The following is a 445,106-nucleotide window of genomic DNA, read 5'->3' on the forward strand; positions in this document are numbered from 1 at the left end:
CGGTTACGTCCTCATGTCCGAAAAGACCGCGGCAGATGCACGGGCGGCCGAGATGGAACGCCAGCGCAACGCCGCGTCGCTCGCCAGCGAAGAGCACCGCAAGCGCCTTATGGCCGCGGAGGCCGCCGAGCAGGCCGCCCGTGACACACTCGAAACCGAGATCCAATCCTATGAACGTCAGCTTTCGCAAAAGAACCGTTCTTGCGCTGTCACTGCTGCTGATCGTGACTGGCTGCTCCGCCACTGAGCGCCTGAACAAGGCGGCGGTCGCGAGCGGGCAGGCCGCGGCCGGCATCGTGCTGCCGCCGCTGCCCGACGATCTCAGAAAGCAGGAAGCGCATGCGCCCGTGCGTGAAGGCGAGCCGCTGATTGCGATCCTCGCCCGCGAGCGCCAGGCGCTCGACCGCGCGAACGCCCGCCAGGAGCGCAGCGTCAAATTCTATGATGACCTCACCAGCCGATACGGAACACGCCGATGATGAATGCCATTTCGCTCGCCCTTGCCAATCCGATGCTGAACGGCGCGGGCGGGAGCGCCGGAGACCCCGACCGCTACATGTTCTTCGCCACCCGCAACCGCATGCCGTCGGGCGCGATCGTCACCGCCGCGTCCGGCACGAACTATGTCTGCACCAAGATCGTCGTCAACACGCCGCAATATAAGACGCGGACCTTCCGCTTTCATCTCTCCGGCTTCGCCTCGACGGAAGGCGGAAATTCGCCGCAGGAAACCGTCGTCACCGGCACGATCGGCACGCCGGGCAATTCCGTGGTCGCCGACGCCATGTTCGTCCGCGTCGCCGGCGTCTTCTACCCGTGCACCTTTGCCGGGGCGAACACGGTGACCGTTGCCGACCAGACGAACGGCGCCTGGACGGACGAGCTCACCATTCCCGACGTCGCGCCGGAAAGCGAAATCGAAATCTGGCTGTTTTATCACACCGCCGTCGGCGAGAAGATCTGGCCGGTCTATCGCATCCAGAAGCATCGCGGCGAACGCGTCTGGGGCGCCGGCGATCTCGCCACCCTTCTTGCCTTCAAGGACAGCCCGCTCGCCGACAGCACCGCCGCGCTCGATACCGGCTACGGCACCCAAGCGCAGCCGCAATATTGGGGAGCCGATTTCATGGTCGCCAAGGGCGATTGGGATGGTAGGCCCGTCGCGCTGGCTTTCGTCGACAGCATCGGCGAGGCGCGCCAGGAATATTCGTCCGCAGCCGATGCGCGCGGCAATCTCGGCTGGTTGCGCCGGTGGCTCGACAGGGACGGCGGCCCGGGCCGCATTCCCCATTGCCTGATCGGCATGCCGGGCGCCGGCTCCGTCCGCGAATATACCGGCAGCGGCTCCTCGATCGCCACCAGGCGCCGAGACATCATTCGCGAAATCATCGCCTTCAACGGCAATAAATGGCCGTTCACGGTCATAGCAAACCAGATGGGGCAGAACGACACGGCCTCGACCTATACGCAGTTCTTCACGACCAACTACCGCTCGCTGGTCACCCGCCTGCGCGGCGAATATGCCGGCGTCAGAATCGTCGCCTTCCCGCCGCTCGGGCGGACGACGATCACACGCACCGTCACGCTGACCTCGGTCGGCACGGTTGCCACGGCGACCATCGCAAGCGGCCTCAACGGACTTGCGACAGGCCAGACCGTCAGTATTTCGGGCGCCGCGCCCACGGCCTATAACGGCAGCTATGTGATATCGGTCCTCGACGCCAACACCTTCACCTACAATTTCGCCGGCGGCACCTCGCCGGCGACCGGGACCATCACCTGCAACGATCTCGGTCTCAGGGCCGAGTATCAGGTCTATGGAACCAACAACAGCTGGCCGTCGGACGGAACGGACGCTTCGGGCAAATGGCGGCTTCGCGATGATATCCTTGCGCAGACATCGGCTTGCTGCGACGCGGCAATCGATACCTACGCAGCCTGGGTCTCCCCCTCCAGAGGCGGTGTCTGGCCCGGCATGCTCGAGCTTGCGAGCACGACATTGACCACCCAGGCCGGAACTGACGGCGTTACCACCTATAACCAGATCGTCGTCGCGGATGCGAGCATCTTCAGGCCCGAGCAGACGATGCACATCTATTCCGGTCCGGACGGCCTGGCTCGCCTGAGCACGCAGGTCGTCGCCAGCATCGCCGGCAACGTCATCACCTATCAAGGCGTGAGCGCAGTGGTCATGCCTGTAGGGTCGGTGGTGCGTCCGGCGCCGTCTGTCGGGGAGCTTTCGCCGATATCCTTCATCCACCCGCAGCCGATCATGATCGACCGGATTTCGAGCGGCATTGCACAGTCCGAAAAGCTGAAATTCAATTTCTGAGGTGGCCTCGCCATGACATCCAATGACGATATCCTGCGCGCTCTGGGGCGCGTCGAGGGCAGGCTGACCGGCATCGAGGAAAACGTCGCGCTGCTCCGCCAGGAGATGAGCGACGAAAAGGCCAATGCCCATGAGGGCCGCGCCGTGATCCACAAGCGGCTCGACGAACAGGCAAGGCAGATCGCCCATCTCGATACCAGGGTGGCGATGACAGGCGGAGCCAACGCGCAGATCCGCGCCGAGATCAGGGCGCTCAAGGAAACCGTCGAGAAGAACCAGGAGATGGTCGGCCCGGCGCTCGACGAGTGGAAACGGATGAAATCGATCGGCTATGGCATCTCAGGGCTGATCGCCTTCGCCGGGCTGACGACGGGCGGGGTCATCGCCTATGCCAGCGATGGCGCGGTGGCGGCACTCAGGCATTGGCTGAAGATCAGTTGAGCGGGCGCCAACTTTGCGCTGTTGGCGCCTGGCGACTGACGGCGAATGCCGGCAAGTCAAACGCAGCAAAACGGCGTCAGCTCGGCTGATATAGTGCCGTATTTCTCCCCTTGCTAAAATTAGACTTTGCTAACGAACCAAAATGCCTTTTGTTTGTTATCCTCTTCAAGGAGGAAACGGACATGAAGAGCATGAGCAACCGCCAAGTTCGCGTTCCCGGGCCCCGGGAGCATGACGTTGCCGAGCATTGCCGCAAGTTTGGGATTGGCCCGGCGGAGGAGAAGAAGCTGAAAAAGCTGCTCGGGTCTCACGCGCCGCTGCATGAGATCCGGGCCAATGCGCCGCCGCCCCAGCCGAAATGGCGATAGCGCCGGAGCCGGAACTTCCGGCAACTATCCGGCGTTTGGATCGCCGGGCCGCGCGGCTGGTCTCGTCTCCTGTACCCCTGCTACCCCGGCAGGCGCTGCGCGGTCCACTGATTCCCTTGTTTCCGGCGTGTCGGCGTGCGGATCTGCCCGCGCACGCCGAGCCGTCAATGCCGCAGCTCGCGCGATAGCATCAGGATATAGTCGTCGGCGATATCGGCGACCACCATGGCTGCTTCGGCCGGCCGATAGCCCCTGCCGACAGCCTCGGCGACAATCTTCATCACCTGCGGTTCAAGCGCCTCCCGACAGTCGGCCAGGCTTTTGTCGTCCGGGCATTTGGCACGAAATTCCAAGATGTTATTCATGGCATACCCCTCCGTTTGATGTTGCGCGCTGCCTGATGCATGAAGCCGGTCCCTCTCGGGAAAAGCGGGTCACCATTCCGGTGCGCCGTGCCGGAACAAATTAGCGATTGAAAATACGATGTCACAGGGCGGGATGTATTCAAGTCGATGCTGATATTAAGGTAAGCCAGTAGGGTTAATTGGTAAAGCGGCAGTTGACTGGCCGTCGGCGGACCTGTCAGGTAATGGCGCAACACCTTGGTTCCGTGTCGCTTTTCGGAACGAAAAACCGGCGGTCTGTTGCTTTTTCGAGGGGAAATGCCGCCATTTACCATATGCTGCGAGGGCCGGCGGCCGCAGCTCTGTGCCGCAGCCGGCAGCCGCAAATCGCGACGTCATTGCAGGCCTTGTGCCACGGCTGTCCTCAGGCGGCAAGTGGCACAGCAATGAAGGTCTTACTGCCGTCGCGTTCGACGAGCAGCAGCACGGATTTGCGGCCGGCCTTGCCGGCTTCGGCGATAGCGGCCTTGACGTCGCGGGCATTGTGCACCGGCCGGTCGTTGACCGCGACGATGACATCGCCCGACTGAATGCCGGCGGCAGCGGCCGATTTGTCCGGATTGACGCTGGCGACCAGCGCGCCGCTGACCGAGCGCGGCAGGTTGAGCTGCTGGCGCACATCGGGCGTCAGCTCGGCAAGGCCGATGCCGAGGCTCGGCTGGCCGGAGGCCTGGCCCTGCGCTTCCGGGCTTGCCGCCGAGGCCTGCTTCTGGCCGTCGGCATTGGCGCCGACGGTGACGTTGAGATCGATGGCCTTGCCGTCGCGCCAGACGCCGAGCGATTTCCGCGTGCCCGGCGAAAGATCGGCGACGAGGCGCGACAGGTCCTTCGGCGTCTTGACGGTCTCGCCGCCGACCGAGGTGACGATGTCGCCGGGCTTCAGGCCGGCATGGGCGGCCGGCGTATCGGCGGAGACGGCGGCCACCAGCGCGCCGCCGGTCTTGTCGAGGCCGACGGCATCGGCAACGTCTTTCGTCACCGGCTGGATCTGCACGCCGAGATAGCCGTGATTGATCGAACCGTCCTTCTCGAGCTTGGCGACGATCTCCTTGGCCTCGTCGGAGGGAATGGCGAAGCCGACGCCGACGCTGCCGCCGTTCGGCGAATAGATGGCGGTGTTGATGCCGACGACCTTGCCCTCACGATCGACGAGCGGACCGCCCGAATTGCCGTGGTTGATCGGCGCATCGATCTGGATGAAATCGTCATAGGGCCCGCTATGCAGGTCGCGGCCGCGGGCCGAGACGATGCCCGCCGTCACCGTGGTGCCGATGCCGAAGGGGTTGCCGATCGCCAGGATCTGGTCGCCGAGATTCAGCCTGTCGGAATCACCCCAGGCGACGGTCTGCAGCGGCTTGCCCGCCTCGACCTTCAACACGGCCACATCGGATTTCGGATCGGTGCCGATCAGCTTGGCCGGAAGTTCCGTGCCGTCGTCGAGCGTCACCTTGATGTCGAGCGCATTGTCGATGACATGGTTGTTGGTGACGATCACGCCGTCGGCGCTGATGATGAAGCCGGAGCCGAGCGCCATCGCATGTTCCGAACCTCGATGCTGCGGCGCCGGGCGAGGCAGCGGAATGCCCTGATCCTCGAAGAACTGGCGGAACTGCTCGTCCATCGGCGATTGCTGATCGGCGCTGACATCCGTCGTCTTCATCGTCGTGGTGATGGTGACGACGGCAGGCTTGTCGGCGTCGACGACGGAGGCGAAGGAGCCGCTCGCGGCGAGAACGCCGCCGGTATCGGAAGGCGCGGCAAAGGCGTTGGACGAATTGACGGTGAAGGGGAGGCTGGCGGCGCCGGCGATGACGGCGGCCCCGACAAGCGCTGCGGCGTAATGTTTGCGGTGGATGCGTGACATGGGGAGGGTCCCTTGCGAGAGCGTTGGATTGCGATGGCGTCGTGGTTCCGTGTCTTGGACCTGGCGTCGGGTGAGGTCGCGCCAATTCCTCCGTTCGCCGGCGCAGATCGCCGGGGAGGCGACGATCGGGGAGGGGAAGAAGAATTCGCGCTCGGTATAAATATGAGCGCGGCAGATGGCTTTACAAATTAAATATTGATCATGTTTATGTTGCCGATTTGTAAGAAATTACATGCGTTTAATCTTCGCTGCCAAGGCTTGGCGTCAATCGCTGCTCCCGCCCGGATCACAAGGGTTTCTGACCTGCATCGCCTGGGCATTTGGCCAGGCAAAGGCCGCCTCCGCCGCAAGGATTAATGAGCTATTTCAGGGCGGTGCAGTGATCCGAGCGTCGCTTCAACGCCCATCGCAAAGCAAGCCATCTCGCGCTTTCCATCGAAATCGTATCTCAGGAACCGGCTGTAAACATAAAAGTTAGTAGACTCTAAATTATTTCTTGGTCAGGAAGTAATGACCAGGGAATCGGCCGCAGGCGAGTCTCGTCGGCGGCATCTGAGGGGCGATGAAGAATTCGGTTGAGCGGAGACGGAAAGCCGAGCGCGGGATGCAGGTGAAGCTGAGCGATGTGGCGAAGAAGGTGGGCGTCAGCCCGATCACCATTTCGCGCGCCTTGCGCAATCCGGAAATCGTCTCGGAGGATCTGCGCGAGGAGATTCTGCGCACGGTCGAGGAGATGGGCTATATTCCCAATCTTGCCGCCCGGGCGCTGGCCGGCCGCCACAACGGCACCATCGGCGTCATCACGCCCGCCCTGCATCAGTACGGTTTCGCCGGCCTGATGATCGGTATCGAGGATCGCTTCCGCGGCACGGAGTTCACCGTGCAATATTCCAGCACGCTGCACCATGGCGAGGGCGAAGCCGGGCTGCTGAAATCCATTCTGACGCAGAAGCCGGCCGGCGTCATCATCGCCGGCGCCGAATCCTATCGCGATCTTCTGCCGCTGATGGCGAGCGCCGCCTGTCCCATCGCCCATATCACCGATCTCAGCCAGGAGCCGCAAAGGCTGGTCGTCGGCCTTGATCACCATGCGGCCGGCGCCGAGCCCACCCGCTTTCTGCTGTCGAGGGGCTATAGTCGGATCGCCTTCATCGGCCGCGGCGCCGATGTCCGCTCGCGCCGGCGCATCGAGGGTTATGAGGCGGTGATGCGGGAAGCCGGCCGGTTCGACGACGATCTCATCATCGGCGGGGATGCGCCGAGCCGCATCGGCCTTGGCAGAGAGCTGTTTTCCCGCCTGCTCGAGCGCGTGCCCGATGTCGATGCCGCCTTTGCCCAGAGCGACGAACTGGCCTTCGGCGTGCTGATCGAATGCAAGGCGCGCGGCATCCGCGTGCCGGAGGATGTCGGCATCTGCGGCTTCAACGATCTGGAATTTTCGCCCTTCATCGAGCCGTCGCTGACGACGGTGCATATCCCGCGCTACGACATCGGCAACCGCGTCGCCGACATGCTGCTGCGCGTCATCCACGACGAGCCGCCCGACGAAGACAGGGTCAATTGCGGCTTTTCGATCGTGCCGCGCGGTTCGACGCGATAATCTGGCACGTGCCGCCATAATGGAAGTGGAGTTGGACTTGATGCCTGGGCACAGCAAGGATTATTCCGTATATGGAGCGGATGGCGATCACTGTGCTGAAAAATGGATAAGACGGAATTGTCCTTCGACAGGATGCGCACCTTTGTTCGGGTCGCCGAGCGCGGCAACCTGTCAATGGTCGCAAGGGAGCTCGGCGTCGGCCAATCCACCGTGACGCGGCACCTCAATGAACTCGAGGAGGCTGTCGGCGTGCCGCTTCTCAGCCGCACCACCCGTCGCGTCACCCTGACGGAGGAGGGCAGTCGCTATTATACCAACTGCCTGCAGATCTTGCGCCTGGTCGAACAGGCTGCCGAGGAAGCCAGAGATGCCCGTCAGGCTCCGGCGGGCGCTGTTCGGCTTTCCTGTACGGCAGCGCTCGGTGTGATGCATGTCACGCGAATGATCTTCGATTTCCAGGACAGGCATCCGGACATCCGCATCGACCTCAACTTGACGGACGAGCGCATCGACCTCGTTCGTGAAGGCGTTGACGTGGCGCTTCGCCTTGGACCTCTCGCCGACAGCTCAATGAAACTCCATGCGGTCGGGGAGAGCCAGCGGCTGCTGGTCGGCGCTCCGGCCTATTTGTCCGCCCGGGGACGGCCGGAGCGCCCGGCCGATCTGTCACGCTACGAAACCATCGTGATGTCGAACGTGGCAGGCAGCAATCAACTCCTTCTTTCCTCTCCCGATGGCGCCAGCCTGATCATCCCGGTCGGCGGTCGGTTGCGTGTCGATCATGGGCTTGCGGCGCGCGAGGCTCTTGCTGCCGGACGCGGCATCGGTCCGACACATCTCTGGCTGATTCAAGATCTTCTGGACGACGGCCGGCTCGAGGTGGTGCTTGGAGACTACAGGCCTTTGCCGGTTCCGGTGAGCTTGCTGATTGTTCCGGAGCGTGCAGCCATTGCCCGCGTTCGGCTCCTCGTCGACTTTCTTGCCGCGGAGATTGCCAAGCTGCCGGGAATCCGGCCGTCGTAAGTCTTTGCTTCAAACATGCCGTTGCCACGGAACCGCCGCCCCGCTTTTGCGAAACAGGCTTCAACCTCCGAAAGACCGCTTGTCGCCGCGCCATCCCGTCTTGCGCAGAAACTGCTCCCAGTTGAGCGTCTCGGGATTGAGCCGGCGGCTCCATTCGAGATCGTGTTCCTTGCCGAAATAGCCATATTCGACCGCATATTCGACCATCCCGAGAATCTCTCGAACGAGAAATTCGTTGGCGGCGAGTTCCGGAAAATAGCGGAGCAGGCCATCCCTGGTGAAAGCATCTCGATACTCGGCCTTGAGGCCGGTGACGCGCTGGAAGGTTTCGACCATCTCCCGCGGGGAGATGACATCGCCGACGATCGGCAGCGTTTTGCCGTTGTAGCGCTCGGGGTGCGAGAAGATCTCGAGGACAACGGGCCCGGTCGCCGTCAGCGGATCGACGAAGGGCGCGCTGAAATCTTCCGGAAGATAAATCGGCAAGAGCAGGGTGTCGCCTTCCATGCGCGGCGCATAATACTCGATGAGGTTTGTGTAGAAGAATGCCAGCATGACGAAGGAATGAGAGATCGGCAGGCCGCGTATGTAATCTGCAACGCGCGCCTTGTCGGTAAAATGCGGCGCATATTTCGTTCCACCGGTGATCTTGTCGACATTCTCCAGCGTGCTGAAAACAATGTGCCCGACGCCGGCCTCCACGGCCGCATCCGCCAGTTGCCGGCCGAGGGGAGCTTCGGTCGTCTCCGGCGGGGCGATCGGCGGCGTCATCAGAAACGCCCCATCCGCGCCCCTGAATGCCGCGACGAACTCCTTCTGAAGACCGAGTTCGAGGGGCACGGCGGCGATTTCAGCGCCGAGTTTCTCAAGACGCAAGGCTTCGGGCGAATCCTTTCTTCGGGTGAGAGCACGGACACGGAAACGTCGGCTTTCAAGAAGCGTGGCAACGACGCTGCGTCCCTGTTTGCTCGTTGCACCCGTGACTGCGATCAGTGGCTTGTTGTCTGTAGACATGTCTTCATCCTTTCCCGTCACTCGACGCGGCCGGACAGGCCGGCGTCTTTGCGAGGCAGGGGGGCGCGTGCCCCGTTGCCGATTGCCCACCTCGATGGCGGCACTCTACCGAAGCACGTTTTGTCGCTGTAGACGGGCGGAATGAATAAGATAATGCCATTTTTCGGATAGATCGCGGGCGCATGCCGGCGTTCTTTCCCGAATGAATCAAGGGATCAGCAGGATACTGCCCGCCGCGCGCCCGGATTCCATCTCTTCGTGCGCCGTCGCAACGTCGGCCAAACGGTATTCGGCACCGATCTGCGAAACGATGCCTGTTTCCATCGCCCCGATGGCAGCCAGAGCAGCCTCGCGATACTGTCCGACGTCAGCGCACCAGGCCATGATGCTCGGATGGCAGAGGGCCTTGCCCGGGCGAAGTTCCTCGACAGGCACCGGTGGAATGGCGCCGGCGGCCTGACCGATGGTGACAGCCATGCCGAATGGGCGGACGGAACGTATGCTCTTGAGAAGCGTCTCGCCGCCGATCCCGTCATAGGCGACGTCGACGCCGAGCCCGTTCGTCAGCCGCTTCACTTCAGCGACGATATCGGCGCCGCGTCCGACGATCAGATGATCGGCTCCACAGGATACGGCGAGGGCTGCTTTTTCGGAGGAGCCGACCGTGCCGATCACGGTGGCTTCGAGCGATTTGGCCCAGCGAACGAGGATGCTGCCGAGCCCGCCCGCGGCCGCATGGATCAGAACGTGGTTTCCGGCACGCACATTATAGATCTTCTGCAACAACATGTAGGCGGTCATGCCTTTGAGGAGCGAACTCGCCGCCGTTTTTGTCGAAACGGTATTCGGCAGCTTGATCGCCCTTTCAGCGGCAATGTTGCGCGCGGAACGATAGGCGCCGACCGGAGGCCCGGCATAGGCGACGCGATCACCTCTCTCGAACATTGAGACGCCCGGACCGACGGTCTCGACGATTCCAGCCGCTTCGGCGCCGATCACCGCGGGGTAGGACGGCAGCTGATAGATGCCTTTCCGGTGATAAATGTCGAGAAAGTTTGTTCCGATCGCCTCATGACGGATTCTGATCTCGCCATCGCCGGGACCGTCACACTGGTGCTGCTCGACATGGAACTGGGTGATCTCACCGGGGGTGTTCAGCCAAATGATCTGGTCAGTCATCGCTCGTGCTCTCCTTGTTTCGGACAAATTAAGCGATGGCGAAATGGGTGAAAATTCCCTATTGCTGCACAATGATTGGGAGAGATTTCACAAAACTCGATTGGGATGACCTTCGGCATTTCCTGGCGCTCGCGCAGTCGGGGACCTTGCTTGGCGCCGCAAGACAACTCGGCGTCGAACATGCCACTATCAGTCGGCGCGTTTCGTCGCTTGAAGCCGGTCTCGGACGTAAACTCGTGGACCGCCGCGGACGCCGCATCATCCTGACTTCGGACGGAGAGCAGGTCGCCAGGCACGCGGCTCTCGTCGCCGTCCAGACAGCGGCCATCGAGCAGCTTGGTCGCAGCAGCGCCACGGAATTGCGCGGCCATGTCAGGATCAGCGCACCTCCAGCGCTCTCAAGCATGCGGCTTGCAAAACCGATCGCAGCCGTCAGGCGAGACCATCCCGGCGTTGAGATCACGCTCGTCGGAGAAAAGCGGCTCGCCTCGCTCAACCGGCGGGAGGCGGATGTCGCCGTGCGAATGTCCCGTCCGGAGGAGGGAGATTACGCGATCGCCAAGCTCGGCGAGACGAGCTTCCATCTCTACGCATCGAAGGCCTATCTCGAAACGGTTCCACCGTCGGACTGGACCTTCATCGGTTACGACGAAACCATGAATGCCTCACCGCAGCAGTTGCGGCTGCTCGAACTGGCCGCCGGCCGGCCGATCGCTGTGAGGTCGTCCGTTCTGGAGTTTCAGGCCGCAGCTGCAAGCCTTGGTGCAGGTGTCGTCATGCTCCCCGATTTCGCCGTCGCGGAGTCGAGCGGTCTTCAGCGCATCGTGACCGAACGGCCGTTGACGAGAGAGGTCTGGCTGGTGGTCCATGCTGATATCAAGGACGTTCCCTCCGTCCGCGTCGTCGTCGATGCGCTGAAAAACGCTCTGGGCAGGTAGTCCCCGCGGTTGAATCTCTGCCGAAACACATCACTTTTCGCAGAGCCGTCGGCCGCCGGAATAGGGCTGATAGGTACAATCGGACGGGCGAAAGGAGCGGTAGCTGCGCGAGCAGGCCGTGATGTTACAAGACTGCGGTGCGCCCTGACCATCGACGACTGCTTCGGTCGATCGCACGCCGTTCAGGCTCGGTTCGGTCGTCGCCTCGCGGATGAAGTCCCGCCAGATATGGGCCGGCAGGGCGCCGCCCGTCACCCCCTTCATCGGCGCATCATCATCATTGCCAACCCAGACGCCGACGACGAGGGCGTCCGTGAAGCCGATGAACCAGGCATCACGATTGTTCTGGCTGGTGCCGGTCTTGCCGGCCGCAAACGTGCCGGGGTCTGCTCCACGTCCGGTGCCGCGCTCGACCACCAACTGCAGCAGTCCGAGGAGATCGGACTGGTAAGGCGAAAGATCGACGCCCGGCTTGGATTGTGCGCCAACGCGAAAGGCCTTGGGCTGCCCTGCGGCTTGGAAGTCGATGATACCCCAGGGCTTGACGGGGGCCTTGCCGAGTTGGACGGACGCATAGGCGCTGGTGAGATTGAGCAGATTGACTTCGGAGGTACCGAGCGCCAAGGACGGCGTGTCGGCCAGTGGCGCATCAATGCCGAGTTCGCGCGCCGCGGCAATCACATTGTCCAGACCGACTTCTTGGGCAAGCGCCACCGACGCGGCATTGAGCGATCGCGCGAACGCCTCGGCGAGCGTCACCCACCCACTATAATTGCCGCCGGAATTTTCCGGCGACCAGCCGTCGATTTCGATTGGCGCGTCCAGAATCTGGTCAGACAAGGTGAGCCCAGCCTTCAATGCTGCGTAGTAGACGAATAGCTTGAAGGTGGAGCCCGGCTGGCGCATCGCAGTGACGGCGCGATTGAACTGGCTTGCCTTGTAGTCACGCCCGCCGACCATGGCGACGACCGCGCCGTCCGGCGTCATCGCAACCAACGCGGCCTGCGATGCTCCCACGGTTTTTCCTTCACCGTCCAAGGACCTCTTCACGATCCTTTCGGCGATCTGTTGCAACTGCGGCACCAGCGTGGTGCGCACTGTCGTCGACCCTGGCGAGGAGCCGGCGATTTCGCTCGCCTGCGGCGAAATCCAGTCGGCAAACCAGCTTCCCGAGCGCGGCGTCGGCGTCGTTGGGTGCAGCCTGGCAAAGCTCCCCTTGGCCTCCGCCGCCTCCTGCGCTGTGATCTTGCCATTGGCCGTCATCGCGTCGAGAACGACCATGGTGCGCTGCCGGGCGCCTTCGAAATTGTCGATTGGGTTCCATTGGCTGGGCGCCCGCAGCAACCCCGCCAGCATCGCCGACTCCGGCAGGTCAAGGTCGCCGATATCCTTGTTGAAATAGATCCGCGCGGCGGCTGGCATGCCGGTGGCGCCGGCGCCAAGATAGACGCTGTTGAGATAGCGCGTCAGGATTTCCCGCTTGCCGAGCTTCCACTCCAGCCAGAATGCGATGACGACTTCCTGTATCTTTCGTTTTATCGTTCGATCGCTGTCGAGATATTGCAGCTTGATGAGTTGCTGGGTGATCGTGCTGCCACCCTCCACCACCGAGCCAGCCTCCAGGTTGCGCAGAAACGCCCTGCCGATGCCCCTGGGATCGACGCCGAAATGGTCCATGAACCGGCGGTCCTCGATCGACAGGACGGCATCGATCAGACGGGGTGGAAACTGGTCGTATCGGGCATATGGTCCTTGATAAGGCCCCTGTCTCACCAATGGCGCGCCGTCGGCGGTTTCCAGCACCACGACCGGCTTCAAGGTTCCATCCCGGATTTCGCTCCAGGGCACGTCTTTCAGTGCCCACACCAGCACACTGGTTACGAGGAGGCAGACAAGCAACGCCGACCCCATAGCGAATTTCCACCAGCCCGCCAGAAGCGGCCGGCGATGGCTGTTTTCAACCGGATCGGCACGTCGATTGCGAATTCGGCGCCGGGCTTTGGCTAGAGCAGCGGTCATCCACATGATTGGCGCTGATGCGGCTACCAGGCCCATCGACCTCCTCAGCTTCCGCCTCAAAACCGAAGCGGCCGTCCTGCTCTTCGCCAACGCAGAACTTGCCTGCAAATCGTGACGCAGCGCACGGAATAGATTGCTCGCGGCCTGTCTGGTTTGGCCGAAGGATCCACGGGGCGGTTGCTGAGCGTCGACTTCAGTGCTTACCGGTGAATCCGAGGCAGCCGCTTGCGCCGCCGGATCTGCTGTCTGATTGCGACCCGAGCTCGTGCTGCTAACGCTTTCACCTGAGGAATCGGGAGAATTGGGCATCGGTTACCGCTAGAAGGCTAATGCAGCATGTTCTTTATAGCGGGGTGATGGTGCGTGTTCCACCGCAAAAGGGCCAACACTTCCGGACCCCACTGAGCGCCACCCGGGCGGTGGGCGTCGATCCCGTGGAGCAGGTGCTTCTCTGGAGCCGTTCAGCTTTTCACGGAAGCGCAGAACCGCTCTAACCTTTTGGATTCACACAATTTCCGGAAAAAGCGCTTCTCGCTTTGCCTGGAATTGTTCTGGCCGCGTCAGCCCGACGCAGTCTTGTGCCTGGCCGACAATGGAAGGCCGCTTCCAGCGAAGACGAACGGAGCGGTGGTCCTTACTTTACCGTGATGGCGATACCGCTGAGATCGGCGTTGACTTGCAGGCCTACCTGCTTGCCCGAGAGTTCGAGTTGGGCGCCCTTGTCATTGGTCATGACGATCACCTGGGCCCCTTTGCCGACCGCGCCGCCGCCACCCGCCGCACCGTAGACCCCCGTCACATCTTGAGCGCGGCGGATATGGCGAACCGTACCATGAAAATTGGTCTTAGAAGCCCCGAAGGCGAGGCCGCCCGAGATGCCGCCGACAGAGATGGGATAGCGGCGACCATGGAAGGTCAGTGTGCCTTCGCCTCCGGAACCACCCACAAAGAAGGCAGCCTTGTAGACTGAGAAACTGATCGTACCGCTGTCGGCATGCGCGGAGCCGGCAAAGATGATTCCTGCTGCAGCGATAACCGCAACCGCGACTGAACGAATTCTGGATGAAAACTTCATGATGCAAGTCTCCTCAAAATCGAGGCTTACCCAGCCAGGAGGGCGTGTCAGCGTCATGCCAAAGTCACAGCTGAAACAGTCTCGCCTGTCATTGGTTCCCAAGCACGCGGCCAGAATCCGACTGGGAGAAAGCTGCCATAAAACGAAGCCGATGGCAAACCTGGTCTCGGTGGGAGTGGGAGCGGACCGTCATGCACAATGAGGGCGCAGGACAGTCGCTGCGCCTTCAAAATCGATCTACCGAACGGACTGAGCCCAATCGCAATTCGCGCTGAGTAACCGTTTGCCTCCTCAGCGGGGCTTCACGTTGGCGTGCTCGTTGGCGGCCTCCGTGTCAGTGGCCGGCGTCTGGGTGTCGTGTCCGGTGAACGGACTTCCCTGGCCGGGCGCCAATGTACCGCTGTGACCGGCACTGTTGGTCGTAAAGGCGTGCGTCGTGGAGGCTGCCGTGCTGCCGGACTTCAATCCATGCTGTTCCGCCTGGAAAAGGTGGTCGTCCGCCTGGGCAACGCCGCAGGTGGAAATCAGCAAGGACGCCGCGGTAATCAAGGGATGGATATTCATCGCAAGAACTCCTTCGTTTTCTGCCCTGGACGACAACACCCTGGCCATTGCCGATATTCGCGGATTTTTCATCACATCCTCGTGAGCCACCCGCCTGAAGAGCAATCACATCGCTTCCAAGGGCACCCGTCACCATGCCGCCGGCGACCGTGTTTTCTGCTCATACGGATCGAAGATCGCCGCTTCGCAGCAAGGCGCACCTTGCCGATCGCATCATGCGGAGCCGCCGGGCGGGGTTCCGGGTGCCGGTCTTCGGTTCGAACTGGCTCAACGGATGCAGCTGAACGCGCGGTGCGAACCGCTCTTCAGCCGTCGATCGAGACGATCATGTCGCCGCGCGCCCATGTCGACCTGGCTGTCGAGCACCAGTGTGATCGCGTCGCTGGCAACCGCGGCGTTGCGCACCAGATCGAAGGTGACGATCTTGGAGACGTTGGCGACCATGCCCGACCGCCGGATCATGACGCTGTCGCCGGGCTTGACCGAGCCGCCGCCTGTCGGACATTGCCAGCCATGCAGAAAAGATTACTTTAGATGCAGGGGCTTTGCCTGTTGACCGGAAGATCCCGGCTGTGGGGCTTCCATAGTGTCGAGTCGTTAGCGTGCTGCAAGGAGGGGCCGGCACCTATGTTGCTGGAAGATTTGTATCGCCTGATGAAGACCGGGCATGTTCAGGCCCAGGGCATTGTCGACACGATGACCCAACCCGTTGTCGTGCTGGATCAGAATTTCTGTGTGACGACCGCAAACAATGCGTTCATCAAGGCTTTCGAAGTCGCGCGGGACGACATCCTCTCCCAGAACTTCTTCGGGCTTGGCAACGGGCAGTGGGATATTCCGGAACTTCGGCGGCTCATATCCTCGGTCATCCCACGGGCGGCCGCCGTCATCGGCTATGAAGTGAAGCATGATTTCCCGACAATCGGCCAACGTACCTTTCTTGTCGACGCCCGTCGCCTCGTTCACCCCGATGATAACAGTCCCAACATTCTGGTGATCTTCGATGACGTGACGGAGCGCCAGCGCCACGATGCCGAGATGGACTTTATCGTCGCCGAGATGCGGCACCGGCTGAAGAACCTCTCGGCCATCGTTCAGTCGATCGTGAACAACACCAGGACCGAAGATCCGGCTGTGGCAAGCTTCAAAGAAGCGCTGCTTGGGAGGCTGAATACCACCTTTCGAGCTCAGGAAGTTGCTGCCATTGGCGGGCTGACTGAGTTCGAAGCATTGCTGCGAGGCGCGGTCGGTGCGACGGTTTGGGAACGGCTCGAATGCTCTGGACCGTCCGTAGAATTTGGAAGTTCAAAGGTTCTCCCGGTCAGCATGATCCTGCACGAGCTCGGCACGAACGCGTTGAAGCATGGTGCTGCCTCGGTGCCCGGCGGAAAGATACGGGTGACGTGGGAAATGGAAGCCGGGCCGCGGGACCGGACGTGGCTCGTATGTCAGTGGCGCGAGGAAGCAGGGCCGCCTATTCATGAGTCTGTACGCCAGGGCTACGGGACCGAACTGATCGAAGGCCTCGCCGCCCATATGGGTGGAAGCGTGGAACTTAACTATCCTCCCAGTGGTTTTACTGCGACGATCAAATTTCCGATGTGAGGTCATGTGAGCGATATTGTCGACACGAGGGCAGGCGCGACCAAGGTCCTCGTCGTCGAGGAAGAGTTCTTCATCGCCGATGAACTCCGACGCAAACTGACCGCTGCCGGGCTGCGGGTGCTTGGCCCGGTATCATCGAACGAGCACGCTCTCGATCTTTTGGAGCAGGAGCGACCGGACGTCGCCGTGCTTGACGTTCATCTCGGCGGGGCAAGAGCGACCCCGGTAGCCGCGAAGCTACGGCAGTTGAATATTCCGTTCGTTCTGGCGACAGCAAGTCCTGCCCATGAACTTGCATCTGACCCAGTCCTCGCGGGCGCGGTCATCCTGGAAAAGCCCACTGATTTCGGTCTTCTCATCGAAACCGTTCGCAGGGCGGTCAAGTGACTGTTCTCAGGGCTGCAACCTCTCGGCGGAGGTCTGCTTGGGGAAATCCGCCAGTCCGCAGTGTTGGAAAAGAGGCCAGTCTGGCTGGCCCCTTGATCCATGATCAAATATCGCTTGCGGCGCTCGACCACAACTCGGCCGCCTCGGCTGCCGTCATCCGTCGGACCTCGGCCTCATGGCTGCGGCTGGCGAAGAGTTCGCTGGCCATAATCTGCTCGGCCAAGTCGGCCGGCAGCGAGAGGATGACGCGGGCTTCGCCATTGTGCAGGCCGCCGAGTTCGGTGCGTTTGCCGGTCACCATGCCGCCGGCGACCGTGTTGTTGGTCTCCGGATCGATCAGGATGAAGGAGCCGGACTGGCGGTTCTGCTCGTAAGGATCGAAGATCGCCGCCTCGTCAAAGGCAAGCCGGACCTTGCCGATGGCGTTCATGTAGAGCCGCTGGGCGGGGTTCCAGGTGCCGGTCTTCAATTCGAGCTGGCTCAAGGGCTGCACCTGGACGCGCTGGCGGCGCGAACCGCTCTTCAGCCAGTAGCGCTTGCCGGGCTCGATGCCCTCGGGCTGCAGGGCGACGATCTGCGCATCGAAGGCAAGGCCGACCTGCGGCTGGGCGTCGATCGAGACGATCATGTCGCCGCGCGCGACGTCGACCTGGCGGTCAAGCACCAGCGTGATCGCGTCGCCGGCGACGGCGGCATTGCGCACGAGATCGAAGGTGACGATCTTGGAGACGTTGGCGACCATGCCGGACGGCAGGATCATGACGCTGTCGCCCGGCTTGACGGAGCCGCCGGCAACCGTGCCCTGATAGCCGCGGAAGCTTTCGCCCGGGCGCGAGACGCGCTGCACCGACAGGCGGAAGCCGACCGTCTGCGACGAGCGCACGGTGGCAAGTTCCAGCGTCTCCACCAGCGTCGGGCCGCTGTACCAGGGCATGGCGGCCTGGCCGGAATAGACGACGTTCTCGCCCTTCAGCGCCGACATCGGTATCGCGGTGATCTGCTTGACGCCGAGCGACAGGGCGAATTCCCGGAATTCGTGGCTGATCTTCTCGAAGCCGGCGCGGTCATAGCCCGTCAGGTCGATCTTGTTGACGGCGAGCACGAACTGCCTGATGCCGAGCAGCGAGGCGATCGTCGCATGGCGGCGCGTCTGTTCGAGAATGCCGAGACGCGCATCGACGAGCAGGATGGCGAGGTCGGCGGTCGAGGCGCCGGTCGCCATATTGCGGGTATATTGCTCGTGGCCGGGCGTGTCGGCGACGATGAAGGAGCGCTTGTCGGTCGAGAAGTAGCGATAGGCGACATCGATGGTGATGCCCTGTTCGCGTTCGGCCTGCAGGCCGTCGAGCAGCAGCGCGAAGTCGGGCAGGCCGAGGTCGTTCTGCTTGCCGGTGGAATCGCGCTGCAGCGTGGCGGCCTGGTCTTCCTTGACGGCCTTGGTGTCCCAGAGCAGGCGGCCGATCAGCGTCGACTTGCCGTCATCGACGCTGCCGCAGGTGATCAAGCGCAGCGGGCGCGAGTCGCGCTGGGCCTTCTGCGGCTCGGCGGCGGGCAGGCTGGCGACGGTTGCGGCCGAGACGGCGGTTTGGACTGCGGTCATCTCAGAAATATCCTTCACGCTTCTTCTTTTCCATGGAGCCGGACTGGTCGCGGTCGATGGCGCGGCCCTGGCGTTCGGACACCGTTGCGATTTCGAGTTCGGCAATCACCTCTTCCAGCGTGGTCGCCTCAGAGCGGATGGCGCCGGTCAGCGGGAAGTCGCCGAGCGTGCGGAAACGGATCATGCCTTCCTGGCGCACTTCGCCGGGCAAAAGTTCGAGCCGCGGATCCTCGGCCAGGATCATCATGCCGTCACGCTCGACGAACTTGCGCTTCTTGGCGTAGTAGAGCGGAACGAGCGGAATATCCTCTGCCTGGATGTAGCGCCAGATATCCACCTCGGTCCAGTTCGACAACGGGAAGGCGCGCACGCTTTCGCCCTTGCGGATCATGCCGTTATAGATGTTCCAGAGCTCCGGCCGCTGGTTGCGCGGATCCCAGCGATGGTCGGGCGTGCGGAAGGAATAGATGCGCTCCTTGGCGCGGCTGGCTTCCTCGTCGCGGCGCGCGCCGCCGAAAGCGGCGTCGAACTGGCCGGCATCGAGCGCCTGGCGCAGGCTCTCGGTCTTCATGATGTCGGTGAAGGCGGCCGAACCATGGGTGAAGGGCGTGATGTTTTCGGCCGCACCGCGCGGATTGATGTGCTCGATCAGATCGAGATCGTACTTCTTCGCGGTCTCGTCGCGGAAGGCGATCATCTCCCGGAATTTCCAGCCGGTGTTGACGTGCAGGAGCGGGAAGGGCACGCGGCCGGGATAGAAGGCCTTGCGCGCCAGGTGCAGCAGCACCGAGGAATCCTTGCCGATCGAATAGAGCATGACGGGGCGCTCGAATTCGGCCGCAACCTCGCGGAAGATATGGATGGATTCGTTTTCCAGCGCCTTCAGATGCGGGTCGAGCGGCGCCTTGGCGCTCTGCGGATTGCTGAGTTCCGTATCCGGACGGCTATCGGGCATGTCTTACTCCAGACTGTCGGTCCTTGCGGCTGCCCGCAAGCTTTTGTCGATTGTGGCTCTCCCCGGGGAAGCTCGCTTCCCCCAAGGCTGCGGCGACCGCCGCGCCCTGATCCGGTAAGCCGGGAAGGTGATTATTGTGCGACGATCGCTGAGGCCTCTTCGGCGACATGCAGGCCGCATTCGCGTGTCTCGTCCTGCTCCCACCACCAGCGGCCGGCGCGTTCCGGCTCGCCGGGCTTGATCGCCCTTGTGCAGGGCTCGCAGCCGATCGAGGGGTAGCCGCGGGCATGCAGCGGATTGACCGGCACGCCGTTTTCGGAAACGAAGGCCTTGATCGCCTCGATGTCCCAGTCGGCGAGCGGATTGACCTTCAGCAGGTGCCGTTCGGCGTCATATTCGGCAAAGGGCGTTTCGGCGCGGTTGACCGACTGGCCGCGCCGCAGGCCGGTGATCCAGATCGTCGCCCCTTCGAGCGCACGCGCAAGCGGCTTCAGCTTGCGCACGCCGCAACAGGCATGCCTGGCTTCGACGCTCTCGTAGAAACCATTGAGGCCGTATTGCGCGGCATAGGCGTCGATATCGGCCTTCTCGGGCGAAAAGCGCTGGATATGGATGTCGTACTGGGCTTCCGTTTCGTCGATCAGCGCCAGCGTCTCGGCAAACAGGCGGCCGGTTTCCAGCGTCGCGATGTCGATCGGCAGGCGGTGCGTGCCGATTTCGGCGGTGATCACCTGGTCTTCGATGCCGAGCGAGGTGGTGAACACCACGCGGCCGCCAAGGCCTGCCACCAGCGACAGACGTCCGGCGAGGTCGAGGCCTGCCAGCTTGTCGTTCAGCGCCTCGGCTTCTGCATTCGGATTGATAACAGTCATGAGAACCCTGTCCTTAGTTGACCGGAGTATCGCAGTTCAAGCCTGGATCGGACAGAAAAAGGGATTTCGAAAGCTGCGGCCACAGGAGCAAATATCTCTCCGAAGCTGCCGCAATGCAGAAAAGCAGCCGCCCGCGGGGAAAAACCCGCGCCGACAGCCTCAATGTCTATAAAATTAGTAGGCTTACACGCAGCCTGTCAACCGGAAATCTGAAGTGATGCTGAAAATGGTGCGGAAGGCGCTGATTTGGCGTAGTTTGCAAGGGCTTGGCCAGCGTGAAGAGCAAGGCCAAAAATACTTGTCCCTCAAGGCTTTCAGCCGGCGCGTTCAAATTCCGTTCATGCTGGTTGTGCCATAGAGGCGAATGTACTCGTGAAGCGGCGCGGCAATTCGCGCCGCCTGTGTGTGTGTCGACGGTCTGAGATGATTACGCAAAAGGCGAAATATGCGCTGCGGGCGCTGACGGTTCTGGCGGATGCCCATGCCGACGAACCGGTGATGATTTCCGATATCGCCGCCCAGCAGAAGATCCCGAAAAAGTTCCTCGAACAGATCCTGCTCGACCTGAAACATCACGGCATCGTCGTCAGCCGCCGCGGCAAGCAGGGCGGTTATCTCCTGCTGAAGCCCGCCCACACGATCACCTTCGGCGAAATCCTGCGCATCATCGACGGACCGATCGCGCCGCTGCCGTGCCTGTCGATCACCGCCTACCGCAAATGCGACGATTGCGACGGCGAACAGACGTGCGAAATCCGCCACGTGTTCGCCAAGGTCGCCGACGCCACCCGCAAGGTGCTGTTCTCGACGACCATCGCCGATGCCGTCGGCCCGGGGCATGGCGCCGAAGTCACCCGCCTGCTTGCCTGACCTGCTATCCGCCGGCTTTCCCCGGTGCTGCCGCGCGTCTGTTGCGCGCAAGCGAGGCAGGTATCTCCACCTATGGGCGGAGACCTCCAATCGTATAGCCGCCATCGACGGTGATTTCTTGCCCAGTGACGAAGTCGGAATCATGGGAAAGCAACCAAGCGACGGTACCTGCGATATCCTCTGACGTTCCATTTCGCCGAAGCGGTGTGTGGGCGGCTAGCCTTGCGGCAAACGCCGGATCGATAACATCATCCGCCATCGGTGTGAGAATAATCCCGGGATTGATGGCATTGATCCGGATGTTGCGAGCGCCTTGCTCCACTGCCAGGGTTCGCATCATCGCGAGCAACGCCCCCTTTGTGCTGGCATAGGCCCCCGCGCCCGGCATTACCCCGGCAGCTGTCCACGAAGCGTTGATGAGAATGCTGCCGCCTTGCAGGACGGGCAGGCAGTGTTTGATCGTGAAGAAGGTGCCCTTGAGATTGGTGTCGATCAGCGCGTCGAGATCGTCTGCATCAGTCACCGCCAATGGTTTGAATTCGCCGAGAACTCCGGCATTGGCGAAGACCGCATCCAGCCGTCCGAAGCGTGCGATCGTCTTATCGACAATCGCCGCGACTGCTTCATTGTCGGCGATATCCCCGGCAGTTGCGATGGCCGCACCGCCCGATGCCTCGATCTCCGACAGCAGTCGATCGATCGGCTCGGGGCGGCGTCCGACGAGGACGAGTTGGGCTCCTTCCGCTGCCAGGCGAAGGGCGGCAGCCCGCCCCATCCCCGTTCCAGCACCTGTAATGAGAACCGTTTTGCCGATGAACCGGGTTTGCATCATGTCTTGCTCCTTGGATGATTGCATCGAGGCGGTTGTAATTCGAGCATTGCCTCATGATAATTGGAGAAAATACGCAATCATTTAAAAGCAGGACTATCGAATGGGTCTCTTTCGCTCGATGCAGGTGTTTGTAACAACGGTGCAGGAAGGCTCGATGAGCGCAGCATCGGGCAAGCTCGGCATATCGCCGGCAATGGTCGGGCAACACGTGGCCGCATTGGAGGAACGGCTCGGTACCCGCCTCCTCAACAGAACCACGCGCCGGCAGAGCCTGACAGATTTCGGCAAGAGCTACCTCGAGCAGTGCCGGGACATTCTGGAGCGCGTGGCCATTGCGGATCAGGACGCCGAGGCATCACAGACGAAGCCGCGTGGTCTCTTGAAGGTCACGGCGCCGACGACTTTCGGGGCGGAGGTGTTGATGCCGGCTTTACCGCGCTATCGAAAGATCGCCCCTGAAGTGATGCTGGATATCACCTTGACCGACCGCAACGTCGATATCGTCGACGAAGGTTTTGACATCGCGATCCGCATCGGAGACCTGCCCGACAGCCGCCTCATCGCGCGTCGGCTGGCTCCCTATCGAATGATGATTTGCGCGTCACCGGATTACCTCGCTCGACATGGAAATCCTGCCCATCCAAGCGCGCTTTCCGGCCACGAGACCATCGGCTTTACCCCGGCAGTACGCTCGCCGTGGAGGCTTTCGAAAGGCAAGGAGGAGGTCGAGGTCGTGCCCAGACTGCCGATCAGCGTCAACAGCGGCCAAGCCGTGCGCATGGCCGCTCGTGCCGGTTTGGGTATCGTCATGCAGCCAGCCATCCTGCTGGCTTCGGATATCCGGGCCGGCCTTCTTGTCCAGCTCTTCCCCGATTGGCATCTGCGTGAGCGGCCTATGTCGCTCGTCTATCACCGGGATCGGCGCATGACTCCACGCGTGCGAAGCATCATCTCCTTCGTCATTTCGGAGTTCGCAGCAGAGCCGGAGAGCCCGACAAACCGTCCTGCCGAGTGACCGCAATCGATGCAGTCACGCCTCTGGTGGCACGATCAGCTTTCCTGCAGTTCGCTGGCGCACTTGGCTCTGATCGAGGCGGCGATGAAGATGCGCGAGAGACCGTGATAGAGCGGCTCGCGCCACACGAGCCGCGAGGTGATGTAGCCGATCATCGAACCGCCATGCGTGAAACAGTTTTATAGCAACTTGCTATAGTAGTGCGATTGCGCTACATTTGACATAGCAAAATGAGATGGACGCTATTTCGGTCTATGCACGTCATCACACAGAAAAAGATCTGGGAGGCGAAAGACCGATGGCCTCAAGCGGCCAATGCTCTGGATACTTGGTATCGACTGATGAAATCGGCGGAGCCGACAGACTTCGCCGACATGAAATCATTGTTTCCGGCAACAGATAAAGTCGGACAGCATCACGTATTCGACATTGGTGGCAATAAGATCCGCCTGATCGCGTTGGTGCATTACAAATTCAAGAAAGTCTATATTCAGCGGATTATGGATCACGCGGAATATGACAACGGAGTATGGAAGGGTTAGGCCGATGAGCGCACTTGTAAAACTCGTAAGCGAGCACTGGACACATGTGGCTCCTCTTCTTGCTATGCCGGCCAATGAGGCCGAGTATGATCGTCTGGTGGGGCAGCTTGATGAGATTCTCGCCGAAGTGGGTGACGATGACGATCATCCGTTGGCCTTGCTTGCGTCTCGCATGGCGGACCTTGTTGAGGCCTATGACGAGCAGAACCGGCCGATGCCCCCCGTGACCGGAGCCGATGCCCTTCGTTATATAATGGAGGAGCGGGGTCTCAGCCAGTCCGAGGTGCCGGAAGTCGGCGCTCAGTCTGTTGTCTCCGAGATTCTCAGCGGGAAACGGCAAATCAATCTTAGGCAGGCGCGCGCGCTGAGCGAGCGATTTCTTCTGCCTGCATCAGTATTTCTCTCGCTCTGACAGGCCCTGATGCGCTCAGCCGAGTTCCTGGGCAAGTCCGATGAGCAGCCCTTCAGGACCACGGATGTAGCAGAGCCGATAGGCATCCTTATACCGCACGACGTCGCCGACGAGTTCTGCGCCGCGGCTGCGGAGCCTTTCGAGCGTCTCGTCGATGTCGTCGACGGTGAACATGGCGCGGAGATAGCCGAGGGCATTGACCGGGGCGTTGCGGTGATCTGCGACGACATCCGGCTTGATAAAGCGGGAGAGCTCGAGCCGGCTGTGTCCATCCGGCGTGCGCAGCATGGCGATCTCGACATGCTGATCGCCCAGCCCTGTGACACGTCCGGCCCATTCGCCTTCGATCGTCGCCTGCCCTTCGAGTTCGAGGCCGAGTTCGCGAAAGAAATCAATCGCCGCTGCGAGGTCTTCGACGACGATCCCGACATTGTCCATCCGCTTGAGCGCCATGGTGCCAATCTCCAAGCTGTCGCCCGAGCCTACAAGGTGCCGCCTGATCTGACAACGGAGGCTTGATCAGGTTCCGCCATCACCGATCGCTGACCGCCGCCCTCGGATTGACCCAGGGCTCCTGGTTCGAGCGCGCCAGCGGCTGCTTGCCGAGGATGTGGTCGGCGGCCTTCTCGCCGGTCATGATCGAGGGGCCGTTCAGGTTGCCGTAGGTGACGTGCGGGAAGATCGAGCTGTCGGCGACGCGCAGTCCATCGACGCCGATCACCCGCGTCTGCGGATCGACCACCGCCATCGGATCGTCCTTGGCGCCCATCTTGCAGGTCCCGCAGGGGTGATAGGCGCTTTCCAGATGTTCGCGCAGGAAGGCGTCGATCTCTTCGTCGCTTTGTACGCCTTCACCCGGCTGGATCTCCGGGCCGCGATAGGCGTCGAAGGCCGCCTGCCCGAAGATCTCGCGGGTCAGTCGCACGCAGTGGCGGAATTTCTCCCAATCCTCGGGATGGCTCATATAGTTGAAGCGCAGCACCGGCTCGGCCTTGGGGTCGGGCGAGCGCAGCGTCACGTTGCCGCGCGATTTCGACAGGTTGTAGCCGACATGCACCTGGAAACCGTGGCTTTTCGCCGCCGCCTTGCCGTCATAGCTGATCGCCACCGGCAGGAAATGATATTGAATGTCCGGCTGCTTCAGCCCGGGTGCCGAGCGCAGGAAGGCGCAGGCTTCGAACTGGTTGGAAGCGCCGAGCCCGCCCTTCGACAAGAGCCATTGCGCGCCCGCCACCCCCTGCCAGAACCAGGGCAGCCAGGAATAGAGCGACACCGGCTTGGTGCTGACCTGCTGGAAATAGAATTCCATATGGTCCTGCAGGTTGGCGCCGACACCAGGGCGGTCGGCCTTCACCTCGATGCCCATTTCCTTCAGATGCTCGCCCGGGCCGATGCCGGACAGCATCAGGAGCTTCGGCGAATTGAAAGAGGAGGCCGAGACGATCACCTCGCGGTTCGCCTTCACCACCTCTGTCCTGCCGCCGCGTTCGATTTCGACGCCGGTCGCGCGCCCGTTCTCGATGACGATCCGGCGCGCCATACCGTAGACGATCCCGACATTGTCGCGCTTCAGCGCCGGTTTCAGATAGGCATTGGCGGCAGACCAGCGGCGCCCGGCAAAGATGGTCTGCTCCATCAGTCCGAAGCCTTCCTGCTTGCTGCCGTTGTAATCCTCGGTCGTCTCGAAGCCCGCCTGCTTGCCGGCCTCGACGAAGGCCCGGAACAGCGGATTGGTGAAGCCGCCGCGCTGCACATGCAGCGGCCCGTTGGTGCCGCGCCAGCCCTCTTCGCCGCCATGCGAATGTTCCATCCGCTTGAAATAGGGGAGAACGTCGGCATAGGCCCAGCCGCTAGCACCGAGCTCTTCCCAGCGGTTGAAGTCCTCGGCATGGCCGCGCACATAGACCATGCCGTTGATCGATGACGAGCCGCCGATCACCTTGCCGCGCGGCGCGGTGATGCGGCGGTTGTTGAGGTTCGGCTCCGGCTCGGAGAGATAGCCCCAATTATAGCGCTTCATGCTCATCGGCCAGGCAAGCGCTGCCGGCATCTGAATGAACGGCCCGAAATCGCTGCCGCCCGCCTCGATGACGAGGACGCTGTTCTTGCCGTCTTCGGAGAGGCGATAGGCCAGCGCCGAGCCGGCCGAGCCGGAGCCGATGATGACGAAATCTGCTTGTTGCATCTTCTTGTTTTCCTTGAGCTGCCGTGATCTGGCTGCTTCTTGTTTTCTCAGAGCCGGCCCCTCATCCGCCTGCCGGCACCTTCTCCCCGTAAACGGGGCGAAGGGGATATGCCGCACTGGCTTCCCCTATCTTCGACGTTGCTTTGGGCACGTCGCCTCTCCCCGCGTGCGGGGAGAGGGTTAGGTGAGGGGCAAGGGCAAGGGCGTGGACAGATGTCTTCAATAAGGCGCCGCCACCGGCCCCATGCCGACGTAAACCGTCTTCAGCTCGGAATAATGCTCCAGCGCCGCCAGCGAATTCTCGCGGCCGAAGCCCGATTGTTTCGAGCCGCCGAAGGGGATCTCGACCGGGCAGAGATTATAGGTGTTGATCCACAGCGTGCCGGCCTCCAGCCGGTCGACGACGCGGTGGGCGCGGGTGAGGTCGGCGGTGAAGACGCCGCCGGAGAGGCCGAATTCGCTGGCATTGGCGCGGCCGATCACCTCGTCCTCATCGTCGAAATCGAGCACCGACATGACAGGCCCGAAGATCTCCTCGCGGGCGATCGTCATGTCGTCGGTGACATCGGCAAAGACCGTCGGCTGCACGTAATAACCTTCGCCCGAGACATTGTTCGGAATGCCGCCGCCGGCAATCAGGCTTGCGCCTTCGGCCTTGCCCTTTTCGATATAGGCGATCACTTTCTCGCGCTGCGCCCAGGAAACCATCGGGCCGATCTGCGTCGCCTCATCCATCGGGTCGCCGATCATCATCGCCTCGGTGCGCGCCTTCAGCCGCTTCAGGAACTCCGTCTTGATCCCCTTCTGCACGAAGACGCGGGTGCCGTTCGAGCAGACCTGGCCGGTCGAATAGAAATTGCCGAGCATGGCGCCGCCGACCGCCGAGTCGAGATCGGCGTCGTCGAAAACGATGAGCGGCGACTTGCCGCCGAGTTCCATGGTCACATGCTTGAGGCTGCCGGCCGCAGCCGCTGCCACCCGGCGCCCTGTTGGCACCGATCCGGTCAGCGACACCTTGGCGACGTCGGTATGGTTGACGAGCAGCGGCCCGGTCTCGCGGTCGCCCTGGATGACGTTGAAGAGCCCCTTCGGCAGCCCCGCCTCGTGCAGGATCTCGGCGATCTTCAGGGCGCCGAGCGGCGTGTTTTCCGACGGCTTGAATACCATGGCATTGCCTGAGATCAGCGCCGGGGCCGCTTTCCAGCAGGCGATCTGCTGCGGATAGTTCCAGGCGCCGATGCCGACGCAGACGCCGAGGGGGACACGCTTGGTATAGGCAAAATCCTGGCCGAGCGGGATATGAGAGCCGTTGAGCCCGGCCGGCGCGACGCCGCCGAAGAATTCGAAGGCGTCTGCGCCCGACGTCGGGTCGGCGACGATCGTCTCCTGGATCGGCTTGCCGGTATCGAGCGTTTCCAGTTCGGAAAGCTCGCGGTTGCGCTCGCGCATGATCTCGGCGGCGCGCTTCAAGATGCGGCCACGCGCCATCGGGCTCATTGCCGCCCATTCCGGCTGGGCGCGTTTGGCCGCCGCGATAGCCTGTTCGACGATCGCAGGCGTTGCCGCATGCAGCCGCGCGATCACCTCGCCGGTGGCAGGATAAAGGCTCTCGATGACAGTGCCATCGCTATCCTCGACATATTCGCCATCGATGAAGTGCGAGGCTTTTGGCTGGGCTTTCATGTCACTTGTCCTTGGGGCGTTCGATGTGGTCGTTTCTTTTCCCCTGGGCAGAAGGGGAGGTGGCGGCGAGCAGCGCGTTCAGATAGTCTTCCGTCAGCGCGATCGAGGCTTCGATTCCGATCGGCGCCGATTTCAGACTTTGCCTGATATAAAGCCCGTCGATCATCGCCGCAGCGCCCTCGGCGATGCGTTCTGCGGCGTCGGCTGGCAGCAGCGCCTTGAGATCGGCGAGCAGGTTGGAGCGCAGCCTGCGGGCATAGATCACCAGGAAGCGGCGCGTCTCCTCCGAACGCTGCGCTTCGGCGTAAAAGGCAAGCCAGGCGGCAATTGTATCGGGCGCGAACTGGTCGGCATGGAAGCTGACGCGGATGACGGCCGAAAGCCGCTCACGCGGCGTGCGCGCCTCCTTCAGCGCCGCCACCGTATCGCGGCGCAGCTGCCGGAGCAGCGAGCGGATCGTCTCGATCAGCAATTGCTCCTTGCTGCCGAAATAATGATGGGCAAGCGCCGGCGAGACGCCGGCCTGGCGGGCGATATCGGACATGGTCACGGCGAGCGAGCCGTGATCGCCGATCACCCGCAGCGCCGCATCGACAAGCGCCTTGCGGCGCACCGGCTCCATCCCGACCTTGGGCACGCCCGCTACCTCCTGAAAACGAGGCCCATCTTATTTTTGATTGACTGATCAATCAACAAAAATCTTAAGCGAATTGATTTGGCTCACATCTTTTCCGGAAGAACTGGGGCAACATATTCAAATGATCAGGAGGTGTGCTATGACCAGCGTCTTCAATGATATGCCCGAATCCTCGCTGCGATCGAAATGGGCATGGTTCCTCGGCCTCGGGGTCCTGCTTCTTATCTGCGGCCTCATCGCTCTCAGCAATCTGTTGATGGCGACCGTTGCTTCGGTCTTTTACGTCGGCATGCTCATGCTGGCCGGCGGCGTCATCTATCTCGTCCACGCTTTTCAGCTGCGCCGCTGGGATCAGGTGCTCTTCTGGGCTTTGAGCGGCGTGCTTTACGTGCTTGCCGGCATCTGCGCCTTCGTCAATCCCATTTTCACCTCGGCGGCCTTGACCCTGTTTCTTTCCATTGCGCTGCTCGTGGCCGGCCTATTCCGTCTCTGGGTCGGGATGCGCATGCGACCGCTCAAGGGTTGGCGCTGGATCGCTATCAGCGGTGTCATAACGGCGCTTGCCGGGTTTGTCATCGCGCTGGGCTGGCCGGTGAACAGCCTCTGGGTCCTTGGCCTCTTCCTGGCCGTCGACCTGATCGTCCAGGGATGGACGATGATCGCCTTCGGCCTTGGCCTGCGCAGTTGAACGGCGATGGGCCTTTTCTTTTTTGACAAGGGAATGGCGGGGGATTAGACTTTAGGGATTAGAGCCGTCCGGCATCTCCGGATGCTTCCGGTGCGAATGCACCAATGGCACCGGCGCAAGCGCCTGGAATGCCGAAAATGGTCATGCGTCCCCCAAAGGCAGGGTACTGCCTGAAGAAAAAAGGGAGGAAGTCCATGCCGATGGTCACCGTTTCCATCTCTCCGCAACAGGCAGCGGGCATCCGTGCCGCCGTCGACACGGGTGGTTACGCCTCGAGCAGTGAGGTCGTCCGCGAGGCGCTGCGCCTCTGGGATACCGCCCGCAAGCTCGGCGAAATCAAGGCAGATCTCCTCGACGACGAGAGCGTCGCCTCCGGCGGCAGATGCGTCGCCGACATGTTTGCCGATCATGAGGCGCAGCGCAGTCGCTCCGCCTGAATAAGCCAATGCTTGTAATGGGGAATTCGAATTCACGCGCAACGCGTGCCGGCGAGCCGCGTCTTTCACAAAACTTTCATATTGGCGAAAGGGTTCGTTGATCCTTCTGCGGCAGGTTCCTGACCAAGAAGAACAAGTCGCAGTGGAGATCGGCCCACAATGAACACTGCAATATCTTTGGCTGGCGCCGTCGAGCCTGGCGTGCTGCGTCGTTATGCGAGCGATCAGATTGTAACCCTTGCCAAGCTCGTGGTCGAAAACGCCTTCCAGCCGATCGTCGAAGCCGGCACCGGTACGGTGTTCGGTTACGAGTCCCTCATGCGCGGCCAGGAACGCATCGGCTACGACAAGCCGGCCGATATTCTCGACGAGGCGCATCGGACCTGTCAGCTGCTGCAGCTCGAACAGATGGTTGCCAGCCGCGCGCTCGCCAAGTTCGCGACGCTGTCGAATTTCTCCACCTCGACGCTGTTCCTCAATCTTGACGTCCGGCTGATCCCCGATGGCGAGCGCCTGGTGGAGAGCCTGCTGCAACATTTGCGAACGGCGAATATTCCGCCGTCCTCCATCTGTTTCGAATTCTCCGAGCGCTTCGACAATACCAGCGTGCCGGAATTCGCCGCCCTGGTTTCAAAGTTGCGGCGGGCCGGCTTCAAGCTGGCGATCGACGATTTCGGCGTCGGTCACGGCGAGATGAAACTGCTTTGCGATTATGCCGTCGACTATCTGAAGATCGACCGCCATTTCGTCGCCGAGATCGACCGCAGCGCCCGCAAGCGTCATCTGCTGAAGAGCATCGTCAACATCGCCCATGTGCTTGGCACGCGCGTCGTGGCCGAAGGCATCGAGACCGAGGCCGAATTCATCGCCTGCCGCGAATATGGCGTCGATCTCGTCCAAGGATGGTTCATTTCCCGGCCGACCACGCACATGTCGGAGCTGGCGCCGTCCTTCCCGCATCTGCAGGAACTCGGTAAGAGCAAGCGGGCGAGCCAGTCGCTCGACGAAATCCTCATCCGCAAGCAGATCGAGCTCTTGCCGACGGTCTACGAAAACGACAGCATCGACAGCGTCTTCGAGCTCTTCCGCCGCAATCCGCGCCAGGCCTTTTTTCCCGTCCTCAACGCCAATAGCGAACCGCGCGGCATCATCCACGAGCAGCACCTCAAAGAGTATATTTATCAGCCCTTTGGCCGTGACCTCCTGAAGAACAAGATGTATGAGCGCAGCATCTCGCATTTCGTCGAGATGGCGCCGATCGTTGGCCTCGACAGCGATGCCGAGCAGCTGATGGCGATCTTCGCCAATATGGAGGGCAGCAACTGCCTGATCCTGACCGACAATATGCGTTATGCCGGCGTTGTTTCCGCCGCTTCACTGATCAAGGTCATCAACGAGAAACAGCTGAAGACCGCCCAGGACCAGAACCCTCTGACCGGCCTCCCGGGCAATCGCGCCATCCGCGACTTCATGCGCCAGTCCGGCCGCGACGGCGATGAGGTCCGCCATTTCTGCTATTGCGACTTCGACAACTTCAAGCCGTTCAACGATGCCTACGGCTTCCATCTCGGCGATCATGCGATCTCGCTCTTTGCCGCGCTGATGCGCCGCTATTTCTTCGCCGAGCGCCATTTCCTCGGCCATGTCGGCGGCGATGATTTTTTCATCGGCGTCGTCGGCTGGACGAAGGAGGAGCTGACCGAGATCCTCGACCGGCTGATCAGCGATTTCCACGACGACGTGCTCGATCTTTATTCCGACGAGCACCGCGCCGCCGGCCGCATCCTCGGCCACGACCGCACCGGCACCGAGGCCCTGTTCCCGCTGATGCGCTGCTCGATCGGCGTTCTCGAACTGCCGGAAGGCCTCGTCATCGACGATATCAACCGCGTCAGCGCCGAGATCGCCGTCATCAAGTCGGCCGCCAAGGAGAGCGATGAGGGCCTTGCCTTCCATTTCCTGGGCGAGGCGAATTGACGCCCTTGCCGCTTGCAGCCTTCCCAAGCCGGCCGGGCTGATCTATTCCGAACCTTCGGGATCAGGAGGGTAGCGCCATGTCATTGCCTCAGGAAATGCGTTTCGTTGATCTCAAGTCCTTCGGCGGACCGGATGTGATGGTGATCGGCAAGCGTCCGCTGCCGGTCGCCGGTGAAGGCGAGGTCCTCGTGCGCGCAGAGGCGATCGGCGTCAACCGTCCCGACATTGCCCAGCGTCAGGGCAGCTATCCCCCGCCCCAGGATGCGAGCCCGATTCTCGGGCTGGAACTCTCCGGTGAAATCGTCGAGGTCGGGCCTGGCGTCAGCGGCTATGCCGTCGGCGACAAGGTCTGCGGCCTCGCCAATGGCGGCGCCTATGCCGAATATTGCCTCCTGCCATCAGGCCAGATCCTGCCTTTTCCCAAGGGATACGATGCTGTAAGAGCCGCGGCGCTTCCCGAAACCTTCTTCACCGTCTGGGCCAATCTCTTCCAGATGGCCGGACTGACGGAAGGCGAGAGCGTGCTGATCCATGGCGGCACGAGCGGTATCGGCACAACTGCGATCCAGCTCGCCCGCGCCTTCGGCGCCGAGGTCTATGCCACGGCCGGCTCGATGGAAAAATGCGAGGCCTGCGAAAAGCTCGGCGCCAAACGAGGGATCAATTATAGGAGCGAGGATTTCGCCGCGGTGATCAAGGCCGAAACCGGCGAGGGCGTCGATATCATCCTCGATATGATCGGTGCCGCCTATTTCGATCGCAACATCGCCTCGCTTGCTAAGGACGGCTGCCTGTCGATCATCGCCTTCCTCGGCGGGGCCGTCGCCGAAAAGGTCAATCTCTCTCCGATCATGGTCAAGCGCCTGACGGTCACCGGCTCCACCATGCGCCCGCGCACGGCCGAGGAGAAACGTGCCATCCGCGATGATCTACTCTCCGAGGTCTGGCCGCTGCTTGAGGCCGGCACGGTCGCCCCGGTCATCCACAAGGTCTTCGCCTTTGAGGACGTCGTCGAGGCGCACCGGCTGCTGGAGGGCGGCAGCCATGTCGGCAAGGTCATGCTCACCGTTTGAGGTCAGCTTCGGACCAGCATTCGTGCGCAAGGTGAAGTTGATCCTGGCTGTCTGTGAGTCTCCGGGGTCGTTGAACAGTCGTCTGATCGAAACTTGGCCCCGAAACTGCGCATCCCGATGTGGCGTTGCTTGCGCGTTGTAAGGTCCCTACGAGGAATACAATGGCTCTATTCCACGCCTGCCCCATCTGCCGCAGCAGAATTCCGCTTTTCGTACCGCTTCCGCGCTACTACATCGACAAGGCGGTCGAACATGGCTTTCCCTATCGCATCGATGAATTCGAGACGATCAACCATCAGGCCTATAGCTGCCCCAATTGTCATTCGACCGATCGCGACAGGCTTTACGCGCTGTTCCTGACGCCGGTGTTCCAGCGGCTCGACCAGGCAAAGGCCGTGCGCTTCCTGGATATTGCGCCGGGCCGGGCCTTGAGCTTCTGGCTCAAAAGCCACCCGCACGTCTTCTACCGCAGCTGCGACATGCATATGCCGGAGGCAGACGACAAGGCTGATATCCATAACCTGCCCTATGCCGATGAGAGCTTCGACTTCGTGCTTTGCTCTCATGTGCTCGAACATGTCGACGATCCGGTGCGTGCCACCGCAGAAATCCGGCGTGTTCTCAAGCAGGACAGCGTCGCCATCCTGATGGCGCCCATCTGCCTGTCGATCGAAGACACCTATGAAAATCCCGAGGTGACGACGCCGGAAGGCCGCTGGGCGCATTTCGGCCAGGATGACCATGTGCGCATCTTCTCGAGGTCCGGCTTCATCGACGTGATCCGGCGCGCCGGTTTGGCGGTCCAGCAGATTCCGGTCACCGATTTCCTGACGCCCGACGTTTGCGATACCTATGGCATCGGCCGCGGCTCCGTCCTCTATCTCGGCGTGAAGCAGGAGGTTGTCCAGCAGGAGCCGGAACCGGAGCGCAACGTCGCCTGAGAGCACGGAAATCATTCAGTCGTGAAAAGGCGCCCCGAAACCGAGGCGCCTTTTCAATTCACCTGTCTCTCAGGGTTATCGCCGTCGCAATCGCGATGATGCCCGGCAGCGCCATCAGCAGATAAAGCCAATGCGCCGCCAACAGTGCTCCTGGCACACCGCCCGGTTCGACGAGGCCGGCGCCATTGGCGATGAGCCCGGCAAAGGCGGCACCGAATGCCCCGCCGAGCGAGCTCATCGTCGGGATTGCCGCCGAGGCCTTGTCCTGTTCGTTGCTGGCGACGAGCTTCAGCACCACGGCGACGAGATGCGCCCAGCCGAGACCGAGGCCGAAGCCCATCATGAACATGGCGGCCGCCGCCGGCATGATGAGCGGCAAATCCCCCTGCGGATTGTCCTTGGCGAGAAACAGGGCCAGCGAACCGGTCGCCGCCGTCTCGATCAGCGCGCCGGCGACGATCGCCAGATAGGCTTGTCGGCCGCTGAACGAGCTGCCGAGGGCCGTTCTCCTCGGCACCCTCGTCGACCAGCTTGGGGCGGGAGCGCTCGACGCCGTCATCTCCGCCCGCGAAACCGAGACGCTGCAGCGCTATCGCCACGAGCTCGAAAACGCCGGCGAGCTTGCCGCTCGTGCCGAGGGCCTGGCTGCGATCCGCACCCGTGAGGGTTACATGGCCGACAGTTGGCGGGAGGCGGACGGCTCCTTCATGCTGGTTGAAAATCACTGTCCGATCTGCGCGGCGGTCACCGCCTGCGCGGCTTCTGCCGCTCCGAACTCGAAACCCTCCGCGCCGCCCTCGGCACCGACGTCGAGCGCGGCGAAGATAACCTTGCCGGCGCCCGCCGCTGCGCCCACCGCATCATGGCGCGTTAGATTGAGGCGCGGCGATTGAACCGGTCGTGTGCCCTGCGCCGCCTGCAATCAGGCCGGCTGCCGCGCCTGCCGCCTGCTGCTTTCCAGATGGAGCAACGCCCCAATCGCCGCCAGACCCGCGCCGGCACCGACGAAGGCGGTGCCGGAATAATCGGTGAGCGATGTTCCGAAGGCGAAGAGCCCGGCGGCGATGCCGGTGCCGATGAAGGTGTTGAGCGAGAGCAGCGAGGTTCCGAGCCCCGGCCGGTCGGCGATCAGGTCCTGCAGATAGGTGATCGGCACGCTGAGGATTGCCGCCGCGCCGCAGGCGTTGACGAGCAGCAGCGCATAGATGTGCCAGGGCGCGGACGCAAATCCGAGCAGCAGCAGATAGGCGCAGTAGATCAGCGCGCCGAGGGCGAGCACATGCGCGGTGCGGAAGCGCCGCTGCGCCACGCCCCACATCATCATGAACGGCATTTCGAGAAGCGCCGTCAGCCCGGCGATGAAACCGACGTCGGCGACGTTTCCGCCCGCCGCACGGGTGATGATCAGCGGCAGAAGCATGCCGTTCAGCCGCTGCAGCGCGAACAGCAGCGCCATGATGAAGACGCGGATCAGCACGTTGGGCATGAAGATTCGCTTCAGCGAAGCGAGGAAACCGACCGGATCCGGGGGAGGGCCGGCGCTGCCGTTGCCGGGGGCGAAGAAGAAATACAGGCAGAAGCAGGTGCAGCTGGCGACCGCCGCGATGCCATAGGCAGGCGTCATCGATGGCGAGTTGACGAGATAAAGGCCGATCAGCCCCGGCGCCAGCGCCCAGGAGCCGGAAAACAGCGCCCGCACCGTTGCCGTCACCGCAGCGCCCTCGCCACGCTCCATCTGGTTGGTCCTGGCGCGCAGGCTGGCGAAGAGCAGCGAATAGGTGGAGCCGCTCATCGGCACCAGCAGCAGCGTCGAAAAGATGAAGATTGCCGGGCTGTGGATGATCGCGATCGATCCGAAGCCGAGCATGCCGGCCACCGAAAGCGAGAGCACCAGCGGCCGGCGCTCCTTCAGCCTGTCCGACCAGATGCCGAGCGTCAGACTCGTCGCCACGTTGACGATCGCCGAAAAGAACACCAGCGCCGAATAGGCGCCGTTGCTCAAGCCGAGTTCGTTGATCCCGATGATCGACTGGTAAGGCACGGTCGAAGCATAGGTAAAGGCAAGCGCGACGAGCGTCACGGCGGGAATGCGGATCCTGTTGTCGCGCAGGATGAGGGAAAAGCTGGATGACATGGGGGCGGTTCCTGACGCACCACTCTTAGCTGCATCCCACACATCAGGAAAACGATAGTTTTCGATCGCATGCGTCAGTTTCTGTGATGAGTATTGCGATGAGGCGATCGCCGTCCGACGGAGTTGCTTGGTCGAGCCCCGGGGGTGGATTCCAGGCTCAAGGCCTGGAATGACGGAGGGTAGGGGCTCGACCGGCAGAAGGCGCGACTGTCCGGACGGAGAATTGGCGCAGCCACTTGCTACTCCGCCGTACGTCACGTACTTGCCGCGCGAAACAGGCCGCCCCAACCCCGTTGGCTTTCGCGCCCTGACGCGTTATGCCTGCCCATCCCGCCAGCATCCGGATGAGAGCCCATGACCAATCCTGTAACCATTGAAGTCACCCGTGGCCTGCTCGTGGAAAGTCGTCATCGCGGCGCGGTGGCGGTCGTCGATGGCGACGGCAGGCTTGTCTTTTCGCTGGGCGACATCGACGCCGCGGTTTTCCCGCGCTCGGCCTGCAAGGCGATGCAGGCGCTGCCGCTGGTGGAGAGCGGTGCGGCCGATGCCTATGGCTTCGGCGACAAGGAGCTGGCGCTCGCCTGCGCCTCCCATAATGGCGAGGACGAACATGTGGCGCTTGCCGCCTCGATGCTGTCGCGTGCCGGCCGGAATGTCGAAGCGCTGGAATGCGGCGCCCACTGGTCGATGAACCAGAAAGTCCTGATCCATCAGGCCCGCACGCTCGACGCACCGACGGCGCTGCACAACAATTGTTCCGGAAAACATGCCGGCTTCATCTGCGCCTGCTGTCACCGGGATATCGACCCGAAGGGTTATGTCGGCTACGAGCACCCGCTGCAGGTCGAGATCCGGGCCGCGATGGCAAGCCTGACCGGCGCCGTGCTCGGCGCCGAGAGCTGCGGCACCGACGGCTGCTCCATTCCGACCTATGCCGTGCCTTTGCGCAGCCTGGCGCAAGGCTTTGCCAGGATGGCGACCGGCACCGGGCTGGAGCCGGTGCGCGCCAAAGCATCCCGCCGCCTGATCGAGGCTTGCATGGCCGAGCCCTTCTATGTCGCCGGCTCCGGCCGCGCCTGCACGAAACTGATGCAGATCGCCCCCGGACGCATCTTCGTCAAGACAGGCGCCGAGGGTGTCTTCTGCGCTGCGATCCCGGAAAAGGGCATCGCCATGGCGCTGAAATGTGAGGATGGCGCCACCCGCGCCGCCGAAGCCATGGTGGCGGCCGCGCTCGCCCGCTTCTTCGAGACGGAAGAGACGGTGCATGCCGCTCTGATGGCCTTTGCCGCAGCCGCGATGCGCAACTGGAACGGCATCCATGTCGGCGATATCAGAGCGACCTCCGTCTTCTCGGCATGATGCCGAAATCGGTTCGCGGTTTTCGCACGACATCCTGCCCTGACTTTTTAGCGAATGATTAGGCTGCAGTGATTGTACCGTTGAGATCGCGATAAGGCTTCAGCCGCTCGGCCGTCATCTCCGTCGGTACGATCAGTCCTGCCACCTCGGCAATGCCGAGCACTGGGCAGGGCGAGACGAGGTCGAACTTCTCCTCCGTCAGCAGCACATGCGTTTCGGCCGAGCAGCGAGCGATGTGCCGCTTGATCGCCGCTTCCTCGAAATCGCCGGTGGAAAGCCCGTGCACGGGGTGGGCGGCGGTGACGCCGAGGAAGAACAGATCGGGGCGAAGCTGCGAAATCGCCGCCATCGCCGCAGCGCCCGTTGCCACCATCGAATGTTTGTAGAGCCGCCCGCCGGCCAGGATCACCTCCGCCGTCGGATGGTGCTCCAGCTCGGCGGCGATCGTCGGACTGTGAGTGGCAACTGTCAGCGCCATATCGCGCGGCAAATGCCGGGCAATCTCGGCGGTCGTCGTGCCGCCGTCGAGGAAGACCATCTGCCCCGGCTTGACCATCGCAGCCGCCTTAGCCCCGAGCCGCGCCTTGTTCTCGGACGAGACGCTGGCCCGCGCGGTAAAATCGGGCAGATCGGGCGCAAGCGGCATCGCGCCGCCATGCACGCGTTTCAAGAGCCCCTCCGCCGCCATTTCCCGCAGGTCACGCCGGATCGTGTCTTCTGAAAGCGAAAAATCCTCGGCGACACGCTTGGCGATCACCTGGCCGTCGCGGCGCAAGATGTCGAGGATCAGGGTCTTGCGCTGCGTCGTCAGCATTGTCTCTCCGCACGAAAATTCACGAGATGGCATGATATTGCATGAAATGACTCGACATTCAAGAAATATCGTGCATTTTCAGGAAATCCCGTGCATGAGGCCGGGAGTGCTCGCGCAGAAGCGGAGCGATGGAGTTGATCATGTTGATTTTGATTGCGGGGCCTTATCGGTCCGGAACGGGCGACGACCCGGAGAAGATGGCCGCCAACCTCAAGCGGCTTGAGGAACCATCTTATGCCTTGTTCAAGGCCGGCCATGTGCCGATGATCGGCGAATGGGTGGCGCTGCCGATCTGGCACGCCGCCGGCGGCAGATCGGTCGGCGACGCCCTCTACGAGGAAATCTTCCATCCGGTCGCCGGCCGGTTGCTGCAGCTCTGCGAGGGCGTGCTGCGCCTGCCGGGCGATTCCAAAGGCGCCGACAACGACGTGCGCATCGCCAGGGAACGCGGCATCCCGGTCTGGCACCGGCTGGAGGATGTACCGGGCTGCGGGTGAGAGCGGGGGTGTTGCCTCTCACCCTGACCTTCTCCCCGTTTTGACGGGGAGAAGGGACGTGCCAAACGCAACCTCGAGATAGAGGAAGCGGGTGCCCCACACCCCTTCTCCCCGTCAGAACGGGGAGAAGGGGTGGCGGCAGCCGGATGAGGGGCGGCAGCAAGGCACGCCGGCAATCGCCCGCAAACCATCGATCTCCCCGGTTCCGGCGCACCAATCCCCGCGCTATAAGACGTGCCGAAAGGGAGTGGACAACCATGCTGACATTATATTACGCGTCCGGAACCTGCGCGCTCGCAAGCCTTATTGCCCTGGAAGAATCCGACCTTGCCTTCGAGACTAAGAAGCTCAGTTTCCGCGATGGCGAGCAGCGTTCGCCGGACTATCTGAAGATCAATCCGAAGGGACGGGTGCCGGCGCTCGTCACCGATCGCGGCGTGCTGACGGAAACGCCGGCGATCCTCGGCTTCATCGCGGAAAGCGCCCCGGCCGCCAAACTCGCGCCGCTCGGCGATGTCTTCGAAATGGCGCGGCTGCAATCCTTCAACAACTATCTCTGCTCGACCGTGCATGTGAACCACGCCCATCGCCCGCGCGGCTCGCGCTGGGCCGACGATCCGGCGGCACTCGAGGCGATGAAGGCCAAGGTGCCGCAGAATATGGCCGATTGTTTCGGGCTGATCGAAGAGACGATGTTCAAAGGCCCGTGGGTGATGGGCGAGACCTATTCGCTGGCCGATCCCTACCTCTTCGTCATGACCGATTGGCTGCCGGCCGACGGCGTCGATCCCGCCCGCTTTGCAAAGGCAAGCGACCATCACGCTCGCATGCTGCAGCGCCCCGCCGTCCAGCGGGCGCTAGCCTTCGACCGGGGCTGAGGGGCCGGCATATAGAGCTCGTCCAGTTGCGCAGGTTCGGTCCTTGCCGTCCCGGTCGGCCAAAGACATCAGGAGATCGGCGTCGGCTTGGATTCTTGGCCCTCGCTTCGGCCGCATCGGTAAGGTTGTTGTCCCAGACGGGGCCGCCGAGCAGATCGTCGATGAGTGTCGGGTGAGCCGGCGCGCAGGGTGTCGTAATCGTGGGCCGACAGCACGACGGCCACGCGTTCGCCGCCCAGTGTGACGAATTGCGGCCCGTCGTCGCGCCTTGCGCACCACTTCCGATAGTCGGTTTCTCGCGTCCGGCAATCGCCATTCCATCATCCGCCCCCCAGTTGTGCGAGTATTCATGCTACGCCGGTCGGGGCGCCATCTCCAGCCCGATTACCCGCCAGCCCCTTGGTATCTGCGGGTGGCGTAGCGCCAGTGGGCGATGGCGAGCAGCACCCAGATGGGGCCGGCGGCGAGCGCCACCGGCCCGGCCCAGTCGCCGAGGATCGGGATTGGTTTGCCGAGCAGGGCGCCGACGGGAACCGAGCTGGTCAGCGCCAGCGGAACGGCGGTGATGAGGATGATCTGGATGCTGCCGGGGAAGATGTTGAGCGGGTAGCGCGTCAGCTCCCAGAAACCGAAGAAGATCGAGAACAGGTGGTTCGACCGCACCCACATCAGCGCCGTCGCGCCGATCATGGTGATCATCGCAGCGGTGAGCAGTGTCGCGCTGACGATCGCGACCAGCAGGAACGCCACGGACGGGGCCGTCCAGATGAAGTCGACCGACAGGACGGCCCAGCAGAGCAGCGGCACCGCCAGGATGATGTGGCCGGCATAGCCGACATTGAGGCCGGAGAAGACGAGATAGGCCCAAGGGCTGAACGGCTTGACCAGGAGTGTGTCGTAGGTGCCGAGCCGCACCAGCTCCTCGAGGTCGCGCAATTGCACGAAGCTCATTGCCGCACCGAGAGAGTAGGCGAGCAGCTGGAAGCTGAAGAGCAGCGCCAGCTCCGGCCAGGTCCAGCCGCCGAGCGTCTGGAAGCGGGCCAGCAGGATGCCGATGGTGGCGAAGACGCTGCCATAGGAGAGGATCTGCGCAAGCCGGTCGAGCCAGAAGGCGCCGCGATATTCCATTTGTGAGCGCACATGCATGCGCACCAGCAGCGGAATGACGCGCAGGTGATGGATGAGCACGATCAGCCTCCCTGCACGGTGATGCGGCGCGAGGCCAGGCGCCACAGCCAGAGCACGCCCAAAAGGAACAGACCGGCCCAGCCGAGGCCGAGGCCGAGATGCAGCAAGGTGTCGGCCACTGAGAGCCTGCCGAGATAGACGGCATTGGGATAATAGACGACCCAGGCGAAGGGCAAGTGGCGGGCGATCGTCGCCAAGGGCTCGGGGAAGAACCAGAAGGGCACCAGCAGGCCGGAGAAGAGATGCAGCAAGGCGCCGAGGATCCAGTCCAGCGAGAAGCTCGTCATTAGCCAGAAGGCGATCAGGCCGAAAAGCGCCGACATCAGGAAGATCAGCGCGAAGGACAGCGCCCAGAAGGCGATAAACATCAGGCCGTGAAACAGGCTTGCCGGCGCCAGCATGCCGTAGAATAGGGCCGTGAAGGTGATGGTCGGGATTACCTGCGTCGCCAGTCGGTAGAAAAAGCTGCCGCATTCATTGGCGAAGAGATAGAGCGGATAGGAGAGCGGCTTCAGCAGCCAGACGGCGATATCGCCTGTTTTGAGCGAGCGGCCGATCTCGCCGATGACCCTTTCCGGGCGGGTGGCGCCCATGACAGCGCCGCCGAGCAGGGCGTAGGTCACCATCTGCTGCAGCGAAACGCCGTCGACGACGGTCGCGCCGACGCCGGCATAGACGGCGAGCCAGATGGCGACGCGAGCGACGACCTGTACAAGCTTGCCGAAGATGTTGGCCCAGACCTCGTTGCGGTAGGCGAGCTGCGCGTGAAAGGAGCTGCGGGTGAAGGCGAGATAGGCGCTCATGAGGCCCTGGCCCTGGCGTTGCGACCCTGGTAGAAGGTGCGGATGACTTCTTCGATGTCAGGCTCGTGCAGCGCCACATCCTTGAGATCGCGGTCGCTGCCGACCTCCGAAAGAATTTTGACCAGCGACACGTCTTCGCGCTCGATCAGATATTCCTTACGCAGGCCCTCGTCGTTGACGAGCGACGCCGTGCTGAGCCGCAAGGGGCCGGGGTCGCTGGCAAATTCCAGCGTCAGCCGCCGGGCCGAGCCGAGGGCGGCGCGCAGGCTGCGCAATTCGCCATCGAAGATCAGCCTGGAGTGATCGACCATGATCAGCCGCGGGCAGATCGTCTCGATGTCCTGCAGGTCATGGGTGGTGAGAATGATGGTGACGCCGCGTTCGCGGTTGATCTCGGCGAGGAACCGACGCACGGCATCCTTGGCGACCACGTCGAGCCCGATCGTCGGTTCGTCGAGGAAGAGGATCTTCGGATCGTGCAGCAGCGACATGACGATCTCGGCGCGCATGCGCTGGCCGAGGCTGAGCTGGCGCACCGCCCGGTCGAGGAAGGGCGAGAGATCGAGCAGCTCGCTGAAGTGACGCAGATTGTCCGCATAGCGGGAAGCCCGGATATCATAGATGCGCTGGTGCAGGGTAAAACTGTCGATCAGCGGCAGGTCCCACCACAGCTGGCTGCGCTGTCCGAAGACGACGCCGATCTCGCGCGCATTGTCCATGCGGGAGAGATGCGGCGTGCGGCTGAGCACCGAAAGCGTGCCCTCGCTCGGCACCAGAATGCCGGTCATCATCTTGATCATCGTCGATTTGCCGGCGCCGTTCGGGCCGAGATAGCCGACGGCCTCGCCGGCCGTAATATCGAAGCCGATATCGGAAACGGCCTGAACCTCGGTATATTCGCTCGTCACCAGCGTCTTGAAGGCGCCGAGCAGGCCCGGAAATCTCTTGTGCTGCCGGAAGCGCTTGCTGACGCCCCGTGCTTCGATCAAAGCCGGCATGTCTATTCCCTCGGATGTGATGCGAGCCGACTCGGGCGGCGATGGGGCTTGCGACACAGGCTAGCGCGAAGTGAGATTCGTGCAAAGACAAGTTGAGTTTCGACCGATCGCTTCGGCCTTGTGTCGCCACCACCTTTGACCGATCCCCGCCTGCGCTACATTGAAGGCATGGAAATAATCTGCGCCTTGCTCATCGTCGCTGCAGCCATCGCGATCATCGTCCTTGCCGGCCGATGGAACGCCTCGGATGCCGATCACTATATGGGCTTCGGCAATCTTCGTTCGCGCCGCAGGCGGCAGCCCGGCGACGATGATACGAAAGAGGAATGAGGCGCCGTTTCGAAGGCCGTCTTCGGTCGGGCGCCTCCGCAACGGCGGTCAGTGTGCCTGGCGCTGCGAACACTGACGCAGGATCGTCGCCGCATTGTTCGGCATCGGCCGTTCGACGCGCCGGTAGACGCTGCCGTCGCGCGTCCGGCGCATCAGGCCGAGGTCACAAAGTTCCCGACGCAGCAAAGCGTGATCTCCAAACAGGTGCCTGTCGCGAAGAAGAGCATTGACTTCTTTTTCGGACATATCCCTCGCTGAGGGAATATACGACCAGAGAATCCAAAGCGCCGTGATCTGATCCATGCGCCGCGAGGGCCAGCGTATCAGGCGAAGCTCTTGGTCGAACCTGCGTTGAACACGGTCGATATGCTTTCGGTCGACCGCGGGGTCGGCGACAGGCGCCGCTGTCGGGGGGAGGGCCTCGCTGTCAACGAGATCAGTTTGCGCCCGCAGGCTCTGGAAATTGCCGTAACCGGCAGCCCGTGCCAGCATGTTCAAGAACTGGAGGTGAGAGGGAAGCCCCTCATGGGCGGAGAGCTGCAGGCGAAGCGACTTGGCAAATGCGGAGGCATCGCTCACCTGGAGCGGGATGAGTTTTCTGGACATGACCTATCCTTTGGTCGTGCCGTTCCGGATGGATTATCGGTGATCGCCCTTCCGACATGGCACGGGATCGGTGTCCATATCTCAGTCATTGTCAGGTTTAGCGTGTTCCGGAGAACGGCGATGCCTGGGTGAACTGCAGACCCGATGCAGGAATTATCACCGCGCCCTCGATATTTCAACGGTCTTCACGCTCCGTGGCTCCGGCCGGGCGATAGCCTTTTGCGGGGCGGGGTCCATTCGCACGGGCCAAGCACGCAGGTCTCTTCTCCACAGCTACGGGTTTCAGCTTGTCGGCCATGACCGGAACAAAGCAGGCGGTCTGGATGTTTGACGCATGCTCTGCGGCATCTGACGAGTTGTGCGACATGGCCAAATTTGCTCGGGGAGATCACGTCACCTGGAATTCGGAGGCCGGGCAGGTCTCCGGCCACATCATTGCGATCCGCACCCGAGATTTTGACTACAAAGGTCATCGCCGCCGCGCCACCGAGGCCTCACCCCAATAAGAGATCAAGAGCGACCATATCGCTGCCCATAGGGAAGATGCATTGCGGAAGGTCAAAGGAGGATAGGATGAACCCGAAAAGCACGTTGAGCATTGCCGGTCATCCGATCCACCCGATGTTGATCCCGTTCCCCGTCGCCGCCTTCGTCGGCACGCTTGTTGTCGACATCGTCTACGCCAGATCGGGCGATCCGGCCTGGGCAGTTGCGACCAACTGGATGCTCGGCGCCGGCCTTGTCATGGCGGCGTTGGCGGCAGTTGCCGGCTTGATCGACTCTTTCGGCGACAGCCGCATTCGCGACCTGCGCGACGCCTGGTTTCACATGATCGGAAACGTCATTCTCGTCCTGATCGAGGCCTTCAACCTCGGGCGGCGGCTGGCCGAAGGCGGGGACTTCATCGTCCCGACCGGATTGGTGCTGTCTTTGATCGCTACCGCCCTTCTTCTGTTCAACGGCTGGAAAGGCTGGGAAATGGTCTATCGCCACCGCGTCGGCGTCAGCGAGGATCCGGCCAATCCGACGAGATAATGAACGGCATCCCATCCAACGCCAGCATGTCCGCCCCATCCTTCGAGGCCCCCGCAGGGGCACCTCAGAGACTCTCTTGACTACCGGCGCTTGCTGCTCTGAAAATCATCATTGCGGCCGAGGCGAACGGCGAGACACCGCTCGAATTGATCGAGGGCTGGTCTCGCTCCATCGCTCGGCTTGACGCGTCAAAACCGGCGCATGCGCAATGTCGAGAAGAATATGATCATCGAATTGACGGCCCATGATTTCAACGCATTGCTGAAAGGTTTCGCGCCTGTAAATACCAGCCTGGTTTCCGATAGCGCCATCGCGCCTCCTGAGGTCCTGGAGATGCTGGCCAGGATTGCAGCAGAGATCGCCGCCCAATTCATCCCGTCGGCCTGGATGATTGTGGAGGCGACCGAAATCGTCGGGCTGTGCTCCATCATTCGCGCACCTCAGAACGGCGAAATCCACATCGGCTATGGGATCGCGCCCAGCCGCCAAGGACGTGGATCCGTCACGCGCGCCATAGGAGAATTGCTGGAATGGGCGCGGCAGGATCCGCGCGTAACCCTCGTTTCGGCCGATACGGCCATGGAAAACATCGCTTCGCAGCGTGTCCTCGAACGAAATGGCTTTATCCGCACCGGCGAGCGCATCGATCCTGAGGACGGTCCGGTGATTTGCTGGCAGGCATCTGCCGTTTAACGGACGCCGGCATAAGGCAAATTAGCAAATGCGCGGGAGCGGTGCTCACGCGCATTTTGCCAGCGGCGACCTGCCCTCGGCATGCAAACCGCTCTCCGCTCCCAGCGGCAGATCGGCGATTTCGCGCAGCGACATGCGTTGGACCTCGGGATGCCGAAGCGGGTCGTTCTTCCAGGTCGGGTCGATTTGCGCGCCCGCCGCAACGGCGGGCTTCAAGAAAAACTTCAGCCACGACATGGCAAGCCTCGCATTCTCCAGCGACGCGGAAAGGTGACCACCCGGCCGCTGGTGCCAAATAACCCTCTCCCCCTCACCGCGTCGTCGCCGGTCGAGTGGGATCCCTCTATGCTTATAATGTCTGCCTGCACCGGTGCTTTTTCAATTGAGATTACCGCGGCGGCGTTATAGGAAAACTATATGAAGAACCTGAATAGCGTCCATCTCAACGGCCTCAGGGCACTGGAGGCCGTCGGTCGTCTTGGCTCGCTGCAGGCGGCCGCCGACGAGCTCGGCGTTTCGGTCGGCGCGGTCAGCCAGCAGGTGATCAAGGCCGAGGCGCAATTGGGGCAAGTGATCTTCGAGCGCACCGCCCGGGGCATGATCGCCACCGAAGCCGCCCGTCCGGTGCTCACAGCGCTCGACGAGGGCTTTGCCCGCCTTTCGGCGGCAGTCTCGATCGCAAGCCGCAAGGACGATACGATCCTGACCATCTCGGTGGCGCCGGTTTTCGCCGCCCGCTGGCTCGTCCATCGGCTTCATCGCTTCGCCAAACGTTACCCCGACATCAAGCTGCGGCTGGATGCGACGACCAATCTCGTCAATCCCGCGATCTCAGACGTCGACATCGGCATCCGCGTCGGCGCCGGCAAATGGCCCGATGTGAAGGCCGAGTTGCTGCTGGAGCAGGAGGTCTTTCCTGTTTGTTCGCCCGAGATGGCGGCCAACCTGAAACAGCCTGCCGACATCCTCGCTTTGCCTGCCATTATCGATGGCCCGGCCATGTTCAGCTGGGAAGTCTGGATGAGCGAGGCCGGACTGTCGGGCGCGACGCTTGCGACGCGCCACGTCTTCAACGACGCCTCGCTCTGCCTCGACGCGGCGATCGCTGGCCAGGGCGTCATGCTCGCCTGGCAGACGCTTGCCGCCTTTGCGCTGGCCGAAGGCCGGCTGGCAGCGCCGTTCGGCATTCGCGCGAAAACCGGCTTCGGCCATTATTTCGTGACGGCCGAAGGCACACGCGAGCCGAAGAAGGTCAAGGATTTCAAGGCCTGGATCCGCGAGGAAATGGCCGGCACGCTGGCGCTTTTTCGGTAGCGTTAAACCTCGATCGGCTCCTTGCTGCGGGCCGCCTGCATCGCCTTGTAGGCCGGGCGGGACTGGCAGCGTTCGATCCAGGCCTTGATGTTCGGATGCGCGTCGAAAAGATCCGCCTCGCTCTGGGCATAACGCAACACCTCGGCGATGTTGAGATCGGCGACGGTGAAGCGATCGCCGACGATCCACTGCCCGCCAGCGAGGTGACCTTCGAGCGCCGCAAGCGGCCGGCGCAGCCCGTAGCAGGCGGCGGCGATCGTCTGCTTGCCGTCGTCGCTGTTCTCAAGCCCGTTATCATAGGTCAGGACGATCCGCACCGAATGCGGCTCGACCTGCGAGGCCGCCCAGATCGTCCACATCGTCAGCAATCCGTCCTCCTCGACGGTTTGGCCGGAAAGCTGCCCGCCATGCTTGCGCGCGAGGTAGAGATTGATCGCCAGCGACTCGTGCATGATGAGGTCGCCGTCGCGAATGCTGGGGATCTGCGCCATCGGGTTGAGGGCGGTGAACTCGGGCGAATGCGTGTTGAGCGGCGCCTCTTCGGCGAGCGGGTCGGCAAGCCGCCTGGCCTGCAGCACGGGCACGGAGCGGAATTCGAGCCCGAGCTCCTCCGCAATCCAGTAGACGCGCGAAGCGCGCGATCGATAGACCCCATAGATTGTCAGCATGACGATATTCCCTCGCTGTGTCGCAGGAACCGTAGACGCCGGATCACCCTCGGAAAAGTCCTCGCCGCTGATGGGACGATGAAAGCTTTTGATGCGGCCGGGACCTTCCCGACCGGATCGAGCACAATTGGGAACAATGAGAGAGCCGGCGGGTTGGACCCTGAGATTGGCGCCCTCGCGGCGCCGAAAAGCGATGAGCCGCGTGCGCAGCGCGGGCCAGGCAAAGGAGGAACTCATGACGGGCAAGAAGACGCATGAACAACAGCTTCGTGTCATCGAGAAACGCGAGAAGACCGCAAATGCCGGCGAGGATTTCGACGCCGGGGCGGATCTGCAACGCAATGAGCAGGCGAAGGAAGCCTATCGCAAAGGCAATGATCTGAAGGCCGATCCGGACCTCCGCAACGACGACCGGGCCATGACGCGCGGCCGCAATCAGGAGAGCGAGCATAAAAAGGGAAGCGGTCGTCCCTGACGATGACGGAGCCCCGAACATCAAGGAGCCCCTTAGAAAGGAGAATGTCATGACTTTGACATTGATCAGCAAGGCTTTTGCCCAGGATCAGCCGATCCCGAAGAAATATGCGCGCGCCGGCGAGAACCTCTTTCCGCCCCTTACCTGGAGCGGCGCCCCCGAGGAGACCAGGAGCTTTGCTCTGGTGGTTGAGGATCCGGATGCTCCGCATGGCACGTTCCGCCATTGCGGCATTGCCAATATTCCCGCTGAGTGGAGAGCCCTGGCCGAAAGCGTCGATACGGCGCCGGAGCAGGCGCCGCGCTTCTACAAGAACGATTTTGGCAATGCCCGTTACGATGGCCCGCAGCCGCCGGCAGGCGATCGCCCGCATCACTACATCTTCCGCCTCGCGGCCCTCGACGTGCCGAAGCTTTCTACGCCGGATGCCGCCGGTATCAGCGCGATGTGGGCGGAGGCAAGGAAACACGCATTGGCGGAAGCGACCGTCACCGGCACCTATCAGACGCACTGAGCAAAGGCGGAGCCGCGTGTCAGGACACGCGGTTTCGCTCAACGGTCAACTGCGCATAGGGTGCGCCGCCGCCCGCCATTTCAGCGGAGACTTGTCTGTCCCACTCAAAACCGAGGACCGCCCCTTCGCCAACCTCCTGGAAGATGTTGTCGGTGATGACGGCCGTGCCTGCCCCCTCGGCGACCGAGACGGCGCATCCCACAGGCGCCTTGCGCACCACATTGCCGCTGACGACGACATTTCTGAGATAAGGCCCCCATCCGATCTGCAGGCCCCAGCGTGGCGCGCCCTCGATCACATTGCCGGACACCAGCGTATCGGCTTCCGCCGCAATGCCGATGCCGAAGCCGACCTCGTGCTTGTAGGGGCCTTTCAGCGTCAGGTTGCGCACGACATTGCCGGTGACGCTCGCGAGCCGTCCGCCCTCGTCGAAATTGGCGATCGAGATGCCGTTTGCCGCGCCGTCAACCATATTGGCGGAGACGACGGCGCCTTCGAAGGCGAATTCGACATAGATTGCCGTCTCGCCGGAGCGCCGGCACTGGTTGCTGCTGATCTGGATATTCGAGGCCGAATTGGCGCGGATGGCGGTAAAGGCGCAGTCGGAAATCTGGTTGTTCACCACCATCACCCCGTCGGCGCGAAAGACATTGATGCCGTTGCCGTTCTGGCCGGTGCCGCCGTCGTTGGCGCGGATGTTGAAAATCCGGTTGCCGGAAACGACCGTGCCGTCCTCCGCCTTCTTCCAGCGATGCACGAGGATGCCGCCATTGCCGCAATTCGAGACCGTATTGCCCGTGATCGACAGATTGGCGGAATCGACGGCGTAGAGCCCTGATTGGGCGGCGCCCGAAATGCGGCTGCGTTCGATCCGACCGCCGCAGCGCTCCAGTTGCAGGCCGTGTTTGCGGCTGCCGCCGATCTCGCAATTGTCGATCAGCACCTCGTCGACGCCGGTAAATTGCAGGAGCCCGCCGGCGTAATCGCCGAGCCAGCGGTTGCCGCCGTCGATGACGAGATTGGAAAGCTCGATGCGCCTGATGTTCTCGGCCGCAAACAGATGGCCGTCGCCGGTATAGACGATCCGCGAGGCGCCGGGCACGCCTGATATGCGCGTATTGTCGGGCAGGGTGAGGTTGGAGATCTTATAGGTGCCGGGCGGCAGGAAGACCGGCACGTTCTCGGCCGCCGCCTGCCTGATCATCTGCTCCAGGTTGCGGGTCTTGCGGTCGCCGCTTTCGGGAGCGGCGCGATATTCCACTGCGTCGATCGCGCCGCGCAGATCGGGCTGGCTGGCAGCTGTCAGCGGTGAGGCAAGCGCGCGCGATGTCCCTCCCGCAAATGCGGAGGCGGCGAGAAAGAGAAGCATGTCGCGGCGAAAGGGCATTCCGGGCTCTCCTGTCATGACGCGCCCGTAGCAGAAAACGTGCCAACCCGCCTGTCTTCTTTTGGCACAGGCCCTTCACAGCCGTTCAAAATTCTTGTTGCGGCGGAGGCCGATTGCAGGATCTCGCCGCTTATATTGGGGTGTTGTTCACCCTTTCATTTAAGCAACCCGAAGGGAATGCGGACTACTTTGAAGGGAAAATAAATGGATGTTGCGGGATAGGCCTTCAGCCACTGGGGAGAATGGCGTCATGCACGAACCGAGTGCCAGGCGACGGGAATCCGTCGATGCCCTGACGGCCGAAACACGGCGTTTCGTTGCCGCGAGCGAGGCGATGATGGCATCGACCGCCCATCACCTCGCGGAAGGCGTTGAGAACCTGCGCCTGAAGGCGATTATCCACGAGCTTCCGGACTTCCTCTACGTCAAGGACCGTGACAGCCGCTTTGTCTTCGCCAACGCTGTCACGGCGGCCAGCCTCGGCCTCAGCGCCGAAGAGATTGCCGGCAAGCGTGATTTCGACCTGTTCGATTTCGAGGCGGCGCGCCGCCATTTCGATATCGAGCAGCAGATCATGGCGACCGGCGAAGCCCGCATCGACATGGAGGAAACGGTCGTCCTTCCCGGCGCCGTCAAGCCGATATGCCGGCTGACCTCGAAGATACCGCTGCGCAACGATCGCGGCGAGGTCGTCGGCCTGATCGGCGTTTCCCGCGATATCACCGAACGCAAGCTGCAGGAGGAGCTCCATCGCGGCCAGGCGAAACTGCTCGAGATGATCGCCCGCAATGAACCGCTGCCGATGATCCTCGAGGCGCTGGTGCTGATGATCGAAGCCCAGCTGACGGGGATCGACGGCTCGGTTCTCCTGCTCGATGGCGAGGGCACCAGGCTCTATCACGGTGCGGCTCCCAATCTTCCCGGAGGCTACAGCCGGCTCATCGACGGTGTCACGATCGGCCCCAAGGTCGGCTCCTGCGGCACCGCCGCCTGGCGTGGCCAGCCCGTTATCGTCGAGGACGTCCTGAGCGATCCGCTGTGGGAGGATTTCCGCGCGCTGGTTGCCCCTTTCGGCTTTCGCTCCTGCTGGTCGACGCCGATCGCTACCTCTGAGAATAACGTGCTCGGCACCTTCGCGCTCTATTCCATGGAGGTACGCCGTCCGACGGAGCATGAAACGAGGCTGGTGGCGCTCGCCACCCATATCGCCGGCATCGCCATCGAACGCAAGCGCGTCGACGACCGCATCCATTTCATGGCGCATCATGATGATCTCACCGGCCTGCCGAACCGCGCCTTCCTGAAGGAAAGGCTGGCCGGCATCCTCGACCAGGCACGGCGCAACAATCGCAAGGTCACTGTCGCCTATATCGATCTCGATAATTTCAAGGACGTCAACGACGGCCGCGGCCATGCCGCCGGCGACGAGGTGTTGAAGGAGATCGCCACCCGCATGGCCAACAGCATCCGCGCCTCGGATATGGTGGTGCGGCTCGGCGGCGACGAATTCCTCGTGGTGCTCGTCCACCAGTCGAGTCATGATGCCGGAATCACCCGCCGCCTTCGCGACCTGCAGAAGGCGATCACTCGCCCGATGCCCGGCGAGAGCGGTGACATCGCCATCACTTCGAGCATCGGCGTCGCCGCCTTTCCCGTCGACGGCGTCACCTCGGAAGAGCTTCTTGCCAATGCCGACCGCGCCATGTACCGCGCCAAGCAGTTCGGCCGCAACACGCTGCAGCACCATGATGGCGACAGCAGCGGGGTCGGCATGCCGCGCGGCGAGCAGGACGAGCTTCACCAGGCGATCACCGGCGATCAGCTGTTCCTGGAATATCAGCCGCAGGTGGATGTCGCCAGCGGCCGTATCACCGGCATTGAGGCGCTGGTCCGCTGGAACCATCCGGCAAAGGGTAGGGTGCCGCCCTTCAATTTCATTCCGCTCGCCGAAGAGACCGGCCTCATCGTTCCACTCGGCCTCTGGGTGCTGAACGAGGCGTGCCGCCAGGCGCGCAGCTGGCAGGATATGGGCCTGACGCCGCTGACGATCGCCGTCAATGTATCGGCCAAGCAGTTCGCCGATCCGGATTTTGCAAGCCATGTCGCCGAGGCGCTGGAGCGCAACCACCTGCAATCCCGCTGGCTGGAGCTCGAGGTCACCGAAAGCGTGGTGATGCAGGATGCCGAGCGGGCGCTCGCCATGATGGAGCAGCTGAGGGCGCTCGGCGTACGCCTGTCGATCGACGATTTCGGTTCCGGCTATTCCAGCCTTGCGGCACTGAAGACCTTCCCCTTCGACCGGCTGAAGATGGACCGTTCGCTGGTCGAGGCCCTGCCGGGCGACAAAACAGCCGTCGCCATCGCCTCGGCCGTCATTTCGCTGGCGCAGACGCTGAAGCTGTCGGTTCTCGCAGAAGGCGTCGAGACCGATGCCCAGATGGCCTTCCTGCGCCAGGCGCATTGCGAGGAGGCGCAGGGCTACCGCTTCTCGAAGCCCGTCTCGCCGGAGGAGATTCCGGCATTGCTGCAGGCGCAGCTTCTCTGAACTTTTCCTCAGCTTGCTCGTCGCGAACGGATCGCTCGCTTAGACCCGAATGATGTTGAGACGCAGAGCGCTGACCACTGCCTGCGTTCTCGTCGTGCATCCCAGCTTCCTGATCACGCTGCCGATCTGATTGTTGACCGCGTTTTCCGAGAGATCGAGAAGCTTCGCGATCTCGCTGCTCTTCCTGCCTCCGGCCGTTAGCCTCAGGCAGTCCAGCTCGCTCCGCGTAAAGGCAACCGGCTTGTGTTTCTCGTTCAGTGTCAGCTGTGACAGCCGATCATAAATCAACGTGGCGATAAACAGGATCTTGGCCATTTCCACCATGCTGAAATTCCGGGGTCCCGAAATCGAAAGGGCGCCGCGTCCAGCCGCGGCATCATGGACGGGAAAATAGGCGCCCTTTTCCATGCCGTAGCGCCTGAACAACTCGATGACGGTGGACTTCTTGGCTGCTCCGCGATCGGTATTGATCGCCTCGACATCATAGTTGAAGGGGCTGGTCGACCTCAGCATCCGCCGGATGACCGGACTGTCGACCAACAGGTTATGGGCGTCGTAATAGTCGACCATCTCCGCCGGCCAGTTGGTGATGATCTTTGTCGCGCCTATTTCGACGACGTCGACCGTAGGGAGCGTCATGATCAGGAAAGCCGTCATGCCCAGGTCCTGGGTAAGACGCTTCATATATTTGAAGACTTCGTAATGCGTGTTGAAGCCTGCAGCGACTTCTTCAATTCGGTTGAACTCGCCCTCGAGCGGCATGTCTTTCTCCGATCGCTTTCGCGGCGCCTGGCGGCTGAGGTGTCCACTTATCCGCTCGTACCGGAAGTTGATTCCGCATGCTCCAAGCACGGTGGAATATGCATCTGCCGAGAAAAAACGGAAAGGCCCTTAGCTGCCGGCAACAGACGGACGGCCGTTGCTTAACAAAGAGTTTACGGATCTTCGAACTATTCGAAGCGGCCGAGGCGAAAAAATCAGTGGCTTCGCGTTCGCCAACTTCCCAGAAAATCAGCTTCCGACGCGGAAATCGTGTTTCAAGCCAATGATTCTGTTTTCTTATTTGTCCGTACGGCTCGACCATTGGCCATCCGGTTTCGCAACGTCTCGGTTAAAGGAAGCTTAAAGAATATATCGGATTTTATTTCAGGGGTGCCCGTCCAGCGCAAATCCGTGATGGGTGGCGGCAGTCATTCGCTCGATGTGAGCAAGGGGGAAGAGCATGAAGACAATAGGATTCGGCTTCGGTTCGGATGCCAAGGCCGTACTGGCGGCGATGAGCAGGTCGCAGGCCATCATCGAATTCGACCTTACCGGCAAGATTCTCACGGCCAATGCCAATTTCTGTGCTGCCCTCGGTTATCAACTGTCTGAGATTGTTGGCCAGCATCACCGGATGTTCGTCGAACCCGCGGAAGCCTCGTCGGCCGACTATCGCGAATTCTGGGCGAAGCTCGGCAGAGGCGAGTTCGACCAGCGCCAATACAAGCGGATCGGCAAGGGCGGCAAGGAAATCTGGATCGAAGCCTCCTATAATCCGGTCTTCAGTGGCGGCAAGCCCTACAAAGTGGTGAAATTCGCGACCGATATCACCAGGCAGAAGCTGCAAAGCGCCGAGGATGCCGGCAAGATAAGCGCGCTGTCGCGCGCCCAGGCGGTGATCGAATTCACGCCGAAGGGCGAGATCTTGACGGCCAACGAGAATTTCCTGTCGGCGCTCGGTTATCAGCTTGCCGAGATCCAGGGGCGCCATCATTCGATGTTTTGCGACAGCGCTTACGTCAACAGTGACGATTACCGGCGGTTCTGGGCGCGCCTGTCAGGTGGCGAATTCGTGGCGGATGAGTTTCTGCGCATCGGCAAGGGCGGCAGAAAGGTCTATATCCAGGCCTCCTACAACCCGATCTTCGACATGAACGGTAAGGTGTTCAAGGTCGTCAAGTTCGCGACCGACGTCACTGCCCGCGTCAATAATGTCGATCAGTTGGCGGCATCCTTGATGGCGCTCTCCGGCGGCGATTTAACCCAGGAAGTCGCAACCCCGTTCATTCCGACCCTGGAAAAACTCCGAACCGACTTCAATGCCGCTGTCGGCAAGCTGCGCGCAGCGATGCAGGCCGTGGCCGAAAACGCAACCGGCATCGCCGCCGGAGCTCAGCAAGTTCGCTCCGCCTCGGACGATTTGTCGAAGCGCACGGAACAGCAGGCGGCCTCCGTCGAGGAAACCGCCGCCGCCCTGGAAGAGATCACCACAACGGTCTCCGATTCCAGCAACCGCGCTCAGGAGGCCGGCCAACTGGTGAGAAGGACGCGCGAGAATGCCGAGCGTTCCGGCGCGGTGGTCCGCAGCGCCGTCGATGCGATGGGCAAGATCGAGACATCATCGGCGGAGATCGGCAATATCATCGGCGTAATCGACGAAATCGCCTTCCAGACCAACCTGTTGGCGCTGAACGCGGGCGTCGAGGCGGCGCGCGCGGGCGATGCCGGCAAGGGTTTTGCGGTGGTCGCGCAGGAAGTTCGCGAGCTTGCTCAGAGATCGGCCAAAGCGGCGAAAGAGATCAAGGAGCTCATCAGCGCCTCCAACGAGCATGTGAAGAGCGGGGTGACCCTGGTCGGCGAAACCGGCAGGGCGCTCGAAGAGATCGTCGCACAGGTTCAGCAGGTCAACGGCAATGTTCTCGCGATCGTCGAAAGTTCCAAGGAGCAGGCGACGGGACTGAAGGAAATCAACACCGCGGTTAACACCATGGACCAAGGCACGCAGCAGAATGCGGCCATGGTCGAGGAATCGACGGCTGCCGCCCACAGCCTCGCCAAGGAGGCGGACGCACTATTTCAACTGCTGGCACAGTTCAACATCGGCGGTCCCGCCGCACGCCAGCACCGCCCCGCCGTGGCGACCGCCGCTTCCAGACCGGTCACATCGGCGCCGCGGGCAATGGCCGCGAAGGTGAGCGCGGCCTTCCGTGGCAATGCCGCCGTCGCCGGCGGCGATTGGGAGGAGTTCTGAGGCGCAGGGCGGCTCCGCCTCATTCCATCAGCTTGCCGATTGCCTCGATCTCATTCGTCCATAGGCCTGCCGCATAGTTATGCGGCAGCCGCGCCAGTTGCGCGGCATCGTCGATGCCGGTGGAAAAATCGCCGCCGCGATAGGGCCCGAGCACGAAAACCTCAGTGCCGGCATCGTCCATCCGGTTGAGAAAGCGGTCCGGCCAGCCCCAGAGCCAGGGCGCGATGTTGATCGGCACCAGCATCATCCGATGTTTGCAGGCATCAGGCAGGAGGCCGGTCCAGCCATAGCCGATATAGCCGAAAAGGCAGCCTTTCAGGCTCTTGCGCGATGCAGTTCTGATATCTGGCGCGAGCCGGCCGAGCACGTCGATCGGCTCATCGCCGCCATAGACGATGATGCCGGCCCGCCGAGCGGCCGTTAGTCCGTTCAGCACGGCTGCGAGCTTTTCCGCCTCGGACGGATCGCGGCTTTTGATGTTGATGAGGAAGCGCCGATCCGGAAAGGTCGAAAGCACTTGCGCCAGCGTCGGCATCATGCCGATACCCCGGCCGCGAAAAGGAAAGCTCCTGCCGCCATCGGCCGTATAGCCGTAGCCGATGTCGAGCCTCCTCATCTCCGCCATCGAATGCTCGCGCGTCACGCCGTGCCCATCGGTGCGGCAGTCGAGCGTCCAGTCGTGAAAGACGGCGAATTCGCCGTCCGTCGTCGGATGCACGTCGATCTCGACGATATCGGCCCCGGCTGCGAAGCCCGCCTGAATCGAGGGGATGGTGTTTTCCAGATAGTCGTGTTTCGGCGGCAGCATGCGGCTTGCCGTGCAGGTGTCGTTCTTCAGATCGGTCTCGTCGAACCGCTGGGCGATGCCGCGATGGGCGAGCAGCACCGGCTTTCCCGGCCGATGCTCGGCAATGAGGCTGGTATTGTTGAGATAGATGCCGGCGGCTGCGAGCGCGATAGCCGCCGCGCAATGGAAAAGCTTCCTGCCCATCTTTCCGCTCCTCCTGATTGCATCGATAGAGGAAGCAGCTAGAAAGCGATTCTGGTTGTTCTTGGGCTGTTTTCCGGCTTTTCTATGCGCGGGGTTATTCGCCGGAAAGGATTGGCATCGCGATGGAACGACAGGACGACGAACTCATCCATTTCGAAGCGCAGGGGGCCGCGCCGTTGCCGCCGGCTTCTGTCGAAGGCCATGTCGGGCGCGCCGGCGCCCGCATCTGGTATGCGAGCTACGGCACAGGCCCTGCCGTCATTCTGCTGCATGGCGGCCTCGGCCATAGCGGCAACTGGGGCTACCAGGTCCCGGCGCTGCTCGCCAGCGGCCGCCGCGTCGTGCTGATCGACAGCCGCGGCCATGGTCGAAGCACTCGCGATACCCGCCCCTACAGCTATGAGCTGATGGCCGCTGACGTGCTTGCGGTGATGGACGAACTGCGGCTGGAGACGGCGGCATTCGTCGGCTGGAGCGACGGCGCCTGCGTCGCGCTGATCCTCGCCATGACGGCGCCGTCGCGTGTCGAGGGCGTCTTTTTCTTCGCCTGCAACATGGATCCGAGCGGCACGCTGGAATTCGTTCCGACTCCGGTCATCGACCGATGCTTCAGCCGCCACGCCAAGGACTATGCGGCATTGTCCGCCACGCCGGACGATTTCAATTCCTTCGTCGAGGCGGTCAGCCTGATGATGCGCACCGAGCCGAATTATGGGGCGGAGGACCTCGGCCGCATCGGCGTTCCGGTCGCGATCGTGCTCGGTCAAAATGACGAATTCATAAAAGCCGAGCATGCCGAATATCTTGCCGCAAGCATCCCGGACGCTCAGATGATCTACCTGCCCGGCGTCAGCCATTTCGCGCCGCTGCAGCGGCCGGCGGAGTTCAACGCCGCGATTTTATCCTTTCTCGACGGGATCAGGTGATGACGATCGCCTCCTCTGGCCCCGCGCCCATTTCCCGCTATCTTTTGGTCCATGAGAGCTGATGCGCTGCTTTATCCCGCCCCGGAAGGGCTCTATTGCCCGGAAGGCGGATTCTATGTCGATCCGGTGCGGCCGGTCGAGCGGGCGCTCGTCACCCACGGCCATTCCGATCACGCCCGGCCCGGCCATGTGAACGTGCTTGCCACCCGTCAGACGCTCGACATCATGCGCCTGCGTTATGGCGAGGGCTTCTGTGCCAGTGAGCAGGCAGTCGGTTTTAACGAGGAACTGCTGGTCAACGGCGTCAAGGTGAGCTTTCATCCCGCCGGCCATGTGCTTGGCTCCGCGCAGATCGCTATCGAGAAGGACGGCACGCGCATCGTCGTCTCCGGCGATTACAAGCGCCGCCCCGATCCGACCTGCGCCCCTTATGTGCCGGTCGCCTGCGATGTCTTCATCACCGAGGCGACCTTCGGCCTGCCGGTCTTCCATCATCCCGATCCGATGGATGAGACCGGCAAGCTGCTGGCTTCGCTCCGCCAATTTCCCGAGCGTACCCATCTGGTCGGTGCCTATGCGCTCGGCAAGGCCCAGCGCGTCATCCGGCTGCTGCGCGACGCCGGTTATGCCGAGCCGATCTATATCCACGGCGCCATGGAAAAGCTCTGCGACTATTACGTTGGCCAAGGCGTCGATCTCGGCGAGCTGCAACCCGCCACGATCGAGAGCCGAGACAAGTCCGCCTTCAAGGGCGCCGTCGTCATCGGCCCGTCATCGGCCTTTGCCGACCGCTGGGCGCGCCGCTTTAACGAGCCGCTGCCGGCCTTCGCCTCCGGTTGGATGATGGTGCGTCAGCGCGCCAAACAGCTCGGCGTCGAACTGCCGCTCGTCATCTCCGACCATTGCGACTGGCCGGAACTGACCGAAACCATCCGGGAGCTGCACCCGGCCGAGGTCTGGGTGACGCATGGCCGCGAGGAGGCCCTGGTGCGCTGGTGCCAGTTGCAGGGCATCAAGGCGAAGCCGCTGCATCTGGTGGGCTATGAGGATGAGGCGGATTGAGATGAGCTGCGTATTGGCCCTAAACCTGTCTACAGCCGACCCTGTTGCCTCTACCGCCACTCTGGATGTGGCGGCGACGTCTGCCTCACACTCCCTCATTCGCGTGCTCGTCACAGGAATCCAGCCACCGCGCGTCGGCGCGGGGAGTAACTCTTGCGACCCTGAAGAGTCTCCCGCGCCCAAGGACTTTGGCGCGCTGGATTCCTGTGACGAGCACGGGAATGAGGGAGTTCCTGTGGAGCTTCGTCATGCCAGAAGGAGGGCCTCATGAAAGCCTTCGCCGACCTCCTCGATCGCCTGGTTCTGACCCCCAGCCGTAACGGCAAACTGAAGCTGCTGACCGATTATTTCCGCGACACCCCCGATCCGGACCGCGGCTACGGCCTTGCGGCGATCGCCGGCACGCTGGAGGTGCGCAACGTCAAGCCGGCGATGCTGCGCGACCTGGTGCTGGAGCGCATCGACGAGGTGCTGTTCCATTATTCCTATGATTATGTCGGCGATCTCGCCGAGACCATCTCGCTCGTCTGGGACAATGAGCGGGATATCGACCGCTCGGCCCTGGCTCAGCCGCGCCTGGGTGAGGTCGTCACCCGCATGAACGGCCTCGGCCGCACCGAAGTGCGCGGCTATGTCCGAGATCTGCTTGACCGGCTGGATTCGTCAGGCCGGTTCGCCTTCATCAAGCTTGCGACCGGCGCGCTGCGCATCGGCGTTTCCGCCCGTCTTGCCAAGCAGGCGTTGGCCGATCTCGGCGGCAAGGACGTCACCGAGATCGAGACCCTCTGGCACGGCCTGCAGCCGCCTTACGAGACGCTGTTTCAGTGGTTGGCGGGCGGCGGCGAGAAACCGGCGCTGGCGACACCGGCGATCTTCCATTCCGTCATGCTCGCCAATGCGGTCGAGGAGGGGGACTTGGCGAGTCTCGAGCCGGCCGATTATGCCGCCGAGTGGAAATGGGACGGCATCCGCGTCCAGCTGTCGCGCTCCGGCGACAGGCGCAAGATCTATTCGCGCTCGGGCGACGACATATCGGGCGCCTTTCCGGATGTTCTCGACGCGATCAATTTTTCCGGCGTTGTCGACGGCGAGCTGCTGGTCGGCGGCACTGCCCGCTCCAACAGTCCGACGCGCACCTTCTCCGACCTGCAGCAGCGCCTGAACCGCAAGACGGTGACGGCGAAGATGCTCGACGACTACCCCGCCTTTATCCGTGCCTACGACCTGCTCTTTGCCGGCGACGAGGATATTCGCGGCCGCGCCTATGTCGACCGCCGCGCGCATCTGGCCGAGATTATCGAGCGCGCCCCCCATGACCGGTTCGACCTCTCGCCACTCGTGCCTTTCTCCTCATGGGAGGAGCTCGACGCTCTGCGTGCCGCGCCGCCCGATCCGGTGATCGAGGGCGTGATGATCAAGCGGCGCGACAGCATCTACCAGGCGGGCCGCATGAAGGGCCCCTGGTTCAAGTGGAAGCGCAATCCTTATAATGTCGATGCGGTGCTGATGTATGCGCAGCGCGGCCACGGCAAGCGCTCCAGCTACTATTCCGATTTCACCTTCGGCGTCTGGGCCGATGACGAGGACGGCGAACAGCTTGTGCCCGTGGGAAAGGCCTATTTCGGTTTCACCGATGCCGAGCTCGAGCTGCTCGACAAGTTCGTGCGCAACAACACCACCGAACGTTTCGGCCCGGTACGGGCCGTGCGGGCCGACAGGGATTTCGGCTTCGTCGTCGAGGTGGCCTTCGAAGGCATCAACCGCTCGACGCGGCACAAATCGGGGGTCGCCATGCGCTTCCCCCGCATCGCCCGCCTTCGCCCCGACAAACCCTCCTACGAGGCCGACCGGCTGCGCACGCTGATCGCGATGATCGACGCAAAGCCTGGCTGAGCTTTGCGCTCCTGCGCAACAATGACGCAGGACAATATTTTCAACATCATGTGTATTGGCGGCACCGGTTTTCCGATGCAAATCTCGCGTGCCGGGGGAAATGATTTGGGTGCTGCGCCATGAGCTCGTATGAACAAAATTCCTTTTTCCGCCAACGCCGCGCCGTGCTGGCGGGGCTTGCCGGCGCGCTCATCCTGCCGCGCATGGCGGCCGCTTTCGATGTGCCGGACGAGCCGCGCCTTGCCAAGTACGACTATGCCACGGTCCGCCGGCGGTTCCGCACGAAGCTCCTGCAGAAGGGGCCGGCGCCGGACAAATACGAACCGCTGACCGCGCCTGCCGACGCCGAGAAGATATTCTATCGTTCCGGCTATGGCGGCGAACTGGAACTGGCGGCCTGGGTCTCCAGATACAAGCGCGAGCGCAAGCCCATGCCGGCCGTGCTGTTCCTGCATGGCGGTAACGCCATGGGGGCCGGCCACTGGCAGCTGATGAAGCCTTATGTCGACGCCGGCTATGTCGTGATGATGCCGTCGCTGCGCGGCGAAAACGGCCAGAGGGGCAATTTCTCCGGCTTCTACGATGAGGTCGACGACGTGCTTGCCGCCGCCGAGCGCCTGGCGCATCTGCCGGGTGTCGATCCCGGCCGCCTGTTCATCGCCGGCCATAGCATCGGCGGCACGCTCACCATGCTGACGGCGATGAGCACCCAAAAATTCCGCGCCGCCGCGCCGATATCCGGCAATCCCAACGCCTTCCGTTTCTTCAGCCGCTATCCCCAGGACATCCGCTTCGACGACAGCAATGCGCATGAATTCGAGGTACGCTCGGCGCTCTGTTACGCCCACAGCTTCAAATGCCCGGTCCGGGTGGTCCACGGCACGGAAGAGGCTCATTTCAACGACCGCGCCGATCTGCTCGCCCGCCGCGCCCGCGCCGCCGGCGTCCATATCGAAACCGACACCGTGGCCGGCAACCACACCTCGGCGCTGCCAGCCGAGATCGAACAGAGCATCCGCTTCTTCCATGGGGTGGCGGCGTAAGCTCTGCCGTCGGCGAAACAGCATTGTCCTGTATCGCGACGAACGCCAGCCTCGCACCAGCCGCGAATGCCATCGTCGCGCCAGATATCGCCGTCTCGCCGATCGTTGATTAGGGTGGTCCCATGAATTTTCTGCGCCGGGTTTTCCCGATTGCCGGGCTTATGATTGCTGTCGCGCCGCTCGGCGGCTGCAACATTCTGATCCCCGATGTCGCTGCCGATTCGCCGGCCCGCTTCGTTCAGGAAACCTCGCCGGTCTTCTACCAGCCGCCGGGCGTCGATCCGCGCCGGGTGCGGCCGATCCCCGATCAGCCGGTGCCCCAGACGCGCGAACTCTACAAGACCCAGTTCCACCAGACTTACGGCCTGCCGCTCACCAATCCCGTGCATATGGCAATGTATGGCGAGCAGCGCGCCGAGGATTTCACCCTGCCGGCGATCCCGATCAGCCGTGTGCAGCCGCAGTTCCTGCGCCAGGAGGTCGACTACCAGACGACCGAGCGCCCCGGCACTGTCCTCGTCGATACCAAGGCGCGTTTCCTCTATTTGATCGAGGCTAACGGCAAGGCGATGCGCTACGGTGTCGGCCTCGGTCGCGATGGCTACGCCTGGACGGGCCGCGGCGTCATCCAGTGGAAGCAGAAATGGCCGCGCTGGACGCCGCCGGTCGAAATGGTCTCGCGCCAGCCGGAAGTTCGCGCCTTCTCCGCGGAAAATGGCGGCATGAATCCCGGGCTTCAGAACCCGCTCGGCGCGCGCGCCATGTATATTTTCAAGGACGGGCAGGACACCCTTTACCGCATCCATGGCACGCCGGACTGGCAGTCGATCGGCAAGGCAACGTCGTCGGGCTGCGTGCGCATGCTGAACCAGGATGTCGTCGATCTCTACGACCGGCTTCCCGCCAAGGCCGAGATCGTTGTGATGTAGCGCTGCAACAGCGCTCTTCATATCGTCGGCTCCGGCTGGAACACGTCTGCGTGAAGCTATGGTTTATTTGGCGCAAGCCGATAGATTTCTTGATGTCGTTATTCCAGCATTCCCGCATCAAAAGGAAATCAGTCCCGCGTCATGAGTTCCGATAGACATCTTTCCCGCCGCAGCTTTCTTTCCCTTTCGGCTCTGACGGCAGCTTCCGCGCTCGCCGGCTGCGCCTCCTCCGCCAACACCGTGACATCCGGCGACACGTCGATCATCTACCGCTCGCCGATGCGCCTGTTCCAGTCACCGGGAGCGTCGAGCGTGCCGAGCGGTCCGGAGCTTGCCGTCATGTACGGACCCGTCGAGGACGGCGGCTTCCTCATTCCCGCCGTTCCCTATGAAGAAATCGATCCGCGCTACTATCGCCAGCGTGTCCTCGACCCCACCGGCCAGCCGCCAGGCACGATCGTGGTCGATACGCCGTCGCGCTTCCTCTATCTCGTCCAGGCCGACGGCATGGCGATGCGCTACGGCGTCGGCATCGGCCGCGAGGGCTTCGCCTGGCAGGGATCGGGCGTCATCCAGTGGCGTCAGAGATGGCCGCGTTGGAAGCCGCCGAACGAGATGGTTGCCCGGCAGCCGGAACTGGTCAAATATTCTATCGAGAACGGCGGCATGGAGCCGGGTCTGAAGAACCCGCTCGGCGCACGCGCCCTCTATATCTTCTCGAACGGCGAGGACACGCTCTACCGCCTGCACGGCAATCCCGACTGGCGCTCGATCGGCAAGGCCGTCTCCTCGGGCTGCGTCAGGCTGTTGAACCAGGATATCATCGATCTCTACGACCGCGTTCCGACAAAGGCGCCGATCGTCGTGTGGCAGTGATACCGCCGGGGCGGTCGCCAGCCGGCCGCCCAAGGCAATCTTTTCGGCAAACGCTTTCTCATTCGCTGCCTGTAGAGGAATTTATTTTCGAAAATCCATTGCTTAATTCGACAAACCCCCTACATGTGGCGTATCGAATATTGCTTGTGACCCTTTGTCCATGCGCTGAAAGCGCTTCGTCAGATCTCGTCTCAACATCGATATTGCCCGCGGAATCGTTCCCGGGCGCACTCAAACGGTTGAAAAGGAGATCGTTATGAATTCAGGCGTCGTCAAGTGGTTCAATGGCACCAAGGGTTTTGGCTTCATCCAGCCCGATGATGGTTCCACGGACGTTTTTGTCCATATTTCGGCAGTCGAACGCGCTGGCATGCGCGAACTCACCGAAGGTCAGAAGGTCCGCTACGACCTGGTCCGCGACAAGCGGTCCGGCAAAAATTCGGCCGATAACCTTCAGGCCGCATGATTGTCGTTCGCCTTGGCTGACCACAGATTGCGGCGCGCTGACCACGGATGTACTGGCAGCGCGCTGACCATCAAAGGCAGCTTGGTGGCTGAATGACTTGAAGAGGTCGGGTTCAAGCCCGGCCTTTTTGTTTTGAAATTGAGCAGCCGAAGAGTTGAGGGACGCAGAATGAGCAGACCGAGCTACAAGGTCGGCGACATGATCGTGCTGAAGTCCGGCCTGACCCGCACGGCAAAGGCAGACAAGCGGTGCCGGATCGCGAGCATCCTGCCCAACGATCACGGGCACGTGCAATATCGCGTCCAGTTCACCGGCGAGAATTTTGAGCGCCGCATCACCGATGACGACATCGACATCGGGGAATCGCCACGGGCGCCGTCACTTGAGGCGGCTGCCAAAGCCGATGACGCCGAGCCGTGGCTGAAATTTTCCGGAATTCGCATGGGCAAGTAGCCCGCCATTATTATCATATGACAGCGGCCTCGCCGCCGACAGGAAGGATACTCGTTTGCAGGTACTCGTTAGGGATAACAATGTCGATCAGGCGTTGCGCGTGCTTAAGAAAAAGATGCAGCGTGAAGGGCTTTTTCGGGAAATGAAAGCGCGCAGCGCTTATGAGAAGCCGTCGGAGAAGCGTGCCCGCGAAAAGGGGGAGGCCGTTCGCCGCCAGCGCAAGCTTGCCCGCAAGAAGCTGCAGCGCGAGGGCCTGCTGCCGGCGCCGAAGAAGGCTGTCCGCGCTCGCTGATCCGGCCGTGGCATGCCGGCCCTAGCGTCACGGGCCGGTCGCCACATCTCGGCTTTGTGGAATCACGTCCCGGCCGTAAAATGATGTTGGCATCCGAAATGCTAGGATCAAACGCGCCATCACCTGAGAAAGGGGGCACATGACCGCCACCAAGGGAGAATTCTTCAACCCCGCCAAGCTTTCGTCTCGCGACAAGGCCGAAGCGACCGATCACACGGCGCGCGCCATCATTGCAGCCGAGGCATCGGCCCGTGACAAGAAGACGGAGAAGCTGAGGGCGCTTCGTCTGCAGCAGGCCGCCGAAGACGCGGATGCCGCACCTGCGCCTGCAAAAAAGCGCCGCTCGACGGCGAAGACCGCCACCCGGCGGTCCTGATCCCGCCGCAGACGTCACACCGGCGCGGGGCAGGGGCTTTCAGCCGTCGCCGGCCCGGCCGAGATTGGCCCGCAGCCGATGCAGCATGTCGCGCATCTCGGCCATTTCCCCGATCGTGCAGCCGGCGGCTTTCCCGATCGCCGTCATGATCGTATCGACCTCTCCCTTCATCGCTTCGCCCTTCAGCGTCAGCGACACGATCACCTGCCGCTCGTCGCGCAGATCGCGGATGCGCTTGATCAGCCCGCTCTGTTCCAGCCGTTTCAACAGTGGCGACAGCGTGCCGGAATCGAGGTCCAACTGCTCGCCGATCGTCTTCACCGGTAGGGCGCTGCGTTCCCACAGCACCAGCATCACCAGATATTGCGGATAGGTGAGGCCGACCCTGTCCAGGATCGGTTTATAGGCGCGGGTAAAAGCATGCGCCGTCGCGTAAACCGCAAAGCACAGCTGCTTTTCCAGCCGCTTCTCCTCCTCAGGTATCTCCATGGTCTTTGCCTTTTGCGCTTTCATATCCGTCATCCCCGAGGCTGCGATTGTCCTCTTTCCACTCGCGAAAAGCAATTTGCAAAATTCACTTGCGTGCAATTTAATTGTGCGATAGTAAAACTCCAACCCGATCGAAGGGCCAACCAAAGGAGATCGTCATGCCTATTCTCTATACGACCAAAGCCTCTGCCACCGGCGGCCGCGCCGGCCGCGCCGTATCCGAAAACGGCGTTCTGGACGTGACGCTGACCGTTCCCAAGGAACTCGGCGGCGACGGCGCGACCGGCACCAATCCCGAACAGCTCTTTGCTGCCGGCTATTCCGCCTGCTTCCTCGGTGCCTTGAAATTTGTTGCAGGCCAGCAGAAGGTCAAGATTCCCGAGGACACGACCGTCTCCGCCAAGGTCGGCATCGGCCCGCGCGAAGACGGCACCGGCTTCGGCATCGAAGTGGCCCTGACGGTCGATATCCCCGGCCTCGACCGCGAGACCGCCGAAAAGCTCGCCGCCGCAGCCCATATCGTCTGCCCCTACAGCCACGCCATGCGCACCTCGACCGAAGTTCCGGTCACCGTCGCCTGATCGCAGCGACCTGCGATTTGCCCATCACCCTAACCCTCTCCCCGTTCTGACGGGGAGAGGGGACGTGCCCTGCGAAGGCTTGGCGTGAGACGTTGCGGCATATCCCTTCTCCCCGGCAGAACGGCGAGAAGGTGCCGGCAGGCGGATCAGGGGCAGGTCGCCCTATGCGCCCGTCGCCCGTCCAATTTGACGCGGCCGGCGCGACCCCTCAGCCGGTTTCGGCGCTTCCACCCCCGACAGCGCCTGCAGATCATGCCGCAGCCGCGTAACGGCGCCGCCCGCCAATCCGTCGTCGAGGGCCGCATGCGTGCTTTCCCAGATCGGCAGTGCTGTTATCAGCACCGCCTTGCCTTCTGCGGTAAGACTGAGCAGACGGCCGCGCCTGTCCTTCGGATTTTCCATCACCGTCACCCAGCCCTTGCGCTGTAAGGGCTTCAGCGCTGCCGTCAGCGTCGTCTGATCCATGGCCAGCAGGGCGGCGACCGGCCCCATCGGCGGCGGTTCCGGCCGGTTCAGCGACATCATCAGCGAAAACTGCCCGTTGGTGAGACCGGCCGGCCGCAGCGCATCGTCGAACAGCCGGGCAAGCGCGCGTGCCGCCCGCTGCACATGCAGGCAGAGGCAGGTATCGCGCACCAGCAGCGTCGTCGAAAACGGAATCTCGATCGAATTTGACATGCTCAATTTCTATTGATATCAATGTAATTAGTCAAGGAGAAGGAGATGAGCCGGCTTCACCGGTGGGCGCCGGAGGAGGGCGCAGTTCATGCAGAACGAAGTAGTTTCCCGCGAGGAATGGCTGGAGGCCCGCCGCGCCCTGCTGCTGAAGGAGAAGGAGGCGACGAAGCTGCGCGACAGCATCAACGCCGCCCGCATGGCACTTCCCTGGGTGAAGGTTGACAAGGATTACGTCTTCGAAACACCCGAGGGAAAGAAGTCGCTCGCCGATCTCTTCGATGGCCGCAGCCAGCTTTTGATCTATCATTTCATGCTCGGTCCCGGCTGGCAGGCCGGCTGCCCCGGCTGCTCCTTCCTGTCGGATCACGTCGATGGCGCTCTGCCGCATCTCAACCATCACGACGTCACCTGGGTCGCTGTTTCCCGTGCCCCGCTCGAGAAGATCGCCGCCTATAAAAAGCGCATGGGCTGGAAATTCCCCTGGGTCTCATCCTTCGGCAGCGATTTCAATTTCGATTATCACGTCTCTTTCAGTCCGGAGGACCTTGCCAAAGACAAAGTCTTCTACAATTTCACTGCTATCGAGCCGGCTGAGGCTCATGACGAGCTGCCCGGCCTCAGCGCCTTCTACCGCAACGACAAGGGCGAGGTCTTTCATACCTATTCGAGCTATGCCCGCGGGCCGGAAGAACTGATCGGCACCCTGATGATCCTCGACCGCGCGCCGAAGGGCCGCAACGAGGAAAGCACGATGAATTTCGTGCGCCGCCACGACGAATATGAGGATGCTCCGAAGACCTCGTCCTGCTGTCACTGAGCCATCAAACATCTGGAATATCGTCACCCGAAGGGAGAAGCGATGATGAAAACGGCCGAAGTGCTGAAGGAGCATTCTTTTTTGGAAAGACTGGTCGGCGACTGGAGCGTCACCGCACCCGAGATGTCCGACGGCAACGACTGGACGGAGACCGTGCGTTCGCTGCACGGCATCTGGTTCGTCGCCGAAGGAACCGGCCTCATGCCGAATGGCAAGCGGGCCACCACGATCCTGACGCTCGGCTACAACGCCGAGAAGGGCAGATATGTCGGCAGCTGGATCGGCAGCATGATGGACTATATGTGGGTCTATGAGGGCGAGGTCGACGCCTCCGGCAATGTTCTCGACCTCTATACGACAGGACCAGACTTCAGCGGCGATGGCCTTGCCGATTACCGCGAGCGGATCACCTTCATCGACGACAATCACCGCACTTTCACCTCCAGCGCCAAGCAGGAGGACGGTTCGTGGAAGCAGTTCATGGAAGCACATTACATCCGCAGAATCTGACAATCACGGCGCCCCCAGCGAAAGGGTGGCGTCACAAGAGGGAGAACGTGATGTCCAAGACGCATGGAAAGTTCATCTGGTGTGAGCTGATGACATCAGACACCGCAGCCGCCGCGAAATTCTACAGTTCCGTCGTCGGCTGGACCACCTCGGACATGCAGGTGGAGGGCATGCCGACCTATACGATCTTCGAGGCGAACGGCATCGGCGTCGCCGGCCTGATGGAGTTTCCGGCCGAGCTTGAAGGTCAGGGCATCCCGCCGAACTGGACGGGTTATGTCGGCGTCGACGATGTCGACCAGACGGCAAGGGATTTCGCCGCCAATGGCGGGGCGGTGCGCCGGCCGCCCCAGGACATCCCGAGCGTAGGCCGTTTCGCCGTCGTCGCCGACCCGCATGGCGCCGTCATTTGCATCATGACGCCGGCGCCGATGGAACAGGAGTGGCCGGAACTCGCCCCCGACGCACCCGGCAACATCGGCTGGCACGAGCTCTACGCCGGCAACGGCAAAGACGCGCTGGCCTTCTATTCCAATCTGTTCGGCTGGACGAAGGACAGCGAGATGGATATGGGGCCAATGGGCGTCTACTACCTCTTCTCGCATGATGGCAGGCAGATCGGCGGGATGATGACCAAGCCAGACAGCGTGCCCATGCCCTGCTGGAGCTACTATTTCGTCGTTCCCGCCATCGACGCGGCGATCGAACGCGTCACATCGGGCGGCGGCAAGGTCGTCAACGGCCCGATGGAAGTCCCCGGCGGCAGCTGGATCATCCAGGCCACCGATCCCCAAGGCGCCTTCTTCTGCCTGGTGGCGCCGAAGCGGTAGCTGCTGTGCCGCACGGCGTGCCCCTCATCCGGCTGCCGCCACCTTCTCCCCGTTCTGACGGGGAGAAGGGACATGCCGCAAGCTCTCCGTTTCACGCGACCTCTCTTATGGCACGTCCCCTCTCCCCGTCAGAACGGAGAGAGGCTAGGCTGAGGGGCTTGCGTCTGAAACACTTTGGGCTACGGACGCCAGACCTCAAAAGCTTGTCACACTGCCACAGAAGCAAAAAAACCCCTCCGGGCTCTCCTCCTCCACCAGCCGCTTCTTCTCGATCAACCAGAAGCGGTTTCCAACCGCCCGCACGAAGCTGCGGTCGTGCGAGACCAGCAGACAACTCGCTTCATGCGCCATCAGCTCGTTTTCCAGCGCTTCCTGTCCCTCGATATCGAGATGGTTGGTGGGCTCGTCGAGCAGATAGAAATTCGGCTCCGTCAGCCTGAGCACCAGCATGCCGAGCCGCGCCTTCTGGCCGCCGGAAAGCTGGCCGATCGGCTTTGACTGCATGTCGATCGTCATGCCGGCTCCGGCGAGCAGTGCCCGCGCCCGCTGGTCGCCGACATCGAAGCGGCGGATGATCGTGCCGATCGGCGTATCCTTGTCGGCAAGATCGGCCAGCGCCTGATCGCCATAGCCGAGAACCAGCGACGGCGTCGCCCTGATTCCATTCTGCCCGGCCTCGGGTCTGTCGATCGCTTGTTTCAGCATCGACACCAGCCGTGATTTGCCGGCGCCGTTGAGGCCGAGGAGCACGATGCGGTCTCCCTGGCAGATGAATTGGCGGCCGGTCTTGAACAGCAGCGTCCCGTCCGGCGTCGTCACCGCCGCGTCGTCCAACGTCATCAGCACCTTGGCATGCGTGCCGCGGTTGGAAAGCCGGATGGCGCCGGCCGAGCGCTCGAGATGGGCCGGTTTTGCCGCGTCCTCCAGCTTCCCCGCCCGCTGCTTCAACTGCTTCGTCTTGACGACCAGCAGGTCGCTGCCGGAATTGATGCCAATATTGTTGAGCTTGGCCGCCTGCTTGCGTAATTGCTCGGCCGCCTTCATGTCGCGCTCGTAACGCCGCGCCTCGGAAGCGTCGATCTTGTCGAGGGCGGCGCGTGCTCTGCTATAGGGGAGCGCGAAGACCGGCGATTGCTCCGGCCGCAGGAACAGCGTCCTGTTCGTCGTCGCATCGAGGAAGGCGCGGTCGTGGCTGGAGAGGATGACCGGCACCTCGCGCGGCAGCGCATTCAGCCAGCTTTCCAGCTGCGCGATCTTTTCGAGGTCGAGATGGTTCGTCGGTTCGTCGAGCAGCAGCACGTCGGGCTCGCTGACCCAGCTGCGCGCAAGCATCGCCAGCCGCTGCCAGCCGCCGCTCAATTGCTTCAGCGGCCGGCTGCGCATGACTTCCGGCACCTCCAGCGATTCCAGCACGACATCGACGCGCCAGCTCTCGCTTTCGGCCTGATCGGCCGGCAGCGCCTGCAGCACCGCATCATGGAACGGCGTGTCGAAAAGGGCGGTCGGCACATTCTGCGCGACATGGCCGATCGTCAGCCCGCGCGCCTTGGTGATCTCGCCCGCGCTCGGCTCCAACGCGCCGTTGATGCAGGCAAGCAGGGTGGATTTCCCGCGGCCGTTGGCGGCGACGAGACCGATGCGGTCGCCTGCATTGACGACGAGATTGAGGTTGGAAAATAGCCGATTGGCGAGCGTCACGCCGAGATTGCGGATATTGATGAGGGTCATGTTCGTTCTCTGGTCCTGACCGGGGGCAGGCGCAATCGGTGGCGTCAGGCCATCACGGATTGCGTCTTGCGGGCCCGGGAATGAGAGGAATGCGCGCAGTCATCCGACGGCGGCGCATCGGCCACGAAGGGCAGACCAGGAAGAGAGTGAAAGCGTCTCTGGTCAGCCCTGCAAACGCATTTGCAGGGCGTTGACTGGACCACGCTGGCGATGATGCCGGAAATAATACTGCATAGCGTGATCCTCCTTTCTCGAAAGGGTTGCAGGATGGAAATACCATTGCCGACAAAAGGAGGCAAGGGAGGTTGGAGGAGGCTGCGCTCTCAATAAGCGGGGGTAGGGAATGGAAGGTGCCGCTGGCGGAGAGCACTGCTGCCCGCTTAAATCACCTACCCGCATCGCGGGCCCGGCAACTCCAGCCGCCGCGTTATGCCGATGGTTTCGAGAAACGTCTCGTCGTGGCTGACGACGATCAGCGCCCCGTCATAGGCGCTGAGCCCCGCCTCGACGGCAGATATCGAGTCGATATCGAGATGGTTGGTCGGCTCGTCCAGGATCAGCAGCGGCGGCGGTGCGGCGCCGAGCGTGCAGGCAAGACCGGCCCGCAGCAATTGGCCGCCGCTGAGGGTCGAAACCGTCTGCATTGCCGCATCGGCTCTGAACATGAAGCGGGCGAGCGCGGCCCGGCAGGTGTTTTCATCGGCTTGCGGATTGATCCGGCGAAAATTGTCGCGGATCGAGGCCGATGGATCGAGAAGGCCGATCTTCTGGTCGAGCATCGCGAAACCGGTCATCACCGCAACCGTGCCGGCCCAGGCATTCAGCTCGCCGGTGATGAGCGCGAGCAGCGTCGTCTTGCCCGAGCCGTTCGGCCCGGTGACGGCGATACGTTCCGGTCCGGTCACGTCGAAGGAGAGATCGTCGATGATGGGTTGATCAGGCCGGTAACCTGCCGTCACGCCGTCGATCTTCAGCACGATCTTGCTGGCCGGCAGCCCCGTCGGCGGCAAGCTAACCTGCAGCGGCTGGAGGATCTCGATCTTCTCGCGCGCCGCCTTGGCCTCTTCAAGGGCCTGGGCGCGCCGTCGTTCGGCAAGACGGGCATTGTCGCCGCCGGTGGTTTCGCTCCGCTCCTTCATGCCGCCGAGCATGATGCGCGGGATGCCGCCCTTGGCGGCCATCTTCCGCCCGGCGCTGTCTCTCTGTGCCTGACGCTCGACGTTCGCCTGTGCCTTCCTGGCCACCTCCGTCATGCGTCTTTCGGCATCGGCAAGATCATGCCGGGCGGCGGCCAGCTCAAGCGCCTTGCGCTCGCGATAATGGCTCCAGTTGCCGCCGTAGCGTGTCGCGCCGAGCGAGGTCAGCTCGACAATCTGATCGACGCTATCGAGCAATTCCCGATCATGGCTGACGATGACCGCGCCGGCCCGCCAGCCTGAAATCAGCGTGATCACCGCGTTGCGGCCTTCGCGGTCGAGATTGTTTGTCGGTTCGTCGAGCAGCAGGAAGTCCGGCTCGCTGAAGATAAGCGCGGCAAGAGCGGCGCGTGTGCGCTGCCCGCCAGAGAGTACGGCAAGCGGCGTCTGCGGCTCCGCGTCGAGCCCCGTCCGGTTGAGCGCGGCGGCGATCCGCGCCTCCAGCGTCCAGTCCGCCGAAGCAAGCTCGTCGGCCGTTGCCGCGCCGGCTTCGGCACGCCGAAGAAGCGGGAGCGCCCCGGCCGCGCCGAAGAGATCGGCAATGGTTTCGCTAGGCGTGACCTGGACGCTCTGGCGCAGCACGCCGAGACTGCCACTGACTGAAACCGTCCCCGACTGAGGTTGGATCTGACCGGAGACGAGCTTCAGCAGCGTCGTTTTGCCGACGCCGTTGCGTCCGACGAGACCGCTGCGGTCCCTGCCGAAACTGAGGTCGAGATCGGAAAAAAGCGGCCGCCCGTCAGGCGTGGCCCAGGAGATTTGCGAGAGAGTGATGGAGGCAGGCATGGATATGGATTTCCCCGTTGGCAAGGCGAACTGGCATTGCGATCGGGTTGAGATCCATTGCGGCACACATCCTGTTGAAATGGTCGATGCCGGGCAATTTAGGAAAGAAAGGCCGAAGGTTCAAGGTAAAGCGGCGATTCTGCATTCTTTCCGGCAAACCGTGCCGATGCCCCTCACCCTCTCCCGTTTCTGACGGGGAGAGGGGACGTGCCCTGCGAGAGACTGGTGGGGAATGGATAGGTCGCGGTATGGTCCCTTCGCCCCGTTTGCGGCTTCCGAAGGACGGGTCGAGACCAGTGGCTCGACCCAGTCGGTGTCGGCAGGCGGATGAGGGGCTCAAGCGCGCCGCCGCGCAAAACGCCTACCGCTTCAAGCTCCCTAGGATCCCCCGCACCAATGCCCGGCCGACCTGGGTGGCGACCGTGCGGGCGACGCTCTTCATTGCCGCTTCCACCACCGTTTCGCGCTGGTAGCCGGAAGACCTGCCGCGCGATTGGCCGCGGCCCTGGCGGTTGTCGTCATCGCCGAAGCCCGGCAGGCTCCAGCCGGAAGTCGTGCCCGGCTGCTCTGCCGCTTCTTCCTGCGCTCGCTTGGCGGCCTCGGCTTCCGCCGCCTTTTTGGCGCGCGCCGTCAGCATTTCGAAGGCGGATTCCCGGTCCACGTCCTCGTCATAGACGCCGAGAACCGGGCTCTTGTCCATGACCTGCTGGCGTTCGCCATCGCTCAGTGGGCCGACGCGGCCCGACGGGGGGCGGATCAGCGTCCGCTCGACGATGGACGGCGCGCCTTTGGCCTCCAGTGTCGAGACCAGCGCCTCGCCGGTGCCGAGAGTGGTGATGACGGTGGCGCAATCGAAGGCCGGGTTCGGGCGGAAGGTGTCGGCGGCCGTCTTCACCGCCTTCTGCTCACGCGGCGAATAGGCGCGCAGCGCATGCTGGACGCGGTTGCCGAGCTGGGCAAGCACTGTTTCCGGCACGTCGAGCGGGTTCTGCGTCACGAAATAGACGCCGACGCCTTTGGAGCGGATCAGCCGCACCACCTGCTCGACGCGTTCGACGAGAACCTTCGGCGCGTCGTTGAAGAGCAGATGCGCTTCGTCGAAGAAGAAGACGAGCCTCGGCTTTTCCGGATCGCCGACCTCCGGCAGTTCCTCGAAGAGCTCCGACAGCAGCCAGAGCAGGAAGGTGGCGTAGAGCCGCGGATTCATCATCAGTCTGTCGGCGGCAAGCACCGAGATCTGGCCGTAGCCATTGTTGCTGGTGCGCATGATGTCGGAAATCTTCAGTGCCGGCTCGCCGAAGAAGTGCTCCGCGCCCTGCTGTTCGAGCACCAGCAGCGCCCGCTGGATCGAGCCGACCGAGGCTTTGGAGATTAGGCCGTACTGGCTGGAAAGCTCGCTGGCGTTCTCGCCCATATAGTTGAGCAGTGAGGTGAAATCCTTGAGATCGAGCAGCGGCAGCCCGGCCTGGTCGGCGATCTTGAAGGCGATGTTGATGACGCCTTCCTGCGGCTCGCTGGCATCCATCAGCCGGGCGAGCAGCAGCGGGCCCATCTCGGCGACGGTGGTGCGCACCCGGTGGCCCTTCAGCCCGAACAGATCCCAGAAAATCACCGGAAACTGGTCGAATTCATAATCGGCAAAACCGATCTGTTCGGCACGCTTGGTGAGGAAATCCTTCGGCTCTCCCCTGGCGCCGATGCCGGAAAGATCGCCCTTGATATCGGCCGCAAAGACCGGCACGCCGGCCCGGGAGAAGCCTTCCGCCAGCACCTGCAGCGTCACCGTCTTGCCGGTGCCGGTGGCGCCGGTGACGAGGCCGTGGCGGTTGCCGAATTTCAGGTCAAGATATTCCGGCTTGTTGATGCTGTCGTCGGGATTGCGGCTTGCGCCGATGAAAATCTTGCCGTCCTCGATCATCCCCAAATGCTCCCTTCGGCGCTGCCGCCATTTGTCGAGAAGGTCCGGCGTCCGCGGCCTTCATCGAACCATCGTTTCCCTGTTATAAGCAGGCAGGCAGGTGCGGACAACTGTTTGCATGGGAAGCGAAACCGCTGGCTTGAGTTGCAGTCGATTCTCGAATAACGTTGACGTTAACGTCAAAAAATAACAGGAGGCTGACGATGAACGAAATTGTGACTGATATCGCCGATCGCGTGGGTATTTCCCCCGAACAGGCGGAGAAGGCGCTCGGCATGATGCTCGGCTTCCTGCAGCGCGAGGCCGCCGACGGTCCGGTGGCGCGGATGATCGAGGCGATTCCTGGCGGGGCCGATCTCGTCGCCCAGTTCAATGGCGCAGGCGCCGGCGGCGGCGGCCTGCTTGGAGGGTTGATGAGCTCGCTCGGCGGCGGCGGCATCATGGGTCTCGGTCAGCAGCTGATGGGCGAGGGCCTCGGCATGGGCGAGATCACCTCGCTCGCCAAGGAAACCATCGCGATTGCCAAGCAATATGCCGGCGAAGAGGTCGTCGACGAAGTCGTCGCTTCCGTTCCGGGGCTCAGCCAGTTCGTCTGAGCGATGGCCGAACATAGGAGCCTCGCCGTATTCGCTGCGAGGCTTTTCTATTCGTCCGCGCCCGAAGGAGAGCCGCATGACCGTCTGGCGCCCGCCGCAGCAGATCAGGGTGAAAGTGATCGGCCTTGCCTGGCGAGAGAACCGGTTGCTCGCTGCAGAAGTGGAAGATGACAGCGGCCGCATCAAGGGCGTTCGCCCGCTCGGCGGCTCGATCGAATTCGGCGAGACACGCGAACAAGCCCTGCACCGCGAAATCCGGGAGGAGCTCGAGACGGATATCCGCATCGTCGGCCCCTGGCATCTTCTCGAAAACATCTTCGAACACCATGGCGCAATCGGCCACGAATTCATCTTCGCCGCCGATATCGAGTTGGCCGACAATGCCCTCTACGATCGTGACGAAATCCGCTATTCCGAGCTGGACGAGACGGCGGCGACGGCACGCTGGTTCGGCCGCGACATGCTGCGTGATGCCGGCCTCGATCTCTATCCGACAGGCCTCGAGAGGGTGCTGTCGCCCTGGCGTGATTGAGGCTTGGGGAGGTTTTTAATCTGCTCGCCAAACTTTGATCGCCCGGGCCTGCCCGATAGGGAACAAGGGGCGTAGAATGGCTGTTTCTGCCGCATTGCCGACATCAGAAGGAACAGCATCATGCGCAGGTTCATTGCAGCAACGTCGATCGCTCTCCTCAGCCTCTCCGGCCCGGTTCTTGCCCAATCGAACATGGGCATGGATGCCAGCGGCCGCTTTGACGGCACGCCGCCGCTCGGCACCGCGCCGGGCGCCGAGCCGCAGACCGGGCTGGTCATCCCGCTCGACTCGATCCAAACCGGCAGTGTCGATAACGGCGCTCCGAGCGGTCGCGTCGACTGGGCGCGCTGTCCGCCCCGCAAGGCCCGCGGAGCGCTTGCCACGCAAGGTGGCAATAGCGGCGCCTCCGTCAGCCCCGCCTGCAGCCAAGGTCAATGATCCAGGCAGGCTCTATTTGCTGTTCTTGCCGTCGCGGTGCAGGATGACGCCGAGTTCATGCCATTTGCGTCCGTCGCGCTCGATGAGCGCGTCGGCGCAGGCCGGTCCCATGCTACCCGGCGCGTAAGCTTCGGGCGTGCTCGGGTCCTTGCTCCAGACGTCGAGGAAAGGCTGCACCGCCGCCCAGCCGGCCTCAATGCCGTCGGCGCGCTGGAATAGCGTCTGGTCGCCGATGAAGAGATCGTAGAGCAGGGATTCATAACCGGTGGTCTTGCCGATATCGAACTTGTCGGCATAGCGGAAGTCGAGCGACACTGGCGTCGTATCGACGGAAAGCCCCGGCGATTTGATCGAGATTTCCATGCTCATGCCCTCGTCCGGCTGCACCTGGATCACCAGCCGGTTGGGCGGCAGGCGGCGATCGACCTCGGTCTCGCGAAACTGCGCGAAGGGCACCGGCTGGAAGGTGATGACGATCTCGGTGTCGCGCGCCGTCATTGCCTTGCCGGTTCTGAGGTAGAAGGGCACACCCGCCCACCGCCAGGTATCGGCATAGAGCTTCAGTGCCACGAAAGTCTCGGTCCGGCTGTCGGGTGAGACGTCCTTGCTGTCGCGATAGGCCGGAAGCTCGACGCCGTTGAGCGGGCCAGCCGCATAGGCGCCGCGCACGCCATGCGTCTTTGCCTCCTCGGGCGTATAGATGCGCAGCGCCTTCAGCACCTTGCTCTTCTCGTTGCGGATCGCCTCGGCATCGAAGCTGTTCGGCGGCTCCATGGCGATCATCGCCAAGAGCTGGAACAGATGGTTCGGCACCATGTCGCGCAGCGCCCCCGTGGCATCGTAGAATTTGCCGCGGCTGCCGACATCGACGATCTCGGCGGCGGTGATCTGCACATGGTCGATATAGCGACTGTTCCATAGGGACTCGATGATCATGTTGGCGAAACGCGCCGTCATCAGGTTCTGCACCGTCTCCTTGCCGAGGAAATGATCGAGCCGGTAAACTTGGCTTTCGTCGATCTGCGCGAGGATCTGCGCATTGAGCGCCCGGGCAGAGGCGAGATCGGTCCCGAACGGCTTCTCGATGGCCACGCGGCGGAAGACGCCCTCGCTTTCATCGGTCAGCCCATGAGCGGCAAGCTTCTCGATGATCGTGCCGAAGAAGGATGGCGGCACCGCCTGATAGAAGGCGGCATTGGCGTTCGGCCCCAGCCGCTTGCCGATCTCGAGGAAAACATCCTCCTTGGTGAAATCGCCCGACATATAGGAAATCCGCCGGCGCAGGCTCTCCCAGGCCTCGTCCTTAACCGTCTGCTCCTCGCCGTTCAGATGCTCGAGGAAGGCATCGAGCCGGCCGCGCAGGAATTCGTCGTCACCCGTTTCGATGCCGATGCCGAGGATATTGAGATCCTCGCCGACGAGGCGCTGACGCGTCAGGTTGATGATCGCCGGCACCAGGAGCCGGCGCGTCAGATCGCCGGTGGCGCCGAAGATGACGAGGGTGACCGGCGGGGTAGGGGCAGCGTGCATGTCTCACCTCCGAGATTTTGCGGCCGACTATAATGCCTGCCGGTTTCGCCGCAACCTGGGCGGCGAGGGGTAACAGGCATTTGACAATATTTGGAGCGGGCAGGTGCTGTGGCCCGGTCGTATGCAAAAGGTGTGGCGATGTTACAGTTGGCGCTCAGCCCCAAGGCATGCTCAGTTGCGGGCGAGCGAAGCGTAGAACCAGTCGATGAAGACGCGGACGATTGGCGTTGCGTGAGCTTCGGTTCGGCAGGCCACATAGACCGCGTCGTTGGCCGGAACCGTAAGGTCGAACGGCGCGATCAGCTCGCCACGCGCGATCATGTGCGCGGTGGTGATGTTATCGCCGAGCGCAATGCCATGACCGTGTATGGCAGCCTCGATCGACAGGCGCGCGTCGCTCATCATGTGTTGGCGTGCCGGCATCGCAACCCCGGCCGCGGTGAGCCAGGTGTTCCACTCATTGCCGCGATCAGCGTGCAGGAGCATATGGTCACGCAAATCGCGCAGGGAGCGTAGCGGGCGCCGGTTCATGAGGGCTGGGCTGACGACAGGGAAGAGCTCCATCCGGCTCCAGAGGCGCGACCAATAATTGGGCCAGTTGCCGCCGCCGTAAAGAATGCACAGGTCGACATTCGGGGAGCTCAGATTGTTCGGATCGTTCGAGGCGCGCAAGTCAAGCAGGATGTCGGGGTACTGATCGGTGAACTCCTGTAGCCGCGGAATCAGCCAGAGTGACAGCACTGCCGCAACACAAGTCACTCGCAGCGTGCCGCCGGTCGCGGGCCGGGTCATCGCCGCCTTCGCTGCAGCGATATCCGAAAATGCATTGGAGACGACCGGCATCAACAACGCGCCCTGACTTGTCAGCTTCAGCCATTTGCCGCCGCGCTCGAACAGGCGCACGCCAAGCGACTCCTCCAATGTGCGTATCTGATGGCTGATCGCACCGTGCGTGACATTCAATTCGCGGCCCGCGGCGGAAACCGATCCATGGCGGGCAGTGGCCTCGAAGGCGCGTAGCGGGTTGAGGGGCGGAAGACGGCTGGTCATGGCGACAACCTGTGAGAAAAATTCGCATGAAACCGTATATTAATATCAATTGATTTTCCAGTGAGCTTGCCGTTCAATCAGTGGAAGAAGCCATCGGCCCCTGCCGCAGAGCTGCAGCCGAGGACCGACCTGCTACCCTGATCGCAGCATCGTAACCGTTAGGATGGCCGTCATGTCCTGGAATGAAACCAAGCTTTCCGAACTCCGAACCAGGTATGGCGACAGCCACGGCGGTGAGTTGCACGATCCTGAGTTCCGCAGGGTGGCCGAGAAGATCTTCAACAAGAGCGGCACCCGCCTTGCGCCCTATTCGGGCATTCCGACATTCCTCTCCGCCCCGCTCATGCAGATCGACAACGACAACCCGGATTTCGGGGACTTGCAGGTGGCGCTCCTCGGCGTGCCGATGGATCTGGGGGTAACGAACCGCCCGGGCTCGCGCTTCGGGCCGCGGGCGCTGCGCGCCATAGAGCGGATCGGGCCCTACAATCATGTGCTGGGCTGCGCGCCGGTTCAGGAACTGCGCGTGGCAGACATTGGCGACGTGGCGTTTCAGAGCCGGTACAGGTTGGAATTGTCGCACGAGGATATCGAAAAACGCGTGGCGCAGATCGTGGCGGCAGGCGTGCTGCCACTCTCGGTAGGCGGCGACCACTCGATCACCCATCCGATTCTGCGGGCCGTCGGCAAGGAGCGGCCAGTCGGCATGATTCATATTGACGCCCACTGCGACACCGGCGGTGCTTACGATCTGACCAAATTTCACCATGGCGGCCCATTCCGCAACGCGGTGCTGGACGGTGTGCTCGATCCGACGCGCGTGATTCAGATCGGCATTCGTGGCTCGGCCGAATATCTCTGGGAGTTTTCTTATGCCTCGGGCATGACGGTGATCCATGCCGAGGAGATCTCGGCGATGGGCATCCCTGCGATCATCGAAAAGGCCAAGGCCATCATCGGCGACGGGCCGACCTATCTTTCCTTCGACATCGACAGCCTCGATCCGTCTTTCGCGCCGGGCACGGGCACGCCGGAGATTGGCGGCTTCACCACCCGCGAGGCGCTGGAGCTTGTCCGCGGCTTCAAGGGCGTGAACCTGGTCGGCGGCGATGTCGTCGAGGTCGCGCCGCAGTATGACGCCACCACCAACACGGCCCATGCCGGCGCGCAGATGCTGTTCGAGATATTGAGCCTGATGGCGTTCAGCCCGGCAATCCGCCGCGCCGCCTGATGGCCTTGGCCGCAGCTCAAGGCGGCCCGGAATGACAAGAAGGCTGCAAAGGCCTCGAATAAACTGAAAGAGGGTAGCGGCGGTGCCGCATCGTTGAGGAGAAAGATCATGACGAAGTTGACAATGAACCGCCGCACCGTGCTCGGTGTCGGCATAGGTGCTGGTGTAGCCATGTTGGCGATGCCCAATGTGCTGCGCGCTCAAGCCAAGTCGCTGAAGGTCGGTGTTTATGGCGGCTACTTCAAGAACTCGTTCGACAAGAACATCTTTCCGGAGTTCACCAAGGCGACCGGCATCGCGGTCGAATCCGTCGCAGAGCCGACCGGCGAGGCCTGGCTGGTGCAGATGCAGCAGGCAGCCCAAGCAGGTCAGGCGCCGGCTGACGTTTCGATGATGTCGCAGGTGGCGATGCGCAAGGGTCAGGCCATAGAGCTCTGGGCTCCGCTCGACCTCGCCAAGATCAAGAATTCCAGCAACCTGCTCGAGCGCTTCATCAACAAATACCCGGATGGCCGCGTCGCCGGCATCGGCGCGGTCTCATGGTTCATCACCCTGGTCACCAACACCGATGTTTACAAGGAAGCGCCGGCCAGCTGGACAGCGCTTTGGGACCCGGCCAATGCCGACAAGCTCGGCCTGCTGGCGCTCGTCTCCAACTCCTTCCTGCTCGACGTGACGGCAAAGACCTATTTCGGCGGCGCCCAGGCGCTCGACACTGAGGAGAACATCCTCAAGGTGTTCGCCAAGCTGGCCGAGCTGAAGCCGAATGTCCGCCTGTGGTATCGCGACGAAGCGCAGTTCGAGCAGGCGCTGAAGTCGGGTGAGATCCCGATGGGACAATATTACCACGACGTGACCGGCCTCGCCGCCGCGGACGGCCAGCCCGTTCGCTCGACCTTCCCGAAAGAGGGCGGCATTCAGGACGCAGGCTCGTGGGCGCTGTCGAAGGCGTCGCAAAAGACGGAAGAGGCCCATATCTTCATCGACTATATGTGCCAGCCGTCCATCCAAGCCGTGCTGTCACGCAAGGTTGGCACGTCGCCAACGGTCAAGCGCGAAACGACCGACCTGAACGAGAAGGAATTTGCGGCGGTTTCCTCCGACATCGAACCGATCATCCCGCACTACGACATGTACACCTCCAAGGCCGACTGGCTGAATGAGAAGTGGACGGAAATGATCGCCAGCTGAGACTAATCGTGCTTTCGCAGGCCTCGTTCGCAGGCCTGCCTTTCAGTTGGGAAGAGGCATATGTCGGGACTCACGCTTCAGAATATCGTCAAGGACTTCAGCGTCATTCGCGCCGTCGACAATGTCGACCTGACGGTGCCGCACGGGGCATTCGTCTGTCTGCTCGGCCCCTCCGGCTGCGGCAAGACGACCTTGCTGCGCATGATAGCAGGTCTCGATCTGCCGACCTCGGGCCGCATCACGCTCAACGGGAAAGACATCACCAGGACGCCGACGCACCAGCGCGAGCTTGGCATGGTGTTCCAGTCGCTGGCGCTGTTCCCGCACCTGACGGTTGGCGAGAATATCGCCTATCCACTGCGCATTCGCGGCCGTCCGAAAGACGAACAGGCGAAGCGCGTCGAAGAGCTGTTGGCGATGATCTATTTGCCGGGCTACGCTGATCGCGCCGTGTCGAAACTTTCCGGTGGCCAGCGGCAGCGCGTCGCAATCGCAAGGGCACTGGCGATTTCTCCGAAACTCTTTCTGCTCGACGAGCCGCTGTCGGCGCTTGATGCGAAGCTGCGCGAAGCCATGCAGGTGGAGCTTCGCCAGCTTCATCAGAGGCTCGGCATCACCACGATCGCCGTCACGCATGACCAGCGCGAGGCGATGACCATGGCCGATACGGTTGTGGTCATGAACGGCGGTCAGATCCGCCAGGCAGCGTCGCCGACCGAGATTTATCGTAGACCGGCAGACAGCTTCGTCGCGGATTTCATTGGCCAGACAAACCTGGTCGAGGCCAGGCGGGAGGGCGGCGCGGTCAGCATATTGGGGCAGCCGGTCGCGGCCCTGTCGCTGTCGGCAGGGATCGAGCGCGCCACACTCTCGATCCGGCCGGAAGACGTGCGCCTGGGCCCGCCCGAGGCCGGCGCACTGACGGGCGAGGTCACCTTTGTGCGCGATCTCGGCGGCGTCGTCGAAACCTTTGTCAATGTCGGCGGTCAGCAGTTCATTGCGGTCTCGACGCCGCGCGAGCGCCCTGACGTGGCGGTGGGCCAGACGGTGGGCATTGCGCTCACCGACAGGGACTGTGTGGTGCTCGAGCAATGAGACGCGAAGCCCCGCAGACGCTTGGCGATTATGCCCCGCTAGCCTTCCCGGCGATCATGCTGATCGTCTTCTTCGTCGTGCCTTTCGGCACGATGATTTCCGTCAGCTTCTTCAAACGCCAGCAGGGCGGCTTCTACACGCCGGATTTCGTCTTCGACAATTATGTCCGCTTCCTCTCAGCCTTCTTCGGCGGAGTGCTCAGCTTTTCCCTGCTCCTCGCGGTCGCGGTGGCCGCGACCTGTGTCGTTCTGGCCCTGCCTTTCACATATCTGCTGATCCGCATGAAGCGGAGCACCCAGGTGGCCTGGTTGGTCGCACTTCTTTCGATCCTGTCCCTGTCTGAGGTCATCATCGGTTTCGCCTGGTCGACGCTGTTTTCGCGCACGGCCGGCATCACCAACCTGTTTGTATGGCTCGGCCTCATGCAGCAGGCCGTCGCCCTGACGCCGAGCATCGGGGCCGTTGTCACAGGCATGGTCTATCAGGCCTTCCCCTACACGGTTCTGGTCCTCTACCCCGCGCTGGTGCGGCTTGATCCGACGCTTTCGGAGGCCGCGCGCACGCTCGGCGCTTCGCCGGTCAAGGCCTTCTTCACGGTTGTCGTGCCAGCGCTGCGCGATACGATCGTCGCCACGCTGATCATGGTCTTCATTTTCGCGCTCGGATCCTATCTGTTGCCGCAACTGCTCGGCCGCCCGCAGCACTGGACGCTTTCCGTGCACATTACCGACCAGGCGATCTATCAATCGAATATGCCTTTCGCGGCTGCCATGGCGGTTTTCCTGGTGTTGGTCACACTGGCCCTTGTAGCGCTCACCTTGCTCGTTGGCCGCCACGGAGGGGCGAGCAAATGACCATTCTCCGCAACGTTCTTTTCGTGATTGTCGGACTGTTTCTCGCTTTGCCGCTGATCGTCGTCGCCGGCGTCTCGGTCAACGCAAGGCAGAGCCTCACCTTCCCGCCGCAAGGTTTCTCGCTCGGCTGGTACGGTCAGATATTTCTCGACATGGAATGGCGCAATGCGCTGATCGCGTCGCTTCTGCTGGCGCTCTCGTCGGCGGCGCTGGCAGTGCTGATCGCCCTGCCGCTCGCCTGGTTCCTCTGGCGCCGCTACGCGCCCTGGGCCAATATCTTCCAGTTGCTCGGCGTGGCGCCCTTTACCTTGCCACCGGTCATCACAGCGCTCGGCCTGCTGACTTTCTGGGCCACGACCGGATTCTACGGGCAACCCTGGACGGCGATGATCGGCCACGCCATCTTCTTCGTCACGCTGCCGCTGGTGACCATTTCGCTCGGCTTTTCGGCGATCGACCGCTCGCTGGTAGAGGCCGCCTCGACCCTGGGAGGCGACGACCGCACGGTGTTCCGAACCGTCGTTCTGCCACTGATCTCGCCGTACATCGTATCGGGCTACGCGTTTGCCTTTGTTCTGTCGCTTAACGAATACATCGTTGCCTACATGACGGTCGGCTTCACGCTGGAAACGCTGCCGATCAAGATCTTCAATTCGCTGCGTTACGGCTACACGCCGACCATGGCGGCGGTGACGATCCTGTTCGTGGCGACGGCAGCGATTGTCTTCAGCCTCGTCGCGCGCTTCGGCGACCTGCCGAAACTGCTTGGCGCCATGACCTCCAACGAACCCTGATCGAAGCAACCAGTCCCGCCAGGGAACGCCAGGACGATCAGCCGTCCCTTCCTCCTGAACATCGAAGCACCCGAGATGGACCTAGCGCTAGAACGACGTTTTCCCTGCGTCGCCGACATGAAAAAGGCCGCGCAAAGACGCATGCCGCGTTTCGCCTGGGACTACCTCGTCGGCGGACTCGGGCGCGAAGCTTCCGTGCGGCGCAATCTGGCGGCCCTGGAAGAGGTGGTGCTTATGCCGAGCTACCTCGCCGACGCCGACGAGCCCGATACTGGCGCAAGCCTGTTCGGCCATCGTTTCGACGCGCCATTTGCCGTCGCGCCGCTTGGGCTGGCCGGCCTCCTGTGGCCCGGGTCCGAGCTGCCGCTCGCACAGGCTGCCAGGCAGCATAACCTTCCCTATATCCTGAGCACTTTCGCCAACACCTCGCTTGAGACGATCCGTCCTGCAGGCGGTCATCACACTTGGTTCCAGTTCTATCCACCGAACGATCCCGCCATGGAAGACGACGTGGTGGATCGGGCGCGCAGAGCGGGCTACGACGTTCTTGTCGTGACTGTCGACATTCCAGCGTCCGCCCGGCGCGAGCGCGACATCCGCAATGGTTTGACCATTCCGCCGGACTTTGACTTATCAACGATCACGCAGGTGGCGATGCGGCCGTCATGGGCAATGGGCATTCTGCAAAACGGGGTTCCCGACTTCGCCAATCTCTCGCCTTACTACCCGAAGGGCTCGAGCCTTGCCGCAGCGGCCCAATTTGTCGGCAGGGTGATGACGGGTCACGTCACCCGCGAGCGCTTCAAGAAAATCCGAGACGCGTGGCAGGCAAGATCCTGGTCAAGGGTGTGCTTCACCCCGAAGAAGCGGAGGAATATATGTCCTTGGGCGGCGATGGTCTGATCCTCTCAAATCATGGGGGACGGCAGCTCGACGCCGCGCCGTCTGCGGCGGAGGTCATCGGTGAAATCCGCGCACGACTTGGCCCCAAGACCCTGCTGCTCGCAGACGGCGGCGTGCGCTCCGGCCCCGATATCGCCCGGATGCTGGCGCTCGCCGCCGATTTTGTCCTGATCGGCCGCCCATTCCTGTTTGCTTCCGCCGCCATCGGGCGTCGCGGCGGCGATCATTTGATGAACGTCCTGAAAGCCGAACTGACGGCAACGATGGCGCAACTGGGCTGCAGGACGGTCGAAGACTTGCCATCGAGCCGGTGGCGGCCGAAAGGCAGGGCGGCGAAAGAACTTGATCTCGGATGGAGAATTGCGTGACTGAAGCCGTTACGATGAGCATCGAAGCCCTGCAAAATCGAATCGTTGCGATCTTCGAGCGCGCAGGATTGAACAAGGTGCAGGCGGCGGCTTTGGGCCATGTCATCGTGGCCGGCGAGCGCGATGCCTGCAAATCGCACGGAATTTACCGCATCGAGGGGGCGTTGCGCACGGTGAAGGCGGGCAAGGTGAAGCCCGATGCCGCTCCTGTCCTTGCGCGGGATGACGGCAGCGCGATCGTCAGGGTCGACGCGCAGGGCGGTTTCGCCAGTGCGGCGTTTGAACTTGGCGTACCCGTACTCGCGGAACGCGCCAGGCGGCTTGGTATCGCCGCCATGGTCATCAACGATTGCTCGCACTTCTCGGCCCTGTGGCCCGAGGTCGAGGCACTGACCGCGCACGGCCTTGCAGCATTGGTGATGTGCCCGAGCTATGCGACGGTTGCCCCATCCGGAGGCAGCAAGCCTCTGCTCGGCACCAATCCATTCGCCTTCGGCTGGCCTCGCAAAGACCAACCGCCCTACGTGTTCGATTTTGCCACGTCGGTGGCGGCGCGCGGTGAGATTGAACTGCACCGCCGCGCTGGCAAGCAACTGCCGGAAGGTTGGGCGATCGACGCTGCCGGCAATCCCACCACTGACCCGGTTGCCGCGCTCGAAGGCGCAATGATGCCTTTTGGCGGCCACAAGGGGTCCGCCATCGCCACCATGATAGAGCTGCTCGCCGGCATCATGATCGGCGATCTTACCAGCCCCGAGGTTCTAGACTATCTCGGAACGACGACCTTGGCGCCGTTCCATGGCGAACTGATCATTGCAATGTCACCCGAAACCTTCGCCAGGGGCCGCCCCGGCGATCCGTTCGCGCGCGCCGAAATCCTCTTCGAAACGATCGTCGGACAAGGCGCTCGGCTGCCATCGCAGCGCCGCTTCGCCGCGCGCATGAAATCGGAAGCTGAAGGGATCAGCCTGACTGCAGCCGAACTCGCCCAACTGGACGCGCTGCTGGCTGGCGGACTGGCCGCCGTTAAATAAAGCACGTCGTTCGGAAATGTGCAGCGGTTTCGGGGCAACAACAGATCCACCGACGTCGGAACCTCATGTGCAATCCCTGCGGACTGTGAGCGCAAGAGTGCGAAGAGCATGCCGGGCGCAGCCGGTCATTTCTTCACCGCCACAATGAAAAGCCGCGGAAATCTGAGCAGCACCCGCCCGTCCGCCAGCTTAGGATGGGTCTGTTCGACCCGCGCGAGGTAATCGGCGAGGAATGCCTCGCGATGCTCTGCGCCGGCACGGGCGAGATAGGGCATCAACCCGGTTCCCTTGACCCATTCGACGATCGCTGCCGCATCGGCCATCGGGTGATTGTAGATGGTGTGCCAGATATCGACGCGCGAGGCCTTGGCGATCAGCCTGTTGTAATAGGCCGACGGCGCGGGCAGGGGCCTGCGGCGCACGCTCTTTGCCTCGAATGCAACTTTCCAGGGGCCGCCATGGGCAGTTTCTTCCATCGCCAGATGTGAGGGTTCACCGAGATTGTCGGGCATCTGCACGGCAAGAACGCCGCCTTCGGCAAGCCCGTCCATCAGCCGCTCGAAAATGTCGAGGTGATCGGGCAGCCACTGGAAGACGGCATTGGCAAAGAGCAGGTCGGCGGGCTCCGTCGGCTGCCAGCTGCCAAGATCCGCCTCGACGAAGGCGGTGCCGGGAAGCCGCTTGCGGGCCGTCTCCAGCATGTTGATGTCGCTGTCGAGGCCGGAGACGCCGGCAGCCCCATAACGCTTGATGATGAGTTCGGTCGAATTGCCCGGCCCGCAGCCGAGGTCGACGGCGCGGCGAAGGTTCTGCAGCGGCACCTGCGCCAGAAGATCGCGCGCCGGCCGCGTGCGCTCGTCCTCGAACTTCACATACTGGCTGGCGGACCATGCCATGGCGATACCTCCTGATGTCGGGCCACGTCTTCCTGTGGCGGATGCGAATCGTGTCGTTGTTGCGCCCGTCGAACTCAGTCGCGAACTTCAGACACAAGGATCTTGTCCACGCGCCTGCCGTCGAGATCGACGACCTCGAAGCGCCACCCATCCCTTGTGAAGCTCTCCCCCAATTCCGGCAGATGTTTCAGCTCCTCCAACACCAGGCCGGCCACGGTCTGATATTCGAGATCGTCGTCGAGCTTGAGGTTCAGGAACTCGGCGAATTCATCGATCGGCGCCCAGCCGGAGACGAGATAGGAACCATCGTCTCGGCGAGCGATCGCCTGCTCCTCGACCGGCCCCTCCTGGAGCGCGCCCATGATCGCTTCCAGAATGTCGCCGGACGAGACAATCCCTTCGAAATGGCCGTATTCGTCAAACACCAGCACCATGTGAACAGGCGATTTCCTGATCGCCTCAATCACGCTGGTCGCGGTTGCAAGGTCTGAAACGACCGGGACGTCCTGCGTCAGAGCCTTGATATCGGCGCTGCCGTGTTCGGACATCGAATCGTAGAAGTCCTTCACCGGAAGGATGCCGATCACCTCGTCCGAACTGCCTTTGCGAACCGGCAATCGAGACCGCTTCGTCCGGTGCAGCTGCGCCCGGATTTCATCGAGGCTGTCGTCGATATCGATAATTTCGACGTCCCGTCGCGGCGTCATCAGCGCCCGGGCGGTGCGGTCCGCCAGCCGCATGACGCCCGAGATCATCGCGGACTCCTCGCTTTCGATGACGCCCGCCGATTGCGCCTCGGCCAGAACCGTCTTGATCTCTTCGTCAGAGACGTTGTCGCCCACTTTTCCTGTCTGGCCCAGCAGCTTGAGCACAAGATTTCCCGAGGCGTTCAGAAGCCAGACGAGAGGCAGCGCAATCTTTGAAAGCAGCGCCATGGCGGGTGCGACCCTCGCCGCAACCGCTTCGGGTTCCCGCAATGCGATCTGCTTTGGAACAAGTTCGCCGACGATCAGGGAAAGATAGGTGATCGCCACGACGACAAAACCGACGCCGATGGCGTCGGCAGCCGTCGATGACATCCCCTGCGCCTCCAGCCATGTCGTCAGGCGACCGCCGAGTGTTGCGCCTGAGAAAGCGCCGGAGAGAACACCGACAAGCGTGATGCCGATCTGAACCGTGGAGAGAAAGCGACCGGGGTTTTCGGCAAGTTTGATGGCTTGAGCTGCACCTTTGCTCCCATTTTCGGAGAGAACCTTCAGGCGGGCCGTTCGAGAAGACACGACGGCGAGCTCAGACATGGCGAGCACACCATTCAAGATGGTGAGAAACGCCACAATTCCAATTTCCAGAAACACAGGGACCCTATTCGTTGAGGTTTTGATGCCGCATAAGGCGAGGCGGCGGAAGCTTCGCAGAGACGCTATATATGCGCATCACCCATCGGCAAAGCTTTCTGTGAGCTCGGCTGGATGCAAGGCCAGGCAGACTTCGTCACACTCTCTACGACAGGCGCCAGCATCTTCTGCGGCGGCTTTCCGGTTTGAGCGGGCGGAGCGTGTACTGGATGGGTCGCTATCAGGCATGGCGCAATTTTGGCGGTGAAACAGGCCCGGCGCAAGAGGCGCTGGGCGAATTCCTTATAGCGCCTTGATGTGACAGTTTCGAAAAACGGCGACAAGGATGCCTTCTTGCTGGGAGTTTCAGGGAAATTCGCATTCATGCGTGATGCCGAGCCGAACGCTCCGGCATCACGCGCGCGAATGTCACGCCGCCAGAATGGTGATCCCATAAGCATTGGCAGTGGCCGTCATCCGGGCGATGGTCTCAGGCGAGGGGGCCTTCAGCGGCTCGCTCGTGCCTTCCGCTTCGATGAACTCAGCCATCTCCCGATCGACGATGGCCGAAAAGACTGCGGGGACGGTCCCGCGGTTGGCATAGCCGTGCACCACGAAAGGCGGAATCGTGACGATGTCGCCAGCACCTGCTTCGATCTCTTCAGGGCCGCTGTCGGTCAGCCGCCAGATCGTCAAACGGCCCTCGAGAATGCGGAAGACTTCCGGGCTTGCATGCGCATGTCTAGGCGTCCGGCTGCCTGATGGCACGGTGACGTCGAAAATGTTGAACCAGGTTCCGCGGAGCCGAAGCCGCCGCTCGATCCGGTCGCCGAGCACGAAATATCGCTTCGTGTTTTCGGCAGGTAATTTCACAAACGAGTTGGACATCATGTCTCTTTCTTCTTCTTGACGAGGCTTTTCTTGCAGGCGCCTTCTTGCCGGCGCAGCCGTTAGACCTTTGCGCCGCCTTTGACAACCGCTTCTGTTGCAGGGGGCAAGATCGCTGGATGGCTTCGGCACGGGATGGACCTGATGAAGCGTCGCGGCCGATATCGGTGCGGCGAGCCCTTTCCGCAAGGTCCCCGATCCAGGGCGGCCTGCGTGAAAATGACACGGGCTCGGCCGGCTCGTCGAGCACGTGCAAGGGCTCATCATGTAATTGGGCCAATCCAGCAATGTCATTGCTTCTAAGGCAGCGCCCTCGATGGTGAGGCCAGCCGGAATATCGTTTGGCGTGAAGTTTCGACAAAACCCACCGTGAGTAAGCCCGCTGCCTTCATGATGAAAAGCACCTTCACAAAGTCCTGCCGGTCGGCCGGCGCCTTCCCTCAAGATCGTATCACTCATCAAGCCACGCCCGCACACCGTCTTGTCGCCCGCTCGGATCAAGCTCCTGACCCAGCGTGTCGATTTCGGCCGATCCTGTTCGATTAAGACGGAGCGCCGTGAGCCAGTCAAAGGAGAGACAAGTATGGCTGCCACTACGTATTCCGAGCAAGTCGAACTACAGTCGCCGCGCTTCAGTGCGGTGGGCACTTTGCAAGCCGTTTGGATGCTGCTGGAACATCAGCGAAGGTACCGTCGGAGCTTGAGCGAACTCTCGCGGTTTGACTCTCGGCTGCTCCGTGACATCGGATTGGCGCCCCCAGAGTCTCCACTGGAAAGATCGGAGAATGACCTCTCCACCCAGACGATCAGAGTGCTGGAACCAGAATCCGTCCACGATGTCTGACGCCGTCGCCCCTCTTCCGGTAGTCGGCGCGTGAAAGTGCCGGCGAGACGGCATGCGGCCGTTCTCATGTATCCTCTTCTTCGGCACTGTGAGGCACCGGTCACGCAGAGCAGCAAGCCGCTCTCACCGGAAAGCGCAACTGGCAGCATTTTTTTGCTCTTTGTCGATTCGCGGTATCCAAATGCGACCAGATCGGCAGCACCATGGAGGAACCGATGCGCTACCTTTGTCTCTTCTACATCGATCAAACACTTGCTGATGCCGCCAGCAAGGAGGAATGGGCCGAGATCGACCGGGAGTCCTTGGCTTCCAATGAAGAACTCCGACGATCAGGCCACTATATCGCCTCCAATGCTCTTGCCGACCCAAAGACCGCAAAGACATTGCGGGTTCGGGCCGGCAAGGCAAGTTGGACCGACGGGCCCTTCGCAGAGACCAAGGAGCATCTGGGTGGCTTCCTGCTCATCGAAGCGAAGAACATTGCGGAGGTAATGGAGATCGCGGTGCGGGACCCGCTAGCTCGGATGGGGGCGATCGAGGTGCGCGAGACCGCCGGCTTTTAGATTTGAGGTGTCCCGGCTAATGCCGTCGGCCATGCGCTCGACGTTCTGATTAGGGTCACAAGAATCCTTTTCGCCGGATTGTTCACGCTATTGACGAGACACGCCCTGAAGAGCCGGGTGGAGATCACTCAGGTAATCGAGAGCAACATGACGTCAGCGGAGGAAAACACTGCAGCTATACCTACACGTCGAAATTTGTCGGCAAGACAATCATGTCCCGGATCGTGACGTTTCGCGGGCGGGTCAGCATGAAGATGATGGCATCGGAGACCTCTGAGGGCTCGATAAGACTCCCACTGGCTTTTGCCTTCTCGAGGTTTTCCGCGGGCCAATCGGCCAGCAGAGCGGAAACGACCGGGCCGGGCGAGACCTGGCTGACCCTGATGCCGTGGTTCTTCAACTGCCGGCGCATGATCTGGACGAAACTGGTAATCGCCCATTTGGAGCTGGAATAAACCGGCTCCCACTGGATCGGCGCATGGCCGGCTACGGAGCAAGTCACCAAAATGTCCCCGGTCCCGCGCTCGATCATATGCGGAGCGATGTCGCGGACGTTCTTCATGACGGCGTTCACGTTGAGATTCAGCATCCGATCAATTGTCGCGGTATCGGTATCGATAAGATCCCCGCCAATGTAGGACCCTGCATTGCAGTGCAGGATGTCGAGATGATCGACCTTTGCCAGGATTTCCGGCACCATGGCCGCGCAACTTGCGGCGTCCAGAAGATCGGTGACCTGCATGACTACGGCGTCGCCGAACTCGGCAGCGTATGTTTCCAGCGCCTGTCTGTTGTAGTCCACCATCACGACCTTGGCGCCGGCGTCGACCAGGGCACGGGTCGTCGCCAGCCCGATACCGGAAGCTGCGCCGGTTACCGCAGCGATCTTTCCTTCGAGTGATTTAGTCATCGTCTTGTCTCGCTCTTGGTTTTCAGACAGCAAGGAAGCCGCCATCGACTGGCAGGACTGCGCCACTGATCATGACTGCGTCCTCTGAAATAAGCAGGGCGATCGAGCGTGCGACATCGTCGACCTTCGCAAAGCGCCCCATCGGGTGGCGAACAATCATCGGGTTACGTTTGGAAGGCTCGGACCACGCCTTCGCCGCAAGCTCCGTCATGGTAACCGTAGGCGCCACTGCATTGACCCGGATTCCATAGGCGCCGAGTTCCTTGGCCATGACACGTGTCGCGCCTTCCAGTCCCGCCTTTGAAGCGGCGTAAGCCACGTGATCCACGAAACCACGATGTCCGGCGATCGAGGTCACATTCACGATCGTACCGCCGCCGCCGTTCGAAATGCGAGCCCGCGCGAACTCCTGCGCACAAATCAGCGCGGCCCGCAGGTTGATGCCGAGGACCTGCTCATAGCCCTCCTCCGTCATATCGATGACGCTTTCAAGCACGTTGGTTCCCGCGCAATTGATCAGCGCGTCTGCCAGTCCCGCCTTCTTCATGGCGGCGCGCGCTGCTGCATTGTCGGCGAGATTGACCGATATTACCGTCGCGCCGAACTTTGCCGCAAGATCATCCAGATCGGCCTGCGTACGCGACAAGGCGACGATTCGGGCGCCGCGGTGGGTGAGCAGTTCAACGCAGGCGCGACCGATACCCTTGCCGGCACCGGTGATGATGACCGTTTTTCCTGTAAAGTCCGACATGGTTGATCCTTCCGATGCCTGTTGCTCAGAACGGGAGTCTTTGCTCGGTTTGCTTGTCGAACACATGAGCCGCGGCAGGATCGACGTCGAGCCGTATCCTGTCGCCCGGCTTCAGCGCGTGGCGCTCGCGAAAGGCGCACAAGACCCGCTTGCCCGCCAACTGGGCTGCCAGCAGAATTTCGGCCCCCGTCGGTTCGATCAACTCGACAGTTGCCGGTACGCCCGCATCGCCGTTCGACAGCATCCACTGGTCAGGACGTACCCCGTATATCACCTCCTGGCCGTGACTCGCCCGCGTGCCTTGTGGAAGGGGAAGGGCCGACCCTTCAGCCAGCCGCGCTGAGTTCGAAGAGAGATCGATTGTGGCCGGTAGCATGTTCATCGCCGGGGATCCGATGAAGCCGGCGACAAAGGTATTTGCCGGCCTGTCGTAAAGCTCCAGTGGCGCACCGATCTGCTCCACCTTGCCGTCGCGAAGCACTACAATGCGGTCCGCCATTGTCATGGCTTCAATCTGGTCATGCGTGACATACACGGAAGTCGCGCCGAGGCGCTGGTGAAGAGTTTTGATCTCCGAACGCATATCTACGCGCAACGCGGCGTCCAGGTTTGACAGCGGCTCGTCAAAGAAGAACGCCTTTGGGCGGCGAACCATCGCGCGCCCCATGGCAACACGCTGCCGCTGGCCTCCGGAGAGCGCCTTCGGATATCGGTCGAGATAGGGCGTAAGCCGCAACATCTCGGCAGCCTTGTCGACCTTGACGTTGCGATCCGCAAGGTTCTCGCCGCGCAATTTCAGTGCGAAGGCCATGTTCTCCCGAACGGTCATGTGCGGATAGAGCGCGTAGTTCTGGAAAACCATCGCCACGTCACGGTCCTTGGCGGCGATGTTGTCGACGCGATGTCCGCCAAGCTTGATCGTGCCGCCGGTGATCTCCTCAAGGCCGGCAAGCGACCGCAACAGCGTGGATTTGCCGCAACCGGAGGGACCGACCAGCACGACGAACTCACCGTCGGCTATGTCGAACGAGATGTTGCGCAGCGCGTGATAGGAGCCGTAATGCTTGTCGACCTGGTCGAGCTCGATCGTCGCCATGTGTCAATCCTCAGTCAGTTGTGGCGGCATGGCCGCCGATCAATCGGGACGGGTCCACGGGCAGTTTCACCATGAGGTGTATCCTGCATCCGCAACGACGATGCTGCCGGTCATCAGGCTGGCGGCATCGCACGACATGCGCGCCCGCTTCCGATAAGGCATCAGCGCAGGCATAGCCGATGTTGGGCCCCGCGCCGGTGACGACCGCCACTCTTCCACTGAGATCCAGCTTCCGCAGGTACATGCTACTTCCCAAGCTCGATCTGGATCTTGACGGAGGACGGCTTCGGTCGCACGGCGTAATCGAACGCTTCGACAGAATCCTCGAAAGCGTAGGTATCGGTGATCAGCGCATCGACATTGATCTGGTTCGATCCCAATAGCGCGACGATGCGCGGGTAGACATGGGCGTAGCGGAACACGTGTTCGATGCGCAGTTCCTTGGTCTGGGCGATGACGACATCGAGCGGGACCGGCTTCAGGGGCATGCCGACGAGGACGATGGCGCCGCCGGGGCAAGCATGGTGCGCCGTGTCTGCGATCACTTCGGCCGCGCCGGAACATTCGAAGACGACATCGACGCCCCAGCCGTCGGTTTCGCGGGCTATGACACTCTTCAGGTCCTGCGAGCGTACGTTGACGGTCATGATGGCAGGGCCGAGCTTGCGCGCCACGGCAAGCTTTTCGTCGACAACGTCGGTAACGATAACTCTGGCGCAGCCAGCCGACAGCGCCGCGATCGCTGTCACCATGCCGATCGGCCCGGCACCCGTGACCAGCGCGATCGCACCGGGCGTCAGCCTCGCCTTGGAGACTGCTTGAAAGCCTACAGCCAACGGCTCGACCATAGCGCCAGCGGCGTAGGAGACGTTGTTCGGAAGCTTAAAGGTGAAGGCCGCCGGGTGGACCACGCTCGGTCTCAGTACGCCATGCACCGGCGGCGTCGCCCAGAAGCGCACCGCGGGATCGAGATTGTAGAGACCCAGTCGCGACGCGCGACTTTGAGGATCGGGAATGCCGGGCTCCATGCAAACGCGGTCGCCGACTTTCAAGTTCTGCACCGTGCTGCCGACCTCTTCGATGATGCCGGCGGCTTCGTGGCCGAGGATCATCGGCTCGCGCACAACGAAAGGGCCGATCGCGCCGTGAGTGTAATAGTGAACGTCGGATCCGCAGACGCCAACGGTTTTGATGGCGATGCGCACGTCGGTGGGACCGAGCGCCTCCTTCGGGTCCAGGTCGCGAATGCGCAGTTCGTCTTTGCGTTCGAGGACGAGTGATCTCATGTCTTCAGCCCTTTCGGATAATGAACACGGCCAGCGCCAGGCAGAGCACCGTCGCCACCCATAGGGGCAACACGCCCTCAAGGAAGCGCATCCATAGAAGATGCACCAGGATCAGGATCACGACGGAGATGAAGCCCCTGTCGAAGCCGTTGGTTCGGATAGGCAGGAACCCGTCGCGTTGGGTTTTCTGGGGTTGAACGCCAGCCATCTTCTTACCCTTTCAACGCGCCGAACGTGAGGCCGGTCACGATGTGTTTCTGGACGAAGCCGAGCACGATTAGGGCCGGAAGCGTGGTCAGGAACGCCATCGCTGCCATCTCGCCCCAGTTCGTTCCGGTGACCGAGACATATTCAGCGAGCGCTGTCGTCACGGTCCTGGCGTTAGCCGAGGACGTTAGGGTCGCTGCGAACAGGTACTCGTTCCAGGCGAAAATCCAGGTCAGGATGAAGGTGACGGCCAACCCCGGCCGCGCCAGCGGCAGGATGACGTTGGACAGCACCTGGCCGGTTGTCGCACCATCGACCCGCGCCGCTTCGTCAAGCTCCAGCGGAATCCCGTCGAGCATGCCCTTCAAGAGCCAGACGGCGAAGGGCAGGTTGAAGACGCAATAAAGCAGGATCAGGCCAGTCTTCGTATCGAACAGCATGAAATCGCCGAACACGAACCACTTGGTGAAGAGCAGGAAGAGCGGCAGCAGAAACACGGCTGGCGGCGCCATGCGGTTGGTGATCAGCCAGAAAAACACATTGTCACCGCCGCCGATTTTGTAACGCGACAGCCCGAACGCCGCGAGCAGGCCGAGCGCGCACACCAGCGCTGCGTTCGATGTCGCCACGATCAGCGAATTCCAGAGATACTGCAGGAATGTCGAGCTGTTCAGCACCGCCAGAAAATTGTTCCAGTAAAGATCGTCGATGAGGAACGACTTCGAATAGAGCTTCACGCGGGGGCGCATCGAAACGACCAGCATCCACCAGACCGGAAGCAGCGTCAGAATGGTCAGGCATATCCAAAGGACGAACGAGGCTATACCGGAGCGTTTCATTGTGCGCCTCCCTTGCGGCCGGTCATGGCGACGAACAGCAGCCAGCTCAGAACGATCGTGACGTAAAGCGTCAGTAGCGACATGGCCGCACCGTAGCCGTAATCGGTCTTCGGAAAGACGTTGATCCAGATATGAAGGCCGATGAACCGGGTGGCCTCAGCCGGACCACCCTTTGTCAGCATCCAGATTTCGTCGACCGAGCGCAGCGCGTCCATCAGCCGGATGAAGACGGTTGTCAGCAGCACCGGCTTCAACATCGGAACGATCACGTACCAGAAAATCTGCAGCTTGTTGCCGCCGTCGATCTGCGCCTGTTCGAGCGGTTCTTTCGGCAAGGCGGTCAGTCCCGCCATGAGCGACAGCGTGACGAACGGCGTCCAGTGCCACAGGTCCATGATGATCGCCGTGGCGAAGGCGTGATAGGCATTGGTCGAGATGTTGTAGTCGATGCCGAACCACAGTTTCAGGTAATAGGGCACGATGCCGAAGCCGGGAACGCAAAGCAGCCGCCAGGTAGCGCCGACTGCAATGGGCGCGACCACGATCGGCAGTGTGTGGATCGTGCGAAAGAACTGCCGGCCCCACAGCCGGTCTGCCATCAGCGCGCGGGCCAGGACATAGCCTAACAACAGCTCGCTCACAACGACGACGAATGCGAAGACCAGCGTGCGCGCAAGCGAGTTCAGGAATGTCGTGTCAAAAACGAGGCTGCGATAATTCTGCAGGCCTGCCCAGCGCAGGGTGGGGTCGACTGCGTTGGTGTTCCAGTCGAAGAAGCCGACATAGAGAATGTAGATGAAGGGAACAAACCCGACAACGAACAGAATTAGCGTGGCTGGTGCTAGAAACAGCCATCCGATGTTGGATTGTCTCATCCTGCGCTCCGTCAGATCGTCCTTGACACTCATTCGCCTGACTTCGAGCGTCGCGGGCAGGCCCCGCAAACCGCAGTCAGGAAAGGGGCGGCCACCTTGCTGAAGGCGACCGCCAACCGCTTGGGAGGTGCGGTCTTTTACTTGCGATAGCCGAGCTTCACGAGTTCGGCTTCGGCTGCGGTGGCGGCCTGGTCCAGCGCATCGTCCGGCTTGATCTCACCGACGATCGCTTTGTAGATGAAGGGCGCGACTACCTGCAGAACTTGCGCGTGGAACGGGAACGGCGGAGCTCCGGCGAACAGCTTTCCGTCCTCACGCATCAGCGTGTAGTAGCCGTTCATCTTCTTGTCCTGATCGACGATCTTGGGATCGTCGTAGGTCGAGTTCATGACGATGCGGGAGCCGGCCAGCGCCCAGTCGGTCTGCACTGAGGCCTGACCGATATACTGCAGGAATAGCAGCGCCGCGTCCTTGTTCTTGGACGAATGCGGGATGCCGAATGCACCACCATCGTAATAGCCGATATATCCCTTGCCGGATTCGGCTGCTTCCATGACACCCGCCTCGACCGGAGGCAATGACACTCCCACCTTGCCGACGACCGTCGATTTGCTTTCGTCGGTAGCGATCCAGGCAGCGTTTTCACCGTAGACGAGGCCTTGGGCTGCGCGGCCGGCGGCAAATGTCCCGGCAACCTCGTCCCAGGTGGACGACGTCGATTCCGGCGGCGCGTATTTCAGCAGGCCGATCCAGTAGTTGAGCGCCTTCTTCGCGGCGGCGGAGTTCATCTGGCCGCCGTTGGCTTCGGTGGCCGCGAAGGTCGTGCCATCGATGCCCCAGTTATACACGCCAAAGGTCGGCGCGACCGACTCGAAGAATTCGTAGAAGGCGGCGGGATGGCTCGACGAGGCCTGTACGGTGGTTCCCCAGAGCTCCTTGTCTGCGCCGTATTCGGTGAAGAACTTGGCGATCTGGGTATACTCGTCATGCGTCGTCGCGGGCTTCAGATCCGCACCGGTGGAATCCTTGTAGGCTTTCTGGATCGCCGGATCATCGAAAAGATCCTTGCGGTAGAGGTAAGGCTTGATGAAGGCTTCCATGGGGACGCCCATGACATCGCCCGACTTCGGATCCTTGAAATAGTTCAAGAAAGTAGTGAAATTCTCCGGCTTGAAGTCCGGCGAAGCGATCTTCGCATTATCGGTAAGCGACTTGGTGATGTCGACCAGGAAATTGCGAGCCAGATACGTATATACGATGTCCTGCTCGATATAGACGAAGTCATAGATGCCGGTATTGGCCTCCATGTCCTTGATCGCCTTGTCGTACATCTGGTCCCAGGATGTCGCTTCGAATTCGACCTTGATGCCGGTCTCTTCGGTGAACTTGGGACCGAGCACCTGCTCGACATATTTCGACGCTGGGGTCGATTCCGAGATGCCCCGGATGGTCGCGCCCTGGTAGGGTTGGGCGGCAGTTTTCCACCAGGAATCCTGAGCAAGAGCGGTCGAACTCCAAAGGCCAAGCGAAATGAAGCCGACGCCCACGGCTTTGACGAAACTGTTCATTGTTCTCCTCCATTTGGATCGCAAAATCGGTCCGGTTGTGCGTGCTAAACTCTCCTCCGACACGCTCAACGGACCACAATAGTTGTAGAAAGAACGGGTGGACACAAGCGCGGCCGTTGCGCGATACTGATACTCTCATGCGCGAAATGCCGAAAATATCCATGAAATCTTGTGTGCGTTGCACAATCCAATATTGATTGTCAGCGCAACGAGCATCGCGGGAAGCACTGGAGGATGTCCGCAATGTCAGTTGTTTCGCCAACGGTCGCGAGATTTGAATATGTCTTGACCGGCGCGGACGAGTCGTTCCTCTGGCGCCGCGACGACTATCCGTGGGAACGCAACGTCTGGAATTTCCACCCGGAGGTGGAGATCCACTACATTCCCAACGCCAGCGGCGTCCTGCTTGCAGGCGATCATGTCGGCGCGTTCACGCCGGGCCATATCTCCGTCATCGGCAGCAACCTGCCGCACGACTGGGTGACGCCGCTCGGACCGGGTGAGCGCATTCCAGGACGTGACATCGTCATCCAGTTTCTGCCGGCCAAGCTGGAGCAGGCTTCGGCCTTCCTGCCGGAACTGGCGGGGCTGCGTGACTTTCTCGCCCGCGCACAGCGGGGGCTCTCCTTCAAGGGCCGGGCGCGGGAGCAGGCGGAGGCGCTGATACTCGACATGGAGTTCCAGACCGGCTCGCTGCGGCTTTCGACCTTCCTGTCATTGCTCTCGCTGCTGCGGGACACCGACGAGTTCGATATGCTGTCTTCAGAGGCTTATGTGCCGGACCTGAGCTATGGCTCGCTCGAAGCCCTGCAACAGGTCTTCGCGTATGTCTTTGCCAATCTGTCGGAGGATATCCGGTTGCCTGATATGGCTCGCATGGTCGGCATGAGCGACAGCGCTTTCTCGCGATTCTTCAAGAAAAACAGCGGCCACACCTTCACCGACCACGTCAACAAGCTTCGTATCTGGAAAGCGGGTCAGCTATTGACCGATACCTCTATGCCGATAACGGACATCTGCTTCGAGGTGGGCTATCGCAATCTGTCAAATTTCAACCGGGTGTTTCTCCGCCACCATAACCTAACACCGACGAAATACCGGAAACTGTCCACCAACCGCAGAACCGTTCCGTTACCTCAGACAGCGACAGATCATATGCCTGTGCAGTCAGCCTGGCGATCAGTCGATGATACCTAAAGAGGAGGGAAGATGTATTCTCTCCTTGCGACTTCATTATGCCCTGGCTCAGACCTACTCCTTTCGGGCGAGACGGAGGAAGTTATCGCTGCCTCTCGCGTCCGTCCCAGCAGGGAGGGTAAAAAGCTCCCTCACGAAAACCGCGTGATGACGCTGATCCCCGTCGCCTCCGGAAGCCGCCACCGCAGCGTGCCGGCTGCACGGGCCATCGAAAACAAACGTTGCCGATATCGCTCGGCTGCTGCGGAAGTCGCCGGCAAGCGCGGACAAAGTCTCCCCTCCAAGTCGACCATTTGGAATGCCATTGCCGGGAATATTTTCGAAACCGATCTCCACTTTACCCCATCCAACGATGGTGAGCTCACCAGCGCGGCGAGCGCCCTGGAAGAAACCGCGCTCGGACAACACCGCCCGATGCTGCAGGCACGTGACGGCGACAGCCAGGATTATCGCCTGCCCGGCTCGCGTCTTCCGCTTCCCAGGCAAATGCCCGGGAACTTCGCCGAGAAGATCGGTGGCGGCAGCGGATCACGACCAAGCGCAAGTAAAGAACAGCCTCCGATTTGCAAGCTCTCGGACAGCGTTGTCAGCACTCGGCCTGTTCCACTTGATTTAGCTCAATGCTCGATGCCCGGTATGGCGCAAGGTCAGGGTCCGACTGTGAACCAGTATGAAGCTTGAGCTCTGCAACTACATTGAACCAGGCGAGGTGGCGATCGGCGCCGAGGATGACGCCACCGTGCTCTGATCTCGAGTGAACTGGTGCTTTTTAATGGCCGCCGAACGGGCGTCAGATGCCGATTCACGCCGGAGCTGCAATGCCCTGAGCTGCCAAAGGAATGATGACATGGATCGGCAACAAATTCCACTTAAGGTAACCGCAGCTCGCTTTGCCGGAACGGTCGGAGATTTCGTGAGCTCCGATGTCGGGGGGAAGGCCAAACTGATGTTTGCCGGGCTCATCGCGCTCTTGTGCGGGATTAGCGGACTGAATGTTGTCAACAGCTACGTCGGACGAAACTTCATCACCGCGATCGCCGACCGCCAGACCCCGGAGTTCATCCGGCAATCAATCTTTTACGTAAGTGTGTTCGCCGCCCTGACTGTTGTTTCGGTAATTGCTCGATTTGTCGAGGAACGGCTGGCACTGCTTTGGCGTCAATTCATAACCCGTCGCGCGGTCGCACTTTATCTGGCCAATGGTACCTATTACCGGCTGGGCGTCTCCGGGCAACTTGCCAACCCGGACCAGCGGATCGCCGATGACGTACGCGCGTTCACCGTCACGACGCTCTCCTTCGTCGTGATGGTTTTTAACGGCACTCTCACGATAGTAGCCTTCTCTGGCCTGCTGTGGTCCATCAGCCCTTTGCTGTTTGTCGTTGCCGTTCTCTATGCGGCTTGCGGCTCTTGCCTGACGTTTCTCATGGGGCGGCCGCTGATCAATCTGAACTACGATCAACTCGATAAGGAGGCCGATTTCCGCTCCAGCCTCATTCATCTACGGGAGAACGCCGAGTCAATCTTCTTGGCACGCGCCGAGGAGCGGCAGAACATCCTCTTGTCGCATCGACTTGAGGCTTTGGCCGCCAATTTTCGCCGGATTACCGCAGTGAATCGCAATGTCGGATTTTTCACCACCGGCTACAATTGGCTGATCCAGATCATTCCGGCCCTGATCATTGCTCCCGCCTTCATAAGTGGGGAAATCGAGTTTGGTGTGATCACCCAGTCCGGCGCTGCCTTTGCGATGCTCGTTGGCGCGTTTTCATTGATCGTCACCCAGTATCAATCGATCTCGACATTCGCCGCAGTGGTCGCCCGGCTCAACTCCTTACCGGAGGCAATTGAAAGATCGCAAACAATCGCGGAGCCAGCCATCGAGTTTGTCGAACGAGAAGGGGCTTTGGCCTATGAGCGTTTAACCTTGCTGTCATCGAACGGCGCGCTCCTATTGAAGGAGCTGTCGGTAACGATCCCGGTCGGGACCCTCGTCTTGCTAACCGGACCTGGTCACGCTGCGGGGACGGCTTTGTTCCGAGCGACAGCGGGCATTCCGACGCCAGGCACAGGGCGAATAATTCGCCCTGCTTCCGACGACATCCTGTTTCTTCAGCAGCGACCTTACCTGCCACCGGGCACGTTACGACAGATACTCGAGCGTTCGGAGAACCCGGGTGAAAATTCTGATCAGAGAATTTTCCACGTCCTGCGCGAGCTCGATCTCGACCGGCTCGTGAGCCTCGCGGGCGGGCTGGATAGTGAGCGAGGCTGGGAAATGGAGCTCTCGCTGACCGAGCAGCAGCTTCTGATGGTTGCAAACATCCTGCTCGCAGCGCCGCGGTTCGTCTTCCTGGATCGAGTGGATACGACCTTGGGTTTTGAACAACTCCGCAAAATACTGCGCCTGCTATCCGAGCGTTCGATCACCTGCATCAACAACGGCGGAGCCGATGACTCGCGTGATCTTTATGACGCGGTCCTCGAATACGGTGAGGACGGTGGGTGGAAGTGGACATCGAACCGACCCTGATTCTGACCAACCCTCAAAGCCGAGGGAAGGCGCTATCGGTTGTGGAAGCCCTTTTGCGTTGCAAGGGTTCATCCAGCGGACCCACCCCGGGAGGGCTAATGATAAGGCGTGTGATCGAGAGTTCAAATGCGGAACGCCTTGGAAGGGCACGGTGCTCGATCAGATCGCAGCGAGCCACCCGCCCGCAAAACCCGCCTTTTTCAGGCCGGCCAAAATCGGCGGACAGCGGCGCATGATGTTCCACAGCAGGCCCGTCCGGTAGTTCTCGATCGCTAGCACGACCGGTCCCTGGTCTATACCGAAATGATACGGAGATACCCACCATCCGGTGGGACTGTCCTTCACTGCAAATGACTGATTGAATGACGGGTTGAATCCGTAAAGGCGGGTCATTCCAAGGTTCATTCGTGCAAAGTTGCGGATCGTTGGGACGACTATTTCTGGTGCGAACGGCAGCGAGGCAACGACAACCCACGGTGCGATCGTCCCGTCGTCAGGGCCAAAGGGAGCACCGCGGGCTACGTAGTCGAAGAACTGCCGCTCGATTCCATTGACCTCCCGCGTGATGCAGCCGGGGCCATCGCACGCCGTGAAGCCCCAGCAATATTGCCCGTAGCCGACGAAGTTCATCGGATTACGGATGGCGTACTCCTGCTGAACGAAAGTCGCACGCCGGCTGTTCTCGAAATAGTCGCTGTCACGTCGGCGCATGAAATCGTCGCGGATTGTCCGAAAGTCCACCCACAGATGCGACAGCTGATGGGTGAAAAGCGGGCCTGAATAGAGTAACTCGCGGCCGTAGATGTTTTTCCATTCGTAAGTCGCCGTGTATGCCGCGTAACTCTCGGGCTCCAGCGGGTGGGTCGGCGAACCGAGGCCAAGGAAGTAGAGCAGCAAGCCCTCGTCGTAGCCGCGCCAGCGGTGAGGGATGAAGCCGGTCTCGGGCTTCCAACCATGCGTCAGTGTGGGCTCGCCGTTGCAGGCCCAGTTCCAGTCCGCGCGCTCGTAGAGTTCATTGGCAAGCTGGCGGACTTGCGCTTCCTCGGTCGTATCGCGATCGAAATAGGTGGAAACTGTCAGAGCGCCTGCGAATAGGAATGCCGAATCTATGGTCGACAATTCGCATTGCCAGGCGCGGCGGCCGGTTTCGATGTCCAGAAAATGATAAAAGAAGCCCTTGTAGCCAGACGCGCCTGGCTCCGGTCCCTGCGGCAACTCCATCAGATATCTCAATTGCCTGCGAGCGACCTTCGCGGCGAATTCGCGGGTGACGACGCCGCGTTCCACGCCTATTGGACTTGCCGCCAAGCCCATCCCGATCGCCGCGATGCTTGCCGGGGCAGTCGGCTCGGTCTTGTCGCGGATCAGGCCGTTATCCGGGTTCGTGACCTGCAGGTAGTACAGCAACGTGGTGAATTGCAGCAGCAGACTCCAGTCCGTCGGCAATTCGGCGAAGTCTGCAATCGAGAACGTGTCGGGCGTTGCCCTTGGCTCAGTATCGCGCATAGTCGAAACCTTGTGACGATCGGCCTGCTCCACCGGAGCCAGGTGAGCATCCGTCCGCTGCGGGCTGGTCTAGCGTGAAGTTTCCCTAACACGGCGGCCGGGTTCTCGAATTGATATGAATCAAGACACCGGGACCAGCCGTGGAGTCCCTCTGCCCACTGCGTAAGGTGAGACGAAGTCGAGGGCGGATACCATATGCAAGCCCCTCAAGTGGAGTGCGGCGCGACGATCTTCGCCGGTGGCTCATGAGCCAAATATTGATCCAAATCAATGCGAATGGTCGCTTGGCGCCTATGTTGGCACCACACTGACCGCAAGGTGTTCAATCTCACTTGAAGGAGAGTCGAATGGCTTTTCGGCCGTTGATCGTCGGCGTGATGAGCGCTGTTGTCGTGTGCGTCTCTGTGTCATTGGTCGCGTCTGCGCTCGGCCTCTCTCAGGGAGGGCCTCCATCTCTAATCGTCAAGGCGCAGGCGCAATCGGACCAACAGAACCCTCTCGAACGAGCCCAATCGGCGGTGGAGAGCCTGATCGCGCGGCTGCGTGGGAACGAGATGCCCGACGGCATCGTCAAGTCGAACGGTCGAATCGAAGCAACGCAAGTCGATGTCGCTGCGAAATATCCCGGCCGGCTGGCTACCTTGACCGTGGACGAGGGAGACGAAGTCACGGCTGGACAGGTCGTCGCCACCATCTCGTCGCCGGAAACCGAGGCACAGTTGCGCGGCGCGCAAGCGCAAGTCCTGAAATCCAAACAGGCATTGGCTGAAGCGAACGCGCTCATCGCTCAACGCAAAAGCGATCTGGATTTCGCCCGAGCCGACTATGAGCGCGGAAAGAAGCAAATTGCGGACCGGAATCTGTCGGCACAGGTGTTTGATCAGCGTCGCAACAGGTTCGAAGCAGCTGAGGCTGCCTACGTTGCGGCAAATGCCCAGCGGGATCAGGCCAGTTTCGCAATTGACGTAGCTGAATCTGACGTCGAACGTTACCAGTCAATACTGGTTGATCTCGTGCTCGTCTCACCCAGAAGTGGGCGGGTACAGTACCGGCTCGCGCGCGCCGGCGAGGTCGTCGCTGCAGGACAACGCGTTCTGACTATTCTTGATCTGAACGATGTTTACCTCACGATCTATTTGCCGGCGGACGACGCCGGCAAGCTCACGCTAGGCGACGAGGCGCGCATAGTCCTCGATCCCGTTCCGCAATACGTGTTCCCTTCGGTGATCAGCTTCGTGGCGACCGAGGCCCAGTTCACGCCGAAGAGCGTCGAGACGTCCGAGGAGCGGGAGAAGCTGATGTTCAGGGTCAAGCTCCAAGGCGATCCGCGGGTGCTTGATAAGTATCATCGTCAGGTCAAGACCGGGGTGCGCGGGCTTGGGTTTGTCCGCACCGATCCCAAGGTGCCTTGGCCTCCGGTATTGAGCGTGAGGCTGCCGGAATGAGCACGGCCATCGTCGCAAGCGTCCAGCATGTCACTCACCGCTATGGAAAGACATTCGCGCTTAACGACCTGACGCTTGATATTCCCGCCAACTGCATGGTGGGGATGATCGGCCCAGACGGCGTCGGCAAGTCTACCTTGCTCGCCCTCATCTCAGGGGTGCGCAAGATTCAAACCGGCCAGGTCACGGTGCTCGACGGAAACATGGGGGATCAGAGCCATCGCCGGGCGAGCTACGGCCGCATTGCCTACATGCCGCAGGGGCTTGGTCGCAATCTGTATCCGACGCTCAGCGTTTTCGACAACATTGATTTTTTCGGGCGGTTGTTCGGCCAGGGATTGACCGAGCGACGCGCGCGCATCGACGAGCTTCTGATAGCCACCGGGCTTGACCCGTTCGCAGATCGACCCTGTGGCAAGCTCTCCGGCGGCATGAAGCAGAAAGCCAGCCTCTGCTGCGCTCTGATGCACGATCCCGATGTGCTCGTACTGGACGAACCTACCACAGGCGTTGATCCGCTGTCGCGGCGGCAATTCTGGGAGCTCATTGATTCAATCCGCGCGCGTCGGCCGCAGATGAGCGTAATCGTCGCAACCGCTTACATGGACGAGGCGAGCCGGTTCGATTGGCTTGCCGCCATGGACGAGGGGAAGGTCATTGCGCGTGGCGCTCCGAAGGAGATCCTCGCCAAAGCGCAAAAGACCAATCTCGACGACGCCTTCATAGCACTCCTTCCGCCCGAAAAGCGCGGTCTGCACGAGGAGGTGGTCGTGCGGCCGCGCGTCGAATCGGAGGATAAGACGCCGGCAATCGAAGCCGAAGGGCTTACGCGCCGGTTCGGCGATTTCGTTGCCGTCGACCATGTGAGCTTTCGCATCGCACGCGGCGAGATTTTCGGGTTTCTCGGCTCGAATGGCTGCGGCAAGACCACCACCATGAAAATGATGACCGGGCTGCTGCCGGTCACCGAAGGCTCGGCCAAGCTATTTGGCAAACCGATGGGCGCCAGCGACATGGAGGCGCGGCAAAACGTCGGCTACATGTCGCAGGCGTTTTCGCTCTACGGCGAGCTGACCGTTTGGCAAAACCTCGATCTGCACGCACGGCTCTACCGTTTGCCGCCGAACGAGATCGACACACGGATCAACGAACTGCTCGAGCGGTACGATCTGAAGAACGTCGCCAATGAGAAGCCGGAAGGCTTACCCCTCGGCGTCAAGCAGCGGCTGCAGCTTGCGGTGGCCGTGCTCCACCGGCCGCCGATCCTCATTCTTGACGAGCCTACGTCGGGTGTCGATCCGGTTGCGCGCGACGCCTTCTGGCGCACGCTGATCGATCTTTCCCGCAACGATGGCGTCACCATCTTTCTCTCGACCCATTTCATGAACGAGGCCGAGCGTTGCGACCGCATTTCGCTGATGCATCGCGGACGCGTGCTCGCCGTCGGCACACCGAAGCAGCTGGTGAAGGAGCGCAGCAGCGATTCTCTCGAGGACGCCTTCATCTCCTACCTGGAGGAAGCCGGCGAAAGCGCAGACAAGAAGAAGCCGGAACCAGCGGCGCAACCCTCGGCGGTTGCGGGCATCACGGCAACCGAGCCTGTCCAATCGCGTTCCTCCAGGCGATTTGACCTCGGGCGGCTGTGGGCCTATGCCCGGCGCGAAACAATGGAGCTTTTGCGCGATCCCATCAGAATGGCGTTCGCCTTCATCGGTCCCGTCATTCTGATGATCGCCTTCGGTTATGGCATCACATTCGACGTCGAGAACCTGAGATTTGCGGCCTTCGACCAGGACCGGACGCCCGAAAGCCGCAGGCTGCTGGAAAATTTCTCGGGTTCTCATTATTTCAGTGAGCGGCCTGCGATCAGCTCTACCGCGGAACTCGAGCAGCGCATGCGAAGCGGAGATCTTGCTGTCGCCATTGAAATTCCCGCGGGCTTCGGCCGTGATGTTGAAAACCTGCGTCCGCCCGAGGTCGCATTCTGGATCGACGGAGCTATGCCATTCCGGGGTGAGACAACGAGAGGGTACGTAGCCGGCCTGGAGCAGCGGTACGTGCGGGATCTCATTGTTGAGCGCTTCGGCCCCAATGCACCATCAAACGTCTATTTCGGCGGCGTCAATATCGAAAACCGCTTCCGCTACAATCAGGCATTCAAGAGCATTTTTGCGATGGTTCCGATAACCATCGTGATGGTGCTGGTTCTGATCCCGGCGGTCATGGCGACCATTGCTGTCGTGCGCGAGAAAGAAACGGGCTCGATCGCCAATTTTCGCTCCACTCCCATCAGCAAATTCGAATTTTTGTTGGGCAAGCTGATCCCCTATGTCGTCATCGCGATGGTGGCATTCACTATCATGCTGCTGATGGCGATCTTCCTCTTCAACGTACCAGTCAAGGGGTCTTTCGCAGCCCTGGCTCTCGGGACACTGCTTTATGTTTGTGCAACCTGCGGTTTTGGACAGCTCATCTCGACCTTCACCCGGACCCAGGTAGCGGCGGTCTTTGCCACCACGGTTCTCGCCATCATACCCACGGTGAATTTTTCGGGTCTCCTCACACCTGTGTCGTCGCTTACGGGCGCGGGAAGGGTCATTGGCCTCATGTTCCCAGCGGCTTGGTATCAGCCGATCAGCGTCGGCACCTTCACCAAGGGACTCGGCTATTCTGATCTCTGGTTCAATGCACTCATGCTCGCGGTCTTTGGGGTCAGCTACCTCGGTGCCGCTCATGTATTGCTGCGCAAGCAGGAGAGCTGAGATGTCGCAATCGGACCAGAGGATAGATTCACGACGACAGGCAACACCGCCCGCGATACCAGAGGCGACGCGGCTGAAGAGCCTGCGGTTGTCGAAGCTATGGGTACACCTCGCCAACATCTACCGGCTGACGATCAAGGAAATGCGCAGCATACGCGCTGACGCGGTTGTCCTGGCGCTTGTCGCCTTTTCCTTCACCGTTGCGGTCGACGCTGCCACCGGCGCCTCGACCGAGGCGACCAACCTTTCGGTCGGCATCGTCGACGAGGATCGTTCCGACCTCTCGCGGCGTATTGCGGACGGCCTCACGCCTCCCACCTTCCAACCCGCCGTGGAGATCCAATCGACGGAAATCGACGCAGCGATGAATGCGCAACGCTTCCTTTTCGTTGTCGAAATTCCTCCGAACTTTCAGGCGGACATTTTGGTCGGGCGGCAGCCTTCGGTTCAGCTCAATATAGATGCCACCGCCATTGCCCAGGCGTTTAATGGCATGACGTACATCCAAAACGTCATCCTAAACTATGTGACACAATTCGTAACGAACCGCGAAGGATTGAGCGGTGAACCGGTCAAAATGGTGACGCGCGTGAAGTTCAACCAAAACCTGAAGTCCGCCTGGTTCACCTCGGTGATGCAGATCATTAACAACATCACCATGCTGGCTATTATCCTGACCGGCGCGGCGTTGATCCGCGAGCGCGAACAGGGGACAGTCGAGCATCTCCTTGTGATGCCGGTGGTTCCCCCCGAGATCATGCTTGCAAAGATCCTGGCCAATGGCATTGTCATCGTGATCGCCACCGGCCTATCGCTGGTGCTTGTGGTGCAATGGTGGCTGCAGGTCCCAATTGCCGGATCGATCCTGCTGTTTCTGGGCGGGACGTGCTTTTATGTGTTCACGGTCGCAGCGCTAGGCATTCTTCTCGGTACCATTGCAGCCACGATGGGCCAGTTCGGTCTGCTGGCGGTTCCGGTGATACTGGTGCTGATGCTGCTTTCCGGGGCAATGACGCCGATGGAAAGCATGCCGGAGTTTTTGCAGTATCTCATGAACATTATTAGCCCGACGCCGCATTTCGTGGTTTTCGCCCAGGGGGTGCTTTATCGCGGCGCCGATTTTTCAATTGTCTGGCCGGAGATTCTAGCGATGACAGTCATCGGCAGTCTCTACTTCGGCTTTGCCTTGTACCGCTTCCGCCGCGCAATTTTTGAGAGCTGAATCCTGGCGGCCGGTGTTTGGCCCGCTCTACTTTCATCTTTTCACATGTCGCAGTTGGAAACAGAATGCACAGTTAGCGATCGCCCGATCAACGTCGCCCGCACGACGATCTCGTTCTCCCGCAGCGAGCTTCCCAGCTCGCCACGGGATGGCGCCCCGAGATGCCGCCGTCGAGGTCAGGCCGCGAGGATGGTGATCCCGTAAGCATTGGCCACGGCCGTCATGCGGGCGATGGTTTCCTCAGAAGGGCTGGCCTTCGGTGGCTCTGTCGTGCCTTCCGCCTCGATGAACTCGGCCATCTCGCGATCGACGACGGCCGAAAAGACGGCGGGGACGGTACCGCGGTTGGCGTAGCCGTGCACCACAAACGGCGCGATCGTGACGATGTCGCCCGCGCCGGCCTCGATCTCTTCGGGACCGTTGTCCGTCAGCCGCCAGATTGTCAGGCATCCCTCAAGGATGCGGAATACCTCAGGGCTCGCATGCGCATGTTTCGGCGTCCGGCTGCCGGGCGGCACGGTGACGTCGAAGATGTTGAGCCAGGTTCCGCGGAGGCGAAGCCGCCGCTCGATCCGGTCACCGAGGACGAAAAAGCGTCTTGCCTCTTTGCCGGCAGGTATTGTCACAAATGAGTTGGACATCATGTCTCTTTCTTCCTCTTACCCGCTTTTCATGCCCGCCTGAGGCCGATATCGCGTTGCGGCTCGGTCATCCCGGCCACAGCGAGCTCTCCGGCCGGCGCGTCGCCACAATCCGCTACGGCTTTTCCGGCTCGAAGGAGACGCGGAACGCCTTTGAGATGGGCGATCTTCCGCCGCTGATCATGTATGACGGCGAGAGCCAGGGCGTCGCCGAAGCGCGCTGGCTCGACCACAAATTTCCCGACCACCCCGTCAGCCTGCGCTCCGGCAGCAATGCTGTGCAGGCGCTGGCCGCCGCGTCCGGTCTCGGCGTTGCCATGCTGCCGCTCTATCTTGCCGCAACCGTCTCCGGCCTCGAGCCCGTCGCCTTCGCCGCGCCCATGCCCCAACGGGAGCTCTGGATGTTGACGCCGGCCGAACTCGCTCAAGTCCCGCGCGTGCGCGTCGTGCTCGATCGCCTCTCGCGGCTTTTTGCGCGCCACAGGCACCTGTTCTGAATGTCCCATAGCCCGAGACGGCGCCGCCGTCGCTGTCCGTCAGACCACAGCATCCTTCGGTCGGCGTGAGAAGATGACCGGCAGGCCGGCACGTAAAGGGTCGCGCCCGGCACCCAGAGAGTGCGGCTATGCAGCCTTGGCCGGCTGCGCCGACTCATCCGGTGCTAGAATTGCGTGATGACGCTGATACCGGTTCCTTCAGCTTTTTCCATTGCCATCAGCGCCGGCACGGCGTCCTCCAGGCTGATGCGCCGTCCGATCAGCTTCTGCGGGGCGATCTTGCCGGCGGCGAGCATGGACAGCATGGCGTCGTAGCGCCAGGCCTGCATGCCGTGGCTGCCGTAGATCTCCAGTTCGTGGCCGATCACCTGGCCCATCGGAATCTGCGGTGTCGCGTATTCGCCGAGCATCAGCCCCACCTGCACATGCCGGCCGCGCCGGCGCAGATTCTTGATCGAGTTGAAGCAGGTGGCGGGGTGGCCGAGCGCGTCGATCGAGACATGCGCGCCGCCTTTGGTGATATCGCGCACCGCCTCGGCCACGTCGGCAACGCTTGAGGCATTGACCGTCGCCACCGCGCCGCACTCTCTGGCGAAGGCGAGTTTCTCCTCCGATATGTCGATGCCGATCGCATTGGCGCCCAGCGCGGTGGCGATCATGATCGCCGACAGGCCGACGCCGCCGCAACCATGCACGGCGATCCATTCGCCGGGTCCGGTGCGCGCCTGGTCGGCGACGGCGCGGAACGAGGTGGCGAAGCGGCAGCCGAGGCTTGCCGCTGTCGCGTCCTCGATCGTATCGGGCAGATGCACCAGATTGGTGTCGGCATAATCGATCGCCACATATTCGGCGAAGGAGCCCCAATGGGTGAAACCCGGTTGGAACTGGTTCGGGCAGATCTGCTGGTTGCCGGAATGGCATTCGCTGCAATGGCCGCAGCCGGACACGAAGGGCACGGTCACCCGGTCGCCCGCCTTGAAGCGCATGACGCCGCGGCCGGTGGCGACGACGCGTCCGGCAAGCTCGTGCCCCGGCACATGCGGCAGGCGGATATCGGGATCGTGGCCCATCCAGCCGTGCCAGTCGCTGCGGCAGAGCCCGCTTGCGCCGACTGCGATGACGACTCCGTCCTCGGAAGGTGTCGGATCGGGCAGCGTGCGGATTTCCGGCGCCTGCTCGAAGGCTTCGTAGAACATGGCTTTCATCGGCGTCTTCCCTTGCTGCTGTCCGGCGATTTCTCCTCATGATCGCATGCGCCAGCCCGCCATTCCAACAGAGATTCCATCATTTTTGCTGATGCACCCATCGCCAACGCCGCAGGTGTCGCGCACGAATATTGCGGCCGGACGCTGTGCTCCGGCATTTTCTTGCTTCCGTATTTCCGGCCGGGATTTGTCCTTGACCCGGCGTGCCGCCGGGGTTTTTGCTTTCCCGGATTCGCAAGGGAGAGCAGCAATGGCCGTCGATACATCACCGCGTTCCACCACCTGGACTCATGTCGACGGCGAATGGCTTCCCGGCAATCCGCCGCTGATCGGGCCGACCTCGCATGCCATGTGGCTCGGCTCCACGGTGTTCGACGGTGCCCGCTGGTTCGACGGCATCGCCCCGGATCTTGATCTTCACTGCCAGCGCGTGAACCGCTCCGCACTCGCCATGGGCCTGAAGCCGGTGAAATCGGCCGAGGAGATTGCCGCGCTCGCCTGGGAAGGCGTTGGCAAATTCGACGGCGCGACGGCGATCTACATCAAGCCGATGTATTGGGGCGAACATGGTTCGCCCGGCAGCATTGTCTCCGTCGATGCCGAATCGACCCGCTTCGCGCTCTGCCTGTTCGAGGCGCCGATGGGCGGCCATGGCGGCACCAGCCTCACCGTTTCGCCCTATCGCCGTCCCTCGCCCGAAACGGCCATGACGGAGGCGAAGACCGGCTCCCTTTACCCGAACAGCGGCCGCATGATCACCGAGGCGCGCAGCCGCGGCTTCGACAATGCGCTGGTGCGCGATCTGAACGGCAATGTCGTCGAAACAGCCTCCTCCAACGTCTTTCTGGTGCGCGACGGCGTGGTGATGACGCCCGCCGCCAACCGCACCTTCCTCGCCGGCATCACCCGCGCCCGCGTCATCGGCCTCTTGCGCAAGGCCGGCTTCGACGTCGTGGAAGCCACGCTCTCGGTCGAAGATTTCCTTGCAGCCGACGAGATCTTCACGACAGGCAATTATTCCAAAGTCGTCGGCGTCACCCGCCTCGACGATCGCAATTTCCAGGAAGGCCCGGTCACCCGCAAGGCGCTGGAACTCTACATGGACTGGGCCCACGGGAGAAGTGAGAGCGAGGAGTGAGCAGTGGTTCGGCGTAGCCGAGGTAATCGATTCAGCGAATCGATTGCAACGGCGGACGTAGGTTTCAGTTCGTCAGGAACAGGGTCGTCACGCGACGATTTCAGCTTCGCAGATCGATCCCAAACCTTAACGCTCACTTGACGATGCAGAGCGGGCCTGCCCGAAACCGCTTCGCTTCCCCACACCTTTCCGCCATAGTGCGCCGAAATTTTCATACACAGAGGAACCACCCATGACCGTGCTCTCCGACGAACAAGGTGAGATCATCCGCGAGCTGGGCCTTGCCGCCGAGATCGATCCGGAGCACGAGATCGAGCGGCGGACCGCCTTCCTCAAGGATTATCTCGTGGCGTCGGGCATGCGCGGCTACGTCCTCGGCATTAGCGGCGGCGTCGATTCGCTGACGGCGGCGCTGATTGCTCAGAAGGCGGTGCGCGAGTTGCGTGAAGGTGGCCATGCGGCGGAATTCATTGCCGTGCGACTTCCCTACGGTGTTCAGGCCGACGAGGCCGATGCGAACCGGGCGCTGGAAATGATCGGCGCTGATCGTTCGATGGTGGTCAACATCAAGGAAGCGGCGGATGCGATGCTGGCCGCCGCGCAGAACGGCGGCCTTGCCTTTGCCGATGCCGGCCGGCAGGATTTCATCCTCGGCAACATCAAGGCCCGCCAGCGGATGATCGCCCAGTTCGCCTTGGCCGGCGCGCTCGGCGCCCTGGTGATCGGCACCGACCACGCCGCCGAGGCGGTCATGGGCTTCTTCACCAAGTTCGGCGACGGCGCCGCCGATATCCTGCCGCTCGCCGGCCTCAACAAGCGCCGCGTCCGCCTGCTGGCAAAGCGGCTCGGCGCTCCGGATGAGCTGGTCTTCAAGGTGCCCACGGCCGATCTCGAGGACCAGCGGCCGCTGCGTCCCGACGAGGAGGCCTATGGCGTCACCTATGACGAGATCGACGATTTTCTTGAAGGCAAGCCGGTCGGCGAGATTGCCCGCCGCCGGATCCTTTCCGCCTATCGGGCGACTGCTCATAAGCGAGCCCTGCCGGTCGCCGTCAACGCTCTCTAAGAGCGGCGCTACGGCCGCACCGGTTCGCCGGCCCGTCCGGCCGAGGCGAGATAGGCCTGCGGGGCGAAATAGACGCCGCCGGCCTCGAAGGCCTGGAGATCTTCGGCCTGCAGTGCCTCTCGCACCTTGGGGCGCGCCGCGACGCGAGCCATGAAGCCGCTCAGTGCCGGCCATTGTTTCAGATCGATGTCGATCCAGGGCGACCAGTTGAGGCAGACGAAGAGATAGGCGTCGGCCACCGTGAAGGCATCGCCGGTAAGATAGGGTGCGGTCACACGGTCGTTCAGCCAGGCGAGCCGTTTCGAGATCACTGCGCGGATTTCTCCATGCACGCTGGAATAGCTCGGGCTGAACAGCAGCACCATCGGCTTGTGCAGCTCGGCGGTGATGAAATTGAGATAGGATTGCACCTCGTTGCGCTTGATGTCGCCGACTTCCGGCAGCAGGCCCGAGCCTTCCGCCAGAAACTGCACGATCGCCGGCCCTTCGGTCAGTACCTTTCCATCGTCCAGCATCAGCGCCGGCACATAGCCGTTGCCGTTGATGACCAGGTAGTCTTCGCCTTTGCTTGTCCTGTGGGTCTTCCGATCGACCTGGACGAGCTCGATGTCGAGCCCCAGCTCCCGGCAGATGATGTGCGGCGAAAGCGAGCAGGCTGCGGCGTGCATATAGAGTTTCATCTCGGTTTCCTTTCTGCGGAGGCGGCAAGATGCCGCCGGCCGATATGTTTGGACATTTGTACTGTTTCGCATAAAATAACCGTCGTCAACAATTTAATGCGAAGCAGTACAAAATATGAAGGACGAGAAGAAACGCGGCCGCCCGAGGGCTTTTGACGCCAAGGCGGCGCTCGGCAAGGCGAGGGACGTCTTTTGGGACAGGGGCTTTGCCGCCGCCTCGCTCGACAATCTGAGTGCCGCGACCAACCTCAACCGCCCAAGCCTCTACGGCGCCTTTGGCGACAAGGAGGCTCTCTATCTCGAAGCCCTGGAGGCCTATCGGCAGGATGGCATGGACGTGCTGAAGCAGGCGCTCGACTCGTCACTGCCGCTGCGCGACAATCTCGCGAGCGTCTACGCCGGGGCGTTAGCGATCTATCTGCACGGCGAAACCGCCGCCCGCGGCTGCCTGCTGATCGGCACCGCCTCGGTCGAGGCGGTCCAACATGAGCGTGTGCGCGAGGTGCTCGGCCGCAGCCTCAACGAGTTCGATGGTGAGATCGAAAAACGCATGCGCATTGCCGTCGAAAGGGGCGAGCTTCCCGAGAGCGCCGATCCGCTGATGCTGGCAAGGCTCGCCTCCGCGGTCATGCATTCGCTTGCCGTGCGCGCCCGCGCCGGCGACAGCCGTGAGGTGCTGGAGTCGATCGCCCGCTCAGGCGTCGAGCTGATCTGCGGGAGCTCGCAGGTCTGATGTTGTGGCCTCCCTCGGCCGCACCAGCCAGGCATAGGCAGCACCGGCCAGAAGCAGCAGCGAGGTGCCGAGAAAAACCGAGCGCATGCCGATATGCCCGCCGACGAAGCCGCCGAGGATGGGGCCCGCGACCTGGCCGACATATTGCGACGAGATGGAAAGCCCGAGAATGCTGCCGGCCGCACTGTCCGGCACGCTATGGCGGATGACGGCGGCGATGCAGGGCAGCAGCCCGCCGAGTGCTGCTCCCATCAAGAAGCGCAGGATGATCAGCTGCCAGGGACTGGTGACGAGAGCCTGCGGGATCAGCAGCAGCCCGGCGACCACGAGCGCACCCGCGATCACTGGCCAGTGGCCGACCCTGTCGGCGAGCCTGCCGAGCCATGAGGCCGAAACGATGCTGCCGAGGGCGGCGGCCGACATGACGAGACCGGAGATCATCGTCACTTGCGCATCGACGGGCACGATCTCGGCGACATAGACGGTGATGATCGGCTCGATCGACATATTGGCGAGCATCAGCAGCATGCCGGTTGCCAGCATGGCAATGACGGGGCGCCTGTCGTTTATGGATCTCCAGCCGCCGCTCGCCTTGGCCGCCAGGCTGCGGGCCGGTGACTTCTCCTCCTTGATCAGCAGGGTGGTGGCGAGAAAGGCGAGGAAGATGATGGCCCCGGCGGCGAGAAACGTGCCGCGGATGCCGATGAGCTGCGGCAGTGCGCCGCCAATCAGCGGCCCGACGAGATTGCCGGCCATGATGCCGGAAGACAAGACGCCGAGCGCCCACGCCGAGCGGTCCTTCGGCGTCTGCGTCGCCACCAGCACCATCGAGCCGGAAGAGTAGCCGCCGGCAAGCCCGACGAACAGGCGCAGCGCCACCAGCTGCCAGACATTGCCGGCCATGCCCATCAGCGAGATCGCCAGCGTCATGCCGAGGCTGGCGCGCACCAGCATCAGCTTGCGGCCATAGATATCGCCGAGCCGCCCCCAGAGCGGCGCGACGAGAGCGGCCGCCAGGAAGGTGGCGCCATAGGCGATGCCCGACCATTGCACGATCGCCGCATGATCGGTCACGCCGAGCTCTTCGACATAAAGCGGCAGGAAGGGAAGCAGCAGCGTCATCGCCACGATCGTGGTGAAGGAGCCGATCAGCGAGACGGCAAGGTTGCGCCTCCAGTAGATCGAGCCTGGTCCAGCGCTGGCCGCGTCCCGTTGCGTGTCGGTCATTCTTGCCTCGGCATCGATCCTGCGGGGCAGTTGCGCCGCAAGCTGGATCATCTCGGGTAAAAGTGGTAGAAGATAGCCGATTGCATAATGCAATCGGATAATCGGAAGGTTTTGCCATGAACGAGATGCGATCCAGGCAACAGACTGTCCGCGATCTCTACACCGCCTATCTCGCCGATCGCAAGGACCTTGTCGGCGCCATGCTGACGGAGGATTTCACCTTCTCCAGCCCGCGTGACGACCATATCGACCGGGCGACCTATTTCGAGCGCTGCTGGCCCAAGGAGCCGGTCTTCCGCGCAATCCACATCGAGTTCCTGTCGGTCGACGGCGACGAGGCTGTTGTTCGCTACCGGGCCGAAAAACTGGACGGCACGAGCTTCGCCAACATGGAAAGCATTCGTTTCCGCGGCGATAGGATCGCCTCCGTGGAGGTCTATTTCGGCCGCAATCTCTGACGCGCCGAAACGCCTTTAGAAGATCCGCAACGCCGACGTCGTGATGATGACCATTGAGACCGCCACCATCAGCGCCCGCACCGGCAGGCGCTTGACGAAAATGGCGCCGAAGGGGGCGGCGATGACGCCGCCGATAATGAGGCCGATCGCCGAATTGAGCTCAGACCAGCCGAGCGTCACGACGAAGGTGAGCGAAATCGTCAGCGTCACGGCGAATTCGGTAAAATTCGTCGAGCCGATTACCCGTTTCAGATCATGACCGCGCCCGACCAGCGTACTGGTGACGACAGGACCCCATCCGCCGCCGCCGATCGCATCCAGCAGGCCGCCGCAAAAGCCGACGGGCGGCACGGCCCAGTCGCGCACCTCGCGTTTGCTCGGTGGTCGGAAGCCCCTGTAGAGGATCAGCAGACCGATCGCGATCAGATAGGCCGACACGAAGGGTTCGATCACCTTGCCGTCTATATTGGCAAGCAGAGTGGCGCCAATCGCGCCGCCGATCATGCCGGCCGGGGCTAGACGCGCCACCAGCCGCCAGTCGACATTGCGATGATAGGCATGCGACAGGCCTGACGCGGCCGTCGTAAACATTTCCGTCACATGCGTCATGGCGCTGGCATTGGCCGCCGGCACCCCGAAGGCCAAGAGGCTCGTCGTCGACAGCACGCCGAAGGCCATACCGAGCGCGCCGTCGACGATCTGCGCACAGAAGCCGACAGCGATGAAAAAGAAGATATCCGATGGCATGCTGTCCCCTCAGGCGAACGGTAGCATCAGAATCGCCGATGCGGAGAAAACTTTTGCTCTCAGGAGGAAAAGCCGCGCTGCTTCAACCGGACGATCTTGAAAAAGCCGTTCGGAAAGACCGGCAGAATATCGGTCGTTGAAAAATCGCCGCGGCGTTCGGCCCAGGCGACGATGCGGTGGATGCGGAAGGCGGACGACCAGCCGATGTGACGCACCAGCGGCGCCACCGCCGCCTCGATCGCGCCCTGAAGGCCGGCGCCGTCGCCGAGCTTGCTGGCTAGGATGATCTCGCCGCCCGGCCGCAGCACCCGGGCGCATTCGTCCAGCGCCCGTTCGGGCTCGGGAATCAGCGTGATGACGAAGGGCAGGCAGACCACGTCGAAAGACTTGTCGGCAAAGTGCAGCGCATGTGCATCCATCACCTCGAGCGCCTGCACATGCTGCAGGTTTTCGCGCCGTACCTTTTCGCGCGCGCGTGCGATCATATGTTCGGAAATGTCGATGCCTGTCACCCGGCAGCGGCTCGGATAGTGGGCGAGCGTTAGACCGGTGCCGACACCAACTTCAAGAATATCGGTGCCGGCTGCGGCAGCCAGCGCGGCCAGCTTGCGGTGGCCGTCGCGCAGGATGCCGCGATAGACGCGGTCATAGACCGGTGCCCAGCGCTGATAGATTTTCTGCTGATCTTCCGCCCGGTTGCGAAGCTCCGACATGCATAAACCTCCCTGCGCCTGACCCCGAGAATCGAATCGATTTCGGAAAGCATCATGCGTTTATCGCAAACATAGAGCGCCTTGGCGCCTCTCATAGAGGCGCGGGGCTCTAAAAACTGAGCACTTCAACTCCTGAGAGTGGGTTTGGGTTCCGCTCGCAATGTGACCAAAGTCACATGCCGCTGCGGCGGCCGGCTTCGCTGGCACCAAGCCGAGCTCTTCAGCATCGATCTCGCTGCCGATCTCGACCGATTCCGTCTGCTTGTCATAGACGCAGATCTGGACGATGAGCCCCCTGGCCCCCTTCGACTTTCCCGTCACCAGGGCCAGCCCGTAATGCGAGGTGCCGAAGGGATCGACCACGGCCTTCGGCTTCTCGATTGCGACCGCCGCCTTCCTGCACTTGTCTTCCACGTCTGCGGCCAGCTGTTTTCAGGCCTCGTCCGAAGAGGCATGCGCCGCAGGGACAAGAGAGGGAAGCGCGGCAATGGCGAGATGCGGGATTATATTCCTGTTCATACCGGATCTCCATTGATGTCGGTGGCCGGTGAAGCGGTTTTCGGGGCGGCATGCCGGCGATTTTGCACGCCCGAATCCCGACCTGAAACTGAGGCAAATTTTCCTCCGTCCGGTCGTTTTTTGATATTTCGGCGGTTGCCTCTCCCCCTTTCCCCTCCTATGTTCCGCCTCACCTGCCGATGACGCAATCTATTGCCAAGAGGAGATCTGACATGGCTTTCGAATTGCCTGAACTTCCCTATGATTACGAAGCGCTTGCCCCCTTCATGTCGAAGGAAACGCTGGAGTTTCACCACGACAAGCACCACAAGGCCTATGTCGACAACGGCAACAAGCTCGCCGCCGAAGCCGGCCTTTCGGACCTCTCGCTCGAAGAGGTCGTGAAGAAGTCCTTCGGCACCAATGCCGGCCTCTTCAACAACGCCGCCCAGCACTACAATCACATTCATTTCTGGAAATGGATGAAGAAGGGCGGCGGCGGCAACAAGCTGCCGGGCAAGCTCGAAGCGGCCTTCGCCTCCGATCTCGGCGGCTATGGCAAGTTCAAGGCCGATTTCGCCAATGCCGGCGCCACCCAGTTCGGCTCCGGCTGGGCCTGGGTTTCCGTCAAGAACGGCAAGCTCGAAATCTCCAAGACCCCGAACGGCGAAAACCCGCTCGTCCATGGCGCCACGCCGATCCTCGGCGTCGACGTCTGGGAACACTCCTATTACATCGACTATCGCAACGCCCGCCCGAAATATCTTGAAGCCTTCATCGACAGCCTGATCAACTGGGACTACGTCCTGGAACGTTACGAAGAAGCCACGAAGTAAGCGCCCGGTCTCGCCGCCAGCCGCGGCGATCTCTCGATTTCGCACCCGGCGTTCTCCGAACGTCGGGTGTTTTCGTGACGCGAGCCGTCACATCCCTGTCACCGGCCGATCCTAATCACGCTCGATGTCCTCTTCCGATGTTTCCCCGCTCCGCTTCGGCATCATCGCCGATCCGCAATATGCGGCGATCCCTCCGCATGCGGCCATGGACCGCTATTACGCCAACAGCCTCGCCAAGGTCGCCGAGGCGATCGAGGTCTTTAACGGCTGGGAATTGAGCTTCGTCATGACGCTCGGCGATATCATTGACCGCAGCTTCAGGAGCTTCGACGACATCCTGCCGGTCTACGGCAAGCTGAGGCACGAGGCGCTCTTCCTGCTCGGCAATCACGATTTCTCCGTCTCGGCGGGGCATCTCTCCGAAGTCGCCGCGCGTCTCGGCATGCCGTCGCCCTATTACAGTTTTTCCCGCCACGGCTGGCGCTTCGTCGTGCTCGACGGCAATGAGGTCAGCACCTTCGCGCCGCCCGAGGGCCATCCGCACCGCGCCCTTGCCGCGCAAATGCTGGCCGAGCTGGAGGAGAAAGGCGCCAGGAATGCCCATCGGTGGAATGCTGCGCTGAGCGACGTGCAGTTCGCCTGGCTAGGCGATGAAATCGCAGAGGCAGCTGCGACCGGCGAGAAGGTGATCGTCATGAATCACTATCCCGTGCATCCGCCAAGTGAGCACGGCATGTGGGACAGCGAGCGCATCGTCGCGCTGCTCGCCTCGCATGCCAATGTCGTCGCCTATCTCAACGGTCACGACCACGTCGGCAATTACGCCAAGGCCGGCGCCTGCCACTTCGTCAATTTCAAGGGCGTAGTCGACACCGAAAGTGAAAACGCCTTCGCGATTGTCGAACTCCACCCTGACCGCATCGATATCCGCGGCTTCGGCCGCGAGGAGAACCGCACGCTGGCTTATTAGGCCAGAGATCGCCGCGTGCCCTCATCCGGCTGCCGCCACCTTCTCCCGCACGCGGGGAGAAGGGAACATGCCGCGACCTCGCCGCTCCTCGCAGGCCTCTCGCAGGGCACGTCCCCTCTCCCCGTTTTTACGGGGAGAGGGTTAGGGTGAGGGGCAGCGCTCAACGTCAACCGACGCGTCGATGATTGGCCAAGTAGCTGATTTCACACCGTCACAGCCTTTTCCGCCCACCCGCTCGTCCACAATTGCCGCAGCCGGTCACCGTCGCCCTTGAAGAAATCGTCGCTCGCATCGCAACGCTCCACCCGGTCGCTGCGGAAATTGCGGATTGCCTGGCGCAGTTCGCACCAGGCGACGATATTGGCGGTCTGCGAATAGTAGATCAGCGCGATCGGCTGCACCGTCCGCTCGCTGGCGCGGCCGAGCTCGTCGCGATAGGCGAGCGTCAGCTTGCGTTCGTCGCGGATCGCCCGGCGCACGATCGCAAGGTCGAAGCCCACCGGCTGCACGGTCGAGCCCCAGGCATAAAGCGCCTTGTTGTCCAGCGCCTCGCGCAGCGGCGCCGGCACGGCGCCTGATATCTTCCGGTTGACCCGGCGGGCGGCCTGCTTCAGCTCCTCGTCGCCCGTACGTTCGAGCAGCGCCAGCGACAGAACGATCGCCTCCATCTCCTCGATCGAGAACATCAGGGGCGGCAGGTCGAAGCCCGGCCGCATGATGTATCCGATGCCGCGCCCGCCTTCGATCGGCACCCGCATTGCCTGAAGGGCGGCGATGTCGCGATAGATCGAGCGCACGGTCACTTCGAGCGTCTCGGCCATGACAGCCGCCGTCATCGGTTTTCTGGCGAGCCTCAGGATCTGGATGATCTCGAAAAGCCGCGAGGCCTTGCGCATTCTTGTCTCTCCATCCTCACGCTCCTGACAATACACTGTCAGTTGGGTTTGCGTATAGACCCGCCTATCGGATTGAAATCAATCGGGGCCTTTTGAAAGTGGCCCGCGGAACTGAGGGTGGCAACTGACATGAATTACCATGAAAACCTCTGGCTATTCTTCACCCTTCTCTTCGGCATCATCATCGTGCCGGGCATGGACATGCTCTTCGTGCTTGCCAATTCGCTGACCGGCGGTATCAGGCGGGGGCTCGCGGCGACGGGCGGTATCATGGCGGGCGGCGCCGTGCATTCGGCCTATGGCGCGGCCGGCGTCGGCGTGCTCGTCACCATGCTGCCGCAGCTCTTCAACCTGCTGCTCTTTGCCGGCGTCGGTTATATGATCTGGATTGGCGTTTCGCTGATGCGCAGTTCGATCACCGTCGAGGTGGTCGGGCCGGCGACGGCGCGCTCTGGCTGGCGCGCCTTCTGCCAGGGCGCCGTCACCTGTCTCGTCAATCCCAAGGCCTATATTTTCATGTTCGCGGTCTACCCGCAGTTCCTGAGACCGGAATATGGCCCGGTCTGGATGCAGGGTGTGATCATGGGCGCCATGACTATCGTCACGCAGTTCGCCGTTTACGGAACGCTGGCGATGACGGCAGGCCGCAGCCGCGACCTGCTGGTGGCAAATCCCGACGCCACGGCCTTTGTCGGCCGTTGCGCCGGACTGCTCCTGGTTGCGGTCTCCGCTTTCAGCCTCTGGCAAGGTTGGAAAACCACCTGAGACGCCGGTTATCACATTGTTTTTATGACCCTCCGGCAAAACGTGACTGCCTGGACGCATGGATTTTGTCATGCTCCCGGTGCAGATTGGCCATCGGCCGCCTTGGCCCCAGCAACAATGCTGAGAAAACGGAGAGGAAATATGAATTGGAAAGCAGTAGCTGCCGCCGCAGCGATGGCCGGCATCGCCTTCGGGTCGGTGACCGCCGCCGATGGCACCCATGATTCGCGCATTGCGCTGATGAAGAAGATCGGCGGTTCGGCGGGCGCCATGGCCGCCATCGCCAAGGGCGAGAAGCCCTATGATGCCGAGACGGTAAAGGCGGCGCTGACGACGATCGCCGCCACCGCCAAGGTTTTCCCCGATCAGTTCAATCCGGGCAGCGATATGAACGATCCCGAGGTCAGCCCGAAGGTCTGGGAAAACATGGACGACTTCAAGGCGCGTGCCGCAAAGCTCTCGACTGACGCCGAGACCGCGCTGGCTCAGCTTCCGGCCGATGCCGCCGCTGTCGGCGCGACCATAAACACCCTCGGCGCCAATTGCGGCGGCTGTCACAAGGCCTATCGTATCAAGAATTGATAGACCGTTCGATCTGGAACTTGATGCGCGATCCGCGCCGGCCTGGCCGCTGGCGCGGATCACCTTGTTCTCCGCGTGTGGGCTGGTGCCGAATCGTTCCGCACAGGAAAATCTCGGAAAAAGGGAGGCGGAGCATGATCCGCAGGTTCATCCGGTTTCTGCTCTGTCTGATCGGCGTCGTCGTTCTCGGCGGCGGCGCCTTCTATCTCGTCACCGCGCCCGATCCGCTGCCGGAGAGCCATTGGGCCGGTCTCGGCGCGCCGGATCCGGCAAACGGTGAGATGGTCTTCCGGGCGGGCGGCTGCGTCAGCTGTCATTCAGCACCCGGTTCCGAAGGCGATGCCAGGCTGACGCTGTCGGGCGGCCTGGCGCTGAAGAGCCCGTTCGGCACCTTCCACGTGCCGAACATTTCGCCGGATGAAAAGGCCGGCATCGGCGCCTGGACGCTGGCCGAATTCGGCAATGCGATGAAGCGCGGCGTCGGCCCGGATGGCCAGCATCTTTACCCGTCTTTTCCCTATGGCTCCTATTCCCGCATGAGCGACAAGGACGTCAACGATCTCTTCGCCTTCCTGAAGACCCTGCCGAAGAGCGCCAACGTCGCGCCCCCGCATGAACTGCCCTTTCCTTACAACATCCGCCTTGCGCTCGGCGGCTGGAAATTCCTCTATTTCAACGATCAGCCGCGCGTCGCGCTCGCCAAGAACGACGACAAGATCAAGCGCGGGCAGTATCTCGTCGAAGGCCCCGGCCATTGCGGCGAGTGCCACACGCCGCGCAATGGGCTCGGCGGCTTCCAGGCCGATTTGTGGCTCGCCGGCGCTCCTAACCCCGAGGGGAAGGGGCGCATACCCGATATCACCCCGGCCTCCAAGAGCATCGGCGGCTGGAGCGAGGCCGATATCGCCAACTACCTCGAAACCGGCTTCACGCCCGATTTCGATTCCGTCGGCGGTTCGATGGTCGATGTGCAGCAGAACATCGCCCGCCTGCCGGCTGCCGACCGCGAGGCGATCGCCGCCTATTTGAAGGCCGTGCCGGGGCGTTAGACAACATGGCTAGGCCCTGCCTTCATGCGCCCCCTTAAAGGGAGGTGGGACCCGGCATCAGATCATAGGGATGGCGCCAGCCGGGCATGCTGCTGATCCGGTCTTTCCAGGCCGCGATAGCCGGATAGGCGCTGTGATCAATCCCGGTTTCCTCTGGCATGAAGACGTAGCCTGCCAAGGAGAGGTCTGCGATTGTCAGGCGGCTCCCGACCATAAAGGCCCGGTGGGCAAGGTGGCCGTCGACAATTGCATAGGCAGCCTTGGCCCGCAGCCTCAAAAACTCGACGACCGGTGTCTCGCCGCTCTTCTGAAGGCCGTAAATGAACCTCAGGGTCGCGTAATAGCTCGTGAATTTATGGTTGTCGAAAAGGATCCAGCGCATGATCTCGCGCCGTTCTTCGGCTGTCTGCGCCCCAAACTGCCCCGTCACCTCTGACAAGTAGTCGAGGATGACCCCCGATTGGCTGATCTTCGTTTGCCCATGTTCGAGGACGGGCGCCTCGCCCTGTTCGTTGATGGTTTCTCGCCATTGTTCGGTTCGCGTTTCACCGCCGAGATAATCGACGAAAATGCTCTCCCACTCGATGCCGGCAAGGGCGAAGAAGAGGGCGACCTTGTAGGCGTTCCCCGAGAGAGCGAAGCAATGGAGTTTGAAGTCAGGCATGCAATCTCCTCATGACAACAAAGACTTAGACCCGCGACGCGGTTAAGCGATCGACTGCATGTAACGCATGCCGGTCACCGGCCTCGGCGTGAAATCCATCTGTTCGTAGAAGCGGTGGGCGAGCACATTGCCGGTCGCGGCGCTGACGGAAAGGTAGCCGCAGCCGGCATTGCGCGCCGTCTCGCGGGCCCGGTCGACGAGCAACTGGCCGGTGCCATGGCCGCGATGGCCGTCGCGCACGAAGAGATGGTGCAGGTCCATGCCGCGCTTGCCTTCCTGCGCCCTGTAGAGCGGCACCAGAATCGCGTAGCCGATCAGCCCTTCGCCGGTTTCGGCGACAAGCGCGGTAATCCAGGGCAGCGGGCCGAACAGGTCGCGCTCCAATTGCTCCGGCGTCGTGGCGGCCGCATCGCCGTGATGGGCGGCAAGCAGGGCGATCATGTCGTTGAGCTCGGGCAGATCGCGCGGTTTGGCGGTGCGGATCGTCACCACCGATGGCCGCATCAGTGAAATTTCGCTGTCTTCGATTTCGGTCATGGTCTTCGCGTCCTTTGATAATCTGCCGTCAGGACGCTGCCGATACAACAAAGCCGCCTGACGGCGGCTTGTTGACAATATGATCTGTCCGGCCGCCCTTTACAGGTACAGCCAAAAATACGAGCGGCTCTGGTGCACGTTCTTGATCATGCAGCATCCATCGCCGCAAACGCGGCATTTGTCAATGGCGTGAGCGCATGACGCTGAAACATGTCAGACCCTCGAATCCAGCCGAGAACGCCAATAGGATACCCCCTATACTAAACGAAGGTCTGCGATGTCCCACCCCACTCTGCAGAAGAAGAAGCTCGTTGCCCGCGTCAGCCGCCTGAAGGGGCGGCTGGAAGCCGTCGAGCGGGCGCTCGAGGCTGAACGCCCCTGCGGCGAAATCCTGCAACTGCTCGCCTCCATTCGGGGCGCGCTGACCGGGCTGACCAGCGAGGTTTTGGACGATCACCTGCGCCCCGGCCATCACGCGGCAATCGTCGCCATCGTCACCCCGCAGCCGCACGAGCCGGCGTTCTACAAGGGCAGGCTTTCGGCGCTTGAAGAATTGTCGCATGTGACGGTCGAGGTCACGCGCGCCGCCTGATCGGCTGCGGGCGGAGGACGAAATCGCCGCTGCTCAACAAGGTTGCAGCAGCTGACAACAAGTTGCAGCAGCTGACAACAAGTTGCAGCGGGGACGAGATGCCGCCGCAATCGGTCCTTAGCTCTATTCTCCGAATCGTCGGAGGAATTCATGGATATCAGCCTTACTCGCCGCACGCTGATCGGCTCGGTACTCTGCCTGCCTGCTTTGAGCCTGTCCACGCTGGCGCGTGCCGCCAATGCGCAGGAAACTGCCGGGGAGGGCGACGACAATATCGAGCATCGCCTTGCCGCGCTCGAAAAGCGCACCGGCGGCCGTCTCGGCGTCTCGGTGCTCGATACCCAGACGAGCATCTCCTTCGGCTATCGCGGCAGCGAGGCCTTTCCGATGTGCAGCACCTTCAAGGCGCTGGCCGCAGGCTTCGTCCTTGCCCGCGCCGACAAGGGGCAGGAGAGCCTCGAGCGGCGGGTGACCTACGGTAGCGACAAGCTCGTCGACTATTCGCCGGTCAGCGAAAAACACGCCGGTGCCGACGGCATGACCCTCGCCGAACTCTGCGAGGCGGCGGTGACCGTTAGCGACAACACCGCCGGCAACCTGCTGCTCGAAAGTTTCGGCGGTCCGCCGGCGCTGACCGACTGGCTGCGCTCGATCGGCGACGGCACGACCCGTCTCGACCGCACCGAACCGACACTGAACGAGGGTCGCAAGGGCGATCCGCGCGACACGACGGCACCCGACGCGATGCTCGATACGCTCGGCAATCTGACGCTCGGTTCGGTGCTGACTGGGGCCTCTTGCGACAAGCTGATCGCCTGGCTGGTGGCAAGCACCACGGGCAAGGAGCGGCTGCGGGCCGGCCTGCCTGCCGATTGGAAGGTCGGCGACAAGACCGGCACCGGCCAAAACGGCTCCCTCGGCGACATCGCCGTCATCTGGCCGCCCGACCGCGGCCCGATCGTCGCAGCCGTCTATATCGCCGAGGCGACCGTGCCGGCCAAGGAGCTCAACCTGATCTTTGCCGAAGTCGGCAAGATGGTAACCGAGATGGTGTGAAGCAGGGAGTCGCTTCAGAAGCAATTGATTACCGCATCGACATCAAGTTCGTGATAAGACCCGCTTTGATGTCGAGCACCGGCCGATTGGCCTCGGGGTGACCGATGTCTCTCAGCTGATAAGGTGTCAGCTCTGCCAATTGTTTCCGACTCGCGATAGCCCGCTGCCATGTTCTCAGGGCAGCAAACAAAGTCGTTAGGATGTTCATGGGACCAGCCATCTGCCTTGTCGGCGCGCTGACGAAGGTCTGTGTTTCCGTATGAGCCATTTCCGATCTCCCACCTGTGATGTGCAGGTGGAAATCTCCCATGCGGGCGTTTTCACCCTGTTCGGCTGAGCGTGAACGGGGAAGAAAACTTCGACAAGCCGCCGCTAAATCGGTGTTAAATCCGTCTTTCCCAAATGCTATTCTGCCAACGGCGGTCCAAAGCTGGAGGCTTTCTGTGCGCATCAGGATGCTAGGCGGTCTCGAGGTTATCTCCGGAGAGGGCCGGCAAGTCCGCTTCGCCACGCGCAAGACGTCGCTGCTGTTTGCGGCTCTCGCCCTGGCAGGCCGCCGCGGCTGTCGCAGGGAGGTGCTTTCGGAAGCCTTCTGGCCGGGGCGAAGCGATGAGCAGGCCCGCAACAGCTTGCGGCAGGCGCTGGTCGATATCAGGCGGTCGTTCCCGGCAAGCAGTGACGCCACCACCTATATCGAGGGGGATCAGGAGACGGTGGCGCTGATTGTCGCTCCCGATGAAGTCGACATTTCACTCTTCGACCGGAAGCTGGGGACGGGCTCGAGCGCAGATCTCGCCTCCGCGGCGGATCTCTACCGCGGCGACCTGCTTGAGGGCGAGTCCATTCCGGATGAGTTGGGTGAGTGGTTCGCACCTTACCGGAGCACATATCAGCGCAAGGCGCTGCAGCTCGTGGAACGTTTGAGCCTTGGCCTCTTCGAACCAGGTTCCGCGGAAGAATTGCCCTGCGAAGCGCTTGCCGCGAGACTACTCGCCTCCGACCCGACGGCGGAGGCTGCCCACAGGGCGCTGATGCGGATCCACGCTCTCCGCGGCCACGAGAACATGGCCTTGCGCCAGTTCGAGACCTGCCGGGCTCTCCTGAAGAAGCATCTGGACGTCGAACCCGAAGCGGAGACCTCGTCTCTGGCCGCCACGCTGCAACCGCGGCAGCGACCCGGTGATCGGCGGGCTGCGGCCGCAGTCGAGCCGCAGCTGCAAGTCTTCTCAGCCCCGGCCAAGCATCATGACCGTCCATCGGTTGCGGTGCTGTCCTTCCAAAATTTGAGCGGCGATGCGGAACAGGACTATTTTGCCGACGGCATCGTGGAGGATATCACGATCGCTCTCGCGCAGTTCCGCCACCTCTATGTCATCGCCCGCAATTCGAGCTTCACCTACAAGGGACAGGCCGTCGACATAAAGCGGGTCGGGCGCGAGCTGGACGTGGACTATGTGGTCGAGGGGAGCGTGCGCCGCGCGGGCGACCGGCTTCGTATCGCCGGACAGCTCATCGACACCTCGACCGGCGCGTATCTCTGGGCAGACCGTTTCGACGGGACGCTGGCGAACCTGTTCGATCTGCAGGATCAGATTGCATCGAGCATTGTTGGCGCAATAACGCCGAAAGTGGAAGAGGCGGAGATCGAGCGCGCCAAACGCAAGCCGACCGAGAGCCTTGACGCCTATGACTATTATCTCCGCGGGCTGGCGGCCTTCGATCGGACGGTGACCAACAGATCGGTCGTCGACGAGGCCCTGCGGCTGTTCACGAAGGCGATCGAGCGCGATCCGGATTTTGCCATCGCCCATGCCCGGGCGGCGCGCTGCTATGCGACCCGGAAGAGCAACGGCTGGATGGTTGATCCCGGCACCGAGATTGAAGAAGCGACCCGATTGGCGAGAAGAGCCGTCGGACTCGGCTGGGACGATGCAGTCGCGCTCTCCTACGGGGGATATGTGCTCGGTTATGTCGGCGGCGATCTCGATGAAAGCGCTGCTTGTATCGATCGGGCCCTCTTCCTCAACCCGAACCTCGCCATTGCCCTGGGCGTCAGCAGCTGGGTGCGAGCCTGCCTGGGCGAGCCGGACAAGGCCATCGAACACGCCGCTCTGGCCATGCGCCTGAGCCCCTTGGATCCGCGCCTGTTTGCCTGGCAGTTCAACACTGGGCTGGCTCACTTCTGCGCCGGTCACTACGACGATTCCGCCGCCTGGGCGGCAAAATCCCTGCGCCACCAGCCGAACTACCCGAGCGCGATGCGTGTGATGGCGGCGGCCCACGCCATGGCCGGGCGGAGCGCGGAAGCAGGGGAAACGATTGCGCGACTGCACCTGCTGGATCCGGCGCTTCGGCTTTCGAATCTCGCCGACATTCTGCCACCGTTCCGGCGGCCGGATGACCGCAACCGCTATATCGAAGCCCTTCGTATGGCCGGATTGCCGGAGTAGGCATGCGGCGAAGGAGTTCAATCCGATCTTTGCCGAAGTCGGCCGCATGATTGTCGAGATGGTTTGAGGGAGGAACATGCGAACGGTAGGATCGACAGATCTCCGGTGCGCCCGGAAAACTCCTCCCCAACCCCTCCCCACAAGGGGGAGGGGCTCACCCGCAGCGGGATTCTGCCACTAACATATGCCGCCACATGCTGAGGCGTCGGGGATGAATTTCGACGGTGCAGCAGAGTAGTCTCTCCCCCTTGTGGGGAGGCGAAGGGGTTTTCTCCGAGGTCAGTGTTTTCCTTATACCGTTCAATCGCGTTTGAATGCGGCTCAAGGCCCTGCCTCTCCCATCACGGCAGCGTGTAGGCGATCACATAATCACCGGGCTTGGTGCCGACCGAGCCGTGGCCGCCGGCGACCATGACGACATATTGCTTGTTGTCGTCGGTGGTATAGGTCATGGGCGTTGCCTGGCCGCCGGCCGGAAGGCGCGCCCGCCAGAGCTCGCGTCCGTTCGTCACGTCGTAGGCGCGAAGATAATTGTCGACCGCCGCACCGAGGAAGGCGACGCCGCCCTTGGTCAGCATCGGTCCGCCGATGCCGGGCACGCCGACCTTGAAGGGCAGCGGCAGCGGCGTCATGTCGTGGACCGTGCCGTTCTTGTGCATATAGGCGATCTTGCCGGTGCGCAGATCGACGCCGGCGACATAGCCCCAAGGCGGCGCCTGGCAGGGGATCTGCATCGGCCCGAGGAAGGGACCCATGAAGACACCGTAAGGCGCGCCGTCATTGCGGTTGAGCCCCTGTTCGCTGCCCTTCTCGTCCTGGCCTCGCGGCGGAATGTCGGCCGCCGGCACCAGGCGCGAGGTGAAGGCGAGATAGGTCGGCATGCCGAACATGATCTGCCGCTCCGGATCCACCGCCACCGAGCCCCAGTTGAAAGTGCCGAAATTGCCGGGGTAGACGATCGTTCCCCCGAGAGACGGCGGCGTGTATCGGCCCTCATAGCGGTAGCGGTGGAAGTCGATACGGCAGAGGAGCTGGTCGAACAGCGACACGCCCCACATGTCCTTTTCCTTCAGCGGCTCGGGCGAAAAGGTGAGGTCGGAGATCGGCTGCGTCGGCGAGGTATGATCGCCGGTGACCGCGCCGCCGGGCGCCGGGATTTCCTTGACCGGGATGATCGGCTCGCCGCTGCGCCGGTCGAGCACATAGAGATCGCCCTGCTTCGTCGGGCCGACGAGGGCAGGAACCACGCTGCCGTCGGGTTTGGTCAGGTCGATCAGCGCCGGCTGGGCCGGCACATCCATGTCCCAGAGGTCGTGATGCACCGTCTGGCGCACCCAGCGCAGCTGGCCGCTGGCGATATCGAGCGCAACGATCGAAGAAGAGAATTTCTCGACATTGTCGCTGCGGCCGATGCCGATCTGGTCGGGCACCTGGTTGCCGAGCGGGATATAGACCATGCCGAGCGCCTCATCGACGCTGAAGACCGACCAGCTGTTCGGCGAATTGGTCGTATAGGTCTGGCCATCGGCGATCGGCGTCGTTACGTCCGGGTTGCCGGAGTCCCAGTTCCAGATCAGCGCGCCGGTCTTGACGTCGAAGGCGCGGATGACGCCGGACTGCTCCTCGGTGGAATAATTATCGTTCACCGCCCCGCCGACGATGATCTTGCCGGCCACCGCGACCGGCGGCGAGGTCGAATAATAATAGCCGGCCGGATTGAAGCGCATGCCGGTTTCCAGATGCAGCACGCCCTGATCGGCAAAGCTGGTGCAGATCTTCCCGTCGGTCGCATCGAGCGCGATCAGCCGGGCGTCTGAGGTCGGCAGATAGACGCGCTCGGCACAGGGCTGGCCGGCGGCGACATCAGGATCGGCATAATAGGTGACGCCGCGGCAGGTCTGGTGCTGCCGGTTGGGATTCATGCCCGAATTGGCGTCGTATTTCCATTTCTCCTTGCCGGTCTTGGCGTCGAGCGCAATCGCCCAGTTATGCGGCGTGCAGAGATAGAGCGTGTCCTTCACCTTCAGCGGCGTCACCTGATAGGTCGTCTCGCTGATATCCTCCGGCCGTTTGACGTCGCCGGTCTGATATCGCCAGGCTTCCTTCAGAGTCGAGACATTCTCGACATTGATCTGGTCGAGCGGCGAATAGCGCTGGCCAAAGGGCGTGCGGCCATATTGATGCCATTCGCCGTCGGGCACGTTCCCGCCGAGGGCGGGGGTGGCGGCGGCCGCATCCTTCGGCAGATCGCCGGCCAGATCGTGCGGGTCCGTCGTCATCGAATAGACGGCGACGAGGATGGCGAGAATGACGGGCACGGCGAGCGGCCATGGATTGGCGCCGTAGGTGATGCCGGTCGGGCTGCGAAAGCCGAGCGGCCGGCGGATCCACGGCGTCAGCAGCCAGAGGCCGAGCAGGATGATGACGCCGCCGCGCGGACCGAGTTGCCACCAGTCGAAACCGACCTCCCAGACCGCCCAGGCGAGCGCTGCGACGACGAGCACCGCATAGACCCAGAGCGCCGCCGCCTTGCGCATTAACAGTAGTCCGGCGGTGATGAGGAACATCAGGCCGGCAAACAGATAGAAGATGCTGCCGCCGAGCGTGATGAGCCAGAGCCCCCCGCCACCGAGCGCGACCCCGATGATGATGAAGAGAATGGAGGTGATGACGAGCGCCATAAGGCTGTCTCCCGCTTGGGTTAGCCGGGTGGGGGATCAGCGGAAAAGTACCGCCGGTCAGGCAGATAGAGCGAGGGAGATGCTATTCAACGGCTGCATTTGCCGCAGGCGGGTGTCACGGTACGGTTGTATTGAAGCCGCTTACGTCCCGCAGAAAGTCTGCAGCACCCGTTCCTCCGGCTTCGGAGGTTCCATATAGGCGGTGAAATCCGGCTGGTTTTCGTAGGGCTTCGACAGCACGGTCAGCAGCGCCTCGAACAGCGAGAAATCGCCGCGCTCGACCGCGGCCTCGAGCGCCTGTTCGACCCGGTGATTGCGGGGAATGAAGGCTGGATTGACGCGGCGCATGGCGCTGGCGCGTTCGACCGCCGTCTGCGGATCGCGCGACAGTCTCTCGCGCCACTGCATCAGCCAGGGCCGACAGGCCTCCGGTTCCCGGAAGCTCCTGGCAAAAGCGGGCTCCGCGCCGTCGTCGCCGGCAAGATCGGCGAGCCGCCGGAAGGCCAGGGTGAAATCGGCGCCCTGCGCCTGCATCAGCGACAGCAGCGCCTGGACGAGGTCGAGATCGCCGTCCTCTTGACCGGCAAGGCCGATCTTATCGCGCATGCCGGCCAGCCACGCAGCCTGGAACCGCTCGCCATAGGCCCGGATCACCGCATTGGCCTTGTCGACCCCCTTGTCCGGCTCGGTATCGATCAGCGGCAACAGCGTTTCGCCGAGTCGGGCAAGGTTCCACTGGCCGATGGCCGGCTGATTGGCATAGGCATAACGGCCATGCTGGTCGATCGACGAGAACACGGTCGCAGGGTTATAGACATCCATGAAGGCGCAGGGGCCGAAGTCGATCGTCTCCCCGGAAACCGTCATATTGTCCGTGTTCATCACGCCATGGATGAAGCCGACATGCAGCCAGCGGGCGATCAGCGCCGCTTGGCGCTCCGCGATTGCCGAGAACAGCGCGAGATAAGGTTCTTCGGCCGCCTTCAGTGCGGGATAGTGCCGGTCGATCACATAGTCGGCGAGGGCCCGCACACCGTCGGTGTCGCCTCTCGCCGCGAAATACTGGAAAGTGCCGACCCGGATATGGCTTGCCGCGACCCGGGTGAAGACGGCGCCTGGCAGCACCTCTTCGCGATAGACCGGGTCGCCCGTCGTCACGGCCGCCAGAGCCCTGGTGGCGGGAATGCCGAGCGCGAACATCGCCTCGCTTATGATGTATTCCCTGAGCACCGGTCCGATTGCCGCCCGCCCGTCGCCGCGCCGCGAAAAAGGCGTCGGTCCGGCGCCCTTCAGCTGGATGTCGAAACGATTGCCGCTGCGGTCGACCACCTCCCCGAGCAGGATCGCCCGCCCATCGCCGAGCTGCGGCGAGAAGCCGCCGAATTGGTGCCCGGCATAGGCCATCGCCAGCGGTTCGGCCCCTTCGGGAACGAGATTGCCGGAAAAGATCGCCGCGCCGTCGCGACGCAGCGCGTCGACGTCAAGCCCGAGCTCGGCGGCCAGCGGCTCGTTCAGCTTGATGAGCCAAGGTTCGGTTACCGGTGTCGGCGTTTGCGGCGCAAAGAAGCGCTCGGGCAAGCCGACATAGCTGTTGTCGAACGGAAAGGCCGCGCCGGACCGGATTTTCTGCGGGGTCGAGGTCATTGTTCATAGGTAGGGCCGGGGTGCCCCGCGCGCAAGCCGGTCTTGCGGCCGGATCGATCGGCCGTCACGCAGATCGCGCCGATGCAAGGAATCGTGATCCGCTTTTACCTCTCGTCAAAGCTGCTTTGCCATAAAGGACATAGCCCCGCCATGATCTCGGGCGTATAGCAGATCATCTCCCCTTGGCCCTGCGCCATGTCATCCCCGCGGCCTTGCTGCTTCCTCTGCTCCGCCGCGCCACCGTGAGTGATTCCGGACGATGTCGGATCAGATTTACCAGGCGCCGATGGTTCGGCGCGCCGCGCCCAATTTCCGGGTGATCGCGATGATCGTCGCGAGTGCGATGCTGATGGAAAATATCGATGCGACCGTGCTGGCGACCGCGCTGCCCACCATGGCTCGCGATTTCGCTGTCAGCGCCCCGGCCATGTCGATCTCACTGACCTCCTATCTCCTCAGCCTGGCGATCTTCATTCCGGCCAGCGGCCGGATGGCCGACAGTTTCGGTTCGCGCACTGTCTTCAGGGCGGCGATTGCCGTCTTCGTCATCGGCTCCATTCTCTGTGCGCTCGCGCCGACGCTGCCCTTCCTGGTCCTGGCCCGGCTGCTGCAGGGCATGGGCGGCGCAATGATGATGCCGGTCGGCCGGCTGGTGCTGATGCGCAGCGTCGACCGCAAGGATATGGTCAGCGCCATGTCCTGGCTGCTGGTGCCCGCGCTGATCGGCCCGATCGTCGGCCCGCCGCTCGGCGGTTTCATCGTTACCTATCTTGACTGGCGCTGGATCTTCTACATCAACGTGCCGGTCGGCATTATCGGCATGATCTTCGTCTCGATCTATATCGACGAGGTGAAGGGCAAGGCGGCCGGCCCCTTCGATACGATCGGCTTCATCCTCTCTGGCATCTCGCTCGGCTCGCTGCTCTTCGGCTTCGAAATGTCGAGCCATGAAGGCGAGGGCGCTTTCTCGATCTTCCTGATATCAGTCGGCCTGCTCTTCGGCCTCGCCTATCTCAGGCATGCCCGCAGGCATCCATCGCCGATCATGGATTTTTCGCTGATGAAGGTGCCGAGCTTCGGCACCTCGGTCATCGCCGGTTCGCTGACGCGCATCACCCAGGGTGCGCAGCCTTTCCTGCTGCCGCTGCTCTTCCAGATCGGATTCGGCCTGTCGGCGGCTGCGGCCGGCCAGATCGTCATATCAACCGCGCTCGGCGCGCTCGCCATGAAACCGATGGCGCGGTTTGTTTTCAGGCGGCTCGGCTTCCGCAGAAGCCTCGTCGTCAACGGCATTCTCGGCACGGCCGGTTATGCCCTCTGCGCCGCCTTCCGGCCGGATTGGCCGATGCCGCTGATTTTCGTCGTCCTGGTGCTCAGCGCCTTCTTCCTGTCGTTCCAGTTCACCGCCTACAACACCATCGCCTATGACGAGATCGAAAAGGAGCGGATGAGCTCGGCCACCAGCTTCTACACCACCTTTCAGCAGCTGATGCTGTCGCTCGGCATCTGCATCGGGGCCTTGGCGCTGCACGGTTCGATGGCCTTCAACAATGTCGAAACGCCGTCGCTGGTCGATTTCTCCACCGCCTTCATCGTCGTCACCATCATCTCGATCACCGCTACCGTCTGGAACCTGCGTTTCTCGCCGACCGCTGGCGAGGAGATAAGCGGCTATAAGGCCAGAGGGATAAAGGTGCCTGGAGAAACAAAGGCTTGACGCGCGTCGCTTGAATCAAATTCTGAGCCAGCCTTCAGTCCTTATCCTCCATGTCAGCCGCCATTTCCGCGAGCTTGCGCACGGTGTTGAGATTGCGCGAGGTCCCGGGCTTCAGCGCCGGCAGCTTCAGTTTCGAGCGGCCGGACCCATTGGGATAATGCACATAGATCTCCCGTCCGGCCAGCTTCGCCTCCTCGCCATCGGGCGCCACCATTTTGTCAAGCGCATCGCCGGACGCCTTTTCGGGCAGGAAGTAGACGAGCAGGAAACTCGGCTTGGCATCGGGGAAGGGCGCGTCGGCGGCAATCGCCTCGAGTTCTTTCCGGCTGCGCACCATCACGCCCGGCCGCTTGCCCATCTTCTGTCCGAGCGCCGCGTCGAGCTTTTCCTCGACTGCCGTTTCGGACGCATCCGAGCGGAACAGCACATTGCCGCTCTGGATGTAGGTTTTCACGTCGGTAAAGCCGAGGCCCTCGCAGATCGATCTCAGTTCAGCCATCGGCAGCGACCCGGTGCCGCCGACGTTTATGGCGCGGAGGAGGGCGATATAGACGGGCATTTCTGTCTCCTGGGCTGTGCGTGTGGCATGCCCCAACCCTCACATCTTCCCCGCCACCTTGATCGCAAACGCATACTCGAACGCGATCTCTTCCAGCCGCTGGAAGCGCCCCGAAGCGCCGCCATGGCCGGCGTCCATATTGGTCTTGAGCAGGATCGGCGCTTCGCCGGTTGTCTTGTCGCGCAGTTTCGCCACCCATTTGGCCGGTTCCCAATAGGTGACGCGCGGGTCCGTCAGGCCGCCGAGCGCCAAGATCGGCGGGTAGGGTTTTGCGCCGACATTGTCATAGGGCGAATAGGCGGCGATCTGCTCGTATTCTTCCTTGCTGTCGATCGGGTTGCCCCATTCCGGCCATTCCGGCGGGGTGAGCGGCAGAGTGTCGTCGAGCATGGTGTTGAGCACGTCGACGAAGGGAACGGCGGCGATGACGCCGGCGAACTTCTCCGGCGCCATGTTGGCGACGGCGCCCATCAGCATGCCGCCGGCCGATCCGCCCTCGGCGATGATCTTCGCGTAAGAGGTGAACTTCTGTTGATTCAGATAATCCGCCGCGGCGACGAAGTCCTTGAACGTGTTCGTCTTCTTGTCCATCTTGCCGTCTTCGTACCAGGCAAAGCCCTTGTCCTTGCCGCCGCGGATATGGGCGATGGCATAAACGAAGCCGCGGTCGACGAGCGACAGGCAATTGGTGTTGAAGCCGGCCGGAATGGTAATGCCGTAGGCGCCATAGCCGTAGAGCAGGCAGGGTGCTGAGCCGTCGAGCGGCGTATCCTTGCGATAGAGCAGGGTGACCGGTACTCTCTCGCCGTCCCAGGCCGGGGCGAAGACGCGGCGGGTGACGTAGTCGTCGGGATTGTGGCCGGAGGGCACTTCCTGCGTCTTCAACAATGTGCGCTCGCGCGTCACCATATTATAGTCGTAGAGCTGCGACGGCGTCGTCATCGAGGAATAGGAGAACCGGATGACATCCGTATCGTATTCCGCCGCGCCCGAAAGCCCCAGTGAATAGGCTTCTTCGGCAAAGGCGATCGCATGTTCCTCGCCGGTCGCCCGGTCGCGGATCATGATCCGCGGCAGCCCGTCCTTGCGCTCCAGCCACAGGAGGTGGCGGGCATAGGCCATGTGGCTGATGATCAAAGTCCCGGGCTTATGGGCGACGACTTCGCGCCAGTTTTCCTTGACCGGATTGTCGACCGGCGCTTCCATGATCTTGAAATCCTTGGCGCCGCCGTCATTGGTCAGGATGTAGAAGACATCGCCGCCTTCTGTCAGCGAATATTCGATGCCTTCCTCGCGCGCAGCCACCAGCTTCGGCTCGGCCTTCAGGTCCTTGGTCGACAGCAGCCGGTATTCGCTCGTTTCATGGTCGTGAATATCGATATAGATGAAGTCGTCGAGCAGCGAGCCGCCGACGCCCATGAAGAAGCCGGCATCGGCTTCCTCATAGACCAGCCGGTCTTCCGACTGCGGCCGGCCGACAATATGGTGGAAGACTTTCGACGGCCGGTGGTTCTCGTCGAGCGCTGAATAGAAGAAGCTCTTGTCGTCTGGCGCCCAGACGCCGCCGCCGCCGGTATTCTCGATCCGGTCCGTAAGATCTTCCCCGGTCGCGAGATCGCGCACCTTCAGCGTGAAGAACTCCGATCCCTTGTCGTCATAGCCCCAGATGCCGCGGCTGTGGTCGCTCGAATGGTCGAGGCCGGCGAGGCGGAAATAGGCCTTGCCGGCGGCTTCTTTGTCGCCGTCGAGCAGCACCGTGCGGATCGTCTCGTCGGCAACGTCGCCGTCACGGGGAATGCGGAAATAGCGCGGCTGTTCGCCGCCGGTGACATAGAACGTGCCATAGGCATAGGCGCCATCCTTCATCGGTACCGAGCTGTCGTCTTCCTTGATGCGGCCGCGCATTTCAGCAAACAGCGCTTTCTGCAGCGGCTTGGTGTCTTCCATCGCTGCGTTCATATAGGCGTTTTCGGCTTCGAGATGCCGGCGGATCTCGGGGTCGAGGATCGACGGATCCTTGAACATCGCCTGCCAGTTATCGGCGCGCAGCCAGGCATAGTCATCCGTGCGGGTAATGCCGTGGCGCGTATCGGAGAGGGGCTTTTTCGGTGCGGCGGGCGGTGTCGGCAGGCTCTTGAAAACGGACAAGGAATTGGCTCCGGTGGGAATGTCGGGTTGGCAAGAGATAGAGGCGCGCCGTCGCCGGATCAAGCGGCTAGGCTGTGCCAGGGGTGCAGACGGCCTTCCAGAGCCGAGGAGACGGCACCGCTCGCCCTGCCTTGATGTCACCACAATATTTAAGGAGGTCCGCTATCACAGAGCGAATTTTGCACGTGCCCAGCCCCCGGCAAGCCGCCGGTGGCAGGATGAAGACTGTACAACAGTAAGGGATTTCCTCCGCAATGCCGAAACGCCTTCTCCTGTTTGTATCCCTGGCCGGCTTGGCTGCCCCCGCTTTTGCCGTCGACCCGGCCATCAAGAAGCAGCTGGAAAAACTTGATCCCTCCACCCGCCTGGAACAGAGCTGCGACACGGAAGCGATGAGCCGGATCAACAATGACAGCACCGGCTTCAAGCCCGACAAGGTGATCGCCTATACCTTCAAGGACCCGATCGCCGGCGACAATTCGCTGCAGGCGCCGGGCGCGGTCTTCCGCAGCAAGGGTGATTGGTATCATCTTTCCTACAATTGCATCACCGGCCCGCAGCATATCAACGTGCGCGAACTCGACTATCAGATCGGCGAGAAAGTGCCGCGCGAGAAATGGGACAAATATTATCTCTACGATTGATGCTGCTGCATCCGTCCGGGCTACTACGGTGACATCCGGCCACATGGCGCCATGCAAAAATACCCGCTAGAATCGCCGGATCGAACCTTAGAAGCCCTGATATGAACCGCATCCTCGTCGTTTCGGCGTTCCTTCTGGCCGCGATCTCAGCCGCATCGGCGGACGAGTTGTCGTTGGCGCCGCCAGCTGCTCCGCTCTCGAAGGCGCCGGCGATCAAACTTGTCGAGCCGCATCTGCATATCGCCCGTTCCAACATAGCGGGCCATGCCCGCATCGCGCTCACCTTCGACGCCTGCATGGGGCAGGCGGACGAACGCATCCTTTCGACTCTGGTGCGCGAGCGCATTCCGGCAACGATCTTCGTCACCGCCCGCTGGCTGAAGCGCAACCCGCAAGCCCTTGCCGTCTTCCTGCAGAATCCCAATCTCTTCGAGCTCGAAAACCACGGCGAGAACCATATTCCGGCCATCGATACGCCGATGCTCGTCTATGGCATTGCCTCGGCCGGCTCGCCGCAGGCGGTGAAGCAGGAAGTCGAAGGCGGCGCCGCCGCCATGGTCGCATCCGGCATTCCCGCACCGCACTGGTTCCGCGGCTCCACGGCCAAATACGATCTTTCTGCCATCGGCGAGATCCGCGCCATGGGCTATCGCATCGCCGGCTACTCGGTGAACGGCGACGGTGGCTCGCTGCTCGGCGCTGTCATCACCGAAAAACGCATCGCCTCGGCCAAGGACGGCGATGTCGTCATCTCCCACATCAATCAGCCGACCCATGCGGCCGGGGAGGGAGTGGCAAAGGCGCTGGTTGATCTCAAGATGAAGGGCGCGGAGTTCGTTCGTCTGGAGGATGTCGAGGATATGGGCGACGACAAGACGACGGAATAGAGCTGCGGTTGAAGGTGTACCGTGTGGCACGGCACAATAGCCAAAGCGAAGCCTCTACCGCAACGCATCCCCAGTCCCCAACCTATCCTCACCAAACCGCCGTATCCCTGGTCCTTCCCGGTCGAGCGCGAAATCCTCGAACCAGTCGCGATGAATCCCAGCAATCATCGCCCCGACCATCTGGGCGGCGAGATAGGAGAAGGTGATGCCGTTGCCGCCATAGCCGTGGGCGGCGAAGACATGCGGCATCCCGGGCGTCGGGCCGATCAGCGGCAGGCCATCGGCCGTTTCGCCGAAGGTTCCGCCCCAGGCATGGGCGATGCGGGTATCGACTCTCGGCCATAACCGCTTCATCTTCTCCTGGACGGCGCTGATCTTGGCCGGCAACTTTCGGTCCCGCGCTGCGGCATCGGTCGTACCGTCGTCCTCGCCGCCGGCGACGATGCGATTGTCCGCGGTCGTGCGCATGTAGAGGTAGGGATGGCTGTCCTCCCATAGCAAAGCCCTGTCGCGCCAGAACGTGGCGGGGTTCTGCGGCACGGTGGCGAAGGCCCAGCTCGAACGTGTGCGGTGCAGCTTCGGCATGTCGAGGCCCGGCATCGAATAGCCGGTCGCCAGCACGACATGCCGCGCCTCGATGACATAGGCGCCGTCCGTCTCCGCCGTCACGCGATCGCCTTCGCTGTGCAGTGCGGTCACGGAGGCGCTGACCGGCTGCGCGCCGCGCCTGATGGCCATCGCGATCAGCGCCCAGGTGAGCAGCAGCGGATCGGCTTCCGCCGAACCCGGCGAATAGATCGCTCCATCCCGATCGAGCTCGAATTGCGTGAAGAGATCGGGATGTTCGAGATAGACGCCGGGCAGGCCCGCCCGTCGGCGAAGCTGGCGCTCTTCCCTGAGGTCGCGGGCGCCTTCCAGATTGCAGGCGAGATAAAGCGTGTTGCGCGGCCGGAAGCCGCAGGCCACTCCGTTCGCTGCGATCAGCTTCGAAAGACCGGCGACGGCAGCGGCGCTGCGGCGATAGATTCCCGCCGCTCGTTCGAAGCCGTAATAGGCCTCGAGCTGTGTGAGCGTGCTGTCGATTTCCCATTGCAGCATCGCGGTGCTGGCGGCGGTGCTGCCGAAGCCCGGCTCTTCCCGGTCGATGATAACAACGGAAAAGCCACGCGCCGTCAGATGATCTGCGATCAGCGCGCCGGTGATGCCGCCGCCGATCACCGCGACATCGGTCGAAAAGCTCTGCGCCATCGGCCGCCATTGCGGACGTATGGCATTCTTTCCCCAGAGCGAATGGCCGCTGACCATCTGGTCATGATCGGATTCGTCGAGATCGAGATCGGACGCCACTTATGTCTCCTCGCGTGATTACTTCGGCAATTGCGGCTGCGGTTTTTCCTCGATCAGCAGTTCCTCGATGATGGTCATGACGATCAGCGACAGCGGCAGCGCCAGCATTGCGCCGACGGCCCCCCACATCCAGGTCCAGAACAGGATGGCGAGGAAGACGATAAAGGGATTGATTTCAAGCCGCCGCCCCATCACCGCCGGGAAGATCAGGTTCTCCATGACGAGATGCACCGTGAAGAAGGCGGCCGCCGGCACCAGACCGACGATGAAGCCGTCATAGGTGATGATCCCGGCGATCGCGACGGAAAGCGTCATCAGCGTGATGCCGAGATAGGGGATGAAGCTCGACAGGAAGGCGAAGAAGCCCCAGAGCACCGGCGCCGACAGCCCACTTGCATAGGCGATGACGGTCATGACGACGCCAAGCCCGACATAGATCAGCGAGGCGGTGGCGAAATAGAAGCCGAGCACCTGCTCGACGCCATTGATGACGCGGATCGCCGCCAGCCGCTGCGGGCGGGTGCGGAAGGTCATGATGATGGTCTTGCGCAGATTGACGCGGCTGGCAAGAAAGAGCAGCAACGCGGCGAAGAAGATCAGCCCCTGTATCAGTGCCGGCGTCAGGCTGGTTGTCACCACATGCAGCACGTTGCCGGTGTTTTCGAGCAGCGCGCCAATCGACATCGGCCCGCTTTCGAATGTCGCCGGCGTGATGTGCAGCCATTCGATGCGCTCCAGATAGGGCATGATGCGGCTGATCATCCGCTCGATGAAGGCGGGGGCTTCGTTCGCAAGCGTCGCCAGCGGATCGGCAAGCGAACTGACCAGCAGGACGATGACCAAAGCGACTCCGCTTGAAAGAAGGAAAGCGTTGGCAAGCCTTGGCACACCCATTTTGCTGAGGTTTTCAGCGGCGAGGCCGAGGATCATGCCGACGACGACGGCAAGGGTGACCGGAATAAGAATCAGCGACATCATGTAGACGGCGGCAAGGCCGAGGATGGCGAAAATGCCGATGATCGCCCAGGCCATGCTGATGTCGAGCCCGTCCTTCTCAAGCCGATGCACCGGCGGCGACGGCAGTTCCTCCGCTGCCTCCTGCAACGACTGAGCCCAGGCGCTGGTTTGGCGTTCGCCGATGGCGATCTTCTTTGCGTGTTTGCGGATGCCGTTGGCGATGCCCATGTGGTGAGGTCCCCGAAGCCCCATTGCTTCGCCACAAAAACGCGCTGATGCGGTTCCGGTTCCGCGGCCATGGCGCTGTCGTAAAGACATCAGTCCGCCTGCAGGCAAGGGCGCTGATCGCGGAAGTGTCCGCTCCTTCTTCGGCTCGCGCCGATTTGATCCTGCCGCCGGAACAACCTCGCAGGCGCTGGCGTTCGGTCTCGGAAGGAGAGTGCTCATGATTGCAGATCCCGATCAGACGAAAACCACCGAGACCTATTCGACCGATCCCCCTTATGCGGACGAGGCGAGGTTGAAAGCCGCCGATCAGCGGCGTTGGTGGGTCTGGACCGTTCTTGCGGCGGGCGCGGCAGTTCTCATCATTGCCGGCGTGAGCGTTGCGATCTGGCCAAACCCCGGCAACAATGATCCGACCGCGACGGCTTCGACCAGGCCGGATCCGATCAACACGCAGCCCTCCGGACCCGGCGCCTTCAACAACGACCCGGCCTCCGGCCCTGCACGACCGCCCGAAGCGACAGACCGGTCGCCAACGCCGAGCGGAAACGGCGGCGGACCGACGCAGGTGACGACGCCATCAGGAACCGAGAAGGTCCAATAGCACAGGCTCAGGACGAAAGCGTCAGGCCGATGCCCCAGGGATCTTTGAGGAAGACGCCGCCATCGCGCTTCTCGCTGTTGATCTCCAGCGCGTCGAACCTGGAGACCGCCGCGTCGAGCGTCGCCTTATCGTTGAAACGGATCCGGTAGTCCGAAAGCCCGGTCATATTGTCGGCGCGGGCGGTGGCGCCTCGGCTGTTCCAGATGTTGGCGGCGAGATGGTGGTGATAACCGCCGGTCGCAAAGAAGCTCGCGCCGGGATAACGGGCCATCAGCTTGAGGCCGAGCACGTCCCGGTAGAAGGCGTCGGCCTGCGGGATATCGCCGACCTGCAGGTGCAGATGGCCGATCGCCGTTCCCTCAGCCATGCCGTCCCAGCGATCACTGGGCGCGCTGTCGTAGAGCGCCTGCAGGTCCAGACGCCGCGTCGCCATTTCGACCATGCCGTCCTGATGGAATTTCCATTGCTCGTGCGGCCGGTCGGCATAGATTTCGATGCCGTTGCCCTCGGGGTCGGAAAGATAGATCGCCTCGCTGACGAGATGGTCCGAGGCGCCGTCGAGCACGACATTGTTGTGGGCGGCTTGACGCAGCCAGCGCGCCAGTTCGGTGCGATCGGGCATCAGGAAGGCTGTGTGGAAAAGGCCTGCGGCATTCCGCGGCGCGACTGTCGCGTCCTTTGCCGTCGTTAGCGTCAGCAGCGGATGACCCCCGACCCCCAGCACTTCGCCGCTCGTCGTCTTCTCGATGACCTTCAGGCCGAGCATCGACTGATAGAAGCCGGAAACCAGGCCGAGGTCGGTAACGACGAGATGCGACTGGTCGATGTGAGCAGGCCGCGTCAGCGCATAGGATGTTTCTGTCATCAATGGGTCTCCTGCCTCTGCATTTGAAGCGTACCGGCGGTGGCGGCAACCATGCCGCCCGTGGCAAATCCGAGGAAGTCTCGCCGGTTCATGCGCCTGGTCTCCTCGGTTGCCGTACTTGATCTCTATATGGTCTATCCGGATTTTTCACAGAAGGCTTGTTTTTGAGGATGAAGCGTTGAGCAGATGTTGACGATGACCTGCACCGGCTTGATCGGAGTCAATGCGCCCGTATCTTCATCTGAGCAAGCTTATGCATCTCAGTCATGGAGGGAAGCCATGTACAGGAAAATCATAGTGGCGATCGCGCTCGGCAGCCTCGACAGGGGAGAGAACATTCTCCGCAAGGCCGCCTCGCTGCTCGACGCGGGCGGCCAGATTGTCGCGCTCAACGTCGTCGAGGATGTGCCGACCTATGTTGCGATCGAACTGCCAGCCAATATGCTCGAGGACGCCATGAAGGACGGCCGCGAGAAGCTGGAAGCGCTGGTCGCCGCAACCGGGATCGCGGCGACGATCGACATCCGCAACGGCCCGCCGGCCAAGGCCATCATCGCGGCCGCCGAAAGCTACGGCGCCGACCTCATCATCCTCGCCTCGCATATTCCGGATTTTTCCAACTATTTTATCGGCGCCACGGCCGACCGCGTCGTACGGCACGCCAAGTGTTCAGTGCTGGTCGAGCGGCAGAAGATCTGAATCTTCGCCGCTCCATTTTCGAGTGCTCTTCCCAGTCGTCGAGGCGGGGCAGACCTCGCGCGGTCTGTCACGAAGATTTACTGCCCGCGCGATGCGCCGCAGTTGCGCCCCCGCCAGTTCGGTGCGACCATCGCAATCGGGTACGAAACGGGTTGGCGTGCATGGCCGAGTTCAACGGCATTCGCTGGGCTTACGACAGATACGAGTTGATCGCCGACGGCATCGTCCATGGCGTCGGTCTCGTGTTGGCGCTGATCGGCGCCACCGCTCTGATCTTTTACGCCACGGTTTGGAGCTCCCACGGCGCGCTCGCCGCCGCCTGGATCTATGGCGTCGGACTGGTGCTGACGCTTGCCATCTCCTTTTCCTACAATGTCTGGCCGGTCTCGCGCACCAAATGGTTCCTGCGCCGCTTCGATCATTCTGCGATCTTCATCCTGATCGCCGCCACCTATACGCCTTTCCTCGAGCGCGGCGCCGACGATCCGCTGCTCTTCTTCATGCTGGTGGTGATATGGCTGTTCGCTGCCGTCGGCATCGTCCTGAAATGCGCCTTTCCCGGGCGCTACGACCGTCTCGCCATCCTGCTTTACCTCGCCATGGGCTGGAGCGGCGTGCTGGTGGCGGGGCCCGTCGCCGCGCGCATTCCCTCCGCTTCGATGCTGCTGATCATTATCGGCGGCGTCATCTATTCACTCGGCGTCATCTTCCATGTCTGGGAGAAACTGCGTTTCCAGAACGCCATCTGGCACGGTTTCGTCGTCATTGCAGCGGCCGTGCATTATTCCGCCGTCTTCGCTTGTTTCAGCCTGCCAATGCCGGGCTTCTGAGCTGCGGCCTGCCCGAGACCGTTCCGCAAGCCTTTCTCTGCCGTATCAGCCGTTTACATCTTTCGAACTGCGGCGTATGCCAACCCGCGCAGTCAATCCGAACCGGGTCATCATGACAGACGCCGTCCTCCTCCGCGACGCCACCGAAGCCGATCTTCCCGCCATCCGGGATATCTACAATCATGCCGTCGAGCACACGACGGCGATCTGGAACGAGACGCTCGTCGATCTCGAAAACCGACGGGAATGGCTGAGCGCGCGCAACGGCCGCGGCTTTCCGGTCATCGTCGCCGACAAGTCGGGTAAGGTCGCGGGCTATGCCTCCTATGGCGACTGGCGCTCCTTCGAGGGCTATCGCCACACGGTCGAACATTCCGTCTATGTCGAGAAAGATCATCGCAGCGCCGGCATCGGCGAGGCCCTGATGCGCGAATTGATTGCGCGTGCGGCGGCCGCCAATATCCATGTGATGATCGCCGGCATCGAGGCCGACAACACCGCCTCGATCCGGCTGCACGAAAAGCTCGGCTTCCGTATTGTCGGCAGATTTTCCGAGGTCGGCACCAAGTTCGGCCGTTGGCTGGACCTCACCTGCATGGAGCTTCGCCTGCCCGGCGAGGCCGATTGACCTACTTGCTCGGGCAAGGCCGACGGAGGATGAGCGCTCGCCGGACGGAGTGACCGGCAAATCATTGCCGGAGCGGTCACTATCTTTTTATTGTATTCTGAGCTGTGTAGAAAAGAGAGGCCGCCTGCTTCGCGAGAGGCGGCGTGATAAGCGTCATGGAGTTCAACAGTTCAATGGTAATGCATAGATCGCCGCTCGGCCTCCTTGCCTTCCTTCTTCTCGCCGCTGCTCCGATTTCCTCGCGTGCTGCCGATTGTGGCAGCACGGCCTCGCCGAAGCTCGACTGGCAGGAATGCACGAAGAAAAACCTGATGTTGCAGGGCAGTGACCTCCAAGGCGCCAATCTCTTCAGCACCGATTTCTCGCTGACCGATCTCAGCGGTTCGAATTTCAAATCCGCCAATCTGGAAAAGGCGAGCTTGGTGCGGGCCTCGCTTGAGGGGTCACATGCCGAAGGGGCCAACTTCGCCAAGGTCGAGGCCTATCGCGCCAGCTTCGCCAATATTGCCGCCGAAGGCGCTTCCTTTGCCGGCGCCGAGCTGCAGCGCGCCAATTTTGCCGGCGCCCGGCTCTCCGGCGCGAGCTTCGAAAAGGCCGAACTCGGCCGCGCCGATTTCGACAAGGCGGTGCTGACGGGGGTGAAATTCTCTTTCGCCAATCTCTCCCGCGCTGACCTTTCCCACGCCACCTTCGAAGGCCCGTTAATCTTCGAGCGCGCCTTCATGTTCTTGACTCGCATCGAAGGCCTCGACCTCTCGGCTGCCGCCGGGCTCGAACAGGCACAGATCGACCTCGCCTGCGGTGACGCCTCGACCAAACTGCCCGCCGGCCTCTCGGCGCCGCCGACATGGCCTTGTCCGGCTGAGCACGAGTGATTACCAGGCGACACTATACGCCTATGGCAACACGCACGTCTCTCTGGGATGGTTCGGTTCGACTTAGTGGAGTTTGAACTCGCCCATGACGCGGCGCCACTCGTTCGGCCCGATCAGCCGCTGGTGGGTGTAGCGAACAGAATGCAACGGCCCGTCGAGGGAGGACTGCCAGAACTCGAGAAACTTATGCATCTCCGGAAAGTCCGGGGCAAGATCGTAATCCTGCCAGACATAGGTCTGCAGCACGGATTCAAAATCAGGAATGCGATAGAGGATATGTGCAGTGGTCAGCCCATAGCCGTTCAGCTGACGTTCCAGATCTGAGGAAAATCGCATACTTCATCTCCGTTTCGTGACGCTCGAAAGGTGGCGCAAAATTTTGCAGCCATCAACGGATTTCTGAAACGCGTCCACCGTGTTTATTGTTCCTTTACAGGATGTTAGCAGCCACTTCGCACGAGTGCTAATTTTTTTATGGCGCCCTCTTGAAATGGAAAAACCGCAAAACCAGATCATTGCGCGCAGAACGCTCGATCGAGGTTTTGCACCCGCCCGGACTGGTCATCCGGTCCGGCCAGGGGAATAACATCACTATTGTTTGTCCATTGGAGGAAAACATGTCGTTCCGACCGCTTCATGATCGCATTCTCGTCCGCCGCGTCGATTCCGAGGAAAAGACCAAGGGCGGCATCATCATTCCCGACACTGCCAAGGAAAAGCCGCAGGAAGGCGAGGTCATCGCCGTCGGGCCCGGTGCACGCAACGATGCCGGCCAGATCCAGGCGCTCGACGTCAAGGTCGGCGATCGCGTTCTGTTCGGCAAGTGGTCCGGCACTGAGATCAAGATCAACGGCGAGGACCTGCTGATCATGAAGGAAAGCGATGTCATGGGCATTATTGAAGCCCAGGCGGCCGAAAAGATCGCCGCCTGAGGCATGTCCGCGCATGAGTCAAAAAGCTGCCTATTGAAGGAGTGAAAGAATGGCTGCGAAAGAAGTGAAATTTCATAGCGATGCCCGTGAACGCATGCTGCGTGGGGTCGATGTGCTGGCCAATGCCGTGAAGGTGACGCTGGGCCCGAAAGGCCGTAACGTCGTGATCGACAAGTCCTTCGGCGCGCCGCGCATCACCAAGGACGGCGTTTCGGTTGCCAAGGAAATCGAGCTCGAAGACAAGTTCGAAAACATGGGCGCGCAGATGCTGCGCGAAGTCGCATCGAAGACCAACGACCTCGCCGGCGACGGCACCACGACTGCGACGGTGCTCGCCCAGGCGATTGTCAAGGAGGGCGCCAAGGCGGTCGCCTCCGGCATGAACCCGATGGACCTGAAACGCGGCATCGATCTCGCCGTCGACGCTGTCGTCGCGGAACTGAAAACTAACGCCCGCAAGATCTCCAACAATTCCGAAATTGCCCAGGTCGGCACGATCTCCGCCAATGGTGATTCCGAGATCGGCCGCTACCTTGCCGAAGCAATGGAGAAGGTTGGCAACGAAGGCGTCATCACCGTTGAAGAGGCCAAGACTGCCGAAACCGAACTCGAGGTGGTCGAAGGCATGCAATTCGACCGCGGTTATCTGAGCCCCTATTTCGTCACCAATCAGGACAAGATGCGGGTCGAACTGGAGGATCCCTATATCCTCATTCATGAGAAGAAGCTCTCGAACCTGCAGTCGATGCTGCCGGTTCTCGAAGCCGTGGTTCAGTCCGGCAAGCCGCTCCTCATCATTGCTGAAGACGTCGAAGGAGAAGCCCTTGCGACCTTGGTCGTCAACAAGCTGCGCGGCGGCCTGAAGATCGCTGCCGTCAAGGCGCCTGGCTTCGGCGACCGCCGCAAGGCCATGCTTGAAGACATCGCCATCCTGACCGGCGGCACCGTCATCTCCGAAGATCTCGGCATCAAGCTTGAGAATGTGACGCTCAATATGCTCGGCCGGGCAAAGAAGGTGGCCATCGAAAAGGAAAATACCACCATCATCGACGGTGCTGGTTCGAAAGCGGAACTCGACGGTCGCACCGCTCAGATCCGCGCTCAGATCGAAGAAACCACCTCCGACTATGATCGCGAGAAGCTGCAGGAACGTCTTGCCAAGCTCGCCGGCGGTGTTGCCGTCATCCGCGTCGGCGGCTCGACGGAAGTCGAAGTGAAGGAGAAGAAGGATCGCGTCGACGACGCGCTGCATGCAACACGCGCGGCAGTCGAGGAAGGCATCCTGCCCGGTGGCGGTGTGGCGCTGCTGCGCGCGGTCAAGGCGCTCGACAATTTGAAGACTGCCAATGACGACCAGCGGGTCGGCGTTGAAATCGTGCGCCGGGCGATCGAAGCCCCGGTTCGCCAGATCGCCGAAAACGCCGGCGCCGAAGGCTCCATCATCGTCGGTAAGCTGCGTGAAAAGAGCGAATTTTCCTATGGCTGGAACGCCCAGACCGGTGAATATGGCGATCTCTACGCGCAGGGCGTCATCGATCCGGCCAAGGTCGTTCGCACCGCACTTCAGGATGCAGCTTCGGTTGCCGGCCTGCTGGTGACGACGGAAGCGATGATCGCCGAAAAGCCGAAGAAGGAAGCTGCTCCGGCCATGCCCGCCGGCGCCGGCATGGACTTCTAAGCGATCGCTCGGCCCGCTCTGCCCTCGGGGCGGGCCGTGCTACGCACTACCGAATGAAACAAGTTCCATCGGTCGACATCAATGGAGCCAAGCTATGAGAAAGGAAAACATCAGCAATTCCATACAGCAGAATGCCGTGGCAGCTATCAGTGCGGCGCATCTGCTTCATCCGGCGAAGCATTTCGGTCACCCGCGTGACGTGCTTGCCGCCGCCGAGATCGACAACGACGAGAAGCGGGCAATTCTCGCTTCATGGGCATCCGATATCTTCGCAGTCGAATCCGTACCAGCCCTCCGCCTTTACCCTGGGGCCGAAAGAGCTGTATCCTATGACGAGATCCTTGAAGCGCTGAAGGCTTTGGATAATGGCGATCGCCCATCCGCGAGGCAGGATACGTCCGCTTCCCTGAGTTCCCACAGGACCCGTCGTCGAAAACCACCCACCCCCCGATTTCCCGGCCTTTGCTTGTGCAGCTATTGGAAAGGAGGACGGCGCCGACCGCTGTTCGAAACCTGACTCTCCGTCTGGCCTGCCGTGTGCCTCTCGAAGACGCAGGCATGATTTTTGCCGACGGCTCTTTGCTCAACTGAGGAGTTTTGCCGATGAAGATCGCTCAGATTGCACCGCTCGCCGAGAGCGTTCCCCCAAAGCTCTACGGCGGGACGGAGCGGATCGTTTCCTACCTTACTGAAGAACTCGTGGCAAAGGGACATGAGGTCACGCTCTTTGCCAGCGGCGATTCCGTCACACGGGCGACACTCGTGTCATGTGCGGACGTCGCCTTGCGGCTCAACCCTGCGGTCAGGGACCATCTACCGCATCAGGTCGTGATGCTCGAGGAGATCCGGAGGCGGGCGCATGAGTTCGACGTACTGCATTTCCACATCGACCTGCTGCATTTCCCGCTGATCCGCGATTTCGCCGATCGAACCGTGACCACGCTGCACGGGCGGCTCGACTTGCCGGATCTCAAGCCGTTCTACGCCGCTTTCCCCGATATTCCATTGGTGTCGATCTCCAATGATCAGCGTCACCCGATGCCACCAGTCGACTGGCGCGGGACGGTCTATCATGGTCTCCCGGCCGATCTTCTTCCATTCACGGAGAACCCTAGGGGTAACTACCTGGCCTTCCTTGGTCGGATCTCTCCGGAAAAGCGCCCCGACCGAGCCATTCAGATCGCGGCAAAAGTCGGCATGCCTCTGAAGATCGCCGCCAAGATCGATAATGCCGACAAGGTCTATTGGGAAACCGTCATCGAGCCGATCGTTAAGAGCCATCCGCATGTAGAATTTATCGGCGAGATCGACGAACGTGAGAAAGCTGACTTCCTCGGAAATGCAGGCGCTCTGCTCTTCCCGATCGACTGGCCGGAGCCCTTCGGGCTGGTGATGATCGAGGCCATGGCCTGCGGCACCCCGGTCATCGCTTTCGGCTGTGGCTCGGTTCCCGAGGTCATTGACAATGGCATCTCCGGCATCCTGGTCGACAGCGTCACCGAGGCGGCCGAAAATGTCGAATGGGCGCTGCGCCTCGATCGGCGCAAGGTGCGGGCAGCGTTTGAAAAGCGCTTCACCGCACAGCGAATGGCGTGCGACTATCTCGACATCTATCGCAACCTGCCGGGCGTTCGCATCAAAGCCGCGCCCCTCCGCCGGTCGAATGGTCAAGCGCTCGACCTGCAGGCTGTCGCCTGAGGCAAGGAGGAGGAGACCATGTCGAACGTATCTGCGGACAGCAACCCCGCCACAGCATCGTCAGGCGTGGTAGCGCCCGTCGCTCAGTTCTTCATTCCGGCCGCCGCATCGCTGCAGGAGCGCCGGCCGCGTACATTGAAGCACGGCGATACTTTCGCCGTCTTCGACCATAATGGCGATGCTCTTTCCGGTCCCGGCAGCCCGGAAGGCCTTTTTCACCGGGACACTCGTCATCTCTCGCATCTTTACCTGACGATCAACGAACAGCGGCCGATGCTGCTGTCGTCGACGCTGCGGGACGACAATGCGACGCTGACCTGCGATCTCACCAATCCTGATCAGTTCGATGAGAAAGGAAGGCTGGTTCTGGGCCATGACGTGATTCATCTGCGCAGATCGCGCTTTCTCTGGAATGCCAGTTGTTATGAACGGCTGGCTGTGAGGAATTATGACGAGCGGCGGCAACAAGTTCGCATTCAGATCTCTTTCGGGGCCGATTTCGCCGATCTTTTTGAAGTCCGCGGCACCGCAAGGGCAAGGCGAGGGCGCCATCTTCCCGCGGTCGTAGAACAGGATTGGATCCTGCTTTCCTATATCGGCCTGGACGGTCGCAAGCGGTCGACGCGCCTTTCCTTCATGCCGGAACCGGCCGAGGTTCGTAGCGATCTCGTCACTTATGACCTCCATCTGGAACCGCACGAGACCAAATCGCTCTTCATCCAGATCGCCTGCGACCATACCTCCGCCGATCGACTGAGCCGTCTTTCCTTCTTCCTTGCCTTGCGGGATGCCCGCCGCGCGTTGCGTGCCTCCTCCTCGCGCGCGGCGTCGGTCACAACCTCCAACGAGATCTTCAACGAAGTCGCGCGACGCAGCGCCTCCGATCTTTACATGCTGATCACCGACAAGCCGGAAGGCCCCTATCCCTATGCTGGTATTCCCTGGTTCAGCACTGTTTTCGGCCGCGACGCCCTGATCACGGCGCTTCAGACGCTTTGGCTCGATCCGGAGATCGCCCGCGGGGTTCTCGGTCATCTTGCAGCCAATCAGGCGACGGACGTCGATCCTGCTTCAGACGCCGAGCCGGGCAAGATCCTGCACGAAGTGCGTTGCGGCGAAATGGCCGAACTCGGCGAGGTTCCATTCCGGCGTTACTACGGCAGCATCGACTCGACGCCGCTCTTCGTGATGCTGGCCGGCGACTATCTCAAACGAACCGGTGATCTTGCGACCATCGACCGTATCCTGCCGCATGTCGAAGCGGCACTGACCTGGATCGACGAACATGGGGATCGCGATGGAGACGGCTTCGTCGAATACGGGCGGCTGACGGAAGAAGGACTGATCAATCAGGCGTGGAAGGATAGCAACGACTCGGTCTTCCATGCCGATGGCACATTGGCCCGAGGCCCGATCGCGATCGCCGAAGTCCAGGCCTATGTCTACGGCGCTTGGCAAAGTGCTGCCGAAATCTTCCGGTGGAGGGGCAAGCCGGAACGCGCGGCGAGCTTTCTCGCGCGCGCGGAGGGACTGCGCCGCGCCTTCGACATGAGCTTCTTCGATGAGGAACTCGGCACCTATGTGTTGGCTCTCGACGGGGATAAACGGCCTTGCCGGGTCCGATCCTCCAATGCCGGCCACGCTCTGTTCACCGGTATTGCTTATCCCGAACGGGTCGCACAGGTGACCCGCACCCTTATGAATGCGTCGTCCTTCTGTGGCTGGGGCATCCGGACGATTCCCTCGACCGAAGCACGTTACAATCCTATGAGCTACCACAATGGCTCGATCTGGCCACATGACAATGCCATGATCGCCAGTGGTCTTGCCCGCTATGGCTATCGCGCCGAAGCCGCGCGAATCTTCGAGGGACTGTTTGCCGCTGCGACCTATATCGACCTGCGGCGGCTTCCCGAACTGCTCTGCGGCCTGCCGCGTCAGCGCGCACGCGGACCGACCTCTTATCCGGTTGCCTGCTCGCCGCAAGCATGGGCAGCAGCAGCCCCTTTGTCGCTGCTGCAATCCTGCCTCGGTCTCGACTTCGATCCGAATAGTTTGCAGATCAGCTTCAGCGTGCCGCGGCTTCCTTCTTTCCTCGATGAGGTGATCTTACAGCGCCTGCTGATCGGCAATTGCTCGGCTGACGTGGCCATCCGCCGGTCGAGACACCAGGTCGTGGTCGATGTCATCAATCGACAGGGCAATGTCAGCGTGCTCACCACGGCCTGATGAAGGACCGTGCAGGGAAGACGGGTCGACCGCCTTTTCTAATCCGGTTCCTCTTCGTCCGACCTCAGCAGGTCAACAAGCGCAGCAACCCTGCCGGTCGGTAGATGCCGCCCTTCACCCACCAGGGCCTCGTCATTGTTGGCCCATGCAAACGCCTCGACAAGATCGGTTTGGGTTGCACCTGTCGCGATAATCTCGGCCACAAGCGTTTTGTCTGCAGGTCCAAGGACGGCGACGACGTCGTGTGAAGTCATTGTCATAACCATTGCTCCTCGCTCAAGCTCCAAAACATATGGTGGCGTCTTCGAAAAGATCAATTTTTCTCGTTAAGAAATTCGATCCCCTTGAAACTGTAAGACACTGAATTATATCAGTATTGTCGATCGCCCAATAGGGATCGGCAGAAAGTCCAGGAGACGCCGGTCGCTCTTGGCGTCTCCTTGTGTCCATGTTGCTTGCAAGGAGGATATGGCTATGAGGACAAACCTCGATTTCTCTCCCCTGTTCCGGTCGAGCATCGGCTTCGAGCGAATGTTGAACGCGCTTGAGGCTGCAGGCCGCGCCGAGACAATCGACAACTGGCCGCCTTACGATATCGTCAAGGCTGGTGAGAACGACTACCGCATTGCCATGGCAGTGGCGGGCTTTTCGCAGGACGAGCTGGCAATCACGCAAGAGCAGAACATGCTCATGGTATCGGGGCAGAGGGCAGAGAGCGAAGATGTTCAATACCTGCATCGCGGAATTGCCGGACGCTCGTTCCAGCGCCGGTTCGAACTGGCCGATCATGTGAAGGTTGTCGACGCCGGTCTTGCCAACGGTCTGCTGACCATCGATCTCAAGCACGAAATTCCTGAAGAGATGAAGCCGCGCCAAATCGAGATCGGAACTGGTCACGTAATGCCGAAGGCCGAGACGAAGCAGATCGAGGGCGAGACACAGGCGGCCTGAGCGTGGCGCCAGACGCCGTCTGGCGCCCATGAACCATCAGAAAGGAGTAGAGCCATGAGTGTTCGTGATTTGATTCCCTGGGGCCGCAACAACGGCAATCAGATGCCGAGTCTCCTTCGCGACGACGACCGCGATCCTTTCCTGTCGCTCCACCGCGAGGTCAACCGGCTGTTCGACGACGTTTTCCGCGGCTTCGGTTCCAGCTTGCCGTCACTTCGCGGCGCCAGCGGCTTTGGTGCCGGCTGGCCGAGCGTGGAGATCTCAGACACCGACAAGGACATCAAGGTGACGGCCGAAATACCCGGCCTTGAGGAAAAGGACATCGAGGTCTTACTCAATGACGGCGTACTGACCCTGAAGGGTGAGAAGCGTTCGGAAACGGAAGACAAGGAGAAGCAGTTCTCGGAGCGCTACTATGGCCGCTTCGAGCGACGCATCCCGCTCGGCACCGAGGTCAAGGAGGACCAGGTCGACGCCACCTTCAAGAACGGCATCCTCACCGTCACTTTGCCCAAGACCGAAAAGGCGCAGTCACAGGTCAAGCGCATCGCCATCAGAAGCTGACGAGCGCGGCGGCCGACACCTGGCCGGCCGCCGCTCATCCTTCACCAGTTTGGGAAGGATAAACGATGAAGATTATCGGACGTACACACCGCGAAAACACAGCACCGATCTCCCGCTTCCGCGCCTCGAACGACGATCGGCGCAGCCGTCTTCCTTTCACAGTTCCGCAGTTCCAAGAGAACAGCGTCGCCCGCATCTCATTTCTGGCTTCCCACTACACCGTGACCGAGTTTTGCGGCGACGGCGATTCAAGCGCCGTCGCCGCAACCGTCTTCTGCCCGCAGGAGGCGGCCATTGATGATGCAACCAACTAAGAAGGAGAAATGATCGATGCTGAAGTCTCTGTCTTCCAACAACCGGACGGCTTTCGATATCGTCAATATCGTTGCCGGTCTTGGCCTCTTCATCTCGCCCTGGCTGTTCGGTTTCTCCGCTGAGACCTATGCCGCCTGGAATGCATGGATCGTTGGCGCGGCCATCACCCTGATCGCCGTTGCCGCTCTCTATGCTTTCTATGAGGCCGAGGAATGGTGCAACCTGGTCCTCGGGCTATGGGCTGTGATCGCTCCTTGGCTCCTCGGCTTTTCAGCCGTGGCAGCGGCCATGTGGGCGCATGTGATTGTCGGCCTGGTCGTCGCTGCCCTCGCAGCGGGCAGCATCTGGTTCAGTCATAACCATCCGTTGTCGACCGCATGACTGAATGCGAACGGGCTCGGGCGTCCGGGCCCGTTCGCCTTACCACTCCGCCCGCCGCCCCTGGAGGAGAGGCTTGGCGGCCGATCAGACTGGTTGACGACCGCGACGCGGTGATCGCCATCGATGGGTGCGCGGCTCTCCGTGCAAGGGCGGCGGATCGACGATCATTGGTTCAGCGCTATTCGGGCTCGAACACCATGGCATGGCCATTGATGCAGTAACGCAGACCGGTTGGCGGCGGGCCGTCGGGGAAGACATGGCCGAGATGGGCGTCGCAGGTGCCGCAGCGGATTTCGGTGCGCACCATGCCGTAGCTGGTGTCGCGATGCTCGGTCACCGCATCGGGAGAGACCGCTTCGAAATAGCTCGGCCAGCCGCAGCCGGCGTCGAATTTCGTGTCGGAGCGGAAAAGCGGGGCGTTGCAGCCGACGCAGCGGTAAAGCCCCGTCTCGAAGGAATCCCAGTAAGGGCCCGTGAAGGCGCGTTCGGTGCCGTGCTGGCGGGTGATGCGGTATTGCTCGGGCGTGAGCTGCTCTTTCCATTCGGCGTCTGATTTATGGATCTTGGCGGTGGTTGCAGTTTCGGACATGACGTGCTCCTTTCGCCGAAGGGCGGTTCCGTTTCGCCAGAAATGTGGTGCGCCGTCTTTGTTTCATCAAGCCTCCGGCGCCGGGCCGCGGGAATCGCGGCATGCAGCTATCAGGAAAGGCGTCCGCTTTTACATCTATTAAGGGTTTTCTGTTAGGGTTAATGTTACGTGCATTGAGGAGCCATTGGTGTTTGAAGCCGCAATCGTCCTGCTCTACGGCCTCGTGGCCGTGACCGCCATGGCGGTCACGCTGCTGGAGGGCTGGGCCAATCACGCCGGTTTGACGTTTCATCGTCTCGCCGGACTTGTCGCCTGCCTGCTCTGGCCGCTGACGCTTCTGCTCTTCGTCCTGCACGGCTCGGTCGTCCGGCTGCTGACGCGTCTCTCCCGCTCGCTGGCCTGATCACGGCAACTCTCTGAGCCCGGCAATTGGCGTCTTAACCTGTTTTACGCCGAACTTATGCACAGGAAGCTGTGAGTAAAGCTTGGCCTAAAGTCCTATAATTCTTCATCAGCCATTTTTTCTCAAGAAAAACCACAAATAATAATTGGCCTTTCGGCCAAACGATGGTATTTGAAAATGCAAGTAGAATTCTGATTGTGAATTACAATCCTACTGCTTCCAAGTCCCTCAGTTTTGATTTTTCAATGTCTAACTGGGGCCATCGCCTGGAGCAAGACGGTAGTGGTTTTCGGTCAGGCAGTATAAGAACAGGTCTCGGACTTCGGAATCTAGGGGTGGATTTCACGTTTTTCGAAACAGAAGATTGCTTCCTGTGCTTTTGCTGTTCGCTTCTACGAGGCGGGTCTTTGGCGTGACAGTCAAAGATCGTTTGAGCATGCTAACAGGAGAAAAAATATGACGGATATGGCGACCGGCAATGGGCCGGAGCTGCTTGTGGAACTGACGGCCGACATCGTCGCGGCTTATGTCAGCAACCATGTTGTCCCGGTCAGCGACCTGGCAAATCTGATTTCCGACGTGCATTCGGCACTTAGCAACACATCCGTACCGCAGCCCGCTGCGGCTGTCGTCGAAAAGCAGAAGCCAGCAGTCTCTGTCCGCAAGTCCGTACAGGACGAGCAGATTACGTGCCTGGAATGCGGCGGCAACTTCAAGTCCCTCAAGCGTCACCTCATGACGCATCACAGTCTCTCGCCGGAAGAATACCGTGAGAAATGGGACCTGCCGACCGACTACCCGATGGTAGCGCCCGCTTATGCCGAAGCGCGTTCGCGCCTGGCGAAGGAGATGGGCTTGGGTCAGCGCCGCAAGCGCGGCCGCGGCTGAGCTTTTCCGCTGTCAATGACAAAAGCCGGGTCTTGTGCCCGGCTTTTCTGTCTGTACCGCAAACCTGAAACCGAAAACCGGAAGCCGTTTCCGGGCGCTATCCTGGTCCGGCCCGTTAAATGAAAGCAAGATTCAGACTTTAGTTCGGACGACCCCAGAGTTCATCCTGTTCCGGATGAGGATAATAATCTCCCCGACTATTCCGCCGCTATCGCAAGTCATGCACGGGGCAGACGGGATATTATCAGGGAACCTATCTTACGCTTTGGAGCGCGACGTAGAATGTATTCCTATACTATAAGAAAGTGTTAATATAGTCGGTTGGCCGTTTCCGCAAATGCCCAATCCGCCGCGCTCGCCGACCGAATCAATGACGTTCACGCCGCGGCGCGGACTATCGCCTCTTCCCGGATTCGCTTCACCATCGAGCGCAGCCCGTTCGAGCGCTGCGACGACAGGTTCTCCACCAGACCGATCTTCGAGAAGATCTCGAAGGCATCAAGCGCAGCGATTTCGGAAGCCCGCTTACCGGAATAGGTGGCAAGCACGATGGCGACGAGGCCGCGCACGATATGCGCGTCGGAATCGCCCTCGAAACTCATGATTGGGTTTTCCGGATCGCCCGACGTATGCGTCACCAGCCACACCTGGCTGGCGCAGCCCATCACCTTGTTCTCCGAGGTGCGTTTTTCCTCGGCGAGCTCGGGCAGCGCCTTGCCGAGTTCGATGACATAGCGGTAGCGGTCTTCCCAATCGTCCAGGAAGGCGAAGTCATCGATGATCTGGTCGAGGGATGCCATAAAAAGCCTTTCACCTTTTTGCATGCTGGCAAAACGACACGGCAATTTTGCGTCCGGACATGCTCTAGGACTGCATATAGGTGATAGACCGACAGATTTGAACCGCTAAAGCGCGCCGTCTTTTTGATGCGGCGCTTCAGCTTTTGTTTTTACGCATGTCGTTATCGAAATCCACCGCACATTCTTGTGCGACATGCTCTCAAAAGAAACGCCGTGAGGGATGGGCATCCTCACGGCGCAGCAATCTGCTGAATTAAACAGGGCAGGCACGTCAGGCATGGGGCATTTCCGCGTCATGCGGACCACCGATGCAAGCTCTAAAGCATGTCGCGCAAAAGTGTGCAGCGGTTTTGCGTGAACGACATGCGGAAAACCAAGGGCCTAAAGCGCGGCAGGCGAATCTCAAAGATCGCACCGCGCTTTAGAATTCCAGTGTGACGCAGTCCCGCGTCCGAACGTTGCTTATGTGCGGCGGGCCGGTTGCCCGCGCAATTTCGTCAGATCGCCGGCTTCGGCGTCGGCAGCGGGATCGCGCCGGTTACCACCGTCTCGGCTTCATCGTCGACCGGCGGTCGGTAAGGCATCGGCTGGTTGAGCGCAGCCTTTGCCTCGCGCACCTTCTCCTGGACGGAAGGGGAGGCAAGCGAGGGCATGGCGGGCGCTGTCCGGTTTGCCGGCTCCGCAAGCCTTGCGGGCGTCGTCGGTTCGTCGGTGAATTGGCTGTCGAGAAGTTCGTAAGCGACACGGGCGCCCTCACGGGCCCGGTAGCCGAGCGCCGTCAGGGTCTCGGCGCCTTTGGCGCAGACATCCGGCTTTTCCGAGCACATGCCGGTGAGATAGTCATAGGCGCCGCTCGCCGCCGTAAACGCGTCTGAGAGCTGCAATTGTGGGCCGCCGGCAAGCTTGTCGGATCCCTCCGTGCTGAAGACGGAAAGAAGCACGAGCACTAGGCCAAACCAGAAGGATCCTTTGATCAGAAACCACATTGTCGTTGCCCATCCTGTTTTCCCGTCCGGTTCTTATCGCCGAATCAGGCCGGTTGTCCGGTGTGCTCTCACCCTATCGGCAAGTTGCGAATGCCGCTTTTCAAAACTCGCGCGCATTTGCGGCAAATTTAACTCAAATTTTAGCGAAGCGCATTTGAGCGGCATTTAAGTCAAATGCGAGCGATTGTTGTTAAGCATCAGGGCAGCACCTGCCTGCAATTGCAGGGCTTTTGCCGGCTCGCCTTGCCACAGGAGTTAACGCAGTGCTGAAATATGAAGGAAATCCGCCGCTTACCGGCCATTAACCACAAGAAGCGAAGGAGCTCTCGGATGCTTCAAAACGGGAATTTCTGCTCTTTCTGGCTGTGAACAGCGCCTTTGCCTTATCCTTTCCTTAAGTCGCGGGGGCCTATTGTCCGGATCGACAGACAGCCTCTTTGGGCGGGTATTGCGTGCGAGTATTGAGTGACATTGGCGGCTGGGCGACGGCCCTCGTAGACCGGGCGGCGACAAGCTGGCTTTCCCGGACGGGTGGCGGCGAAGCCGTGCGCCAGCGCGAGCTTGCGATTCTGCGGCGCCTCGTGCTGCTCTCCTCGGCCGCTCTCGTCGCCGCGCCTGTCGGGCTTTCGGCGGTCACCAGCCCCGCCGTCGCACTGCCGGCCGGCGTCGCCATGGTCTGCGCCGCCTTTCTCTTTTCCGCCGTCGGCAGCATTGCACTTGCCCGCCAGGGCTCGTCGGCCGGCATTGCCACACAGTCGGCCGAGGACTTCTTCCTCGACGTCACCCCCGGCCTCGTCTTTTTCCTGGATCCGCACGGCAGCGTCGCCACCATAGGCGGCCGCGACCGGCGCGATTTCCTTGCCTGGATGCGCGATCCGAAGGGCAGGGGCTTCCTGGAGCAGGTGCATGTCTCCGACCGCATCCTGTTCCTGCAGGCGCTCGATGAGCTCAGGCGCGGCGAAGATGCCGCAAGCGTCGATCTGCGCCTCGACCGGCCTTCGGTCTCGCGCGATCAGCGCCAGTTCGCCTATCTGAGAATGGACATGACGGCTCGCCGTGATGCCGATGGCGAGCTTGCCGCCGTCATCGCCCAATTGCGCGATGTCTCCGTCGAGCAGCAGCTGCGGGCCGAAGCCCAGAACCGTGCGGCCGACGCCGAATCGGCAAACGACGCCAAGTCGCGCTTCCTCGCCGCGGTCAGCCACGAGCTGCGCACGCCGCTGAACGCCATTCTCGGCTTCTCCGATATTCTGATCGGCGAATATTTCGGCAAGTTCGAAAATGACCGCCAGCGCGAATATGTCGGTCTCGTCCGCGAGTCCGGCGCGCATCTGCTCTCGGTCGTCAATACCATGCTCGACATGAGCAAGATTGAAGCCGGCCGCTACGAACTGATTCTGGATGCCTTCGATATTTCAAGCTCCGTCAGATCCTGCGAATCGATGCTGGCATTGCAGGCCAAGACCAAGGGCGTCACGCTGACGAGCCGGATTCAGCGTGGGCTTGGCGAGATCGTCGCCGATCAGCGCGCCATCCAGCAGATCCTCATCAATCTCGTCGGCAACGCCGTGAAATTCACCGAAGCCGGCGGCGTCGTCTCGGTCGATGCGGCGGCGCGTGACGGCATCCTGAAGCTGACGGTCAGCGATACCGGCATCGGCATTGCCGCCGATAAGCTGGCGATGCTCGGCCAGCCTTTTGTCCAGATCCAGAACGATTACACCCGCCGCTTCGAGGGCAGCGGTCTCGGCCTCTCGCTGGTCAAGGGGCTGGTGGCGCTGCATGGCGGGAATTTTGCCATTGCCAGCCAGCCGGGCGAAGGTACGATCATCACCGTCGAGATTGCGGTGGATGGCTCGGGCGCCCGGCGCGCCGAACACGCCGGTCATGGCGCGACCGTCGAATTTCCGCCGCGGCTGAAGGACGCGGTCGGTACCGGAGCAGAACTGGAAGAGGGGCTTTTCGATGGCCGCGCGCAAGCGAAAATCGCCTAAGGGAAAGAAGCGACGGCAGCAGCCGGGCCTTGTCGTGTCCGGTGCGGCCGCTCTCGGCGGCCTCGGCCTGCAGGGCGCATCCGCGCTGGGTGGTCTCGGGCTGCAGGGGGCGTCCGCGCTCGGCGGCGTCATTGGCCGCAATCCGTCGGTCGCCGGCGGCATGATCGCCTTCTTCGTCATCTTCTCCTTCGTTGCGGCCAATGCCCTCTGGTATCAGCCTGGCCTGCATCCGCACCCGATTTTCCGCACCCGCGACCCGCAGTCCCCAAACGTGCTCGGCGCGCGCCGTCCGGCCGACGAACAACCGGCTGACGTCACCACCTTCCGGATCGAACGGCCGGAGGATGCCGCCACCATCAGCGGGACGCCGGTGCCGGCCGCACCCGCTCAGCAGCCGAGCGAGCTGGTCATGGACATCCAGCAGCAGCTGGTGCGCCGCGGCCTCTATAACGGCATCGCTGACGGCATCATCGGCCCCCGCACCAGTGCCGCCATCCTGTTCTTCCAGGAGACCGTCGGCATGGCCCAGACCGGGGAAGCGACGCCGGAGGTGCTGGCCGCGCTGAAGACCGACGCTGCCGGCCCCTCGACCGTGCCCGTGGAAAAACCGCGTGAGGATGTCACCTCGAAGGCGGCGGCGGAGGACCCGGTCGCTGCTGCGATCCGCAGCGCCGAAAAGACCGTCAAGACGGCTCCGTCAGCCGCAAAGCAGCTTCCATCGAGCGAGCTTGCCACCGTCGACCTGGTGCTGAAGATCCAGAAGGGCCTTTCCAATATGGCCTATGCCAACGTTGGCGTCGACGGTGTGGCCGGCGAGCAGACTCGCGCCGCCATCCGCCACTTCCAGAAGCACTACAACCTCCCCGAAAACGGCGAGCCGAACGAGGCGGTGCTGAAGAAGTTGAAGGAAATCGGTGCGATCTAAGGCGTTCGCGCCATGTACAACCTAAGTCTAAGACCCCAGCTTCGTTTGCAACTTGTTAACCATGTTGTCCGAAGCTTTGCCAATTGCGGCGGGGGAATGTCGGTCATGCATGCGCTGAAGGCGATAGACGATCTGACCGGAGAACCGACGGTCGAAGCGGAAAGCCCTGATCGCGAGGGATTGCGCCACATCCTGCAGCGCCTTGCCGAAGAAGCCTCCACCCTTGGCATCGATCTCGTCGATATTGCCGGCGCCATCCAGGACATGGCGGCGATGTCGGCGCGCCACGCCTCCGCCTTCGATCATGTCACCAGCACCGCACTTTCGATTGCCGAGACCAATCGCTCGGTAGCCCTGTCGCTGCGCGAGACCGACCGCACGGCGGCCGAAGCCCGCCAGATGCTGAAGGAGTCGGCCGACCGCATGTCCGGTTCCGTTGCCGAGATCGGCCATATGGTTCAGTCCTCCAACGTCATCGGTGCTGAAATCGCCAGCTTCTCGAAATCGCTTGCCGATGTCGACAAGATTGCCGAGGAGATCAGCACCATAGCCCGCCAGACCAACCTCCTGGCGCTGAACGCCGCGATCGAGGCGGCGCGCGCCGGCGATGCGGGCAAGGGTTTTGCCGTCGTCGCCGCCGAAGTGCGCGCTCTTTCGCTGCAGACTTCGAAGGCGACGGGCTCCATTCAGGACACGCTGGATGGGCTTCGGGTGAAGATCGACCGGCTGTCGGCGGTCGGCGGCGATGCCCGCGACAGTGCCGCCGGCGTGCGCGACAAGTCGGAGGCGATGCGCGGCGCCTTCGAAAGCATGGAACATGTCATCACCCGCATTCTCGACAGTTCGACCGTCATGGCCAACACCACCGAGGCGGTCGACCAACAATGCGCCGGTTTCGTCCAGAAGCTCGGCGAAATGTCCGGCGAGATCGCCGGTTCGAATGTCAGGCTGCAGCAGGCGGCAAAGCGCGTCGACAGCGTCGTCGGCCTCTCGGAAACGCTGATTCAGCTGACGGCGAGCGCCGGCGTCAAGACCGCCGACAGCCGTTGGATCGAGGAAGCACAATCCGTGGCAAGGCAGATATCAGGCGTTTTCGAACGCGCCGTCGCCGACGGTCAGATCGGTTTCGACGCCCTCTTCGACCGGCGCTACCGGCCGATGGCTGGCACCGATCCGGTTCAGATGATGGCTGCCTTCACCGAACTCACCGACCGTCTGCTGCCGCCGATCCAGGAGCCCGTCGTCGCCCTGGACGAGCGCGTCGCCTTCTGCGCGGCGGTCGACGAAAACGGTTATCTGCCGACTCATAACCGGAAGTTCTCGCAGCCGCAGCGGCCGGGCGACATCGTCTGGAACACCGCCAACTGCCGCAACCGCCGCATCTTCGCCGATCGCGTCGGCCTTGCCGCCGGCCGCAGCACCGCACCTTTCCTCGTCCAGACCTACCGGCGCGACATGGGCGGCGGCAATTTCGTGATGATGAAGGATATCTCCGCGCCGATCACCGTCAGGGGCCGCCATTGGGGCGGCTTGCGGTTGGCGGTCAAGGTCTGACGCATCCGCCAAAGCTCGGTTGCGGATTGCCGGCCCCGGCGCGCCGGTCTTAGAGGTTTTCCGGGTTAGATTGAAGCATTCTGCCGGAGCAGGTTTTCGTCAGGGCAAAGGCGATTGGCGACGGGCATACCCCAGGTACGTCCGAGCCGATCGCCTTTGATCCTGGCGGAAACATGCCCGGCCCACCGGCCGCACCGCTTCGCAGTGGCGAAGCGACAAGTGGGTCCGGCGATTCCAAAGTCTTGCAGTTTTGCCAGGCAAATCTGCGGGATGTTGGCTGAAACGGGCCGGCTGATCGACCGGCCGGCTTGGCCGCAGAGTTGGGCTACGACGCACGCCGGCCGGTCGACCATCCTCTCCGTTTGAGCCAACAGAATGCTTCAATCTAACTCGGAAAGGCTCTATACCGCCCCGATGAGATTACGCGCCGACATCTTCGTTTCCTCGCTTCTGCGCCGCGTCTTCGCAAGCGGCGATTTCGCCGCTGTGGAGAAGAAGGGCGCGGAGGAGGCGGGCGCGATCTTCATCCGCCAACACTTTCGCGATGGTCTGGAAACGCTCTATGCGCCGGCGCCGCAGACCGCCTTCGGCGAAGACGAGATCCGCGACCGGCTGTTCGAAGTCCGCCTCGCGCGCAGCGAGCCGCAAGCGGTGCGGGCGATGCTGGATCGCGAACGCCGCTTCGACCCCGATCTCTGGATCGTCGAGCTGGAGGCGGAGGAATTGGGGGACATAATCCCGCTGGCGGGGGATCGCTGAGAGTCAGGTCTTCTTCAACTCAACGCGACCGCCGCCCCAGCGCGCGTATGTCGCGCTGCACCGGCGCCTGGCGGGCGAAGCGGTGGGTTTCGGTTTCCCGAGATGTGCGCGAATCGGTGGTCTCGGCCTTGTAGGTGTAGCGATCGGCGCGCCGCCAGGCCTCCACCCTTTCGTGGCATTCTTCCGGATCGAGCGCATCGAGCACCATCCAGCCGCGCGTCACATTATGCTGTTGTTCGGCAAGATGCGGATAGAATCGTTCCAGCACGAAGACAGCGTCGAGAAAGCCCATGCCGAGGCTCGTCAGCGTCGTGGCGAGCTGCTGGCCGGAGAGGTCGAGCATGATGCGTTCGGCAAGCCAGCGGCTGGCGGAAAGCGCATCGGCGAGTGCGGTGGCGAAATGCGTCGCCTCGTGCGAGCGGGCGAAGCGCACCAGCAGCGCCTCCTGAATGTCGGTGAGGGTGCGCAGGCCGAGCCTGTCTTGATCGTCGCGGCCGAGATGGCCGGCAAGATCGAGGATGCGACCGCGCAAGGCCTCTTCATTGGCGACCCGCTGTTCCTCCAGCGCTTCGGCCTCGTTGCTCTCCACCTGGACTGGCGAAAGCGGGACGGCCAGCGCTTCCGTGATCGGCGCCGAAGCGGTGGCGGAGCGCGGCTGGGTCTGGCGCAGCGCCACCAGCGCGTCGATGACCTTCGGTGAGAGCGAATCGCGGCTGACGATCGCCTTGACATGCGCCGCACCCTGCATGCGGGCGATGGTGATCAGCGTGTCGTCGGCAACGGCCTTCGAGGCGATAAGGAAAGGCGCGGCGATTTCGATCGGCTGATTGCCGATGAACAGCGCCACGGCTGCCGGCATGGTCTCGCATTGGGAAAGGGCGGCGACTGCCTGGCGCTTGGCTTCGTCGGAGGAAGCTTGGAACAGCGGTGTGAAAAGCTCGGCGAATTGGCGCAGTTCGGATCGTGTCGGATGAGACAGGCTCTCGAAACTGCTCACAGTCGCCATCAACACCACGTCCTTTTTCCTGACGGCCAACGGGCCCTCTAGGTCTCGAAACCGGTCACGCACAAGCACACCCTGAAAACGCAGAACCAAGGGAAACCATGGGGCCGATAGCGCTGGCGGGGACGCCTCTCGGACCACACGGATATGAACAAATCCTACACTTGTACGGTTAATGGATGCTGAAGATTTTATTAAAATGATACAGAAATATACCCGAGGAACCTGCGAATAATGGTTAGCCGGCAATGGAAAGGCTATGGGCTCCGAAAGGGCGCTGCGGCGGCAAGCAAACCGGTCCTCCTCCTGATCGGGTCCGGCGATGCGCCATCGCTTGCAGCAGTTATCACCATGCCGCAACGAGAAAGCCGCTTCGCGGACGGCGGGAATTGCAATCGGCGCGCCTCTAAAACGAGTGGGCACCCAGGATAAACCGAAGCCCGCGCTGATCTGCCACAACAAATATTTCTGTGCCGCATATTTGCAACAGCGGCTCTGGATAGATCGCTGTATCGTCGTCAACTATATGAATTTCTTGTAATTTTATATTGCTCGCTGCCTTCCGGTCTTTCAGCGGGGCATGAAACCAAATCGACTCCTCAAGCGTTGAAGAGGAAGTTACGGAAACTGTGTTTGGCATCCGCTGAATATTAGTAAACTGTTAACTGTCATGTGTCTCAATTCGGACAGGAACGACGCGATTTGAGTATTTGGATCGTCGAAACTCCGCATCACGGTATTTCAATCAGGTGCCGTGGGAAAGGCGCGAATGCCCTCGGTCCGGCCATGCCGGCACCGCAGGACGCGCCGGCTCGCAGAGTGGCGGGCAGGGTGAAATCCATCGCAAGTTCATCCGTCTCGGGCAGTGCATGGAGACGAGAATGGCAATAGTAGTCGCATTGGCGGATCGGCGGCCGCGGGCGCCGCGTCGCCTGGACAAGGAACCGCGCGAAGCCAAGATTCTCTGGTTCACGGGGGTCCGCTATGAGCGGCTCGCCGAGAGCCCTAGACATGGTCCGGCGCCCGCGCCGCGCGCCAGAAAGAAGTAAGCGCCTCTTCAACCCCGGAGCGTGATGCCGAATTGAGAACAGACATTCCGCTTAATTGCCGGGGGTGAATTGCTCACAGCCCGCTTCCGTCAGGAAGTTGCGTGCTGCTTCATCGAAGCTTGCCTGCGGTGCCAGCGTCCGTAGCACGGCATAACCATCCGGCCTCGCCATTTCCACCAGGATCGCTTGGTCCAGTTCATGCGGCAGGTTCTTGCGCAGGTCCGTCAACTGGATCGGGCCGCCCGCCAGAACGTCGAGCGCGCCGCCCACCGAGGTCCGGTCGTTCATGCTGAACACCTCGTTGGAGGCGCTGTCGTAGATCGCGATCGACCAGAAGGGGACGTTGCCCTTGGCGGTGAAATGCACCGGCGCATCCTCGACGTCGAAGGAGCAGACGGCGGTCCGCAGGAAGGGGTCGCCATTGGCGAGACCAGCCTCGTCGTACTGCTCGCCGAGCAGATAGAAATTGTTGAGATCGCCTTCCGCCGCCACGCGGGTCGCCGCATCCCTGCCGGTGAAATGCGGCAGGGACAGGATGATGACGAGATGCAGGAGCGCTGCGCCGAAAAGACCGGTCAGGACGGCGAAGAAGATCCTAAGCATTGCCGCATCCGGTGTTGGTGAGCTTCGGCATGGCGAGATCGATCACGCCGGAGCTGCCGGCGGTTGGCGTGTCGAACAGCGTCAGCACCAGCCGGAAAGTACCGGCCTGCGGCAAGGCCAGCCAGTTGCCCGGCTGAGCGGCGGCGGAGATCTCGATCGAAAAGCTGCTGTCGGGCTGGCGCAGCACCGTCCAGGAATTGAGCGCCGCCGGAAGCCCGGTCTTCACCGCCGCCGGATTGCCGCCATTGTCGGCGGTAAAGAGCGTCCAGAGCCGGGCGGGCGGCGTCTGCCCGCTGAGGCTGTAGCGGCAGCCGGCGTTCAGCCGTGCACCGTCGTCGTCGACGCTCGCCGTGAAGGTCAGCCCCTCGGCGCTGCCGTAGAGCAACTTGCCGGCGCGTGCCCGGTGCGATTTGGCGTAAGGATCGGCATCGACCGTCTGCAACGCCGGAAAGGCCTCCCAGGCGCCAAGCTTGATCGCCCCGAAACCCTGTGTCGCATCCAGCGCATAAAGCGAAATCATGATGCCGCCGCCGAAGGCGACGATCAGCGTGATCAGGATGAAAAGGGGGAATCGAAACACGTCATGACCTTGGAAACCGGGATGACAGGGTTAGCACTGATTCTGGCAGGGTGGAATGCCGCGCCATGACATGGACGTCGATCTGTCCAGATCGCGGGGCACGCGCGTTGGACGCGGATGAGGGGCGGGTCTCGCCGATCTCCGACACGAACGAGCGCAGCGACCACGCAGCGTCTACTCCGAGCTTGCCACCTTCGCCGGCGTCAATGGCGCGGCGGCCTTCAGCTTCCCTCCGAGCTTCTTAAGGATATCAGTCGATTGGACCGAGAGCATGCGCGGCCGGATGAGCTGCGGCAGTCCGTCCTGCGGCTTGGCGGCGAACGTCTTGGCAAGATCCTTTTCCGAGAGCAGGGGGTTTTCGACGCCGGGGATGGGGCGCAACGTCACACCCTGATGGGCGTAGTCCATGGCGCGCTTGAAGGTCATTGCCGGCAGTGAGCCGCCCGTCATGTTGTTGGTCGAGGTATAGTCGTCATTGCCGAACCAGACGGCGCAGGTGTAATTGCCGGTGAAGCCGACGAACCAGGCATCGCGATAGGCCTGGGTCGTGCCGGTCTTGCCAGCTGTCAGGATGCCGTTGTCGAGGGCCGCCTTGCGCGCCGTGCCGACATAGGGAACGCGCGATAGCATCTGGTTCATATAGACATCGGCCTGTTCGGACAGCACGCGTTTCGGCGCCGGCTCGTCGTGGTCGAAATCGTAGAGCACATCGCCTTCGTAATCGAGGATCTGGGTAATGCCGTGGCGGCGCGACTGATAGCCGCCGGCCGGGAAGGTGGCATAGGCCGTCGCCTGGTCGAGCACCGTCACCTCCGATGTCCCGATCGGGATGGTGACGTCGTCGCGGATCGGCGTTTCGACGCCGAGATTCTTCGCCATTGCCCGGATCGGCTGGATGCCGAGCTTTTCCTTGGCAAGCCGCACCGGCACGGTATTGATCGACTGGGCGATCGCCGTCTCGAGTGTGATGCGGCCGACATAGCGGTTCGCATAATTGTGCGGGCTCCAGTTGCCCCAGGAAATCGGGGCGTCGACGATCGTCGTCTGCGGTGTCATCCCGCTCTCCATCGCCAGCGCGTAGGTATAGACCTTGAAGGAGGAGCCCGGCTGGCGCAGCGCCTTGGTGGCGCGGTTGAACTGGCTCTCGCCGTAATCCCGCCCGCCGACCATGGCCCTGACGGCGCCGCCGTTCTCGATCATCACCATGGCGCCCTGCTTGGCGTGATAGGCCTCGCCAAATTCACGCAGCGATGTCTCGACCGAATCTTCGGCCGCCTTCTGGATGCCCATGTCGATCGTCGTGCGCACGATCAGCGAATGCTGGTGGAAGCGCGGCGAAAGACGTTGCACTTCGTCGAAGGCCCAGTCGAGGAAGAAATCCGGCGATTCCACCTCGTTGCGGTCGACGACGGTCGCCGGATTGCGCCGGGCGGCGATCACCTGGCCCTCCGTCATCAGCCCACTCTGCACGAGATTGGTCAGCACCTCGTTGGCGCGGGCACGCGCGGCTGGCAGGTTGACATGCGGCGCATATTTGGCCGGCGCCTTGAACAGGCCGGCAAGCATTGCCGACTCGGCAAGGTTCACATCGGTAATGTTCTTGCCGAAATAGAATTGCGCCGCTGCCGCGGCACCAAAGGTGCCGCCGCCCATATAGGCGCGGTCGAGATAGGTGGAGAGGATTTCCTTCTTGGAGAGATTGGCTTCGAGCCATAGGGCCAGGAAGGCTTCGGTGATCTTGCGATCGATCGAGCGCTCGTTGGAGAGAAACAGGTTCTTGGCGAGCTGTTGCGTCAGCGTCGAGCCGCCTTGCACCACTTCGCCGGCCTGGGCGTTGGTGACCATGGCGCGGAAGAGGCCGATCGCGTCGATGCCGAAATGGTCGAAGAAACGCCGGTCTTCGGTCGCGAGGACGGATTTGATCAGGGAATCCGGCAGCTCGTCGATCGGGACGGAATTCTGGTGGATGACGCCGCGATGGCCGATGACGTTGCCGTAGCGGTCGGTGAAGGTGACGGCGAAATCGCCGCGATTGCGCCAGTCCTCCTTGGTCGCCTCGAAGGCTGGCTGGGCAAGCACCAGCATCAGCACCGCGCCGGCCGCCCCGAGGGTCAGCCCTTCGCCGGCAAGTTCGAAGATCATGCGTTTCCAGCCGCGAACGCGAAAGCGGCGGAAGAAGATGGTGGTGTCTTCCCAGATCTCGGCGGCGCGGAAGCCGGCGTTCCAGACGGTCGAATCGATCCATGAATCGATGCGCAACAGTATGTGGCGGCTCTTCGGCGGCCGCCTGCCCGCCGCGTCACCGGTTCGTTTGTCTGATTCCCTTTCAGGCCCTTTTTCAGGGTTGTCCGGATCCTGCACGTCCTGTATTCCCGCCTGATCGCGCTTGCCTCATGTCCGGCCGCCGGAAAGCGACGAAAGCGCGAGGCCCTCAAGGCCCGAAAAGCTCTCCGATACCAGGAGCATGCTGAAGAATTGATTGATTTTATGGCGGATAACAAGAGAGATAGAGCGGCGGTCACGTGAAATTGGGCCGCTGTTGCAAGAAACGGACGATGACCGATCTGCCCTTCTGGAAGAAGAAGACCCTTGCCGAAATGAGCCCCGCCGAATGGGAAAGCCTCTGCGACGGCTGCGGCCTCTGTTGCCTCAACAAGCTCGAGGAGTGGGAGAGCGGCGATATCTATTTCACCTCGGTCAGCTGCAAACTGCTCGACGGCCAAAGCTGTCGCTGCTCCAGCTATCAGAACCGGTGGGATTTCGTGCCTGACTGCGTGCAGCTGACCAGGGAGAACGTGCCTGAGATCGCCTGGCTGCCGCCGACCTGCGGCTACCGGCTGATTAATGAGGGCCGCGATCTCTACTGGTGGCATCCGCTTGTCTCCGGCGATCCCGAGACCGTCCATGCCGCCGGCATTTCCGCCCGCGGCCGCACGATCAATGAAACCGAGATCGATATCGATGATCTCGAGGATTATGTCGTCGACTGGCCGCTGACCGTGGGTGCGGAAAAGGATGAAGAAGAAGCGTGAGCGGGGTCAGGATTTCACCGCAGTCAGGAAGCGCCGCAATTCCGTCTCCACATAGGCGGCCACCGGGCCGCCCGCGCCAAATCCCCACCAGGTGAGCGATCCCTGCCATTGCGCCAGCATCAGCCGGGCGATCGTTTCCGGCGCCTTCGCCGAGCCGAAACAGCGCGCGATCGCCGCTGTCAACGCCGTTCCCCAAGCCGCCCCGCGGGCGCGCAGCACCGGATCGCGAAAATCTTCGCGCAGCACTAGCAATCCCTCGCCATAGGCGGCGGCATCATCGCCATATTCATGCGACAGGCCGGCGAGCAGCGCGACGGCGCCGTCCGGCGTCTTCGGCACGGCGCCGGCAAGGCGCGCCGTCTCCGCATCCAGCCGGTCCCAGGCGCAAAGCAGCGCGGCGCGCAGCATCGCCGCCTTTGTCCCGAAACGCTGAACCAGGGTTGAACCGGAAAGACCGCTCGCCTTCGCCACCGCGGCAAACGTCGCCGCATCCGGCCCTTCCGCATGGATCAGCGCCAGCACCATGGCGAGAAGCTGTTCGTCGGACAGGGTGCGGCGGCGCGGCATGAAATTCCTCTTGCGTTCATTTTGAATATGAACGAACATTCGTTTATATTCAACCAAAGCCAGTCGCAGTCGGCCGGCTCCCGGTTCTAGCGTGGAGGATGGAGACGTGACAGCGGACTTGCGCGAAAAAGTGGCCTTGGTGGCGGGCGCCACGCGTGGCGCCGGCCGAGGCATTGCGGTCGAACTCGGTGCTGCCGGCGCCACCGTCTATGTCACCGGCCGCACGACACGCGCCCAGCAGTCCGACTATGCCCGGCCCGAGACGATCGAGGAAACGGCCGAACTGGTGACGTCGGCGGGCGGCAAGGGCATTGCCGTACAGGTCGATCATCTCGTTCCGCATGAGGTCGAGGCGCTCGTCGCCCGCATCCGGGCGGAAGCCGGCCGGCTCGACATCCTCGTCAACGACATCTGGGGCTGCGAGAAGCTGTTCGAATGGGACAAGGCGGTCTGGGAGCATTCGCTGGACAAGGGCCTGCGCATGCTGCGGCTCGGCATCGAGACGCATTTGATCACCGCCCATTACGCGCTGGCGCTGATGATCGAGCGGCCGGGCGGGCTGCTGGTGGAGGTAACCGACGGCACGGCCGAATACAACGCCGCGCATTACCGGCACTCGCCGTTCTACGACCTCGTCAAGACCGGCGTCACCCGCATGGCCTGGGCGCATGCCCAGGATCTGGCCAGACACGGCGCCACCGCCGTTTCGATCACGCCCGGCTGGCTGCGCTCCGAAATGATGCTGGAGGCCTATGGCGTGAGCGAGGAGAATTGGCGCGACGCGACCGGGGTGCAGCCGCATTTTGCCATTTCTGAAACCCCGCGTTTCGTCGGCCGTGCGGTAGCGGCCCTGTCAGCCGATCCCGACCGCGCCCGCTGGAACGGCCAGTCGCTGTCGAGCGGCGGGGTGGCGAAGGCCTATGGTTTCGACGATGTTGACGGTTCGCGGCCGGATTGTTGGCGTTACCTAGTGGAAGTGCAGGAACGGGACAAACCGGCTGACGTAACTGGCTACCGGTGAGGCTGACCGCCGCCCTTGGGCGCGCTGCTGCCATGAGGCGCCGTTTGGGCCGCCGTCTTCATCTGCCCGGCGAAGCTGGTTTCCGGCTTCGTCGCCAGCTTGTCCTTCTTCGGCTTGCGGGCCTCGCGATTGCTTCTCAGCTGTCCCTTTGCCATGGATGGATCTCCCTTTAGATCGGAATTGAAAGCCACGCACTACCGGCCTGCGGAATTGCCCGGCCGCGTCGGTCGGCGCTCGCGCGGCAATCCCTGGATCGCATAGCGGTTACAGACGGGGGTGACCGGTTTCTGTTGCTTCTTCGGTCTGCCGAAATGGTATTCGAGCGCCCGCAAGAGCATGGCCGGCGAGGTGACGCCCTCCTGGAACAGCTTGATCAGCAGCATGGCTGCGGCGTTGCAGGTCTGTTCGTCGCCGGCCGGTATTCTTGCTTTGTAGCCCGCGGTGTCGAGCACACCCTGAAGCATATCGAGATCGGATGACGTCAGATAGGGCTTATCGGAAGTGGAAGACATCGAAGTCCTCCTTTCGTCGGGGCGGGGGTTATGAAACCCTCAGTCGGCAGCGCCCGTGCGATGGCTGCCGAAGCCGAAACAATGCGCCTTTCGCTGGGGCAACGCAACGGGATTTTTGCGGCTGGCGGACGGGTGAGGGCTGCCCTCGGCCCGGCGGCCGCAAGGGTGATGGCGATCTCCAGAGCTACGGCCTGACGGCCGTTATATCTCGCCTTTGTGGAAATAGGCTTCGAGGCGATAGCCGTCCGGATCGATGACGAAGGCGGCGTAATAGAAGCGGCCGTAATCCGGGCGGATACCCGGTTCACCGTTATCCGTGCCGCCGGATTCGATCGCAGCCGCATAAAACGCGTCGACCGCGGCCTCGTTCGGGGCGACGAAGCAGAAATGCAGCCCGGATTGCATGTCGGCCACAACGGGATGGGCAACCTGCATCACCCAAAGGCCGACCTGTTCCGAACCGTAGCCGATCATGCCGTCGGAATTCGACAGGCGCTCATATCCGAGCGGCGCCAGCGCTGCGTCGTAGAAGCGGCGGGCTCTTTCGAGATCTTTGACGCCGATGGAGATATGATCGAACATGGACCGCAAACTCCGTTGATCCCAGGATTGACGGCAGCATCTTTCAATGGCAGTTCCGAGTCAACGAACGAACTTGGCTCGCTCGTAGGTGGGCCGCATACCGGACCGGCCTGTGAAGCCAGCCGCGGTTTCAGTCTTCGACGGCAGTCACGCGCGATGCGGCCCTATTGCAGCTGCGGCTTTTTCAGAAAGCTGTTGCGGTCGGCGGATTTGATCCGCAGCCAGGCTTCCCGGCCGTTGCGCAGAATTCGCATCGGAATCTCGGCGCCGGCCGGGCCGCTGCTCCAGAGCTTTCGGTAGAAATCGGCCAGGCCATCGACCTCCTCGTCGCGGATTTCCGAAATGATGTCGCCCTGACGTAGGCCGGCCTCGGCGGCCGGACCGCCTTCGGCGACGCTCATCACCACCACGCCACCACTGCTTTCGGCGGAGAATGCGCCGAGCCAGGGCCGCGGCGGCTTGTTGACCTGGCCGCGGTTCAAGAGATCGTCCAGGATCGGCGGCAGTAGATCAATCGGAACGACCATGTTGATATCGGCGACCTCGCCGTCCTGGCTCATCTGCAGGCGAAGCGAACCGATGCCGAGAAGCTTGCCGTCCGCGCCGATCAGGGCTGCGCCGCCCCATGCGGGATGGGCCGGCGCAGTAAAAATCGCCTCCTCCAGCAGATATTCCCAATAACCGGCGAATTCCTGTCGGGCCACGATACTTGCCTGGACATATTCGCCGATGCCGTCGGCAAGCACGACGGGATCGCCGGGCTTTGCCGCGGCCGCATCGCCAAAATCCACTGCTGGCGCGTTCAGGACGCCGAGCGCCTGCACCAGCCCGAACCCGCTCTCCTGGTCATAGGCAAGCGGATGGGCGGGAACCACCCGGCCGTCCAGCGTCGTCAACCAGACTTCGTCGGCCTCGGTGATGAGGTAACCAATCGTCAGCACCAATCCATTGTCGCGGATGACCACGCCGCTGCCCTCACGGATGGTTCCCAGCGTCTCCGCCGTGAAGGCATCTTCCGGAATGGAGGAGCGGATGCCCACGATTGACCGCAAGATGGGATTGATATTCATGCTTTCATCCTAATGGAGTGCCGGTACGGAATAAGACCGGCACATTCATTCTTGGATAGGTAAGAGAGTGGGCGACGGGTGCAAGACCGTGTCAAACGGAATCTCCGCCGGCCGATGCGCGATTGCCCGCTAATGGCACACGATCAGGTTCATCGAGCGCCAACCTCATTTCGCATGGTATCGCCGACCTGCTGAGCGGCACCATATTGCCGAGGTGAGCACCCCATGACCCGTTTGAAAGCGGTGCTGAAGGCGCTTTCCGAATCATAACCGAGCGACAGGCCGACGCTCGCAATTGCTTCGGCCGGATTTGCCAGCCGGTCTGCCGCGACAAGCATGCGCCAGCGCGTCAAATAATCCATCGGCGCCAGCCCGACCTTTGCCTTGAAATGGAGGGCAAAGGTGGACCGAGACATCGACGCCCGTTCGGCCAGCAACTGCAACGTCCATTTGCGTGCCGGATCGGCATGCATGGCCGCGAGCGCCGCTCCGATCCGCCTGTCGGTGAGTGCGAAAAGCCAGCCGACGCCGCGGGCATCCGGCGATGCGATATGGAGGCGCAACACCTGCATGAGCATCACATGCGCGAAATGCTCTGCCATCAGAAAACCGCCGGGTTGTCGGTCGCGCAGTTCGCGCGTCATCCGATCGAGCGACCAGCGCAGCACGGCGGCGTGATCGGAATCCCTTTTCACATGAACGATTGTCGGGAGGATGCCGAGAAGGATGTCGGAGTTTCCTCCCGAAAAGGAAAAACGGCTGCCAATCAGGAAGAAATCGCCCCCGCCGTTGCAGGTCGCAATTCCATCGCGGGCAATCGAATAGATCGCCTCGCATGGCATCGCTTCGACAGATGGATCACTGGCGAGACGAAAAGCCCGGCGGCTTGTCAGGAGAAAGCAGTCGCCTTCCTCCAGCCGGACGGACTCGGCAACGCCATCGACGCTGAGCCAGCACGCCCCGGAAATGACCGCGTTGAACTTGATGCCTTCAGGAGGTGGAAAATCGAGCGCCCAGGCGCCGCCGGCATTCAGTCCCGCGGAGACATAGCTTCGAGGTTTGAGCAATGCGAGGACATTGGATAAAGGGTCCATGCGGAAATTCCGGACGATAACGAAGAGGTGACGGACTCTAGCGCATGGATCGTCTGATCGCCACGCCCTATCCTCGCGACTGTCCTACTAGAAACGTTAATGAAGGCAATTATCATGAATGATAAGCAAGTCCCTATCGGCTCCGGCTTCGGAGCCCGCACGACCGCTGTCGAGGTCGTGGCCGGCCTTGATCTTTCCCGCAAGTGCGCCGTCATCACGGGCGGCCATTCCGGCCTCGGGCTGGAGACCACACGCGCTCTGGCTGGCGCTGGCACTAGGGTAATCATCGGGGCAAGGAACATTGACGCGGCCCGAGACGCCGTTGCCGGCATCGATGGCGTACAGGTCGAACGGCTGGATCTCTCCAATCTGGAAAGCGTCCGCCGCTTCGCCCAGCGCATCGTCACGGCCGGCCGCAGCATCGATATTCTGATCAACAGCGCCGGCATCATGGCCTGCCCGGAGACCCGCGTCGGCGATGGCTGGGAGGCGCAATTCGCAACGAATCATCTGGGCCATTTCGCTTTGGTTAACAGCCTTTGACCGGCATTGTCGCGGAATGCGCGTATCGTTTCGGTTTCATCAGGCGGCCATCGGATCTCCGGCATCCGATGGGACGACCTGCAGTTCGAGACTGGCTACGACAAATGGCAAGCCTATGGGCAGTCGAAGACAGCCAATGCGCTTTTCGCCCTGCATCTGGACAGGCTCGCGCGCGGCGTTGGTATCCGCGCGTTTTCGCTGCACCCGGGCAAGATCCTCACGCCACTGCAGCGGTATCTTTCACGAGAGGAAATGGTGGGTGCGGGGTGGATCGACTCGAACGGCAATCCGATCGACCCGACATTCAAGACGCCGTCGCAAGGCGCCGCTACCCAGCTATGGGCGGCGACCTCACCTCAGCTCGAGGGTATGGGAGGCCTCTATTGCGAAGATTGCGATGTGGCGAACAGGGCGATCGATGGGAAGCCGGGCGGCGTGAGCGATCACGCCGTTGACCCCGAGCAGGCCGAGCGGCTGTGGGCCCTGTCGGCCAGGCTGAGCGGCATCGACGCCTTCGCGTCACCATCAATGCGGTGAGACATCCAGTCGGCGTCGGCTTCCGTCGCGGAGGCTGACTTTTTTCGTGACAGTGGGGAGATGCAACAATATACGGTCAATGCTTCCATTATGTTGATCGGATCAAGAATGAAAGACTGGCATCCCGACCTGAGCCGCAGCAGCAGCCCGCGTTACATGGCGATCGCCGATCTGATCGAAATGGATCTGCGCAGCGGGCATCTGGCGGTCGGTGACCGGCTGCCGCCGCAGCGCGAACTTGCCAAACGGCTGAACGTCGATTTCACTACGGTGGCGAGAGGTTACGTCGAGGCGCAGAAGCGCGGCCTGGTGGATTCCCATGTCGGCCGAGGCACTTTCGTCACCGGCGCGGCGATCAAACACCGCCAGGACTGGGGCGTCGGCGCCGCACCCGACCCCCGGCGAGCGGCCGTCGTCGACTTCTCGATGAACCTGCCGCCGGAACCTGACGATCCGGAACTGATCGCCCGCATGCGCGAGGGCATGTCGGCGGTGGCGGCGAGCCTGATCCCGCTTCTGCGTTATCAAGGCTTCGGCGGTTCCGGCATGGACAAGGAGGCCGCCGCCGCCTGGCTCGGCCGCCGCGGTCTGACGCCTTCGCAGGAGCGGATCTTCGTCACGCCGGGCGCCCATCCGGCCCTTCTGGCGATCTTCGGCCTCCTGGCAAAGCCCGGCGAGACCGTGATTTCGGAAATCGTCACCTATCCCGGCATGCGCTCGATCGCAGCCCAGTTGCGGCTCAATCTTGCCGGCCTGCCGATGGACGGAGACGGGATCCGGCCCGATGCTTTGGCCTCGGCCTGCGAGCGGTTGAAGCCGAAGGCGCTCTACCTCAATCCGACGCTGCAGAACCCGACGACGTTGACGATTCCAGCTGGCCGCCGCGAGGAAATCGCAGCTGTCGCCCGCAAATATCGTCTGCCGATCGTCGAGGACGATGCCTACGGCTTCATTCCGCAGGAAGGGCCTGCGCCGCTTGCGGCAACGGCGCCCGAGCTGACCTGGCATATCGGCGGCCTGGCGAAATGCCTCGGCGCCGGCCTGCGCCTTGCTTATGTCGTGGCTCCGGACACCAGGGCAGTGTGGCCCTTCGTCGGCGCCATGCGCGCCAACAATGTCATGGCCTCGCCGTTGAATATGGCGCTCGCCACCCGCTGGATCGAGGACGGCACGGCCGATGCGATCCTCCGCTTCATCCGCGCCGAGGCGGGCGCCCGCCAACAGATGGTCGCCGCCATCCTGCCCGCCGGCAGCTACCGCGCCGATCCGATCAGCTTCAATATCTGGCTGCCTTTGGCCCACGGCTGGACCCGTTCCACGTTCGGCAGCCATATGCATTCCTCCGGCATCGGCGTGGTGGCAAGCGATGCCTTCGCGGTCGAGGGCGCCGCACCCGAGGCCGTCCGCGTCTGCCTCGGCGGCCCGATCGCCCGGGCAAAATTGCAGGGCGCATTGGAGTTCATGGCCCATGCGCTGGAAGGCCCGCCGGAAATGGCGGGTTCGTTCTTCTGATCCGGCGATATCGCGGCTGAGCCTGCTAGAAGAAAAACGGAATTGGTCTAGGCGGGACGCTCTTCGAATGGATTTACGACAAGCCGCGACCGGTCCTTGACCGGTTGACTTGCTTGTGCGGCAATCTGGCAGATTGATTGGTCTATTCCATATAATGTATTTATATTGAATGCACTCATTATGCGGCATTGACTGAGCCGCGAGATAGGACAAGGTCATCATGGATACCGAATATCCCCCGCTTCCTCCGATGCAGACCGGCATCAGGGGACGCTGCCCGCGCTGCGGCCAAGGCCATATGTTCAAAGGCTTCCTGACGCTGCAGCCGCAGTGCGAAGCCTGCAGTCTCGATTATTCTTTCGCCGATCCGGCCGACGGCCCGGCCTTTTTCGTCATCTGCTTCGCCTGCATCCCGAGCGTGCTGCTCGGCGTCTGGCTGGAGGTGGCATTCGCGGCGCCGATCTGGGTGCAGCTTCTCGTCACCGGTCCCTTCATGCTCGCCACCTGCATTCCGCCGCTCCGGCCGCTGAAAGGCTGGCTGGTCGCCAGCCAGTATTTCTACAAGGCGGAAGAAGGCAGGCTTGCCTAATGCTATTTCAGCGTTGCGCGCAGGCGCGGCGTTGCGAAATTGATGAGGGCGCGCAGTTTCAGCGGCACCAGCCCCCGCGAGGGATAGACAAGATGCACCGGCGCCGGCTGCGGTTCGAAATCGGCAAGCAGCGGCACCAGCAGGCCTGCCTTCGCGGCACCTGACCAAAGGGATTGAGCTTGCGGAAATCCGGCGTCTTGTGGGCGCACCTGCCGCCAAATCGACCTCGACCATTTCATAGGGCACACCAGCTGATCAAGGAAATCTGGGCCTTTGCCGATAATCGCATCGCCGTGCGCTTTGCCTATGAATGGCACGAGGACAGCGGCAACTGGTTTCGCTCCTACGGCAATGAGAATTGGGAATTCGACGCCACCGGCTTGATGCAGCGCCGTTTTGCCTGCATCAACGATCTGCCGATCCGGGAAACGGAGCGCAAATATCACTGGCCGCTTGGCCGGCGGCCGAACGACCATCCCGGCCTGACCGGGCTCGGCCTTTAGAATGGGATGAACTTGGACCGGTGAAGACCGTCTACGAACGCGCCGACATCGTACCGCTGCTCGCGGAAGCCTTCCGCGAGCTCGGCTATGAGGGCGCCACGCTCAGCCGCATCACCGAACGCACCGGAATTGGCAAGGGCAGCCTTTATCACTTCTTCCCCGGCGGCAAGGAGGAGATGGCCGGCGCCGTGCTCGCCGATGTCGGTGCCTGGTTCGAGCAGGCGATCTATCGGCCGCTGAGGAATGACGACGCCCGCCAGGCGATTGCGGCGATGTGGATCAATGTCAATGACTACTTCCGCGCCGGCGGCCGCATCTGCCTCGTCGGTGCCTTCGCGCTCGACGACACCCGCGATCGGTTTTCGTCTGCGATCGCCGATTATTTCTTCCGCTGGATCGAGGCGTTGAGTTCGGCGCTGACGCGGGCTGGCTGTGCTGAAACAGAGGCGCAGACGCTTGCTGAGGAAGGCGTCTGCGGCATTCAAGGCGCGCTGGTGCTGTCGCGCGCGCTCAGAGATGGAACGGTCTTCGCCCGGTCGCTAGAAACGCTGGCGAGCCGGCTTGAGGCTGCGACGCGATGAGGGCAGGCCTTACATCTGCACCGCTTTGCCTGTATCCCTCAGCGCTGTTGTTGTGGCTCCCGGATCGGGGCGGGCATTCTCGCGCTCAAGGCGAATCTGGCGCCACTCATTTTCCATCTGGTCGAGGACATGCTGGGGAATGGTGGTCTGTGTGTTGGCCGGCGCCTGCATCGGAAGTCTCCTCTTGTGGTGGTAAGGCTTCAGGGCAAGAAAATGCATTGCACAAGACAAAAGGCGTGTAAATCAGGGGCTTAGACACTTCAAACGATTAAGTTTATTTTAATCGATTAAGACGGTTTTAACCGTGGTGTTCACGGGGAGCGCGGAATGGTTGTCCACATGGACCGGGTATTCTTTTTTGATGCGGTGCAGCAAGAGCTCTTCAAAGGAGAGCTGACTCAGCCTCAGGTAGTGGGGATGACGGCGATTCTCGATGCCTGGGAAAAGCGCTCTGTTGAGGCCGACCGCCGGTGGCTCGCCTATATCCTCGCTACCGCCTTTCATGAGACCGCCTATACGATGCAGCCGGTGCGTGAGACGCTGGCGGAAAGCGATATGCGCGCGGTCGAGAAATTGGAGGCAGCCTTTGCCGCAGGCCGGCTCTCCTGGGTGAAGACACCCTACTGGCGGCCGGATGAGGATGGCCGCTGCTGGCTCGGACGCGGCCTGGTGCAGCTCACCCACAAACGAAATTATGAGGCGATGAGCGTGCTGACCGGCATCGATCTGGTTGCCGATCCCGATCGGGCGATGGAGATGGAGGCGGCGGTGACGATCCTGATCGAAGGCATGCTGCAGGGCAGCTTTACCGGCCACAAACTCGCCGATCACCTGAATGCGACGACCGAGGACTGGGTCAATGCGCGCCGCATCGTCAACGGCACCGACCGGGCCGAGAAGCTTGCGGGTTACGCCATGGCCTTCCATGCGGCACTGCGTCCGGATGCCGCGTAGGGCCGGCCGCGCGGTTGAAGGCCCGCCGCGCGCATGTTATCGCGCGGGCAAACCCCTCTGGAATCTGACAGGAGCTTCCGCGTGATCCGCCATATCGTCTTCTTCACCGTGCAGGAGGAACATCTGGATGAGGTGAGGGCGGGTCTTTCAATCCTGACCGCCATTCCATACCCGCGCCTGCTGGAAATCGGCACCAATGTGAAGACCGATCAGCTCGGCACCGAGATCGATCTCGTGGTCTATGGCGAATTCGACGATGAGGCGGCTCTCGCTGCTTATAAGGCGCACCCCGATTACCAGCGTTCGATCGAGCGCGTGCGCCCGCTCCGGGAAAAACGCATCGCTGCCGATTACGACAGCCGCACGGCCGTGACGCGGCCGCTCTGACGCCGGCCATCTTCCGGTCGCCGCGCTTGGGACGATCGTGGAAATCGCCGTTTGTTTTCAGAGAGATGAGCGATTTTTCGGATTCAAGTCGTTGCGACACGGACCGACCTTCTGAGACACCGGAATCACTTTTCGAGAAACCCGCCGCAAGGGACTCAAAAGACTCGCCGATCGCGACGGGCATGGCTCGTCGGAACAGCTGCAGCGGTCTGAAGATGCTGATCGAGAGATGTTCGGAACCGCTGACCTCCAGGCCCGAGCCTCACGAAACGACCGGGCTCGGCTCCGGTGCCCCGGCGCCCCGCACCAGCGTCATCAGCATCAGCACGAGAGTGAGCGCGAAAGCTGAGAGAACGGCGCAGGCGAGCAGCGCCGGACCGGTGCCGGCGCGATCTAGAATGGCGGTGAAGACGACGGGAGCGATGGCGTTGGCGAGGTTCTGCGGCAGTGACAGCCGGGCCGAATGCAGGCCGAATTCGCTCGGCGAGAACAGCGCCAGCGGTAGCAGGGCCCGGGCGACGGCCGTGACGCCCGAGCCGAAGCCGTAAAGCAGGATGAAAGTGACGAGGACCGGCGTCGATGGGCCGGCTGTCAGCATGATCAGAAAGCTGATCACCGTCAGGCTGATGCCCATGACGGCGCTGAGGATGGGGTTGCCGCGGCGGCCGAGCAGCATGTCGAGGAAACGGGCCGAGATGCCGAGGGCGCCGCGCGCCGAGCCGAGCTGCAGCGCCAGGGCCGGTGAAGCCCCGGACTGGCGGAAGATTTCGAGCAGCGATGGGGCGATGCCGAAGGTGACGAAGGTCGAGATCGTTGTCACCGCGGCAATCAACAGGAAGGCCTTGCGCTGAGCCGTCTTCGACAATGGCACCGGCGGGATCTCCGCCGCGCTGCTCTCGGCATGCCTCACGATCGGCTTCGGCAGAGCGAAAAGATGCAGCGGGAGGCAGACGAAGAATTGCAGCGCCGCGCAGAAAACAAAGGTGAGCTGCCAGCCGACCGCCTCGTTGAGCAGGCTGAGGATTGGCCAGAAGATGGTGCTCGATAGCCCGGTGAACAGCATGAGGATGGCGATGACTCGTTTGCCGTTTGGCCCTTCGCGTTCGACGACGGCGGTATAGGCCGGTGCCGAGAGACCCAATGCGCCGCCGATGCCGATGACGAGCCAGGCGGCGGCGTAGAGCAGGATGCCGTTTGCCACCGCCAGCAGAGAGAGGCCGAGCGCGAAGATCAGCGAGGCGGCCGAAAGCACCCGGGCAGCGCCGTAGCGGCCGAGCCAACGGCCGGTCGTCGGGCCGGCGATGGCGCTGACCACCATCATGAGCGGCAGGCCGGCAAAGATCACCTCGTTCGCCACGCCGAGAGCCGGCGCCACGGCGCGGCCCATGACGCCGAGCATGTCGAACGTCGTGCCCCAGCCGATCAGCTGGGTAACGGCAAGCACGGTGACCGTCTGCGCCGAACGGAAGCGGAAGGAATTTGGCATCGGGGCTGAAAGGGTCTGAAATGCGGGGGCCAGCAAGGGATAGCAGTTTCAACCAGCCGGCGAAAGCTGCGATCGGCAATTCCGCTATGCCTGCCGCCTGCGTCTCTTTTTTTGAACGATGAAAAGATGCACGGATGACATGAGGGATCGGTACAATTTGAGGACGACCCGCTGTGCCCCTGCCGCGTGCCGCCACCGGCCGGTCTATCGTGGTTGAACGACCTGGCCGATTCGGAAGCGACGACCGCGGTGGAGTGGCCGGTTTTGCATGCTTGCCGGAGGCGCTGGCCAACATCTGGTTGCCAGGGGTGGGACGCCTCGTTTTCAGGCGCAGGGAGGACCAGCGGCATTTGCGGCAGCAGCGGATTCCAAGGGCAGAAATCGATTGCCCCAAGCAGTCGAGAACCGTTCTAAACGCCCTGTATTACAGCGCATTCATTTGCCATTCAGGTCGCTTGAGTACATATTCGCAGCAAGTTGGAATTACCTTGAAAGCGTAAGACATGGCCTTTCCTCTGAGCGTCGCAGTAGTGGCCGCCGGACTGGTGGTATCGGCGCCCTCACCGGATGGCGCAGGCGCCCTCGTCCTGCGCGTGGCTGGCGATTGCAGCGCCGCCGCAGCCCAGGTCGTCGAACAGACGGGCGGGCAGCTCCTGTCCGTGCAACCGGTGGGCGATAGCTGTATCATTACCGTTCTCGTGTCGGGCAATGGCCAGCGTCCACGCAAGGTAACGGTAAAGGTTCCGATGTAAGCGGAATCGGTCTATTCAAACACGATCGATTTGAAGCGGACGAAGGCGGACCGATGCGCATCCTGGTAATCGAAGACGACGTCAACCTGAACCGGCAGCTGACCGATACGCTGAAGGAGGCGGGTTATGTCGTCGACCAAGCGTTCGACGGCGAAGAGGGCCATTTCCTCGGCGACACCGAACCCTATGACGCTATCATCCTCGATATCGGCCTGCCGGAGATGGACGGCGTCACCGTGCTGGAAAAATGGCGCGGCGCCGGCCGCGGCATGCCGGTTCTGATCCTGACGGCGCGCGACCGCTGGAGCGACAAGGTCGCCGGCATCGACGCCGGCGCCGACGACTATGTCACCAAGCCCTTTCACGTCGAGGAAGTTCTGGCGCGCATTCGGGCCCTGATCCGGCGCGCGGCCGGCCATGCCTCTTCCGAGATCGTCTGCGGGCCGGTGCGGCTCGACACCAAATCCTCAAAGGCGACGGTCAACGGCACGACGCTGAAGCTGACCTCGCACGAATATCGCCTGCTCGCCTATCTCATGCATCACATGGGCGAGGTCGTTTCGCGCACGGAGCTGGTCGAGCACATGTACGACCAGGATTTCGACCGCGATTCCAACACGATCGAGGTCTTTGTCGGCCGTCTGCGCAAGAAGATGGGCGTCGACCTGATCGAAACGGTGCGCGGTCTCGGCTACCGCATCCAAGCGCCGAAACATGCGAATTAAGTCGCTCACCGCACGCGTGTTGCTGCTGACCACGGTCTGGTCGACGGTGGCGCTTGTGGTGATCGGCCTGCTGATCTCCACGCTCTATCGCAAGAGCGCCGAACGCGGTTTCCAGGATCTGCTGCGGGCGCAGCTCTATAACGTCATCAATTCGGTGACGATCGGCGATCAGGGCGCGTTGAGCGGCAGCCCGCAGCTCGGCGATCTGCGCTTTGCCCAGCCGAAGACCGGCTGGTACTGGGTGGTCGAGCCGCTCGGCACTTATACCACTGCGCCGCTGGTCTCGCCCTCGCTCGGCTCGGCGCTCATTCCGGTACCCTCCGTCGTCGAGGCGCCTTTCGACAAGAATTACGAGCGCTACTACCAGGTGACGGACGCCTCCGGGAACCGCGTGCAGGTGGCCGAGACCGAAGTGGTGCTCGACACCGACGGGCGCGCGGCGCGCTTCCGCGTCACCGGCAATGTCGACGTCGTCGAGGATGATGTCCGCACCTTTTCGCACAGCCTCTATCTGGCGCTCGCCGGTTTCGGCGTCGGTAGCCTGATCGTCAATGCGCTGGCGATCCTTTACGGCCTGAAACCGCTCGACAAGGCGCGCGCAGCATTGGAGCGCATTCGAGCCGGCGAGAGCGAGCAGCTGAAGGGTGACTTCCCGCGCGAGATCCTACCGCTCGCCAACGAGGTCAACGCGCTGATCGACAGCAACCGCCGCATCGTCGAGCGGGCGCGCATGCAGGTCGGCAACCTGGCGCACTCACTGAAAACGCCGATCGCGGTTCTCCTCAACGAGGCGCGGGTGCTGGAGAAATCCCATGGCGAGCTGGTGCGCAGTCAGGCGGAATCGATGCAGGGGCAGGTGCAATCCTATCTCAACCGCGCCCGCATCGCCGCGCAGCGCGAATCCGTGCTCGCCCGCACCGACGCCGAGCCGGCGCTGGAACGGCTGGTGCGCGTCATGCGCCGCCTGAATGTCGACACCGAATTCGATCTCGTCGTCTCGCCGCCGCATCTTGCCGTCGCCATGGAACAGCAGGATCTCGAGGAAACCGTGGGCAATCTCCTGGAAAACGCCGCGCGTTTCGCCAAGAGCAGGGTGCGGCTTTCGGCCGTCGAAGCCGGCGAGGACGTGAAAGGGGCGGAGGCGAGCGCCCGCCGGCGCTGGGTGGAGCTTGCCGTCGAGGATGACGGGCCCGGCCTTGAGCCCGACCAGATCCGCGAGGCGCTGAAGCGTGGCCGCAGGCTCGATGAAAGCAAGCCCGGAACCGGCTTGGGCCTTTCGATCGTCACCGAGATTTCCAACGAATACCAGGGAAGGCTCGAACTGTCCCGCGGCGAATGGGGCGGGCTGAAGGCGAAGCTTATCCTGCCCGGCGTCACAAAGGATGTTGCATGACCAACTGCTTGATGTCACAAGGATACTGGCAAATGTATAGCATGCTTTGCCATAAAGCTGACACGGGGACGCTGCACTTCGATCGGCTGAATTTGACCTCTGATCGTGGTTCGACGCAATGATTCTACGCGCGCAAGGCATGATGGTTTCCATCCTTCTTCTCGCCGTCCCGCTCACCGGCTGCACGACGACGAAGGGTGCCGCTTCGCGCGGCATTTTTTCGAGCAAACCCTCGGCGTCGGCCGCCTTCATCACCGCGCTCCAGGGCGGCATCGTCGGCCGCAGCGGCGTGAGCTTGAGCGATAGCGACAAGCAGCGGGCGCTCGAGGCGGAGTATCGGGCGCTGGAAGGGGCGGCGGTCGGCCAGCCGGTGGTCTGGAGCGGCAAGGACGTGACAGGCAAGGTCGTGGCGGCCGCACCCTATCAGGTCGGCTCGCAGAATTGCCGGCAATATACCCATACGCTGACCGTCGACGGCAAGGAAACCGTGGCTCGGGGTGCAGCCTGCCGCAATGAGGACGGCAGCTGGTCGCCGCTCGGCTGAGGTGGTTTTCAGCGTGAATTGCGGCGAATAGCCTCAAATCTTCGTCATTCCGGCTTTGGCAGTTGGAATAGGCGTGAGCTTCACGTATTTGGGCCGATATGCTGTTCTGGATTCTCGTTGCCGTTCTGACGGCAGCCGTCGCTGTCATCCTGCTCTACCCCCTTCTGCGTGGTGCGAAGGCGGCGCAGAACAGCCGTGCCGGCGAGGCGGCAGTCTACCGCGACCAGTTGCGCGAACTCGACCGCGACCTTGCCGGCGGGCTGATCACGCCTGAGGAGGCTGATTACGCCAGGGCCGAAATCGGCCGGCGGCTGATCGCCGCCTCTGCCGGCGAGCCGGAGACGATGGAGAAACCCGCACGGCATCATCGTCTCACTGAAGTCTTCGTTCTCTTGATCCTGCCGGTGCTCGGGCTCTGTCTTTATTTGACGACGGGCAGGCCGGATCTGCCGTCGCAGCCGCTGGAGGCGCGGTTGGAAAACCCCGGCGACGACGTGGCGGTGCTGATCGCCAAAGCGGAGCGGCATCTGGCTCAGAATCCCGACGACGGCAAGGGCTGGGACGTATTGGCGCCGATCTATTTCCGCACGATGCGGATGGCCGATGCTGAGGTGGCCTACCGCAATGCGATCCGGCTTCTCGGCCCAAGCCCGATCCGGCTCGACGGCCTTGCCGAAACGCTGATGGCGGTCTCCGACGGCGTCGTGACGGACGAGGCGCGTCAGGTGCTGGAACAGTCGCTGACGCTGGAGCCCGACAATCCGCGTGCCCGCTTCTACATCGCGCTCAGCATGGAGCAGGCCGGAAGGGCCAACGAGGCGCGCCAGGCCTTCGAGGCACTGGCGCAGCAATCGCCGGCCGATGCGCCCTGGCTGCCGCTGGTCAATGAACATATCGCCAAGAACGGCGGCGAGGTCGCCCCGCCGGCGGCGCCCGGCGGACCGACATCGGAAGACGTAGCGGCGGCTGAAAACATGAAGGCCGGCGATCGTCAGCAGATGATCCGCGGCATGGTCGAAAGCCTCGATGCCAAGCTCAGCGAGGATCCCAACAATTTCGAGGGATGGATGCGGCTCGTCCGCTCTTACGCCGTATTGAACGATAAGGATCGCGCAGCCGACGCCCTGAGGCGTGGGCTGGCCGCCTTTCCGCCGTCCGGTGAGCAGGGCCGGCAATTGCTGGCGCTTGCCAGGGAACTTGGCATTGCCACGGAGGGGATAACGCGATGACGCGCAAGCAGAAGCGCCTTGCGGTGATCGCTGGCGGGATGAGTTTCATCCTTGCGGCGGTGCTTTTGGTGATGTTCGCTTTCAGCCAGTCGGTGGCCTATTTCTACATGCCGGCCGATCTGGCCAAGACGCCGGTGGCGCCGGAGACCCGCATCCGGCTGGGCGGCCTGGTCGGAGCGGGCAGCGTCGTGCGCGGCGCCGGTTCGACGGTGGAGTTTTCCGTCACCGACGGCAGCGCCAATGCGGTGAAGGTTCAATATACCGGCATCCTGCCCGATCTGTTTCGTGAGGGCCAGGGTGTCGTCACCGAAGGCATGTTTACACCAGGCACGAATGTCTTCGTTGCCGACACCGTGCTGGCCAAGCATGACGAGACCTATATGCCGAAGGAGGTGGCCGACAAGCTGAAGCAGCAGGGGCTGTGGCAGGAAGGCCAAGGGGGAGCCGGTCAGGGACAGGAGGCGAAGGCGACGCCATGATCATCGAGATCGGCCATTACGCTTTGGTGCTGGCGCTGGCGACGGCGCTGATCGTCTCGATCGTGCCGGTGATCGGCGCCCGCCGCCATGACCCGGCGATGATGGATGTGGCGAGCGTCGGCTCGCTGGTCATGTTTGCGCTCGTCGCCTTTGCCTTTGCCGTGCTGACCTATGCCCATGTCGTCTCCGACTTCTCGGTCGAGAACGTCTGGGAGAATTCGCATTCGCTGGTGCCGCTGATCTACAAATATTCCGGCGTCTGGGGCAATCACGAGGGATCGATGATGCTCTGGCTGCTGATCCTGGCGCTGTTCAGCGCCCTGGTCGCGATCTTCGGCGCCAACCTGCCGGAGACGCTGAAGGCCAATGTGCTGGCCGTGCAGGCCTGGATCTCGCTCGCCTTCACGCTGTTCATTCTCTTGACCTCCAATCCCTTCCTGCGGCTCGATCCGGCCCCGGCCGAGGGCCGCGACCTCAATCCGGTGCTGCAGGATATCGGCCTCGCCATCCACCCGCCGCTGCTCTATCTCGGCTATGTCGGCTTTTCCGTCTGCTTCTCCTTTGCCGTCGCAGCCCTGATCGAAGGCCGCATCGACGCCGCCTGGGCCCGCTGGGTCAGGCCCTGGACGCTGGCCGCCTGGACCTGCCTGACATTAGGCATCGCCATGGGCTCCTACTGGGCCTATTACGAGCTCGGCTGGGGCGGCTGGTGGTTCTGGGACCCGGTGGAGAACGCCTCCTTCATGCCGTGGCTCGCCGGCACCGCGCTGCTGCATTCGGCCCTCGTCATGGAAAAGCGCGAGGCGCTGAAGATCTGGACGGTGCTGCTCGCCATCCTGACCTTCTCGCTGTCGCTGATGGGCACCTTCCTGGTGCGTTCCGGCGTGCTGACCTCGGTGCATGCCTTTGCCAGCGATCCCACCCGCGGCGTCTTCATTCTCTCCATCCTGCTGATCTTCATCGGCGGGGCGCTGTCGCTGTTTGCCCTGCGCGCCCCGAAGCTTGCGGCCGGCGGGCTGTTTGCGCCGATCTCGCGCGAGGGCGCGCTCGTCCTCAACAATCTGATCCTGACGGTTGCCTGCGGCACGGTGCTGACCGGCACGCTTTACCCGCTGCTGTTGGAGACGCTGACCGGCGACAAGATCTCCGTCGGGCCGCCCTTCTTCAACCTGACCTTCGGCCTCTTGATGGCGCCGCTGCTCGTCATCGTGCCGTTCGGGCCGCTGCTGGCCTGGAAGCGCGGCGATCTGCTCGGCGCCCTGCAGCGGCTCTATGTCATCGCGGCTCTCGCCTTCGCCGCCGCGGTCGTCTTCTTCTATCTCCAGCATGGCGGGCCGGTGCTCTCCGTGCTTGGGCTGGTGGCCGGCCTGTTCCTGATCCTCGGCGCCATTGCCGATCTCTGGTATCGCGCCGGCATCGGCAAGGTGGCGGGCGCCATCGCCTGGCGGCGCCTGAGCGGTCTGCCGCGCTCGGCCTTCGGCACCGCGCTTGCCCATGCCGGGCTCGGCGTCAGCGTGCTCGGCATCGTCGCCGTCACTACCTTCCAGAGCGAACATGTCGTCGAGATGAAGCCGGGTCAGACGGTCGATGCCGGCGGCTACAGCCTTGAGTTCGACGGCATGCGGTCGGGCAGGGGGCCGAACTACACCGAGGAGCGCGGCCACTTCACCATCCGGCGCGCCGGTGTCACCATTGCCGACACCTGGTCGGCCAAGCGGCTCTACACCGCCCGGCAGATGCCGACGACGGAGGCGGGCATCCTGACCTTCGGCCTCAGCCAGCTCTATGTCTCGCTCGGCGACGCCACCAAGGACGGCGGCATCGTCGTGCGCATCTGGTGGAAGCCGTTCATCCTGTGCATCTGGGGCGGGGCCTTGATCATGGCCGCCGGCGGCCTCGTCTCGCTGAGTGATCGGCGCCTGCGCGTCGGCGCCCCGCGGAGAAAGGCCAAGGCCAAACCGGCCGCGCCTGCCATGGAGCCGGCGGAATGATGCATTTCTCCCGTCTCCTCGTCGCCGTGTTCCTGTTCTTCGCACCCGTTTCCGCCTTCGCCGTCAATCCCGACGAGGTGCTGGCCGATCCGGCGCTGGAGGCTCGCGCCCGGGCGCTATCGGCCGAACTGCGCTGCATGGTCTGCCAGAACCAGTCGATCGACGATTCCAATGCCGAGCTCGCCAAGGATCTTCGCTTGCTGGTGCGTGAGCGCATCAGGAACGGCGACAGCGATGAGGCGGTGCTCAACTACATCGTCTCACGCTACGGCGAGTTCGTGCTACTGAAGCCGCGGTTCAGCATGAGGACGGTGTTGCTCTGGGGCGCCCCGGTGCTGCTGATCCTTGCCGGCGGCGTGTCGCTGCTCGTCTTTGCGCGCAAGAGGAGAGGCCGGCCGACTGGAAGCAAACTGACGCCGGAAGAGCAGGCGCGGCTGAGCGAGCTTTTGGATAAGTAACGTCTGACTAGCGATCCTTCGTCGCGATGGCTCGGATTCGCGCAAGCAGAGATCACAAACATTACCAACTTTTCATTGGCCGGACAGTTCGCAGTAAGGTGCCGCGTCCTATATCTTAAGTCATCGACTGATCCGGCGTCGCCGGTCTGAAGGTCTAAGAACAAGAGAAGGTGCTCCAATGCTGAAGAATTTCAACGGACGTCCGTCCCTCGCCACTGTGCTCAAGGCTTCTACCGTCGCCGGTATCGCAGCCGCTGTGCTCGCAACCGGCGTTCCGCTCGAAATCACCCGGTCTTACGCTGAAGCTGTCAAGGTTCAGGCGCCTGCCGTGCCGAGCTTCGCCAATGTCGTCGATGCCGTTTCGCCCGCCGTCGTCTCCGTTCGCGTCGAAAACCGCGTCAATCCCGTCGCCGACAATGACGGCTTCGCCTTCGATTTCAACGGCCGCGGCTTCGACGATCTGCCCGACGATCACCCGCTGAAGCGCTTGTTCCGTCAGTTCGGCCAGGATCCGAACGACCAGCAGGGCGGCCACCAGCGGCGCTTCGGCCAGAACGGTCCGGGCGGCCCGAATGGTCCCGGCGGCAAGGGCCGTCTGCGTCCGGTCGCTCAAGGCTCCGGCTTCTTCATCTCCGAGGACGGCTACATCGTCACCAACAACCACGTCGTTTCCGATGGTCAGGCCTTCGTCGCCGTCATGAATGACGGCACCGAACTCGACGCCAAGCTGATCGGCAAGGATCCGCGCACCGATCTCGCCGTGCTGAAGGTCGACGGCAAGGGCAAGAAGTTCACCTATGTCAACTGGGCCGACGACAACAATGTCCGCGTCGGCGACTGGGTCGTCGCCGTCGGCAACCCCTTCGGCCTCGGCGGCACCGTCACGGCCGGCATCGTCTCGGCCCGCGGCCGCGATATCGGTTCCGGTCCTTATGACGATTACCTGCAGGTGGATGCGGCCGTGAACCGCGGCAACTCCGGCGGCCCGACCTTCAACCTCAACGGCGAAGTCGTCGGCATCAACACGGCGATCTTCTCGCCCTCGGGCGGCAGCGTCGGCATCGCCTTCGCCATTCCGGCCTCGACCGCAAGGGACGTCGTTGCTGATCTGATGAAGGATGGCCAGGTTTCCCGCGGCTGGCTGGGCGTCCAGATCCAGCCGGTGACCAAGGATATCGCCGAGTCAATCGGACTTTCCGAGCCGAGCGGCGCTCTCGTTGTCGCCCCGCAGCCCGGATCGCCGGGTGACAAGGCCGGCATGAAGGCCGGTGACGTCGTCACGGCGCTCAATGGCGAAACGATCAAGGATGCCCGTGATCTCAGCCGCCGCATTGGTGCGATGCAGCCGGGCAGCAAGGCCGAGCTTTCGGTCTGGCGCGCCGGCAAGGCCCAGTCGCTCACGGTCGAACTCGGCACGCTGCCGGCCGATCAGAAGGATGCCAATGCCGATGACAACAACAATCAGCCGCAGCAGCCTGAGGCACCGGCTTCCGAGAAGGCGCTTGCCGATCTCGGTCTGACGGTTGGCCCCTCCGATGACGGCAAGGGCTTGGCGATCACCGGCATCGATCCCGACTCCGATGCCGCCGACAAAGGCATCAAGGAAGGCGAAAAGATCACCTCCGTCAACAATCAGGAGGTCTCCACCGCCGCCGATGTCGTCAAGGTGCTGAACCAGGCCAAGAAGGACGGCCGCACCCGCGCGTTGTTCCAGATCCAGTCCAGTGAAGGAAGCCGTTTCGTCGCGCTTCCGATCAACGGCCAGGGCTGATCCGCAAAGAAAACCGGAGCCGTGCGGACCGAGGTCCGCGCGGCTCGTTTCTTCTGACCTTTCAAGGATGATCGTGATGAGCGCTGCCCCGCAGCAGGATGCTTTGAGCCTTGCCGAAACCCAGCCGGTGGGTAATGTCGGCCGCATGAAGATTCTCATCATCGAAGATGATCTCGAAGCCGCGGCTTACCTCACGAAAGCCTTTCGCGAGGCGGGCATCGTCGCCGATCACGCCAGCGACGGCGAAGCCGGCTTGTTCATGGGGTCGGAGAACACCTACGACGTCATCGTCATCGACCGCATGCTGCCGCGCCGAGACGGACTTTCGGTCATCAGCGAGTTGCGTCGCAAGGGCATTCACACGCCGGTCCTCATCCTCTCGGCGCTCGGCCAGGTCGATGACCGCGTGACCGGCCTTCGTGCCGGCGGCGACGATTACCTGCCGAAGCCCTACGCTTTCAGCGAGTTGCTGGCGCGCGTCGAAGTGCTCGGCCGCCGCAAGGGCACGCCGGAGCAGGACGTCGTCTATCGCGTCGGCGATCTCGAACTCGACCGGCTCTCTCACGAGGTGCGCCGCGGCGGCAAGGAAATCCCGCTGCAGCCGCGTGAGTTCCGCCTGCTCGAATATCTGATGAAGAATGCCGGTCAGGTGGTGACCCGCACCATGCTGCTCGAAAACGTCTGGGACTATCATTTCGACCCGCAGACAAATGTCATCGACGTCCACGTCTCGCGCCTGCGCTCGAAAATTGAGAAGGACTTCAGCCAGCCGCTCCTCAAAACCATTCGGGGCGCGGGGTACATGATCAAGGATGAGGGATGAGCCGCTTCAGGGTTCTCTTCAAGTCCACTGCAGTCCGCCTTTCGGCACTCTACATTCTGCTCTTCGCCATCTGCGCCGCGACGCTCGTCTTCTATGTGACGGCGATGTCGGAACGGCTGCTGACAGGCCAGATCCGCGACGCCGTCCGGCAGGAGGTGGAGCAGGTGCAGCGCGCCTACGATACAGGCGGCATGAACCTTCTGCTGCGCACGATGGAACGGCGTGCCCGTCAGCCCGGGGCCAATCTCTACATCATTGCCGGTCCCTCGGGCGATATTCTCGCCGGCAATGTCGCATCGGTGCAGCCCGGTGTCTTCGAGGAGGTCGGCTGGACCTCGGCTCCCTTCTCCTATCAGCGTTATACGGACGGCGGCGGTGTCGAGCGCCGGCACAAGGCGATCGCCAACATTTTCGTGCTCGACAACGGCTTGAGAATTCTCGTCGGCCGCGATCTCGGCGATCCCGAGCGTTTCCGCCTGCTGGTGCGCCAGGCACTGATGGTGGCTTTGGCGATCATGGGGCTCGGTGCGATCATCATCTGGTTCGGCATCGGCCGCAATGCGCTGAAACGCATCGACCGCATGTCGGATGCGAGCAAGAAGATCATGGCGGGCGATCTGTCGCAGCGCTTGCCGGTCGGCGGATCCGGCGACGAATTCGACCGGCTGTCTATGTCGTTGAACACCATGCTCGAACGCATAGAGAAGCTCAATGAAGGCCTGCGGCAGGTCTCCGACAACATTGCCCATGATCTGAAGACCCCCTTGACGCGGCTGCGCAACAAGGCCGCCGATGCGCTCGATATGACAGATGGCGACACACGGCGTGCGGCGCTGGAAGGCATCATTTCCGAATCGGATCAACTGATCCGCACCTTCAACGCCCTGCTGATGATCTCCCGCGTCGAGGCCGGATCGGTCGCGGCGGAAATGTCGCCGGTCGAGCTTTCGGCCATCGTCTCCGACAGCGCCGAGCTTTACGAACCGGCGGCCGAGGAAGCCGGGCTCGGCCTCATCGCCAGCGTCGAGCCCGGTGTCGAGGTACAGGGCAATCGCGAGCTGATCGGCCAGGCGATCTTCAACCTGCTCGACAATGCGATCAAATATTCCTCCGATACGGAAGGAGCAGGTGTGGTGTCGCTGAAGCTTGCCCGCCGCCCGGACGGCATCTGCTTGTCGGTGTCTGACCACGGGCCGGGCGTTCCGGCCGACAGACGCGACGACGTGGTGAAGCGCTTCGTTCGCCTCGACGAGAGTCGTTCAAAGCCGGGTACAGGGCTCGGGCTTTCTCTGGTGGAAGCCGTCATGGAGCTGCATAACGGTCGGCTGGAACTCTCCGACACTGATCCCGACAAGCCGGAACAGCGCGGATTGACCGTCAGCATGATCTTCCCGGCCAAGGCTGCCTGAAGTCCCGAAATGCGATAGGCTGAATCGCGTATTGGCGGTTTTCCGCCGGGACCCTAAGTTAACCCGGAACGAAGGCGACGACCGCGATTCCAGGTAATCGCCTCTTCTTTTGCAGAGCCAGGGAGAGCGCATGCTGACGAAATCGACGCATGGCCTGAAGGATGTCGCCGAAGGGCTGCTGCGTCCGCTGAGCCAGACGGAGCTGAAGCTGGCGCTGGCCGATCTTCAGGAGGCGAGCAAAAGCGAGCCCACGGTGGCCGCAATGCTGAAGACGGAGGGGCCTTTGCGCGATTTCGTCGCCGCCGTGCTGACGCTGTCACCCTACCTGCGCGAAATCGTCAATCTCGATCCGGCCGTCCTCGCCGGCGCCATCAGCAAACCGTTGGAGCCGCAGATCGAGGCGCTGATCGCCGAGGCGCGAAGCTCATGGCGGCCGGATGGCGAGGGAGCGGCGCCGGTGGAATCCATGGTGATGACCAGGCTGCGCATCGTCAAGCGCAAGGCCGCTTTCCTCGTTGCACTCGCCGATCTCTCGCGCATCTTCGACAGCCGGACGACAACGGCCTGGCTGAGCGCGCTTGCCGAAGCCTCGGTCGCAGCCGCGATCGACCATCTGCTGCTCACGGCGCATGAGGGCGGGAAGCTCAGGCTGCGCGATCCGGCGAAACCAAGTGAGGGCTCTGGCCTGATCGTTCTCGGCATGGGCAAGCTCGGCGCGTCCGAACTCAACTATTCCTCCGATATCGATCTCGTCGTTTTCTTCGACGAACAGGCCGGCATCGTGCCCGACCCGGATGATGCGATCGAGATCTTTCCCAGGATGATGCGCCGGCTGGTGCGCATCCTGCAGGAGCGCACGGCGGACGGCTATGTCTTCCGCACCGATCTGAGACTGCGTCCGGATCCCGGCTCGACGCCGCTGGCGATCCCGGTCGACGCGGCGATGATCTATTATGAGGGCAGGGGCCAGAACTGGGAGCGGGCGGCCTTCATCAAGGCGCGCGCCGTGGCCGGAGACCTTGCGGCCGGCGCGGAATTCCTGCGCGGCCTGTCGCCTTTTGTCTTCCGCAAATATCTCGACTACGCGGCGATATCAGATATCCATTCGATCAAGCGGCAGATCCACGCGCATAAGGGTCACGGCGCGATCGCGGTCAAGGGCCATAATGTCAAGCTCGGCCGCGGCGGCATCCGTGAGATCGAATTCTTCGTCCAGACGCAGCAGCTGATCGCCGGCGGCCGCATGCCGGCGCTGCGCGGCCGGTCGACGGAGGAGACACTCGGTGAACTCACCAAGGCGAAATGGATCGATGCGCAGACGCGCGACGAACTGACGGAGGCCTATTGGTTCCTGCGTGATGTCGAGCATCGCATCCAGATGGTGCGCGACGAGCAGACGCATCTTCTGCCGGAGACCGATGCCGACTTGAAGCGCATCGCCTTCATGATGGGCTTTACCGACACGCCGAGCTTCTCCGAAAGGCTGGTCGGCGTGCTGAAGACGGTCGAGCGTCGCTATGCCCGCCTGTTTGAGCAGGAGACCAGGCTTTCCACCGAAACCGGAAACCTCGTCTTCACCGGCCAGGGCGACGACCCGGATACGCTGGAGACGCTGAAGAAGCTTGGCTTCACCAGGCCATCCGACATTTCCCGCGTCATCCGCACCTGGCATTACGGCCGCTATCGCGCGACGCAATCGGTGGAGGCGCGCGAAAGACTGACGGAGTTGGGGCCCGAACTCCTTCGCGTCTTCGGCGAAAGCAAGCGTGCCGATGAGGCGCTGCTGCGCTTCGACAGCTTCATCTCGGGTCTTCCGGCCGGCATCCAGCTCTTTTCGCTGCTCGGCAGCAATCCGGCGCTCCTGTCGCTGATCGTCAACATTATGTCCTCGGCGCCCCGGCTGGCCGAGGTGATCGCCGCCAAGCCGCATGTCTTCGACGGCATGCTCGATCCAGGCCTGATGGCGGAGCTGCCGACACGCGACTATCTCGGCGAACGCCTGAAGGGCTCTCTTGCCCAGGCCCGCCACTATGAGGAAGTGCTAGACCGGCTGCGCATCTTCGCCGCCGAACAGCGCTTCCTGATCGGCATCCGCCTGCTCACCGGCGCAATCAATGGCGCAATGGCCGCTCGCGCCTTCACCCATCTCGCCGATCTCATCGTCGCGGCCGCACTCGATGCCGTGACGAGCGAGATGCGGGCTGCGCATGGCGATTATCCCGGCGGCCGCATCGCCATCTCAGGCATGGGCAAGCTCGGCAGCTTCGAGCTGACGGCAGGTTCCGACATCGATCTGATCCTGCTCTATGATTATGACGACGCGGCTTCCGAATCCGATGGGCGGAAGCCGCTCGATGCGACGCGTTATTTCACTCGCATTACCCAGCGATTGATCGCCGCCTTGTCGGCGCCGACCGCCGAGGGCGTGCTTTACGAGGTCGACATGCGGCTGCGCCCGTCCGGCAACAAGGGCCCGGTCGCCACCCGCATCAATGCCTTCGGCAAGTACCAGCGCCAGGAGGCCTGGACCTGGGAGCATATGGCGCTCAGCCGCGCCCGCCTGATTTCGGGCGATGAAAGCCTGATTGCCGAGGCGGAACATATTATCCGCGAGGTGCTGACTTCGGATCGCGACATCGCCAAGGTGGCGCATGACGTTGCCGAGATGCGCGAACTGATCGACAAGGAAAAGCCGCCATCCGGTCTCTGGGACTTGAAGCAGATCCCCGGCGGCGTCATCGATCTCGAATTCATTGCCCAGTACCTGGCGTTGATCGCGCCAACGAGGGGCGTCGGGATTGCCGTGAACGGCAAGAGCACCGGCGAGGCTCTTAAGCTGCTCGGCGACCGGCTGATGTCGGCGGCCGATCTCGACACATGCCTGGAAGCCTTTGCGCTCTACACCAGTCTTTCACAGCTGATCCGACTCTGCATCGAGAGCGAGTTCGACCCGAAAGACGCGCCTGCCGGCCTCATCGAGCTCGTCTGCCGTGCCGGCGACTGCCCTGACATCAGAACCCTTGAGGGAGAGGTGAAGCGGCTTTCGAAAGCAGTGAGAAAGATATTCGTCAAAACCGTGAAAGCTTAGACATCATCCGGAATACGCAGCGAGATCACTGTGCCCACCGCCTCGCGGGAGCGGATCTTCATGCGGCCACCGTGCAGCGAGGTCAGCGAGCGCGAGATGGCAAGCCCGAGGCCGGAGCCGCCCTTGCTCTTGGCGTATTGGCTCTGCACCTGTTCGAACGGCTGGCCGATCTTTGAGAGCGCTGAACGGGGAATGCCGATGCCGGTGTCGGCGATGGTGACGAAGACGGCGCCGTCGACGCGGCGCGTGCGCACCGCGATGCGGCCGCCATTGTCGGTGAACTTCACCGCATTGGAGAGCAGGTTGAGCAGCACCTGTTTCATCGCCCGGCGGTCGGCCGTCAGCGTCAGGCCCGACGAGATGCGCTGTTCGATGACGATGTTCTTTTCGGCGGCCGGAATGGCGGTGAAACGCAGGCTTTCTTCGATCAGCGGCACGAGGTCGATGCGCTCGCAGTGCAGCTTCAAGTGGCCAGCCTCGATCTTCGACATGTCGAGAATGTCATTGATGACGTTGAGCAGATGTTTGCCGCTGTCATGGATATCGCGGGCGTATTCGTCGTATTTCAGCGAGCCGAGCGGCCCGAACATCTGGTTCTGCAGGATCTCGGAGAAGCCGAGGATCGCGTTGAGCGGGGTGCGCAGCTCATGCGACATATTGGCGAGGAATTCCGACTTCGCCTTGTTGGCGGCTTCGGCGCGCTCCTTCTCCGCCTGGTAATTGGCGTTGGCCGTCGATAGCTCGGCCTTCTGAAGCTCCAGCGTCTGACGCGAGGCGGAGAGATCGCCGATTGTCGCCATCAGCCGGCGTTCGGATTCGCGCAGCCGCTCCTGATGACGTTTCATCAGCGTGATATCGGTGCCGACCGAGACCCTGCCACCGTCGCGGGTACGTCGTTCATTGATCTGCAGCCAGCGCTCGTCGGCAAGCTGCACTTCCGTCGTGCGCCCCGAGCCGTCGGCATCGGCGACCCGCCGCTCGATGACGGGGCGGGCGGCGGCTGCGTTGACGATGGAGCGCTCGGTGCCGGGTACCAGCACGTTGTCCGGCAGACCATAGGCCTGCTGGAAATGGGTGTTGCACATGACGAGCCGGTCGTTCTTGTCCCACAGCACGAAGGCTTCGGAGGTGCATTCGATGGCGTCGGCGAGCCGCTGGTCGGCTTCCGCATAGCGCTGGGCGAGCCGATGCTGTTCGGTCACGTCCATGGCGATGCCGATCAAGTGCATGCGGCCGGAATTGCTGCGGATCACCTGGGCGCGGGCGCGCATCCAGACATAGTGGCCGCCGGCGTGGCGCATGCGGAAGATCTGGTCGACCTGGCCGGAATGTCCGTTGGCGATGGCGCGTGCGATCTCGTAGAGCCCGCCGTCATCCGGATGCATGAGCCGCGCGGCCTCGCCGAAGCCCATCGTCTTATCGGATCCCGGCAGGCCGAGCATGTCATACATCGAGCGCGACCAGAAGAATTCGCGGTTCTCGAAATCGAAATCCCAGAGGCCGCAGCGGCCACGCGACAGCGCCGTCTCGACGCGCAGATTCGACTCCAGGAAGATGTCGTCGGCATCGCGGGCGCGTTTCACCTGAGTGTAATAGGCGTAGAGGATAACGAGCAGGATCGAGGATATGCCGGCAAACAGCGTGACGTTGAGCGCCAGCTCCTCGCGCCAGACCTGGCTGATCTCCTCGAGCGAGGTGGCGGCGACGATATAGCCGCCGGCATTGCCCATCAAAGTGATCTCAGCATAGTGCGGCACGCCGCCAATCGTAGTTTCGATGACGCCGGCACGATCGCCGAAACGCCGGATCGCCGATACCTCCGGGAAGAAATCGCCGACATTGCTGCCGACATGCGAGAGCCCGGCGGTCGTTGCGGCGAAAACCTTGCCGCTGGCCTGCACCAGCAGCACGAAAGCACCGCTGTCCAACCGGTCCTGCGGCAGGTACTTGGTGAGGCGGGTCTGCGCCTGGCCGATATCGCCGCTGTCGAAAATCTGGGCCGCATCGGCAAACACGGCCGAGGCTGTTGACGCCGAGAGTGCTGTGGCATGGCGGGCGGAAGCCTCAAGTCGGGCATACTCGCTCGCCATGCCGAAGAAATGCGAGGCGGCGACGACGGAGAGGAAGGCGATGATCAGCGCCGGAATGGTGCGCTTCAGGATGAGCTCCGCCTTCGGCAGATGACGAAGGAGCGGTTCCGATGTCGCGTGACCCGAAAGGCTGTTTCGCCAGGCTTTCAGCCCGTCAAAATCGACACGCAGCCGTCCTCCGGCCACGGTTGCCCGCCGCACGTCCATCATCTCTTCGCCTTGTCCCTCGTGTGATTCGCGCGCCGCTCGCCCGAACCTGACCTAGAGAATCACGGGTGATTCGCCTTGTCCAGAGGCAAAGGTAAAAAACCGTTAACTATTTAAATTTCTGTATTTTTTGCGCTATTCTAATCAGCCGGCCGGCTGGCCGTCAGCATCCTGCGCGGCCGCCGGTTCGGCAAATCACCCCTTAAGCGTGCGCTCCACAATGTCGCGCACGTCAGTGGAAAGGTTGGGCGCCTGTTCGATCCTGCTCAATGCGGCGCGGGCATGATCGGCACGTGTTGGCTCCAGCGAGCGCCAGGAGCGCATCGATGTCAGAATGCGGGCGGCAAGCTGCGGGTTGCGTTCGTCGATTTCAAGAATCTCGCCGGCGAGAAAACGATAGCCTTCGCCGTCGGCACGGCCGAAGCCGGTCGGATTGGCAAAGGCGAAAGTCCCGACCAGTGCCCGCATCCTGTTCGGATTGGTCCGCCTGAAGAGCGAATTCTCCATGAGGGCACGCACCCGTTCCAGGGTCTTGGCGCCTGGAATGCCGGCCTGAATGGAGAACCATTTGTCGATGACGAGCGCGTTTTCTGCGAAGCGGTCGCGGAAGGTGGCCAGCGCCTCACCCGTCTCCGCACTCTCGGGAAAATGATGAACGAGAAGCGTCAGCGCATGGCTGAGATCGGTCATATTGTTGGCCGCGTCGAAGGCGGCCTTGGCGCGAGCCGGCGTCTGCTCGGCATAGGTGAGATAGGTGAGGGCGCTGTTGCGCAGCGCGCGCAGGCCGGCGCTTTTTGCATCCGGGCTGAAATCGTTTGATGTTGTCATTGCGGCGTAGAGGCCGGCAAAGACGTTCTTTCCGGCATCGGCGATCTGTTTCAGGATCGCCTGCCGGCCGGCATGGATGGCATCGGGATCGATGTTGCCGCCGAGTTCGCGGGCAATATCGGATTCGCTCGGCAGTGCCAGCGCCTGGGCGCGGAAGGCGGGCTCGAGGCTCTCGTCGGCGGCAGCCGCAATCAGCGTCTCGACGAAGGTCGCCTCGCAGGCGACGGGCTTGCCCTCACGCGCGTCGCGGGCGGCCTTGAGAAGGTTCGGCAGCGCCAGGTCGGTCAGCGCCTGCCAGCGGGCGAAATGATCCGTCTCATACCGGGCGAGGCGAGCAAGATCGGCCGGGCTTTGATCGAAATGCAGGTTGATTGGCGCCGAGAAGCTGCGGTTGATCGAGACGACCGGGCGCGAGCCGATGCCGTGGAATACCGCCGTCTGCGTGCGGCCGGTCAGGTGCAGCACCTCGTCGGCATATTCGGCGCCGCTGACGGAGCTCGGCTCGATCTTGCCGCCGTTTTCGCCGAAGAGCGCGAGGCTAAGCGGAATATGCATCGGTTCCTTGCTCGAATGGCCGGGTGTCGCCGGGACCATCTGTTCGAGCGACAGGGTGAAGGTGCCGGCCGCCGGATCATAGCCGCCCGATGCGGTGACCAGCGGCGTGCCGGCCTGATGGTACCAGAGCGAGAATTGCGTGAGGTCGCGCCCGCTTGCATCCTCGAAGCATTTGACGAAGTCCTCGATCGTCACGGCTTGGCCGTCATGGCGGTTGAAATAGAGGTCCATGCCCTTCTTGAAATCGTCCCTGCCGATGAGCGTCGCGATCATCCGCGTGACTTCGCTGCCTTTCTCGTAGACCGTCCGCGTGTAGAAATTGTTGATCTCGCGATACGTCGTCGGCCGCACCGGATGGGCGAGCGGGCCGCCATCCTCCGGAAACTGCTCGGATTTCAGGTGACGCACATCGGCGATGCGCTTGACCGGGCGCGAGCGCTGGTCGGAGGAAAATTCCTGGTCGCGATAGACCGTCAGGCCTTCCTTGAGGCACAGCTGGAACCAGTCGCGGCAGGTGATGCGGTTGCCGGTCCAGTTGTGGAAATATTCATGCGCGATGACCGCTTCGATATTGGCGTAGTCGGCATCGGTCGCGGTCTCGGGATCGGCAAGGACATATCTGTCGTTGAAGACGTTGAGACCCTTGTTCTCCATTGCCCCCATGTTGAAGTCGGAGACAGCGACGATCATGAAGATGTCGAGATCATATTCGCGCCCGAACCGCTCTTCGTCCCACTTCATCGAGCGCTTCAGCGCATCCATCGCATAAGCTGCGCGGGACTCCTTGCCGTGTTCGACATAGATCTTCAGCACCACTTCGCGGCCGGACATGGTGGTGAAGGTGTCTTCGACGACGCCGAGATCGCCGGCAACGAGGGCGAAGAGATAGCTTGGCTTCGGATGCGGGTCGAACCAGGCGGCGAAATGCTTGCCGGGGCCGTAGCCGGCGCCGCCGAGAAAGTTGCCGTTCGACAGCAGCAACGGGTTGGCGTCCTTGTCGGCGATGATGTTGACCGTGAACGGTGCAAGCACGTCGGGCCGGTCGGGGAAATAGGTGATGCGGCGGAAGCCTTCCGCCTCGCACTGCGTGCAGTAGATGCCGCCGGTGCGATAGAGGCCCATCAGCTGGGTATTGGCTTCAGGATTGATGATCGTGGTGATCGTCAGCTCGAAGGGAGCGCTCTCCGGCAGGTCGCGGACCGTCAGGCTTTCCGGCGTCGCGTCATAACGTGAAGGGTCAAGCTCCACCTGGTCGAACAGCAGCCCCGCCAGTGTCAGCTCGTCGCCGTCGAGCACGATCGGCGCCGCAATGTCGGCGCCCGGACGACGATGAAAGATGAGACGCGCTTCGACCTTCGTCTCCGTCGGATCAAGTTCGAATGTCAGGTCCACGCGTTCCAGCACGAAGTCGGTGGGACGGTAATCTGCCAGGTGAATGACCTGGCCGTTATCTGTTCGCATGGTGTTTCCTGAAGACCGTTATTTGACAACCGCGGATACAGAGGCGGGCGCACTCTGCCTAAATTGCCGGGCATGATTACATTAAAGTCTGAACTAAAGTTAAAGCAAATTGCCCGCGAACGCGAAGTTCGCAGGCAAAATATCTATTGGAAGCGGATGAACGTGGCTGTCGGCCGAAACGCTATACCGGATCGAGCGCCGCAGCGCCGCTCTGCGTCGGCTGCACGATGCGGCCAGTCGAGGCCGCCGCAATTCGCTTGGTGGTATTTCGCCTGACCGGCCGGATTGGATGCGAAAAGCGATAAATTTTCGCCCAACTCGATTTTCTTTAGCTACGATGACAGACGTCACTCGCCGCGTCCCCGAGTCGGACGCGTCTCCCCGTTCCTGTTAAGTCAGCATCAGAGCCAGGATCATGCACTCGGTTTTCAGAAACCCGATGAGAGGCATTGCGCTGAAAGTCTCATCGGTCGTGGTCTTCCTGGCCATGCAGACCTTCATCAAGCTGGCCGGCCCGGATATCCCGCCGGGCCAGGTCACCTTCTGCAGGTCCTTCTTCGCGCTCTTCCCGATCATGGCCTATCTCGCCTATATCGGCCAGCTACGCGCGGCCTTCCACACGGCCAACCCGGTCGGCCACCTGAAGCGGGGCACGATCGGCATCCTGTCGATGGCTTTTGGTTTTTACGGCCTGCTGCATCTGCCGCTGCCGGAGGCGATCGCGCTCGGCTACGCCTTGCCGCTCGTCGCCGTTGTCTTCGCCGCGGTTTTTCTCGGCGAAACCGTGCGCATCTATCGCTGGAGCGCCGTCCTCGTCGGCATTGTTGGCGTCGCCATCGTCTCCTGGCCGAAGCTGACGCTGTTGCGTGACGGCGGCATGCAAGCCGAACAGGCCCTCGGCGCGCTTTGCGTGCTGCTCTCGGCCGTTCTCGGCGGCATGGCGATGATCCAGGTGCGTCGTCTCGTCGAGGAGGAGAAGACCGCGACGATCGTGCTGTATTTTTCGCTTACCGCGTCGGTCTTCTCGCTGGCTTCCCTTCCTTTCGGCTGGCTCGTCCTGCCATGGCCGTCGGCGCTTTATCTGATCGCTGCCGGCTTTTGCGGCGGCGTCGCTCAGATTCTGCTGACGGAAAGCTACCGCCACGCGGATGTCTCCACCATCGCGCCGTTCGAATATACCTCGATCCTGCTCGGCGGTATCGTCGGCTACTTCGTCTTCGGCGACGTGCCAACTGTCACCATGCTGATCGGTACCGTCATCGTCGTTGCCGCCGGTATCTTCATCATCTATCGCGAGCATCAGCTGGGCATCGAACAGCGCGAGGCGCGCAAGGCGACGACGCCGCAAGCCTGAGGCTCACGGCCGGCAAGATTTCAGCGCGTCGATCGACATCGCGCGAGGCTTGCTTCCGGTGAGCGAAAAGAATGGCGAATTCTTGGGATGGCGTCGACCTGCGGAATGTGGTTGTTGAACATGAGAAACTATCATTTATTCAACGCTATGCATGTCTGAATGAGCCGCTTTACGGCTTTTGATATTACTGCTCCGAACGCTGTGTGCGAGCGGAGATGGAGAAAAGCATAATGGCGTTCACGGCGGAGCAATTGGCGGGGAACTGCTCCTTTTTGATGAGCATCCGCTTTCTGGCTGGGCAGACGCGCGGCATGTTCGACGCCGGTCCACGTCTGGCGCGACTGCTCGCCTCCCATCAGCGCTGGCTCCTGACTCAGACCGCCTATGCCCTCCACCTGGAATATGATCCGCGCGACCCGACGTCGGGTTTCACCGCCGTTCGGCTGACCGGCCGCATCACCGCACACAAGGTGGCGAGCCGTAACACCGTGCTCGCCTTCATCGAAGAACTTTATACCTACCGCTTCATCACCCACACGCCTGGTGACGAGCGGCGCCGTCCACGACATTTCGAACCGGCCAATGTCAGCCACCAGGCGATGTTTGGCTGGATCCACGCCAATCTGGCCGCCCTCGACCTGCTCGACAGCGGCGAAAGGGCGGCCTTTTTCCAGGCAAATCCAGCATTGATGAAGCTCGTTCAGCCGCGCATTGCCCGCCATTGCCTGGAAGATGCCGCCTGGCGGGAGCCGCCGGAGCGGGTGGCGCAGTTTCTCTGGACGGAAGCGGGCGGCCTCGTCGTCGACAACTTCATAAGCCGGATGGATGCGGAGAACACCGAGTCCGACAGGTTTCTCGTCGGCCGCGTCGAAACCCGCGCGCTCGCCGCCGATTTCATGATGTCGCGCACGCACCTGCAGCGGCTCTTGGCAAAGGCGGCGCAGCGCGGCTGCGTCGGCTGGCTCGACGAGCCGCGCAAGACGCGCCTTTGGATATCGCGGGATTTCGTCGAAGAATATTGCGCCTGGCAGGCCGTCAAGTTCGCCTATGTCGACGAGGCCTTCGAATGGGCGAAGGCCCAGATCGACGCGCCGACGGAGGGATCACAACACGATCGCTCCTGAGCCCGAGGCGGCATCGGCTGGCTTTAGCGACAGCTCGCGCTCATATTCGCGCGCGGCGCAGACCGCGGCGCGGATATGCTCGAATGTTTCGATGTTGCGCAGAAGCGATAGCAGGATCGTTGACATGGTGGATGATTCTGACATGAAAATGCAGCAAATTCAGAGTGCTACAGCACGAACCGCTCGTCTGGAGAGATGCGGCCTGTAGCGATTGCGCTCAGTATTGCTGGAAGTCCGAGAAAATGGCGTTCGGGCGCGCCGTGCGGCTGTTGATGCCGGTGCCGCGGGCAATCATCTGTTCGTTCGTGGCGAAGCCGAAGCGGCTGTAGCCATGTGTGGAGCGAAGCTGGTCGCCGGCAAGGCGAAGGGTTTCAAACCCGGAATGGATAGGACGATATCTTTTGTTCATGGCCTTGGTTCCTGTGATTCCTCCCAAGACACAGGCTTATATTGCAGTGCAACATAGATTCTGCAAGGCATGCTGACGCGGTGCAGCCATGCGAAAAATGCATGGCGCGCTTCATAAATTATTCAACTTCGGCTAATTTCTGAGCAAGGAGAGGGAAATGAGTTTCGCCTGAAAAGCGAGAAGATCGTTCCAGGCCAGCCGCTTGTTGACTGGCGCGGTTAACAGATCCTGGGGATGCAGGCTGGCGATGGCCGGAATGGCACGATCCGCGATGACGATGTCCTTCCAGCGGCCCCGCAGGCCGTGAATCGTGTCGTTTTCCCCGAAGAAGAATCGCGCCGCGAAATTGCCGAGCAGCAGAATCGCCTGCGGTTCGATGAGCGCGATCTGTCGTTCGATGAAGGGCCGGCAGATGTCGATCTCGGCCGCCGATGCCGCCCGGTTGCCCGGCGGGCGCCAGGGGATGACCTGCGTCAGCAGAACGCTCGAGCGGTTCAGCCCGATCGCCGCCAGCATCTTGTCGAACAACTGGCCGGACTTACCCGAGAAGGGCAGGCCTTCACGGTCGTCTTCGGCGCTCGGCGCCGAGCCGATCACCATGATGCCGCTTTCGGCGTCGCCGCTGGCAAAAATGGTCGAGCGGGCGCTGTGCTTGAGATTGCAACCGTTGAAGGCTTCGATCGCGGTCTTCAACTCGCTGAGCGACCGAGCAGCTTCGGCGACGAAACGCGCCTGCTGCACGGCCTCGCCGTCCGGGATCGCCGGCTGCGGCCCGGAGACCTGCGCTGGATGCGCCGCTGCAGTCGGACGAGGCGATGTCTGGCGATGCCCAGGGAGAGGACGTTCCTCGGCAATGGGCCTTTCCTGCTGCGCCTGCGCCGCCGGACGGCGCGCGGACTTCATCGCCTCGAATTCGGCGAAGCGGTCGACCGCCTCTTCTTCCAGCAGCCATTCCACGCCGGCATCCGCATGGAAATGCAGAAGCGCTGCAAGCTCGGCGGGCGAAAGGTCGTTGGCGGAGATCATGCGGCAAATCTAGCGAAGAGATCGTGGCATTGAAAGGGCGGGCGGCACATTGGCCGCGCTCGCCGACTTTATTGCACAGTCCATTGTGCGATGTCGTCGCGTTCGCCGATCAGCGCCAGTCCGTGGGCGATCGACAACAGCTCGCCGCCGCTTTCGATCCGGTCACGCTCAAACCGCTCGGTGAAGATGCGGCGCACCGCCGGCACGAAGGAGGTGCCGCCGGTCAGGAATACCTTGTCGATGTCAGCAGGCTTCGTCTCGGTCTTGACGAGCACCTCGTCGAGTGCGCCTTCGATGCGGGCGAGATCCTCGGCGATCCAGCCTTCGAAGTCGCGGCGCTTGACGCTGCGCTGTCCGCCGCGGCCAAGCGGCGCGAAGTCGAAAGGCGCCTCGTCGGCAGCCGAGAGCGCCATCTTCGTCGCCGACACCGCCTGGTAGAGTGGATAGCCTTCGTCATGGTCGATGAGGTCGATGAAAATTTCGAGCTTTTCCGGCTCCAGGCTGGTGCGCACCAGTTTCTTCAGATCCTCGAATTCGCGCGTGGTCTTGAAGATCGACAGCTGGTTCCAGCGGCCGAAGCTGGAATAGTAGTTGGACGGCACCTCGAGAATCTTGTCGAAGCTCTTGAAGTGGCTGCCCTTTCCGATCAGCGGTGCGACAATGTTGTCGATCATTCGATAATCGAAATGATCGCCGGCGACGCCGACACCGGAATGGCCGATCGGCGTTGCCGTCAGCCTTCCGGCGACGGTTTCGAAGCGGATTAGCGAATAGTCGGTCGTGCCGCCGCCGAAATCGGCGACCAGCACCGTCGCATCCTGCTTCAGGTTCTGCGCGAAATAGAAGGCGGCGGCGACCGGTTCGTAGACATAGTGGATTTCGGGAAAGCCGAAACGCGACAGCGCCTCGTTGTAGCGTTCGGTCGCGAGCGCCGGATCGGGGCTGGCGCCGGCGAAATGCACCGGACGGCCGGTGACGATGCGGCTGACATCCGAGGGCCAGCTGTCGCCGGCATAGTTGCGAAGGCGCCGCACGAAGACCTCCATCAGGTCCTCGAAATTGTGCCGCTTGGCGAAGATCAGCGTGCCCTGGAACAGCGCGCTTGCCGCAAAGGTCTTGATCGACTGCAGGAACCGGCATTCGCCGGGATTGTCGATGAATTGCCGGATCGCCGCATGGCCCGCCTCCACCTTCAGCGCCGAGGCGCCGAGCTGGGCGTCCTTCATGAAGGAAAGTGCCGTCCGCATGCTGTCGGCCGTCCCGGCCGCGCTTGTGAACGTCATCGAGCCCGTTGCTCCGCCATCCGCCATGGCGAGAACCGTATTCGTCGTGCCGAAGTCGAAACCCAGCGCCTGAGCCATGCCCGCACCTCTTCATGCCGATTGTTGTTGGAGACGGAGCAGCGCTCCGCAAGGGCGTAAGGACGCCCGGATCAAGGAGGGCGGTTGATGCCACAGGGGCGTGACACATTCAAGTGGATTGAAGATCGAGGCGCTCTGCCATTTCCGCTTCTTCGCCGATCGGCGGCAGGAAGCGGACCAGCAAGGCCCGGCATCGCCAGAACGCCTTACTCGGCGGCCAGCGCCCTTGTCTCCTGCAGCACTGGTTCCTCGACCCTCTTACGACCGCCCACCAACCGGCCGAGGAAGTTTCCGAACCGGTCCATCTCGACGAAGATGACGGGGGTGATGAACAGCGTCAGCAGCTGCGATACGACGAGGCCGCCGACCACGGCGATGCCGAGCGGCTGGCGCAGCTCCGAGCTGGCGCCGGTGCCGAGCGCGATCGGCAGGGCGCCGAGCAGGGCGCAGAACGTCGTCATCATGATCGGCCGGAAGCGTCGTACGCAGGCCTCGTGGATCGCCGCCGTCGCCTTTTCCCCCGTCGTGCGCATGGTCTCAACCGCCACGTCGATCATCATGATCGCGTTTTTCTTGACAATGCCGATCAACATCAACAAGCCGATGAGGGCGATGATCGACAGGTCGAACCCCATGATGTCAAGCGCCAGCAGCGCACCGAACGCCGCCGCGGGCAGGCCGGACAGAATGGTGAGCGGATGGATGAAGCTTTCATAGAGGACGCCGAGCACGACATAGATGGTCAGCACCGCCGCCAGGATCAGATACGGCGTATTGCCTTGCGACTGTGCGAAGATCTCGGCCGTGCCGCCATAGGAGGTGAAGACATCGGCCGGCAGGCCGATCTCCTTCTTGATCTGGTCGATCGCTGCCGTCGCGTCGCTGAGCGAAACCCCTTCCGGCAGGTTGAAGGAAACGGTGGTCGAGACGAGCTGGCCCGTCTGGTTGATCGTCACGGGGCCGGTGGTGCGCTGCACGTGCGCGAAGTTCGAAAGCGGCACCAGACTGCCATTGGACGAGGCGATGCGAATCTCCGACAGCTTCTGGTCGTCCCAGGGTTTGCTGGTGTCGTATTCGACGATGACGTCGTAGCTGTCGCCGGTCGACTGGATCTCCGCCGCTGCATATCCGCTGAAGGACTCCTGCAGCGTCGTGCGCAGCGTATCGTTGTCGATCCCAAAGGCCGCCGCCCGCTCGGTATCGATGACGATATTGGCTTGCAGGGCGTTGTTCTGGGCATCCGATGTCACATCGGTAAACAGCCCGCGGTCAACACGCATCGCCGCCTGGATCTTGCCGGCCCAGAGGTTGGTCTGGTCGGCGCTCAGCGCCTGAATGACCAGCTGATATTGGCTGGCGGTCTGGCGGCCACCGAAGCGCAGGCTCTGGTTCGGCGTCACGAAGGCCTGCAATCCGGGGATCTTGTTGATCGCAGTGCGCAGCTCACGCAATGTCTGATCAAGCGGCGGGCGCTCCTTCTTGTCCTTGAGTTCGACGAACATCGAGCCATTGTTCTGCGGTCTGTTTGGATTGCCGCCGATCGTCGACATCACGTGGTTGACCGCCGGGTTCGCCTTGACGGCGGCTGCCGCCTGCTGCTGCAGCGCCTCCATGGCGGAATAGGAAATGTCCTGCCGGGCCTGCGTGCTGATCGACAGGCGGCCGATATCCTCCTGCGGGAAGAAGCTCGTCGGCAGCGTCATGAAGAAATAGACCGTCAGCGCCACCGAGCCCAGGAACACGCCGAGGATCGTCAGACGATGGCGAAGGCACCAGCCGACTGCCATGTCGTAGCCGTTGAGCGTCCGCTCGAAGCCGGCATCGAAGAGGCGAATGAGGAGCGGCGGCCGGCTGTGATTGTTGGAAAGACGCGAGCCGAGCATCGGCGTCACCGTCAGCGAGACGATCGCCGACGAGATGATGGCGATGGCGACCACCATGCCGAATTCGTTGAACACGCGGCCGACGACGCCGCCCATCAAGAGAATCGGGATGAAGACGGCGATCAGCGAAACCGACATGGAAATGATGGTGTAGCTGACTTCGCCCGCCCCCTTGATCGCCGCTTCGCGCACCGGCATGCCTTCTTCGACGTGACGCAGGATGTTTTCGAGCATGACGATCGCATCGTCCACCACCAGACCCACCGCGAGCGTTAGCCCCAACAGCGAGATATTGTCGATGCTGTAGCCGAGCACATACATCATCCCGAAGGTCGAGATCAGCGACAGCGGAACGGCAAGCCCCGGAATGATCGTCGCCGTCGCATGGCCGGTGAAGAGGTAGATGACGAAAACCACGAGGCCGATGGTCAGGAACAGCGTGAACTTCACATCGGTGATGGCGGCGCGAATGGGTTTTGCAGCGTCGTTCATGACCACGGTCGTCATCGAAGACGGGATTTCGGCGTGAAGTTGCGGCAGCTTGGCGTTGATCGCATCGACGACATCGACCGTGTTGGCATCGGGCTGACGCTGAATAGCGAGGATGATGCCGCGCTGGCCATCATACCAGCTGCCGGTATACTGGTTCTCGACCCCATCCTGCACATCGGCGACGTCGCCGAGATGGATCGGCGCACCGTTCGGATTGGCAATGACGAGCGAGCGGAATTGTTCGGCATTGGCGCGCTGCGTGTTCGCGGTGATGGTCATGCTCTGCGAGTTATTCTGCAGCGTGCCGACAGGCTGCTGGCTGTTGGCGGCAGCAAGCGCCTTGTTGACGGTATCGATGCCGATGCCGCGGGTGAGCAGTTTGTTGGGGTCGACTTCGACGCGCACGGCGTAGGTCTGCGCCCCATAGACGCTCACCTGGGCAACGCCGGGCAGCGTCGAAAGCGATGGCGAGATGATGTCCTCGGCGATCTCGTCGAGCTTGCTGCGGGGCATGGTGTTGCTCTGCACGGAAAGCAGCATCACAGGCGCATCGGCGGGGTTGGTCTTGCGATAGCTCGGTGGTGTCGTCAGGTTGTCGGGCAGCTGCCGGGTCGCGTGTGAGATCGCCGCCTGCACGTCGGCAGCGGCCGCATCGATATCGCGGTTGAGATCGAACTGCAGCACGATGCTGGTGCTGCCGAGCGAGCTCGAGGCGCTGATTTCGCTGATCCCGGGAATGGTCTCGAACTGCTTGATCAGCGGCGTGGCAACGGAGGTTGCCATCGTCTGCGGCGAGGCGCCGCTCAGCTGCGCCGACACGTTGATCGTCGGAAAATCCACCTGCGGCAGGGCTGCAACCGGCACGAGCCGGTAGCCGGCAAGACCGGCCAGAATGACGCCGATGGCAAGCAGCGTCGTCGCGACGGGGCGCTGGATACAGAAATTCGGGATCATTGCTGCGCTCCCACCGCGATCGTCTCGGACTGCTGCGGTTGCCGAGTCGCTTCGGCAGACGCGACGTCAAGCGTCTTGTCGTCGAACTGCTCGTTGATCGTCTGCTGGTCGCTGAGCTGACCCTGGCCTTCGACCACGACATGGTCGCCTGCCTGAAGCCCGGATTCGATGGCAGTGAAGCCGCCATTGGCGCGGGCGACGGTGACCGGTGTCAGATGTGATTTGCCGTCTTTGGTGACAAAGGCGAAGAACCCGTCGGGGCCGGGACTGACGGCAACCGTCGGCACCACCACCTGCTGTTCGTCGTTGTTGAAGTGCACGACGATGTTGACCGATTGGCCGGGCCAGAGCGCACCGGAGGCATTCTCGAACTGTGCCTTGGCCAAGATCGTGCCGGAGGCGGTATCGACCGTGTTGTCGTAGAAGCTGATTTCGCCCTTGCGGACTTGCCCCTTGGCGGAGGCGGGAACCGTGCTGACTTCGACCGGACCGACTGCCAGCGCCTTCTTCAGGACGCGCAAATAGCGCTCCTGCAGGTGGAATTTCACATAGATCGGGTCGTATTTCGCGATGGTGACGATTGCCGAGCCGGCATTGAGGAAGGCGCCCTTGCTGACGGCAATATCGCCGAGCCGGCCGTCGAAGGGCGCCCGGATATCCGTATTCTCGAGGATGATTTGATCCGAGGCGAGGGTGGCCTTGTCAGCCTCGACTGTGGCCGTGGCGGTGTCGCGGGCAGCTCTTGCCTGGTCGAGGCTCTGCTGGGTGCCGGCCTTCTGGTCGAACAGGTCCTGTGCGCGAACCAGGGCCGTCTCCGCTTCCGAAAGCGTTGCCGTATCCCGGACGATCATCGCATTGTCCTTGTCGACCGCCGCCTTCGCCGTCCGGTCGTCGAGCTTGGCGATCAGATCGCCGGCTTTGACGGTGGCTCCATCCTGCGCATTGATGCTGACGATCAGGCCCTGTTCCTGTGCGGCCATGGTCGTATTGTCGTCGGCATCGGCCCAGCCGGACGCGGTGACATCCGTCGGCAGCGTCGTTTTCACCGCAGCGACTGTTTTGACGACGGTCGGACCGCCGCCGCGTCTGCGCCCGCCACCCTGGTGTTGCCCGCCATTCTCGGCCTGGTCGGTCGGCGCCTGATTGGTCTGCGTCTGATCGCCCTGTGCCTGCCTGCCGCCATTGCCGCCGGCCGGCTGCTTGATGAGCTGCGAGAGGTAGGGAATGTGCGCGGCATAGGGGACCAGATTCCCGAATTGCCAAACGCCGACCGCGGCGATTGCGACAAAACTGACGGTGATCCAAAATTTCTTCATGGGCGAGACCGGGGTTTGAGCAAGGGTGCGAATTTATGCTTGATTGAGCAGCTTATATTGCGGCGCAAAAAGGACATAATTCCCGTGTCGCGATCACTAAGTGGTTATAACGGCTTAAATTTTTGTAATGAATGTTCCGTAATATTCAAATTGCACTAATATAGTCCGGGTGCCACTTGGCGCGGCTTCGGCGGCTGCACGCCGACAGTTCCCGACGGGCCGATGCTGCTCGCCTGCACCCAAGGAACAGGGAAACAGAAAAGGCAGGTCGTCATGACAGAGTTGAACGTCAGCGAATTTCGCACCCTCATCACAAGCGTGTTTCCTGAACTGACGGGCTCCGTTTTCAAGCTCGCGGCAAAGGGCTGGGATTCGATGGCGGTCGACGTCGACGACACGCTGATTTTCAAGTTTCCCCGCCATATCGGCGCCGAAAGAGCGCTCGTGAAGGAAGCCGCCTTGCTCGATATCGTTCGACCGTCGCTGTCAATGGCGGTGCCCGACATGCGCATTCACGACGGGCCGCCGATCTTCTCCAGCCATGCCAAGCTCGAGGGGCAACATCTCATTGCCGAAGATTACGATGCGCTCGGGCAGGGCGACCGCCAGCGCCTGGCGGAGGATCTCTCGCGTTTCTACGCCGAACTGCACGCGCTCGATGCCGATCGCGTGCGGGCGGCCGGCGCCGGAGTGATCCAGCCATGGCAATCGCCAGAGGCGGTTCGAACGAAGGCTTTGCCGGTGCTGCCGGCTGATATCAAAGGCTTTGCCGAGACCGTTGTTTCGGATTTCGAAGCCTTGCCGCCGGATCCCTACGGCAACATCTACGGTTTCTTCGACGGTCACGGCTGGAATATGGCCTTCGACTATCGGCAGGGTAGGCTCAACGGCATTTACGATTTCGCCGATTCAGGTTTTGGTCCATTGCACCAGGAGTTCATCTATTCGAACTTCATCTCGCCCGATCTGACCGCGCGCATCGTCTCGGCCTATGAATTCCTGACCGGACGCAGGCTCGACCGACGGCGTATTGCGATCCTGACCGGCTTCCATCGGCTTTCCGAACTCGCCGAACTCGCCGACGATCCGGCCAATGTCGAACAGATGATCCGGAGCGCGGCGACCTGGGCCGCCGCGGCGGCCCGTGCGGCCTGAGCGGCTCTAGACGGACCGTGCCGCGCCGCCGTCGCAGCGGATCAGCGAGCCGGTAATGTAGCTTGCGGGCTGGCTGCACAGGAAGGCGGCCGTTGCGGCAAATTCCTCGACCCTGCCATAGCGGCCGACGGGAATGCGCGCCTCCTTGTCGGCGCGAATTTCCTCGAGGCTTTTGCCCGTCCGCTTTGCCGCGGCGCCGTCAAGATCGTCGAGCCGCCTCGTCAAGATGCTGCCCGGCAGAAGCAGGTTGGTGGTGATGCCGAAGCTCGCCACTTCGGAGGCAAGCGTCTTGCTCCAGCCGGCAAGCGCCGGGCGCAGCGTGTTCGACAGGGCCAGGTTGGGGATCGGTTCGATCACGCCTGATGAGGCGACCGTCAGGATGCGGCCCCAGCCTTGCGCCTTCATATCAGGCAGCAGCGCGTTGGTGAGCGTGATCACCCGCGCGACCATGGAGAGGAAATAGGTTTCGAGCTTTTCGGCCGTCATCTCTTCGGTCGTGCCGGGCGTTGGTCCGCCGGTATTGTTGACGAGGATGTCGAGGCCGCCGAACTTCTCCTTCACCGCCGTCGTTGCCGTCTCGACAAAGCGCTCGTCGCCAAGATCAGCCCAGATCCAGTCGGCCCGGCCATTGCCTTCGTTGTTGATCGCCGCGCAATTGGCCTCCAGCTGTTCGCCACTGCGCCCGCACAACAGCACGTTTGCGCCTTCGCGCGCGAGTGCCGCGGCGATGCCGAGGCCAAGCCCGCGCGAGGAGGCGAGAACGAGCGCCCGTTTTCCCTTGATACCGAGATCCATGATTTTCTCCGATGTCTTCGAGGGATGTATAAGGCGCGGGCGACGAAAAAGGAAAGGGAGGGTTGGGTCTCGCTGGTTTCGCAATTGACGTTAACGTAAGCGTTATTGTAACTCTCGTATCGGCAGAAATGTCTTTGTGCGAATTGAGGATTGGCTGTCGCATCCCGGCTCGACAATGCGTCGCGGTTTTGACAAGACAGTGGCCATGGGATGATGGCCACTGGCCGAGCGGAGACGAATGAATGACCGAGACGACTGAGCTGCCCGAACGCGAGAGCATGGAATTCGACGTTGTGATCGTCGGCGCCGGTCCTGCCGGTCTGGCGGCGGCGATCCGGCTGAAGCAGGTCGATCCGGAACTGTCGGTCGTGGTCTTGGAAAAGGGCGCGGAGGTCGGCGCCCATATCCTGTCCGGCGCCGTCGTCGATCCGGTCGGCATCGACCGGCTGCTGCCCGGCTGGCGCGAGGAAGCCGATCATCCCTTCAAGACCGAGGTGACCGCAGATCACTTCCTGGTGCTCGGCCCGGCCGGCTCGATCCGTCTGCCGAATGTGTTGATGCCGCCCTTGATGAACAATCACGGCAACTACATCGTGTCGCTCGGCAACGTCTGTCGCTGGCTGGCCGGCAAGGCGGAGGAGCTCGGCGTCGAGATCTATCCGGGCTTTGCCGCAACCGAAGTGCTCTATGACGACAAGGGTGGGGTTATCGGCGTCGCCACCGGCGACATGGGCATCGAGAAGAACGGCGAGCCCGGCCCGAACTACACCCGCGGCATGGAGCTGCGCGGCAAATATACGCTGATCGGTGAAGGCGTGCGCGGTTCGCTCGCCAAGCAGCTGATCGCCAGGTTCGATCTGCAGAAGGATCGCGAGCCGCAGAAATTCGGCATCGGCATCAAGGAGCTCTGGCAGGTGAAGCCCGAGAATCACAGGCGGGGCCTGGTGCAGCACTCCTTCGGCTGGCCGCTCGGCATGAAGACCGGCGGCGGTTCCTTCCTCTACCACCTCGAAGACAATCTGGTGGCGGTCGGCTTCGTCGTCCACCTCAATTACAAAAACCCCTATCTCTATCCCTTCGAGGAGTTCCAGCGCTTCAAGACGCATCCGGCGATCCGGGGAACCTTCGAGGGCGGCAAGCGGCTGTCCTATGGGGCGCGTGCGATCACCGAGGGCGGTTATCAGTCGGTGCCGAAGCTTTCCTTCCCCGGCGGCGCGCTGATCGGCTGTTCGGCCGGCCTCGTCAACGTGCCGCGCATCAAGGGCAGCCATAATGCGGTGCTGTCGGGCATGCTGGCGGCCGAGAGGGTGGCGGCGGCGATCGCATCCGGCCGCAGCCACGACGAGGTTGTCGAGATCGAGAATGAATGGCGCAAAGGCGACATCGGCAAGGATCTGAAGCGGGTGCGCAACGTCAAGCCGCTGTGGTCGAAGTTCGGCACCGCGATTGGCGTGGCACTTGGCGGCCTCGACATGTGGACCAACACGCTGTTCGGATTTTCCTTCTTCGGTACGCTTGGTCACGGCAAGACCGATGCGCAGTCGCTGGAGCCGGCCGCCAATCACCAGCCGATCGCCTATCCCAAGCCGGATGGCGTCCTGACCTTCGACCGCCTGTCGTCGGTGTTCCTGTCGAACACCAATCACGAGGAAGACCAGCCGGTGCATCTGCAGGTCAAGGACATGGGGCTGCAGAAGAGCTCCGAACTCGGCGTCTATGCCGGCCCGTCGACCCGCTACTGTCCGGCCGGCGTTTACGAATGGGTGGAGAAGGATGGCGACAAGACCTTCGTCATCAACGCCCAGAACTGCGTGCACTGCAAGACCTGCGACATCAAGGACCCCAACCAGAACATCAACTGGGTGCCGCCGCAGGGCGGCGAGGGGCCAGTCTATCCGAATATGTGAGGTGGAGCGCCGGACATCGGCGGTTATTTCGACCGCTGACGTCTTCGTGATCGCCTTTCGGCGGCTGCTGTTAGCCGTTCGTTAACCATAAATTCCTTAGCTTGCGACATCTTGTTGACGCGCTAAGGACACATTCATGACGATCTCCCGCCGGGGTTTTCTGATCGCTTTGCCGCTCTTCGTCGCCGGCTGCTCCTCGACCGGCTTGAACAGCCAGACGAATTATGCCGCGCTTCCGGATGAAAAGTTTCCGCTGAGGCAGGTGCCGATCGACAAGATCAAGCCGGAACTTCGCCGCCAGGAAGTGGCCTATGAAAGCGCGCATGCGCCGGGCACGATCGTCATCGACACGCCGGCGCGTCGCGCCTACTACGTCCTCGGTGACAACAGGGCGATGCGATATGGCGTCGGTGTCGGCCGCGAGGGACTTGCATTTGCCGGCAACGCCTATATCGGGCGCAAGGCCGAGTGGCCGAGCTGGACGCCGACGGAAAACATGCAGCGCCGCGAGGAACGCTATCGCAGGCTTGCGGGCGGCATGCCGGGCGGCCCGAACAACCCGCTCGGCGCGCGGGCGATGTATCTCTATCGCGGCGGCAACGACACGCATTTCCGCATTCACGGCACCAATCAGCCGGAATCGATCGGTCTCGCCATGTCGAGCGGCTGTATCCGCATGATGAACCACGATGTGATCGACCTCTATAGCCGCGTCGAGGTCGGCGCCAGGGTCGTCGTCATCCAGGCCTGAACGACCGAGAACACACTGAAAAGCCGCCGCAGCAATGGCTGTCGGCGGCTTCGTATTGCCGGTCGCGGCTGACGGTCAGCGTCGCGCGGCAATCCCCGTCGAAAGTGCGACGCCGATGCCGGTGATCACGGCGGCGCTGATTTCGGCAACGCCGATTGCTTCCCCAAGCAGGAGGCCGCCGCCGAGCGTGGCAAGAACGGGCGTCAGCGCCGTGAAGGCGGCGGCCTGTGTTCCGCCGAGGGTACGAACGGCCGTGCCATAGGCGACCATGGCGACGAGGCCCGACAGAATGCCCTGGCTCAAGACCTGCAGGCCGATTTCCGGAAGCGGGGCCTGCGGCAGCGAGATACCGAAGACGAGTGCGAGCACGGCCATGATCAGGAAGGACCAGACGGCAATCAGTGCGCTCGCCTGAATGGCCGTCAGACCCGAGCGGCGGAAGGCATGGGTGTAGCTTGCCCAGAGCACGGCGCCGGCCGGCAGCATGACAAAGCTTGTCCAGGGCAGGGAGGCATCGGCAAGGCTGCGGGCAAGCAGGATCAGGACCCCGCCGACTATGGCGGCCAGCCCGGCGAGGCGCGTGACATCCGGCCGTTCCCGAAACAGCACAATGCCGATCAGTGCGGTGGCAAGCGGCATCGAGCCGCCGAGCAGGATGCCGGAGGAGGCCGCCGGTGTGGAGTGAATGGCAAGCGTCGTCACCAGAAAGAAGACCGCGCCGCAGCCGGCGACCATGACCGCCAGCAGATAGAGCGGCACGCCCTTCGGCAGCAGACCGATGCGAAGCCAGACGGGCGAAAGCGCAAGCGCCGGAATGCCGTAGCGGATGAGGCCGATATCGATCGAGCCGAGCGACGTCGCGGCGCTGTGGCGGGTCGCCAGAAACCAGGTCGCCCAGATCAAGACGGTGATGCTGCCGGCGGCATAACCGAGCGTCTGCGAAGGTGACTTGTCGTTTGAAAATGCGATCGTGCTCATCGTTCCAATCCTTTCCTCCATCCGGATCTTGTCCGGTTGAGGAAGAGATTAGCGCCGGAGGCCGGGGCATGTCCTTGCTATCTGTGGCTTGAAAATCGTGGTATACGCAATCTTCTGCCAAATTATGCCTATGGATATCGCGAAAATGCCAAATCTCGATAAATTCGATATTGCCATCCTGAAATGCCTGCAGGAGGATGCCCGCGCCACCAATGTCGAGATCGCCGAGAAGGTGAATCTCTCACCGTCACCCTGCCTGCGCCGCATTCGTAATCTCGAACGCTCCGGTATCATCCGCGGCTACACCGCCGATATCGACCGCAAGGAGGTCGGTCTCGGCCTGACGGTCTTCGTCGAGTTCAAGGTGGTGCATCACAGCCGCGAAAATTCCGAGGCGCAGCAGAAGGCGCTGCTCGCCATCCCCGAGATCGTCTCGTGTTTCCTGATTTCGGGTACCGCCGACTTTCTGGCAGAAGTGGTGGTGGAGGATCTCGCTGCCTATGAACGACTTCTGACGGACACGCTGTTGACCTTGCCGAATGTCAGCGACATCCGCTCGAACTTCGCCATCCGCAGCATCAAGACGCATGGGCCGCTGAAGCTGCCAGAGGTGAGATAATTTCCCTCGGTTTGCTGGCAGTTTGTTGACGAACAATACTTTTTTCTCTGCTCGGACCTCGAGCCCGCCCCCTCATCCGCCTGCCGGCACCTTCTCCCCCGCACGCGGGGAGAAGGGGATAGGTCGCGACCTCTCAGCCTCCATAGGCCTCTCGCAAGGCACGTCCCCTCTCCGCGTCAGAACGGGGAGGGCTAGGATGAGGGGCTTTTTGCTCTACAGCAGCGTCCCACTGAGGATAAGCAGCGCCACCGAGAAGTAGATGACAAGTCCGGTGACGTCGACCAGCGTGGCGACGAAGGGGGCCGAGGCGCTGGCCGGATCGAGCCGCAACTTCTGCAGCATGAAGGGCAGCATCGAGCCGCAGATCGAGCCGAAGGTGACGATTCCGATCAGGGCGGCAAACACCGTGATGGCGACCATCTGCCAATGCGGGCCGTAATCATAGAGCCCGGCTGACTGCCAGAAAACGATGCGGATGAAGCCGACGAGGCCGAGGATCGCGCCGAGCACGATGCCGGTCGGCAATTCGCGGAACAGCACCTTCCACCAGTCCGAAAGCTTCAGCTCGCCGAGTGCAAGGGCGCGGATGATCAGCGAGGTCGCCTGCGAACCGGAATTGCCGCCGGAGCTCATGATCAGTGGGATGAACAGGGTCAGCACGACGGCCTTTTCCAGCTCGCCTTCGAAGTGCTGCATGGCGCTCGCCGTCAGCATCTCGCCGAGGAAGAGGGCGGCGAGCCAGCCTGCGCGCTTGCGGATCATGCCGGCAAAGCCGATCTTCATGTAGGGCTGGCCGAGCGCCTCCATGCCGCCGAACCTCTGGGCCGCTTCCGTGGTGTCCGATATCATCGTGTCGATCACGTCGTCGACGGTGACTATGCCGAGCACCTGCCCATGTTCGTCGATGACAGGCAAGGCGAGCAGGTCGTGCTTGCGGATCAGCCGGGCGACGTCCTCCTGCTTCATCAGCGGATCGGCCGAAACCGGAGCGCCTTTTTGAGCGACCGTGAGGATGGAGGCATCCGGCTCGCCGGTGATCAGGCGACGCAGCGTCACCACGTGCATCAGAGCATGGCTAACCTCGTCGAGCACGTAGATGGCGTAGACGGTTTCGCGCGAACGTTCGACCTGGCGCACATGATCGAGCGTCTGGGCAACGGTCCAGCTATCCGGCACGCTGACGAATTCCGTCGTCATGATGCTGCCGGCCGTGCGCGGCGGATAGCCCATCAGATGCTGGATAGAGACGCGCACCGGCTCGTCGAGGCTGGAGAACAGCCGGGCGCGGGTCTCGCCGTCGAGTTCGAGCAGCACGTCGGCGACGCGGTCGTTGGACATGCCATGCAGCAGCCGTGCGGCGTCCTCGGCGCTGATCAGCGCCAGGATCTGTGCGGCGTTGCGAAGCTCCGGCCGGTCGAGGATGTTGACGGCATAGTCGAGCGGCATGCCGGACAGCACCCGTCCGGCGTCCTGGATGCTAAGCGCGTTCAACGCGTCGACGCGTTCGGCGATCGTGGCGCCGCGGCTATTGTTGATGAAGGCACGGGCGGCATGGCCTGCCCGAAGAGGGAAGCGATTGATATTCATGAGGCTCGCCTTTCCGTCGATCCGCCGTAGCGTCCGATCGGGCGAGCCGACAGGAGTCGGTCAGCGCACGAGGGCGGCCGCGTACGGCAAAGGCAATCGACTGCTACTGTCGCTTGGCATCGCTAAGATGACTCCGTTGAAATCCGTGGCTGACAGGTGCCGTCCACGTGCATGCTACGTGGTGCCGAACGCGGAAAAAGTCAAGCCGGCTAAATGCTTAACGCCAGAATGTCGCACCTGCACGCGTTGCAGCGAAGATCGGTCACGCCGCCTGCGTGCTGCGGGTGCGGCTCTCCAGGCGGGCTGAGGCTGCGAAGACGAAGAGGCCGAGGAAGGAGAGTGCCGCGCCGACATAGCCGGTGGCCGCAAAGCCGTAACCCGAGGCGATGACGAGGCCGCCGAGCCAGGCGCCGATCGCATTGGCGATGTTGAAGGCGGAATGGTTGGAAGCTGCGGCCAGCGTCTGCGCATCGGCGGCGACATCCATCAGCCGCGTCTGCAGCGCCGGGCCGGCGGCAAAACCGCAGCCGACGAGGAAGACCGAAAGGCCGAGCATATAGGGGTTGGCGGCGGTCAGCGAGAAGGTGGTCAGCACGACGATATTATAGACGAGCGAGCCGCCGATCGTTCCGAGCAGCGACTTGTCGGCGAGCCACGAGCCGATGAAATTGCCGGCATTCATGCCGACGCCGAAGAGCACCAGCATGATCGGAACGGCCGTTTCCGGCAACATCGCCACTTCGGTCGTCGTCGAGGCGATATAGCTGAACATGGCGAACATACCGCCATAGCCGACGGCAGCAATCCCGAGCGTCAGCCAGACCTGCGGTCGGCGGAAGGCGCCGAGTTCGCGTGCGAAACTCGCTTCTTCGGAAACCCGGTCCTTGGGTACGTAGAACCAGATCAGCGTCACCGTCAGCAGGCCGAGCACGCCGACGGAGAAAAACGCTACCTGCCAGTCGAGCGACTGTCCGAAAAATGTCGTCAAGGGCGTGCCGAGAAGTGTCGCAACCGTCAGGCCGAGCATGACGCGGCCGACCGCTCGGGCGCGCCGATGCACCGGCACCATCGAGGCGGCGACAAGCGCCGCCACGCCGAAATAGGCGCCATGCGGCAGGCCGCTGACGAAGCGCAGCAGGGTGAAAGTCTCGAAGGTCGGCGCCATGGCGCTTGATATATTGCCGGCGGCAAAAATCAGCATCAGTGTCAGCAGCAGCGTGCGGCGTGCCATTTTCGCCGCGAGCACGGCGATGACGGGCGCGCCGACGACGACACCGAGCGCATAGGCGCTGATGACGTAGCCGGCCTGCGGCGTCGTCACCGAGAAGGTGGCGGCGACATTGGGCAAGAGCCCCATGATCGCGAATTCGCCGGTGCCGATGCCGAAGCCGCCACAGGCGAGCGCCAGTTGCACCAGCGCCACGGTCGTTGCCGACGGCAGCGCTTCATCCTGGCTGTCGATGGAATCATTGACGGTAATCTCACTCACGAGAGTTCCTCGATGCGGTTTTGGCTTGGCGATGGCCGCTGGCGCAAGCGCGGCTGCGGGCCGATCATTCGAATGGCGGGAGGCGGAGATACGTATCTCCGATATTCCTCATCTATCCCGAACGCATCGGCTGGCGTCGAGTGCGTTTTCTGCAGTGCAGCGTCCTGCTATGTGCATATGTCAGTTGCAATATTGCATTTCAGCTGCTTCTTAGGAAAAGCGGCCGCGCTTGAAATCGCCGATACCGCAACCATCTCAGGAGCAAAGGCAGTATTGTTTCCGCGCCAGGGACGGGAGCCCTTATGAAGTTTGTAGGCTTTTTCAATCGCGACGGTGGCACCTTCCGGACCACCGACATGCTGGCCTACGAAAAGAGGGCGGAAGAAGCATTCCGCGACGCCGGGCACGATTTCGACGCCATCGTCTTCTCCGGAAAGGAGATCATTCCCGCCATGGAGCGGGCGGCCAAGCGCGACGATATCGACGGGATCGTGGCCGGCGGCGGCGATGGAACGATTTCGGCGGCGGCATCGATCGCCTGGAAAAACGGCGTCGCGCTCGGCGTCGTACCCGCCGGCACGATGAACCTCTTTGCCCGCTCGCTGCGCGTGCCGCTCGATATCTGGCAGGCGCTCGATGTGCTTGCCTCCGGCGAGATCGATAATGTCGATATTGCCAGCGCCAACGGCCGGCCCTTCATTCACCAGTTTTCCGCCGGTCTGCATGCTCGGATGGTTCGCTACCGCAACGCCTACAGCTATCGCTCCCGATTGGGCAAAATACGGGCGAGCACGAAAGCGGCCTTGGGCGTCATCTTCAATCCGCCGGAATTCGAGGTCGAGTTCCAGGCGGCCGGCATGCGCGAACGCCGCAGGGTGTCGGCGATTTCGGTCTCCAACAATCCCTTCGGCGAGAATCCGCTGCTCTACGCCGACAATCTGAGAAGCGGCGAACTCGGCTTTTATACTGCAAATCCGCTAAAACCCCTCGGTGTCGCCCGCCTTGCCGTCGACATGCTGCGCGGCAAGGTCCGCGAGAACGCCGATGTCATGGTGATGCACCCGGCCGAGGTGCAGCTGCATTTCCCGAAGTTGCGCTCCAAGGCCAATTGCGTCATGGACGGCGAGCTGCTGCCGCTCGAACGCGACGTCTCGATCCGGCTGCATCCGGGCGAGTTGAAGGTTCTTGTCAAACAGGGTCTCGCCGCGCAGGTGAATGCCGATGAACGCCGCGAGCCCGCCGCGTAAACCGGCCGCTGAAAATTTCAGAGCCGCGGCAAATAGGTGCGATAGTCGAAATCCGAGACGGTGCGCAGATGCGCAAGCGCTTCCTTGCGCTTTGTGTCGCCATAGAGCGCCTGATAACGCGCGCCGAAAATATCGGTGATGAGCGGCGAGGTGCGGAAAGCCTCGACGGCGCTGAGGAAATCATGCGTCAGCCGTGTGGTATTCGCAGGCGTATGCGAGGGCGTCGTCTCCTCGCCAGGGTCGAGTTCGTGTTCGAGACCGGTGAGCATGCCGCCGAGGATTGCCGCGAGCAGCAGATAGGGATTGGCATCGGCGCCGGCGACACGATGCTCGATACGGGCGGCCGGCCCGTCCTTGTCGGGTATGCGGATCGCCGTGCCGCGATGGCCGCTGCCCCAGGTGAGATCGACGGGTGCGAACGAGCCCGGCTGGAAGCGGCGGTAGGAATTGGCGAAGGGGGCGAAGATCAGCTGCGCTTCGCGCATGCTGTTGAGCAGCGCGGCAGCAACCGATTTGAGCCGCTTCGGCTCGCCGCCCTTGGCATCGAGGATGTTGCGGCCTTGCCGGTCGATGACGCTTGCATGCACATGCAGGCCGGAGCCGGCATGGTCGGAATAGGGCTTGGCCATGCAGGTCGATTTCAGCCCGTGCCGGCGCGCCGCCTGTTCGGCGATGCGCTTAAGGTAGAGGCAGTCGTCGGCGGCCGCCAGCGCATCGGGGCGGTGCAGCAGGTTTATCTCGAACTGGCCGGGACCGAACTCCGCCGTCGTCGCTTCCGCCGGCAGCCCCTGCGCCTTCGCATAGGCCCTCAGCGTCCCGAGATAGTCGTCGAGTGCGTCGACGGCGCTCATGTCGTAAAGCTGGAAACCGTTCGGCTCACCGCGATAGGTGAGGCCTTCGGGCGGGCAGGGGCGACCGGTCTCACGCCAGTCTCCCGACATCACGTAGAATTCCAGCTCGGTCGCCACCACAGGCGTCAATCCCCGCGCCGCATAGCGCTCCAATACAGAAGCGAGGATGGCACGCGGGTCCATGAAGCTGGGGCTGCCGTCGAATTCATGCATGCTGGCGAGCACTTGCATCGAGCCCTCGGGTGCCCAGGGCATCGGCGCCAGGCTGCGCCGGTCGGGGAGTACCTTGCCATCGGGATCGCCGATCGTCAGCGACAGGCCGGTGATATCGTCATTGTCGTCGCCCCAGATGTCGAGCGATTGCGTCGAGGTCGGCAGGCGGATCTCTCCGGCCCAGACCTTGTCTTCTGCGCCCGGCGGCAGCTGTTTGCCGCGCAGATCGCCATTCATACCGACGATCAGGATTTCGAAACGCGGGTCGCCACCCCAGGCCTTGCCGTCCATCCTGTCGCTCGCCATGGCCTTGAAAATCCTCCGGGACAAGGCCAAGCTCCTATCTCATCGACAACAGCCTTTCAATCCGCGAGGGTCTTTCACCAGCCATGCCCGATACTTACCCACCCTCGAACCTTGCGGCGATCGACGCCGCGCACCACCTGCATCCCTTCGCCGACATGAAGAAGCTGAATGCCGAAGGCGCGCGCATCATCCAGCGCGGCGAGGGCTGCCACATCTTCGACGATCGCGGCAGGAAATATCTAGATGGCTTCGCCGGCCTCTGGTGCGTCAATATCGGCTATGGCCGCCGGGAGATCACCGAGGCCGTCGCAACGCAGATGAACGAGTTGCCCTATTACAACACCTTCTTCGGCACGAGCTCGACGCCGGCGACGCTGCTGGCTGAGAAGGTTACGTCCCATGCCGGCGAACGGTTCAACCATATCTTCTTCACCGGCTCCGGTTCGGAAGCGAACGACACCTGGTTTCGCATGGCCCGGGTCTATTGGAGCGCCGTCGGCAAGCCGTCGAAGAACATCGTGATCGCGAGGAAGAACGGCTATCACGGTTCGACCGTTGCCGGTGCCAGCCTCGGCGGCATGAAATACATGCACGAGCAGGGCGACCTGCCGATCCCGGGTATTGTCCATATCGGTCAGCCCTATTGGTACGGCGAGGGCGGCGATCTCTCGCCCGCCGAATTCGGCCTCAAAGTCGCGCGCGAGCTGGAAGCGAAGATCGACGAGCTCGGCGAGGAGAATGTCGCCGCCTTCGTCGCCGAGCCGGTGCAAGGGGCTGCCGGCGTCATCATCCCACCTGAGACCTATTGGCCGGAGATCGACCGCATCTGCAAGGCGCGCAATATCCTGTTGGTGACCGACGAGGTGATCTGCGGTTTCGGTCGATTGGGCGCCTGGTTCGGCCACCAGCATTTCGACGTCGAGCCGGATCTCGCACCGATCGCCAAGGGGCTTTCCTCCGGCTATCTGCCGATCGGCGGCGTGCTCGTCAGCGACCGCATCGCCGACGTGCTGATCAATGAGGTCGGCGACTTCAATCACGGCTTCACCTATTCCGGCCATCCGGTCTGCGCCGCCGCCGCACTCGAAAATCTGCGCATCATCGAGGAGGAAAGACTGGTCGAGCGGGTGCGCGACGATATCGGTCCCTATTTCGGCAAGGCCTGGGCGGCGCTCGCCGAACACGATCTTGTCGGCGAGGCAGCCAGCATTGGCCTCATGGGCGGCCTGCAGCTCACTGCCGACAAGAGCACGCGCACTCGCTTCGACAAGCCCGATCAGATCGGCGCGTTGGTGCGCAACCATGCACTGGCGAACGGCCTCGTGCTGCGCGCCACCGGCGACCGCATGCTGGCCTCGCCGCCGCTTGTCATCACCCACGCGGAGGTAGACGATATGGCAAGGATTACCAGGCTGGCGTTGGACGCGGCCTGGAAGGAGCTGAAGTCGTGACTTCGCTCAGGCCGGCTGATTGATCCAGGCATAGCCGAAACGATAGCTGTCCCTGCCGCGGCCGTAGAAATAGGGCACGTCGATCGCCGATGTCTCAGGCGCGGAGGCGCCGAGATTGGTCTGGAGCCATTGCGCCATATCAGGAGGCAGCGCTTCGCTGCCTCCCTTCGGTATCAGCCAGACAAGGAGAAGCGGTCGGCGGCCGGTCAGATCCGGACGGAAGCCGGGATAATCGACGGAGAGGACCGGTACCCCGGCAATATCCTGCCTGACATTGCCGGCAAGAAGGCTATCGCCGGCAAGGATTGCCGCCGGTTCCGCCTGTTGACGCAGGTTTTCCAGCATCGCGGCATAGGGCCTGTTCAATCGCTCGTAATGACCGGTGAAGCGTGCCGTCGCGACGCTGCCGTAAAGGATCGCCGGCACGCCGATCATGATGACGGCGACTACGAGCATGAAGCGCCGGAAAGCCTTGCCGGTCTCAACGCCCGCGGCCTCGACCTTCAGGCAGAGATAGAGCGGCAGGATGAAAAGCATCGGTACCAGCCAGCGATCCTTGATGCCGGCCGCACCGCCGAAGACGACTAGAAACAGAATGCCGGTCAGGAAGACGAGCATCATCCGCTCGACGAGTCGCGTCCATTCCGAGCCGGCAGTAAACGCCTGGCGAAGGCGCTTGCCGAACACCATGGCGAAGACCGCCACCGTCAATCCGGCAAAGCTGATGACGGCGAGAGCGAGCGAGCTGATGCCCATGGCGACCTGCATGGGATAGCTCGCATGGCCGCTCGCGGTCATCTTCTCCAGCGTGCGTGCTGTAGCGAAATCGAGATTGTCCTTCAGCCAGAAGAGGTGCGGCAGGGTAATGACGAGGGCCACGACAGCCGTCAACACCAGCCGCCAATCGAAAATCCGCGGCCGCAGGCGCTGATCCGCCAGGGCGGCAATTAGTGCTGCCGCCGGCAGGATGGCGAAATTATACTTGGCAAGCAGGCCGAAACCGATGCCGATACCGGCGACCAGATAGGAGGCAAGGCTTGGCTGCTTCAGACTGCGGATGAAACCGTAGAAGAAGATGCTGGCTGAAAAGAAGACCGCGACCGTGTGCGTCAGGTCCCGCTGCATCTCAAAAACCATCTGCGGGATGGTCAGCAGACCGAGTGTTGCGATCGCCACTAGCGCCTTGTCGCGCAGGACGAGCCGCGCCGTCAGGCCGTACAGCAGATAAGAGCTGAATAACAGGAGGTTCTTGACGAGGGACAGGGCAGCCAGCGAAACGCCTGTAAACTGGAAGACGGTATATTGCAGCCAGTTGTAAAACGGCGGCTGCGGGCCGTAACCGGCGGCGAGCCATTGCGAGCGGAAGGCCTGTTCGGCCTCGTCGAGATCGAGCGAATGCGAGGTTGCAAGCCGCACGCCGATCTGAAGGACGAAATAGGCGGCCAGCAGGACGAAAATCCATCTGATGTCGCGGAGGCTGGTCTCGGTCAACTATCTCGCCCCCGGCCGAACCCAGGCATAACCGAGAGCGAAATTGTCGCCCTGGCGGCCGAAATGATAGGGAAGCGACAAGGCGTCGACTTCCTGCGGCGCGATACCTGCCGCCGCCAGCGCCAATGAAAACCGCTCCGGCATGACCGCATCCGCGGCCGTTGCCGTCTTTTTGCCGCGCCAGACGATGAGCACCGGCCCGCCTGCCGTCGCATAGGCCGGAATACCGGGTGCAGGGAAATCCGGGATCACCACGGGCACGTCGGGAAACTGCAGGCGCATGTTGCCGCCGACATAGGTATCCGAGGCGATCACCAGCACAGGTTCGGCCTGCCGTGTCATATCGCGCGCGAGATCGGCCATCGGCACATTTGGCCTGCTATAGGTGCCGATCAGCCCGGCGCCGACGACGCGGAAGCCGAGCGCGACCAGGACGCAGGCCATCAGCACCGGCACGACAGGCCGGAAGCGGCGCAGTCCGGCGGAAAGGTCGAGCCCGCCCGCCTGCATCTTTGCCAGGAAATAGATCGGCAGCACCAGCAGGAATGGGTCGAGCCAGCGTTCACGCACCGTGGTGGAGCCGGTGAACAGCACGATCAGAAGAATGCCGGCGAGGCTCGCGAGCATCATTCGCTCCAGCATCCCGGTCCAGCGGTTTCCGGCTGAGAGCGCCCGGAAGAAGTCCCGGCGGAAGGCGGCGGCGAAAATTGCGACGGGCAGTGCTGCAAAGGCGATGATGGCGACGACAAAGGCAAGAATACCCTTGCCGATTCGCAAGGCACCGACCGGTTCATTGCCGGCGGCCATCTTGACCAGAGTATCGGAAGAGGCGAATTCGAGGTTGCTCCGCAGCCAGATCGCGTGCGGCAACACGATGACGAGCGCGACGGCGATTGCCGCCAGCAGACGCCAGTCCAGCGCCCGGCGCCGCCATTCGGCATCGGGCAGGATGGCGATCAGCGCCACGACGGGCATCAGCGCAAAATTATATTTCGAGATCAGCCCGATGCCGGTGGCAAGCCCGAGCAGGAGGTAGCTACCGATGCCGGGCCGCTCGAGCGTGCGGAAGAAGCCGTAGAGGAAGAGCGAGCTGGCAAAGAGCAGCGCCGTCGTGTGGGTCAGATCCTGCTGCGCCATGTAGGAAACCTGGGGCAGGGTGATCAGCGCCATCATCGCGACGGCGGCAAGCTTCTGGTCCTTCAGTGCCTCGCGCCCGGCAAGGCCGTAAAAGAGGTAGCACAGGAAGAGCAGGATGTTCTTCGGGATAATAAGGGCGCCCATCGACAAGCCGGTTACCGAAACGACGGCATATTGCATCCAGTTGTAGAAGGGCGGCTGCGGGCCGTAGCCCGCCAGCAGATATTGCGAGAAGAAGGACTGCTCGGCCTCATCGAGTTCCAGCGCGTGCGGGAGTGCCAGCCTGAGCGCGATGTTCAGCACAAAATAGGCTGCAAGCAGCAGCGCCGCGGTTCTGATCGTCCTCGTCGCGCGGTCCAGCATCATGCTGCCGGCTTACGCTTGGCTTTGATCGTCGAAGATCTGCCGGACGATGTAGTTCGGGGAGGCATCGTCACGATAATAGGTGCGTGCGATCATTTCCGCCAGAATGCCGGTGGTGATCATCTGCACCGACGAAAGGAGGAGAACGACCCCGACCATCAGCATGGGTCTGGTGCCGATATCGTTGCCCAGGATGAACTTGTCGAAGCCGAGATAGAGCAGGATCAACATGGCAACCGCGCCAAGACCGAGACCGAGCGAGCCGAAGAAGTGGCCGGGCCGCGCCTTGTAGCGCATGAAGAACATGACAGACAGCAGGTCGAGGATGACGCGGAAGGTGCGCGAAATGCCGTACTTTGAAACGCCGTGCGCGCGAGCATGGTGGGTGACGGCCATCTCGCCGATCCGCGAGCTCGGAACAACGCCGGCGACCCATGCCGGGATGAAGCGGTGCATTTCGCCCATCAGCTTCACCTGCTTGATGATCGAGGCACGGTAGATCTTCAGGCTGCAGCCGTAATCATGCAGCTTGACGCCGGTGATGCGGCCGATCAGGTAGTTGGCGCACCAGGACGGGATCTTGCGCAGGAACAGGCCGTCCTTGCGGTTCTTGCGCCAGCCGACCAGGAGGTCGAGTTGGCGCCGCTCCAGCTCGGAGACCATCGAAGGAATATCCTTCGGGTCGTTCTGCAGATCGCCGTCCATCGTCGCGATCAGCCGGCCGCGGGCGGTATCGATGCCGGCCTGCATGGCGGCGGTCTGGCCGAAATTACGCTGCAGCTCGACGATCCTGAGCGCCAGGCCCTCGCGTCCGACGAATTTGCGGGCGTTGACGAGCGTCGCATCCGTGCTGCCGTCGTCGACGAGGATCAGTTCCCAGTGATGAGGATACTCGGCCATCGCCGCAACGATGCGCTCGACCAGCGGGCCGACGCTTTCCTCTTCGTTGAAAACGGGCACGACCAGCGACAGCTCGAGCGATTGTACCGGATCATTCGTGCCGCGAATGGGCTCTAGCGTTGTCTGCAACTTTGCATCTCCAAAAGGCCGGGCGGCCTTGCAATCTTACTGCCGCCACCGCGCTTGCGGAAGCCTACTACATGAAGTGTCCGGCCGTTGCCAGCGGGCAATGCCGCTTTCCCCGCAATCGGCCGACTTGCCGCAACCCTACTTCGCGCCGCCTTCCACCCAGGAATAACCAATCGAGAACGTATGTTTGCCGTCACCGAAAAGATAGGGAAGGGTTAGCGTCTTCACCTCCTGCAGATGAATACCCGATTTCACGAGATCATCGGCAAAGTCGGGAGAAATGGTGGGGTCATTTGCGGTTTCTCCGCGCCAGACAACGAGCACAGGACCCTTCGCAGCCGCATATTCGGGAACTCCGGGCCCTGGAAAGAATGGGATCACGACGGGAACGTCGGGGAATTCCAGCTTCATGTTGCCGGCCACGAACTTGGTTCCCGCCACGATGAGAACCGGCTTGCGGGTCGCGGTCAGTTCGGCCACGTAGCCGGAGAAGGGCACGTTCGTTCTCGTATAAACGCCGGTATATTGCATGGCGACGATCCTGAGCAGAAGGATCGCCAGGATGACGACCATGAAGACCGGCACCACTGGCCGGAAGCGTGCCAGGCCGGCGGAAAGATCGAAGCTCGCGGTTTCGAGCTTCAGGAGCAGATAAATCAGCAGGACGAGCAGGCACGGGTCGAGCCAGCGCTCGTGGATATCGCTCGCGCCGGCGAAGACGACAACGCCGGCGAAGGCGATCAGGCTGACGATCATCATCCGCTCGATGACCCGGATCATCGGACTGGACGCGGAAAACGCACGGAAGAAATCCAGTCGGAAGGCTGCTGCGAAGAGAACGATCGGCAATGCGACGAAGCCGAGGACGGCGATTGCGAGGGACAACAGCCCCTGTCCGATACGGGGAAGGCCAGCGGCGGCCTCGTGCTCGGCGGTCATCCGCTCCATGGTCGGGGCCGAAGCGCTGACGAGGTTATCGGGCAGCCAGAGCGCATGCGGCAGAATGATCAGCATGGCGATTGCGAATGCCGGCAGCAGACGCCAGTCCAACAGCCGGCTGCGCCACTTTCGGTCCACCAGGACTGCGACGAAGGCGGCAAACGGCAGGATGGCGAAATTGTATTTGGAGATGAGGCCGATGCCGGTGGCGATGCCGACGACGAGATAGCTCCCGATCGTCGGCTGACGAAGTGTGCGGAAAAAGCCGAAGAGGAAGAGCGAGGTCGCAAACAGCAGGGCAACGGTGTGGGTCAGTTCGCGCTGCGCCATCAGGCCAACCTGTGGCAGGGTAATCAGGCTCAGCATGGCGATAGGCGGGAGCAGACGGCTCTTCAGCACCTCGCGGGCGGCCAGCCCATAGAAAAGATAACAGCCGAAGAGGATGATGTTCTTCGGAACCGAGAGCGCCCACATCGTGATCCCGGTCACCGAAACGATGGCGTATTGGATCCAGTTGTAGAAGGGCGGCTGCGAGCCGTAGCCGGCCAAGAGATATTGCGAGTAGAACGATTGTTCCGCCTCGTCGAGATCGAGCGTATGGGGCAATGCGATGCGGAGCACGATGTTCAGCAGGAAATAGACTGCCAGAAAAATGCTCGCGCTCCTGATGTTTCTGGTAATGCGCTCCAACATCGATCTCCAAGTCAAGCCGGCAAGGCGCCGTGATTTGTCGGTCTGCCGCCGCGGTTGTCGGCCTTGAAGCGATCTCGCCGCCCGTGGCTTCAACTCCGCCGTTGTGCCCAACCTTCATTTCTCCTAAAACGCCTGGCAATGGAGCCGAGGCTCATGCCGACGCCAAGCGAGGAATGCCTACTACATGAAGAGTTCGATCGTTGAAAGCCAGCAATCCTGGTTTATGCGCAATCGCATGACGGCGCTGACGGTCGCAATTGTCGCAGCCTATGCGCTCTTCGTGCAATGGTTCTGGGGTTGGCCCGTCATCATCAGCCAATGGGCCGATGTCGGGGCAGGCCCGGTGATCGGTGCGCTCGTGGCGTTGACGAGCACCTATTTCCTGCGCACCTGGCGCATCTACGATTATTTTCCCAAGGAAACGGCGGGCCGGTTCGCAATCCTCTTCCGCGTCACGCAGATCCACAATCTCCTGAATATCATGCTGCCCTTCCGCACCGGCGAGACCAGCTTTCCGTTGTTGATGCGCACCGAGTTCGGCATCCCGCTGGCCCGCGGAACCTCGGCGCTCCTGGTCATGCGGCTGCTCGATCTGCACGCGCTCCTGGCGGCGGCCGGTATCGGCTTTGCGCTCGCTGCGGCCGATGCGCTTGTCGCGTGGTCGCTTTGGTCAGGCTTCCTGCTGCTGCCGGTCGCGGCCTTCGCTGCACGCAAGCCGCTTCTGCGGGTCGCCGCGAGGCTGTTGCCGGAAAAGGCGCAGAAATTCGTCGTCGAAATCGAAAACGGTCTGCCGCTCGATGCCGCCGCCTTTGCGCGCGCCTGGGCGATGACCATCGTCAACTGGCTGGTGAAGGTGATCGTGCTCGCATGGGCGCTCGGCCTGATGGGCGTGCTGCCGATGGCGGCAAGCTTCGGCGGCGCGCTCGGGGGTGAACTCTCCTCTGTCCTGCCGGTGCACGCGCCGGGCGGCGTCGGCACCTATCCGGCCGGCATCACCGCCGGTGCCATTGCGCTCGGAGCATCGGGTGAGCGGATGGCTCTGGCCGCGCTGGCGCAGGCAAGCGTCAACGCGCATCTCTTGATCATCGTTTCGGCGCTGACGGGCACCGCGATCTCACTGCCGCTCGGGCGCCGCGGCAAGCTCTGAAATCCGTTTCCGCAGAAATGCCTGCTCCGGCTCCTGCCGACAAAGCGACAGCGCCGTCTGATAGGCGGCGATCGCCTCTTCGGTGCGGCCGAGCCTGCGCAGGAAATCGGCGCGCGCCGAATGGGCGAGGTGATAGGCCGTGAGCTCCTGGCGGCCCAGAATGGCATCGATCAGATCCAGTCCCTTTGCCGGCCCGTCCGCCATAGCGATCGCCACGGCGCGGTTGAGTTCCGCGATCGGCGATGGCTGCGCCGCCAGCAGCAGATCGTAATAGAAGGCGATCCGCCGCCAGTCGGTCTCATCGGCCGTCGGCGCCCTGGCATGCTCGGCAGCGATCGCCGCCTGCACCGTATAGGCGCCGATCTCTGCCGCCCGCATCGCCTCGGCGAGCAGCGCCAGGCCTTCCGCGATTTTCACACGGTCCCAGAGCGAACGGTCCTGGTCGGCGAGCAGCACCAGCGATCCCTGCTGGTTGCTGCGTGCCAGGCGGCGGGAATCCTGCAGCAGCATCAGCGCCAGCAGCCCACGGGCGTCAGGATGCGGCAGCAGCGCCAGAAGCAACCGCGCCAGCCGTATCGCCTCGGCGGTCAGGTCGGCGCGGACCACATCCCCGCCTGATGAGGCGGAATAGCCCTCGTTAAAGACGAGATAGATGACGTGCAGCACCTGATCGAGCCGCTGAGGCAGTGCGTCGCGGCCCGGCACTTCGTAGGGGATATTCGCGGCCCGTATCCTGTTCTTGGCGCGCACGATCCGCTGGGCGACCGTCGGCGCCGAAACGAGAAACGCATGGGCGATCTCTTCGGTGCTCAATCCGCAGATTTCCCGAAGCGCCATCGCCGTCTGGGCATCGGAGGGGATAGCGGGATGACAGCAGGTGAAGATCAGCCGCAGCATGTCGTCCTCGATCGCTTCCATATCGCCGATCTCCGTTTCGTCGACGCTGTAGAGGCTGTCCTCGATGTGCTGCTGCGAGGCATCGAATCGCGCTCGCCGCCGAATGGTGTCGATCGCCTTGAAACGTCCGGTCGAGACGAGCCAAGCGAACGGGTTAGCGGGGATGCCATCCGTCGGCCATGTCCGGGCGGCCGCGGCAAAGGCATCCTGAAGCGCTTCCTCCGCCCGATCGAAATCCCCGAGCAGGCGGATCAGCGTCGCCAGCACCCGGCGCGACTGGGTTCGATAAATCTCTTCGATCACGCTCTCCAGAGGCGCTCCTCCTCACTGCGGCGCGGTGAGGGTCCGCACGGGCCTGAGCTCGACCGCGCCGAAACGCGCCGAAGGGATCCGTCCGGCAATCTCTTTCGCCTTTACGAGATCTGGCGCCTCGATGACGTAGAAGCCGGCGAGGTGTTCCTTCGTCTCGACATAGGGCCCATCGGTGGCGGAGAGCGTATTGTTTCGAACGCGCAGCACCGTCGCCTGGTCAGGCATCTCCAAGGCATCGGAATGGATCAGGATGCCATCGCGGCGAAGCTCCTCATCGAAAGCGAAATGCGCTTTGATGAGTTCACCGGTTTCATCAGGCGTCAGCCTGCCATCCGTGTCGGCGCTGTTATAAATCATGCAGATATAACGCATGGCTATTTCCCATCCTGGATGGCGTAAGTCGGGCGCACTTCGATTGAGGAATATTTGAGGATCGGAAAGCTCGACGCGATCGTCTTCGCCTCCTCGATATTTTCTGCCTCGATCAGCACAAAACCGCCGAGATGCTCCTTGATTTCGGCAAATGGGCCATCGGTCGCTGAGACTTCGCCATTGCGCAGGCGGACCGTGATCGCTGTTGACGGTTCATGCAAGGCGAGCGCCACCTGCAGATGGCCGCTCTCGCGCCAGCGATTGTCGCTGATGATGCACTCCTGTGTGAGCGCATCCCATTCGGTCTGAGGGACCAGCTTGCTTTTTTCGGTGTCGAACCAGATCTGGCATAGAAATTTCATCGGTTTGTCCTCATTGAGCTGCGAATTCGTGGATTGGCCGCACCTCGATCGCGCCCAGTTTGGCGAGTGGAATGCCGGCGGCAACGCGGATCGCGTCGTTAAGGTCCTTCGCCTCAATCAGAATGAAGCCGCCGAGCGCTTCCTTAGTCTCGGCGAATGGGCCATCCGTCACCGACGTCTCGCCGCTGCGCACCCGAACCGTCACCGCCGAGGTTGGCGGCTGCAGCGCCTGGGCGACGATCATGTGCCCGCTTTCGACGAGGTCCCTGTCGTAGTGCAGTGAATTTGCGTCGAGTTCGGCCTTCTCCTCTTTGGTCATGGCGTCGAGTATCGCGCCATCGAACCAGACTTGGCAGAGATATTTCATCGCGGGGCAGCCTCCTTGCAGGGTTTCAATACCTCTGGACGAATGGGGTGCGGGCATTTCGACAGCGTCAGGACAAATCTTTTGTGCCGGTCACCTGTCGAAATCGCAAGATAGCGCTCGACAAGGCTTCGTTGAAACCTGTCGAGGAGAATGGCAATGAGTATTCTTGAAATCGCGCTGGCAAGCCAGATATGGGCGCGCCGCCATGAGAAGCGCGGGCTGGCATTCGATGAAAGCGGTGGGCTGAAGGCCCTTCTGCGCGTCGCTTTTGTCTTCGTCGCCTTCACCCTGTTGATTGCAGGGCTGAACATTGCCGCCGGCAGACCGCAAATGCTTGCGCAGAGTTCGGCGCCTGTTGCGACCGGCCGGTGAAGAAAAGGCCTATTGGAAGGCCGTCTCGAAGAAGCTGCGCAGTTTGCGCGAATGCAGCGCTTCCGGCGGCATGGCCGCAAGCTTCTGGACGGCACGGATACCGATCTGCAAATGCTGGTTCACCTGCGTGCGGTAAAAGGCCGTCGCCATACCAGGCAGCTTCAATTCGCCGTGTAGCGGCTTGTCGGAGACGCAGAGCAGCGTGCCGTAGGGCACGCGGAAGCGGAAGCCGTTGGCGGCGATCGTTGCCGATTCCATGTCGAGCGCGATCGCGCGCGCTTGGGAAAGCCGCTTCACCGGCCCGCGCTGATCGCGCAGTTCCCAGTTGCGGTTGTCGATCGTGCCGACGGTGCCGGTGCGCATGATGCGCTTCAACTCGAAACCCTCGTAACCGGTGATTTCGGCCACGGCCGCTTCCAGTGCCACCTGCACTTCGGCGAGCGCGGGAATCGGCACCCAGACCGGCAGGTCGTCGTCGAGAACATGGTCCTCGCGCATATAGGCATGGGCGAGAACGTAATCGCCTAGCCGCTGGCTGTTGCGCAGGCCGGCGCAATGGCCGAGCATCAGCCAGGCATGCGGGCGCAGCACGGCGACGTGGTCGGTGATCGTCTTGGCGTTGGAGGGGCCGACGCCGATATTGATCATGGTGATCCCGGCATGACCCTTCTTCTTCAAATGGTAGGCCGGCATCTGCGGCAGGCGGGCAAGTGTCGCATCCGTTTCCGGCGCGCTCGAGCCGGGCAGGGTGACGATGTTGCCGGGCTCGACGAAGGCGGTGTAACCGTCGCCGCCCTCCGCCATCAGCTTGCGCGCCCAGCTGCAGAATTCGTCGATATAGAACTGGTAGTTGGTAAACAGCACGAAATTCTGGAAATGCTCGGCATGCGTCGCCGTATAATGCGACAGCCGGGCCAGCGAATAGTCGATGCGCTGCGCGGTGAATGGCGCAAGCGGCGAGGGCTCGCCCGGCGGCGGGATATATTCGCCGTTGGCGATCTCGTCGTCGGTGGTGTTGAGGTCGGGCGTGTCGAAGATATCGCGCATTGGAACATCGACAAAGGCTGAGGCCGATGCTTCCACATGCGCGCCCTCGCCGAAGGCGAAGTGCAGCGGGATCGGCGTCGACGATTCCGAGACGACGATCGGAACATTGTGGCTCCTAATCAACAGTGACAGTTGCTGCTTCAGATAATGCTTGAAGAGCTTCGGCCGGGTGATCGTCGTCGTGTAGATGCCTGGCGCCGTGACGTGGCCGTAGGAGAGGCGCGAGTCGACATGGCCGAAGCTCGTCGTCTCGATGCTGACCTGCGGATAGAAGGCGCGGTAGCGCGAGGCGATCGGAGCGCCTTGGGCAAGCTCGGCGAAGTTTTTGATCAGGAACGCCGTATTGCGTTCGTAAAGCGCTGTCAGCGTCTCGACGGCCTTGGCGGGATCATCGAAACTCTCGGGCTGGAAAGGGGGCGGAGAGGAAATGTCGAGGGGCGACAGAGGGGAGATTCGTTTGTTCATGACGCATTATAGAGAGTTGTCTTTGACAAGCAAACGACGCGCGCCGGCGGAATCCGATTTTTTCTCTTAAGAGTCTGATGTCAGTCACCGCACCGTCGGTGCGCAGAAAGTTCCGCTTCTCTCCAGGCAGGTATAGCTCGCGCCGAAATGCGACTGCGTGCCGCCGCCGCCATTGTGCACGACGACCGCCGAAAATGTGACGGCGAAGATCGCCGCGAACAGAGTGATGATTGTGAAACGTCTTGCCAGAATATAGAAGTTCATCCCGGACCCCCAATACGCAACTTAACCGTGACATGAGTTTTGCCACACCTCGGCTGAACGAGTGCTGAGATGCCGGTTCATCCGCCGTTCAGCTTGCGGGGCGGGGTCTGGCGATTGCAATGAGGATCGGCAAGCCTGGAAGACGTCGAGGCATACCGGCATTTCGGCCGGCATGATTACGTTTTTGGATGATTGTTGCGTCGGCCTTATCGCGTCAGAGCCGTGTCCAGGTCTGCGTCTTGCAGAGGATCTTCATCACGCAGCCCTGCATCTTCAGTGAATTGCCGGAAATCTTTCCTGAGCCGCTATAGGTCTTGTCGGCGGCTGGGTCGGTGATCTCGCCGGCATAGCTGCCGCCGGTCCCGGCAAATGTGCCGATCTTGCGGCCGGTATATTTGCCGGTTTTCAGCGTCACGCAAAAGCTCCCGCCGCAGGCGGCAATCACCGCCGTTTCGCCGGAGGCCGTCTTCCAATTGCCGACGATAGGTTCCTCGGCATAGGCTGTCCCCGCGATCACGGCGATAGCGCCGGCAAGAACGAGACTGCGGATCATCTTTTCCTCCCTGATGTCTTCTGACCGGTCGCGAAAATAACTGACGCGAACGTAAAGGTAAATAGAGCCGGCTGTCCGTTCGCCGCTCGCTGAATGCAGCCGAAGGCCGACCATAGAACTTTTAAACCCGTCGCCTGCTGATTTCATGATGAACGATCTGTTTATTTCCAAATCTGAATCTTTTGTAAAATTTGAGCGAAAAGGCCTAGGTCACAGGGAATCCGATGTTTAACAAAAACCCAATTTTACCAAGCGTTTGCAGTTTGTTTGTCTCAAATTAATCATGCATTTTAGGCGTTTTTTGAAAGCCATTTGGCATAGTCAAGCCATCAGACGAGCGGGGCAAGCCCGCCGGACCGGAAGGGCCGCAAAGCCGCGATAGACGGCAGGGCCCGAAGGTAAAACAGGGTAAGTCGTAAACAGGCTAACAGGGATAAAACCGATGGCACGCTTTGAAATGCACAATGCTGAAACGGCCACCATGGGTGGCGACAACAACAGCGCCGATGTCTTCTGCGAAATGGGTCTGATGTATGCGACCGGCCGCGGCTGCGCCGTCGATCTCATTGCCGCCCACAAGTGGTTGAACATCGCCGCGATCAAGGGCAACGACCGCGCCGCCGAGCTTCGCGCCGACGTGGCCGCCGCCATGAACAAGATGCAGCTCGTGGAAGCACTGCGCGCTGCCCGCGAATGGATGACGGTGCACTGACGCATCGACCGAAAATCTGAAGCCGTTTCAGACGGAACGATACGTCAGCTCGACGTGTTGGAGCGCCGCCTGTCCAAAAGGACGCACGGCGCTTTAACAGATGTTTTCCAAGCTGTCGGTATTGGCGTGCCTCGGACGTCCTTCGTTAGACGAGGCAAGACCTGGTTGATTGCAACGACACCTTGGAGATCAAAACATGGCGCTCAAGCGAATGGACAACGTGGGAATCGCCGTCGAAGACCTCGGAGAGGCGATTGATTTCTTTGGCGAACTCGGCCTCGAATTCGAAGGGAGGGCCACGGTCGAAGGCGAATGGGCCGGACGTATCACCGGACTGGGCGATCAGCGCGTCGAGATTGCCATGATGCGCACGCCGGATGGCCACAGCCGGCTCGAGCTCTCCCGCTTCCTGGCCCCGCCTGTCATCGCAGATCACCGGAACGCACCGGTCAACGCCCTCGGCTACCTCCGCGTCATGTTCGCAGTGGACGACATCGACGAGACGCTTGAAAGGCTCCGCAGGCGCGGCGCGCAGCTCGTAGGAGAGGTCGTTCAGTATAAGGATGCATATCGGCTCTCCTACATCCGCGGACCTGAGGGGATTCTGATCGGCCTCGCCCAGGAACTCAGCTGAACGCAACACCCAGACAAATGGCGAAGACCGACCGATGTCGGCGAGCGGACAGGAATGACAGCTCAGGCGAGTGTCTTCAAGACCTGCGGCAGCGCTTCCTCGAACAGCGCCATATCAGCCTCAGGCCCGACGCTGACGCGGATGCAGCGATTGAGCGGCGCGACACCCGGCATGCGGATGAAGACGCCATGCTCGATAAGGCCATCGACGATCGCCCGCGCATAGGCGCCGTCGTGGCCGGTATCGATCGCCACGAAGTTCGTCGCCGACGCCAGCGGCTCAAGACCGTTCGCCCGGGCAATGCGGCCGATCCGCTCCCGCGCAGCATGGATCTTCCCGATCACTTCGGCCAGATAGGCCTGGTCCTTGAGCGCGGCCAACGCTGCGGCGGTCGCCAGCCGATTCATGCCGAAATGATTGCGGATCTTGTCGAAGGCCTGTGCCGTGCCTGAGGTCGAGATCACGTAGCCGGTGCGTGAGCCGGCAAGCCCATAGGCCTTGGAAAAGGTGCGGGTGCGGACGATGTTCGGCAGATTGATGAGCGAAGCGATCGACGGCAGCGAATTTGCCGGCCCCGTTTCGCTGTAGGCTTCGTCCAGCACCATCATCGTGGTCTCGGGCAGCGCCCGGGCGAAAGCGACGATGCTGTCGGCGTCCCACCAGCTTCCCATCGGATTGTCGGGATTGGCGAAATAGACGAGGGGCGCTTTCTCGCGCCTGACGGCATCGAGCAGCCCGTCGAGATCCTCGCGGTCGTTTGCGTAGGGGACGGTCACCAGGCGGCCGCCAAAACCGGCGACATGGAAATTGAATGTCGGATAGGCGCCGAGCGAGGTAACAACGGGCGCCCCCGGCTCTATCACCAGCCGGACGATCTGGCCGAGCAATTCGTCAATGCCGCCGGCGATGGCGATATTGGCGGACGTCACACCGAGATGCGCGCCAAGCGCTTCCCGCAGCGCGAAATTTTCCGGGTCGTTGTATTTCCAGATGTCGCGTGCCTCTTCGCGCATCGCGGCAAGCACGGAAGGGGCCGGGCCGAAGCCGTTCTCATTGGCGCCGATGCGCGCCAGAACGGCACGTCCGCGCTGGCGTTCGATGGCCTCAGGGCCGACGAAGGGAACTGTGGAGGGCAGGGCGCTGATGAGGGGCGTGAAGCGCGAGAAGGCGGACATGCGAAAGCGGTTTCCCGGACATGTTGAGATCAGGCGCAACAATAGGCCCGGGCACGGCCAAGGCAAGCAAGATTATTCCGCAACCACAGCAGCCCGGCGCGCCTGTTCAAACGCGGCAGGGACGGCGTAGCGCTTTGAATCGCCGCCAATTTCGCCTTCGATCGACGACTTATGCGAGACTGGCCGCCGGCCTTGTCTCCCGAAACATCGGCGCACGCCGGGCGTCGATCGCTTCCATATTGCCGACAAGGAAATCGGCGCGCACGACGCGGCGCAGAACCTCGGGGTCCAGGAGGTTGATGAACCTCACGCCGATGCGTTCCTTATTGCGGTAGACCTCGGCACAGCCGATCCGATAGGCTAGTCCGAGAATGTTGAGATAATAATGTTTCGGCAGACCGGCGGTGGTCGAGACGATGAACGTCGCACCGCCCTGCGATATGTCGATGATCTCGGCGCTTCGCATCGAGACTCCGGTGAGGCACGGCCGGACGGCGACGATACGGGCCGGGCGCTTGACGTTGAACTCTTCCCAGCGCAGGTCGTAAATGGCGGATTTGACCGTTGCAAGGTGTGTGGCGCGGAGCATAGTCATCTTACATTCTCCGTCAGGCAGGGCACAATTGGGGGTTCTTGCTCTGGAGCAAGCTGATCTTGCTTCAGCCACGGTCACATGAATGTTTTGCACATTCGTCAAATATAAAAAGACAATTTTAACGAGTTCAAATTTTGTTTCCATGCGGTACGCCGAATGTTCAGAATCGGAACGCAGGCTCTCCCGCCAAAATGCATTACGGATTGTTCCCCGACCGATTTCGGCGCAGTTTTCTCGAACTCTTTCAATGGTCGGGCGTTCTGCCTAAAGCATGTCGCGCAAAAGTGTCAGCGGTTTGCGATAACGACATGCGTAAAAACAAAAACCGAAAGCGCAAGGAGCGAATCTGAAAGATCGCGACGCGCTTTCGATCGATGAAGCAAGGCGCTTCGATGACGACAGCGAGGAGTTGAAGATGACCGACATCAGAATCCCCGGGAAATCATGGGTCGTAGTCTGCAATGGAGCCAAGGCGCTGATCATGCAGAATGCCGGCGATGCCCAGCTGATGAGCCTGACGGTGTTGGAAACGCTGACGCAGCCGAACGAGCCCGATCGTGAGCTCGGCAGCGACAAGCCTGGCCGCAGCCATGCCGCTGATGGATGGAGCCGCAGCGCTGTCGAAGAGACCAGCTGGCAGGAGCAGGCCGAAGCGCAATTTCTGAAACATGTGGCTGAGCGAATGGACGAGCTGACGCAGGCAAAGGATGCGCGCCGTATCGTCCTCATCGCGCCGCCGAAGGCGCTCGGCACCCTGCGGCCGGCGCTGAGCGCCGGGACGCAGGCGGCTATATTGGCGGAATTGGCGAAAGACTATACCAATCTGCCGATCGACGATATCGAGCGGCATCTCGCCGCGTGATGAAACCAACCGGTGAGCAAACGCGGGCCCGCTGGCCCGCGTTCTTGTTCGCTTCAGACCAACGGTCTCTCTCCGGCAAAGAGATCCTCATGATCGGCAAACAGTGTGGCCAGGCGATCGATGACCGTCCTGACTTCCGGCCTTTGCCGCTCGTCGTCATGCGCGACAATCCACACCTCGTAGGTCAATGCATCGATGACAGGCCCAGCTCGGACGAGCTTGCGCTCCTCGTCGCCGATGAAACAGGGCAACACGCCGCGGCCGGCGCCCCCTCGGATCAGGTAAAAGAGCATATGCGGCGTGTTCGTCCAGCTGGTGATCCAATAATCCGGCTGTTCGAAAGTCCACTTGTCCGCCGGTGTTATGGCGATATCTGTTCCGAGCGAGATCCAGTTACAATTGCTCTCGTCATAATCGGCTGCCTGATAAACCGCATGCGCTACCTTGACTGAACGGCGGATCGCGACGTTGCCGCCATCCGGCCGGCTGTGGCGAATGGCGATATGCGCCTCGCGATAGGTGAAATCGACGCTCGCGTCACAAGTCTTATAGCACATGCGAAAGCAGTCTTTCGGCGTCCAGACGCTGGCCAGGTGGTCGGCGATGAAGCGCGACGTCCAGCTGTCGACGACCGTCGACACAATCGGCAGCGTCAGCACTTCACCGCGCCAGTCGGAGATCGCCCGCGCCGCATCCTGCATCAGCCGGACGCGATCGAGCAACTCCTGGCCGTCCTTGGCAAGCAGGTAGCCTGTGGGGCCGCGGTTGAACAGCGACCGGCCGGTCAGCCGTTCGAGCCCCAGCATGCGCCGGCCGATCGTCGGCGCACTGAGCCCCGTCCGCGCCGCCGCCGCCGAAAGCCCGCCGCCGGTCGCGACATGGAAGAAAAGCTGCAGATCGTCCCAGCTCGCCTCTTTCATGGATGAAAACCCCCTTTCCTCCATGCCTCTACATAGCGAAGGCGTGAAGGCTTAGCTCAACTACTCCAGCAATAGATGGAGGATAGGCAATGCTTCTCAACTGGGTAGTTCTCTTCAACGAAGTCGCGTCCCGCAATTACCGGATGCGCCGCGATCCCATGGCCGATCCGCTCGATGGCCCGGAATGGCGCGGACTTCTCTGGATCATACCGATCATCGCGCATCTCTCAGCAAGAAGGGGCGAGACGAGGAGGCCGCGCCCCGATCGGGCGGCGATTGGAGGCGGCCTCAGTTTTCGAAGCTCAATCGCAGCACGTGGTGCAAGAATTCCGGATTGAGCAGCATGTTGAAGCTGATCGTCACCAGTTCTTCTTCGCGTTTGACCACGGTGGCGCCGATCTCGTCATGGATGCCGAGTATTTCGAGAAAGAAATGGCTCGGCATCTCGAGGCTCGGACTGACTTCGAGCACCGCGCCGGCAAGCGTGATCGTGCGAATCAGGCAGCGCACCTGGGTTCCGGTGCTGAGGTGATGGCCGACGAAGATGATATTGCCGGGCCTGTCGAGGTGAAACTCCCTGTAGGCACGTTCCGGCTTGGGGTGTTCTGTGTCGAGGTGCATCTGAAAGGCCCTTTTAGCCTCCGCTCATCATAAGCAGAGAATAATGCAAGAGTGCTGACGATTGCTGAAGATCGTCGTTAAGATTGAAGGCTGTTGCTGAGAATCGCTGGAAATCGCATCGATTCCGGCCAGGTCTGCTCCAAATTCGCGCAATTCTGCGGGCAGTCGCGCCATTCTTGACATGCCGACGGCGATCGCGCATACAAAGCCCCGGTTCGAGGCACCGGCCGCTCGCGGATGAAAATCCATGGTGAAGCCCTCGTGATCATGGTCACGGCCCCTTGTGCATGCTGACTGACGGCAATGCGAGCTCCCATTTGCAGTCGAAGAGCATGCCTTGCGAAGGCTCACTCCATGACGACCTATCCCGGCATTGAAGAACTGAAGGCCCAGGCTAAGCGCTTGCGCCAGGCGATGAACGATCGCGGCACCGCGCTGACCCACGGTGCGGCCTTGGAAATGATCGCCCGCCAGCACGGCGCGCGTGACTGGAATACGCTTGCGGCTCTGGCGGCAAAACCCAATGCGGCTACGAAGACGCCGCTCTTCGTCGGCGCCCATATTCGCGGCCGCTATCTCAATCAGCCGTTCACGGGCGAAATTCTCTCGCTTTCGGCTCTGCCGGGCGGCCTCCACCGAATCAGCATCCATTTCGATGTAGCGGTTGACGTGGTCACCTTCGAGAGCTTTTCAGCCTATCGTCGACGCGTGAGTGCACAGATCGATGCCGACGGCGTCTCCCCCAGGAAGACCTCGAACGGCGTGCCTCATTTGGTGCTCGATCTCTGATCGCTCCTCATCCTTTCCAGGCTGTCCGCATGCATGCGCTTGTTCAAGCCGCAGCGGATGTCGCCCGATATCGCAGGGATTTCTCCATGGCCGATCCTTCCAATGACAATGCCTTCCTCACCGGCTGGCTGCCGGGCGTATTCATCAGAACTGCGGCGCCGATCGTCGCGATCACCACTGTCAACGGCCTGTTTGCTGTCGTCGACGCCTATTTCCTGGGGGCCTATGTCGGCCCCGACGCCCTCTCAGCCGTCAGCCTGATCTTCCCGGGGCTTATGCTGCTGGTCGCCCTGCAATCGCTCGTCTCGAACGGCATGGGAAGCATCCTCGCCCGTCGGCTCGGTGCCGGCGATCGCCAGGGCGCGCGTCGGGTATTTTCCGGCGCCCATACGCTGGCGCTCGCCGTCATCGTGATTCTCTTCATGGTCTACTGGACCCTCGGCGGGCGGATCATCGATGCCGGCGCCGCCGGCAACACCGCCGTGGCCGACGGCGCCATGCTCTTCATGGGCGCGATGATCGCCTCGACGCCGGTGAGTTTCTTCCTGTCGCTGCATCTCGACGGGCTGCGCTGTGAAGGCAGGATCGGGTTCATGACGGTGGTCACACTTTCGGCCTCACTGCTTAACATCCTCGCCAACTGGCTGTTCATGGCAGTGATGCATTGGGGCGTGGTCGGTTCGGCCGCAGGCTCCATCGCCTCGCAGTTCATCTGTCTCGTGGCCGTGCTCGTCTATCGCTGTCGCCGGCCGGCGACACTCAGGCCTTCTCCCGCATTCGCCCTTGTCGAGTGGCGCGGCATCGTCGCCTTGGGCGCGCCGATGAGCCTCGGTTTCATCGGCATATCGCTTGCCTCGGCCGCGATTCTGGTCAACGTCTCGCTCTGGAGCACGCGTGAGTATACCGCCACCCTTGCCGCCTACGGCATTATCACCCGCATCCTGACCTTCACCTATCTGCCGCTGCTTGGCCTCAGCATCACACTGCAGACGATCGCCGGCAACAATCACGGCGCCGGCCTTGGGTTGCGCGTCGGCCGAAGCCTGCAGATCGCCATGCTCTCGGCACTCGTCTATTGCAGCCTGGTGGAGATCACGGTGGAATTGCTGGCCGGTCGCATCGGCGCCGTTTTCGTTGGCGATCCCGCCATTATCGCCGAGGTCAGGCGAATTCTGCCCTGGACGATCGGCGCCTATTTTCTCTTCGGGCAGATGCTGATCCTGTCGTCCTATTTTCAGTCGATCGGGGATGCGCCGCGCGCGGCGATCTTCGGTCTGTCGCGACCCTATCTTCTCACCCTGCCTCTCACCTTCCTGCTGCCCTTCGTCTTCGGCGAGCAGGGAATCTGGATGGTGCCTGTCTTTGCCGAGGCAGGCATGGTGGTGCTTGCCTTGCTGGTGCTGTCTGAGAATGCCAGACGCCGCGGCTGGCGATACGGGCTTCTGCCCGCCTGAGAGGCGGAGGCCGCGCCTTCCCGGCGCGGCCTCCGGCGATTGCCCCTATTCGTTGCCGCTCTGAGCGGCCGACGTCGACGCTTCCGCCTCGTTCAATGCCTCGGCGCATTCCTGGCAGCAGACTTCGACGGTCCTGCCGCCGAGCTTGACGGTGATGATCTCGGCGCCGAGTTCGCAGTCGCAGGCAGCACATGTGGTCTTCTTCATCGGGTAATCCTCCATTGATCGTCCCTGGATCGGGACAGCGCCATAAGAGCATCGAAGACCGCGTCATCGCTGTCGAAAACTTTAGCGATGATCAACTCGGAAAAGCTCTACGGTCGGCGCCGCAGTTGCGCCGAGCGCTGAAATTCGGCCGAAGTCTGACCGAAGGCCTGTTTGAAAGAGGCGCTGAAATGACTGTGGCTGGAAAAACCGAGATCGAGGCCGAGTGAGGTCAGATCGTCATACTGGCCGAGCAGATCGAGCGCCCGGGCAAGCCGCAGCCTCAGCTGATAGCGATAGAGCGGCGTGGCCTCGACCTGCTGGAAGACCTGGGTGAGGTAAACAGGGGAAACGCCGACTTCCGAGGCGATTTCCGCAAGCGTCCAGCGTCGCGCGAGATCGGAGGAAAGCACCAGCTTTGCCCGGTCGACGAGTTTCTGCCGGCCGAGGCTGGCGCCGGCGGCGTGCGACGTGCGCTCGCCGAGCGAGCGGCGAACCAGCGTCAGGGCCAGCGTTTCCGCCTCGAGTGTTTCGGCGACGTTGCGCCTAAGACCGTGACGCAGCAGGGCGACCAGCGCCTGCGCGCGCGGGTCGATCCGCCGGCGCTGGCGGCGGAAGGAAAAGGCCGGGCCGGGCTGCGCCTGCTCCTTCGGCGCCAGCTCTTCCAGCATGGATTCGTCGATCGACAGGTCGATACAGGCATCGCCGCCCGCGATCGGATGACTGATCCGATAGCCCTGAGCGGCATTGAAGAACAACACCTGATTGGCTTCAGCCACCGTATCCGTGCGGCCGACATGGCGCATGAAGACGCCGCGATAGGGATAGACGAGGCTTGTCTTGTGAGCACATTCCTCGTCGCTCTTGTGGCGGCACTCGCCATTGCAGACGACGTCACGAATGGTGACGGTCTTCGTTTTCAGGAGCAGTGCTGTTGAAAACTGCAACATCGTATCATCCGGTTCAGGCAGGCAGCCCGACAAGGCTGCACAGGGGCACAGTAACACAGTGAGTTTGATGTTTCAGTAGCGGCTGTAAACGTGCACGTCGCTTTCTGTCTGCCCCCGGGAGAGGCCGACATCCTTCAACTGAGCGTCGGAAAGTTCCATCAGCGCATTGTAGTTGCGCCGTTCGCCGATCTTGCGCCCCAGCCAGCGGACCGCCGTGCCGACTGCAGAGAGAAGGCCGGGCCGGATGAGCCGCGAAGAGCGGATATTGCGGGCCGGTATCGTGAAATTCGAGCTATGCATGATGATCCTCCATCCTCATTGGATGGAGGCAGTGAACCATCATCGACGGTTTGGCGCTGTCAGATTATTTAGCGATCGAACGCGGCCTTTATACCTTCAGCAGCCATTCGTGCTCGGCGGCATTGTGGAATTTCCAGATCCGCTTCGGCCCAGCCATGACATTGAGATAATAGAGATCATAGCCATGCGTTGCCGCGCAGGGGTGATAACCCTTCGGCACCAGTGTCACGTCGCCGTCCTCGATCGCCATGGCCTCGTCGAGCGAGCGGTCGTCGGTGTAGACGCGCTGGAAACCGAAACCCTGCGGTGGATTGAGGCGATGGTAGTAAGTCTCTTCCAGGAAGCTCTCGTTCGGCAGGTCGTCCTGATCGTGCTTGTGCGGCGGATAGGAGGAGGTGTGGCCACCTGGCGTGATCACCTCGACGACGAGCAGGGAATGCGCCGAATTATCGTCCTCAGGCATGATGTTGTTGACGTAGCGCACATTCGTGCCCTTGCCGCGCGTCACCTGCGGATGCGTACCGGGCGGGATCGCCTTCGCCTGATAATCGCCGCCGCCGGGCGCCGAGCAGACGGCGAGTTCCAGATCAGTTTCCGCCGTGACCGACCAATTCGAACCCATCGGGATATAAAGCGCGTGCGGAGCCCCGTCGAAGGGGTTCATCCGATCGCCGAGCGTCCCGAAATCCTTCGCGCCGGCCGAAGCCTTGCCTTTGCCGCTGACCCAGACCAGGCAGACCTCGCGCTCGCCGGTCTCTCCCGAAACAGTCTCGCCCGGTTTGATCCGGTGCAGATCGAACCCGACATAGGCCCAGCCGGCGCTTTCCGGGGTGACATGTGTGACGCAGCCATGCGTGCCTGATGGTTTCACCTTGAGGTTTGGCATTGGTGTTTCTCCTCGTATGTTGATAGGCGCAGCCCCCCATCCGGCTCCCGGCACCTTCTCCCCGAGGGGAGAAGGTGTATGCCGCGCTGCCTCGTTTCCCCCTCTCCGCTGGGGGGGCGAAGGACGGGTTGAGCCCCGTGGCTCAACCCCGGCAAAGGTGCCCGAAGGGCGGATGAGGGGGCTCCTTGCTCCGGCAGTTCGTTCAACCCATCACCGGTGGGGAGGGGCCTTCTTTCCGTTACCGCTTCGGGAAACCTTCCGTTTCCACCGTATAACCAGCCGCCGTCATCACGCGCATTAGTTCGGCATGGCCGATCTCGGCCATCTTCTGCGGCGGCGCCTTGCGCGGATCCTGTTCGGCCTCGACGACGAACCAGCCTTCATAGCCGTGGTCGGCGAAGCGCTGGACGATGGCGCCGAAATCGAGTGATCCATCGCCTGGCACTGTGAAGGCGCCGAGCGCTACGGCGTCGAGGAAGGATTGCCGGCTGCGATCGAGTCCGTCCACTACGGATTGGCGAATGTCCTTGACGTGGACGTGGTTGATGCGGGCGTGGTGATTGTCGATGGCGCGCAGCACATCGCCGCCGGCAAAGGCCAGATGCCCGGCGTCGAGCAGCAGCGGAATACCTTCGCCCGAATTGCGCATGAAGGCGTCAAGCTCCGGCTCGGTTTCGACGACGGCCGCCATGTGGTGGTGATAAGAGAGCGGCATGCCTTGCTCGGCGCACCATTCGCCGAATTCGGTGACGCGGCGCGCATAGGCCTTCATCTCGTCGTCGGTGAGGCGCGGCTTGGTGGCGAGCGGCTTGGAGCGGTCGCCCTGTATGGAGCGGCCGACTTCGCCATAGACGATGCAGGGCGCATTGACCGCCTTGAAAAGCTCGATCATCGGCGCGATGCGGTCCTTGTTGGCGGCAAGCTCCTCATTGACAAGCGTGCCGGAGAACCAGCCGCCGCAGAGCGTCACGTCGGCGGCGCGCAGGATGGGCAGCATCTCCTCCGGGTTGCTGGGGAAACGGCGGCCTTGCTCCATGCCGGTGAAACCGGCACTGCGCGATTGCCGCAGGCATTCTTCAAGCGACACATCGTCGCTAAGCTCAGGAAGGTCGTCGTTCCACCATGCGATGGGCGACATGCCGAGTTTGGCCTTCATCAATATTCTCCTTGAAGACATTGCGGAGGAGCGGGTCCGCTCCTCCGGAAAAATGGGGCTAAACCTGTTCAGCCGATGCGCTGGGAGCCGCGGGCTTCGACATAACCCCTGCGCGCCTTGTTGACTTCTTCGCGCGGGCTGACTTCCGGCACCGCGACATCCCACCAATGGCCGCCGGCCTCAGTGGTGATCAAGGGATCAGTGTCGATGACGAAGACGGACGTACGATCATTCTTCCTCGAATCGACGATCGCCTGCTCGAGTTCGGCGATGGAGCTGACCTTGACGGCGATGGCGCCCATGCTTTCGGCATGCGCGCGGAAATCGATCTCCGGCATCACCTCGTGATAGGAGTCCTTCAGCAGATTGTTGAAGTTGGCGCCACCGGTCCCCATTTGCAACCGGTTGATGCAACCATAACCGCGATTGTCGAGCATGACGATATTGATCTTGAGGCCGAGCATGACCGAGGTCGCGATCTCGGAGTTCATCATCATGTAGGAACCGTCGCCGACCATGACGACGACATCCCGTTCGGGGCGCGCCATCTTGGCGCCGAGCCCGCCGGCGATCTCGTAGCCCATGCAGGAGAAGCCGTATTCCATATGATAACTGCCGGGCGCCGTCGCCGGCCAGAGCTTGTGCAACTCGCCGGGCAGACCGCCTGCGGCGCAAAGCACTGTCGTGTTCTCGCCGCCGAGAGTGCGCGCCACCGCGCCGATCACCTGCGCATCGGAGGGCAGGGCGGTGTTGGTCGCCGCCATCGCCTTGGTGGCAGCCTCCATCCAGAGTTTCTTTTCCGCAACTGCCTTCTCGCTAAGCGCTGCCGGCGCCTTCCAGCCGGAAAGCCCTGCCGAAAGCGCCTTCAGCCCTTCGCGGGCATCGGCCACCACAGGGTGGCTGTCGTGCTTCACCGCGTCATAGGCGGCGACGTTGAGGCCGACCATCTTCAGGCTGTCGTTCTTGAAGAGCGCCCAGGAGCCGGTCGTGAAATCCTGGCAGCGCGTGCCGACGGCGATGACGAGATCCGTCTCTTCGGCGATCGCGTTCGCCGCCGATGTGCCGGTGACGCCGACCGAGCCGAGCGCCAGCGGATGGGTCTCGTTGATCGACGACTTGCCGGCCTGAGTGACGACGACGGGAATGGCGTGGCTTTCGGCAAAGGCCGCGAGTTCCTTCGTTGCCTGCGAATAGAGCACGCCGCCGCCGGCAACGATCACCGGCTTCTCTGATGCCTTGATAAGGGCGATGGCATTTGCCAGTTCGTCGGCATCCGGCTGCGGCCGGCGGGTCGTCCAGACTTTTTCTTCGAACAGGCTTTCCGGATAATCGAAGGCCTCGGCCTGAACGTCCTGGCAGAGCGACAGCGTCACCGGGCCGCAATCGAGCGGATCGGTCAGCACCTGCATGGCCCGCTTTAGCGCCGTGATGATCTGCTCCGGCCGGGTGATCCGGTCGAAGTAACGCGAAACCGGGCGGAAGGCATCATTGGCCGACACGGTGCCGTCGCCGAAATCCTCGATCTGCTGCAGCACCGGATCCGGCGCGCGGTTGGCGAAGACGTCGCCAGGCAGGAAGAGAACGGGAATGCGGTTGACATGGGCGACACCCGCGGCCGTCACCATGTTCAGCGCGCCGGGGCCGATCGAGGTCGTGCAGGCCATGAAGCGCGTGCGGAAATTTGCCTTGGCATAGGCGATCGCGGCATGCGCCATGCCCTGTTCGTTATGAGCGCGGTAGGTCGTCAATTCCCCGCGCACCTGATAGAGAGCCTCGCCGATGCCGGCGACGTTGCCGTGGCCGAAGATCGCCCAGACGCCGCCGAAGATCGGCACCTTTTTGCCGTCGACAACAGTCATCTGTACTTTCAGGAAATGCGCGATGGCCTGCGCCATCGTCAACCGTATCGTCTTGCCCATCGGGGCCTCCCGAACTTTTAACTTTTTGTCTGGTTTCCCCTCCCCAACCCCTTCCCACAAGGGAGGGGCTAACTCGTGGGGGCTCGCCGCATTTCACCGCAACGTTGCGTCCGCAAGAGAGCTCGTTTGTGGCGTGAAGCGATTCCTCAAGTTAAGTCCCTCCCCCTCGTGGGGAGGGGTTGGGGAGGGGTCTAATTCTCAGTGAAGCCCGCGCGTCTGAAGCCAGGCCTCTGTCAATTGCCGGAAACGGCTGGCCATGTCGGCGATTGCCGCCTCGTCGTTTATTTCGCCGGAGAGCCAGGCGCGCGCCGGATCGGCAAAGATCGTCCGGCCGACGGCGAAGCCCTTCACCGAGGGAGCCGCCAGCGTCGCCTCGAAACAGGAGATCAGTTCCTCTGCGGGCGCTTCGAGCCCGAGAAGCACGATACCACGGCACCATGGATCATTTTTGGCGATCACCGCATCGATCTTCTTCCAGGCTTCGCCGGAAGCCTGCGGCTCCAGCTTCCACCAGTCCGGCTTGATGCCGAGCGCGTAGAGTTCCTCCAGCGCGGTGGCGATCGTATCGTCGGCGAGCGGGCCGTTCTTGCCGGCGATGATTTCCACCAGCAGCTCGCGACCGACTTTGCGCGCGGCCTCGAAAAGCGTGCGCAGCTTCTCCTGCTGCTCCGTCTTCAATTCGGCCGGATCGTCGGGGTGGTAGAAGCACAGGCACTTGATGCAATGGTCGAGCGGCCATTCGACAAGCTGCGAGCCGATATCCTGGCTGAATTCGAAGCGCAGCGGCTTCGAGCCCGGCAGTTCGACAGGCCGGCCGATCCAGGAGAAATTCTTCGTCGCCGCATCGAAGAATGCGTCGCGGCCGAAACGTTCATCGATCAGCATGCCGTAGCCCTCGCGGCCGTTCGAAACGCGAGCGGCGGCTTCGACGGCGAGCCGCTTGAAGGCGACGATCTTGTCATGGCCGACGCCGAGTTCATCGGCGACGCTGACAAGCTGCGAGCGGTGGTCGATCGCCAGCGCCATCAGAAGCGGGATTTCGCCGCGCCGGGTCGATGCCCAATGGATATGGTTGATCGCCTCGTCCTTGCGCAGCGCCCGATGTTTGCTGCCGGTCTTCAGGAAGAAGTCGAGTTCCGCCCAGGTCGGATATTCGGGCGAGCAGAGCAGTCGGGAGACGGCGAAGGCGCCGCAGGCATTGGCCCAGGTGGCGCAGGTCTTCAGCGGCTCATCGCGCAGGAAGCCGCGCAGGAAGCCGGACATGAAGGCGTCGCCGGCGCCGAGCACGTTGTACACCTCGATCGGGAAGCCCTGGCCGACGATGCCGGCTTCGAGGTCGTCGGCGATCGGCCCGTCATAAACGATGCAGCCCATCGCGCCGCGCTTGAGCACGATGGTCGCCGGCGTCAGCCGTCGGATCTCCTTCAGCGCGCCGAGTACGTCGTCCGCGCCCGACGCGATGAGGATTTCTTCTTCGGTGCCGACGATGAGATCGCAATCCGGCAGCGTCTCCTTCATCTTCGAAGAGACGCGGTCGGACTTCACGTAGCGCTCGAAGCCTTCCGCATGGCCGGCAAGGCCCCAGAGATTCGGCCGGTAGTCGATGTCGAAGATCACCTTGCGGCCGTTCTCCTTGGCGATGCGGATCGCCTTGCGCTGCGCGGCCTCGGTGTTGGGCCGCGAAAAATGCGTGCCGGAAACGAGAACGGCGCGCGACGACTTGATGAAATTCTCGTCGATATCGCCTTCCTCGAGCGCCATGTCGGCGCAGTCGGAGCGATAGAAGATCATCGGCGACACGCCTTCGGCCTCGACCGCAAGCAGCACCAGCGCTGTCAGCCGTTCCTTGTCGGTGACGATGCCGTCCGTCGCCACACCTTCCCGCGCCGCCTGCTCACGGATGAAGCGTCCCATCTGCTCGTCGCCGACGCGGGTGATGAGCCCGGACTTGAGGCCGAGCCGCGCCGTGCCGATGGCGATATTGGACGGGCAGCCCCCGACGGATTTGGCGAAAGAGGCGATATCCTCCAGTCGCGAACCGATCTGCTGGCCGTAAAGATCGACCGAGGAGCGGCCGATGGTGATTACATCAAGCGCCGGCTCCGGCTGTAATCCCGGATTCGATTGTATCATGATGTCCTCCCGCTAGATTTTGCGCGGCTTCCAGTGCCTGCGAATTTTTAATAATGAAACATCGGTTCCGATATTTTGTCAATTCGGAATGTTTATTCCATTTTGGCTTTTACAGCTTTTGAATGCTGACGTTTTCGACGCCGTTCGGCGATGGCGACCGGCAGCGCCATGGTCAGCGCCATCGAGGCCGACAGCGAGCGGAAGCCGGCAAAATCGGCCTCCGCCACTTCGAACCAGTGCGTGGCGCAGGCAGCGAGGGGCGAGAAGGCCGAATCGGTAATGGCGATGACGGGGACGCCACGGTCGGCAAGTTCCTGGCTCTGGCTGAGGCTGTCGGCCGCGTAAGGCGAAAAGCTCGCCGCGATCGCCGCATCCCTGGGTGTTGCGAACTGCACCATCTCAGGGTCGACTCCGTTCGGCGAGGCGACGATCTGATGGCGGATATTGAGCTTGGAAAAAGCGTAGGTCATGTGCGCCGTCAGCGGGTAGGAGCGCCGTTTGGCGATCAGATAGATCGTGTCGGCGCCGGCAAGGAGATTGACTGCCTTCGTGAACGTATCGCTCTGCACCGTCGCCGCCAGCCGGTTGACCGATTGGCTGGCCGCCGCAATGAAGCCGGAGAGCAGATTGGCGTCTTCGTCGTCGCCGCTCGTTTGCTCCAGCGTGACGAGCCGCTCTTCATAGCTCAGCGTCCGGTCGCGCAGCCGTTCGCGGAAGATGCTCTGCAGATCGGAAAAGCCTCCATAACCGAGATGATGCGCGAGGCGTACCAGCGTCGAGGGCTGGACGTCGGAGGCGGCCGCGATGCTCGCCGTCGTGCCAAAGGCGATTTCATCGGGATTGCCGAGCGCGAAGGCGGCGACCTGCGCCAGCCGCTTCGGCATGTTCGCCTTGCGCTCGATGATGGTGCTGCGCAGGCTTTCGAAATCGCGCGGCACGCGCGCGTGCCTTTGGGGATCATTATCCATGCTTGCGGCTCACGGGATGAAACAAATATTCCATATTGCCGAGCATAGACGATTTCGAACGGCGCGCCTAATTGTTTTTAATCGCCTGTAATTGAAGGGTTTTGTACGATCGCACCGATAGAATGAGGGCCATATGCCTGCCAACGGTCTCTTGCCAAAATGATCCAGATATTCCAAAAATCCGCGCACACTTCTGGAGGAGATGGAAAATGAAGCCACTTGGCATCGGTTTGATCGGCACCGGTTATATGGGCAAGTGCCATGCACTGGCCTGGAATGCGGTGAAGACCGTGTTCGGCGATGTCGAGCGTCCGCGGCTCGTGCACCTGGCTGAAGCCAATGCCGGGCTTGCCGAGGCCCGTGCCGGTGAGTTCGGCTTCGAAAAGGCAACGGCAGACTGGCGGGCGCTGATCGCCGATCCCGAGGTCGACGTCGTTTCCGTCACCACGCCCAATCAGTTCCATGCCCAAATGGCGGTCGCTGCCCTGGAAGCCGGCAAACATGTCTGGTGTGAGAAGCCGATGGCGCCCGCCTATGCCGATGCCGAGCGCATGCTGGCGACGGCGGAGCGGTCCGGCAAGATTGCCGCTCTCGGCTATAATTACATTCAGAATCCCGTCATGCGGCACATCAGGAAGCTTGTCGGCGACGGCGCCATCGGTACGGTCAACCATGTCCGCGTCGAAATGGACGAGGATTTCATGGCTGATCCCGACGTCTTCTTCTATTGGAAAAGCGAGCTTTCCGCCGGCTATGGTGCGCTTGACGATTTCGCCGTGCACCCGCTGTCGTTGCTCTGGTATCTTTTCGGCCATGTCGAGGCCGTCATAACGGATATGGTGAAGCCCTATGCCGACCGTCCCCTCAGCGAGGGTGGCCGCCGCGCCGTCGAAAATCACGATGCCGCCAACGTGCTGATGCGCCTCGGCGGCGGCATCTCCGCTGTGTTGATGGCGAATCGCGCCGCCTGGGGTCGCAAGGGGCGCATCGCCCTGCAGATTTACGGCTCGAAAGGCTCGATCCTCTACGACCAGGAGCGCATGAACGAGTTCGAACTCTATCAGGCAGAAGGGCCGGGTTCGGAGCAGGGCTTTCGCAAGATACTGGCGGCGCCTGCCCATCGGCCCTATGATCGCTTCATCCCGGCTCCTGGCCATGGCCTCGGCTTCAACGATCTGAAGATCATCGAGTGCCGCGAGCTGATCCGGGCAATATCAGGCGAGCCGTCGTCGATCGTGACATTTAAAGACGGTCTCAGGATAGAAAAGTCGGTGCATGCCATGGCACAGTCCTTCCACGAGCGTCGCTGGATCGAAATCGGCTGAATGTAAGAAGCCGCTTTCCGTTGACGGCGCATGGGGCAGGGGATAGGCCTTGGCGTAAGTGTCGAGCCTAGTTTCAGGAGTGAGATCGTGACGGATAGAGTGGTGATCATCGGCGCGGGACAGGCGGGTTTCGCCTTGGCGGCCAAACTGCGTGCTTTGAAGGATACGCGCCCGATCACGCTCATCGGCGCCGAAGATGTAGCCCCCTATCAGCGCCCGCCGCTTTCGAAGAAATATCTGCTCGGCGAAATGAGCTTCGATCGCCTGCTGTTCCGCCCGGAACACTGGTATGCCGATAACGACGTCGATCTTCGCCTTTCGACCTGGGCCGAACAGATCGAGCGGGACAGCAAGCAAGTTCTGCTGCAGGACGGCTCCGTTCTCGACTATGGTACGCTGGTGCTCGCCACCGGCTCGACGCCGCGCCGGCTGCCGGCAGCGATCGGCGGTGATCTCGAAGGCGTCTATGTCGCCCGCGACAAGCGCGACGCCGATCTGCTGGCCGATGAAATGCGCCCCGGTCGTCGCGTCCTCATCATCGGCGGCGGTTACATCGGCCTCGAGGCTGCGGCCGTCGCGCGCCATCGTGGCCTCGAGGTCACGGTCATCGAAATGGCCGATCGAATCCTGCAGCGTGTCGCGGCGAAGGAAACGGCCGACCTCATGCGCGCCATTCACGAGAGCCACGACGTGGTGATCCGCGAGAAGACCGGCCTGAAACATTTGATCGGCAAGAATGGCCGCGTCTGCGGCGCCGCCCTTTCCGACGACTCGGTCATCGATGTCGATTTCGTCGTCGTTGGCATCGGCGTCGTGCCGAACGACCAGCTTGCCAAGGAAGCCGGTCTCGATGTCGCCAATGGCATCCTCGTCGATGAATTCGCCCGCACCTCCGATTCGGCGATTTTCGCGGCCGGCGACTGCGCCGCACTTCCATGGCAGGGTGGGCGCATCAGGCTCGAATCGGTGCAGAACGCTGTCGACCAGGCTGAAGCTGCGGCAGCCGTCATCGCTGGTGGCGATGAGCCCTATGAGCCGAAACCGTGGTTCTGGTCCGACCAGTACGACGTCAAGCTGCAGATCGCCGGCTTCAATCTCGGCTATGACGACACGCTTTTGCGTCCGGGCGCCCGCGAAGGGGCTCACTCGATCTGGTACTTCAGGGAAGGCCGGCTGCTCGCTGTCGATGCGATCAATGACGCGAAGGCCTATGTGACCGGCAAAAAACTGCTGGAATCTGGCACTAACCCCAATCGAGCGATCCTCGCCGACCCCTCAGCCGATCTGAAGAGCCTATTGAGCTGAGTCCGCGAGCGCGCGCGCCGCAAGGCGTGCGCGCCTGAAGAATCGATCGGCCGAGCTTTTGGAGGCGGGCGCAGACGAGCGATTGTTCTCGTCTGGCCGTAAAAAGCCGAAAGGCCGCCGCTGCATTTCTTCTGGTGAAAACTCAAAAAACCCTTGCATTCACAGACCGCTCACCCTAGTTAGGCGGCACCGGAGAGGTGGCCGAGTGGTCGAAGGCGCTCCCCTGCTAAGGGAGTTTATATTTCCCCTCCCGACCAACTCAACTATTTGATTATTCTTGTTTTTCCTGTCAATGTAAATCTTTTCGACACAGCACTGTGTCACTGGCGCGCCAAAAGTGCTCATTTCTTGCCAAAAACGCGGTCGATAACTTCCCGATCCGCATCCCCCTCGACATAGGTTTCCATCAGCAGCCGGCGCGACTTCCAGCCGCCGTGATCTGCCGTCGTGGCAACGTCAACACCGTTGCGAACGATCATCTCAGTAGCGAAGCCGTGACGCCCGATTTCATGGCTGGTCAATCTTGCCAGGCCAGCGGCCTTGATCACCTTGTCGAACCGCTTCTTGACAGTTGACCGATTTGCCGCGGCAAAGACGAGCGTAGGATGAAGGCTTCGGATATTCGCGAGGTCGATCACCATGGCGCGTGTCAGGAACACCTTGCGCGGCGTCGTCTTGGTCTTCTCAAGGAATGCCACCCCTTCCTGAAGGCTCACATGCTCCCAGGTCAGGCGGCAGGCTTCAGAGACGCGCGTGGCCGTCTCGAACATGAAGCGGGCAATGGCGGCCGTCTCTGGCATGTCAAGCTTCTTGGCGGTCTTGCAGAAGATGTCCAGCCACTGCTTGTTGCCGGCCGCGCGGGTCTTCCGCTCTTCCTTGAAGCGCTTGACCGATATCTTCGGCCAACCCTTGGCGTCTGCTATGTGGTTGATGACAGCTCTGGCGGGCGTGATTACCTGTCTGTTCCATGTCGCCGGCTGCGCATCTGGATAGATCGCTTTCGCAGCCTTTCGGATCTCCGGGCCGGTAATATCCTTCACCTTCCATTTGCGGAAATATTTGATTAGAGGCGCCAGGAACCGGCCGTCCTTGCCGTCGTTCAGATATTCCGCGACGGCTTCAGGGAAGGTTAGGACTGCCTCTTCGCCATGGACAGCGGCACGACGGACCCGCTCTTCGTGTTTGATCGCGATGTCTTCCGCGAGCCGCTTGTCAGTCGTTTTAGCAGATGGTCGGTATCGTTTTCCGTCCACCGTGAAATCGTAGTGCCAGTTGTCGCTGCCTTTTCGCTTGAAGAGGTTTGGCATTCTTTCGGCTCCGGGCGGGCGGCGTTGATGATTGTGTCAATATCGTCTGGCATGAGGAACATTGTTTTCCCGAGCAGGCGGCACGCGCCAAGTCGGCGGGCTCGCTCGCGAAGTGTCCTTTCCGATATCTGTATGCCTGCAGCGTTGAGCTTGGCAACGGCGGCGGCGGGGGAAATGGCTTCGTCAAGGATCGTCATCCCCGCACCCCTTCCGCTTCCTTCAGGTCGTCGCTTGCCTTGCGATGTGAGGCGAGGGCGGCGCGGGCAGCAAAGTAGTCCCTGGCGAATAGCGTGACCTGCTCACCATCCGAATCGGTGATCGTGTCAACAGGATCGTCATTATTGAAGTTGCGCTCGAATACCGGGCCCGCGAACTTCGAGAAAGGCTCAAGCGCCTTCACCAGATCTTCGCATCTGGATTCGGCGGCATGCAACCGCTTGAAAAGGGCTCTGTGCCCATTGATGGCATCTGGGTCGCCGCTCTCATAGGCGACGGCCTTCTCCAATTCCTCAATGCGGGACCGGAGGCCAGAGACTACAAGCGATATCTCCTTGGGAAGTCCCTCCATAAATTCGACTGACGCTTTCGGGGAGATAAAAGCCCCCGATACAAGCGCAGCGGCGCAGTCGCTGACAATGTGCCGCAGTCGCTCGTTTTCGACCTCCACCTTCACAGCCGGCAATTCCGTCTCTTTGGTCATGGGGTGGTCTCCTGAACTGGTTGAATGAGAGCGCGGATGGCTGCGGCAGCACACGACTCGCAATCCTCCCAGCCGAACTTTCCGTGAGCGCAAGTGTCCTGCTTCTTGACGATGCCGGGACGATCGAAGCCTTCCTCGATCAGCTTCGCCGCCTCTTCCAGCGCAGCGGCTCTGGTCTCCTTGATGGCAGCCGCGATCGCCTTCCGCAGCACCGGCTTCGTGATCTTGCCGTCCCATGCTGAGCAGGCTTTCCAGGCGGCTTCGAAAGCGCGTTCTTCCGGGGTGAGTTGTTCGGTTATGCCGAGGGTCATGGGAGAGCCCTCGCTGAGACGCGCATTGTCTGCTGGTCGCCTCCAAACGGCGGCCGGATGATTAGATCGGCGTAGGCTCGCACCGGCACACGCACTATGTCGCGAACACGGGTAGCGAGTTCCTGGATCATCTCTTCCATGCCGCGAACATCGCCTCGGCCTCCCACATACTCGGAGACGAACGAAGCCAAGTCCTCGACGGGGAAGACAACATCATCGGGACGATAGCAGACCGTCAGCTTCGACCCTGGCAATGGGTTGCCGGACACAGGGCAGCATTGCGGGATAGGCGTGCTATGGCTGACGAAGGTCGGCACAAAGGCATTGCACGATCTGATCATGCGAACATCTCCATTTGCCATGGTTCATGGTTTTGGTTAGCTGCATCGTTGACGACTGCGGCAAAGCGAGCCGCCTCGCGCCAGTCGTTCGCGTTGCGGCCCTGCTTCCGAGCTGCGAAGCTCCATGCCATGCTGTCAGCCGTTGCCAGAAGCATTCTGACACCGGCATGCAGAAGCGCTGTCTTCTTCACGCCGAATCCATGCAGAAGTAAATCTGGACGCTCGGATGCGATGGCCTGCAGGACGGCGACAATCGACCGTGGATCACCCTGACGCTTGCAGACAGACCCGACGCCTACCCACATGCCTGGTTTGAGTCGGCCCCCGTACATGCGAATATGGTTGACGTAATCCTGCGGGGCGAAGCCTTGCAGGACCGGCATGACGTGAAATGGGATCTGCCCGCCGAACAGACGATGTAGCTCAGCCACCAGGGCGTCGTATCGTTCGATAGTGAGGCGCTGGTGTTCGGCGATCGTCAGGTCGGTCTTCGCTAGGATGAACGGCTCGCACATATAATCCTGAGCGACAACAGCAGCTATCTTGATGACGCCGGAGGTGTGCAGTCGGAAAAGTTCGGCGGCGTACTCTTCCACGCCATGCCGATATCTTCCATGCAAGAACAGTTCAGTGAAAGCGCCACTATCTACCAACACATCGCCGCAGATGACCGGCTTCTTCCGACCCCAAAGGCGCTTGATGCTGATGCAGGCGAGATCGAAGTGCTGTGCATCCGCCGGCTGGTGAAGGCCAACGTAAAATTTGACGGCGCGAGAGGTCATCACACGTTCCTCTCGTCTACTGGCTTGAACAGCGCCCTGTATGGCAACTGCTGTTTGGGCTGGCGTGCTGCTGCCTTTTGCGAAATCGGGAAGCCACGGCCGGGGATCTTCTGCTTGGGAGCAATGGCCCCGGTCGCCTTGTCGCGGGATCGATCGGCCTTGCGGATGCTTCGAATATCGTTTGCCGTTTTTCCTGCGTGGCATACCCGGCAGATCAACCTTCCGTTGGCAATCGTCGGCTCTCCTCCAAGCGCACAAGGAAGGATATGATCCACCTCTCCCCCCCCGGGCTTTAGAGCTGCTTCGCAGGCTTCGCATTTGCCAGCGGCGCGGGCGATGATGGCGGCCTTCGTCTTGCGGGAGAATTCGAGCCGAGACATCACTGGAACTCCCAACGATGCAGATAGCCGATGAATGAAGGCTGCCCATACCGCTCTTGAAACCATGCCAGCATGTCGGCATAATCCTTGAAGCCGTCGAGAGCAGCGAATTCGTCTCGGTCGCGCGGATGTTTCGAGGTGTCGCCGACGGTCAGATAATCAGGCCGGATCGCGACATAGCCGACGTAGGTGCAAATCGGATCGGCGGCTGTCAGCTTTCGGCATGCCTTCGTTCTCAAGCCCGTATAAAGCTGTATTGCATCGCCAACCTTCGCGCGCCGCGTCTGCCTGATCGTCTGTGTCTTCAGACCGCTCGAAACGAGATCGACGAATCTATCGGAAAAGCTAAACGCTACCATCACACCCTCCCAAACATATTGCGCAGCCGCTTCCACCACGGCCGAGGAGTGCGCCTAAGCTGCTCCTCGTGGATTTCCCGCATGAGCTGCTTGGTGGTCTCCTCCCTCTTGGCGAGGTACTGGATGGTGGTGGCGCGGGCGTGGGGATAGCGCACTGTGTAAGAAATGATCTTCTGGTTCATACATTCCCCTCCTCGATCAGCTTGTTGATGCGGCTGTAGAGGCGCTTAGGAACGATGATGACTGGCTTCGGCGTAACCAATTCATCCTGTGGAATGATGGTGATATGCTTCAGTGAGGCCAGCATGATCAGCGCCTTGCAAAGATTATCGTCAGCACCTTCGAGTGTGGCCATGGCTGCACGCATCTTTTCGATCATATCCGTCATGCTGCACCTGCTTCGAGCATCTGAACCCGTTTATCGGCTTTTGCTTCGGACGTTGCCGAGATCCACTCGTGAAATCCAGCGAGTATCGGAGCGACATTGGTGTCATCCGCCCATCCGGCAAAGCCGATGAAGCCATCCGAACCGAATGTGACTGCCTCTCGCTTATCGAAGTAATAAGCGCTGCATGTGAGCGCCGCCCAACCATTCGGCCAATCTACAATCCGAATGCGCTGGTTCATCCGATAGCCTTTAATGGTGGCTTCACTTTTCAGGTGCTTATCGAGGACGGCTCGAAGGGATTCGAGATCTTCCCGCGACAGGTCGGCATACGTCAGGCCGCTATCGGCGAAGGTCTTTCGGGCTTCGTTGCGAGGTTCGACGGAATAGCTCATGCTGCCTTCTCCACATCCTCAGGGGTGATGCCAAATTCGGAAGCGATGAAGGCCAATGCGCTGGTGAGAAATTTTCCGAATGTAGTTTCATCCATGTTTTCAAACGAAACGGACGCCGGAACCTTGTAAATCAATCCATCGACCAGAACTTCATCAGTATATCCGGTTCGGAGCTTGACGAAATTGTGCAAAATCCTCTCGTTAGGGCAGCAGTTTGTTGCCTCGACGATCTTATGCAAGAAGACAAAGTAGAACCTTAGTCGTTTTGGGACGCGACCGGTGCTCAGTTCAACCTTGATGCGCTCGCCGGCAGGCATGGCTGCGATACGATCGCGGTCATACTGCATCTCCCCGACAAGGGATTCGCCGCGTTTGACGCAATATATCGGGGCTGCTTCGGAAGACTTCTTGGCCATGGCACCCTCACGCATTCATAGGGTGCTGGAGGGCTTCGGCGTCGGTAACTGGCTTTGGAAAGCTGGCGCGCTTGGCTGCGAATCGCCGGCGTGCCTCGTTCCAGTATTCTGTCGACCAGCCGTCACGCTCGGCAATGGTGGCCCAGATATCAACTAGGCGCTTAACGTCGACCTCGGAATGAGCGTCAAGCAAATCATCGTCGATCGCCGCCAACTGGCGCTTTTGCTCGGCCGCGCTGATGGGCTTTGGAGCTTCTGGGGTCTTTTTGTCCTCCTCGAACTCCTTGGCGACGGTGTTGACATATTTGTTGTCGTCAAACATGCCCATATGCACGTCAGCGCCGACGCCAATGAATTTGAAGGCATTCGTCAGGGCATCGGTGAAAGCCTTCTTGAAAGCTTCGTCGTCATTTTCCCATCGTTCTGGCCTCTTGTATTCCTCATTGGCCTTGATGTAGGTGACGACTTTGTCGCCGCCGACGCCATAGACATGCTTCTTCTCGCCGTCGCTGAGATACCAGCCGGAAACGGTGCAATAGACTAGGACTTCCCCGCCATGGCCGGGGACAACGTTATAGTCCGGCTTCTCCACGCCCCAGCCCGTACCGCAAGGGCCGAACTCTTCGGTCAGACGGCGATATGACCACATCGGCTTAATAGCCGTGCCTGAGAAGCCGCCAGCGCGTTTGAACTTCTTGGTGTGGGCTGGATCGGTGCGCCCGAGCTTATCCCAAAGTGCTGTGTTCTCAGACATTATGCGGCCTCCCCAAATGCTACGAGCATGCGACGGTGGATGGAACGGGTGCGCTCGATGTCGGCACGGCAGTAGGAGTCGATGCGCTCGAACTCACCCTTGGCGAACAACTCGCCGATCATTGAGCCGTCGATATCGTCTTTGCCTGGCAGGCCGAGGGCGTCACAGAGATTCGACATGCTGATGGTGTCGCGCGCGCCAGCCCATGCCGCCATCGTGTCGAAAACATCCTGGCTCCATGGCTTCGGGTCTTTCGGGAACCATGCTGGCATGCGAACGCCAAGGACCATCGCGCGCTGCCAGATGAAACGGACATCGAAGCCGGCGACGTTGTGGCCCACGATGGTAGGAATCCGGTTCTGCGCGCTCATCATCTCGGCAAAGCCAGATAGCAACGTGCGCTCGTCGGAATAGTCCAGCGGCCATGACAGGCTTTTCGCCTTCTCCTCGTCGAAGGCATAGCCGATGCAGCAAATATGGCCGTAGGCGCCATTCAAGCCGGATCGGGAAATAGCCTCCTCGACCGCGGCGGCGCGGCTTTCCTTCTCCCACGCAGCGATTGTTTCGGCCTTCTTCATCTGGGCCGGCGGCTTGACCGAAGCGGCAATTTTCTGCTTTGCGGCGTCGGTCTGTGCTGGTACAGTTTCAATGTCGAGATAAAGGTATGTCATTGTTTTACCTTCCACTGGCGGGCCTGCAGGAGGGGTAAGCGAACCTCCTTCATCAGCAGGCGGTGGTTGAAACGATCGCCGCGGCGAAGATACCGGAGGGCTTCGGCCCTGATCTTCAAAGCCTGATCGACGCGGGTTCTGAGCATTACCGCTTCCATGCGATATTCTCCTGATTTACCAGATCGGTGATCTTGAGATTTGGCTCCATCCGAGCGCCAACGGCGAATATGACCGCTGCCACGAAGCCGACAAAAGCCGACACGATCAGAATGTCTCTGACGGATGCCATGATGACCGGAGGATATTCCCGCTCTTGCACTCGGCATTCGGATGGAGGGCAACTGCAGCCGAACTGTTTGACAATGCAGTCAGTCATGCTGCACCGCCTTCAAACGGGATGGGCATAGGGCGAAGCTCTTCAAGCTGATCTTCGAGGCGGGCGACCTTGGAATGAAGCTTGCCGACTTCCTGACGCCAGTGTTCCAGCGCAGCGGCCTTCTTCTGCAGGTCGTCGATCTCGCGGGCGGCTGTACGGGCAAGTAAGACTATGTAGTTTGCGTCCCGCATCTCAACGCTGTAGTATTCTCCGTCTGCTTCCAGCTTGAAGAGCCTCGACAAATCGCGAAGCTGGTCTTGCGTCGTCATCGTGCTCATCGTCTTCCCTCTTGTCTGTGGTTGGTTATGAAGCGTGGGTGGGGGAGATAGCCGGAGGCTCTTCAACCTCGCTCCGAGACACGACAGAGACGCCATAGACTCCAATGCCGAGAGCGTCTAAAAAGCTTGTATCGCTCTGAAGAAGCTGCTCAACGAGCCGCACTCCGAGAGACGAAAAGTCTCCATTCATCTTGTGGAGCATGTCGAAGAGTTCGCTCTTATCGACTTCGAATGTGATGCGGTGTTTCATTGTCCGTTCCTCCTATTCCGCCGCTACCAACGACGCCGACAGGCAATCATCGGCCTCGGCCCCGCGCACGATCAGCGCGAGCAATCCAGGCCGAGGCTTGAAGACATCGGTGTAAACGGCGGCTTCCGTGACGTGCCTTGAACCGCGCCCAACCGTCTCAATCGAAGCGTCAAACCCGAGAGTGCAAAGGCGCTCGTAGTCGGTGAGGACTTCTTCCCGGTGGTGGGTCAGGTCGTACTTGACGGCGTGGTCGCGCTCGGTCGTGAACTCCGGCTCGTCGCGATTGTCCCAGCCGAAGAACAGCTCAGAACGGCCGTCAGCGTGAAGGACTTCGATCAGGTGGTGCTTGCTGTCGTCGAAGAATGCCATCGTCTCGTCCTTATCGTGGGCTTGAGCAGATCGGCTTGCGCTTCTTCGTGCTCGGTTGATGAGGACAATGTTGCATATCTTGCAACCGACTTCAACCCCTCCGACGAAGAAAAGTTGAATATCTTGCAACTAGCCTGTTGCGCAAAAGAGAGAAGAAGGCGTATAAACGCGAAAACCCAGCCGGATCAGGGCTGGGCTTCAGAGGTCTGGTTAAGTGAAGTCGGCGGCGGGCCTCGCCACATCAGAGTGGTAACTGTATACCGTTGGGCGCGCAGAAATACAACCCCCACTCCTAAAGACCGAAGGGGGATGCGCCGTTGCTCTACCAGGGGCTACGAAAAAGTGCGGTCGAGGTCTGTCGCTGGTGTCGAACAGATCGGAAGGGGTGACGGGCAGCTTCGGCGGTCAAGATCACTTACCTGCATAGGGGCTAACCTCGCTTTAATCAGCGGGGCTTAGTCCTCCTATGTTCGGAGATCAGGGCTCATCAACGGTCATGAGCTTTATAAAGGTAAATCTCTCTTCGTCATCTAACTGTCACAAACACGCACACATCGCGCCGCAATATGCTTCATTACGAATAAACCAAGACAATCAACAATCCTGCTCTCCCGAAATGTTGTTATCGAAAAACGCAACTGATGCGGTATTGTCGAAACCACTAATTCTTATGGGTGAGAGGTGGCGGGAAAATGCTTCGGCGTGATTTTTTGGGCGGCGTTTCAGTGGTTTCTGTGGTCGGTCGCCGCGAAATTTCGCTGAAAGACGCCATCTCGATCCTTGAAGATGCGGCTCGGCGTGAGATTCCCGACATCGAGGATATCAGGGTCGAAATAGAGCCCGACCCCAAGAAACGAATTGCTTTACTATTTTCGGTTGTGCGGAAAAAGGCAGCGCCTACCCAGCCTTAAAGAACAGTTCCAGCAGCTCGACTGCTTTGCGCTTATCTTCGTCGGATCTATCCTTGAAAAACTTGGCAAGCCAGTCGTCGTCGGGGTGACGGTAGAGCCCGCCTTCGTCGGCGCCGAATAGCGCCTCCAGCTTCGGCCGCCATTCCTTGCCGGGGTTCGTCCCGCTGAACCATCTCGATACAAGACTTTTGTCTGCTCCGATCTCGCGGACGATATCGGCCTGGCTGAGCTGACGCTTCTCGGCCCACTCAACGATGTAGTGGATGCGCTTCGTTTCCTTGCTGCCGTGAATCGAAGTGATGTTGCTCATGTCGCAACTATAGTATCGGCTTGAATTTTCTGCGTTAGCGAAAAATGCAACGCCCCCCCTTGTGCAGGGTTGCAAGATATGCAACTATGCAGCATGGCAAAATCACCGATCACCAAATTCCGCGAATCCAGGGGCGGCATGACCCTCGAAGCCTTCGGCAAGCTGTTCAAGCCTGCCGTGGATAAATCGACAGTCCTCAGATGGGAAAACGGCAAACTGCCGGTTCGACGAGTTCTGGAGATCGAAAAGGTTACGGGCATCGATCGCCGCATGCTGGCACCGAAGATGTTCAAGGGGCTGGAGGCTGCAGAGTGATCTACTTCATCGAATGCTCTGGCCGCGTAAAGGTTGGGTTCTCCGAAAACCCATGGGCGAGGGTCCGCAAGGTTGCCGCTGACGCGCCGTTTCCTTGCGAACTGGTCGGAGTCATGGCCGGTGGCAGGAACGAAGAGGCGAGCATCCACGAGCGGTGGCGGCATCTTCATTGCCATCGCGAATGGTTTGCGGCTTCTTCTGACTTCCTCGCCTGGATACGGGAGAATGCGGCCGAGCGCCAAGCCGGGAACACGGTCAGCAGCAAGGGCGCCATCGCTGGTTTTGCGATAGCGCGCGGCAAGAAGGTGATAATCGCCCGCGAGTGCGGCGTGACGCCGGGTGCCGTCAGCCAGTGGCAGAAGGTCCCGGCTGAATATTGCGATGTTATCTCGCGCATCACCGGCATCGACAAGAAGCATCTTCGCCCGGACATTTTTGCGGAGGCTGCGTGATGTCACTTCACCTCCTGCAGCTCTCTAAGAGCGCGGCAAAGACTGAACGCCAAATCCTCGCTCATGCGCAAGCTGACGACGACATCGGCTTTCCTCGTTCCATCGCCATGCTGCGTCACAGCTGCGAACGATATGCGAACAAGCCCTTCCTCGTGGAAGAGCTCGGTGAAGAGATCGACATGCAGCGGCTTGATGCCTTCGTCGAAGATCACGATCCAGTCGGCGTCGTGTCTTATTTTCCCGACTGTGCGAGGCATGGGGACTCCTTACGCGAGACAGGTTTTGAGCAGGAGAGCGCGGCATAACCCGCACATTCAATTCCGAGGGGTAATACATGGCGAAGAAAATCGAAAGGCTCACTCCTGAGCAAGAAGCCCAAATACCTGTCGTCCGCGAAGAATGGCTGAAACACGGCCTTTCCACCGAACCGGCAGATTGGGAGACTGCAGAACAAGCCGTCAGGGACGCATATACCATCGCCGGCATTGATCCTCCCGAGATCATCATCCGCCTTGCTTCCCCACACGAAGGGGCCATAGGCGCCGCGATTCTGAAGAACACGAAGTTCGACGATAATGTCTGGGCTCAGGTCGGGGATCAGGTCTGGGCTCAGGTCAGGGATCAGGTCTGGGATCAGGTCGGGGCTCAGGTCGGGGATCAGGTCGGGGCTCAGGTCGGGGATCAGGTCTGGGCTCAGGTCAGGGCTCAGGTCGGGGCTCAGGTCAGGGATCAGGTCAGGGATCAGGTCTGGGATCAGGTCGGGGCTCAGGTCAGGGATCAGGTCTGGGATCAGGTCGGGGATCAGGTCTGGGATCAGGTCAGGGCTCAGGTCAGGGATCAGGTCAGGGCTCAGGTCAGGGCTCAGGTCGGGGATCAGGTCGGGGCTCAGGTCGGGGATCAGGTCTGGGCTCAGGTCAGGGCTCAGGTCGGGGCTCAGGTCAGGGATCAGGTCTGGGCTCAGGTCGGGGATCAGGTCAGGGATCAGGTCTGGGATCAGGTCGGGGATCAGGTCAGGGCTCAGGTCTGGGATCAGGTCAGGGCTCAGGTCAGGGATCAGGTCAGGGCTGCCTATTATAGCCAGCATGAGGCTGGCTACATGTCTTGGCTGGCGTTTTTCCGCCGCGTTGCCGACTTGCCGAATACGGAAAAGATTGAGCCTCTTCTCCGCATTGCGGAGTCGTGTGGATGGGCATGGTTCTTCTCCGGTGCCGCAATCATCACCGATAGGCCGAATATCCTGAAGCGTGACGATGAAAACCGTCTGCACTGCGAAAACGGCCCTGCGATCAAATACCGTGATGGCTTCTCGATTTACGCATGGCATGGAACCCGAATTCCGAAGGAATGGATTGAGGACAAGTCCTCGATCACGGCGAAGGTAGCCCTGACATGGCAGAACATCGAGCAGCGCCGCGTTGCCTGCGAAATCGTCGGCTGGGCGAAAATCCTTCGCGAGTTGGACGCCAAGGTTATCGACGCTGACGGTGATCCGCTGATCGGAACGCTCGTTGAAGTCAATCTGCCAGACCTCGACAGACCGGCGCGCTTCTGCCGCGTCCAGTGTGGAACCGGCCGCGAGTTTGCGATCGGAGTTCCTCCCGACATCAAGACAGCAATAGAAGCCCAAGCCTGGATGATTGGTGTCCAGCCAAAAGATTATTCCATACCGGAGGTTCGCACATGAGTAGGCCTCGTCTTGATATATCTGGGCAGAGGTTTGGAAGGCTTTCGGTCGTCTCATTCGCAGGTCTCGACAATTACAAGAATAGCAAATGGGAGTGTGTTTGCGACTGCGGCCGATCGGTCACGACGCGTGGTTCCGCTCTCAAAACCGGCGAAACGTCTAGCTGCGGGTGCGGCACTCGTGATGCGGTAGCGGCTAGTTCTCGCCGACATGGAAATAGTTCTAATCCGCTTTTTAGGCGCTGGAGATCCATGATCGCCAGGACCGAGAACCCCAAAAATATCAGCTATGAAAACTATGGGGGAAGGGGAATTGCAGTTTGCGATGAATGGCATGACTTCGAAACTTTCCGCTCATGGGCTTTGGCTAGCGGATACGAGCCTAAGCTTTCAATAGACCGAATTGACAACAACGACGGATACCACCCGGAAAACTGCCGGTGGGCCGATCCTGTTCTGCAGGCAGCGAACCGTCGTCCACGCTCATGCTTCAAAAAGAAAGGAAGCGATAATGCCCAAGTCCTTCAATAAGTTTGCAGCTCAAGGTGAATTGTATTTCGAGCGCATTGGTGATGTGCCGGCTTCTGATGTCCTCCCTGACGGGTATTCTGTTCGCGGGCTCGAAAACGGCATGATGATCATCGGTCACTCGGAGACCGGTCACGTCCACTACATGGAAGCTGGGTCGACTGTCGTCGGCGTCCTCGATCGACCCCCCGCCGGGATGCAGGTGCTACATATGATCCTTCGCGAGCCCAAGGAGCTTAAGCATCTCCGTAGTTTTGACACTCATGAAGCCCTCATTTTTGAGCCTGGCGAATACCGCGTCCGTATTCAGCGCGAATACGACCCCTATGCCGAACTCGCCAGACAGGTCGCGGATTGAGGCCATGAACACCCAGGTCATCAAGAGGGAAGGCACCCATACCATCTCCGTGTCGTCTGCCGGCCGCATCGTTGAGATCTACCGCAACAACTTCGCCGTCTACATCCCCCGCGAAGACATCCCCAATCTCATCAAAGCCCTACAGCCTTTCGCAAACGAACGTCGGGAGATCGAAAGCCTATGACTGAGAAAACCGAAGTCAAATTCATCGTCATCACCGAAAGCATTTTCGAAAGCTGGGCGCGCGATGCATCTACGCTTGCTCTGTTCGCGTCATTGATCGGCATCGGCATAGCTCTCGATAGCTCTGCGATGCAGTGGACCGGCGCCGTTATTGGTTTCATCGCAACCACTGCCAGGGCGGCCGGAAAGGCGAAGAAGCTCACCAAGGAACAGGCAATCCGCTTCATCCAGGAGATCAAGCCATGACTGAATTTCTGGGACATATCTTCATCATCATCGTCGTCGGATACATGGCTTTCTGCGCGACAAGGGCGCTCATCTTGTACATCCGGCAGTTCCCCCGGGAGCCGAACCTTGATGAACTCGACTACGACAACGGCCACCCTGACGGCTTCGTAGCCCATTTCGCCGTTGAGAAGCGCGAGGTGCGGAGATGATCGCCCTCGTCCTCGATCGCAAACTCCCCCTCGGCACTGCCGTCCATTCCAAGCTGGTAGGGACCAAGGCCGAATTCGACGGCATCATCCGCGGCTATTCCCCCGATGGCGCCTATCACGTCATCGATGCAGCCGGGAAGCTATGGCACCGGGAAAGCCGTGAGATCGCCGTTATCAACCCTTCCGAAGCAAGCCTCACCCCTCCCTGACAGGCAGACCTTCGGCGCCGGTCGGTGCGCCTTAATCCTCCCAAGCCGCCGACCGGCAACAATTTATCCTTGGCCGCGACCATGACGCGACGAGGCGGACGGCAAGCAGCCCGATCGACTCAAACCCCTCAACCGGGCTGCTTGCATCTTCCAGATCCCGATGATGGCGGCGGCGGGACTGGAATTGGAATTCTAGAATTTCGGCTCCCTGTGCGGCGGGCTGAGCGGACGGAGAGGCCAGCCGGCCTTTACCAGAGGTGGTTATGGCCTCTCCGTCATCGATGTGAATGTTCCTGTTGGACATCTCTGCGCTCCTTCGAACGAGACAAGAGAACCACAGGATCAAACGCAGCATGTGCAAAGAAACATTGCAAAAGAAGCATTTGGAGAACGACATGAATGCGGCAACAGCAGCGACGGAAGCCCGGCATTATGTCCGGGAAATGGTCGCCAAGGAGACGAGAGGATGGGGAGACACACTCCCTGCCTTGGAACGTCTTTGCGCCAGACACAAGCTTTCATTCTGGACGCTGAACAATATCAGGATCGGGCGCGCAAAAACAGCAGAGGGCGGTCTGCTGCGGCGCATCAAGGGCGCATACCTCCGGGAGTGCGAACGGCAACTTCTCAACGCTCAACACGAATTGGAAGGAGGGCAGTACGGGGATGCTCCTCATCAAGATCTTATGGCTGAGATTCAAACTCTGGTGGCGAAAGTCAAAGCCGCCAAAGAACACGCGAAAGGATGAATAAATGAGCGACGGCTTAGCAGTAGCAGCGGGAATTATCGTAATCGGCACTTTGGCATTCGGTGGCATCGGCGGCTGCATGTATGTGGCGCCAATGTACAACGTCTATTCGCAACGGATGGATGGTGAAGCCGAACTTGCGAAGGCTGAGAGCAATCGGCAGATCAAGGTTCGCGAGGCTCAAGCCTCTTTCGACGCCTCCGATCTCACCGCAAAAGCAGAAATCCGCCGTGCTGAAGGCGTTGCCCAGGCGAACAAGATCATCGCCGAAGGTCTGGGCGGTCCAGAGGGCTATCTCCGCTGGCGCTATATCGAAATGCTCGAAAACACGGGGCAGAAGAACGGCCGTGACGTGATTTACATCCCGACAGAAGCCGGCCTTCCCGTTCTGGAAGCCGGCAAGCGTCCGGAGCCCACCCGATGACGTGGGCCGAAGCTTTCTCAAACGCAGCTCAGTACTTCTCGGGAGCGGTTGTCCTGTGTGCGCTCTTCTGGGCGGTAGCCCGCTCCTAACCACCAATGAACACCGAGGCGGCGGAAATGATGACAACCCTAACCCCAAGAGAGCTATTCGCCCGCGGCTTCGACACGATGGAGATCGCCAATATGCTCGGTCAGAAGGAAGCGGACATCTATAACAACCTCAGCCTTGGGATTCCGCTCCCGGCGCCGAAGCAAACCCTTCCAAAGCCCTACGTCGAGAAGGTTCGCCGTAGCAAGCTGATCCGCTTTGCCGGCAGGGAGGCGCGGTAAATGATGGCAGAAATCTTCCTCCCATGGCCCGACCGTCGCCTGTCACCAAACGCCCGCGGGCATTGGGCTTCCCTCGCTCGAGCGAAGAAGTCAGCGAAGAACGCCGCCTACTATACCACGCTCGAGGCCGGAATTGGCAAGATCGAAGCCGATAGCCTGAACGTCCGCTACTCGTTCTTCCCGCCAAGCCGTCGCGCCTATGACCTCGATAACCTCGTCGCCAGCATGAAGGCGGCGGCTGACGGAATCGCGCTGGCGATCGGCATTGACGATAGCAAGTGGAACATCGCGATCGATCCCCGCGGTCCGGTCGAGAAGAACGGCATGGTCAAGGTTCATCTGGAGTGGGCGGAATGAACGATCTACCTGCAGGAAAATTTGGATGCATTCTTGCAGATCCGCCATGGCGCTTCGCAACGTTCAGCGCCAAAGGCCGCGGACGGTCTCCGGATGGAATCCTTACGCCTGAGCAGATGCGCAACCTTTCACGCACAAACAACCCAGAACGCCACTACGCAACAATGGCCCTCGACGATATCAAGGCAATGCCAGTCGGAGACATGGCGGCAAAGGACTGTGTCCTGCTGATGTGGGCCGTTGACCCGATGCTGCCCGAAGCCTTGGAAGTAGGGCAGGCATGGGGCTTTAAGTTCAAGACCGTTGGCTTTGTCTGGGCCAAGGAACGCCGCGTGACGTCTAAGCGCGGCGCTGACATGGCTCATGACCACCATAAGCAATTCCCGATGGGAACCGGCTATTGGACGCGAGCGAATCCTGAACTCTGCCTGCTGTTCACGAAGGGCAAACCGAAGCGGCTTTCAGCTGCAGTCCGCAAGCTCCTGATCGCGCCGCGCCGCGAGCATTCCCGAAAACCAGACCAGCAATACGACGACATAGAGAGGCTTGTCGCTGGCCCATATCTCGAGCTGTTCGCTCGCACCGAACGCCCAGGCTGGGTTTCATGGGGCAATCAGACAGACAGGTTCAACGCTGCAGCATAACCGCACGAGGGCGCGCACATGACAAAGGAAGTAATGGACATCCTCAGCCCAACGCTCGGGGAAGATCTGGCGAAGGACATCATAGCCCATCGACGCGGCAAGAAATGCCCGCTGACGGCCCGTGGCGCGAAATCCTTGCTTCGGGAGTACGAAGCCACCGGAAACGCCGTCCTCGCAGCAGAAGAGCACCTGAACCGAGGTTGGCAGGGCTTCAAAGCGGAGTGGGTCATGAAGGGCAAGAACTTCCACGACCCGAACAACCCCATGCCACGGCAGCAGAGCCGCGAAGAGTATATCCGCGATGCCATCCGGCGCAACAACGACGACTGGGAAGGTTCCAGCGATCGGCGCGTCAACAACCTGATCAAACTGGCGGTGGCGAAATGATGAATATTCTTTCTCTAGGCGCTGGAGTTCAGTCTACAACACTGGCGCTGATGGCCGAGCGTGGAGATATAGGCCCGAAGCCTGACTGCGCGATCTTCGCTGATACCTGCGCCGAGCCGAAGAAGGTCTACGATCATTTGACGTGGCTACGTTCGCAGCTTTCGTTCCAGGTCCATATCGTTTCGGCCGGCAACATCGTCGATGACATGACGAACGGCAAGACGAACGGCAGGCCACCTTTCCACATTCTGAACCCTAATGGAACCAAAGGTTTCAGCAACCGTCAGTGCACGCAGGATTACAAGATCATTCCGATCCAGAAAAAGGTGCGCGAGCTGATCGGCCTAAAGCCTCGGCAGCGCGGACCGAAGACGGTCAACGTTGTTCAGTGGATAGGTATTTCGATCGATGAGGCGGCACGCATGAAGCCGTCTCGGCTTCCCTACGTCGAGCACCGATGGCCGCTGATTGAACTTAGGATGTCTCGTCGGGACTGCCTGAAGTGGATGGAAGAGCGGCAATACCCTATGCCACCGAAGAGCGCTTGCACGTTCTGCCCGTTCCATTCCGACGCTATGTGGCGGGATATGAAAGTGAATGACCCAGCGTCGTGGGCCGAGGCCGTCACCTTCGACAGTCTCATTCGTGATAATCGCGTTCTCCTGCGCGGTACGCCATTCATTCATGCATCGCTCAAACCTTTGGCAGAAGTCGATCTTTCGACCGCCGAGGACCGTGGGCAGCTCAACTTCTTCATCAACGAATGCGAGGGGATGTGTGGGGTATGATCGACCACGCCCAGCGCCAGCGCGCCACCATCGCCAGAGAAAACCTCGTCTTCATAGCTGAGAACATCTCTCAGGAAGCCTTCGTCATGGCCGTTCACAGGAGAGAGTATCCGGCTGGATCACGTTGGTTCTGGGCCATTCAACAGGTGTGGGCTCCTCGCAGCGCCGCACAAGACCTCCAAAACAAGGAAGCCGCAGAATGAACGACCACGGCAATCCACTCCCGAGCGCCATTGATCTCGCGGGCATGCTCAAGAGCCAGACATTGGCAGATCTTTCCGCGTCTCTCGGCGTCAGCAGGAAGGCGATCACCACCAAGCTTCGGCGCCATGGCATGGCCCTCGGCATGCCGACACGCCATTACGTCAGCAAGAATCAGCTTCACGGCGTCATCTCGGTGCCCTTGAAGAAGGAGAAGACATTCCACCCCGACCGCGTGGCCAGGACAACGCTTTCCGGTGCGGTCGTCACTCTACCGAGAATACCCACCATAGACGGGTATTGATATGGAAGCCTTTCACATCACGCCCCGAGAAAAGGAAGTCCTGATGTGGATTGCGGACGGAAAGACATCGGCGGAGATCAGTAGGCTCATTGGATGCGCCACGGCAACGGTGGAGCGGCACAAGAGAAACGTTCTCGATAAATTCGAGGCACCCAATTCAGCCGCGATGGTCGCTAAGGCACTCCGCGGCAAAATCATCGAATAGAGGAACGAGATAATGAAGATCATCTCCTATCTAATGTACGCCATTTTCTACGAGACGCTCACGCTTGGCGGTACTGCATACGTGACGTTCGTCCTCGACCAAAGCGGCTGGTGGTGGCTTCTCGGGGTCCTTTTAAGCGCCGGAATATGGAAGCCTGAACGGTGGTCAAGCCTATGGGATGCCGCCATCGCTGAAAAATACCGGACGACAAAAGATTCTGCGGCAGATTAACGAGGAAATCAGCATGGGCGGCAAAGCAACCAAGATCAAGCAACGTGGCAACAAGGGCGCCGGCCGCCCGAGGAAGCCGAATGTCGAGCGCTACCCGAGTGGCGACATCAAGCGCAGCGAAACACAGCGCGAGGCAATGAGCGTTGCGATCGACGCCCGCCGCCGCATTGACGGATGGGACGAGAAGACATCAGACGATATCGTCAAGAGCCAGTTCGCAGGCTACACCCTCGGCCGCATCTTCCTCGACGGCAGGCTCACCGAAGAGCAGCGCAAGGCAGGGGATGAGTATGCGGAGATCCACGCACGGTATCGCCGCCTGATCGGCCTGCCTGCGCCTAGCGCCCGCGCACAATCGCTCTTCAGCATCAAGGGCCATGACGGCGAAGAGAACGAGACGATAACCCAGAAGGCGCGGAAGGCGAGCAACGCGATGATGGAGGTTGAAGGCATCTTGCTTCGCTGCGTGGACGGTCCCCAGGTCAAGCAGATCATCTTCAACATCGCCGTCATGGACTATGAGCACCTTCGTGGCGTCGGCGACCAGCAGCTCTTGTGGATTCGCAGGGGGTTAACGGCACTTTCAAACCGCAAGCAGTTGCAAGAACCGACCAAATCAGGTAGTTGGTATATTCAATCATCGAAGATGTCTGCTTAGAAAGGTTGCCGCCGGGAATTTCCCGATGGCGGGGCGCGCGGCCCTTGCGGTGAAACATCCGTCTCCGCGAAGTCCTGTGGCCGGCCATGGGCACCAAATTCGCTGGAATAGCTCAGTTGGTAGAGCGCCGTCTTTGTAATTCGGATGTCGCGGGTTCGAATCCTGCTTTCAGCTCCAACACGCCGCATAGGCGGCAAACAGATCGGGGTTGGCAAGTGAGCCATGGCCTGAAGATATCGGAACAAGAGTGACGGGCTCATAATCCGCTCTCTCCGATTAGGGTCTGACAGCTGGGGTGCATCCCAGCCCCCGATTCCTTCTGGTCGCCTTCCCGACCACGCCCCGCCCGGTTCCCCCGAGGCGGGGCTTTCCATTCTAAGGATAGCGAGATGAGCGACCGCCCCGACCTAAAAGCGTTGACGGTGCGCAACGAGATAGTCGGCTTTCTTCGCAATGCCCTAGTAGACGAGGGATCGCCAATCGATACGGGCGGTGGCTTTGGCAGCGAAGATGTATGGTTCGTCATCGGCGGCGAACAGTATCATCTGCAGATTAGCCACAACGTTCGTAAGTTCGAAGGCTAAACGAAATGCACGCCGTCCTCACCATCCTCATCATCGCTGCTCTGGCCTGTATCCTGGCCCTCACTCTCTCATCCTGCGCAGATCGTCACCAGCCGCCGTGCGGGGAGTGCTGGCTGGCAGTTCAATAAACATCCGCATCTATGGGGCTGGGGCCTTTCAGCCGAGACAGCCGGCGCTTGGTAACAAGGCATTCCATCACGTCTGTAGAAGACAACGCTTCCCGGCCCAGCGCTTAGCGCTTCATAAGGGGCGTCAATGGTGCAATCCGGTAGAAAATTCATATCGTCGCAGCGCAAGGAAATGACAGCCTCTCACCGGCTGGATAAAGCAATCTGGAATAATATTCCACACAGCCTCTCAGACAGGCGGAAACCATGACAGATAAACCTAAAGTAGGGCTGGATAGGTCTAAGACCGGGCGAGCCAAAGGCACTCCGAACAAGACTACGGCGCTCCTGAAAGATGCGATTCTGAAGGCGGCAGCTCAGGCAGGCGACGATTTCGGATCTGAGGGGCTGGTGTCGTACCTTCAGGCTCAGGCAAAGCTTAACCCTGGCCCGTTCATGAGCCTGCTCGGCAAAGTCCTCCCCATGCAGGTAACTAGTGAGGACGGCGGACCCGTAGGCGTCGTGTTCAAGACCGTCTACGAAACCCGTGGAGATTGAACGCCGCATCCGCTGGTATCAGCGGCCATTGCACGAATACATGCTTTCAACGCCAGGAGCTCGAGCGATTGAGATAGCCCATAGGCGATGGGGCAAGGATGAGGTGGCGCTCGATGTCACCTGCAAGCTGGCGCATCAGCGCATAGGATCGTACTGGCATTGCCTCCCGGAATATGCCCAGGCCCGCAAGGCTCTCTGGACGGCCGTCAACGCCCACACAGGAAAACGAAGGATTGACGAGGCTTTCCCGCCGGAGATCAGGGAAAGCACGAATGATCAGGAAATGTTCATCCGCCTGAAGTGCGGATCTACCTGGCAGATGATCGGCAGCGATCGGTTTGATGCTACCGTTGGCGCGGGTGTTGCCGGGATCACGTATTCGGAATGGGCGCTCGGCAATCCCTCGGCATGGGCCTACCACCGGCCAATGCTTGAGGAAAACGGCGGTTGGTCGATGTTCATCACCACGCCCCGAGGACGAAACCACGCACATGCAATGTACCTCATGGCAAAGGCGAACCCTCGTTGGTTTGCCGAAGTCTCGAGCGTTCACGACACAGGCGCTTTATCGGCTGCGCAAATCGAGGAAAGTCTTGAGGAGTACATTGCGCTTTATGGCGAAGACATAGGCCGCGCTCAGTTTGAGCAGGAATATGAGTGCTCCTTCAATGCCGCCATCCTCGGCGCCTTCTACGCCCGCGAGATGGTCGCGATCCGCAAGGAAGGGCGCATAACCGAGATTGAGCCGATCGAAGGCCGGCCGGTTCACAGGGCTTGGGATATCGGCGTTCGCGATGATACCTCCATCTGGTGGTTTCAGGTCGTCGGCTCTCAGGTGTTCATTCTCGACTGCTATTCTCAGTCAGGCGTCGGCGTCGATCATTACGCAGACGTGGTTCACAAGAAGACGCAGGAACGGGGCTGGAAAAGCGGTGTGGATTTCGTACCGCACGACGCCAAGGTGATTGAGTGGGGTTCTGGACGGACCCGCGTTGAGACCATGCGCGAGTTCGGCCTTAACCCGATGCTTTGCGCCAACGCCACGAAGCTGGACGGGATCAACGCAGCGCGACAGACGCTCGCTCGTTGCGTGTTCCACCCTCGCACGGAAGAGCAGGGGATATCGGCGCTGGAGCAATACCGGCGCGAATGGGACGACGACAAGAAGACATTCAAGGCCAGTGAAGTTCACGACTGGTCATCGCACCTGGCGGACGCGTTCAGGTATCTCGCGCTCTCATGGCGCGTCATCCCAGAGCCGGAAGAGAAAAAGGTGATCGTGCCGCCACCTGGCAAGTTCATCGCCCCACCGCCTGTTGCGCCCAGAGGAAATAGGATTCGCTTGTGAAGATATCGCAGCTTTCTCATGACCGGCTTGTGCGCCTCGCCAATGTGGCGAAAGCAGACGATGGCATGCTTACATGTCTGCTCGTCCTGAGCGCGAAAGAGGGCGACAAGGAAATCCGCCGTGTCAACGCTGCGCTTGGCATCACCGCCAAGGAGCGCCGCGATCTCATGAAGGCGCCGATGTATGCTTGAACCTGAAAACGACGGCACAGACAACGAGCTCGACCCGACAAAGGAGCCTAAGAGCTCCCGTGCGTGGCTCGCAATGCTCAAGCAGGCCGAAAGAGCGTTCGAGGACTACCAGTCGAAGGCCGACCGCATCGACGAGCTCTATGCGAACCTGAACAAGCTGTCTCGGATTGATCGCGATCGTCAGTTCCAGCTCTTTTGGGCAAATATCCAAGTGCTCGGCCCGTCGATCTATTCAAGGCCGCCTGTCCCTGTGGTCGTGCCGCGCTTCAAAGACCGCCGGCCGCTCTATCGGGTAGCATCCGAGCTTCTGGAGCGCGCTCTTGTCGTAGCTCTTGAGCGCGGAGACATGAACGGCCTGATGATGCTCATCCGCGATGATCTGAATATCGTCGGCCGCGGATCTCCTGCAGTCCGATATGAGAGCAAAGCGGAAAGCGATGGTCCTACGGAGCGCATTTGCTTCGACTTCAAGGACCGCAAGGACTTCCTGCATGAGCCGGCCCGTAACTGGCGTGAGGTCGGTTGGGTGGCCAACGCCTCCTATCTGACCAAGAAGGAGATGCGCAAGCGATTCCGCAAGACCTCGGGCGATGCCTACCAGGACGCGGTTTACAACGTCCAGCGCGAGGACAAGGATAACGGCGCCGGCGACAACCGGATGAAGGCCAAGGTCTGGGAAGTCTGGTCTCGAACAGAAAACAAGGTCGTCTGGGTCTGTGAGGGCGTTCAGAAGCTCCTCGACGAGGACGAACCGCATCTGAAGCTTGAAGGCTTCTTCCCGTGCCCGAAGCCTGCCTATGCCACGGTTCAGCGTCGATCGCTCGTGCCTGTGCCCGATATGATCTATTACAAGGATCAGTTGGAGGAAATCAACGAGCTCACCAACCGCATCCATGCGCTTTCCGAAGCCATCAAGGTCCGCGGCTTCTATCCAGGCGGCGCTGAGATCGGGGATGCCATCGAAGCGGCGATCAATATTCAGGACGACCGCAAGGTTATGGTGCCGATCGCCAATTGGGCGGCCTTCGGCGGCACTGGCGAGCAAATCATCTGGTTGCCAATCGATGTCATCGGCTCAACCGTGGCTCAGCTTGTCGAGCTCCGCAAGGCGGTTATCGACGACGTTTACCAGATCATGGGCCTGTCCGACATCATGCGCGGCACGAGCGAGGCTAGCGAAACCCTCGGCGCTCAGCAGCTCAAGAGCCAATATGGTTCCGTCCGCATTCGCGATAAGCAGGGCGAGCTCGTCCGCGTAGCCCGTGACATGGTGGCAATCGCCGCGGAGATCATGGCGGAGAATTTCAGCCAGGAAACGCTGCTTGAGATGTCACAGATGGAAATCCCGTCTGAGGCCGATATCCGCAAGCAGGTGAAGCCGCTCGAAGACCAGGCGAAGGCGATCAACAAGCAGATCCAGGAAGCGCAGAACGATCCTGAAGTGCAGGCGATGATCCAGCAGGACCCCGAGAAGGCCCAGCAGGTCATGCAGCAGGCGCAGCAGCAGGTTCAGGGCATCATGGAGCAGATCGAAAAGCTGCAGGCTCAGCCGACGATCGAAGACGTGATGAAGTTCCTGCGCGATCAGAAGACGCGGCCCTTTGTGCTCGATATCGAGACTGATTCGACCATACAGCCCGACGAGCAGGCAGAAAAGCAGGCGCGTACAGAGTTCGTTCAGGCGCTTGGCGGCGCTATCCAGCAGTTCGCTCCGGTTCTGCAGATGATGCCGGCGCTTACGCCCGTGGTCGGCGACATCATCAAGTTTGCCATTGCTCCCTTCCGCGCCGGACGTGAGCTTGAGGGCAAGATTGACGAGGCTGTTGACCAGATGGCCGCACAGGCCAGCCAGCCGCAGCCGAACCCTGAGCAGGAGCAATTGAAGGCAGAGCAGGCCATGGAGCAGATAAAGCTTCAGATGGAACAGCAACGCCAGCAGGCCGAAGACGCCCGCAAGGACAAGGAGATCCAGGCCAAGATGCAGATGGAGGCCGCCAAGATCGACGCTGAGCGGGAGGGCCAGGTCTTCGAAGCCCAGATCAAGCATCAGGAATCGCAGCAGAAGATGGCGCTTGAGCAGCAGAAGGGCGAGCGCGAGGAGCGCAAATTCCAGCTTGAAATCCAGAAACTGCAAATGGAGATCGAGGCGCAGCAAGCTCAATTCGCCCTGAAAGCGCAGTCGGCGCAAGTGGATGCCGAGATCAAAACACGACAGGCCGAGCAGCAGGCCATCCAGTCGGATCGGGCATTTGAGCAGCAATCGGCGCTCAATGCCCAGAAAGCAGAACAGGCGCAGATGGGAGCGGCGGAATGAGGCAGCGCTTTTGCCGTCAATGCAGCGAGTGGCATGAAGTGGATGAATGGCCGATCGGCTGCTTTCCCTCCGCTCCTCCGGCGCAATCCGACGCGCTGCCCGTTCCAATGTTCATCTCCGACACGATGGACCCCACAGAGCACGTAGACGGCAATTTCTACAGTTCGAAGAGCCAGTTCCGCGCCGTGACACGAGCGCACGGCCTAGTTGAGGTCGGCAATGATCCGGCTCGCCTGAAGCCGCGCACGTTCAAGAAGACAACCCGAACGGAAATCAAGGAATCCGTTCAGAAAGCCGCTGCCCGGTACAGGGCAGGGGAAAGAGCCTAAACCACACCCTCTCAGACAGGAAAACCCATGAGTGACGAAGCAGCAGTAGCCGCTCCGGCTGGCGAAGCCGTGATTTCTGACAACGTATCGTCTTCCCCTCAGGCCCTTGGTAGCCAGACAGTTTCGAAAGAACAGCCACAGCAGCCGAAGCCTGAAGCCAAGGCGGAGCCGCCGAAGGAAGTCGCGAAATCGGCCCGCGAGGCCATCAGCCGCGCGCAGGAGAAGTACAAGGCAGAGCAGGCGGCGCCTAAGCAGGAACCAAAGGCTGAGCCGAAAGCCGAGACAAAGGCCAACGACAAGCCGCAGGAGACGGCAAAACAGGAACGCGCCCGCAGCGAGACGGGCCAATTCGCATCTACCAATCCGAAGCCGCAAGCGACGGAAGCGCCGGAGCAACAGGCTCGGGGGCAGTCTGAGGGCTCCAAATTTGATGCTCCGGCGCGCTTCAACGCTCAAGCAAAAGCAGATTGGGCGAATGCGTCCGACTCTGTGAAGGCGGAAACCATCAGGGCCATCAAGGAGCTCGAGGACGGCCACACGAAATATAAAGCCTCGCATGAGCGCTATGAGCAGCTTCGCCAGTTCGATGAGACGGCAAAGAGCAACAATCGCGACCTGCGGGAATCGCTGCAGCAGGTTATCGAGTTCGAGACCACCATGAAGTCGAACCCGCTCGCCGCGATCGACTTTGCCCTCCGCCACGCCGGCCCGCGCAAGTCGGACGGTTCCCCGCTCACGATCAACGATATCGTCCAGCACATCAGCGGCCAGACGACAGACCAGCGCCTTCAGACAGCGCAGGCCGAAATCCATCAGTTGCGCCAGAAACTCCAGGAGAAGGAGACTCAGGAGCAGCTTCCGAAGATTATCGACGAGTTCAAGTCGGCCGAAGGGCACGAGCGTTTCGACGAGTTGACTCCGGTAATGATCCCGCTCCTCAAGGCGGGGCATACGCTTGAGACGGCATATGAGCTTGCCGATGCTCTCAAGCCCGCCACACAGGCGAAATCAGAGCCGCTCACACCGGCACATGAAGCGCAGGCTCAAACCCTTGCGAATGCAACACCAGCACCAAAGCCCGCCGCCAACCCGGCCGGCCTGAAATCGATCTCCGGCAATCCTTCCCTCGGCTCAAACCCGAGCGGCGATCGCGCGCAGATCCCCCTGAAAGAAACACCATCCATCAAGGACTCGCTTCGCAAGGCGATGTCCAGAGCTTCATAAGGATACACCATGCCTATCAATCCCATCGCGCACTATCAGCAAGTGCTCTCGATGGCCCTGGAAGACCGCTCGCGCGGCTACCAGGACCTTGTTTCCAACAGCAACGCGCTCCTGAACGTCCTTCGCCGCAAGGGCCTCTGGCGTCCGTATTCCGGCCCGCGCATCCGTGAAAAGGTGCAAATCAACAAGCCCGCCGGCCAGTGGTATTCGGGGTACGACTTTCTCGATAATCCGCCCGTCGAGCTCTTCAACGACGTGTACTACACGCCGAAGATGGTCGCGGTGCCGATCTCTCTCACCATGGAGGAAATCCTCAATAACGATGGTGAAAACCAGATCATGGACACGATGGAGTCCTATATCGAGACGGCGGAATCCGCCCTCAACGATACCATGGACATCGCGATCCATTCGGACGGTACGGCCAACGGCGGCAAGCAGTTGACCGGCCTGGCGGCTGCGGTTCCGGTCGTCACCAACACCGGCACTTACGCCGGTATCGACCGCGCCACATACTCCATCTGGCGCACGACGACCTACGACGCCAACTCGGACTTCCCGACGATCGGCACCCAGGTCACATCGACAACCATCCGGCCGATGCTGACGCAGATCTTCATCCGTCGCCAGCGTGGCCGCCGCGGGGCTGACCTTCTGGTCATGTCTCCGGAGCACTACGCAGCATACGACGGCGCCACCGTGGCAATCCAGCGCGTCACGCGCGAAGACGGCCTCGGCTCCTTCGGCTTCACCGCCATGGAGTACATCGGCGCCGGTCGGCGTGTCGAAATCGTCATGGAAGGCGGTATCGGCTCCAACATGCCGGCAAACACGACCTACGGGCTTGAAACGGACTCGCTCCGCATCCGCTACAACCCGAGCCGAAACTTCGACAAGCTGTTCGAAGGCGACGGTCAGAAGCCGATCAACCAGGACGCTCTTGCTCAGTACATCGGCTGGATGGGCGAGCTCACGATGACGAACCCGCTCTTCAACTGGCGGTTCCGCGACTCCAACCCGGCAGCGTAAGGAGACCTCCTCATGCCTATTCAATCCACGCCGACCCTTGGCGGCTCCCTCAATGTGAATGCCGGCCTCGTCGGGGCTCTTCCTTACTACGACGCCGGTTTTGCTCGCTCGGTCATCTCCCCGCCGATCGGTACCGTCGTCAAGGCGGTGGATGGCCACGAGTACATCCTGGCTCAGGCATCGGCGGCAATCGCCTCCGGTGTCGCCTGCGTCCTGACCGAACCGGCCATGACCATGGCGGCAGGCGCCGGCGCATGGACCGCCCCGACGATTACCGGCGGCGTTCCGATTAACCAGTACGCCTGGTTCAAGAAGACCGCGATCTAATGATGGGGCCTTCGGGCCCCATTATCCTTCCCTCAGACAAGGAAAATCCAATGTCAGTAGCAAGCTTCGATGATCGGAACATCGTTCCGTATTTCTACACGATCACCATCCCGAACGAAGCGGAGTCGAAGAAGCAAGGGCGCCCGATCTTCGACGAGATGGAGGTGGTTGAAATCCGCTTCGGCGGCGACATGCAGAACCGCCCCGTTTTTCCGGCTCATGACGGCCAATACCTTCCAGACGGCCAGGGCGGCACACAGCTCGTCACCTATGCCGAGCGCTTCCCCAAGCAGTACCAGCAGTTCAAGGAACGCAAGTCGCAGACCAAGGAAGGCACCCCCCTCGAGGAAGCGCCGTTCCTGACCGCGAAGGAGCGTTCCGAGCTCAAGGGGCTGCAGATCTACACCGTCGAACAGCTCGCGTCTCTCGACGATCGGCGCCTGAAGTCGCTTGGCATGTTCGGTCGCGAACGCATGGAGGCCGCCAAGGCTTACCTGGATGCGGCGCTCAGCACCGCAGACGTTACCCGGCTGGCCTCGGAGAACGCAGAACTGCGCGAGCTCATTGCCAAGCTTCAGTCAGAAAAGACGCAGCAGCACGCTGAAGACGTGGCCGACAATGCCAAGATCCTCGCCGAGAAGGTGGCCGCTGACGATGATCCGGATTTCGAAGATTGGTCGGTCGAAGACCTGAAAGCCTACATCGAAAACGAGACGGGCCATCGGCCGAAGGGCAACCCTTCCAAGGACACGCTCACCAAGCAGGCTCTTGAAGCCTACAGGAACATCAAATGAGCTTCCTCACCGCGGCGCAATCGGCGGCAATCCGACTTATCGGACGCAAGCCAACGACCTTTTTCTCCAGTCAGAACACGTTCGAGCTGGAGATTGCGGACTTGGCTAACGAGGTCGCCGCCGATCTCGTGAAATATGCTGACTGGCGCACGCTTATTGCTCAGCACAGCATGGTTGGAGACGGTGTGACGACCGCCTTCAACCTGCCGTCCGATTATGACCGTATGCCGTTCGCGCAGCACATCACGCGCGCCAACTGGTATACGTGGGGCTATGTCGATGCTCCCGACCTGAATTATTGGAATGATCTCGTAAACGGTCTTGCCACTCCGAACCCTGGCTATTGGATTATCCTGGGCGGACAAGTGCAGTTTAGACCGGCCGTCTCTGCCGGCGAGACAGCGCAATTCTACTACGTCAGCAAGAACATCGTCCTCGATGCCGATGCAACGACGAAGAAGGCACAGTTCACCCAGGACGATGACAGCCTTCGTGTCGATGAACGCCTGTTGACGCTCGGCCTTATCTGGCGCTGGCGCGCCCAGAAGCGGCTTGAGTACTCCGAAGACCTTCAGAATTACGAGATTGCAGCAGCGCAAGCGTCATCGAACGATCGCGGCGCGCGCATTCTGACCGAAGGACGGCCCCGCACTGGCTGGGCAACCACGTGGGCCTATCCGAGGAGCCTTGGCACCTGATGAGGAAGCCGGCGCAGAAGACGAAGCCCAGGCTGGCCAGAACCGCGACCTTTCCGGCCGCTACGAGCGGCTGGATTGCGAACGCGAACCTTGCGGCTTCGAATTCGAAGCTGTTCGGCGCTTTCAAGCTGCAGAACTTCTTCCCGTTGACGACGAGCATCATTCTCCGCCGCGGCTCGCAGAAATATGCCACGCTCGGCGCAGGATCTTTGTCCGTTCAGTCTCTGATGTCCTACAAGAACGGCAGCAATGTCTCGCTGTTTGGCGCTACGCAGACGGCCATCTATGACATTACCACGGTTGCCAACCCCAATGTCAGCCCCGCAGCGGCCCAGAGCGGATTGACCAGCGGCAATTGGTCTTCAGTCCAGTTCGCCACCACTGGCGGCATTTACCTTGTCAACGTCAACGCCTCCGATCTCCAGCGCGTCTATGACGGCACGGATTGGTGGTCTATCGGTGCCCAGAACATCAACCGGCTGAATTTCGATGCGCAGACGGCCAATTTCACGGTCGGCGCAACTGTCACGGGCGGCACTTCAGGCGCGACGGGCGTTATTCAGTCCCAGGTGGACAGCGGAACGACAGGATACCTCATTCTGGGGAATATCACTGGGACGTTTGTGGATAACGAGATTGTCGCCGGCGGCGGTGGCTCCGCGACGGTGAACGGCCCTGCAGTTCAGCTTTTTGTGGGCATCACGGGCGTTTCGACCGATGCCCTTTCCTATGTCTGGGCCTATAAATCTCGCCTCTTCTACGTTGAAGAGAACAGCATGAACGCCTGGTATCTGCCGGTTGACCAGATCGGCGGGACGGCAACGAAATTCCCGATGGGCGGCATCTTCTCCCGCGGCGGTTCGCTTCTATTCGGTGCCTCATGGTCGCTCGATACCTCCGGCGATGGCGGATTGTCGGAGCAGTGCATATTCGTCTCGACGGAAGGCGAGGTAGCGGTCTACCAGGGCACGAATCCAAGCTCTGCCACGGATTGGGTGCGTGTCGGCGTCTATCGGATCGGCAAGCCTCTAGGCCCGAAGGCATGGATAAGGGCAGGCGGTGATATCATCATCGCTACCGATATCGGCTTCGTGCCACTCTCGCAGGCAATCCAGAAGGATTTCGCGGCCCTCGCTCCGGTTGCGGTCTCCTATCCGATCGAAACAGAGTGGAACAGCTTTGTTCAGAATCGCTCCGGCTCAAACTGGTGCTGTGAGATATGGCCGGAAAAACAGATGGCGATCGTGGCGCCGCCTACGGTGAACTATCAGCCAGCCCGTATGCTGGTCTCCAATGTTCGATCAGGAGCATGGGCGGAATATACGAACTGGGACGCAAATTGCCTCGAGGTTTTCCAAGGGCGTCTATTCTTTGGCTCTTCCTCGGGGAAGGTGATCGAGGGCAACGTTACCGGCGCCGACGAGGGCGCGACCTATGTGGGCCAGTTCATCCCGCTTTTCGATGACCAGAAGTCGCCGGCATCGCTGAAGATCCCGCAACTCGCCAGGGCATTCCTCAGGGGGCCGAGAGAGACAACAGTCTCACTGAACATGCAGTTCGATTACATCTACTCCACCAATCCGGCCGGTTCGGCTCCAATGACCACGACAGGCTCGGAATGGGGCGTTGGCATTTGGGGCGTTTCCGAGTGGGGGGATGTCGGAACGCTCAAGAACTACATGGATTGGCAGTCTGTCAGCGGCTCAGGTTACGCCTTTGCTCCTGACATTCAGGCCACAAGCGGCGACATCGTACCGCTCGATGCGGAATTGATCCGCGTGGAGCTCACTTATGATGTCGGGGATATCGTCACCTGATGGATATCGTAACGGATGATCGCGTTGCGGCCTTTGTCAGCCAGGCCCTTGATTTCGGGCTTTGCCCGCCGTGGACGTGCTTGGGCATTGAGAAGAGCGGTCGCGTTGTCGCTGGCGTCGTCTTCAACCACTTCGAAGGCCATGACCTGCATGTGACGATTGCGGGCCACGGCTGGACGAGACGCTTCGCGCAGGCGGTTGGCGATTACGTTTACCGGCAGCTCGGTTGCGAACGCATGACGGCCATTACTGAGCAGGCATCTATCGTGCACATCGCGGAGCGCATGGGCGGCCAAGTCGAAGGGCTGCTGCGTAATCATTTCGGCCCCGGCCGTGACGCCTTCGTTATCGGAATTCTGCGGGACGAATACCGCTTCCTGGAAAAGGGAGAATAGCAAAGTGGTCTCAACGCCAAAGGCACCGGATCCCGAGAAGACGGCAGCCGCTCAATCCGGCATGAATCGCGACACTGCGTTGACGCAGCAGGCGATCAACATGGTCAACCAGGTCACGCCAGACGGGAAGCTCACCTATAACCAGACGGGCACGTCCAGTTTCGTTGACTCCAAGGGCAACACGGTAACGACGCCGACATACACGGCGACGACCACACTTTCTCCCCAACAGCAGGCGATCAAGAACCAGACGGACGCCGCAAGCCTCAATCTCGGTACGATAGCGAACGAGCGGTCGAACTTCCTCAAGGATTATCTCGCCAAACCGTTCGACGTGAACGCCGAGACCGAGAAAAAGCTCTATGATCTTGGGACGGCGCGCCTTGATCCTCGCTTCGAACAGCAGCGCGATGAGCTCAACACTCGCTTGATCGCCTCCGGCATCCGGCCGGGAACCGCGGCTTATGATCAGCAGATGTCGCAGTTCGAGCAGTCCCGCAACGACGCCTATAACAATCTTGCTCTCACCGGCCGGCAACAGGCGTTCAATGAAGCATCTTATGAGCGCGCGCAGCCCCTCAACGAGATTTCCGCCCTTCTATCCGGCTCGCAGGTTCAAAGCCCGAGCTTCGTCAATACGCCTTCCGCCAATGTCGGCGGCGTCGATTACAGCGGCCTCGTCCAGAACAAGTATAACGCCGAAGTCCAGCAGTCGAATGCGGCTATGGGCGGGTTGTTTGGCCTCCTGTCGGCACCGTTCCAGATGTTCAAGTTCTCCGACATTCGGCTGAAGAGAGATATCCGGCGCGTCGGCACGCTGGATAACGGCCTTCCGGTCTACTCCTACCGCATGAAGGACGGCGGCCCTTATGAGCTCGGCCTGATGGCTCATGAAGTCGAGGAAATCCGTCCAGAGGCAGTGATTACGCACGAGTCCGGATTCAAGATGGTCGATTACGAGAGGGCTGTTTGATGGCGCTTGAAGACTATTTCGTCTGGGGTCCTGGCGGCAGCAAGCTCACGCCAGAGCAGATTGCACAGATGAAGCTCCTGCAGGCGAGGAAAGACGCTCAGGGCATTGATACGAGCCCTGTAGGGCATTGGTCCCAGGGTGCGGCTCGTGTCGCTGATGCTATCGCCAGCGCTTTCCAGCGTGGCGCTATCGATCGCGCAGAGAAAGACAATGCCAGCTACAATAGTGACCTTCTTTCGAGCCTCATGGGCGGTGGTAGCGCCTCTATTCCGTCGCCCGCCGCCGCGGGAGAGATATCGGCCACATCCCCAGCGCCTGCGACAGGGAAGGAATGGGACACAATCGCTCCTCGATTGATTGGCGACCTTTCCAAGGATTTCCAGCTTTCTCCTGAACAAGCGGCAGGCGTCGTCGGGCAACTCGGGCAGGAGTCTGTTGGTTTCAGCAATTTGCAGGAAGCCAACCCGCTCGTTCCTGGTTCCCGCGGCGGCTATGGCTATGCGCAGTGGACAGGCCCGCGCCGCAAACAGTTCGAAGCCTTCGCCCAGGCGAGCGGACTTGACCCCTCGTCTTATGAGGCCAACTATGGGTTCCTCAAGAACGAGCTGATGAATACGCCTGAGGGGAAGGTGATTGAGGGGCTTCGTTCCGCTCCTGACGCACTGTCTGCCGGCCGGCTGTTCACAAACCAGTTTCTTCGCCCCGGTATTCCTCATTACGACAGCCGGGACGCATGGACGAAACGGGCTCTCGCTTTCGCGAACGGCGCACCAATGCCGCAGGCCGCACCGAATGAGGTTGCGAGCCTTGACCCTTCAGCCGGTATTCCAATGCCTGGGGCCGCTGGACAGATGCGCGCCTCTGATCCGTCTCAAGCCATGCCACAGCAGGCATCCGCCCCGCCTTTGCCTGCGCCCACGACGGTCGCCGCTCCTCCGCCTGTTGCATCCGTTCCTTCGGTCGCTCCTGCGCCTGCGCAAGGCGTACCGGTCGCGCAGGATATGGGCCTCTCTGGTCCGGTGATGGCGAACGCGCTCAAGGCGCTTTCCGACCCTCGAGCCAATGCCAACACCAGGGCAATCGCGGAAATCATCATCCGGCAGCAGCAGGCGCGCCAGCAGGCCGTTCTCGAGCAGCAGATCAAGATGCAGGACCCGTCTTATCAGGCGGACTTGGACCTAAAGCGGCTCCAGGCTGACCAGATACGAAACCCGCGTATGTCGCCATCCGAGCAGGCGAACACCGACCTCAACCGTGATAAGTTCGCCTTCGAAAAGGACCAGGCTAATCTCACGCCCGACATCAAGGAGTACAATTTCGCCAAGGACAACGGCTATACGGGCTCTTTCGCTCAGTATCAGCTTGATCTGAAGAAATCTGCCGCTAACAACACGACGATCAACACCGGAGAGGGAAACAAATTCTACAATACCCTCGACGAAAAGAACGCTGGCATCTTCAGCGGCCTTTCGGATACCGGCATTCAAGCACGTTCTACGCTCGGTCAGATCGATGCGCTAGATAGCCTTCTCAAGGCATCCCCCACGGGATGGGTCGGCGCTATGAAGCAGGCAGCAGGCGAGTACGGCATCAACACCGAAGGGCTGAGCGATATCCAGGCAGCGACGGCGCTTATTAACAAGATGGTCCCGACGCAACGGCAGCCCGGCTCCGGCACTATGTCGGACGCCGACCTTGCGCTCTTCAAGCAGTCCTTGCCGCGCATCATCAACCAGCCTGGCGGTAACCAGACGATCATCAACACCATTCGCGGCATTTCGCAGTATCAGATCCAGATGGGCGAGATTGCCGACCGCGTTGCGAACCGTGAACTGACACCAGCCGAAGGCAGGGCAGCAATCGCCGCTCTTCCGAACCCGCTTTCCGGTTTCAAGGCTCCTCCTCCGGGCAAGGAAGAGGAAGGCTGGAAGGAAGTCGTTCCTGGTGTCCGCGTCCGTCCTCTCGGAGAAGCTAAATAATGCCGCGCTATGAAGTCGAGATGAACGGCCAGAGGTTCGAGGTTGAAGCGCCGGACGATCAGGCACTGTCTCTTGCCGTCAAGAAGATGCAAGCTGACGCAGGCGTACCGCAAAATCCACCCGTTGAAGGCGGCTATTCCAGCGGCCCCGAGTGGACGAAGCCGATTACGTCCTTTGGTAATGGCATTACCGATATGGCAACATTCGGCTTCGGGGATGAGATCGGCGCTGCAATCGATGCCGCAGGTTCGCACATATTCCCTTGGCGCGAGCCCAAAACCTACGAGCAGGCGCTTGAAGAAGGCCGGAACGATCAGCGGTCGTTGGCGGAAAGCAATCCCGTCTCCAACATTGCCGGCAAGGTCGTCGGGGGCGTCGGCTCTGCTTCTGCGCTCGCTCGTGGCGGCCTGTCTTTTGCAGCCAATGCTCCGAGAACTGCTGGCCTTGGCGGCATGGTTGCCCGCAGCGCGGCCGATGGCGCGCTTCTTGGTGGTGCATATGGCCTTGGGTCTGGCGAAGACGGGTTCCTCAATCGCTCATACGAGGCCGGGAAGGGCGCTCTGATCGGGGGCCTGATCGGTGGCGCTGTGCCTATCGCAGCACGCGGTGTTTCGTCTGCGTATCGATCGATCATGGATGCTATAGCTCAAAACCGAGCAGCGGCGAATGCAGGCGTTTCTCCTGGCGCGGCGCGTATCCTGACGAACGCTCTCCAAGCTGACGGCACGCTAGGGCCTCGTGGCATGCAGAATATGGCCCGCGCCGGCCAAGAGGCCATGCTGGCGGATGCCGGGCCGAATGCGAGGCAAGTACTGGATACCGCCGTTCAAAAAGGTGGCCCAGGTGGCGTTATCGCTCGGGATGCCATTGACGCCCGTGTGGCCCGCGGTGCCGACGATCTGACAACTGCCCTTGATGATAACCTGGGTCAGCCTCAGGGGGTGTTCAGCGCGCGAAGGGCTATTGCTGAAGCCGGCCGTCCAGTGCTTCGTGATGCTTATGAAGTCGCGTATGGAACGCCGATCGATTACGCATCCCAACAGGGTCAGAACCTTGAGAACATCATCAGGACGCGCATCCCCGGCAACATCATTTCCCAGGCCAACAGGCTCATGCAGCTTGAAGGCAACCAGTCGCAACAGATCTTGGCGAGGGCTGCCGACGATGGCTCAGTGGCGTTCGAGACCCTTCCGGACGTTCGCCAGATCGATTATATCACTCGCGCGCTCCGGCAGGCTTCAGAAAGCGGAGAAGGGCAGGGCGCCCTGGGTGGGCAAACGCAATTGGGCTCAGCTTACCAAAGCCTCGCTCGGGAAATCAGAGGCCAGCTTCGGAGCCTTGTCCCTGAATACGGGAATGCTCTCGATACCGCTGCAGATTCGATCTCTCGGTCTCAGGCTGTGCGCTTGGGCGGTCAAGCCCTGTCGCCATCCATGCGAACGGACGAGTTCGCCAACTCTCTGGAAGGGATGTCGGTTGCCGAGCGTGGCGCAGTCAGCCAGGGCATCCGTTCAGAGATCGAACATCGCGTTTCCCAGGTTGCGCGGACTGTTCGAGACGGCAACACTGACGCCCGCGAAGCGATTAAGGCCCTCCGGGATCTGTCGAGCCGTGCAAATCGCCAGAAAGTAACGCTGGCGATCGGGGAAGATCAGGCAAACCGTCTTTTCGACGAAATCGATCGTATCGCGACAACATTCGAACTGAGGGCCGGGGTTGCCGAAAACTCCCTCACGTTCGCCCGCACGTCAACGGACAACGCGATCAAAGACATGACGGCACCTGGGCCAATTCGAACGGCTGCCGAGGGAGAGCCGCTGAAGGCTGGTAAGCGGCTAATCCAACTCCTGACGGGTCAGACTCCCGCCCGCCTCGCTGAGCGTCAGCAGGCAATATATTCAGAGCTCGCGGATTACCTTACTCGTCCGGCTGCGCAGGCGATCCCTGCTTTCCAGACGATGACGAACTTTGGAAATCAGTTGGCGACAAATCAAGCACAAGCCCGCGCGATCGCTGAATTTCTCTCTTCAGCCGGGCGGCGTCTCGCCTATCCACTATCAGGCCAATCAAGAGACAAATTGCCAGACCTGTGATGCAGACAATAGCCAAGGTCAGAAATGACCAGGTCTTGGCTCCGTGATGGAGCCACATGCTTAACGGGGTGATGATGATAATCGTCCCAACGGTAACGACAAGCCCCTCATATGGGTATTTCTTCATTTGCTCTCCATAGAGCCGCCTGCCGCAAAATACACGACATCACACCGCCTCGCAATTGCGGGCCTTTTTCGCATGGAGTTGTCCAGTGCCCTTTGACGCAAACGGAAATTTCAGCCTGAGCCCTAGCTATCTGGCAGTGGCGGGGCAGGTCATTCAGCCGTCTCAGCATAACCCACCTCTAGAGGATATCGCTATTAGCGGCCTTTCTCAGGTTCTAGTGCGCGACGGACGAGCTCCTATGACGGGAGCTTTGAACCTAAATGGCTTCAAAATAACGAACCTTCTCGCGGGCTCGAATTCCTTAGATGCAATAAACAAAACGCAGCTTGATGCTCAGGCAACGGCTTTGAGTGCGGCTATTGCAGCGGCTGTAGCTAACATGGAATGGAAATCCCGTTTCATAGGAGAGGTTGTCTATGCCAACACGGCAGTTACAGGGGCCTCACTCCCCCCATCGTCCACGACAGGCACAGTATGGATTGAGCTAACTTCCGGCTTAACGGGGGTTGGCCAGTTCAACAACGCCAAGCTCACCAGTGAATCTATTTCTGGATCGGCGCCGCTCGTGCTGGCAACTGCAGTGATCAATTACGCCGGTTCCCCTATGAACGGCCAAACCATCCGACTGATCAACACGGAAAGCCGTATCCTGCGCCCAAGCATTTCGCCGGGGACGATCCAAGATGACGCATTCCAGGGCCATAGGCATTCTCTCAGCTCAAGCGTCTTTACAGGCGGCGCCGGCAGCCTTGGCACGAGTTCCGGTAATACCAACCCGCTCTCGATCGGCGACCCAACCACGGACGGCACGAACGGGACGCCTAGAACCGCCAACGAAACCCGCATGAAGAACATCGGCGTCAAAGCCTATATGAGGATCGCATAATGCCTTACGCTGTAGGACTGGATCAGATCGGCACCAACAATCCAATATATGACGGCAACGGCCACGCGATCGCGGGCGATTATGTCGAAATCTCCTGGGATGACTATCAGGAGGCAATCAACCTGCTCGTTACCGGGAAACATGTCTGTGTAGTGGATGGGTCTTTTATCCTCGACTACCAGTTGCCTCTTCCAAACTGACGGGCAAGGTTGTAATCCTTCCCTCATGCTCAAGGAACTTGTTAAAGCCGTCGTGCCGCACTCGGTCGTTGTATCCGCGTACCAGTGGCATATGCGGGAGAAGCGTTACGACTCCTGGGTTGAAGCAGCGGCAGCAAGTGCCGATTACGCTGCTCCTGATCTTACTGCCTTTCGGATTCTGCGGTCTCGCGGGATCATTGGCAGCGAAGAAGCTTATATCAGGCCGCCTGCGCGTCTGTTGGAGGCAATAGAGACCAAAACCGGTCGCCTTGTTGATTTCGGCGGCTCGGCCGGTGAAATGTGCGCTACCTTGCAGAAGAAGCTTCCCGGCTGGTCGTTCACCGTCATCGAAACCGCGCCAATGGCGAATGGCTCCAGGCCTCTTCGCCCGTCGATCGCGTATTCTGATCAATTGCCGGACGCCTTTGACGTCTTCTACAGCAGCGGGACGCTTCAGTATCTCGAGAAACCTGAGCAGTTGTGGCGGGACGCTCTAAGCCGAACGGCGCGATATGCCTACTTGGCTCGAAACGCTTTCTCAGATCGGAAGATTTACAGCGTCCAGGTCTCGCGGCTTTTCGACAATGGAGCGGGACCGATCCCGCTGGGGTTCAAGAATATAAGGGTGAGATACCCCAAGCAGACGCTTTCGGAAATCACGATCTGCCAGATAGCCGAAGACGCGGGCTTTGCCCTGGTTGATCGCATCGCCGACCAGAACACGGGCGTCACCGGGACAAAAGACGACGTTTACGGCGCCGATCTGCTATTCAAGCGCAGATAGCCCTTCGAGGATCACGACATTGTTGTTTCGCTATCTCGTCTACCTGCCGGCGAACATCACTCTCGTTGCCATGGCCTACCTACTGTCACCATTCCTCGCGGCCTGGTCGATGAAGCACGGCCCCGTGCTTCCCGGCCGCTGGCGCTGGTTCTCGACGCTGAACGCCGATCTGGACGGCTACATCCCGCAACGTGTCGCTGGGTTCGATCCTGCCGCCAAGGGCTTCAAACTCTGGTGGCAGCGGACCCGCTGGACCTGGCGCAACCCCTGCAACGGCTGGCAGTCGGAATTGCTGGGCGTTGAGGACATAACCAAGGCATTCACCATCAAGCGCGATATCCCGCTGCTGTTCGGATTCCATCTCAAGTGTTGGCTTGGCTGGAACCCGATCAAGCGCGGCGGGAACTATTTCCCATTCATGCTGCAGATAGCGCCTAAGCGCAAAGCCTAACCATCCACCATAATCGGAGCTGTCCCATGACAGAATTTGAACGCGCCCTCACGCGAGTGCTGGTGCACGAAGGCGGTTATGTAAATTTGAAAGCAGATCCCGGCGGAGCCACGAACCGCGGCATCACGCAGCGCGTCTATAACGCTTATCGCCAGCGGCTCGGCCTGCAGCTCGTATCCGTGCGCGGCATCTCCTCTTCAGAAGTGGAAGCAATCTACAAGACAAATTATTGGGATCTTGCCAAATGCGACCTTCTCCCAGCCGGTGTTTCCTACGTCGTCTTCGATGGAGCCGTGAACTCTGGCGTGGCGCAGTCGGTAAAATGGCTTCAGCGCGCTCTTGGCGTCATGGCGGACGGAGTAGTTGGGAACGCCACCCTGGCGGCTATCCAGAACTACGGGAACATGGATCGGCTCATCGATGCCATCTGTGACCGCCGGCTGGCCTTCTTGAAGGCTCTCAAGACCTGGAAGACCTTCGGCAAGGGCTGGGCGTCCCGCGTTGCCGCCGTGCGTGCTACGGGCAAGGCGTGGGCTGCTGGAACAGTGGAGGCGCAACCGCTCGGGCTGGCCTCTGGCGCGCATGCCAAGGCTCTCCTGTCCGATGCCAAGCCTGCCCCCGCGCTCGCTGTGGCCGATGCCTCGACCGGTGGCGGCATCGGCTCTGGAGGCTTAGCCGCAACGCTCCAGCAGGTGCAGGACCAGCTTTCGCCTCTAAGCTACAGCAGCGAGCTTATCGGCAAGATCGTAGCTGGCCTGATCATCGTCAGCGCGGTTCTGACCTTCGGCGGCCTTGCCTACCGCTGGTACGCCGCGCGCCGCCGCAAGGAACGCGCCGACGCCCTTGATCTTCAGGTGACCGCCAATGCTCAAACTCCTGCCTGATTTCATCAAGCTTCCCGCCGCCGCCCTTCTGGCAATCGCTATCGTTTTCTATCCCATCCGCTGGCTAGGCCAATCGGAAGGTCGCCAGTCCGCGGCAACCCAAGCCCTCGAGTCCGCCGTCAAACGCTTCGCCGAGAAAGGAAAAATCAATGGTGAGGTCTCTTCTCTCGATGCTGCTGCTCTCTGCAATGACTTCGGGCTGCCAGACGACGACAAAGCCGATTGCATGCGCAGGATTCGAGAAGCTTCAACCCAGCCTTGAGACATCCGTCTTCATAATTCAGCGCGACAGGCCATTCGCCAATCAAGTCGCATCTCATAACCGCTTCGGCGCCTCCCAACATTGCTGGTGATCACATGGGTATTCCTGTCGTAATTGTTCCCTCTGGTGGGATCCCCGTTACAGAAGCGCCCGCAGGACTTGGCTCTCCTGTTGAGATTGCCTCCAACGGCATAGGGACGGCGGTTACTATCGTCGCGTCTGGAGGCTTGCCGGTCAATGGTAGTGGCGGCGGTGGCCCCGTTGTCGTTCCATTCGCCTATGAGACGGAGACGAACACGCTTGCCGCGGCCTTCAGTGTAGCCCCGACCGCAAACCGGAAGCGCACCATCAACCGCGCCATCAAGCGCCTCAAGGCCGCCGGCATTTGGTCGAAGGCAAAGATGATCATGGCGGTCGGCGCCGACGAAAACGCCTCCCTGCGCTGGTGGAACGACCCAACCAGAACCGCTACCAAGATTGGCACCCCCACTTTCAGCGCGTCTTTCGGATGGACGGCGAACGCCAACGGGCAAGCCCTGAATACGGGACTCCTTGGGACTGAGTTGAACCAGAATGATCTCGGCGCTTATGTCTATTGCACGTCTACTCCGACGGGCAACAGCAACAGTGACATGGGCGTTCTTAACGCCTCGTCTCAGGGCATTTCGATCTGCGCCCGTCGAGCAACCAACGACAACCAGTCTATTCGTCTTGCAAGCGCTGTTTCCACCGCAATCTCCGCCGATGGTGACACAGATGGTGGTGGCCTTACAGGAGCATCCCGTTTCGACGCAACGAACGTCACCGGCTCACACAATGGGGTGGCAAAAAATACGGTTGCCCTGACATCTGTCGCCCTACCAGCTCTCGCTGTCTACCTCCTTGCCACCAATTCGAATGGTACGCCAGGAAGCTTCTCGCCCAGGCGGCAAGGGTTCTGGTACGTCGGCGCCGGCTTGACGAACGCCCAAGAGATCGAACTCAACGCAATTGCCGGCGAGTATCTCGAAGCCGTAGGCTATGGCGATGCCTATATCGAAGAGGTCGGCGTCGGCACATCAACCATAACTGCTGATTTTATCGCATATGGTTTCACTGCGCAGTCCGTCATGGCTTGCCTCCAAGCGGCCCGTAACGGCCTAACTGTCGCGCTTGTGGGCGGATGGCGTGATCGCTTCAACTTCGGCGGCATGACATCCGGTGGCCTTGGATTCGGCGATGTTCAGAGCACGGCGGCTTTCGGGGGGCTCGTCCGGTGGCTGACCAAACGCATTCAGGCGATCGGCAATGTTGCGACAGAGCAGTACTATTTCGAGCCGCGGTGGTGCCAATGGGCGCTGAGGGAGTTGCTGACGCCAGAGAAGAACGGCGGCTATTCCATCCCGGTCTACCAGACGAACGGCATACTTTCCGTCCAGAAGACAGGCGCAAAGGTTACCTCGTTCACGACCGTCGACGGGCGGACCTTTAACATTCAGGGGTGGATGGACGGCTCTTACGAGATGGACTTCGCCCGCGTCGCCGGCTGCTCTTACATTCTTGGGCGCGAGGCGGCATCGGGCTCCAGCGCAGAGGCATCGAACGGAGTCCGCTCTTCCTTCAACGAATATGCGAGCGTCGATCCGTGGAATACGCCTGGGGACACGAGCAGCGGTACGATCCGCATGATCAATGCGGTCAGTTCGTCCTTTACCCCTGGCTTGAATACACTACCTGCTGCGGGCTCGTCGGACAGCAAAACGCAGGCATACAATTTCCGCATGACAATGACGAACTCTCCCAGATGGCGCCGACCGATGCCGAGCACCCCGCCGTCTGGCTATGACGTCGCAGACTATGAAATCCTGCTTCGCTTTATTGCCGCCAACCCGACAAAGACCGCTTTCACGGATTATTTCAAGGCTGACGCCGTTTCCACCGTTAGCGGTGACAGCAAGTTTGATGTGAACAACAGGGCTGGCCCGGCGGCTCCTTCAACCGACTTCATCGGCAAAAACTGGGATTATGCACTGGCGTCCCGATCGACCAGAGAAGCGCTTTGGAAGGCTCACTGGAACTGGATTCTTGGCATGCTGTATCTTCTGCAGTATGGCACTGATCCGCGGATACCGGCGGCGCTTAAAACGAACTGCCTGAATTGGGGCGTCTGCGCCGACCACTATTTCAGCCCACACGAAAACGACATCGTCAACGCGAACCCGCAACTTTACGTCCGTGAGGCAGTGCGCCTCGATGGCGTGGCGAAGATGACGGGGGATGAACTGAAGCGCGCCGATGGCGGTGTTCCTTCGATCTCGACAAATACCGTCTCCTGCATCTCCTATTTCATGGATTCGCACGGTGTGAATTACATCGCGCTCGAGAAGACGGCCGGGAACTGGATCGTCGCGGGCGAGGGAGGCCTTGCTGAAGACTTGGGTGGGACGGATGGCATGTTCCCGCTGCCATTGGAAATTTGCACTCCGAAGGCCGCTGACTGCACCAACGGATATGTTGCGTTCGCCTTCTCGGCAACCCATGTGGCCTTCGGCGCCACCCGCATGGAATTCACCGCCATGCAGGCCGGGCAGAGCCTTGGGCAGGTCGCCGCCGAAGCAATTCTCAATGGGCGCACGTTTCAGGATTCCGCAAACTATGGTCCGGCCCGCACAGCTCTTCTCGCAAACGCCTTTGCGCTGACGAACGAGCTTGTCCCGGTGTTGCCGCAGACGACCTAAGCAAAGCGGCCGAGGCATCAGCTCGCAACCGATGCCTCGGCCTAACCACCCACGATCCACCGGATCGCGATGGCTGGCAGATTATGCCAGTCGAAACGTTCCTAAGCAGTAAATGGCATGCAGGGCATAGGCGGGTTAGAGCAGGATGGCGGACGAAATGAGCGCGAACGGCGGAACACCATTCGATCCCCTGGCCCAATGGGCAAGGCTATCGGAGCGGGTAGAGAACCAGGGCAAAGACATTGTGGATCTCAGATCCAACATGAACACCGGGTTCCAAGGCGTAAACGCAAACCTGGCGGCCTTGTCGAACGAACTGCGCAGCGCCGGGAAAACCCATTGGCCTGTGATCTTCGCCGCTCTGAGCGTCGTCATCACGATCCTCGCCGGCCTCGGGTTTCTCTCGCTGCAGCCCATAAAGGACAATACCGCTCGACTGGAAACGGCTCTTGCGCGTCTGGCCGAGACGACGGTATCGCAGAACGAAATGGAATGGCGCACCCAACGCGGGGCTGAAGACAGGAAGCGGCAGGAGGAGTCCGTAAATGACCTCCGCGCAACTACCGTCAGCCGGAACGAATGGAGTGAGAGAAATCACGCTCGAGATGGTGAGATCACCGAACTCAGCCGGCGCATCGATGAGCTGCGGCAGCAGGTCGGCGGCATCTATGGGGCGACAGACGTTATCAAGGATCTTCAGAACGAGGTGAAGATGTTGCGCCAGCGGCAGTTCGAGGAGGCTATCGCTCAAGGGCGCAGGGTTCCGGAATGAGCGGCCTGCTAAGGACGGAACATCTTTAGAACCGCCTGTGCCAAATTTGTGCCGTTTGTGACAACTCGTTCTCGCGACGTTCCGCTTTTAACTGCAAGAACCTGCATAGGTGATAAAACGGCCATTCGGCGAAAATCTCCAAAAAACGCTTGATTGCCAAACTGTTTCCGCCTATCAGGGCCGCACCGGAGAGGTGGCCGAGTGGTCGAAGGCGCTCCCCTGCTAAGGGAGTATACGTCAAAAGCGTATCGTGGGTTCGAATCCCATCTTCTCCGCCATTTCGATTTCCGCAGCGCATCCAAGTCTTATCTTCTGCTGGCGAATCACGGCCGCTTAGTCGGCTATCGCCCCCAAGTCGCGCGAGGGAGAATCGTTTCGTCTCGACGAGAGAGAATCGTCGGCGGGAATCACGTTTCGCCCTTCTGCCTCAGGCAGCGGCGATAGCGGATCCGTGAACGTGCGGTTACGCTTTCGGGAGCTGTCATCTCTCCCGCAACTGCCGGATCTTGTCAAAAAGGTGTCGCGAATGCGTCGGAAGGCGCCTGTCCAGCTCTTTGTCGATTTCCGCTAAGCAGCCGCAAAATCAGGCTTTTCTTAACAAAACATAAAGGAAATCGGGGCCGGTTGCCCGACTTGTGTCCTTTCGGCAACAGAATGTCGGGAAGGCTCCCGCAAACCACCCATTCGAGTAAGTTGGTGATTGCGTGACGGTCGCCGTCTTGTATTTTCACCCTCGGAAGCAAGGGCGACGGATCGTCCACTTCTTGAAACACGGGGATGGGGCAGGGAACGCTGCTCAGCGAAAGATCCCAAACCCGATCGAAACTTTGAATTGGAGGTCATTTATGAACATCAAGAGCCTTCTTCTCGGCTCCGCTGCTGCTCTCGCAGTAGTTTCCGGTGCTCAGGCTGCTGACGCTATTGTTGCTGCTGAGCCGGAACCGGTTGAATATGTTCGCGTCTGCGACGCTTACGGCACCGGCTACTTCTACATCCCCGGCACCGAAACTTGCCTCAAGATCGAAGGCTACATCCGTTTCCAGGTCGACGTTGGTGATCAGCCGCTCAATGGCTCGGCCAGCAACGATTCGGATTGGGATGCCAAGACCCGCGGTCAGGTTCAGTTCACGGCCAAGAGCGACACCGAGTATGGTCCGCTGACCGGCGTCATCGTCATGCAGTTCAATGCTGACAATGCCTCCGACCAGGAAGCTATTCTCGACTCCGCTTACCTCGACGTCGCGGGCTTCCGCGCCGGTCTCTTCTACAGCTGGTGGGACGATGGTCTTTCGGGTGAAACCGACGACATCGGCTCGATCGTAACGCTGCACAACTCCATCCGCTATCAGTACGAAAGCGGCGACTTCTACGCTGGTCTCAGCGTCGACGAACTGGAAGATGGCTTCTACAAGTCTGGCGAAGGCCCGAACAACGTCGGCGTTGCCTTCGGTCTCGGCGGCAAGGCAGGTGCCTTCAGCTACCAGCTCACCGGCGGTTGGGACTTCGACAACGAAGACGGCGCTATCCGCGCAATGGGTACGGTTGACATCGGCCCCGGCACGCTCGGCCTCGCTGCCGTTTATTCTTCCGGCCCGAACTCCTACTACTCCGCAGCTGAATGGGCTGTTGCTGCCGAATACGCTATCAAGGCAACCGACAAGCTCAAGATCACCCCCGGCGTCCAGTACTACGGCGACTACTATGTCTCCGGCGACGACTTCAGCGGTGGTGATGCCTGGAAGGTTGGTCTGACGGTTGATTACCAGATCGTCGACAACTTCTACGCCAAGGCTTCGGTTCAGTACCTCGATCCGGAAGACGCTGACGACTCTACCTCGGGCTACTTCCGCCTGCAGCGTTCGTTCTAATCTGGTCTGACTTTGGTCGATCAGGAAAGCCCGGCTCTCGAGCCGGGCTTTTTGCGTTGGCGCAAAGGGGCTCCGGTGCCGAGGGGCTCAAAGCTGCCGCGCAGACGTCAGCAGTCGTTGCGCGATAACGGAGTGCATCAGATGGAAAACAGGAGCGTGCTGTATTCATCAGGGGCGACGGGTTGCATCACCGTACCGTGAGAGCATGGGCGCTGTCGGAGACAAAAACCTGTTAGTGCAGCGCCGAAGCCTTAGCTCTCTCACAACTGACGTCGCTTTGAGCGATCACGTCGCCGGATAAACTCGTGTTGCTGCGTTCGAGATAATGCCCATCAAGGAAGGAGCGGTAGGCGTCGGCGATGCCCTCCTTCAGACCGATCTTCGGAGACCAGCCGAGAGTGCGAAGCTTGTCGACGCTCAGGAGTTTACGTGGCGTGCCATCTGGTTTGGCGAGGTCGTGCGTGATCTTGCCTTCAAAGCCAACGACTCCGAGACGAGGCGTGTCAGTTCGAGGATGGTAATGTCTTCGCCAGAACCTACGTTCACATGACTTTCGGCGGAATAGGTCTTCATGAGATGGAGGCAGGCGTCGGCGCAATCGTCAACATGAAGAAATTCGCGGCGCGGTGCGCCAGTGCCCCAGATGCACATCTCTTGCTGCTGGTTGACCTTGGCGTCATGCGCCTTGCGTATGAGTGCCGGCATGACATGGCTTGATCCGAGGTCAAAATTGTCGTTTGGACCATAAAGATTGGTAGGCATGGCCGAGATGAAATCCCTGCCGTGTTGTTTGCGATAGGCAAGGCAGAGCTTTAATCCGGCAATTTTGGCGATCGCATACCACTCGTTCGTTGGTTCAAGCGATCCCGTCAGAAGTGAATCCTCGACGATCGGCTGATCGGCGAACTTCGGATAGATGCAAGATGAGCCGAGAAACATCAGTTTCTCGACCTGAGCTCTATGGGCTGCGTGGATGACGTTCGCTTCAAGAATCAGGTTGTCGTAAAGGAAATCGGCTGGATAGTGAGCGTTCGCGAGAATACCGCCGACCCGCGCAGCAGCCATGAAGACAGCGTCGGGACGATTCTTGCTCATCCAGGCCTCTACCTGCTCCTGCCGTCTGAGGTCGACCTCGGCGCGGGTGGCGGTTAGAATCTCGCAGTCCTCGGAAACAAGACGGCGCACGATCGCAGAGCCAACCATGCCGCGGTGCCCCGCGACATAGACCCTTTTTCCGGCAAGGCTGTAGATCACCTTAGGCATAGGCAAAACCTTTGGTTACACTTACCGCCGGAACATTTCGTGCCATGACTTTCAGGTCCTCGCGGACCATCTCCGTAACCAGCTGATCAAGACTGGTCTCATGTTTCCAGCCAAGCTTCGTATGCGCCTTCGTTGGATCACCGATAAGAAGGTCAACTTCAGTCGGGCGGAAATAAGCCGGATCAATCTCCACCACACACCGACCCGATGACTTGTCATACCCCTTTTCCTCAACTCCGGTCCCACGCCAATCAATCGGCATGCCCACCTTGGCAAAGGCCTTGTCGACAAAGGCACGGACCGAGTGCGTTTCACCGGTCGCAAGGACATAGTCCTCCGGTTCGTCCTGCTGCAGCATCAGCCACATCCCGCGGACATATTCGCGCGCATGCCCCCAGTCGCGCTTGGCATCCAGATTGCCGAGATAGAGCCTTTCCTGCAGTCCAAGATGGATCGCAGCCGCCGCCCGGGTGATTTTGCGCGTCACGAAGGTCTCGCCGCGGATCGGACTTTCATGATTGAACAAGATGCCGTTCGAGGCGTGCATGCCATAGGCCTCGCGATAATTGACCACGATCCAATAGGCGTAGAGCTTGGCCGCGGCGTAGGGCGATCGAGGGTAGAAAGGCGTCGTTTCGCTTTGCGGGACTTCCTGAACTTTGCCGTAGAGCTCTGAGGTGGACGCTTGATAGAAGCGCGTCTTCCTGGTCAGTCCCAGGAGGCGAATTGCTTCAAGTAGTCGAAGTGTGCCGGTTCCATCCGCGTTGGCCGTATATTCTGGCGTCTCGAAGGAGACTTGAACGTGGCTCTGTGCCGCGAGGTTATAGATCTCGTCCGGCTGCGTTTCCTGAATCACACGGATGAGATTCGTTGAATCGGTCATGTCCCCGAAATGCAAGATGAACCGAGGATTCTCGACGTGCGGATCCTCGTATAGATGCTCGATGCGGCTGGTGTTGAAGGACGAAGAGCGTCGCTTGAGGCCGTGAACAATATAGCCCTTCCCCAAGAGAAGCTCGGCCAGATACGCACCGTCCTGACCTGTTATACCCGTAATAAGCGCAACCTTGTTTTTATTCTTCACGACAGCCCTCCGTGATTTGCTTCGCTGAACCAGGCGTGATGCTGCCGTTGTTCATGTGAATTCGTGGTATTTCCGCAAGGACTTCACAAACAATTCTGAATCGCTGAAGTTGTATCTGGCGTGTTGTTTCGGATTGACGTTGTTTATGGCGACGCAAAGCTCCGCGTTTCGTGCGGTCTTCAGCTGATGCAAGCAGAATTCGACGGCTCGACGGCTCGTCTTACCCCATTTAACGACCACGAGCGTTCGTTCTGCCAAGGCCGTCAGATGCATTGTATCAGCCGAGGCGAGCACAGGAGCGCTGTCGAAGATGACGACTTGGCCCAGTGAGGCGGCGATCGAGACGATGTCAGCCGCATCAGTCACGCGGGCGCGCCGATGGAGAGTGGCATTGCCGGCCGGAATGAAGTCGATGCCGCTCGGATGGTGATCGATAATGTCCCGAATTCCAGCCTGTCCACACAGGAATTCATTCAACCCCTGCTGTAGCTCGGACCTGAAAAACGAGTCGAGATTTCCGTGTCTGAGGTCGCCATCAACGAGCAGCACCGGAATGCCGTTGGCGGCGAGATCGATTGCCAGTGATCTGGCGACGAGCGACTTGCCCTCTCCACTGTGAGCTGACGTCACGACGATACTGTGAGGCAGCTTTCCACCGTTGGACTGTTTGAGCGAAGTTATGACGGAGCGAATTGCTTCGTCAAACATCCCGTCTTGAATGTCCCCAAAGAGCATGGATGGCCCCCCCCGGTCTCTCCGTTTCAGGCGTGGGATGAATCCGGCTGGCACTATGCGAGGCATTCCGGCCATCTGATCGAAGCTGCGGACCGAGTTATCCAGCATCTCGACCACAAAAGCGGCCGTCACCGCGATCGATATCGAGGCCAGGAGGGCGCCGACCAGATAGAAAAGCCGTCCGCGTCCCTGCGGTGCCAGCGGCACTGCTGCCGGTGACAAAACTTCCAGTTCCGCTCCCGGCAGCATGGCTTGCGCAGCCAAGCCGCGGCGCTGCTCGTCGAGCTTATCAAGAGCGGTTTGCTCCTTGTCAGCCATTCGCTGGAGTCGCGCCAGTTCCGTCTGCGCCAGGGCCGAGCGAGCGCGTTTCTCATGAGCAACCGCCAAGGCCGACCGGACCGCGTCATCTTCATGATCGAGCGCCGCAAGCCTGGCGCGGACTGATTGAAGATATCGATCGGCCGCAAGGCTGAGATCGGTGCGGGATTTAAGGATCTTCGCGCGCATATCGACCACGGCTTCGGCCGTGTTGCCATAGGTCTCGAGAAGGCGCTCGAGATCTTGCTCCTGCGCACGAAGCTCCCGTTGCATTGCACCAATGCTGTCGGGAATAACCATATTCTGCAGGGCGAGCGAGAGGTCGTCAGCCGCTTCCATTGCAGATATCGTTGCTCTCGCTTCAGCGCGGCCTTGTTCGATTTTTGTTTGTCGCTCGCCCAGCTCCATTATCGACTTGATCTGTTCGACCTGATCGTCGTCATTTGAGACGACGTCCATAGTTTTCTGATACGCGTCGGCGGCGTCGCGTGCCGCCGCAGCACGGTCTTTCTGTTCGGCGATGCGCTGCAGAACCCATTCTTCTGCCGCGTCCAGGCGCCCACGCAGACTGTCCTTCCGCTCTTCGAGATAGATGCTGATGAGCCGGTTCGGGACCGAGGCTGCCAGTTGGGGGTCGCTCGCATCGAAGCCGATCTGAATAACGTCACCCTGGCCATCGCGCCATACGCGCAATGCCTTGTAGTAATTCGGGATGATTGGCTCGATGCTGTCTCGTACCGGCGAGGATGGTTTTTCTCTGTCGACCAGACCGCGCAACATTGCTCGCATCCTGTCGATGAGCGAGGTCTCTTGCAGCGCCGGATTGAATTCCGGCCACTCATCGAGCCTCAGGTCGCGGATGACCCGCTCTGCAATGCTTCTGGAAAGAAGTCGTTCGGTCTCCGATGTGGCGTCCAGCGGATCGTTGCGGCCGGAATCTTCAGGGCCGAGCTTCGTCGCCAGAGGCGTGTGGATAATCAGCCGGGACTCGGCATGAAAACTCGGCTTCAACCCGGAAACCATGATAGCGGCAATCGCCATCATCAGCGTGATGATAGCCACGATCATCACCATCCTTCGCCGGATAAGACGCAAGCCCGATGTCAGATCGAAGTCGTCCGAACTGGTTTCCACCTGAAACCGGGGGTCGTAGCGCATCGACGAGAGCGAGGTGTTGCGGTCTGGCGGGATAGTTGAAATGGTCATCGTTCACCAACCGACGTTTGAGGTTGCGCGGAGACGGCGTCGTAGAGTTTTTCCAGCGATCGCATGTAGGCCCTCATACTGAACTGGTTGAGATAATGAGCCCGGGCCTTGGCCGAGAGGCGGTTGCGGATTTCCGGATCGCTGACGAGTTTCGCCAGCGCCGCAGCCAGGGCATCCTTGTCTCCGACAGGCACGAAGACGCCCGTTTCACCGTCGGAGATGACTTCGCCATGCGCACCGACGCGCGTGGTAACGACCGCAAGCCCGTGGGCGAGCCCTTCGACCACAGCCATTGCCAAGCCCTCGGCATGCGAAGGCAGAACCAGGATATCTGCCCGTGCACACAAGGCTTGCGCCTCGTCGGCGCCGAGCCAGCCCGGCATTTTCACCAGATTTGAAAGGCCCAGGGCTGCGGCCTGGCGTCGGTAGTCTTCCACGGGTCCGTCGCCGGCCAGCACGGCCCGCCACTGGAGCTCCTTCATAATCGGATGACTTAAGGCAAGCAGAAGCTCCCCAACGCCTTTGCGTTCGCTCAATCGGCCGAGAAAGACGATCAACGGCATCTTGCCGACGTGAACACTGCGCGCCCCGGGGTCGGGAACACAATTGCGGATGACGGCCACGCGGCGCTCGTCCACGCCGAGAAGCGTCGTCAGCGTCATGCGGTCGCGCTGACCCAGTGCTACCACCTGGTCGGCATGTTGAAACATCCGGCGTATGAGCATCTGTTGACGTGGCGAGCGCGCGGCAAAGTCACTCGCATAGTCGTAATCGTGCAGGTGCAATATGTGAGAGCACCCGAGGAGGCGGGCAGCCTCGGTGAGGATCAGTTTTCTTGCGGTGCTGCCGCGACCCGCGACATGAATATGGTGAATGCGTGCCGGAGCAATTATCCGATCCTTGGCCATCATCAAGATGGCGCCGAGCAGGCGCATCGGCGACGTAACCAGGGACCAGCGACGCCCTCTGGTATCTGTGACAAGGTGCGTTTCGCCCGCCTCCCTGGCGGTGCTCGATATATACCCGACCAGCCTGCCGATTCCGCCGCCGTTCTCGCAACCACCCGGGACATAGTGGCGGACCGTTGCTGCATTCCGCACTGCTATCCGATTCCCCTCCGTGAGCGCCGTCATCCGCATGCTCCGACCACCTCACGATAAACGGCCGCAGCCTTTGCGCCGACCTGCTCAGGCGAATTCGGACCTGTGGCCCAGGCGAGCGCGCTGGTCCCTAAGCTGCTTCTCAATTCGTTGTTTTCCGCCAGTGTCCGGATGGCACTGGCGAGCTGTTCGACGTCCCCTGGCCGAACCACCATTCCCAGTCCGTTTGGTAGAACGGTGTCGCGTAATTCGCCGACGTCGGTCACGATGACCGGTTTGCCAAATGCCGCGGCAAGGTTGAGGACACCGCTTTGCGAGGCTTCCGTGTAGGGAAGAACAACGATATCGGCATCCAGAAAAAGCTGGGCGACCTCCATATCCTCGATAAAGCGGTTGCGAATATCATAGCGGCCGGCTTCGCCCATTAGGGGCTGGAAGATCCAGGGATCATCGCCGCGGCCGGCGACCGTGATGCGCAGATTGGGGAGCTGGTCCTTCAGCATCGCCTCGGCGCGGACCAGATGCTCCAATCCCTTGTAAGCAAATATCCGCCCGAAAAGCAGGACGCGCAAGGTTCCATCTGCGTGGCGCCGCGTCAGCTTGTGCTGTCGAGCGAGCTCCGCGTAGCGATGAATGGCCGGATGCGACAGGACATGGACGCGATCAGGCGATTTTGAATATCGCTCGAGAACCATTCGTTTCAGCCCCTCACCATGAACGACCACATGACCTGATTGCCGCACCATCAGTTGCGGAGCCCAGGCGGGCAGCGTGCGGGTGTCGGAATCGCCGGGATGCACGTCAACATCGTGGACGGTCGTCACCAGAGGGATCGGGCGCCAGAATGGCGCAGCAAAGTTCAACCAGAGTGTGGAATTGCTCAGAAGGTGAATGATGTTCGGCCGCTCGGTCCGGATGAGACGCGTGAGTTGGTGCAGGAACCAGGGGTTGGAGAGTGAGCGGTGCCGTGGCCAGTCCAAAAGGTGCAGATCGACAGCCGGATCGAAGGCGGAGGCAAGGTTGGCATAGCGCCGATGCGGAACTGCGAGCACGACCTGCAGGTGTTGCGCAACACCGTTGGCGAAGGAGATGGTGTAGTCTTCGAGTTCGGAAACCAGCATCAGCGCCTTCATCGTGCCGACTCCGACAAGCCAACAGCCTGACCGCGTCGAGGAAGGTCGCGGGCTGTCCGCAATGCCTCGCGCATACGCCTCAGCAAGTTTGGTTCTCCGGCGAAAAAAAGCCCTTCAACAGCAAGTCTGAACCGGGTGCGTGTATCTGCGCCCTCCAGCCTGACGGAGGCAACCCGGTACGGAAAGTGATCGGTCAGACGCAACCTTCCCGCTAAATCGTGGGCGGAAAGAAACTGGTTCGTCACTTCGACGACAGTCCGCCAATGGGCCATGCGCTTTCGCAGCATGGCGGCGTCATCGACTGACCGATACCAGTTATTGTTGTGAATTCGGTAGAATCCGAGTGAATCCGACAAGGCGACAACGTTCCCCAGAAATGGGTAGAGGCCCGCGAGCCAGGCGTCGGCGGAAATGTGGAACTGTTCGGGAATATCTCCTGCCGCATCCCACGCGCTACGTCTTACAGCGATGGCTGATGTCAGTGGGAAGGGCCACCAGCCGGCCGATCTCGCAAGCCGTGACGACAAATCTCCCGAACACAAGGTCCGAGGAATTGGCTTGAAGGCTATTGAGCCATCGATCTGCGTCGGCTGCAGTCGGTGATAAACAAGCGATGCATGAGGATTCGACTGGAAAGCAGCGGCTGTTGCCGACAGCTTGCCCGGCGCCCACCAGTCATCGGCATCGAGAAAACAGAGGATTTCGCCACTGCTTGCCTTCACAGCGGCATTGATGGCGGCGGCCTGTCCCCGGTTCTCCTGGAAGAGCACCTTCACCCGGTTTTCATATCCTTCCAGAACCGAGCGCGACTGATCGCTCGAGCCGTCATCGACGACGATGATTTCGGCATTAGACGCCTTTTGGCGCAGGGCGCTGTCGATCGCCCGAGGAAGGAAGCAACCGTAGTTGTAGTTGTTGATGAGGACGCTGATCGTCGGCCGCTCCATGACACCCCCTCTCAAGCGCGTTGCTGCGCGACACATCGGTACGCCGGAGTTGCGGACGCTCGTTCGTTTGGCAACGCGATTTCATGGAAAGGGATGGGAGGCGGACAGGCATCATTCCGCGCGATCAGGCTTGCGCCCTGAGCTCGTAGGGTCACCACCGCAACGCGTGACGCTTCCGTTATAATGCATACGAAACCAGGACCATGACGCAGAACCATAAAAATCCCAACCCTTCCGAGCGTCACCTGCCAACTGCCGGCTGCGCCAGAAATTATTGCCTCACTTCACCACCGACTGCGGCTTAGCGCGGCGTGCTTCGCGGTTCGTTTTCATCGTCAAGCTACCGGCGATTGGTCACGGGTGACATCTGCTCTTATGGGCAATGCCGTTTGCCCAGGCACCAACTTTTGGGGGAGGCGTAGACCGTGAGCTTAACCCAAACAACGTCCTTGGACGGTGGGTACGCGCGTTAGGCTTAGCTCCGCCTTCGTTTGCGTCGGTTGACTAGGGAGGTGGCGGGATGTTCGTTGGTAAGCAGCGCAGCTGTGAAAGGGGACCCATGTCTTTCCAAATTGCCGCGACCAACAGCCTCTCATCTGTCCAGTCAAATCGGGACCGATAATGAGAGCCTATATGCTTAGAGCCGCGAATGGGCCGACCGTCAGTTGGCGAGCGATAGAGTGCTGGGGCGCAGGCTTTTGCCTTTTTCTTCAAACAGGCGCCCTTTTCCCGCTCATGCTGGCGGACGCCGACGCAGCCCTTGGCGATCATGCCAGGTCTATATTGCGTCTGCTTTGCCTGCCCGTATACGGCTTTACATTCTTGATGCTGGTAAGGAATTTTCCGCTGTTTCTAACGGCGCTCAAGCGAAATTGGTTTGTCCCCTTGATGGTCGCCATGCCGTTTGTGTCCGTCTTCTGGTCGGTGGGCCCATCAACGACATTCAGGCGCGCCATCGGCCTGCTCTTTACAGTGCTTCTGGCTTACGTGCTGGCAATACGCTTCACACCACGGCAGTTGCTTCTCCTGGCATTTGCCACCTTCGGAACATGCATCGTCCTCAGCCTTCTGGTCTTCGTGGCGTCGCCGAGTCTCGCTCGCATGCCAATGGACGGGTCCGTGCGTGGCATATTCATCCACAAGAACAGTCTCGGTTGGTACGCCGCCATGATGATACTGGTGTCGACGGCCGTTTTAATTGACGGTAACCGGGGTTTACGGCGAACCGCCTTGCTTTTCTTGATCGCGGGCGGGGCCTGTCTCGTGGCCTCCGGATCGATGACCGCGATCATTGCGACGGCATCGGCCTATTGCTTGATCGGGTTCTATTCCCTGTTGCGGCGGATCGGTGGCATCAGCCGCATCGTCTTCGTCCTGTTTTTTGTTCAAATGTTCGTTGGGCTCCTCCTTTTGCTTCACGAATTCCTGGTTCCATTCCTGGAGGCGCTTGGCAAGGATGCCACTTTGACGGGCCGAGTGCCCTTATGGGAGCTGGTCGATGGTCAGATCGCCGATCACCTGCTGCTCGGCTTCGGCTACCAGGCCTTTTGGACAGAGGCGAACCCCGAGGCCTGGATTATCTGGTCGAGGATCCAATGGATGGCTCCCCACGCCCATAACGGATTCCGCGACACGCTGCTGAACTTCGGAATAAGCGGAATGATCTTGTTCGCTCTGATGCTTTTGCAGGCCTTGCGCCAAGGGGCGGTCCTCCAATGCCGCGATCCGCATTATGGCTGGCTCTGGTTGAATGTCTTTACAGTCGTGATTTTGGTGATGAATCTGACCGAAACGATCTTCCTGATCCAGAATGATGCGATTTTCGTTCTGTTTATGTCGGGCATCATCATGTTCTCTCTATATGAGCCCGTTGTTTCGACGGCTCCCGGCCAGCAACTGCGGGCCTCGGCAGGCAGCACAACGGCGGAGCTGCAGATTTGATCAGGCTGCGCTTCGCACCGATCTTGAGCTTTCTGCTTGCTTCGCTCTTTCCGCAGCCGAGCAACCTGGCCGCAGTGAGTCCGGACGCAGATGCGCCCGACAGGCTGCAGGCAGCGCTCAGGGAAGCGACTTGCGCGGAAGCGTCGCCGGCGACCTTTTCGGACAGGCTGAAGGGGACTTCTCTGAGCAAAGTACTGACGGGCACATCCGCGCCCCGGGCGGTATTCTATGTTTCTCCCGATGGCAAAGACAGTTGGAGTGGGCGTCTTCCCAAAGCCAATCCTCAGCGTACCGATGGTCCTTTTGCCAGCATCGAGCGAGCTCGGGACGCTGCGCGTGAGAAGGGCCGCGAAAACACGATCGCAATAGGCAAGGGGGACTATTATCTCGCTGAACCGATAGTCTTCGACGCCCGCGACGCGGGCCTGGTCATCGCTGCAAGGTGCAACGAAGCGCCGGTTCTGCACGGTGGCCCGCTTATACGCAATTGGACGGCACAGGCCGATGGCCGATGGACGGCGTCGCTGAAGCTGCCTCCAGGCAGGGAGTTGGGCGACCTTTTCGTCAACGGGGCGCTCCAGACGCAGGCCCGCTTTCCCAATGCTCCGCTCGATGGAGACCCGCGCAAAGGATGGCTTTTTGCGGCCAAGTGCGCTGAGGACGACGACATATGGCATGGCAACACGCGTTTTTGTTTCCATGCCGGCGATCTTCCGATCTCCAAAAATACAGCGGGGCTTGTCACCCACATTGTCGGTGGTTTTCGCCCCGGCAGCCAATGGGGCAGTGACACCCTCCCTGTGGTTTCAATCGATACCGCCAACCGGGCCATCAACACCAGAGGCACTGCCTATTTCTTCACCGCGGAAGGCAGCCGCTATTTCCTTGCCGGGGCGGCGGCCCTGCTCGATGCTCCCGGCGAGTGGTGGTATGACCGCGCTGGGGAGCAACTCGTCTACCTCCCAACCGATGGATTGCCAATCAGATCTACGGCTGTCGCCGGTATCCTGCCGACATTCTTCAGGCTGGATGGAGCCGACCGGATGGTTGTATCAGGGCTTCAGTTCCGGGAAGGGGACCCGCGCGGTAGCGGCAAGTTCGGTACCGACACCAGGAGCTTTGGCGCCATACGGATCGAGCGGGCGGACGGCGTCCGGCTGCTCGGCAACTCCATCGACAATGTCGGCGTCGGCATCCATGTTTCCGAGAGCAAGGATGTCTTGATTGCCGGCAACGAGATTGCGGATGTGGCCGGCAACGGGATTTATGTTGGCACGACCTACGGCACTTTCCTCAAATCGGACGGTGCGACAATCCTGTCGAACCACATCCAGGACATCGGCAGGGTCTATTTCGAAACGGCCGGGATATGGTTCCAGGCTGCCGACAATGTCAGGATCGCTCACAATCTCATCGAAAACGCGGCTCAGTTCGGTATTGCCGGTGGCTCGCTATGGGGACCTCAGGACGCAGTTCATGATGCGGTCATCGAACACAACGTGGTCCGCAACGCCAATCAGCAAACGGCAGATGGCGGCGCCATCAAGATGATGGGTGAGCAGGCCGATCCTTTGAACAGCAGCATTCGCTATAATCTCGTCACCGGAACAGGTCAGCTTATGAACAGGGTCGATGGGACATTCTGGCCTCCCGGATACGAAAATACCAGTGAATGGCCTTCTCCTATAAGTTGGGCGATCTATACCGACGGCAAGGCCAGTGGAGTGCGCATCGAAGGAAATACGCTTTCGGATAACATATCGGCGATCGGCATAAACGGCGGCTGGAGCAACCTGGTGACAGGAAACGTCATCACAGGCGGGTCTGGCGCTGCCTTTCGCGTCGATGACGGTACGGGCTGGGGGTGGCATCCCCCTTGGGCAGGCCCCAATCGCATCGAGGACAATATCGTCTCGGTCGAGAGCGGCAATGGGCTTGCAGCATACATTTACGTGCCGGACCACAAGCTCGGATCGGTGCAGTTTGCGCGCAACCGCTACAGCGGCAATCTGAACGACAAGAGCTTCAGGATACACCCGGAGATCATGCTTTCAGGAGAGTTTGGCAGTCTAGGCGATCTTCAGAAGGCCGGGATCGACATCGGGAGCGTGGCGTCGCACCCCGAGTAACGAAACCGGCGGCGCGACGGACCATAGCGCTTTCAGCCATGGCAGCTTGAAACTGCTCGACCACGTCGTGTGCGCGCTCCTTGTGGGTGTGTCTTATCATCCAAACCATGCTCGGCCCGCCGCCGCCGAGCCCGCCCCGAGTACCCACCTCGCGACTTCGGCGTTGCTTGATAGTCAGCCATAAGCGTTCCACCTGATCAGGGTTCAGTGTCCTCTGATGGCGATATTCCCAATAGAACTCAAGTTTTTCTGCAACTGATTGGTTTTCTCGGGCAGCTCTGAAGGCTCGCCAGCCATCTCGCCTATTGGGTTGGCCATTTCCCCCCGCTTTATTCGCGCAAACCACCCCAGCCTGGACGCGAGGGTGACTATCTTCCGCGGCTTTGTGAAGGTCAAACAGCTCTTTCGGGATCGCACTCATCAAAAAGAGCAACGTGGCAGGCATTGGGGGTACGTCGCCTTACTTCGAACATTGTAACTTATCTGGGCCGAAGGCGTAGGAATATGAAGTGTCTTCTACGTCCAATAGTTGGAATTGAAAGTATGGAGACAATCGCGCTGCCGGCATATTCTGATGACAGTTTAGATCGCGAAAGCGCAGGTCATGAGAAAGCAAACAGCAGACAGAATCCAAGCTTCAGTTCTTAAACAAAAGGACTCTTTGGGATGGACTAATGTCCTTGGTGTTCGCATTTCGGCAGTTAATCTTAAAAGCGCGACCGGTTTTATTCAAAAGGGCATCGAAGACGGCAGGAGGGAATATGTGTGCGTTCGCGACGCCCACGGTGTCGTGCGATGTCAAGATGATCCAGAGCTGCGGTCGATACATAACCGGGCGTTCCTCGTAACCCCCGACGGCATGCCACTGGTATGGGCGTTGAAGCGTGCTGGCCATTCGGAAAGCGACAGGGTCTACGGACCTGACCTGATGTTGTCTGTTTTCGAGGCCGGAATATCCAAAGGTCTGCGCCATTTCCTCTATGGCGCAACAGCCGAGACGCTGGAGCAGTTGCAGGCGCGCCTTCTCGCACGATTCCCGCAGGCGCAGATCGCCGGCACCTATGCACCGCCTTTTCATAAGCTGTCGTTGCAAGAGGAGGCTGATATCGCAGACCGGCTCAACCGGTCGGGTGCGGATATTATTTGGGTCGGCCTCAGCAGTCCCAAGCAGGAACTCTGGATGGCGCGCATGCGCGACCGTCTCGAAGCTTCGATGCTCATCGGTGTCGGAGCTGCATTCGATTTCCACGCCGGCCTCAAGCGGCAGGCTCCGAGGATAATTCAAAGAAGCGGCTTTGAATGGGCCTTTCGTCTTTTATGCGAACCGCGACGGCTGTGGCGGCGCTACGCGCTCGTCGTGCCGACCTTCATCTCACTGACAGCATTCCAGAGGCTGGGGCTTCGGAAGTTTCCGATCGAAGACGAGGTTTTTGGATCGAGCGCGCCAAAAACAGCAGCCGCAAAGGTGTGAAGCGATCATGTCCCTATTTGCGTCGTCAGCAATCACGTCCGACCTGCGGAAGGCGGCAAACTCCGTCCCATCAGTGGCAAGCCCCACGCCGGCCGCCGAATTCAACAAGCGGGCAGGGCTGAATATCCCTGTTCCATTGAGGCGCAGGTTGCCTCGGCTTGCTGCTTCGTCATTTCTGGTCGCCGGCGACATCGCAAGCTATCTGATAGCCTATCTTGTTCTGCTGCCGTTTCTTCCGCACGGTTCGGAGAATATGGTGCCGGAGCGCGCTTTCGCCCTCGCAGCACTGGCAGCAATCGTTCTTTATGCATCGAACGCGCTCTATCCCGGATATCGGCTTCACGACCACGAACATCTGCGCCGCCGAACGACAGCGTCCTTCAAGGTGGCCGTCATCGCAGCGCTTGGTGCGATCCTTCTGCCGGAAGGGTTAGGACTGCTGCTTCCGATCATCGGCTTCCTTGGCCTCGGATTGGTTGTTCAACCTGTTATGCGGGGGGCCGCACGAGGACTGTCCTGGAGGCTTGGTATCTGGGGTGAGCCGGCAGTGATCATTGGTGCCCGCAATCGTATCCCTGCGCTTGTGGCGTATTTCTCCGAGCATTGGCACTATGGCATTCGGCCGGAAGTCTCTTCTCCCGATACTTCGGAAGTATTTCTCGACAATGGGCCGTCGATTGCCCTGATCGCTGACGATACGGGTTCATTTATCGCCGAGTTGGCAACGATGCGTCGGCAGTTCGCCGAAGTCATCCTCCTCTCCGACACGCCGAACCTCAAGATAACCGGATTGCGACCGGCAGACGTCAGCGGAGAGATCGGTGTTCGCTTGGCCGTCGGTGGGAGATCGGCAGGCACGAACCTGGTTCGTCGAGTCCTCGATCTCGTGATCGCCGTCCCTGCGACGCTGGTGCTTATGCCCTGCATTCTGGTTGCCGCCGCCGCGATCTATGCCATCGATCCGGGGCCCGTCTTCTTCAGACATACCAGGGAAGGTTTGTCTGGCAAGCCGGTGCGCGTCCTGAAACTGAGAACGATGTACAGAGATGCGGAACAGCGCCTCGAAACCTTGTTCCGGGACAATCCGGCCATACAAGCCGAGTGGTCGAACCACTTCAAGCTTCGGCAGGACCCGCGCATCCTGCCGGTGATCGGGCATGTCCTTCGCGCGTCGAGTTTCGACGAACTCCCGCAGTTGGTGAACATCATTGCAGGAGAGATGTCCTTCGTGGGACCGCGCCCCTTCCCGGAGTATCACCTCTCGGCAATGGATAGCGAGTTTCGTGTCAAGCGGCGTTCGGTAACACCTGGGCTAACGGGGCTTTGGCAGATATCCGAACGAAGCAACGCGGATATCGAACTGCAGCAGCAACTCGACGAGTTCTACATCGACAATCGGTCCCTGTGGTTCGACTGGCACATTCTTCTCAGCACAATTCCTGCGGTTCTGAAAGGCAAGGGAGCTTGCTGAGATGGTTTTCACCCTTGCGGGCAAACATCAACAACGGAGCACATCAATGCACGGATACAAGCGAATCATGGTTACCGGCGGCACCGGATTTCTGGGATCATTCCTGTGCGAAAGGCTTTTGCGAGAGGGCAACGACGTCCTCTGTGTGGACAATTTCTACACCGGTTCGCGCGATAACGTACTGCACCTTCTTGACGATCCTCGTTTTGAGATACTCCGCCACGACATCACCTTCCCGCTTTATGTGGAGGTCGACGAGATCTACAATCTTGCCTGCCCGGCATCTCCGGTCCACTACCAGCACGATCCCGTGCAGACCGTAAAGACCAATGTGCACGGGGCGATCAATATGCTCGGCCTGGCCAAACGCACCAAAGCGAAGATCTTCCAGGCATCGACGAGCGAGGTCTACGGCGACCCGGCGGTTCACCCGCAGCCCGAGGAGTATCGCGGCAGCGTCAGTCCCATCGGCCCGCGGGCATGCTATGATGAAGGCAAGCGGTGTGCCGAGACGCTGTTTTTCGACTATCATCGTCAATATGGCGTGGAAATCCGGGTGGCGCGGATCTTCAATACCTACGGTCCCCGGATGCAGACGAATGACGGCCGCGTCGTCTCCAATTTCATCGTTCAGGCGCTTCGCAACGAGCCGATCACCATCTTCGGCGACGGCAGGCAAACTCGGTCGTTCTGCTACGTGGACGACCTGATCGACGGCTTCATCCGTTTGATGGCCGCCCCCGCTGGGGTTACGGGCCCGATCAATCTCGGCAATCCCGGAGAATTCCAGGTCCGTGAATTGGCCGAAATGGTGATCGAAATGACCGGATCGAAGTCCGGCATCGTCTACAAGGCTCTGCCGATTGACGATCCGACACAACGCAAGCCCGACATCAGCCGCGCGACGCAACAACTGGGCTGGCATCCGAAGGTGAACCTTCGCGAGGGGCTTGAGAGGACGATCGCTTATTTCGAGTGGAAGCTTTCTGGCGGAGTAACGAACAAACTCAGCGCCCACTCCTGGCAAGAGGCATATCCGCATCTGGCGTCACCGGGCGTCGAACTCAATGCTCCTGAAGCCATTCGATAGGGACATGAACAGCAAAGTCGATCATCGAAAGCCGCGGCTCGTTTTTTTTCAATGGGACCATCAGCCCAACGCGAACGCGGCCAGTTACCTGCTGCTGCACATGCAGCAGCAGGTCAAATGTCTTGCAACACATTTCGATGTCTTCGTCGTTAATCGCGACTGCGATTATGCAGAGATATGCGACAGGTACGAACCGGATCTGACGTTATTTGAAAGCGGTTACCGGTCGCATGGCTCACGTCGGATAAAAATCACAAACACCAATACCCATCTCGCCGTTCCGAAGCTCGGTCTTCATAACGCCGATGCGTGGTGCGATCGACGCGCCGGCTTTCTTTCCGACATGGAGCACTGGGGCATCGAGACCTATTTCGCGATCGCAACCATGGCGCCGGAATATATGCCGGCAATGAGGGAGAATCTGTTCGTCTGGCCAAATTTCATCGATCCCGAAGTCTACCGCGACTATGGGCAGCAAAAGGTCATCCCGGTCACGCTCACGGGTCAGGCCTATGGTCTTTATCCCTGGCGACAGATGGTCTTTCCGACGATCCGCGACCGTTACCCCTGCCTGGTCTCGCCGCAACACGCCTATGAGAGCAAGCTGGCCGCCCAGCTCCTATCTGGAGAAGCCTATGCGCGCGCGCTGAACGCGAGCTTCGTCGTCCCCACATGCGGCACTATGGGCGGCGAGGTCGTGCGCAAGCATTTTGAGATCCCCGGGGCAAAGGCCTGTCTCGTGACAGAACGCACGGCAGCCGTGGAGGCGGCCGGCTTTGTCGACATGCAGAACTGTGTCTTTGTTGACGGCAGCAATGTAGTCGAGCGACTGGACTATCTTTTTGCCCATCCTGACGAACTAAGACGTATCACGACAGCCGGTTTCAGCCTGATCCATTCGCGTCATACGTTGAGCCACAGGCCGCAAGTATATCAGTGGTTCACGCTGAACAAGAGCCTGCAGTTCGGCGAAAGGATCATCCAGTCCGGCCCCTTCGGCGATCTTACAAAGGTCAGGCGTATCTCAAAGCAAGAGAGCGTCCATATCGTCGGGGAAGCATGCGATCGCACCTTGCTGAAGCAGGGAGACCTGCTTCTCCAGCAGGGCAGGGTGGAGGAGGCCAAGCACCGCTACCTCAGCTGTCTCGACTACGTATCCTACTTGCCCGAAGCGAAATTCCGCCTTGCCATCTGCGCATTACAGGAGGGCGACGCCGACCGCGCCTGTGATCTTCTGGTGGATCTGGTCAAGGTGACCATCATCGAATATGGGGCGCTCGATCCGGATCCGGTCGAATGGGCCTACTTCCTTCTTGCTTTGATTTGCAGAGGCCAGTTTGAACGGGCGCGGAAGCTGCAAGATTTCTATCCATCTCTGTCCCATGACGAATTCAGGCGCGCGCGCCTCGTCATCGCGCAGCTCGCTCGCTCAGCCGATGGGGTCGCCTTGGGAAGGCATGGCCGGGATCGAAAAAGCATTCATCAGCTTTTCGACCGAACCGACACCGAGTGGTTTGGATGGTTCGCCGAGATTCTTGAACGGTGCCGGCAGCCAGATCTTGCAAATATTCTTCGTCATGCTCCGCTTAGCGCAAGCGGTGGCGAGAAAGTGGCACCTCCGCAGTTCAAACCTGGTGCTGGCTGGCGCCTGCGACTCTATTCGTGCATCGACGGCCTGATGATCAAACTGCGCCTGAATGGCTTGAGGCCAAATGTGCCGCCTCTGCCGGAGTTCCGATATCTCTGGCATCTTGCGCGGGGTCTTATCCCTCATTCGCAGAAAGCGCGGTTGCGCAGGATTCGAACGGCGCTTTCCAAGCATCCTGTGGGCACCGGCAATTAGCTGTGGGGAAAATGCAATTGCGGAAAACAAAGACCTGAAGCGTGACACGCGAATCCGAAAGATCGCGGCACGCTTTAGATCATCGACTCGGCGTATTTCCATGCATCCACCGAGATGTTTTAAGAGAGAATGTGCTCGCGATGCGGAGCAGGATCTGATCGGCTGACCGCATTGGCATCCGTCAGTGTGCTGCTAACCCGCCCGAAAGATTATTCTGAAAAAGATCGTTGAGCTTGAACACGACTTCCGTTCTGTTCGTCGCTTTTACCTTTTTCATGATATTGCGAACATGCACCTTCACCGTGCTTTCTCGGAGATTGAGCTCATAGGCGATGATCTTGTTCGCCTTTCCGCGTCGGAGCGCCTCCACCACTTCTGCCTGACGATCCGTGAATATGCCGGCGAGCGGGTGGGCGGTCGAGTTGCTCGAGTCGAGCAGGTGACGCATGGCGAACAGGGCGCTTGCAGGCACAAATATTCCTCCTGCCACCGACAGCGCGATTAGCTCCATGCAGACGCTGACGCTGACTGAGGCGGGTATGAACCCTTTGGCACCATACTCAAGAGCCCTGACGATTTGGCCGAAATCGTCGCTATCAGCCAATACGATAAGGGGTGTGGCAGCGAATTCCGACGAAAGCTTCCGGATTTGCTCCGAAACGGCCGGTTCATCGACCTTTTTGCCGCCGACGTTCAAAAGGATCGCCGAAAGCGGAGCGTATTCGTCGCGCTTCTGCTTCCACTCCTCAATGGATCCAAAGGCCAGGATCTGCAAATCCGCCTTTTGCGCAGCCATGCATTGCGCCAGGCATTGGCGATCGAGCTCACGATTGTCGAGAATAACAAGCGAATGAGTTTGCCTTGCCGACTTTGCAGGTGCGTGCTCGTTATTTTCTAACTTAAGGGGAAGAGCTACGTTCTCCTGCCTGAGGTCCAAATTCGGTATAAGTGCTGAATTCACAGCTTCACCCTCCCTCTAACACGTTACGCTTCACTACGACCCGAGTACCGACCCCTCTCAATACGGGGGCTTAGGAAACTCTAAAGTAGGAATCGAATACCACAATTCGCGGAACGTTACAGTAGCTAATATAGGCTAAGTACAGCACAACTTCTATAACGGGATGAAAACGGGAAGATAAGCCTGAGTGTAGACTTAGGTCTTACTGGGATTCCTGCAAGATAGTCTCTGTTGTTACATGTCAGTTTTGCGACGAGCCACTAAATGTATGGAAACAATCACTGTCTCCGGCGTAGGCCCGGCAATGGGTGCGGAAGGTGTGAGCTTGCCACCAATGCTGGTGGAGGACGTGAACCAGGGTGTAAGTCGTCATAAGTAGGTACGCCTTTAGGTGAATAAGCTTAAACGTTTTGTTTCTTTACTCGGGCGAAGAAAACAATTCTCTTTGGAGTGCAGAGAAATAGTTGTCCTGTTGGTTTGAAACCTTGGACGCAATCGCCCGATTGTTTGTTCAACTGAAAAATCGGGCCCTGTTGGGAGTAGTAGGGGTTTGCAGGGATGATTGCATCAAATGTCAAGCTGGGTGACGGCAGCGTCATCTACCATCGAGATCTCGTGAATCTGTATGGCTGCACGATCGGCGCAAGGACGCGCATCGGCACATTCGTCGAGATTCAGAAGAACGTCGTGGTCGGAAAAGACTGCAAGATCTCCAGCCATTCCTTCCTCTGTGAGGGCGTGACACTGGAAGACGGCGTCTTCATCGGCCACGGGGTCATGTTTACGAACGACACCTACCCGCGCGCCATTAATCCGGATGGCAGCCTGCAGACGGAGGCCGACTGGGTCCTCATCCCGACGCTGGTCAAGCGCCACGCGTCGATCGGCAGCAACGCCACCATTCTGCCAGGTGTGACTATCGGAGAGGCCGCGCAGGTTGGCGCCGGAGCGGTTGTAACAAAGGACGTGCCTGAGGGCGCCATCGTCGCGGGCGTTCCGGCTCGGGTGATCGGCCGCGTCAATGACGGACCGGTCGACATGTTTGCGTTGGGAGAAATCGAATGATCGGTATCGCTGTCGTCGGATATGGGTATTGGGGTCCGAATCTGGTTCGTAACATCTCGGAAGCGGCCGGCGCCCACCTCGTTTCAGTCTGTGATCTCAATGTCGAACGGTTGGCGGCTGTTAAGAGCCGGTATCCCGCAATAACGATCACCGATAAATTCGAGGAAGTTCTGGCCGATCCGAGAGTGGATGCAATCGCCATTGCGACGCCGGTCTCGACGCATTTCAAGCTTGCAATGCAGGCAATGATGGCCGGAAAGCATGTCTTCGTCGAAAAGCCTATGGCATCGACGACGGACGAAGCCGCACGGATGGTCGAGGAAGCCGCGCGCCGCCGCCTCGTGCTGGCCGTGGATCACACCTTCGTCCATACCGGCGCCGTCCGAAAGATGCGTGAACTGGTCGAAAGCGGCCTCGGCGACATGTATTATTACGACTCGGTTCGGGTCAATCTTGGGCTCTTCCAGCATGATGTCAGCGTCATCTGGGACCTCGCCGTGCATGATCTCTCTATCCTGGACCATGTCGTGCAGGAAAGGCCGGTGGCTGTTTCAGCGACGGGCATGAGCCATGTGCTCGGCGAGCCGGAGAACATCGCCTATCTGACGCTCTTCTTCGAAAGCAAGCTTATCGCCCACGTTCACGTCAATTGGCTGGCCCCGGTGAAGGTCCGCCGCACGCTGATCGGCTGCAGCAACAAGATGATCGTCTATGACGATCTGGAGCCCAGTGAAAAAATCAAGGTCTATGACAAGGGCATCACCATGTGCCCCAATTCCGATGCGTACGGCGAGAAGGTGCATCAGATGCTGGTCGGCTACCGCAGCGGCGATATGTGGGCGCCCAAGCTCGATATGACCGAGGCATTGAAACGCGAACTGGATCAATTCGTCGAGTGCATCGAGCAGAATTCGCGCCCCATTGCAGACGGCCAGGCCGGGCTGCGCGTCGTTCGCATCCTTGAAGCGGCGAGCCGGTCGCTCGCCCAGCGCGGTCGTATCATCGAGCTCGAAGAGGCGAGGCGCATTGCATGATCCCCTTTCTGGACCTCAAAGCACAATATCAATCGATCAAGAGCGAAATCGATGCCGCAGTGCTCGGCGTGCTGGCCTCGGGGCAATACATCCTGGGCGAGGAAGTCATCCGGCTTGAGCAGGAATTCGCCGACTATTGCAACGTCAAACATGCAATTGCCCTCAACACCGGAACGAGCGCCCTGCACCTGTCTCTGCTTGCGGCGGGCGTCGGTCCCGGCGATGAAGTCATCACCGTGCCGTTCACCTTCGTCGCGACCGTGTCGGCGATCTGCTACACGGGCGCAACACCCGTATTCGTCGATGTCGAGCCGATGACGCTCACCATGGATCCGGCTCAGCTCGAGGCGAAGATCACCTCCCGGACCAAGGCGATCATTCCCGTCCATCTCTACGGCCAGATGGCCGATATGGGTGGCATCATGGAAGTCGCTGATCACCACCAGATCCCGGTCATCGAGGACGCCTGCCAGGCACATGGCGCCCGGTATAAGGGCGCGCGCGCCGGCAGCATCGGCGCATCTGGCTGCTTCAGCTTCTATCCGGGCAAAAACCTCGGCGCCTGCGGCGAGGGCGGGATCGCCGTCACGAACAGCGATGAGCAGGCCAAGACAATGCGCATGCTGCGGGATTGGGGTCAGGAGCAGCGCTATCACCATCTGCTGAAGGGCTTCAACTATCGCATGGACGCCATCCAGGGAGCCATTCTGCGCGTCAAGCTCCGGCATCTCGAAGCCTGGACCGAAGCCCGTCGTTCGCATGGTCGCCGCTACTCCTCCCTGCTTGCAGGATCGCCGCATTTGCGAACGCCTGTCGAAGTGCCGGAGCGGCGGCATGTCTACCATGTCTACGCCATCAGAAGCCACGATCGCGATGGCCTGCAACGTGTGCTCACAGCAGAGGGCATTCCGTCTGGTTTGCACTATCCGATCCCCGTTCATTTGCAGAAGGCCCATGCCGACCTCGGTTACCAGGTCGGCGACTTCCCGGTCTCGGAAGCCGCCGCACGCGAGGTCCTCTCCTTGCCGATCTACCCTGAAATGCCCGTGCAGCACGTCGATCAGGTCGCGGCTGCGCTGGAGTATGCCTATGTCAGTTAATCCACGCGAGGCTCGCGTCGTGCAGGCCGTTCACGGCCGTAGCCAGAAGCCGGCAGATCCAGCCTATCAGGCGGGGCTCGCCGAAGAGCTCAGGCAATCATATGGACGTGGCGGTCTGATCGAACTCTACGGCCGTTTCGCGACGGGCGACGGGTTCGTCGACGCGCTGATGCGCAAAGCCATCTGGCAGGCTATCACACGGAACTGCGGCGAAGGCCTGCAGGTTGCCAGCGGCGCCGGTTTCAAACATCCGGAAACATTCGAAATCGGCAGCGGCGTGTTCATCGGCGCTCAGGCCTACATCCAGGGACGCTACGACGGCACCTGCGTCATTGGCGACAATGTCTGGATCGGGCCAATGGCCTATTTCGACGCGCGCGACCTGGTGATCGAGGATTCTGTCGGGTGGGGGCCGGGCGCCAAGGTGCTTGGCTCGACCCACACGGCACTGCCGGTGGATGTGCCGATCATCCGCACGGATCTTGAAATCAGGCCGGTGCGCATCTGTGCAGAGGCCGACATCGGAACAAATGCGACCATTCTTCCCGGAGTGACCATCGGGAAGGGGGCGATCGTTGGAGCGGGGGCAGTCGTCGTTTCCGACGTCGAGCCGTTCTCGGTTGCCGCCGGTGTACCGGCAAAATTCATCCGTTGGCGTTCGGAGAATGATCCGATGACGAACATGTCGCGTGAGGGAAGATCATGAGAAACAAACGAGTGCTCATCACCGGTGGTGCCGGTCTGATCGGTTCGCATATTGCCGATCTTGTTGCATTGGAAAAACCTCGCGAGATCATCGTCCTCGACAATTTCGTGCGTGGGCGCCGGGACAATCTCAGCACGGCAATATCAAGCGGCTCCGTCAACATCATCGAGGGCGATATCCGCGACAGGGCACTGCTGGCGAAAACCTTCGAAGGCGTCGACATCGTCTTCCACCAGGCTGCGATCCGCATCACGCAATGCGCGGAAGAACCGCGGCTCGCCTTCGATGTTCTGGCCGAGGGCACGTTCAATGTCCTTGAAGCTGCGGTCAAGGCAGGCGTGTCGAAGGTCGTCGCGGCCTCCTCTGCCTCCGTGCTGGGGCTTGCTGAAAGCTTCCCGACGACCGAACAGCATCACCCCTACAATAATCGGACGATCTACGGCGCGGCCAAGACCTTCAACGAGGGTCTATTGCGCAGTTTCGCGGAAATGTACGGCCTGCGCTATGTGGCGCTGCGTTATTTCAACGTTTATGGACCGCGAATGGACGTTTACGGTGCCTATACGGAAGTTCTGATCCGCTGGATGGAACGCTTGGCGGCCGGAATGCCGCCGCTCGTCTATGGGGACGGCAGCCAGACGATGGACTTCGTGGATGCACGCGATATTGCGCGGGCAAACATGCTGGCGGCAAAGAGCGACGTTACGGACGAGGTGTTCAACGTCGCGAGCGGCAGGGAAATAAGCCTGCTGGAACTCGCGCGGATGCTGAGCGACATCATGGGATCCTCACTCGAGCCGCAACACAAGGAGGCGCGCGCCGTCAACGGCGTCACGCGTCGTCTTGCCGATATCAGCAAGGCCGAAAGACTTCTGGGCTTCAAGGCGGAAATTTCGATGGAGCAGGGGCTTCGTGACCTTGTCATGTGGTGGCAGTCGAAGACTGCTTCGGCAGGAGGTCAGGCTGCATGAGCCCGTTGGTATCGACAATCCCCGTTGCCAAACCCGTCCTCGGAGAGGAAGAGGCTGAGGCCACGCGCCGTGTCATCCTGTCGGGATGGGTGACGCAGGGGCCGGAAGTCGCGGCATTTGAGAAAGAATTCGCAGCCTTCGTCGGCACCGAGCACGCTTGTGCCGTTTCCAACTGCACGACCGCGCTTCATCTCGCCTTGATGGCGGTGGGCGTCAGCGCTGGCGATGAGGTCATCACCGTCAGCCACTCGTTCATCGCAACCGCGAATGCTGTTCGATACTGTAATGCGGTGCCCGTCTTCGTCGATATCGAGCCGGATGGTTACAATATGGACCCGAGCTTGATCGAAGCGGCAATCACGCCCCGCACCAAGGCAATCCTGTGCGTGCATCAGCTCGGCATGCCCTGCGATCTCCGTTCGATCGTGGCGATCGGCAAACGCCATTCGGTACCGGTTATCGAGGATGCGGCCTGTGCGACGGGAAGCGAAATTCTGTGGGAAGGGCGTTGGGAAAAGATCGGCAAACCGCATGGCGATATTGCCTGCTTCTCATTCCATCCCCGCAAGGTCGTCACCACGGGTGATGGCGGCATGCTGACGACTGTGAATCCGGAATATGACAGAAAATTCCGGCTGTGGCGCCAGCATGGCATGAGCGTCACCGACGCTGTCCGCCACGGCTCCAAACAGGTGATCTTCGAGGATTATGATGAGCTGGGCTACAACTACCGTATGACCGACCTCCAGGCCGCGGTCGGACGGGTGCAACTACGGCGGTTGCCGGAGCTGGTTGCGGAGCGAAGGCGGCTTGCATTGCAGTATTGCGAGGGGCTGTCCACGATCCCAGGCCTGTCGATTCCGACCGAGCCTGGCTGGGCTCGCAGCAACTGGCAAAGCTTCTGCGTGAGATTGTCTGACGAAATCGACCAGCGCGCAGTCATGCAAGCGCTGCTCGATCAGGGGATATCAACGCGGCGCGGCGTGATGAACATTCACCTGGAGGGAGCCTATTCCGGCCTAAGCTCTCATCGCGCCGCCACCAGCCTGACGCGAAGCATATCGGCGCAGCAGCAGACCGTCATCCTGCCGCTTTATGCGCAGATGACGCCAGTTGATATCGTCAGGGTCGTTGAGGCATTGCGCCAGGCCCTTGCCGACGCCAGCACCGGGCGCGTGGTCCGTCAGCCCGAGCCGGGCGCCGTACCTGCCTGAACTGACGCCGGCACACGGCAGCATGTCGTACAACATCAGGAAAGCGTGCATCCTCTGATGCGCGCTTTTTTTCATGCGGATTTCGTGATCCATCCTCGGACGATTGCGGGCACCGACTCCGGCGGAAGCAGTTCGACCAACATGCGCAGCGAGTAAAGCCCGGTCGCGACGATGGCGATGCAGCCGATCACCATGGCCGACCATGACGGCAGGAGCAAAAAGGCCGAGACGACCATCCCCGACGCAGGCAGGAAGAGCAGCGCGTGCCTGCGATTGGCGCGCGACCAGCGGAAGCCGGTGAGGCGACGCACGATCAGGTAAATCAGAATACTATGCCAGACGTAGAGACCGAAAAACGCCATGCCGGCTCCAGTCGTGCCGAGCTTCGCTACGAAGAGCCAAGCCAGCCCCACATGTACCAGCGTTGCTGCGACCTCCGTCCAGAAGAAGATCGTCTGCGCGCCCCTCGCGAGCACGATGAAACCCATCGGCCAGGCGACGATCCTGAGCATCATTCCAAGGCAGATCCAGCGCAGGAGCTCCACAGCCCCATGAAATTCCGCGGAATAGAACATGCTCATCACGAGCGGCGCCAGGGTCAAAGTGGCGATCAGACCGGGGCCGGCCAGCAGCATGCTGATTTCCGCCTGCTCATTGACCAGCCGGTTGCACTCGGCCTTGTTGTCGGCGATTGCGGTCAGGCGCGGATAGAAGTCTGTTCCCATCGCCTGCAGGATGAAACCGGCGTAGAGACCGCCTAACGCCCAGGCTGCCTGGTATAATCCCGCCGCCACAACTCCCCCTTCATTCAGCACGATGATGCGGATGGCATAGGCGGCGCCGAACGTCAGAAGTCCGCTTGCCATGAACGCCATGCCGAGACTGAACAGGGCTTTCGCTTCCCGGCCGAACTGACGCACCGACATGGGCGGTGGCTGCGTGGATATGTGTTTGCTGTACCACCAGGTGGGAAGGACCGAGACGGCCGCGATCGCCACGAGAGAGGGTACAATCGCCTTTTCGCCGAACAGATAGATCAACGGGATGCTGACCATCGTGCCGAAGAGTCCGGAAAGCACGTTGATGCGGGCCAGATTGGCAATGCCCCGCAAGCCTTGGATCAAAGCGGCCTGTCCGGTAGACACTATGCGAAAGAATACGGCAAGGGAGAGCAGAACAATGCCGCCGACGTGCTGGTAGTCGCCGAAAGTGAATTTCGAGACCGGAAGAGCCAACGCCGCAAGCAAAAGCCCGCCGAGCAGCCCGAGCACCAGCGAGATGCGTCTGAGCGCTGTCGCCGACCGCGCGATCCTCTCTCCGTCGTCGGCGCCCGCCGCCTCGGCGACCCGGCGCACACCGCTGCTGCTCACTCCCATACCAGCTATCGCTTGCGCGATATCGAGGATTGCCCCGTAAAGGCCGATAAGCCCCACCCCTTCCGGCCCGAGCAGAACAGCCAGGGCTTTGTTGCGAACGATGCTAAGAGCGACATTCACCAGCGAGGAACCGCCCATCAGCATCGTCGACTTCAGTATTTGGGTATAAGACTGGCCGCTGGGCGGGATCATGCGCAACGTCATCAGATATCCCCAGCGTTTATCCTGTCGGGCTGCATCTCCGACGCTTTACCCTGGGCCTGGCGCCCAACGCAGCTTCGGGGATGCACCGCGCGCGCGGTCTTTTTGCGACCGTCATATCGCTCATGATATTCGAGGCGGCGGGATCTCACCTCCGTAGGTCTCACCGCCGCTTTCACCTTGGTCATGCTTTCGTCGCAGGTCACTGGCTTGTCCGATTTGCGAGCGTCTCTGGCTCCATCTCCCCAGATTGATCGGAGGTAGGCCCGGACGGCTCGTCCGGAATTTGCGGCCGAACAACTCTCACGACGTCACCCGGCGCCAGTGTCGTCGTTTCTGAGGCTTGGAATTGATCGATTCGTCCTTCATTCCGCCGGCTGACGGTAAAAGTGATCGGGAGCTCCACGCTGCGGTTTTTCAAGCCGTCGTCGGCAGCAAGTTGATCGATAAGCAGCTTCTGCGTCATCTCACGCTTCATCTTGAGCTGATCGAGATTTGCCCGTTCCGCCTGCGCTTCGACCGCGACTTCGCTCCGACGCGTGTCGGACAGGCCCTCGAGATTCCGCGTTGTCTCGCTGACTGCCTGACGACCCCGCATGATGGCGGTAACGAGGTCGAGCTTGTCGGAACGGTAGGTCGTCAGCAACCGTTCCAGGTCCAACTGCCTCGACGAGATCGTGAGGCCTTTCTGCACCAGGGACTTGACGCTGGTCAGCTGGTCCTCGACTGATTTGATATTATCGTCGGCGCCCACCAGTTTCTCTTCCAAAGTTGAAATTTCGGTGGTCAAAAGTTCGCGCAATTCCGTGAGCGCCTTTGACTGCCGCTCCAGCGCATTTGCACGAGCTTGAAAAATGACCCTCTCCTCGCTGTATATCCCAGCGGAAAATTGCTGATCGGCCCCTGCCGCCTGATCGAAGGTAATTTCCTTCGCACCGGCCATCTCCGCCTGGAGTCGCGACAGTTTCGCCGTGCTGCGCAGGATAGAATGATCTATTTCCCGCAATTCTCCGACGAGCTTGATCGACTCCGTTTGCAGCGGAGTTTTAGAGCGAAACGGGCCGCCGCTCATCGCTAGGGATTGCAGAACGGTAAGCCCAGGGCGGTACTTATACTCTCCCGGCGTGGTTACGTCTCCCACAACATAGATTGGCGGATATTCGAGAATTTCGATCGTGACCGCGGGTGGCTGAACCAGTCCGATTTTCTCCTGCAGACGCTTGGCGATTTCGTTTGTGAGGTCACTCTTTTTAAGATTGTCGACGGAAAGGGATCCGAGAAAGGGCAGGAAAACCGTGCCCTCATCCGAGACCGTGTATTCGCCACCAAGTGCATCCCATCGTTCGTATTGGCCTTTGGACTGCATCCATTGGACGATCGTCAGACGGATCTTCGTTTGGGGTGCCAAGGATGCGCCATCAGCGAGAGCCGGAGACACGGCTCCGACAAGAAAGGCGAACGCACTGATGACATACGCCGTGCGAAAGAGCAGCTTGGGGATGCGGTGCGATAAATTCATACACATATCTCGCCTGCGAAACATCCTTGCACGGATGCTGATCCAATGCCTTCACGCTGTTCGACCGCCGGCCGGTAGGTCCGACGCCGCATTGTTAGTGTGCAGTCTGGCGAAGGCTTGAGGAAGGTGGAGGTCGTTTGCTTTGCCTCATCAATTTTGATGAGGTGGGGGCGGGTGCCTCAGTCTAAATCGAGCAGGAGCGTATATCTCAGAGAGGTATCATCTTGGAAAATCAATAGCTCATGCACGCAGGAATAGGCGTTCTAGCCGCGAACGACCGCGATCGCATCCTCGTTCCGGATTGAACACGCCGCGATCCCGACGGCTCTTGCCATAGCTCGGCAGACCACCTCCGTTGTTCCTGCTTGGGCGTTTCCGGCGTCAGTGCCGCCATGGGGCGATGGTGGAAGAAGCCACCGCCACGGCTTGGGCCTTGCACCGAGCGCAGCCAAGCTCCGCGGCCCGCCGGTCTCAACTTTTATTGGTTTATACGATACGGCCGTTGCCCAAAGGATACCGCATGTAGAGCAAAAGGTGTAGGATATACTCGCCTGTTTTTCGGCTATACTTCCAGGCTGGTGTCAAACGATCGCTCATAGATTTGATCTTATAAATTTCGCGAGAGGTGCCTGCCATGTATCGCAACGCCCGCCGGTGGACTTCGCGCTCACTCCTCCTGGACTCGCTGGTGCCCCGGTGGTTCACCGTCGGCGGAAAAGAGAGACCGCGCAAGCCTGCTGAAAAGCATAGGGATAGTGCTCAACTTGCGGCATTGGTGCAAACCGCCGATGGACACAAGCAGGGCACCCTTGTCGACGATCCCTATAAGGATGCGGCCCTCAACGAACATCATGGGCAGAAAGCGCACGTGAACGGCGACTCGGACAAAAACGTCGACGAGCGGCCCTTAACCGACACGATCGCCACGCCTAGCGAAATGAGAATTCTAAGCGGTGACGGGGCCGCGCTGTCGGGTTCTATGCCGAATCTTGCGAGTTTCCCGTGGCACGCGGACGGAGTTGCGTTCGGGACGACATCGTCCCTTCAGCGCACCTATACCGGAATGAGCTCCTATCCCGGAATGAGCTCCATGGGCGACGATCCTCTGGCTGCCTATCTGCCGCAAAGCCCGGCATCGACAGCTTCGGGGGAAGGTGTTCCTAAGGTGGCGGCCGGACGTGCTCATTCGGGCAAGGTCGTTATTCTCGAATCGAGCCCGTCAGGGCAGGCGACCGCGCACGACGCCGGCGCGAATTCGCTGGCCTTCGGCATGCCCTTTGGCGTGTGCGGGTGCGGCTACTTTACCTCACCGACGCGCATCCTCGATTGGGCCCATGGCGGCGCCCTGCTTCAACAGGACGGTCAATTGCCGGGGACCAGGCTGACCGAAGGACCTGACTATGTCGCGACGATCAAGCAGGCCATCGGCGCCTCGATCAGCGATCCGCTTTTCGATCGGGACCTGTCCCCGCTCTCGGGCTGGCGCGGAACCGCAACATGGTCGGACGTGGCGCTCACCAATGGAACCCTGCCAGGCGGGGGAGAGACGGGAACGGGAACAAAATCCAAGGATATAGGTATCCTGTCCGGCTCTGTGACGAAGCCACCTAAGCCTTCTATGCAGGGGTCATCGACAACGCAAAGTCTGGCGGTCACGGCGGCGGCTGCCAGCAATGCGATCGTGCTGGAAAACCAGAAGCAGGGCAATCCGGAGAGCGAGTGGGGCATCAACGGTGCCGGTAGCTCCAACATCGAGGGGTTTGCGACAGACATCAGCGTCGATAACGGAAAGACGATCAGCTTTAAGATCAATACCAACTCCACCAATTACCGGATCGATATCTATCGGCTCGGCTATTACGGCGGCATGGGAGCGCGCAAGGTCGCGACCATGCAGCATACCGGATTGCAGACTCAGCCCAGTCCATTGCGCAATGCCACGACCGGCACAGTGGACGCCGGCAACTGGGCCGTCTCGGCGTCGTGGACGGTACCTGATGATGCCGTCTCGGGCGTCTATATCGCCAAGCTCGTGCGTCAGGACGGTACCTCCGGATCTAACCACATTCCGTTCATCGTGCGCGACGACGACAGCCACAGTGACGTCGTCTTCCAGACCGCGGATGAGACCTGGCAAGCTTACAATGGCTGGGGTGGCGCGAACTTGTATGGCGGCAACGGGCCTGCGACGGGGCAGGGCGCCGGCCGCGCCTATGCGGTCAGCTACAACAGGCCGATTGCCACCCGCGGCAATGTCGGCACTTACGCCGGTCCCCAGGACTATCTGTTCGGCGCCGAATATGCGGGTATCTACTGGCTGGAACAGAACGGCTATGACGTCTCCTACTTGTCGGGTGTCGACGCCGACCGCTATGGCAGCCTCTTGCTCAATCACAAGACCTATGTCGATGCCGGGCATGACGAATACTGGTCGGGACAGCAGAGAACCAATGTCGAGGCTGCGCGCGACGCGGGCGTAAACCTGATGTTCTGGAGCGGCAACGAGGTCTATTGGCGTACCCGCTGGGGCAACGCCTATAGCGCCGACGGCACGCCTTATCGCACCCTCATCACCTACAAGGAGACATGGGCCGGCGGCGATATCGATCCTTCCGACCAATGGACAGGCACCTTCCGCGATCCACGCTTCAGCCCACCGGCCATTGGCGGCGGCAATCCGGAGAATTCGCTGACCGGCCAGTTATTCAAGGTCGATGATGTCGGCAATAATCTTGGCGCCATCACCGTTGGCTATGATGATGCCAACCTGCGCTTCTGGCGCAATACGAGCGTTGCCAACCTCCAGCCCGGTCAGACGGCGACGCTCACCAAAAACTATCTCGGTTACGAGTGGGACGAAGCGCCCGATAACGGTTTCGATCCGGCTGGCCTGGTGAAGCTGTCGTCGACGACGCTTCCGGTCAGCACCTACTTGCTCGATTACGGAAACACGACAGGCAATGCGACGGCGACCCACAATCTGACCCTCTATCGCGCCCCCAGCGGTGCGCTGGTATTCGGCGCCGGCACGGTCTACTGGACATGGGGGCTCAGCGACAATCACGACCTCACGGCGACCCCGACGGACCCGCGTGTGCAGCAGGCAATGGTCAATTTGCTTGCCGACATGGGCATTCAGCCTGGAACGCTGCAGTCCGGACTCACCGCCGCAACCGCTTCGTTGGACCACACTGCGCCGACATCGGTCATCACGGTGCCCGCCACGGCGACCGTTGGATCCACTGTGACGATTACCGGCACCGCTGCCGATACCGGAGGTGGGGTCATCGCCGCGGTCGAGGTTTCGACCGACAACGGGGCGAGCTGGCATCCGGCGACGGGCGATGAGAACTGGACTTATACCTGGCAGCCGCAAGCCACGGGCACCTATACTATCCGGTCTCGCGCAGTCGATGATAACGTCAACCTGGAAACGCCCTCGGCGGGACGAACGGTCACCGTCAGCGGGCCGAGTTACACCTCTCTCTTCGGTTCGGCGACGCCAGCGGTCGTCAACACCAACGATACCTCGGCGGTTGAACTTGGCTTCAAATTCCAGACCTCCGTCGCAGGTACGGTCACCGGCATTCGTTTTTATAAGGGCAGCCAGGATACCGGCACGCATACCGGTTCACTATGGTCGAGTACCGGCACGCGGATTGCGACCCTCACCTTCGCGAACGAGACTGCCAGCGGCTGGCAGACCGCCTATTTCACCAGTCCGGTATCGCTGACGGCTGGACAAACCTACACTGCATCTTACCATACGAATACCGGTCACTATTCGTCGACCACCGGCTACTTCACCTCAAATGTAACCAGCGGTCCGCTCACGGCGCCGGCCAGCGGCAATGGCGTCTATGCCTATGGCAGCAACAGCCTATTTCCCACGGCCACCTTCCAGTCGACGAACTATTGGGTCGATGTGATGTTTACCACGTCGAGTTCGAATACGACGCCGACGGCGGTTGCCGATACGGGGGATGCGACCGAGAAGGGCGGGGTGGCCAACGGCTCGGGCGGCGTGGCCGCCAGCGGCAACGTGCTGACCAACGACACCGATCCGGATGCCGGCGATACCAAGACCGTGACGGCGGTCCGCTTCGGGACGACGTCAGGCACGCTCGGCTCATCGCTGAACGGCACCTATGGCAGTCTCGTGCTCAATGCATCGGGCACCTATACCTATACGATCAACGAGACCAATACCGCCGTCCAGGCGCTGCGCCTGTCCACCAACACGCTGAGTGATGTCTTCAGCTACACGATGCGTGATGCCGCCGGGGCCACCGCTACGGCAAACCTGACCGTCACCATCCATGGCGCCAACGATGCGCCGGTGCTGGCCGTCCAGACGACGACCCAGAATGCCACCGTCGGCTCTGCCTTTTCCTTCACGCTGCCGACGACCACCTTCACCGATGTCGACAGCAACGAGACGCTGACCTATTCGGCAACCGCCGCCGACGGCACGGCGCTGCCCTCCTGGCTGACCTTCAACGCCTCGACGCGCACCTTCTCCGGCACGCCGACGACGTCGGCCACCTATGGCATCAAGGTGACGGCGACTGATCTCGGCGGCCTCGCGGCCAACGAGACCTTCAACATCGCCGTGTCAGTGCCCGGGAATACGACGCCGACGGCGGTTGCCGATACGGGCGATGCGACCGAGAAGGGCGGGGTGGCCAACGGCTCGGGCGGCGTGGCCGCCAGCGGCAACGTGCTGACCAACGACACCGATCCGGATGCCGGCGATACCAAGACCGTGACGGCGGTCCGCTTCGGGACGACGTCAGGCACGCTCGGCTCATCGCTGAACGGCACCTATGGCAGTCTCGTGCTCAATGCATCGGGCACCTATACCTATACGATCAACGAGACCAATACCGCCGTCCAGGCGCTGCGCCTGTCCACCAACACGCTGAGTGATGTCTTCAGCTACACGATGCGTGATGCCGCCGGGGCCACCGCTACGGCAAACCTGACCGTCACCATCCATGGCGCCAACGATGCGCCGGTGCTGGCCGTCCAGACGACGACCCAGAATGCCACCGTCGGCTCTGCCTTTTCCTTCACGCTGCCGACGACCACCTTCACCGATGTCGACAGCAACGAGACGCTGACCTATTCGGCAACCGCCGCCGACGGCACGGCGCTGCCCTCCTGGCTGACCTTCAACGCCTCGACGCGCACCTTCTCCGGCACGCCGACGACGTCGGCCACCTATGGCATCAAGGTGACGGCGACTGATCTCGGCGGCCTTGCGGCCAACGAGACCTTCAACATCGCCGTGTCGACGGCGCCGACGACCTACAGCCTGTTCTCCGCCTCCAGTACGCCGGCCCGGACCCTCAACGATGGTCAGCAGCTCGAACTTGGCGTCAAGTTCACGTCGAACGTTGCCGGGGATGTCACGGGCATCAGGTTCTATCGCAGCGCCAATGACAACGGTCAGAATGTCGTCGACCTTTGGACCACGACGGGAACCAAGCTTGCCACCGCCACCTTCACCACCACCACCGCGAGCGGCTGGCAGACGGTGAACTTCACAAACCCCGTCACCATCGCCGCCAATACCACCTATGTCGCCTCCTATCACACGACAGGCGCTTACGTGGCGACCAACAATTTCTTCACGACCGCCGTCACCAACGGTCCGTTGACGGCGCCGGCCAGCGGCAATGGCGTCTATGCCTATGGCGGATCCGCCACCACAGGTCTTTTCCCGACCAACAGCTACAACTCAACCAATTACTACGCCGACGTCGTCTTCCGGCCGCAACTCGTCGCGTGATGCAAAGGATAAAGTTAGGATCGGGAATGAGGCTTATACGACGCAAATGCGGGTCGCAGAGAGGGGAGCTGCCTCCGCTCCCATTCAAGGGACCGCGATGAACAAGGGCGAGCGGCTCCCGGTGACAGTGCTTGCCGGCTTTCTCGGCGCCGGCAAGACGACGCTCCTCAGTCACGTCCTGAACAACCGTCAGGGCCTGCGTGTTGCCGTCATCGTCAACGACATGAGCGAAGTGAATATAGACGCCAATCTCATTCGCGACAGCGGCTGCAACCTCTCGCACACGACGGAGACGTTGATCGAGCTCAGCAATGGCTGCATATGCTGCACCCTGCGCGATGACCTCCTGACGGAAGTGCGGCGACTGGCCGAAGAGAGGCGATACGACTATCTGCTGATTGAAGGGACGGGCATTGCCGAGCCGCGCCCCATCGCTGCCACTTTTTCCTTCCGCGACGAGAACGGTGTTTCGCTCTCCGATTTTGCCAGACTTGACACGATGGTGACCGTCGTGGATGCCGCCAGCCTCCTGGCTGATTACAGCAGTGCCGATCTGCTTCGCGACCGCGGCATGCAGCGGGACGGCGAGGACCGGCGGACACTCATCGACCTGTTGGTGGATCAGATCGAGTTTGCCGACGTTGTCGTGATCAACAAGATCGCGGACGCGACCGAGGAGCTAAGAGCGGAAATCCGCAAGACGGTGGCTGCGCTCAACCCGGATGCGCACCAGGTGGAGACGGACTTCGGCAATGTTTCTCTTGCAACCATTCTCAATACGGGCCTCTTCGACGAAGCAAAAGCCGCCGCTCACCCGTTATGGCACAAGGAGCTGTACAGCCCGGGTGATCATGTTCCGGAGACGGAGGAATATGGCGTGTCGAGCTTTGTCTATCGCACGAGGCGTCCCTTCGACCCCATGCGGTTTCGAGCATTCTTGGACGAGCCCTGGCCGGGGGTCATCCGCGCCAAAGGTCATTTCTGGCTGGCCACGCGACCGCGTCACGTGGGTCTGATGTCGGCGGCCGGCGCGCAGCGGCGCTGCGAACCCATGGGGCTTTGGTGGGCGGCTGTCCCCCGGCAGGACTGGCCGAGCCACCACCAGTTTCGTCAGCAGATCGAGCGCCGATGGGACAGTGCCTGGGGCGATCGTCGGCAGGAACTGGTGTTCATTGGTGTTGACATGGACGAGACAGGCGTCCGCAGCGCGTTGGACGACTGCCTGGCCAGCTCGGATCCGCGGGACTGGTCGGTCCTCGAAGATCCGTTTCCGGCCTGGTAGCACGGCGCGGCGCAGTTCAGCCGGGTCGGCGAAACAATACCAGAGTTCCTTTTCAACGTGCGTCAGCGCCCAGCCAAGCGCTCTCCGCAGCGTCGCAGCCCTGTCGGTCGGGTGCGCGGCGAGGATCATCATATGGGCGTATGGAGGTACCACCCACATACCCCAGATTGCTGTCGTACGTTCCGTTTCGAAAGCTGGCAGGATGAAGTCATCCAATGCTGGTCGACGGGAAACGGGGACGCCGCTCTTGCTGAGATTTCATGTGCGGAATCGCAAATATCTGACTGCTGCCGGCGGCACGCCATGCGTCACTCATGCTATCACCGGCCGGGCCACGCTGCTTGGAACTCCAACCGTAGTGTCTTCGAGCACCCAGGGTTCTTCCGGCTTTGCCAATCAAGGCAGCGCAACCGTCCAATCCTCTTTCACCGGCACAGTCACAGCTTCGCTGATGTCATCCGGCGGTATGCAATCGTCCCCTGCCTCGTCGATGGCCATACCGGCGCCTGAGGCAGATGGCGGGGCACAAGACAGCTCCACGAAGACGGCGTCGGCTGCGACGGTCTTCCAGACGCCTTCCTCGATATCGCAAGACACCGTGCTTGCCCCGGATCCGTACGAAGAGGCTGCGACGCTGCCTGCCGCGCCTGCGCTGACGGGCATTACCAGCGATGCCGACACCGGAAGCGCCACGACGGCTGTGCCGGTCACTTATTCCAGCAGTCTCGACACGACTTCGTTGCGCCTTCAGGCCTCGATAGCATCCCTCTCGGTGGAGCCGAGCCAGGACGCTCCGGCCGACACGAGCGCGGTTTCAGCGCTGGCCGCACCGGCGGTCGCTCCGGCTGCGGTCACGCTCAACAGGATCGCACTCGAAAACCTGAAGCAGGGCAACCCGATCAGCGAGTGGGGTCTGGAGGGCGACGGCAACGGCACCATCCAGGGCTTCGCCACTGAAATCAGCACGAATATCGGCCAGACCGTCGATTTCAAGATCGCCACCGATTCCACGCATTACCGCATCGATATCTACCGAATGGGTTATTACGGCGGGGCTGGTGCGCGCAAGGTCGACTCGATCGAGCAGCAGTTGACGACGGCGCAGATCCAGCCGCATCCGATCGTCGATATGTCGCTCGGTCTCATCGACTGCGGCAACTGGTCAGTGTCCGCCAGCTGGCAGATCCCCACCGACGCCGTCTCGGGCGTCTATTTTGCCAAGCTGGTGCGCGAGGATGGCACCGAGGATGCCAGCATCATTCCCTTCGTCGTGCGCGACGACTCCTCGCACAGCAACATCGTCTTCCAGACCTCGGACACGACCTGGCAGGCCTATAATGCCTGGGGCGGCGCCAGCCTCTATTATGGCGAGGTCCCCGTCGATCCGGCCGATATGATCGGCTACCTGCCGCCGAACTGCAGCTGCGGTCTGACCGCCATCGGCCGCGCCTCTGCAGTCAGCTATAACAGGCCGATCATCACCAATACGAGCCCGGTCGGCGGCTCGCACGATTTCGTCTTCGGCGTCGAGCATTCCGCTATCCAGTGGCTGGAGCAGAACGGCTATGACGTTTCCTATATTTCCGGCGTCGATGCTACGCGCAGTGGCAGCCTCCTGCTGAACCATGATGCCTTTCTGTCCGTCGGCCACGACGAATACTGGTCGGCCGAGCAGCGCACCAATGTGGAGGCCGCGCGCGATGCCGGCGTGAACCTCGCCTTCTGGAGCGGCAACGAGGTTTATTGGAAAGTCCGGTGGGAAAGCAGCATCGACGGCAGCGGCCAGGCCTACCGCACCATGGTCTGCTACAAGGAGACCTACGGCACGAGCACGGACCCGAGCAATGTCGGCACCGGCACCTGGCGCGATCCGCGTTATGCCGATCCGGGGCAGGAGCCGGAGAATTCGCTGACGGGCACGATGTTCCAGGTGGACAGCTACCGCCAGGATACGATCTCCATCCCCTACGACTATTCGAACCTTCGCTTCTGGCGCAATACCGATGTGGCAGAGCTTCAGGAGGGTGAAACCTACAATCTGGTGCAGAACCTGCTCGGCTACGAATGGGATTCCGATGTCGAGAACGGATTCCGTCCGGCTGGACTGATCGACCTGTCGCTCTCCTCGGTCGCGGTGAACACCTACCTCCGCGATTACGGTTCCACGATCGGCGATGCGGTGGCGACCCACAGCCTGACCATGTACCGGGCGGCAAGTGGCGCGCTCGTCTTCGGCGCCGGCACCGTCTTCTGGTCCTGGGGGCTGAATGATCAGCATCAGGGGCCGGCAACGCCAACCGATCGCAACGTGCAGCAGGCGATGGTCAACATGTTCGCGGACATGGGCATCCAGCCGACGACGCTCGATGCGAGCCTGATCCTCGCGACCCAATCGACCGATACGCTGAAGCCCACCTCGTCGATTACCTCGCCCATCGTTGGCGCAAGCTTCCTCGAAGGGCAGCACGTGACGATCACTGGAACGGCGCAGGATTTCGGCGGCGGCATGATTGCCGGCGTCGAGGTTTCCACCGACGGCGGCCAGCACTGGTTCAAGGCCACGGGCCGCGAGAGCTGGACCTATAACTGGGTCGTCCAGGCGAGCGGCACCTATACGATCTTGTCACGCGCCGTCGACGACAGCGTCAATCTGGAGGCGCCATCGGCCGGCAAGCAGGTCACCGTTACGCTGCCGGGCACGCAGGGCCTCTGGACACTGGCCGAAAAGCCCGCGACCGAGACGGCGGTCGATCGCGATTCCGTCGAGCTCGGCCTGCGCTTCCAGGCGACGACGGCAGGCTCGGTGGAGGGGATCCGCTTCTACAAGGACTTCTACAATATCGGCGAACATGTCGTCAGCCTCTGGAGCAGCACCGGGACGCTGCTGGCGACCGGCGTATCGACAGGTGAATCGCTCTCTGGCTGGCAGACGGTGATGTTCTCCAGCCCGATCCAGATTGCGGCCGGCACGACCTATGTGGCCTCCTATCACAGCAACGGCTACTACTCGATGACTGCCAATTATTTCAGCGAGCCCTATGCCAGCGGCGCGCTGAAGGCCGTCGATGGAGGCGGCGTCTACGCCTACGGGACCACTGCCGGCACATTCCCCGGCCAGAACCCCGGCGGTACCAATTACTGGGTGGACGTGGTCTTCGATGCCGGCCCCAACAGCCAGCCGGTCGCGACCGACGACAGCGGGCTGATCATCGGCCACAACGGAACGCTTGTCATCTCCATTGCCGCACTCCTGGCAAACGATACCGATCCCAATGGCGATGCGATGACCATCACCGCCGTCGGCAATGCCGTCAACGGCACGGTCGCTCTCAACAAGCAGACCGGCGCCATCACTTTCACGGCGGCCAACGATTACTCAGGCCCGGCGAGCTTCACCTATGCGCTGTCGGACGGGCGCGGCGGCACGGATCAGGGCAATGTCAGCCTGACCGTTCAGACTGGTTCGGCCGGCGAGACACTGTTTACGGCGAGTGAGGGACCCAGCGGCGGCAGCTTCAACGACAATACGGCGATGGAACTCGGAATGAAGTTCGTCGCTTCCTCAAACGGCACGATCTCGGGCATCCGCTATTACAAGGCTGCCGGCGATACCAGTGTGCACACCGGCTCCATCTGGAGGGCCGATGGCATGCTCGTCGCCACGGTCACCTTCACCAACGAGTCGCTTTCCGGCTGGCAGACCGCGAACTTCGCCACTCCGCTGCAGATCACGGCGGGTGCGACCTATGTCGCCTCCTACCACACGACCGGCACCTATGTGGCGACCTCGAACTATTTCAACGCGGCGCATACCAACGGCTCGCTGACGGCGCTTGCAGGCAGCAATGGCGTCTACGCGGTCGGATCGGGCTCGACCTTCCCGACGTCAAGCTACCAGTCGACGAATTACTGGGTCGACGTCGTCTTCAACCAGTCGGCGGGCAATACGGTGCCGGTCGCCGCCAATGACAACGGCTATACGACCTATACCAATACGGCTCTGTCGATCGCCGCTGCAAACCTGCTCGCAAATGACAGCGACGCCGATGGCGACCCGCTTGTCATCACCGGCGTCAGCGGCGCTGTCAACGGTTCGGTGTCCTACGACAGCCAGACGCAGACCGTCACCTTCACGCCGACGGCAGGATATACCGGGCCGGCAAGCTTCAGCTATTCCATCGCCGACGGTCAGGGCGGCACGGCATCCGCCCAGGTTTCGCTTGCCGTCAACTCCCAGGCAAGCGAGCAGAACGTCTTCAGTGCCAATGAAACGCCCGCAGTCGTCTCCGTGAACGACAATCAGCCGGTCAATCTCGGCATGAAATTTCAGGCAGACACGGCAGGCTGGGTCACGGGCCTCCGCTTCTACAAGGGCGCCGACAATATAGGCCCGCATAACGGTTATCTCTGGACCGCCTCGGGCACGCTGCTTGCCAGCATCACCTTCAGCAACGAAACGGCAAGCGGCTGGCAGACTGCCACGCTCACCCAGCAGGTCGCGGTCGAAGCGGATACGACCTATGTCGTTTCCTACAGCACGAACGGCAATTACTCGGCGACGGGCAATTACTTCAGCACCGAGAAGACGAGCGGCGACCTCAGGGCGCTCAGCGGTGACAACGGTCTCTACGCTTATGGATCGAGCGGGTTGTTCCCGACCAGCAGTTACAACAGCACAAACTACTATGTGGACGTGGCGTTCAAACCGCAGCTCGCGGCGTAAAGGCGAGCGGGGGTATCGATGACGGGTGTAGACAATCGACTTCCGGTGATGGTCCTGGCGGGGTTTCTCGGCGCCGGCAAGACGACTGTCCTCAATCATGTCCTGAACAATCGCGAGGGACGCCGGATCGCCGTGATCGTCAACGACATGAGCGAGGTGAATATCGATGCCGATCTCGTCCGTGACGGCGGCGCCAACCTCTCGAGGACGGACGAAACCCTGGTCGAGCTCACCAACGGCTGCATCTGTTGCACATTGCGCGACGATCTCCTGAGCGAGGTCCGCCGCCTCGCCGCCGCCGGCCGTTTCGACTATCTGCTGATCGAGGGTACGGGTATCGCTGAGCCCCTGCCGATAGCAGCGACCTTCTCCTTCCGTGACGAGAGTGGAGCAGCGCTCTGCGATGTCGCACGGCTCGACACGATGGTTTCCGTCATCGACGCGGTCAATCTTCTCGCCGATTATGCCAGTGCGGAGTTTCTGAGCGATCGCGGCCAGAGCCGTGATGGAGACGACGAGCGCAAGCTCGTCGAACTCCTCGTCGAACAGATCGAATTTGCCGACGTCGTCATCATCAACAAGGCAGGCGACGTGCCGCCCGCAATGCTCGCGGAAGTTCGCCGGGTCGTCGCGGCGCTCAATCCGGATGCCCGTGTCATCGAGGCGGTCTTCGGCCAGGTGCCGCTTGGCGCAATCATGGATACCGGGCTCTTCAGCGAGGTCAGGGCCGCCCGCCATCCGCTCTGGCACAAGGAGCTTTACGGCTGGGGCGATCATGTGCCGGAGACCGAGGAATACGGCATAACAAGCTTCGTCTATCGCAGCCGCCGGCCTTTCGATCCGGCACGGCTGAGCCGCATGCTGGAGCAGCCATTGCCCGGCATCATCAGGGCAAAAGGTCATTTCTGGCTGGCGACCCGACCGGACGAGATCGGCCTGCTGTCGATCGCCGGCACCCAATGCCGCATCGGTACCAGGGGTTTCTGGTGGGCCTCGGTGCCGCGCGCGCACTGGCCGCGCCATCCGCAATTCCGCCAGTTGCTCGACCGGCATTGGGACGATGTCTGGGGCGACCGCCGCCAGGAACTGGTCTTCATCGGCTCCGGCTTCGATGAGAGCGCCATCCGCATTGCTCTCGACGAATGCCTGACTGGGGAGGAGAGGGGTTTCGATCCCCAGACCGCCGTCGGTCTTCGCGATCCGTTTCCGCCATGGCGGCACGACACGCACGCATCGAACCGAAAAATGTGAAGCGGTTTTCGGATAATCCGATGCGTCGACTCAAAGGTGAACAGGTTTTGATTATCAACCAGAGGAGAGAACAATGAGCAGCGAACTTTATGCAGACGGTATCGGCGAAATCACCGTCACGGGAACGATCGTGCGCATCGACCTGATGTCGCTCTCGGCCACCGATCGTGACGCCAACAACAATCCGAAGCCGGTTTTCCGCCAGCGCATCATCATGCCTGTCGATGCCTTCGCCAATGCGGTCGACCTCATGCAGAAGGCGCTTGGCGGTTTGGTCGAGGCGGGTGCGGTTCGTCGCATCGGGGAGATGTCGGCTGCCGCCGCCACCGATATCCAGCCGGCGCAGGGTGCTTCAAACGCGTCGCCGAATTTCAACTGACAACAGGCAAAGCCTCGGTCTCGTAGTGTTTCGGGTGGGCCATGAGTGGTTTTCTGCATACCAATCTGCATTGTCTTGCGCTCGTCGCGCGTCATCACGGCGTCGATCTTTCGCCTGAGCGACTGCAACACGATTATGCCGTCGGCAACGATCCGGTGGCCGTGCGGCAAATGCTCCGGATGGCCAAGGATGCCGGCCTGAGGGCCAGGCATCTGACGCTCGACTGGCGAGGCATGTTCCAGCTCGGCGAGGCTTTCCCGGTGCTTGCCGAACTTTCGAACGGCAACTGGGTGGTCATCGCCGGCGCTCTCGGGGAGGGCGAGGATGAGCGGATCCGCGTTCTCGACCCGCTCGCCACCCGTCCCGAAGTCATGCTGCTGAGCGAGGAGCAATTCGCCAAGGCCTGGCTCGGATCGGTGGTGCTGCTGAAGCGCAACTATCGCATGTCGGATGAGGACCGGCCCTTCGGCTTCCGCTGGTTCGTCCCCGAAATCATCCGGCAGCGCAGCTTCTTCCGCGATGTGGCGCTTGCAGCCTTCGTGCTCTACGGGCTGGGGCTGACGACACCAATGTTCTTCCAGCTCGTTATCGACAAGGTGCTCGTGCATCAGAGCTATGCGACGCTGACGGTCCTGACCGTCGGTATCGCGGTCGCGCTCGTTTTCGATGCGACCTTCAGTTTCCTGCGCCGTTATCTGCTGCTCTATGCCACCAACAGGATCGACATCCGGGTGGCGACGCGCACCTTCGGCCATCTGCTCAACCTGCCGATCGCGCTCTTCGAGCAGGCCTCGGCGGGCGTTCTCGTCAAGCATATGCAGCAGACGGGACGCATCCGCGAATTCCTGACCGGCCGGTTGTTCCTGACGCTTCTCGACGGCGTATCGCTCTTCGTCTTCGTGCCGATCCTGCTTCTCTACAGCGTCAAGCTGACGCTCGTGGTGCTCGGCTTCGCAGCCCTCGTCGGGCTGGTGGTGATGATGCTCGTCGGGCCGTTCCAGCGCCGCCTGCAGGCGCTTTACCAGGCCGAAGGCGACCGGCAGGCCCTCTTGGTGGAAACCGTGCACGGCATGCGCACCGTCAAGTCGCTGGCACTGGAGCCGCGCCAGCGCAAGGTGTGGGACGATTATTCGGCGCAGTCGATCTCAGTGCGTTTCCGGGTCGAAAAAATCTCCACCATCGCCCAGTCGATGACCGGGCTTCTGGAAAAGCTGATGAGCGTGGCGATTATCGGCCTCGGCGCGCTCGATGTCTTCAGCGGCGCGATGACGATCGGCGCGCTTGTTGCCTTCAACATGCTCGCCGGCCGCGTCTCGGGGCCGCTGGTGCAGATCGTCACCATGGTCCACGAATATCAGGAAGTAGCGCTTTCGGTGCGCATGCTCGGCGAGATCATGAACCAGCGGCCGGAGCAGGCCGGCCGCGGCCGAGGCGTGCGACCGCATCTGCATGGCCGCATCGAATTCGACAGGGTCACCTTCCGCTATGCTCCCGATGCGGCGCCTGCGCTCGACAATGTGTCCTTCGCCATTCCGGCGGGCTCGGTCTTCGGCGTCGTCGGCAAGAGCGGGTCGGGCAAGACGACCATCACCCGGCTGATTCAGGGCCTCTACCAGAGCCAGGAAGGGCTGGTGCGCATGGATGGCTATGACAGCCGCGAAATCGACCTCGTGCATCTCAGAACCAGCATCGGCGTCGTGCTGCAGGATAATTTCCTGTTTCGCGGCACGGTGCGCGACAATATCGCCGCCGCCAAGCCGGATGCCAGTATCGAGGAAATCATGGAGGTCGCACGCATCGCCGGCGCGGAAGAGTTCATCGAGCGGCTGCCGCGCGGCTTCGACACAATGCTGGAGGAAAATGCCGCCAACCTCTCCGGCGGCCAGAAGCAGCGGCTCGCCATTGCGCGCGCGCTGATCACCGATCCGAAGCTCCTGATCTTCGATGAGGCGACGAGCGCGCTCGACCCCGACAGCGAGGCGATCATCCGCGAGAATCTGAGGCGTATCGCTGCCGGGCGCACCGTCGTCATCGTCTCGCACCGGCTTTCGACGCTTGTGGATGCCGATGCCATTCTCGTCATCGATCGCGGCAAGGTCGCCGATATCGGCCGGCACGATCAGCTGGTGTCGCGCTGCATGACCTATCGCCACCTGTGGGCACAGCAAATGAGGCAGGTCGCATGAACGCGCGTGTCAGAAAATCCAGCGAGAACCTGCCAATTCCATCAGACAAGGGTGCCTCAGACCATGGCCCTTCAGACAAGGGGCCGCCAGGCAGGGGCGGGCAGCTCGTCGCTCGCCCGCCGCTGCCGCCAGCAATTGCCGAATTCCAGTCCGACGCCGTCGAGCTCGAGGAACGTGCTCCGCCGCGCGTTGCGCGCATGACGCTCTATTGTGTGACGGCGCTGATTGCTGCGATCATCATCTGGGCCTCCGTCTCTGATATCGATGAGGTGGTGATTGCGCCCGGCAAGCTCGTCACCACCCAGCCGACCATCGTCGTCCAGCCGCTCGAAACCTCGATCATCCGCACGATCGATGTGAAGGCCGGCGAGGTGGTGCATGCCGGCCAGACGCTCGCAACGCTCGACGCCACCTTCAGTCAGGCCGATGTCGACCAGCAGCAGGCGAAGTTCTCGGCACTCGACGCCCAGGTGAAGCGCATCGAGGCGGAATTAGCCGGAGACGACTACACGATGATCGCGGGAACGACGCCCGACGAGATGCTGCAGGTGCAGCTCTTCGGCCAGCGGCGCGCCTTCTATACGGCGCAGCTGCAGAATTTCGAGCAGCAGATCGCCGGCCAGTCGGCAGCGCTTGCCGCGGCCAAGAACCAGGAGGCGGTGCTCATCGACCGGCGCGACACGCTCTCGCAGATCGAAGGCGCCCGCACGCGGCTCTACGACAAGCAGAGCGGCTCGCTGATCACCATGCTCGGCTCGCGCGACGCCCGCCTCGACGTCGAGTCCGATCTGACCGCCGTGCGCGGCAAAGCCGACGAGGCGGCGCATGCCTTTGCCAAGCTGAAAGCCGACCGCCAGGCCTTCATCGAGGATTTCCGCCGCGCCGCGATGGAACAGCTGGTGGAGCTGCGCGGCCAGCGTGACATGGCCGACGAGGAACTGAAGAAGATGGAGCTGCGCCGCAACATGGTGTCGCTGACAGCACCTGCCGACGCCGTCGTGCTCGATCTCGCCCAGCGCTCTATCGGCTCGGTCGTGCGCGAAGCCGAACCGATCGTCACGCTGGTGCCGATCAACGTGCCGCTCGAAGCGGAAGTCTCGATCAACACCCGCGACATCGGCCGCATCGCCGTGGGTAAGGAGGCTCGCATCAAGCTGGACGCCTATCCTTTTCAGAAATACGGCACCGCGTCGGGCGAAGTTCGCACCATCAGCCAGGACACGTTTATGACCGGCCAGCAGCAGGAACAGACCGCCACCCCGAGCCAGCCGGCCGCGCCCTTCTTCAAGGCTCGCATCCTGCTTGCCGACACGAGACTGAACGCCTCGGACGTGCCGGTCACACTGCTGCCGGGCATGACCGTCTCCACAGAGATCAAGGTCGGCAACAGGACGGTGATCTCCTATTTCCTCTACCCGCTGCTGCGCGGCCTGGATGATGCCATCCGGGAACCGAACTGAGAAAGCCGCCTCCTACACACGCCGGGGGACGGCGTGCGCCAGGATTTCAGGCAGCCGCCCCCAAACCGTTCGGGTATCGGCGGGTGCCGCATCCGATATTCAGATCCGCGAATGTCGTGAGAAAGGCGACGCGTCCCCAAACCTCCCTCCCTACGCTTGTCACGCGAATCCAGCCTTCGCGCGTCTGCGCGGTGAATGACACCAACTTGCAGGCTGATCAGGCCCTTGTTTGGGGCGCTGATCGAGGGGAAGTCGGAGTAATGGGATGGCATTGTCGAATGCTCTTGAGCTATTGCCGGTGGGCTGTACAGTTTGTTGCCGAAACGATCTCCAATCTGACGGGAGTAACAGGTGGAACCAGATGCGGCGGGTATAGCCGATATCCGTGAGGCCATTGGCGAAGAGTTCGGGCCTGACGGATTGTTTTACAACATGCGGAAAATGAAGTTTCTCAAGATCGCAGCCGTCAGGACGCTGGAGGTAATCCGTCGTATCGATGCAGAATCCTACGATGAGGCGAGCAGGAAGGAGCTGGCCTTACTGATCTGGGAACTGCCGTCGCTAATGCTTTTCTGGCGGGACAGATGTGTGGAGACTGAGGGAGACGAGCTCGAGATTGGGAGATATGCCCTCGAAATCAAGCGGCTCATCGATGAGAAAATGCATGCTTTGTTAAACCCGGATACAGCGACCTATCGGGAATCGAGGGCACGGAAGTATCCGGAGTAATGTGTGGATGGACGCAGCGAGGGGGGAGCTGTTCGCTCCACCCGTGACATCGGCGATGTGTGTGGCGGCAAGAAAGCTCGCATAAGCTCGATGTCTATCCCTTCAGAAATCGGCACGGCCTTGGGCGAGGGCAGAGCGATCAGCCAGGATATGTTCCTCGCCGACCAGCACCAGGAACAGAGCGCCGCCCCGAGGACCGGCAGAAGTTCTTCGAGGCCGGCATCCTGCGCCTTCCGAACATCAATCCGACCAATCGACCTATCGGCAAGTGGCGAGAAAAGCGCGAATTGCTGCAGGGATAGTACCGAGATGAAGGAGGGGCGCATGTCCTTGCCCTTCGGCGCTATGAAGGATCAATCCGGGATGCAGGCGGGCCATTTCGCTCGCGGTTTCCTGCGAAAGCAGCGGTGAATTTTCGCCACGGATCAACATCAGCGGAAGGCGGCTCAGGCTTTCGAACTGTGCCCGGAGATCGGGCAGCGGCTGGCTGAAATCGATGGCTCTCAATGCCTCTGCGATCGCAGGATCGAAGTCGGCGACTGGCCTTCCGCCAACGTCGCGATAAAGGGCAAGCGCCATCTCGCGCCAGTCTTGCTCTCCAAGCGCGGTAAACGAGGCACCATGATTTTCCCTCAATAGTTCGGCCGCCTCGGTCCAGTCCGCCGGTCTCCTGCCGCCGTTGAGGTAATCTCGGATCAGCGCCAGCCCTTCACCTTCGATCACAGGCCCGATGTCGTTGAGGATGACGGCTTCGAGAAGATCCGGGCGTGTCGCCGCGATCAAATGCAGGATCAGGCCGCCACGCGACGTGCCGATGAAAACCGCCCGTTCGATGCCGAATGCCGCGCAGGCGGCAATGATGTCGCCGGTCTCGACGGCGAGATTGTAATTGGCCTTGTTCTCATCCCATGCAGAATTTCCGCGGCCGCGCGAATCGAGCGCGATCACCCTGCGCGGGCCGGTTCTGTCGCGGCTGAGAAGCAGCGCAAGCGGATGAAAGTCCCGGGCATTTCGGCTCAGGCCGGGCAGGCAGATCACCGGCAGCCGTTCGGCGGCTGCCGCCTCCTCGGGCCGGTAGTCGCGGGCATAAAGCCTCAGTCCATCGGAGGAAGAGTAAAATCGTTCCTGGAAACCGCCTGCATCCACGTTCGGCATCGCATCCTCGAGACCTGTCTGATCCAGAAGGTGTAGAGCATGTCTCGCAAGAATGCGCAGCGGTTTTGCGATAAAGACATGCGGAAAACAAAAGACCAGCCTGCTTTTCAAGCCGCGCCAAACGATTCAGGAGGCGCTGCGTCCGCCGATCAGGTCGCGCTCGATATCCGTCGATTGGCCAAGGCGGGCCTTGTAGACTTCATAATTCTCCATCACCCGCTGCACGTAGTTACGCGTCTCGGGAAAGGGGATGCGCTCGATCCAGTCGACGATCTCGTCGATCGGCCTGCCGCGTGGATCGCCGTAGCGTCCGATCCATTCCGGCACCCGCTTCGGTCCGGCATTATAGGCGATGAAGGTGAGGATGTAGGAGCCGCCGAAGGCTTCGATCTGCTCGCCGAGATAATGCGCGCCGAGCGTCGCATTATAACCGGCATCGGCAGTCAGCTTGTCCTTCGAAAAGGTGATGTTGTGGCGCTTGGCCACCGCCTGGGCCGTGCCGGGCAGAAGCTGCAGCAGGCCGCGTGCATTCGCCGCCGAAACGGCGGCCGGATTGAAGGCGCTCTCCTGCCGGGCAATCGCATAGGCGAGGGCCTTGCCGGAGCCGGAGATATTGGCATTCGGCGGGATCACGCCGACGGGAAAGGCGAGCGCGGCGACATCGATGCCGCGGCCATAGGCGATCTTGCCGACCTGCAGCGACAGATGATGATTGCCTGATTGCTCGGCCTGCGCCGCAAGGATCGCCAGTTCACCGGGACTTTGCAGCTGATCGGCGAGCGCGAGATAGAGGATGTCGGCCCGCCATCCATGTCCGGCTGCCTCAAGCCGGGCGATTGCCTGCACGGCCTCGCGCGCCTGGAAACTCTGGCGGTCTGCTGCGCTCGGGATGGGATAGCTGACGTTGAGCGTCTTGCGTCCAAGCCTTTCGGCCGCGAGCTGCCCATAGAAGGTGCCGGGAAAATTCGCGGCCTTGCCATAGAATTCGCCGGAGTTGCCGGGACCGCCGGCCTCGGCGGCCCGCCCGAGCCAATACCAGGCGCGCGACACCGAGATGGGACCGTTCGAAGTCACCAGAATCTTGCGGAAATGCTTTTCTGCCGTTGTCGGGTCCTGCAGCCCGCGCAGCGCATACCATCCGGCATGGAACTCGGCCTCGACGATATCAGTCGGGCTGGTTGCCGCGGAGCTTGCGACGATGCGGTAGGCAGGCTTGAATTGTCCCTGATCGACGAGGCCGCGGCTGACGATCCGCTGCTCGTTCCACCATTCTCCGGAATTGACGAGTTCGCCCGGTTCACGCGGCATCTTCTCCAGAAGCGCCGCCGCTTCGGTATATTTGTCCTGCTTGCGCAGATATTCGATGCGCGCGAATAGCAGGCCGGCATCGCCACGCCATTTCGGCTCGACGCTATTGAGCAGCGCGCCGGCATTGGCGGCTTTGGCGTCGACGGCGGCCCAGGCCTTGTAGAGGGACTGCGCCTCGCCCATGTCGCCGAAGCGCTTGGCCTGCGCCACCCTGCCACGATACATCAGATAGTCCATCCGCGCCTTGTGATCGGCTGGCGTCAGCAGGGCGGAAAACTCGAGGAGGATCTTGTCTTCACTCGCCTTGTCGAGAGCCTCGGTGCGCCAGACCTTGCGGATATATTTTGCCGCCTGCGCCTGCTTGCCTGACGCAGTCAGCGCCCGCCCGAGAATGACGGCGCCCTGCATCGTTTCCGGCGCGGTATCGCCGAAGGCGGCGAGCACCGCTGACGGGGCGGGGTTTTCGTCGTAGAGCGCTCGTTCGGAATAGGCGCGCAGCCTTGAAAGGCCTGGCCATCCCTTGAGCTCCTGCGCGGCACGGGCAATTTCATAGGAGGGAACGCCCTTCAGGCCGGAGACGGCGATCGCCCAGGTGAGGATATGGCGGTCGAGCGTGCCCTCGCGCAGGCTGTCGCGGATCGAGAGGGCCAGTTGCGGATTCCTGGCGGAAAGCGCATCGAGGCCGGTTTTCAAGTCATTGGCGACCGGCGCGACGGCCGGATTGCGGGGGATGGCGCCGGTTGTCAGCGCTTCCGGAATCGATGTCTCGGGAACGAAGCCGATCGGCTTGACCTCAGGCGTCGGAATGCTTTCGCCGGGAAGCGGCGACGCGAGGCTGCCCCACGCGGCGGCAGCAAAGCCGAAGGCGGTCAGAATCAGCACAGCTTTCTTCATCCGGGATCTCGCAACGAAAACACGCCCTGCCCATTTGGCTGGAGGCATCTTAACGAAACCTTACCGTACCAGGTAAAATTCATTCACATCTGCTATCGGAATTTGCCCTAAACCGAACTCTCCGCGCTTGTCGCGATGATTTCGGCGCTCTATGGTGCGCAAAATATTCATGGAATGCGGCCGAAGCAAGGATTTGGTCGTGAGGAGCTTTGCATGTTCAACGGGTCCATTCCCGCCCTCGTCACCCCCTTCACCGATGCCGGACTGATCGACGAAGCGAGCTTCGCCGCCCATGTCGACTGGCAGATCAAGGAAGGCAGCAGCGGTCTCGTTCCGGTCGGCACGACTGGCGAATCGCCGACGCTGTCGCATGCCGAGCACAAGCGGGTCGTGGAACTCTGCATCGAAGTGGCGGCAAAACGCGTTCCGGTCATGGCCGGCGCCGGTTCGAACAATACGCGTGAGGCCGTCGAACTCGCCCAGCATGCCGAAAAGGTCGGCGCCGACGCCGTGCTCGTCGTCACGCCCTATTACAACAAGCCGACACAGAAGGGTCTGATTGCCCATTTTTCCGCGATTGCCGAGGCCGTCGCCCTGCCGATCTATATCTACAATATCCCCGGCCGTTCGGTGATCGACATGACGCCGGAGACGATGGGTGCTCTCGCCAAGGCGCACAGCAATATCGTCGGCGTCAAGGACGCAACGGGCAAGATCGAGCGTGTCTCCGAGCAGCGCATCACCTGCGGCAAGGACTTCCGGCAATTGTCCGGCGAGGACGCGACGGCGCTGGGTTTCAACGCTCATGGCGGCGTCGGCTGCATCTCGGTGACGGCCAATGTCGCCCCGCGCCTCTGCGCGGATTTTCAGGCCGCGACGCTGGCCGGCGAATACGCCCGCGCGCTGGAATATCAGGACCGGCTGATGCCGCTGCACAAGGCGATCTTCCTTGAGCCCGGTCTCTGCGGCGCCAAATACGGCCTCTCCAAGCTCGGCCGGATGAGCCGCAATGTCCGCTCGCCGCTGCTTTCAACGCTGGAGCCGGCAACCGAAGCAGCGATCGACGCCGCCATGCGTCATGCAGGCTTGCTGAACTGAGGGGACCGGTCGTCTTCACAAGGCCGGATCGTTCCCTTACATAAAGGGCAAGCAATGAGGGCGCGACTTTTCGCGCAACCTCGAAGGAAATATCGTCATGGCCCCAAAAGGCAGCCAGCGCGTGGTGAACAAGGTCGTGGCCGAAAACCGCAAGGCCCGCTTCAACTACGAGATCATCGATACTTATGAGGCAGGTCTCGTGCTGAAGGGCACGGAGGTGAAGTCGCTGCGCGAAGGCAAAGCCAATATCGCAGAATCCTATGCGTCGGACGAGGATGGCGAGATCTGGCTGATCAACTCCTACCTGCCGGAATATCTGCAGGCGAACCGCTTCAATCACGAACCGCGCCGGCGCCGCAAGCTGCTTCTGTCGGGCCGTGAAATCCATCGTCTGCGTTCCGCCGTCAACCGCGAAGGCATGACGCTGGTCCCGCTCAAGATTTATTTCAACGATCGGGGTCGGGCGAAGATGGAGCTGGCACTCGCCAAGGGCAAGAAATTGCACGATAAGCGCGAATCCGAGAAGGAGCGCGATTGGAACCGGCAGAAGAGCCGCTTATTGAAGGAAAACGGCTGACCATCACGCCGCAGCCGATCGGCTCGCGGCGTTTTCGATCAGTCCTCGAAATCGCTGGCCGGGGCGACTTCGGCCGGGCGCGGCGCCCGCTCCGCGGGATCGCGACCGATCTCAGCCTTCAGCGACAAGAGATCGATGAAATGATCGGCCTGCCGCCGCAGGTCGTCGGCGATCATCGGCGGCTGCGTCGCCATGGTCGAGATCACCGAGACCTTGCGGCCTCTGCGCTGCAGCGCCTCGACGAGGTTCGTGAAATCGCCATCACCGGAGAAGATGACGAGATGGTCGACGGTTTCGGACTGTTCCATGGCGTCGATCGCAAGTTCGATGTCCATGTTGCCCTTGATCTTCCGCCGGCCCATGGAGTCGGTGAATTCCTTGGCAGGCTTGGTGACGACTTTGTAGCCGTTGTAGTCGAGCCAGTCGATCAGAGGACGGATCGATGAATATTCCTGGTCCTCGATCAAAGCCGTATAATAGTAGGCGCGCAGGAGGTAGCCGCGTTTCTGGAATGCCTTCAGGAGCTTGCGGTAATCTATGTCGAAACCTAGGCTCTTGGATGCAGCGTAGAGGTTGGCGCCGTCAATAAAGAGTGCAATTTTTTCGCGTGGGTCAAACATCGTTTACCAATTCCAATGAGAGAAATCGAAATTCGCAGGGCATCAAATTTCAATAAATACAATGGCTTATTGTGATTTTTGATCTGATGCTTACTTTACCATCTGTTCATATAAGAGAGATTTAGGGCACGGTTCCGCATATTCCAAGCAACCTTTGGTGGAATTGTCACATTCTCCATGGAAATTTAGCTCGGCACCGGATAAAGACGAGGGGAGCCGGAACGAAAAACTTGTATTTGCCCGGTTTTAATTGTATCGGGCGTGCTAATCCCGAAATGACGACCGTAAAGGACAGGCAATGGCCCGTGTCACAGTTGAAGATTGCATTGACAAGGTAGAGAACCGCTTCGAGCTGGTTCTGCTCGCCAGCCACCGCGCCCGGCTGATTTCCCAGGGTGCCTCGATCACCATCGATCGCGACAACGACAAGAATCCTGTCGTGGCGCTGCGCGAAATCGCCGACGAGACGCTTTCGCCCGATGACCTCAAGGAAGATCTGATCCATTCGCTGCAGAAGCATGTCGAAGTCGACGAGCCCGAGCCCGATCCGGCCAGCATGATCGCCGCCGGCGGCGCTGCTGCCGCCGACAGCGAGGAGCAGGATGACCTGCCGGAGACGATCACTTTCGACCAGATGTCGGAAGAAGAGCTGCTTGCCGGTATCGAGGGCCTCGTGCCGCCGGAAAAGAGCGACGATTATTAAGCGTCTCGACCGGATCTGATCCGGAAAAGAGCGACGATTACCAATCGTCAATCTTGCGCCTTTATTGCTTAGGCATATTATTGCCCATGTGTGCGCCAATCGTTGATTGGCGCGCTTTTGTTTTTGTCGGAGTGGCTTTGGAATGATGCGGCAGTACGAACTCGTGGAGCGGGTTCAGCAATACAAGCCCGATGCCAATGAAGCACTGCTGAACAAGGCCTATGTTTACGCCATGCAGAAACATGGCCAGCAAAAGCGCGCGAGCGGCGATCCCTACATATCACATCCGCTTGAGGTCGCCGCGATCCTGACCGACATGCATCTCGATGAATCGACGATCGCGGTTGCCCTTCTGCATGACACGATCGAGGATACGACGGCGACGCGCGCCGAAATCGACGAGCTTTTCGGCGAGGATATCGGCCGACTGGTCGAGGGGCTGACGAAGATCAAGAAGCTCGATCTCGTCACCAAGAAGGCCAAGCAGGCGGAAAACCTGCGCAAGCTGCTGCTCGCCATATCGGATGACGTGCGGGTGCTGCTCGTCAAGCTTGCCGATCGCCTGCACAATATGCGAACCCTCGATCACATGTCGGCCGACAAGCGTGCCCGCATTTCTGAGGAGACGATGGAAATCTATGCGCCGCTCGCCGGCCGCATGGGCATGCAGGACATGCGCGAGGAACTGGAGGAGCTTTCCTTCCGGCACATGAATCCGGAGGCCTACGAGACCGTCACGAAAAGGCTGGAAGAGCTCTCCAAGCGCAACGAAGGCATCGTCAAGAAGATCGAGGCCGAATTGCGCGACCTCCTGGTCGCAAGCGGCCTGACGAGCGCTTATGTCAAGGGCCGGCAGAAGAAGCCCTATTCGGTCTTTCGCAAGATGCAATCGAAGTCGCTGTCGTTCGAGCAGCTTTCCGATGTCTACGGCTTCCGTCTGATCGTCGAGGACATCCCGTCCTGTTACCGGGCGCTCGGCATCGTCCATACGCGCTGGCGCGTCGTGCCCGGCCGGTTCAAGGATTATATCTCGACACCGAAGCAGAACGATTACCGTTCGCTCCACACCACCATCGTCGGTCCGTCCAGCCAGCGCATCGAGCTGCAGATCCGCACCAAGCGCATGCATGAAATCGCGGAATTCGGCATTGCCGCCCACACGCTCTACAAGGACGGCGCTACCAATGCCGATGGCGACATTCTTTCGCGCGAATCCAATGCCTATTCCTGGCTGCGCCATACGATCGAGGCGCTCGCCGAAGGTGACAGCCCGGAGGAATTCCTCGAGCACACCAAGCTCGAACTCTTCCAGGATCAGGTCTTCTGCTTCACGCCGAAGGGCAAGCTGATTGCCCTGCCGCGTGGCGCCACCCCGATCGATTTCGCCTATGCGGTGCACACCAATATCGGCGATACCACGGTGGGCGCCAAGATAAACGGCCGCATCATGCCGCTGGTGACGCGGCTTGCGAATGGCGACGAGGTGGAGATCATCCGCTCCGGCGTGCAGGTCCCGCCCGCCGCCTGGGAGGAGATCGTCGTCACCGGCAAGGCGCGGGCCGCCATCCGCCGCGCCACCCGCATGGCGATCCGCAAACAATATGCTGGCCTCGGTCACCGCATTCTCGAGCGCACCTTCAACCGGGCCGGCAAGATTTTCTCGCGCGAGGCGATGAAACCGGCACTGCACCGTCTGGGTCAGAAGGATGTCGAGGATGCGATCGCCGCCGTCGGCCGCGGCGAGATGTCCTCACTCGACGTGCTGCGCGCCGTCTATCCCGACCATCAGGACGAGCGCGTCACCGTCAAGCCTTCCGGCGACGACGGCTGGTTCAATGTCCGCAGCGCCGCAGGCATGATCTTCAAGATTCCCGGCAAAGCCAAGGCCGGCGCCGAAGGCGGCCATTCGGAACTCGATGCCGATGTCGACGTCGGCCCGATCCGCGGTCTGTCCGGCAATGTCGACGTCAAGTTCGCCTCGACCGGCGCCGTGCCCGGCGACCGCATCGTCGGCATCATGGATCAGAGCAAGGGCATCACCATCTATCCGATCCAGTCGCCGAGCCTGCAGCGTTTCGACGATCAGCCCGATCGCTGGATCGATGTGCGCTGGGATCTTGACGAGGCCAACAAGTCGCGTTTCATGGCGCGTATCATGGTGAATGCTTTGAATGAGCCTGGCACGCTTGCCAAGGTCGCCCAGACCGTGGCCGGGCTCGACGTCAATATTCGCATGCTGAATACGGTGCGCGTGGCAGCCGACTTCACCGAGATGATGCTGGAAGTCGAGGTGTGGGATCTGCGCCAGCTCAACCAGTTGCTCGCCCAGATGAAGGACCTGGATTGCATCGCCACGGTCCGGCGGCTCTATGAGTAGGCTTTTGTTAAGCCTGCCAGGGACCTGATCGACGAAAATGCACATTTTATGATCGGTTTATAATCGTCATGGCGCAGCAACAAGGCAAGGAATGCGTTGAGCGCATAGCTGTGTCCATGTTGCAGCGGTGGTAATTAGCCTTTGGCAGGACTATCTTCTGATCATCGAAAACGTAAACAGAAGATGAGGCAAGGTAATGTTTGATCCTATCAGGAAAATCGCTCGCGCCTTTCGCGCTCCGACCACACAGGAGCGTGAAATGGCCTATCTGAACGGCTCGCTGGATCGTATCGATCTCGAGTTTCGTCAGCGTCAGGTCGACCGCGGTCTGTTCCGCAATCGCTGATACCGCCTTTATACTTGGTCGAGTGAGGGACGTTACGTACGACGAGCGCCCCTCGGCATGAAGATGCTCCTTTGCAAGAAAGATAAGGGGGCTGTTTCGGGCGGTGCCATTTGCCGCTCTTGTCATGGTCCGGTGCACTGCACTAAATAGCGAACATGTTGTTTCGCCGTCGCAAGCCTGCGGGTTTCAAGGAAAAGATGCGGGAGCTTCTATGGCCCCGAAAAGGTTTCCTTCGCCCGATCCGTTACCTGACAATGCGCATCCTGCGCCTGAGCGCTTCGCCGCATGCGGTTGCGGCCGGCGTGGCCGCGGGCGTCTTTGTCTCGTGGACGCCGTTCATTGGCGTGCATTTCGTCATGGCTTTCGTCATCACCTATCTCCTCTCCGGCAATATGGTGGCCGCGGCTCTCGGCTGCGCCGCCTTCGGCAATCCGCTGACCTATCCCTTCATCTGGGGGGTCACCTGGGAGATCGGCCATCTGCTGCTCAGCCGTGAGGATCATCTGGCCGGTCAGGCGGTGGATCTCGCCGCGCTCTTTCACAAGCTGAACTTCACCGAATTGTGGAGGCCAGTGCTGGAACCGATGCTGATCGGCGCTATTCCGCCGGGGATCGTAACCGCCGTTGCGCTCTATGCGCTGACGTTCTACACCGTCAAGGGGTTTCAGGCCCGCCGCCGAACGCGGCTGATGGAGCGGGCGCGCCTGCGCCTGGCGGGTCCGGCCGGCGACATACCGAGCGTATGAACCGGTACAGAATTCTTGGGCGACGGAAGGTTCCGGCATGATCATCGGCATTGGCAGCGATCTGATCGACATTCGTCGTGTCGAGAAATCGATCGAGCGCTTCGGCGAGCGCTTCACCCACCGCTGCTTCACCGAGATCGAGCGCGCCCGCTCCGACCGCCGGGCAAACCGCGCCGCATCCTATGCCAAGCGTTTCGCCGCCAAGGAGGCCTGTTCCAAGGCGCTCGGCACCGGCATCGCCCAGGGCGTCTTCTGGAAGGACATGGGCGTCGTCAACCTGCCGAGCGGCAAGCCGACCATGCAGTTGACCGGTACCGCTGCCGTGCTCCTGGAATCGATGCTGCCCGCGGGCCATCGGCCCGCCATTCATTTGACAATAACCGATGATTATCCCTTGGCGCAGGCCTTCGTTATCATTGAGGCGTTGCCCGAGAGCCTCTGATCGTGACCCCGGGAGCGTTTGATCGTGACCCCGGGAGCGTTTGATCGCGACCTCTCGTCGCTTTTAACGTTGTCGCCATTGCCGCAACCGGCCGAAGCCGCTAGAGAGAACGGCAGAAAGAATTGCGCCTTTACGGCGTCTTGAAGGAATAAGACTGAGTGTCCGAAAAAGTCGATACCAAGCCGAACGCCCTCTGGGAAAATATCAAGGTCATCATTCAGGCGCTGATTTTGGCGATGGTGATTCGAACCGTGCTGTTCCAGCCCTTCACTATTCCGTCCGGTTCAATGATGCCGACGCTGCTCGTCGGCGATTATATCTTCGTCAATAAGTTCGCTTACGGCTATTCGAAGTATTCGCTGCCCTTCTCGCCTGATCTGTTTAGCGGCCGCATCTTGGGCTCCGATCCGAAGCGCGGCGATATCGTCGTCTTCCGCTTCCCGCCGAATCCCGATGTCGATTACATCAAGCGCTGCATCGGTCTGCCCGGCGACCATATTCAGGTCACTGACGGCGTTCTCTACGTCAATGGCAAGCCGGTTCCGAAGGTGGCGGATGGCAGTTTCACCTCGGACTACAAGCTCGATCCGGGCGAGGACGTGCCGGTATTCCGCGAGACGCTTGATAACGGCAAGACTTACGACACGCTCGACCAGTCGCCGGTGTCGCGCGGCGATAACACCCGCGAATTCATCGTGCCGGAAGGCCATTATTTCATGATGGGCGACAACCGCGACAACTCGCTCGACAGCCGCTTCGACGTCGGCTTCGTGCCGGCTGAAAATCTTGTCGGTCGCGCCAGCGTCATCTTCTTCTCGCTTGGCAACGACACGTCTTTCCGCGAAATCTGGAAGTGGCCGACCAACATGCGATGGGACCGCCTTTTCAAGGTCGTTGAATGAGCAAGGCGCAGACGCTTTCTGCGGCAGACCGCGCAAAGCTCGAAAGCCTGATCGGCCATGACTTCGCCGAAAAGGCACGCCTGGACCGCGCGCTGACCCATGCCAGCGCCCGGACTGAAAAGGGCGGCAATTACGAACGTTTGGAGTTTCTCGGCGACAGGGTGCTCGGGCTCTGCATCGCCGAGCTGCTGTTCCGCACCTTCGGCACGGCGGGGGAAGGCGAGCTCTCGGTTCGCCTCAACCAGCTCGTCAGTGCTGAAACCTGTGCCGCGGTCGCGGACGAACTCAATCTGCATCTCTATATCCGCACCGGCGCCGATGTGAAGAAATTGACCGGCAAGCGCATGATGAATGTGCGCGCCGATGTCGTCGAGAGCCTGATCGCCGCGATCTATCTCGATGGCGGTCTCGAAGTCGCCCGCCGGTTCATCCTGCGCTATTGGCAAGGCAGGGCGGTCAGGGCCGACGGCGCCAAGCGCGACGCCAAAACCGAGCTGCAGGAATGGTCACACGCGAAATTCGGCGTCACACCGATCTATCGGGTTGATGAACGTAGCGGACCGGACCATGATCCGCGCTTCAAGGTGACGGTGGAAGTTGCTGGCATAAAGCCGGAAACCGGCGTAGAGCGGTCGAAGCGTGCCGCCGAACAGGTTGCGGCGACCAAGATGCTCGAGCGTGAAGGCATTTGGCAGCAATCGCCTGCCGGAAACTGACGGGACAATGACTCAAGAAAAAGATATCGCGGCCGACGCTGCTGCACAAATCCATGGTCCGACGCATTCGGGCTTCGTCGCGCTGATCGGGCCGACCAATGCCGGCAAATCGACGTTGGTCAATCGTCTTGTCGGCGCCAAGGTCTCGATCGTCAGCCATAAGGTACAGACGACGCGGGCTATCGTGCGCGGCATTGCCATCCACGGCAATGCCCAGATCGTCTTCATGGATACGCCCGGCATCTTCAAGCCGCGCCGCCGGCTCGACCGCGCCATGGTGACATCCGCCTGGGGCGGCGCCAAGGATGCAGACTTGATCATGCTGCTGATCGACAGCGAGCGCGGCCTGCGCGGTGATGCCGAAGCCATCCTTGAAGGCCTCAAGGAAGTCCAGCAGCCGAAGATCCTGGTGCTGAACAAGATCGACCGCGTCAACCGCGAGGATCTGCTGGCGCTGGCCGCGAGCGCCAACGAGAAGATTGCTTTCGAGCGCACCTTCATGATCTCGGCCGAAACCGGTTCCGGCTGCGACGACGTCATGGATTATCTGGCCACCACCTTGCCGGAGGGGCCGTGGTACTATCCGGAAGACCAGATCTCCGATCTTCCCATGCGCCAACTCGCCGCCGAGATTACCCGCGAGAAGCTGTTTCTGCGCCTGCACCAGGAGCTTCCATATTCCTCGCATGTCGAAACGGAAAAGTGGGAGGAGCGCAAGGACGGCTCGGTGCGGATCGAGCAGGTAATCTATGTCGAGCGTGACAGCCAGAAAAAGATCGCCCTCGGCAAAGGTGGCGAAACCATCAAGGCGATCTCGACTGCCTCTCGCAAGGAATTGTCGGAAATATTAGAGCAGCCGGTCCATCTCTTCCTCTTCGTCAAGGTTCGCGAAAACTGGGGTGATGACCCGGAGCGGTTCCGCGAAATGGGCCTCGAATTTCCCAAATAAGGATGGCAACGATTTTATCGGCTAGCCTCCAGAGCCTTGTTTCTTAGGAAAAAATTCGGTTCGTTGCGGAACGAATCCGAGCTTTGAGCATTTCCCCATCGACGGCGCGCCTGACGCGCCGTCGTTGCGCGACCGCAGGGCAGGCATGGCAACCTCGAAACGCATCCATTCCTTCAAGACTCCTTGCGAGCTATGTCCTTTGCGGCCCCTGCCGCATTTCAGGGAATTTAGCCAAGACGAGCTCGAATTCGTTTCGCGTTTCAAGCGCGGCGAACTTGCCGTCGATGCCGGTTCCACCATCCTCGTTGAGGGCGCCCACAGCGCTCATCTTTTCACCGTGCTGTCCGGTTGGGGCTTCCGCTACAAGATGCTGGAGGACGGTCGCCGCCAGATTCTGAATTACATCATGCCCGGTGACCTGATCGGTCTGCAGGGAACGATCGCCGGCGAAATGCAGCATTCCATCGAAGCGCTGTCACCCGTTTCGCTTTGCGTCTTCGAGCGTGACCGGCTGATGACGCTCTACAACAAACATGCGTCGCTCGCCTTCGACATCACCTGGATCGCCGCGCGCGAAGAGCGGATACTGGACGAGCATCTCCTAAGCATCGGCCGCCGCACCGCACTGGAAAGAGCGGCCTATCTCATCGCTTTCCTGTATGAGCGCGGCAGGAAGCTCGATCTCTTCGACGGCCGCAAATTCATCCCCATCACACAACAGCACATCGCCGACACTCTCGGTCTTTCCATCGTTCACACCAACAAGACCCTGAGAAAGCTTGGGGAACGCGGTCTGATCCGCTGGCAGGAACGCGGCTGCGAAGTTCAAAACGGTGAGGAATTGATGGCGATCGCCGGCTGGGAGGGGCTTGGAGAGGGCAAGCGTCCCTTCATTTAGTCGAAGGGCCTATGTCTTTTTTAAATGCGGTTTAGCATTTGGGAAAATAAGGTCGGCCGTCATCTTTCCTCCGACTTTGATTCTTATCGACCGGGCAGAAAAATGGTTTACTCAGAACTGGTGGCGGAATTCACCGATAGCGTGCCATGCGGGGCACCGGAGGGCAATGATGTTGGCGAAAAGGCCGGGGCGCTGCGACAAGTGCCTGACGAGGGGCACGGAATCATGAATGCACTCCGTGTTTTGGTTCTCGAGGACAGTCTGATCATCGCAATGGAGGCGGAGGATATCTTGCGCCTGGCCGGTGTCGACAGCATCGATATTGTCGGCAGTCTCGATGAGGCAAGGGCTGCCATCGCTGCAGAAAAATATGATTTCGCCCTTCTCGACGTCAACCTCGGCGAGGGCATGAGTTTCGGATTTGCCCGCCATCTTCTTGATGCCGGTATTCCCTTCGGATTCGTCAGCGGCTATTCGGATATCCGTGACTTCCCGTGCGACCTTCAGCACATACCGCTGCTGGTGAAGCCTTTCGACGAAAAGGCGATGCGCGAATTCCTGCAGAGACTTCTGCCGGCTGCGGCATGACGCAGTCCGTGACGGAAGCGGGATCTGCTTGAGAGTGCCTGCGCGCAAGATGCTATCACTTTGAAACTGCGGGCAATCCTTCGGGAAATCGATTCCGGTTTCCCGACTTATGCGCTACGATAGGGTAATCGGCCGCAGGGACTTTTTATGCAGTGGCAGGACCATGCAATCATTCTGGGCGTCAAACGCCACGGCGAGACGAGCGTCATCGCCGAGGTGATGACGCGTGATCGCGGCCGTCACCTCGGTCTGGTGCGTTCCGGTCGCTCCCGCGCCATGCAGCCGGTGCTGCAGCCGGGCAACGCCGTCGAGGTCGTCTGGCGCGCCCGGCTTGACGAACATCTCGGCGAATTCCGCGTCGAGCCCGTGACGCTGCGCGCCGCCCGTCTGATGGAAACGGCGACAGCCGTCTACGGCGTCCAGGCGATGGGCGCTCTGCTGCGGCTTCTGCCGGAGCGAGACCCGCATCCGCACCTGTTCGACGCGCTGCAGGTGATCCTCGATCACCTGCATAACCCGGCTGATGCCGGCGAACTTTTCGTGCGTTTCGAGCTGGCGGTGCTGAACGATCTCGGCTTCGGCCTCGATCTTGCCGAATGCGCGGCGACCGGCGCCCGCTCCGATCTCGCCTATGTCTCGCCGAAATCCGGCCGCGCCGTCAGCCGCAGCGCCGGCGCGCCGTGGGCCGACAAGATGCTGATCCTGCCGCCCTTCCTCGGCGTCGAAGGCAATCATGCGGCGGACTTCGACAGCCTTGCAGCCGCGTTCCGTCTTACCGGGTTCTTCCTGCATCGCCATGTTTACGAGCCGCGCGGCATCGAGGCTGCGGCAGCCCGTGACGGTTTCGTCCAGGCCGCCCTCAGGGCGCTTGATCCAGCCTCGCGGACGCTTTCCGGTCCGAATGGCGTCTCCGCCTGACCTGGTTTTTTACTGCTGCAAAACATCCTCCGGATTTGGCGGTTTACCCGCCGATGGGCGGCACCTATCTCTTGACTGCCAATCAAGGAGGATCCCATGCTGACCAAGACCGCATCACCGACGACGATCACGCTCTGGAACGGTCGCGAAATCCCGCGCCTCGGCATGGGATGCTGGGCGATCGGCGGCCCTTTCTACGCTGGTGACACGCCGCTTGGCTGGGGCGAAGTCGACGACAATGAATCGGTCGAAGCGATTGATCGCGCCATCGCGCTCGGCATCCGCTTCTTCGACACCGCCTCGAACTACGGCGCTGGCCATTCGGAAGAGGTGCTCGGCCGGGCGATCGGCAATCGTGACGATATCGTCGTCGCCACCAAATTCGGCTTCGCGACCGATGCCGAGACGAAGCAGGCAATCGGCGCCTTCGCCGATGAGGCTTTCATTCGCCGCTCGGTCGAGACATCGCTGCTCCGTCTCAAGCGCGACCGCCTTGATCTGCTGCAGTTTCACATCAACGATTTTCCGCTGGAACAGTCGGATGCCGTCTTCGATACGTTGGAGGCCCTGCGCGCCGAAGGCAAGATCGACGCATTCGGCTGGAGCACCGATTATCCGGATCGCGCCGCCCGCCATGCCGGCCGCGCTGGCTTTGTCTCGGTCCAGCATACGATGAACGTCTTCGATCCGGTGCCGGAGATGATCGCGGTGATCGAAGGGAAGGGCCTGATCTCCATCAATCGCGGTCCGCTGGCCATGGGGCTCCTGACCGGCAAGTTCACCGCCGACAAGGCAGTGGGCGCCAAGGATGTCCGCGGCGCGGCACTTCCCTGGATGGTTTATTTCAAGGACGGGCGCATGGCTCCGGAATTTGCCGCAAGGCTCGATGCCGTCCGCGATCTCCTGACGTCAGGCGGCCGCACGCTGACGCAGGGGGCGCTTGCTTGGCTCCTCGCGAGGTCTCCGCGCACGTTCCCCATTCCGGGCTTCCGCACCGTCGCCCAGGTGGAGGAAAATGCCGGCGCGCTGGAAAAGGGACCGCTGTCAGCCGAGGTCATGGTCGCGATCGACGCCGCACTCGGGCGCGGGTAGGGGGCGGGCGCGACGCACGCCCCCTCATTCCTGTGACGAGCACGGGAATGAGGGGATGTCGCGACGTATACGGACGAAAGCGCCGTTCAAACAGCCCTTCCGCAATTCGGACCTACCCTCGCGCGCGAACCTTCAGTGCCCAGCCTTCCGGCCGCACTTCAATGATCTTGACGGTGTCACCGATCGTGATCCTTCCACTGTCACGCGGCGTGACGTTCCAGCCGAAGAGCGGCCCGGGCACACGCCGGTCAGCAGACATGCGGATACGGCCCATGGCTGGCATCGGGTTCGGCACCTCGCGCGAACCGGTCAACTGATCCTGCGTCGTCATGATGCAGCGGGAACAGGGCTTGACGAGATCGAAACGGATGCCGGCGATCTCGATCGCCGCCCAGCGGTCCTCCGGCCAGGCCTCGTCGATATCGATGACGATGTTCGGACGGAAACGTTCCATGCCGACCGCGCCTTCGCCATGAACGGCGAGATCGGCATTCAGCGCCTTCAACGAACCCGTCGTCGTCACCAGGATCTGGTAGCCGTCGGTAAAGGTGACGGGCGAGCCTTCGCCGGCCCATTCGGCGCTCGCCGTCCGTCGTGCCTGCCCATCGAAAAAAACCAGCCGCACCTCGCGTCCAAGCCATTCGGAAAGCCGGTGGTTGCTGTCGGGATCGGCGACGGCGGCGCTGACGGTCGATTTCCATACGGTCACATCCATGCGGGCTTCATGCCGAGGCAGAGGCACCGCTAGGTCAGACTTTCCCTGCATCAGCAGCCGAAAGGCGCCGGGTTCCGGGCGTACCGCGATGCGCGCGAGGTCCGGCAGTTCGCGCTGGGTGATGAAGTGACCCTGCGGGTCGGTGATCATCGCCCGCCGGTCGCCGGCAAGCCCCTCGGCGCCAATGTCGGCGGCGGGTAGCGCGATGGCGCGAGCGCTCTTGAGCGGGTAGATGAAGAGGTTGCTGATGCGCATGCTTTCTCCCTGAATCTCGTTCTCTAGATTTCATCCATGAACGCCGCGAGAAAATCGCGCAGGCTCTTGTCGCGCGCGGCCGCAATCCGGCGGCCGGTCTCGGTCTGGAATCCCTCCGCCAGTCTGAACAGCTTCGTCCGGAAGTGGTCAATGGCATAACGCTTGTCGTCGAGGGGACGGTTCGTAGCCGCAGGGTCGAACGGATCGTAGAGCCCTGACCCCATTCGTCCGCCGATATAAAAGCAGCGCGCGACGCCGACCATGCCGATCGCGTCCAGCCGGTCGGCATCCTGCAGGATCTTCGCCTCGAGCGTCTGCGGCGCCACCCCGGCGGAAAAACTGTGAGCGGTGATGGCGTGGGCCGCGGCTTCGATATCCGCTTCGCTCCAGCCGAGTTCGGAAAGGATCACCGAAGCCTTTTCCGCTGCCAAGGCCGACGCTTTTTCCCGCAAGGGCGAATTCTTCTCGACGGCGACGCAGTCGTGCAGCAGCACGGCGGCGGCAAGGATCCGCCCATCTCCGCCTTCTCCCGCATGGATGCGCATGGCGTTCCTGAAGACGCGCAGGATATGGGCAAGATCGTGTGAGCCGTCGTCGCCCTCGGCCGCGTGTGCGACCAGCGCCGCTGCGAGCGTTTCATGAGGGGAGAAGGCTTCGGCCTCGAACATTACGCCACCTCTTGTCGGAAGAAAAACGTCGAAGAGCGCCGGCCGAAAGCGAAGAGCTTCGCAGGAACCGACGCCGCTACGAAACCCGGGGATCTCGAAGTCGGTTTGTAGCGGCTTAACGTGCGAGTCGCAATCGAGGGAGGTCAGCGCTCGAGCGTCGGAAAAGCTGTCGCGCCGCTGCTCTTCGGCGGCAGTGAGAGAAGATGGGGCACGTCACGGACCGGGCGCGGCGGACTGATGTGATAGCCCTGGATCTCGTCGCATTCCTCGCATTCGAGCAGCGTCAGTTGGGCGGCCGTCTCGACGCCTTCGACGGTCACGCGCATGCCGAGCGCATCGCCGAGCAGGATGATCGCGCGCATGATCGCATGCGCTTCCTTGTTGTCGACGATATCGTTGACGAAGGATTTGTCGATCTTGATCTTGTCGAAGGGAAAGCTCGAGAGATAGCTCAGCGAGGAGTAGCCGGTGCCGAAATCGTCCATCGAGATGCGGATGCCGCGATCCTTCAGGGCATGCAGGATCGGCAGCACCTCGTTGAGGTTCTCCATCAGCACGCTCTCGGTGATTTCCAGTTCGAGCCGCGATGCCAAGAGCCCGGCCGCGGCAAGCGCTTCGCTGACGTCCTGCATCAGGTTGCCGCTGCGGAACTGGATCGCCGAAACATTGACTGCGACCTTGACGCTCTCCGGCCATTGGGCCGCATCCCTGCAGGCCCGCCGCAAAACCCAGCGGCCGATATCGACGACGAGGCCGACCTCCTCCGCAAGCGGAATGAAATCCATCGGCGGCACGCGGCCTCGGACCGGATGGTTCCAGCGGATCAATGCTTCGAAACCGCAGGTTCGCCGCTCGGCAAGATCGTAGAGCGGCTGGTAATGCAGTTCGAATTCCTCGTTATCGACGGCGGCTCGAAGATCTGCCTCCAGCGCGTGGCGCAACTGCATCTGCGCTTCCATTTCGCCGGTGAAGAAGCGCTCGCGCTTGCGTCCGTCCGCCTTGGCATGCGACAGCGCCACGCCGGCATTTTTCAGCAGGATATCGGTTTCCCCGCCGTTCTCGGGAGCGATCGCAATACCCATGGAGACGCTGAGCGTCACCTTTTTCTCGCCGTTCAGGAATGGCTCGGAAAGCGATCGGCGGATTTGGTCGGCCAGCGCCGTCACGTTTCTCGGCTGCTGCTTGCCCGTCTGCAGGATGGCGAACTCGTCCGAACCAAGGCGCGCCAGCATGTTTTCCGACCCGGCCGAGGCTCGGATCCGCTCCGCGACCTGCTGCAGGATCTTGTCGCCGACCGACACCCCGATCGTATTGTTGATCGATTTGAAACGGTCGAGATTGAGGTGGACGAGGGCGATCTGCTCGTGCGGCTTGCGCTCGCCGAGCGTCGCATCAACCAGCTCGCGGAAATGCATCCGATTGGGAAGTCCGGTCAGGGGATCGTGATGGGCGAGATAGGTGATGCGCTGGGCCGCCTTTCGATCCTCGGTGATATCGGCATGAATGGCAATGCTGCTGCCGTCGGAGAGGATGGTCACCACGCTTTGAATGATGCGGCCATCATGCATCAGCCATTCGCGCCGGCGGATGCTGCTGCTTCCCGCCTTGACGGGGGAAGGCCGTGCTGTCTGCCGGACGGGTTTGGATGCAGCGCTTTCGTTGCCGCGCATTTTGCCGATGAGTTCGTCGATCGTCGCGCCCGCGGCGACATCTTCCGGCGGCAGGCCGTAGAGCTGAGGGAAGCGGAGATTGTAAAGCGTCAGCCGCTGGCTGGCGTCAAAGACGCTGAGGCCGAGCGGCAGGTTGTTCAGGACGCTCTCGAAGAGTCTTTTCTGTCCGTCGAATGCCTGGCTGAGCGCCGACAGGTTCCCTCTCAGCGTCCGGTTTTCCTTTTGAAGGGTTTCTGCACTTCTCTCGATTGCATCATAGTCGCTTTCATGGCCGCGATAGGTTGCGATCACCAGCTCCATCAGACGCTGCGCGTCAATTGATCCGTCGGCCATGACAGCCTCTGTGCATTGACGCCAGAAGAGCGCTTCAGCCTTCATGGGAAAGCATCTTGGCTGACGGCAATAGCAAGAGCCGTCCGCGTCTGATGGACGTGCCTCAAAATACCGGACATGAAAACCTTTCTAAGAGAAACGATTGAAATCAATTTTTATGAGTGATGTACGGGTAATGCCTGATGACTATTTTGGAGCGGGCGGATTAATATTCGGTTGCAGTGCAGCAGAGTGCACGTCGTCAGACAGGTTGCTTTCCATATTGGAAATTACTGGAATACCGGGGCGGGCAGCGGCGGAAACCCGGTTCGAGCGCGCTCCGTTAATTTCTGTCAACCATTGTTAACGAGTAGTTAACAACTTATTGACGCACTGCGCAAATCAGTTTAACCACCGAGTCAACAGTGATTTCCCACCTCGTATTGCGTACAAACACCACCGGCAAAAGGCGGTGAATGGAGGTTTGTATGACCCGCACCACATCCGTTTCAGACACGTCATATGCGTATCTTGCGACACTTTCACGGCTAGATCTAAACGGCGACGGCGTATTGAGCCGCGGCGAACGTGCCGCCGATGAGAAGCCAGGCATCATCAAGGAACTCCTGGAGGAAGATATGGGCAGCGAGACTCAGCCCAAATTTTCTGGCAGCCTGATTGCGCTGATGATGGATACCCACGACAGCGGCACGACAAGCAGCATCGCCGTGCCCTATCCGCTGCAGCAGAGCGCGTCTGCGACCGGCAGCCAATCCGACGATCTCTACCGCAACACCTACGGCCAGTTCGATTTCGACGCCGTCGCCTGACGATAGCATCGTTCACGTGATCTGAAGCCGGCCCGTTGGTCGGCTTTTCTCATTGGATGCTCCGCAGAGGAACACCTTCCGGGCTGAGACGTTCAGAAGGACATCCGGACGGAAGGAGATCTCCATGAAAGCCATGCGCATCATCGCCGCCCTGAGCCTGCTGGCCCTTGCCTTGCCGGCAAGTGCCCAGGACAAGCAGACGGCGGTCGCCAATTTCGTCGGCGAGGACGGCAAGGAAAATGGTCGGGCCCAATTGACGGCCGCCGCCAATGGCGGCGTTCTGATCGAAGTGGAGATATCGGGGCTGCCGGCGAATAAATGGGTAGCCTTTCATGTTCACGAAACCGGCCGCTGCGACGCGGCAAGCCATTACGAATCGGCAGGCGGTCATTTCAACCCGGGCTCTGCCGAACACGGCATTCTCGCCGCCAAGGGGCCGCATGCCGGCGACATGCCCAACCAGTATGTTGAACAGGATGGCGTGCTCAGAGCTCAGATCTTCGATGGCATGGTCACGCTCGATGGCAAGAAAGATGGCATTCGCGGCCGCGCATTGATGGTGCACGCCAATTCCGACGATTATCGCAGTCAGCCTTCCGGTGGCGCCGGGGAAAGACTTGCTTGCGGCGTGGTCGAATAGGCCGACGATCGCCCCGCGCTGCAATGTTTCACTGCCGTGTTGGCTCTTCCGCCGCCGTGCCGTTAGACCTTTTTCCCAGCGCGGAATTTCCACCGTCCCGCACAGCGGCCGGATCGCCCTTTTCGTCAAAGGCAAGTTTTACCCGCTTCACCATGTCGCGGCTGACCTGCCACCAGTCACCGGTCTTTGCCCAGTAGCGTAGCGTTAGCGATATCGTGCTGTCACCGAGCGCGTCGATGAAAACGCAGGGTGCCGGTGACGGCAGCACCCTTGGGTTGCCTTTGGCAATGCCCATCAACGTCTCCATCGCCTGATCGAGGTCGTCCTCACGAGAAATGCTGATTTTCAGGTCGTTCTGCCGCGTAGGCTCACGGCTGAAGTTGGTTATCGGCGTGTTCCACAGCGTTGAATTTGGCGCCAGCCGATAGAGCCCGTCGCCGGTTCTGAGTTCTGTCGCAAACAATCCGACCTCGCGCACCGTGCCGGCCACGCTGCTGGTTTCGATATATTCGCCGACCCGAAACGGCCTGAGGATCAGGAGCATGATGCCGGCCGCGATATTCTGCAGTGTCCCTTGCAGCGCCAGCCCAATCGCCAGGCCGGCTGCACCGAGGGCGGTGATGATCGAGGCGGTCTGGACGCCGAATTGGCCGAGAACGGTGATGAACACCAGGATCAGCAGCGCATAGCGCACCACATTGGTGAAGAAGCGCGCCAGGGTCTCGTCGATGCCATGGATGCGCGACAGGCCCTCATAGGCCCAGCGGCTGACAAAGCCGGCCAGCGTCCAGCCGATGACGAGCAGGATCAACGCCCCGAGGATCGAGAAGGAATATTGGACTGCAAGTGCGCTTGCCTGGCTGAGTGCCGTGCGGGTGGCGAGGAGGACGTCGGCTGCTTGTTGTTCCATGATCTGGCCCTGTGGCTATTGCGGGGTCGAGGCCAAGATGGAGCAGACGCCAGCAGCGTCAACCGCAGGCAGGGTTCCGGATCGCCAGCAGGAAGGGCGCATTGCCGTCCGCATCGGCGCCACGCCCGATCGCCCTTACCGCCGCAACCAGCCGGCCGCCGCGGCTAAGCAAGGTGTCACCGATCTCGATTAGCCGGGTGTTCGGAGTTGCGAAAGGTGAAGCGGCGCGCAGCCGACGGACAAGCTCTTCCTCGTCCTGATCCGGCGCGATCGACAGAGCGGCGATGAGTGCCGCGGCCGGTGATCGCGACACGCCCATCCAGCAATGGATGAGCAGCGGGGTCTCCTGCCGCCACGATGCGGCAAACTCGATGATCGCCTGTACATGCGTTTCGTCAGGCGCCACGAGACCGCCCGTGCCCTTGAAGGTGATGTCGTTCATCGAAAGCGTCAGGTGACGATCGGGCGCGATCACACCCGGCCGACGAAAGGCCTGTTCTTTGGCGATCAGGCTGATCATGTCACGCGCCTTGTGGCGCACCGCCATTTCGGCGATGCGCGAGAGCGGCGAGACGACGATCAAGCTCACGATACCATCCCCCGCTCGGCCTCGATCGCCGCGAAGCGCTCGCAGAACAGCCGCTGGGCTTCCAGCGCCGGCAAGGGTTCGATCAGCAACATCTCCTTGCTGATGCCGCGCGGCTGGCCGAAGAATTTCTGCGCCTCGGCGGGCGTGAAACCGGCAAGGACTGTTGCCTCGAAATAGGCGGCGATCGTGTCGGCCTTCTTGATCCGGTCCTTGAGATCGCCCGACGGATGCGGCGGCAGGCCGAAGCGCAGATGCACGGCGGCCTCCAGCCGCATTTCCACCGCCTTGTAGCCGCCGCCGACAACGGATTTGAACGGCGAGATCATGTCGCCGATCACATATTCGGGCGCGTCGTGGAGCAGCGCCATCAGACAGTCCTCCGGCCGCGCATTGTTGAAGCGGCGGAAAATATCTTCGACGACGAGGCTGTGCTGCGCCACCGAAAAGGCATGATCGCCTGATGTCTGGCCGTTCCAGCGTGCCACACGCGCGAGCCCATGGGCGATATCGATGAGTTCGACATCGAGCGGCGAGGGGTCGAGCAGATCGAGCCTGCGCCCGGACAGCATGCGTTGCCAGGCACGCGGAGCTTTGGCCGTCACGCGCTGGCCTCGTCGACGCTGGTGGGGAAGACAAGCCCGGACCATGGCGGCAGGGCGAGGGAAACCGGCGTTTGGCCGGCCAGCAGCGGCGTGCCTTCCGCCATCGCGGCACCGGCGCGGTCGATTCGCACGATCGCAAGCCCGCTGCCGCCCTCGACCGAACCGAGTGTCCCCACCGGCTTGCCGGCGGCCGTGATCTGCGTGCCCATTTGAGGCAAGGTCGTTGCGGCGGACACGGTGACAACGCGACGGCGCGCGGTGCCGCGGTGCTGCATGCGCGAGACAACCTCCTGGCCGACATAGCAGCCTTTCTTGAAGGAGAGGCCGTCATTCAGATCCATCAGCACGTCATGCGGGAAGGCATCCTGTAAGGCGAAGTCCGATCCTGAGGTGACGATACCATGGCGGATGCGCAGCGCGTGGTAGAGTGACGGCGCATCATCGCCATGCCTTCCTGCCCGGCGGCGCAGCGGGACACCCGCCTTGGCGAAGCGGCTGTCTCGAGCACCGCCGATGCTATCGGCATCCTCGCCCCAGCAAACGGTAATGCCATTCTCAGCGACGGTCGTAAGCGTAATGGCGGCCCGCAGCTTGTACATCGTCAGCCGCTTCGCCAGCGCTTCGCACTGGCCGGCATCCGTCTCGATCAGATAGCCGACGCCGTCCTGCCAGACCATGAAGTCGAACAGGATCTTGCCCTGCGGTGTCAGCAGTGCTCCGGGCCGCGCCTCGTCCGCGCCCAGGGAAATGACATCGGTGGTGATCAGGTTCTGTAGGAAGGACTGGGCGTCCGCGCCGCCGACGGAGAGCAGTGAGCGGTCTTTCAGGAATACGGCTGGCATGGCGGAACCTGTCGCGTTGGTCGTCGCTCAGAGGTATGACTTCGTAAAGCGGATCGCAAGGTCATGCGACATGCCGCGGGGCGGCGTCAGTCGCCCGCCGTGAAGAATTTCCACTTGCCGTCGGGCGTAATGCCGAGGCGGTAGAAATTATATCCGCCGAACTCCTGCATGTCGGAAAGATCGCCGGCGGTGACGATGCGCAGCAGCTCGACTCGCTCCGGCGGGGTCAGCGACTTCGGATCCTTCTCTGCAAAATAGGGCCAGACATACATGTCGTCGGCTGTGCCCTGGCCGACATGAACGAAACCGGTCGAGACGATGTCGAGCATGATGGCTAGAATTTCGTCTCCGTCGGGATCGCCGGAGAGATCTTTCAGCGTGCCGATCGGGTCGTCGCTCGCTTCGCCCACCGTCACCTGCGTCTGGTCTTTGCCAGTGCCCATCAGCGGCCGCAGCCGTTCGAGGTCGCCGGAGGCGGCGGCCTCGACGATCTGTTGCCGCATTTTTCGAACCGGCTCGGGCGCCTTATTGATGTCGTAAATCACCTCGACCGGCTTGGATGCGTCCTGGGCACCCGGCGTCTTGTCGACGCCCTGATTGTTCTGGCTGTTGACCAGCGGCTCCGCCATGGGAACGCTGGGAGTTGTGCCCTGGGTCTGGTTCTGCCCCTCAGCACTTCCCTGTGCGGGCGGCGCGTCGCTGGGGGCCTGGCCGGGGATCTTGTGGAGTTCGGAAAGCGCGTAGGCCGAGGGCGCAAGGAGGACGGTGCCGGCGGCAAAGCTCAGCGCAAGCAGCACCGGCGCGAGCCGAATTCGCGAAACTTTCTCTTTACCGATGCGCATCGAACTCTCTGATAGTAATTATTGCAGGGTGCGGTTGGCGGAAAATTCGCCGGCAAGCATACGGTCGCGCAGCGAATCGAGCAGAGCTTCGGCGCTGTTTTCCCCGTGCAATCGAATGGTTTCGCGCAGGGCATGCGCGATGGCGGCATCAGCAATGATCTCCGGTTCGATCCCGTCGGCCATGCCGTCGGCCCAAGCCTCGTTCTGGTACTCCAGAGCCGCCTGCATCTTTTCGTGGACGATCATGTCGTCGATGTCGTTGAGGCTTGCTTCCATTGTCTTTTCCTCAGAACTTCTCATGTCTTACTGCACCGTTAATAACACTAACAGCCTTTTCCCAAAACGACACGTCCGCATGCGAAAACAGGTTAATTAAACGTCAATTTCCAAAGCGCGAGGTAATTTCTGTGGCGAGTGTTGCACCTTCGTTACGGTAGCGCTCTTCTGCCACGATGGCCGCCGGGGTGCAATCCGTGTAGACGGACGCGAAGGTTCGGTAGCCGCGATTGAAGGCGGCGGTGAGCCTTTCCTTGCGCTGCGGTTCGTTGCCTGTCTCCGAATCGAGCAGTTGCTTCATGCCTTGCCGCCACTCATCCCCGCCCGGCGCCTTGCAAAGCGTTCTCAGATAATGCACCGAACCCAGCACTTCGGCGAGCCGCGCCAGCTTGTCGTCATAGGGCACGGTCGCGACCGGCGGCGCAATCTCCTCCTGCGCAGGCGCCGTATTCTTGCCCTGCGCCATGGTGGGCCCGGCAAGCACGAGCAGAGACAGGACAACGCGTCGAACGGGAATCATGCTTCCAGTTGATACGTTGAGCGTGACGGCAACAAGGCGCCCTTGAAAGTTTCCACTTCTATTCACCGCCCGCCAGCCGTTCCGCGCATTCGAGCACGCTTTGCGGCACAGGCAGCCGCCGGATCTCCTCCACGGTATACCAGCCAAGCGCCGCCGCATCGTCGGCGGCTTCCGCCACCATTTCCCGGTCGGAGTCGACGCAAAAGACTGACAGGAAGAAATGACTCCTAATGCTGCCATCCGGCCCATGCGTCTTGAGGTCATAAGTTGAAAACAGCCGCGGATTATGCGCCGAGATGCCGGTTTCCTCGCGGAACTCCCGCAGCGCCGTCTGCTCCGGCGTTTCGCCCGGCTCGGCGCGCCCGCCGGGAAAGGCATACATGTCGGCAGAGGGCGGGTTGCGTCGCAACACCAGAAGGAATCGCCCGTCGCGTTCGAGAATGGCGGAGGAGGCGGCTTTGGCGGTGGAGGTCATGGCTGCTCTTGCTGTGACGGCCTGTTCGATCTGACGGGCTGATGATTGCGGGTCGCGGCTGCGGGCCCTGCCCGATTTTCGTGTGGGATAGCGCCCGAGACAACCCCCAAAAATCTCCGCAGCGGTTCCTGAGATAACGATATCTGTGCAACAAGAAGTCAAAATATTCGAAAGGGCTTTGCGTGACCTATCTCATTTACGCCTTTGCCGCCGTTTTCGAGATCGCCGGCTGTTTCGCCTTCTGGGCGTGGCTGAAGCTTGAAAAGCCCATCTGGTGGCTGGCGCCGGGCATGATCTCGCTCGCGTTTTTCGCCTGGCTTCTGACGTTGGTGCCGAGCGATGCCGCCGGTCGAACCTTCGCAGCCTATGGCGGCATCTATGTTCTCGCCTCGCTCTTCTGGCTGTGGCTGATCGAAGGCCGCGTGCCCGATCGTTATGATATCGGCGGCGGACTGATCTGCCTCGCCGGAGCGAGCGTCATCATCTTTGCGCCGCGAGCCTGAAACACGTCACGCAAAAGCATGCAGTACGCCTTGACCGGACTCGGGCCGGATGCAAAGACGGGCCGATGTGTGGACGTTTCGCCCTGACAAGTTCCAGCGCCGACCTGCGCAACTTCTTCTCCGGTCTCGATCTCGACGATTTTCCGGCGCGCTACAACATCGCCCCGACGCAGCCGATCCTCGTCGTCATCGCAGGCGAGGGCAGGGAGCGGGCCAGCAACCTGCCCGACCGGCGCGCCGTACTCGTGCGCTGGGGCTTCACGCCGGGTTGGGTCAAGGATCCGAAGGATTTCCCGCTGCTGATCAACGCGCGCGCCGAGACCGCGATCGGCAAGGCCTCCTTTCGGGCGGCGATGCGTCATCGACGCGTGCTTATTCCGGCCTCAGGTTTTTACGAATGGCAGCGCCCGTCAAAGGAGAGCGGCCGCAAGCCGCAGGCCTATTGGATCAGGCCGCGCCGGGGCGGGGTCATCGCCTTCGCGGGACTGATGGAGACATGGTCTTCGGCCGACGGTTCGGAGGTCGATACTGGTGCGATCCTCACGACGTCAGCCAATGCGGGCATCTCCGCGATCCACGATCGCATGCCTGTCGTCATAAAACCGGAGGACTTCTCGCGCTGGCTCGATTGCAAGACGCAGGAACCGCGCGAGGTGGTCGACCTGATGCAGCCTGCTCAGGCCGATTTTTTCGAGGCCATCCCGGTTTCCGACAAGGTCGACAAGGTTGCCAATATGGGGCCGGACCTGCAGGAGTTGATCGTCGTCGAAACACCGCTCGAGGCGCCTGCGAAACAAGGGCCGGATCACGGCCAGCTCAGCTTTTTCTAAAAGCGGGACCGGCCGCTTCCGGCACGGCCGCTGTTCGGCTCACCCGCGATGCTTAAGGCAGGTCACGAGAGCCATGCCGCAGTCTTGGGATGACGCCATGCCGGATGGGCCAGAAACCGAACGTGAAGCGCGGATGACTGCTGTTCGAAGCTCGGCGCTTCAAGCGGATTTCTTGACGCTGTCCGGCTTGTTCTTTGCCATCAGCGATGCGGCGGCAACGGCCTTCAAGCCGACCGGGCGATAGTTGGCGGCGAGGTCTGGCTTGGCCGCCTGTTGTTCGCCGGTACTGCTCTTCTTCGAAGTCACGATACTCTCCTTGCGTGTTGCTTCCCTGGGTATTTTGTAATTTTGCTTTTCGTCGGAAATAGCGACAAAACGGCGGCGTCGCTTATCAGGATTTGTGAACGCCCACCATAATTCGCGAGGCTTAACTGAAGCCTACGTTGGTTAATACTTACTGAAGGTTGCGGTTCCAAAAAAACCGCAGAGCGGTTTTCCCCGGGAAGACGCGTGGGCGTATGTCCGGGAACAGGCGACAACAGGGAGAGAAGCAATTCCGTGGCCCGGGAGAATCCGGAAGCGCGCGCAGGTCAGATGTGCCGGCCGATATCGTCGTCGCCGACGCCGGGTTCTTCGATCGTCAGGGTTCCATATTTCCGCCGCCATCTGCGAGCGCCGAAGGGAAGGGAGACGAGGTAGGCGGCAACGGTGAAGACCATTACCTCCCAGGTGTAGCTCATCAGCAGGGCCACATAGAGCACAACACCGAGCATCATCGGCAGCACCAGATCGCGCCGCAAGCGGTTGCCTTCAGATTTGCCCGACCAGACCGGCAGCCGGCTGATGAGCAGGAAGGCGATGGCAACGGTATAGACCGAAGAGAGATAGGCGAAGGTGCGGTCCGTCGCCAGGCCGAGGAAGCCGAGATAGACCGGCAGCAGCACCAGCATGGCGCCGGCCGGCGCGGGAACTCCGACGAAATATTCCGATTGCCAGCTCGCCTTGTTTTCGCGCTCAGCCATGACATTGAAGCGAGCAAGGCGAAGGCCGGCGGCGATCGCATAAATCAGCGCGGCGATCCAGCCGAGCGAGCGGGCCTGGTCGAGCGCGAAGACATAGACGACGAGAGCAGGCGCAACGCCGAAATTGACGATATCGGCAAGCGAATCCATCTGCGCGCCGAACTTCGAAGTCGCCTTCATCAGCCGCGCCACGCGCCCGTCGATGCCGTCGAGGAAGGCGGCGAGCAGCACCATTGCGACGGCGAGTTCGTAACGGTTCTCGAAAGCGAGCCGGATGCCGGTCAAGCCTGCGCAGATCGCCAGAATGGTGATGAGGTTCGGAAAGACGAGGCGGAACGGAATCTCGCGCAGGCGTGGGCCGCGGGCGGAATCATCCGGGCCGTTTGGCTCGAAAGGCGGAAAGGGTGTTTCCATGTCGCGTTCCAATCGTTCCTTGAGCAATTCCGGCAAAGGCGCGGAGGTTCCGCGCTTTAGCTGCGGCGGCTGATGACCGGACCCTTGGCGGAGGCGAATTCGGCGATGACGGTTTCCCCGGCAATCGCCGTCTGACCGAGCGAGACGCGTGGCGCCGCACTGGCGGGCAGGAACACGTCGAGCCGCGAGCCGAAACGGATCAGTCCGAAACGTTCGCCGGCGTCCAGCGGCTCGTTGGTGTTTGCCCAGCAAAGAATACGCCGCGCCACGAGGCCGGCAATCTGCACGACGCCGATCTGGCCGTGCCGCGTTTCGATCACCAGCCCGTTGCGCTCGTTGTCCTCGCTCGCCTTGTCGAGTTCGGCGTTGACGAAGCTGCCGGAGCGGTAGTTGATGCTGACGATGCGCCCGCGCATCGGCGCCCGGTTCACATGGCAGTTGAAGACGTTCATGAAGACGGAAATGCGCAGCATCGGCTCGGAGCCGAGGTCGAGCTCTGCCGGCGGGGTCACCATCTGGATCGCCGAGACCTTGCCGTCGGCGGGAGAGATCACGAGATCGTCGTCCTGCGGGGTCACCCGATCGGGATCACGGAAGAAATAGGCGCACCAAAGCGTGAAGATCATGCCGATCCAGAAGAGCGGCTTGAAGATCCAGCCCAGCACCAGCGATGCGACGAAGAAGGCGGCGACGAACGGGTAACCCTCCTTGTGCACGGGCACGATCGTGTTGCGAACCGTGTTGAACAGGCTCATGGCTGCCGGTCTCCTTGCTTTTCGGTTTTTGCTGGTTAGCGAAAAACCAGCTCCTGAGCAATGCTGCGACCCTGGCCCTGGTTCCGCCGTCGTGGTTCTGAACAACAAAAGCCGGTAACGCTACCCATCCACTAACGTAAATGTGGAATCGCTAAGGTTTTATGATCCCACTATGTAGCTTTTGACCGGCTTCGGCCCGATGCGGACATCGGCTAGGATTTCCGCAGCAACAGAAAGCTGCCTTGAAATTGCTTGCGAATCGCATAAGTACGTGCTTATGTGTTTTCATGATCGAGAATGACTTTTTCCGAGCTTTGGCAGACCCGACCCGCCGTGCGATCTTTGAGAAGCTGGCGGCAGGTAGCATGAACGCGAGTGCCTTGCGCGAGGGCATGGAGATTAGCCAGCCGGCGATGTCGCAACACCTCGCGGTTCTGCGCAGTGCAAAGCTCGTGAGGGAAGAACGACAGGGGCGTTTCGTGAATTACGAAGTCAACCCCGATGGGTTGGCTCTCATCGCCCAGTGGCTCGCAAAATACCGCGCCTATTGGCCGGAGCGTATCGCAGCACTCAAAGTCTTGCTGAAGGACATGGATCAATGAACAAAGGGAAGACCAAGGAGCAGGATAGCGGCGTCGAGTTGGAGTTTGACTTGGGCGATCCGCCGCAAAAGGTCTGGCGTGCCGTCACCGTTCCTGAACTTCGGGAAAGATGGTTGCCGAAGGAAGCATTGGCTGATCCCGATGCGATCACCGTCACCCCGGGCCAGGAAGTTCGCTACAAGCTGCGTGACGATACCCCGCCTTTCCTTGAAAGTATTGTGACATTCACGATCACCCCGAATGCCATTGGCGGCACCTGCCTTCGGATCGTCCACCAACTGACGGACGCAAGATTCGATGGAAGGACAAGAGCGCCGGCGAACGGCAACAGCCCGCCTCTCATGCTCGCCGCCTGACCCGGCGAGCCTTCCCCTTAGCTTCTGAAAGTCTGGAGGTCGCCGATGCGCGAAGCGATGCAACTCGTCCCTATGGTCATAGAACAGTCCAGCCGGGGGGAGCGATCCTTTGATATCTATTCCCGGCTTCTGCGCGAGCGGATTATCTTCCTCAATGGCGAGGTGAACGATACCGTTTCGGCGCTCGTCTGCGCGCAACTGCTGTTTCTGGAAGCGGAAAACCCGAAAAAGCCCATCAACCTCTATATCAATTCGCCGGGCGGCGGCGTGACCAGCGGCCTGGCCATGTACGACACCATGCGCTTCATCCGTGCGCCGGTACATACACTTTGCATGGGGACGGCCCGTTCAATGGGATCGTTCCTGCTGATGGCAGGCGAACCCGGCGGAAGAGCCGCATTGCCCAATGCCAGTATCCTCATTCATCAGCCCTCCGGCGGCTTTCAAGGACAGGCTTCCGACATGTTGATTCATGCCGAGGAAATTTTAAAGACCAAGCAACGCATGACGCGGCTCTACGCGGAGCATTGCGGACGTTCCTACGACGACTTTGAGCGCGGGATGGATCGCGACCGCTTCATGACGGCGGAGGAAGCGCTTGAATGGGGTCTTATAGACCGTATTCTGAAGGTTCGGGAAGACACCAGCAGCCTATAAGCCGTGCCGCAAAAAAAACGATTGCTGAAGATCGTTCCAGCGATTCCAAATTTACGTTAGTGGCTGGGTAACGCTACCGCCTCCCGCTTCAGCCTGCCGGGGCAAGCCGCGTGATCACGCCCATCTCGTCGCTGTCGCGCACCTGCTTCAGATGCTCCTCCGCCTGCGTCGCCTCACGCTGGCGGTTCCACATCGAGGCATAGAGGCCGTTCCTTTCGAGAAGGGCGGCATGCGTGCCACGTTCGGCGATCTCGCCGCTTTTGAGCACGATGATCTCGTCCGCGCCGATGACGGTCGAAAGCCGGTGGGCGATGACCAAGGTCGTCCGGTTCTTCGAAACCACGTCGAGGGCCGTCTGGATTTCCCGTTCCGTCGTCGTATCGAGGGCCGATGTCGCTTCGTCGAGGATCAGGATCGGCGGCGCCTTGAGGATGGTGCGGGCGATCGCCACACGCTGTTTCTCGCCGCCGGAAAGCTTGAGCCCGCGCTCGCCAACCTTGGTATCGAAGCCTTCGGGCAGCGTCTCGATGAAATGGGCGATCTGCGCCACCTCGGCCGCCGCAAACACCTCGCCATCGCTCGCCGACGTGCGGCCGTAGCGGATATTGTAGGCGACCGTGTCATTGAACAGCACGGTATCCTGCGGCACCATGCCGATATGAGAGCGCAGGCTCTTCTGCGTCACGGTGCGGATATCCTGGCCGTCGACGGTGATGGTGCCGCTCTGGATATCGTAGAAACGGTAGAGCAGGCGCGACAGCGTCGATTTTCCGGCGCCCGACGGCCCCACCACCGCGACCGTCTTGCCGGCCGGCACCTCGAAGGAAATGCCTTTCAGGATCGGACGCGCCGAATCGTAAGCGAAGTGTACATCCTTGAAGGAGATCGCGCCCTTGTGGATCCGAAGCTCGGCCGCGCCGGGGGCATCCTTGACCTCCGCCTTCACCTCGAGCAAATCGAACATCTGCTCGATGTCGGTCAGACCCTGGCGGATTTCGCGGTAGACGAAACCGATGAAATTGAGCGGCGCGGAAAGCTGCAGCAGCATCGAATTGACGAAGACGAAATCGCCAACCGTCTGCTCGCCGCGCTGCACCGCCAGCGCCGACAGCACCAGCATGATGGTGGTGCCGATACCGAAAATGACACCCTGGCCGAAGTTCAGCCAGCCGAGCGACGTCCAGACGTCGGTCGCCGCTTTCTCGTAGCGTTCCATCGACTTGTCGAAGCGTTTGGCCTCCATCTCCTCGTTGCCGAAATATTTGACGGTTTCGAAATTGAGCAGAGAGTCGATCGCCTTGGTGTTGGCGTCAGTGTCGCTGTCGTTCATCGAGCGGCGGATGGCGATGCGCCAGTCGGATGCGCGGATCGTAAACCAGATATAGGCCCAGACGGTAAAGGCGGTGACGGCAAGATAGGAGAAGCCGTAGCCCCACCAGAAGATCACCGCCGTCAACAAAAATTCGATGACGGTCGGAACGGAATTGAGGATCGTGAAGCGCACGATCGTCTCGATGCCCTTGGTGCCGCGCTCGATGATGCGCGACAGCCCGCCGGTCTTTCGCTCCAGATGGAAACGCAGCGACAGCTCGTGCATGTGCACGAAGGTCTTGTAGGCGAGCTGGCGCACCGCATGTTGCCCGACGCTGGCAAAGAGCGCGTCGCGCAGCTGGTTGAGGCCGAGCTGGATCAGCCTGGTGACGTTATAGGCGATGACGAGGGCGATGGCGCCGGCAAGGAGCGGCGGTACCGCGCCGCCTGCGAGGTCCATCCTGCCGTTCAGTGCATCGGTGGACCACTTGAAGAAATAAGGGACGAGCAGCAGGACGAACTTGGAGATCAGCAGACAGACCGACGCCCAGACGACCCGCATCTTGAGGTCGGTTCGCCCGGCCGGCCACATATAGGGCCAGAGGTTGAATAGCGTCCGCAGCAGGTGTGATTCCGAAACTGTCTTGCCGTTTGCCATGCCGTGTCTCCAGTCCGGATGATTTGCTTCGATGTCCGGCAAGGCGTAGGGCAGGGGCGCGCCTGGCGCGCTTACCTGAATCCCGAACCGCCACCGGCAGATAGGGCGTCGGATCGAGGAATGCAACACGTACAGGGGCCGGGAAAAGTGAGACCGGGCGTTTCTCCCGCCCGGTCTCATCATGTCGCGTTGCGCTTAAGGCGCTACCTTTTAGAGGTGCTGCTTGGAGAGCCGTTTGCGGTGCAGTTCCTCGGCGTTCGGCAGCGCATCCTTCGGCAGGCCGAAAATCTGGCCGGGACGGATGCGATCAGGGTCGACGATCTTGTCCTCGTTGGCGATGTAGATCGTTGTATAACGCACGCCGAGGCCGTAGGTGCGGCGAGAAATCTGCCACAGCGTGTCGCCGCGGCGGATGATGACCGCCGCATTGTTTGCCGTCAGCGGCGCCTGTTCGATCGTCTTCGGCTGATTGCTCGCAGCATCGTTTGCGGTGGGCGCGGCCGGTGCGGGCGTGTCGGTCAGTTCACCGATGATCACACCCAACCCGTCGAGCCCGGCGCCGACCGATTTTGCATCCTTCGGCAGATCCTGCAGCATTTTCAGCGCCTTGGCGGCGGTTTGCGAGGAGGAGCCGGAGGCCTGCTTGAAGCTGTCGGACGCATCGGCTGCCGGGCGGAAGTCGGCGACAGACCGCAGCGCGAATTCCGTTGCCGAGCGCGCCGCCGCCAGCTGTTCGTCGCCGGGCAGCTTGCCATCGGCAAACAGCCCCTTCAAAAGCCCGAACGCCTTGCCGGCTTCGGCCTTGAGTTTGCCGAGTTCACCTTCGTCGAGCGGCACCATCGAGGAAGCACCATTTGCATCGGCGGGGCCGGCTTGAGCAGCAACCCGCACCTGATCGCCGGCCGGGCGATTGAAGTTCACCGCGGCCCGCACGATCACCTTGCCCGCGGGATCGACGACGTCGACGCGAATCTTATGATCGCCGACCGAAAGGGCCGCGACGCCGTCGATGACGAAATGGCCGTCGGGACCGGCCGTGTCCTGGCCGACAAGGCTGTCGTCGGCATAACCGAGGACCTTGGCGTGGGCCCGAGCCATGCCCGCAATGAAGATCTTGTTGCCCTCGATCTCCACGGCGTTGACCATCACATCGGGCGCAGTGGCCTTGTCGGTTTCGCCAGCACCGGGAACAGCCGGCGCCGCGTCTGTCCCACCGGCGGAGGCGCCGGGCAGACCGGGCGTCTGCAGCGCCAACTCACCGGTCGGTGCTGCTGTTGCGGAAGGCGCGTCGGCTGCAGCGGGAGCAGTCGCAGCCTCGCTGGTTGCCGGCTTGTCGGCAGCCGGCGCCAATGGATTGGCGGCGTCGGCGACCTCGGTGCCGCCCGTCGGCGCCGTGATGATGCGGCTCGCCGCGCCGGGCTTGGAGACCATGGCGAGCAGGTTGGCGGCATTGCCGTCCTTCGGCACGGAAACGGTGGCGACTTCTTCGGAGAGAGCGGTCTTGCCATCCTTGCCCGTCACCTTGAGCACGAGCTGGTGGTCCCCGGCCGGAAGCGGGTCGTCGAGGACGGCGGCGAAATCGCCGCTCGGGCCGACATCGGCCGTCGTCACCACCTTTTCGCCGTCGAGTACTTCGAGCTTACCGTTCGGCTCGGCGGAGCCGGCGATGACGGTCGATCCATCAGGCTCGACGCGCAGGACGTCGAAGGCGGGAACCTTCGAGCCGGAATTTGCGGCCGCCGCGGTCGCGGCAGAGGCTGGCTCCGGCGCGCCGATCAGCGCAGCTTCGGCCTTGGCAATCGCGGCAGGCGCATCGGCGATGTTTTCCGGCAGCGACTGCACGATGGCGAGCGCCTTGGCACCGCCTTCCTTGGCCTTGGCGGCAATGGCCTGTGTTGCGGGATCGATGCCCTCGGGAACGGTGAAGCCGACAAGTGCGGTGAGCGTATTCATGGCCTTGGTTTTGGCGGCTGTGAAGACATCGGTGGCTGGGCCTTTGCCGTCGGCGAACAGCGCCTTCAGCTCGCCGAGCGCCATGCCGGCATCGGCCGAAAGGCGTCTAACCTGATCGCCGACCGCAGCCGAGTCGGCCACGGCAGAGCGTGATGTCTTTGCCGCTTCGTTAACCGTGTTCTTGAGCTCCGTGCCCGCCTGGTTGATGGCGTCGCCGACTTTGGATGCATCGCCGCCGATGCGCGGCATGACGAAGAATACCATGAGTAGGATTGCGATTACGAGCACTGCAAGGGCCAGCAAGCCGGCACGGTTCTTCATCATTATGTCTCCCAAGGCGGCAATTTGCCGTAGTAACCGAAATTGCTAGCGATTTCCGATGCTTTTCACAAGCATTCAACGCAATTTGGCAAGCTCGGCATGCTTCTTTTCAGTCAATTTTCTTGACTGCATTGAAATGGAATAGTTGTTTTGCCCTATGACCGAACAATCTGTACCGATTCGATCCATCTGCGTTTACTGCGGCTCAAGGCCGGGACGCGATCCTTCCCACATGGCGGCCGGGCGTGCTCTCGGAAGAGAGATCGCCGAATACGGCCTGCGCCTCGTCTATGGCGGAGGTACCAAAGGCATCATGGGCGCGGTTGCGAGCGGGGTGCTTTCAGGCGGCGGTCAGGTGACGGGTATCATCCCGGAATTTCTGATCGATATGGAAGCGACTCGCCATTCGCTCGGTCAGCTCAACGAACTTATTGTAACCCCTGACATGCACGCGCGCAAACATACGATGTTCGAGCGTTCCGATGCCTTCGTCGCCTTGCCCGGCGGCATCGGCACGCTGGAGGAGATCGTCGAGATCATGACCTGGGCGCAGCTTGGCCGTCATGAAAAGCCGATGGTCTTTGCCAATATCAACGGTTTCTGGGATCCGATGATGGAACTGATGCGCCATATGACGGAAGAAGGCTTCCTGCACACCGCTCATCGGGTGCAGCCGCTCGTCGTCGACGACGTCGCCGGCATCATTCCGGCAATCATGGCCCAGGCCGCCCAGCTCGCCGCCGATCGCGAGGGCGAGGACGAGGTGATCTCCAAAATGTAGGCAGGGTAGGAACCCCTGGCACTGACCAGCCTATCTCTATTCAGCTATAGGCGGAAACAAGCTCCGTCACCTGAGATCGCATCCATCGGTTGGCGGGATCATTGTCGCTTGCCGCCGACCAGACCATCGATATCGGGCTTACCGCTAGATCGAGGGGAACTTCGGCTATCGCCAAGCCGAACAGGCCAGCATACCGCTTCACGATTCTGGTCGGCAGGGTCGCGATCAGGGGCGCTTCGAGGACAGCGGTAAGCACGGTCAGGAATTCCGGCGCAGCCACCGACACGTCGAGTCGCACGTTGATCCGCTTCAAGGCATCATCGATGCATCCTTCGATGGCGTCCTTCTGTGAAACCAGGGCATGCTTGAGCCCGACATAGCTGTCGCGATCCAAAATTTCGGGAAGATCGAGAAGCTTCGGATTGTAGCAACACATTAGCGATTGCTCGAACAGCAGGCTCCGCCGATGTCTGTTGTTGCCGTCATCATAGCAGCCGACGCCGAGGTCGATGATGTTGTCGTCCAGAAGCTTGTGGACAAGCTCGGGGTCGACCGCTCGCGCAAGCACTTTGATACCGGGGGCTATCTCGTTCAACACAGCGGCGAGACGCGGCACAAGCAGCACCTCAAGCTCACTGGAAAAGCCGATGCGGAATATCTGCTCGGCTTGTCCTGGCTCAAAGGTCGCAGGCGTTACGATCGCCTGCTGGGTGTGGCTGAGTATCTGCTCCACCGCTTCGGCGAAACGCAGCGCCCGATGGGTCGGCTGCATGACCTGGCCGACACGCACGAACAGCTCGTCCTGAAGCAATGTACGGAGCGTGCCGAGATTGTGGCTCATGGCAGGCTGCTGGATTTTCAGGCGAACAGCAGCTTTCGTAACGCTCCGCTCCTTCATGAGCGCGTCGAAAGCCACGAGCAGGTTGAGGTCGAAAGACCACAAATTGAAATGATCGATGGAGACAATTTCGTTCATCGATTTGATCGTTGCATGAATCTTCCCTATTGTCCATAGGCATCAGACAGCGCTGTCCCCGGTTCCAATTCAACTCGAAAGGAAGTTCCATGAGCGATCTTGGAAAGGAATATCGTATTGCCGGCGCGACAGTGAGAAAAGTGCAGGAGCAGTATCTGCACAACATCCCGCCCTCGTTTCTCTACCCGGCTGCCGGATCTGAAGAGATCAAGGCCCTCGAGCCGCGGCTTTCCGCCGTCGATATGGAAGAGGGCCGCGATGCCCTTGTGGTGAGCATTCACAGCTGGCTTGTCATTACGCCCGACCACGTCATCCTCATCGATACTGGTTCGGGTAACGACAAGGAAAGGCCGCGCAATCCCGGCTTTCACCATCAGACCATTCCGTTTCTCGACAGGCTGCGTCAGGCGGGTGTAGAGCCCGAAGACGTCGACTTCGTCATAAATACCCATCTTCACGTTGATCATTCCGGTTGGAATACCGTGCTCGAGGACGGAAGATGGATCCCCACTTTCAAAAATGCGCGTTACGTCTTCCCGCGCGCCGAGCAGGAATATTACGCGTCGACGGCGAGCCACAACGACGTCAACATTCCGAGTGCCGGCGTCTATGAAGACAGCGTGCGGCCGGTGATCGAGGCGGGGCTTGCCGATGTCATCGACGGCGCAGGCGGTCCTTTCCTGGATCGATTTTCCTTCTTGCCGACGCCTGGCCACAGCATCGGCCATATGTCCGTTCTGCTCGAGGCGGACAATGAAGCGGCAATCTTCGCGGGCGATGTCACACACCATCCGATCCAGGTGGAGCGGCCCGACCTCAACACGGTCTTCTGCGAATTCCTGGATCAGGCTGCCCAGTCGAGACGCCGCATCCTCGAACTCGCAGCCGATAATCGCGCCCTGTACTTCTCCACCCATTTCCCCGGTTCGTCTGCCGGATATGTCACCCACGACGGCGAAAAATTCAGGTGGTCCTATGTCTAAGAACAATCTTGCATCTTCAGCTTTTGACCGCGGCGAGATCGTATTTGAGGAGCATTACATCGATAGCGGAACCGAAGGCATCAAGCTCTATCTCCGCAACAAGCGAAGGAAAGACCACGAGGACTTTCTCGCGGAGAAAACAATCGTGATGGTGCATGGGGCGACCTTCTCGTCCGGAAGTCTCTACGACGTACCCTTCAACGGGATGTCCTTCATCGACTTCCTCGCTCTTCGCGGCTTCGATGTCTTTGCAGTTGATGTCCGGGGCTATGGAAAATCAACCCGCCCGCCGGAAATGCAGGCGAACCCCGACCTCAACCCGCCGCTTGTCGCCACCGACACCGGCGTCGCCGATTTCGCAACGGCTGTCGATTTCGTTCTCCGGCTTCGCGGCCTGAGGGCCGTCAGTGTCTTCGCAATGTCGTGGGGCGGTACCGTTGCCGGCGCATACGCTGCGCGCAACCCAGACAAGGTCGTCAAGCTGGCGCTGCTCGCGCCGCAATGGCTGAGTGACGTTCCCATCCCCATCGATCAGGGTGGCGCCCTCGGCTCCTACAGGCTTGTTCCGGTCCATGCGGTCCTGGCGCGCTGGCTGGGCACCGCACCCGAATACGCGCGTGAACGTCTTGTGCCCGAGGGCTGGTTCGACCTCTGGGCCGAATTGACCCTCTCGGAGGAGACGTCGCAGGCCGACAGGGAGCAAGGCAGACTGCGAGCCACCAATGGGCCGATCCAGGACATCCGAACCTATTGGAGAGCTGGAAGCCCCTACTATCGGCCGAGCGAGATTCGCGCGCCGGTGCTGCTGTTGCACGGCGAATGGGACATCGACGTTCCGCATGACCTGGCTCGGGCCTATTTCGAGCAACTGACCGGCGCCTTCTACAGGCGATGGGTAGAAATCGGGGAGGCAACGCATCTCGCTCTCATGGAGAGCCACCGCATGCAGGCCTATTCCGAGATCGCCTGCTTCTTCGATGAAGCATTCAAACCGGAATAGAGTCTGAACGACGGGGCTCCGGTAGCGAGTCCGGAGCCCTCGTCCTCCCTCAAGCCGGCAGCGTTCACGGCCATCAATCCAGTCGTTCCCATGACAATTCTGATCACCGCCATTTTGGATGCCGGACGAAGTGCCGTCGACATCGCGATATTCACCTTTCTGCCGCTCATGATCGTGACGTTTTCGCTGATGCGCTACCTCGAGGGCGTGAGTGCACTGCGATCGATCGCCGACAAGGCCAGCCCGCTCTTCCGACTTTTCGGTCTGGACGGTTTCGGGGCCTTGGCAATCATCCAGCTCAGCCTCGTCAGTTCGGCTGCCCCTGTCGCCGCCCTGTCGCTGATGGTGCACAAAGGAAGATCGGAGAAATTTATTGCCGCCGCCTTTGCCGCGGTGCTTGCGGCCGCACCGGCGAATGCCAGTTTTCCGCTCGCAAGCCTCGGGGTCGATCCGGGTTTGATCATCTTAAACGGCATTTGCGGAGCGCTCGTTGCGTCCACTCTCGCCTGTTGGATCGTTGGACGCCGTTCCTTGCCCGGAAAGATCTGTTCCTGCGACAGGGCGGATGACCGCGACGTCGCAAGGCATGATCTGCTGGCTGCGATCAATCGCGGCGGCGCGGATGCCATTGGCGTCATTTCTGCGATCCTGCCGATGCTCGTGATCTCACTTGCTCTGGTAAGGCTTACCCAGAGCACAGGCGCGCTTTCGGCCGTTACGTCTGCTGCGCAGCCATTGCTTCAGCTGCTCGGCGCCTCGCAGCAGGATGTCCTGTTCATCCTCACAAAGTGTCTGGCAGGATCGAGCGCAGCGGTCACGCTGTTAATCGACGCCCACAAGCAACTGAGCCTTCCGCCTGATCCGCATTTCTGTTAAACCCTCTCGACCTTCCCGGCCTCTCCATCCTTGTCGCTTCGGTGCCGGCGCTCCGCTCGGTCGCAGGCGTCGCCGTCTTCAGCGCATTGGCCGGAATCCTCGTCCGCACAGCGCTGCTATCCTGGCTTTGAGCCAGGCGGTCGGATTTGCGATAAGCGCGATGGCTACTCCCTTCCTCGGCTTCCCTTCAGCATCGACCAGCTATAGAGGAACAGTCCCGCCCAGATCAGCGGGAAAGCGATCATGCGCGCCATGCCGAGCGGCTCGTGAAAGGCGAAGACGGCGATCAGGAAGATCATCGTCGGCGCGATATACTGCATGATGCCGATCGTTGAGAGCTTCAGCAGTTTGGCGCCGTTGGCATAGATCATCAGCGGCACGGCGGTGACGACACCGCAGCCGAGCAGCAACGACGTGTCGGCAAGGCCGGTACGGTAAAAATGGCCGAGACCGCTGCCATATTCGAGATAGAGGATGTAGACGAGCGCCGGCCCGCCGAGAATCAGAACCTCGAGGAAGAAGCCCTGGTTGGGCCCTAGCGGCAGCGTCTTGCGGAGCAGGGCATAAAAACCCCAGCTGACCGCCAGCGTCACCGCTACCCATGGAATGCCGCCGCTGTCCAATGCGAGAATGGCGACGGCAAGCGCCGCCAGCGCGATCGCTGCGATCTGCAGCGGCTGCAGCTTCTCCTTGAGCAGCACCGCACCGAGGAAAATGCTGAACAGCGGATTGATGAAATAGCCAAGCGCTGCATCAAGCGAATGGCCGGCGCCGATCGCCCAGACATAGGTGCCCCAGTTGACGGTGATCAACGACGCGGTCAGCGCGCCCATCGCCAGCATGCGCGGCGAGCGCAGTGCCGCGCGGATATCGGCTGTTCGCCCGAGCAGAACCAACACGATCCCGGCCAGCGGCAGCGACCAGACGATGCGGTGGGCGATGACTTCGGCCGGCGGAATATGCGCCACCGCCTTCATGTAGAAGGGCAGGAAGCCCCAGAGCAGATAGGCTGTCAGCGCAAAGGCGAAACCGCGCGGACTGTCTTCGTTCTTGATTAACGGAACGGATGCATCGGTCGACATCGGGTGTTTCCATCTTTGTTCTTCTTCTGATCCGGCCTAGCTTAAGCGCCGTGAATAGGCCAATTCATTTCGTTGAACCGACCCTCGATGGATCTGGGGCGAGACACTGGCGGCGTTTGCCCGCGGTTAGCCGAACCGGCGGGATGGGATTATTCCGCCGCGATCCTGCCGGCCAACTGCCGGTTCTTCATCAGCTTGTAGATAACAGAGTCCATCAGCGCCTGGAACGACGCGTCGATGATGTTCTCCGAGACGCCGACCGTCCACCAGCGCACGCCGTCGCTGTCGGTGGATTCGATCAGCACGCGGGTGATCGCCTCCGTGCCGCCATTCAGGATGCGCACTTTGAAATCGGCGAGCACCAGATCGTCGATTTCGTGCTGATACTTGCCGAAATCCTTGCGCAGTGCGAGGTCAAGCGCATTGACCGGGCCTTCTGCATCGGCAACCGACATCAGCGTCTGGCCGTCGATGGTGATCTTGACCACCGCCTCCGAAACGATCTTCACGCGGCCAAGACTGTCGAAGCGGCGCTCGATCATCACCCGGAAGCCTTCGATGGTGAAGAATTCCGGGATCGTACCGAGCGTGCGGCGCGCCAGCAGCTCGAAGCTCGCATCCGCTCCCTCATAGGCATAGCCGATGGATTCACGTTCCTTGACGATCGAGATCAGGAGATCGAGCTTCGGATCGTCCTTGGCGACGATAATGCCGCGCCGCTTGAGGGCATTGATGAAGTTCGCCTTGCCGCCCTGGTCCGACACCATGACCTTGCGGAAATTGCCGACGCTTTCCGGCGGCACGTGTTCGTAAGTGCGCGGATCTTTCAGCAGAGCGGAAGCATGGATGCCGGCCTTGGTGGCGAAGGCGGAGGCGCCGACATAAGGCATCTGGTGATCCGGCGAGCGGTTGAGCAACTCATCGAAGGCGTGCGAGAGCCGGGTGAGGTTGAGCAGCCGTTCCTCGTCGATCGCCGTTTCGAAACGGCTGTTGTAGGCACTCTTCAGCGCCAGGGTCGGGATCAGCGTCACCAGATTGGCGTTGCCGCAGCGCTCGCCGATACCGTTCAAGGTGCCCTGGATCTGCCGGACGCCGGCTTCCACGGCAGCAAGCGAATTGGCGACCGCCTGGCCGGTGTCATTGTGAGCGTGAATGCCGAGACAGCGGCCGGGAACACCTGACGCGATCACCGCTTCGACGATGGCGCGGACCTCCGGCGGCTGCGCTCCGCCATTGGTGTCGCAGAGCACGATCCAGCGCGCACCGTTTTCATAGGCCGTCTTCGCGCAAGCGATCGCATAGGCCGGATTGGCCTTGAAGCCATCGAAGAAATGTTCGCAGTCGACGATCGCCTCCTTGCCGGCGCCGACCGCCGCCTTGACGCTTTCGGCGATGCATTCGAGGTTTTCCTCGTTGGTGCAGCCGAGCGCCACCGCGACATGATAGTCCCAGCTCTTGGCGACGAAACAGACAGCGTCGCTTTTGGCCTGCAGCAGCCCGGCGATGCCTGGATCGTTGGAGACCGAAACGCCTGCCCGCTTCGTCATGCCGAAGGCGACGAAGGTGGCCTGGCTCGTGCGCTTCTCGCTGAAGAAGGCGGTGTCCGTCGGATTGGCGCCGGGATATCCACCTTCGACGTAATCGAGGCCGAACTCATCCAGCATGTCGGCGATCGCAATCTTGTCCTCGACGGAAAAGTCGATGCCGGGCGTCTGCTGCCCGTCCCGAAGCGTCGTGTCGAACAGGTAGATGCGTTCTTTCATGTCGTTTCCTCCCGGCGAGCGGGTGTTGTTGTACTGCGGATGCTGCCCCTCATCCGGCTGCCGCCCCCTTCTCCCCGTTCTGACGGGGGAGAAGATTTATGCCGGAGCGTCTCGCTGGGCACGTCCCCTCTCCCCGCGAGCGGGGAGAGGGTTAAGGTGAGGGGCTGCCCCAAATCATCAGTCCGGCTTCCCGGCAAACTTATCCGTCGCCCGGATCAACTGATCGAGAATCCCCGGCTCAGAATAGGCATGGCCCGCACCCTCTATCAGGTAGAACTCCGACTTCGGCCAGGCCTTGTGTAGCAGCCAGGCATATTTGGCAGGGCAGGGCATATCGTAGCGACCATGCACGATCACGCCCGGAATGTCCGTAAGGCGGCCGGCATCCCGGATCAGCTGCCCTTCGTCCATCCAGCCGGCATTGACGAAGAAGTGGTTCTCGATGCGCGCGAAGGCATAGGCGAATTCCGACTCCTCGAATTTGCCGCTGGTCGCCGGCTCCGGCAGCAGCGTGATCGTTTCGCCTTCCCAGATGCTCCAGGCTTGCGCGGCCTCAAGGCGCACGTTCCGGTCCTCGTGCGTCAGACGGCGATGATAGGCATGCATCATTTCATGCCGCTCTTCCGGGGGAATGGGAGCGATGAAGCGTTCCCACTTATCCGGGAACATTTCCGAGACGCCGAACTGGTAGTACCAATCGAGCTCGGCCTTCGTCAGGGTGTAGATGCCGCGCAGGATGAGCTCGGACACGCGCGCGGGATGCGTTTCGGCATAGGCGAGCGCCAGCGTCGAGCCCCAGGAGCCGCCAAACACCTGCCATCGGTCGACACCGGCCATTTCGCGCAGCCGCTCGATATCAGCGACGAGGTGCCAGGTCGTGTTGGCATTCAGTTCCGCATGCGGCGTCGACTTGCCGCAGCCGCGCTGGTCGAACAGCATGACGTCGTAGCGAGCCGGATCGAAAAGCCGGCGGTGGGCGGGCGAGATGCCGCCGCCCGGGCCGCCATGCAGGAAGACGGCTGGTTTGGCGCCGGGCGTTCCCGAGCGTTCCCAGTAGATCACATGGCCGTCGCCGACATCGAGATGGCCGGAGGCATAGGCTTCGATTTCGGGATAGAGCGTGCGCAATACCTCGGTCATATTTTCAGGCCTTTCGCGGGCCACGCCCGGGTGTCGTGGTCGGGATGCTGAAAGGAGATGATCGCCTCCTGCCGCGCGTAGAAATCCGGGTCCTTATAAACAGGAGCGTCGAAGATTTCCTCGACCCAGGGCAGGCGGGCCTCGTAATTGACCTGGATCTGAGGCGCGAGATCGCTGCGGTCGTCGAAGGTGCCGATCGCAAGCTCCAGCCCACCTGGATGCCGGTAGGTCATCGGCGTGCCGCAATTGCTGCAGAAGCCGCGATCGATATTGACCGAGGATTGAAAATAGCTCGGCTCGCCGCGCGTCCATTCCATCCCTTCCTCCGGTGCTGTGACCAGCGCGGAGAAGAAGCCGCCGAACTGCTTCTGGCACATGCGGCAATGGCAGATCGACGGCCGCCCCAACTGGCCCGATATGCGGAAGCGCACGGCGCCGCACTGGCATCCGCCTGTTCTGATCTTATCCGTCATGTGTTTCTCCGAGTGGCCAATGGGAAGTGTCCTGATCCGGGTGCTGATGGTTACTTGCCGCGATCGCCTCCTCGCGGTCGGGCGTTTCAGGCTCTGGTTCCACCGGCAGGCCGTCGAGTGTGTGGAACCACGACACCTTGCGCCCGGTGTTCGATTGCATCACGGGCTTGACCTTATCGGGCTCATCAAGCGAGCCGAGCGCGATGTTGATGAAGTCCGCTTCCGGAATATCGTAAAACAGCGGCGTGCCGCAATCGCCGCAAAAGCCGCGCCGGACGAGATCGGAGGAGCGGAACCACTTCGGTTCGCCGCGCGTCAGCTGGAAACGCTCGCGCTTGGCCGCAGCGAGCGGCAGGAAATAATTGCCGGCTGCCTTCTGGCACATGCGGCAATGGCAGATATGGGGATAACCCAGTTCGCCCAGCGCGCGATAGCGAACCGCGCCGCACTGGCATCCGCCGGTCTGTCTCGCCGTTTCCATCAGGCACGCTCCTCCGGCGGCCAGACCGGCGTATCGTGGTCGGGGTGCTGATAGGAAATCAGTTCGTGCAGGAAGGAGCCCGCCGTCAGATCCGCCTCGGTCCGTTCTCCCGGCAGTTCGTGCAGATGATCGACGAAGCCGATCTTGCCTTCCAGACCCCATTGAATGGTCGGCGGCAGCTGCGACGGATCGTCGAACGCGCCCGCCGCAATCGCCATTCCGTCCGGCGCCTCATAGGTCAGCGGCGTGCCGCAATCGCCGCAGAAACCGCGCTCGACGAAATTCGATGAGCGGTACCTTTTGCGCTCCCCCCGCGTCCACTCAAAGTCTGCGCCGCGCACCGAGACCAGCGGTGCATAATAGGCTCCGAACGCCTTCTGGCACATGCGGCAATGACAAATCGACGAATCCTTGAGTTCGCCGCTGACGCGGAAACGGATCGCCCCGCACTGGCAGCCGCCGGTATAGGTCTTGGTCATGGCAGGTCCCTCCGCCAGGATGCCGATAAAAAAGAGAAGACCCCTCCCATATTTGCGATTGCCGGGAGGTTGCTTCGAAGCAGCGTGGCATCGCAGCCCCTCACCCTTGTCGGGAGGGGTTGGGGAGGGGTATTTGCGGCAACTTCGCCGATCACCGCTTGACCTCCCACGTCGTCACCCGCTCGCCGGTCACCACATCCTTACAGTCCTTCAGCTGGATGCCCTTTGCCGTCAGCTCGTCGCGAACCTTGTCTGCCTCGGCGAAGTTTTTCGCCTTCAGCATTTCGAGACGCATAGCGACCAGCGCATCGACCGCTGCTGCGAAGGCTTCATCGATTTCGACCTTCTTCGGCAGCACTCCGAGGAGCGCCGCACTTGCGGCGAAGACGGCATCGTTGCCGGATTGCGCCAGCGCATGCAGCGCTTGCACCGCCGCGACCGTATTGAGGTCGTCGGCAAGGGCATGGAGCACGGCCTCGTCAGGCTCGGCATCGCCGGCTTCCGTCGCAGGCCACTTGGCGAGCAGGCGTTCGGCCTCTTCCAGCCGTTTGATAGAGAAATCGATCGGCTCGCGGTAGTGCGTCATCAGCATGGCAAGACGCAGCACTTCGCCCGGCCATTTGCGGCCGCCGAAGGTTTGCGTGTGCAGCAGCTCGTGGATGGTGATGAAATTGCCCTCGGATTTCGACATCTTGCGGCCCTCGACCTGCACGAAGCCGTTGTGCATCCAGACATTCGCCATCACCTCGGTCCCGTGGGCGCAGCGCGACTGGGCGATCTCGTTTTCATGATGCGGGAAGATCAAGTCCAGCCCGCCGCCGTGAATGTCGAAGACATCGCCGAGATAGCGCCGGCTCATCGCGGAGCACTCGATATGCCAGCCGGGCCGGCCGCGGCCCCAGGGGCTCTCCCAGCCGGGTTCGTTGTGGCTCGAGAGCTTCCAGAGCACGAAATCGCCCGGGTACTTCTTGTGCGCATCGACGGCGACGCGGGCGCCGGCCTGCTGTTCGTCGAGCGGCCGCTTCGAGAGCTGGCCGTAATCGGCCATGGATCTGGTGTCGAACAGCACTTCGCCTGCCGCCACATAGGCATGCCCGTTGCCGATCAGCTTTTCGATGATCTGGATCATCTCGGCGATATTGTCGGTGGCGCGCGGCTCGACATTCGGCTCGAGGCAGCCGAGTTCGGCGACATCCGCGTGAAACTGTGTCTCGGTCTTTTCGGTGACCGCGCGGATCGCGTCGTTCAGCGGCAGCTCCGGATGATCTCTGAGCGCCCGCGCATTGATCTTGTCGTCGACGTCGGTGATGTTGCGGGCGTAGGTGACGTGATCTCTGCCATAGACATGGCGCAGCAGCCGGAACAGCACGTCGAAGACGATGACCGGCCGGGCATTGCCGATATGGGCGAAATCATAGACCGTCGGGCCGCAGACATACATGCGGACATTGTCGGGGTCGATCGGCGCGAAGACCGATTTTTCCCGCGTCAGCGTGTTGTACAGCCTCAGTTCCGGCGTGCGGCCCATTTCACTCTCCCAAATGCACGATCAGAAAAATATCGCGACCGGCAGGCCGGGCGTTTCGCATCTTGACTATTGGGGAGACGAAAACGGCCAGGCCAGCGCGTGCGCTAGCGAATAATCTTTCCGCAGATAATGCAGATAACCGTTTTCATGCCGCGTTTTATGGCGCGGGAATGACGTTTGGTCAAGAGGGGCGAGGAAGGATCGGCGGCAACTGGAACGACCTCTCCGATGCCGTGCGTCCCCTGAGGCTTGTCTGCCATTTTCGTGGCGCAAATCGCGTATAGCCGCTTCAAAAGCTGCTGAAAACACGGGGGAATGAGTGGCAAGCGTTGTTCGATGGACGATCGGTGCGGCTGCAATTCTGGTGGTCGCATCCGCCGCATATTTCGCATACGATTTCGGCATGCTTCGCTTCAACTATCCGTCCTTATCGCAGTATCCAATCCAAGGCATCGATGTCAGCCATCACCAGGGCGACATTGATTGGAAGACGGTGGCCGCGCAGCCGAACGTGCGTTTTGCAATCATGAAGGCGACCGAAGGCGGCGATCACAAGGATTCGAGATTTGCCGAGAACTGGCAGCGTGCCGGAGATGCTGGGGTGGTGAGAGGCGCCTACCATTTCTTCACCTTCTGCCGCCCGGGCAGGGAACAGGCGCAGAATGTACTGGCGACGGTGCAGAAGGCGCCGCGCACCCTGCCTATCGCCATCGATCTGGAATTCGTCGGCAATTGCAACAAGGTCCCGACGGTCGATGAGATGGCGACGGAGGTGAATGCCTTCGTCACCGAACTGAAAGCCATCTTTCCGGAAAAGCCGATCTTCTACGTCACGCAGGAATTCTTCGATCAATATCTGAAGGGCAATGAGGCCCGCTTCCCCGAGCACTACCTCTGGCTGCGAAGCGTGTTCGACGAGCCGACGCAGGAGGGGTGCAATCGCTGGTCGATCTGGCAATTTGCCGACAATGGCGCCCTGGACGGCATCCGGGGACCAGTGGACCTCAATGTCCTATGCCCCGCCGAAACAGATTTCGCACATCTGTTCCCGGCCGTTGCCGCGAACTGAAGCGTCCGTTTATTCCGGCAGGCGGTAGTCGACGAGCTTGTTCTCGCGCACGATGAACAGCTTGCCCGTCTCTGTCACGCCCGGACCGAGCAACGGCAGGATCGCCTTGGCGACCTCGGAAGGATGCGGCAGCGTCTGCGCATCTTCGCCCGGCACGGCCTGCGCCCGCATCGCCGTGCGGGTGGCGCCCGGATCGACGCTGGTGATGCGCAGCGGCGTCGATTGGCTCTCGCCGGCCCATGTCCGGGCCAGTGCCTCGACAGCGGCCTTGGAGGCGGAATAGGCGCCCCAGAAGGGCCTGCACTTGTGGGCCGCGCCCGAGGAGAGGATCACGGCGCGGCCGGCATCCGAGCGGGCGAGCAGCGGATCGACCGAGCGGATCAGCCGCCATGTCGCCGTCACGTTGATGGTCATCACCTTCTCGAACACCTTCGCTTCGATATGGCCGATCGGCGAGATGACGCCGAGCACGCCGGCATTGGCGACGAGGATGTCGAGCTTGCCCCAGCGCTCGAAGATCGAGCCGCCGAGCGCGTCGATCGCGTTCATGTCGGCAAGGTCGAAGGGCACGAGGGTCGCACTGCCGCCGACGGCTTTGATCGCATCGTCGAGATCCTCCAGTCCGCCGACCGTGCGCGCGCAGGCAATGACATGGGCGCCAGCTTTGGCAAGCTCCAGGGCTGTGAAGTAGCCGATGCCGCGCGACGCACCGGTGACGAGTGCGATCCTGCCCTCAAGATTGATGTTCATCTGCCCGGTTCCGGATTTGCTTGCGAAGGTGAGGGGCGCAATAGGCCCCTCGGAAGCGAAAGTCAAAGCGGCAGCGGCTCAGCCGTTGCTGGCAAGCATCGAAAGCTTGTTGCCCATGGATTCGCCGTTCTTGTCGAGCAGCCGGGTCGGATAGTCACCGGTGAAGTAGTGGTCGGTGAACTGCGGGCGGGCCGGGTTGCGGTCCTCGCCGCCGACGGCGCGGTAAAGCCCGTTGATCGACAGGAAGGCAAGCGAATCCGCACCGATATATTTGGCCATGGCTTCGACGTCGGCATACTGATTGGCGAGCAGCTTGTCGGCGTCGGGCGTATCGATTCCGTAGAAATCCGGGAAAAAGATCATCGGACTGGCGACGCGGATATGGACTTCGCGCGCACCGGCCTCGCGGATCATCTGTACGATCTTCAGCGACGTAGTACCGCGCACGATGGAATCGTCGACCAGTACCACGCGCTTGCCTTCGATCATCGCCCGGTTGGCGGAATGCTTCAGCTTGACGCCGAAGGCGCGGATCTGCTGCGTCGGCTCGATGAAGGTGCGGCCGACATAGTGGTTGCGGATGATGCCGTATTCGAACGGGATGCCGCTTTCCTGCGCATAGCCGAGAGCCGCGGGCGTGCCGCCATCCGGCACCGGCACGACGACATCGGCATCGACAGGCGATTCCTTGGCGAGGTTCATGCCCATGTTCTTGCGCGTCGTATAGACGTTGCGGCCGCCGACGACCGAATCCGGACGGGCGAAATAGACATATTCGAACAGGCAGAGACGCTCCGGTTGCGGCTTGCTGGGCTTGCGGGCATCGACGCTGATCGAGCCGTCAGCCTGGATTTCGCAGATGATGACCTCGCCGTTTTCCACGTCGCGGATGAACTTGGCGCCGATGATGTCCAGCGCGCAGGTTTCCGAGCAGAAGATCGGCTTGCCGTCGAGTTCGCCCATGACAAGCGGGCGGATGCCGGTGGGGTCGCGTGCGGCAATCAGCTTGGTGCGGGTCATGGCAAGCATCGAATAGCCGCCTTCCATTTGGCGGATGGCGTCGATGAACCGGTCGGATGTCGAAGCATGGCGCGACCGGGCGATGAGATGCAGGACGACCTCGGTATCGGACGTCGATTGACAGATGGCGCCAGTTGCGATGATCTGGCGGCGCAGCGTCAGGCCATTGGTGAAATTGCCGTTATGGGCAATGGCGATGCCGCCTTCCTCCAGTTCGGCAAAAAGCGGCTGCACGTTGCGCATCGCCACTTCGCCTGTCGTCGAATAGCGCGTGTGGCCGATCGCTATGCTGCCGGGCAGGCGGGCCAGCGTCATCGGATTGGTATAGTGATCGCCGACCAGGCCCATATGACGCTCCTGATAGAAGCGCTTGCCGTCGAAGGAGACGATGCCGGCTGCCTCCTGTCCGCGGTGCTGCAGGGCATGCAGCCCGAGAGCCGTGAGAGCTGCGGCATCGGGATGGCCCAGAATTCCGAAAACACCGCATTCTTCATGCAGCGTATCTCCGTCGAGCGGATCGTCGATTGGGAAGGAATGGGACTGGTTCATTTCTGCGGGCCTCTGCTCTCACAAGAATGGATCGGCATTTCCAATATCATATACCGGAAACCTGGCAGCTTTCCGATAACGTCATGCTGAACGACATTTGCTTTCAAAGCTCGTTTTCCGGCTCTGAAACGGCTGAGGCCCGGCGGAGCTGGAATGCCCGGCCGGACCTTAACTTTACGTCCCGCTCAAATGGCAATTGCCGGACGGCGGGTCAAGCTCTTGAACACTGCGTCAATTCGCCGGCTGCTGCGCGCTGCCTGCAGGCGCGTCTTCCGCCGGCGCTTGATCGGCCGCCGGCGGCGTGGCGCCTTCGCTGCCCTGTGCCGGCTGCATCTTATCACGGAAGCTTGCCTGTATCATCTGGGCAAACTGCTCCGGCAGCACCGCCTTCAGCTTCACGACCATCGAATCCAGAAATGGCTTCGACTTGGCCTCGTTGACCCAGGCCGGCCGGTGTTCGACATCGACCAGCCAGTTCCAGAAGGCGACGGCGACGACCATCAGCAGCAGGCCGCGGGCCGCGCCGAACAGGAAGCCGAGGGTGCGGTCGAGAGCGCCGATGCGGCTGTCGATGATGAAATCGGCGATCTTCATGGTAATGAAGGAGATGACGATGAGCGCGATCAGGAAGACGACGGCTGCCGAACCGGCGATCGCGATGCGGTCGTCATCGGTATATTTCTTCGCATAGGGGAGCAGGTAGGGATAGAGGTAATAGGCGGCGGCGGCCGAACCGCCCCAGCTCGCGATCGAAAGGATCTCCCGCGAAAAGCCGCGGACCATCGCCAGCACGGCGGAGAAGAGCACGACGCCGATGACAATACCGTCGAAAATCGTAATGGGCATGTAAATTCAACTCCAGGACTGCCGCTCGGCGGCCGAGTCGCGCCTTATCGTGTGCCTCCTATATCATCACCATTCCCGGCAATGAAAGGATCAAACCTCGTCTTCCACACGCAGCGCTCCCTTCGACCCGGCGATGCGCGCCACCAGATCCGGCAGGCTTTCGACCTCGCTCCATCGTCCGCCGGATCCCTTCGGCAGCTCGGCGGAGGCGGAAGGAAGCAGCGCTGCGGAAAAGCCCAGCTTCTCGGCTTCCTTGAGGCGCTGGGCAGTGTGCGCAACCGGCCGGATGGCGCCCGACAGGCTGACTTCGCCGAAATAGACGCAATCGGCAGGAAGGGCAATACCAGCAAGCGAGGAAACCAGCGCCGAGGCGACGGCGAGATCGGCCGCCGGTTCGGAGATGCGGTAGCCGCCGGCGATATTGAGATAAACGTCGTGCTGGCCGAGCCTGACGCCGCAATGAGCCTCCAGCACCGCCAGGATCATCGACAGCCGGGCCGAATCCCATCCAACCACCGCCCGCCGCGGCGTGCCGAGCGAGGTCGGCGCCACCAGCGCCTGCACCTCGACGAGCACCGGACGGGTGCCCTCCATGCCGGCAAAGACCGCAGCACCGGGGGATTTTTCGTTGCGCTCGCCGAGGAAGAGCTCGGAGGGATTGGCGACTTCGCGTAAGCCTTTGTCAGACATTTCGAAGACACCGATCTCATCGGTGGGTCCGAAGCGGTTCTTCACCGTGCGCAGGATGCGGTAGTGGTGGCCGCGATCGCCTTCGAAATAGAGCACGGCATCGACCATGTGCTCGACGACGCGCGGCCCGGCGATCTGCCCGTCCTTGGTCACATGCCCGACGAGCACCATGGCGGCTCCCGTCTGTTTGGCGAAACGGATCATCGACTGCACGCCGGTGCGCACCTGCGTCACCGTTCCCGGTGCGGAGTCGGCAAGTTCGCTCCACAGCGTCTGGATCGAATCGATGATGACGAGATCCGGCCGTTTGCCCTCGGCAAGCGTCGCCAGAATATCCTCGACATTGGTTTCGGCCGCCAGCATCACATCGGTATCGGCCGCGGCAAGCCGCTGCGCCCGCAGCCGGACCTGCGCCACCGCCTCCTCGCCGGAGACATAGATGATCTTGTGGCCGCGCCGCGCCAGGGCGGCGGCCGCCTGCATCAGCAGCGTCGATTTGCCGATGCCGGGATCGCCGCCGATCAGCACCGCCGAGCCGCGCACGAAACCGCCGCCGAGCGCCCGGTCGAGCTCCGACATGGCGGTATGGATGCGCGGCGCCTCCTCGATCTCGCCCGACAGCGCCGTCAGCGTCACCGGCCGGCCCTTCTTCGGCGTCTTGCCGGGACCGGAGCCGATGCCGCCCATCGGGTCCTCCTCGACGATGGTGTTCCACTCGCCGCAATTGTCGCATTTGCCGGCCCAGCGGTTGTGAACCGCGCCGCAATTCTGGCAGATGAATTGTGTCTTGGCCTTCGCCATCAATCTTTCTTTCAGTCGCGTTCCACAAATGAAGCCATCGAATGCTTCATCGAATCATTGTCGTGCTCGAGATAATGGCTATCGCGATGGATCAAAACTAATGATTTCCCCATCAGCCTTCGCCGTGCCTATGCTTTTCGCCTGTGATCATCAGGAACGGTGGAAGATGTTCGACTATTCGTTCGCGCATTGGCTTGCATTTCTGTCGGCGGCGGTTTTGCTGAACCTCTCGCCAGGCCCAGACATCGCCTTCATCCTTGGCCATACGATGAGAGGCGGGAAAAGCGCCGGTTTTTCCGCATTGTTCGGCGTCTGGTCAGGCGCCTGCCTGCATGTTCTGATGGCGGCATTGGGCCTTTCCGCGGTGCTTGCCGCCTCTGCCTTGGCATTCTCTGCGGTCAAATGGCTCGGTGCCGTTTATCTCGTCTGGCTGGGCATTCAAGCTCTGCGCGCCAGCGGCGACGGTGGCCTGATCAATGCCACTGGTGAGGAAATCCCGGCCGCAAGGATCTATCGGCAAGGAATCCTGGTGTCGCTGCTCAATCCGAAAGTGGCGATATTCTTCCTGGCATTCCTGCCGCAATTCGTTGCCGAGGGGGCAGGGCCGGCATTGGCCCAACTGATGCTGCATGGCGGACTCATCATCGCCGTCGCCGCCTTCATTGAACCGCCGCTCGTGCTCCTCGGAGGACGCCTTGCCGATGCGCTCAGGCGTAATGCTAAAATCCGACGATGGCTCGATCGCAGCCTCGGCGCGTTTTTCGTGGCGCTCGGTGTGCGTCTTGCCCTCAGCAGTCGATGACAGCGAGGCCTATTCCTCGGCGACGTAGCGCCGTTCGTGGCGCAGCCCCATGCTGGTGAGGATCTCGTAGCCAATCGTGCCCGCCGCCCGCGCCACGTCGTCGAGGGGCATGTTCGTTCCGAACAGCTCGACATAATCGCCGGCGCGCACGGCGTTCTCGGGCAGGTCGGTGATATCGAAGATCGTCAGGTCCATGGTGATCCGGCCCGCGACCGGCACCTTGTGTCCGGCAATGAAGCCTTGCCCGCCCTGCGGCACCACCTGGCGCAGCGGTACGCCGCCGCTCGACTGGCTGCGCATATAACCATCGGCATAACCTGCGGACACGATCGCCAGCCGGCTTTCACGGCGAAGCTGCAGCGCTCGCCCGTAGCTGACGGTCTCGCCGGCCTCGACGGTGCGAACCTGGATGACGCGCGCTTCCGCGGTGGCAACCGGCCGCATCGGGTTGGCCATGCCGCAGACCGCCTCGCCGCCATAGAGCGAAATGCCGGGACGAGTCAGGTCGAAGTGATAGTCTGCGCCGAGAAAGATGCCGGCCGAGGCGGCAAGGCTTGAATCGATGCCTTCATACGCGGCCGCAACCCTACGGAATGATTCGAGTTGCTGCCGGTTCATGGCATGGCTGGGATCGTCGCCGCAGGCGAGGTGGCTCATGACCAGCACCGGCGCAAAGCTGGCCGGCCGCGAGACGTCGTCGGCAAGGGCAATGGCGTCGTCGATGCGCAGCCCCAGCCGATTGAAGCCGGTATCGACATGCAGCGCGCAGGGATAATCGCCATAATCGGCAAGCACTGCCATCCAGAAGGCGAGTTGTTCGTCGGACGAAATCACCGGCACAAGATCGTTCTCGAAGAAGCGCCGTTCGGCTCCCGGCCATATGCCCGAGAGCACGAAGATGCGCGCCTCCGGCGCATAGAGGCGAAGCGTCACGCCCTCGTCGACGGTCGCGACGAAAAAATCCCGGGCGCCCGCCAGGTAGAGCGCTTCGCCGGCATCCTCGATGCCCATGCCGTAGGCATCCGCCTTAACGACCGCGGCGGCGCGCGCTGCGCCCGAGCGGCGCGCCATGTCGCGCCAGTTCTCCGTCAGCGCGGTCAGGTCGACCGTCAGCCGCAGTCCTGCGGAAGCGAAAAGATCGTCGTCTTCGAAGGGGATGGGAAAATCTGTCATGAATCGCCGTGAAGAAATGGAAGGTAACCACCCGAACCAGTCTAAAGACGATTGTGGTCAAGGGAAAGCGCAGGCAGTCCACATACCACCCTTTGCCTCTTGTCCGATCACTTTTGTTCAAGACGCCTACCAGCTTCCGCGCTAATCTTAGCGGATGCACAACGTATCCCAGAAAGAGGCCGCGGAGGCCATGCCGCTTGCCAATGTGGAATCGGCCCGCTTCTGGCGGGATACCCGTTTCCGCGGCATGGAGTGCCTGAGCGCCACCTTTCTCACGCATGAGTATGCGCCGCATGCGCACGATACCTTCAGCATCGGCGCGATCGAAAGTGGCACTCAGATTGCCACCCTCAGCGGCAGGCGGGAGGAAACCGGGCCGGGCGATCTTTATCTGATCGATCCCGGTGTCATCCATGACGGCGCCCCGGGCGGTGAAGGCTACCGTTACCGTATGGTCTATCCCGACATGAAGCTGTTCGTCGATATTCTGGAGGATGTCACTGGCAAGGCCTTCCACGCGACGCCGTCCTTCGCCGGCGCGCTTCCACGCGATCCTGAGCTCGCCAATGCCTTTCATGCCGCCCATCGCACGCTCGAAAGGGGCGCGGGGGCGCTGGAGGCCGATGAAGGCATGTTCTCGGTGCTGGCAGCGATCTTTGCGCGTCACGGCAGCACGATTGTCGTGCCTGTCGATACGCAGGAGCGAAGCGCCGTCGCCCGCGCCCGCGAATACCTGGTCGAGAATTTCGAAAGCGATGTCGGCCTTGAGGAGCTGGCGGGCGTGGCGGGATTGAGCCGCGCTCATCTCATCCGCGCCTTCCGCAAGGAATATCATATCACGCCGCACGCATTTCTGACGGATCGGCGCGTGCAGGTGGCCCGCCGGCTGCTGCGGCAGGGGCACATGCCGGCCGATATCGCGCTTGAATGCGGTTTTGCCGATCAGGCGCATTTCACCCGGCATTTCAAGGCGCGCACGGGGGTAACCCCCGGCCAATTCCGCCTGGGCTGATCACTTTCGTTCAATACAGCCATGGTGGGCTGGGCTAATCCTCCGCGATCTTGATCAGGAGATTGCCATGTTGCAGCACAGCCGGCCATCCAGCGAATTTCTCGCCGGAATGCGTGCCATTTTTCCGCTTGTTATCGCCGTCTTGCCGATCGGTCTCGTCTTCGGCGCGGTCGCCGCCACCAAGGGCCTTTCGCCGCTGGAAACGACACTGATGAGCGCGCTTGTTTTCGCAGGCGGTTCGCAATTCGTGGCGATGGACATCTGGACGCATCCGGCAAGCTGGGTCAGCGTCGGCTTCGCCGCCCTGCTCGTCAATATCCGCCATGTGCTGATGAGCGCGTCGATCGGCACGAAGATGCAGTGCTTCACCGGTGTCAAACGTTATATCGCCATGCTCTTCCTCGCCGACGAGCTCTGGGCCATGGCGGAATTCCGGGCCGGCAGCACGAAGCTGACACCCGCCTGGTATGCCGGAATCGTCATGCCCTTTTACCTCACCTGGGTCGGCTCTTCGCTGACAGGCGCACTGCTCGGCGCCTTTCTCGGCAATCCTGCCGTCATCGGCCTCGACTTCGCCTTTCCGGCCGTTTTCGTCGTGCTCGTCATGGGCTTCTGGAAGGGGCCTGAAACCGGCGCAGTCCTTGCTGCAAGCGGTGCCGCTTCCGTTGCTGTCCACCATTTCGTCCCGAGCGTCTGGTATATCGCCGCTGGTGCGCTGGCCGGTCTGGCAATGGCCCTCTGGCAGGGCAGGGCGCGGGAGCAGGCGGCATGACGCTCGACCTCAACACCTTTATCGCCATCCTCACGATGGCTGCCGCAACCGTCTTCACCCGCGTCAGCGGCCTCATCCTGATCCGGCATGTCGAGACCGACGAGCGCCGGACAACGGCGATCGAGGCCATTCCGCCGGCCGTGCTGATGGCCGTCATCGCCCCGACCGCCTTTGCGACCGGCTGGGCGGAGACGCTGGCCTGCGCGGCAACGGCAATCGCCGCACGCCGCCTGCCGATGCTTGCGACCGTCGTGGTCGGCGTCGCGACGGTTGCATTATTGCGGGCCGCAGGGCTCTGAAGAAAATCGACGCGGGAAACCGCGTCAATGTTCCTCGTATTGTATGAAGGAAGGATCTGCGAGATCGGCGAAGCGCGTGAATTCCGCCTGGAACGCGAGCTTCACCGTGCCCGTCGGTCCGTGACGCTGCTTGGCGATGATGACGTCGGCCGTGCCCTTCACCTTGTCGAACAGCGCTTCCCATTCCGGGTATTTGGGATCATGAGGATCGCGCGGCTCCTGGTTCTTGACGTAATATTCCTCGCGGAACACGAAGAGCACGACGTCGGCGTCCTGCTCGATCGAGCCGGATTCACGAAGATCGGAGAGCTGCGGGCGCTTGTCGTCGCGGCTTTCGACCTGACGCGACAGCTGCGACAGCGCGATGATCGGAACGTTGAGCTCCTTGCCGAGCGCCTTGAGGCCGGTGGTGATCTGGGTGATTTCCTGGACGCGGTTGTCGCTTGACTTGCCGGAGCCGGTCATCAGCTGCACGTAGTCGACCACGAGCACGTCGAGGCCGCGCTGGCGCTTGAGGCGGCGCGCCCGCGCTGAAAGCTGGGCGATGGAGATGCCGCCGGTCTGGTCGATATAGAGCGGCACCTTCTGCATCATCATCGAGCAGGCGACGAGCTTTTCGAAATCGGCATCGTTGATGTCGCCGCGACGGATCTTCGAGGAGGAGACTTCCGTCTGCTCGGAGATGATACGGGTGGCGAGCTGTTCGGACGACATTTCGAGCGAGTAGAAGCCGACGACGCCGCCGTTCTTGGCTTTCATGCTGCCGTCCGGCTGCACCTCGCCCTCATAGGCGGCAGCGATGTTATAGGCAATGTTGGTCGCAAGCGAAGTCTTGCCCATGCCGGGGCGTCCGGCGAGGATGATCAAGTCCGAACGCTGCAGGCCGCCCATCTTGGCATCGAGCGAATGGATGCCGGTGGAAATTCCGGAAAGGCCGCCGTCGCGTTCCTTGGCGACGGCCGCCATGTCGATCGCCAGCGCCACGGCGTCGTTGAAGGACTGGAAGCCGCCGTCGTAGCGGCCATTTTCGGCGAGCTCGAACAGCCGGCGCTCGGTATCCTCGATCTGCGACTGCGGCGGCATGTCGAGCGGCGCGTCATAGGCGATGTTGACGACGTCCTCGCCGATGGTGATCAGCGCCCGCCGCAGCGCGAGGTCGTAGATCGCCCGGCCGTAATCCTCGGCGTTGATAACGGTGACTGCATTACTGACAAGGCTCGCCAGATATTGCGAAACCGTCATGTCGCCGACTTTCTCGTCGGCCTTCAGGAAGGTCTTGATCGTTACCGGATTGGCGATCTTGCCCATGCGGATGATGTCGCCGGCGACCTCGAAGATCTTCCGGTGCAGCGGTTCGTAGAGGTGGATCGGCTTCAGAAAATCCGACACCCGGTAATAGGCGTCGTTGTTCATCAGGATGGCGCCGAGAAGCGCCTGCTCGGCTTCGATATTGTTGGGTGCTTCGCGGTAATGCTGCTCCGACGGAGCAACGGCTGCAATCTTTCGAGCGGCGTCGTTCATCATCATCCGTTCTGTCTTTTTCCAACTCCGGATTTGCAATTCCGGATGGAGAAAATCAAGGGGCTGCGACAGGAGCGGGGCTCGTCTCACTTAAATCCTGAACGCTGTGCCCATTGTTCGACTTCTCCACAGTCCCGGGCGACACAATTCAGAAATACTGGCAGTGTCACCCGCAGGACACGGTACGGAGCCGACTCAGCTCATCCGTTCCGGAGAAGGATATGTTAGCCCGATGGCATCGGGCACGCAGCAAAAACATCCGGGTATCCCCCGCTAAAAAGGCGACCGACGGCTGCGCGAACCCGGAACGCACGGAAAAGAAAAAGCCCGGCGCGGTGGCCGGGCTCTCCCTCTCGCGGACTGTCCGTCGAGAATTATGCTTCGTCTTCGTCGAGGCCGTCGGCTTCCGGATCGAAGAAATCTTCCGGACGCAGTGCGTCTTCGTCAACACCGTAGATCGCGTCGACCGAGGTGAGTTCTTCGCCCTTGGCCTGACGCTCTGCCTCTTCGGCAGAACGGGCAACGTTCAGCTCGATGTTGATTTCGACTTCGGCATGCAGCTGCAGCTCGACCTTGTGCAGGCCGATCGCCTTGATCGGCGTGTTGAGGTGAACCTGGTTGCGGCCGATGTTGAAGCCTTCCGCGGCGAGAACTTCGATAACGTCGCGGGCAGCGACCGAGCCGTAAAGCTGGCCGGTTTCGCCGGCGGAGCGTACGACGATGAAGGACTTGCCGTCGAGAACGTCGGCGACCTTCTGGGCTTCCGACTTGCGCTCGAGGTTACGGGCTTCGAGCGTCGCGCGCTCGGATTCGAAGCGAGCCTTGTTGGCGGCATTGGCGCGCAGCGCCTTGCCGAGCGGCAGCAGGTAGTTGCGGGCAAAGCCGTCGCGAACCTTTACGGTTTCGCCCATCTGGCCGAGCTTGGAGATGCGTTCGAGAAGGATGACTTCCATTTTCTTGTTCCTTTCTTGTGTCTCAGATTTTCGTGTCGGATTGTTTGGAGGTATCGGCATCTTTCGCCGGGGTGAGCGCGATCGCCTTGCGCGTATCGCTGAGACCCAGGACGAGGATGAGGAGAGCTGGCAGCAGCATGAGCATCGAAGCCAGGTAGCAGAGGATGAGGGCCGGTATGCGCCAGTCCTTTCCACGTGTGCGGAAATGCAGCGAGGCGAAGCCGGAGAGCATGAAACCGGCGCCGAAGGTGCCGATCACGGTCGCGCCGACGAGCGCTGGAACGCCGCCGAAGAAGCAGGCAGCAAGCCCGGCCAGAAAGATGAAGATCGAATTGCGGTTCATGCGCAGCGACGAAGGAATATCCTCGCGCGGCCGAAGGCCCCGGCCGGATGCGGCGACGATGCGCACGGCGAAATAATAGGCGGCAAACAGCATGCTGACCCACATGCCGCCCTGCACGGCCGGCAGCATCAGCAGGATAAGCGATTTGGTCTGCGCGGTTGCCGCCGGATCGGGCATGAATTCCGGCTGCTGCTGTTTGACCGAGGTGATCAGCAGATCGACGATCGGGTCGGTGATATCAGGCCCATAGCCGATCATCACGCCGATGACGATGACGGCAAGCGTCACCAGTCCGCACAGATGCAGCAGGATATCGGAGAGCGGATACCAGGCAAGCAGATGGTCGGGGCCGCCGAGTTCGGAGGCGGGACGCGCGAGATTGGCGAGATGGCTCAGCCAGCCGGCCGGCAGCAGCGTCACCAGCGTCATGATGAGCGCGAAAGACGGGGAGATGAGGACCGCACCAAGCGCCGCTCCCATGACGACGGCCGAAATCGCGGCGGCATTGCCCCAGCCAAGCCCGACGATCAGGATCGGCAGCGCCGAGGCCGTGTAGAGCAGCGCGCTGAAAAACGACGGCTGCATGCTCGCGCCCAACACCAGCAGGGCGGCGGTCAATCCGGCGAGTGCGCCGATCAGCAGCGTTTTAAGATCCGGTCGTTTCAAGGTCGCTGTCCTGCTTCATCAAGCAGTTAGAGGCTGTTGCTGAATCGAATTCAGAAACGTCTCAACATGGGTTTTAAGAATTCCGATCCGCGCCCATCGCGAAAGGGAGAAGGGAAGGCACGAATGCCTTCCCTTAAATGTCATCACATCGGCCGATCAGGCGACGACGTAAGGCAACAGGCCGAGGAAACGCGCGCGCTTGATCGCCTGGGCGAGTTCGCGCTGCTTCTTCTGGGAAACGGCCGTGATGCGGGACGGAACGATCTTGCCGCGCTCGGAAATGTAGCGCTGCAGCAGACGTACGTCCTTGTAGTCGATCCGCGGTGCGTTTGCGCCGGAGAACGGGCAAGTCTTGCGGCGGCGATGGAACGGACGACGGACCGGTGCGGAGGAAGCTTCAGACATTCTTATATCTCCTTATGCACGGTCTTCGCGGGGAGCGCGGTCCGGACGCGGGCCACGCTGGAAATCGCCGTCGCGGCGTGGCGGACGGTCGCCGAATTCGCGACGCGGGCCACGATCGCCACCTTCGCGCGGGCCGCGATCGTCGCGGTCGCGCTTCTGCAGCATGGCAGACGGGCCTTCTTCGTGCTTTTCGACGGCGATGGTCATGTAGCGAAGAACGTCTTCGCTGATGCGCATCTGACGTTCCATTTCCTGGATCGCTGCTGCCGGTGCATCGATGTCCATCAGGGCGTAGTGTGCCTTGCGGTTCTTCTTGATGCGATAGGTGAGGGACTTGAGGCCCCAGTTTTCGATGCGCCCGACCTTGCCGCCGTTAGCTTCGATCACACCCTTGTACTGTTCTACGAGGGCATCGACCTGCTGAGCGGAAATATCCTGCCGGGCAAGGAATACATGTTCATAAAGAGCCATGACAGCTTTGCCTTTCTTGCGTTTGGTTCAACCCGATATTCGGCGGCTAAGCCTCAACGACTGCTCCTGATTGGGCGGGCCCAGGCAAGAAAAGCGTTTCCGAGACGGTCGAGAGCGGAGACACGGGAGGCTGGAACGCTTCCGTTCCGAACGATTTCCAAGCGGAAACCGGCCCTCCGTTCAGCCACCAGCCAGAAGACCGGGTTAACGAACAGCGCGGCTTATACGGATTTTTGCGCGAAACGCAAGGGACAGTCAGCATTGTTCTCGCGGCGAGTTCAACAAAGGTAGTCCTGCTTTGCGTAAACCGTCGACGAAGTGGTCGTAGTGGTTGGTGGCGACATAGGGTGTCAGAAACTTCCAGTAGTGTTCGAGGTCCGTCGGTGCGTGTGCTAGAATTTCCGGTATTAGCCGCCGCGCTTCGTCGTGGCGATCGAGCTGTCCTAGACTCGCGAGGAGCACGAGTCGGTTGAAATAAGCACGGCGGAGCGACAGTCCGCGTTCGGAATAGTGAGTAGCCTCCTCGTAGTTGCCGAGATGGTAATGGGACAACGCTAGTCGGTCGAAAAAGAGATAGGTAAAGGGGTCATGCGGACTAAGCCGCAGGGCCATGTGCAGCGGGTCGCAGGCTTCGGCGAAATGGCCGGCGAAAATGCGAGCCCATCCGAGCGCCATGTGCGCGAGTGCAAAATTGGGGTTGAGATCGATCGCCTGCTGGGACGCCTCGACCGCGGCTGGAGCGTTATGAGCCGCAAAATGGCCGAGGCACATAACATAATGAGAGTAGGGATCGCGCGGGTCGAGCGCCACAGCACGTTCTGCCTCGAGGCGAAGTTCAGTACTGTCCCTGTCGACGTCGTCGCTGAAGCCGCGGAGACAGCGGGCGTAGAGCGAGCGGGCCAACATCATGTGGGCGCGCGCAAAGCTGGGATCGAGTTCGATGGCTCGCCGATGCCAGATGATGGCCTCGCTGAAATGCTCGGCCGTATCCTGTGCGTTATGCAGCCAGGTGCCGCGCATGTGGCTCTCGTAGGCATCGAGGTTGTCCGTGGTTCGCAGCAACGCACGGCGGCTTTCGCCGATAAGGATTTCAGGCTCGATGGCACCGACGACGTTTTGGGTAAGTTCGTCCTGAATGGCGAAGATATCGGCGATTTCACGGTCGTAGCGTTGTGCCCAGAGGTGCACGCCGCTTTCCGCCTCGATCAGCTGGCCTGTGACGCGAATACGCATCCCGACCCTGCGCACGCTGCCTTCTACGATATAGCGCACGCCGAGATCGCGCCCGATTTGCTTCACATCAACCGCGCGCCCCTTAAACACAAAGGACGAGTTCTGAGCGATGACGAAAAACCAGCGATAAAGCGAGAGCGCCGTGATGATGTCTTCGGTCAAGCCATCGGCGAAGAACTCCTGCTCCGGGTCATCGGACATGTTGACGAAGGGTAATACGGCGATCGAGGGTTTGTCAGGCAGTCTGAGTGGTCCGCCGAGCACCCCCGCTTCAACAGGGTCCTCGCGGCTCCAGTCAACCCGATGCACGGGCACCGGGCGGGGAATGTTTTTCAGTGTGCGATCGCCCATCGACACGAGCGGAAAGTCCAGCTTGCCCTCGATCTGCTCCCGCAAAGCACCGGAAACACAGATACCTGAAGGCAGCGCCACTTCTTGAAGGCGGGCGGCGACGTTCACGCCGTCGCCAAGCAAGTTATCTCCGGAGACGACGACATCGCCGAGGTTGAGCCCAAGGCGGAACTCCATGCGTCGATCCACAGGCAGGTCCGCATTTCGGCGATGGAGGGCGCGCTGGATCGCGACGGCTGCACGGACGCCTTGCACTGCGCTGTGGAATTCGGCGACCATGCTATCTCCGGCGCTGCCGAAAATCCGCCCGCCATGCTCGCGCACCAGATCACCGATGGTGGCGCCATAGACACTGAGTGTCGCAAGGGCGTCTTCCTCGTTGGCTGCAACAAGGCGACTGTAACCGGCAACGTCGCCGGCAAGTATCACTGCGAGCTTTCGTTCCACGGGGTGAGCGCTCCTGCGGCGCTGCCGGCACTATATAAATCTAGCTGAAATGCCGAGAACGGAGAAGCGAAATCGGCTCCGGAGCGTGACCTCGTCGTTGCAGTGCGTGGTGCGAGGGCCAGGCGATGTACGCTCCGCCGGGAGCGGATCCGACCACGAATGGCCGCATCGATTGTGGGATGTCCGTTTGCCTCACATCGGCATCGGGTACTGGCGGTGAACCTTTTCGATTTCAGCCAAAACCTCGATCGACAGCTTGAGATTGACGGAACTCAGGTCAGTATCGAGCTGCTCCATCGACGTCGCGCCGATGATGACCGACGTCATGAAGGGCCTTGATCGGCAGAAGGCAAGCGCCATGGCTGTCGGATTGAGGCCGTACCGGGCTGCGAGCGCCACATAGGCCTTGGTCGCCGGCTCCTGCAGCGGCTGCAACCGGCCGCCGATATCGGGGTTGATCGACGCGCGCGAACCCTTCGGTCTCAGACCATCGACATATTTGCCGGTCAGGATACCGCCGGCGAGCGGCGAATAGGCAAGCAGCCCGACATCCTCGTGATGCGAGAGTTCGGCGAGATCGAGGTCGAAATGGCGGTAGAGCAGATTGTACTCGTTCTGTACGCTGGCGACGCGCGGCAGACCCTTCTGTTCTGAGAGCGTCAGATATTTCTGGATGCCCCAGGTGGTTTCGTTCGAAAGGCCGATCGCGCGAATCTTGCCTTCCTTCACCAGCGCGCCCAGTGTTTCCAGGATCTCGACCATATTGGCGACAGCCTTGTCTCGATCTTGGGTGAAGGGATTGTAGCTCCAGTTCTGACGGAAGTGGAAATGGCCGCGGTTCGGCCAGTGGATCTGGTAGAGGTCGACGTAATCCGTCCTCAGCCGTTTCAGGCTGGCCTCGAGCGCCTGGCGGATGTTCTTTGCATCCGCGCCTTCGCCGCCGCGCAGATAATCGCGGCCGCGGCCGGCGACCTTGGTCGCAAGCACGATATTTCGACGCTTGCCCGATTTGCTGAACCAGCTGCCGATATAGTCTTCGGTCCAGCCCTGTGTTTCGGGCGAAACCGGTGTGGTTGGGTAGAGTTCGGCGGTATCGAAGAAATTCACGCCCTTCTCGACGGCGTAGTCCATCTGCGCATGAGCGTCGGCTTCGCTGTTCTGCGAGCCCCAGGTCATGGTGCCGAGGCAGATTTCTGAGACGGAAATGTCGGTTCGGCCTAGGGAATTGTACTTCATGGAAAAACCTTGGGAGAGAGAGGGAAGCCTTGGAAGGGTCTGGGCAAATCTAGGCCGGATTTGACGGAGCGCAAGAGCAAAATCCGGGCTTTTGCGCGGGCGCGAAAGGCTTTGCGGAGAATGGCGCGCCACTTGACTCTGCCGGAAAGAATGTCAATTGGAGGCAAAACAGCCTTGAGGGGCACAGTCAGGGACATGAACATGACCATCGCTTTCACTTTTCCCGGCCAGGGCAGCCAGGCCGTCGGCATGGGCAAGGATCTCGCCGAGAATTTCGCTGAAGCCCGCGCCGTTTTCGAAGAGGTTGACGAGGCACTTGGTGAAAATCTTTCCGATGTCATGTTCAACGGGCCTGAGGACACGTTGACCTTGACGGCGAACGCCCAGCCGGCGCTGATGGCGGTATCGATCGCCGTCGTCCGTGTTCTGCAGGACAGGGGGCTGGATCTGAAGTCCAATGTTGCCTACGTCGCCGGCCACTCGCTCGGCGAATATTCGGCACTCTGCGCCGCCGGCACTTTTTCGCTCGCCGATACGGCGCGGCTGCTGCGTATTCGCGGCAATGCCATGCAGGCGGCCGTCCCCGTCGGCGTCGGCGCCATGGCCGCGATCATCGGCCTCGAACATGCCGATGTCGTTGCCGCCTGCGAGGAGGCGGCCGCCATCGGCGCCTGCCAGATCGCCAACGACAATGGCGGCGGCCAGATCGTCATCTCGGGCGAGAAGGCAGCTGTCGAAAAGGCCGCCGGGCTTGCGACCGACAAGGGCGCCAAGCGCGCCATCCTGCTGCCGGTCTCCGCTCCCTTCCATTCCAAGCTGATGGCGCCTGCGGCCGAGGCCATGCGCGCGGCGCTGGCAACGGTCGCCAAGTCCGATCCGGTCGTGCCGCTGATCGCCAATGTCCGCGCCGCGCCGGTGACCGGCGCCGACGAGATCGCCAGCCTCCTGGTCGAGCAGGTGACCGGCCAAGTCCGCTGGCGCGAGACGGTGGAATGGTTCGCCGCAAACGGCGTCACGACGCTTTACGAGCTCGGTTCCGGCAAAGTGCTGACCGGCCTTGCCCGCCGCATCGACAAGACAATCAACGGCGTCTCGGTCAATGGTCTCTCGGATATCGACACGACCGTCGCCGCCCTCATGGCCTGATTGATATCTCCAGATATAAGGAACCTTTCCATGTTCGATCTTTCCGGCCGCAAGGCTCTCGTCACCGGCGCATCGGGCGGTATCGGCGAGGAAATCGCTCGCCTTCTTCATAAGCAGGGCGCCATCGTCGGTCTGCACGGCACCCGTGTCGAGAAGCTGGAAGCGCTGGCGGCCGAGCTCGGCGAGCGCGTGAAGATCTTCCCGGCCAACTTGTCGGACCGTGACGAGGTGAAGGCGCTCGGCCAGAAGGCCGAGGCCGAGCTCGAAGGTGTCGATATCCTCGTCAACAATGCCGGCATCACGAAGGACGGCCTGTTCGTGCGCATGAGCGACGAGGACTGGGATGCGGTTATCGAGATCAATCTGACGGCGACATTCCGCCTGACGCGCGAGTTGACGCATCCGATGATGCGCCGCCGCTATGGCCGTATCATCAACATCACCTCCGTCGTCGGCGTCACCGGCAATCCGGGCCAGGCCAATTACTGCGCCTCCAAGGCTGGCATGATCGGTTTCACCAAGTCCTTGGCGCAGGAAATTGCCACCCGTAACGTGACGGTCAACTGCGTCGCGCCCGGCTTCATCGAAAGCGCCATGACCGGCAAGCTGAACGACAAGCAGAAGGAAGCGATTATGGGGGCGATCCCGATGAAGCGCATGGGCACCGGCGGCGAGGTCGCTTCGGCTGTTGCCTACCTTGCATCCTCCGAAGCCGCCTACATGACAGGCCAGACGCTGCACGTAAACGGCGGCATGGCGATGATCTGAAACGACAAACTGTTGGCACGGGGATATTTCCCGCAATAGCATGTTGAGCAATCACGAAGCGTTGATTTTCTGGCTTTGCGGCAGGCTTAAACCATGTTAAGCGGGCCAATGACTGTGAACAGTCGTCCCGAGAAAGCAGACGGACCGGCGGGCTTTTCGCAAGCCTGGGACATCTCTGAAGCCGGGTGAACGAGTTTGCCGAGGATGTCTGAAAACATCGCAGGCTGAAACAGGGTAGGGATGCCGCAACGGCATTTCGATCAGGACATAAGGTCGAGGAAACCGACATGAGCGATATCGCAGAACGCGTAAAGAAAATTGTTATTGATCATCTTGGCGTTGATGCCGACAAGGTCGTCGAGAGCGCCAGCTTTATCGACGATCTGGGCGCTGACTCGCTCGACACGGTCGAACTTGTCATGGCATTCGAAGAAGAATTCGGCGTCGAAATTCCTGACGACGCTGCCGACTCGATCCTGACGGTCGGTGATGCAGTGAAGTTTATTGAGAAGGCCCAGGCCTGATCCTATATATTTGAGAAAGGGCGGGCCTGGAGTCCGCCCTTTTCTTTTCGGCATATTTCTCCATAGAACATAAGAGACGGGGGAAAGCACGCGATGAGACGTGTCGTCATCACCGGTACCGGCATGGTATCACCCTTGGGATGCGGAACTGAGGTGGCGTGGTCGCGGCTGCTTGCCGGCCAGAACGGCGCTCGTCTGGTAACCGAATTCGAAGTCGACGACCTTCCCGCCAAGATCGCCTGCCGTATCCCGATCGGTGACGGTACCGACGGCACCTTCAGTGCCGATCAGTGGATGGAGCCGAAGGAGCAGCGCAAAGTCGATCCCTTCATCATCTTCGGCATGGCCGCCGCCGATATGGCGCTCGCCGATGCCGGCTGGCATCCCGAAACCGATGAGGATCAGATTGCCACCGGCGTGTTGATCGGCTCCGGCATCGGCGGCATCGAAGGCATCGTCGAGGCGGGTTACACCTTGCGTGACAAGGGCCCGCGCCGCATCTCCCCCTTCTTCATTCCCGGCCGCCTGATCAACCTCGTTTCCGGCCAGGTTTCAATCCGCCACAAGCTGCGCGGACCCAATCATTCGGTCGTCACCGCCTGCTCGACGGGCGCGCATGCGATCGGCGATGCCGCGCGGCTGATCGCGCTTGGTGACGCCGACGTCATGGTCGCCGGCGGCACGGAATCTCCCGTCAGCCGCATTTCGCTGGCGGGATTTGCCGCCTGCAAGGCGCTGTCGACCCAGCACAATGACGAGCCGCAGAAGGCTTCGCGCCCCTATGACCGCGATCGCGACGGCTTCGTCATGGGCGAGGGCGCCGGCATCGTCGTGCTCGAAGAGCTGGAGCATGCCACAGCCCGCGGCGCCAAGATCTACGCCGAGATCGTCGGCTACGGCCTATCGGGTGACGCCTATCACATTACCGCGCCTTCCGAAGACGGCGAGGGTGCCGGCCGCTGCATGGCGATGGCGCTGAAGCGCGCCGGGCTGACGCCGGCCGACATCGATTACATCAACGCCCACGGTACTTCGACCATGGCTGACACGATCGAGCTCGGCGCGGTCGAGCGCCTGGTCGGCAACGCGGCGTCGAAGATCTCCATGTCCTCGACCAAGTCGGCGACGGGACACCTTCTCGGTGCTGCCGGCGCGATCGAGGCGATCTTCGCGACACTTGCCATCCGTGACAATATCGCGCCGCCGACGCTCAATCTCGACAATCCCGAACGCGAAACGGCGATCGATCTTGTTCCGCACAAGGCGCGTGAGCGAGAAATCAATGTGGCGCTGTCCAACTCGTTCGGATTCGGTGGCACAAATGCATCGCTCGTGCTGCGCCGATACGCACAATAAGGGTACCGTCATAGCAGGCCGGGTGAAAGCACAACGACCGGCAGCGGCTTCGTTGAACGGCGGCAGAACCTGCTTTTGCCGCATTGCTTCGCGAAATAGCGGAATGAGGGCTGAGTTATAGAGGATTGCCGGTGAGCGATACGACGAACCAGAGCAACGACACCCAGGCGCAGAAGGGACCGATCATCCCGAAGTCGCCGAGCGAAGCCCTGCGTCCGGAACGTGTTCCGGAGCCGCCGAAACGCTCCAGGAACGCCCGCAGCCAGATCGTTCTTTTCCTGAACTTCATCATGACGATGACGGTGCTGGTCTGCGTCCTCGCCGTCATCGGCTTCTACTACGCGACCTCGACCTATCAGAGCCCGGGCCCGCTGCAGACCAACACCAATTTCATCGTCCGCAACGGTGCGGGTCTGGCGGAAATCGCCACGAACCTCGAGCGCAACGCGATCATCTCCGACGCCCGTATTTTCCGATATCTGACGACGACTCATCTTTCCGCCGGCGAGAGCCTGAAGGCCGGCGAATATGAGATCAAGGCGAGAGCCTCCATGAGCGATATCATGGAGCTGCTGAAATCGGGCAAGTCCATCCTCTATTCGGTGTCCTTTCCGGAAGGCCTGACGGTCCGTCAGATGTTCGACCGCATGCTGCAGGATCCGGTCCTGGAGGGCGACCTGCCGGCCGCGTTGCCGGCAGAAGGCAGCCTGCGTCCGGACACCTACAAATTCTCGCGCGGCACCAAGCGCTCGGAAATCATCGAGCAAATGGCGGCTGCGCAGCAGAAGCTCGTCGATCAGATCTGGGATAAGCGCGACGCCTCGCTGCCGCTGCGATCCAAAGAGGAATTCGTGACCCTCGCTTCGATCGTCGAAAAGGAGACCGGTATTCCAGACGAACGTGCCCATGTCGCCTCCGTTTTCCTGAACCGGCTTGGCAAGGGCATGCGTCTGCAGTCGGATCCGACGATCATCTATGGGCTGTTCGGTGGGCAGGGAAAACCAGCCGACCGGCCGATCTACCAGTCGGACCTGAAGCGGGACACGCCTTACAATACCTATGTCATCAAGGGCCTGCCGCCGACGCCGATCGCCAATCCCGGCAAGGATGCGCTGGAAGCCGTTGCCAACCCTTGGAAGACCCAGGATCTCTATTTCGTCGCCGACGGCACCGGCGGCCACGTCTTTGCCGCGACGCTCGAGGAGCACAATGCCAACGTCAAGCGCTGGCGCAAGCTCGAGGCCGACAAGGGTTCGGATCCGAACATCGCCGTCGACGGCCAGCCGGAAGAGCAGCCGGGCGACAACGGCGCGACTGTCGTGCCGCCGAAGAAAAAGAAGATCAATTGACAGTTTTCGGGAGGCTCGGATGGCTTTGCAGTCCATGACCGGTTTTGCGCGGCGCGAGGGAACGAGCGGCCGCTGGCGCTGGGCATGGGAGCTGCGCTCGGTGAATGGCAAGGGTTTCGACCTGCGCCTGCGCCTGCCGCCCGGCCTCGAACGCATGGAGGCGGAGGTCCGCCGCCTTGCCGGCGAAACCTTCAGCCGCGGCAACCTGCAGGCATCCCTATCGGTCACTGCCGACGAGAACCGTTTCGAGGCGGTGCTGAACAAAGAGGCGCTCGCTGCCGTGCTTGCCATGCGCGAGCAACTGGTTGACGTGATCGATCCTGCGCCGTTGAAGCTCGATACGCTGCTTCTCGTGCGCGGCATCGTGGAGTTCCGTGAAGGCGAGGATGGCGAGGAGGCGCTTGCCGCCCGTGACGCAGAAATTATTGCCGGCCTGCTCGCCGCGCTTGCCGATCTCAAGGCAATGCGCGCACAGGAAGGGGCGGCGCTCTCCCGCATCCTTCTCGATCACGTCGCGACGATCGAGGGTCTGACCCGGACGATCGAGATGGATTCCTCACGTTCGCCGGCTGAGATCGCGGCTAGGCTTGCGGCACAGGTCGCCTTGCTGATGGACGGCATGGCCGCCCTCGACCGTGACCGGCTGCACGCCGAGGCCGCTTTATTGGCGACGAAGGCGGATCTGCGCGAAGAAATCGATCGCCTGAAGGCACATATCGCCGCCGCGCGCGATCTCCTGGAGAAAGGCGGGCCTGCCGGGCGCCGGCTGGACTTCCTTGCACAGGAATTTAACCGAGAATCGAATACCATCTGCTCCAAGTCGAATGCCTCGGCGGTCACTGCCGCCGGCATCGAACTGAAAGTCGTGATCGACCAGTTCCGCGAGCAGGTCCAGAATTTGGAGTAGGACATGAAACCGGCGAAATCCTCGCCCGTACAGATCGCCCGTCGCGGTTTGATGCTTGTAATTTCGTCGCCATCCGGCGCCGGCAAGTCCACAATTGCGCGCACGCTTCTGGAGACCGACAAGCATATCGGCCTCTCCGTCAGCGTCACCACGCGCCAACGCCGCCCGAGCGAGGTCGAAGGCGTGCATTACCATTTTAAAAGCGTGCGCGAGTTCGAGCGGTTGCGCGATAGCGACGCACTGCTCGAATGGGCCGAAGTGCATGGCAATTTCTACGGTACGCCGCGCGAGCCGGTCGAGCAGGCCATGGCCGAAGGTCGCGATATGCTCTTCGATATCGATTGGCAGGGCGCCCAGCAGTTACAGGAGAAGATGTCGGCCGACGTCGTCTCGATCTTCGTGCTGCCGCCGACCATGACGGAGCTCCAGTCGCGACTGCATCGCCGTGCCGAGGATTCCGAGGCGGTCATTCAGACGCGTCTGGCCAACAGCCGCGCCGAGATTGCCCACTGGCGCGAATATGATTATGTCATCGTCAATGACGATCTCAACACCGCCTTCGACGCCGTCCAGTCGATCGTCAAGGCCGAACGCCTGCGCCGTGACCGCCGCCACGGCATGTTCGATTTCGTCCGCGAATTGCTGGAAGAGACGCCGTCGCTCTAGCGAGCCGATTGCGCGAGTTCGTGTCCTGATGCGGCGCTCGCCGGTGACAGCCAGGTCGACACTGGAATTCGCTGACATCAGGTTTGAGACAGCATCGCGCCAGGTCACCTACCACGGCATTGAAATGGCGCGCTCGCTACCTCGGAAAATTCGCTGGGCGCGCCTGCCCCCTCAGAAGGGATAGTGCTGGGCAGAATCCTCCACCGTGATCCAGCGCAGGTCGGTGAATTCGGCAATCGCTGCCTTGCCGCCGAAGCGGCCGTAGCCGCTGCCCTTGACGCCGCCGAAGGGCATTTGCGCTTCATCGTGCAGCGTCGGGCCGTTGATGTGGCAGATACCGGATTCGATGCGGGCTGCAACCGCCATCGCCCGCTGGATGTTGCGGCTGAAGACGGCGGATGACAGGCCGTATTCTGTGTCGTTGGCGATGCGGATTGCTTCCTCCTCGCCGGCGACGCGAATGATCGGCTTGACCGGGCCGAAGGATTCCTCCGCATAGACGCGCATGTCGGGGGTGACGTGATCGAGCAGCGTCGCCTCGACCACGGTGCCGGAGCGCTTGCCGCCGGCCACGAGTTTTGCGCCCTTGGCGGTGGCATCGGTGATCAGCTCCTCCATTTTCCTGGCGACGTCGAGGCTGATCAGTGAACCGAGAACGACATGGCCGCGCGGGTCGCCGGCCGGCAGCTGGCTGGCGCGGGCGACCAGTTTGGCGACGAACTGATCGGCGATCGCCGTGTCGACGATGATCCGCTCGGTCGACATGCAGATCTGGCCCTGATGCATGAAGGCGCCGAAGATCGCGGCATTGACGGCGCCGTCGATATCGGCGTCGTCGAGAATGACCAGCGGCGCCTTGCCGCCGAGCTCGAGCAAGGCGGGCTTGAGATATTTGCCGCAGGTCTCGGCAATGATCCTGCCGACCTTGGTCGAGCCGGTGAAGTTGACGCGCCTGACGGCCGGATGGGCGATCAGTGCGTTGACGATCTCAGGCGCATCCTCCGGCGCATTGGTCAGAACATTGATGACGCCGGCCGGCAGGCCGGCTTCGGTCAGCGCCGTGGCGATCAGCCGGTGCGTGCCCGGGCATTGTTCGGATGCCTTGAGGATGACGGTATTGCCGCAGGCGATCGGCATGGCGATGGCGCGGGTGGCGAGGATGACGGGCGCATTCCACGGCGCGATTGCGAGGCACACGCCGGCCGCCTGGCGAACGCCCATGGAAAGCGATCCGGGTTTGTCGGACGGGATGATTTCGCCTGAAATTTGCGTCGTCATCGCGCCCGCCTCGCGCAGAATGTTGGCGGCGAGCATGACGTTGAAGCCGGCCCAGGGCGCGGTGGCGCCGGTTTCCTCGATCATCAGCCGGGTAAATTCGGCCGCTTTCGAATCCATGATGTCGGCGGCCTTCATCAGGATGGCGCGGCGCTGGCCGGGCCCGGTCTTCGACCAGGCGCCGAAGGCGGCGGAAGCGGCGTCGACGGCCGCAGCGACATCCTCGAGGCTCGCGGCGGCCGCGCGGCTCGCAAGCTTTTCGGTGAAGGGGTCGATGCGGTCATAGGTCCGGCCGCTGGTGGCGGCCCGGTCGGCGCCGTTTATGAGCAGGGAAATATTCATCGTGTGTCTCCTTGGGAAAGAACTAGAAGCCGAGAACCTCGGCATTGATCGATGCTTCGAGGCCGCCGTCGGCGGCAAGATTGGCGCCATTGATCCAGCGTCCGCCATCCGAGCAGAGGAAGAGCACGGCGGGCGCGATATCGGCTGATGTGCCGGCGCGGCCGACGCGGGTGATGTCGCTGTCGACCCTGGCGTCGCCGAGCACGGCGCGGAACTGCTTGAGGATCGGCGTTTCCACCGGCCCGGGGCTCACCGCATTGACGCGGATGCCGCGGTTCTTGAACAGGGGCTGGTGGGCGGCGCGCATGGTCCAGAGCAGCAGCAGCTCCTTGGAGAGCGGATAACCCTGCTCGTCCTTGAGGCCATGTTCGGCGGCAACGGCCGCCACATCTGGAAAGCCTTCGATCGAGGTCAGCGATTTGGCCCGCTCGAGATTGGCGCGCCAGCCGTAACCGGCGATCGAGGCGACGTTGACGATGGCGCCGCCTTCGCGCAGGCGGGGTGCCACGGCTTCCGACAGGGCGCGCAGCCCGTAGAAATTGACGGCGAGCGTCGAGACGACGCCGGTATTGCCGGAAAGGCCGGCGACATTGGCGAGCGCATCGAGACGCGACGGCAGCTGCGCGACAATCTCGGCAACGCCCGATGGCGTGGAGAGATCGCCTTTGATGAAGGCGGCACTTGCATTTGCCGGTTCGCGCACATCGACGCCGATGACCTCGGCGCCCATCTGGCCGGCCAGTTCCGCCGTCCGGGCGCCGATGCCGGAGGCGACGCCGGTCACCAGGATTGTTTTACCAAAAAGCATGGATTTCACCTTTCGCAAGAAAACGGGAAGCAGGTAGGTTCATTCTTCCCATTTGATTTTCGTCGGCCCGGGCAGTTTCAGCCGGTAGCCGACGGGCAGAAGCTGGAAATCGAAGCGGCGCTCGACTTCGCCCCAAAGGCCGCGCGGCAGATAGAGCGAGAAGATCAGCGCGGTGGCGCCAAGCCCGATCAGATACCAGACGCCGGCGCTGCCGAAGAAAGTCTCGATGACGAAGAACAGGATGGCGCCGAGGATCGCGCCCTCGAACCTGCCGATCCCGCCGACCAGCACCATGAAGATCATGTAGGCCGTCCACTGGACGCTGAAATAGGTTTTCGGCTGGAAGGTCGTGGCGGTCGCCAGCCACAAGCCGCCGGCGATGGCGATGCCGAAGGCGGCGAGTACGAAGAGCAGCCGCTTGGTGGCGGTCACCCGCACGCCGACCGAGGCCGCCGCCTCCTCATTGTCGCGGGTCGCCTGCATCGCCGCACCCGCGCGGCTGCGCATCAGCATGAAGAGCGCGCCGAGCAAGGCAGCCATGGACGTGAGGGCAAGCCAATAGATCGCCGCCCGCCGCGTGCCGCTGTCATAGACGTTGAGCGAAATCAGCGAGGTTTCCGTTTCCCCCTGGATCAGCCGGTCGAGATTGACGAGCAGATGCGCGAGTTCGGCCACGACCCACATGCCGATCGCAAACTCGCCGCCCTTCAGCCGCAGCATGAACAGCGAAAGCGGGATCGACAGCGCGCCGATCACGATCGCCGCGGCAAAGACCGAGACGAAGGGATCGAGCCCCGCATCGGCGAGCCGAATGGTGAAATAGGCGCCGAGGCCGAAAAACACCTGCTGGCCGACCGAGACCAGCCCGCCGAAACCGGCAAGCGCATTCCACATGGCGGCCAGGATCACATAGATGAACAGGGCGGTCATCCGGTCGATCGCACCGGCACCAAGCACGGCGGGGGCGAGGATCAGCAGCGCAAACACCGCGGCCATGGAGCCAAGCGCCACCCGCGACGAGGTCGTCCAGCGCTCGATCGATATTCCGTTGGCGACGAATGTCATGTCGGGCTCCGATGGCGTGCGCGAGGGTTGAGGAGGGCGCGGGGTTTCAGAAGCGCTGCGATCTTGTCGAGAACCAGCGGGCGGGAGCGGGACAGCCGGATGAAAAGCACCAGCAGGAACACGGCATGGCCGCCGATCAGGAAGCCCTGGGGATGCAATTGCGCGCCGAGCGATTGGGCAAGGCCGAGGACGATGCCGCCGGCAAGCGTGCCCCAGAGCGATCCCGCTCCGCCGATGACCGCGGCCTCGAAGGCAAAGAGCAGCTGCGGGCCGCCGGCATAGGGACTGAAGGTCGCCCGCATGCCGAGAAAGGCGCCGGCGATGCCGATCGTGACCATGGTAATGGCGGTGGCTACCGCATTCACCCTGCGCGCATCGATGCCGACGAGCCCTGCCGTATCGGGATCTTCGGCGGTGGCGCGAATGGCGCGGCCGAGCGCAAAGCGGCCGAGGAAGAACTGCAGCCCGCCGAGAATGAGGATCGCCGTAACCATCATCATCACGGCAAGCTCGCCGACGAAGATGTGGCCGGGCAGCTGCCAGGATGCGTAGGAGAGATTACCGATGAAGGGCGCGAGCGAGCGTGTGTCGGCGCCGAACTGTTCGAACAGCAGATTGTCGATGACGATCGACAGGCCGAAGGTCGTGAGAATCGGCAGCAGCGCGCCGCCGCGGGCGCTGCGTTCGAGGATGAAGCGCTGCAGCAGCCAACCGATCACCGCCATGACGGGCAGCACGATCAGCAGGCCTGCAAAAGGCGGGATGCCGGCTTTGGCGGCGAGCAGCCACAGCCCGTAGGCGGCGGCGACCGCCAGGCTGCCATGGGCGAGATTGATGATCCGCATGACGGAGAACATGAAGGACAGGCCGCAGGCGATGACGGCGTAATAACCGCCGAGCAGGAGGCCCTGGATCAGGGTGTTGATCATGATGCGCTCCTTTCGCCGGCTGTCCGGTGCAGTCCGAAATAGGCCTTGGTGACTTCGTCGCGGGTGACGGCGGCTGCCGGCCTGTCGAGCACGATGCGGCCTTCCAGCATGCAGATGACCCGGCCGGCGACCCTCATGGCGCGGCCAAGATCCTGCTCGACCAGCACGATCGTTGTTCCCGAAGTCAGGAGCGCCTGCAGCTGGGTATAGACGCGGTCGACGACGAGAGGCGAAAGCCCTAGCGAGACCTCGTCCAAGAGAAGAATATCGGGATTGCTCATCAGCGCCCGGCCGATGGCGGTCGCCTGCTGCTCCCCGCCGGAGAGGTGCCCGGTCTTGGCGTGCCGGCGGGGTTTCAGGTTCGGAAAAGCGTCGAGCACACGGTCGATGTTCCACTCGCCCTTGCGCCCGCAGCTCTTGCCGAGAAGCAGGTTCTCTTCGACGGTCATCTGCGCAAACAGGCGCCGGCCTTCCGGGACCAGGGCGATGCCCTTGGCGATCCGCTTGTGGGAGGGGACTGCAGCCAGGTCTTCATCGCCGAGAAGAACGCGGCCGGCGGCGGGCAGGTGGGCGCCGGCGATCGATCTCAGCAGCGTCGTCTTGCCGGCGCCATTGGCGCCGACCAGCGCCAGCACCTCGCCCTTGGCCAGGTCGAAACTGACCCCGCGCACCGCCTGCAGCAGGCCGTGGCGGACGTCGAGATTGTCGATGGAAAGCAGGCTCATGCGGGCGCCCCTCCAAGATAGGCCTTGACCACTTCCGCATCGCTCATGACAGTCTTCGGTTCGCCGTCGGCGATGATCCGGCCGGCATCCATGCAGATCAGCCGTTCCGCCACCTGCAGCAGGATATGGACGATATGCTCGATCCAGACGATGCCGATGCCGCGGCGGCGCAATTCCAGGATGGTTTCGACGAGTTCGCTCGCCTCGCCATCGGTCAGGCCGCCGCCGATCTCGTCGAGCAACAGCAGCCTCGGCTGCGTGGCGAGCGCACGGGCAAGCTCCAGGCGTTTGCGGTCGAGCAGGCCGAGCGTGTCGGCGGAACGGTTAGCCACGCCGAGCATGCCGCAGAGCGACAGCGAATCCACCACACGCTCATAGGCCTCGTCCCGGCTTGCCGCATTGCCGTGCGAGGCGGCGACGAAGACATTTTCGAAGGTGGTCATGCCGCCAAAGGGCTTGGGAATCTGATGCGTCCGCACGAGCCCGGAACGGCAGCGCTCCGCCGCCGTCCGGTTGGTGACGTCGGCGCCGTCGAAGACGACGGTTCCCGCACTCGGCGGGGAGGCGCCGGCGAGCACGCTGAGCAACGTCGTCTTGCCCGCGCCGTTCGGCCCGACGATGCCGACCGCCTCGCCGTCGCCCATGGAGAAATCCAGGTTCTCCAGCACGACAAGCGCGCCGAACCGCTTGTGGATCCCCTTGGCCGAGAGAAAAGCTTCCCCCGGCCGTCTTTGCGCTTCTTGCCTCTGCACTGCTGTTATCCGTTGTAGGCGGTCAGCTTGGCGCCGACCGGGACATTGGGATCGGTGGCGTTTTCGGTGACGACGTAGTCGAGCGCGAATTTCGAGCCCTCCGGCGCCTTCACCCACTGCGTACCGATGATCGGCCCGGGAGAAACATTGGCGACGGGACCGCTAGTGAAGTCGACCTTGCCGGCGATCGTCGTGGTTTTCAGCGTGGCGAGCGCCTTGGCGACCGCCTCCTTGCTCTTGACGTCGGTGCTCGCCTTCAGCGCATCGAAGCCGGCATCGAGCAGCGCCAGGCTGGCGCCGAGCTGCTGCGTCCACTGCTTGCCGCTGGCCGTTTCATAGCCGTCGGCAAGTTTGGTTCCGGAGACGCCGGTCAGCGTCGATTTGTAAGGGAAGGCCTTGTGCCAGTAGGCGGCGCTGCCGATGTTGAGGCCGAGATCGCCGAGCGCCTCGATGTCGGATGGAAAGAGGCCGGTTTTCGCGACCTGGCAGATCTTGATCTGCTGGGTCAGGCCCTGCTGTGCCGCCTGACGCCAGAAGGCGGCGAAATCGGGCGGGATCGGAAAGGAGTTGAAGATCTCCACACCCTCCTGCCGGAAGAGAGCGATCTGCGCCGAAAAATCGGTGGTTCCGGTTTCATAGGCGCCTGGGTCGACAATGGTGAAGCCCGCCTTGGCAAGTGCCGGAGCCAGATGGGCGCGGATCGCATTGCCGTCGGCATCGTTCGGATACATGACGCCGACCTTCTTGTTGGTCTCGATCAGGCTCCACTGCGAGACATAGGCCTTGTGGAACTCTTCGACGCCGAAGCCGAAATGATAGGTCCATTTGAAGGGCGAGGGCGCGCCGGGCTTGGCGCCGCGGCCGAAATACCAGGCTTCCCAGGGCATGACCGTGGAAAGGCAGGGAATGCCTGCCGCCTCGCAGGCATCGGCCACCGGATTGATGGTTTCGGGCGTCGAGACGGCGAGCATCAGGTCGATCGCCTCATTGTTGATCAGGTCTTTCGCCAGTTGCCCGGCGCGGGAGGGATCTGACTGGGTGTCCTGGTCGAGTATCTCCACCTTCCAGGTCTTGCCGCCCGCCTGCAGGCCGTTCGCCAGCGCCTTGCGCGCCAGTTCCAGCACATAGCCGTCGGTCTCGCCGAAGCCGCCGAGAGGGCCGGTGCGCGGGCTGATGAAGCCGACCTTCAGCGTACCGCCTTGGGCAAAAGCCGTGCGGCCGGAAAGCGCCAGCGCCGCACCGCCTGCGGCAGCCGATGCGATGAAAGAGCGGCGGGTGAGAGTTGCCGCGTTGAGTTTGCCGTTGCGGAAAATGCCGTTCATGAAATCGTTCCTCCTCCTGATGCGGGCCTCCCAGCCCGTTCCCTGTGTTCATCCCGATCTGAAGTCAGATCGGGTAGTGTCGTTTTCCCGATGCCATGGTGATCCATCTGAGCTCGGTGAATTCATCGATTGCGGCCTTGCCGCCGAAGCGGCCGTAGCCGCTTGATTTGACGCCCCCGAACGGCATTTGCGGCTCGTCGGAAACCGTGGCCTCGTTGATGTGGCAGATGCCGGATTCAAGCCGCATGGCAACAGCCATCGCCGCATTGATGTCGGCGCTGAAAACCGCCGCCGAGAGCCCGTATTCATTGTCGTTGGCAACCGTCACCGCCTCGTCGACGCTGCCGACCCGGACGATCGCCGCGACCGGCCCAAAACTTTCCTCGCGGTAGATGCGCATGGCAGGCGTCACGTGATCGATGACGGTCGCATCCATCAGCGTGCCGTTGGGCCGGCCGCCGCAGACGAGCGCCGCGCCCTTCTGCAGGGCATCCTCAACGAGCGACTTCACGCGGCGCGCCGCTTCGGCGTTGATCAGCGTGCCGAGCGGCGTATTGCCGTCCCCGGGATGGCCCGCGACGAGGGTCTCGGCCTTCGCCCGGAATTTGCCGACGAAATTATCGGCGATCTCGTCCATCAGGATGATCCGCTCTGTGGACATGCAGATCTGGCCCTGGTTCATGAAGGCGCCGAAGGCGGCGGCACCCACTGCCTCGTCGATATCGGCGTCGGCAAGAACGATGAATGGTGCCTTGCCGCCGAGTTCGAGCAGGCAGCGCTTCAGATGCCGTGCCGCGCTTTCCGCGATGATCCTGCCGACACGGGTGGAGCCGGTGAAGTTGATGCGGCGCACAGCCGGATGGGCGATCAGGGCATCAACGACGGCGGCGGCATCGCTCGGCGCATTGGAGACGACGTTGACGACGCCGCGGGGAAAGCCGGCGTCGCGGAGGATGTCGCCGATCAGGCCGTGGGTCTTCGGGCAGAGTTCGGAGGCTTTCAGGATGACGGTGTTGCCACAGGCAAGCGGCATGGCGACGGCGCGGGTGCCGAGAATAATGGGCGCGTTCCAGGGCGCGATGCCGACGCAGACGCCGGCCGGCTGGCGCACCGCCATGGCAAGGTTTCCGGCAATGCCCGATGGAATGAGTTCACCCGAAATTTGCGTGGTCATCGCCGCCGCCTCGCGGAAAATATCGGCGCCGAGCCGGCAATTGATCGCCGCCCATTGCCTCGTGGCGCCGGTTTCGCCGGTCATGGCGGCAATCAGTTCCGGCGAACGGGCATCGAGAAGTTCGGCGGCGGCGTTGAGCAGTCTGCGCCGTTCGCCCGGGCCGGTCTGCGACCAATCGGGAAAGGCGGCAGCGGCGGCATTGGCAGCCCGCCTCATGTCGGCGACGGATCCTGCCGAAGCGATCGTCGCGAGGTCGCCGGTCAGCGGATCGATGCGTTCGAAGGTGGCCCCCTCGGACGCATCCATCGCCTCGTTGTTGATCATCAGCTTTGCCGAAAACACGGTTTCACCCATTCGTCACATGCTGGCGCCAAGTGCTGACGCCTGCATTATTGCCACGGGAAAAGACGAGCGGACGCGCCGGCCTGAAGGCCGCTTAAGCGTTCCTGCGTTGTCGGAATGCCTCCTCCCAAAGGCTGATGACGATAAGGTTACGCCGATCGATTGCGGATGGAATGCGATTTATTGGGTTAATATTGTAATTATCCGGCGATTGCGGCACTATTTCACGCGAGCGGAGGACAAGGCTTGGCGACGGACGGAGGCATTCATCATTATGCCAGGGGCGAGTGGCACGCGCCGTCGCTGTCGCACCGGCGCATCCGTCTGCAAAAAGGGCTCTATGCCGATTTCCATCATTTCCTGCTTCTCGGCGAAGGCGCCGCCGAGCTTCATTTCGAGAGCGGCGAAGATCGGCCGCTGCACGGGCCGCTCCTTGCCTTCCTGCCGCCGCAGGCGCGCTGCGATCTGTCGATTGCTGCCGGAAGTGCCGCCCATCTCATCGGCGCCTCGGCGCAGATCATGGTCGACGCGATCGGCGACAAGGTGGAATCCTACTCGCTGCGCCTCCTCATCGAGCAGCGCAAGCTGGTCGAGGCACGGGATCCCTTGCTGGTGGCCGAAATCGGTCCATTGATTTCGGGCTTCGTGCGGGAACTCGGCGATCCCTCCCGGGCCTCCTGGATGGTGGTCTCGGCCTATCTCAGGCTGATCCTGATGACGCTGTGGCGCGGCAGCGACGGCGAAAGAAGTGAGCCGCGTGGGCAGGGCGAAACTGGATCGATCCTGCAGCGCTATCGCCAGCTGGTCGAGGCCGGTTTCCGCCAGCACCGGCCGATCAGCGACTATGCCGCGGAATTGGGCGTCACCGCCGACCGGCTGCATTCGATCTGTCAAAGGACGCTCGGCCGCTCGCCGATCCAGCTTCTGCACGAGCGCGTGGTGCAGGAGGCAAAGCTGAGATTGGAGCGCTCGGCCCGCAACATCCAGGAAATCTCCGACAGCCTCGGCTTCCGCGACCCGACCTATTTCAGCCATTTCTTCAAGCGCAGGACCGGCCTTTCCCCTGCGGGCTACAGAGAGATCGCCCGCGCTTCCGCCGGCTCGGAAAACAGTATGCTCTCCTCGGGTTATGCGGACTGGCCTTAGGTCTGCGCGCATTGCTTCGCCGGAGTTGCCAAGGCTCCTGTTCTGCTCTGGCAAGCCGGCAAAGGGCGGAAGCGGGTTTCAGTCGCGCTTATATATCCGCTTCAGCGCAGCCAGCAGAGCATCCATTTCATCTTGCGAAAACCGGTCGATGAAACGCTGTTCGTGCGCATCGATCAGCTTGCGCGCCCGCGCGAGCATGGCGTGACCGGCCATCGTCAGATGCAGTTCCTGGCGGCGCCGGTCCGTAGCTGAAGGGCGGCGCTCGATGAGGTCGCGGCCTGCGAGCCGGTTGACGAGGGCCATCATGGTCGCGCGGTCGGTGCCGAGCGTATTGGCAAGGTCGATCTGCGATGCACCCGCATTGACTGCAAGCAGTTCCATCACCGCGAGCTGTTTTTGCGTCAGCCCCAGCTCCTCCATGGTTTCAGCGAAGTCGCGGTAGATCGCGACGTGCGCCATACGCAGATGAAAACCGAGGAGATTGCCAAGCCGGCCGACGTCGAGTGACGGGGTCGCCGGAACATCCTCGCTCTCAAAATCATCCTGCGGTGGTTTTCCGGCCATTATTCATTCTCGCCCAGTCAAGGCGCCATAACCATCAAAATCAGCAGGTTAGTCAATATCCGCCTTGAAGATTTCCCAGAGCTTGTCGGAGTGGATGGATTTGCGGCGAGCAGCCTCTTGCATCCTCCTAAAAAAATATTAGTATGTGTTACATACAAATTTGTCGGCCGCGGAGGAGCGGCTGGCATGGGAGGAAAAATGGCGCATTGCCTTTCCGGAAAGTCTTCGTCCGTCGATTGCGGACTGGTGGCGGATGATCCCATCCTTTACCGCGCCCGTGTCGCGCCGGATCGACAGGCCCTGTTCGAGATCGCGACCGGCCGGGAGCTTACCTATGCCGAGCTCGATATGCGGATCGCCCGATGCGCCGGTTTCCTCGATGATATGCTCGGAGCGCGCCGGGACGGGGCGCGGATCGCCATGCTGGCGCGCAACTCGATCGATTCGATCGTGTTGGCTTTTGCCTGCCAGCGCGTCGGCGCCGTTTATGTGCCGCTCAACTGGCGTCTCGGCGCCGCCGAACTGCTGCCGATCCTTGCCGATTGCGCGCCGGCGCTCCTGGTCTGCGACGAGGAGTTTTCGGCTGTTGCGGCGACCCTTGCCGATACCGATCCTGACATGGCGGTGATCTCGACGGCAGATGGCCCAGCCGGGCTTGCGGGCCGCATCGAGGCGAGCGCCTCCGCCGATCCGGTGTCCGGAGATGCCGATCGGGCGTGCGTCCTTCTCTACACCTCGGGCACGACAGGGCGGCCGAAGGGCGTCGTCATTACCGGCCGCAATGCTTTCTTTGCCGCCATCAATTTTTCCTTCGTCGGAGAGATCGGGCCGGCATCGGTCGCTTTGTGCGATCTGCCGTTCTTCCACACGATCGGGCTCATTGCCGTGGCTCGAACCACATTGATGCTGGGTGGTACGCTCGTCATCTGCGACCGCTTCACTCCGGCGCGTACGCTGGCCATCTTGCGTGAGCGTGCCGTCACCCATTATTTCGCCGTGCCGCAGATCGCCCTCGCTCTGCGCAACGATCCCGCCTATAGCGCCGCGGCTCTCTCTGGCCTGCAGGCGCTCTTCGTCGGCGGCGCGCCGCTGACGCAGGCGCTGATCGAAAGCTATCTCGATGACGGCGTTGTACTGGTCAACGGTTACGGCATGAGCGAGGCCGGAACGGTGCTGCATGTGCCGATCGACCGGCGCGCGGTGCAGGACAATCTTGGCAGCGTCGGTCTTCCCGCACCATTGGTCGACATCCGCATTGTCGGCGAGGGTGGCCACGACGTTGGCCGCGGCGAGATCGGCGAACTCTGGCTGCGTGGACCGGCGGTGACGCCGGGCTACTGGAACAAGCCTGCGGAAACCGCCGACGCCTTCACCGATGGCTGGTACCGTACCGGCGATCTCGGCCGGTGCGAAGCAAACGGCTTCTATCGCATCGTCGACCGGCTGAAGGATATGTATATCAGCGGCGGTGAGAATGTCTATCCGGCCGAAGTCGAGGCCGTACTCGCAAGCCATCCCGATATCCTCGACGTCGCGGTCGTCGGCTTTCCCGACAACAGGTGGGGAGAATGCGGCGTTGCCTATGTCGTACTGCGGCCGGGTGCCGTGGTGACGGGCGAGGCGATTGCCGGCCATTGCGCGGCGAAGCTCGCCGCCTTCAAGCGCCCGGCGCACATCCTCTTCGTCGAAGCCGTTCCCCGCACCGCCTCCGGCAAGGTGCAGAAACATGTTCTGCGCCAGCTTCATGCCGACGAAACCCGTCAACGACAGGCCTGATGAAACGGCCCTCGGCAATCACGCCGAAACCAATGGAGTGACCTCATGACTGAAGACCAATCGCCGGTTCTGGTCGAGTTCGATAACGGCATCGCTTTCGTGACTCTCAACCGACCGGAAAAGCGCAATGCGATGAATCCGGCCTTGAATGCACGGATGCTGGAGGTGCTCGACGAGCTCGAGGGCGATGAGCGCTGCGGCGTGCTCGTCCTGCGCGGCGCCGGCGAGTCCTGGTCCGCCGGAATGGATCTCAAGGAATACTTTCGCGACAATGACGACAAGCCGCGCGATGCCACATTGAAGGCGCGGCGCCAGTCCGGCGGCTGGTGGGGTCGGCTGATGTATTTCGAAAAGCCGACGATCGCCATGGTCAATGGCTGGTGCTTCGGCGGCGCCTTCACACCGCTCGTTTCCTGCGACCTTGCCATCGCCGCCGAGGAGGCGAATTTCGGCCTTTCCGAGATCAATTGGGGCATCTTGCCGGGTGGCAATGTCACCCGTGCGGTGGCCGAGGTGATGCGCCATCGCGACGCCCTCTACTACATCATGACCGGCGAACTCTTCGGCGGGCGCAAGGCTGCCGAAATGGGTCTCGTCAACGAGGCCGTGCCGCTCGCCGAGCTCGAAAACCGGGTTCGCAAGATTTGCGCGAGCCTGCTCGAAAAGAACCCGGTGACGCTGAAGGCCGCCAAGGACACCTATAAGCGGGTGCGCAACCTGCCGTGGGATCTCGCCGACGATTACATCTACGCCAAGTTGGAGCAGATGTTGTTTCTCGACAAGACCAAAGGGCGCGATGAGGGGCTGAAGCAGTTCCTCGACGACAAGACCTATCAGCCGGGGCTCGGCGCCTACAAGCGCGGCTGAGGGCGCGGATTGATCTCGGGAGGGGGATAGAATGAAGATTCATGCCGCGGTGGCGCGTGCGCCGCATATGCCGTTTTCATTGGAAAGTCTCGATCTGGAGGAGCCGCGCGAGGGGGAAATCCTGGTTCGCGTCATAGCGACCGGCGTTTGCCATACCGATATCGTCATGCGGGACCAGCATCTGCCGGTGCCGCAGCCGGTCGTGCTCGGCCACGAGGGCGCCGGCATCGTCGAACGTGTCGGGCCGGGCGTTGCCAAGGTGGTCCCGGGCGATCACGTGGTTATGACCTTCAATTCCTGCGGTCATTGCCCGAGCTGCAACGATCATGAAGAAACCTACTGCCACGAGTTCTTCCCGCGCAACTTCTTCGGTGCGCGCGCCGACGGTTCGAGCGGGCTCTCATGCGAAGGAGAGCGTATTCATGGCAACATTTTCGGACAATCGTCCTTCGCAAGCCACGCGCTCTGCCATGAACGCAATATCGTGAAAGTGCCGAGAGATGCGGATCTGGCGCTGCTTGGCCCGCTCGCCTGCGGTATCCAGACCGGCGCCGGCGCGGTGATGAATGCCCTCAGCGTCAAGCCTGGAAAAATACTTGCAGTTTTCGGCATGGGCTCTGTTGGTCTGGCCGCCGTGATGGCGGCGCGGGTCGTCGGTGCGTCACGGATCATCGTCGTCGACGTCAACGAGACGCGGCTGGCGCTTGCAGCGGAACTCGGGGCGACCGACATCGTCAATGGCAAGGCGTGCGACGCGGCCGCCGCGATCATGGCGCTGACCGGTGCTGGCGTCGACTATTCGATCGATGCCTCCGGTGTGCCCGCCGTCATCGACCAGTGCGTGCGGGTGTTGGCGCCGCGCGGCACATGCGGCATCGTCGGGGCCTCGCCTCACGGTGCAACGTTGACGCTCGATCTCACCCATATCCTGTCCGGCGGACGCCGGGTGCGCGGCATCGTCGAGGGCGATTCCAATCCCGACGTGCTGATCCCCTTGTTGATCGACCTTCATCGCCAAGGGCGCTTCCCGTTCGACAGGCTCGTCAGCTTCTACGATTTCGCCGACATCAACCGCGCGGTGGAGGACTCGGAAAGAGGCGTTGTGCTGAAACCGGTCGTGCGCCAGCCGGCCGCCTGACATCGTTTTAAGGGAGGAACCAATGAACACCGTCACCCCAATCGCCACCGATACCGGTGCTGACGCCATGAAGGCGCTGCTTGCCCGGCAACGGGCGTCCTTCCTCAAGGAGGGGCCGCCTGATATCGGGACCCGCATTAATCGCATCGACCGTGTCGTCGCCCTTCTCGTCGATCATAAGGATGCGATTGCGGCGGCTCTCTCGGAGGATTTCGGAAGTCGCAGCGTCGAGGCGAGCCTGCTTCTCGACGTCTTCACCTGCGTCGGTTCGCTCAAATATGCCAAGGCTCATCTTGCAGAATGGCTGAGACCCGAGCAGCACGAGGCATTGTTCCCGGACGCTGTTGCCGAGGTAGTCTATCAGCCGAAGGGGGTGGTCGGCATCCTGAGCCCCTGGAATTTCCCGTATCAGCTCGCCCTTGCCCCGCTTGCGGGCATTCTCGCCGCCGGCAACCGAGCCATGATCAAGCCGTCGGAGGTGACGCCGGCTTCGGCCGCGCTGATGGCCGAACTCGTTGCCCGCTCCTTCGACGAAACGGAAATTGCGGTGGTGCAGGGCGGACCGGCGACCGGCACCGCTTTCACCTCGCTCGCCTTCGACCATCTGATCTTCACCGGCGGCACGGCGATTGCCCATCAGGTCATGCGGGCCGCGGCGGAAAACCTCACGCCTCTGACGCTCGAACTCGGCGGCAAGTCGCCCGTCATCGTCGGCCGTTCGGCCAATATCGCAGACGCGGCGCGCCGTGTCATGACCGTCAAGACGCTGAACGCCGGCCAGATCTGCCTGGCTCCGGATCATGTCTACGTGCCTGAGGAAAGCGTCGAAGCCTTTGTCGAACATGCGGTCGCGGCGGTCGGTGCGATGTATCCGACGCTGAAGGACAATCCTGATTACACTTCGATCGTCAATGCCCGTCATTATGACCGCGTGCAGGGCCTGGTCGACGACGCCAGGGCCAAGGGCGCCCGCGTCGTCGAAATCAATCCGGCAGGAGAGAACCTCTCCCAGCAACCGGCCCACCGCATGCCGCCGACCCTGATCCTCGAGCCCAGCGACGACATGCGCGCGCTGCAGGAGGAAATCTTCGGGCCGGTTCTGCCGGTTCTTCCCTATCGCGATGTCGCCGACGTTATCGATCGCATCAACGCCCGGCCGCGGCCGCTCGCCCTTTATTACTTCAGCCAGGATGGCGAAGAGGAGCGTCGTGTGCTTGACAATACGACCTCCGGCGGCGTGACCATAAACGATTGCATGAGCCATGTTACGGCTGAAGGCCTGCCGTTCGGTGGCGTCGGTCATTCCGGCATGGGCGCCTATCATGGCAAGTTCGGTTTCCTCGCCTTCTCGCATCCGCGCGCCGTCTATCACCAGAGCAAGATGGTTGAGGCGGAACATATGATGCGGCCACCCTTCGGCGAGGCGATGCGCCGCTTTCTGGCCGAAGCGATCCGCAAGTAAAGCGCTTCTCATCAAGCCAGCAGAAAGGAATGCCTTCGGCCTGACATGAGTATCCTTCTTCCTCCCGCAGATCGACCCTGGAATGCGTGCGGCGTTGCACCGACGGCCCGAAACATCGCAGTAGGCCTGGGCGATCGATTCAACAGCCGTCGCGGCCCCTACGGCCCAACAATCAGGTTGTGGCCGAGGCTGTTGCTAGCGGCCTTTGCACTTAGTGCGCGGTGTAGGCTCCATCGACCGCATGGTAGCTACCTGTGATGAAACTCGCCTGCTCGGAGAGAAGGAAGCAGACGAGGGCTGCAACCTCCTCGGGTTTGCCGCGCCGACCCATCGGTTGGAGGGACTCGATTTTTTTCTGCATCGGAAGTTCCTGTTGTTCTGTCAGCAACGGCGTTTCGATCCAGCCCGGCCCGACAACGTTCAGGCGGATTCCAAACCTGGCATATTCAAGGGCTGCGGCTTTTGTCAGTCCGAGTACGCCGTGTTTGGCGGCTGTGTAAGCTGATGTTAACGGTAAGCCAACAGCGCCTAAAATGGATGAAACATTGACAATTGCTCCGCCGCCGCGCGCCATCATCGCTGCGATCTCGCTTTTCATGCAGTAAAAGACCCCATCGAGATTGACCTTGATCACCCGATGCCACTCCTCTATCGGATAGTCTCTCGTCGCTTTGTGGGGGCCGCGAATTCCCGCGTTGTTGACGGCCAGATCGATCCCGCCGCCTTCCGCTTCAGCGAAGGCCATCAATTGCTCCACCGAAAGGGGATCGGTGACGTCGGCAAAGAAGGGGAAGGCGATGCCACCTTCCAAGCGAACCTCTTGTGCAACGCGGCTTGCCCCAGCTAGGTTGATATCGGCGATCACCACGGCCACACCTTCGCTGCCAAGCTGCCGGCATATTGCGGCCCCTATTCCTGAAGCTCCGCCGGTCACAACCGCAATCTTTCCCTGAAGGCCAAGTTTCATCTGCTGGTCCTTGTCACCGCGACGTGAGGCTCATCGCACTTCCTTGAGAAGATAACAACACATCGCAAGCGAATAACCTATAATTCTCAAAATGCTGTTACAGGACCATCACTTGGCATTGCCACTGTATTCTGCAATGATAGCTTGCGGAGAGAGAATAAGAAGGCAGCAGGTGGAAATGGGGATAGACCACATTACGCGCCGGGCAATCATCTTGGGTGGACTGGCAACTATAGTTTCTGGATGTGGCGCTCCGGAAGATTGGACGATAAGGTCAGTCTTCGCTGGTAATCCCGATCAAGATCCGCGCTATCGCAAACAGGAGGTAGCTTACTACGGGTGGGAAGCGCCAGGTACTGTCATAGTTAACACCAGGGAACGATTTCTCTACTACGTAGAGTCCGGCGGACGGGCGACACGCTATGGTATTGCTGTCGGTCAGGAAGGTTTAAGCTTCAAGGGCGAAGCAATCATTGGGCGGAAAGCGGAGTGGCCATCTTGGAGGCCGACCGAGGACATGATGCGGCGCAAGCCGCGACTGGCACAATATGCCAACGGCGTTCCCGGTGGACCGCTTAATCCGCTTGGCGCTGCGGCGCTATATCTTTATCAGGGCGGGCAAGACACCTTGTTCCGCGTGCACGGGACGAACGAGCCCTGGTCGATCGGTCAGGCTGTTTCAAATGGTTGCATACGGATGACCAACGCAAACATCGTTGATCTCTTCAATCGCGTCCCGGTGGGTACTCGGGTAGTGGTAATTTGACGACGTTAACCATCTGAACTGAAGGGTTGGCTATTCGCATTTCAAGCTGCTAATGTAGCGAAGTTGCAGATTGTGTTCTTTATGCACTAGTCAGGAACCGGTTTGCCGCTAAACTTTGATTCGTTTTGTTGATAGCCACTCCAGACTAGCAGAGGACTTCTTGATGAGCAGAATCGTAGTCGTGATCTTTGCAGTGCTTGCTGTTGCCAATCTGAGTGCCTGCGGGACCATTGGCAAGGGAAAAGGTAAGGCGCCGCCGCCCGCTGCGGCTGTCTATAAGTAAATGCGATTTAAGTAGGGGAGGGCTGACATAGTCCTTCCCTCCTTTAAATCCGTCAGGCTTGCTCGTCGGTTTTCGATGCTCGACGTTCAAGAGTGGTCGGTAATTTCCGGCCTGCGTGGCAGGGCAAGCAAATGGAGCGTATTGATGCTCTTTGGAAATGGTCGCTCGTGGCTGGCGATTCTGATGGTAGGTGTGCTGGTCTCTTGCCAAGGAACAGATAAGCCTCAACAACCGCGCTTTACATCCGTCAGTAAGAACGCTGCCGCAACAACCGGTAGGGTTGTCGGGAATCAGTATTTCATCGAATTTCGCTCGAGATATGCGTTGAGTTACGGCCACACTTATGTGGTTTTCGGCAAGTTGGACCAGAGCGGCAACATGATCAATCCAGAGGTGGCAGGACTTGCCCCGGCTTCTCACAGTCCGGCCGACTATGTGCTTGGCCATTTCGTGCCCGTCCCGGCTTCGACCGGGTGGACCGATGGGGATCTTGAAGAGCAATATCGATCTGCAAGTTGGCGTGTGCTGCTCAGCCCGGTGGAATACAGCAATGTTGTCGCCTACATTCGCAAGCTACAGGCTACGTCCAAAACCTGGGAGGCGACCGTCAATAATTGCAACGCCTGGACCGGGCAAATCGCTCGCCACATGGGATACAAAACTCCCGGCATTTGGCTCAGACCACAACAATACATTACTCAGCTTAGAGAAATGAATACGGGCTGAGCGCGTCGGCGTCTTGCCTAGGTCGCCTGCGCTGGGTAAGCTTGCGTTCTGTTTGCTCGTTGGCGTATGGGCGATTGGGCTGTTTGCCCGACACGTTTTCTGCGATCAGCGGCCCGCAACGTAGTGGGTGATCCCTGTGAGCCTTTCGCTGATTACGCTTGGTAAGACGATTTGGGTACTGGGAATCATCGCTTGGTACTTCGTCCGCCGGCCGGCCGCGAGGCGCGCCAAGCGCAATGCGATAGTCAACAATAGACGGTCCGCGCGGGACAGCTTTGGTCTTGTCGCCGCTATCATCGGTCTCGCAGTCATTCCAGGCATATATGTCTTTTCGGGATTTCCAGCTCACTTTGACTATCCATTGGCCGGCTGGGCCCTTGCGCTGGGCACAATCGTCTACGCCGCGGGGATATGGATTTTCCGCCGAACGCATAAGGAACTTGGCAGAAACTGGTCGATTTCGCTGGAGATCCGCGAGGAGCACAAGCTGATATCGACTGGCCCATACAGCGTCATACGCCACCCGATGTACACGTCATTCCTGCTGATGGCGCTCGGCCAAGCATGCTTGCTGGCAAATTGGTTTGTCGGAATGGCGGGACTGATCGGTTTCGCATTCCTGTTCTTCCTGAGAGTGCATAGAGAAGAGAAGATGATGATCGAATTCTTCGGCCCGCAGTATCGCGATTACATGGACAGGACCAAGCGCATCATCCCCTATCTCTATTGAGTGAACTTCATGCGGGGCAAACCGATCAAGCTTTCGGCAGCTAGGCGTCTTGTCGGAGACCTGATGCGATTCTCGATTCGCGTGCCGAGGGTGACCGTACAGCGGCAAATGAACCTTGCTCCATTGGTGGCAGCACGGCGAGCTCGGCCGGAGCGTCCCTCATGGACGGCGCTCTTCATAAAAGGTTATGGGCTTCTTGCCCTTGAAGTTCCCGAATTCCGCCGCGCCTATGTGAAGCTCCCACGGCCTCAGTTCTACGAATATCCCGAAAGTGTGGCGTCGGTGGCCCATGAGCGCGAATACGAGGGTGAGCGTATCGTCCTTTTGTGTCCCATCCGGCGCCCCGAACGCAAGTCCATCGCCGAACTCGATGCACTGATCCGGGACGCACGTACACGACCAGTCACGGAGATCAAGCAATTCCGCCGCAGTCTGAAATTCGCTCGGCTTCCGGCGCCGCTTCGCTGGTTTATTATGTGGATCGGGCTCAATCTCGGTCGGCAGCGGCCGCGCTTTTTCGGCACTTTTCAGTTTTCGGTCTATTCAGGGCTGGGAGCGGAATCATTAAATCCCCTGACGCCGTTGACCACCTTACTCAATTATGGGCCGATCAGCGAGGACGCAACCGTCACAGTCCGCATCCTTTACGATCACCGGGTCATGGATGGCGCGATCGTCGCACGAGCTTTGCAACGCTTCGAGGCGATCCTCAATGGGGAGATCGCTAACGAGGTAAGCGCACCTGCTCAAGACGCGGATGTGCCAACGAATCCTCGCGGGAATAACAATGAAAGTGGATAAAAATCCTCAACCAAGCGTCGTTGTCACTGGCGCGTCGCGAGGTATAGGTCGCGCGATAGCGAAGATCGCAGCAGGCGAGAGCGCCACCGTTGTTCTTCTTGCCCGCTCAGGTGAAGGATTGGCGGCGGCAGCGGCGGACGTACGAGCAGCCGGCGGTAACGCTGTCACACTCGAGCTGGACCTTGCCGCACCTGGGGCATCCCAGCGGCTGGAAATGTTTCTTGACGAGAGCGGTTTGTTTTGTGATGTGCTCGTCAATAACGCTGGCTACGGCGTACGTGGCGCGGCGACGATCATCCCGAGATCCGACCAGTTGGGCATCGTGGATCTCAATATTCGCGCATTGACAGAACTGACACTGCGATTTCTGCCTGCGATGGCGGCGAGAGGAAGGGGCGGAGTGATCAACCTCGGGTCTGTCGCCGGCTATTTGCCGGGCCCAAACATGGCGCTTTATTATGCCAGCAAGAGCTTCGTGCGTTCCTTTTCAACATCGCTGAATGAAGAGCTTCGCGGAACGGGCGTCACCGTGACTTGCGTTACCCCAGGCCCTGTGGCGACTGAGTTTCTCCGTAGCTCAGGTGCAGGCCGCGCCGCCTTGTTCAAGATTTTACCTAAGGTCAGCGCGGAATACGTCGCGGAAAAGGCCTGGCACGGATTTAAGGCCGGCCGCGGGTTCGTGGTTCCCGGGTTTTCGGCGAAGGTAACAATAGCAATTGCCACATTTTTGCCTAAGACCATTCTGTTGCCGCTGATCGGTCGGCTGCAACGGCGTACCAGCGACCTTTGCCCCTGCGGCTCTGGCAAGACTTTCAGACAGTGTCGCGCGTCGGGACATCAGGCAAAGCGCAACGTTGCAGAGTAACTTTCTGCGGTAATATCGCGAAGAGAGTTGGTGTATAGGTCGCTGAAAGAACTGACTTCTGTGTTTGAGGAGGAGTCGCCCAGACCGCGGTTTCCTCGCCTTCTCGCATCCGCGCGCCGTTTATCACCAGAGTAAGATGGCGGAGGCGAAGCATATGATGCGGCCCGCCCTTCGGCGATGCGATGCGCGGCTTTCTTGCCCAGGCGATCTGCAAGCAAAGTGCGCCTCATCAAGCCTGGCGTCCGATCGCCAGTGCGGAAGGCGGCCTTAGACCTAAGGGCGCGTCCTTCTGCATCCAACAGCAGATGTGGCGCTAAAGGCTATTTGCGAGAAGGCAGAATTCTTCGACTGAAAGGGTCTCCGCCCGTCGCGCCGGATCGATTCCCGCCTTGATGAGCAGGCTTTCGCCGCCGAGTGGCTTCAGGCTCTGGCGCAGCATCTTGCGGCGCTGGCCGAAGGCGGCCTGCGTTACTTTTTCCAGATTGGCGACAGCGCAGGGGATGGGGTTCGCCCTGGGAACAAGATGCACCACTGTCGAAGTTACCTTCGGCGGCGGCGTGAAGGCTTGCGGCGGTACGTCGAAGGCCATGCGTGCCTCCGTTCGCCAGCCACAAAGCACGCCGAGACGGCCGTAATGGTCGTCGTCCTCGCCGGCGACGATCCGCGCGCCGACTTCCTTCTGAAACATCAGCGTCAGCGACTGCCAGAATGGCGGCCAGGCCCTCGGCAGCAGCCAGTTGACCAGCAGTTGCGTACCGACATTATAAGGTAGGTTGGCGATGATCTTGACGGGGCCTTCCGGCGCCAATGATTCGAAATCCGTCTTCAGCGCATCGCCTTCGATGACGTCCAGGCGGCCGGGATAGCGATCGGCGATCTCGGCAAGCGCCGGCAGGCAGCGCGCGTCCCGCTCGATGGCAATGACCTTCTTGGCGCCGAGCGCCAGAATCGCGCGGGTCAGCCCGCCGGGACCGGGGCCGACCTCGAAAACGGTGGTCTCTTCGAGCGCGCCTGCCGTGCGGGCGACCTTCTGCGTAAGGTTGAGGTCGAGCAGGAAGTTCTGCCCGAGCGCCTTGCGCGCATCGAGGCCGTGACGCTGAATGACGTCGCGAAGCGGCGGCAGGCCATCGAGTGCTGCCATCAGCGGCGGCCTTCGGCGGTGCGGCCGAGCTGGGCGGCAAGCTTCAGTGCCGCAACCAAGCTCTGCTCACGCGCCAGTCCCTTGCCGGCGATGCCGAAAGCGGTGCCGTGATCCGGCGAGGTTCGCACGAAGGGAAGTCCGAGCGTGACGTTGACGCTGTCATCGAAACCGAGGGCCTTGGCGGGGATCAGCGCCTGATCGTGATACATGCAGATGGCGACATCATATCGCGCCCGCGCCTCGTCATGGAACATCGTATCGGCGGGCAGGGGGCCGATCGCATCGATACCCTCGTCACGCAGCTGCTCGATCGACGGGCGGATGATGTCCTCATCCTCCGAGCCGATCGCTCCGCCTTCACCGGCATGCGGGTTGAGGCCGGCGACGGCAAGCCGCGGCGCGTCGATTCCGAAACGCTGCCTGAGATCCACATCGGCAATCCGGCAGGTTTCGATGATCAGTTCGCCGGTCAGTGCTTGCGGCACATCGCGGACAGGAATGTGGATGGTAACGGGAATGGCCCTGACTTTCGGTCCCGACAACATCATGACCGGCGTCACCGGACTGCCGGTCGCCCTGGCGGCAAGATCGGCGAGAAATTCGGTATGGCCGGGAAACCGGAAACCCGCCTCGTAGAGCACGGCCTTGGCGATCGGATTGGTGACGACTGCGAGTGCCTCGCCGCAAATGACAAGCGAGACTGCTTTCTCGATCGCCGCGATCGTGCCCTTCGCCGTTGCCGCATGCGGCTCGCCGGGCACCACCTCAATGCCGGCCGGGACGCTCATGACGGGCAGCGCATCGGCAAATATGCCGGTGGCCTCGCCCGCCGTGTCGATCTCACGAATGGAAACCGCCAGATTGAGCTGGCGGGCCCGCAGAGCCAAGACATCCGGATCGCCGATAAGGAAAAAAGGCGGAAGCCCGATTTCACGCCGCCGGAGCCAAGCCATCAGGGTGATATCCGGTCCGATGCCGGCGGGATCGCCCTGGCTCAGCGCAAGCGGTCGTGAAAAGGGTATCGCCATCGTCGGTCAGCGATAGGCGATCTGCGCCTTCTTGCGCAGTTCGTCCAGGTATTTCTTGCTGTTTTCGTTTTCCGGCGGGCCATTCTTGCCGGCCTTGGACTTGTCGAGGTCCTCCTGGCGGAAGACCATTTCGGCGGCCTGGTCGTCGGAGACCTGGCGCTGGCTGCAGATCGCCAGATATTCGACGCCCTTCTCGGTGACGCGGGTGCCTGTGGTGTTGCCCTTGGCCTGCTCGACCAGAGGTTTCCAGTCCGGCGGGATCTCGGGAGCGAGCATGCGGCCGAGGTCACGCACGGAAACATCGCGCATTGTCGCGGCAAAGGTCTTTGCCTGATCACAGCCAGGAAATTTTGAGCGCGATGCCTCGGCCTCGCCCTTGCGCTTGCCGGTGACGGCGCCGCGCTTGGCCTCGGGAATGACGAAGATGATCTGCTGCAGCATATATTCCGTTGTTACCGGCTTTTGCTTGTTGTTCTGCATCATGCGCGAGACGAGATCATAGTTCGACAGCCGCGAGGTCGAGCCGTAGCGCGCATTGACGACGCGCGGCCAGCTCATCTGCACGGCGATGAAGCCTTTGAAATGGTCGACGCCGACGCCGGCGCGATCGAGAATCTGCGACATCTGTTCCACGGAAAGTTTGTTGCCGGCCGAAAAGCGCGCGAAAGACGCATCGACGTCTTGCTGCGAAACCGACATATGGACGCGGGCGACCTCCTGGCGCTTGAGCGTCTCGTCGATCAATTGCTCCGTGGCGGTCTTGGCGTCGGCCTTGGTATGCTGCAGGCGCAGGAAGGCCTGACGCTTGGCGACATCGCCGCTGGTGATGGCTGTGCCGTTCACCACGGCCTGGACTCCGCTTGCTGCAAGCGCCGGGCCAGCAAGGCCCGTCAGCAAGGCAATCGCTGCGCCGGCGAGAAAGGCGGTTATGGCTTTTTTTGCGTCAATCATCTGTTGACCTCCCAATTGCGCCGCGAGAGGTTGATCGCGGCGTCCTTACCACAGTGCGAGACACGCGGAAATCGCTTCCGTGGCGGCGCGAAACTCCTATGCCTCTGATATCGACTGGCGGCAATGTCCTGCACAGGCTTACGGCGAAAGAATGACTTGAGGCCATGTTTACGCCGTCCGCCCGCTAGTTGGAGAGAGTGTCGGAGCCGATCTTGATGTCGCCGAGCGTGCGGAACGTCAGCCGCGCGCCAATCGTCCAGTCGCTTGCCGACTCGTCGTCGGAATCCCTGCTATCCGTATAGGCGATCGTGAAGATCGTGCATTCGTCCTCATAGGAAAGGCCGAGCGTCCGGCGGCTGATCACATCGTTGTTCAGATCCCACGCGATGCCGCCGAAGATCGACCAATAGTCCTTGAACTTGACTCTGCTGCTGGTCTGGATCTCGTCGTTGTCCTCGGCGAAGCCATAGGCCGGCTGGGCGCTGAGATGCGTGTAGGTCACCTGCGTCTGGAAGGTGTCGTTCTGGTAGCCTGTCGTCAGGTCGCCACGGCGAAACTCGAAATCCTTCTCGTCGAGCCGGTAGGAGGCCGCAACGGAAACACCATAGGGTGTTTCGACGCCGCCGAGGCCGACATAGTCGGAGCGATCGGTTTCGAGGCCCGAATCCGCGCCGACATTGACGAGGTCATCGGTCGCGAACGAATTCTGGCCGGCAATCTGATAAGACTGGCCAAAAATGCCGTGCAGCTTGTAACCGCTGTCAAACGTCCCGGTATATTGGAAGCCGACATTGGCGCGAGTGCCGCCCTCGACGCGGTCGTAACCTGAGAATTTATCGCGGTCGAAGAGCGAGGTGGCATCGAAAACGAAACTTTGTGCATCCTCGTTCGGCAGCCGGCCGGCGAGCTGCTCGTCGGGGCGTGCATAGATTTGGACGATCGGCTCCAGAATATGCGTGCTGTTATCAGTCGTCATCAGGATCGGATACCGCATCTCCAGCCCGGCGGTGAGCATCGAGCGGGTGGCGGATTCGTCGTCAAGATAATTGCCGGCGTAACCGGTCGGGTCGTTCATGTTCAGCGCGAAAGCGTCGCCGCGCGCGGCCAGAAGCGGCGTGATCACCAGACCGGTCGGCGTGACATAGGTGCGTTTCCATTGAAGTTCGGCAGTCAGGCGCGAAGTCTGGCCCTTCAGGCCGCGGAAGCGGTCGAATCCGTCGACAGTATAGAAGTCGTCGTGTGTGCGCGAAATATTCGTCAAATTGACGTCCGCAGAAAGTTCGCCGCCTGCAAGCGGCTGAGGCGCGACATAGTGATAATCAAGCGCGGGATAGACGATGGCCTGCTGTTTTTCGGCCGTGTTCGTCCGGTCGGCATCCTGGACGTCGAAATAAAACGCCCGCATGTCGAAATAATTCCGTTTCCCGAGCCCCGTCAGGTAGATCTGGTTCGTGCGATCCGTGCCGCTCAAGCCGCGCAGTTTGTAGGTCTTCGAGAAATTATTGTCGCTCTGCACCATGACGTCCCAGCCGAACGTCCAGCGCGGATTGATGCGGAATTCCGCCTTTGACGCCACCATGGCGCGCTGCTCGGCTTCGGCATCGCTGGTGCCCGAGCTGAAATTGCCCGGCTTTGCCTGGTTGATGCCGGCGACGCGCAGGATATGCGTGCCGTTCTCGAAGCGCTGACGGAATTCGCCTTCGACGAGGAAGCCCTGGGCCGTGTAGCCGGTCGCCGTGACCGTCGCATCCATGCTCGGCGAGATCACATAATAATAAGGAATGGAAAGACCGAAGCCGAGGTTCTGCGACAGGCTCATCGTCGGGAACAGGAAGCCGGACTTACGCTTCACCGTATTGTCGGGAACCTCGATGAACGGCACGAAGGCAATCGGGTAGCCGAGCAGCTCGAAACGCGCCCGCTCCAGACGGATCGTATGGGTCTCGCCGTTCTGGATCACGCGCTTTGCCTTGACCTGCCAGAACGGTGCGCGCTTCGGATCTTCGGCGCAGGGAAGGCAGGCGGTATAGACGCCCTTGTTGAGAATCATCTTCGTGCCGCCGACCCGCTCGCCGCTTTCGGCGACGATACGCGTATTGTCGGCGGTTTCGATGCGCAGCGAGTTCAGGAACCCGTCGGCGAAATTGTCGGTCACGTCTAGGTTGTCGGCATAGATGCGGTTGCCGTCCGGACTGACGAGTTCGACATTGCCGAGCGCCATCATCCGGCCAGTCTTCTGGTTGTACTCGACCTTCTGTGCGACCATTTTATAGCCGCCATAGTTGATCTGCACGCCGCCGATCGCCGACACGAGTTCGGCGTCACGGTTATAGACGAGTTCATTGGCCGAAAGCAGAAGCTTGGCCCCTTCGGGAATCTTATTCTCGATATTTTGTTCAGGCGTGCTGGCCTGGCCATAGGAGGCCGGGGCACTGCCGAAATAGGAACATAGAGCCGCACCGACAAGCAGGGCAACCAACTGTTTACTAAAGTACTTGCGGTCGCCTACCGCCACTAGCCGTCCTCCTGATGAAGCAAAATAGTCGCGCCCAAGGCCAACGCGACGACGACCGGTATCCACGTCGCCACGAAGGGAGGCACGACTCCACTGCTTCCGAATGCTTTAACAAGCACGGTGATGACATAAAGCATGAAGCCTGACAGGATTCCACCCAGAATCACGGAGCGGGATTGGTTGAACCGGCTAAATTTTAGGGACACTGTTGCAGCAATGAGAGTCATGGCCACCAGCAGCAATGGCTGAGACAACAGAGAGTTGAATTGCGTCTCCAATGCCTTGGTCGAGATGCCGAATGACTTTGCCGCTGCAATGCGATTGGAAAGGTCAAAGAAACCAATTGTTTCCGGCGCTGTCAGCCGCTCCTGAACGAAATCCTGTTTCAGATTGGTGCGAAGTTGGACCGAAGCTTTGCGCAGCGGGATTTCGCCAGGCTTGCGCTCGACGACGCCGTTAAGCTGCCAGTAACCATCTTCCAACTTTGCCGTGGCGGCATCCTGTCTCAGAATGACTCGGCCGCTTGAATCGAAATGGATCAATACGGCGTCGACCAGCTTGGTTCCGTTCTCCTGGACCGTCTGGGCGCCAATGATGACATCGTCGCGGCCGCTGATCTGGCGCAGCCATGGGATCTGCGGCGCCTTGCGCAGAACTGCGTTTTCGCCACGCCAGTCGGACTCGACCAGCAGCGCCTGGCGCTGTCCCCAGGCGGCAAGCGGGTTGAGCGCCGTCATCGTCAGCACGCCGAGCGCAATTGAGCCGGCGATGAAGGGAAACATGAATTGCCAGACAGAGATGCCTGCCGCACGCGTGACCACGAGCTCATATTTCCGATTGAGCCCGATCAGCACCGTCATGCCGACGAAGAGGGCGACGAAGGGGATTGTCTGCTGCAGGATGAGCGGCAGGCGCACGGCGGTCATCACGATGCCGCCGCCGATCGTGTAGCCAGGCAGGCCGGACATGCGTCCCGCCGTCTCGCTGAAATCAAGGAGGAAGGCGATCGCCGACACGCCGATCAGAAACCAGCAGGTCGTCGCCAGGTAACGGCGAAAGAAATAACGCGACAATGTCCCGAACATCATTGGGCCGTGCCCCCGCCGGACCTGCTGGTCGCGGTAAGCAGTCTTTCTTGCATCCGTCTCCAGGAAGCCGATATCCGGTCCCAGACGAACGAAGGCATGACCAGCCGCTTGTGTAGGCCGAGGAAGATGATCGAGACGAGGCTGCTGACGATCGGAATGGCGTAGAGAACTGCGATATATTCCGGATCGGTGTCGATTTGGTTCGCGGCGTAGAAGGCAGCCCATCGTAGCGCAAAAGCATAGCCGAGCGCGCTCGCCATTGGATGCAGCCGCGCTTCCCGGTGCGAGCGCGCATCGCCGGCGATCGCCAGTGAGAACAATGCAAAGACGACGGGCAGGATCCAGTCCGTCAGCCGTCGATGCAGTTCGGCGCGGTAGCTCTGCGGGCGGATCGTATAGTCCTTGTCGTTCGGATCCGGATTGAACAGGAACCACAGGTCACGGTCGCTGGCTTTCAGCGTCGCCTGCCCGCGGCTCTCCGTCATGTCGGAGAGGTCGAAAGAATAGGAATCGAAATTGATGACCGAGACGTTGCCGTCGGGCGTTTTGCGATGCACCTCGCCGTCGTGCATGATCAGCGTCGTGCCGGTATCGTCGACAGCTCCTTCCTTGGCGTAATAGATGAGCTCGTAGGCCGGGTCCCGCTCGTCGGCGACGAACAGGCCCTTCAGCATGCGCCCGGCCAGGCGCTGCGAGATCTGCACATAGAGACCCTCGTCGAGCTTGCGGAAGGTCTTTTCCTCGATGACCGAGGAGAGGAGATCGGCGTAGGTTTCGGCGATCATCTGACGCGCCACGGTCTTTGCCCGTGGCTCGACGATATTGTCGACGAAGAAGGAAAAGACGCTGATGACGGCGGCAAGCAGCAGGATCGGCCGGACCAGAATGCTGCGCCGTGCGCCGGCTGCGTCGATGACGGTTAGCTCGGAATCGTTGTTCATCGTCGTCAGCGTCTGGGTGATGGCGATGA

General features: G+C 61.3%; 451 protein-coding genes, 3 tRNA genes and 14 pseudogenes (2 of these 468 running past the window's edge). 260 read left to right on the top strand and 208 right to left on the bottom strand.

The annotated features are described in order from the left end of the window. The 5 genes from NL154_RS04090 to NL154_RS04110 all read left to right on the top strand — a co-directional run. On the top strand, window positions 1-247 hold the 3' portion of the coding sequence (locus tag NL154_RS04090; protein ID WP_434733634.1) for a DUF2486 family protein. Its footprint begins 116 nt before the window's first position; the window shows 247 of its 363 coding nt (coding positions 117-363); its start codon lies off the left edge, out of view; it ends in the stop codon at window positions 245-247. A 4-nt stretch (window positions 248-251) separates the two neighbouring features. Beyond that, entirely contained in the window at window positions 252-479 is a 228-nt protein-coding gene (locus NL154_RS04095) for a hypothetical protein (protein ID WP_210631674.1), read from the top strand. Continuing rightward, complete coding sequence (locus NL154_RS04100; RefSeq protein ID WP_434733635.1) at window positions 476-2,332, top strand: hypothetical protein; 1,857 nt, start codon at window positions 476-478, stop codon at window positions 2,330-2,332. Before NL154_RS04095 ends, NL154_RS04100 begins: the two co-directional genes overlap by 4 nt. A gap of 12 nt (window positions 2,333-2,344) precedes the next feature. After that, a complete protein-coding gene (locus tag NL154_RS04105) occupies window positions 2,345-2,773 on the top strand; it encodes a DUF1515 domain-containing protein (protein WP_210628725.1) in 429 nt (142 codons plus the stop codon). A gap of 182 nt (window positions 2,774-2,955) precedes the next feature. Beyond that, window positions 2,956-3,141, top strand: coding sequence for a hypothetical protein (locus NL154_RS04110; RefSeq protein ID WP_082240273.1), 186 nt, complete (start codon window positions 2,956-2,958; stop codon window positions 3,139-3,141). A 164-nt stretch (window positions 3,142-3,305) separates the two neighbouring features. Here NL154_RS04110 and NL154_RS04115 read toward each other — a convergent pair whose 3' ends face one another. After that, a complete protein-coding gene (locus NL154_RS04115; RefSeq protein ID WP_210628724.1) occupies window positions 3,306-3,506 on the bottom strand; it encodes a hypothetical protein in 201 nt (66 codons plus the stop codon). Between the two features lie 403 nt (window positions 3,507-3,909). Continuing rightward, window positions 3,910-5,409: a DegQ family serine endoprotease gene (locus tag NL154_RS04120; RefSeq protein WP_434733636.1), complete on the bottom strand. Its 1,500-nt coding sequence runs from the start codon at window positions 5,407-5,409 to the stop codon at window positions 3,910-3,912. A 562-nt stretch (window positions 5,410-5,971) separates the two neighbouring features. On the opposite strand from NL154_RS04120, the gene NL154_RS04125 reads away from it, so the two are divergent. Together NL154_RS04125 and NL154_RS04130 are read left to right on the top strand one after the other, a co-directional pair. Next, window positions 5,972-7,009: a LacI family DNA-binding transcriptional regulator gene (locus NL154_RS04125; protein ID WP_221164303.1), complete on the top strand. Its 1,038-nt coding sequence runs from the start codon at window positions 5,972-5,974 to the stop codon at window positions 7,007-7,009. 102 nt (window positions 7,010-7,111) lie between these two features. Further along, window positions 7,112-8,032 (top strand): LysR family transcriptional regulator, encoded by a 921-nt coding sequence (locus tag NL154_RS04130; protein ID WP_210628721.1) that lies wholly within the window; start codon window positions 7,112-7,114, stop codon window positions 8,030-8,032. A 60-nt stretch (window positions 8,033-8,092) separates the two neighbouring features. Here NL154_RS04130 and NL154_RS04135 read toward each other — a convergent pair whose 3' ends face one another. Together NL154_RS04135 and NL154_RS04140 are read right to left on the bottom strand one after the other, a co-directional pair. After that, the gene (locus tag NL154_RS04135) at window positions 8,093-9,046 is read right to left on the bottom strand and encodes an NmrA/HSCARG family protein (RefSeq protein WP_210628720.1); all 954 of its coding nucleotides are present in this window, start codon (window positions 9,044-9,046) and stop codon (window positions 8,093-8,095) included. A 207-nt stretch (window positions 9,047-9,253) separates the two neighbouring features. Beyond that, complete coding sequence (locus NL154_RS04140; protein WP_434733637.1) at window positions 9,254-10,225, bottom strand: quinone oxidoreductase family protein; 972 nt, start codon at window positions 10,223-10,225, stop codon at window positions 9,254-9,256. Between the two features lie 71 nt (window positions 10,226-10,296). On the opposite strand from NL154_RS04140, the gene NL154_RS04145 reads away from it, so the two are divergent. Beyond that, window positions 10,297-11,163, top strand: coding sequence for a LysR family transcriptional regulator (locus NL154_RS04145; protein WP_434733638.1), 867 nt, complete (start codon window positions 10,297-10,299; stop codon window positions 11,161-11,163). A 30-nt stretch (window positions 11,164-11,193) separates the two neighbouring features. Here the strand turns inward: NL154_RS04145 and NL154_RS04150 are convergent, their stop codons facing one another. From NL154_RS04150 to NL154_RS04165, 4 genes and pseudogenes are all read right to left on the bottom strand, one after another. Continuing rightward, window positions 11,194-13,491, bottom strand: coding sequence for a PBP1A family penicillin-binding protein (locus NL154_RS04150; protein WP_434733639.1), 2,298 nt, complete (start codon window positions 13,489-13,491; stop codon window positions 11,194-11,196). A 325-nt stretch (window positions 13,492-13,816) separates the two neighbouring features. Continuing rightward, window positions 13,817-14,257, bottom strand: a complete 441-nt coding sequence (locus NL154_RS04155) for a hypothetical protein (protein ID WP_210631673.1) — start codon at window positions 14,255-14,257, stop codon at window positions 13,817-13,819. Window positions 14,258-14,548: 291 nt separating this feature from the next. After that, complete coding sequence (locus tag NL154_RS04160; protein ID WP_434733640.1) at window positions 14,549-14,821, bottom strand: hypothetical protein; 273 nt, start codon at window positions 14,819-14,821, stop codon at window positions 14,549-14,551. Window positions 14,822-14,945: 124 nt separating this feature from the next. Further along, window positions 14,946-15,334: pseudogene (locus tag NL154_RS04165) on the bottom strand (sulfate adenylyltransferase subunit CysN); the annotation flags it as partial. A gap of 114 nt (window positions 15,335-15,448) precedes the next feature. Here NL154_RS04165 and NL154_RS04170 point away from each other — a divergent pair. After that, complete coding sequence (locus NL154_RS04170; RefSeq protein WP_434733641.1) at window positions 15,449-16,426, top strand: sensor histidine kinase; 978 nt, start codon at window positions 15,449-15,451, stop codon at window positions 16,424-16,426. Between the two features lie 6 nt (window positions 16,427-16,432). Further along, the gene (locus NL154_RS04175; protein ID WP_434733642.1) at window positions 16,433-16,813 is read left to right on the top strand and encodes a response regulator; all 381 of its coding nucleotides are present in this window, start codon (window positions 16,433-16,435) and stop codon (window positions 16,811-16,813) included. A gap of 103 nt (window positions 16,814-16,916) precedes the next feature. On the opposite strand, the gene cysN is transcribed toward NL154_RS04175, so the two are convergent. From cysN to NL154_RS04190, 3 genes are all read right to left on the bottom strand, one after another. Continuing rightward, window positions 16,917-18,413: a sulfate adenylyltransferase subunit CysN gene (gene cysN / locus NL154_RS04180; RefSeq protein WP_434733643.1), complete on the bottom strand. Its 1,497-nt coding sequence runs from the start codon at window positions 18,411-18,413 to the stop codon at window positions 16,917-16,919. 1 nt (window position 18,414) lies between these two features. Continuing rightward, entirely contained in the window at window positions 18,415-19,368 is a 954-nt protein-coding gene (gene cysD / locus NL154_RS04185; protein ID WP_434733644.1) for a sulfate adenylyltransferase subunit CysD, read from the bottom strand. A 131-nt stretch (window positions 19,369-19,499) separates the two neighbouring features. After that, window positions 19,500-20,240 (bottom strand): phosphoadenylyl-sulfate reductase, encoded by a 741-nt coding sequence (locus tag NL154_RS04190; RefSeq protein WP_434733645.1) that lies wholly within the window; start codon window positions 20,238-20,240, stop codon window positions 19,500-19,502. Between the two features lie 217 nt (window positions 20,241-20,457). Between NL154_RS04190 and NL154_RS04195 the strand changes: the two genes are divergently transcribed. Both NL154_RS04195 and NL154_RS04200 read left to right on the top strand, forming a co-directional pair. After that, on the top strand, window positions 20,458-20,598 hold the full coding sequence (locus tag NL154_RS04195) for a hypothetical protein (protein WP_210628711.1): 141 nt from the start codon (window positions 20,458-20,460) through the stop codon (window positions 20,596-20,598). A gap of 65 nt (window positions 20,599-20,663) precedes the next feature. Then, window positions 20,664-21,110, top strand: a complete 447-nt coding sequence (locus NL154_RS04200) for an RrF2 family transcriptional regulator (protein WP_168294382.1) — start codon at window positions 20,664-20,666, stop codon at window positions 21,108-21,110. Between the two features lie 70 nt (window positions 21,111-21,180). Here the strand turns inward: NL154_RS04200 and NL154_RS04205 are convergent, their stop codons facing one another. After that, the gene (locus NL154_RS04205; protein ID WP_434734143.1) at window positions 21,181-21,942 is read right to left on the bottom strand and encodes an SDR family NAD(P)-dependent oxidoreductase; all 762 of its coding nucleotides are present in this window, start codon (window positions 21,940-21,942) and stop codon (window positions 21,181-21,183) included. 154 nt (window positions 21,943-22,096) lie between these two features. Between NL154_RS04205 and NL154_RS04210 the strand changes: the two genes are divergently transcribed. From NL154_RS04210 to NL154_RS04220, 3 genes are all read left to right on the top strand, one after another. Then, a complete protein-coding gene (locus tag NL154_RS04210; protein ID WP_246638626.1) occupies window positions 22,097-22,957 on the top strand; it encodes a LysR family transcriptional regulator in 861 nt (286 codons plus the stop codon). 254 nt (window positions 22,958-23,211) lie between these two features. Beyond that, a complete protein-coding gene (locus NL154_RS04215) occupies window positions 23,212-23,499 on the top strand; it encodes a type II toxin-antitoxin system HigB family toxin (RefSeq protein ID WP_434733646.1) in 288 nt (95 codons plus the stop codon). A gap of 4 nt (window positions 23,500-23,503) precedes the next feature. After that, window positions 23,504-23,911 carry a helix-turn-helix domain-containing protein gene (locus tag NL154_RS04220; protein WP_434733647.1) on the top strand — a complete coding sequence of 136 codons (408 nt, stop codon included), beginning with the start codon at window positions 23,504-23,506 and terminating at the stop codon, window positions 23,909-23,911. Window positions 23,912-23,926: 15 nt separating this feature from the next. Here NL154_RS04220 and NL154_RS04225 read toward each other — a convergent pair whose 3' ends face one another. From NL154_RS04225 to betI, 4 genes are all read right to left on the bottom strand, one after another. Further along, window positions 23,927-24,364 (bottom strand): VOC family protein, encoded by a 438-nt coding sequence (locus tag NL154_RS04225; protein WP_434733648.1) that lies wholly within the window; start codon window positions 24,362-24,364, stop codon window positions 23,927-23,929. Between the two features lie 79 nt (window positions 24,365-24,443). Continuing rightward, window positions 24,444-26,096, bottom strand: coding sequence for a choline dehydrogenase (gene betA / locus NL154_RS04230; RefSeq protein WP_210628709.1), 1,653 nt, complete (start codon window positions 26,094-26,096; stop codon window positions 24,444-24,446). A 219-nt stretch (window positions 26,097-26,315) separates the two neighbouring features. Then, entirely contained in the window at window positions 26,316-27,779 is a 1,464-nt protein-coding gene (gene betB, locus NL154_RS04235; protein ID WP_210628708.1) for a betaine-aldehyde dehydrogenase, read from the bottom strand. A gap of 1 nt (window position 27,780) precedes the next feature. Then, window positions 27,781-28,416: a transcriptional regulator BetI gene (betI, locus tag NL154_RS04240; protein WP_434733649.1), complete on the bottom strand. Its 636-nt coding sequence runs from the start codon at window positions 28,414-28,416 to the stop codon at window positions 27,781-27,783. 139 nt (window positions 28,417-28,555) lie between these two features. Here betI and NL154_RS04245 point away from each other — a divergent pair, with 139 nt between their 5' ends. The 5 genes from NL154_RS04245 (at window position 28,556) to NL154_RS04265 (ending at window position 33,532) form a co-directional block, all read left to right on the top strand. Beyond that, window positions 28,556-29,104 (top strand): HdeD family acid-resistance protein, encoded by a 549-nt coding sequence (locus NL154_RS04245; RefSeq protein ID WP_210628706.1) that lies wholly within the window; start codon window positions 28,556-28,558, stop codon window positions 29,102-29,104. Between the two features lie 194 nt (window positions 29,105-29,298). Continuing rightward, the gene (locus tag NL154_RS04250) at window positions 29,299-29,541 is read left to right on the top strand and encodes a ribbon-helix-helix domain-containing protein (protein WP_210628705.1); all 243 of its coding nucleotides are present in this window, start codon (window positions 29,299-29,301) and stop codon (window positions 29,539-29,541) included. A gap of 159 nt (window positions 29,542-29,700) precedes the next feature. Further along, the gene (locus NL154_RS04255; RefSeq protein WP_434733650.1) at window positions 29,701-31,518 is read left to right on the top strand and encodes a GGDEF domain-containing protein; all 1,818 of its coding nucleotides are present in this window, start codon (window positions 29,701-29,703) and stop codon (window positions 31,516-31,518) included. Window positions 31,519-31,595: 77 nt separating this feature from the next. Beyond that, the gene (locus NL154_RS04260) at window positions 31,596-32,591 is read left to right on the top strand and encodes an NAD(P)H-quinone oxidoreductase (protein ID WP_221146820.1); all 996 of its coding nucleotides are present in this window, start codon (window positions 31,596-31,598) and stop codon (window positions 32,589-32,591) included. A gap of 161 nt (window positions 32,592-32,752) precedes the next feature. Then, entirely contained in the window at window positions 32,753-33,532 is a 780-nt protein-coding gene (locus NL154_RS04265) for a class I SAM-dependent methyltransferase (protein WP_434733651.1), read from the top strand. 58 nt (window positions 33,533-33,590) lie between these two features. Here NL154_RS04265 and NL154_RS04270 read toward each other — a convergent pair. Beyond that, window positions 33,591-34,031, bottom strand: a pseudogene (locus NL154_RS04270) (MFS transporter); the annotation flags it as partial. 1 nt (window position 34,032) lies between these two features. Here NL154_RS04270 and NL154_RS04275 point away from each other — a divergent pair. Next, window positions 34,033-34,406 (top strand): annotated as a pseudogene (locus tag NL154_RS04275) (helix-turn-helix transcriptional regulator); the annotation flags it as partial. A 48-nt stretch (window positions 34,407-34,454) separates the two neighbouring features. On the opposite strand, the gene NL154_RS04280 reads toward NL154_RS04275, so the two are convergent. Further along, window positions 34,455-35,666, bottom strand: coding sequence for an MFS transporter (locus NL154_RS04280; protein ID WP_221146822.1), 1,212 nt, complete (start codon window positions 35,664-35,666; stop codon window positions 34,455-34,457). 354 nt (window positions 35,667-36,020) lie between these two features. Between NL154_RS04280 and NL154_RS04285 the strand changes: the two genes are divergently transcribed. Further along, entirely contained in the window at window positions 36,021-37,028 is a 1,008-nt protein-coding gene (locus NL154_RS04285) for an asparaginase (RefSeq protein ID WP_210628700.1), read from the top strand. A 58-nt stretch (window positions 37,029-37,086) separates the two neighbouring features. On the opposite strand, the gene NL154_RS04290 is transcribed toward NL154_RS04285, so the two are convergent. Continuing rightward, on the bottom strand, window positions 37,087-37,842 hold the full coding sequence (locus NL154_RS04290; RefSeq protein WP_210628699.1) for a DeoR/GlpR family DNA-binding transcription regulator: 756 nt from the start codon (window positions 37,840-37,842) through the stop codon (window positions 37,087-37,089). Window positions 37,843-37,982: 140 nt separating this feature from the next. Between NL154_RS04290 and NL154_RS04295 the strand changes: the two genes are divergently transcribed. Both NL154_RS04295 and NL154_RS04300 read left to right on the top strand, forming a co-directional pair. Next, the gene (locus NL154_RS04295) at window positions 37,983-38,339 is read left to right on the top strand and encodes a hypothetical protein (RefSeq protein WP_064692660.1); all 357 of its coding nucleotides are present in this window, start codon (window positions 37,983-37,985) and stop codon (window positions 38,337-38,339) included. A gap of 257 nt (window positions 38,340-38,596) precedes the next feature. Beyond that, the gene (locus tag NL154_RS04300) at window positions 38,597-39,217 is read left to right on the top strand and encodes a glutathione S-transferase family protein (RefSeq protein ID WP_210628698.1); all 621 of its coding nucleotides are present in this window, start codon (window positions 38,597-38,599) and stop codon (window positions 39,215-39,217) included. Window positions 39,218-39,299: 82 nt separating this feature from the next. Here the strand turns inward: NL154_RS04300 and NL154_RS04305 are convergent. The 4 genes and pseudogenes from NL154_RS04305 to NL154_RS04320 form a co-directional block, all read right to left on the bottom strand. Then, a pseudogene (locus NL154_RS04305) lies at window positions 39,300-39,538 on the bottom strand (type II toxin-antitoxin system Phd/YefM family antitoxin); the annotation flags it as partial. Window positions 39,539-39,601: 63 nt separating this feature from the next. Beyond that, window positions 39,602-40,405: an ABC transporter permease gene (locus tag NL154_RS04310; RefSeq protein ID WP_210628697.1), complete on the bottom strand. Its 804-nt coding sequence runs from the start codon at window positions 40,403-40,405 to the stop codon at window positions 39,602-39,604. Window positions 40,406-40,407: 2 nt separating this feature from the next. Continuing rightward, window positions 40,408-41,208, bottom strand: coding sequence for an ABC transporter permease (locus NL154_RS04315; protein WP_221146824.1), 801 nt, complete (start codon window positions 41,206-41,208; stop codon window positions 40,408-40,410). After that, on the bottom strand, window positions 41,205-42,206 hold the full coding sequence (locus NL154_RS04320; protein WP_221146825.1) for an ABC transporter ATP-binding protein: 1,002 nt from the start codon (window positions 42,204-42,206) through the stop codon (window positions 41,205-41,207). Before NL154_RS04320 ends, NL154_RS04315 begins: the two co-directional genes overlap by 4 nt. A gap of 186 nt (window positions 42,207-42,392) precedes the next feature. Here NL154_RS04320 and NL154_RS04325 point away from each other — a divergent pair, with 186 nt between their 5' ends. Beyond that, window positions 42,393-42,536, top strand: a complete 144-nt coding sequence (locus tag NL154_RS04325; RefSeq protein ID WP_434733652.1) for a hypothetical protein — start codon at window positions 42,393-42,395, stop codon at window positions 42,534-42,536. A 48-nt stretch (window positions 42,537-42,584) separates the two neighbouring features. On the opposite strand, the gene NL154_RS04330 is transcribed toward NL154_RS04325, so the two are convergent. Next, the gene (locus NL154_RS04330; protein WP_210628693.1) at window positions 42,585-43,142 is read right to left on the bottom strand and encodes a DUF2087 domain-containing protein; all 558 of its coding nucleotides are present in this window, start codon (window positions 43,140-43,142) and stop codon (window positions 42,585-42,587) included. A 365-nt stretch (window positions 43,143-43,507) separates the two neighbouring features. Here NL154_RS04330 and NL154_RS04335 point away from each other — a divergent pair. The 3 genes and pseudogenes from NL154_RS04335 to NL154_RS04345 all read left to right on the top strand — a co-directional run. Beyond that, window positions 43,508-43,645: pseudogene (locus NL154_RS04335) on the top strand (DUF2945 domain-containing protein); the annotation flags it as partial. Window positions 43,646-43,715: 70 nt separating this feature from the next. Further along, entirely contained in the window at window positions 43,716-44,177 is a 462-nt protein-coding gene (locus NL154_RS04340; RefSeq protein ID WP_221146826.1) for a DUF2231 domain-containing protein, read from the top strand. Between the two features lie 201 nt (window positions 44,178-44,378). Then, on the top strand, window positions 44,379-44,870 hold the full coding sequence (locus NL154_RS04345; RefSeq protein WP_210628692.1) for a GNAT family N-acetyltransferase: 492 nt from the start codon (window positions 44,379-44,381) through the stop codon (window positions 44,868-44,870). Window positions 44,871-44,915: 45 nt separating this feature from the next. Here the strand turns inward: NL154_RS04345 and NL154_RS04350 are convergent, their stop codons facing one another. Further along, window positions 44,916-45,107, bottom strand: a complete 192-nt coding sequence (locus NL154_RS04350; protein ID WP_434733653.1) for a hypothetical protein — start codon at window positions 45,105-45,107, stop codon at window positions 44,916-44,918. Window positions 45,108-45,287: 180 nt separating this feature from the next. Here NL154_RS04350 and NL154_RS04355 point away from each other — a divergent pair, with 180 nt between their 5' ends. Continuing rightward, a complete protein-coding gene (locus tag NL154_RS04355; RefSeq protein WP_221146828.1) occupies window positions 45,288-46,184 on the top strand; it encodes a LysR substrate-binding domain-containing protein in 897 nt (298 codons plus the stop codon). Window positions 46,185-46,186: 2 nt separating this feature from the next. Here the strand turns inward: NL154_RS04355 and NL154_RS04360 are convergent, their stop codons facing one another. Then, complete coding sequence (locus NL154_RS04360) at window positions 46,187-46,852, bottom strand: glutathione S-transferase family protein (protein WP_210628689.1); 666 nt, start codon at window positions 46,850-46,852, stop codon at window positions 46,187-46,189. 235 nt (window positions 46,853-47,087) lie between these two features. Between NL154_RS04360 and NL154_RS04365 the strand changes: the two genes are divergently transcribed. Further along, window positions 47,088-47,327: a hypothetical protein gene (locus tag NL154_RS04365; RefSeq protein WP_210628688.1), complete on the top strand. Its 240-nt coding sequence runs from the start codon at window positions 47,088-47,090 to the stop codon at window positions 47,325-47,327. A gap of 49 nt (window positions 47,328-47,376) precedes the next feature. After that, complete coding sequence (locus NL154_RS04370) at window positions 47,377-47,841, top strand: YbhB/YbcL family Raf kinase inhibitor-like protein (RefSeq protein WP_210628687.1); 465 nt, start codon at window positions 47,377-47,379, stop codon at window positions 47,839-47,841. A 19-nt stretch (window positions 47,842-47,860) separates the two neighbouring features. On the opposite strand, the gene NL154_RS04375 is transcribed toward NL154_RS04370, so the two are convergent. Next, complete coding sequence (locus NL154_RS04375) at window positions 47,861-49,228, bottom strand: TIGR03808 family TAT-translocated repetitive protein (protein WP_221146831.1); 1,368 nt, start codon at window positions 49,226-49,228, stop codon at window positions 47,861-47,863. 250 nt (window positions 49,229-49,478) lie between these two features. Here NL154_RS04375 and NL154_RS04380 point away from each other — a divergent pair, with 250 nt between their 5' ends. Further along, window positions 49,479-51,773 carry a sensor domain-containing protein gene (locus NL154_RS04380; protein ID WP_221155480.1) on the top strand — a complete coding sequence of 765 codons (2,295 nt, stop codon included), beginning with the start codon at window positions 49,479-49,481 and terminating at the stop codon, window positions 51,771-51,773. 39 nt (window positions 51,774-51,812) lie between these two features. Here NL154_RS04380 and NL154_RS04385 read toward each other — a convergent pair whose 3' ends face one another. After that, entirely contained in the window at window positions 51,813-52,535 is a 723-nt protein-coding gene (locus tag NL154_RS04385; RefSeq protein ID WP_210628685.1) for a LuxR family transcriptional regulator, read from the bottom strand. 460 nt (window positions 52,536-52,995) lie between these two features. Between NL154_RS04385 and NL154_RS04390 the strand changes: the two genes are divergently transcribed. Beyond that, on the top strand, window positions 52,996-54,786 hold the full coding sequence (locus NL154_RS04390) for a methyl-accepting chemotaxis protein (protein ID WP_434733654.1): 1,791 nt from the start codon (window positions 52,996-52,998) through the stop codon (window positions 54,784-54,786). 19 nt (window positions 54,787-54,805) lie between these two features. Here NL154_RS04390 and NL154_RS04395 read toward each other — a convergent pair whose 3' ends face one another. Next, the gene (locus NL154_RS04395) at window positions 54,806-55,777 is read right to left on the bottom strand and encodes a glycerophosphodiester phosphodiesterase family protein (RefSeq protein WP_221155482.1); all 972 of its coding nucleotides are present in this window, start codon (window positions 55,775-55,777) and stop codon (window positions 54,806-54,808) included. 122 nt (window positions 55,778-55,899) lie between these two features. On the opposite strand from NL154_RS04395, the gene NL154_RS04400 reads away from it, so the two are divergent. The 10 genes from NL154_RS04400 (at window position 55,900) to NL154_RS04445 (ending at window position 64,093) form a co-directional block, all read left to right on the top strand. Beyond that, the gene (locus NL154_RS04400) at window positions 55,900-56,703 is read left to right on the top strand and encodes an alpha/beta fold hydrolase (protein ID WP_210628682.1); all 804 of its coding nucleotides are present in this window, start codon (window positions 55,900-55,902) and stop codon (window positions 56,701-56,703) included. Window positions 56,704-56,754: 51 nt separating this feature from the next. Next, window positions 56,755-57,765 (top strand): ligase-associated DNA damage response exonuclease, encoded by a 1,011-nt coding sequence (locus NL154_RS04405; RefSeq protein WP_210628681.1) that lies wholly within the window; start codon window positions 56,755-56,757, stop codon window positions 57,763-57,765. Between the two features lie 267 nt (window positions 57,766-58,032). After that, entirely contained in the window at window positions 58,033-59,658 is a 1,626-nt protein-coding gene (locus tag NL154_RS04410; RefSeq protein WP_210628680.1) for a cisplatin damage response ATP-dependent DNA ligase, read from the top strand. A gap of 119 nt (window positions 59,659-59,777) precedes the next feature. After that, window positions 59,778-60,701, top strand: coding sequence for an alpha/beta hydrolase family protein (locus tag NL154_RS04415; RefSeq protein WP_210628679.1), 924 nt, complete (start codon window positions 59,778-59,780; stop codon window positions 60,699-60,701). A gap of 122 nt (window positions 60,702-60,823) precedes the next feature. Further along, window positions 60,824-61,630, top strand: coding sequence for a L,D-transpeptidase (locus NL154_RS04420; RefSeq protein WP_210628678.1), 807 nt, complete (start codon window positions 60,824-60,826; stop codon window positions 61,628-61,630). A gap of 141 nt (window positions 61,631-61,771) precedes the next feature. Continuing rightward, window positions 61,772-62,506: a L,D-transpeptidase gene (locus NL154_RS04425; RefSeq protein ID WP_210628677.1), complete on the top strand. Its 735-nt coding sequence runs from the start codon at window positions 61,772-61,774 to the stop codon at window positions 62,504-62,506. 256 nt (window positions 62,507-62,762) lie between these two features. Further along, on the top strand, window positions 62,763-62,972 hold the full coding sequence (locus NL154_RS04430) for a cold-shock protein (protein ID WP_011424508.1): 210 nt from the start codon (window positions 62,763-62,765) through the stop codon (window positions 62,970-62,972). A gap of 168 nt (window positions 62,973-63,140) precedes the next feature. Then, window positions 63,141-63,425 carry a cold-shock protein gene (locus NL154_RS04435; protein WP_434733655.1) on the top strand — a complete coding sequence of 95 codons (285 nt, stop codon included), beginning with the start codon at window positions 63,141-63,143 and terminating at the stop codon, window positions 63,423-63,425. 55 nt (window positions 63,426-63,480) lie between these two features. Continuing rightward, entirely contained in the window at window positions 63,481-63,717 is a 237-nt protein-coding gene (gene rpsU / locus NL154_RS04440) for a 30S ribosomal protein S21 (protein ID WP_011424510.1), read from the top strand. 139 nt (window positions 63,718-63,856) lie between these two features. Beyond that, a complete protein-coding gene (locus tag NL154_RS04445; RefSeq protein ID WP_210628675.1) occupies window positions 63,857-64,093 on the top strand; it encodes a hypothetical protein in 237 nt (78 codons plus the stop codon). 39 nt (window positions 64,094-64,132) lie between these two features. On the opposite strand, the gene NL154_RS04450 is transcribed toward NL154_RS04445, so the two are convergent. Next, window positions 64,133-64,615 (bottom strand): MarR family winged helix-turn-helix transcriptional regulator, encoded by a 483-nt coding sequence (locus tag NL154_RS04450; protein WP_434733656.1) that lies wholly within the window; start codon window positions 64,613-64,615, stop codon window positions 64,133-64,135. 125 nt (window positions 64,616-64,740) lie between these two features. On the opposite strand from NL154_RS04450, the gene NL154_RS04455 reads away from it, so the two are divergent. Continuing rightward, window positions 64,741-65,163 (top strand): organic hydroperoxide resistance protein, encoded by a 423-nt coding sequence (locus tag NL154_RS04455; protein WP_010065781.1) that lies wholly within the window; start codon window positions 64,741-64,743, stop codon window positions 65,161-65,163. A gap of 162 nt (window positions 65,164-65,325) precedes the next feature. On the opposite strand, the gene NL154_RS04460 is transcribed toward NL154_RS04455, so the two are convergent. Continuing rightward, a complete protein-coding gene (locus tag NL154_RS04460; protein ID WP_434733657.1) occupies window positions 65,326-65,841 on the bottom strand; it encodes a MarR family winged helix-turn-helix transcriptional regulator in 516 nt (171 codons plus the stop codon). An 88-nt stretch (window positions 65,842-65,929) separates the two neighbouring features. On the opposite strand from NL154_RS04460, the gene NL154_RS04465 reads away from it, so the two are divergent. Genes NL154_RS04465 through NL154_RS04475 form a run of 3 tightly spaced genes read left to right on the top strand, consistent with a single transcriptional unit; the run spans window position 65,930 to window position 67,998 of the window. Then, on the top strand, window positions 65,930-66,658 hold the full coding sequence (locus tag NL154_RS04465) for a DUF899 domain-containing protein (protein WP_210628672.1): 729 nt from the start codon (window positions 65,930-65,932) through the stop codon (window positions 66,656-66,658). 42 nt (window positions 66,659-66,700) lie between these two features. Next, window positions 66,701-67,168 (top strand): DUF1579 domain-containing protein, encoded by a 468-nt coding sequence (locus tag NL154_RS04470; RefSeq protein ID WP_210628671.1) that lies wholly within the window; start codon window positions 66,701-66,703, stop codon window positions 67,166-67,168. A 50-nt stretch (window positions 67,169-67,218) separates the two neighbouring features. Continuing rightward, window positions 67,219-67,998, top strand: coding sequence for a VOC family protein (locus NL154_RS04475; protein WP_434733658.1), 780 nt, complete (start codon window positions 67,219-67,221; stop codon window positions 67,996-67,998). A 195-nt stretch (window positions 67,999-68,193) separates the two neighbouring features. On the opposite strand, the gene NL154_RS04480 is transcribed toward NL154_RS04475, so the two are convergent. After that, window positions 68,194-69,726: an ABC-F family ATP-binding cassette domain-containing protein gene (locus NL154_RS04480; RefSeq protein ID WP_434733659.1), complete on the bottom strand. Its 1,533-nt coding sequence runs from the start codon at window positions 69,724-69,726 to the stop codon at window positions 68,194-68,196. A gap of 389 nt (window positions 69,727-70,115) precedes the next feature. After that, a complete protein-coding gene (locus NL154_RS04485) occupies window positions 70,116-71,708 on the bottom strand; it encodes an ABC-F family ATP-binding cassette domain-containing protein (RefSeq protein ID WP_434733660.1) in 1,593 nt (530 codons plus the stop codon). Between NL154_RS04485 and NL154_RS04490 the strand changes: the two genes are divergently transcribed. Beyond that, a complete protein-coding gene (locus tag NL154_RS04490) occupies window positions 71,707-71,901 on the top strand; it encodes a hypothetical protein (protein WP_210628667.1) in 195 nt (64 codons plus the stop codon). The two genes, NL154_RS04485 and NL154_RS04490, sit on opposite strands and share 2 nt — an antisense overlap. A 168-nt stretch (window positions 71,902-72,069) precedes the next feature. Here NL154_RS04490 and NL154_RS04495 read toward each other — a convergent pair whose 3' ends face one another. Further along, entirely contained in the window at window positions 72,070-73,626 is a 1,557-nt protein-coding gene (locus NL154_RS04495; RefSeq protein WP_210628666.1) for a helicase HerA-like C-terminal domain-containing protein, read from the bottom strand. Between the two features lie 203 nt (window positions 73,627-73,829). Here NL154_RS04495 and NL154_RS04500 point away from each other — a divergent pair, with 203 nt between their 5' ends. The 3 genes from NL154_RS04500 to NL154_RS04510 all read left to right on the top strand — a co-directional run bounded on the left by NL154_RS04500 (window position 73,830) and on the right by NL154_RS04510 (window position 75,192). Next, a complete protein-coding gene (locus NL154_RS04500; RefSeq protein ID WP_088395347.1) occupies window positions 73,830-74,222 on the top strand; it encodes a DUF937 domain-containing protein in 393 nt (130 codons plus the stop codon). A 76-nt stretch (window positions 74,223-74,298) separates the two neighbouring features. Beyond that, entirely contained in the window at window positions 74,299-74,754 is a 456-nt protein-coding gene (locus NL154_RS04505) for an NUDIX hydrolase (RefSeq protein WP_210628664.1), read from the top strand. Between the two features lie 120 nt (window positions 74,755-74,874). Continuing rightward, window positions 74,875-75,192 carry a hypothetical protein gene (locus NL154_RS04510; protein WP_221158115.1) on the top strand — a complete coding sequence of 106 codons (318 nt, stop codon included), beginning with the start codon at window positions 74,875-74,877 and terminating at the stop codon, window positions 75,190-75,192. 12 nt (window positions 75,193-75,204) lie between these two features. Here NL154_RS04510 and zwf read toward each other — a convergent pair whose 3' ends face one another. Together zwf and NL154_RS04520 are read right to left on the bottom strand one after the other, a co-directional pair. Beyond that, on the bottom strand, window positions 75,205-76,722 hold the full coding sequence (gene zwf / locus NL154_RS04515) for a glucose-6-phosphate dehydrogenase (protein WP_434733661.1): 1,518 nt from the start codon (window positions 76,720-76,722) through the stop codon (window positions 75,205-75,207). A 171-nt stretch (window positions 76,723-76,893) separates the two neighbouring features. Further along, window positions 76,894-77,772 carry a LysR substrate-binding domain-containing protein gene (locus NL154_RS04520; RefSeq protein ID WP_210628661.1) on the bottom strand — a complete coding sequence of 293 codons (879 nt, stop codon included), beginning with the start codon at window positions 77,770-77,772 and terminating at the stop codon, window positions 76,894-76,896. Between the two features lie 172 nt (window positions 77,773-77,944). On the opposite strand from NL154_RS04520, the gene speB reads away from it, so the two are divergent. The 7 genes and pseudogenes from speB to NL154_RS04555 all read left to right on the top strand — a co-directional run bounded on the left by speB (window position 77,945) and on the right by NL154_RS04555 (window position 85,242). Beyond that, complete coding sequence (gene speB / locus NL154_RS04525) at window positions 77,945-79,003, top strand: agmatinase (protein ID WP_221146841.1); 1,059 nt, start codon at window positions 77,945-77,947, stop codon at window positions 79,001-79,003. A 108-nt stretch (window positions 79,004-79,111) separates the two neighbouring features. Continuing rightward, complete coding sequence (locus NL154_RS04530) at window positions 79,112-80,194, top strand: ABC transporter substrate-binding protein (RefSeq protein ID WP_210628659.1); 1,083 nt, start codon at window positions 79,112-79,114, stop codon at window positions 80,192-80,194. A 60-nt stretch (window positions 80,195-80,254) separates the two neighbouring features. Continuing rightward, complete coding sequence (locus NL154_RS04535; RefSeq protein ID WP_210628658.1) at window positions 80,255-81,289, top strand: ABC transporter ATP-binding protein; 1,035 nt, start codon at window positions 80,255-80,257, stop codon at window positions 81,287-81,289. Next, complete coding sequence (locus tag NL154_RS04540) at window positions 81,286-82,143, top strand: ABC transporter permease (protein WP_210628657.1); 858 nt, start codon at window positions 81,286-81,288, stop codon at window positions 82,141-82,143. The genes NL154_RS04535 and NL154_RS04540 overlap by 4 nt, the downstream gene beginning before the upstream one ends. Beyond that, window positions 82,140-82,937, top strand: coding sequence for an ABC transporter permease (locus tag NL154_RS04545; protein WP_210628656.1), 798 nt, complete (start codon window positions 82,140-82,142; stop codon window positions 82,935-82,937). Before NL154_RS04540 ends, NL154_RS04545 begins: the two co-directional genes overlap by 4 nt. Window positions 82,938-83,078: 141 nt before the next feature. Beyond that, a pseudogene (locus tag NL154_RS04550) lies at window positions 83,079-84,208 on the top strand (alpha-hydroxy acid oxidase). Between the two features lie 14 nt (window positions 84,209-84,222). Next, window positions 84,223-85,242 carry an Ldh family oxidoreductase gene (locus NL154_RS04555; RefSeq protein WP_405047665.1) on the top strand — a complete coding sequence of 340 codons (1,020 nt, stop codon included), beginning with the start codon at window positions 84,223-84,225 and terminating at the stop codon, window positions 85,240-85,242. A gap of 125 nt (window positions 85,243-85,367) precedes the next feature. Here NL154_RS04555 and tam read toward each other — a convergent pair whose 3' ends face one another. The 3 genes from tam to NL154_RS04570 all read right to left on the bottom strand — a co-directional run bounded on the left by tam (window position 85,368) and on the right by NL154_RS04570 (window position 88,363). Continuing rightward, window positions 85,368-86,138: a trans-aconitate 2-methyltransferase gene (gene tam / locus NL154_RS04560; RefSeq protein ID WP_434733662.1), complete on the bottom strand. Its 771-nt coding sequence runs from the start codon at window positions 86,136-86,138 to the stop codon at window positions 85,368-85,370. A 74-nt stretch (window positions 86,139-86,212) separates the two neighbouring features. Next, on the bottom strand, window positions 86,213-87,493 hold the full coding sequence (locus tag NL154_RS04565) for a hemolysin family protein (RefSeq protein WP_210628652.1): 1,281 nt from the start codon (window positions 87,491-87,493) through the stop codon (window positions 86,213-86,215). A 408-nt stretch (window positions 87,494-87,901) separates the two neighbouring features. Further along, window positions 87,902-88,363: a cupin domain-containing protein gene (locus tag NL154_RS04570; protein ID WP_210628651.1), complete on the bottom strand. Its 462-nt coding sequence runs from the start codon at window positions 88,361-88,363 to the stop codon at window positions 87,902-87,904. Window positions 88,364-89,024: 661 nt separating this feature from the next. On the opposite strand from NL154_RS04570, the gene NL154_RS04575 reads away from it, so the two are divergent. Then, window positions 89,025-89,204 (top strand): DUF1127 domain-containing protein, encoded by a 180-nt coding sequence (locus tag NL154_RS04575; RefSeq protein ID WP_405048793.1) that lies wholly within the window; start codon window positions 89,025-89,027, stop codon window positions 89,202-89,204. A 215-nt stretch (window positions 89,205-89,419) separates the two neighbouring features. After that, window positions 89,420-89,767, top strand: coding sequence for a YciI family protein (locus NL154_RS04580; RefSeq protein WP_221146847.1), 348 nt, complete (start codon window positions 89,420-89,422; stop codon window positions 89,765-89,767). A gap of 181 nt (window positions 89,768-89,948) precedes the next feature. Here NL154_RS04580 and NL154_RS04585 read toward each other — a convergent pair whose 3' ends face one another. From NL154_RS04585 to NL154_RS04625, 9 genes and pseudogenes are all read right to left on the bottom strand, one after another. Continuing rightward, a complete protein-coding gene (locus tag NL154_RS04585) occupies window positions 89,949-90,677 on the bottom strand; it encodes an SDR family oxidoreductase (RefSeq protein WP_210628648.1) in 729 nt (242 codons plus the stop codon). A gap of 22 nt (window positions 90,678-90,699) precedes the next feature. Beyond that, window positions 90,700-91,428, bottom strand: a complete 729-nt coding sequence (locus NL154_RS04590) for an SDR family oxidoreductase (protein WP_434733663.1) — start codon at window positions 91,426-91,428, stop codon at window positions 90,700-90,702. Between the two features lie 25 nt (window positions 91,429-91,453). Further along, window positions 91,454-92,524, bottom strand: a complete 1,071-nt coding sequence (locus NL154_RS04595; RefSeq protein ID WP_221155520.1) for an ABC transporter ATP-binding protein — start codon at window positions 92,522-92,524, stop codon at window positions 91,454-91,456. A 130-nt stretch (window positions 92,525-92,654) separates the two neighbouring features. Continuing rightward, window positions 92,655-92,768: pseudogene (locus NL154_RS04600) on the bottom strand (3-oxoacyl-ACP reductase); the annotation flags it as partial. Between the two features lies 1 nt (window position 92,769). After that, window positions 92,770-93,810, bottom strand: a complete 1,041-nt coding sequence (locus tag NL154_RS04605; RefSeq protein ID WP_221155525.1) for an NAD(P)-dependent alcohol dehydrogenase — start codon at window positions 93,808-93,810, stop codon at window positions 92,770-92,772. 4 nt (window positions 93,811-93,814) lie between these two features. Continuing rightward, window positions 93,815-94,018, bottom strand: a complete 204-nt coding sequence (locus NL154_RS04610; RefSeq protein WP_207241065.1) for a DUF2160 family membrane protein — start codon at window positions 94,016-94,018, stop codon at window positions 93,815-93,817. Window positions 94,019-94,022: 4 nt separating this feature from the next. Further along, complete coding sequence (locus tag NL154_RS04615; protein ID WP_210628645.1) at window positions 94,023-94,856, bottom strand: carbohydrate ABC transporter permease; 834 nt, start codon at window positions 94,854-94,856, stop codon at window positions 94,023-94,025. After that, window positions 94,853-95,731 carry a carbohydrate ABC transporter permease gene (locus NL154_RS04620; RefSeq protein ID WP_097591494.1) on the bottom strand — a complete coding sequence of 293 codons (879 nt, stop codon included), beginning with the start codon at window positions 95,729-95,731 and terminating at the stop codon, window positions 94,853-94,855. The genes NL154_RS04615 and NL154_RS04620 overlap by 4 nt, the downstream gene beginning before the upstream one ends. Before the next feature lie 137 nt (window positions 95,732-95,868). After that, window positions 95,869-97,299 (bottom strand): extracellular solute-binding protein, encoded by a 1,431-nt coding sequence (locus tag NL154_RS04625; RefSeq protein ID WP_210628644.1) that lies wholly within the window; start codon window positions 97,297-97,299, stop codon window positions 95,869-95,871. Window positions 97,300-97,542: 243 nt separating this feature from the next. Here NL154_RS04625 and NL154_RS04630 point away from each other — a divergent pair, with 243 nt between their 5' ends. From NL154_RS04630 to NL154_RS04640, 3 genes are all read left to right on the top strand, one after another. Continuing rightward, window positions 97,543-98,496, top strand: a complete 954-nt coding sequence (locus tag NL154_RS04630) for an AraC family transcriptional regulator (RefSeq protein WP_434734144.1) — start codon at window positions 97,543-97,545, stop codon at window positions 98,494-98,496. Between the two features lie 147 nt (window positions 98,497-98,643). Then, window positions 98,644-99,177, top strand: coding sequence for a hypothetical protein (locus NL154_RS04635; protein ID WP_434733664.1), 534 nt, complete (start codon window positions 98,644-98,646; stop codon window positions 99,175-99,177). A 166-nt stretch (window positions 99,178-99,343) separates the two neighbouring features. Further along, window positions 99,344-101,029: an ABC transporter ATP-binding protein/permease gene (locus NL154_RS04640; RefSeq protein WP_434733665.1), complete on the top strand. Its 1,686-nt coding sequence runs from the start codon at window positions 99,344-99,346 to the stop codon at window positions 101,027-101,029. Window positions 101,030-101,188: 159 nt separating this feature from the next. On the opposite strand, the gene NL154_RS04645 is transcribed toward NL154_RS04640, so the two are convergent. Then, window positions 101,189-102,535: a glucoamylase family protein gene (locus tag NL154_RS04645; protein ID WP_434733666.1), complete on the bottom strand. Its 1,347-nt coding sequence runs from the start codon at window positions 102,533-102,535 to the stop codon at window positions 101,189-101,191. Window positions 102,536-102,882: 347 nt separating this feature from the next. Here NL154_RS04645 and NL154_RS04650 point away from each other — a divergent pair, with 347 nt between their 5' ends. From NL154_RS04650 to NL154_RS04660, 3 genes are read left to right on the top strand one after another with little or no spacing between them, the layout of a single operon-like run. Beyond that, a complete protein-coding gene (locus NL154_RS04650) occupies window positions 102,883-103,980 on the top strand; it encodes an HlyD family secretion protein (RefSeq protein ID WP_434733667.1) in 1,098 nt (365 codons plus the stop codon). Beyond that, window positions 103,977-106,742, top strand: a complete 2,766-nt coding sequence (rbbA, locus tag NL154_RS04655; protein ID WP_434733668.1) for a ribosome-associated ATPase/putative transporter RbbA — start codon at window positions 103,977-103,979, stop codon at window positions 106,740-106,742. Before NL154_RS04650 ends, rbbA begins: the two co-directional genes overlap by 4 nt. Window position 106,743: 1 nt before the next feature. Then, window positions 106,744-107,964, top strand: coding sequence for an ABC transporter permease (locus NL154_RS04660; protein WP_434733669.1), 1,221 nt, complete (start codon window positions 106,744-106,746; stop codon window positions 107,962-107,964). A gap of 176 nt (window positions 107,965-108,140) precedes the next feature. On the opposite strand, the gene NL154_RS04665 is transcribed toward NL154_RS04660, so the two are convergent. Then, entirely contained in the window at window positions 108,141-108,608 is a 468-nt protein-coding gene (locus tag NL154_RS04665; RefSeq protein ID WP_434733670.1) for a cupin domain-containing protein, read from the bottom strand. On the opposite strand from NL154_RS04665, the gene NL154_RS04670 reads away from it, so the two are divergent. Next, on the top strand, window positions 108,593-109,102 hold the full coding sequence (locus tag NL154_RS04670; RefSeq protein WP_434733671.1) for a LysR substrate-binding domain-containing protein: 510 nt from the start codon (window positions 108,593-108,595) through the stop codon (window positions 109,100-109,102). The genes NL154_RS04665 and NL154_RS04670 overlap by 16 nt on opposite strands. A gap of 164 nt (window positions 109,103-109,266) precedes the next feature. Here the strand turns inward: NL154_RS04670 and NL154_RS04675 are convergent, their stop codons facing one another. Beyond that, window positions 109,267-110,307 (bottom strand): zinc-dependent alcohol dehydrogenase family protein, encoded by a 1,041-nt coding sequence (locus NL154_RS04675; RefSeq protein ID WP_434733672.1) that lies wholly within the window; start codon window positions 110,305-110,307, stop codon window positions 109,267-109,269. Window positions 110,308-110,557: 250 nt separating this feature from the next. Here NL154_RS04675 and NL154_RS04680 point away from each other — a divergent pair, with 250 nt between their 5' ends. Together NL154_RS04680 and nadE are read left to right on the top strand one after the other, a co-directional pair. Beyond that, window positions 110,558-111,445: a branched-chain amino acid aminotransferase gene (locus tag NL154_RS04680; protein WP_434733673.1), complete on the top strand. Its 888-nt coding sequence runs from the start codon at window positions 110,558-110,560 to the stop codon at window positions 111,443-111,445. Between the two features lie 232 nt (window positions 111,446-111,677). Next, entirely contained in the window at window positions 111,678-112,511 is an 834-nt protein-coding gene (nadE, locus tag NL154_RS04685; protein WP_434733674.1) for an ammonia-dependent NAD(+) synthetase, read from the top strand. Between the two features lie 8 nt (window positions 112,512-112,519). Here nadE and NL154_RS04690 read toward each other — a convergent pair whose 3' ends face one another. Further along, window positions 112,520-113,191, bottom strand: a complete 672-nt coding sequence (locus NL154_RS04690; protein WP_434733675.1) for a glutathione S-transferase N-terminal domain-containing protein — start codon at window positions 113,189-113,191, stop codon at window positions 112,520-112,522. Between the two features lie 115 nt (window positions 113,192-113,306). On the opposite strand from NL154_RS04690, the gene NL154_RS04695 reads away from it, so the two are divergent. Then, the gene (locus NL154_RS04695) at window positions 113,307-113,924 is read left to right on the top strand and encodes a TetR/AcrR family transcriptional regulator (protein ID WP_210628640.1); all 618 of its coding nucleotides are present in this window, start codon (window positions 113,307-113,309) and stop codon (window positions 113,922-113,924) included. On the opposite strand, the gene NL154_RS04700 is transcribed toward NL154_RS04695, so the two are convergent. Next, window positions 113,886-115,151 (bottom strand): MFS transporter, encoded by a 1,266-nt coding sequence (locus NL154_RS04700; RefSeq protein WP_210628639.1) that lies wholly within the window; start codon window positions 115,149-115,151, stop codon window positions 113,886-113,888. The genes NL154_RS04695 and NL154_RS04700 overlap by 39 nt on opposite strands. A gap of 116 nt (window positions 115,152-115,267) precedes the next feature. Here NL154_RS04700 and NL154_RS04705 point away from each other — a divergent pair, with 116 nt between their 5' ends. Beyond that, window positions 115,268-115,609 (top strand): nuclear transport factor 2 family protein, encoded by a 342-nt coding sequence (locus NL154_RS04705; protein ID WP_210628638.1) that lies wholly within the window; start codon window positions 115,268-115,270, stop codon window positions 115,607-115,609. A 15-nt stretch (window positions 115,610-115,624) separates the two neighbouring features. Here NL154_RS04705 and NL154_RS04710 read toward each other — a convergent pair whose 3' ends face one another. The 3 genes and pseudogenes from NL154_RS04710 to NL154_RS04720 all read right to left on the bottom strand — a co-directional run. Next, complete coding sequence (locus NL154_RS04710; RefSeq protein ID WP_221158103.1) at window positions 115,625-116,356, bottom strand: sulfite exporter TauE/SafE family protein; 732 nt, start codon at window positions 116,354-116,356, stop codon at window positions 115,625-115,627. A gap of 59 nt (window positions 116,357-116,415) precedes the next feature. Then, the gene (locus tag NL154_RS04715) at window positions 116,416-117,069 is read right to left on the bottom strand and encodes a class I SAM-dependent methyltransferase (protein WP_210628636.1); all 654 of its coding nucleotides are present in this window, start codon (window positions 117,067-117,069) and stop codon (window positions 116,416-116,418) included. A 195-nt stretch (window positions 117,070-117,264) separates the two neighbouring features. After that, window positions 117,265-117,588, bottom strand: a pseudogene (locus tag NL154_RS04720) (hypothetical protein); the annotation flags it as partial. Between the two features lie 212 nt (window positions 117,589-117,800). On the opposite strand from NL154_RS04720, the gene NL154_RS04725 reads away from it, so the two are divergent. Further along, on the top strand, window positions 117,801-118,403 hold the full coding sequence (locus NL154_RS04725; RefSeq protein ID WP_434733676.1) for a superoxide dismutase: 603 nt from the start codon (window positions 117,801-117,803) through the stop codon (window positions 118,401-118,403). 124 nt (window positions 118,404-118,527) lie between these two features. Further along, on the top strand, window positions 118,528-119,373 hold the full coding sequence (locus tag NL154_RS04730; protein WP_221164333.1) for a metallophosphoesterase: 846 nt from the start codon (window positions 118,528-118,530) through the stop codon (window positions 119,371-119,373). A 203-nt stretch (window positions 119,374-119,576) separates the two neighbouring features. On the opposite strand, the gene NL154_RS04735 is transcribed toward NL154_RS04730, so the two are convergent. Further along, window positions 119,577-120,269, bottom strand: a complete 693-nt coding sequence (locus NL154_RS04735) for a helix-turn-helix transcriptional regulator (protein ID WP_210628634.1) — start codon at window positions 120,267-120,269, stop codon at window positions 119,577-119,579. A 129-nt stretch (window positions 120,270-120,398) separates the two neighbouring features. Between NL154_RS04735 and NL154_RS04740 the strand changes: the two genes are divergently transcribed. From NL154_RS04740 to NL154_RS04750, 3 genes are all read left to right on the top strand, one after another. Further along, window positions 120,399-121,034 carry a LysE family translocator gene (locus tag NL154_RS04740; protein ID WP_210628633.1) on the top strand — a complete coding sequence of 212 codons (636 nt, stop codon included), beginning with the start codon at window positions 120,399-120,401 and terminating at the stop codon, window positions 121,032-121,034. Window positions 121,035-121,175: 141 nt separating this feature from the next. Then, window positions 121,176-121,616: a c-type cytochrome gene (locus tag NL154_RS04745; protein ID WP_210628632.1), complete on the top strand. Its 441-nt coding sequence runs from the start codon at window positions 121,176-121,178 to the stop codon at window positions 121,614-121,616. Window positions 121,617-121,750: 134 nt separating this feature from the next. Then, window positions 121,751-122,665: a c-type cytochrome gene (locus tag NL154_RS04750; protein ID WP_210628631.1), complete on the top strand. Its 915-nt coding sequence runs from the start codon at window positions 121,751-121,753 to the stop codon at window positions 122,663-122,665. Window positions 122,666-122,699: 34 nt separating this feature from the next. Here NL154_RS04750 and NL154_RS04755 read toward each other — a convergent pair whose 3' ends face one another. Both NL154_RS04755 and NL154_RS04760 read right to left on the bottom strand, forming a co-directional pair. Continuing rightward, entirely contained in the window at window positions 122,700-123,329 is a 630-nt protein-coding gene (locus tag NL154_RS04755; protein WP_210628630.1) for a glutathione S-transferase family protein, read from the bottom strand. Between the two features lie 42 nt (window positions 123,330-123,371). Then, window positions 123,372-123,866 carry a GNAT family N-acetyltransferase gene (locus NL154_RS04760; protein WP_210628629.1) on the bottom strand — a complete coding sequence of 165 codons (495 nt, stop codon included), beginning with the start codon at window positions 123,864-123,866 and terminating at the stop codon, window positions 123,372-123,374. A 277-nt stretch (window positions 123,867-124,143) separates the two neighbouring features. Here NL154_RS04760 and NL154_RS04765 point away from each other — a divergent pair, with 277 nt between their 5' ends. Together NL154_RS04765 and bla are read left to right on the top strand one after the other, a co-directional pair. Beyond that, entirely contained in the window at window positions 124,144-124,458 is a 315-nt protein-coding gene (locus tag NL154_RS04765) for a metal/formaldehyde-sensitive transcriptional repressor (RefSeq protein ID WP_405047664.1), read from the top strand. A gap of 150 nt (window positions 124,459-124,608) precedes the next feature. Further along, window positions 124,609-125,514: a class A beta-lactamase gene (gene bla / locus NL154_RS04770; RefSeq protein WP_210628628.1), complete on the top strand. Its 906-nt coding sequence runs from the start codon at window positions 124,609-124,611 to the stop codon at window positions 125,512-125,514. Between the two features lie 28 nt (window positions 125,515-125,542). On the opposite strand, the gene NL154_RS04775 is transcribed toward bla, so the two are convergent. Beyond that, window positions 125,543-125,782 (bottom strand): DUF1127 domain-containing protein, encoded by a 240-nt coding sequence (locus tag NL154_RS04775; protein ID WP_221146857.1) that lies wholly within the window; start codon window positions 125,780-125,782, stop codon window positions 125,543-125,545. A 175-nt stretch (window positions 125,783-125,957) separates the two neighbouring features. Between NL154_RS04775 and NL154_RS04780 the strand changes: the two genes are divergently transcribed. Then, window positions 125,958-127,964, top strand: a complete 2,007-nt coding sequence (locus NL154_RS04780) for a BTAD domain-containing putative transcriptional regulator (RefSeq protein WP_434733677.1) — start codon at window positions 125,958-125,960, stop codon at window positions 127,962-127,964. A 341-nt stretch (window positions 127,965-128,305) separates the two neighbouring features. On the opposite strand, the gene NL154_RS04785 is transcribed toward NL154_RS04780, so the two are convergent. After that, complete coding sequence (locus tag NL154_RS04785; RefSeq protein WP_434733678.1) at window positions 128,306-130,645, bottom strand: glucose/quinate/shikimate family membrane-bound PQQ-dependent dehydrogenase; 2,340 nt, start codon at window positions 130,643-130,645, stop codon at window positions 128,306-128,308. Window positions 130,646-130,786: 141 nt separating this feature from the next. Continuing rightward, the gene (locus NL154_RS04790) at window positions 130,787-132,289 is read right to left on the bottom strand and encodes a protein adenylyltransferase SelO (RefSeq protein ID WP_210628624.1); all 1,503 of its coding nucleotides are present in this window, start codon (window positions 132,287-132,289) and stop codon (window positions 130,787-130,789) included. 259 nt (window positions 132,290-132,548) lie between these two features. Here NL154_RS04790 and NL154_RS04795 point away from each other — a divergent pair, with 259 nt between their 5' ends. Continuing rightward, window positions 132,549-134,006, top strand: coding sequence for an MFS transporter (locus NL154_RS04795; protein ID WP_221146860.1), 1,458 nt, complete (start codon window positions 132,549-132,551; stop codon window positions 134,004-134,006). Window positions 134,007-134,040: 34 nt separating this feature from the next. Here NL154_RS04795 and NL154_RS04800 read toward each other — a convergent pair whose 3' ends face one another. Beyond that, complete coding sequence (locus NL154_RS04800; RefSeq protein WP_221146861.1) at window positions 134,041-134,565, bottom strand: DUF1697 domain-containing protein; 525 nt, start codon at window positions 134,563-134,565, stop codon at window positions 134,041-134,043. Between the two features lie 39 nt (window positions 134,566-134,604). Beyond that, window positions 134,605-136,713: a S9 family peptidase gene (locus NL154_RS04805; RefSeq protein WP_434733679.1), complete on the bottom strand. Its 2,109-nt coding sequence runs from the start codon at window positions 136,711-136,713 to the stop codon at window positions 134,605-134,607. 254 nt (window positions 136,714-136,967) lie between these two features. Here NL154_RS04805 and NL154_RS04810 point away from each other — a divergent pair, with 254 nt between their 5' ends. Together NL154_RS04810 and NL154_RS04815 are read left to right on the top strand one after the other, a co-directional pair. Beyond that, window positions 136,968-137,357 (top strand): DUF930 domain-containing protein, encoded by a 390-nt coding sequence (locus tag NL154_RS04810; RefSeq protein ID WP_064801273.1) that lies wholly within the window; start codon window positions 136,968-136,970, stop codon window positions 137,355-137,357. A gap of 101 nt (window positions 137,358-137,458) precedes the next feature. Beyond that, a complete protein-coding gene (locus NL154_RS04815; protein WP_434733680.1) occupies window positions 137,459-138,244 on the top strand; it encodes a polysaccharide deacetylase family protein in 786 nt (261 codons plus the stop codon). Window positions 138,245-138,298: 54 nt separating this feature from the next. Here NL154_RS04815 and NL154_RS04820 read toward each other — a convergent pair whose 3' ends face one another. Together NL154_RS04820 and NL154_RS04825 are read right to left on the bottom strand one after the other, a co-directional pair. After that, on the bottom strand, window positions 138,299-139,591 hold the full coding sequence (locus tag NL154_RS04820; RefSeq protein WP_434733681.1) for an NAD(P)/FAD-dependent oxidoreductase: 1,293 nt from the start codon (window positions 139,589-139,591) through the stop codon (window positions 138,299-138,301). A gap of 18 nt (window positions 139,592-139,609) precedes the next feature. Then, window positions 139,610-140,776, bottom strand: a complete 1,167-nt coding sequence (locus NL154_RS04825) for an AI-2E family transporter (protein ID WP_210628618.1) — start codon at window positions 140,774-140,776, stop codon at window positions 139,610-139,612. Between the two features lie 217 nt (window positions 140,777-140,993). Here NL154_RS04825 and NL154_RS04830 point away from each other — a divergent pair, with 217 nt between their 5' ends. Further along, window positions 140,994-141,377, top strand: coding sequence for a hypothetical protein (locus tag NL154_RS04830; protein ID WP_221146863.1), 384 nt, complete (start codon window positions 140,994-140,996; stop codon window positions 141,375-141,377). Window positions 141,378-141,384: 7 nt separating this feature from the next. Here NL154_RS04830 and NL154_RS04835 read toward each other — a convergent pair whose 3' ends face one another. Together NL154_RS04835 and NL154_RS04840 are read right to left on the bottom strand one after the other, a co-directional pair. Continuing rightward, window positions 141,385-142,245 (bottom strand): VOC family protein, encoded by an 861-nt coding sequence (locus NL154_RS04835; RefSeq protein ID WP_210628616.1) that lies wholly within the window; start codon window positions 142,243-142,245, stop codon window positions 141,385-141,387. Then, window positions 142,242-142,334, bottom strand: a complete 93-nt coding sequence (locus NL154_RS04840) for a twin-arginine translocation signal domain-containing protein (RefSeq protein ID WP_434733682.1) — start codon at window positions 142,332-142,334, stop codon at window positions 142,242-142,244. The genes NL154_RS04835 and NL154_RS04840 overlap by 4 nt, the downstream gene beginning before the upstream one ends. Window positions 142,335-142,521: 187 nt before the next feature. On the opposite strand from NL154_RS04840, the gene NL154_RS04845 reads away from it, so the two are divergent. The 4 genes from NL154_RS04845 to NL154_RS04860 all read left to right on the top strand — a co-directional run bounded on the left by NL154_RS04845 (window position 142,522) and on the right by NL154_RS04860 (window position 145,274). Further along, a complete protein-coding gene (locus NL154_RS04845; protein WP_210628614.1) occupies window positions 142,522-142,941 on the top strand; it encodes a universal stress protein in 420 nt (139 codons plus the stop codon). 161 nt (window positions 142,942-143,102) lie between these two features. Continuing rightward, the gene (trhA, locus tag NL154_RS04850) at window positions 143,103-143,771 is read left to right on the top strand and encodes a PAQR family membrane homeostasis protein TrhA (protein WP_434733683.1); all 669 of its coding nucleotides are present in this window, start codon (window positions 143,103-143,105) and stop codon (window positions 143,769-143,771) included. 76 nt (window positions 143,772-143,847) lie between these two features. Continuing rightward, window positions 143,848-144,399, top strand: a complete 552-nt coding sequence (locus tag NL154_RS04855) for a GNAT family N-acetyltransferase (protein WP_434733684.1) — start codon at window positions 143,848-143,850, stop codon at window positions 144,397-144,399. 173 nt (window positions 144,400-144,572) lie between these two features. Next, window positions 144,573-145,274 (top strand): pentapeptide repeat-containing protein, encoded by a 702-nt coding sequence (locus tag NL154_RS04860; protein ID WP_210628611.1) that lies wholly within the window; start codon window positions 144,573-144,575, stop codon window positions 145,272-145,274. A 63-nt stretch (window positions 145,275-145,337) separates the two neighbouring features. Here the strand turns inward: NL154_RS04860 and NL154_RS04865 are convergent, their stop codons facing one another. Further along, the gene (locus NL154_RS04865) at window positions 145,338-145,610 is read right to left on the bottom strand and encodes an usg protein (protein ID WP_168294277.1); all 273 of its coding nucleotides are present in this window, start codon (window positions 145,608-145,610) and stop codon (window positions 145,338-145,340) included. Between the two features lie 281 nt (window positions 145,611-145,891). Here NL154_RS04865 and groES point away from each other — a divergent pair, with 281 nt between their 5' ends. The 5 genes from groES to NL154_RS04890 all read left to right on the top strand — a co-directional run bounded on the left by groES (window position 145,892) and on the right by NL154_RS04890 (window position 151,811). Continuing rightward, entirely contained in the window at window positions 145,892-146,206 is a 315-nt protein-coding gene (gene groES / locus NL154_RS04870) for a co-chaperone GroES (RefSeq protein ID WP_434733685.1), read from the top strand. Between the two features lie 49 nt (window positions 146,207-146,255). Further along, entirely contained in the window at window positions 146,256-147,884 is a 1,629-nt protein-coding gene (gene groL / locus NL154_RS04875; RefSeq protein WP_221122632.1) for a chaperonin GroEL, read from the top strand. A gap of 94 nt (window positions 147,885-147,978) precedes the next feature. After that, window positions 147,979-148,401, top strand: coding sequence for a hypothetical protein (locus tag NL154_RS04880; RefSeq protein ID WP_221165067.1), 423 nt, complete (start codon window positions 147,979-147,981; stop codon window positions 148,399-148,401). Window positions 148,402-148,487: 86 nt separating this feature from the next. Then, a complete protein-coding gene (locus NL154_RS04885) occupies window positions 148,488-149,582 on the top strand; it encodes a glycosyltransferase family 4 protein (protein ID WP_210628607.1) in 1,095 nt (364 codons plus the stop codon). Between the two features lie 18 nt (window positions 149,583-149,600). Then, complete coding sequence (locus NL154_RS04890) at window positions 149,601-151,811, top strand: amylo-alpha-1,6-glucosidase (RefSeq protein ID WP_221122633.1); 2,211 nt, start codon at window positions 149,601-149,603, stop codon at window positions 151,809-151,811. A gap of 38 nt (window positions 151,812-151,849) precedes the next feature. On the opposite strand, the gene NL154_RS04895 is transcribed toward NL154_RS04890, so the two are convergent. Further along, complete coding sequence (locus tag NL154_RS04895) at window positions 151,850-152,071, bottom strand: hypothetical protein (RefSeq protein WP_434733686.1); 222 nt, start codon at window positions 152,069-152,071, stop codon at window positions 151,850-151,852. A gap of 214 nt (window positions 152,072-152,285) precedes the next feature. Here NL154_RS04895 and NL154_RS04900 point away from each other — a divergent pair, with 214 nt between their 5' ends. The 4 genes from NL154_RS04900 to NL154_RS04915 all read left to right on the top strand — a co-directional run bounded on the left by NL154_RS04900 (window position 152,286) and on the right by NL154_RS04915 (window position 154,022). Beyond that, window positions 152,286-152,762 carry an Hsp20 family protein gene (locus NL154_RS04900; protein WP_210628604.1) on the top strand — a complete coding sequence of 159 codons (477 nt, stop codon included), beginning with the start codon at window positions 152,286-152,288 and terminating at the stop codon, window positions 152,760-152,762. Window positions 152,763-152,816: 54 nt separating this feature from the next. Continuing rightward, window positions 152,817-153,326 (top strand): Hsp20/alpha crystallin family protein, encoded by a 510-nt coding sequence (locus NL154_RS04905; protein ID WP_210628603.1) that lies wholly within the window; start codon window positions 152,817-152,819, stop codon window positions 153,324-153,326. A gap of 65 nt (window positions 153,327-153,391) precedes the next feature. Next, entirely contained in the window at window positions 153,392-153,640 is a 249-nt protein-coding gene (locus tag NL154_RS04910; protein WP_210628602.1) for a hypothetical protein, read from the top strand. A gap of 16 nt (window positions 153,641-153,656) precedes the next feature. After that, a complete protein-coding gene (locus NL154_RS04915) occupies window positions 153,657-154,022 on the top strand; it encodes an SPW repeat protein (protein ID WP_210628601.1) in 366 nt (121 codons plus the stop codon). Window positions 154,023-154,200: 178 nt separating this feature from the next. On the opposite strand, the gene msrB is transcribed toward NL154_RS04915, so the two are convergent. Beyond that, window positions 154,201-154,611: a peptide-methionine (R)-S-oxide reductase MsrB gene (msrB, locus tag NL154_RS04920; protein WP_184458808.1), complete on the bottom strand. Its 411-nt coding sequence runs from the start codon at window positions 154,609-154,611 to the stop codon at window positions 154,201-154,203. A gap of 187 nt (window positions 154,612-154,798) precedes the next feature. Here msrB and NL154_RS04925 point away from each other — a divergent pair, with 187 nt between their 5' ends. Both NL154_RS04925 and NL154_RS04930 read left to right on the top strand, forming a co-directional pair. Then, window positions 154,799-155,014 carry a hypothetical protein gene (locus NL154_RS04925; RefSeq protein ID WP_210628599.1) on the top strand — a complete coding sequence of 72 codons (216 nt, stop codon included), beginning with the start codon at window positions 154,799-154,801 and terminating at the stop codon, window positions 155,012-155,014. A 456-nt stretch (window positions 155,015-155,470) separates the two neighbouring features. Continuing rightward, window positions 155,471-155,902, top strand: a complete 432-nt coding sequence (locus tag NL154_RS04930; RefSeq protein WP_010060045.1) for a MucR family transcriptional regulator — start codon at window positions 155,471-155,473, stop codon at window positions 155,900-155,902. A 377-nt stretch (window positions 155,903-156,279) separates the two neighbouring features. Here the strand turns inward: NL154_RS04930 and NL154_RS04935 are convergent, their stop codons facing one another. Together NL154_RS04935 and NL154_RS04940 are read right to left on the bottom strand one after the other, a co-directional pair. Further along, complete coding sequence (locus tag NL154_RS04935; RefSeq protein ID WP_210628598.1) at window positions 156,280-156,702, bottom strand: SufE family protein; 423 nt, start codon at window positions 156,700-156,702, stop codon at window positions 156,280-156,282. A gap of 497 nt (window positions 156,703-157,199) precedes the next feature. After that, window positions 157,200-157,688: a DUF5330 domain-containing protein gene (locus NL154_RS04940; protein WP_221155551.1), complete on the bottom strand. Its 489-nt coding sequence runs from the start codon at window positions 157,686-157,688 to the stop codon at window positions 157,200-157,202. 452 nt (window positions 157,689-158,140) lie between these two features. Here NL154_RS04940 and NL154_RS04945 point away from each other — a divergent pair, with 452 nt between their 5' ends. From NL154_RS04945 to NL154_RS04960, 4 genes are all read left to right on the top strand, one after another. Further along, window positions 158,141-159,682, top strand: coding sequence for a sensor histidine kinase (locus NL154_RS04945; protein ID WP_221122636.1), 1,542 nt, complete (start codon window positions 158,141-158,143; stop codon window positions 159,680-159,682). Continuing rightward, a complete protein-coding gene (locus NL154_RS04950; RefSeq protein WP_434733687.1) occupies window positions 159,654-160,607 on the top strand; it encodes a peptidoglycan-binding domain-containing protein in 954 nt (317 codons plus the stop codon). Before NL154_RS04945 ends, NL154_RS04950 begins: the two co-directional genes overlap by 29 nt. Window positions 160,608-160,712: 105 nt before the next feature. Then, the gene (locus NL154_RS04955) at window positions 160,713-162,161 is read left to right on the top strand and encodes a methyl-accepting chemotaxis protein (protein WP_221122646.1); all 1,449 of its coding nucleotides are present in this window, start codon (window positions 160,713-160,715) and stop codon (window positions 162,159-162,161) included. 414 nt (window positions 162,162-162,575) lie between these two features. Beyond that, window positions 162,576-162,920 (top strand): DUF1491 family protein, encoded by a 345-nt coding sequence (locus tag NL154_RS04960; protein ID WP_210631667.1) that lies wholly within the window; start codon window positions 162,576-162,578, stop codon window positions 162,918-162,920. A gap of 19 nt (window positions 162,921-162,939) precedes the next feature. Here the strand turns inward: NL154_RS04960 and NL154_RS04965 are convergent, their stop codons facing one another. Further along, window positions 162,940-163,989: a hypothetical protein gene (locus NL154_RS04965; protein ID WP_210628594.1), complete on the bottom strand. Its 1,050-nt coding sequence runs from the start codon at window positions 163,987-163,989 to the stop codon at window positions 162,940-162,942. Window positions 163,990-164,804: 815 nt separating this feature from the next. Here NL154_RS04965 and NL154_RS04970 point away from each other — a divergent pair. Continuing rightward, window positions 164,805-164,972, top strand: coding sequence for a hypothetical protein (locus tag NL154_RS04970; protein ID WP_221122637.1), 168 nt, complete (start codon window positions 164,805-164,807; stop codon window positions 164,970-164,972). A gap of 51 nt (window positions 164,973-165,023) precedes the next feature. Here NL154_RS04970 and NL154_RS04975 read toward each other — a convergent pair whose 3' ends face one another. The 3 genes from NL154_RS04975 to NL154_RS04985 form a co-directional block, all read right to left on the bottom strand. Beyond that, complete coding sequence (locus tag NL154_RS04975; protein ID WP_434733688.1) at window positions 165,024-165,575, bottom strand: DUF1254 domain-containing protein; 552 nt, start codon at window positions 165,573-165,575, stop codon at window positions 165,024-165,026. Continuing rightward, entirely contained in the window at window positions 165,568-166,155 is a 588-nt protein-coding gene (locus NL154_RS04980; RefSeq protein WP_434733689.1) for a DUF1214 domain-containing protein, read from the bottom strand. The genes NL154_RS04975 and NL154_RS04980 overlap by 8 nt, the downstream gene beginning before the upstream one ends. Before the next feature lie 174 nt (window positions 166,156-166,329). Further along, entirely contained in the window at window positions 166,330-168,516 is a 2,187-nt protein-coding gene (locus NL154_RS04985; protein WP_221155556.1) for a transglycosylase domain-containing protein, read from the bottom strand. A gap of 194 nt (window positions 168,517-168,710) precedes the next feature. On the opposite strand from NL154_RS04985, the gene NL154_RS04990 reads away from it, so the two are divergent. Further along, window positions 168,711-169,187, top strand: a complete 477-nt coding sequence (locus NL154_RS04990; protein ID WP_210628589.1) for a YcgN family cysteine cluster protein — start codon at window positions 168,711-168,713, stop codon at window positions 169,185-169,187. Between the two features lie 6 nt (window positions 169,188-169,193). Here the strand turns inward: NL154_RS04990 and NL154_RS04995 are convergent, their stop codons facing one another. Then, window positions 169,194-169,754 carry a TetR family transcriptional regulator gene (locus NL154_RS04995; RefSeq protein WP_434733690.1) on the bottom strand — a complete coding sequence of 187 codons (561 nt, stop codon included), beginning with the start codon at window positions 169,752-169,754 and terminating at the stop codon, window positions 169,194-169,196. Window positions 169,755-169,860: 106 nt separating this feature from the next. Between NL154_RS04995 and NL154_RS05000 the strand changes: the two genes are divergently transcribed. Further along, window positions 169,861-170,775 carry an SDR family oxidoreductase gene (locus tag NL154_RS05000; RefSeq protein ID WP_434733691.1) on the top strand — a complete coding sequence of 305 codons (915 nt, stop codon included), beginning with the start codon at window positions 169,861-169,863 and terminating at the stop codon, window positions 170,773-170,775. Here the strand turns inward: NL154_RS05000 and NL154_RS05005 are convergent. Both NL154_RS05005 and NL154_RS05010 read right to left on the bottom strand, forming a co-directional pair. Next, complete coding sequence (locus tag NL154_RS05005; protein WP_176439425.1) at window positions 170,766-170,930, bottom strand: hypothetical protein; 165 nt, start codon at window positions 170,928-170,930, stop codon at window positions 170,766-170,768. The genes NL154_RS05000 and NL154_RS05005 overlap by 10 nt on opposite strands. 39 nt (window positions 170,931-170,969) lie before the next feature. Beyond that, window positions 170,970-171,287: a hypothetical protein gene (locus tag NL154_RS05010; protein WP_210628586.1), complete on the bottom strand. Its 318-nt coding sequence runs from the start codon at window positions 171,285-171,287 to the stop codon at window positions 170,970-170,972. 30 nt (window positions 171,288-171,317) lie between these two features. Here NL154_RS05010 and NL154_RS05015 point away from each other — a divergent pair, with 30 nt between their 5' ends. After that, window positions 171,318-171,482 carry a hypothetical protein gene (locus NL154_RS05015; RefSeq protein WP_210628585.1) on the top strand — a complete coding sequence of 55 codons (165 nt, stop codon included), beginning with the start codon at window positions 171,318-171,320 and terminating at the stop codon, window positions 171,480-171,482. A 6-nt stretch (window positions 171,483-171,488) separates the two neighbouring features. On the opposite strand, the gene NL154_RS05020 is transcribed toward NL154_RS05015, so the two are convergent. The 3 genes from NL154_RS05020 to NL154_RS05030 all read right to left on the bottom strand — a co-directional run bounded on the left by NL154_RS05020 (window position 171,489) and on the right by NL154_RS05030 (window position 174,033). Beyond that, window positions 171,489-171,869, bottom strand: coding sequence for a VOC family protein (locus NL154_RS05020; RefSeq protein WP_210628584.1), 381 nt, complete (start codon window positions 171,867-171,869; stop codon window positions 171,489-171,491). Window positions 171,870-172,033: 164 nt separating this feature from the next. After that, on the bottom strand, window positions 172,034-172,939 hold the full coding sequence (locus NL154_RS05025) for a S1C family serine protease (RefSeq protein WP_210628583.1): 906 nt from the start codon (window positions 172,937-172,939) through the stop codon (window positions 172,034-172,036). A gap of 149 nt (window positions 172,940-173,088) precedes the next feature. Further along, a complete protein-coding gene (locus NL154_RS05030; protein ID WP_221124234.1) occupies window positions 173,089-174,033 on the bottom strand; it encodes an AraC family transcriptional regulator in 945 nt (314 codons plus the stop codon). Between the two features lie 114 nt (window positions 174,034-174,147). On the opposite strand from NL154_RS05030, the pseudogene NL154_RS05035 reads away from it, so the two are divergent. From NL154_RS05035 to NL154_RS05045, 3 genes and pseudogenes are all read left to right on the top strand, one after another. Beyond that, window positions 174,148-175,113, top strand: a pseudogene (locus NL154_RS05035) (SDR family NAD(P)-dependent oxidoreductase). 108 nt (window positions 175,114-175,221) lie between these two features. Beyond that, complete coding sequence (locus NL154_RS05040) at window positions 175,222-176,625, top strand: PLP-dependent aminotransferase family protein (RefSeq protein ID WP_210628580.1); 1,404 nt, start codon at window positions 175,222-175,224, stop codon at window positions 176,623-176,625. 220 nt (window positions 176,626-176,845) lie between these two features. After that, complete coding sequence (locus NL154_RS05045) at window positions 176,846-177,214, top strand: DUF983 domain-containing protein (RefSeq protein ID WP_210628579.1); 369 nt, start codon at window positions 176,846-176,848, stop codon at window positions 177,212-177,214. A 2-nt stretch (window positions 177,215-177,216) separates the two neighbouring features. Here the strand turns inward: NL154_RS05045 and NL154_RS05050 are convergent. Further along, window positions 177,217-177,372 (bottom strand): annotated as a pseudogene (locus tag NL154_RS05050) (LysR family transcriptional regulator); the annotation flags it as partial. Beyond that, window positions 177,369-177,463: pseudogene (locus NL154_RS05055) on the bottom strand (glutathione S-transferase); the annotation flags it as partial. The pseudogenes NL154_RS05055 and NL154_RS05050, both read right to left, overlap by 4 nt. Here NL154_RS05055 and NL154_RS05060 point away from each other — a divergent pair. After that, window positions 177,460-177,717 (top strand): annotated as a pseudogene (locus NL154_RS05060) (DUF1348 family protein); the annotation flags it as partial. The pseudogenes NL154_RS05055 and NL154_RS05060 sit on opposite strands and share 4 nt — an antisense overlap. Window positions 177,718-177,737: 20 nt before the next feature. After that, window positions 177,738-178,298, top strand: a complete 561-nt coding sequence (locus tag NL154_RS05065) for a TetR/AcrR family transcriptional regulator (RefSeq protein WP_210628578.1) — start codon at window positions 177,738-177,740, stop codon at window positions 178,296-178,298. Window positions 178,299-178,307: 9 nt separating this feature from the next. On the opposite strand, the gene NL154_RS05070 is transcribed toward NL154_RS05065, so the two are convergent. Next, a complete protein-coding gene (locus tag NL154_RS05070) occupies window positions 178,308-178,469 on the bottom strand; it encodes a hypothetical protein (RefSeq protein WP_434734165.1) in 162 nt (53 codons plus the stop codon). A 156-nt stretch (window positions 178,470-178,625) separates the two neighbouring features. Here NL154_RS05070 and NL154_RS05075 point away from each other — a divergent pair. Both NL154_RS05075 and NL154_RS05080 read left to right on the top strand, forming a co-directional pair. Further along, window positions 178,626-179,320 (top strand): annotated as a pseudogene (locus tag NL154_RS05075) (hypothetical protein). 13 nt (window positions 179,321-179,333) lie between these two features. Further along, a complete protein-coding gene (locus NL154_RS05080) occupies window positions 179,334-179,639 on the top strand; it encodes a Dabb family protein (protein WP_434733692.1) in 306 nt (101 codons plus the stop codon). Between the two features lie 262 nt (window positions 179,640-179,901). Here NL154_RS05080 and NL154_RS05085 read toward each other — a convergent pair whose 3' ends face one another. Beyond that, on the bottom strand, window positions 179,902-181,125 hold the full coding sequence (locus NL154_RS05085) for an MFS transporter (RefSeq protein ID WP_434733693.1): 1,224 nt from the start codon (window positions 181,123-181,125) through the stop codon (window positions 179,902-179,904). A 503-nt stretch (window positions 181,126-181,628) separates the two neighbouring features. Here NL154_RS05085 and NL154_RS05090 point away from each other — a divergent pair. The 12 genes from NL154_RS05090 (at window position 181,629) to NL154_RS05145 (ending at window position 195,787) form a co-directional block, all read left to right on the top strand. Beyond that, window positions 181,629-181,877: a hypothetical protein gene (locus NL154_RS05090; protein WP_210628575.1), complete on the top strand. Its 249-nt coding sequence runs from the start codon at window positions 181,629-181,631 to the stop codon at window positions 181,875-181,877. Between the two features lie 53 nt (window positions 181,878-181,930). Continuing rightward, window positions 181,931-182,602 (top strand): response regulator transcription factor, encoded by a 672-nt coding sequence (locus NL154_RS05095; RefSeq protein ID WP_085777499.1) that lies wholly within the window; start codon window positions 181,931-181,933, stop codon window positions 182,600-182,602. Beyond that, complete coding sequence (locus NL154_RS05100; RefSeq protein WP_064706664.1) at window positions 182,592-183,995, top strand: sensor histidine kinase; 1,404 nt, start codon at window positions 182,592-182,594, stop codon at window positions 183,993-183,995. The genes NL154_RS05095 and NL154_RS05100 overlap by 11 nt, the downstream gene beginning before the upstream one ends. A 118-nt stretch (window positions 183,996-184,113) precedes the next feature. Further along, window positions 184,114-184,539: a hypothetical protein gene (locus NL154_RS05105; RefSeq protein WP_210628574.1), complete on the top strand. Its 426-nt coding sequence runs from the start codon at window positions 184,114-184,116 to the stop codon at window positions 184,537-184,539. A 98-nt stretch (window positions 184,540-184,637) separates the two neighbouring features. Beyond that, on the top strand, window positions 184,638-185,768 hold the full coding sequence (ccmI, locus tag NL154_RS05110; protein WP_210628573.1) for a c-type cytochrome biogenesis protein CcmI: 1,131 nt from the start codon (window positions 184,638-184,640) through the stop codon (window positions 185,766-185,768). Beyond that, complete coding sequence (ccmE, locus tag NL154_RS05115; protein ID WP_210633354.1) at window positions 185,765-186,247, top strand: cytochrome c maturation protein CcmE; 483 nt, start codon at window positions 185,765-185,767, stop codon at window positions 186,245-186,247. The genes ccmI and ccmE overlap by 4 nt, the downstream gene beginning before the upstream one ends. Further along, on the top strand, window positions 186,244-188,238 hold the full coding sequence (locus tag NL154_RS05120; protein ID WP_434733694.1) for a heme lyase CcmF/NrfE family subunit: 1,995 nt from the start codon (window positions 186,244-186,246) through the stop codon (window positions 188,236-188,238). Before ccmE ends, NL154_RS05120 begins: the two co-directional genes overlap by 4 nt. After that, window positions 188,235-188,696, top strand: coding sequence for a cytochrome c-type biogenesis protein (locus tag NL154_RS05125; RefSeq protein WP_434733695.1), 462 nt, complete (start codon window positions 188,235-188,237; stop codon window positions 188,694-188,696). The genes NL154_RS05120 and NL154_RS05125 overlap by 4 nt, the downstream gene beginning before the upstream one ends. A gap of 178 nt (window positions 188,697-188,874) precedes the next feature. Continuing rightward, entirely contained in the window at window positions 188,875-190,467 is a 1,593-nt protein-coding gene (locus tag NL154_RS05130) for a Do family serine endopeptidase (protein WP_210628569.1), read from the top strand. A 67-nt stretch (window positions 190,468-190,534) separates the two neighbouring features. Then, window positions 190,535-191,290 carry a response regulator transcription factor gene (locus NL154_RS05135; protein WP_405047691.1) on the top strand — a complete coding sequence of 252 codons (756 nt, stop codon included), beginning with the start codon at window positions 190,535-190,537 and terminating at the stop codon, window positions 191,288-191,290. Next, window positions 191,287-192,699, top strand: coding sequence for a sensor histidine kinase (locus NL154_RS05140; protein ID WP_434733696.1), 1,413 nt, complete (start codon window positions 191,287-191,289; stop codon window positions 192,697-192,699). The genes NL154_RS05135 and NL154_RS05140 overlap by 4 nt, the downstream gene beginning before the upstream one ends. Window positions 192,700-192,829: 130 nt before the next feature. Next, window positions 192,830-195,787, top strand: coding sequence for a bifunctional [glutamine synthetase] adenylyltransferase/[glutamine synthetase]-adenylyl-L-tyrosine phosphorylase (locus NL154_RS05145; protein WP_434733697.1), 2,958 nt, complete (start codon window positions 192,830-192,832; stop codon window positions 195,785-195,787). Here the strand turns inward: NL154_RS05145 and NL154_RS05150 are convergent. Together NL154_RS05150 and pepN are read right to left on the bottom strand one after the other, a co-directional pair. Continuing rightward, window positions 195,784-198,087, bottom strand: coding sequence for a PAS domain-containing sensor histidine kinase (locus NL154_RS05150; protein ID WP_210628566.1), 2,304 nt, complete (start codon window positions 198,085-198,087; stop codon window positions 195,784-195,786). The genes NL154_RS05145 and NL154_RS05150 overlap by 4 nt on opposite strands. 192 nt (window positions 198,088-198,279) lie before the next feature. Then, on the bottom strand, window positions 198,280-200,928 hold the full coding sequence (pepN, locus tag NL154_RS05155) for an aminopeptidase N (RefSeq protein ID WP_210628565.1): 2,649 nt from the start codon (window positions 200,926-200,928) through the stop codon (window positions 198,280-198,282). 415 nt (window positions 200,929-201,343) lie between these two features. On the opposite strand from pepN, the gene NL154_RS05160 reads away from it, so the two are divergent. Both NL154_RS05160 and NL154_RS05165 read left to right on the top strand, forming a co-directional pair. Beyond that, window positions 201,344-202,282: a DMT family transporter gene (locus tag NL154_RS05160; RefSeq protein ID WP_210628564.1), complete on the top strand. Its 939-nt coding sequence runs from the start codon at window positions 201,344-201,346 to the stop codon at window positions 202,280-202,282. A 230-nt stretch (window positions 202,283-202,512) separates the two neighbouring features. Beyond that, a complete protein-coding gene (locus NL154_RS05165) occupies window positions 202,513-203,406 on the top strand; it encodes a hypothetical protein (RefSeq protein WP_221147749.1) in 894 nt (297 codons plus the stop codon). Here the strand turns inward: NL154_RS05165 and NL154_RS05170 are convergent. The 6 genes from NL154_RS05170 to NL154_RS05195 form a co-directional block, all read right to left on the bottom strand. Beyond that, entirely contained in the window at window positions 203,386-203,532 is a 147-nt protein-coding gene (locus NL154_RS05170) for a hypothetical protein (RefSeq protein ID WP_210628562.1), read from the bottom strand. The genes NL154_RS05165 and NL154_RS05170 overlap by 21 nt on opposite strands. Before the next feature lie 91 nt (window positions 203,533-203,623). Then, complete coding sequence (locus NL154_RS05175) at window positions 203,624-203,815, bottom strand: hypothetical protein (protein ID WP_168294200.1); 192 nt, start codon at window positions 203,813-203,815, stop codon at window positions 203,624-203,626. Window positions 203,816-203,947: 132 nt separating this feature from the next. Continuing rightward, entirely contained in the window at window positions 203,948-204,841 is an 894-nt protein-coding gene (locus tag NL154_RS05180) for a uracil-DNA glycosylase (RefSeq protein ID WP_210628561.1), read from the bottom strand. Between the two features lie 68 nt (window positions 204,842-204,909). Beyond that, on the bottom strand, window positions 204,910-206,202 hold the full coding sequence (locus tag NL154_RS05185) for an Hsp70 family protein (RefSeq protein ID WP_210628560.1): 1,293 nt from the start codon (window positions 206,200-206,202) through the stop codon (window positions 204,910-204,912). Between the two features lie 206 nt (window positions 206,203-206,408). After that, the gene (locus tag NL154_RS05190; protein WP_434733698.1) at window positions 206,409-209,531 is read right to left on the bottom strand and encodes an efflux RND transporter permease subunit; all 3,123 of its coding nucleotides are present in this window, start codon (window positions 209,529-209,531) and stop codon (window positions 206,409-206,411) included. Next, the gene (locus NL154_RS05195; RefSeq protein ID WP_434733699.1) at window positions 209,528-210,847 is read right to left on the bottom strand and encodes an efflux RND transporter periplasmic adaptor subunit; all 1,320 of its coding nucleotides are present in this window, start codon (window positions 210,845-210,847) and stop codon (window positions 209,528-209,530) included. Before NL154_RS05195 ends, NL154_RS05190 begins: the two co-directional genes overlap by 4 nt. Before the next feature lie 273 nt (window positions 210,848-211,120). Between NL154_RS05195 and NL154_RS05200 the strand changes: the two genes are divergently transcribed. Further along, window positions 211,121-212,002: a phosphotransferase family protein gene (locus NL154_RS05200; RefSeq protein WP_434733700.1), complete on the top strand. Its 882-nt coding sequence runs from the start codon at window positions 211,121-211,123 to the stop codon at window positions 212,000-212,002. Between the two features lie 6 nt (window positions 212,003-212,008). Here the strand turns inward: NL154_RS05200 and NL154_RS05205 are convergent, their stop codons facing one another. After that, a complete protein-coding gene (locus tag NL154_RS05205; protein ID WP_210628556.1) occupies window positions 212,009-212,797 on the bottom strand; it encodes an SDR family oxidoreductase in 789 nt (262 codons plus the stop codon). Between the two features lie 242 nt (window positions 212,798-213,039). Between NL154_RS05205 and NL154_RS05210 the strand changes: the two genes are divergently transcribed. Both NL154_RS05210 and NL154_RS05215 read left to right on the top strand, forming a co-directional pair. Further along, window positions 213,040-214,704, top strand: coding sequence for an electron transfer flavoprotein-ubiquinone oxidoreductase (locus NL154_RS05210; RefSeq protein WP_221147746.1), 1,665 nt, complete (start codon window positions 213,040-213,042; stop codon window positions 214,702-214,704). Window positions 214,705-214,840: 136 nt separating this feature from the next. Beyond that, on the top strand, window positions 214,841-215,455 hold the full coding sequence (locus tag NL154_RS05215) for a L,D-transpeptidase (RefSeq protein ID WP_210628554.1): 615 nt from the start codon (window positions 214,841-214,843) through the stop codon (window positions 215,453-215,455). Between the two features lie 75 nt (window positions 215,456-215,530). Here the strand turns inward: NL154_RS05215 and NL154_RS05220 are convergent, their stop codons facing one another. Further along, complete coding sequence (locus tag NL154_RS05220; RefSeq protein WP_210628553.1) at window positions 215,531-216,433, bottom strand: DMT family transporter; 903 nt, start codon at window positions 216,431-216,433, stop codon at window positions 215,531-215,533. Between the two features lie 145 nt (window positions 216,434-216,578). Here NL154_RS05220 and NL154_RS05225 point away from each other — a divergent pair, with 145 nt between their 5' ends. Further along, window positions 216,579-217,052 carry an Lrp/AsnC family transcriptional regulator gene (locus NL154_RS05225; RefSeq protein ID WP_210628552.1) on the top strand — a complete coding sequence of 158 codons (474 nt, stop codon included), beginning with the start codon at window positions 216,579-216,581 and terminating at the stop codon, window positions 217,050-217,052. Between the two features lie 213 nt (window positions 217,053-217,265). Here the strand turns inward: NL154_RS05225 and mgtE are convergent, their stop codons facing one another. Further along, a complete protein-coding gene (gene mgtE, locus NL154_RS05230) occupies window positions 217,266-218,639 on the bottom strand; it encodes a magnesium transporter (protein WP_210628551.1) in 1,374 nt (457 codons plus the stop codon). A gap of 262 nt (window positions 218,640-218,901) precedes the next feature. Then, the gene (locus NL154_RS05235; protein ID WP_210628550.1) at window positions 218,902-220,128 is read right to left on the bottom strand and encodes an MFS transporter; all 1,227 of its coding nucleotides are present in this window, start codon (window positions 220,126-220,128) and stop codon (window positions 218,902-218,904) included. A 302-nt stretch (window positions 220,129-220,430) separates the two neighbouring features. Here NL154_RS05235 and NL154_RS05240 point away from each other — a divergent pair, with 302 nt between their 5' ends. Continuing rightward, window positions 220,431-221,375, top strand: coding sequence for a diacylglycerol/lipid kinase family protein (locus tag NL154_RS05240; RefSeq protein ID WP_210628549.1), 945 nt, complete (start codon window positions 220,431-220,433; stop codon window positions 221,373-221,375). Between the two features lie 17 nt (window positions 221,376-221,392). On the opposite strand, the gene NL154_RS05245 is transcribed toward NL154_RS05240, so the two are convergent. Then, a complete protein-coding gene (locus tag NL154_RS05245) occupies window positions 221,393-222,745 on the bottom strand; it encodes a glutamine synthetase family protein (RefSeq protein ID WP_434734145.1) in 1,353 nt (450 codons plus the stop codon). Between the two features lie 83 nt (window positions 222,746-222,828). Between NL154_RS05245 and NL154_RS05250 the strand changes: the two genes are divergently transcribed. Then, the gene (locus tag NL154_RS05250; protein ID WP_434733701.1) at window positions 222,829-224,196 is read left to right on the top strand and encodes an aspartate aminotransferase family protein; all 1,368 of its coding nucleotides are present in this window, start codon (window positions 222,829-222,831) and stop codon (window positions 224,194-224,196) included. A gap of 6 nt (window positions 224,197-224,202) precedes the next feature. Here the strand turns inward: NL154_RS05250 and NL154_RS05255 are convergent, their stop codons facing one another. From NL154_RS05255 to NL154_RS05270, 4 genes are all read right to left on the bottom strand, one after another. Further along, window positions 224,203-225,687, bottom strand: a complete 1,485-nt coding sequence (locus NL154_RS05255; protein WP_434733702.1) for an ArnT family glycosyltransferase — start codon at window positions 225,685-225,687, stop codon at window positions 224,203-224,205. Continuing rightward, the gene (locus tag NL154_RS05260) at window positions 225,688-227,187 is read right to left on the bottom strand and encodes a glycosyltransferase family 39 protein (protein WP_434734146.1); all 1,500 of its coding nucleotides are present in this window, start codon (window positions 227,185-227,187) and stop codon (window positions 225,688-225,690) included. 12 nt (window positions 227,188-227,199) lie between these two features. After that, window positions 227,200-228,216 (bottom strand): glycosyltransferase family 2 protein, encoded by a 1,017-nt coding sequence (locus NL154_RS05265; protein WP_221156500.1) that lies wholly within the window; start codon window positions 228,214-228,216, stop codon window positions 227,200-227,202. Between the two features lie 138 nt (window positions 228,217-228,354). Further along, the gene (locus tag NL154_RS05270) at window positions 228,355-229,848 is read right to left on the bottom strand and encodes an ArnT family glycosyltransferase (RefSeq protein WP_221147741.1); all 1,494 of its coding nucleotides are present in this window, start codon (window positions 229,846-229,848) and stop codon (window positions 228,355-228,357) included. Window positions 229,849-230,032: 184 nt separating this feature from the next. On the opposite strand from NL154_RS05270, the gene NL154_RS05275 reads away from it, so the two are divergent. Further along, entirely contained in the window at window positions 230,033-230,995 is a 963-nt protein-coding gene (locus NL154_RS05275) for a lysylphosphatidylglycerol synthase domain-containing protein (RefSeq protein ID WP_221147740.1), read from the top strand. Here NL154_RS05275 and NL154_RS05280 read toward each other — a convergent pair. Genes NL154_RS05280 through NL154_RS05295 form a run of 4 tightly spaced genes read right to left on the bottom strand, consistent with a single transcriptional unit; the run spans window position 230,963 to window position 233,305 of the window. Then, window positions 230,963-232,204, bottom strand: a complete 1,242-nt coding sequence (locus tag NL154_RS05280; protein ID WP_210631664.1) for an RNA polymerase sigma factor — start codon at window positions 232,202-232,204, stop codon at window positions 230,963-230,965. The genes NL154_RS05275 and NL154_RS05280 overlap by 33 nt on opposite strands. A gap of 12 nt (window positions 232,205-232,216) precedes the next feature. Further along, complete coding sequence (locus tag NL154_RS05285; RefSeq protein WP_210628543.1) at window positions 232,217-232,576, bottom strand: YciI family protein; 360 nt, start codon at window positions 232,574-232,576, stop codon at window positions 232,217-232,219. Window positions 232,577-232,578: 2 nt separating this feature from the next. Beyond that, on the bottom strand, window positions 232,579-232,938 hold the full coding sequence (locus NL154_RS05290; RefSeq protein ID WP_210628542.1) for a YciI family protein: 360 nt from the start codon (window positions 232,936-232,938) through the stop codon (window positions 232,579-232,581). Window positions 232,939-232,948: 10 nt separating this feature from the next. Beyond that, on the bottom strand, window positions 232,949-233,305 hold the full coding sequence (locus NL154_RS05295; protein WP_210628541.1) for a YciI family protein: 357 nt from the start codon (window positions 233,303-233,305) through the stop codon (window positions 232,949-232,951). 156 nt (window positions 233,306-233,461) lie between these two features. On the opposite strand from NL154_RS05295, the gene NL154_RS05300 reads away from it, so the two are divergent. Next, a complete protein-coding gene (locus NL154_RS05300) occupies window positions 233,462-233,677 on the top strand; it encodes a hypothetical protein (protein WP_210628540.1) in 216 nt (71 codons plus the stop codon). A gap of 9 nt (window positions 233,678-233,686) precedes the next feature. Here the strand turns inward: NL154_RS05300 and NL154_RS05305 are convergent, their stop codons facing one another. The 3 genes from NL154_RS05305 to NL154_RS05315 form a co-directional block, all read right to left on the bottom strand. Then, window positions 233,687-235,189 (bottom strand): AMP nucleosidase, encoded by a 1,503-nt coding sequence (locus NL154_RS05305; protein WP_221147739.1) that lies wholly within the window; start codon window positions 235,187-235,189, stop codon window positions 233,687-233,689. 84 nt (window positions 235,190-235,273) lie between these two features. Then, window positions 235,274-235,453 (bottom strand): hypothetical protein, encoded by a 180-nt coding sequence (locus NL154_RS05310; RefSeq protein ID WP_064809967.1) that lies wholly within the window; start codon window positions 235,451-235,453, stop codon window positions 235,274-235,276. Between the two features lie 214 nt (window positions 235,454-235,667). Further along, window positions 235,668-236,006: a DUF2147 domain-containing protein gene (locus NL154_RS05315; protein WP_221147738.1), complete on the bottom strand. Its 339-nt coding sequence runs from the start codon at window positions 236,004-236,006 to the stop codon at window positions 235,668-235,670. A gap of 442 nt (window positions 236,007-236,448) precedes the next feature. Here NL154_RS05315 and NL154_RS05320 point away from each other — a divergent pair, with 442 nt between their 5' ends. Together NL154_RS05320 and NL154_RS05325 are read left to right on the top strand one after the other, a co-directional pair. Beyond that, the gene (locus tag NL154_RS05320; protein ID WP_210628537.1) at window positions 236,449-236,718 is read left to right on the top strand and encodes a sel1 repeat family protein; all 270 of its coding nucleotides are present in this window, start codon (window positions 236,449-236,451) and stop codon (window positions 236,716-236,718) included. A gap of 196 nt (window positions 236,719-236,914) precedes the next feature. Beyond that, window positions 236,915-237,352, top strand: coding sequence for a VOC family protein (locus NL154_RS05325; protein ID WP_434733703.1), 438 nt, complete (start codon window positions 236,915-236,917; stop codon window positions 237,350-237,352). Between the two features lie 62 nt (window positions 237,353-237,414). On the opposite strand, the gene NL154_RS05330 is transcribed toward NL154_RS05325, so the two are convergent. Then, the gene (locus NL154_RS05330; RefSeq protein WP_210628535.1) at window positions 237,415-238,527 is read right to left on the bottom strand and encodes a pyridoxal phosphate-dependent aminotransferase; all 1,113 of its coding nucleotides are present in this window, start codon (window positions 238,525-238,527) and stop codon (window positions 237,415-237,417) included. A gap of 169 nt (window positions 238,528-238,696) precedes the next feature. Next, complete coding sequence (locus NL154_RS05335) at window positions 238,697-239,122, bottom strand: PilZ domain-containing protein (RefSeq protein WP_184453433.1); 426 nt, start codon at window positions 239,120-239,122, stop codon at window positions 238,697-238,699. 415 nt (window positions 239,123-239,537) lie between these two features. Here NL154_RS05335 and NL154_RS05340 point away from each other — a divergent pair, with 415 nt between their 5' ends. Next, a complete protein-coding gene (locus NL154_RS05340) occupies window positions 239,538-239,984 on the top strand; it encodes a host attachment protein (RefSeq protein WP_210628534.1) in 447 nt (148 codons plus the stop codon). Between the two features lie 53 nt (window positions 239,985-240,037). On the opposite strand, the gene NL154_RS05345 is transcribed toward NL154_RS05340, so the two are convergent. Continuing rightward, window positions 240,038-240,904: a LysR family transcriptional regulator gene (locus NL154_RS05345; RefSeq protein ID WP_221147735.1), complete on the bottom strand. Its 867-nt coding sequence runs from the start codon at window positions 240,902-240,904 to the stop codon at window positions 240,038-240,040. A gap of 89 nt (window positions 240,905-240,993) precedes the next feature. On the opposite strand from NL154_RS05345, the gene NL154_RS05350 reads away from it, so the two are divergent. After that, window positions 240,994-241,242, top strand: a complete 249-nt coding sequence (locus tag NL154_RS05350) for a hypothetical protein (RefSeq protein WP_434733704.1) — start codon at window positions 240,994-240,996, stop codon at window positions 241,240-241,242. Here the strand turns inward: NL154_RS05350 and NL154_RS05355 are convergent. After that, complete coding sequence (locus NL154_RS05355; RefSeq protein WP_210628532.1) at window positions 241,193-241,525, bottom strand: hypothetical protein; 333 nt, start codon at window positions 241,523-241,525, stop codon at window positions 241,193-241,195. The two genes, NL154_RS05350 and NL154_RS05355, sit on opposite strands and share 50 nt — an antisense overlap. 27 nt (window positions 241,526-241,552) lie before the next feature. Next, a complete protein-coding gene (locus tag NL154_RS05360) occupies window positions 241,553-241,774 on the bottom strand; it encodes a hypothetical protein (protein ID WP_221147734.1) in 222 nt (73 codons plus the stop codon). A 105-nt stretch (window positions 241,775-241,879) separates the two neighbouring features. Here NL154_RS05360 and NL154_RS05365 point away from each other — a divergent pair, with 105 nt between their 5' ends. Then, window positions 241,880-242,314, top strand: a complete 435-nt coding sequence (locus NL154_RS05365; RefSeq protein ID WP_434733705.1) for a glyoxalase superfamily protein — start codon at window positions 241,880-241,882, stop codon at window positions 242,312-242,314. 86 nt (window positions 242,315-242,400) lie between these two features. Beyond that, window positions 242,401-243,768, top strand: a complete 1,368-nt coding sequence (locus NL154_RS05370; protein WP_434733706.1) for an MATE family efflux transporter — start codon at window positions 242,401-242,403, stop codon at window positions 243,766-243,768. A 45-nt stretch (window positions 243,769-243,813) separates the two neighbouring features. On the opposite strand, the gene NL154_RS05375 is transcribed toward NL154_RS05370, so the two are convergent. From NL154_RS05375 to NL154_RS05410, 8 genes are all read right to left on the bottom strand, one after another. Further along, entirely contained in the window at window positions 243,814-243,975 is a 162-nt protein-coding gene (locus NL154_RS05375; protein ID WP_210628528.1) for a hypothetical protein, read from the bottom strand. A 107-nt stretch (window positions 243,976-244,082) separates the two neighbouring features. After that, window positions 244,083-244,922: a helix-turn-helix transcriptional regulator gene (locus NL154_RS05380; RefSeq protein ID WP_434733707.1), complete on the bottom strand. Its 840-nt coding sequence runs from the start codon at window positions 244,920-244,922 to the stop codon at window positions 244,083-244,085. Window positions 244,923-244,994: 72 nt separating this feature from the next. Continuing rightward, complete coding sequence (locus NL154_RS05385) at window positions 244,995-245,222, bottom strand: DUF1127 domain-containing protein (protein ID WP_210628526.1); 228 nt, start codon at window positions 245,220-245,222, stop codon at window positions 244,995-244,997. A gap of 88 nt (window positions 245,223-245,310) precedes the next feature. Next, window positions 245,311-246,108 (bottom strand): 5-deoxy-glucuronate isomerase, encoded by a 798-nt coding sequence (gene iolB / locus NL154_RS05390; protein ID WP_434733708.1) that lies wholly within the window; start codon window positions 246,106-246,108, stop codon window positions 245,311-245,313. Between the two features lie 238 nt (window positions 246,109-246,346). Then, window positions 246,347-247,264: a myo-inosose-2 dehydratase gene (gene iolE / locus NL154_RS05395; protein ID WP_210628524.1), complete on the bottom strand. Its 918-nt coding sequence runs from the start codon at window positions 247,262-247,264 to the stop codon at window positions 246,347-246,349. Window positions 247,265-247,332: 68 nt separating this feature from the next. Continuing rightward, window positions 247,333-249,183, bottom strand: a complete 1,851-nt coding sequence (gene iolD, locus NL154_RS05400; protein ID WP_434733709.1) for a 3D-(3,5/4)-trihydroxycyclohexane-1,2-dione acylhydrolase (decyclizing) — start codon at window positions 249,181-249,183, stop codon at window positions 247,333-247,335. A gap of 198 nt (window positions 249,184-249,381) precedes the next feature. Beyond that, complete coding sequence (locus NL154_RS05405; protein WP_221147730.1) at window positions 249,382-251,316, bottom strand: bifunctional 5-dehydro-2-deoxygluconokinase/5-dehydro-2-deoxyphosphogluconate aldolase; 1,935 nt, start codon at window positions 251,314-251,316, stop codon at window positions 249,382-249,384. A 92-nt stretch (window positions 251,317-251,408) separates the two neighbouring features. After that, window positions 251,409-252,284, bottom strand: coding sequence for a MurR/RpiR family transcriptional regulator (locus NL154_RS05410; protein WP_210628521.1), 876 nt, complete (start codon window positions 252,282-252,284; stop codon window positions 251,409-251,411). Window positions 252,285-252,493: 209 nt separating this feature from the next. On the opposite strand from NL154_RS05410, the gene NL154_RS05415 reads away from it, so the two are divergent. The 3 genes from NL154_RS05415 (at window position 252,494) to NL154_RS05425 (ending at window position 255,171) form a co-directional block, all read left to right on the top strand. Then, window positions 252,494-253,609, top strand: a complete 1,116-nt coding sequence (locus tag NL154_RS05415) for a Gfo/Idh/MocA family protein (RefSeq protein WP_434733710.1) — start codon at window positions 252,494-252,496, stop codon at window positions 253,607-253,609. Between the two features lie 87 nt (window positions 253,610-253,696). Next, window positions 253,697-254,914 carry an NAD(P)/FAD-dependent oxidoreductase gene (locus tag NL154_RS05420; RefSeq protein WP_434733711.1) on the top strand — a complete coding sequence of 406 codons (1,218 nt, stop codon included), beginning with the start codon at window positions 253,697-253,699 and terminating at the stop codon, window positions 254,912-254,914. A gap of 190 nt (window positions 254,915-255,104) precedes the next feature. Then, window positions 255,105-255,171 (top strand) — tRNA-Ser (locus NL154_RS05425). A gap of 84 nt (window positions 255,172-255,255) precedes the next feature. Here the strand turns inward: NL154_RS05425 and NL154_RS05430 are convergent. The 17 genes from NL154_RS05430 to NL154_RS05510 form a co-directional block, all read right to left on the bottom strand. Further along, window positions 255,256-256,221: a tyrosine-type recombinase/integrase gene (locus NL154_RS05430; RefSeq protein ID WP_434733712.1), complete on the bottom strand. Its 966-nt coding sequence runs from the start codon at window positions 256,219-256,221 to the stop codon at window positions 255,256-255,258. A 193-nt stretch (window positions 256,222-256,414) separates the two neighbouring features. Then, complete coding sequence (locus NL154_RS05435) at window positions 256,415-256,921, bottom strand: hypothetical protein (protein ID WP_434733713.1); 507 nt, start codon at window positions 256,919-256,921, stop codon at window positions 256,415-256,417. Next, entirely contained in the window at window positions 256,918-257,232 is a 315-nt protein-coding gene (locus NL154_RS05440; protein ID WP_434733714.1) for a hypothetical protein, read from the bottom strand. Before NL154_RS05440 ends, NL154_RS05435 begins: the two co-directional genes overlap by 4 nt. After that, on the bottom strand, window positions 257,229-257,573 hold the full coding sequence (locus NL154_RS05445) for a hypothetical protein (protein ID WP_434733715.1): 345 nt from the start codon (window positions 257,571-257,573) through the stop codon (window positions 257,229-257,231). Before NL154_RS05445 ends, NL154_RS05440 begins: the two co-directional genes overlap by 4 nt. Further along, window positions 257,570-258,355, bottom strand: coding sequence for a DUF7221 family queuine tRNA-ribosyltransferase-like protein (locus NL154_RS05450; protein ID WP_434733716.1), 786 nt, complete (start codon window positions 258,353-258,355; stop codon window positions 257,570-257,572). Before NL154_RS05450 ends, NL154_RS05445 begins: the two co-directional genes overlap by 4 nt. Then, on the bottom strand, window positions 258,355-258,735 hold the full coding sequence (locus NL154_RS05455; protein WP_434733717.1) for an HNH endonuclease: 381 nt from the start codon (window positions 258,733-258,735) through the stop codon (window positions 258,355-258,357). Before NL154_RS05455 ends, NL154_RS05450 begins: the two co-directional genes overlap by 1 nt. Beyond that, complete coding sequence (locus tag NL154_RS05460; RefSeq protein ID WP_434733718.1) at window positions 258,735-259,094, bottom strand: hypothetical protein; 360 nt, start codon at window positions 259,092-259,094, stop codon at window positions 258,735-258,737. The genes NL154_RS05455 and NL154_RS05460 overlap by 1 nt, the downstream gene beginning before the upstream one ends. Further along, on the bottom strand, window positions 259,094-259,276 hold the full coding sequence (locus tag NL154_RS05465; RefSeq protein WP_434733719.1) for a hypothetical protein: 183 nt from the start codon (window positions 259,274-259,276) through the stop codon (window positions 259,094-259,096). Before NL154_RS05465 ends, NL154_RS05460 begins: the two co-directional genes overlap by 1 nt. Next, window positions 259,273-259,482, bottom strand: a complete 210-nt coding sequence (locus NL154_RS05470) for a hypothetical protein (protein WP_434733720.1) — start codon at window positions 259,480-259,482, stop codon at window positions 259,273-259,275. Before NL154_RS05470 ends, NL154_RS05465 begins: the two co-directional genes overlap by 4 nt. Beyond that, a complete protein-coding gene (locus tag NL154_RS05475; protein WP_434733721.1) occupies window positions 259,479-259,874 on the bottom strand; it encodes a hypothetical protein in 396 nt (131 codons plus the stop codon). Before NL154_RS05475 ends, NL154_RS05470 begins: the two co-directional genes overlap by 4 nt. Continuing rightward, window positions 259,871-260,290: a hypothetical protein gene (locus tag NL154_RS05480; protein ID WP_434733722.1), complete on the bottom strand. Its 420-nt coding sequence runs from the start codon at window positions 260,288-260,290 to the stop codon at window positions 259,871-259,873. The genes NL154_RS05475 and NL154_RS05480 overlap by 4 nt, the downstream gene beginning before the upstream one ends. Window positions 260,291-260,297: 7 nt before the next feature. Continuing rightward, window positions 260,298-261,044: a hypothetical protein gene (locus NL154_RS05485; protein ID WP_434733723.1), complete on the bottom strand. Its 747-nt coding sequence runs from the start codon at window positions 261,042-261,044 to the stop codon at window positions 260,298-260,300. Further along, window positions 261,044-261,730, bottom strand: a complete 687-nt coding sequence (locus NL154_RS05490; protein WP_434733724.1) for a ribonuclease H-like domain-containing protein — start codon at window positions 261,728-261,730, stop codon at window positions 261,044-261,046. Before NL154_RS05490 ends, NL154_RS05485 begins: the two co-directional genes overlap by 1 nt. Then, window positions 261,712-261,873: a hypothetical protein gene (locus NL154_RS05495; protein ID WP_434733725.1), complete on the bottom strand. Its 162-nt coding sequence runs from the start codon at window positions 261,871-261,873 to the stop codon at window positions 261,712-261,714. Before NL154_RS05495 ends, NL154_RS05490 begins: the two co-directional genes overlap by 19 nt. 214 nt (window positions 261,874-262,087) lie before the next feature. After that, window positions 262,088-262,369, bottom strand: coding sequence for a hypothetical protein (locus tag NL154_RS05500; protein ID WP_434733726.1), 282 nt, complete (start codon window positions 262,367-262,369; stop codon window positions 262,088-262,090). Between the two features lie 25 nt (window positions 262,370-262,394). Beyond that, window positions 262,395-262,619 (bottom strand): hypothetical protein, encoded by a 225-nt coding sequence (locus tag NL154_RS05505; protein WP_434733727.1) that lies wholly within the window; start codon window positions 262,617-262,619, stop codon window positions 262,395-262,397. Window positions 262,620-262,631: 12 nt separating this feature from the next. Then, window positions 262,632-262,988, bottom strand: a complete 357-nt coding sequence (locus NL154_RS05510; protein ID WP_434733728.1) for a hypothetical protein — start codon at window positions 262,986-262,988, stop codon at window positions 262,632-262,634. A 692-nt stretch (window positions 262,989-263,680) separates the two neighbouring features. On the opposite strand from NL154_RS05510, the gene NL154_RS05515 reads away from it, so the two are divergent. Continuing rightward, window positions 263,681-263,899 (top strand): hypothetical protein, encoded by a 219-nt coding sequence (locus NL154_RS05515; RefSeq protein WP_434733729.1) that lies wholly within the window; start codon window positions 263,681-263,683, stop codon window positions 263,897-263,899. Here the strand turns inward: NL154_RS05515 and NL154_RS05520 are convergent. Beyond that, complete coding sequence (locus NL154_RS05520; protein ID WP_434733730.1) at window positions 263,886-264,209, bottom strand: helix-turn-helix domain-containing protein; 324 nt, start codon at window positions 264,207-264,209, stop codon at window positions 263,886-263,888. The genes NL154_RS05515 and NL154_RS05520 overlap by 14 nt on opposite strands. A 138-nt stretch (window positions 264,210-264,347) precedes the next feature. Between NL154_RS05520 and NL154_RS05525 the strand changes: the two genes are divergently transcribed. Both NL154_RS05525 and NL154_RS05530 read left to right on the top strand, forming a co-directional pair. Continuing rightward, window positions 264,348-264,524 carry a hypothetical protein gene (locus NL154_RS05525; protein ID WP_434733731.1) on the top strand — a complete coding sequence of 59 codons (177 nt, stop codon included), beginning with the start codon at window positions 264,348-264,350 and terminating at the stop codon, window positions 264,522-264,524. Beyond that, window positions 264,521-264,976: a YdaS family helix-turn-helix protein gene (locus tag NL154_RS05530; RefSeq protein WP_434733732.1), complete on the top strand. Its 456-nt coding sequence runs from the start codon at window positions 264,521-264,523 to the stop codon at window positions 264,974-264,976. Before NL154_RS05525 ends, NL154_RS05530 begins: the two co-directional genes overlap by 4 nt. 2 nt (window positions 264,977-264,978) lie before the next feature. Here NL154_RS05530 and NL154_RS05535 read toward each other — a convergent pair whose 3' ends face one another. Together NL154_RS05535 and NL154_RS05540 are read right to left on the bottom strand one after the other, a co-directional pair. Then, complete coding sequence (locus tag NL154_RS05535; protein WP_434733733.1) at window positions 264,979-265,233, bottom strand: hypothetical protein; 255 nt, start codon at window positions 265,231-265,233, stop codon at window positions 264,979-264,981. Beyond that, window positions 265,209-266,060, bottom strand: coding sequence for a hypothetical protein (locus NL154_RS05540; RefSeq protein ID WP_434733734.1), 852 nt, complete (start codon window positions 266,058-266,060; stop codon window positions 265,209-265,211). Before NL154_RS05540 ends, NL154_RS05535 begins: the two co-directional genes overlap by 25 nt. A 12-nt stretch (window positions 266,061-266,072) precedes the next feature. Here NL154_RS05540 and NL154_RS05545 point away from each other — a divergent pair, with 12 nt between their 5' ends. From NL154_RS05545 to NL154_RS05765, 45 genes are all read left to right on the top strand, one after another. Beyond that, window positions 266,073-266,660 (top strand): DUF6745 domain-containing protein, encoded by a 588-nt coding sequence (locus tag NL154_RS05545; protein ID WP_434733735.1) that lies wholly within the window; start codon window positions 266,073-266,075, stop codon window positions 266,658-266,660. A 510-nt stretch (window positions 266,661-267,170) separates the two neighbouring features. Further along, complete coding sequence (locus tag NL154_RS05550) at window positions 267,171-267,545, top strand: hypothetical protein (RefSeq protein WP_434733736.1); 375 nt, start codon at window positions 267,171-267,173, stop codon at window positions 267,543-267,545. A gap of 4 nt (window positions 267,546-267,549) precedes the next feature. Continuing rightward, window positions 267,550-267,729: a hypothetical protein gene (locus NL154_RS05555; protein WP_434733737.1), complete on the top strand. Its 180-nt coding sequence runs from the start codon at window positions 267,550-267,552 to the stop codon at window positions 267,727-267,729. Continuing rightward, window positions 267,726-267,974, top strand: coding sequence for a hypothetical protein (locus NL154_RS05560; RefSeq protein WP_434733738.1), 249 nt, complete (start codon window positions 267,726-267,728; stop codon window positions 267,972-267,974). The genes NL154_RS05555 and NL154_RS05560 overlap by 4 nt, the downstream gene beginning before the upstream one ends. Then, entirely contained in the window at window positions 267,971-268,165 is a 195-nt protein-coding gene (locus NL154_RS05565; protein ID WP_434733739.1) for a hypothetical protein, read from the top strand. Before NL154_RS05560 ends, NL154_RS05565 begins: the two co-directional genes overlap by 4 nt. Beyond that, window positions 268,162-268,374, top strand: coding sequence for a hypothetical protein (locus tag NL154_RS05570; protein ID WP_434733740.1), 213 nt, complete (start codon window positions 268,162-268,164; stop codon window positions 268,372-268,374). The genes NL154_RS05565 and NL154_RS05570 overlap by 4 nt, the downstream gene beginning before the upstream one ends. Before the next feature lie 353 nt (window positions 268,375-268,727). Continuing rightward, the gene (locus NL154_RS05575; RefSeq protein ID WP_434733741.1) at window positions 268,728-269,123 is read left to right on the top strand and encodes a hypothetical protein; all 396 of its coding nucleotides are present in this window, start codon (window positions 268,728-268,730) and stop codon (window positions 269,121-269,123) included. A gap of 4 nt (window positions 269,124-269,127) precedes the next feature. Beyond that, window positions 269,128-269,547, top strand: a complete 420-nt coding sequence (locus tag NL154_RS05580) for a membrane protease subunit (protein WP_434733742.1) — start codon at window positions 269,128-269,130, stop codon at window positions 269,545-269,547. Between the two features lie 116 nt (window positions 269,548-269,663). Then, entirely contained in the window at window positions 269,664-269,876 is a 213-nt protein-coding gene (locus NL154_RS05585; protein ID WP_434733743.1) for a hypothetical protein, read from the top strand. Then, complete coding sequence (locus tag NL154_RS05590; RefSeq protein ID WP_434733744.1) at window positions 269,877-270,233, top strand: endonuclease; 357 nt, start codon at window positions 269,877-269,879, stop codon at window positions 270,231-270,233. Further along, window positions 270,230-270,877 (top strand): MT-A70 family methyltransferase, encoded by a 648-nt coding sequence (locus NL154_RS05595; RefSeq protein ID WP_434733745.1) that lies wholly within the window; start codon window positions 270,230-270,232, stop codon window positions 270,875-270,877. Before NL154_RS05590 ends, NL154_RS05595 begins: the two co-directional genes overlap by 4 nt. 18 nt (window positions 270,878-270,895) lie before the next feature. Beyond that, window positions 270,896-271,264 (top strand): hypothetical protein, encoded by a 369-nt coding sequence (locus NL154_RS05600; protein WP_434733746.1) that lies wholly within the window; start codon window positions 270,896-270,898, stop codon window positions 271,262-271,264. Continuing rightward, on the top strand, window positions 271,261-272,052 hold the full coding sequence (locus NL154_RS05605) for a hypothetical protein (protein WP_434733747.1): 792 nt from the start codon (window positions 271,261-271,263) through the stop codon (window positions 272,050-272,052). Before NL154_RS05600 ends, NL154_RS05605 begins: the two co-directional genes overlap by 4 nt. Continuing rightward, the gene (locus tag NL154_RS05610; RefSeq protein WP_434733748.1) at window positions 272,049-272,255 is read left to right on the top strand and encodes a hypothetical protein; all 207 of its coding nucleotides are present in this window, start codon (window positions 272,049-272,051) and stop codon (window positions 272,253-272,255) included. The genes NL154_RS05605 and NL154_RS05610 overlap by 4 nt, the downstream gene beginning before the upstream one ends. Continuing rightward, window positions 272,252-272,557, top strand: a complete 306-nt coding sequence (locus NL154_RS05615) for a hypothetical protein (protein ID WP_434733749.1) — start codon at window positions 272,252-272,254, stop codon at window positions 272,555-272,557. The genes NL154_RS05610 and NL154_RS05615 overlap by 4 nt, the downstream gene beginning before the upstream one ends. A gap of 43 nt (window positions 272,558-272,600) precedes the next feature. After that, window positions 272,601-272,762, top strand: a complete 162-nt coding sequence (locus NL154_RS05620) for a LuxR C-terminal-related transcriptional regulator (RefSeq protein WP_434734147.1) — start codon at window positions 272,601-272,603, stop codon at window positions 272,760-272,762. A gap of 12 nt (window positions 272,763-272,774) precedes the next feature. After that, window positions 272,775-272,993, top strand: coding sequence for a hypothetical protein (locus tag NL154_RS05625; protein ID WP_434733750.1), 219 nt, complete (start codon window positions 272,775-272,777; stop codon window positions 272,991-272,993). Window positions 272,994-273,006: 13 nt separating this feature from the next. Continuing rightward, window positions 273,007-273,651, top strand: a complete 645-nt coding sequence (locus NL154_RS05630; RefSeq protein ID WP_434734148.1) for a hypothetical protein — start codon at window positions 273,007-273,009, stop codon at window positions 273,649-273,651. 101 nt (window positions 273,652-273,752) lie between these two features. After that, a tRNA-Thr gene (locus NL154_RS05635) sits at window positions 273,753-273,828 on the top strand. Window positions 273,829-274,040: 212 nt separating this feature from the next. Beyond that, a complete protein-coding gene (locus NL154_RS05640; RefSeq protein ID WP_434733751.1) occupies window positions 274,041-274,235 on the top strand; it encodes a hypothetical protein in 195 nt (64 codons plus the stop codon). A 374-nt stretch (window positions 274,236-274,609) separates the two neighbouring features. Further along, window positions 274,610-274,900: a hypothetical protein gene (locus NL154_RS05645; protein ID WP_434733752.1), complete on the top strand. Its 291-nt coding sequence runs from the start codon at window positions 274,610-274,612 to the stop codon at window positions 274,898-274,900. After that, a complete protein-coding gene (locus NL154_RS05650; RefSeq protein WP_434733753.1) occupies window positions 274,890-276,248 on the top strand; it encodes a hypothetical protein in 1,359 nt (452 codons plus the stop codon). Before NL154_RS05645 ends, NL154_RS05650 begins: the two co-directional genes overlap by 11 nt. Continuing rightward, window positions 276,245-276,439, top strand: coding sequence for a hypothetical protein (locus NL154_RS05655; RefSeq protein WP_434733754.1), 195 nt, complete (start codon window positions 276,245-276,247; stop codon window positions 276,437-276,439). Before NL154_RS05650 ends, NL154_RS05655 begins: the two co-directional genes overlap by 4 nt. Then, window positions 276,432-278,753 carry a hypothetical protein gene (locus NL154_RS05660; RefSeq protein WP_434733755.1) on the top strand — a complete coding sequence of 774 codons (2,322 nt, stop codon included), beginning with the start codon at window positions 276,432-276,434 and terminating at the stop codon, window positions 278,751-278,753. Before NL154_RS05655 ends, NL154_RS05660 begins: the two co-directional genes overlap by 8 nt. Further along, window positions 278,750-279,082, top strand: a complete 333-nt coding sequence (locus NL154_RS05665) for a hypothetical protein (protein WP_434733756.1) — start codon at window positions 278,750-278,752, stop codon at window positions 279,080-279,082. The genes NL154_RS05660 and NL154_RS05665 overlap by 4 nt, the downstream gene beginning before the upstream one ends. 27 nt (window positions 279,083-279,109) lie before the next feature. Beyond that, the gene (locus tag NL154_RS05670) at window positions 279,110-280,306 is read left to right on the top strand and encodes a hypothetical protein (RefSeq protein ID WP_434733757.1); all 1,197 of its coding nucleotides are present in this window, start codon (window positions 279,110-279,112) and stop codon (window positions 280,304-280,306) included. A gap of 9 nt (window positions 280,307-280,315) precedes the next feature. Further along, the gene (locus NL154_RS05675) at window positions 280,316-281,335 is read left to right on the top strand and encodes a phage major capsid protein (protein ID WP_434733758.1); all 1,020 of its coding nucleotides are present in this window, start codon (window positions 280,316-280,318) and stop codon (window positions 281,333-281,335) included. A gap of 12 nt (window positions 281,336-281,347) precedes the next feature. Continuing rightward, window positions 281,348-281,662: a hypothetical protein gene (locus NL154_RS05680; RefSeq protein WP_434733759.1), complete on the top strand. Its 315-nt coding sequence runs from the start codon at window positions 281,348-281,350 to the stop codon at window positions 281,660-281,662. A gap of 50 nt (window positions 281,663-281,712) precedes the next feature. Continuing rightward, a complete protein-coding gene (locus NL154_RS05685; RefSeq protein ID WP_434733760.1) occupies window positions 281,713-282,456 on the top strand; it encodes a hypothetical protein in 744 nt (247 codons plus the stop codon). Next, entirely contained in the window at window positions 282,453-283,154 is a 702-nt protein-coding gene (locus tag NL154_RS05690; protein WP_434733761.1) for a hypothetical protein, read from the top strand. Before NL154_RS05685 ends, NL154_RS05690 begins: the two co-directional genes overlap by 4 nt. Next, window positions 283,154-284,971, top strand: a complete 1,818-nt coding sequence (locus tag NL154_RS05695) for a hypothetical protein (RefSeq protein ID WP_434733762.1) — start codon at window positions 283,154-283,156, stop codon at window positions 284,969-284,971. The genes NL154_RS05690 and NL154_RS05695 overlap by 1 nt, the downstream gene beginning before the upstream one ends. Then, a complete protein-coding gene (locus NL154_RS05700) occupies window positions 284,971-285,366 on the top strand; it encodes a GNAT family N-acetyltransferase (RefSeq protein ID WP_434733763.1) in 396 nt (131 codons plus the stop codon). The genes NL154_RS05695 and NL154_RS05700 overlap by 1 nt, the downstream gene beginning before the upstream one ends. A gap of 4 nt (window positions 285,367-285,370) precedes the next feature. Further along, a complete protein-coding gene (locus NL154_RS05705; protein ID WP_434733764.1) occupies window positions 285,371-286,339 on the top strand; it encodes a tail fiber domain-containing protein in 969 nt (322 codons plus the stop codon). Further along, window positions 286,339-288,318 carry a phage tail tip lysozyme gene (locus NL154_RS05710; protein WP_434733765.1) on the top strand — a complete coding sequence of 660 codons (1,980 nt, stop codon included), beginning with the start codon at window positions 286,339-286,341 and terminating at the stop codon, window positions 288,316-288,318. Before NL154_RS05705 ends, NL154_RS05710 begins: the two co-directional genes overlap by 1 nt. Beyond that, the gene (locus tag NL154_RS05715; RefSeq protein ID WP_434733766.1) at window positions 288,318-290,411 is read left to right on the top strand and encodes a hypothetical protein; all 2,094 of its coding nucleotides are present in this window, start codon (window positions 288,318-288,320) and stop codon (window positions 290,409-290,411) included. The genes NL154_RS05710 and NL154_RS05715 overlap by 1 nt, the downstream gene beginning before the upstream one ends. A gap of 212 nt (window positions 290,412-290,623) precedes the next feature. Beyond that, on the top strand, window positions 290,624-291,424 hold the full coding sequence (locus NL154_RS05720; RefSeq protein ID WP_434733767.1) for a hypothetical protein: 801 nt from the start codon (window positions 290,624-290,626) through the stop codon (window positions 291,422-291,424). After that, on the top strand, window positions 291,424-291,624 hold the full coding sequence (locus NL154_RS05725; RefSeq protein WP_434733768.1) for a hypothetical protein: 201 nt from the start codon (window positions 291,424-291,426) through the stop codon (window positions 291,622-291,624). The genes NL154_RS05720 and NL154_RS05725 overlap by 1 nt, the downstream gene beginning before the upstream one ends. A 25-nt stretch (window positions 291,625-291,649) precedes the next feature. Then, the gene (locus NL154_RS05730; RefSeq protein WP_434733769.1) at window positions 291,650-292,408 is read left to right on the top strand and encodes a hypothetical protein; all 759 of its coding nucleotides are present in this window, start codon (window positions 291,650-291,652) and stop codon (window positions 292,406-292,408) included. Window positions 292,409-292,430: 22 nt separating this feature from the next. Beyond that, window positions 292,431-292,859 carry a DUF7338 family protein gene (locus NL154_RS05735; RefSeq protein WP_434733770.1) on the top strand — a complete coding sequence of 143 codons (429 nt, stop codon included), beginning with the start codon at window positions 292,431-292,433 and terminating at the stop codon, window positions 292,857-292,859. Window positions 292,860-292,885: 26 nt separating this feature from the next. Next, window positions 292,886-293,743, top strand: a complete 858-nt coding sequence (locus tag NL154_RS05740; RefSeq protein ID WP_434733771.1) for a glycoside hydrolase family 108 protein — start codon at window positions 292,886-292,888, stop codon at window positions 293,741-293,743. Further along, window positions 293,724-294,005 carry a hypothetical protein gene (locus tag NL154_RS05745; protein ID WP_434733772.1) on the top strand — a complete coding sequence of 94 codons (282 nt, stop codon included), beginning with the start codon at window positions 293,724-293,726 and terminating at the stop codon, window positions 294,003-294,005. The genes NL154_RS05740 and NL154_RS05745 overlap by 20 nt, the downstream gene beginning before the upstream one ends. A 95-nt stretch (window positions 294,006-294,100) precedes the next feature. Continuing rightward, window positions 294,101-296,722: an FAD-dependent oxidoreductase gene (locus tag NL154_RS05750; protein WP_434733773.1), complete on the top strand. Its 2,622-nt coding sequence runs from the start codon at window positions 294,101-294,103 to the stop codon at window positions 296,720-296,722. Between the two features lie 157 nt (window positions 296,723-296,879). Next, complete coding sequence (locus NL154_RS05755) at window positions 296,880-297,494, top strand: hypothetical protein (RefSeq protein WP_434733774.1); 615 nt, start codon at window positions 296,880-296,882, stop codon at window positions 297,492-297,494. Window positions 297,495-297,681: 187 nt separating this feature from the next. Beyond that, window positions 297,682-297,772 (top strand) — tRNA-Ser (locus NL154_RS05760). A 567-nt stretch (window positions 297,773-298,339) separates the two neighbouring features. Further along, window positions 298,340-299,362, top strand: a complete 1,023-nt coding sequence (locus tag NL154_RS05765) for a porin (RefSeq protein WP_434733775.1) — start codon at window positions 298,340-298,342, stop codon at window positions 299,360-299,362. Window positions 299,363-299,594: 232 nt separating this feature from the next. Here the strand turns inward: NL154_RS05765 and fcl are convergent. The 6 genes and pseudogenes from fcl to NL154_RS05795 form a co-directional block, all read right to left on the bottom strand. Beyond that, window positions 299,595-300,625, bottom strand: a pseudogene (gene fcl, locus NL154_RS05770) (GDP-L-fucose synthase). Beyond that, window positions 300,618-301,709 (bottom strand): GDP-mannose 4,6-dehydratase, encoded by a 1,092-nt coding sequence (gene gmd, locus NL154_RS05775; protein ID WP_210628516.1) that lies wholly within the window; start codon window positions 301,707-301,709, stop codon window positions 300,618-300,620. The pseudogene fcl and the gene gmd overlap by 8 nt, the downstream one beginning before the upstream one ends. Window positions 301,710-301,760: 51 nt before the next feature. Next, complete coding sequence (locus NL154_RS05780) at window positions 301,761-303,968, bottom strand: GumC family protein (RefSeq protein WP_221147337.1); 2,208 nt, start codon at window positions 303,966-303,968, stop codon at window positions 301,761-301,763. After that, entirely contained in the window at window positions 303,965-305,107 is a 1,143-nt protein-coding gene (locus tag NL154_RS05785; RefSeq protein WP_221155883.1) for a glycosyltransferase family 4 protein, read from the bottom strand. The genes NL154_RS05780 and NL154_RS05785 overlap by 4 nt, the downstream gene beginning before the upstream one ends. Continuing rightward, window positions 305,098-306,201 (bottom strand): glycosyltransferase family 4 protein, encoded by a 1,104-nt coding sequence (locus NL154_RS05790; protein ID WP_210628513.1) that lies wholly within the window; start codon window positions 306,199-306,201, stop codon window positions 305,098-305,100. Before NL154_RS05790 ends, NL154_RS05785 begins: the two co-directional genes overlap by 10 nt. Next, window positions 306,198-307,148, bottom strand: coding sequence for a glycosyltransferase (locus NL154_RS05795; protein WP_210628512.1), 951 nt, complete (start codon window positions 307,146-307,148; stop codon window positions 306,198-306,200). Before NL154_RS05795 ends, NL154_RS05790 begins: the two co-directional genes overlap by 4 nt. A gap of 621 nt (window positions 307,149-307,769) precedes the next feature. On the opposite strand from NL154_RS05795, the gene NL154_RS05800 reads away from it, so the two are divergent. The 6 genes from NL154_RS05800 (at window position 307,770) to NL154_RS05825 (ending at window position 317,093) form a co-directional block, all read left to right on the top strand. Beyond that, a complete protein-coding gene (locus NL154_RS05800; RefSeq protein WP_434733776.1) occupies window positions 307,770-309,089 on the top strand; it encodes an O-antigen ligase family protein in 1,320 nt (439 codons plus the stop codon). Next, window positions 309,089-311,218, top strand: coding sequence for a right-handed parallel beta-helix repeat-containing protein (locus tag NL154_RS05805; protein ID WP_434734149.1), 2,130 nt, complete (start codon window positions 309,089-309,091; stop codon window positions 311,216-311,218). Before NL154_RS05800 ends, NL154_RS05805 begins: the two co-directional genes overlap by 1 nt. A gap of 604 nt (window positions 311,219-311,822) precedes the next feature. Then, on the top strand, window positions 311,823-312,689 hold the full coding sequence (locus tag NL154_RS05810; RefSeq protein WP_210628510.1) for a WecB/TagA/CpsF family glycosyltransferase: 867 nt from the start codon (window positions 311,823-311,825) through the stop codon (window positions 312,687-312,689). 7 nt (window positions 312,690-312,696) lie between these two features. Then, window positions 312,697-314,160 (top strand): sugar transferase, encoded by a 1,464-nt coding sequence (locus NL154_RS05815; protein ID WP_210631662.1) that lies wholly within the window; start codon window positions 312,697-312,699, stop codon window positions 314,158-314,160. Between the two features lie 46 nt (window positions 314,161-314,206). Further along, a complete protein-coding gene (locus NL154_RS05820; RefSeq protein WP_434734150.1) occupies window positions 314,207-315,250 on the top strand; it encodes a UDP-glucuronic acid decarboxylase family protein in 1,044 nt (347 codons plus the stop codon). A gap of 4 nt (window positions 315,251-315,254) precedes the next feature. Next, a complete protein-coding gene (locus NL154_RS05825) occupies window positions 315,255-317,093 on the top strand; it encodes a glycosyltransferase family protein (protein WP_221164577.1) in 1,839 nt (612 codons plus the stop codon). A 181-nt stretch (window positions 317,094-317,274) separates the two neighbouring features. Here NL154_RS05825 and NL154_RS05830 read toward each other — a convergent pair whose 3' ends face one another. Next, window positions 317,275-318,054: a response regulator transcription factor gene (locus NL154_RS05830; protein ID WP_210628508.1), complete on the bottom strand. Its 780-nt coding sequence runs from the start codon at window positions 318,052-318,054 to the stop codon at window positions 317,275-317,277. 558 nt (window positions 318,055-318,612) lie between these two features. Here NL154_RS05830 and NL154_RS05835 point away from each other — a divergent pair. From NL154_RS05835 to NL154_RS05860, 6 genes are read left to right on the top strand one after another with little or no spacing between them, the layout of a single operon-like run. Then, a complete protein-coding gene (locus NL154_RS05835) occupies window positions 318,613-319,119 on the top strand; it encodes an acyltransferase (RefSeq protein WP_210628507.1) in 507 nt (168 codons plus the stop codon). Beyond that, entirely contained in the window at window positions 319,116-320,153 is a 1,038-nt protein-coding gene (locus NL154_RS05840; RefSeq protein ID WP_210628506.1) for a Gfo/Idh/MocA family protein, read from the top strand. The genes NL154_RS05835 and NL154_RS05840 overlap by 4 nt, the downstream gene beginning before the upstream one ends. Continuing rightward, complete coding sequence (locus tag NL154_RS05845) at window positions 320,150-321,253, top strand: DegT/DnrJ/EryC1/StrS family aminotransferase (RefSeq protein WP_434733777.1); 1,104 nt, start codon at window positions 320,150-320,152, stop codon at window positions 321,251-321,253. Before NL154_RS05840 ends, NL154_RS05845 begins: the two co-directional genes overlap by 4 nt. Next, on the top strand, window positions 321,243-321,959 hold the full coding sequence (locus NL154_RS05850) for an acyltransferase (RefSeq protein WP_210628504.1): 717 nt from the start codon (window positions 321,243-321,245) through the stop codon (window positions 321,957-321,959). Before NL154_RS05845 ends, NL154_RS05850 begins: the two co-directional genes overlap by 11 nt. Continuing rightward, window positions 321,956-322,930, top strand: coding sequence for an NAD-dependent epimerase/dehydratase family protein (locus tag NL154_RS05855; RefSeq protein WP_210628503.1), 975 nt, complete (start codon window positions 321,956-321,958; stop codon window positions 322,928-322,930). The genes NL154_RS05850 and NL154_RS05855 overlap by 4 nt, the downstream gene beginning before the upstream one ends. Continuing rightward, window positions 322,927-324,144, top strand: a complete 1,218-nt coding sequence (locus tag NL154_RS05860) for a DegT/DnrJ/EryC1/StrS family aminotransferase (protein WP_434733778.1) — start codon at window positions 322,927-322,929, stop codon at window positions 324,142-324,144. Before NL154_RS05855 ends, NL154_RS05860 begins: the two co-directional genes overlap by 4 nt. 71 nt (window positions 324,145-324,215) lie before the next feature. Here NL154_RS05860 and NL154_RS05865 read toward each other — a convergent pair whose 3' ends face one another. Both NL154_RS05865 and NL154_RS05870 read right to left on the bottom strand, forming a co-directional pair. Then, window positions 324,216-325,724: an O-antigen translocase gene (locus tag NL154_RS05865; protein ID WP_221155878.1), complete on the bottom strand. Its 1,509-nt coding sequence runs from the start codon at window positions 325,722-325,724 to the stop codon at window positions 324,216-324,218. A gap of 199 nt (window positions 325,725-325,923) precedes the next feature. Further along, complete coding sequence (locus NL154_RS05870) at window positions 325,924-327,240, bottom strand: polysaccharide biosynthesis/export family protein (protein WP_221147327.1); 1,317 nt, start codon at window positions 327,238-327,240, stop codon at window positions 325,924-325,926. 634 nt (window positions 327,241-327,874) lie between these two features. Between NL154_RS05870 and NL154_RS05875 the strand changes: the two genes are divergently transcribed. The 8 genes from NL154_RS05875 (at window position 327,875) to NL154_RS05910 (ending at window position 345,044) form a co-directional block, all read left to right on the top strand. After that, the gene (locus tag NL154_RS05875) at window positions 327,875-333,034 is read left to right on the top strand and encodes a DUF4082 domain-containing protein (RefSeq protein ID WP_434733779.1); all 5,160 of its coding nucleotides are present in this window, start codon (window positions 327,875-327,877) and stop codon (window positions 333,032-333,034) included. A 97-nt stretch (window positions 333,035-333,131) separates the two neighbouring features. Further along, a complete protein-coding gene (locus NL154_RS05880; RefSeq protein ID WP_210628498.1) occupies window positions 333,132-334,316 on the top strand; it encodes a GTP-binding protein in 1,185 nt (394 codons plus the stop codon). Window positions 334,317-334,518: 202 nt separating this feature from the next. Next, complete coding sequence (locus NL154_RS05885) at window positions 334,519-339,039, top strand: DUF4082 domain-containing protein (RefSeq protein WP_434733780.1); 4,521 nt, start codon at window positions 334,519-334,521, stop codon at window positions 339,037-339,039. An 18-nt stretch (window positions 339,040-339,057) separates the two neighbouring features. Continuing rightward, window positions 339,058-340,290 carry a GTP-binding protein gene (locus NL154_RS05890; protein ID WP_434733781.1) on the top strand — a complete coding sequence of 411 codons (1,233 nt, stop codon included), beginning with the start codon at window positions 339,058-339,060 and terminating at the stop codon, window positions 340,288-340,290. A gap of 73 nt (window positions 340,291-340,363) precedes the next feature. Continuing rightward, complete coding sequence (locus NL154_RS05895; protein WP_210628495.1) at window positions 340,364-340,669, top strand: hypothetical protein; 306 nt, start codon at window positions 340,364-340,366, stop codon at window positions 340,667-340,669. A 41-nt stretch (window positions 340,670-340,710) separates the two neighbouring features. Then, the gene (locus NL154_RS05900) at window positions 340,711-342,855 is read left to right on the top strand and encodes a peptidase domain-containing ABC transporter (RefSeq protein ID WP_221147324.1); all 2,145 of its coding nucleotides are present in this window, start codon (window positions 340,711-340,713) and stop codon (window positions 342,853-342,855) included. Continuing rightward, a complete protein-coding gene (locus tag NL154_RS05905) occupies window positions 342,852-344,315 on the top strand; it encodes an HlyD family type I secretion periplasmic adaptor subunit (protein WP_221155875.1) in 1,464 nt (487 codons plus the stop codon). The genes NL154_RS05900 and NL154_RS05905 overlap by 4 nt, the downstream gene beginning before the upstream one ends. 351 nt (window positions 344,316-344,666) lie before the next feature. Beyond that, window positions 344,667-345,044 carry a hypothetical protein gene (locus NL154_RS05910; protein ID WP_221147322.1) on the top strand — a complete coding sequence of 126 codons (378 nt, stop codon included), beginning with the start codon at window positions 344,667-344,669 and terminating at the stop codon, window positions 345,042-345,044. 258 nt (window positions 345,045-345,302) lie between these two features. Here NL154_RS05910 and NL154_RS05915 read toward each other — a convergent pair whose 3' ends face one another. Continuing rightward, window positions 345,303-346,199 carry an alpha/beta fold hydrolase gene (locus NL154_RS05915; RefSeq protein WP_434733782.1) on the bottom strand — a complete coding sequence of 299 codons (897 nt, stop codon included), beginning with the start codon at window positions 346,197-346,199 and terminating at the stop codon, window positions 345,303-345,305. Window positions 346,200-346,325: 126 nt separating this feature from the next. After that, entirely contained in the window at window positions 346,326-348,401 is a 2,076-nt protein-coding gene (locus NL154_RS05920) for a lytic transglycosylase domain-containing protein (protein ID WP_210628491.1), read from the bottom strand. 213 nt (window positions 348,402-348,614) lie between these two features. Between NL154_RS05920 and dapA the strand changes: the two genes are divergently transcribed. After that, window positions 348,615-349,499 carry a 4-hydroxy-tetrahydrodipicolinate synthase gene (dapA, locus tag NL154_RS05925; RefSeq protein ID WP_085859039.1) on the top strand — a complete coding sequence of 295 codons (885 nt, stop codon included), beginning with the start codon at window positions 348,615-348,617 and terminating at the stop codon, window positions 349,497-349,499. Window positions 349,500-349,596: 97 nt separating this feature from the next. Then, window positions 349,597-350,076 carry an SsrA-binding protein SmpB gene (gene smpB / locus NL154_RS05930; RefSeq protein ID WP_210628490.1) on the top strand — a complete coding sequence of 160 codons (480 nt, stop codon included), beginning with the start codon at window positions 349,597-349,599 and terminating at the stop codon, window positions 350,074-350,076. Between the two features lie 38 nt (window positions 350,077-350,114). Here smpB and NL154_RS05935 read toward each other — a convergent pair whose 3' ends face one another. Beyond that, window positions 350,115-350,696 (bottom strand): NYN domain-containing protein, encoded by a 582-nt coding sequence (locus NL154_RS05935; RefSeq protein ID WP_003578261.1) that lies wholly within the window; start codon window positions 350,694-350,696, stop codon window positions 350,115-350,117. Window positions 350,697-350,994: 298 nt separating this feature from the next. Between NL154_RS05935 and rpoZ the strand changes: the two genes are divergently transcribed. The 12 genes from rpoZ to NL154_RS05995 all read left to right on the top strand — a co-directional run bounded on the left by rpoZ (window position 350,995) and on the right by NL154_RS05995 (window position 361,373). Then, on the top strand, window positions 350,995-351,399 hold the full coding sequence (gene rpoZ, locus NL154_RS05940) for a DNA-directed RNA polymerase subunit omega (RefSeq protein ID WP_011424719.1): 405 nt from the start codon (window positions 350,995-350,997) through the stop codon (window positions 351,397-351,399). 142 nt (window positions 351,400-351,541) lie between these two features. Continuing rightward, entirely contained in the window at window positions 351,542-353,776 is a 2,235-nt protein-coding gene (locus tag NL154_RS05945) for a RelA/SpoT family protein (protein ID WP_064801517.1), read from the top strand. A 196-nt stretch (window positions 353,777-353,972) separates the two neighbouring features. After that, window positions 353,973-354,122 carry a DUF3563 family protein gene (locus NL154_RS05950; protein ID WP_064706756.1) on the top strand — a complete coding sequence of 50 codons (150 nt, stop codon included), beginning with the start codon at window positions 353,973-353,975 and terminating at the stop codon, window positions 354,120-354,122. 155 nt (window positions 354,123-354,277) lie between these two features. Continuing rightward, window positions 354,278-354,868, top strand: a complete 591-nt coding sequence (locus NL154_RS05955) for a DUF2062 domain-containing protein (protein ID WP_210628489.1) — start codon at window positions 354,278-354,280, stop codon at window positions 354,866-354,868. A 37-nt stretch (window positions 354,869-354,905) separates the two neighbouring features. Beyond that, window positions 354,906-355,310 carry a holo-ACP synthase gene (gene acpS, locus NL154_RS05960; protein ID WP_210628488.1) on the top strand — a complete coding sequence of 135 codons (405 nt, stop codon included), beginning with the start codon at window positions 354,906-354,908 and terminating at the stop codon, window positions 355,308-355,310. A 158-nt stretch (window positions 355,311-355,468) separates the two neighbouring features. After that, on the top strand, window positions 355,469-356,212 hold the full coding sequence (gene lepB / locus NL154_RS05965) for a signal peptidase I (RefSeq protein ID WP_210628487.1): 744 nt from the start codon (window positions 355,469-355,471) through the stop codon (window positions 356,210-356,212). Then, the gene (rnc, locus tag NL154_RS05970; RefSeq protein WP_064706760.1) at window positions 356,209-356,928 is read left to right on the top strand and encodes a ribonuclease III; all 720 of its coding nucleotides are present in this window, start codon (window positions 356,209-356,211) and stop codon (window positions 356,926-356,928) included. Before lepB ends, rnc begins: the two co-directional genes overlap by 4 nt. Before the next feature lie 7 nt (window positions 356,929-356,935). Next, window positions 356,936-357,877: a GTPase Era gene (gene era, locus NL154_RS05975; protein ID WP_434733783.1), complete on the top strand. Its 942-nt coding sequence runs from the start codon at window positions 356,936-356,938 to the stop codon at window positions 357,875-357,877. 145 nt (window positions 357,878-358,022) lie between these two features. Next, the gene (locus NL154_RS05980) at window positions 358,023-358,775 is read left to right on the top strand and encodes a Crp/Fnr family transcriptional regulator (protein ID WP_221103849.1); all 753 of its coding nucleotides are present in this window, start codon (window positions 358,023-358,025) and stop codon (window positions 358,773-358,775) included. Window positions 358,776-358,877: 102 nt separating this feature from the next. Beyond that, entirely contained in the window at window positions 358,878-359,363 is a 486-nt protein-coding gene (locus NL154_RS05985) for a hypothetical protein (protein ID WP_210628484.1), read from the top strand. Window positions 359,364-359,510: 147 nt separating this feature from the next. Beyond that, window positions 359,511-360,281: a DNA repair protein RecO gene (gene recO, locus NL154_RS05990; protein WP_221147320.1), complete on the top strand. Its 771-nt coding sequence runs from the start codon at window positions 359,511-359,513 to the stop codon at window positions 360,279-360,281. A gap of 96 nt (window positions 360,282-360,377) precedes the next feature. Next, window positions 360,378-361,373: an aldo/keto reductase gene (locus NL154_RS05995; protein WP_210628482.1), complete on the top strand. Its 996-nt coding sequence runs from the start codon at window positions 360,378-360,380 to the stop codon at window positions 361,371-361,373. A gap of 112 nt (window positions 361,374-361,485) precedes the next feature. Here the strand turns inward: NL154_RS05995 and NL154_RS06000 are convergent, their stop codons facing one another. The 3 genes from NL154_RS06000 to NL154_RS06010 form a co-directional block, all read right to left on the bottom strand. After that, complete coding sequence (locus tag NL154_RS06000; RefSeq protein ID WP_210628481.1) at window positions 361,486-362,343, bottom strand: MOSC domain-containing protein; 858 nt, start codon at window positions 362,341-362,343, stop codon at window positions 361,486-361,488. A 23-nt stretch (window positions 362,344-362,366) separates the two neighbouring features. Beyond that, window positions 362,367-363,011 carry an HD domain-containing protein gene (locus NL154_RS06005; RefSeq protein ID WP_210628480.1) on the bottom strand — a complete coding sequence of 215 codons (645 nt, stop codon included), beginning with the start codon at window positions 363,009-363,011 and terminating at the stop codon, window positions 362,367-362,369. A gap of 143 nt (window positions 363,012-363,154) precedes the next feature. Beyond that, a complete protein-coding gene (locus NL154_RS06010; protein WP_210628479.1) occupies window positions 363,155-365,059 on the bottom strand; it encodes a putative bifunctional diguanylate cyclase/phosphodiesterase in 1,905 nt (634 codons plus the stop codon). A gap of 422 nt (window positions 365,060-365,481) precedes the next feature. Here NL154_RS06010 and NL154_RS06015 point away from each other — a divergent pair, with 422 nt between their 5' ends. After that, window positions 365,482-365,823, top strand: a complete 342-nt coding sequence (locus tag NL154_RS06015) for a hypothetical protein (protein WP_085777601.1) — start codon at window positions 365,482-365,484, stop codon at window positions 365,821-365,823. A gap of 124 nt (window positions 365,824-365,947) precedes the next feature. Continuing rightward, on the top strand, window positions 365,948-366,463 hold the full coding sequence (locus NL154_RS06020; RefSeq protein WP_434733784.1) for a superoxide dismutase family protein: 516 nt from the start codon (window positions 365,948-365,950) through the stop codon (window positions 366,461-366,463). 28 nt (window positions 366,464-366,491) lie between these two features. On the opposite strand, the gene NL154_RS06025 is transcribed toward NL154_RS06020, so the two are convergent. The 8 genes from NL154_RS06025 to NL154_RS06060 form a co-directional block, all read right to left on the bottom strand. After that, window positions 366,492-367,373 (bottom strand): mechanosensitive ion channel family protein, encoded by an 882-nt coding sequence (locus NL154_RS06025; protein ID WP_434733785.1) that lies wholly within the window; start codon window positions 367,371-367,373, stop codon window positions 366,492-366,494. Between the two features lie 58 nt (window positions 367,374-367,431). Next, window positions 367,432-367,962, bottom strand: a complete 531-nt coding sequence (locus NL154_RS06030; protein WP_434733786.1) for a tyrosine phosphatase family protein — start codon at window positions 367,960-367,962, stop codon at window positions 367,432-367,434. Further along, complete coding sequence (locus NL154_RS06035; RefSeq protein WP_434734151.1) at window positions 367,959-368,531, bottom strand: hydrolase; 573 nt, start codon at window positions 368,529-368,531, stop codon at window positions 367,959-367,961. Before NL154_RS06035 ends, NL154_RS06030 begins: the two co-directional genes overlap by 4 nt. Window positions 368,532-368,560: 29 nt before the next feature. Beyond that, window positions 368,561-369,406 carry a YgfZ/GcvT domain-containing protein gene (locus tag NL154_RS06040; protein WP_210628474.1) on the bottom strand — a complete coding sequence of 282 codons (846 nt, stop codon included), beginning with the start codon at window positions 369,404-369,406 and terminating at the stop codon, window positions 368,561-368,563. A gap of 86 nt (window positions 369,407-369,492) precedes the next feature. Continuing rightward, complete coding sequence (locus tag NL154_RS06045) at window positions 369,493-370,248, bottom strand: hypothetical protein (protein ID WP_434733787.1); 756 nt, start codon at window positions 370,246-370,248, stop codon at window positions 369,493-369,495. An 18-nt stretch (window positions 370,249-370,266) separates the two neighbouring features. Continuing rightward, the gene (locus NL154_RS06050) at window positions 370,267-370,524 is read right to left on the bottom strand and encodes a hypothetical protein (RefSeq protein ID WP_020920882.1); all 258 of its coding nucleotides are present in this window, start codon (window positions 370,522-370,524) and stop codon (window positions 370,267-370,269) included. A gap of 103 nt (window positions 370,525-370,627) precedes the next feature. Beyond that, the gene (locus tag NL154_RS06055) at window positions 370,628-371,044 is read right to left on the bottom strand and encodes a TIGR02301 family protein (RefSeq protein ID WP_434733788.1); all 417 of its coding nucleotides are present in this window, start codon (window positions 371,042-371,044) and stop codon (window positions 370,628-370,630) included. A 58-nt stretch (window positions 371,045-371,102) separates the two neighbouring features. Then, on the bottom strand, window positions 371,103-371,519 hold the full coding sequence (locus NL154_RS06060) for an NUDIX hydrolase (RefSeq protein WP_210628471.1): 417 nt from the start codon (window positions 371,517-371,519) through the stop codon (window positions 371,103-371,105). 182 nt (window positions 371,520-371,701) lie between these two features. Between NL154_RS06060 and NL154_RS06065 the strand changes: the two genes are divergently transcribed. Then, window positions 371,702-372,022 carry a YnfA family protein gene (locus tag NL154_RS06065; protein WP_434733789.1) on the top strand — a complete coding sequence of 107 codons (321 nt, stop codon included), beginning with the start codon at window positions 371,702-371,704 and terminating at the stop codon, window positions 372,020-372,022. Window positions 372,023-372,087: 65 nt separating this feature from the next. Continuing rightward, window positions 372,088-372,852 carry an SOS response-associated peptidase gene (locus NL154_RS06070; protein WP_221164569.1) on the top strand — a complete coding sequence of 255 codons (765 nt, stop codon included), beginning with the start codon at window positions 372,088-372,090 and terminating at the stop codon, window positions 372,850-372,852. Window positions 372,853-373,011: 159 nt separating this feature from the next. On the opposite strand, the gene NL154_RS06075 is transcribed toward NL154_RS06070, so the two are convergent. The 3 genes from NL154_RS06075 to NL154_RS06085 form a co-directional block, all read right to left on the bottom strand. Then, complete coding sequence (locus NL154_RS06075; RefSeq protein ID WP_164517774.1) at window positions 373,012-373,158, bottom strand: hypothetical protein; 147 nt, start codon at window positions 373,156-373,158, stop codon at window positions 373,012-373,014. Between the two features lie 284 nt (window positions 373,159-373,442). Continuing rightward, window positions 373,443-374,288, bottom strand: coding sequence for a CDP-diacylglycerol--serine O-phosphatidyltransferase (gene pssA, locus NL154_RS06080; RefSeq protein WP_064801555.1), 846 nt, complete (start codon window positions 374,286-374,288; stop codon window positions 373,443-373,445). A gap of 56 nt (window positions 374,289-374,344) precedes the next feature. Next, entirely contained in the window at window positions 374,345-375,043 is a 699-nt protein-coding gene (locus tag NL154_RS06085) for a phosphatidylserine decarboxylase (RefSeq protein ID WP_210628468.1), read from the bottom strand. Between the two features lie 287 nt (window positions 375,044-375,330). Between NL154_RS06085 and NL154_RS06090 the strand changes: the two genes are divergently transcribed. From NL154_RS06090 to NL154_RS06100, 3 genes are read left to right on the top strand one after another with little or no spacing between them, the layout of a single operon-like run. Next, window positions 375,331-375,645: an ArsR/SmtB family transcription factor gene (locus tag NL154_RS06090; protein WP_184453300.1), complete on the top strand. Its 315-nt coding sequence runs from the start codon at window positions 375,331-375,333 to the stop codon at window positions 375,643-375,645. Further along, the gene (locus NL154_RS06095) at window positions 375,642-376,001 is read left to right on the top strand and encodes an SRPBCC family protein (RefSeq protein WP_210628466.1); all 360 of its coding nucleotides are present in this window, start codon (window positions 375,642-375,644) and stop codon (window positions 375,999-376,001) included. Before NL154_RS06090 ends, NL154_RS06095 begins: the two co-directional genes overlap by 4 nt. Window positions 376,002-376,046: 45 nt before the next feature. Beyond that, complete coding sequence (locus NL154_RS06100; RefSeq protein WP_210628465.1) at window positions 376,047-376,658, top strand: ATP-dependent Clp protease proteolytic subunit; 612 nt, start codon at window positions 376,047-376,049, stop codon at window positions 376,656-376,658. An 88-nt stretch (window positions 376,659-376,746) separates the two neighbouring features. On the opposite strand, the gene NL154_RS06105 is transcribed toward NL154_RS06100, so the two are convergent. Both NL154_RS06105 and NL154_RS06110 read right to left on the bottom strand, forming a co-directional pair. After that, a complete protein-coding gene (locus tag NL154_RS06105; RefSeq protein WP_434733790.1) occupies window positions 376,747-378,627 on the bottom strand; it encodes an ABCB family ABC transporter ATP-binding protein/permease in 1,881 nt (626 codons plus the stop codon). 210 nt (window positions 378,628-378,837) lie between these two features. Further along, on the bottom strand, window positions 378,838-380,904 hold the full coding sequence (locus NL154_RS06110) for a LysM peptidoglycan-binding domain-containing protein (protein ID WP_221123422.1): 2,067 nt from the start codon (window positions 380,902-380,904) through the stop codon (window positions 378,838-378,840). 154 nt (window positions 380,905-381,058) lie between these two features. Here NL154_RS06110 and NL154_RS06115 point away from each other — a divergent pair, with 154 nt between their 5' ends. Next, window positions 381,059-381,682, top strand: a complete 624-nt coding sequence (locus NL154_RS06115) for a TIGR00730 family Rossman fold protein (protein WP_221123421.1) — start codon at window positions 381,059-381,061, stop codon at window positions 381,680-381,682. A gap of 40 nt (window positions 381,683-381,722) precedes the next feature. Here the strand turns inward: NL154_RS06115 and NL154_RS06120 are convergent, their stop codons facing one another. Further along, complete coding sequence (locus NL154_RS06120) at window positions 381,723-382,658, bottom strand: LysR family transcriptional regulator (protein WP_210628461.1); 936 nt, start codon at window positions 382,656-382,658, stop codon at window positions 381,723-381,725. An 89-nt stretch (window positions 382,659-382,747) separates the two neighbouring features. Here NL154_RS06120 and NL154_RS06125 point away from each other — a divergent pair, with 89 nt between their 5' ends. The 3 genes from NL154_RS06125 to NL154_RS06135 all read left to right on the top strand — a co-directional run bounded on the left by NL154_RS06125 (window position 382,748) and on the right by NL154_RS06135 (window position 385,517). Then, complete coding sequence (locus tag NL154_RS06125) at window positions 382,748-383,641, top strand: MBL fold metallo-hydrolase (RefSeq protein ID WP_210628460.1); 894 nt, start codon at window positions 382,748-382,750, stop codon at window positions 383,639-383,641. Next, a complete protein-coding gene (locus NL154_RS06130; protein WP_434733791.1) occupies window positions 383,634-384,641 on the top strand; it encodes an alpha/beta hydrolase in 1,008 nt (335 codons plus the stop codon). The genes NL154_RS06125 and NL154_RS06130 overlap by 8 nt, the downstream gene beginning before the upstream one ends. Window positions 384,642-384,731: 90 nt before the next feature. After that, window positions 384,732-385,517 (top strand): hypothetical protein, encoded by a 786-nt coding sequence (locus NL154_RS06135; RefSeq protein ID WP_434733792.1) that lies wholly within the window; start codon window positions 384,732-384,734, stop codon window positions 385,515-385,517. Window positions 385,518-385,681: 164 nt separating this feature from the next. Here the strand turns inward: NL154_RS06135 and rarD are convergent, their stop codons facing one another. From rarD to cysS, 7 genes are all read right to left on the bottom strand, one after another. After that, entirely contained in the window at window positions 385,682-386,599 is a 918-nt protein-coding gene (gene rarD / locus NL154_RS06140) for an EamA family transporter RarD (RefSeq protein WP_210628457.1), read from the bottom strand. 149 nt (window positions 386,600-386,748) lie between these two features. Next, on the bottom strand, window positions 386,749-388,362 hold the full coding sequence (gene cimA, locus NL154_RS06145; protein WP_210628456.1) for a citramalate synthase: 1,614 nt from the start codon (window positions 388,360-388,362) through the stop codon (window positions 386,749-386,751). 177 nt (window positions 388,363-388,539) lie between these two features. After that, on the bottom strand, window positions 388,540-389,502 hold the full coding sequence (pip, locus tag NL154_RS06150) for a prolyl aminopeptidase (RefSeq protein WP_434733793.1): 963 nt from the start codon (window positions 389,500-389,502) through the stop codon (window positions 388,540-388,542). Next, entirely contained in the window at window positions 389,499-389,975 is a 477-nt protein-coding gene (locus NL154_RS06155) for a GFA family protein (RefSeq protein WP_221123415.1), read from the bottom strand. Before NL154_RS06155 ends, pip begins: the two co-directional genes overlap by 4 nt. Then, the gene (locus NL154_RS06160; RefSeq protein WP_210628453.1) at window positions 389,965-390,456 is read right to left on the bottom strand and encodes a GFA family protein; all 492 of its coding nucleotides are present in this window, start codon (window positions 390,454-390,456) and stop codon (window positions 389,965-389,967) included. The genes NL154_RS06155 and NL154_RS06160 overlap by 11 nt, the downstream gene beginning before the upstream one ends. Then, entirely contained in the window at window positions 390,456-390,935 is a 480-nt protein-coding gene (locus NL154_RS06165; RefSeq protein ID WP_221155863.1) for a GFA family protein, read from the bottom strand. Before NL154_RS06165 ends, NL154_RS06160 begins: the two co-directional genes overlap by 1 nt. 151 nt (window positions 390,936-391,086) lie before the next feature. Beyond that, window positions 391,087-392,463, bottom strand: a complete 1,377-nt coding sequence (gene cysS / locus NL154_RS06170; RefSeq protein ID WP_434733794.1) for a cysteine--tRNA ligase — start codon at window positions 392,461-392,463, stop codon at window positions 391,087-391,089. Window positions 392,464-392,782: 319 nt separating this feature from the next. Between cysS and NL154_RS06175 the strand changes: the two genes are divergently transcribed. Next, the gene (locus tag NL154_RS06175) at window positions 392,783-393,532 is read left to right on the top strand and encodes a glycoside hydrolase family 25 protein (RefSeq protein WP_210628450.1); all 750 of its coding nucleotides are present in this window, start codon (window positions 392,783-392,785) and stop codon (window positions 393,530-393,532) included. 9 nt (window positions 393,533-393,541) lie between these two features. On the opposite strand, the gene NL154_RS06180 is transcribed toward NL154_RS06175, so the two are convergent. The 4 genes from NL154_RS06180 to radA all read right to left on the bottom strand — a co-directional run bounded on the left by NL154_RS06180 (window position 393,542) and on the right by radA (window position 398,188). Beyond that, a complete protein-coding gene (locus NL154_RS06180) occupies window positions 393,542-394,282 on the bottom strand; it encodes an SDR family NAD(P)-dependent oxidoreductase (protein WP_210628449.1) in 741 nt (246 codons plus the stop codon). Window positions 394,283-394,360: 78 nt separating this feature from the next. After that, complete coding sequence (gene purF / locus NL154_RS06185) at window positions 394,361-395,851, bottom strand: amidophosphoribosyltransferase (protein WP_221123411.1); 1,491 nt, start codon at window positions 395,849-395,851, stop codon at window positions 394,361-394,363. A 231-nt stretch (window positions 395,852-396,082) separates the two neighbouring features. After that, on the bottom strand, window positions 396,083-396,697 hold the full coding sequence (locus tag NL154_RS06190) for a CvpA family protein (RefSeq protein ID WP_221155862.1): 615 nt from the start codon (window positions 396,695-396,697) through the stop codon (window positions 396,083-396,085). A 90-nt stretch (window positions 396,698-396,787) separates the two neighbouring features. Then, window positions 396,788-398,188 (bottom strand): DNA repair protein RadA, encoded by a 1,401-nt coding sequence (gene radA / locus NL154_RS06195; protein WP_210628447.1) that lies wholly within the window; start codon window positions 398,186-398,188, stop codon window positions 396,788-396,790. Between the two features lie 166 nt (window positions 398,189-398,354). Between radA and NL154_RS06200 the strand changes: the two genes are divergently transcribed. After that, window positions 398,355-398,990, top strand: coding sequence for a LysE family translocator (locus NL154_RS06200; protein WP_434734152.1), 636 nt, complete (start codon window positions 398,355-398,357; stop codon window positions 398,988-398,990). A gap of 9 nt (window positions 398,991-398,999) precedes the next feature. On the opposite strand, the gene alr is transcribed toward NL154_RS06200, so the two are convergent. Further along, complete coding sequence (gene alr, locus NL154_RS06205; protein ID WP_221123410.1) at window positions 399,000-400,163, bottom strand: alanine racemase; 1,164 nt, start codon at window positions 400,161-400,163, stop codon at window positions 399,000-399,002. Window positions 400,164-400,353: 190 nt separating this feature from the next. Between alr and NL154_RS06210 the strand changes: the two genes are divergently transcribed. From NL154_RS06210 to NL154_RS06220, 3 genes are all read left to right on the top strand, one after another. Beyond that, on the top strand, window positions 400,354-401,175 hold the full coding sequence (locus tag NL154_RS06210; RefSeq protein ID WP_210628444.1) for an AraC family transcriptional regulator: 822 nt from the start codon (window positions 400,354-400,356) through the stop codon (window positions 401,173-401,175). A 67-nt stretch (window positions 401,176-401,242) separates the two neighbouring features. After that, a complete protein-coding gene (locus NL154_RS06215) occupies window positions 401,243-401,947 on the top strand; it encodes an AzlC family ABC transporter permease (protein ID WP_210628443.1) in 705 nt (234 codons plus the stop codon). Next, on the top strand, window positions 401,944-402,246 hold the full coding sequence (locus tag NL154_RS06220; protein ID WP_210628442.1) for an AzlD family protein: 303 nt from the start codon (window positions 401,944-401,946) through the stop codon (window positions 402,244-402,246). Before NL154_RS06215 ends, NL154_RS06220 begins: the two co-directional genes overlap by 4 nt. A 24-nt stretch (window positions 402,247-402,270) precedes the next feature. On the opposite strand, the gene NL154_RS06225 is transcribed toward NL154_RS06220, so the two are convergent. The 7 genes from NL154_RS06225 to NL154_RS06255 form a co-directional block, all read right to left on the bottom strand. Then, window positions 402,271-403,767, bottom strand: a complete 1,497-nt coding sequence (locus NL154_RS06225) for a replicative DNA helicase (RefSeq protein ID WP_011424771.1) — start codon at window positions 403,765-403,767, stop codon at window positions 402,271-402,273. Between the two features lie 374 nt (window positions 403,768-404,141). Then, window positions 404,142-404,720, bottom strand: coding sequence for a 50S ribosomal protein L9 (gene rplI / locus NL154_RS06230; protein WP_210628441.1), 579 nt, complete (start codon window positions 404,718-404,720; stop codon window positions 404,142-404,144). Between the two features lie 22 nt (window positions 404,721-404,742). Further along, the gene (locus tag NL154_RS06235; RefSeq protein ID WP_210628440.1) at window positions 404,743-405,729 is read right to left on the bottom strand and encodes a DUF2232 domain-containing protein; all 987 of its coding nucleotides are present in this window, start codon (window positions 405,727-405,729) and stop codon (window positions 404,743-404,745) included. Between the two features lie 156 nt (window positions 405,730-405,885). After that, the gene (rpsR, locus tag NL154_RS06240) at window positions 405,886-406,134 is read right to left on the bottom strand and encodes a 30S ribosomal protein S18 (protein ID WP_004680498.1); all 249 of its coding nucleotides are present in this window, start codon (window positions 406,132-406,134) and stop codon (window positions 405,886-405,888) included. A 12-nt stretch (window positions 406,135-406,146) separates the two neighbouring features. Beyond that, on the bottom strand, window positions 406,147-406,605 hold the full coding sequence (gene rpsF, locus NL154_RS06245; protein ID WP_004680499.1) for a 30S ribosomal protein S6: 459 nt from the start codon (window positions 406,603-406,605) through the stop codon (window positions 406,147-406,149). A 255-nt stretch (window positions 406,606-406,860) separates the two neighbouring features. Continuing rightward, on the bottom strand, window positions 406,861-408,636 hold the full coding sequence (locus tag NL154_RS06250; protein WP_221123407.1) for an adenylate/guanylate cyclase domain-containing protein: 1,776 nt from the start codon (window positions 408,634-408,636) through the stop codon (window positions 406,861-406,863). A gap of 192 nt (window positions 408,637-408,828) precedes the next feature. Then, window positions 408,829-409,872: an aldo/keto reductase gene (locus tag NL154_RS06255; RefSeq protein WP_221147314.1), complete on the bottom strand. Its 1,044-nt coding sequence runs from the start codon at window positions 409,870-409,872 to the stop codon at window positions 408,829-408,831. A 201-nt stretch (window positions 409,873-410,073) separates the two neighbouring features. Here NL154_RS06255 and fabD point away from each other — a divergent pair, with 201 nt between their 5' ends. The 7 genes from fabD (at window position 410,074) to gmk (ending at window position 416,588) form a co-directional block, all read left to right on the top strand. Beyond that, the gene (gene fabD, locus NL154_RS06260) at window positions 410,074-411,018 is read left to right on the top strand and encodes an ACP S-malonyltransferase (protein ID WP_434733795.1); all 945 of its coding nucleotides are present in this window, start codon (window positions 410,074-410,076) and stop codon (window positions 411,016-411,018) included. Between the two features lie 30 nt (window positions 411,019-411,048). Continuing rightward, complete coding sequence (fabG, locus tag NL154_RS06265) at window positions 411,049-411,786, top strand: 3-oxoacyl-[acyl-carrier-protein] reductase (RefSeq protein WP_210628436.1); 738 nt, start codon at window positions 411,049-411,051, stop codon at window positions 411,784-411,786. Window positions 411,787-412,073: 287 nt separating this feature from the next. Further along, a complete protein-coding gene (locus tag NL154_RS06270; RefSeq protein ID WP_003547058.1) occupies window positions 412,074-412,310 on the top strand; it encodes an acyl carrier protein in 237 nt (78 codons plus the stop codon). A 93-nt stretch (window positions 412,311-412,403) separates the two neighbouring features. After that, entirely contained in the window at window positions 412,404-413,666 is a 1,263-nt protein-coding gene (gene fabF, locus NL154_RS06275) for a beta-ketoacyl-ACP synthase II (protein WP_210628435.1), read from the top strand. Window positions 413,667-413,797: 131 nt separating this feature from the next. Next, window positions 413,798-415,015: an endolytic transglycosylase MltG gene (gene mltG / locus NL154_RS06280; RefSeq protein WP_434733796.1), complete on the top strand. Its 1,218-nt coding sequence runs from the start codon at window positions 413,798-413,800 to the stop codon at window positions 415,013-415,015. A 19-nt stretch (window positions 415,016-415,034) separates the two neighbouring features. Continuing rightward, window positions 415,035-415,922 carry a YicC/YloC family endoribonuclease gene (locus NL154_RS06285; RefSeq protein ID WP_221147311.1) on the top strand — a complete coding sequence of 296 codons (888 nt, stop codon included), beginning with the start codon at window positions 415,035-415,037 and terminating at the stop codon, window positions 415,920-415,922. Between the two features lie 3 nt (window positions 415,923-415,925). Then, window positions 415,926-416,588 (top strand): guanylate kinase, encoded by a 663-nt coding sequence (gene gmk / locus NL154_RS06290; RefSeq protein WP_210628432.1) that lies wholly within the window; start codon window positions 415,926-415,928, stop codon window positions 416,586-416,588. A gap of 171 nt (window positions 416,589-416,759) precedes the next feature. Here the strand turns inward: gmk and NL154_RS06295 are convergent, their stop codons facing one another. The 8 genes from NL154_RS06295 to NL154_RS06330 all read right to left on the bottom strand — a co-directional run bounded on the left by NL154_RS06295 (window position 416,760) and on the right by NL154_RS06330 (window position 425,334). Beyond that, window positions 416,760-418,205 carry an aldehyde dehydrogenase gene (locus NL154_RS06295; protein WP_210628431.1) on the bottom strand — a complete coding sequence of 482 codons (1,446 nt, stop codon included), beginning with the start codon at window positions 418,203-418,205 and terminating at the stop codon, window positions 416,760-416,762. Window positions 418,206-418,227: 22 nt separating this feature from the next. After that, on the bottom strand, window positions 418,228-419,013 hold the full coding sequence (locus NL154_RS06300; protein WP_210628430.1) for a coniferyl-alcohol dehydrogenase: 786 nt from the start codon (window positions 419,011-419,013) through the stop codon (window positions 418,228-418,230). A 39-nt stretch (window positions 419,014-419,052) separates the two neighbouring features. Beyond that, the gene (locus NL154_RS06305) at window positions 419,053-420,078 is read right to left on the bottom strand and encodes a branched-chain amino acid ABC transporter permease (RefSeq protein ID WP_434733797.1); all 1,026 of its coding nucleotides are present in this window, start codon (window positions 420,076-420,078) and stop codon (window positions 419,053-419,055) included. Further along, window positions 420,075-421,007 (bottom strand): branched-chain amino acid ABC transporter permease, encoded by a 933-nt coding sequence (locus tag NL154_RS06310; protein WP_210628428.1) that lies wholly within the window; start codon window positions 421,005-421,007, stop codon window positions 420,075-420,077. The genes NL154_RS06305 and NL154_RS06310 overlap by 4 nt, the downstream gene beginning before the upstream one ends. Then, window positions 421,004-421,732 (bottom strand): ABC transporter ATP-binding protein, encoded by a 729-nt coding sequence (locus NL154_RS06315; protein WP_210628427.1) that lies wholly within the window; start codon window positions 421,730-421,732, stop codon window positions 421,004-421,006. Before NL154_RS06315 ends, NL154_RS06310 begins: the two co-directional genes overlap by 4 nt. Beyond that, window positions 421,729-422,484 (bottom strand): ABC transporter ATP-binding protein, encoded by a 756-nt coding sequence (locus NL154_RS06320; protein WP_210628426.1) that lies wholly within the window; start codon window positions 422,482-422,484, stop codon window positions 421,729-421,731. Before NL154_RS06320 ends, NL154_RS06315 begins: the two co-directional genes overlap by 4 nt. A 5-nt stretch (window positions 422,485-422,489) precedes the next feature. Continuing rightward, window positions 422,490-423,806, bottom strand: coding sequence for an ABC transporter substrate-binding protein (locus NL154_RS06325; protein WP_210628425.1), 1,317 nt, complete (start codon window positions 423,804-423,806; stop codon window positions 422,490-422,492). Between the two features lie 64 nt (window positions 423,807-423,870). Further along, a complete protein-coding gene (locus NL154_RS06330) occupies window positions 423,871-425,334 on the bottom strand; it encodes an aldehyde dehydrogenase (RefSeq protein ID WP_434733798.1) in 1,464 nt (487 codons plus the stop codon). Between the two features lie 234 nt (window positions 425,335-425,568). Here NL154_RS06330 and NL154_RS06335 point away from each other — a divergent pair, with 234 nt between their 5' ends. After that, window positions 425,569-426,468 (top strand): helix-turn-helix transcriptional regulator, encoded by a 900-nt coding sequence (locus tag NL154_RS06335; protein ID WP_221147309.1) that lies wholly within the window; start codon window positions 425,569-425,571, stop codon window positions 426,466-426,468. A 78-nt stretch (window positions 426,469-426,546) separates the two neighbouring features. On the opposite strand, the gene NL154_RS06340 is transcribed toward NL154_RS06335, so the two are convergent. Then, a complete protein-coding gene (locus NL154_RS06340; protein ID WP_210628422.1) occupies window positions 426,547-427,032 on the bottom strand; it encodes a MarR family winged helix-turn-helix transcriptional regulator in 486 nt (161 codons plus the stop codon). Window positions 427,033-427,230: 198 nt separating this feature from the next. Between NL154_RS06340 and NL154_RS06345 the strand changes: the two genes are divergently transcribed. Genes NL154_RS06345 through NL154_RS06360 form a run of 4 tightly spaced genes read left to right on the top strand, consistent with a single transcriptional unit; the run spans window position 427,231 to window position 432,275 of the window. Continuing rightward, window positions 427,231-428,808 (top strand): AMP-binding protein, encoded by a 1,578-nt coding sequence (locus tag NL154_RS06345; RefSeq protein ID WP_434734153.1) that lies wholly within the window; start codon window positions 427,231-427,233, stop codon window positions 428,806-428,808. Between the two features lie 45 nt (window positions 428,809-428,853). Further along, window positions 428,854-429,675: a p-hydroxycinnamoyl CoA hydratase/lyase gene (locus NL154_RS06350; protein WP_210628421.1), complete on the top strand. Its 822-nt coding sequence runs from the start codon at window positions 428,854-428,856 to the stop codon at window positions 429,673-429,675. A gap of 31 nt (window positions 429,676-429,706) precedes the next feature. After that, window positions 429,707-430,813 carry an NAD(P)-dependent alcohol dehydrogenase gene (locus NL154_RS06355; RefSeq protein WP_434733799.1) on the top strand — a complete coding sequence of 369 codons (1,107 nt, stop codon included), beginning with the start codon at window positions 429,707-429,709 and terminating at the stop codon, window positions 430,811-430,813. Window positions 430,814-430,835: 22 nt separating this feature from the next. After that, complete coding sequence (locus NL154_RS06360; RefSeq protein ID WP_221155857.1) at window positions 430,836-432,275, top strand: coniferyl aldehyde dehydrogenase; 1,440 nt, start codon at window positions 430,836-430,838, stop codon at window positions 432,273-432,275. 211 nt (window positions 432,276-432,486) lie between these two features. Here NL154_RS06360 and NL154_RS06365 read toward each other — a convergent pair whose 3' ends face one another. Beyond that, window positions 432,487-433,242 (bottom strand): SDR family NAD(P)-dependent oxidoreductase, encoded by a 756-nt coding sequence (locus NL154_RS06365; protein ID WP_210628418.1) that lies wholly within the window; start codon window positions 433,240-433,242, stop codon window positions 432,487-432,489. 178 nt (window positions 433,243-433,420) lie between these two features. On the opposite strand from NL154_RS06365, the gene NL154_RS06370 reads away from it, so the two are divergent. From NL154_RS06370 to NL154_RS06395, 6 genes are all read left to right on the top strand, one after another. Then, entirely contained in the window at window positions 433,421-434,008 is a 588-nt protein-coding gene (locus NL154_RS06370) for a L,D-transpeptidase (RefSeq protein WP_210628417.1), read from the top strand. A gap of 163 nt (window positions 434,009-434,171) precedes the next feature. Further along, the gene (locus NL154_RS06375; protein WP_210628416.1) at window positions 434,172-434,291 is read left to right on the top strand and encodes an ABC transporter; all 120 of its coding nucleotides are present in this window, start codon (window positions 434,172-434,174) and stop codon (window positions 434,289-434,291) included. 144 nt (window positions 434,292-434,435) lie between these two features. Next, on the top strand, window positions 434,436-435,017 hold the full coding sequence (locus tag NL154_RS06380; RefSeq protein ID WP_210631657.1) for a hypothetical protein: 582 nt from the start codon (window positions 434,436-434,438) through the stop codon (window positions 435,015-435,017). A 136-nt stretch (window positions 435,018-435,153) separates the two neighbouring features. Next, on the top strand, window positions 435,154-435,747 hold the full coding sequence (locus NL154_RS06385) for a protein-S-isoprenylcysteine O-methyltransferase (protein ID WP_311044185.1): 594 nt from the start codon (window positions 435,154-435,156) through the stop codon (window positions 435,745-435,747). A gap of 9 nt (window positions 435,748-435,756) precedes the next feature. Continuing rightward, complete coding sequence (locus tag NL154_RS06390) at window positions 435,757-436,548, top strand: hypothetical protein (RefSeq protein WP_221155856.1); 792 nt, start codon at window positions 435,757-435,759, stop codon at window positions 436,546-436,548. After that, window positions 436,535-437,413 (top strand): SDR family NAD(P)-dependent oxidoreductase, encoded by an 879-nt coding sequence (locus tag NL154_RS06395; protein ID WP_210628413.1) that lies wholly within the window; start codon window positions 436,535-436,537, stop codon window positions 437,411-437,413. The genes NL154_RS06390 and NL154_RS06395 overlap by 14 nt, the downstream gene beginning before the upstream one ends. 313 nt (window positions 437,414-437,726) lie before the next feature. Here the strand turns inward: NL154_RS06395 and rsmA are convergent, their stop codons facing one another. From rsmA to NL154_RS06425, 6 genes are all read right to left on the bottom strand, one after another. Beyond that, entirely contained in the window at window positions 437,727-438,554 is an 828-nt protein-coding gene (gene rsmA / locus NL154_RS06400; protein ID WP_210628412.1) for a 16S rRNA (adenine(1518)-N(6)/adenine(1519)-N(6))-dimethyltransferase RsmA, read from the bottom strand. After that, a complete protein-coding gene (pdxA, locus tag NL154_RS06405; RefSeq protein WP_434733800.1) occupies window positions 438,554-439,582 on the bottom strand; it encodes a 4-hydroxythreonine-4-phosphate dehydrogenase PdxA in 1,029 nt (342 codons plus the stop codon). The genes rsmA and pdxA overlap by 1 nt, the downstream gene beginning before the upstream one ends. Before the next feature lie 6 nt (window positions 439,583-439,588). Then, complete coding sequence (locus NL154_RS06410; RefSeq protein ID WP_210628410.1) at window positions 439,589-440,533, bottom strand: peptidylprolyl isomerase; 945 nt, start codon at window positions 440,531-440,533, stop codon at window positions 439,589-439,591. 184 nt (window positions 440,534-440,717) lie between these two features. After that, entirely contained in the window at window positions 440,718-443,048 is a 2,331-nt protein-coding gene (locus NL154_RS06415; protein WP_210628409.1) for an LPS-assembly protein LptD, read from the bottom strand. Then, window positions 443,048-444,136, bottom strand: a complete 1,089-nt coding sequence (lptG, locus tag NL154_RS06420; RefSeq protein ID WP_210628408.1) for an LPS export ABC transporter permease LptG — start codon at window positions 444,134-444,136, stop codon at window positions 443,048-443,050. The genes NL154_RS06415 and lptG overlap by 1 nt, the downstream gene beginning before the upstream one ends. Continuing rightward, a protein-coding gene (locus NL154_RS06425; protein ID WP_434733801.1) for an LptF/LptG family permease crosses the window boundary here: on the bottom strand, window positions 444,133-445,106 show its 3' portion. Its footprint extends 208 nt past the window's final position; 974 of the gene's 1,182 nt are visible here — the last part of the coding sequence; its start codon lies beyond the right edge, outside the window — the gene reads right to left on this strand; the stop codon is at window positions 444,133-444,135. The genes lptG and NL154_RS06425 overlap by 4 nt, the downstream gene beginning before the upstream one ends.

It is taken from the genome of Rhizobium sp. YTUHZ044, assembly GCF_051123975.1.
Taxonomy (GTDB): Bacteria; Pseudomonadota; Alphaproteobacteria; order Rhizobiales; family Rhizobiaceae; genus Rhizobium.

Bases quoted from the DNA above. Each gene is read 5' to 3' on its own strand.
- NL154_RS04100 (WP_434733635.1), top strand. From the start codon at position 476: ATGATGAATGCCATTTCGCTCGCCCTTGCCAATCCGATGCTGAACGGC.
- NL154_RS04105 (WP_210628725.1), top strand. From the start codon at position 2,345: ATGACATCCAATGACGATATCCTGCGCGCTCTGGGGCGCGTCGAGGGC.
- NL154_RS04110 (WP_082240273.1), top strand. From the start codon at position 2,956: ATGAAGAGCATGAGCAACCGCCAAGTTCGCGTTCCCGGGCCCCGGGAG.
- NL154_RS04115 (WP_210628724.1), bottom strand. From the start codon at position 3,506: ATGAATAACATCTTGGAATTTCGTGCCAAATGCCCGGACGACAAAAGC.
- NL154_RS04120 (WP_434733636.1), bottom strand. From the start codon at position 5,409: ATGTCACGCATCCACCGCAAACATTACGCCGCAGCGCTTGTCGGGGCC.
- NL154_RS04125 (WP_221164303.1), top strand. From the start codon at position 5,972: ATGAAGAATTCGGTTGAGCGGAGACGGAAAGCCGAGCGCGGGATGCAG.
- NL154_RS04130 (WP_210628721.1), top strand. From the start codon at position 7,112: ATGGATAAGACGGAATTGTCCTTCGACAGGATGCGCACCTTTGTTCGG.
- NL154_RS04135 (WP_210628720.1), bottom strand. From the start codon at position 9,046: ATGTCTACAGACAACAAGCCACTGATCGCAGTCACGGGTGCAACGAGC.
- NL154_RS04140 (WP_434733637.1), bottom strand. From the start codon at position 10,225: ATGACTGACCAGATCATTTGGCTGAACACCCCCGGTGAGATCACCCAG.
- NL154_RS04145 (WP_434733638.1), top strand. From the start codon at position 10,297: ATGATTGGGAGAGATTTCACAAAACTCGATTGGGATGACCTTCGGCAT.
- NL154_RS04150 (WP_434733639.1), bottom strand. From the start codon at position 13,491: ATGCCCAATTCTCCCGATTCCTCAGGTGAAAGCGTTAGCAGCACGAGC.
- NL154_RS04155 (WP_210631673.1), bottom strand. From the start codon at position 14,257: ATGAAGTTTTCATCCAGAATTCGTTCAGTCGCGGTTGCGGTTATCGCT.
- NL154_RS04160 (WP_434733640.1), bottom strand. From the start codon at position 14,821: ATGAATATCCATCCCTTGATTACCGCGGCGTCCTTGCTGATTTCCACC.
- NL154_RS04170 (WP_434733641.1), top strand. From the start codon at position 15,449: ATGTTGCTGGAAGATTTGTATCGCCTGATGAAGACCGGGCATGTTCAG.
- cysN (WP_434733643.1), bottom strand. From the start codon at position 18,413: ATGACCGCAGTCCAAACCGCCGTCTCGGCCGCAACCGTCGCCAGCCTG.
- cysD (WP_434733644.1), bottom strand. From the start codon at position 19,368: ATGCCCGATAGCCGTCCGGATACGGAACTCAGCAATCCGCAGAGCGCC.
- NL154_RS04190 (WP_434733645.1), bottom strand. From the start codon at position 20,240: ATGACTGTTATCAATCCGAATGCAGAAGCCGAGGCGCTGAACGACAAG.
- NL154_RS04195 (WP_210628711.1), top strand. From the start codon at position 20,458: ATGCTGAAAATGGTGCGGAAGGCGCTGATTTGGCGTAGTTTGCAAGGG.
- NL154_RS04200 (WP_168294382.1), top strand. From the start codon at position 20,664: ATGATTACGCAAAAGGCGAAATATGCGCTGCGGGCGCTGACGGTTCTG.
- NL154_RS04205 (WP_434734143.1), bottom strand. From the start codon at position 21,942: ATGATGCAAACCCGGTTCATCGGCAAAACGGTTCTCATTACAGGTGCT.
- NL154_RS04210 (WP_246638626.1), top strand. From the start codon at position 22,097: ATGAGCGCAGCATCGGGCAAGCTCGGCATATCGCCGGCAATGGTCGGG.
- NL154_RS04215 (WP_434733646.1), top strand. From the start codon at position 23,212: ATGCACGTCATCACACAGAAAAAGATCTGGGAGGCGAAAGACCGATGG.
- NL154_RS04220 (WP_434733647.1), top strand. From the start codon at position 23,504: ATGAGCGCACTTGTAAAACTCGTAAGCGAGCACTGGACACATGTGGCT.
- NL154_RS04225 (WP_434733648.1), bottom strand. From the start codon at position 24,364: ATGGCGCTCAAGCGGATGGACAATGTCGGGATCGTCGTCGAAGACCTC.
- betA (WP_210628709.1), bottom strand. From the start codon at position 26,096: ATGCAACAAGCAGATTTCGTCATCATCGGCTCCGGCTCGGCCGGCTCG.
- betB (WP_210628708.1), bottom strand. From the start codon at position 27,779: ATGAAAGCCCAGCCAAAAGCCTCGCACTTCATCGATGGCGAATATGTC.
- NL154_RS04245 (WP_210628706.1), top strand. From the start codon at position 28,556: ATGACCAGCGTCTTCAATGATATGCCCGAATCCTCGCTGCGATCGAAA.
- NL154_RS04250 (WP_210628705.1), top strand. From the start codon at position 29,299: ATGCCGATGGTCACCGTTTCCATCTCTCCGCAACAGGCAGCGGGCATC.
- NL154_RS04255 (WP_434733650.1), top strand. From the start codon at position 29,701: ATGAACACTGCAATATCTTTGGCTGGCGCCGTCGAGCCTGGCGTGCTG.
- NL154_RS04260 (WP_221146820.1), top strand. From the start codon at position 31,596: ATGTCATTGCCTCAGGAAATGCGTTTCGTTGATCTCAAGTCCTTCGGC.
- NL154_RS04265 (WP_434733651.1), top strand. From the start codon at position 32,753: ATGGCTCTATTCCACGCCTGCCCCATCTGCCGCAGCAGAATTCCGCTT.
- NL154_RS04280 (WP_221146822.1), bottom strand. From the start codon at position 35,666: ATGTCATCCAGCTTTTCCCTCATCCTGCGCGACAACAGGATCCGCATT.
- NL154_RS04285 (WP_210628700.1), top strand. From the start codon at position 36,021: ATGACCAATCCTGTAACCATTGAAGTCACCCGTGGCCTGCTCGTGGAA.
- NL154_RS04290 (WP_210628699.1), bottom strand. From the start codon at position 37,842: ATGCTGACGACGCAGCGCAAGACCCTGATCCTCGACATCTTGCGCCGC.
- NL154_RS04295 (WP_064692660.1), top strand. From the start codon at position 37,983: ATGTTGATTTTGATTGCGGGGCCTTATCGGTCCGGAACGGGCGACGAC.
- NL154_RS04300 (WP_210628698.1), top strand. From the start codon at position 38,597: ATGCTGACATTATATTACGCGTCCGGAACCTGCGCGCTCGCAAGCCTT.
- NL154_RS04315 (WP_221146824.1), bottom strand. From the start codon at position 41,208: ATGAGCGCCTATCTCGCCTTCACCCGCAGCTCCTTTCACGCGCAGCTC.
- NL154_RS04320 (WP_221146825.1), bottom strand. From the start codon at position 42,206: ATGCCGGCTTTGATCGAAGCACGGGGCGTCAGCAAGCGCTTCCGGCAG.
- NL154_RS04330 (WP_210628693.1), bottom strand. From the start codon at position 43,142: ATGTCCAGAAAACTCATCCCGCTCCAGGTGAGCGATGCCTCCGCATTT.
- NL154_RS04340 (WP_221146826.1), top strand. From the start codon at position 43,716: ATGAACCCGAAAAGCACGTTGAGCATTGCCGGTCATCCGATCCACCCG.
- NL154_RS04345 (WP_210628692.1), top strand. From the start codon at position 44,379: ATGCGCAATGTCGAGAAGAATATGATCATCGAATTGACGGCCCATGAT.
- NL154_RS04350 (WP_434733653.1), bottom strand. From the start codon at position 45,107: ATGTCGTGGCTGAAGTTTTTCTTGAAGCCCGCCGTTGCGGCGGGCGCG.
- NL154_RS04355 (WP_221146828.1), top strand. From the start codon at position 45,288: ATGAAGAACCTGAATAGCGTCCATCTCAACGGCCTCAGGGCACTGGAG.
- NL154_RS04360 (WP_210628689.1), bottom strand. From the start codon at position 46,852: ATGCTGACAATCTATGGGGTCTATCGATCGCGCGCTTCGCGCGTCTAC.
- NL154_RS04365 (WP_210628688.1), top strand. From the start codon at position 47,088: ATGACGGGCAAGAAGACGCATGAACAACAGCTTCGTGTCATCGAGAAA.
- NL154_RS04370 (WP_210628687.1), top strand. From the start codon at position 47,377: ATGACTTTGACATTGATCAGCAAGGCTTTTGCCCAGGATCAGCCGATC.
- NL154_RS04375 (WP_221146831.1), bottom strand. From the start codon at position 49,228: ATGCCCTTTCGCCGCGACATGCTTCTCTTTCTCGCCGCCTCCGCATTT.
- NL154_RS04380 (WP_221155480.1), top strand. From the start codon at position 49,479: ATGCACGAACCGAGTGCCAGGCGACGGGAATCCGTCGATGCCCTGACG.
- NL154_RS04385 (WP_210628685.1), bottom strand. From the start codon at position 52,535: ATGCCGCTCGAGGGCGAGTTCAACCGAATTGAAGAAGTCGCTGCAGGC.
- NL154_RS04390 (WP_434733654.1), top strand. From the start codon at position 52,996: ATGAAGACAATAGGATTCGGCTTCGGTTCGGATGCCAAGGCCGTACTG.
- NL154_RS04395 (WP_221155482.1), bottom strand. From the start codon at position 55,777: ATGGGCAGGAAGCTTTTCCATTGCGCGGCGGCTATCGCGCTCGCAGCC.
- NL154_RS04400 (WP_210628682.1), top strand. From the start codon at position 55,900: ATGGAACGACAGGACGACGAACTCATCCATTTCGAAGCGCAGGGGGCC.
- NL154_RS04405 (WP_210628681.1), top strand. From the start codon at position 56,755: ATGAGAGCTGATGCGCTGCTTTATCCCGCCCCGGAAGGGCTCTATTGC.
- NL154_RS04410 (WP_210628680.1), top strand. From the start codon at position 58,033: ATGAAAGCCTTCGCCGACCTCCTCGATCGCCTGGTTCTGACCCCCAGC.
- NL154_RS04415 (WP_210628679.1), top strand. From the start codon at position 59,778: ATGAGCTCGTATGAACAAAATTCCTTTTTCCGCCAACGCCGCGCCGTG.
- NL154_RS04420 (WP_210628678.1), top strand. From the start codon at position 60,824: ATGAATTTTCTGCGCCGGGTTTTCCCGATTGCCGGGCTTATGATTGCT.
- NL154_RS04425 (WP_210628677.1), top strand. From the start codon at position 61,772: ATGAGTTCCGATAGACATCTTTCCCGCCGCAGCTTTCTTTCCCTTTCG.
- NL154_RS04430 (WP_011424508.1), top strand. From the start codon at position 62,763: ATGAATTCAGGCGTCGTCAAGTGGTTCAATGGCACCAAGGGTTTTGGC.
- NL154_RS04435 (WP_434733655.1), top strand. From the start codon at position 63,141: ATGAGCAGACCGAGCTACAAGGTCGGCGACATGATCGTGCTGAAGTCC.
- NL154_RS04445 (WP_210628675.1), top strand. From the start codon at position 63,857: ATGACCGCCACCAAGGGAGAATTCTTCAACCCCGCCAAGCTTTCGTCT.
- NL154_RS04450 (WP_434733656.1), bottom strand. From the start codon at position 64,615: ATGACGGATATGAAAGCGCAAAAGGCAAAGACCATGGAGATACCTGAG.
- NL154_RS04455 (WP_010065781.1), top strand. From the start codon at position 64,741: ATGCCTATTCTCTATACGACCAAAGCCTCTGCCACCGGCGGCCGCGCC.
- NL154_RS04460 (WP_434733657.1), bottom strand. From the start codon at position 65,841: ATGTCAAATTCGATCGAGATTCCGTTTTCGACGACGCTGCTGGTGCGC.
- NL154_RS04465 (WP_210628672.1), top strand. From the start codon at position 65,930: ATGCAGAACGAAGTAGTTTCCCGCGAGGAATGGCTGGAGGCCCGCCGC.
- NL154_RS04470 (WP_210628671.1), top strand. From the start codon at position 66,701: ATGATGAAAACGGCCGAAGTGCTGAAGGAGCATTCTTTTTTGGAAAGA.
- NL154_RS04475 (WP_434733658.1), top strand. From the start codon at position 67,219: ATGTCCAAGACGCATGGAAAGTTCATCTGGTGTGAGCTGATGACATCA.
- NL154_RS04480 (WP_434733659.1), bottom strand. From the start codon at position 69,726: ATGACCCTCATCAATATCCGCAATCTCGGCGTGACGCTCGCCAATCGG.
- NL154_RS04490 (WP_210628667.1), top strand. From the start codon at position 71,707: ATGGATATGGATTTCCCCGTTGGCAAGGCGAACTGGCATTGCGATCGG.
- NL154_RS04485 (WP_434733660.1), bottom strand. From the start codon at position 71,708: ATGCCTGCCTCCATCACTCTCTCGCAAATCTCCTGGGCCACGCCTGAC.
- NL154_RS04495 (WP_210628666.1), bottom strand. From the start codon at position 73,626: ATGATCGAGGACGGCAAGATTTTCATCGGCGCAAGCCGCAATCCCGAC.
- NL154_RS04500 (WP_088395347.1), top strand. From the start codon at position 73,830: ATGAACGAAATTGTGACTGATATCGCCGATCGCGTGGGTATTTCCCCC.
- NL154_RS04505 (WP_210628664.1), top strand. From the start codon at position 74,299: ATGACCGTCTGGCGCCCGCCGCAGCAGATCAGGGTGAAAGTGATCGGC.
- NL154_RS04510 (WP_221158115.1), top strand. From the start codon at position 74,875: ATGCGCAGGTTCATTGCAGCAACGTCGATCGCTCTCCTCAGCCTCTCC.
- zwf (WP_434733661.1), bottom strand. From the start codon at position 76,722: ATGCACGCTGCCCCTACCCCGCCGGTCACCCTCGTCATCTTCGGCGCC.
- NL154_RS04520 (WP_210628661.1), bottom strand. From the start codon at position 77,772: ATGACCAGCCGTCTTCCGCCCCTCAACCCGCTACGCGCCTTCGAGGCC.
- speB (WP_221146841.1), top strand. From the start codon at position 77,945: ATGTCCTGGAATGAAACCAAGCTTTCCGAACTCCGAACCAGGTATGGC.
- NL154_RS04530 (WP_210628659.1), top strand. From the start codon at position 79,112: ATGACGAAGTTGACAATGAACCGCCGCACCGTGCTCGGTGTCGGCATA.
- NL154_RS04535 (WP_210628658.1), top strand. From the start codon at position 80,255: ATGTCGGGACTCACGCTTCAGAATATCGTCAAGGACTTCAGCGTCATT.
- NL154_RS04540 (WP_210628657.1), top strand. From the start codon at position 81,286: ATGAGACGCGAAGCCCCGCAGACGCTTGGCGATTATGCCCCGCTAGCC.
- NL154_RS04545 (WP_210628656.1), top strand. From the start codon at position 82,140: ATGACCATTCTCCGCAACGTTCTTTTCGTGATTGTCGGACTGTTTCTC.
- NL154_RS04555 (WP_405047665.1), top strand. From the start codon at position 84,223: ATGAGCATCGAAGCCCTGCAAAATCGAATCGTTGCGATCTTCGAGCGC.
- tam (WP_434733662.1), bottom strand. From the start codon at position 86,138: ATGGCATGGTCCGCCAGCCAGTATGTGAAGTTCGAGGACGAGCGCACG.
- NL154_RS04570 (WP_210628651.1), bottom strand. From the start codon at position 88,363: ATGATGTCCAACTCGTTTGTGAAATTACCTGCCGAAAACACGAAGCGA.
- NL154_RS04575 (WP_405048793.1), top strand. From the start codon at position 89,025: ATGCTGCTGGAACATCAGCGAAGGTACCGTCGGAGCTTGAGCGAACTC.
- NL154_RS04580 (WP_221146847.1), top strand. From the start codon at position 89,420: ATGCGCTACCTTTGTCTCTTCTACATCGATCAAACACTTGCTGATGCC.
- NL154_RS04585 (WP_210628648.1), bottom strand. From the start codon at position 90,677: ATGACTAAATCACTCGAAGGAAAGATCGCTGCGGTAACCGGCGCAGCT.
- NL154_RS04590 (WP_434733663.1), bottom strand. From the start codon at position 91,428: ATGTCGGACTTTACAGGAAAAACGGTCATCATCACCGGTGCCGGCAAG.
- NL154_RS04595 (WP_221155520.1), bottom strand. From the start codon at position 92,524: ATGGCGACGATCGAGCTCGACCAGGTCGACAAGCATTACGGCTCCTAT.
- NL154_RS04605 (WP_221155525.1), bottom strand. From the start codon at position 93,810: ATGAGATCACTCGTCCTCGAACGCAAAGACGAACTGCGCATTCGCGAC.
- NL154_RS04610 (WP_207241065.1), bottom strand. From the start codon at position 94,018: ATGGCTGGCGTTCAACCCCAGAAAACCCAACGCGACGGGTTCCTGCCT.
- NL154_RS04615 (WP_210628645.1), bottom strand. From the start codon at position 94,856: ATGAAACGCTCCGGTATAGCCTCGTTCGTCCTTTGGATATGCCTGACC.
- NL154_RS04620 (WP_097591494.1), bottom strand. From the start codon at position 95,731: ATGAGACAATCCAACATCGGATGGCTGTTTCTAGCACCAGCCACGCTA.
- NL154_RS04625 (WP_210628644.1), bottom strand. From the start codon at position 97,299: ATGAACAGTTTCGTCAAAGCCGTGGGCGTCGGCTTCATTTCGCTTGGC.
- NL154_RS04630 (WP_434734144.1), top strand. From the start codon at position 97,543: ATGTCAGTTGTTTCGCCAACGGTCGCGAGATTTGAATATGTCTTGACC.
- NL154_RS04635 (WP_434733664.1), top strand. From the start codon at position 98,644: ATGACGCTGATCCCCGTCGCCTCCGGAAGCCGCCACCGCAGCGTGCCG.
- NL154_RS04640 (WP_434733665.1), top strand. From the start codon at position 99,344: ATGGATCGGCAACAAATTCCACTTAAGGTAACCGCAGCTCGCTTTGCC.
- NL154_RS04645 (WP_434733666.1), bottom strand. From the start codon at position 102,535: ATGCGCGATACTGAGCCAAGGGCAACGCCCGACACGTTCTCGATTGCA.
- NL154_RS04650 (WP_434733667.1), top strand. From the start codon at position 102,883: ATGGCTTTTCGGCCGTTGATCGTCGGCGTGATGAGCGCTGTTGTCGTG.
- rbbA (WP_434733668.1), top strand. From the start codon at position 103,977: ATGAGCACGGCCATCGTCGCAAGCGTCCAGCATGTCACTCACCGCTAT.
- NL154_RS04660 (WP_434733669.1), top strand. From the start codon at position 106,744: ATGTCGCAATCGGACCAGAGGATAGATTCACGACGACAGGCAACACCG.
- NL154_RS04670 (WP_434733671.1), top strand. From the start codon at position 108,593: ATGAGTTGGACATCATGTCTCTTTCTTCCTCTTACCCGCTTTTCATGC.
- NL154_RS04665 (WP_434733670.1), bottom strand. From the start codon at position 108,608: ATGATGTCCAACTCATTTGTGACAATACCTGCCGGCAAAGAGGCAAGA.
- NL154_RS04675 (WP_434733672.1), bottom strand. From the start codon at position 110,307: ATGAAAGCCATGTTCTACGAAGCCTTCGAGCAGGCGCCGGAAATCCGC.
- NL154_RS04680 (WP_434733673.1), top strand. From the start codon at position 110,558: ATGGCCGTCGATACATCACCGCGTTCCACCACCTGGACTCATGTCGAC.
- nadE (WP_434733674.1), top strand. From the start codon at position 111,678: ATGACCGTGCTCTCCGACGAACAAGGTGAGATCATCCGCGAGCTGGGC.
- NL154_RS04690 (WP_434733675.1), bottom strand. From the start codon at position 113,191: ATGAAACTCTATATGCACGCCGCAGCCTGCTCGCTTTCGCCGCACATC.
- NL154_RS04695 (WP_210628640.1), top strand. From the start codon at position 113,307: ATGAAGGACGAGAAGAAACGCGGCCGCCCGAGGGCTTTTGACGCCAAG.
- NL154_RS04700 (WP_210628639.1), bottom strand. From the start codon at position 115,151: ATGACCGACACGCAACGGGACGCGGCCAGCGCTGGACCAGGCTCGATC.
- NL154_RS04705 (WP_210628638.1), top strand. From the start codon at position 115,268: ATGAACGAGATGCGATCCAGGCAACAGACTGTCCGCGATCTCTACACC.
- NL154_RS04710 (WP_221158103.1), bottom strand. From the start codon at position 116,356: ATGCCATCGGATATCTTCTTTTTCATCGCTGTCGGCTTCTGTGCGCAG.
- NL154_RS04715 (WP_210628636.1), bottom strand. From the start codon at position 117,069: ATGTCGGAGCTTCGCAACCGGGCGGAAGATCAGCAGAAAATCTATCAG.
- NL154_RS04725 (WP_434733676.1), top strand. From the start codon at position 117,801: ATGGCTTTCGAATTGCCTGAACTTCCCTATGATTACGAAGCGCTTGCC.
- NL154_RS04730 (WP_221164333.1), top strand. From the start codon at position 118,528: ATGTCCTCTTCCGATGTTTCCCCGCTCCGCTTCGGCATCATCGCCGAT.
- NL154_RS04735 (WP_210628634.1), bottom strand. From the start codon at position 120,269: ATGCGCAAGGCCTCGCGGCTTTTCGAGATCATCCAGATCCTGAGGCTC.
- NL154_RS04740 (WP_210628633.1), top strand. From the start codon at position 120,399: ATGAATTACCATGAAAACCTCTGGCTATTCTTCACCCTTCTCTTCGGC.
- NL154_RS04745 (WP_210628632.1), top strand. From the start codon at position 121,176: ATGAATTGGAAAGCAGTAGCTGCCGCCGCAGCGATGGCCGGCATCGCC.
- NL154_RS04750 (WP_210628631.1), top strand. From the start codon at position 121,751: ATGATCCGCAGGTTCATCCGGTTTCTGCTCTGTCTGATCGGCGTCGTC.
- NL154_RS04755 (WP_210628630.1), bottom strand. From the start codon at position 123,329: ATGCCTGACTTCAAACTCCATTGCTTCGCTCTCTCGGGGAACGCCTAC.
- NL154_RS04760 (WP_210628629.1), bottom strand. From the start codon at position 123,866: ATGACCGAAATCGAAGACAGCGAAATTTCACTGATGCGGCCATCGGTG.
- NL154_RS04765 (WP_405047664.1), top strand. From the start codon at position 124,144: ATGTCCCACCCCACTCTGCAGAAGAAGAAGCTCGTTGCCCGCGTCAGC.
- bla (WP_210628628.1), top strand. From the start codon at position 124,609: ATGGATATCAGCCTTACTCGCCGCACGCTGATCGGCTCGGTACTCTGC.
- NL154_RS04775 (WP_221146857.1), bottom strand. From the start codon at position 125,782: ATGGCTCATACGGAAACACAGACCTTCGTCAGCGCGCCGACAAGGCAG.
- NL154_RS04785 (WP_434733678.1), bottom strand. From the start codon at position 130,645: ATGGCGCTCGTCATCACCTCCATTCTCTTCATCATCATCGGGGTCGCG.
- NL154_RS04790 (WP_210628624.1), bottom strand. From the start codon at position 132,289: ATGACCTCGACCCCGCAGAAAATCCGGTCCGGCGCGGCCTTTCCGTTC.
- NL154_RS04795 (WP_221146860.1), top strand. From the start codon at position 132,549: ATGTCGGATCAGATTTACCAGGCGCCGATGGTTCGGCGCGCCGCGCCC.
- NL154_RS04800 (WP_221146861.1), bottom strand. From the start codon at position 134,565: ATGCCCGTCTATATCGCCCTCCTCCGCGCCATAAACGTCGGCGGCACC.
- NL154_RS04810 (WP_064801273.1), top strand. From the start codon at position 136,968: ATGCCGAAACGCCTTCTCCTGTTTGTATCCCTGGCCGGCTTGGCTGCC.
- NL154_RS04815 (WP_434733680.1), top strand. From the start codon at position 137,459: ATGAACCGCATCCTCGTCGTTTCGGCGTTCCTTCTGGCCGCGATCTCA.
- NL154_RS04825 (WP_210628618.1), bottom strand. From the start codon at position 140,776: ATGGGCATCGCCAACGGCATCCGCAAACACGCAAAGAAGATCGCCATC.
- NL154_RS04830 (WP_221146863.1), top strand. From the start codon at position 140,994: ATGATTGCAGATCCCGATCAGACGAAAACCACCGAGACCTATTCGACC.
- NL154_RS04840 (WP_434733682.1), bottom strand. From the start codon at position 142,334: ATGAACCGGCGAGACTTCCTCGGATTTGCCACGGGCGGCATGGTTGCC.
- NL154_RS04845 (WP_210628614.1), top strand. From the start codon at position 142,522: ATGTACAGGAAAATCATAGTGGCGATCGCGCTCGGCAGCCTCGACAGG.
- trhA (WP_434733683.1), top strand. From the start codon at position 143,103: ATGGCCGAGTTCAACGGCATTCGCTGGGCTTACGACAGATACGAGTTG.
- NL154_RS04855 (WP_434733684.1), top strand. From the start codon at position 143,848: ATGCCAACCCGCGCAGTCAATCCGAACCGGGTCATCATGACAGACGCC.
- NL154_RS04860 (WP_210628611.1), top strand. From the start codon at position 144,573: ATGGTAATGCATAGATCGCCGCTCGGCCTCCTTGCCTTCCTTCTTCTC.
- NL154_RS04865 (WP_168294277.1), bottom strand. From the start codon at position 145,610: ATGCGATTTTCCTCAGATCTGGAACGTCAGCTGAACGGCTATGGGCTG.
- groES (WP_434733685.1), top strand. From the start codon at position 145,892: ATGTCGTTCCGACCGCTTCATGATCGCATTCTCGTCCGCCGCGTCGAT.
- groL (WP_221122632.1), top strand. From the start codon at position 146,256: ATGGCTGCGAAAGAAGTGAAATTTCATAGCGATGCCCGTGAACGCATG.
- NL154_RS04880 (WP_221165067.1), top strand. From the start codon at position 147,979: ATGAGAAAGGAAAACATCAGCAATTCCATACAGCAGAATGCCGTGGCA.
- NL154_RS04885 (WP_210628607.1), top strand. From the start codon at position 148,488: ATGAAGATCGCTCAGATTGCACCGCTCGCCGAGAGCGTTCCCCCAAAG.
- NL154_RS04890 (WP_221122633.1), top strand. From the start codon at position 149,601: ATGTCGAACGTATCTGCGGACAGCAACCCCGCCACAGCATCGTCAGGC.
- NL154_RS04895 (WP_434733686.1), bottom strand. From the start codon at position 152,071: ATGACAATGACTTCACACGACGTCGTCGCCGTCCTTGGACCTGCAGAC.
- NL154_RS04900 (WP_210628604.1), top strand. From the start codon at position 152,286: ATGAGGACAAACCTCGATTTCTCTCCCCTGTTCCGGTCGAGCATCGGC.
- NL154_RS04905 (WP_210628603.1), top strand. From the start codon at position 152,817: ATGAGTGTTCGTGATTTGATTCCCTGGGGCCGCAACAACGGCAATCAG.
- NL154_RS04910 (WP_210628602.1), top strand. From the start codon at position 153,392: ATGAAGATTATCGGACGTACACACCGCGAAAACACAGCACCGATCTCC.
- NL154_RS04915 (WP_210628601.1), top strand. From the start codon at position 153,657: ATGCTGAAGTCTCTGTCTTCCAACAACCGGACGGCTTTCGATATCGTC.
- msrB (WP_184458808.1), bottom strand. From the start codon at position 154,611: ATGTCCGAAACTGCAACCACCGCCAAGATCCATAAATCAGACGCCGAA.
- NL154_RS04930 (WP_010060045.1), top strand. From the start codon at position 155,471: ATGACGGATATGGCGACCGGCAATGGGCCGGAGCTGCTTGTGGAACTG.
- NL154_RS04935 (WP_210628598.1), bottom strand. From the start codon at position 156,702: ATGGCATCCCTCGACCAGATCATCGATGACTTCGCCTTCCTGGACGAT.
- NL154_RS04940 (WP_221155551.1), bottom strand. From the start codon at position 157,688: ATGTGGTTTCTGATCAAAGGATCCTTCTGGTTTGGCCTAGTGCTCGTG.
- NL154_RS04950 (WP_434733687.1), top strand. From the start codon at position 159,654: ATGGCCGCGCGCAAGCGAAAATCGCCTAAGGGAAAGAAGCGACGGCAG.
- NL154_RS04955 (WP_221122646.1), top strand. From the start codon at position 160,713: ATGCATGCGCTGAAGGCGATAGACGATCTGACCGGAGAACCGACGGTC.
- NL154_RS04960 (WP_210631667.1), top strand. From the start codon at position 162,576: ATGAGATTACGCGCCGACATCTTCGTTTCCTCGCTTCTGCGCCGCGTC.
- NL154_RS04970 (WP_221122637.1), top strand. From the start codon at position 164,805: ATGGCAATAGTAGTCGCATTGGCGGATCGGCGGCCGCGGGCGCCGCGT.
- NL154_RS04975 (WP_434733688.1), bottom strand. From the start codon at position 165,575: ATGCTTAGGATCTTCTTCGCCGTCCTGACCGGTCTTTTCGGCGCAGCG.
- NL154_RS04990 (WP_210628589.1), top strand. From the start codon at position 168,711: ATGACCGATCTGCCCTTCTGGAAGAAGAAGACCCTTGCCGAAATGAGC.
- NL154_RS04995 (WP_434733690.1), bottom strand. From the start codon at position 169,754: ATGCCGCGCCGCCGCACCCTGTCCGACGAACAGCTTCTCGCCATGGTG.
- NL154_RS05005 (WP_176439425.1), bottom strand. From the start codon at position 170,930: ATGGCAAAGGGACAGCTGAGAAGCAATCGCGAGGCCCGCAAGCCGAAG.
- NL154_RS05010 (WP_210628586.1), bottom strand. From the start codon at position 171,287: ATGTCTTCCACTTCCGATAAGCCCTATCTGACGTCATCCGATCTCGAT.
- NL154_RS05015 (WP_210628585.1), top strand. From the start codon at position 171,318: ATGAAACCCTCAGTCGGCAGCGCCCGTGCGATGGCTGCCGAAGCCGAA.
- NL154_RS05020 (WP_210628584.1), bottom strand. From the start codon at position 171,869: ATGTTCGATCATATCTCCATCGGCGTCAAAGATCTCGAAAGAGCCCGC.
- NL154_RS05025 (WP_210628583.1), bottom strand. From the start codon at position 172,939: ATGAATATCAATCCCATCTTGCGGTCAATCGTGGGCATCCGCTCCTCC.
- NL154_RS05030 (WP_221124234.1), bottom strand. From the start codon at position 174,033: ATGGACCCTTTATCCAATGTCCTCGCATTGCTCAAACCTCGAAGCTAT.
- NL154_RS05040 (WP_210628580.1), top strand. From the start codon at position 175,222: ATGAAAGACTGGCATCCCGACCTGAGCCGCAGCAGCAGCCCGCGTTAC.
- NL154_RS05045 (WP_210628579.1), top strand. From the start codon at position 176,846: ATGGATACCGAATATCCCCCGCTTCCTCCGATGCAGACCGGCATCAGG.
- NL154_RS05070 (WP_434734165.1), bottom strand. From the start codon at position 178,469: ATGCAGGCGCCGGCCAACACACAGACCACCATTCCCCAGCATGTCCTC.
- NL154_RS05085 (WP_434733693.1), bottom strand. From the start codon at position 181,125: ATGCCAAATTCCTTCCGCTTCCGTTCGGCGCAGACGGTCACCGTGCTT.
- NL154_RS05090 (WP_210628575.1), top strand. From the start codon at position 181,629: ATGGCCTTTCCTCTGAGCGTCGCAGTAGTGGCCGCCGGACTGGTGGTA.
- NL154_RS05095 (WP_085777499.1), top strand. From the start codon at position 181,931: ATGCGCATCCTGGTAATCGAAGACGACGTCAACCTGAACCGGCAGCTG.
- NL154_RS05100 (WP_064706664.1), top strand. From the start codon at position 182,592: ATGCGAATTAAGTCGCTCACCGCACGCGTGTTGCTGCTGACCACGGTC.
- NL154_RS05105 (WP_210628574.1), top strand. From the start codon at position 184,114: ATGATTCTACGCGCGCAAGGCATGATGGTTTCCATCCTTCTTCTCGCC.
- ccmI (WP_210628573.1), top strand. From the start codon at position 184,638: ATGCTGTTCTGGATTCTCGTTGCCGTTCTGACGGCAGCCGTCGCTGTC.
- ccmE (WP_210633354.1), top strand. From the start codon at position 185,765: ATGACGCGCAAGCAGAAGCGCCTTGCGGTGATCGCTGGCGGGATGAGT.
- NL154_RS05120 (WP_434733694.1), top strand. From the start codon at position 186,244: ATGATCATCGAGATCGGCCATTACGCTTTGGTGCTGGCGCTGGCGACG.
- NL154_RS05125 (WP_434733695.1), top strand. From the start codon at position 188,235: ATGATGCATTTCTCCCGTCTCCTCGTCGCCGTGTTCCTGTTCTTCGCA.
- NL154_RS05130 (WP_210628569.1), top strand. From the start codon at position 188,875: ATGCTGAAGAATTTCAACGGACGTCCGTCCCTCGCCACTGTGCTCAAG.
- NL154_RS05135 (WP_405047691.1), top strand. From the start codon at position 190,535: ATGATCGTGATGAGCGCTGCCCCGCAGCAGGATGCTTTGAGCCTTGCC.
- NL154_RS05140 (WP_434733696.1), top strand. From the start codon at position 191,287: ATGAGCCGCTTCAGGGTTCTCTTCAAGTCCACTGCAGTCCGCCTTTCG.
- NL154_RS05145 (WP_434733697.1), top strand. From the start codon at position 192,830: ATGCTGACGAAATCGACGCATGGCCTGAAGGATGTCGCCGAAGGGCTG.
- NL154_RS05150 (WP_210628566.1), bottom strand. From the start codon at position 198,087: ATGATGGACGTGCGGCGGGCAACCGTGGCCGGAGGACGGCTGCGTGTC.
- pepN (WP_210628565.1), bottom strand. From the start codon at position 200,928: ATGCGAACAGATAACGGCCAGGTCATTCACCTGGCAGATTACCGTCCC.
- NL154_RS05160 (WP_210628564.1), top strand. From the start codon at position 201,344: ATGCACTCGGTTTTCAGAAACCCGATGAGAGGCATTGCGCTGAAAGTC.
- NL154_RS05165 (WP_221147749.1), top strand. From the start codon at position 202,513: ATGGCGTTCACGGCGGAGCAATTGGCGGGGAACTGCTCCTTTTTGATG.
- NL154_RS05170 (WP_210628562.1), bottom strand. From the start codon at position 203,532: ATGTCAACGATCCTGCTATCGCTTCTGCGCAACATCGAAACATTCGAG.
- NL154_RS05175 (WP_168294200.1), bottom strand. From the start codon at position 203,815: ATGAACAAAAGATATCGTCCTATCCATTCCGGGTTTGAAACCCTTCGC.
- NL154_RS05180 (WP_210628561.1), bottom strand. From the start codon at position 204,841: ATGATCTCCGCCAACGACCTTTCGCCCGCCGAGCTTGCAGCGCTTCTG.
- NL154_RS05185 (WP_210628560.1), bottom strand. From the start codon at position 206,202: ATGGCTCAGGCGCTGGGTTTCGACTTCGGCACGACGAATACGGTTCTC.
- NL154_RS05190 (WP_434733698.1), bottom strand. From the start codon at position 209,531: ATGATCCCGAATTTCTGTATCCAGCGCCCCGTCGCGACGACGCTGCTT.
- NL154_RS05195 (WP_434733699.1), bottom strand. From the start codon at position 210,847: ATGAAGAAATTTTGGATCACCGTCAGTTTTGTCGCAATCGCCGCGGTC.
- NL154_RS05200 (WP_434733700.1), top strand. From the start codon at position 211,121: ATGACAGAGTTGAACGTCAGCGAATTTCGCACCCTCATCACAAGCGTG.
- NL154_RS05205 (WP_210628556.1), bottom strand. From the start codon at position 212,797: ATGGATCTCGGTATCAAGGGAAAACGGGCGCTCGTTCTCGCCTCCTCG.
- NL154_RS05210 (WP_221147746.1), top strand. From the start codon at position 213,040: ATGACCGAGACGACTGAGCTGCCCGAACGCGAGAGCATGGAATTCGAC.
- NL154_RS05215 (WP_210628554.1), top strand. From the start codon at position 214,841: ATGACGATCTCCCGCCGGGGTTTTCTGATCGCTTTGCCGCTCTTCGTC.
- NL154_RS05220 (WP_210628553.1), bottom strand. From the start codon at position 216,433: ATGAGCACGATCGCATTTTCAAACGACAAGTCACCTTCGCAGACGCTC.
- NL154_RS05225 (WP_210628552.1), top strand. From the start codon at position 216,579: ATGCCAAATCTCGATAAATTCGATATTGCCATCCTGAAATGCCTGCAG.
- mgtE (WP_210628551.1), bottom strand. From the start codon at position 218,639: ATGAATATCAATCGCTTCCCTCTTCGGGCAGGCCATGCCGCCCGTGCC.
- NL154_RS05240 (WP_210628549.1), top strand. From the start codon at position 220,431: ATGAAGTTTGTAGGCTTTTTCAATCGCGACGGTGGCACCTTCCGGACC.
- NL154_RS05245 (WP_434734145.1), bottom strand. From the start codon at position 222,745: ATGGCGAGCGACAGGATGGACGGCAAGGCCTGGGGTGGCGACCCGCGT.
- NL154_RS05250 (WP_434733701.1), top strand. From the start codon at position 222,829: ATGCCCGATACTTACCCACCCTCGAACCTTGCGGCGATCGACGCCGCG.
- NL154_RS05260 (WP_434734146.1), bottom strand. From the start codon at position 227,187: ATGCTGGACCGCGCGACGAGGACGATCAGAACCGCGGCGCTGCTGCTT.
- NL154_RS05270 (WP_221147741.1), bottom strand. From the start codon at position 229,848: ATGTTGGAGCGCATTACCAGAAACATCAGGAGCGCGAGCATTTTTCTG.
- NL154_RS05275 (WP_221147740.1), top strand. From the start codon at position 230,033: ATGAAGAGTTCGATCGTTGAAAGCCAGCAATCCTGGTTTATGCGCAAT.
- NL154_RS05285 (WP_210628543.1), bottom strand. From the start codon at position 232,576: ATGCGTTATATCTGCATGATTTATAACAGCGCCGACACGGATGGCAGG.
- NL154_RS05290 (WP_210628542.1), bottom strand. From the start codon at position 232,938: ATGAAATTTCTATGCCAGATCTGGTTCGACACCGAAAAAAGCAAGCTG.
- NL154_RS05295 (WP_210628541.1), bottom strand. From the start codon at position 233,305: ATGAAATATCTCTGCCAAGTCTGGTTCGATGGCGCGATACTCGACGCC.
- NL154_RS05300 (WP_210628540.1), top strand. From the start codon at position 233,462: ATGAGTATTCTTGAAATCGCGCTGGCAAGCCAGATATGGGCGCGCCGC.
- NL154_RS05305 (WP_221147739.1), bottom strand. From the start codon at position 235,189: ATGAACAAACGAATCTCCCCTCTGTCGCCCCTCGACATTTCCTCTCCG.
- NL154_RS05310 (WP_064809967.1), bottom strand. From the start codon at position 235,453: ATGAACTTCTATATTCTGGCAAGACGTTTCACAATCATCACTCTGTTC.
- NL154_RS05315 (WP_221147738.1), bottom strand. From the start codon at position 236,006: ATGATCCGCAGTCTCGTTCTTGCCGGCGCTATCGCCGTGATCGCGGGG.
- NL154_RS05320 (WP_210628537.1), top strand. From the start codon at position 236,449: ATGGCACGCTTTGAAATGCACAATGCTGAAACGGCCACCATGGGTGGC.
- NL154_RS05325 (WP_434733703.1), top strand. From the start codon at position 236,915: ATGGCGCTCAAGCGAATGGACAACGTGGGAATCGCCGTCGAAGACCTC.
- NL154_RS05330 (WP_210628535.1), bottom strand. From the start codon at position 238,527: ATGTCCGCCTTCTCGCGCTTCACGCCCCTCATCAGCGCCCTGCCCTCC.
- NL154_RS05335 (WP_184453433.1), bottom strand. From the start codon at position 239,122: ATGACTATGCTCCGCGCCACACACCTTGCAACGGTCAAATCCGCCATT.
- NL154_RS05340 (WP_210628534.1), top strand. From the start codon at position 239,538: ATGACCGACATCAGAATCCCCGGGAAATCATGGGTCGTAGTCTGCAAT.
- NL154_RS05345 (WP_221147735.1), bottom strand. From the start codon at position 240,904: ATGAAAGAGGCGAGCTGGGACGATCTGCAGCTTTTCTTCCATGTCGCG.
- NL154_RS05350 (WP_434733704.1), top strand. From the start codon at position 240,994: ATGCTTCTCAACTGGGTAGTTCTCTTCAACGAAGTCGCGTCCCGCAAT.
- NL154_RS05355 (WP_210628532.1), bottom strand. From the start codon at position 241,525: ATGCACCTCGACACAGAACACCCCAAGCCGGAACGTGCCTACAGGGAG.
- NL154_RS05360 (WP_221147734.1), bottom strand. From the start codon at position 241,774: ATGGATTTTCATCCGCGAGCGGCCGGTGCCTCGAACCGGGGCTTTGTA.
- NL154_RS05365 (WP_434733705.1), top strand. From the start codon at position 241,880: ATGACGACCTATCCCGGCATTGAAGAACTGAAGGCCCAGGCTAAGCGC.
- NL154_RS05370 (WP_434733706.1), top strand. From the start codon at position 242,401: ATGGCCGATCCTTCCAATGACAATGCCTTCCTCACCGGCTGGCTGCCG.
- NL154_RS05375 (WP_210628528.1), bottom strand. From the start codon at position 243,975: ATGAAGAAGACCACATGTGCTGCCTGCGACTGCGAACTCGGCGCCGAG.
- NL154_RS05380 (WP_434733707.1), bottom strand. From the start codon at position 244,922: ATGTTGCAGTTTTCAACAGCACTGCTCCTGAAAACGAAGACCGTCACC.
- NL154_RS05385 (WP_210628526.1), bottom strand. From the start codon at position 245,222: ATGCATAGCTCGAATTTCACGATACCGGCCCGCAATATCCGCTCTTCG.
- iolB (WP_434733708.1), bottom strand. From the start codon at position 246,108: ATGCCAAACCTCAAGGTGAAACCATCAGGCACGCATGGCTGCGTCACA.
- iolE (WP_210628524.1), bottom strand. From the start codon at position 247,264: ATGAAGGCCAAACTCGGCATGTCGCCCATCGCATGGTGGAACGACGAC.
- iolD (WP_434733709.1), bottom strand. From the start codon at position 249,183: ATGGGCAAGACGATACGGTTGACGATGGCGCAGGCCATCGCGCATTTC.
- NL154_RS05405 (WP_221147730.1), bottom strand. From the start codon at position 251,316: ATGATACAATCGAATCCGGGATTACAGCCGGAGCCGGCGCTTGATGTA.
- NL154_RS05410 (WP_210628521.1), bottom strand. From the start codon at position 252,284: ATGGATAATGATCCCCAAAGGCACGCGCGCGTGCCGCGCGATTTCGAA.
- NL154_RS05415 (WP_434733710.1), top strand. From the start codon at position 252,494: ATGAAGCCACTTGGCATCGGTTTGATCGGCACCGGTTATATGGGCAAG.
- NL154_RS05430 (WP_434733712.1), bottom strand. From the start codon at position 256,221: ATGCCAAACCTCTTCAAGCGAAAAGGCAGCGACAACTGGCACTACGAT.
- NL154_RS05435 (WP_434733713.1), bottom strand. From the start codon at position 256,921: ATGACCAAAGAGACGGAATTGCCGGCTGTGAAGGTGGAGGTCGAAAAC.
- NL154_RS05440 (WP_434733714.1), bottom strand. From the start codon at position 257,232: ATGACCCTCGGCATAACCGAACAACTCACCCCGGAAGAACGCGCTTTC.
- NL154_RS05445 (WP_434733715.1), bottom strand. From the start codon at position 257,573: ATGATCAGATCGTGCAATGCCTTTGTGCCGACCTTCGTCAGCCATAGC.
- NL154_RS05450 (WP_434733716.1), bottom strand. From the start codon at position 258,355: ATGACCTCTCGCGCCGTCAAATTTTACGTTGGCCTTCACCAGCCGGCG.
- NL154_RS05455 (WP_434733717.1), bottom strand. From the start codon at position 258,735: ATGTCTCGGCTCGAATTCTCCCGCAAGACGAAGGCCGCCATCATCGCC.
- NL154_RS05460 (WP_434733718.1), bottom strand. From the start codon at position 259,094: ATGGTAGCGTTTAGCTTTTCCGATAGATTCGTCGATCTCGTTTCGAGC.
- NL154_RS05465 (WP_434733719.1), bottom strand. From the start codon at position 259,276: ATGAACCAGAAGATCATTTCTTACACAGTGCGCTATCCCCACGCCCGC.
- NL154_RS05470 (WP_434733720.1), bottom strand. From the start codon at position 259,482: ATGACGGATATGATCGAAAAGATGCGTGCAGCCATGGCCACACTCGAA.
- NL154_RS05475 (WP_434733721.1), bottom strand. From the start codon at position 259,874: ATGAGCTATTCCGTCGAACCTCGCAACGAAGCCCGAAAGACCTTCGCC.
- NL154_RS05480 (WP_434733722.1), bottom strand. From the start codon at position 260,290: ATGGCCAAGAAGTCTTCCGAAGCAGCCCCGATATATTGCGTCAAACGC.
- NL154_RS05485 (WP_434733723.1), bottom strand. From the start codon at position 261,044: ATGTCTGAGAACACAGCACTTTGGGATAAGCTCGGGCGCACCGATCCA.
- NL154_RS05495 (WP_434733725.1), bottom strand. From the start codon at position 261,873: ATGGAAGCGGTAATGCTCAGAACCCGCGTCGATCAGGCTTTGAAGATC.
- NL154_RS05500 (WP_434733726.1), bottom strand. From the start codon at position 262,369: ATGAGCACGATGACGACGCAAGACCAGCTTCGCGATTTGTCGAGGCTC.
- NL154_RS05505 (WP_434733727.1), bottom strand. From the start codon at position 262,619: ATGAAACACCGCATCACATTCGAAGTCGATAAGAGCGAACTCTTCGAC.
- NL154_RS05510 (WP_434733728.1), bottom strand. From the start codon at position 262,988: ATGGCATTCTTCGACGACAGCAAGCACCACCTGATCGAAGTCCTTCAC.
- NL154_RS05515 (WP_434733729.1), top strand. From the start codon at position 263,681: ATGCTTCGGCGTGATTTTTTGGGCGGCGTTTCAGTGGTTTCTGTGGTC.
- NL154_RS05520 (WP_434733730.1), bottom strand. From the start codon at position 264,209: ATGAGCAACATCACTTCGATTCACGGCAGCAAGGAAACGAAGCGCATC.
- NL154_RS05525 (WP_434733731.1), top strand. From the start codon at position 264,348: ATGACCCTCGAAGCCTTCGGCAAGCTGTTCAAGCCTGCCGTGGATAAA.
- NL154_RS05535 (WP_434733733.1), bottom strand. From the start codon at position 265,233: ATGCCTCGCACAGTCGGGAAAATAAGACACGACGCCGACTGGATCGTG.
- NL154_RS05540 (WP_434733734.1), bottom strand. From the start codon at position 266,060: ATGCTGGCTATAATAGGCAGCCCTGACCTGATCCCTGACCTGAGCCCT.
- NL154_RS05545 (WP_434733735.1), top strand. From the start codon at position 266,073: ATGTCTTGGCTGGCGTTTTTCCGCCGCGTTGCCGACTTGCCGAATACG.
- NL154_RS05550 (WP_434733736.1), top strand. From the start codon at position 267,171: ATGCCCAAGTCCTTCAATAAGTTTGCAGCTCAAGGTGAATTGTATTTC.
- NL154_RS05555 (WP_434733737.1), top strand. From the start codon at position 267,550: ATGAACACCCAGGTCATCAAGAGGGAAGGCACCCATACCATCTCCGTG.
- NL154_RS05560 (WP_434733738.1), top strand. From the start codon at position 267,726: ATGACTGAGAAAACCGAAGTCAAATTCATCGTCATCACCGAAAGCATT.
- NL154_RS05565 (WP_434733739.1), top strand. From the start codon at position 267,971: ATGACTGAATTTCTGGGACATATCTTCATCATCATCGTCGTCGGATAC.
- NL154_RS05570 (WP_434733740.1), top strand. From the start codon at position 268,162: ATGATCGCCCTCGTCCTCGATCGCAAACTCCCCCTCGGCACTGCCGTC.
- NL154_RS05575 (WP_434733741.1), top strand. From the start codon at position 268,728: ATGTGCAAAGAAACATTGCAAAAGAAGCATTTGGAGAACGACATGAAT.
- NL154_RS05580 (WP_434733742.1), top strand. From the start codon at position 269,128: ATGAGCGACGGCTTAGCAGTAGCAGCGGGAATTATCGTAATCGGCACT.
- NL154_RS05585 (WP_434733743.1), top strand. From the start codon at position 269,664: ATGATGACAACCCTAACCCCAAGAGAGCTATTCGCCCGCGGCTTCGAC.
- NL154_RS05590 (WP_434733744.1), top strand. From the start codon at position 269,877: ATGATGGCAGAAATCTTCCTCCCATGGCCCGACCGTCGCCTGTCACCA.
- NL154_RS05595 (WP_434733745.1), top strand. From the start codon at position 270,230: ATGAACGATCTACCTGCAGGAAAATTTGGATGCATTCTTGCAGATCCG.
- NL154_RS05600 (WP_434733746.1), top strand. From the start codon at position 270,896: ATGACAAAGGAAGTAATGGACATCCTCAGCCCAACGCTCGGGGAAGAT.
- NL154_RS05605 (WP_434733747.1), top strand. From the start codon at position 271,261: ATGATGAATATTCTTTCTCTAGGCGCTGGAGTTCAGTCTACAACACTG.
- NL154_RS05610 (WP_434733748.1), top strand. From the start codon at position 272,049: ATGATCGACCACGCCCAGCGCCAGCGCGCCACCATCGCCAGAGAAAAC.
- NL154_RS05615 (WP_434733749.1), top strand. From the start codon at position 272,252: ATGAACGACCACGGCAATCCACTCCCGAGCGCCATTGATCTCGCGGGC.
- NL154_RS05620 (WP_434734147.1), top strand. From the start codon at position 272,601: ATGTGGATTGCGGACGGAAAGACATCGGCGGAGATCAGTAGGCTCATT.
- NL154_RS05625 (WP_434733750.1), top strand. From the start codon at position 272,775: ATGAAGATCATCTCCTATCTAATGTACGCCATTTTCTACGAGACGCTC.
- NL154_RS05630 (WP_434734148.1), top strand. From the start codon at position 273,007: ATGGGCGGCAAAGCAACCAAGATCAAGCAACGTGGCAACAAGGGCGCC.
- NL154_RS05640 (WP_434733751.1), top strand. From the start codon at position 274,041: ATGAGCGACCGCCCCGACCTAAAAGCGTTGACGGTGCGCAACGAGATA.
- NL154_RS05645 (WP_434733752.1), top strand. From the start codon at position 274,610: ATGACAGATAAACCTAAAGTAGGGCTGGATAGGTCTAAGACCGGGCGA.
- NL154_RS05660 (WP_434733755.1), top strand. From the start codon at position 276,432: ATGCTTGAACCTGAAAACGACGGCACAGACAACGAGCTCGACCCGACA.
- NL154_RS05665 (WP_434733756.1), top strand. From the start codon at position 278,750: ATGAGGCAGCGCTTTTGCCGTCAATGCAGCGAGTGGCATGAAGTGGAT.
- NL154_RS05670 (WP_434733757.1), top strand. From the start codon at position 279,110: ATGAGTGACGAAGCAGCAGTAGCCGCTCCGGCTGGCGAAGCCGTGATT.
- NL154_RS05675 (WP_434733758.1), top strand. From the start codon at position 280,316: ATGCCTATCAATCCCATCGCGCACTATCAGCAAGTGCTCTCGATGGCC.
- NL154_RS05680 (WP_434733759.1), top strand. From the start codon at position 281,348: ATGCCTATTCAATCCACGCCGACCCTTGGCGGCTCCCTCAATGTGAAT.
- NL154_RS05685 (WP_434733760.1), top strand. From the start codon at position 281,713: ATGTCAGTAGCAAGCTTCGATGATCGGAACATCGTTCCGTATTTCTAC.
- NL154_RS05690 (WP_434733761.1), top strand. From the start codon at position 282,453: ATGAGCTTCCTCACCGCGGCGCAATCGGCGGCAATCCGACTTATCGGA.
- NL154_RS05695 (WP_434733762.1), top strand. From the start codon at position 283,154: ATGAGGAAGCCGGCGCAGAAGACGAAGCCCAGGCTGGCCAGAACCGCG.
- NL154_RS05700 (WP_434733763.1), top strand. From the start codon at position 284,971: ATGGATATCGTAACGGATGATCGCGTTGCGGCCTTTGTCAGCCAGGCC.
- NL154_RS05710 (WP_434733765.1), top strand. From the start codon at position 286,339: ATGGCGCTTGAAGACTATTTCGTCTGGGGTCCTGGCGGCAGCAAGCTC.
- NL154_RS05715 (WP_434733766.1), top strand. From the start codon at position 288,318: ATGCCGCGCTATGAAGTCGAGATGAACGGCCAGAGGTTCGAGGTTGAA.
- NL154_RS05725 (WP_434733768.1), top strand. From the start codon at position 291,424: ATGCCTTACGCTGTAGGACTGGATCAGATCGGCACCAACAATCCAATA.
- NL154_RS05730 (WP_434733769.1), top strand. From the start codon at position 291,650: ATGCTCAAGGAACTTGTTAAAGCCGTCGTGCCGCACTCGGTCGTTGTA.
- NL154_RS05740 (WP_434733771.1), top strand. From the start codon at position 292,886: ATGACAGAATTTGAACGCGCCCTCACGCGAGTGCTGGTGCACGAAGGC.
- NL154_RS05745 (WP_434733772.1), top strand. From the start codon at position 293,724: ATGCTCAAACTCCTGCCTGATTTCATCAAGCTTCCCGCCGCCGCCCTT.
- NL154_RS05750 (WP_434733773.1), top strand. From the start codon at position 294,101: ATGGGTATTCCTGTCGTAATTGTTCCCTCTGGTGGGATCCCCGTTACA.
- NL154_RS05755 (WP_434733774.1), top strand. From the start codon at position 296,880: ATGAGCGCGAACGGCGGAACACCATTCGATCCCCTGGCCCAATGGGCA.
- NL154_RS05765 (WP_434733775.1), top strand. From the start codon at position 298,340: ATGAACATCAAGAGCCTTCTTCTCGGCTCCGCTGCTGCTCTCGCAGTA.
- NL154_RS05780 (WP_221147337.1), bottom strand. From the start codon at position 303,968: ATGACCATTTCAACTATCCCGCCAGACCGCAACACCTCGCTCTCGTCG.
- NL154_RS05785 (WP_221155883.1), bottom strand. From the start codon at position 305,107: ATGCGGATGACGGCGCTCACGGAGGGGAATCGGATAGCAGTGCGGAAT.
- NL154_RS05790 (WP_210628513.1), bottom strand. From the start codon at position 306,201: ATGAAGGCGCTGATGCTGGTTTCCGAACTCGAAGACTACACCATCTCC.
- NL154_RS05795 (WP_210628512.1), bottom strand. From the start codon at position 307,148: ATGGAGCGGCCGACGATCAGCGTCCTCATCAACAACTACAACTACGGT.
- NL154_RS05800 (WP_434733776.1), top strand. From the start codon at position 307,770: ATGAGAGCCTATATGCTTAGAGCCGCGAATGGGCCGACCGTCAGTTGG.
- NL154_RS05810 (WP_210628510.1), top strand. From the start codon at position 311,823: ATGAGAAAGCAAACAGCAGACAGAATCCAAGCTTCAGTTCTTAAACAA.
- NL154_RS05815 (WP_210631662.1), top strand. From the start codon at position 312,697: ATGTCCCTATTTGCGTCGTCAGCAATCACGTCCGACCTGCGGAAGGCG.
- NL154_RS05820 (WP_434734150.1), top strand. From the start codon at position 314,207: ATGCACGGATACAAGCGAATCATGGTTACCGGCGGCACCGGATTTCTG.
- NL154_RS05825 (WP_221164577.1), top strand. From the start codon at position 315,255: ATGAACAGCAAAGTCGATCATCGAAAGCCGCGGCTCGTTTTTTTTCAA.
- NL154_RS05835 (WP_210628507.1), top strand. From the start codon at position 318,613: ATGATTGCATCAAATGTCAAGCTGGGTGACGGCAGCGTCATCTACCAT.
- NL154_RS05840 (WP_210628506.1), top strand. From the start codon at position 319,116: ATGATCGGTATCGCTGTCGTCGGATATGGGTATTGGGGTCCGAATCTG.
- NL154_RS05845 (WP_434733777.1), top strand. From the start codon at position 320,150: ATGATCCCCTTTCTGGACCTCAAAGCACAATATCAATCGATCAAGAGC.
- NL154_RS05850 (WP_210628504.1), top strand. From the start codon at position 321,243: ATGTCAGTTAATCCACGCGAGGCTCGCGTCGTGCAGGCCGTTCACGGC.
- NL154_RS05855 (WP_210628503.1), top strand. From the start codon at position 321,956: ATGAGAAACAAACGAGTGCTCATCACCGGTGGTGCCGGTCTGATCGGT.
- NL154_RS05860 (WP_434733778.1), top strand. From the start codon at position 322,927: ATGAGCCCGTTGGTATCGACAATCCCCGTTGCCAAACCCGTCCTCGGA.
- NL154_RS05865 (WP_221155878.1), bottom strand. From the start codon at position 325,724: ATGACGTTGCGCATGATCCCGCCCAGCGGCCAGTCTTATACCCAAATA.
- NL154_RS05870 (WP_221147327.1), bottom strand. From the start codon at position 327,240: ATGAATTTATCGCACCGCATCCCCAAGCTGCTCTTTCGCACGGCGTAT.
- NL154_RS05875 (WP_434733779.1), top strand. From the start codon at position 327,875: ATGTATCGCAACGCCCGCCGGTGGACTTCGCGCTCACTCCTCCTGGAC.
- NL154_RS05880 (WP_210628498.1), top strand. From the start codon at position 333,132: ATGAACAAGGGCGAGCGGCTCCCGGTGACAGTGCTTGCCGGCTTTCTC.
- NL154_RS05885 (WP_434733780.1), top strand. From the start codon at position 334,519: ATGAAGTCATCCAATGCTGGTCGACGGGAAACGGGGACGCCGCTCTTG.
- NL154_RS05890 (WP_434733781.1), top strand. From the start codon at position 339,058: ATGACGGGTGTAGACAATCGACTTCCGGTGATGGTCCTGGCGGGGTTT.
- NL154_RS05895 (WP_210628495.1), top strand. From the start codon at position 340,364: ATGAGCAGCGAACTTTATGCAGACGGTATCGGCGAAATCACCGTCACG.
- NL154_RS05900 (WP_221147324.1), top strand. From the start codon at position 340,711: ATGAGTGGTTTTCTGCATACCAATCTGCATTGTCTTGCGCTCGTCGCG.
- NL154_RS05905 (WP_221155875.1), top strand. From the start codon at position 342,852: ATGAACGCGCGTGTCAGAAAATCCAGCGAGAACCTGCCAATTCCATCA.
- NL154_RS05915 (WP_434733782.1), bottom strand. From the start codon at position 346,199: ATGCCGAACGTGGATGCAGGCGGTTTCCAGGAACGATTTTACTCTTCC.
- NL154_RS05920 (WP_210628491.1), bottom strand. From the start codon at position 348,401: ATGAAGAAAGCTGTGCTGATTCTGACCGCCTTCGGCTTTGCTGCCGCC.
- dapA (WP_085859039.1), top strand. From the start codon at position 348,615: ATGTTCAACGGGTCCATTCCCGCCCTCGTCACCCCCTTCACCGATGCC.
- smpB (WP_210628490.1), top strand. From the start codon at position 349,597: ATGGCCCCAAAAGGCAGCCAGCGCGTGGTGAACAAGGTCGTGGCCGAA.
- NL154_RS05935 (WP_003578261.1), bottom strand. From the start codon at position 350,696: ATGTTTGACCCACGCGAAAAAATTGCACTCTTTATTGACGGCGCCAAC.
- rpoZ (WP_011424719.1), top strand. From the start codon at position 350,995: ATGGCCCGTGTCACAGTTGAAGATTGCATTGACAAGGTAGAGAACCGC.
- NL154_RS05945 (WP_064801517.1), top strand. From the start codon at position 351,542: ATGATGCGGCAGTACGAACTCGTGGAGCGGGTTCAGCAATACAAGCCC.
- NL154_RS05950 (WP_064706756.1), top strand. From the start codon at position 353,973: ATGTTTGATCCTATCAGGAAAATCGCTCGCGCCTTTCGCGCTCCGACC.
- NL154_RS05955 (WP_210628489.1), top strand. From the start codon at position 354,278: ATGTTGTTTCGCCGTCGCAAGCCTGCGGGTTTCAAGGAAAAGATGCGG.
- acpS (WP_210628488.1), top strand. From the start codon at position 354,906: ATGATCATCGGCATTGGCAGCGATCTGATCGACATTCGTCGTGTCGAG.
- rnc (WP_064706760.1), top strand. From the start codon at position 356,209: ATGAGCAAGGCGCAGACGCTTTCTGCGGCAGACCGCGCAAAGCTCGAA.
- era (WP_434733783.1), top strand. From the start codon at position 356,936: ATGACTCAAGAAAAAGATATCGCGGCCGACGCTGCTGCACAAATCCAT.
- NL154_RS05980 (WP_221103849.1), top strand. From the start codon at position 358,023: ATGGCAACCTCGAAACGCATCCATTCCTTCAAGACTCCTTGCGAGCTA.
- NL154_RS05985 (WP_210628484.1), top strand. From the start codon at position 358,878: ATGGTTTACTCAGAACTGGTGGCGGAATTCACCGATAGCGTGCCATGC.
- recO (WP_221147320.1), top strand. From the start codon at position 359,511: ATGCAGTGGCAGGACCATGCAATCATTCTGGGCGTCAAACGCCACGGC.
- NL154_RS05995 (WP_210628482.1), top strand. From the start codon at position 360,378: ATGCTGACCAAGACCGCATCACCGACGACGATCACGCTCTGGAACGGT.
- NL154_RS06000 (WP_210628481.1), bottom strand. From the start codon at position 362,343: ATGCGCATCAGCAACCTCTTCATCTACCCGCTCAAGAGCGCTCGCGCC.
- NL154_RS06005 (WP_210628480.1), bottom strand. From the start codon at position 363,011: ATGTTCGAGGCCGAAGCCTTCTCCCCTCATGAAACGCTCGCAGCGGCG.
- NL154_RS06010 (WP_210628479.1), bottom strand. From the start codon at position 365,059: ATGAAGGCTGAAGCGCTCTTCTGGCGTCAATGCACAGAGGCTGTCATG.
- NL154_RS06015 (WP_085777601.1), top strand. From the start codon at position 365,482: ATGACCCGCACCACATCCGTTTCAGACACGTCATATGCGTATCTTGCG.
- NL154_RS06020 (WP_434733784.1), top strand. From the start codon at position 365,948: ATGAAAGCCATGCGCATCATCGCCGCCCTGAGCCTGCTGGCCCTTGCC.
- NL154_RS06025 (WP_434733785.1), bottom strand. From the start codon at position 367,373: ATGGAACAACAAGCAGCCGACGTCCTCCTCGCCACCCGCACGGCACTC.
- NL154_RS06035 (WP_434734151.1), bottom strand. From the start codon at position 368,531: ATGCTGTCCGGGCGCAGGCTCGATCTGCTCGACCCCTCGCCGCTCGAT.
- NL154_RS06040 (WP_210628474.1), bottom strand. From the start codon at position 369,406: ATGCCAGCCGTATTCCTGAAAGACCGCTCACTGCTCTCCGTCGGCGGC.
- NL154_RS06045 (WP_434733787.1), bottom strand. From the start codon at position 370,248: ATGCGCATCGGTAAAGAGAAAGTTTCGCGAATTCGGCTCGCGCCGGTG.
- NL154_RS06050 (WP_020920882.1), bottom strand. From the start codon at position 370,524: ATGGAAGCAAGCCTCAACGACATCGACGACATGATCGTCCACGAAAAG.
- NL154_RS06055 (WP_434733788.1), bottom strand. From the start codon at position 371,044: ATGATTCCCGTTCGACGCGTTGTCCTGTCTCTGCTCGTGCTTGCCGGG.
- NL154_RS06060 (WP_210628471.1), bottom strand. From the start codon at position 371,519: ATGACCTCCACCGCCAAAGCCGCCTCCTCCGCCATTCTCGAACGCGAC.
- NL154_RS06070 (WP_221164569.1), top strand. From the start codon at position 372,088: ATGTGTGGACGTTTCGCCCTGACAAGTTCCAGCGCCGACCTGCGCAAC.
- pssA (WP_064801555.1), bottom strand. From the start codon at position 374,288: ATGGAAACACCCTTTCCGCCTTTCGAGCCAAACGGCCCGGATGATTCC.
- NL154_RS06085 (WP_210628468.1), bottom strand. From the start codon at position 375,043: ATGAGCCTGTTCAACACGGTTCGCAACACGATCGTGCCCGTGCACAAG.
- NL154_RS06090 (WP_184453300.1), top strand. From the start codon at position 375,331: ATGATCGAGAATGACTTTTTCCGAGCTTTGGCAGACCCGACCCGCCGT.
- NL154_RS06095 (WP_210628466.1), top strand. From the start codon at position 375,642: ATGAACAAAGGGAAGACCAAGGAGCAGGATAGCGGCGTCGAGTTGGAG.
- NL154_RS06100 (WP_210628465.1), top strand. From the start codon at position 376,047: ATGCGCGAAGCGATGCAACTCGTCCCTATGGTCATAGAACAGTCCAGC.
- NL154_RS06105 (WP_434733790.1), bottom strand. From the start codon at position 378,627: ATGGCAAACGGCAAGACAGTTTCGGAATCACACCTGCTGCGGACGCTA.
- NL154_RS06110 (WP_221123422.1), bottom strand. From the start codon at position 380,904: ATGATGAAGAACCGTGCCGGCTTGCTGGCCCTTGCAGTGCTCGTAATC.
- NL154_RS06115 (WP_221123421.1), top strand. From the start codon at position 381,059: ATGACCGAACAATCTGTACCGATTCGATCCATCTGCGTTTACTGCGGC.
- NL154_RS06120 (WP_210628461.1), bottom strand. From the start codon at position 382,658: ATGAACGAAATTGTCTCCATCGATCATTTCAATTTGTGGTCTTTCGAC.
- NL154_RS06125 (WP_210628460.1), top strand. From the start codon at position 382,748: ATGAGCGATCTTGGAAAGGAATATCGTATTGCCGGCGCGACAGTGAGA.
- NL154_RS06130 (WP_434733791.1), top strand. From the start codon at position 383,634: ATGTCTAAGAACAATCTTGCATCTTCAGCTTTTGACCGCGGCGAGATC.
- NL154_RS06135 (WP_434733792.1), top strand. From the start codon at position 384,732: ATGACAATTCTGATCACCGCCATTTTGGATGCCGGACGAAGTGCCGTC.
- rarD (WP_210628457.1), bottom strand. From the start codon at position 386,599: ATGTCGACCGATGCATCCGTTCCGTTAATCAAGAACGAAGACAGTCCG.
- cimA (WP_210628456.1), bottom strand. From the start codon at position 388,362: ATGAAAGAACGCATCTACCTGTTCGACACGACGCTTCGGGACGGGCAG.
- pip (WP_434733793.1), bottom strand. From the start codon at position 389,502: ATGACCGAGGTATTGCGCACGCTCTATCCCGAAATCGAAGCCTATGCC.
- NL154_RS06155 (WP_221123415.1), bottom strand. From the start codon at position 389,975: ATGACGGATAAGATCAGAACAGGCGGATGCCAGTGCGGCGCCGTGCGC.
- NL154_RS06160 (WP_210628453.1), bottom strand. From the start codon at position 390,456: ATGGAAACGGCGAGACAGACCGGCGGATGCCAGTGCGGCGCGGTTCGC.
- NL154_RS06165 (WP_221155863.1), bottom strand. From the start codon at position 390,935: ATGACCAAGACCTATACCGGCGGCTGCCAGTGCGGGGCGATCCGTTTC.
- cysS (WP_434733794.1), bottom strand. From the start codon at position 392,463: ATGGGCCGCACGCCGGAACTGAGGCTGTACAACACGCTGACGCGGGAA.
- NL154_RS06180 (WP_210628449.1), bottom strand. From the start codon at position 394,282: ATGAACATCAATCTTGAGGGCAGGATCGCACTCGTCACCGGTGCGTCG.
- purF (WP_221123411.1), bottom strand. From the start codon at position 395,851: ATGAACCAGTCCCATTCCTTCCCAATCGACGATCCGCTCGACGGAGAT.
- NL154_RS06190 (WP_221155862.1), bottom strand. From the start codon at position 396,697: ATGCCCATTACGATTTTCGACGGTATTGTCATCGGCGTCGTGCTCTTC.
- radA (WP_210628447.1), bottom strand. From the start codon at position 398,188: ATGGCGAAGGCCAAGACACAATTCATCTGCCAGAATTGCGGCGCGGTT.
- NL154_RS06200 (WP_434734152.1), top strand. From the start codon at position 398,355: ATGTTCGACTATTCGTTCGCGCATTGGCTTGCATTTCTGTCGGCGGCG.
- alr (WP_221123410.1), bottom strand. From the start codon at position 400,163: ATGACAGATTTTCCCATCCCCTTCGAAGACGACGATCTTTTCGCTTCC.
- NL154_RS06210 (WP_210628444.1), top strand. From the start codon at position 400,354: ATGCCGCTTGCCAATGTGGAATCGGCCCGCTTCTGGCGGGATACCCGT.
- NL154_RS06215 (WP_210628443.1), top strand. From the start codon at position 401,243: ATGTTGCAGCACAGCCGGCCATCCAGCGAATTTCTCGCCGGAATGCGT.
- NL154_RS06220 (WP_210628442.1), top strand. From the start codon at position 401,944: ATGACGCTCGACCTCAACACCTTTATCGCCATCCTCACGATGGCTGCC.
- NL154_RS06225 (WP_011424771.1), bottom strand. From the start codon at position 403,767: ATGAACGACGCCGCTCGAAAGATTGCAGCCGTTGCTCCGTCGGAGCAG.
- rplI (WP_210628441.1), bottom strand. From the start codon at position 404,720: ATGGAAGTCATCCTTCTCGAACGCATCTCCAAGCTCGGCCAGATGGGC.
- rpsR (WP_004680498.1), bottom strand. From the start codon at position 406,134: ATGTCTGAAGCTTCCTCCGCACCGGTCCGTCGTCCGTTCCATCGCCGC.
- rpsF (WP_004680499.1), bottom strand. From the start codon at position 406,605: ATGGCTCTTTATGAACATGTATTCCTTGCCCGGCAGGATATTTCCGCT.
- NL154_RS06255 (WP_221147314.1), bottom strand. From the start codon at position 409,872: ATGAAGTACAATTCCCTAGGCCGAACCGACATTTCCGTCTCAGAAATC.
- fabD (WP_434733795.1), top strand. From the start codon at position 410,074: ATGACCATCGCTTTCACTTTTCCCGGCCAGGGCAGCCAGGCCGTCGGC.
- fabG (WP_210628436.1), top strand. From the start codon at position 411,049: ATGTTCGATCTTTCCGGCCGCAAGGCTCTCGTCACCGGCGCATCGGGC.
- NL154_RS06270 (WP_003547058.1), top strand. From the start codon at position 412,074: ATGAGCGATATCGCAGAACGCGTAAAGAAAATTGTTATTGATCATCTT.
- fabF (WP_210628435.1), top strand. From the start codon at position 412,404: ATGAGACGTGTCGTCATCACCGGTACCGGCATGGTATCACCCTTGGGA.
- NL154_RS06285 (WP_221147311.1), top strand. From the start codon at position 415,035: ATGGCTTTGCAGTCCATGACCGGTTTTGCGCGGCGCGAGGGAACGAGC.
- gmk (WP_210628432.1), top strand. From the start codon at position 415,926: ATGAAACCGGCGAAATCCTCGCCCGTACAGATCGCCCGTCGCGGTTTG.
- NL154_RS06295 (WP_210628431.1), bottom strand. From the start codon at position 418,205: ATGAATATTTCCCTGCTCATAAACGGCGCCGACCGGGCCGCCACCAGC.
- NL154_RS06300 (WP_210628430.1), bottom strand. From the start codon at position 419,013: ATGCTTTTTGGTAAAACAATCCTGGTGACCGGCGTCGCCTCCGGCATC.
- NL154_RS06305 (WP_434733797.1), bottom strand. From the start codon at position 420,078: ATGACATTCGTCGCCAACGGAATATCGATCGAGCGCTGGACGACCTCG.
- NL154_RS06310 (WP_210628428.1), bottom strand. From the start codon at position 421,007: ATGATCAACACCCTGATCCAGGGCCTCCTGCTCGGCGGTTATTACGCC.
- NL154_RS06315 (WP_210628427.1), bottom strand. From the start codon at position 421,732: ATGAGCCTGCTTTCCATCGACAATCTCGACGTCCGCCACGGCCTGCTG.
- NL154_RS06325 (WP_210628425.1), bottom strand. From the start codon at position 423,806: ATGAACGGCATTTTCCGCAACGGCAAACTCAACGCGGCAACTCTCACC.
- NL154_RS06330 (WP_434733798.1), bottom strand. From the start codon at position 425,334: ATGGGTGAAACCGTGTTTTCGGCAAAGCTGATGATCAACAACGAGGCG.
- NL154_RS06340 (WP_210628422.1), bottom strand. From the start codon at position 427,032: ATGGCCGGAAAACCACCGCAGGATGATTTTGAGAGCGAGGATGTTCCG.
- NL154_RS06345 (WP_434734153.1), top strand. From the start codon at position 427,231: ATGGCGCATTGCCTTTCCGGAAAGTCTTCGTCCGTCGATTGCGGACTG.
- NL154_RS06350 (WP_210628421.1), top strand. From the start codon at position 428,854: ATGACTGAAGACCAATCGCCGGTTCTGGTCGAGTTCGATAACGGCATC.
- NL154_RS06355 (WP_434733799.1), top strand. From the start codon at position 429,707: ATGAAGATTCATGCCGCGGTGGCGCGTGCGCCGCATATGCCGTTTTCA.
- NL154_RS06360 (WP_221155857.1), top strand. From the start codon at position 430,836: ATGAACACCGTCACCCCAATCGCCACCGATACCGGTGCTGACGCCATG.
- NL154_RS06365 (WP_210628418.1), bottom strand. From the start codon at position 433,242: ATGAAACTTGGCCTTCAGGGAAAGATTGCGGTTGTGACCGGCGGAGCT.
- NL154_RS06370 (WP_210628417.1), top strand. From the start codon at position 433,421: ATGGGGATAGACCACATTACGCGCCGGGCAATCATCTTGGGTGGACTG.
- NL154_RS06375 (WP_210628416.1), top strand. From the start codon at position 434,172: ATGAGCAGAATCGTAGTCGTGATCTTTGCAGTGCTTGCTGTTGCCAAT.
- NL154_RS06380 (WP_210631657.1), top strand. From the start codon at position 434,436: ATGCTCTTTGGAAATGGTCGCTCGTGGCTGGCGATTCTGATGGTAGGT.
- NL154_RS06390 (WP_221155856.1), top strand. From the start codon at position 435,757: ATGCGGGGCAAACCGATCAAGCTTTCGGCAGCTAGGCGTCTTGTCGGA.
- NL154_RS06395 (WP_210628413.1), top strand. From the start codon at position 436,535: ATGAAAGTGGATAAAAATCCTCAACCAAGCGTCGTTGTCACTGGCGCG.
- rsmA (WP_210628412.1), bottom strand. From the start codon at position 438,554: ATGGCAGCACTCGATGGCCTGCCGCCGCTTCGCGACGTCATTCAGCGT.
- pdxA (WP_434733800.1), bottom strand. From the start codon at position 439,582: ATGGCGATACCCTTTTCACGACCGCTTGCGCTGAGCCAGGGCGATCCC.
- NL154_RS06410 (WP_210628410.1), bottom strand. From the start codon at position 440,533: ATGATTGACGCAAAAAAAGCCATAACCGCCTTTCTCGCCGGCGCAGCG.
- lptG (WP_210628408.1), bottom strand. From the start codon at position 444,136: ATGATGTTCGGGACATTGTCGCGTTATTTCTTTCGCCGTTACCTGGCG.